400 protein-coding genes, 5 tRNA genes, 7 pseudogenes and 1 CRISPR repeat array (2 of these 413 only partly in view) are annotated in these 461,373 nt (G+C 43.6%); of the genes and pseudogenes, 237 read left to right on the top strand and 175 right to left on the bottom strand.

Going from position 1 to position 461,373, the window contains the following annotated elements; genetic code table 11:
• Nucleotides 1-1,076, bottom strand: partial view of a Na+/H+ antiporter NhaA gene (gene nhaA / locus RAH45_RS11555; protein ID WP_193032119.1) — the 5' portion only. The gene continues 127 nt to the left of window position 1, outside the view; the window shows 1,076 of its 1,203 coding nt (coding positions 1-1,076); the start codon lies at nt 1,074-1,076; its stop codon lies off the left edge, out of view.
• A 415-nt stretch (nt 1,077-1,491) separates the two neighbouring features.
• On the opposite strand from nhaA, the gene RAH45_RS11550 reads away from it, so the two are divergent.
• Nucleotides 1,492-2,247 (top strand): TSUP family transporter, encoded by a 756-nt coding sequence (locus RAH45_RS11550; RefSeq protein WP_102077734.1) that lies wholly within the window; start codon nt 1,492-1,494, stop codon nt 2,245-2,247.
• Between the two features lie 133 nt (nt 2,248-2,380).
• Nucleotides 2,381-3,606 (top strand): annotated as a pseudogene (locus RAH45_RS11545) (IS3 family transposase).
• A gap of 187 nt (nt 3,607-3,793) precedes the next feature.
• On the opposite strand, the gene RAH45_RS11540 reads toward RAH45_RS11545, so the two are convergent.
• The 3 genes from RAH45_RS11540 to radC all read right to left on the bottom strand — a co-directional run bounded on the left by RAH45_RS11540 (nt 3,794) and on the right by radC (nt 9,496).
• Complete coding sequence (locus tag RAH45_RS11540) at nt 3,794-5,167, bottom strand: dicarboxylate/amino acid:cation symporter (protein WP_193032121.1); 1,374 nt, start codon at nt 5,165-5,167, stop codon at nt 3,794-3,796.
• Nucleotides 5,168-5,585: 418 nt separating this feature from the next.
• Entirely contained in the window at nt 5,586-8,495 is a 2,910-nt protein-coding gene (locus RAH45_RS11535; RefSeq protein WP_306495284.1) for an acyl-CoA dehydrogenase, read from the bottom strand.
• A gap of 317 nt (nt 8,496-8,812) precedes the next feature.
• Entirely contained in the window at nt 8,813-9,496 is a 684-nt protein-coding gene (radC, locus tag RAH45_RS11530) for a RadC family protein (protein WP_193032125.1), read from the bottom strand.
• Between the two features lie 128 nt (nt 9,497-9,624).
• On the opposite strand from radC, the gene coaBC reads away from it, so the two are divergent.
• Both coaBC and RAH45_RS11520 read left to right on the top strand, forming a co-directional pair.
• Complete coding sequence (coaBC, locus tag RAH45_RS11525) at nt 9,625-11,013, top strand: bifunctional phosphopantothenoylcysteine decarboxylase/phosphopantothenate--cysteine ligase CoaBC (protein WP_193032127.1); 1,389 nt, start codon at nt 9,625-9,627, stop codon at nt 11,011-11,013.
• A gap of 106 nt (nt 11,014-11,119) precedes the next feature.
• A complete protein-coding gene (locus RAH45_RS11520; protein WP_082894226.1) occupies nt 11,120-11,902 on the top strand; it encodes a sulfite exporter TauE/SafE family protein in 783 nt (260 codons plus the stop codon).
• A gap of 19 nt (nt 11,903-11,921) precedes the next feature.
• Here RAH45_RS11520 and RAH45_RS11515 read toward each other — a convergent pair whose 3' ends face one another.
• The 4 genes from RAH45_RS11515 to RAH45_RS11500 all read right to left on the bottom strand — a co-directional run bounded on the left by RAH45_RS11515 (nt 11,922) and on the right by RAH45_RS11500 (nt 15,390).
• Nucleotides 11,922-12,128, bottom strand: a complete 207-nt coding sequence (locus tag RAH45_RS11515) for a DUF2905 domain-containing protein (RefSeq protein ID WP_068403553.1) — start codon at nt 12,126-12,128, stop codon at nt 11,922-11,924.
• 66 nt (nt 12,129-12,194) lie between these two features.
• The gene (locus RAH45_RS11510; protein WP_068403550.1) at nt 12,195-13,112 is read right to left on the bottom strand and encodes a histone deacetylase family protein; all 918 of its coding nucleotides are present in this window, start codon (nt 13,110-13,112) and stop codon (nt 12,195-12,197) included.
• 131 nt (nt 13,113-13,243) lie between these two features.
• On the bottom strand, nt 13,244-14,269 hold the full coding sequence (locus RAH45_RS11505; protein WP_306495283.1) for a YbjN domain-containing protein: 1,026 nt from the start codon (nt 14,267-14,269) through the stop codon (nt 13,244-13,246).
• A 68-nt stretch (nt 14,270-14,337) separates the two neighbouring features.
• Nucleotides 14,338-15,390 (bottom strand): hypothetical protein, encoded by a 1,053-nt coding sequence (locus tag RAH45_RS11500; RefSeq protein ID WP_227514901.1) that lies wholly within the window; start codon nt 15,388-15,390, stop codon nt 14,338-14,340.
• A 134-nt stretch (nt 15,391-15,524) separates the two neighbouring features.
• Between RAH45_RS11500 and ccmA the strand changes: the two genes are divergently transcribed.
• The 5 genes from ccmA (at nt 15,525) to ccmE (ending at nt 19,163) form a co-directional block, all read left to right on the top strand.
• The gene (ccmA, locus tag RAH45_RS11495) at nt 15,525-16,154 is read left to right on the top strand and encodes a heme ABC exporter ATP-binding protein CcmA (protein ID WP_193032131.1); all 630 of its coding nucleotides are present in this window, start codon (nt 15,525-15,527) and stop codon (nt 16,152-16,154) included.
• 184 nt (nt 16,155-16,338) lie between these two features.
• Nucleotides 16,339-16,995 (top strand): heme exporter protein CcmB, encoded by a 657-nt coding sequence (locus RAH45_RS11490; protein ID WP_193032151.1) that lies wholly within the window; start codon nt 16,339-16,341, stop codon nt 16,993-16,995.
• Nucleotides 16,996-17,347: 352 nt separating this feature from the next.
• Nucleotides 17,348-18,136 (top strand): heme ABC transporter permease CcmC, encoded by a 789-nt coding sequence (gene ccmC / locus RAH45_RS11485; protein ID WP_068403546.1) that lies wholly within the window; start codon nt 17,348-17,350, stop codon nt 18,134-18,136.
• Nucleotides 18,137-18,184: 48 nt separating this feature from the next.
• On the top strand, nt 18,185-18,406 hold the full coding sequence (ccmD, locus tag RAH45_RS11480; RefSeq protein WP_191690311.1) for a heme exporter protein CcmD: 222 nt from the start codon (nt 18,185-18,187) through the stop codon (nt 18,404-18,406).
• A gap of 256 nt (nt 18,407-18,662) precedes the next feature.
• Entirely contained in the window at nt 18,663-19,163 is a 501-nt protein-coding gene (gene ccmE, locus RAH45_RS11475; protein ID WP_068403544.1) for a cytochrome c maturation protein CcmE, read from the top strand.
• A 119-nt stretch (nt 19,164-19,282) separates the two neighbouring features.
• On the opposite strand, the gene RAH45_RS11470 is transcribed toward ccmE, so the two are convergent.
• The 7 genes from RAH45_RS11470 to RAH45_RS11440 form a co-directional block, all read right to left on the bottom strand.
• The gene (locus RAH45_RS11470; RefSeq protein ID WP_068403543.1) at nt 19,283-20,131 is read right to left on the bottom strand and encodes an aldo/keto reductase; all 849 of its coding nucleotides are present in this window, start codon (nt 20,129-20,131) and stop codon (nt 19,283-19,285) included.
• A 378-nt stretch (nt 20,132-20,509) separates the two neighbouring features.
• Nucleotides 20,510-21,505, bottom strand: a complete 996-nt coding sequence (locus RAH45_RS11465; protein ID WP_193032133.1) for a MetQ/NlpA family ABC transporter substrate-binding protein — start codon at nt 21,503-21,505, stop codon at nt 20,510-20,512.
• A 269-nt stretch (nt 21,506-21,774) separates the two neighbouring features.
• Nucleotides 21,775-22,461, bottom strand: a complete 687-nt coding sequence (locus tag RAH45_RS11460) for a methionine ABC transporter permease (protein ID WP_068403538.1) — start codon at nt 22,459-22,461, stop codon at nt 21,775-21,777.
• A 17-nt stretch (nt 22,462-22,478) separates the two neighbouring features.
• The gene (locus tag RAH45_RS11455) at nt 22,479-23,249 is read right to left on the bottom strand and encodes a methionine ABC transporter ATP-binding protein (protein ID WP_068403535.1); all 771 of its coding nucleotides are present in this window, start codon (nt 23,247-23,249) and stop codon (nt 22,479-22,481) included.
• A gap of 198 nt (nt 23,250-23,447) precedes the next feature.
• A complete protein-coding gene (locus RAH45_RS11450) occupies nt 23,448-25,592 on the bottom strand; it encodes an ATP-binding protein (RefSeq protein ID WP_193032138.1) in 2,145 nt (714 codons plus the stop codon).
• Between the two features lie 106 nt (nt 25,593-25,698).
• The gene (locus tag RAH45_RS11445; protein WP_068403530.1) at nt 25,699-26,421 is read right to left on the bottom strand and encodes a response regulator transcription factor; all 723 of its coding nucleotides are present in this window, start codon (nt 26,419-26,421) and stop codon (nt 25,699-25,701) included.
• 264 nt (nt 26,422-26,685) lie between these two features.
• Nucleotides 26,686-27,990, bottom strand: a complete 1,305-nt coding sequence (locus RAH45_RS11440; RefSeq protein WP_102076450.1) for an efflux RND transporter periplasmic adaptor subunit — start codon at nt 27,988-27,990, stop codon at nt 26,686-26,688.
• Nucleotides 27,991-28,072: 82 nt separating this feature from the next.
• Here RAH45_RS11440 and RAH45_RS11435 point away from each other — a divergent pair, with 82 nt between their 5' ends.
• The 10 genes and pseudogenes from RAH45_RS11435 (at nt 28,073) to RAH45_RS11390 (ending at nt 41,550) form a co-directional block, all read left to right on the top strand.
• Nucleotides 28,073-28,420 (top strand): response regulator, encoded by a 348-nt coding sequence (locus tag RAH45_RS11435; protein ID WP_068403524.1) that lies wholly within the window; start codon nt 28,073-28,075, stop codon nt 28,418-28,420.
• A gap of 206 nt (nt 28,421-28,626) precedes the next feature.
• Complete coding sequence (locus tag RAH45_RS11430) at nt 28,627-28,989, top strand: response regulator (protein ID WP_068403521.1); 363 nt, start codon at nt 28,627-28,629, stop codon at nt 28,987-28,989.
• Nucleotides 28,990-28,992: 3 nt separating this feature from the next.
• On the top strand, nt 28,993-29,523 hold the full coding sequence (locus RAH45_RS11425; RefSeq protein WP_068403518.1) for a chemotaxis protein CheW: 531 nt from the start codon (nt 28,993-28,995) through the stop codon (nt 29,521-29,523).
• Between the two features lie 581 nt (nt 29,524-30,104).
• Nucleotides 30,105-31,110 (top strand): annotated as a pseudogene (locus tag RAH45_RS11420) (methyl-accepting chemotaxis protein); the annotation flags it as partial.
• 181 nt (nt 31,111-31,291) lie between these two features.
• On the top strand, nt 31,292-31,606 hold the full coding sequence (locus RAH45_RS11415) for a hypothetical protein (protein WP_226928928.1): 315 nt from the start codon (nt 31,292-31,294) through the stop codon (nt 31,604-31,606).
• 3 nt (nt 31,607-31,609) lie between these two features.
• Nucleotides 31,610-32,290 (top strand): CheR family methyltransferase, encoded by a 681-nt coding sequence (locus RAH45_RS11410; protein WP_306495951.1) that lies wholly within the window; start codon nt 31,610-31,612, stop codon nt 32,288-32,290.
• A gap of 30 nt (nt 32,291-32,320) precedes the next feature.
• On the top strand, nt 32,321-39,298 hold the full coding sequence (locus RAH45_RS11405; RefSeq protein WP_306495282.1) for an Hpt domain-containing protein: 6,978 nt from the start codon (nt 32,321-32,323) through the stop codon (nt 39,296-39,298).
• A complete protein-coding gene (locus RAH45_RS11400) occupies nt 39,288-40,331 on the top strand; it encodes a chemotaxis protein CheB (protein ID WP_198328887.1) in 1,044 nt (347 codons plus the stop codon). Before RAH45_RS11405 ends, RAH45_RS11400 begins: the two co-directional genes overlap by 11 nt.
• A complete protein-coding gene (locus RAH45_RS11395; protein WP_198328886.1) occupies nt 40,328-40,831 on the top strand; it encodes a hypothetical protein in 504 nt (167 codons plus the stop codon). Before RAH45_RS11400 ends, RAH45_RS11395 begins: the two co-directional genes overlap by 4 nt.
• A 191-nt stretch (nt 40,832-41,022) precedes the next feature.
• Nucleotides 41,023-41,550 (top strand): cytochrome b, encoded by a 528-nt coding sequence (locus RAH45_RS11390; protein ID WP_193032146.1) that lies wholly within the window; start codon nt 41,023-41,025, stop codon nt 41,548-41,550.
• Nucleotides 41,551-41,661: 111 nt separating this feature from the next.
• Here the strand turns inward: RAH45_RS11390 and minE are convergent, their stop codons facing one another.
• The 7 genes from minE to RAH45_RS11355 form a co-directional block, all read right to left on the bottom strand.
• Complete coding sequence (gene minE / locus RAH45_RS11385; RefSeq protein ID WP_068408119.1) at nt 41,662-41,952, bottom strand: cell division topological specificity factor MinE; 291 nt, start codon at nt 41,950-41,952, stop codon at nt 41,662-41,664.
• 2 nt (nt 41,953-41,954) lie between these two features.
• Nucleotides 41,955-42,767, bottom strand: a complete 813-nt coding sequence (gene minD, locus RAH45_RS11380; RefSeq protein ID WP_068408121.1) for a septum site-determining protein MinD — start codon at nt 42,765-42,767, stop codon at nt 41,955-41,957.
• Between the two features lie 435 nt (nt 42,768-43,202).
• A complete protein-coding gene (gene minC / locus RAH45_RS11375; protein WP_068408123.1) occupies nt 43,203-44,081 on the bottom strand; it encodes a septum site-determining protein MinC in 879 nt (292 codons plus the stop codon).
• Between the two features lie 154 nt (nt 44,082-44,235).
• Nucleotides 44,236-45,327, bottom strand: a complete 1,092-nt coding sequence (locus RAH45_RS11370; protein ID WP_207161658.1) for a hypothetical protein — start codon at nt 45,325-45,327, stop codon at nt 44,236-44,238.
• Between the two features lie 176 nt (nt 45,328-45,503).
• On the bottom strand, nt 45,504-46,385 hold the full coding sequence (locus RAH45_RS11365; RefSeq protein ID WP_306495281.1) for an IS982 family transposase: 882 nt from the start codon (nt 46,383-46,385) through the stop codon (nt 45,504-45,506).
• Nucleotides 46,386-46,518: 133 nt separating this feature from the next.
• A complete protein-coding gene (locus tag RAH45_RS11360) occupies nt 46,519-47,220 on the bottom strand; it encodes an IS1 family transposase (protein WP_198329205.1) in 702 nt (233 codons plus the stop codon).
• 120 nt (nt 47,221-47,340) lie between these two features.
• Nucleotides 47,341-48,309, bottom strand: a complete 969-nt coding sequence (locus RAH45_RS11355) for a 1-acylglycerol-3-phosphate O-acyltransferase, YihG family (RefSeq protein ID WP_068408639.1) — start codon at nt 48,307-48,309, stop codon at nt 47,341-47,343.
• A gap of 514 nt (nt 48,310-48,823) precedes the next feature.
• On the opposite strand from RAH45_RS11355, the gene RAH45_RS11350 reads away from it, so the two are divergent.
• The 8 genes from RAH45_RS11350 to RAH45_RS11315 all read left to right on the top strand — a co-directional run bounded on the left by RAH45_RS11350 (nt 48,824) and on the right by RAH45_RS11315 (nt 58,196).
• Entirely contained in the window at nt 48,824-49,477 is a 654-nt protein-coding gene (locus RAH45_RS11350) for a YiaD family glycine zipper/OmpA-like lipoprotein (protein ID WP_068408637.1), read from the top strand.
• A gap of 281 nt (nt 49,478-49,758) precedes the next feature.
• Complete coding sequence (locus tag RAH45_RS11345) at nt 49,759-51,213, top strand: imelysin family protein (RefSeq protein WP_068408635.1); 1,455 nt, start codon at nt 49,759-49,761, stop codon at nt 51,211-51,213.
• Between the two features lie 306 nt (nt 51,214-51,519).
• A complete protein-coding gene (locus RAH45_RS11340) occupies nt 51,520-52,221 on the top strand; it encodes an IS1 family transposase (protein WP_306495280.1) in 702 nt (233 codons plus the stop codon).
• A 120-nt stretch (nt 52,222-52,341) separates the two neighbouring features.
• A complete protein-coding gene (locus RAH45_RS11335; protein WP_102076442.1) occupies nt 52,342-54,003 on the top strand; it encodes a di-heme oxidoreductase family protein in 1,662 nt (553 codons plus the stop codon).
• A 100-nt stretch (nt 54,004-54,103) separates the two neighbouring features.
• Nucleotides 54,104-55,249, top strand: a complete 1,146-nt coding sequence (locus RAH45_RS11330; RefSeq protein ID WP_198329079.1) for an imelysin family protein — start codon at nt 54,104-54,106, stop codon at nt 55,247-55,249.
• Nucleotides 55,250-55,252: 3 nt separating this feature from the next.
• Nucleotides 55,253-56,827: a DUF1513 domain-containing protein gene (locus RAH45_RS11325; protein WP_198329078.1), complete on the top strand. Its 1,575-nt coding sequence runs from the start codon at nt 55,253-55,255 to the stop codon at nt 56,825-56,827.
• A 2-nt stretch (nt 56,828-56,829) separates the two neighbouring features.
• Entirely contained in the window at nt 56,830-57,510 is a 681-nt protein-coding gene (locus RAH45_RS11320) for a M48 family metallopeptidase (protein ID WP_068407537.1), read from the top strand.
• An 80-nt stretch (nt 57,511-57,590) separates the two neighbouring features.
• A complete protein-coding gene (locus RAH45_RS11315) occupies nt 57,591-58,196 on the top strand; it encodes a methyltransferase domain-containing protein (protein ID WP_068407540.1) in 606 nt (201 codons plus the stop codon).
• Here RAH45_RS11315 and RAH45_RS11310 read toward each other — a convergent pair.
• Together RAH45_RS11310 and RAH45_RS11305 are read right to left on the bottom strand one after the other, a co-directional pair.
• The gene (locus tag RAH45_RS11310; RefSeq protein ID WP_068407543.1) at nt 58,174-58,848 is read right to left on the bottom strand and encodes an HD domain-containing protein; all 675 of its coding nucleotides are present in this window, start codon (nt 58,846-58,848) and stop codon (nt 58,174-58,176) included. The genes RAH45_RS11315 and RAH45_RS11310 overlap by 23 nt on opposite strands.
• Nucleotides 58,849-58,901: 53 nt before the next feature.
• Nucleotides 58,902-59,810, bottom strand: coding sequence for a hydrogen peroxide-inducible genes activator (locus RAH45_RS11305; protein ID WP_068407545.1), 909 nt, complete (start codon nt 59,808-59,810; stop codon nt 58,902-58,904).
• 280 nt (nt 59,811-60,090) lie between these two features.
• Between RAH45_RS11305 and ahpC the strand changes: the two genes are divergently transcribed.
• Together ahpC and RAH45_RS11295 are read left to right on the top strand one after the other, a co-directional pair.
• Entirely contained in the window at nt 60,091-60,657 is a 567-nt protein-coding gene (gene ahpC / locus RAH45_RS11300; protein WP_068407548.1) for an alkyl hydroperoxide reductase subunit C, read from the top strand.
• A 424-nt stretch (nt 60,658-61,081) separates the two neighbouring features.
• Entirely contained in the window at nt 61,082-61,951 is an 870-nt protein-coding gene (locus RAH45_RS11295) for a glucose 1-dehydrogenase (RefSeq protein ID WP_068407550.1), read from the top strand.
• A gap of 192 nt (nt 61,952-62,143) precedes the next feature.
• Here RAH45_RS11295 and RAH45_RS11290 read toward each other — a convergent pair whose 3' ends face one another.
• A complete protein-coding gene (locus tag RAH45_RS11290) occupies nt 62,144-62,392 on the bottom strand; it encodes an HP1242/YdcH family protein (RefSeq protein WP_068407586.1) in 249 nt (82 codons plus the stop codon).
• 515 nt (nt 62,393-62,907) lie between these two features.
• On the opposite strand from RAH45_RS11290, the gene ahpF reads away from it, so the two are divergent.
• Nucleotides 62,908-64,485, top strand: a complete 1,578-nt coding sequence (ahpF, locus tag RAH45_RS11285) for an alkyl hydroperoxide reductase subunit F (RefSeq protein WP_068407553.1) — start codon at nt 62,908-62,910, stop codon at nt 64,483-64,485.
• Between the two features lie 100 nt (nt 64,486-64,585).
• Here the strand turns inward: ahpF and RAH45_RS11280 are convergent, their stop codons facing one another.
• The 4 genes from RAH45_RS11280 to RAH45_RS11265 all read right to left on the bottom strand — a co-directional run bounded on the left by RAH45_RS11280 (nt 64,586) and on the right by RAH45_RS11265 (nt 67,567).
• Entirely contained in the window at nt 64,586-64,918 is a 333-nt protein-coding gene (locus RAH45_RS11280; RefSeq protein WP_068407556.1) for a protein tyrosine phosphatase family protein, read from the bottom strand.
• 81 nt (nt 64,919-64,999) lie between these two features.
• Nucleotides 65,000-65,326 carry a protein tyrosine phosphatase family protein gene (locus RAH45_RS11275; protein WP_068407559.1) on the bottom strand — a complete coding sequence of 109 codons (327 nt, stop codon included), beginning with the start codon at nt 65,324-65,326 and terminating at the stop codon, nt 65,000-65,002.
• Between the two features lie 185 nt (nt 65,327-65,511).
• On the bottom strand, nt 65,512-67,221 hold the full coding sequence (locus RAH45_RS11270; RefSeq protein WP_068407562.1) for a SulP family inorganic anion transporter: 1,710 nt from the start codon (nt 67,219-67,221) through the stop codon (nt 65,512-65,514).
• A 55-nt stretch (nt 67,222-67,276) separates the two neighbouring features.
• A complete protein-coding gene (locus RAH45_RS11265) occupies nt 67,277-67,567 on the bottom strand; it encodes an ArsR/SmtB family transcription factor (protein ID WP_068407589.1) in 291 nt (96 codons plus the stop codon).
• Between the two features lie 409 nt (nt 67,568-67,976).
• Between RAH45_RS11265 and RAH45_RS11260 the strand changes: the two genes are divergently transcribed.
• Entirely contained in the window at nt 67,977-68,843 is an 867-nt protein-coding gene (locus tag RAH45_RS11260) for an MBL fold metallo-hydrolase (RefSeq protein WP_068407564.1), read from the top strand.
• Nucleotides 68,844-69,009: 166 nt separating this feature from the next.
• Complete coding sequence (trxA, locus tag RAH45_RS11255; protein WP_068407567.1) at nt 69,010-69,447, top strand: thioredoxin; 438 nt, start codon at nt 69,010-69,012, stop codon at nt 69,445-69,447.
• A gap of 112 nt (nt 69,448-69,559) precedes the next feature.
• Here the strand turns inward: trxA and RAH45_RS11250 are convergent, their stop codons facing one another.
• The 4 genes from RAH45_RS11250 to RAH45_RS11235 all read right to left on the bottom strand — a co-directional run bounded on the left by RAH45_RS11250 (nt 69,560) and on the right by RAH45_RS11235 (nt 71,863).
• Nucleotides 69,560-69,961, bottom strand: a complete 402-nt coding sequence (locus tag RAH45_RS11250) for a hypothetical protein (RefSeq protein ID WP_068407570.1) — start codon at nt 69,959-69,961, stop codon at nt 69,560-69,562.
• 96 nt (nt 69,962-70,057) lie between these two features.
• Entirely contained in the window at nt 70,058-70,417 is a 360-nt protein-coding gene (locus tag RAH45_RS11245) for a SirB2 family protein (RefSeq protein ID WP_068407573.1), read from the bottom strand.
• Nucleotides 70,418-70,497: 80 nt separating this feature from the next.
• The gene (locus RAH45_RS11240) at nt 70,498-70,839 is read right to left on the bottom strand and encodes a BolA family protein (protein WP_068407576.1); all 342 of its coding nucleotides are present in this window, start codon (nt 70,837-70,839) and stop codon (nt 70,498-70,500) included.
• Between the two features lie 211 nt (nt 70,840-71,050).
• On the bottom strand, nt 71,051-71,863 hold the full coding sequence (locus RAH45_RS11235) for a M48 family metallopeptidase (RefSeq protein ID WP_306495278.1): 813 nt from the start codon (nt 71,861-71,863) through the stop codon (nt 71,051-71,053).
• A gap of 500 nt (nt 71,864-72,363) precedes the next feature.
• On the opposite strand from RAH45_RS11235, the gene RAH45_RS11230 reads away from it, so the two are divergent.
• The 3 genes from RAH45_RS11230 (at nt 72,364) to RAH45_RS11220 (ending at nt 74,306) form a co-directional block, all read left to right on the top strand.
• Nucleotides 72,364-72,438 (top strand) — tRNA-Gly (locus RAH45_RS11230).
• 369 nt (nt 72,439-72,807) lie between these two features.
• Nucleotides 72,808-73,509 carry an IS1 family transposase gene (locus RAH45_RS11225; protein WP_306495277.1) on the top strand — a complete coding sequence of 234 codons (702 nt, stop codon included), beginning with the start codon at nt 72,808-72,810 and terminating at the stop codon, nt 73,507-73,509.
• Entirely contained in the window at nt 73,509-74,306 is a 798-nt protein-coding gene (locus RAH45_RS11220) for a glucose 1-dehydrogenase (protein ID WP_068407514.1), read from the top strand. The genes RAH45_RS11225 and RAH45_RS11220 overlap by 1 nt, the downstream gene beginning before the upstream one ends.
• Before the next feature lie 153 nt (nt 74,307-74,459).
• On the opposite strand, the gene RAH45_RS11215 is transcribed toward RAH45_RS11220, so the two are convergent.
• The 3 genes from RAH45_RS11215 to RAH45_RS11205 all read right to left on the bottom strand — a co-directional run bounded on the left by RAH45_RS11215 (nt 74,460) and on the right by RAH45_RS11205 (nt 77,400).
• A complete protein-coding gene (locus RAH45_RS11215) occupies nt 74,460-75,500 on the bottom strand; it encodes an SDR family NAD(P)-dependent oxidoreductase (RefSeq protein WP_068407511.1) in 1,041 nt (346 codons plus the stop codon).
• A gap of 225 nt (nt 75,501-75,725) precedes the next feature.
• Nucleotides 75,726-76,631 carry a LysR family transcriptional regulator gene (locus RAH45_RS11210; protein ID WP_198329082.1) on the bottom strand — a complete coding sequence of 302 codons (906 nt, stop codon included), beginning with the start codon at nt 76,629-76,631 and terminating at the stop codon, nt 75,726-75,728.
• Between the two features lie 157 nt (nt 76,632-76,788).
• Nucleotides 76,789-77,400, bottom strand: a complete 612-nt coding sequence (locus tag RAH45_RS11205; RefSeq protein ID WP_082894368.1) for a YceI family protein — start codon at nt 77,398-77,400, stop codon at nt 76,789-76,791.
• A 393-nt stretch (nt 77,401-77,793) separates the two neighbouring features.
• On the opposite strand from RAH45_RS11205, the gene RAH45_RS11200 reads away from it, so the two are divergent.
• Complete coding sequence (locus RAH45_RS11200) at nt 77,794-78,186, top strand: DoxX family protein (protein ID WP_068407505.1); 393 nt, start codon at nt 77,794-77,796, stop codon at nt 78,184-78,186.
• A gap of 138 nt (nt 78,187-78,324) precedes the next feature.
• A complete protein-coding gene (locus tag RAH45_RS11195) occupies nt 78,325-79,044 on the top strand; it encodes a YoaK family protein (RefSeq protein ID WP_068407525.1) in 720 nt (239 codons plus the stop codon).
• A gap of 110 nt (nt 79,045-79,154) precedes the next feature.
• Here the strand turns inward: RAH45_RS11195 and RAH45_RS11190 are convergent, their stop codons facing one another.
• Nucleotides 79,155-79,490, bottom strand: coding sequence for a GNAT family N-acetyltransferase (locus RAH45_RS11190; RefSeq protein WP_227514987.1), 336 nt, complete (start codon nt 79,488-79,490; stop codon nt 79,155-79,157).
• 324 nt (nt 79,491-79,814) lie between these two features.
• Here RAH45_RS11190 and RAH45_RS11185 point away from each other — a divergent pair, with 324 nt between their 5' ends.
• The 3 genes from RAH45_RS11185 to RAH45_RS11175 all read left to right on the top strand — a co-directional run bounded on the left by RAH45_RS11185 (nt 79,815) and on the right by RAH45_RS11175 (nt 82,381).
• A complete protein-coding gene (locus RAH45_RS11185) occupies nt 79,815-80,528 on the top strand; it encodes a pirin family protein (RefSeq protein WP_068407502.1) in 714 nt (237 codons plus the stop codon).
• A gap of 90 nt (nt 80,529-80,618) precedes the next feature.
• Nucleotides 80,619-81,557, top strand: coding sequence for a pirin family protein (locus tag RAH45_RS11180; RefSeq protein ID WP_198329081.1), 939 nt, complete (start codon nt 80,619-80,621; stop codon nt 81,555-81,557).
• A gap of 212 nt (nt 81,558-81,769) precedes the next feature.
• Nucleotides 81,770-82,381, top strand: coding sequence for a nitroreductase family protein (locus RAH45_RS11175; RefSeq protein ID WP_068407496.1), 612 nt, complete (start codon nt 81,770-81,772; stop codon nt 82,379-82,381).
• A gap of 116 nt (nt 82,382-82,497) precedes the next feature.
• On the opposite strand, the gene RAH45_RS11170 is transcribed toward RAH45_RS11175, so the two are convergent.
• The 3 genes from RAH45_RS11170 to nadR all read right to left on the bottom strand — a co-directional run bounded on the left by RAH45_RS11170 (nt 82,498) and on the right by nadR (nt 85,064).
• Nucleotides 82,498-82,947, bottom strand: coding sequence for an Mpo1 family 2-hydroxy fatty acid dioxygenase (locus RAH45_RS11170; protein WP_068407493.1), 450 nt, complete (start codon nt 82,945-82,947; stop codon nt 82,498-82,500).
• 158 nt (nt 82,948-83,105) lie between these two features.
• Nucleotides 83,106-83,864 (bottom strand): nicotinamide riboside transporter PnuC, encoded by a 759-nt coding sequence (pnuC, locus tag RAH45_RS11165; protein ID WP_068407490.1) that lies wholly within the window; start codon nt 83,862-83,864, stop codon nt 83,106-83,108.
• 159 nt (nt 83,865-84,023) lie between these two features.
• Complete coding sequence (gene nadR, locus RAH45_RS11160; RefSeq protein WP_068407488.1) at nt 84,024-85,064, bottom strand: multifunctional transcriptional regulator/nicotinamide-nucleotide adenylyltransferase/ribosylnicotinamide kinase NadR; 1,041 nt, start codon at nt 85,062-85,064, stop codon at nt 84,024-84,026.
• A gap of 572 nt (nt 85,065-85,636) precedes the next feature.
• Here nadR and RAH45_RS11155 point away from each other — a divergent pair.
• The 4 genes from RAH45_RS11155 (at nt 85,637) to RAH45_RS11140 (ending at nt 89,905) form a co-directional block, all read left to right on the top strand.
• Nucleotides 85,637-85,849, top strand: coding sequence for a PspC domain-containing protein (locus RAH45_RS11155; protein ID WP_068407485.1), 213 nt, complete (start codon nt 85,637-85,639; stop codon nt 85,847-85,849).
• Nucleotides 85,850-86,319: 470 nt separating this feature from the next.
• Nucleotides 86,320-87,345 (top strand): glycine--tRNA ligase subunit alpha, encoded by a 1,026-nt coding sequence (gene glyQ / locus RAH45_RS11150; protein ID WP_369811331.1) that lies wholly within the window; start codon nt 86,320-86,322, stop codon nt 87,343-87,345.
• Between the two features lie 9 nt (nt 87,346-87,354).
• Nucleotides 87,355-89,448: a glycine--tRNA ligase subunit beta gene (gene glyS / locus RAH45_RS11145; RefSeq protein WP_306495276.1), complete on the top strand. Its 2,094-nt coding sequence runs from the start codon at nt 87,355-87,357 to the stop codon at nt 89,446-89,448.
• Nucleotides 89,449-89,614: 166 nt separating this feature from the next.
• Nucleotides 89,615-89,905 (top strand): hypothetical protein, encoded by a 291-nt coding sequence (locus tag RAH45_RS11140; protein ID WP_369957748.1) that lies wholly within the window; start codon nt 89,615-89,617, stop codon nt 89,903-89,905.
• A 122-nt stretch (nt 89,906-90,027) separates the two neighbouring features.
• Here the strand turns inward: RAH45_RS11140 and RAH45_RS11135 are convergent, their stop codons facing one another.
• Both RAH45_RS11135 and RAH45_RS11130 read right to left on the bottom strand, forming a co-directional pair.
• Complete coding sequence (locus RAH45_RS11135) at nt 90,028-90,582, bottom strand: cell division protein ZapA (protein WP_068407477.1); 555 nt, start codon at nt 90,580-90,582, stop codon at nt 90,028-90,030.
• Between the two features lie 151 nt (nt 90,583-90,733).
• Nucleotides 90,734-91,174 carry a hypothetical protein gene (locus tag RAH45_RS11130; RefSeq protein ID WP_068407475.1) on the bottom strand — a complete coding sequence of 147 codons (441 nt, stop codon included), beginning with the start codon at nt 91,172-91,174 and terminating at the stop codon, nt 90,734-90,736.
• Nucleotides 91,175-91,381: 207 nt separating this feature from the next.
• Here RAH45_RS11130 and RAH45_RS11125 point away from each other — a divergent pair, with 207 nt between their 5' ends.
• The 7 genes from RAH45_RS11125 to RAH45_RS11095 all read left to right on the top strand — a co-directional run bounded on the left by RAH45_RS11125 (nt 91,382) and on the right by RAH45_RS11095 (nt 98,090).
• Nucleotides 91,382-92,035 carry a UPF0149 family protein gene (locus tag RAH45_RS11125; protein ID WP_068407473.1) on the top strand — a complete coding sequence of 218 codons (654 nt, stop codon included), beginning with the start codon at nt 91,382-91,384 and terminating at the stop codon, nt 92,033-92,035.
• Between the two features lie 98 nt (nt 92,036-92,133).
• Nucleotides 92,134-92,625, top strand: a complete 492-nt coding sequence (locus RAH45_RS11120; protein WP_264753718.1) for a nucleoside deaminase — start codon at nt 92,134-92,136, stop codon at nt 92,623-92,625.
• 104 nt (nt 92,626-92,729) lie between these two features.
• Nucleotides 92,730-93,980 carry an acetylornithine deacetylase gene (gene argE, locus RAH45_RS11115; RefSeq protein WP_068407471.1) on the top strand — a complete coding sequence of 417 codons (1,251 nt, stop codon included), beginning with the start codon at nt 92,730-92,732 and terminating at the stop codon, nt 93,978-93,980.
• Nucleotides 93,981-94,146: 166 nt separating this feature from the next.
• Complete coding sequence (locus RAH45_RS11110; RefSeq protein ID WP_306495275.1) at nt 94,147-95,028, top strand: IS982 family transposase; 882 nt, start codon at nt 94,147-94,149, stop codon at nt 95,026-95,028.
• 38 nt (nt 95,029-95,066) lie between these two features.
• On the top strand, nt 95,067-95,795 hold the full coding sequence (locus tag RAH45_RS11105; RefSeq protein ID WP_068408308.1) for a LysE family translocator: 729 nt from the start codon (nt 95,067-95,069) through the stop codon (nt 95,793-95,795).
• 795 nt (nt 95,796-96,590) lie between these two features.
• Entirely contained in the window at nt 96,591-97,805 is a 1,215-nt protein-coding gene (locus RAH45_RS11100; protein WP_198329180.1) for an RtcB family protein, read from the top strand.
• 48 nt (nt 97,806-97,853) lie between these two features.
• The gene (locus RAH45_RS11095) at nt 97,854-98,090 is read left to right on the top strand and encodes a hypothetical protein (protein ID WP_227515010.1); all 237 of its coding nucleotides are present in this window, start codon (nt 97,854-97,856) and stop codon (nt 98,088-98,090) included.
• Between the two features lie 91 nt (nt 98,091-98,181).
• Here the strand turns inward: RAH45_RS11095 and miaB are convergent, their stop codons facing one another.
• Nucleotides 98,182-99,690, bottom strand: coding sequence for a tRNA (N6-isopentenyl adenosine(37)-C2)-methylthiotransferase MiaB (gene miaB, locus RAH45_RS11090; RefSeq protein WP_068408313.1), 1,509 nt, complete (start codon nt 99,688-99,690; stop codon nt 98,182-98,184).
• 418 nt (nt 99,691-100,108) lie between these two features.
• Here miaB and RAH45_RS11085 point away from each other — a divergent pair, with 418 nt between their 5' ends.
• The 5 genes from RAH45_RS11085 to RAH45_RS11065 all read left to right on the top strand — a co-directional run bounded on the left by RAH45_RS11085 (nt 100,109) and on the right by RAH45_RS11065 (nt 106,876).
• Nucleotides 100,109-102,322, top strand: a complete 2,214-nt coding sequence (locus RAH45_RS11085) for a lytic transglycosylase domain-containing protein (RefSeq protein ID WP_068408315.1) — start codon at nt 100,109-100,111, stop codon at nt 102,320-102,322.
• Nucleotides 102,323-102,858: 536 nt separating this feature from the next.
• Nucleotides 102,859-103,560 carry a T2 family ribonuclease gene (locus RAH45_RS11080; protein WP_068408317.1) on the top strand — a complete coding sequence of 234 codons (702 nt, stop codon included), beginning with the start codon at nt 102,859-102,861 and terminating at the stop codon, nt 103,558-103,560.
• A gap of 463 nt (nt 103,561-104,023) precedes the next feature.
• Nucleotides 104,024-105,007, top strand: a complete 984-nt coding sequence (locus RAH45_RS11075) for a malate dehydrogenase (protein WP_068408321.1) — start codon at nt 104,024-104,026, stop codon at nt 105,005-105,007.
• A gap of 153 nt (nt 105,008-105,160) precedes the next feature.
• Nucleotides 105,161-106,462, top strand: coding sequence for an IS4 family transposase (locus RAH45_RS11070; RefSeq protein ID WP_306495174.1), 1,302 nt, complete (start codon nt 105,161-105,163; stop codon nt 106,460-106,462).
• Nucleotides 106,463-106,636: 174 nt separating this feature from the next.
• Complete coding sequence (locus tag RAH45_RS11065) at nt 106,637-106,876, top strand: DUF2789 domain-containing protein (RefSeq protein ID WP_068403769.1); 240 nt, start codon at nt 106,637-106,639, stop codon at nt 106,874-106,876.
• Nucleotides 106,877-106,981: 105 nt separating this feature from the next.
• Here RAH45_RS11065 and ribF read toward each other — a convergent pair whose 3' ends face one another.
• The gene (ribF, locus tag RAH45_RS11060) at nt 106,982-107,995 is read right to left on the bottom strand and encodes a riboflavin biosynthesis protein RibF (RefSeq protein ID WP_068403847.1); all 1,014 of its coding nucleotides are present in this window, start codon (nt 107,993-107,995) and stop codon (nt 106,982-106,984) included.
• Nucleotides 107,996-108,248: 253 nt separating this feature from the next.
• Here ribF and RAH45_RS11055 point away from each other — a divergent pair, with 253 nt between their 5' ends.
• Nucleotides 108,249-108,884 carry a GNAT family N-acetyltransferase gene (locus RAH45_RS11055; protein WP_082894233.1) on the top strand — a complete coding sequence of 212 codons (636 nt, stop codon included), beginning with the start codon at nt 108,249-108,251 and terminating at the stop codon, nt 108,882-108,884.
• An 81-nt stretch (nt 108,885-108,965) separates the two neighbouring features.
• Here RAH45_RS11055 and RAH45_RS11050 read toward each other — a convergent pair whose 3' ends face one another.
• The 3 genes from RAH45_RS11050 to ampD all read right to left on the bottom strand — a co-directional run bounded on the left by RAH45_RS11050 (nt 108,966) and on the right by ampD (nt 112,085).
• Nucleotides 108,966-109,622 carry a hypothetical protein gene (locus tag RAH45_RS11050; RefSeq protein WP_068403771.1) on the bottom strand — a complete coding sequence of 219 codons (657 nt, stop codon included), beginning with the start codon at nt 109,620-109,622 and terminating at the stop codon, nt 108,966-108,968.
• A 143-nt stretch (nt 109,623-109,765) separates the two neighbouring features.
• A complete protein-coding gene (murJ, locus tag RAH45_RS11045) occupies nt 109,766-111,316 on the bottom strand; it encodes a murein biosynthesis integral membrane protein MurJ (RefSeq protein WP_068403772.1) in 1,551 nt (516 codons plus the stop codon).
• A gap of 154 nt (nt 111,317-111,470) precedes the next feature.
• Nucleotides 111,471-112,085, bottom strand: a complete 615-nt coding sequence (ampD, locus tag RAH45_RS11040; RefSeq protein ID WP_068403774.1) for a 1,6-anhydro-N-acetylmuramyl-L-alanine amidase AmpD — start codon at nt 112,083-112,085, stop codon at nt 111,471-111,473.
• A gap of 208 nt (nt 112,086-112,293) precedes the next feature.
• Between ampD and RAH45_RS11035 the strand changes: the two genes are divergently transcribed.
• The 12 genes from RAH45_RS11035 to lpxC all read left to right on the top strand — a co-directional run bounded on the left by RAH45_RS11035 (nt 112,294) and on the right by lpxC (nt 128,026).
• Entirely contained in the window at nt 112,294-114,555 is a 2,262-nt protein-coding gene (locus RAH45_RS11035) for an Lnb N-terminal periplasmic domain-containing protein (RefSeq protein ID WP_227514908.1), read from the top strand.
• Nucleotides 114,556-114,636: 81 nt separating this feature from the next.
• Nucleotides 114,637-115,494 carry an NAD-dependent epimerase/dehydratase family protein gene (locus tag RAH45_RS11030; protein WP_068403776.1) on the top strand — a complete coding sequence of 286 codons (858 nt, stop codon included), beginning with the start codon at nt 114,637-114,639 and terminating at the stop codon, nt 115,492-115,494.
• A 61-nt stretch (nt 115,495-115,555) separates the two neighbouring features.
• Complete coding sequence (locus RAH45_RS11025; RefSeq protein ID WP_068403778.1) at nt 115,556-116,542, top strand: hypothetical protein; 987 nt, start codon at nt 115,556-115,558, stop codon at nt 116,540-116,542.
• 76 nt (nt 116,543-116,618) lie between these two features.
• Nucleotides 116,619-117,350, top strand: a complete 732-nt coding sequence (gene pyrE, locus RAH45_RS11020; RefSeq protein WP_068403780.1) for an orotate phosphoribosyltransferase — start codon at nt 116,619-116,621, stop codon at nt 117,348-117,350.
• 134 nt (nt 117,351-117,484) lie between these two features.
• Nucleotides 117,485-118,456 carry a glutathione synthase gene (gene gshB / locus RAH45_RS11015; RefSeq protein ID WP_068403781.1) on the top strand — a complete coding sequence of 324 codons (972 nt, stop codon included), beginning with the start codon at nt 117,485-117,487 and terminating at the stop codon, nt 118,454-118,456.
• A 400-nt stretch (nt 118,457-118,856) separates the two neighbouring features.
• Nucleotides 118,857-119,942, top strand: coding sequence for an undecaprenyldiphospho-muramoylpentapeptide beta-N-acetylglucosaminyltransferase (gene murG / locus RAH45_RS11010; RefSeq protein ID WP_068403783.1), 1,086 nt, complete (start codon nt 118,857-118,859; stop codon nt 119,940-119,942).
• Nucleotides 119,943-120,019: 77 nt separating this feature from the next.
• On the top strand, nt 120,020-121,477 hold the full coding sequence (gene murC, locus RAH45_RS11005; protein ID WP_068403785.1) for a UDP-N-acetylmuramate--L-alanine ligase: 1,458 nt from the start codon (nt 120,020-120,022) through the stop codon (nt 121,475-121,477).
• 11 nt (nt 121,478-121,488) lie between these two features.
• Nucleotides 121,489-122,610 (top strand): D-alanine--D-alanine ligase, encoded by a 1,122-nt coding sequence (locus RAH45_RS11000; RefSeq protein ID WP_227514909.1) that lies wholly within the window; start codon nt 121,489-121,491, stop codon nt 122,608-122,610.
• Nucleotides 122,611-123,089: 479 nt separating this feature from the next.
• Nucleotides 123,090-123,887, top strand: coding sequence for a cell division protein FtsQ/DivIB (locus tag RAH45_RS10995; protein WP_068403787.1), 798 nt, complete (start codon nt 123,090-123,092; stop codon nt 123,885-123,887).
• A 195-nt stretch (nt 123,888-124,082) separates the two neighbouring features.
• The gene (gene ftsA / locus RAH45_RS10990) at nt 124,083-125,375 is read left to right on the top strand and encodes a cell division protein FtsA (protein WP_197488851.1); all 1,293 of its coding nucleotides are present in this window, start codon (nt 124,083-124,085) and stop codon (nt 125,373-125,375) included.
• A gap of 242 nt (nt 125,376-125,617) precedes the next feature.
• Nucleotides 125,618-126,814, top strand: coding sequence for a cell division protein FtsZ (ftsZ, locus tag RAH45_RS10985; protein WP_068403791.1), 1,197 nt, complete (start codon nt 125,618-125,620; stop codon nt 126,812-126,814).
• Between the two features lie 294 nt (nt 126,815-127,108).
• Entirely contained in the window at nt 127,109-128,026 is a 918-nt protein-coding gene (gene lpxC, locus RAH45_RS10980; protein WP_068403793.1) for a UDP-3-O-acyl-N-acetylglucosamine deacetylase, read from the top strand.
• Nucleotides 128,027-128,324: 298 nt separating this feature from the next.
• Here lpxC and RAH45_RS10975 read toward each other — a convergent pair whose 3' ends face one another.
• A complete protein-coding gene (locus RAH45_RS10975) occupies nt 128,325-128,840 on the bottom strand; it encodes a hypothetical protein (protein ID WP_068403795.1) in 516 nt (171 codons plus the stop codon).
• A 164-nt stretch (nt 128,841-129,004) separates the two neighbouring features.
• Here RAH45_RS10975 and RAH45_RS10970 point away from each other — a divergent pair, with 164 nt between their 5' ends.
• On the top strand, nt 129,005-129,730 hold the full coding sequence (locus tag RAH45_RS10970) for a CHAP domain-containing protein (protein ID WP_068403797.1): 726 nt from the start codon (nt 129,005-129,007) through the stop codon (nt 129,728-129,730).
• Nucleotides 129,731-129,855: 125 nt separating this feature from the next.
• Here RAH45_RS10970 and RAH45_RS10965 read toward each other — a convergent pair whose 3' ends face one another.
• Both RAH45_RS10965 and RAH45_RS10960 read right to left on the bottom strand, forming a co-directional pair.
• Nucleotides 129,856-130,686, bottom strand: coding sequence for a DOMON domain-containing protein (locus RAH45_RS10965; protein WP_306495274.1), 831 nt, complete (start codon nt 130,684-130,686; stop codon nt 129,856-129,858).
• A 158-nt stretch (nt 130,687-130,844) separates the two neighbouring features.
• Nucleotides 130,845-131,156: a YhbY family RNA-binding protein gene (locus RAH45_RS10960; RefSeq protein WP_068403801.1), complete on the bottom strand. Its 312-nt coding sequence runs from the start codon at nt 131,154-131,156 to the stop codon at nt 130,845-130,847.
• A 400-nt stretch (nt 131,157-131,556) separates the two neighbouring features.
• On the opposite strand from RAH45_RS10960, the gene RAH45_RS10955 reads away from it, so the two are divergent.
• The 7 genes from RAH45_RS10955 to RAH45_RS10925 all read left to right on the top strand — a co-directional run bounded on the left by RAH45_RS10955 (nt 131,557) and on the right by RAH45_RS10925 (nt 139,429).
• Nucleotides 131,557-132,189 (top strand): RlmE family RNA methyltransferase, encoded by a 633-nt coding sequence (locus RAH45_RS10955; protein WP_068403803.1) that lies wholly within the window; start codon nt 131,557-131,559, stop codon nt 132,187-132,189.
• Nucleotides 132,190-132,639: 450 nt separating this feature from the next.
• Nucleotides 132,640-134,535, top strand: a complete 1,896-nt coding sequence (gene ftsH / locus RAH45_RS10950) for an ATP-dependent zinc metalloprotease FtsH (protein ID WP_068403805.1) — start codon at nt 132,640-132,642, stop codon at nt 134,533-134,535.
• A 191-nt stretch (nt 134,536-134,726) separates the two neighbouring features.
• The gene (gene folP / locus RAH45_RS10945) at nt 134,727-135,632 is read left to right on the top strand and encodes a dihydropteroate synthase (RefSeq protein ID WP_068403807.1); all 906 of its coding nucleotides are present in this window, start codon (nt 134,727-134,729) and stop codon (nt 135,630-135,632) included.
• A 153-nt stretch (nt 135,633-135,785) separates the two neighbouring features.
• On the top strand, nt 135,786-136,079 hold the full coding sequence (locus RAH45_RS10940; RefSeq protein WP_068403808.1) for an FAD assembly factor SdhE: 294 nt from the start codon (nt 135,786-135,788) through the stop codon (nt 136,077-136,079).
• 82 nt (nt 136,080-136,161) lie between these two features.
• Nucleotides 136,162-136,533, top strand: a complete 372-nt coding sequence (locus tag RAH45_RS10935; RefSeq protein WP_227678281.1) for a hypothetical protein — start codon at nt 136,162-136,164, stop codon at nt 136,531-136,533.
• A gap of 383 nt (nt 136,534-136,916) precedes the next feature.
• Nucleotides 136,917-137,645: a YidB family protein gene (locus tag RAH45_RS10930; RefSeq protein ID WP_068403810.1), complete on the top strand. Its 729-nt coding sequence runs from the start codon at nt 136,917-136,919 to the stop codon at nt 137,643-137,645.
• Nucleotides 137,646-137,971: 326 nt separating this feature from the next.
• Complete coding sequence (locus tag RAH45_RS10925) at nt 137,972-139,429, top strand: anion permease (protein WP_068403812.1); 1,458 nt, start codon at nt 137,972-137,974, stop codon at nt 139,427-139,429.
• A gap of 49 nt (nt 139,430-139,478) precedes the next feature.
• Here the strand turns inward: RAH45_RS10925 and RAH45_RS10920 are convergent, their stop codons facing one another.
• The 3 genes from RAH45_RS10920 to trmB all read right to left on the bottom strand — a co-directional run bounded on the left by RAH45_RS10920 (nt 139,479) and on the right by trmB (nt 143,574).
• Nucleotides 139,479-140,567: a regulatory protein RecX gene (locus tag RAH45_RS10920; RefSeq protein ID WP_068403814.1), complete on the bottom strand. Its 1,089-nt coding sequence runs from the start codon at nt 140,565-140,567 to the stop codon at nt 139,479-139,481.
• Nucleotides 140,568-140,607: 40 nt separating this feature from the next.
• The gene (gene recA / locus RAH45_RS10915; RefSeq protein ID WP_068403815.1) at nt 140,608-141,666 is read right to left on the bottom strand and encodes a recombinase RecA; all 1,059 of its coding nucleotides are present in this window, start codon (nt 141,664-141,666) and stop codon (nt 140,608-140,610) included.
• A gap of 1,092 nt (nt 141,667-142,758) precedes the next feature.
• Entirely contained in the window at nt 142,759-143,574 is an 816-nt protein-coding gene (gene trmB, locus RAH45_RS10910) for a tRNA (guanosine(46)-N7)-methyltransferase TrmB (protein ID WP_068403853.1), read from the bottom strand.
• A gap of 389 nt (nt 143,575-143,963) precedes the next feature.
• Between trmB and RAH45_RS10905 the strand changes: the two genes are divergently transcribed.
• A complete protein-coding gene (locus RAH45_RS10905) occupies nt 143,964-144,893 on the top strand; it encodes a DUF2628 domain-containing protein (protein WP_068403817.1) in 930 nt (309 codons plus the stop codon).
• A 24-nt stretch (nt 144,894-144,917) separates the two neighbouring features.
• On the opposite strand, the gene RAH45_RS10900 is transcribed toward RAH45_RS10905, so the two are convergent.
• A complete protein-coding gene (locus RAH45_RS10900; protein WP_068403818.1) occupies nt 144,918-146,804 on the bottom strand; it encodes a monovalent cation:proton antiporter-2 (CPA2) family protein in 1,887 nt (628 codons plus the stop codon).
• Between the two features lie 75 nt (nt 146,805-146,879).
• Nucleotides 146,880-147,584 carry a hypothetical protein gene (locus tag RAH45_RS10895; protein ID WP_068403819.1) on the bottom strand — a complete coding sequence of 235 codons (705 nt, stop codon included), beginning with the start codon at nt 147,582-147,584 and terminating at the stop codon, nt 146,880-146,882.
• A 180-nt stretch (nt 147,585-147,764) separates the two neighbouring features.
• Here RAH45_RS10895 and RAH45_RS10890 point away from each other — a divergent pair, with 180 nt between their 5' ends.
• A complete protein-coding gene (locus RAH45_RS10890) occupies nt 147,765-148,079 on the top strand; it encodes a hypothetical protein (RefSeq protein WP_068403821.1) in 315 nt (104 codons plus the stop codon).
• A gap of 164 nt (nt 148,080-148,243) precedes the next feature.
• Here RAH45_RS10890 and RAH45_RS10885 read toward each other — a convergent pair whose 3' ends face one another.
• From RAH45_RS10885 to gmk, 6 genes are all read right to left on the bottom strand, one after another.
• Nucleotides 148,244-149,449, bottom strand: a complete 1,206-nt coding sequence (locus RAH45_RS10885) for a cation diffusion facilitator family transporter (RefSeq protein WP_068403822.1) — start codon at nt 149,447-149,449, stop codon at nt 148,244-148,246.
• A gap of 235 nt (nt 149,450-149,684) precedes the next feature.
• Complete coding sequence (locus RAH45_RS10880) at nt 149,685-151,982, bottom strand: primosomal protein N' (RefSeq protein WP_068403823.1); 2,298 nt, start codon at nt 151,980-151,982, stop codon at nt 149,685-149,687.
• A 170-nt stretch (nt 151,983-152,152) separates the two neighbouring features.
• Complete coding sequence (locus RAH45_RS10875) at nt 152,153-152,533, bottom strand: RidA family protein (protein ID WP_068403824.1); 381 nt, start codon at nt 152,531-152,533, stop codon at nt 152,153-152,155.
• A gap of 128 nt (nt 152,534-152,661) precedes the next feature.
• Nucleotides 152,662-154,851: a RelA/SpoT family protein gene (locus RAH45_RS10870; protein ID WP_068403825.1), complete on the bottom strand. Its 2,190-nt coding sequence runs from the start codon at nt 154,849-154,851 to the stop codon at nt 152,662-152,664.
• Between the two features lie 449 nt (nt 154,852-155,300).
• A complete protein-coding gene (gene rpoZ / locus RAH45_RS10865; RefSeq protein ID WP_068403827.1) occupies nt 155,301-155,561 on the bottom strand; it encodes a DNA-directed RNA polymerase subunit omega in 261 nt (86 codons plus the stop codon).
• Nucleotides 155,562-155,763: 202 nt separating this feature from the next.
• Nucleotides 155,764-156,390: a guanylate kinase gene (gmk, locus tag RAH45_RS10860; RefSeq protein WP_144296645.1), complete on the bottom strand. Its 627-nt coding sequence runs from the start codon at nt 156,388-156,390 to the stop codon at nt 155,764-155,766.
• Nucleotides 156,391-156,821: 431 nt separating this feature from the next.
• On the opposite strand from gmk, the gene ispH reads away from it, so the two are divergent.
• The 12 genes from ispH to RAH45_RS10800 all read left to right on the top strand — a co-directional run bounded on the left by ispH (nt 156,822) and on the right by RAH45_RS10800 (nt 168,763).
• On the top strand, nt 156,822-157,778 hold the full coding sequence (ispH, locus tag RAH45_RS10855; protein ID WP_068403830.1) for a 4-hydroxy-3-methylbut-2-enyl diphosphate reductase: 957 nt from the start codon (nt 156,822-156,824) through the stop codon (nt 157,776-157,778).
• A gap of 1 nt (nt 157,779) precedes the next feature.
• Nucleotides 157,780-158,025, top strand: coding sequence for a hypothetical protein (locus RAH45_RS10850; protein ID WP_198329126.1), 246 nt, complete (start codon nt 157,780-157,782; stop codon nt 158,023-158,025).
• A gap of 101 nt (nt 158,026-158,126) precedes the next feature.
• Nucleotides 158,127-158,942, top strand: coding sequence for a thioesterase family protein (locus tag RAH45_RS10845; protein WP_198329127.1), 816 nt, complete (start codon nt 158,127-158,129; stop codon nt 158,940-158,942).
• 332 nt (nt 158,943-159,274) lie between these two features.
• On the top strand, nt 159,275-160,795 hold the full coding sequence (locus tag RAH45_RS10840; RefSeq protein WP_068403854.1) for a catalase: 1,521 nt from the start codon (nt 159,275-159,277) through the stop codon (nt 160,793-160,795).
• Between the two features lie 308 nt (nt 160,796-161,103).
• Nucleotides 161,104-163,110, top strand: coding sequence for a molecular chaperone HtpG (gene htpG, locus RAH45_RS10835; RefSeq protein ID WP_305935813.1), 2,007 nt, complete (start codon nt 161,104-161,106; stop codon nt 163,108-163,110).
• A 252-nt stretch (nt 163,111-163,362) separates the two neighbouring features.
• On the top strand, nt 163,363-164,835 hold the full coding sequence (locus tag RAH45_RS10830) for a C13 family peptidase (protein WP_068403834.1): 1,473 nt from the start codon (nt 163,363-163,365) through the stop codon (nt 164,833-164,835).
• Nucleotides 164,836-165,027: 192 nt separating this feature from the next.
• Nucleotides 165,028-165,918: an S-formylglutathione hydrolase gene (fghA, locus tag RAH45_RS10825; RefSeq protein ID WP_068403835.1), complete on the top strand. Its 891-nt coding sequence runs from the start codon at nt 165,028-165,030 to the stop codon at nt 165,916-165,918.
• 437 nt (nt 165,919-166,355) lie between these two features.
• Nucleotides 166,356-166,568, top strand: a complete 213-nt coding sequence (locus RAH45_RS10820) for a TIGR03643 family protein (RefSeq protein WP_306495949.1) — start codon at nt 166,356-166,358, stop codon at nt 166,566-166,568.
• Nucleotides 166,569-166,691: 123 nt separating this feature from the next.
• A complete protein-coding gene (gene rpe, locus RAH45_RS10815; protein WP_068403837.1) occupies nt 166,692-167,381 on the top strand; it encodes a ribulose-phosphate 3-epimerase in 690 nt (229 codons plus the stop codon).
• 73 nt (nt 167,382-167,454) lie between these two features.
• Nucleotides 167,455-167,814: a hypothetical protein gene (locus tag RAH45_RS10810; protein WP_068403839.1), complete on the top strand. Its 360-nt coding sequence runs from the start codon at nt 167,455-167,457 to the stop codon at nt 167,812-167,814.
• Nucleotides 167,815-167,933: 119 nt separating this feature from the next.
• The gene (locus RAH45_RS10805) at nt 167,934-168,245 is read left to right on the top strand and encodes a hypothetical protein (RefSeq protein ID WP_068403841.1); all 312 of its coding nucleotides are present in this window, start codon (nt 167,934-167,936) and stop codon (nt 168,243-168,245) included.
• A gap of 206 nt (nt 168,246-168,451) precedes the next feature.
• Nucleotides 168,452-168,763, top strand: coding sequence for a hypothetical protein (locus tag RAH45_RS10800; protein WP_068403843.1), 312 nt, complete (start codon nt 168,452-168,454; stop codon nt 168,761-168,763).
• 174 nt (nt 168,764-168,937) lie between these two features.
• Here RAH45_RS10800 and rpmG read toward each other — a convergent pair whose 3' ends face one another.
• Together rpmG and rpmB are read right to left on the bottom strand one after the other, a co-directional pair.
• Nucleotides 168,938-169,093: a 50S ribosomal protein L33 gene (gene rpmG, locus RAH45_RS10795; RefSeq protein WP_010201403.1), complete on the bottom strand. Its 156-nt coding sequence runs from the start codon at nt 169,091-169,093 to the stop codon at nt 168,938-168,940.
• A 133-nt stretch (nt 169,094-169,226) separates the two neighbouring features.
• The gene (gene rpmB / locus RAH45_RS10790) at nt 169,227-169,463 is read right to left on the bottom strand and encodes a 50S ribosomal protein L28 (RefSeq protein ID WP_057761372.1); all 237 of its coding nucleotides are present in this window, start codon (nt 169,461-169,463) and stop codon (nt 169,227-169,229) included.
• Between the two features lie 485 nt (nt 169,464-169,948).
• Between rpmB and RAH45_RS10785 the strand changes: the two genes are divergently transcribed.
• The 3 genes from RAH45_RS10785 (at nt 169,949) to purU (ending at nt 172,725) form a co-directional block, all read left to right on the top strand.
• Nucleotides 169,949-170,797 (top strand): hypothetical protein, encoded by an 849-nt coding sequence (locus tag RAH45_RS10785; protein WP_068403845.1) that lies wholly within the window; start codon nt 169,949-169,951, stop codon nt 170,795-170,797.
• Nucleotides 170,798-170,847: 50 nt separating this feature from the next.
• The gene (locus RAH45_RS10780) at nt 170,848-171,549 is read left to right on the top strand and encodes an IS1 family transposase (RefSeq protein ID WP_306495271.1); all 702 of its coding nucleotides are present in this window, start codon (nt 170,848-170,850) and stop codon (nt 171,547-171,549) included.
• Nucleotides 171,550-171,795: 246 nt separating this feature from the next.
• Nucleotides 171,796-172,725, top strand: coding sequence for a formyltetrahydrofolate deformylase (gene purU, locus RAH45_RS10775; RefSeq protein ID WP_226928880.1), 930 nt, complete (start codon nt 171,796-171,798; stop codon nt 172,723-172,725).
• 112 nt (nt 172,726-172,837) lie between these two features.
• On the opposite strand, the gene RAH45_RS10770 is transcribed toward purU, so the two are convergent.
• Entirely contained in the window at nt 172,838-173,644 is an 807-nt protein-coding gene (locus tag RAH45_RS10770; protein WP_068403947.1) for a cytochrome C assembly family protein, read from the bottom strand.
• Between the two features lie 418 nt (nt 173,645-174,062).
• On the opposite strand from RAH45_RS10770, the gene ffh reads away from it, so the two are divergent.
• The 7 genes from ffh to RAH45_RS10735 all read left to right on the top strand — a co-directional run bounded on the left by ffh (nt 174,063) and on the right by RAH45_RS10735 (nt 180,489).
• Nucleotides 174,063-175,604, top strand: coding sequence for a signal recognition particle protein (gene ffh / locus RAH45_RS10765; protein WP_068403945.1), 1,542 nt, complete (start codon nt 174,063-174,065; stop codon nt 175,602-175,604).
• Between the two features lie 234 nt (nt 175,605-175,838).
• Nucleotides 175,839-176,522, top strand: a complete 684-nt coding sequence (tsaB, locus tag RAH45_RS10760; protein WP_068403954.1) for a tRNA (adenosine(37)-N6)-threonylcarbamoyltransferase complex dimerization subunit type 1 TsaB — start codon at nt 175,839-175,841, stop codon at nt 176,520-176,522.
• Nucleotides 176,523-176,634: 112 nt separating this feature from the next.
• Entirely contained in the window at nt 176,635-177,477 is an 843-nt protein-coding gene (locus RAH45_RS10755; protein WP_068403943.1) for an undecaprenyl-diphosphate phosphatase, read from the top strand.
• 82 nt (nt 177,478-177,559) lie between these two features.
• Nucleotides 177,560-178,462 (top strand): class I SAM-dependent methyltransferase, encoded by a 903-nt coding sequence (locus tag RAH45_RS10750; protein WP_068403942.1) that lies wholly within the window; start codon nt 177,560-177,562, stop codon nt 178,460-178,462.
• A gap of 105 nt (nt 178,463-178,567) precedes the next feature.
• Nucleotides 178,568-178,816: a hypothetical protein gene (locus RAH45_RS10745; protein WP_068403940.1), complete on the top strand. Its 249-nt coding sequence runs from the start codon at nt 178,568-178,570 to the stop codon at nt 178,814-178,816.
• An 85-nt stretch (nt 178,817-178,901) separates the two neighbouring features.
• Nucleotides 178,902-179,819 carry a 4-hydroxybenzoate octaprenyltransferase gene (gene ubiA, locus RAH45_RS10740; RefSeq protein WP_068403937.1) on the top strand — a complete coding sequence of 306 codons (918 nt, stop codon included), beginning with the start codon at nt 178,902-178,904 and terminating at the stop codon, nt 179,817-179,819.
• Nucleotides 179,812-180,489, top strand: coding sequence for a DUF4112 domain-containing protein (locus tag RAH45_RS10735; protein ID WP_068403935.1), 678 nt, complete (start codon nt 179,812-179,814; stop codon nt 180,487-180,489). Before ubiA ends, RAH45_RS10735 begins: the two co-directional genes overlap by 8 nt.
• Before the next feature lie 109 nt (nt 180,490-180,598).
• Here the strand turns inward: RAH45_RS10735 and RAH45_RS10730 are convergent, their stop codons facing one another.
• The 5 genes from RAH45_RS10730 to ispZ form a co-directional block, all read right to left on the bottom strand.
• A complete protein-coding gene (locus tag RAH45_RS10730; protein ID WP_068403931.1) occupies nt 180,599-181,219 on the bottom strand; it encodes a hypothetical protein in 621 nt (206 codons plus the stop codon).
• Nucleotides 181,220-181,575: 356 nt separating this feature from the next.
• On the bottom strand, nt 181,576-183,744 hold the full coding sequence (mnmD, locus tag RAH45_RS10725; protein WP_102076881.1) for a tRNA (5-methylaminomethyl-2-thiouridine)(34)-methyltransferase MnmC2: 2,169 nt from the start codon (nt 183,742-183,744) through the stop codon (nt 181,576-181,578).
• A 26-nt stretch (nt 183,745-183,770) separates the two neighbouring features.
• Complete coding sequence (locus tag RAH45_RS10720; RefSeq protein ID WP_068403929.1) at nt 183,771-184,319, bottom strand: SH3 domain-containing protein; 549 nt, start codon at nt 184,317-184,319, stop codon at nt 183,771-183,773.
• Nucleotides 184,316-184,669 (bottom strand): YciI family protein, encoded by a 354-nt coding sequence (locus tag RAH45_RS10715; protein ID WP_068403927.1) that lies wholly within the window; start codon nt 184,667-184,669, stop codon nt 184,316-184,318. Before RAH45_RS10715 ends, RAH45_RS10720 begins: the two co-directional genes overlap by 4 nt.
• 110 nt (nt 184,670-184,779) lie before the next feature.
• Nucleotides 184,780-185,331, bottom strand: a complete 552-nt coding sequence (gene ispZ / locus RAH45_RS10710) for a septation protein IspZ (protein WP_068403925.1) — start codon at nt 185,329-185,331, stop codon at nt 184,780-184,782.
• A 213-nt stretch (nt 185,332-185,544) separates the two neighbouring features.
• Here ispZ and RAH45_RS10705 point away from each other — a divergent pair, with 213 nt between their 5' ends.
• The gene (locus RAH45_RS10705) at nt 185,545-186,426 is read left to right on the top strand and encodes a PHP domain-containing protein (RefSeq protein ID WP_306495270.1); all 882 of its coding nucleotides are present in this window, start codon (nt 185,545-185,547) and stop codon (nt 186,424-186,426) included.
• A 201-nt stretch (nt 186,427-186,627) separates the two neighbouring features.
• A complete protein-coding gene (locus RAH45_RS10700; RefSeq protein ID WP_068403921.1) occupies nt 186,628-188,169 on the top strand; it encodes a GGDEF domain-containing protein in 1,542 nt (513 codons plus the stop codon).
• Nucleotides 188,170-188,172: 3 nt separating this feature from the next.
• Here RAH45_RS10700 and truD read toward each other — a convergent pair whose 3' ends face one another.
• A complete protein-coding gene (gene truD, locus RAH45_RS10695; RefSeq protein WP_193031552.1) occupies nt 188,173-189,429 on the bottom strand; it encodes a tRNA pseudouridine(13) synthase TruD in 1,257 nt (418 codons plus the stop codon).
• A gap of 261 nt (nt 189,430-189,690) precedes the next feature.
• Here truD and RAH45_RS10690 point away from each other — a divergent pair, with 261 nt between their 5' ends.
• A complete protein-coding gene (locus RAH45_RS10690; RefSeq protein ID WP_068403919.1) occupies nt 189,691-191,298 on the top strand; it encodes an FAD-dependent oxidoreductase in 1,608 nt (535 codons plus the stop codon).
• Between the two features lie 101 nt (nt 191,299-191,399).
• A complete protein-coding gene (locus RAH45_RS10685) occupies nt 191,400-192,038 on the top strand; it encodes a GNAT family N-acetyltransferase (RefSeq protein WP_068403917.1) in 639 nt (212 codons plus the stop codon).
• A 35-nt stretch (nt 192,039-192,073) separates the two neighbouring features.
• On the opposite strand, the gene RAH45_RS10680 is transcribed toward RAH45_RS10685, so the two are convergent.
• Nucleotides 192,074-192,271: a hypothetical protein gene (locus tag RAH45_RS10680; RefSeq protein ID WP_227678315.1), complete on the bottom strand. Its 198-nt coding sequence runs from the start codon at nt 192,269-192,271 to the stop codon at nt 192,074-192,076.
• Nucleotides 192,272-192,393: 122 nt separating this feature from the next.
• On the opposite strand from RAH45_RS10680, the gene RAH45_RS10675 reads away from it, so the two are divergent.
• Nucleotides 192,394-192,762, top strand: coding sequence for a hypothetical protein (locus tag RAH45_RS10675; protein WP_227678316.1), 369 nt, complete (start codon nt 192,394-192,396; stop codon nt 192,760-192,762).
• A 117-nt stretch (nt 192,763-192,879) separates the two neighbouring features.
• Here the strand turns inward: RAH45_RS10675 and gorA are convergent, their stop codons facing one another.
• The 3 genes from gorA to RAH45_RS10660 all read right to left on the bottom strand — a co-directional run bounded on the left by gorA (nt 192,880) and on the right by RAH45_RS10660 (nt 195,679).
• Nucleotides 192,880-194,235: a glutathione-disulfide reductase gene (gene gorA, locus RAH45_RS10670; protein ID WP_198329048.1), complete on the bottom strand. Its 1,356-nt coding sequence runs from the start codon at nt 194,233-194,235 to the stop codon at nt 192,880-192,882.
• Nucleotides 194,236-194,433: 198 nt separating this feature from the next.
• Nucleotides 194,434-194,886, bottom strand: a complete 453-nt coding sequence (locus RAH45_RS10665; RefSeq protein ID WP_011280954.1) for a threonine/serine exporter family protein — start codon at nt 194,884-194,886, stop codon at nt 194,434-194,436.
• A gap of 1 nt (nt 194,887) precedes the next feature.
• Complete coding sequence (locus RAH45_RS10660; RefSeq protein ID WP_068403911.1) at nt 194,888-195,679, bottom strand: threonine/serine exporter family protein; 792 nt, start codon at nt 195,677-195,679, stop codon at nt 194,888-194,890.
• A gap of 163 nt (nt 195,680-195,842) precedes the next feature.
• Here RAH45_RS10660 and RAH45_RS10655 point away from each other — a divergent pair, with 163 nt between their 5' ends.
• Together RAH45_RS10655 and RAH45_RS10650 are read left to right on the top strand one after the other, a co-directional pair.
• Entirely contained in the window at nt 195,843-196,124 is a 282-nt protein-coding gene (locus tag RAH45_RS10655; protein WP_068403909.1) for a DUF503 domain-containing protein, read from the top strand.
• Between the two features lie 226 nt (nt 196,125-196,350).
• Nucleotides 196,351-197,724, top strand: coding sequence for an AbiH family protein (locus RAH45_RS10650; RefSeq protein WP_306495269.1), 1,374 nt, complete (start codon nt 196,351-196,353; stop codon nt 197,722-197,724).
• On the opposite strand, the gene RAH45_RS10645 is transcribed toward RAH45_RS10650, so the two are convergent.
• Together RAH45_RS10645 and uvrA are read right to left on the bottom strand one after the other, a co-directional pair.
• The gene (locus RAH45_RS10645) at nt 197,716-198,930 is read right to left on the bottom strand and encodes an IS256 family transposase (RefSeq protein WP_306495267.1); all 1,215 of its coding nucleotides are present in this window, start codon (nt 198,928-198,930) and stop codon (nt 197,716-197,718) included. The genes RAH45_RS10650 and RAH45_RS10645 overlap by 9 nt on opposite strands.
• A gap of 199 nt (nt 198,931-199,129) precedes the next feature.
• Nucleotides 199,130-202,036, bottom strand: a complete 2,907-nt coding sequence (gene uvrA, locus RAH45_RS10640; RefSeq protein WP_193031193.1) for an excinuclease ABC subunit UvrA — start codon at nt 202,034-202,036, stop codon at nt 199,130-199,132.
• Nucleotides 202,037-202,867: 831 nt separating this feature from the next.
• On the opposite strand from uvrA, the gene RAH45_RS10635 reads away from it, so the two are divergent.
• From RAH45_RS10635 to RAH45_RS10590, 10 genes are all read left to right on the top strand, one after another.
• Nucleotides 202,868-204,232 (top strand): MFS transporter, encoded by a 1,365-nt coding sequence (locus RAH45_RS10635; protein WP_193031262.1) that lies wholly within the window; start codon nt 202,868-202,870, stop codon nt 204,230-204,232.
• A gap of 108 nt (nt 204,233-204,340) precedes the next feature.
• Nucleotides 204,341-204,967, top strand: a complete 627-nt coding sequence (gene ssb, locus RAH45_RS10630; protein ID WP_193031264.1) for a single-stranded DNA-binding protein — start codon at nt 204,341-204,343, stop codon at nt 204,965-204,967.
• Nucleotides 204,968-205,366: 399 nt separating this feature from the next.
• Nucleotides 205,367-205,690: an H-NS histone family protein gene (locus tag RAH45_RS10625; protein WP_306495266.1), complete on the top strand. Its 324-nt coding sequence runs from the start codon at nt 205,367-205,369 to the stop codon at nt 205,688-205,690.
• 210 nt (nt 205,691-205,900) lie between these two features.
• Entirely contained in the window at nt 205,901-206,725 is an 825-nt protein-coding gene (gene gspN, locus RAH45_RS10620; protein ID WP_068403900.1) for a type II secretion system protein N, read from the top strand.
• Nucleotides 206,726-207,658, top strand: coding sequence for a type II secretion system protein N (locus tag RAH45_RS10615; RefSeq protein ID WP_068403897.1), 933 nt, complete (start codon nt 206,726-206,728; stop codon nt 207,656-207,658).
• A gap of 111 nt (nt 207,659-207,769) precedes the next feature.
• The gene (gene gspD / locus RAH45_RS10610) at nt 207,770-210,034 is read left to right on the top strand and encodes a type II secretion system secretin GspD (protein WP_193032232.1); all 2,265 of its coding nucleotides are present in this window, start codon (nt 207,770-207,772) and stop codon (nt 210,032-210,034) included.
• A 304-nt stretch (nt 210,035-210,338) separates the two neighbouring features.
• The gene (locus RAH45_RS10605; protein ID WP_068403893.1) at nt 210,339-210,518 is read left to right on the top strand and encodes a hypothetical protein; all 180 of its coding nucleotides are present in this window, start codon (nt 210,339-210,341) and stop codon (nt 210,516-210,518) included.
• A gap of 51 nt (nt 210,519-210,569) precedes the next feature.
• Entirely contained in the window at nt 210,570-211,562 is a 993-nt protein-coding gene (locus RAH45_RS10600; RefSeq protein WP_191690413.1) for a TatD family hydrolase, read from the top strand.
• 160 nt (nt 211,563-211,722) lie between these two features.
• The gene (locus tag RAH45_RS10595) at nt 211,723-212,529 is read left to right on the top strand and encodes a tRNA threonylcarbamoyladenosine dehydratase (RefSeq protein ID WP_369811268.1); all 807 of its coding nucleotides are present in this window, start codon (nt 211,723-211,725) and stop codon (nt 212,527-212,529) included.
• A 21-nt stretch (nt 212,530-212,550) separates the two neighbouring features.
• Complete coding sequence (locus tag RAH45_RS10590; protein WP_306495265.1) at nt 212,551-214,365, top strand: GAF domain-containing hybrid sensor histidine kinase/response regulator; 1,815 nt, start codon at nt 212,551-212,553, stop codon at nt 214,363-214,365.
• An 83-nt stretch (nt 214,366-214,448) separates the two neighbouring features.
• On the opposite strand, the gene efp is transcribed toward RAH45_RS10590, so the two are convergent.
• The gene (gene efp / locus RAH45_RS10585) at nt 214,449-215,021 is read right to left on the bottom strand and encodes an elongation factor P (RefSeq protein ID WP_068403887.1); all 573 of its coding nucleotides are present in this window, start codon (nt 215,019-215,021) and stop codon (nt 214,449-214,451) included.
• Nucleotides 215,022-215,194: 173 nt separating this feature from the next.
• Here efp and epmB point away from each other — a divergent pair, with 173 nt between their 5' ends.
• From epmB to RAH45_RS10545, 8 genes and pseudogenes are all read left to right on the top strand, one after another.
• A complete protein-coding gene (epmB, locus tag RAH45_RS10580) occupies nt 215,195-216,202 on the top strand; it encodes an EF-P beta-lysylation protein EpmB (protein WP_068403886.1) in 1,008 nt (335 codons plus the stop codon).
• A gap of 279 nt (nt 216,203-216,481) precedes the next feature.
• Entirely contained in the window at nt 216,482-218,017 is a 1,536-nt protein-coding gene (locus tag RAH45_RS10575) for a cyclic-di-GMP receptor FimW-related protein (protein WP_102077620.1), read from the top strand.
• Nucleotides 217,999-219,108, top strand: a pseudogene (locus tag RAH45_RS10570) (EAL domain-containing protein). The gene RAH45_RS10575 and the pseudogene RAH45_RS10570 overlap by 19 nt, the downstream one beginning before the upstream one ends.
• Nucleotides 219,109-219,268: 160 nt before the next feature.
• Nucleotides 219,269-219,724, top strand: a complete 456-nt coding sequence (locus RAH45_RS10565; RefSeq protein ID WP_068403883.1) for a c-type cytochrome — start codon at nt 219,269-219,271, stop codon at nt 219,722-219,724.
• Nucleotides 219,725-219,808: 84 nt separating this feature from the next.
• On the top strand, nt 219,809-220,768 hold the full coding sequence (locus tag RAH45_RS10560; protein ID WP_226928936.1) for an AAA family ATPase: 960 nt from the start codon (nt 219,809-219,811) through the stop codon (nt 220,766-220,768).
• Nucleotides 220,769-220,803: 35 nt separating this feature from the next.
• Nucleotides 220,804-221,892, top strand: a complete 1,089-nt coding sequence (locus tag RAH45_RS10555; protein ID WP_198328765.1) for a hypothetical protein — start codon at nt 220,804-220,806, stop codon at nt 221,890-221,892.
• Nucleotides 221,889-224,129, top strand: a complete 2,241-nt coding sequence (locus RAH45_RS10550) for a transglutaminase TgpA family protein (protein ID WP_198328766.1) — start codon at nt 221,889-221,891, stop codon at nt 224,127-224,129. Before RAH45_RS10555 ends, RAH45_RS10550 begins: the two co-directional genes overlap by 4 nt.
• Before the next feature lie 67 nt (nt 224,130-224,196).
• Complete coding sequence (locus tag RAH45_RS10545) at nt 224,197-224,487, top strand: DUF4031 domain-containing protein (protein ID WP_198328767.1); 291 nt, start codon at nt 224,197-224,199, stop codon at nt 224,485-224,487.
• 61 nt (nt 224,488-224,548) lie between these two features.
• Here the strand turns inward: RAH45_RS10545 and RAH45_RS10540 are convergent, their stop codons facing one another.
• A complete protein-coding gene (locus tag RAH45_RS10540; RefSeq protein WP_068403872.1) occupies nt 224,549-225,427 on the bottom strand; it encodes a LysR family transcriptional regulator in 879 nt (292 codons plus the stop codon).
• Nucleotides 225,428-225,637: 210 nt separating this feature from the next.
• Here RAH45_RS10540 and RAH45_RS10535 point away from each other — a divergent pair, with 210 nt between their 5' ends.
• Nucleotides 225,638-226,762: an S-(hydroxymethyl)glutathione dehydrogenase/class III alcohol dehydrogenase gene (locus RAH45_RS10535; protein WP_068403870.1), complete on the top strand. Its 1,125-nt coding sequence runs from the start codon at nt 225,638-225,640 to the stop codon at nt 226,760-226,762.
• Between the two features lie 86 nt (nt 226,763-226,848).
• Here RAH45_RS10535 and RAH45_RS10530 read toward each other — a convergent pair whose 3' ends face one another.
• Nucleotides 226,849-227,097 (bottom strand): DUF2164 domain-containing protein, encoded by a 249-nt coding sequence (locus RAH45_RS10530; protein WP_068403868.1) that lies wholly within the window; start codon nt 227,095-227,097, stop codon nt 226,849-226,851.
• Nucleotides 227,098-227,126: 29 nt separating this feature from the next.
• The gene (locus RAH45_RS10525; RefSeq protein ID WP_102077623.1) at nt 227,127-227,801 is read right to left on the bottom strand and encodes a DsbA family oxidoreductase; all 675 of its coding nucleotides are present in this window, start codon (nt 227,799-227,801) and stop codon (nt 227,127-227,129) included.
• 341 nt (nt 227,802-228,142) lie between these two features.
• Here RAH45_RS10525 and RAH45_RS10520 point away from each other — a divergent pair, with 341 nt between their 5' ends.
• The 6 genes from RAH45_RS10520 to RAH45_RS10495 all read left to right on the top strand — a co-directional run bounded on the left by RAH45_RS10520 (nt 228,143) and on the right by RAH45_RS10495 (nt 235,130).
• Nucleotides 228,143-228,835 carry a 2Fe-2S iron-sulfur cluster-binding protein gene (locus tag RAH45_RS10520; protein ID WP_198328769.1) on the top strand — a complete coding sequence of 231 codons (693 nt, stop codon included), beginning with the start codon at nt 228,143-228,145 and terminating at the stop codon, nt 228,833-228,835.
• A complete protein-coding gene (locus RAH45_RS10515; RefSeq protein WP_198328770.1) occupies nt 228,832-229,824 on the top strand; it encodes an FAD binding domain-containing protein in 993 nt (330 codons plus the stop codon). The genes RAH45_RS10520 and RAH45_RS10515 overlap by 4 nt, the downstream gene beginning before the upstream one ends.
• 2 nt (nt 229,825-229,826) lie before the next feature.
• A complete protein-coding gene (locus RAH45_RS10510) occupies nt 229,827-232,247 on the top strand; it encodes a molybdopterin cofactor-binding domain-containing protein (RefSeq protein ID WP_306495264.1) in 2,421 nt (806 codons plus the stop codon).
• Between the two features lie 153 nt (nt 232,248-232,400).
• Nucleotides 232,401-233,651, top strand: a complete 1,251-nt coding sequence (locus RAH45_RS10505; protein ID WP_068403860.1) for an XdhC family protein — start codon at nt 232,401-232,403, stop codon at nt 233,649-233,651.
• A complete protein-coding gene (locus RAH45_RS10500) occupies nt 233,648-234,421 on the top strand; it encodes an NTP transferase domain-containing protein (protein WP_068403858.1) in 774 nt (257 codons plus the stop codon). The genes RAH45_RS10505 and RAH45_RS10500 overlap by 4 nt, the downstream gene beginning before the upstream one ends.
• A 187-nt stretch (nt 234,422-234,608) precedes the next feature.
• On the top strand, nt 234,609-235,130 hold the full coding sequence (locus RAH45_RS10495) for an HdeD family acid-resistance protein (RefSeq protein WP_068407267.1): 522 nt from the start codon (nt 234,609-234,611) through the stop codon (nt 235,128-235,130).
• A 111-nt stretch (nt 235,131-235,241) separates the two neighbouring features.
• On the opposite strand, the gene RAH45_RS10490 is transcribed toward RAH45_RS10495, so the two are convergent.
• The 6 genes from RAH45_RS10490 to RAH45_RS10465 all read right to left on the bottom strand — a co-directional run bounded on the left by RAH45_RS10490 (nt 235,242) and on the right by RAH45_RS10465 (nt 239,646).
• Nucleotides 235,242-235,901, bottom strand: coding sequence for a class I SAM-dependent methyltransferase (locus RAH45_RS10490; RefSeq protein ID WP_102077624.1), 660 nt, complete (start codon nt 235,899-235,901; stop codon nt 235,242-235,244).
• Between the two features lie 375 nt (nt 235,902-236,276).
• A complete protein-coding gene (locus RAH45_RS10485) occupies nt 236,277-236,888 on the bottom strand; it encodes a hypothetical protein (RefSeq protein WP_306495263.1) in 612 nt (203 codons plus the stop codon).
• Nucleotides 236,889-236,938: 50 nt separating this feature from the next.
• Nucleotides 236,939-237,565: a hypothetical protein gene (locus RAH45_RS10480; protein ID WP_191690429.1), complete on the bottom strand. Its 627-nt coding sequence runs from the start codon at nt 237,563-237,565 to the stop codon at nt 236,939-236,941.
• A gap of 186 nt (nt 237,566-237,751) precedes the next feature.
• Complete coding sequence (locus RAH45_RS10475; protein WP_191690431.1) at nt 237,752-238,501, bottom strand: PhnD/SsuA/transferrin family substrate-binding protein; 750 nt, start codon at nt 238,499-238,501, stop codon at nt 237,752-237,754.
• A gap of 3 nt (nt 238,502-238,504) precedes the next feature.
• The gene (locus RAH45_RS10470; RefSeq protein WP_082894364.1) at nt 238,505-238,999 is read right to left on the bottom strand and encodes a PAS domain-containing protein; all 495 of its coding nucleotides are present in this window, start codon (nt 238,997-238,999) and stop codon (nt 238,505-238,507) included.
• 284 nt (nt 239,000-239,283) lie between these two features.
• Complete coding sequence (locus RAH45_RS10465) at nt 239,284-239,646, bottom strand: roadblock/LC7 domain-containing protein (RefSeq protein WP_010201036.1); 363 nt, start codon at nt 239,644-239,646, stop codon at nt 239,284-239,286.
• Nucleotides 239,647-240,443: 797 nt separating this feature from the next.
• Here RAH45_RS10465 and gdhA point away from each other — a divergent pair.
• The 5 genes from gdhA (at nt 240,444) to RAH45_RS10440 (ending at nt 245,518) form a co-directional block, all read left to right on the top strand.
• Nucleotides 240,444-241,790: an NADP-specific glutamate dehydrogenase gene (gene gdhA, locus RAH45_RS10460; RefSeq protein WP_191690434.1), complete on the top strand. Its 1,347-nt coding sequence runs from the start codon at nt 240,444-240,446 to the stop codon at nt 241,788-241,790.
• Nucleotides 241,791-242,007: 217 nt separating this feature from the next.
• A complete protein-coding gene (locus tag RAH45_RS10455) occupies nt 242,008-242,592 on the top strand; it encodes a PepSY domain-containing protein (RefSeq protein WP_191690436.1) in 585 nt (194 codons plus the stop codon).
• 535 nt (nt 242,593-243,127) lie between these two features.
• Nucleotides 243,128-243,964 (top strand): amino acid ABC transporter substrate-binding protein, encoded by an 837-nt coding sequence (locus tag RAH45_RS10450; RefSeq protein WP_191690437.1) that lies wholly within the window; start codon nt 243,128-243,130, stop codon nt 243,962-243,964.
• A gap of 53 nt (nt 243,965-244,017) precedes the next feature.
• Complete coding sequence (locus RAH45_RS10445) at nt 244,018-244,701, top strand: amino acid ABC transporter permease (protein ID WP_180952590.1); 684 nt, start codon at nt 244,018-244,020, stop codon at nt 244,699-244,701.
• Between the two features lie 73 nt (nt 244,702-244,774).
• Entirely contained in the window at nt 244,775-245,518 is a 744-nt protein-coding gene (locus tag RAH45_RS10440) for an amino acid ABC transporter ATP-binding protein (RefSeq protein WP_102077631.1), read from the top strand.
• A 138-nt stretch (nt 245,519-245,656) separates the two neighbouring features.
• Here RAH45_RS10440 and RAH45_RS10435 read toward each other — a convergent pair whose 3' ends face one another.
• From RAH45_RS10435 to uraD, 9 genes are all read right to left on the bottom strand, one after another.
• Nucleotides 245,657-246,319, bottom strand: a complete 663-nt coding sequence (locus RAH45_RS10435; protein WP_191690439.1) for an anthranilate synthase component II — start codon at nt 246,317-246,319, stop codon at nt 245,657-245,659.
• Between the two features lie 34 nt (nt 246,320-246,353).
• Nucleotides 246,354-247,772, bottom strand: a complete 1,419-nt coding sequence (locus tag RAH45_RS10430) for an anthranilate synthase component I family protein (protein WP_191690441.1) — start codon at nt 247,770-247,772, stop codon at nt 246,354-246,356.
• Between the two features lie 69 nt (nt 247,773-247,841).
• Complete coding sequence (locus tag RAH45_RS10425) at nt 247,842-248,132, bottom strand: Trp family transcriptional regulator (RefSeq protein WP_068407232.1); 291 nt, start codon at nt 248,130-248,132, stop codon at nt 247,842-247,844.
• A 211-nt stretch (nt 248,133-248,343) separates the two neighbouring features.
• Nucleotides 248,344-249,180: a bifunctional allantoicase/(S)-ureidoglycine aminohydrolase gene (locus tag RAH45_RS10420; RefSeq protein WP_068407228.1), complete on the bottom strand. Its 837-nt coding sequence runs from the start codon at nt 249,178-249,180 to the stop codon at nt 248,344-248,346.
• 130 nt (nt 249,181-249,310) lie between these two features.
• Entirely contained in the window at nt 249,311-249,865 is a 555-nt protein-coding gene (locus tag RAH45_RS10415) for an ureidoglycolate lyase (protein ID WP_306495262.1), read from the bottom strand.
• Between the two features lie 59 nt (nt 249,866-249,924).
• A complete protein-coding gene (puuE, locus tag RAH45_RS10410; protein ID WP_068407222.1) occupies nt 249,925-250,917 on the bottom strand; it encodes an allantoinase PuuE in 993 nt (330 codons plus the stop codon).
• Nucleotides 250,918-251,018: 101 nt separating this feature from the next.
• Entirely contained in the window at nt 251,019-252,359 is a 1,341-nt protein-coding gene (locus RAH45_RS10405) for a urate hydroxylase PuuD (RefSeq protein ID WP_068407219.1), read from the bottom strand.
• A 112-nt stretch (nt 252,360-252,471) separates the two neighbouring features.
• The gene (gene uraH / locus RAH45_RS10400) at nt 252,472-252,840 is read right to left on the bottom strand and encodes a hydroxyisourate hydrolase (RefSeq protein WP_068407216.1); all 369 of its coding nucleotides are present in this window, start codon (nt 252,838-252,840) and stop codon (nt 252,472-252,474) included.
• Nucleotides 252,841-252,879: 39 nt separating this feature from the next.
• Nucleotides 252,880-253,401 carry a 2-oxo-4-hydroxy-4-carboxy-5-ureidoimidazoline decarboxylase gene (uraD, locus tag RAH45_RS10395; protein ID WP_068407214.1) on the bottom strand — a complete coding sequence of 174 codons (522 nt, stop codon included), beginning with the start codon at nt 253,399-253,401 and terminating at the stop codon, nt 252,880-252,882.
• A 246-nt stretch (nt 253,402-253,647) separates the two neighbouring features.
• Here uraD and RAH45_RS10390 point away from each other — a divergent pair, with 246 nt between their 5' ends.
• Nucleotides 253,648-254,313, top strand: coding sequence for a TetR/AcrR family transcriptional regulator (locus RAH45_RS10390; protein WP_068407211.1), 666 nt, complete (start codon nt 253,648-253,650; stop codon nt 254,311-254,313).
• Between the two features lie 45 nt (nt 254,314-254,358).
• Here the strand turns inward: RAH45_RS10390 and RAH45_RS10385 are convergent, their stop codons facing one another.
• Nucleotides 254,359-255,792 carry a nucleobase:cation symporter-2 family protein gene (locus tag RAH45_RS10385; protein ID WP_198328774.1) on the bottom strand — a complete coding sequence of 478 codons (1,434 nt, stop codon included), beginning with the start codon at nt 255,790-255,792 and terminating at the stop codon, nt 254,359-254,361.
• A gap of 741 nt (nt 255,793-256,533) precedes the next feature.
• Here RAH45_RS10385 and RAH45_RS10380 point away from each other — a divergent pair.
• Both RAH45_RS10380 and RAH45_RS10375 read left to right on the top strand, forming a co-directional pair.
• Nucleotides 256,534-258,609, top strand: a complete 2,076-nt coding sequence (locus RAH45_RS10380; RefSeq protein ID WP_306495261.1) for a TonB-dependent receptor, heme/hemoglobin family — start codon at nt 256,534-256,536, stop codon at nt 258,607-258,609.
• 157 nt (nt 258,610-258,766) lie between these two features.
• Nucleotides 258,767-260,167, top strand: coding sequence for a PepSY-associated TM helix domain-containing protein (locus RAH45_RS10375; RefSeq protein WP_306495260.1), 1,401 nt, complete (start codon nt 258,767-258,769; stop codon nt 260,165-260,167).
• Nucleotides 260,168-260,179: 12 nt separating this feature from the next.
• On the opposite strand, the gene RAH45_RS10370 is transcribed toward RAH45_RS10375, so the two are convergent.
• The 4 genes from RAH45_RS10370 to RAH45_RS10355 form a co-directional block, all read right to left on the bottom strand.
• The gene (locus RAH45_RS10370; RefSeq protein ID WP_191690451.1) at nt 260,180-260,950 is read right to left on the bottom strand and encodes an iron ABC transporter ATP-binding protein; all 771 of its coding nucleotides are present in this window, start codon (nt 260,948-260,950) and stop codon (nt 260,180-260,182) included.
• Between the two features lie 52 nt (nt 260,951-261,002).
• Entirely contained in the window at nt 261,003-262,097 is a 1,095-nt protein-coding gene (locus RAH45_RS10365; protein WP_191690455.1) for an iron chelate uptake ABC transporter family permease subunit, read from the bottom strand.
• Nucleotides 262,098-262,217: 120 nt separating this feature from the next.
• The gene (locus RAH45_RS10360; RefSeq protein WP_082894361.1) at nt 262,218-263,327 is read right to left on the bottom strand and encodes an ABC transporter permease; all 1,110 of its coding nucleotides are present in this window, start codon (nt 263,325-263,327) and stop codon (nt 262,218-262,220) included.
• A 96-nt stretch (nt 263,328-263,423) separates the two neighbouring features.
• Nucleotides 263,424-264,479, bottom strand: a complete 1,056-nt coding sequence (locus RAH45_RS10355) for a siderophore ABC transporter substrate-binding protein (RefSeq protein WP_068407196.1) — start codon at nt 264,477-264,479, stop codon at nt 263,424-263,426.
• 356 nt (nt 264,480-264,835) lie between these two features.
• Between RAH45_RS10355 and RAH45_RS10350 the strand changes: the two genes are divergently transcribed.
• From RAH45_RS10350 to RAH45_RS10340, 3 genes are all read left to right on the top strand, one after another.
• Nucleotides 264,836-265,822, top strand: a complete 987-nt coding sequence (locus RAH45_RS10350) for an energy transducer TonB (RefSeq protein ID WP_068407193.1) — start codon at nt 264,836-264,838, stop codon at nt 265,820-265,822.
• 181 nt (nt 265,823-266,003) lie between these two features.
• Nucleotides 266,004-266,696 carry a MotA/TolQ/ExbB proton channel family protein gene (locus RAH45_RS10345; RefSeq protein ID WP_068407190.1) on the top strand — a complete coding sequence of 231 codons (693 nt, stop codon included), beginning with the start codon at nt 266,004-266,006 and terminating at the stop codon, nt 266,694-266,696.
• Nucleotides 266,697-266,771: 75 nt separating this feature from the next.
• Nucleotides 266,772-267,173 (top strand): ExbD/TolR family protein, encoded by a 402-nt coding sequence (locus RAH45_RS10340; RefSeq protein ID WP_068407187.1) that lies wholly within the window; start codon nt 266,772-266,774, stop codon nt 267,171-267,173.
• 383 nt (nt 267,174-267,556) lie between these two features.
• On the opposite strand, the gene RAH45_RS10335 is transcribed toward RAH45_RS10340, so the two are convergent.
• Nucleotides 267,557-268,096 carry a DUF2799 domain-containing protein gene (locus RAH45_RS10335; RefSeq protein WP_068407184.1) on the bottom strand — a complete coding sequence of 180 codons (540 nt, stop codon included), beginning with the start codon at nt 268,094-268,096 and terminating at the stop codon, nt 267,557-267,559.
• Between the two features lie 340 nt (nt 268,097-268,436).
• On the opposite strand from RAH45_RS10335, the gene RAH45_RS10330 reads away from it, so the two are divergent.
• Nucleotides 268,437-268,994, top strand: coding sequence for a hypothetical protein (locus tag RAH45_RS10330; RefSeq protein ID WP_193032204.1), 558 nt, complete (start codon nt 268,437-268,439; stop codon nt 268,992-268,994).
• Nucleotides 268,995-269,275: 281 nt separating this feature from the next.
• Complete coding sequence (topA, locus tag RAH45_RS10325; protein ID WP_068407179.1) at nt 269,276-271,942, top strand: type I DNA topoisomerase; 2,667 nt, start codon at nt 269,276-269,278, stop codon at nt 271,940-271,942.
• Between the two features lie 82 nt (nt 271,943-272,024).
• Here topA and RAH45_RS10320 read toward each other — a convergent pair whose 3' ends face one another.
• The 4 genes from RAH45_RS10320 to lon form a co-directional block, all read right to left on the bottom strand.
• Nucleotides 272,025-272,582: a superoxide dismutase family protein gene (locus tag RAH45_RS10320; protein ID WP_068407176.1), complete on the bottom strand. Its 558-nt coding sequence runs from the start codon at nt 272,580-272,582 to the stop codon at nt 272,025-272,027.
• A gap of 170 nt (nt 272,583-272,752) precedes the next feature.
• The gene (locus RAH45_RS10315; protein WP_306495259.1) at nt 272,753-273,850 is read right to left on the bottom strand and encodes an META domain-containing protein; all 1,098 of its coding nucleotides are present in this window, start codon (nt 273,848-273,850) and stop codon (nt 272,753-272,755) included.
• Between the two features lie 39 nt (nt 273,851-273,889).
• The gene (locus tag RAH45_RS10310; protein WP_306495258.1) at nt 273,890-274,972 is read right to left on the bottom strand and encodes an META domain-containing protein; all 1,083 of its coding nucleotides are present in this window, start codon (nt 274,970-274,972) and stop codon (nt 273,890-273,892) included.
• Between the two features lie 144 nt (nt 274,973-275,116).
• Nucleotides 275,117-277,564, bottom strand: a complete 2,448-nt coding sequence (gene lon, locus RAH45_RS10305; protein ID WP_373429190.1) for an endopeptidase La — start codon at nt 277,562-277,564, stop codon at nt 275,117-275,119.
• 488 nt (nt 277,565-278,052) lie between these two features.
• Between lon and RAH45_RS10300 the strand changes: the two genes are divergently transcribed.
• Nucleotides 278,053-279,414: a Na+/H+ antiporter family protein gene (locus RAH45_RS10300; protein WP_306495256.1), complete on the top strand. Its 1,362-nt coding sequence runs from the start codon at nt 278,053-278,055 to the stop codon at nt 279,412-279,414.
• A 517-nt stretch (nt 279,415-279,931) separates the two neighbouring features.
• On the opposite strand, the gene RAH45_RS10295 is transcribed toward RAH45_RS10300, so the two are convergent.
• Nucleotides 279,932-280,903, bottom strand: a complete 972-nt coding sequence (locus RAH45_RS10295; protein WP_193032201.1) for a 5-formyltetrahydrofolate cyclo-ligase — start codon at nt 280,901-280,903, stop codon at nt 279,932-279,934.
• 140 nt (nt 280,904-281,043) lie between these two features.
• Between RAH45_RS10295 and fumC the strand changes: the two genes are divergently transcribed.
• Entirely contained in the window at nt 281,044-282,447 is a 1,404-nt protein-coding gene (gene fumC, locus RAH45_RS10290; RefSeq protein ID WP_068407164.1) for a class II fumarate hydratase, read from the top strand.
• A 432-nt stretch (nt 282,448-282,879) separates the two neighbouring features.
• Nucleotides 282,880-283,311 (top strand): ACP-like domain-containing protein, encoded by a 432-nt coding sequence (locus RAH45_RS10285; protein WP_068407161.1) that lies wholly within the window; start codon nt 282,880-282,882, stop codon nt 283,309-283,311.
• Between the two features lie 86 nt (nt 283,312-283,397).
• Here RAH45_RS10285 and RAH45_RS10280 read toward each other — a convergent pair whose 3' ends face one another.
• The 4 genes from RAH45_RS10280 to RAH45_RS10265 form a co-directional block, all read right to left on the bottom strand.
• Nucleotides 283,398-284,210: a MipA/OmpV family protein gene (locus RAH45_RS10280; RefSeq protein ID WP_068407158.1), complete on the bottom strand. Its 813-nt coding sequence runs from the start codon at nt 284,208-284,210 to the stop codon at nt 283,398-283,400.
• 76 nt (nt 284,211-284,286) lie between these two features.
• Nucleotides 284,287-285,285 carry a rhomboid family intramembrane serine protease gene (locus RAH45_RS10275; RefSeq protein ID WP_306495255.1) on the bottom strand — a complete coding sequence of 333 codons (999 nt, stop codon included), beginning with the start codon at nt 285,283-285,285 and terminating at the stop codon, nt 284,287-284,289.
• A 264-nt stretch (nt 285,286-285,549) separates the two neighbouring features.
• Entirely contained in the window at nt 285,550-286,737 is a 1,188-nt protein-coding gene (locus RAH45_RS10270; RefSeq protein ID WP_198328912.1) for an alpha-hydroxy acid oxidase, read from the bottom strand.
• Nucleotides 286,738-286,774: 37 nt separating this feature from the next.
• The gene (locus RAH45_RS10265) at nt 286,775-287,089 is read right to left on the bottom strand and encodes a glutaredoxin family protein (RefSeq protein WP_102077664.1); all 315 of its coding nucleotides are present in this window, start codon (nt 287,087-287,089) and stop codon (nt 286,775-286,777) included.
• Nucleotides 287,090-287,246: 157 nt separating this feature from the next.
• Here RAH45_RS10265 and RAH45_RS10260 point away from each other — a divergent pair, with 157 nt between their 5' ends.
• The 7 genes from RAH45_RS10260 to RAH45_RS10230 all read left to right on the top strand — a co-directional run bounded on the left by RAH45_RS10260 (nt 287,247) and on the right by RAH45_RS10230 (nt 293,094).
• Nucleotides 287,247-288,173, top strand: a complete 927-nt coding sequence (locus RAH45_RS10260) for an IS30 family transposase (RefSeq protein ID WP_306495254.1) — start codon at nt 287,247-287,249, stop codon at nt 288,171-288,173.
• Between the two features lie 198 nt (nt 288,174-288,371).
• Entirely contained in the window at nt 288,372-289,058 is a 687-nt protein-coding gene (gene mtgA, locus RAH45_RS10255; RefSeq protein ID WP_198328911.1) for a monofunctional biosynthetic peptidoglycan transglycosylase, read from the top strand.
• Nucleotides 289,059-289,175: 117 nt separating this feature from the next.
• On the top strand, nt 289,176-291,422 hold the full coding sequence (ppk1, locus tag RAH45_RS10250) for a polyphosphate kinase 1 (RefSeq protein WP_306495948.1): 2,247 nt from the start codon (nt 289,176-289,178) through the stop codon (nt 291,420-291,422).
• 370 nt (nt 291,423-291,792) lie between these two features.
• A complete protein-coding gene (locus RAH45_RS10245; RefSeq protein WP_193032189.1) occupies nt 291,793-291,963 on the top strand; it encodes a hypothetical protein in 171 nt (56 codons plus the stop codon).
• Between the two features lie 43 nt (nt 291,964-292,006).
• Nucleotides 292,007-292,258 (top strand): hypothetical protein, encoded by a 252-nt coding sequence (locus RAH45_RS10240; protein ID WP_068407143.1) that lies wholly within the window; start codon nt 292,007-292,009, stop codon nt 292,256-292,258.
• A gap of 93 nt (nt 292,259-292,351) precedes the next feature.
• A complete protein-coding gene (locus RAH45_RS10235) occupies nt 292,352-292,741 on the top strand; it encodes a hypothetical protein (RefSeq protein WP_306495253.1) in 390 nt (129 codons plus the stop codon).
• A 92-nt stretch (nt 292,742-292,833) separates the two neighbouring features.
• Nucleotides 292,834-293,094 (top strand): hypothetical protein, encoded by a 261-nt coding sequence (locus RAH45_RS10230; protein WP_306495252.1) that lies wholly within the window; start codon nt 292,834-292,836, stop codon nt 293,092-293,094.
• Between the two features lie 162 nt (nt 293,095-293,256).
• On the opposite strand, the gene RAH45_RS10225 is transcribed toward RAH45_RS10230, so the two are convergent.
• Complete coding sequence (locus RAH45_RS10225) at nt 293,257-293,970, bottom strand: MiaE family protein (protein WP_306495251.1); 714 nt, start codon at nt 293,968-293,970, stop codon at nt 293,257-293,259.
• Nucleotides 293,971-294,542: 572 nt separating this feature from the next.
• On the opposite strand from RAH45_RS10225, the gene RAH45_RS10220 reads away from it, so the two are divergent.
• From RAH45_RS10220 to RAH45_RS10170, 11 genes are all read left to right on the top strand, one after another.
• Nucleotides 294,543-296,747, top strand: coding sequence for a malate synthase G (locus tag RAH45_RS10220; RefSeq protein WP_193032183.1), 2,205 nt, complete (start codon nt 294,543-294,545; stop codon nt 296,745-296,747).
• A gap of 533 nt (nt 296,748-297,280) precedes the next feature.
• The gene (locus tag RAH45_RS10215) at nt 297,281-298,351 is read left to right on the top strand and encodes a porin (protein WP_306495250.1); all 1,071 of its coding nucleotides are present in this window, start codon (nt 297,281-297,283) and stop codon (nt 298,349-298,351) included.
• Between the two features lie 227 nt (nt 298,352-298,578).
• Nucleotides 298,579-300,213 carry a CTP synthase gene (locus RAH45_RS10210; protein WP_306495249.1) on the top strand — a complete coding sequence of 545 codons (1,635 nt, stop codon included), beginning with the start codon at nt 298,579-298,581 and terminating at the stop codon, nt 300,211-300,213.
• A 246-nt stretch (nt 300,214-300,459) separates the two neighbouring features.
• Nucleotides 300,460-301,335: a 3-deoxy-8-phosphooctulonate synthase gene (gene kdsA, locus RAH45_RS10205; RefSeq protein ID WP_306495248.1), complete on the top strand. Its 876-nt coding sequence runs from the start codon at nt 300,460-300,462 to the stop codon at nt 301,333-301,335.
• A gap of 36 nt (nt 301,336-301,371) precedes the next feature.
• On the top strand, nt 301,372-301,626 hold the full coding sequence (locus RAH45_RS10200) for a hypothetical protein (protein WP_068407125.1): 255 nt from the start codon (nt 301,372-301,374) through the stop codon (nt 301,624-301,626).
• A gap of 237 nt (nt 301,627-301,863) precedes the next feature.
• A complete protein-coding gene (locus RAH45_RS10195; RefSeq protein ID WP_198328934.1) occupies nt 301,864-302,088 on the top strand; it encodes a heavy-metal-associated domain-containing protein in 225 nt (74 codons plus the stop codon).
• A gap of 311 nt (nt 302,089-302,399) precedes the next feature.
• Entirely contained in the window at nt 302,400-304,748 is a 2,349-nt protein-coding gene (locus RAH45_RS10190) for a heavy metal translocating P-type ATPase (protein WP_306495247.1), read from the top strand.
• 331 nt (nt 304,749-305,079) lie between these two features.
• Nucleotides 305,080-306,396 (top strand): phosphopyruvate hydratase, encoded by a 1,317-nt coding sequence (gene eno / locus RAH45_RS10185; protein WP_193032172.1) that lies wholly within the window; start codon nt 305,080-305,082, stop codon nt 306,394-306,396.
• 130 nt (nt 306,397-306,526) lie between these two features.
• Nucleotides 306,527-306,835 (top strand): FtsB family cell division protein, encoded by a 309-nt coding sequence (locus RAH45_RS10180; protein WP_068407112.1) that lies wholly within the window; start codon nt 306,527-306,529, stop codon nt 306,833-306,835.
• A gap of 115 nt (nt 306,836-306,950) precedes the next feature.
• Nucleotides 306,951-307,742 (top strand): 2-C-methyl-D-erythritol 4-phosphate cytidylyltransferase, encoded by a 792-nt coding sequence (ispD, locus tag RAH45_RS10175; RefSeq protein WP_306495246.1) that lies wholly within the window; start codon nt 306,951-306,953, stop codon nt 307,740-307,742.
• 437 nt (nt 307,743-308,179) lie between these two features.
• Entirely contained in the window at nt 308,180-308,794 is a 615-nt protein-coding gene (locus RAH45_RS10170) for a BLUF domain-containing protein (protein ID WP_227671156.1), read from the top strand.
• 260 nt (nt 308,795-309,054) lie between these two features.
• Here the strand turns inward: RAH45_RS10170 and RAH45_RS10165 are convergent.
• The 3 genes from RAH45_RS10165 to pyrC all read right to left on the bottom strand — a co-directional run bounded on the left by RAH45_RS10165 (nt 309,055) and on the right by pyrC (nt 311,536).
• Nucleotides 309,055-309,130: transfer RNA gene (locus RAH45_RS10165), tRNA-Glu, on the bottom strand.
• Between the two features lie 353 nt (nt 309,131-309,483).
• Nucleotides 309,484-310,167, bottom strand: coding sequence for a ribonuclease T (gene rnt / locus RAH45_RS10160; RefSeq protein WP_068407276.1), 684 nt, complete (start codon nt 310,165-310,167; stop codon nt 309,484-309,486).
• A 298-nt stretch (nt 310,168-310,465) separates the two neighbouring features.
• Nucleotides 310,466-311,536, bottom strand: coding sequence for a dihydroorotase (gene pyrC, locus RAH45_RS10155; RefSeq protein ID WP_193032168.1), 1,071 nt, complete (start codon nt 311,534-311,536; stop codon nt 310,466-310,468).
• A 332-nt stretch (nt 311,537-311,868) separates the two neighbouring features.
• Here pyrC and RAH45_RS10150 point away from each other — a divergent pair, with 332 nt between their 5' ends.
• Nucleotides 311,869-313,107 carry an argininosuccinate synthase gene (locus RAH45_RS10150; RefSeq protein ID WP_068407105.1) on the top strand — a complete coding sequence of 413 codons (1,239 nt, stop codon included), beginning with the start codon at nt 311,869-311,871 and terminating at the stop codon, nt 313,105-313,107.
• Between the two features lie 132 nt (nt 313,108-313,239).
• Here RAH45_RS10150 and RAH45_RS10145 read toward each other — a convergent pair whose 3' ends face one another.
• The gene (locus RAH45_RS10145) at nt 313,240-314,517 is read right to left on the bottom strand and encodes a hypothetical protein (RefSeq protein WP_306495245.1); all 1,278 of its coding nucleotides are present in this window, start codon (nt 314,515-314,517) and stop codon (nt 313,240-313,242) included.
• A 155-nt stretch (nt 314,518-314,672) separates the two neighbouring features.
• On the opposite strand from RAH45_RS10145, the gene RAH45_RS10140 reads away from it, so the two are divergent.
• Nucleotides 314,673-315,212: a L,D-transpeptidase gene (locus RAH45_RS10140; RefSeq protein WP_238060282.1), complete on the top strand. Its 540-nt coding sequence runs from the start codon at nt 314,673-314,675 to the stop codon at nt 315,210-315,212.
• A gap of 123 nt (nt 315,213-315,335) precedes the next feature.
• On the opposite strand, the gene RAH45_RS10135 is transcribed toward RAH45_RS10140, so the two are convergent.
• Nucleotides 315,336-317,006 (bottom strand): CYTH and CHAD domain-containing protein, encoded by a 1,671-nt coding sequence (locus RAH45_RS10135; RefSeq protein ID WP_306495244.1) that lies wholly within the window; start codon nt 317,004-317,006, stop codon nt 315,336-315,338.
• Between the two features lie 290 nt (nt 317,007-317,296).
• The gene (locus RAH45_RS10130) at nt 317,297-318,883 is read right to left on the bottom strand and encodes an isocitrate lyase (RefSeq protein ID WP_068407094.1); all 1,587 of its coding nucleotides are present in this window, start codon (nt 318,881-318,883) and stop codon (nt 317,297-317,299) included.
• A 746-nt stretch (nt 318,884-319,629) separates the two neighbouring features.
• Between RAH45_RS10130 and RAH45_RS10125 the strand changes: the two genes are divergently transcribed.
• A complete protein-coding gene (locus RAH45_RS10125) occupies nt 319,630-320,619 on the top strand; it encodes a LysR family transcriptional regulator (protein ID WP_068407091.1) in 990 nt (329 codons plus the stop codon).
• A gap of 371 nt (nt 320,620-320,990) precedes the next feature.
• The gene (locus RAH45_RS10120; protein ID WP_306495243.1) at nt 320,991-322,379 is read left to right on the top strand and encodes an NAD-dependent succinate-semialdehyde dehydrogenase; all 1,389 of its coding nucleotides are present in this window, start codon (nt 320,991-320,993) and stop codon (nt 322,377-322,379) included.
• A gap of 220 nt (nt 322,380-322,599) precedes the next feature.
• Here RAH45_RS10120 and purN read toward each other — a convergent pair whose 3' ends face one another.
• Both purN and purM read right to left on the bottom strand, forming a co-directional pair.
• Nucleotides 322,600-323,301 (bottom strand): phosphoribosylglycinamide formyltransferase, encoded by a 702-nt coding sequence (gene purN / locus RAH45_RS10115; protein ID WP_306495242.1) that lies wholly within the window; start codon nt 323,299-323,301, stop codon nt 322,600-322,602.
• The gene (gene purM, locus RAH45_RS10110; RefSeq protein WP_306495241.1) at nt 323,301-324,350 is read right to left on the bottom strand and encodes a phosphoribosylformylglycinamidine cyclo-ligase; all 1,050 of its coding nucleotides are present in this window, start codon (nt 324,348-324,350) and stop codon (nt 323,301-323,303) included. Before purM ends, purN begins: the two co-directional genes overlap by 1 nt.
• Before the next feature lie 373 nt (nt 324,351-324,723).
• Here purM and RAH45_RS10105 point away from each other — a divergent pair, with 373 nt between their 5' ends.
• The 3 genes from RAH45_RS10105 (at nt 324,724) to RAH45_RS10095 (ending at nt 327,645) form a co-directional block, all read left to right on the top strand.
• Nucleotides 324,724-325,830: an AI-2E family transporter gene (locus RAH45_RS10105; protein ID WP_068407083.1), complete on the top strand. Its 1,107-nt coding sequence runs from the start codon at nt 324,724-324,726 to the stop codon at nt 325,828-325,830.
• Nucleotides 325,831-326,047: 217 nt separating this feature from the next.
• Nucleotides 326,048-326,851, top strand: coding sequence for a DnaA regulatory inactivator Hda (hda, locus tag RAH45_RS10100; protein WP_068407080.1), 804 nt, complete (start codon nt 326,048-326,050; stop codon nt 326,849-326,851).
• 95 nt (nt 326,852-326,946) lie between these two features.
• A complete protein-coding gene (locus RAH45_RS10095; RefSeq protein ID WP_068407077.1) occupies nt 326,947-327,645 on the top strand; it encodes a DUF2057 family protein in 699 nt (232 codons plus the stop codon).
• A 159-nt stretch (nt 327,646-327,804) separates the two neighbouring features.
• Here the strand turns inward: RAH45_RS10095 and RAH45_RS10090 are convergent, their stop codons facing one another.
• Complete coding sequence (locus RAH45_RS10090; protein ID WP_102077250.1) at nt 327,805-328,293, bottom strand: Dps family protein; 489 nt, start codon at nt 328,291-328,293, stop codon at nt 327,805-327,807.
• Between the two features lie 380 nt (nt 328,294-328,673).
• Nucleotides 328,674-329,339 carry a YcxB family protein gene (locus RAH45_RS10085; protein WP_068407072.1) on the bottom strand — a complete coding sequence of 222 codons (666 nt, stop codon included), beginning with the start codon at nt 329,337-329,339 and terminating at the stop codon, nt 328,674-328,676.
• Nucleotides 329,340-329,872: 533 nt separating this feature from the next.
• Between RAH45_RS10085 and serS the strand changes: the two genes are divergently transcribed.
• From serS to RAH45_RS10070, 3 genes are all read left to right on the top strand, one after another.
• Nucleotides 329,873-331,159: a serine--tRNA ligase gene (gene serS, locus RAH45_RS10080; RefSeq protein WP_193032155.1), complete on the top strand. Its 1,287-nt coding sequence runs from the start codon at nt 329,873-329,875 to the stop codon at nt 331,157-331,159.
• A 279-nt stretch (nt 331,160-331,438) separates the two neighbouring features.
• Nucleotides 331,439-333,436, top strand: a complete 1,998-nt coding sequence (gene tkt, locus RAH45_RS10075; RefSeq protein WP_198328944.1) for a transketolase — start codon at nt 331,439-331,441, stop codon at nt 333,434-333,436.
• A 312-nt stretch (nt 333,437-333,748) separates the two neighbouring features.
• Nucleotides 333,749-333,940, top strand: coding sequence for a hypothetical protein (locus RAH45_RS10070; RefSeq protein WP_198328945.1), 192 nt, complete (start codon nt 333,749-333,751; stop codon nt 333,938-333,940).
• Nucleotides 333,941-334,100: 160 nt separating this feature from the next.
• Here RAH45_RS10070 and RAH45_RS10065 read toward each other — a convergent pair whose 3' ends face one another.
• Nucleotides 334,101-334,706: a YceI family protein gene (locus tag RAH45_RS10065; protein ID WP_198328946.1), complete on the bottom strand. Its 606-nt coding sequence runs from the start codon at nt 334,704-334,706 to the stop codon at nt 334,101-334,103.
• Between the two features lie 312 nt (nt 334,707-335,018).
• Here RAH45_RS10065 and RAH45_RS10060 point away from each other — a divergent pair, with 312 nt between their 5' ends.
• Both RAH45_RS10060 and RAH45_RS10055 read left to right on the top strand, forming a co-directional pair.
• Complete coding sequence (locus RAH45_RS10060; protein WP_306495240.1) at nt 335,019-336,113, top strand: RNA-guided endonuclease InsQ/TnpB family protein; 1,095 nt, start codon at nt 335,019-335,021, stop codon at nt 336,111-336,113.
• Nucleotides 336,114-336,143: 30 nt separating this feature from the next.
• Complete coding sequence (locus RAH45_RS10055) at nt 336,144-337,175, top strand: NERD domain-containing protein (protein ID WP_198329221.1); 1,032 nt, start codon at nt 336,144-336,146, stop codon at nt 337,173-337,175.
• Nucleotides 337,176-337,200: 25 nt separating this feature from the next.
• Here RAH45_RS10055 and RAH45_RS10050 read toward each other — a convergent pair whose 3' ends face one another.
• From RAH45_RS10050 to RAH45_RS09995, 12 genes are all read right to left on the bottom strand, one after another.
• Nucleotides 337,201-337,707, bottom strand: coding sequence for an IS630 family transposase (locus tag RAH45_RS10050; protein ID WP_306495239.1), 507 nt, complete (start codon nt 337,705-337,707; stop codon nt 337,201-337,203).
• A gap of 44 nt (nt 337,708-337,751) precedes the next feature.
• Nucleotides 337,752-338,237 carry a winged helix-turn-helix domain-containing protein gene (locus RAH45_RS10045; RefSeq protein ID WP_305935888.1) on the bottom strand — a complete coding sequence of 162 codons (486 nt, stop codon included), beginning with the start codon at nt 338,235-338,237 and terminating at the stop codon, nt 337,752-337,754.
• A gap of 52 nt (nt 338,238-338,289) precedes the next feature.
• Entirely contained in the window at nt 338,290-339,345 is a 1,056-nt protein-coding gene (locus RAH45_RS10040) for a DUF4424 family protein (protein WP_306495238.1), read from the bottom strand.
• On the bottom strand, nt 339,251-340,222 hold the full coding sequence (locus RAH45_RS10035; protein WP_193031278.1) for a peptide ABC transporter ATP-binding protein: 972 nt from the start codon (nt 340,220-340,222) through the stop codon (nt 339,251-339,253). Before RAH45_RS10035 ends, RAH45_RS10040 begins: the two co-directional genes overlap by 95 nt.
• A complete protein-coding gene (locus RAH45_RS10030) occupies nt 340,219-341,301 on the bottom strand; it encodes an ABC transporter ATP-binding protein (protein WP_238060416.1) in 1,083 nt (360 codons plus the stop codon). The genes RAH45_RS10035 and RAH45_RS10030 overlap by 4 nt, the downstream gene beginning before the upstream one ends.
• Nucleotides 341,302-342,216: an ABC transporter permease gene (locus tag RAH45_RS10025; protein ID WP_193031280.1), complete on the bottom strand. Its 915-nt coding sequence runs from the start codon at nt 342,214-342,216 to the stop codon at nt 341,302-341,304. It abuts the gene before it with no gap.
• Between the two features lie 139 nt (nt 342,217-342,355).
• Complete coding sequence (locus RAH45_RS10020) at nt 342,356-343,372, bottom strand: ABC transporter permease (RefSeq protein ID WP_193031282.1); 1,017 nt, start codon at nt 343,370-343,372, stop codon at nt 342,356-342,358.
• 200 nt (nt 343,373-343,572) lie between these two features.
• On the bottom strand, nt 343,573-345,213 hold the full coding sequence (locus RAH45_RS10015) for an ABC transporter substrate-binding protein (protein WP_198328892.1): 1,641 nt from the start codon (nt 345,211-345,213) through the stop codon (nt 343,573-343,575).
• A 356-nt stretch (nt 345,214-345,569) separates the two neighbouring features.
• Nucleotides 345,570-347,216 carry a GMC family oxidoreductase gene (locus RAH45_RS10010; RefSeq protein WP_198328893.1) on the bottom strand — a complete coding sequence of 549 codons (1,647 nt, stop codon included), beginning with the start codon at nt 347,214-347,216 and terminating at the stop codon, nt 345,570-345,572.
• Nucleotides 347,217-347,446: 230 nt separating this feature from the next.
• Nucleotides 347,447-347,773 carry a DUF779 domain-containing protein gene (locus tag RAH45_RS10005; protein WP_198328894.1) on the bottom strand — a complete coding sequence of 109 codons (327 nt, stop codon included), beginning with the start codon at nt 347,771-347,773 and terminating at the stop codon, nt 347,447-347,449.
• 173 nt (nt 347,774-347,946) lie between these two features.
• The gene (gene adhP / locus RAH45_RS10000; RefSeq protein WP_197488903.1) at nt 347,947-348,975 is read right to left on the bottom strand and encodes an alcohol dehydrogenase AdhP; all 1,029 of its coding nucleotides are present in this window, start codon (nt 348,973-348,975) and stop codon (nt 347,947-347,949) included.
• Nucleotides 348,976-349,113: 138 nt separating this feature from the next.
• Nucleotides 349,114-350,640: an acetaldehyde dehydrogenase ExaC gene (locus tag RAH45_RS09995; protein ID WP_198328895.1), complete on the bottom strand. Its 1,527-nt coding sequence runs from the start codon at nt 350,638-350,640 to the stop codon at nt 349,114-349,116.
• A 322-nt stretch (nt 350,641-350,962) separates the two neighbouring features.
• On the opposite strand from RAH45_RS09995, the gene RAH45_RS09990 reads away from it, so the two are divergent.
• The 3 genes from RAH45_RS09990 to RAH45_RS09980 all read left to right on the top strand — a co-directional run bounded on the left by RAH45_RS09990 (nt 350,963) and on the right by RAH45_RS09980 (nt 354,381).
• Entirely contained in the window at nt 350,963-352,885 is a 1,923-nt protein-coding gene (locus RAH45_RS09990; RefSeq protein WP_193031293.1) for a DEAD/DEAH box helicase, read from the top strand.
• 118 nt (nt 352,886-353,003) lie between these two features.
• Complete coding sequence (locus tag RAH45_RS09985) at nt 353,004-354,137, top strand: type I glyceraldehyde-3-phosphate dehydrogenase (RefSeq protein ID WP_102076869.1); 1,134 nt, start codon at nt 353,004-353,006, stop codon at nt 354,135-354,137.
• 153 nt (nt 354,138-354,290) lie between these two features.
• Nucleotides 354,291-354,381 (top strand) — tRNA-Ser (locus RAH45_RS09980).
• A 234-nt stretch (nt 354,382-354,615) separates the two neighbouring features.
• On the opposite strand, the gene RAH45_RS09975 is transcribed toward RAH45_RS09980, so the two are convergent.
• From RAH45_RS09975 to RAH45_RS09965, 3 genes are all read right to left on the bottom strand, one after another.
• Nucleotides 354,616-355,371, bottom strand: a complete 756-nt coding sequence (locus tag RAH45_RS09975) for a hypothetical protein (protein WP_227678318.1) — start codon at nt 355,369-355,371, stop codon at nt 354,616-354,618.
• A 235-nt stretch (nt 355,372-355,606) separates the two neighbouring features.
• A complete protein-coding gene (locus RAH45_RS09970) occupies nt 355,607-355,936 on the bottom strand; it encodes a CopG family transcriptional regulator (RefSeq protein WP_068408103.1) in 330 nt (109 codons plus the stop codon).
• Between the two features lie 207 nt (nt 355,937-356,143).
• Nucleotides 356,144-356,219 (bottom strand) — tRNA-Asn (locus RAH45_RS09965).
• Nucleotides 356,220-356,674: 455 nt separating this feature from the next.
• Here RAH45_RS09965 and RAH45_RS09960 point away from each other — a divergent pair.
• The 3 genes from RAH45_RS09960 to RAH45_RS09950 all read left to right on the top strand — a co-directional run bounded on the left by RAH45_RS09960 (nt 356,675) and on the right by RAH45_RS09950 (nt 358,613).
• The gene (locus tag RAH45_RS09960) at nt 356,675-357,019 is read left to right on the top strand and encodes a DMT family transporter (RefSeq protein ID WP_082894398.1); all 345 of its coding nucleotides are present in this window, start codon (nt 356,675-356,677) and stop codon (nt 357,017-357,019) included.
• 51 nt (nt 357,020-357,070) lie between these two features.
• Nucleotides 357,071-357,577 (top strand): M48 metallopeptidase family protein, encoded by a 507-nt coding sequence (locus RAH45_RS09955; protein ID WP_306495237.1) that lies wholly within the window; start codon nt 357,071-357,073, stop codon nt 357,575-357,577.
• An 85-nt stretch (nt 357,578-357,662) separates the two neighbouring features.
• Nucleotides 357,663-358,613 (top strand): DMT family transporter, encoded by a 951-nt coding sequence (locus RAH45_RS09950; RefSeq protein WP_306495236.1) that lies wholly within the window; start codon nt 357,663-357,665, stop codon nt 358,611-358,613.
• A gap of 73 nt (nt 358,614-358,686) precedes the next feature.
• Here RAH45_RS09950 and RAH45_RS09945 read toward each other — a convergent pair whose 3' ends face one another.
• The gene (locus tag RAH45_RS09945; RefSeq protein WP_306495235.1) at nt 358,687-359,439 is read right to left on the bottom strand and encodes a type 1 glutamine amidotransferase; all 753 of its coding nucleotides are present in this window, start codon (nt 359,437-359,439) and stop codon (nt 358,687-358,689) included.
• Between the two features lie 212 nt (nt 359,440-359,651).
• Here RAH45_RS09945 and RAH45_RS09940 point away from each other — a divergent pair.
• Nucleotides 359,652-359,728: transfer RNA gene (locus RAH45_RS09940), tRNA-Val, on the top strand.
• A gap of 230 nt (nt 359,729-359,958) precedes the next feature.
• Here RAH45_RS09940 and RAH45_RS09935 read toward each other — a convergent pair.
• Complete coding sequence (locus tag RAH45_RS09935; RefSeq protein ID WP_041773282.1) at nt 359,959-360,183, bottom strand: helix-turn-helix domain-containing protein; 225 nt, start codon at nt 360,181-360,183, stop codon at nt 359,959-359,961.
• Between the two features lie 149 nt (nt 360,184-360,332).
• On the opposite strand from RAH45_RS09935, the gene RAH45_RS09930 reads away from it, so the two are divergent.
• From RAH45_RS09930 to RAH45_RS09915, 4 genes are all read left to right on the top strand, one after another.
• Nucleotides 360,333-360,548, top strand: a complete 216-nt coding sequence (locus tag RAH45_RS09930; RefSeq protein WP_011959964.1) for a hypothetical protein — start codon at nt 360,333-360,335, stop codon at nt 360,546-360,548.
• 11 nt (nt 360,549-360,559) lie between these two features.
• Nucleotides 360,560-361,756, top strand: a complete 1,197-nt coding sequence (locus RAH45_RS09925; protein ID WP_306495945.1) for an Arm DNA-binding domain-containing protein — start codon at nt 360,560-360,562, stop codon at nt 361,754-361,756.
• Nucleotides 361,753-362,043 carry a hypothetical protein gene (locus RAH45_RS09920; protein WP_198328899.1) on the top strand — a complete coding sequence of 97 codons (291 nt, stop codon included), beginning with the start codon at nt 361,753-361,755 and terminating at the stop codon, nt 362,041-362,043. Before RAH45_RS09925 ends, RAH45_RS09920 begins: the two co-directional genes overlap by 4 nt.
• Nucleotides 362,044-362,485: 442 nt before the next feature.
• Nucleotides 362,486-362,634: direct repeats of the CRISPR family, unit length 19 nt; unit sequence TTCTAAGTCACCTATGCGG.
• A gap of 22 nt (nt 362,635-362,656) precedes the next feature.
• On the top strand, nt 362,657-362,851 hold the full coding sequence (locus RAH45_RS09915; RefSeq protein ID WP_025646094.1) for a heavy-metal-associated domain-containing protein: 195 nt from the start codon (nt 362,657-362,659) through the stop codon (nt 362,849-362,851).
• Between the two features lie 192 nt (nt 362,852-363,043).
• Here RAH45_RS09915 and cadR (RAH45_RS09910) read toward each other — a convergent pair whose 3' ends face one another.
• The gene (gene cadR / locus RAH45_RS09910; RefSeq protein ID WP_068406859.1) at nt 363,044-363,454 is read right to left on the bottom strand and encodes a Cd(II)/Pb(II)-responsive transcriptional regulator; all 411 of its coding nucleotides are present in this window, start codon (nt 363,452-363,454) and stop codon (nt 363,044-363,046) included.
• 151 nt (nt 363,455-363,605) lie between these two features.
• Between cadR (RAH45_RS09910) and RAH45_RS09905 the strand changes: the two genes are divergently transcribed.
• Nucleotides 363,606-365,759: a heavy metal translocating P-type ATPase gene (locus RAH45_RS09905; protein WP_191692465.1), complete on the top strand. Its 2,154-nt coding sequence runs from the start codon at nt 363,606-363,608 to the stop codon at nt 365,757-365,759.
• Between the two features lie 114 nt (nt 365,760-365,873).
• On the opposite strand, the gene RAH45_RS09900 is transcribed toward RAH45_RS09905, so the two are convergent.
• Nucleotides 365,874-366,854: a GlxA family transcriptional regulator gene (locus tag RAH45_RS09900; RefSeq protein ID WP_306495234.1), complete on the bottom strand. Its 981-nt coding sequence runs from the start codon at nt 366,852-366,854 to the stop codon at nt 365,874-365,876.
• Between the two features lie 106 nt (nt 366,855-366,960).
• On the opposite strand from RAH45_RS09900, the gene RAH45_RS09895 reads away from it, so the two are divergent.
• From RAH45_RS09895 to RAH45_RS09885, 3 genes are all read left to right on the top strand, one after another.
• The gene (locus RAH45_RS09895; RefSeq protein ID WP_144297046.1) at nt 366,961-367,509 is read left to right on the top strand and encodes a cysteine hydrolase family protein; all 549 of its coding nucleotides are present in this window, start codon (nt 366,961-366,963) and stop codon (nt 367,507-367,509) included.
• Between the two features lie 64 nt (nt 367,510-367,573).
• Complete coding sequence (locus tag RAH45_RS09890; protein ID WP_192993341.1) at nt 367,574-368,488, top strand: MBL fold metallo-hydrolase; 915 nt, start codon at nt 367,574-367,576, stop codon at nt 368,486-368,488.
• Between the two features lie 93 nt (nt 368,489-368,581).
• Entirely contained in the window at nt 368,582-368,851 is a 270-nt protein-coding gene (locus RAH45_RS09885; RefSeq protein ID WP_306495233.1) for a universal stress protein, read from the top strand.
• A 172-nt stretch (nt 368,852-369,023) separates the two neighbouring features.
• Here the strand turns inward: RAH45_RS09885 and arsJ are convergent, their stop codons facing one another.
• The 3 genes from arsJ to RAH45_RS09870 form a co-directional block, all read right to left on the bottom strand.
• Entirely contained in the window at nt 369,024-370,256 is a 1,233-nt protein-coding gene (gene arsJ, locus RAH45_RS09880) for an organoarsenical effux MFS transporter ArsJ (protein WP_144297049.1), read from the bottom strand.
• A gap of 2 nt (nt 370,257-370,258) precedes the next feature.
• On the bottom strand, nt 370,259-371,269 hold the full coding sequence (locus RAH45_RS09875) for an ArsJ-associated glyceraldehyde-3-phosphate dehydrogenase (RefSeq protein WP_289047811.1): 1,011 nt from the start codon (nt 371,267-371,269) through the stop codon (nt 370,259-370,261).
• Nucleotides 371,270-371,349: 80 nt separating this feature from the next.
• A complete protein-coding gene (locus RAH45_RS09870) occupies nt 371,350-372,159 on the bottom strand; it encodes a metalloregulator ArsR/SmtB family transcription factor (RefSeq protein ID WP_306495232.1) in 810 nt (269 codons plus the stop codon).
• 259 nt (nt 372,160-372,418) lie between these two features.
• Here RAH45_RS09870 and RAH45_RS09865 point away from each other — a divergent pair, with 259 nt between their 5' ends.
• Nucleotides 372,419-373,480, top strand: a complete 1,062-nt coding sequence (locus RAH45_RS09865; RefSeq protein WP_296175864.1) for an ArsO family NAD(P)H-dependent flavin-containing monooxygenase — start codon at nt 372,419-372,421, stop codon at nt 373,478-373,480.
• Nucleotides 373,481-373,492: 12 nt separating this feature from the next.
• On the opposite strand, the gene RAH45_RS09860 is transcribed toward RAH45_RS09865, so the two are convergent.
• Together RAH45_RS09860 and RAH45_RS09855 are read right to left on the bottom strand one after the other, a co-directional pair.
• Complete coding sequence (locus tag RAH45_RS09860; protein ID WP_201564455.1) at nt 373,493-373,825, bottom strand: YnfA family protein; 333 nt, start codon at nt 373,823-373,825, stop codon at nt 373,493-373,495.
• Between the two features lie 418 nt (nt 373,826-374,243).
• Nucleotides 374,244-375,074: a cation efflux transmembrane domain-containing protein gene (locus tag RAH45_RS09855; protein ID WP_011959978.1), complete on the bottom strand. Its 831-nt coding sequence runs from the start codon at nt 375,072-375,074 to the stop codon at nt 374,244-374,246.
• Nucleotides 375,075-375,152: 78 nt separating this feature from the next.
• On the opposite strand from RAH45_RS09855, the pseudogene RAH45_RS09850 reads away from it, so the two are divergent.
• Nucleotides 375,153-375,854 (top strand): annotated as a pseudogene (locus tag RAH45_RS09850) (IS1-like element ISPssp2 family transposase).
• 157 nt (nt 375,855-376,011) lie between these two features.
• Here RAH45_RS09850 and RAH45_RS09845 read toward each other — a convergent pair.
• Nucleotides 376,012-376,983: a calcium/sodium antiporter gene (locus tag RAH45_RS09845; RefSeq protein WP_068406836.1), complete on the bottom strand. Its 972-nt coding sequence runs from the start codon at nt 376,981-376,983 to the stop codon at nt 376,012-376,014.
• Between the two features lie 172 nt (nt 376,984-377,155).
• Between RAH45_RS09845 and RAH45_RS09840 the strand changes: the two genes are divergently transcribed.
• The 5 genes from RAH45_RS09840 to RAH45_RS09820 all read left to right on the top strand — a co-directional run bounded on the left by RAH45_RS09840 (nt 377,156) and on the right by RAH45_RS09820 (nt 384,912).
• A complete protein-coding gene (locus RAH45_RS09840; RefSeq protein WP_227514060.1) occupies nt 377,156-377,251 on the top strand; it encodes a hypothetical protein in 96 nt (31 codons plus the stop codon).
• A complete protein-coding gene (locus RAH45_RS09835; RefSeq protein ID WP_068037376.1) occupies nt 377,245-377,769 on the top strand; it encodes a TIGR00645 family protein in 525 nt (174 codons plus the stop codon). Before RAH45_RS09840 ends, RAH45_RS09835 begins: the two co-directional genes overlap by 7 nt.
• A 951-nt stretch (nt 377,770-378,720) precedes the next feature.
• On the top strand, nt 378,721-379,245 hold the full coding sequence (locus RAH45_RS09830; protein WP_068037374.1) for a hypothetical protein: 525 nt from the start codon (nt 378,721-378,723) through the stop codon (nt 379,243-379,245).
• Complete coding sequence (locus tag RAH45_RS09825; protein ID WP_201564459.1) at nt 379,232-381,595, top strand: site-specific integrase; 2,364 nt, start codon at nt 379,232-379,234, stop codon at nt 381,593-381,595. The genes RAH45_RS09830 and RAH45_RS09825 overlap by 14 nt, the downstream gene beginning before the upstream one ends.
• Nucleotides 381,586-384,912 (top strand): tyrosine-type recombinase/integrase, encoded by a 3,327-nt coding sequence (locus RAH45_RS09820; RefSeq protein ID WP_306495231.1) that lies wholly within the window; start codon nt 381,586-381,588, stop codon nt 384,910-384,912. Before RAH45_RS09825 ends, RAH45_RS09820 begins: the two co-directional genes overlap by 10 nt.
• A 122-nt stretch (nt 384,913-385,034) precedes the next feature.
• Here the strand turns inward: RAH45_RS09820 and RAH45_RS09815 are convergent, their stop codons facing one another.
• The 4 genes from RAH45_RS09815 to RAH45_RS09800 form a co-directional block, all read right to left on the bottom strand.
• The gene (locus tag RAH45_RS09815) at nt 385,035-385,916 is read right to left on the bottom strand and encodes an IS982 family transposase (protein ID WP_306495230.1); all 882 of its coding nucleotides are present in this window, start codon (nt 385,914-385,916) and stop codon (nt 385,035-385,037) included.
• A 182-nt stretch (nt 385,917-386,098) separates the two neighbouring features.
• Nucleotides 386,099-386,983: a prolipoprotein diacylglyceryl transferase gene (gene lgt, locus RAH45_RS09810; RefSeq protein WP_011959981.1), complete on the bottom strand. Its 885-nt coding sequence runs from the start codon at nt 386,981-386,983 to the stop codon at nt 386,099-386,101.
• A gap of 183 nt (nt 386,984-387,166) precedes the next feature.
• Entirely contained in the window at nt 387,167-388,639 is a 1,473-nt protein-coding gene (locus RAH45_RS09805) for an ATP-binding protein (protein WP_373429168.1), read from the bottom strand.
• A 1-nt stretch (nt 388,640) separates the two neighbouring features.
• Entirely contained in the window at nt 388,641-389,375 is a 735-nt protein-coding gene (locus tag RAH45_RS09800) for a heavy metal response regulator transcription factor (protein ID WP_102078323.1), read from the bottom strand.
• Nucleotides 389,376-389,700: 325 nt separating this feature from the next.
• Between RAH45_RS09800 and RAH45_RS09795 the strand changes: the two genes are divergently transcribed.
• The 17 genes from RAH45_RS09795 to ccmI (RAH45_RS09715) all read left to right on the top strand — a co-directional run bounded on the left by RAH45_RS09795 (nt 389,701) and on the right by ccmI (RAH45_RS09715) (nt 406,260).
• On the top strand, nt 389,701-390,027 hold the full coding sequence (locus tag RAH45_RS09795) for a hypothetical protein (RefSeq protein WP_011959984.1): 327 nt from the start codon (nt 389,701-389,703) through the stop codon (nt 390,025-390,027).
• Between the two features lie 133 nt (nt 390,028-390,160).
• Nucleotides 390,161-390,433, top strand: a complete 273-nt coding sequence (locus RAH45_RS09790) for a hypothetical protein (RefSeq protein ID WP_201564644.1) — start codon at nt 390,161-390,163, stop codon at nt 390,431-390,433.
• Nucleotides 390,434-390,494: 61 nt separating this feature from the next.
• Nucleotides 390,495-391,088 (top strand): c-type cytochrome, encoded by a 594-nt coding sequence (locus tag RAH45_RS09785; RefSeq protein WP_306495228.1) that lies wholly within the window; start codon nt 390,495-390,497, stop codon nt 391,086-391,088.
• A 165-nt stretch (nt 391,089-391,253) separates the two neighbouring features.
• Complete coding sequence (locus RAH45_RS09780) at nt 391,254-391,892, top strand: DUF411 domain-containing protein (RefSeq protein ID WP_306495227.1); 639 nt, start codon at nt 391,254-391,256, stop codon at nt 391,890-391,892.
• Between the two features lie 94 nt (nt 391,893-391,986).
• A complete protein-coding gene (locus tag RAH45_RS09775; RefSeq protein ID WP_011959988.1) occupies nt 391,987-393,693 on the top strand; it encodes a copper resistance system multicopper oxidase in 1,707 nt (568 codons plus the stop codon).
• A gap of 25 nt (nt 393,694-393,718) precedes the next feature.
• The gene (locus RAH45_RS09770; protein ID WP_306495226.1) at nt 393,719-394,816 is read left to right on the top strand and encodes a copper resistance protein B; all 1,098 of its coding nucleotides are present in this window, start codon (nt 393,719-393,721) and stop codon (nt 394,814-394,816) included.
• Nucleotides 394,817-394,911: 95 nt separating this feature from the next.
• The gene (locus RAH45_RS09765; protein WP_037059145.1) at nt 394,912-395,388 is read left to right on the top strand and encodes a DUF305 domain-containing protein; all 477 of its coding nucleotides are present in this window, start codon (nt 394,912-394,914) and stop codon (nt 395,386-395,388) included.
• Nucleotides 395,389-395,538: 150 nt separating this feature from the next.
• Nucleotides 395,539-395,694, top strand: coding sequence for a hypothetical protein (locus tag RAH45_RS09760; protein ID WP_201555241.1), 156 nt, complete (start codon nt 395,539-395,541; stop codon nt 395,692-395,694).
• Nucleotides 395,695-395,809: 115 nt separating this feature from the next.
• Nucleotides 395,810-398,428, top strand: a complete 2,619-nt coding sequence (locus RAH45_RS09755; RefSeq protein ID WP_306495225.1) for a copper-transporting P-type ATPase — start codon at nt 395,810-395,812, stop codon at nt 398,426-398,428.
• A gap of 80 nt (nt 398,429-398,508) precedes the next feature.
• Complete coding sequence (tatA, locus tag RAH45_RS09750) at nt 398,509-398,793, top strand: Sec-independent protein translocase subunit TatA (RefSeq protein WP_011959992.1); 285 nt, start codon at nt 398,509-398,511, stop codon at nt 398,791-398,793.
• 55 nt (nt 398,794-398,848) lie between these two features.
• Nucleotides 398,849-399,235, top strand: coding sequence for a Sec-independent protein translocase protein TatB (tatB, locus tag RAH45_RS09745; RefSeq protein ID WP_036599454.1), 387 nt, complete (start codon nt 398,849-398,851; stop codon nt 399,233-399,235).
• Nucleotides 399,232-400,101: a twin-arginine translocase subunit TatC gene (gene tatC, locus RAH45_RS09740; RefSeq protein WP_306495224.1), complete on the top strand. Its 870-nt coding sequence runs from the start codon at nt 399,232-399,234 to the stop codon at nt 400,099-400,101. The genes tatB and tatC overlap by 4 nt, the downstream gene beginning before the upstream one ends.
• 90 nt (nt 400,102-400,191) lie before the next feature.
• A complete protein-coding gene (locus tag RAH45_RS09735; RefSeq protein WP_306495223.1) occupies nt 400,192-401,481 on the top strand; it encodes an ATP-grasp domain-containing protein in 1,290 nt (429 codons plus the stop codon).
• A gap of 244 nt (nt 401,482-401,725) precedes the next feature.
• A complete protein-coding gene (locus RAH45_RS09730) occupies nt 401,726-403,780 on the top strand; it encodes a heme lyase CcmF/NrfE family subunit (protein WP_058025868.1) in 2,055 nt (684 codons plus the stop codon).
• Nucleotides 403,773-404,423: a DsbE family thiol:disulfide interchange protein gene (locus tag RAH45_RS09725; RefSeq protein ID WP_102092542.1), complete on the top strand. Its 651-nt coding sequence runs from the start codon at nt 403,773-403,775 to the stop codon at nt 404,421-404,423. Before RAH45_RS09730 ends, RAH45_RS09725 begins: the two co-directional genes overlap by 8 nt.
• The gene (locus RAH45_RS09720) at nt 404,420-404,983 is read left to right on the top strand and encodes a cytochrome c-type biogenesis protein (protein WP_102091630.1); all 564 of its coding nucleotides are present in this window, start codon (nt 404,420-404,422) and stop codon (nt 404,981-404,983) included. The genes RAH45_RS09725 and RAH45_RS09720 overlap by 4 nt, the downstream gene beginning before the upstream one ends.
• Nucleotides 404,980-406,260, top strand: a complete 1,281-nt coding sequence (ccmI, locus tag RAH45_RS09715) for a c-type cytochrome biogenesis protein CcmI (RefSeq protein WP_201620349.1) — start codon at nt 404,980-404,982, stop codon at nt 406,258-406,260. The genes RAH45_RS09720 and ccmI (RAH45_RS09715) overlap by 4 nt, the downstream gene beginning before the upstream one ends.
• Nucleotides 406,261-406,725: 465 nt before the next feature.
• On the opposite strand, the gene RAH45_RS09710 is transcribed toward ccmI (RAH45_RS09715), so the two are convergent.
• The 4 genes and pseudogenes from RAH45_RS09710 to RAH45_RS09695 all read right to left on the bottom strand — a co-directional run bounded on the left by RAH45_RS09710 (nt 406,726) and on the right by RAH45_RS09695 (nt 412,218).
• Nucleotides 406,726-407,490, bottom strand: a complete 765-nt coding sequence (locus RAH45_RS09710) for a sulfite exporter TauE/SafE family protein (protein WP_227522957.1) — start codon at nt 407,488-407,490, stop codon at nt 406,726-406,728.
• Nucleotides 407,491-407,749: 259 nt separating this feature from the next.
• A pseudogene (locus RAH45_RS09705) lies at nt 407,750-408,631 on the bottom strand (IS982-like element IS1599 family transposase).
• Between the two features lie 414 nt (nt 408,632-409,045).
• The gene (locus RAH45_RS09700; protein ID WP_306495222.1) at nt 409,046-411,223 is read right to left on the bottom strand and encodes a cytochrome c biogenesis protein CcdA; all 2,178 of its coding nucleotides are present in this window, start codon (nt 411,221-411,223) and stop codon (nt 409,046-409,048) included.
• A gap of 113 nt (nt 411,224-411,336) precedes the next feature.
• On the bottom strand, nt 411,337-412,218 hold the full coding sequence (locus RAH45_RS09695; protein WP_306495221.1) for an IS982-like element IS1599 family transposase: 882 nt from the start codon (nt 412,216-412,218) through the stop codon (nt 411,337-411,339).
• 217 nt (nt 412,219-412,435) lie between these two features.
• Here RAH45_RS09695 and RAH45_RS09690 point away from each other — a divergent pair.
• Nucleotides 412,436-413,660: pseudogene (locus RAH45_RS09690) on the top strand (IS3 family transposase).
• Nucleotides 413,661-413,800: 140 nt separating this feature from the next.
• Here the strand turns inward: RAH45_RS09690 and lnt are convergent.
• A complete protein-coding gene (gene lnt, locus RAH45_RS09685; protein WP_181718485.1) occupies nt 413,801-415,369 on the bottom strand; it encodes an apolipoprotein N-acyltransferase in 1,569 nt (522 codons plus the stop codon).
• Between the two features lie 239 nt (nt 415,370-415,608).
• On the opposite strand from lnt, the gene RAH45_RS09680 reads away from it, so the two are divergent.
• Both RAH45_RS09680 and RAH45_RS09675 read left to right on the top strand, forming a co-directional pair.
• Nucleotides 415,609-416,259, top strand: a complete 651-nt coding sequence (locus RAH45_RS09680; RefSeq protein WP_011513677.1) for a DUF411 domain-containing protein — start codon at nt 415,609-415,611, stop codon at nt 416,257-416,259.
• A gap of 797 nt (nt 416,260-417,056) precedes the next feature.
• Nucleotides 417,057-417,779 carry a CHAP domain-containing protein gene (locus tag RAH45_RS09675; protein WP_068405068.1) on the top strand — a complete coding sequence of 241 codons (723 nt, stop codon included), beginning with the start codon at nt 417,057-417,059 and terminating at the stop codon, nt 417,777-417,779.
• A 116-nt stretch (nt 417,780-417,895) separates the two neighbouring features.
• Here the strand turns inward: RAH45_RS09675 and RAH45_RS09670 are convergent, their stop codons facing one another.
• The 3 genes from RAH45_RS09670 to cadR (RAH45_RS09660) all read right to left on the bottom strand — a co-directional run bounded on the left by RAH45_RS09670 (nt 417,896) and on the right by cadR (RAH45_RS09660) (nt 420,698).
• A complete protein-coding gene (locus RAH45_RS09670) occupies nt 417,896-419,077 on the bottom strand; it encodes a cation diffusion facilitator family transporter (RefSeq protein WP_077448184.1) in 1,182 nt (393 codons plus the stop codon).
• Nucleotides 419,078-419,342: 265 nt separating this feature from the next.
• Nucleotides 419,343-420,095 carry an IS5 family transposase gene (locus tag RAH45_RS09665; RefSeq protein ID WP_306495220.1) on the bottom strand — a complete coding sequence of 251 codons (753 nt, stop codon included), beginning with the start codon at nt 420,093-420,095 and terminating at the stop codon, nt 419,343-419,345.
• Nucleotides 420,096-420,287: 192 nt separating this feature from the next.
• Complete coding sequence (cadR, locus tag RAH45_RS09660) at nt 420,288-420,698, bottom strand: Cd(II)/Pb(II)-responsive transcriptional regulator (protein WP_007394845.1); 411 nt, start codon at nt 420,696-420,698, stop codon at nt 420,288-420,290.
• 142 nt (nt 420,699-420,840) lie between these two features.
• On the opposite strand from cadR (RAH45_RS09660), the gene RAH45_RS09655 reads away from it, so the two are divergent.
• From RAH45_RS09655 to ccmI (RAH45_RS09635), 5 genes are all read left to right on the top strand, one after another.
• Nucleotides 420,841-423,042: a heavy metal translocating P-type ATPase gene (locus RAH45_RS09655; RefSeq protein WP_306495219.1), complete on the top strand. Its 2,202-nt coding sequence runs from the start codon at nt 420,841-420,843 to the stop codon at nt 423,040-423,042.
• Between the two features lie 120 nt (nt 423,043-423,162).
• Complete coding sequence (locus tag RAH45_RS09650) at nt 423,163-425,211, top strand: heme lyase CcmF/NrfE family subunit (protein WP_062844959.1); 2,049 nt, start codon at nt 423,163-423,165, stop codon at nt 425,209-425,211.
• Entirely contained in the window at nt 425,212-425,874 is a 663-nt protein-coding gene (locus RAH45_RS09645) for a DsbE family thiol:disulfide interchange protein (RefSeq protein ID WP_084387320.1), read from the top strand.
• 83 nt (nt 425,875-425,957) lie between these two features.
• Nucleotides 425,958-426,440 (top strand): cytochrome c-type biogenesis protein, encoded by a 483-nt coding sequence (locus RAH45_RS09640; protein WP_371532842.1) that lies wholly within the window; start codon nt 425,958-425,960, stop codon nt 426,438-426,440.
• The gene (gene ccmI / locus RAH45_RS09635) at nt 426,437-427,717 is read left to right on the top strand and encodes a c-type cytochrome biogenesis protein CcmI (protein ID WP_062844957.1); all 1,281 of its coding nucleotides are present in this window, start codon (nt 426,437-426,439) and stop codon (nt 427,715-427,717) included. Before RAH45_RS09640 ends, ccmI (RAH45_RS09635) begins: the two co-directional genes overlap by 4 nt.
• A gap of 27 nt (nt 427,718-427,744) precedes the next feature.
• On the opposite strand, the gene RAH45_RS09630 is transcribed toward ccmI (RAH45_RS09635), so the two are convergent.
• Nucleotides 427,745-428,395 carry an IS1595-like element ISPssp3 family transposase gene (locus tag RAH45_RS09630; RefSeq protein WP_007394843.1) on the bottom strand — a complete coding sequence of 217 codons (651 nt, stop codon included), beginning with the start codon at nt 428,393-428,395 and terminating at the stop codon, nt 427,745-427,747.
• A gap of 179 nt (nt 428,396-428,574) precedes the next feature.
• Here RAH45_RS09630 and lspA point away from each other — a divergent pair, with 179 nt between their 5' ends.
• From lspA to RAH45_RS09615, 3 genes and pseudogenes are all read left to right on the top strand, one after another.
• Nucleotides 428,575-429,282, top strand: coding sequence for a signal peptidase II (gene lspA / locus RAH45_RS09625; RefSeq protein ID WP_007394842.1), 708 nt, complete (start codon nt 428,575-428,577; stop codon nt 429,280-429,282).
• 275 nt (nt 429,283-429,557) lie between these two features.
• Nucleotides 429,558-429,890 carry a DUF3817 domain-containing protein gene (locus RAH45_RS09620; protein ID WP_131603940.1) on the top strand — a complete coding sequence of 111 codons (333 nt, stop codon included), beginning with the start codon at nt 429,558-429,560 and terminating at the stop codon, nt 429,888-429,890.
• Between the two features lie 340 nt (nt 429,891-430,230).
• A pseudogene (locus RAH45_RS09615) lies at nt 430,231-430,863 on the top strand (recombinase family protein); the annotation flags it as partial.
• A 312-nt stretch (nt 430,864-431,175) separates the two neighbouring features.
• Here RAH45_RS09615 and RAH45_RS09610 read toward each other — a convergent pair.
• A complete protein-coding gene (locus RAH45_RS09610) occupies nt 431,176-432,759 on the bottom strand; it encodes a Fic family protein (RefSeq protein ID WP_306495218.1) in 1,584 nt (527 codons plus the stop codon).
• A 599-nt stretch (nt 432,760-433,358) separates the two neighbouring features.
• The gene (locus RAH45_RS09605) at nt 433,359-434,129 is read right to left on the bottom strand and encodes an IclR family transcriptional regulator (protein WP_174660670.1); all 771 of its coding nucleotides are present in this window, start codon (nt 434,127-434,129) and stop codon (nt 433,359-433,361) included.
• Between the two features lie 181 nt (nt 434,130-434,310).
• Here RAH45_RS09605 and RAH45_RS09600 point away from each other — a divergent pair, with 181 nt between their 5' ends.
• The 5 genes from RAH45_RS09600 (at nt 434,311) to RAH45_RS09580 (ending at nt 441,721) form a co-directional block, all read left to right on the top strand.
• Complete coding sequence (locus RAH45_RS09600; RefSeq protein WP_298872567.1) at nt 434,311-435,702, top strand: GntP family permease; 1,392 nt, start codon at nt 434,311-434,313, stop codon at nt 435,700-435,702.
• Nucleotides 435,703-435,745: 43 nt separating this feature from the next.
• Nucleotides 435,746-436,936, top strand: a complete 1,191-nt coding sequence (locus RAH45_RS09595) for an iron-containing alcohol dehydrogenase (protein WP_306495217.1) — start codon at nt 435,746-435,748, stop codon at nt 436,934-436,936.
• Between the two features lie 61 nt (nt 436,937-436,997).
• Nucleotides 436,998-438,488 (top strand): CoA-acylating methylmalonate-semialdehyde dehydrogenase, encoded by a 1,491-nt coding sequence (locus RAH45_RS09590; protein WP_306495216.1) that lies wholly within the window; start codon nt 436,998-437,000, stop codon nt 438,486-438,488.
• 498 nt (nt 438,489-438,986) lie between these two features.
• Complete coding sequence (locus RAH45_RS09585; RefSeq protein ID WP_201560993.1) at nt 438,987-440,507, top strand: aldehyde dehydrogenase family protein; 1,521 nt, start codon at nt 438,987-438,989, stop codon at nt 440,505-440,507.
• Between the two features lie 56 nt (nt 440,508-440,563).
• The gene (locus RAH45_RS09580) at nt 440,564-441,721 is read left to right on the top strand and encodes an iron-containing alcohol dehydrogenase (protein ID WP_201560994.1); all 1,158 of its coding nucleotides are present in this window, start codon (nt 440,564-440,566) and stop codon (nt 441,719-441,721) included.
• Between the two features lie 382 nt (nt 441,722-442,103).
• On the opposite strand, the gene RAH45_RS09575 is transcribed toward RAH45_RS09580, so the two are convergent.
• The 3 genes from RAH45_RS09575 to RAH45_RS09565 all read right to left on the bottom strand — a co-directional run bounded on the left by RAH45_RS09575 (nt 442,104) and on the right by RAH45_RS09565 (nt 445,193).
• Entirely contained in the window at nt 442,104-442,694 is a 591-nt protein-coding gene (locus tag RAH45_RS09575; protein WP_306495215.1) for a recombinase family protein, read from the bottom strand.
• Between the two features lie 389 nt (nt 442,695-443,083).
• Entirely contained in the window at nt 443,084-444,205 is a 1,122-nt protein-coding gene (locus RAH45_RS09570) for a Fic family protein (protein WP_306495214.1), read from the bottom strand.
• Between the two features lie 742 nt (nt 444,206-444,947).
• Nucleotides 444,948-445,193, bottom strand: a complete 246-nt coding sequence (locus tag RAH45_RS09565; protein ID WP_102076934.1) for a helix-turn-helix domain-containing protein — start codon at nt 445,191-445,193, stop codon at nt 444,948-444,950.
• 116 nt (nt 445,194-445,309) lie between these two features.
• Here RAH45_RS09565 and RAH45_RS09560 point away from each other — a divergent pair, with 116 nt between their 5' ends.
• Entirely contained in the window at nt 445,310-445,519 is a 210-nt protein-coding gene (locus RAH45_RS09560) for a hypothetical protein (RefSeq protein ID WP_102076933.1), read from the top strand.
• 65 nt (nt 445,520-445,584) lie between these two features.
• On the opposite strand, the gene RAH45_RS09555 is transcribed toward RAH45_RS09560, so the two are convergent.
• The 5 genes from RAH45_RS09555 to RAH45_RS09535 form a co-directional block, all read right to left on the bottom strand.
• On the bottom strand, nt 445,585-445,986 hold the full coding sequence (locus RAH45_RS09555; protein WP_306495213.1) for a DUF4172 domain-containing protein: 402 nt from the start codon (nt 445,984-445,986) through the stop codon (nt 445,585-445,587).
• Nucleotides 445,987-446,130: 144 nt separating this feature from the next.
• Entirely contained in the window at nt 446,131-447,633 is a 1,503-nt protein-coding gene (locus tag RAH45_RS09550) for a tripartite tricarboxylate transporter permease (protein ID WP_102076932.1), read from the bottom strand.
• A 5-nt stretch (nt 447,634-447,638) separates the two neighbouring features.
• Entirely contained in the window at nt 447,639-448,094 is a 456-nt protein-coding gene (locus tag RAH45_RS09545; protein WP_068406033.1) for a tripartite tricarboxylate transporter TctB family protein, read from the bottom strand.
• Between the two features lie 117 nt (nt 448,095-448,211).
• The gene (locus RAH45_RS09540; protein ID WP_193031295.1) at nt 448,212-449,249 is read right to left on the bottom strand and encodes a Bug family tripartite tricarboxylate transporter substrate binding protein; all 1,038 of its coding nucleotides are present in this window, start codon (nt 449,247-449,249) and stop codon (nt 448,212-448,214) included.
• A gap of 300 nt (nt 449,250-449,549) precedes the next feature.
• On the bottom strand, nt 449,550-450,839 hold the full coding sequence (locus RAH45_RS09535; RefSeq protein ID WP_193031297.1) for an SLC13 family permease: 1,290 nt from the start codon (nt 450,837-450,839) through the stop codon (nt 449,550-449,552).
• A gap of 297 nt (nt 450,840-451,136) precedes the next feature.
• On the opposite strand from RAH45_RS09535, the gene RAH45_RS09530 reads away from it, so the two are divergent.
• On the top strand, nt 451,137-451,862 hold the full coding sequence (locus tag RAH45_RS09530) for a GntR family transcriptional regulator (protein WP_238060313.1): 726 nt from the start codon (nt 451,137-451,139) through the stop codon (nt 451,860-451,862).
• Nucleotides 451,863-451,899: 37 nt separating this feature from the next.
• Here the strand turns inward: RAH45_RS09530 and RAH45_RS09525 are convergent, their stop codons facing one another.
• A complete protein-coding gene (locus tag RAH45_RS09525) occupies nt 451,900-452,673 on the bottom strand; it encodes a sulfite exporter TauE/SafE family protein (RefSeq protein WP_238060311.1) in 774 nt (257 codons plus the stop codon).
• Between the two features lie 425 nt (nt 452,674-453,098).
• Here RAH45_RS09525 and RAH45_RS09520 point away from each other — a divergent pair, with 425 nt between their 5' ends.
• Nucleotides 453,099-454,076, top strand: coding sequence for a glutathione S-transferase family protein (locus tag RAH45_RS09520; RefSeq protein ID WP_306495212.1), 978 nt, complete (start codon nt 453,099-453,101; stop codon nt 454,074-454,076).
• Nucleotides 454,077-454,170: 94 nt separating this feature from the next.
• Here the strand turns inward: RAH45_RS09520 and hemB are convergent, their stop codons facing one another.
• The 4 genes from hemB to RAH45_RS09500 form a co-directional block, all read right to left on the bottom strand.
• A complete protein-coding gene (gene hemB, locus RAH45_RS09515) occupies nt 454,171-455,178 on the bottom strand; it encodes a porphobilinogen synthase (RefSeq protein WP_102076928.1) in 1,008 nt (335 codons plus the stop codon).
• 252 nt (nt 455,179-455,430) lie between these two features.
• Nucleotides 455,431-457,242 carry an efflux transporter outer membrane subunit gene (locus RAH45_RS09510; RefSeq protein WP_306495211.1) on the bottom strand — a complete coding sequence of 604 codons (1,812 nt, stop codon included), beginning with the start codon at nt 457,240-457,242 and terminating at the stop codon, nt 455,431-455,433.
• Complete coding sequence (locus RAH45_RS09505; RefSeq protein WP_306495210.1) at nt 457,239-460,487, bottom strand: efflux RND transporter permease subunit; 3,249 nt, start codon at nt 460,485-460,487, stop codon at nt 457,239-457,241. The genes RAH45_RS09510 and RAH45_RS09505 overlap by 4 nt, the downstream gene beginning before the upstream one ends.
• 34 nt (nt 460,488-460,521) lie before the next feature.
• A protein-coding gene (locus RAH45_RS09500) for an efflux RND transporter periplasmic adaptor subunit (RefSeq protein WP_306495209.1) crosses the window boundary here: on the bottom strand, nt 460,522-461,373 show its 3' portion. The gene runs 543 nt beyond the window's last position; the window shows 852 of its 1,395 coding nt (coding positions 544-1,395); the start codon falls outside the window, past its right edge — the gene reads right to left on this strand; the stop codon is at nt 460,522-460,524.

Below are 461,373 nucleotides of genomic sequence, written 5' to 3'. Positions count from 1 at the left end.
AATGGTGTCGCGCCGCCGAAAGCAAGACCACCGATAAATAAACTCATGGTAAAGCCAACGCCGCAAAGTAACGCTGCGCCGTAGATTTGCTTAAAGGTCATGCCCTTTGGCATAGTAGAAATACCCAGTTTAAAAATTAACCAGCACATCAGCATCACGCCCATTTGTTTACCGATAAACAGTCCGGCCGCAATACCGAGTGGCACGGAGTGAAATAATTCCGCAAAGCCTGCACCCTTAAGCGAGATACCGGCATTGGCAAAAGCAAATAAAGGCAGAATGCCGTAAGAAACGGTGTTTTGCAAATCGTGCTCAAGCTCTTCTAGCGGCGAGTGTTCAGGATCCGTACGGTCAAATAGTGGAATGAATAATGCCAGTACCACCCCAGCCAAGGTCGCGTGAACGCCCGATTTGAGCACGGCAATCCACATAATGACACCGATTAGTATGTATGGCGTGATGCTAGTAACATTGCGGCGATTGAGTAGGTATAAGAACGGCAAACACAAAGCAGCGACAGCGAGCGCGCCGAGCGATAAGTCACTGGTATAAAATAAGGCGATGATTAAAATAGCGCCAATATCATCAAAAATAGCAATGGATACCAAAAATACCTTGAGCGAGTTTGGCACGCGATTGCCAAGTAAGCTTAAAATACCAAGGGCGAAAGCAATGTCGGTCGCCGCCGGAATTGCCCAACCTTTCCAAAACTCAGGTTCATTATAGTTAAAAATCAGGTAGACAATAGCAGGCATAATCATGCCGCCCAATGCTGCGCCAGCGGGTAAGATAATTTGTTTGACGTTGGAGAGCTCGCCGATGAGCACTTCGCGCTTGAGCTCAAGACCGACTAAAAAAAAGAACACCGCCATCAGACCATCGTTGATCCAATGATGGGCGTCTTTTGCAATCGCAAAGCCACCGATTTGAATGGCAACGGGCGCGTGAATAAAAGATTCATACCAAGTACTAAAAGGGGTGTTGGCAATAATCATTGCCGCGATAGCTGCCAGCGCTAAGACAATGCCGCCTGACGCTTCGAGGTTGAAAAATGCTCTGATTCTTTGTATTGCCATATTATCCTCATTGACTCAATAAAACGTGCTAAATCATTCAAAAACTTCAAATTTCTAAATTGTTCTGGCTTGCTTACTTTCCTGCTTTGGCTTCCTTAAGTGCATTTCGCCGAGCCATAAACCCTCATCATTCATGCTGCACTTATCATTAAAAATGACGCAGCAGACCGATAGCTCTAGTTTCTCACAATCTTATTCATATAAACAATTAAATACGTTAACGGTTTTATGCGGTTTTTTTAAACAGGCGAAGCCTACCAAAAGGCGTACTGATAAAGCCGCGAATATAACAAATCTAGCAGACTTTGCTAGGTTTTTGGTTTTTTTTACGGTTTTATCTTTATAATGAGCGCCTTTACACAAATTTTAACGTTGCGTTTGTTTTTTTATACCCCAAATTTTCAAGGTTAGTGTCATGGACATATCACTCTCTATCGAGATTATTTTAATGCTGACGGCTGTTGCGGCGCTGGCAGGTTTTATCGATGCTATCGCGGGCGGCGGTGGTTTATTGACCATTCCTGCTATGCTGCTTGCCAATATACCGCCTGTGCTAACCTTGGGCACCAATAAGTTGCAAGCGGCATCGGGTGCGCTCGCGGCGTCTATTACCATGATTAAAAAAGGTGTCATCAAGCCTAAAAGTATCAAATTTGCGATCATCGCCGCTTTTCTTGGTTCGGTTATTGGGACGATTGCCGTGCAGTTGTCGCCGCCTGATTTGTTAGAAAAACTGATTCCGTTTTTGATTGCGGCGATTGGTATTTATACTTTATTTGCTCCAAGGCTGGGTGAAGTAGAAGCCGCACCACGTATCTCAGAAGGCACGTGGCAAAAAGTAGTGGCGCCTTTGATAGGGTTTTATGATGGTTATATGGGACCGGGTACGGGGATGTTTTTTGCTTTAGGAAATGTGGCGCTGCGTGGTCGCCAAATTATCGAAGCAACGGGCGCAGCAAAAGTGCTGAACTTATCTACCAATATCGGCTCGCTTATTTTCTTTATCTTGGGCGGTAATGTGCTGTGGAAAGTGGGACTGGCCATGATGGTTGGGCAGACGATCGGCGCGTATTTTGGCTCGCATATGGTCGTTAAAGGCGGCAGTAAACTTATTCGTCCGATGATTGTGTTGGTTTGTTTGGCAATGCTAACCAAATATGTGCTTGGTTAACGATAGTTATTTTGAGGTTGAGATAGTCTTTATAAATTGAGAAAGCTTTATTCCAGCAGTATCGTCACTGAGCTATGCTGAAGAAACCGTACAAGTAAACTTGGTAAACTAAGCATATTAATCGGAGTTTATCATGGTCAAGAAAATAAGAACCTATAGCACAGAATTTAAAGCTGAAGCCGTTAAGAAGATATCAGACAATAATGGCAATATCTCAGCAACCGCAAAGCAGCTTGGCATTGCCATGCAAACGCTATCGAATTGGCATAACAAAGCCAACCAAGGCAAGCTCAAAGGCACAGAGCAATACGACCCTGATCTTATGACAGCTCTTCAAGAAATAAAGCAGCTCAAACGACAGCTCAAAGTTGCCGAAGAGGAGCGAGAGATATTAAATGAGGAGGGATAAAGCGGAGCATTGCTTCGCCCCGACGCAAGGGGAGAGCTATGCTCGAGTGAGGCGACGGCGTACTTCGCGAAAAACAGCTAGTCAGGTACGCCTTCATCAAAGATAACCAGCACTTCTTTACCATCACCACTATGTGCCGCGTGCTAAGGGTTAAGCATTCAAGTTACTACGACTGGCTGAGTCGCGATATCAGCGAGCAGCAGATACATCGCAACCATTGTGAGCTACTCGTTAAAGCCGCTCACAGTGAAACTCATGAGTGCTATGGTGTTGAGCGTCTGCATGCGCATCTAAGTGAGCAAGGTCATAACATCAGTCCCTACATGGTCAGAAGCATCAAAGAGGAATACAGCATCAAATGCCGTCGCCACAAACGCTTTAAAGTCACCACCGACTCCAATCACAACAAACTGGTCTATCCAAACGTGTTGGATCAAGAGTTTGATGCCAGTCGCCCTAACCAAGCGTGGGCCAGTGACATCACCTATATTTGGACGCTTGAGGGCTGGTTGTATTTAGCGGGAGTCAAAGATTTATATACCAAAGAGCTGGTCGGCTATGCGATCAATAAGCGAATGACCGCAGATCTAGTATGCAAAGCATTGAACATGGCCATCAAGAATAAACAACCAAGCAAAGGGCTAGTCGTTCACTCTGACAGAGGCAGTCAGTACTGTAGCCATGCTTACCACAAGATCATCAAGCAGCATCAGTTTACAGGTTCAATGAGCGGTAAAGGCAACTGCTTTGACAACGCACCCATAGAAAGCTTCTGGGGCATATTGAAGAACGAGCTAGTATATCACCAAGACTATAAAACAAGGTTTGCAGCTATCAGAGATATCATTGGATATATTGAGTTATATTATAATCAGACTAGGATTCAAAAGGGTTTAGGCTATAAATCGCCAAGACAGGTGTGGTTTGATTATTATCGTCAGGCTGCGTAATCAAAATCTCCCAAGTTTATATATACGGGATTGACGGCAGGGGTCACACAGCCTTAAGTTATTTCGTCTATATATCAATTTCCAAACCTTACTCAAGACAGAAAAAAACCTCAGTCCATTTGGCTGAGGTTTTTATTATGCATTTTTATAAGTGACTAATTGATATTACCCACCAGCCATGCTTGGCCTAACCACGTTTAATATCGTCGTATTCACTGCCCATAATGCCATCGCTAAAGACTTCAGAGAATTCGCGCTCGCTGTTTTCATCGATATGACCATCGAAAACGTCTTTTGTACCTGCATCAGGGTCGTTATAAATGGCTAGATCCATTTTGCCTTCTGACTTGGCGACGATAGCGGTTACGGCAGCATCGCCACTGACGTTGACGGCAGTACGCAACATATCAAGGATACGGTCGACCCCTAAGATAAGGCCGATACCTTCGATTGGCAAGCCTACTTGTGCAAATACCATTGAAAGCATAATTAAACCAACACCTGGAACGCCTGCCGTACCAACAGAAGCAAGTACCGACATCAAAATAACGGTCAAATACTCGGTGATGCCCAAATCAATGCCATAGATATTGGCAATAAAAATGGTCGCCGTCCCTTGCATGATCGCCGTCCCATCCATATTGATGGTGGCGCCAAATGGCACGGTAAACGAAGCAACAGAGTTATTGACGCCCATACGTTTGGTGACGGTACGCAAGGTAATCGGAATCGTCGCGTTTGAGCTTGACGTACTAAACGCAAAAATCTGTACTTCGCGCATTTTTGTTAAAAAGGTTCGCACCGATAGGCCTGAAGCAATCTTTAAAACAATCATCATGGTCACAAAGAAATGGAAAGCAAGCGAGCCAATCAATACCGCGACATAACCAAGCAGCGACCAGATAAGGTCTAAGCCAAGCTCTGACATGGCTTTTGCTAGTAGCGCAAACACACCATAAGGCGCAAGGTTCATAATGATGGTCACCATCTTTAAGATGACCTCATTAATAAGCTCCAAGCTTTGCACCAAGCCTTTGGCAGGTTTACCAACCATCAAGATACTGATACCGATTAAGATAGCAAAGAAAATAATCGATAACATATCGCCATTTGCCATCGCGCTGATGGGGTTGGATGGGATAATATTGGAGAATACATCGAGCAGAGGCGGTGCTGATTGCGCTTCAAATGCCGCTTCCGTCTCGATATCCATGCCTTTACCGATGCCAAACAACACACCAAGACCAATCGCAGTGGCAATAGCCAGCGCCGTTGTCATCATATAGATAAAAAAGGTCTTGGTACCGATACGACCAAGCAAGCGAATATCACCGATGCCGCAAACCCCGCAAATAAGCGAAATCAGTACCAAGGGCACAACCAGCATTTTTAGCGAGTTAACAAACAGCTTACCGATAATGGCAAATAAGCCATTGGTCACATAGTCACTAACAAAGCTGCCTTCGGTGTTTAATCCTGAGTAGTTTATAAATAAACCCAGTATGATACCCAGCACCATGGCAACAATAATCTTGCCCGTTAATCCCATATTCTTCCACATAACTACTGTCCTTGGTTGCCGTAACGCGCAGCCATAAATACGCTACCTAGTATATAAGTATCGTTTTTATGCCTATTTTCGTTACGTCTAAAAGTTTGTTATCTGTCTCTGAAGTCAGATTTTGGGGACAATATAAAAGAATTGTTGGGGTAACTGCAAGAAATATTTATGACTAAAACAGCGCAAGAGAATAAACGCACGGTATTTTAATTTTATTTATCGGCAAAAATTTTTAGATTAAATTGAATAACATAAGCAATTTTTGAGTAAATTGATTGGTAGTAGTTGGGGTATAAACAAAAAAGCGAGACTATTCATATTGAATAATCTCGCTTAAGGGCGAACCGATTATGAGCAGAGGTTGGTCTTAGCGGTTTTATACCGTGACTGTTTAAAACCGCAATAACTTCAAACCTTTTTATATCTTGTCATTTTCGTCACGACGTAGACCATCTTGCCACTCAGCATGATTGTCAGGTTTTTCTATGCCACTATCTGTTTCTTTTATCATTTTATCAGAAGTAGGATCAGTTTTATGCAGGCTATGGTTATAGCTCATACGCTCGCTCAAATGGGTTTCTGCATCACGGCGACGCGGATCAAGCGCTTCTGCATCAGGATTTGCATCCTTAAAGTCGGCTTGTTCTTGCACTTCTTCGACTGTATCTTGCTCGCTGACCATTTTGACATTACCATCGCTTTCATAGCCGTGGTCTGGGTTGTCATCGCCCGTGGATTCTTGCTTATCAGCAGTGACCGCATCAGCCGTCTGCGTAGAATCATCTGTCGCAACGCCGTTTCTTGCTTGCGCTTGGTTTTTTAATTGCGCGTAATCGGTGAGTTTATGTACCGCATTATCCAAACTGTGCGGATTATCGCGAGGTTGCGCTTCGGCTAAATGCTTATCAAAGACATCGGTTAATAAGGAATCAAAACGTATGGCATTATAGCGAATCAGCTGCTCCGCCTCTGCTTCGGTAATATCACCATTTTGGCTAGCATAAACCACATGATCTTCAAAAGTCAGACCTTCGAAATGGTCTTTATGCTCTGCCTTTTTAAATTTCTGCCATAAAGGCTCTACTTCGAGCAGGGTTTGATAAGCGTTTTCCATGCGACCATTGACATCATCTGGCTCAGTATTGTAATACACCATGGTTTTAAGGTAATCGCGGAATGGATTGGCTTCAAAGTCATCCATAAAGGTATCGCCTAATTGGCGTTTGAGCTCGTCGCTCACTGGGGCAAAGATACGACCGCTTGGGAAAGTGACAAAGCTGACTACGCTTGCCGCCATGCGATTTGGGAAGTTGGCAAACAAAGATAAAAAGGCTTCTTGAATGGTGTAAAGGCTATTTTTTAGCGCCACTTCTGCATGTAAGCGCTCGGCTTCTGATTTAGAACCATATTCATAAAATTGCAAAATCGCTGTACAGATAAATAGATGGGCGTGAATATCTGCTAAGCGCCCAGAGAGCATCTCTTTACGTTTTAAATCACCCGCGAGTAGACCTAGCGCCATATCAGCGGTCAGGGCAAATCCTGCGCTTAGACGATTGATGTCTTTATAATAAGGGCGGGTAAAGCTATCGGCAAAACTTGGCGCATGACTGCTACCACCGACATAACCTGCGACAAAGGCTTTGGCGCCGCGATTAAAGGTATAGCCCAAATGTTTAAAGAATAGATTATCGAACTCTTTAAGCGCGCCTTCTTTATCGTCACTTTGTAGCAATTGTAGCTCATCGAACAGATAAGGGTGGCAGCGCATCGCCCCTTGACCAAAAATCATCAACGAGCGCGTTAAAATATTGGCGCCTTCAACAGTGATAGAGACGGGAATGGATTGATAAGGAATCGCTAAAAAGTTGCGCGGGCCCATTTGTACGGCGCGACCACCGACGACATCCATACCGTCATTAATGACATTGCGCATGGTTTCAGTCGCATAGTATTTTGCCATTGCCGTCATGACCGATGGCGTACCACCTTGGTTTAGACCGCAGGTGACCAGATGACGAAACGCTTCAAGCATGTAAGTGTTACTTGCCATGCTGCTGGTCACGTCCTGAATGCCTTCAAATTTACCGATCGAGATTTTGAATTGCTCACGTACTTTTGCAAATGCCCCAACGGTCAAATAGGCAACTTCACTGGCCGACGTTGATAGCGCTGGCAAGGAGATGCCGCGACCAACGCCCAAACATTCCATCAGCATCCGCCAGCCGCGACCAGCGTTTTCGACGCCGCCGATAATATAATCGAGCGGAATAAAGACGTCGTTGCCATCGACCGTCCCATTCATAAATGGCGAGCCAACTGGATTATGCCTTGGTCCTGTAATGACGCCTTCGTGACTGGCAGGCACCAACGCACAGGTAATACCGTAATCAGTCTTTTTAGGGTCACCAAGTAGACCTTCGGGGTCATACATTTTAAAGGCTAAGCCAACGACGGTAGCGATAGGCGCTAGGGTAATCCAGCGCTTAGAAAAATTCATACACAGACCGAGTACTTGCTCGCCTTCATGCATGCCATAGCAAACCACGCCCGTATCAGGAATTGCGCCAGCGTCAGAACCCGCCTCAGGGCCGGTCAAACCAAAACAGGGGATTTCATCACCTTTGGCAAGACCCGGTAGCCAGCGTTGCTTTTGCGCATCGGTGCCATAATGCATCAAAAGCTCACCAGGGCCAAGTGAGTTTGGCACCATACAGCTGACAGCAGCTGTCGGTGAGCGCGAGGCAATCTTACTCATCACGCGGCTTTGCGCATACGAGCTAAACTCCAGTCCGCCATATTCTTTTGGAATGATTAAGCCCAAAAAGCCATTGTCTTTGATAAAGCGCCACGCTTCTGGTGACAACTCTTTATCTTCATGGTGAATTTTCCACTCATCAAGCATCGCGCACAGCACTTCGACTTCATTATCGATAAAGCTTTGTTCTTCTTCTGACAATTCAGGGTACGGGTATTTAGCGAAGGTATCCCAATTCGGCGCGCCCATAAATAGCTCTTTTTCCCACCAACTGGTACCAGCATCGAGCGCTTCACGTTCGGTATCACTCATGCTTGGCATGGCGCCGCCCAAAGCTTTATAAACGGGCTTGGTAATCAATGACTGACGCAGCGGAGTGAGCAGCAGCACCAAGCACAGTAATGCAATCGGTATGCCTAAGATGAGCGACCATGGACTGATAAAGGCGGTGACGAGGACGGTAACAAGGGCGACGATACTACCGGTGACACGCGATAAGGATAATAAAAAGATGGCCAAGACCATGGCTAACTGAATGAGGATTGCCAAAATAAAAAAGCCAATGGCCATGACTGTCTCCTTGCTAACGCCGAATACACCAGCGTAAAATTTAAGTGAATAAAAAAATGCAATAATGTGAATTATTATTTTAATTTTTCATTATAGCTGGGCTTAGAACAAGCTCATTTATGCTACAAATTGAATATCTGTGTTGGACTTTATTTAAAACTTAAGCTTGTAGATAACTACTGTATAAAAGCTCTTAGAGCAAAAATAAAGTAAGCTACCAATATGAAACAGTTGTTTATAACTATCAAGAGCCAAAATGCTACGCTATGTCGAAAATATGTATCAAGCGTCAGACAGAAGTTGCTAGCTAAAAGGTCTCAGGCAAAAGGCGCTAGGCTTTTCTCAGCGTACGAGAGCGTTTCATTGCGCCCGACGATGATATGGTCAATTAAAGACAAATCTATTAAGTCGCAGGCTTTTTTTAGCTCATAAGTGAGTAAATTATCGGCCGTTGATGGGGTAGCGTCAGTATGAGGATGATTATGAGCAACGATAAGCTGACTGGCAGCGTGGCTCAACGCATGGCGTAACACATGTTTGATGCAAACCGAACAAGAGGAAATCCCGCCAGTAAATAGTATCTCAAAATTGATTAAATTTAGCGCATTATCTAAACATAGCACGGCAAAAACTTCACGAGACTCACCGCGCAGCTGAGTGCTGATGTAGTCTTTGACCATTTGCGAGCGCCCAAGGGCATGACCGGTTTTAAGCTGACTGTCCAAATAACGCCTGCCCATCTCAAGCGATGCTAGAATCTGCGCGTACTTAGCGGGACCGATACCGTGACAAGCAAGTACCGTCTCTTTTGGTGCGGCCAAAAGTTCAGCTAGGCTGCCAAACTGCTCTATTAAATGCCGAGCAAGCTCAATGGCCGATTGCGACGGGGTACCTGTGCGCAAAAATATCGCTAATATCTCGGCATCAGATAAGTGAGCGGCACCAAATTTCAGTAGCTTTTCACGTGGCCTGTCATCTTCGTGCCAGTCTTTAATTGCCATTGTTACTCCTTAACAAAGGATGGATGCCAGATAACTGAGATAAATCTACAAAACTTCCCCTAACTTATCGCATAATTGTTACTATAAGCGCAATTTTTATCTTTCATTTTTTTATCGATGCCATGCTTATGTCAAATATTGTGCTTGCTATCACTGGCGGTATCGCCGCCTATAAATCTGCTATTTTTGCCCGTCTTTTAGTCAAGGCGGGCTTTGATGTGCGCGTCATTATGACCACAGGCGCACAAGCCTTTATCACGCCGCTGACTTTGCAGGCTTTGACTGGTAATGAGGTGCATATCTCATTACTTGATGAGCAAGCAGAGGCGGGTATGGGTCATATTGAGCTTGCTAAATGGGCAGACTTGATTGTCATTGCGCCTGCTTCCGCCAATACCTTAGCGCGGCTGGCAATGGGTATGGCAGATGATTTATTGACTACGGTCTGCTTAGCTACGACTGCGCCGGTTATCATTGCGCCAGCCATGAATCAGCAGATGTGGGCGCATCCGGCGGTGAATCTCAATGTGCAAACTCTGCGCGATATGAATTATCAAATTATTGCACCTGGCAGCGGCGAGCAGGCATGCGGTGACGTCGGAGCAGGGCGCTTGCCTGAGCCTGAAGATTTATTAGCGGAAGTACAATTATTTACCGCCATGCAAACCACGCCGCAGCTTTTAGCCGGTAAACGCGTGGTGATTACCGCAGGACCAACGGTAGAAGCTATCGATCCGGTGCGCTATTTATCCAATCACTCCACTGGCAAAATGGGCTTTGCTTTAGCCCGTGCTTGCGTGGCCGCTGGCGCAGAGGTGATTTTGATTGCTGGTGGCAAAGTTGCCTTGCCAACACCGCTTAATGTCACGCGCATTGATGTGTTATCAGCGCAAGATATGTTGATAGCCGCACAGCAATGTGTTGATGGCACGCATAGTGCGCTACAGTATTTACCTGAAGACGCTGATGAGCATTCTCATGAACATAGCCATGAACATAGCCATGACCATTCTCATCATCACGATGACTGTGGTTGCGGTGAAGCGCATCAACATGAAAATGAACATGCTGAAAATGAGAGTGCGGGTATAAAGGTTGCTGATATTTTTATCGCCACTGCCGCCGTCGCCGATTATCGTACCCTCGATGCCGCGCCGCAAAAAATCAAAAAAACCCAAGATGCCATGACGCTAAACTTGGTTAAAAACCCTGATATTTTAGCGACGATTTCTCTTGCCCATCCGGAGCTGTTTGTCGTGGGTTTTGCAGCAGAAACGCAAGATGTTGAGCGCTATGCGCGTGGCAAGCTGCTATCTAAAGACTTAGATTTGATCGCTTGTAATGACGTTTCGCGCGCCGATATTGGTTTTGCCAGTGACGATAATGCCATGCAAGTGTTTTTCTCCGAGCGTTATGAACACGATAATGTGATTCTTGAAAAGGCCAGCAAAGATGAGATTGCCGAGCAGTTAGTTACTATTATTGGTGAGACCATTTGGCAACGTCATCAAGCATAATTAATCATAAGAAACGGTCTACTTATGCTGATTGCGCTGTTGTCAATGTCAGTCGCCGATATCTATCATCACTATCGTTATTAGGTTATAAGTTTCTATGACTCATATGACGAATATGATGGATAGCGATAGTACCCAGACGTTATTGCTACTGGCAATTTTTGCGCTAGCATCATTATTGCATGGTATTAGCGGACTGGGTGTGACGTTAGTAACCACCACTGCACTTGCCAGTATTTATCCGTTACCGCATGCGATTGTCTTGGTGATTTTCCCGTCGTTATTGCTCAATGCCATGACGTGGTTAGCAGGTGGCGGACGCAGTATTTGGCAAAATTTCATCTATTACGGTAGGCGCTATTGGTTATTGGCATTGACCAGCCTGCTCGGTAGTATGCTCGGTGCCAAGCTACTGCTGTGGGTCGATAGCGCATATATTCTATTGGTATTAGCTGCGGTGATTGGCTTTTATGTCAGCAGTAGCTTGCTCGGTAAGCAAATCCGTCTGCCCAATACCAAGCCTGTGTTGATTATCGTTGGACTTAGTGCTGGAATAATTGGCGGTGCGACCAATGCTATGTCGACCATACTCATGATGTATTTACTGTCCGCAAGTGACGATAAGCATACCATCGCCAAAGTTGGCAACATGTGCTATTTCTTGGGTAAGGTTGCGCAAATTATTGTCTTACGTGAACCTATCATGGCGCTAAGTGCTAATGAGTGGCAGCTGATTATCTTACTGAGTGTATTGTCTATCGCTGCGCTGTTGGTTGGGATTCGCTTGCGTCGCTATTTACCGCAAGCCCGCTTTCGTCAGCTTATCTTGTTGATTCTTACCGTTCTCGGTATTCGGGTTGGCTGGCAAGGCATAACAGCGTTGCTATAAACTTAACGCTTAAACAAGTTTAGCGATTAAATAGATTTAATATTATAGTGGCAACGATACTGATAATAATCATGGTGACCACTGGAAAGTAAACTCGCGTATTGCCTGAGGTATGTTTGATATCGCCTGGCATATTGCCGAGCCACGAAAATGCATTTGGAAACAGCAGCCAAATAATGCCGATAATAACCAGCAAAATTCCTACACCAATCAATATTTTTGCCATTTAAACTCTCGCTAACCTCTCTAGTTTTCTTACGTTATTTGGTCATGGCTTTTTCTAAGTAACACCTTAATCAATCAATTCTGCAAAAAACAGCTGCTGTGCCAAACGAAACGTATTACAGTGCGCCTCAACCACGTCTTCAATATCTTCTGAATAGCCGCCGCCCATGACGATAGCCACGGGAATATTGGCCGCTTTAGCTTGTTGTAGGACAAACGCATCACGCGCCTTACAACCCTCTAGCGTCAGACTAAGCTTGCCCAATTTATCGGTTGCCAACACATCGACCGCAGATTGATAGAACATCATATCCGGTGCAAACTCATGGATTAAGCGTGGCAGCGTATCCTCTAATATCTGTAAGTATTCTGCATCAGCCGTATCATTATCCAGCTCGATATCTAAGTCTGATACTTGTTTGCGAAACGGGTAGTTTTTTGCGCCATGCATACTAAAGACAAAAACGCGCGGCTCATCCGCCATGATACTGGCGTTGCCATTACCTTGATGCACGTCTAAATCCACGATTAAGATTCGTTGTGCCTGTCCACGATTTAATAATAAATTGCTGGCGATACAAACATCATTAAACACACAAAACCCCTCGCCATGATCGGCAAAAGCATGGTGAGTGCCGCCCGCGACGTTCATCGCCACGCCGTATTGCTGCGCATATAACGCACATTCATAGGTGGCATGGGCAATATAACGACCACGCTCTACCAACTCTGGCGTCATCTCAAAACCAATGGCGCGCGCTTCTTTACGTGGTAAGGTTTGGGTTTTAAGCTGCTGCCAATAGTCCGCAGTATGCGTGGTTAAAATCTCCTCTTCGCTCAGACGTTTTGGGGCAAAAAAATTATCGCTAGTGATGGTCCCTTCGGCCAGTAAACGCTCAGGAATCATCGTATATTTTTGCATGGGGAAGCGGTGTTTTTCGGGTACGGAATAACGAAAAATATCAGAGTAAGCAATTTTTAGCATAGTATTAACGTATGTCTTTTAAAAAGTAATTTAAGAATAGAAGGTAAAAGAATAGAGAGGTTTAAGCGTTTTGAAAGTAGAGGATTGGTGAGTAATTGTAAGAGCGACAAATACTGAGTTTGCGCAATGGATTACTGAACAAACTGCGTAGGTAAGAAAAAGGTGCGCGCATCCTCTTGTCGATGTAGCGCCATCAGTAAATCTTGCAATTCTGTAGCAGGATTTTGATTGTTGACCAATTCACTAAATATCTCATAAGTCACCGTGGTCATCGCGATGACACTTTGTAATAAGTGCTCAATGGTACTTTCATCCATACCGACCGCTTCGACATCGATGGCGTTTTTGTAGCGTATTTCGCCATCATTGATATCCATTTCGAGATTGCCAATCAGCATGTCGTAATTAATTTGGGTAATCAGTAACATGGCGGCGCTTTGATGGCTTTCGGGTATTAAGAACGGCAAAACACCATAGACCGCTAGCAAGTTGTTATGTTCTTGCACGCGAAATAGGTAGCCGCAATCAAGATTTTTATTGCGCATTCTAAAAGACAAATAGTGTGATTGCTGGCTGTCGTTATTATCGCTGACACTGCTTTTAGGTCGATAATGGTTATAATGCCATTGTTGATCGTCGAAATACTGCTTAAGATAATTGACAATAGGGGTGTCATTCAGCGCAGTTTGCTGCGTCATGCTGTCTATGTCATTATCAAAATCAAAATAAGCGTCAGTATCAGTATCAGTGTCAGTGTCAGTGCTGCTATCTAAGCGACTATCAAGATTGCTACTAAGGCTGCTATAAATAACCTCATCGAAGTGATTATCAAAGTGGCTATCAACGCTCTGGTTTGCGTTACGGTTCACATTATGGTTTAAGTCAGGGCTAGAGCCGATAATATCCGTATCATCATTGTCATTATTATCACTGTCTTTAGGATAAGTTTGAATACTATCTCTTTCATTTTTTGAAGGATAAGCGTTGTTTTTATCCTGTTTTGTCAGACTTGAATCTGAACTAAAGTCCGAGTCCAAGTCCAAGTCCAAGTCCAAGTCGTTATCAATCTTCGTGTCGTCAATAGTAGCCTGTTCAGTTGCCATACTAAGCAACTGCTTGATTCTTTGCCATAAGCTGAGTTTAGAAGATTCGCTCATAGATAATAGCTGACTAATAAAGGGTGAATAATAAAATTTTAAAGAAAACCGTACGCTAAAACAGCAGATTAATTGCTGCCAAATACCAGTCCTGCTTTGATACTAGGCTGCGCATAAAACGCTTGCAGCATCTCTGTTATATGCGCCGTAAACCATGAGCTTTCAAGAGCGTCCGTGACGACAGGGAGCAGGGCGGTACTCAATTGCGTTATTGCCTGCTCATCGATGTGTAAACTTGCCGCGATAGTAGCTATGCTATCGGCCTGATGGTTGCTATACCAAGTATCGACGCTCGCTGCCACAAGGCTGTGCAAGTAAGGCGATAGGCGCAGACGGTTGTAGCTTTGTTGAATACTATTTTCAATATGCGCGATACTGCTATCGTTTGGCTCATCGCGTAAATAGGTTTGGATTTCGCTGATTGGTTTTTCTTTGATACGCCCCCAACCGGTGACCAATAAGCGCGCAACCTCTTCGTTGGTTAAATGCGCTTGGGCGTTGGCTTCTGCTCGGCGTGTTAAATCTTTAATATTGCGATGCAGGTAGGACTGCAGTTTTTCATCAAGATTGCGGTTGGTGGCTTTTTCAAACGAGCTGCGCCCAAGTTTCATCAGTTTACCAGCAGGGCCCGCTTTATCTAGCGTGGATTCCATAAAATCGTTGATAGCGTGATACAGCGTTTGCGTCAATAAATCAGCAAAGGTTTCATTGCCAACCAGCGTATGCACCAAGATATTACGCTGCTCTTCATGACTGCCGACATAGCTGGCTAGGATCTCAACTTGGCTGTCATCGACCAATTCTGATAAAGGCACATTATCATTAACCGGATGATAAATAATAGTATGCAAAATATCACGAATATCGCGTCGTACTACCTCGCTTAGCGGCTGCTTGAGAAACCAGTCATTAATAAGATGCTGCAAATCATCGCTACTGATATATTTGCTCAATGGCTGCTCGCCAAACCACTGCCAAGCCTGTGTTGCTAAAGGCTGGGCTTGCGCATGCAGCCATTGTTGCATAAAGGCAACTTGCGCCTCGATTAAGCGGTCGAGCGTTAGGTTGGTGCTCGTAGCACTTTGAGTGTCTAAATTTTGGCTATCTTTTGAAGTCTGCATAGGTTTTGAGGTCATAGTAATCGACAATTTGTTATACTGTGGGGTTGAAGTAAGCATAAAGTATTATGCCACGAACATCAGCGGTGTTTGTGATGAATATTGCCTGCTGCTTAATAAATAAATGAGAGGTTTGGATGACGGCTCTGAATACAGCTTTACTTGCGCTTGATAAGCTAACGGTTCAGCGCGGTGAAATTCCTTTATGTGAAGGCGTGACGCTCAATCTGGCGGCGGGTAGCATTTGTCACTTGGTCGGTGCTAATGGCACGGGTAAAACGACGCTACTGATGCAATTAGCTGGGTTATTGCCAGTGCTAAGCGGTGAGGTTATTTATCAAGGGATAGCAAACTTACCCGTGCAGCCTTTATATGTATCGCATCAATTGGGCATTCATCCAAACCTGACCGTCGCCCAAAACCTCACTTTTTTGCTTAATTTATATGGCATTAGTCCAAGTACAGCTGAGATCGATGACGCCCTTACATGGGTAGGGCTGCAGGGTTTTGAAACGATTAGCTCAAGCCATTTATCTGCGGGGCAAACACGGCGCATTACCCTTGCACGGCTTTATTTATTAACGCCTGAGGTCACGCCTTTATGGCTACTCGATGAGCCATTTACCGCGCTTGACGTCGATATGGTAGCACGCATGGAAGATAGGTTGCGCGAATTTGCTACGGCTGGCGGTGCGATACTAATGACCAGTCACCAAGCCGTCGGCGTTGCCAATCAAGTGCTCGATTTGTCCGATTATATGGTGTAAATGCTATCAATATAACTGCCATGAACATCAATCTAACTGCAACAAGCGTCAATATAAGTGCGACACGCATGAGTGGAAGAGCCAATAAATGATAGACACTGACAGTGCAGTAAAAACCGTGAATACAAGCTCGGATGCTAATACTTCAAATGTTAATACAGCTGCTGTGCGCGGTATCAGTTTTATGCAGCTTTGGCGGCGTGAATGGCAGGTCAAGCAGCAAGGCGCGGTGCAGTGGTTATATCCTTTGGTACTGTTCCTAGTGATTATCACCTTGTTTCCGCTAGCGGTTGGTAGCGAGCCTGCTTTATTACAACGCCTTGGCGTATCGGCAGTGTGGATTGCGGCATTACTGTCACTGGTAATGGGTGTTGATGGCTTGTTTAAGCCTGCGCTTGATAATGGTACGCTTGCGCAGTTAGTCGTCGCTAAAGCATCGCTGCCATTATGGGTGCTGATTCGTTTGGTTATTCACTGGATTTTTAGTAGCGGCATTGTGGCAGTATTAAGTTTGCTCGCCGTGCCTTTATTTCAGCTAAGCTGGTTTGAGGCATGGATATTGATGGCGTCTATTATTACTGGTAGTCCGATGCTGCTCATGCTGTCAGCAGTCGCCAGTAGTTTGACGTTATCACTAAAAAACGGCGCGGTGCTGGTACCTTTGATTGCCTTACCGATGCAGTTGCCGGTATTGATTTTTGCTACTGGTGCGATTGATTTATTTGCCACAGGTCTCAACGGCTTGCCGATTTTAGCGTTATTATTAGCAGGTAGCATCATTTCGATACTGGTGATGCCATGGGTGATTGCAATGACGTTAAAAATGGCATGGTTAAATTAACAATTAATGTTGGCATGTTATATTCAGGTCAATATTAAAAAGAGGCAGCGGGGCTGGGATAAATTTTTCGTCGCCTCTGTCGGCGTAGGCACAGCAAGCAAGAAAAATTTGCACCAGTCACCCGGCATAGTATTGTCTATCCTTTTCATTTAGTATCGACTATATACCTTTTCTGATGAAAGCCCTTTATCTTAACAGCATGATGAAAACTGGCAACTTTGCTATAATAGGCTATTCAACAAATAATCACGTGTAGATTCTATCCAGCGTTTAACGTCAGCAAGTTAGCGGGTAGGCGTATGAATCATGCGTTTTACTCGATAATCACCAGCTGCGCAATAGGTTTATTCCCATGCCCAACCTGAATAATGTCTCATCTCCTAGCCTGTGGCAACGCATTTGGCAGGTCTTTTTGACCACTGTGGGTACTAAGCAGTTTTTTCGTATCTTTGCACCTTGGGTTAAGTGGCTCGCGATATTAGCCGGTCTCTGTCTGTTCATCGGTAGCGTTTGGGGCTTGGCATTTGCGCCGCCGGATTATCTGCAAGGTAATAGCTATCGCATTATTTTCATCCATGTACCCGCTGCCAGTCTCGCTATCTCTATTTATTTTGCCTTAGCGGTACTTGGTGTCATTTATCTGGTATGGAAAATTAAGACCGCAAGCCTTGTAGCTCAGGCACTGGCTCCGATGGGGTTTTTGCTTTGTGTGATTAGTTTACTCACAGGTTCTATATGGGCAAAACCGACGTGGGGGACGTATTGGGTTTGGGATGCACGCTTGACGTCTATGCTCATTTTGGCGTTTTTGTATGCTGGGGTAATGGCGTTGTTTGCGGCCTTTGAACATACCGCCAATCGCGGTAAAGCGGCGGCTATTTTGTCTATCGTTGGCGCGGTGAATTTGCCTATTATCAAGTACTCAGTGCAGTGGTGGAATACCTTGCACCAAGGTTCAACCTTTACCCTGACGGCGGCACCAAAAATGTCGGCAGATATGTGGCTGCCCTTACTACTGATGATTATTGGTAGTTATTTACTGGTCGCTTCATTGGCCATTTATCGGACCAATACCCTGATTTTATATCGCGACCAAGGCAAAGCATGGGTCAAAGAATACGTTCGTAGCCAAAATAAATAATCCTAAAATACAACCATAAACCAAGCAAATAACGGCTAGGGAAATAAAATGCAGCCTTACTTTTATAGCGTCTCTGAGTTTGTTGCCATGGGTGAGCATGGCGTGTTTGTCTGGTCATGCTGGGCAATTACGGTTGGCGTGATGCTGTTTTTTATTATTTATAGCCGCCGTCAACGCCAAGCGCTTATCAAGCAGCTATCCATTCAGCAAGCTCGTCAAGCACAGCGCGCTGCCAAGACCCCTAATTCTAAAACCAAACAACCATCCTAAACAAATCTTCTTAAAAAATTCTTTTTAATATCAAATTTTTAGCCTATCAAATAATAATGCCTTACTGGTAAATATATGACCGCATCGGTTGCTAGGGGGGCTTATTGATTTGGGCAAAAAATGCTACCATATAGGTATTAGAAAAGTACGGTTAGACGGGCTTATCATTAAGTCAGTCCAATAAGCATTTCTTTAATATTTTCTGTTTTGCAGACGAGTGGTTTGTAGAACAGCGACTCATCAATGAGGTAGTGGTATGAACGCAGTTCGTCGCAAAAAACTGATGTGGGTTATGTTTACGCTTGCAGGGGCGGCGATTGCCGTGGTATTGGTGATTTATGCCATTGGGCAACAGACCGATTACTACTTTGACGCCACCGCCATTGCGCAAGGTGAAGCGCCTCAGGATAAGCGTATCCGCGCTGGTGGTATGGTCGTTGCCGGTAGTGTCCAACGTGCGCCAGACGACCCGTTAAGCGTGGAGTTTGCGATCACCGACTTTGAATCAACCGTGCCGGTGACCTATCAAGGTATATTGCCAGATTTATTCGCTGAAAACTCAGGCGTGGTAGCAACGGGTAAAATGCAAGGTGATACCTTTGTCGCAGGCGAAGTATTGGCCAAGCATGATGAAAACTATATGCCGCCAGAAGTGGCCAAATCGATGAAAGAAAACAATCGTAACGGCGCCATACCTTCTTCTGAGCAATACAATCCTGCCGAAAAAGTGCATAAGACCGATACTTTGCAGCAGTAACAACGCTGACAATACAATTATTAATAGTTATCGTAAAAAGTATTAAACATAAAAAAAGCCAGTGACCTTTATCACTGGCTTTTTTGTGCTTATTTTCATTTTTACATTACTATAGCTTACTAATCATCCCATTCTGGTGAATAATCTGGATGCTTAATTTTACGCCCATCGCTACGCGCTAAGCTACCGATTTTCTCAAGCTCATCCGCACTGAGCGTTACCTTGACAGCATCTAAGTTGCCTTGTAAATGGTCGGGGTTAGAGGTTTTTGGAATGGCAATACGTGCCTTATCAGATAAAATCCACGCTAGTGAAACTTGCGCTGGTGTAATCCCATGCTTATCAGCAATGTCTTTAATGATTTCATTATCAAACACATCACCACGAGCAAGCGGCGAGTAAGCTTCTAATAAAATATGGTGATTGTTTAAAAAAGTCTGCAGGGTGTTTTGCTTAATAAAGGGATGAAACTCAACCTGATTAACCGCAATCGGCACATCAGCATATTTTTTAGCCTCGATAATATTGGCGATATTAAAGTTAGATACCCCAATATTACGAGTCAGCCCTTGTTTTTGTAGCTCGCAAAGCGCTGGCATCGTTTCAGACAAAGGCACCCGATCATCAGGCCAATGCAGCAGCAGTAAATCAACATAATCAGTATCTAAGTTTTCTAGCGAGCGCTTGGCCGCAGCGATAAGTTTTTCTGGTTCAAACTTCATGTCATCAGGAAATATTTTCGTCGTTAAAAAGAACTTATCACGCGCGACGCCTGATTGCTTAATGCCTTTTCCCACCTCGACTTCATTATCATAAGCTTGGGCAGTATCAATATGCTCATAGCCCATTTGTAGCCCCTGGCTGACCACATCGATACAGTCTTGTCCCGTTGATTGCCATGTACCCAGTCCGAGTACCGGAATGTTCGCTTGTCCAGCGGTGCGAATATTATAAGTTTTAGCACGCATATTATTATCCTTGTTTTTTTGTGATTTATTAATGGTTCTTATCGTTATTAATAGAGAATTTGAGCAGACATATAAATTTCTTAGATTTTATTAAGCGTCGATTTTTATTAAATCAAAGCTTATATTAAGGCACATTCTCTATTAAGCTTAGCCACTATAAAAAGAAAATAGGCTAAGTGAAAGAGTAAGTGACGCTTTCCTACAAACCACAAACAGGCTGTAACGTCATTGCGAGTCGTTGATTGTACCCATTCAATAAAATTTAAGAGCAAAAAAGCCCACTATTCAAAATAATGGGCTTTTTCAAATTAAGGCAATTTTAACTGTAAAAACGTTTTATTTATTCGAATTAATCGTTTTTACAATGGTTAATATTAACTATTGAGCAGCAGCTTCGGCAACTGGTGCAGTATCTGTTGTAGGAGCAGCGGTTGCAGGGGCTGCAGCAGCAGTAGCTGTGTTCTCACCCCAGATTTTTGGGTATTTGTAGCCTGGGAAGCTATCGTGAGCATACTTTTTAAAGGCCTCTGAGTTATAAGCGTTGGTCACGTCTTTGACCCATTTCTTATCTTTATCCGCAGTTTTGATGGCAGACCAGTTGACATAAGCAAAGCTTGGCTCTTGGAATAGCGCTTCAGTCAGCTTAATACCCGCATCGGTTGCGTAGTTGCCATTGATAACAGCAAAGTCTACTTCATCACGCGCACGTGGCAGCTGGGCTGCTTCTAGCTCAATGATTTTGATGTCGTACTTGCTGTTATCAGCGATATCTGCTTTTGATGCGGTCAGAGGATCGATGTTGTCTTTTAGGGTAATCCAACCAAGCTCATCCATCATGACCAATGCACGAGCAAAGTTACTTGGGTCATTAGGCGCAGAAACGCTCATGCCTTTGTAGGCTTCGTCAAGCTTGGTCTTTTTACCAGTATAGATGCCAAGTGGCGCAGTTGGCACTTGGAAGACTTCAACCAAATCAAGATTATTCTCTTTTTTAAAGGTATCAAGATAAGGCTTATGTTGGAAGATATTGATGTCTAAATCGCCATCAGCTAAAGCAATGTTTGGACGTACATAATCAGTAAAGGTGACCAGCTCAACTTCATAGCCTTGCGCTTCTAACGAGCCTTTTACTTGGTTACGAACCATATCAGCAAAATCGCCTTCAGTGGTACCGATCACAATCTTGCTATGTTCAGGATCGATATCGTTGCCCGCTGCCGTTTCTGTCGTCGTTGATTCAGTAGCACCTTCAGTGACTGGCTCTTTGCTAGCTTCTGGTGCTGATGAGTTATTACAACCGACCAATACAAGGCCTGATACGCCAACGGTGGCCAATGCGGTCGCGAGTTGACGGCTGATATCTGTTAATTTCATGAAACTTCCTTAATAAGGGGGAGGGAATAGGGATTAAATGTCAACAGTAAAAATCCGCATTAAAAAAGCAACATTATGAATAGTAATGCTGCTAAGTTAAAGGCTGTTAAGATAGTATCAAAATTAAAGGGAATCAGTTACAAAGTCAAGCATTTGCTTAGGATGAATCGGCATTAAACCTTGAGTATTATTCATATTAAACAGTCTTTGCCTCTCAAAATAAAAGGTGAAATCACCATAATAGAGAGGGTAAAGACTAAAACTTTGGCTTAACGTTTATCTAAACGGGTAGCTATCCAATTACCAGATGCCTGAATACCGATGACCATAATCGATAGCATCACGACGATAAAGACCATCACCTCAGTTTGATAGCGATAGTAACCGTAACGAATGGCCAAATCGCCCAAACCCCCACCACCAATCATACCCGCCGCCGCCGAAAACGACAGTAAGCTGATACATAAAATGGTCACGGACAATACCAAACCTGAGCGCGCTTCATTAAGCAATACTTTGATGATGGTCAAGGGGCGGGCACCCATAGATTCCGTTGCTTCGATAATGCCGCGTGGTACTTCGCGCAGATTTTGCTCGACCAAGCGTGCGAAGTAAAAGGAACCGGCAATCGCCAGTACTAGTGACGCGGCAATTGGTCCAATACCCGTGCCAACGATGGCTTTGGTAAAAGGACTCATGGCAATCATCAAAATCACAAACGGGAAGGCGCGCATAAAGTTGGTGATCGCACCAAGGACACCATACAAGGTTTTATTTTGCAGAAACTGCCGATCACTGGATAAAAACAAGAATACTCCAAACAGACCGCCGATAACGATGGCGACCGTCGTTGAGATACCTAGCATAATAAAGGTATCTACAAACGCCTGCAAAATTTCTTTACGTAGCGCAAGCAGCTTGTCCAATGAGGCGGATAATTCAGCACCAGTTAACATGTCTATTCTCCTGCCTCTTAATCTTCATGAACCAAGCCTTTGCCAATCGGGGTCGTGGCCTGAATCAGACCGTCGCGGATATCGGCAACCTCGAGCAACTGCCCTTGATGTAACAATGCGGCGCGGTCGCATAGCCTACGAATGACGCTCATCTCATGGGTGACGATGACAATGGTGACGCCAAGCTGCTCATTAATATCACGCAGACAAGTCAATAAGCTGCGCGTGGTTGAAGGATCAAGCGCACTGGTCGGCTCATCAGCCAATAATACTTTTGGGCTCGGCGCGATCGCACGGGCGATACCAACACGCTGTTTTTGTCCGCCTGATAGCTGCGCAGGATAGTGCCCAGCACGGTCAGTCAAATCAACGATTTCTAAGCAGTCCATCACACGCTTATAAATATCGGCACGCGGATAACCTGCCACCGTTAAGTTAAAGGCGACATTATCATAGACAGTACGGTTAGACATCAGGTTAAACTGCTGAAAAATCATACCGATATTGTGGCGGGCGATACGTAAGTCACTGGCCGATAAGGTGGTCAAATCGGTACCATCTATGATGACTTGACCTGAGTCTGGGCGCTCAAGTAAATTAATCAGGCGTAATAAGGTAGACTTACCCGCGCCCGAATAACCCATTAAACCAAAGATTTCGCCTTGTTTTACCGTTAAAGATGTCGGCTCAACCGCAGTAAACCAATGTGGCTTGCCGTCTTTATCTTTTATAGACCGGTCGCTTAAAAAGCTTTTGGTCACATCGTTTAAGACAATCATGTCACTCATGGAATGCTCAAAATTTAATAAATATTTTAATGGCTATGAAGCGGTTGCAGGCTCTTTTGCGTATTTGTGCGCAAATTAAAATCAACCTTCAATAACCCTATAATAAGGGGCGCTAATATAGCATATTATGCAGCGTTTTGGATATGGACATCCATGATTAACAGATAATCTTGGCGGTAGATTGGTTAGCTGATGAGATTAGTGACGGCTGTCATGTTGATAATGAGGGTCGTGCTTGACGGGTAATACCACTAAAAATCGCGTATGACCATTAATGGTATCTGTAATGATACGGCCTTGGTGCGCCGTAACTATCTGGGCAACCAACGACAAACCAAGCCCCGAGCCTTTATTTTTTTGCTGTAAGCGTACAAAGGGGCTAAAGACTTCTTCGCGTTTATTTTCAGGGATACCTTCGCCTTCATCAATCACCGCCAGCACCGCAAATTTCGGTAGCGGGCGTATTGGCTCAGCTTTCGGCTTTTTGAGATGTTTACTAAATATGCCCTCTTTGCGGGTAGCGTTTGCCGTGTCGCCGTTTTCTTTATTAACGTTTTCTTTATTAGGGTCTTTGGTGGCACTTTTGGCGTCATCCTTCTCAGTACTAACGCTTTTATCCGCTTCTTCTATCTGTTTATTGATAGTCTTGTCATCGATGTCGTCGATGGATGTTTCTTGTTGTTCAGGAACCGCGCGCCAAATAACTTTTTTAATTTTTTCTGTCAAATCGGTAGTAAAGCGCTGATAGGTAAGTAATAACGACGGCTCGACAATGGCTTCGGTCTCAGTGGTGCTACTTAGGTCATTGTTTAGCTCATTAGATGAGTCAATAGTTTTTGCCGTCGATGATTTATCAGTATCTGTGCTGTTATCACTATTCGTATTGCCATCAATCTCAGCATCCACAGTGATGCTTTCACCATTTTTATAAATCACTGGCGCAGGTAGTAACGCTGCGGTCGACGCTTCTTCTGTCGACGTTGATGTTGAGGTGGCTTTATTATCGCTAGGAACAATATTATCGTTAGTAATTGTGGCATCAGCATTTTGCTGGGCGTTTTGATCAGTTTCAAGCGCATGGTCGCTATCAGGCGCTTCTTCATCATAATCAAAGTCTGGGCTGTTATAATCGACAAAGCTGCTACACAGTATGGTTTGCAAAAGATAATCTGGAATAGCGTCGGCTTCATCTAGCGTTTGTACGCCGTAAAGTAATACCGTAACGGGTGGTTTGCCGTGCAGCATAGCATTGGTCAATAGGTTACGAATTAAGTGGGTCAGCATCGATGATTGACCATCGATGACGATATGCTCGCCAATCAAGGTTGCTTGAGGATAATGCTGGCGTTCTTGGTTTACTAAATCATATAAGTCCAAATGCTCAACTTGTTGTAGCGCGTGTCCAGCATCTAAACGACTGACCAGCAAAATACTCTCGACCAAATCGTTTAATCCAGACAAATCGCGATTGATAGCTTGGGCACGCTTATCAAATTTTTCTTTGGTATCACTCGGCAATGCACCCGCCAGCATATCCATCATCTCAATCTGTAAGCGAATACGGGTGATGGGCGTACGCAGCTCGTGCGAGGCGTGCGCCAATAGCAGGTTATTGGCATTGATTAGGTGTTCAATTTTTTGTGCTGCTTGGTTAAAGCCGCGCGCAAGCGATGCAATCTCATCATTACCGCGGGCATTGACTCGCACCGTAAAGTCGCCGTCGCCCAATTGCGCCATTTGTTGGCTCATCTGATTGATACGCCAAGTAATGGTACGCGCAATCCACCAAAGCACCCCTGCCATGATAAGCAGCAGCAATAGCGTACCAGTAAATAAATTTAAGGCGGCAGAGAGGACAGGTTTTTTAGGCGGCAGGCGTGATTCGTATAATAGCGTATAGCCGGTGCTACTATAAACTTGGGCTTGCTTGGTTGGGGAGGTTTCGGCAAATGAGGGAAAGACGCGCGCTAATAGCGAGGGCGGCGCAGGCAATTCTAATGGCAAATCGCTGTTGTCGCTTTGCATGAGCAAATGACCTTCATTGTCATATAGGCCCATTTTTGCTTGCAGTGATTCATCAAAAATATCAAAGCTTTTCTTGACCACCGCTAGCATAAAGCGCGCTTGTAAACGGTTGTCTTTACTGACAGCAATATTTAGCTCATGCAAAAATGGGTCGACTTGACCCAAAATTTGCGTGGCTAAGATTTCTGAACGAATACCAGCGTCTTTGTCATGTACCAACTGGGTCAATAACACCATCGCTACCGCAAATAAAATAAGTGCCAGCATGACACTGGCAAATAGTTTGGCAAATACGGAACGAAAACCCAGTTGTTGCATTAAATCATCTCTATTATCAAACGCTTATAACCATTTTATTCATTTTATTTTAATAAGTTTATCGCAATACGGGCTTAGTTTAATAGCGTTTGATTGCATGTGCTAACTATACCTGATCGGTAGCGAATTGATAACCCACACCGCGTACGGTAATGATACGTTTTGGCTGGCGCGGATTGTCTTCGATTAACGCACGCAAGCGCGAAATATGCACGTCAATGGCGCGATCAATATTATCCGAGCTATCATCGTTTGGCATCGCTTGCCATAATTGCTCACGGTTTAACACTTTGCCCGAGTGGGTAGCAAAGTAATGCAGCAGCTGAAATTGATGCGTCGTCAAACGGACTGGTTGATCATCGATAGTGACTTCATGACTGTCAGGAAAAACGCTTAGGCGCCCAAACGTTAAACTATCTGACTGGCTGTCAGCTTGATTTGGCTGCTCATGACGACGAATGACGGCACGAATACGCGCGAGTAGTTCGCGCGGCTCAAAGGGTTTGGCAATATAATCATCGGCGCCCATCTCTAAACCTAATACACGGTCTGTGGTATCGCCTTTCGCCGTTAGCATAATAATCGGCACTTTATTGGTCATGTTGTTTTTGTTGCCACGTATCTTTTGGCAAACTTGCATGCCATCCATATCAGGCAGCATCAAATCTAGCACCACCAAATCGATGTCACGCTCTTTAGCGTCTAACAAGTCCAAACCTTCTTGACCTAGTCCTGCATGATGTACATCATAATAGTTCATGGTCAGATAATCGCTGATTAATTCGGCTAAATCTGGATCGTCTTCAATTAATAAAATTTGCTTACTCATAATTTTTCCTCTAGTTGTTGTTATAGTTTGTTTAAAATGCTGTTTAAAAATACTGCTTTAAAAGTGCCTATCTACAAATGCTGTCTTTATAAAACTGTTTTTGTAAATAAGCACGCCCTAAATTTTCAAAGCCCTTAACTCTTAGTTCATTCTCACTCAAAGCGTAATCCCTATTAGTTTACGCTATATTGCCTAAACAGGATGTTATTAAACAAGATAGGCTTTGTTAATGTTTCTACACAATGTAACTACGAGCTTTGGCGCTTATGAAACTACCGCCTTTTTTCCTTCAGATTCCACCGGTAAGTTTGCCAAGCAAATCAAACTGTCATTGGTAATACCGGCAATTAAATACTGCTTAGTCAAGGGGTCATACTCGATAACTTCGACGGGCTGGCGCGTCAAACGCTGGTCTTGTTTGATAATCCAAACGTTAGCATGCAAAGGACGCAGCGGCTTATAAGGCGGTTTGTGCAGCACGGTTAGGTCAACATTGTGCAGCGCGCGCTTAGGAACAATGGTTCCAACTTCTATTTGTCCGTAGTCAACGCGCCCAGTCACCTGCATATCAGGTCGTATTTGGTTGCGACTGACTTCATTATCAACCACATTGACATAAACCAATAGCTGCTTTGGTAACTCAGTGACTGTCAGCTTACTGACCTGACCGGTAAATTTATCTATCAAGCCTTCCGCCGTGAAGTTAACCGTTTGTCCAACGGAGATTTGTGATTTGGCTTCAATCGGTAAGCTTGCGCTAAAATGCAGCTCCGTCCCGTCGCTAAGCTTTAAAAGAGGTTGACGCGGTGCTACTTGTTGGCCGCTTTTGACGTATAGCTTTTCGATATGACCTGCGAAGCTTGCCCGTACCGTTATCAAATTATTCGCCGTTTCTGTATGCTTAGAAGCTTGGTTATTGTCTAAGTCGTTATTGCTAGCACTAGCAGAATTTCCTTTAACATCCTCACCATTTTTTTCTGTACTGGGTTTTATGTTATCTGAATTCTTAGCAGTGGAATCTTTTGGCGCCGCTTGAGTACTGTTGACGGCAGACGGTTTTGGTTCAGTGGCCGCACCTTTATTATCTACTACTTCATCTTCTACTTCTAAGGAAGTTGCTACTTCATCATCGGCTTGTTCAGATGACTCTGTTGATTCAATAGGCGCTGCTTGCCGTCGAACGGTGAATAATGGTGCGCCTTTTTCGACCCGTTGATTTTTTTTCACCAACACCTGCTCTACCGTCAGTGCTTGGGCAGCAATTAGGTTTACCTGTTTGATAGGCTCAATCTCACCTTCTAAGCCAAGGCTCGGCTGATAACGGGTTGGTTTGACGCTTAGGATATGATCAGGGGTCATCGTAATGCTATCAGCACGTATGAGCAGGGGCGTGTCAAAGGCCTCGCTATTTTCAGCTGTGACAGGTTCTGACGTAGGCGGGGAGGGCTGGCAGGCGATAAGCAGCGCCGCGCCCAAAAGATACGCACTCTTTTTTAATGGGCTAAAAGCTAAAAGTATGGTGCTTGAAAATTTAGCCCTCAAACGCCTTAAATCTATAAAACCTGTCATAGCGATCACCCTTGTCAACGAATTTTTATTATATAGGGAATTATGAGGCGGTGAAATGATTACTCTTATTTACTGATTTTGAATGGTAATCGATGACTCAAAAACCATTCGCCGTACCGCAGAAACTTTATTGCAAAAAGCAGGTTGTGAAGTCGTCACCGCGATTGACGGTTTTGATGCCTTAGCGAAGATTGTTGATAACAATCCAGATATCATTTTTGTAGATATTATGATGCCGCGTTTAGATGGTTATCAGACTTGTGCCTTGATAAAAAATAATCCAGATTATGCGAGCAAACCGGTGATTATGTTGTCATCGAAAGATGGTTTGTTTGATAAAGCTCGCGGGCGCATTGTTGGTTCTGATGAGTATTTGACCAAGCCATTTAGTAAAGATGAGCTTTTTGAGGCGATTAACCAGTATCGCTAAATAATCAGTAACGTGAATAGCAGCCCGTTAAAGACCTGCTATAAAAATATTATAAGTTCGGTTATTCAGGTTAATAGTGAGCGCTTGCTGCTTAATTTTTATCTTGATGAAAATAATACTGGCATTCAATCAATACGATTTATTTTTAATCGGTTTGTTTTAACAATATATCCTGATGGATATCATCAAAAATAAAGGAAATACCTATGACTACTGTTTTAGTCATTGACGACTCGCCATCTGAGATGGCGAAATTTCGCGACATGCTTTCTAAAAATAACTTTCAAGTATTAGAAGCGAGCAATGGAGAGCAAGGTTGTCAGATGGCCGTCGACCATCTACCAGACGTCATTTTGATGGACGTGGTAATGCCTGAGATGAATGGTTTTCAGGCAACCCGCAAAATTACGCGCGGTAAAACGACTGCTCATATCCCTATTATTATGATCAGTACCAAAAACCAAGAAACAGATCGAGTATGGGGTAAGCGTCAAGGCGCTAAAGAATATATCACCAAACCGATTGATGAAAGTGGTTTGGTCCAGATAATTCGTAAAGTAATGGGGTAGCTTGTGGCATCCAGAGGATTTATTGAGCTGCTGCGTATAGCAGACTTAGCACGCGCGCGTAAAAGTGGTCGCCGCGGCGGCAAAGAGTTTGATTGGCAAGGCGTGGTATTTGAAATTGGCGGTCAGCGTTTGGTGGCACCAATGGGTCAAGTATCAGAAGTATTATCCATGCCAGAATATACCAGCTTACCTTTAGTAAAGCCTTGGATGCTCGGCATCGCCAACATCCGCGGGCGCTTGTTGCCGTTAACCGATTTGTCGCGGTTTTTACAAGTGCCCAGCCGATTGCCACAAATGAGCCAGCGTAAAGTCATTGTGATTGACCATGATAATCTGTTTTCAGGACTGCTGGTCGATCAGGTGCTGGGCATTGAGCAGTTTACCCAAGACCAATATCGAGCAGAAGCGCTTGAACCGAGCTCGCCGTTTGCGCCTTATAATCACGGTAAGTTTGTCAAAGATGAGCAAGATTGGTATGTATTTATGCCAAGTCTGCTGGCACAGGATTTGCAATATACCGATGCTGCCATCTAGTGGCTGTGAGTAACTAGTAATTAGCTGTTTTTTCTAAATATTGATTTTTGGTAAATACATCAACCTTAATAAACACTTCGATTATTAACGGGGTGTTTATTAAAGCAAGAAAAGAACAAAGGCTGACATGGTTTGATGAGATGTCAGCATTCATACAGGCTTTGTGAATCATTGTTGTTTTGATGGCAATATGATTTCAGAGTCAGTCACGATACGACTTTGACGATTGTTTGAAAGGAATAGGCACGATGAGTGATGTTATAAATAACCCTGTAGCTGGTACGAATAAAACAACGACAGATGCTAATAGTAAATGGAAGCTGTTATTAGGGCTTTGTGCTTTAGTGAGCGTGGCTTGTCTGTTTTGGCTGGTCAATTCATTGTCGTCGGTCAGCCAATATTTAAGCAATTTTAATCAATCAGTCATCTTGCCTGTGATTGTTTTTGTGGTAGGTGTACTGGGCATTTTATTTGCTTTATACCAATTACTCAAACAACGCGGCGGCTCAGAGCGTTTATTGATTGAAAAAGAAACCTTACGCCGTCGTCAAGAAGCAGAAGCGGAGTCTGAGCGCGCGCGCCAGATTCAAGAAGAGAACGAGCGTAACCAGATTGCAATTTTGCGTCTACTAGATGAGTTGGGCGATTTGGCAGATGGTGACTTAACAGTAAACGCGACGGTATCGGAAGATTTTACCGGTGCGATTGCTGACTCTGTGAACTTTGCAATTGACCAATTACGCCAATTGGTACTGGTTATTAATAGTACCGCTGAGCGTGTCTCGCAGTCCTCAGAGCAAACGCAGATGAATGCAGTTGAGCTTGCTGAAGCCTCAGAGCACCAAGCACAAGAAATTGCTGGGGTATCTGCGGCGATTAATGAGATGACAGTCTCGATTGACCAAGTGTCAAATAACGCTTCAGAATCGGCGACGGTTGCACAGCGTTCGGTTGCCATTGCTTATAACGGTGCGGAAGTTGTACAGCGCTCGATAGAAGGTATGAACGTGATTCGTGATCAGATTCAAGAAACCTCAAAACGTATCAAGCGTCTCGGTGAGTCTTCGCAAGAGATTGGTGATATCGTTGGTCTAATTAACGATATTGCTGACCAAACCAACGTCTTGGCATTGAACGCTGCGATTCAGGCATCGATGGCAGGGGAAGCAGGTCGAGGCTTTGCGGTTGTTGCCGACGAGGTTCAGCGTCTTGCTGAGCGTTCAGCCAACGCAACCAAACAGATCGAAACGCTGGTAAAAACCATTCAGGCCGATACCAGTGAAGCGGTTATGTCGATGGAATCAACAACTTCTGAAGTCGTACGCGGAGCGCGCTTGGCAAAAGATGCGGGTGAGGCACTAGAAGAGGTGCAAACGGTTTCAAATACCTTGGCTGACCTGATTCAAAACATCTCTAACGCCCGCTCTACAACAGGCTGAGTCTGCTGGTCACATCTCGCACACCATGAATATTATTCAAGATATTACTTCGCAAACCTCGTCTGGTTCGATGGCGACCGCGCGCTCTATCGGTGAGCTTAGTGAAATGGCGGCGGCACTGCAAGAATCGGTCACCGGCTTTAAGATTTCTAATGATGATGAGCAGTTAGAGCAAGAGTTTAGCGAAGATGAGTATTTAGAGATCGATGAAAGTGTTTCGGCGAGCATGTAATCTCTAGTTATCAGCTTATGATTGTGATATTGAAATATTAACCAAGCAGTTGCTCTACTCGTTTTTCTGTTGAGCAACACTATTAATAGCAGGTCACGTGAATAATCATACTCAAAAAGACAGTCTGATGATTAATAAAGCCGATGCTTTGATAGCAGAAGCTTTGTGGGATGATGTTGCTTTTGATACTGAGCAATGGCAACGCTATATAGAGCAAGAGATTGGTTTTATATTGCCAAATGTTCAACGTAAATGGTTGGTCAACGCCGTCAGTCAAACGGCACTGGCCTATGGTTTGAGCAACAGACAATTATGGCATCAATTACCGATTAATCATGAGCTGCGCCAGCAATTGTTAGATAAAGTGCTCATTCATGAAAGTCGCTTTTTTCGCCATTTGCCCTCTATATAGTTTATCACTGATTACGCCTTACAGTGGCAACGAGAGCAGCTAATCGCTGCTAGTACTAGCTGCAATACTAATGATAGCAGCGCTAGTATTGACGCCAGCAATCCTGATGATTCATTCCGTATCTGGAGCGTCGGCTGTGCCAGTGGGCAAGAAACTTGGTCGCTGGACATGAGTTTGGCCGCAAGCCAGCTGACCAATTACAGCATATTAGGGACTGATGTCAGTCAGCAGGCATTAAAAAAAGCACGTTTAGGTCAGTATGATAATAAGCAACTGGCTTTGATTCCGCAAGATTGCCAGCAATTTATTCAACTATTACGACCAACAAGTATCGTTGAACAATTACGTTTTCTGCCTGTGTCTACGCAAAAAAATACAGAGAAAAACGCTCGAGCCCACTGGCAGGTGATGCCAACGCTAAAACAGCGTGTACGCTTTGCTTTACACAACATTATCGACAAAAAACCGCCAACGCCGCATTTACAACAAGTCATTGTCTGCCAAAACATGCTGCTTTATTTTCGTAAGTTTGATCAGCGCGATATATTAGCGCGGCTATCAGAGCAGTGCGCAGTAGGCGGTTATATTATATTGGCTCCAGGTGAGGCGTTATTTTGGCGTCCTTCAAACATGCGCCGTATTGCGCACCCACAGATTAACGCCTGGCAAAAAACCAGTGCCTAAATTAGCGCCTAGACGAGTTAGGATACATCTATGAAAAACCAGCCCAACGACATGGTGACACTTGAGTGGTTACTGCCACTGTTTGATCAGCAATTATCACAGATAGCTGATGGCTGGCAATTGGGTGAAAAAAGCGCTGATTATGAGCAGATGACACAGAGCTATCATCAGATTGGTGGCGCTTTGATCATGATTAACTTGCCGATATTGGCAAATTTGGCTACTAAGCTCAGCTTACTTGCAAGGACAGAAATCGATAGCTTAGATGCTGATGCGAGCCGTATAGGTCACATAGCGCATCGACTGCTTACGGGTGAGCTGGTTTATTACGCACGTACGAGCAATTTTCATAGCGCTTTAATAAATAAAACATCAGCTGAGCTTACCCAAGTTTTAGCGCGTTATGATATAGCGACCGATCACCTTGTAGACGCTTCTTTAGACTCTAAAGAGGACAGTCTTGCTAGCATTGCCACTAACGATATTGTTGATATTGCGCTACCCGTCAGTACGGCAATGGTCAGTTTAGACCAGGCGCAGTATCAGCAGTTGCTATTGGTTTGGCGTCAACAAGCGCAAGCGTTACTTGCTGCTGATACCAATGACGCTTCTATACTGGCGACTTTAGAAAAAGTCGCTCAATACTTATGGCAAACCGCAAAAGATGACGATTTGCAGCGTCTTTGGTATTTGACTGAAGCTTGGCTACATGACCTTGCCCATAACGAAACGCCGCGACCTAAGTATTACGCCGCGCTATTGAGTCAATTTGATGCGTTAATAGAGGCAAGCACCCATCAAAAAGCGCTATCGGCAAAAGTTATCAACGAGCTGATAGCGAATATTTATATCGAAATCAGTAGCCTTGCCAAACAGAGCGATAGCACGCAAGTTATGCTGCAAAGCGTAGCGCCGCAAGAGGTCGAAACACGCTTTTTACCGCGCATCTTAAGTGATATTGATACGCTGATTTTTAACTTTGATAAGCCGCAAATCCTAATTAAACCACTCCAACAAATCAGCCATCAGCTAGGAAGTCGTGGTTGGACATCATTTGCCTCGCAAGCAGCATCTATCCTAGCAGATATAGAACGTGACTTAATTGCCCAAACTGGAGTGGTAGAAGAGCAATCACAACAGCAGTGGCAAATTGAGCAGCGTCTCCAAGAATTACACAATGCTATCTACAATACCGAACAAGTTATCTTAAGTAAAATAGGAAGCGCGGCTTCTTTTATACCTGCGGCTGACGTCATTACTCATGATGACATGGATAGCGTGCAAGTAGAAAGTAGCCAAAAAATTAAGACAGACGATAAGGAGCTGCGCGAGCTGCGTATTGCTGTTGAAGACGTTAAGCAAGGCTTTAGTGATTATATTCAGCGCCAAGACCTAGCACTATTACCAGACGCTGCAGATTTTTCTAACATTGGCGAAGCTTTTGACAGTATGAGCCTGTCATCTATCCGCCAGGCAACCGATAACATAGCAGATATATTCGAGCAATTAACCACCCATGATATTGCCGTACTGAGCTGGGATGTCACCGAAGCCTTAGCCGAAGGTTTAACCTCTATCGAATTGCTGCTCGACTATCTTGCGCAGCAGGTCTTTGATCAACCCTTATTAAGCAAAGCTCATGAATATATCGACAAGGCGGCGACACTACTTAGTGGCTATATAGCTGCGCCTGAAACCGTTAATGATACCTTTTTAACGCAAAAGCAAGCGACAAATGATGTACTGCGCTACGATGATAGTGGCGAGATTGCGCCTATTACTGTTGCTAATGAAGACATTGATTTAACCGATAACACAAACCATAGCGATAAAAAAGAAAGTGCCGCTTTATTAAATGCTCGCAGTGAGCTTAAGCACGATAACTTTGATGTTGATGAAGATATTCGTGAGATCTTTATTGAAGAGGTGGAAGAGGTCGTCGCTGATTTAGAGGATTTCTTACCCATTTGGCAGCAAGATGCGCAAGATTTAACGCCATTAACTGAAGTGCGCAGAGGCTTTCATACCTTGAAAGGGTCAGGGCGTATGGTTGGCGCTTTTAGTATCAGTGAGATGGCCTGGTCTATTGAAAACCTACTCAACCGTCTGTTGGACAAAACCCTACCAGTGACCGATGAGGTCGTGGCACTTGTGACAGAAACCACTAAGCATCTACCAGCGATGTTGGCTGATTTTGCAGCACAGAACCCACCAAGTTTTGATCCTGCCATTACTATTTTGCAAAGCAATAACTTAATAAGCCAGCAACCTATCAATACAGGCTTAGAAGTGCTTGATGATAATTTCTCTACAAGTGAGGTTGAAAAAAATAATGCGGTACTAGATGAGGGTACGCAATCGACAGATGAGAGATTCTTAAATATCGAACAAGTTGATACTCTAGACATAAATGACTCTGTTAGTAACTTTGACGAAGTTTTTGAAGTAGAAACAGACTTTTCAGCCTCATTAACGGATTTAGAGATACCAGACGTATTAACCCCATTTATGACAGCGGCGCAGTCGCTACCGACAGATGCTAACGATGCTGATCCTGATATCAAAGAGATATTTATAGAAGAGGCCAATGAAGTTCTAGAAGAAATTGTGCCCTTATATGAGCATTGGCAGCTTACTCCTGATAACTTAAGCCAGTTAACTGATATTCGTCGCGGTTTCCATACTTTAAAAGGCTCGGGTCGTATGGTTGGTGCTAATTATAGCGCTGAGCTAGCCTGGTCGATAGAAAATATGCTCAACCGTATTTTGGATAATACAATTGTAGCGTCTGCAGACATACAGCAGCTTATCGGTGATGTGTTAGGCGCTTATCCAACGCTATTAATTACCTTTGAAAATGACAGTCAAGATTATCCTGCACTTGTACCGTTATGGGTGGCTTGTGCTCAGGCTTTTAGTAAGCAGTTGGGTGATGAATTCAGCTACCGCGCGCTACATAAACAACTATTTTATGGTTCTGAGCAGCAGCAGGACATAAGCACAGCGCAATATTCTGATGTTAAAAATACAGATCAAGAACTTGTTGATGACACTGCTTATGACATTGCCGAAAGTAACAGTAGCATTGATAGTACGCTGCAAACCATTCATTCGGTAAATGAAAAAATGGCCGAAGCGCCCATCGTTTTGACGCCTCAAAGTGAAGAAGAGCAAATCTTTTTCGATATTTTTGTTGAAGAGGCCGAAGAGCTGTTAGAAAGCGTTAAAGATTTTGTTCTTGATCACCAAGACGAGCCTTATGCCGCCGTAAGTGATGAGATTGTTCGCGCTTTTCATACGCTAAGAGCAGCGTCTGGCGCTAGTACTTTGACGGCAATCAGTGAGGTTGGCACGACGATAGAGCAAAGTTTGGAGCTTTTGCAGAAACAAGACACGCCAATGAATGCTCAGCATGTAAAAGCGCTTGCCCAGTCTGTGACGCTGATTGAAGGCTACCTAGCTAATTATAAACGCGATGTGCAGGAGCGAGAAGTTTCGTCAGAAGAGGCGCAAAGTCAGCAAGATATTGCTTCTTTACAAGCCATGCTTAGTGAGCAGTACGCCGTTAGCGATGACGAAGACTCAGCCGATGGTAAACCAACGATAAGTCAATTGTTAGATGACGATATCAATGAGCTACTAGATGCAGAATGGCAGTTAGAAGCCGTCTTTAATAATGCAGAGCAAGAACAGATTCAAAGTTATATCGCAAGGCAAATCTCACAAATAAAACATCTAGCCAGTAAAGCACAAGAGGTACCAAAATTTGCCTTGATTCTTAGCGAATTGGAAAATGCTTATACTTATTTAAGCCATCATCCTGAAAAATCCCGTGATACTGATATCCAGGCCGCTTTACTTGCAGGTCATTGTCAGCTAGTCGGTTTATTTGATGCTTTAGCGGGTAGCACCTCGTTGAAAATTAATCAGCAGGTAGTTGAGCAGCTAAAAGATATTGCTCAAAGTGACGATAGCAATATCAATGTAGAAGCAGGTACTGCAGGGCATACTGATGTTGATAAAGAGGCTGAGGAAGAGGGTAAAGGCACAGTGCAAAGTGTTGCTGCGCCTGAGTTTGCGCTTGAAACCATCGTTACCGATATTGAGCTATTAGAAATCTTCTTAGAAGAAGCGCAGGAGCTTGATGATGCGCTCAATGATAGCTTTAGTAAATGGCGTGCTGATATCAGCAATATCAATACCTTAAAGGTTTTACAGCGCCACCTGCATACCATCAAAGGTGGTGCGCGTATGGCAGGCATACGCAGTATTGGCGATTTGACCCATGAGGCGGAGAGCATTTACGAGGCATTCGTTGAAGCAAGACGTACGCCAACGACGCAATGGCTTGAAATTATGCAAGTCGTGCAAGATACGTTGTCATTGCAAGTGGCGCATATTGTCCGCTATCAGCAATCATTTTTTACACCTGAGCTGATTGAGCAGCTGCAGCAGTTTGAAAAAGCAGCAGCGTTACCAAAAGACGTCGAACTTATTGTACCAATGCCGCAACACCAGGCTGCTGCTGAACCGCAAATCAGCGCCAATGAATATACCCATCGTATCGATAAAACGGCAGACTTCTTAAGTTTAGATAGAATTATAAAACAATCTTGGGCGAACGGCTTACCTGACCCAGATATTTTAGAGGTGTTTTTAGAAGAAGCAGAGGTGCTGACCAACCGTAATGAATGTCTGCAAGCATTCTTAAGTGATGCCGGTGATACCGTTGCATTGCAAGCCCTACAGCGCGACTTACACACCTTAAAAGGTGGTGCGCGTATGGTAACGGCATGTGGTATCGCTGACCTTGCCCATGAAATGGAAACGGTTTATACCGACTTTATTGATCGTCGCCGACCTGCTACCAAAAAAGTCTTGGAGCTACTGGTAGCCTGTCACGATTGGCTGGCAGATGCGGTATTTATTCTCTCGCAACAGGTGAACCCACCAACGCCAGACTTATTAATTGAGGCGCTGCAGCAATTTAGTAAAAACCCCGATAGCTTAAAACACATACCAAAAGAGTCTTTGCAACCGCAGCGTGATGCTATTTTACTGGCGAAAGAAAAGCAAGAATCTACCTATATCCAAAAAGATATCAGTGAGATGCCGCCGATGGTGGCTGATACGACTGAGCAAGAACAGAACGCCAGTAGCAACGAGATGATTCGTATCTCAGGTGGCCTCATTGAGCATATGATCAATCTATCAGGTGAGTCGGCGATCAACCGTGCGCGTATCGATATGGGCATGAGTAGCTTGACCACTAGTATTGAAGAGATGGGAACGACTGTACAACGTCTAGCGGATCAGCTGCGCCGGATGGAGATTGAGCTTGAAGCGCAGATTTTATCGCAGATTGATGATGAGTTGGTCAATCATGAAGGCTTTGACCCTCTAGAGATGGACCAGTATTCTTCGTTAAACCAATTATCAAAATCTTTGACCGAGTCGGCCTCGGATTTGGTTGATATTAATCATACCTTACTTGAAAAGATGCGTGACAGCGAAAGTCTATTGCTACAATTATCGCGGACGCAAACTGAGCTGCAAGATGGCTTGATGAATTCGCGGATGGTACCCTTTACCCGCCTAACGCCACGGCTTGAGCGTATCGTGCGCCAAACGGCCAATGAGCTAAACAAGTCGGTTGATTTAAAGATTATCAATGCTGATGACGAAATGGATAGAACCATTTTGGAGCGCATTACCTCACCGCTTGAGCATATGTTACGTAACGCCGTCGATCACGGAATTGAAACGGTTGCAACGCGCTTAGAAGCGGGTAAAGAACGTAGTGGACAAATCACTTTAGAAGTCCTGCGTGAAGGTAGTGAAATCATTATCCAGTTAACTGATGATGGACGCGGCATTGATGTAGAAGCAGTACGCAATAAAGCCATTTCTCAAGGTTTAATTGACGCCGAAGACAGCAGTTTAAGCGACCTTGATATTATGCAGTATATCTTTAACGCCGGCTTAAGTACCAGCAAGCAAGTGACGCAAATATCAGGTCGCGGTGTCGGTATGGACGTGGTGATTAGTGAGATTCGTCAACTAGGTGGGGCGGTATCGGTGGTGTCAGAGCTTGGTAAAGGCTCTCGCTTTACTATGCGTGTGCCGCTCACGGTTGCGGTGTCTGATGCGTTGGTGGTTCGCGCCGCAGACCGCTATTATGCGATACCGTTAGCGCAGATTGAGCGCGTGGTACGTATCAGTCCAGAAAGAATTTATGACTATTATCAATCGGGCGCCGCTACGCTTAACTTTGAAGATAACGATTATCGCGTGCGTTATTTGAATGAGATTTTATCAGGTAATAAGCTCAATGAGCTGGTCGTCAATACAAACACCAGTGTGCCACTGATTATTATCAAAAACCGTAGTGGCCAAAACATGGCGCTACAGGTTGATCAAATCGCAGGGTCACGTATTGAGGTCGTGGTAAAACCTTTAGGCCAGCAATTCTCGAATCTATCGGGTATCTCAGCGGCAACCATCATGGGTGGTGGCTCGGTCATGCTTATTCTTGATCTGATTGCACTGATGCGAAATGCTGCTTTAGGCAGAGAAGTCGCAAAATCTGCTATCAGTGTTCGTAGCAGTACAGAATCTAAAATCACCGTTTTAGTCGTCGATGACTCAGTCACGGTACGAAAAGTGACCTCACGTTTCTTAGAGCGTCAAGGTTTCAATGTGGTCCTTGCCAAAGATGGTATCGATGCGCTTGAAATTTTACAAGAAACCACACCGGACTTGATGCTACTCGATATTGAAATGCCGCGTATGGACGGTTTTGAAGTTGCGTCGCAAGTTCGTCATAACCGACGTTTGCAACAGCTGCCTATTATTATGATTACCTCACGTACCGGCGAAAAGCATCGCGAGCGCGATTTTGAGATTGGAGTCAATGACTACATGGGCAAACCTTTCCAAGAAAACCAGCTTCTTAATAAAATCCAAGGTCTATTGGGTATAGAGGCTAGCTTAGTCAATGAAGGATAATGTACCTGCCTTAATACTAAGGGATAAGCATAAAAACGATATCAGGGTACTGGTGGTGGTAGAAGACCACCATCAGCGCATGGCTTTTTCTGATACTGTGCGTAGTTGTGGTTTGCAGCTGGTTGACTGCGTATCAAGGACGCAATTACAAAATAGGTTGAGCCGCTATACAGCGCCTATTGATATTTGGCTCATAGATGGTGATTACGATGAGCATATGGCAGTAGCGACTACTACCGCTCAACCTGCTACCGTTGTAGTCGGATTTAGCCAGGCGCCGTATCTTAATGAAGCTGAGCATTATGCCAAATGGCAGCGCAAACTCAAGCGCAAACTTGCCCAAATGCTGGCGTTGCCGTTATTAAGTAAGGCAATAGATAGCCCTGCTTATAAGAATACGGCTTATCAAAATGAGACTAACGATTGGCATTATGTGGTATTTTTAGGTGCTTCGATGGGCGGGCCTAGTGCGGTCAAAGAATTTTTAGATCATTTGTCACCCACCTTGCCTGTGAGTATTTTACTGGCGCATCATTTTAACCAAGCGATGATAGGTACGCTACCACGCATACTCAATCGCCATAATGACTGGCGCTGTCAGCTGATTACCTCATCACAGTGTTTGCGCGGCGGGCAATGCCTCATTGTACCCATTGATAAACAAATTGTTTGCGATTCAACTGGTCGTATTATCTTAATAGATCAAGCGTGGGAGGGCGATTACAAGCCCGCTATCGGTCAAATCCTGAAAAATACCAGTGATGTTTATGGCAGTGAGCTTATCAATATTATTTTCTCTGGTATGGGAAATGATGGTTCGCAGTATTTGGACTTAATCCAAGACAATGACAGTCAATTGTGGGCGCAAGACCCAATATCAAGCGCTTGTCCAAGTCAGCCGCAAGCCATTATTGATTCAGGTTATTGTCAGTTTGTTGGCAGTCCCAAAGCCTTAGCAGAAAAACTTACCCATTATATTGCTGAAAGGGCGATGCCCGCCTCTTCAGAGTCATTTATTGTGAGCGACATATGAAACAGATTCTAAAGCACTCATTTGAAGCCGTGAGCTTATTGACCACTAATAATGGTATGCTCGACGTAACGATTGTCCCAGCCACCGACCAACCGGATTGGATCATTCCTAGTAGCTTGATTTTAAGTGTCGATGAGTGTAGTGAACATAGATGGACGTATGAATGGCAACAACAAGAAGTCGCTGTGATCCATCTATTGCCGCGCCATCAAACGCCGGACAAGATTATTATTTTAGAAGGCAATACCACCGCGCATCGTATCGCGCTACAGACAGCAGGCGAGCTCCGCCAACTACAGGCGCGTATCTCCGATGTCAAAGATATCGACTTGCCTGAGCACTTTATCAAAACCGACAGCAAAACTGATACCGTTCAGCAGCGCGTCCAAGAAGATGTTGTGCTATCCTACCTTTTCCAAGCGGTGATGATTGATGATACGGTTTACATGGTGCCAGATTTGGATAAAGTCGCCCATCAATTGGTTGACTTAGATAGCTAATTTGCTCATGGTTACGCTTTTTATTATGGGCTTTAGTGTTAGCTCTAAATAAGGTTATTAGCCTTGAGCTGGGACAGATAGTTATTATGTTTATTTGCCAGTTACCAGCTAGTAGGTTTTTAACACTGTCATTTGATCCGTATCAGCCAGCGCCTATAAGTATCGATGAATAGGAAGCGATAAAATATACTATGAATAATATCCATTCAAATCTGACAAAGTGGTCGGTTGCTAGTCGAGTCTTTCATTGGGTTAGCGCCTTATTATTACTGGTCACTTGGATCATGATACTGTTATATGACAATCTTGATAGTAAGGTCTATATCGGCTTACACAAGGCATTTGGGGTCAGTTTGTTGTTTTGGATGATTGCCCGCGTGATCAGCCGTATTTTTAATAAAGCACCGCCAGCGCTGGCAATGCCAAAATGGCAAATGCTGCTTGCACAATTATCCCACTTTGCTTTATATGCGTTATTAATTGCGATGCCTATGGCAGGACTGCTGATGTCGGTATATGGCGGCCGAGCAGTTGACGTCTTTGGTTTATTTCAAGTTCCTGTCTTTGTCACCCCTGATAGGGGATTAGCACGGCTTTTTAATGACTGGCATACCGATATTTTGTGGCCGATGATAATTATTTTTACTTTGATGCATATTGGCGCCGCGCTATATCATCAATTCATTAAAAAAGACAATATTATGGCGCGTATAAAATAACGACTTAAAAATGGGAAGAGCGCGTATAAAAAAGCCCTAAGTATGAAACTTAAGGCTTTTTTTGTGCCAGCATTTGTACTAGCAAACGCTATAAATATAAAGTCATGCCGTTTACTTTTTATGTTCAGGTAAACTGATATTCATCTCGAGCACGTCTAAGCTGTCTTCAGAGCGATGGTTGATATTAACATCATCAATCTGCACACCGTTGACGTACTTATTAACCACTTCTAGTATTTCACGTTTCATTTTTTCGATACGGTCAGTGGTCAGGCGATTATTCAAGCGATTTTCACTTGCAACAATAACTTTTAAGCGCTCAGTTGCCATATTAGCACTGCCAGCACTGCTGCTGTCATCCGTACCAAATAGGCTACTCCAAAATCCTTTTTTCTTACTCATCATTAACCCCCAAACCAGCGCTGTAGTAGACTCTTTTTCTTCACATCAATATGACGTAATGGACGCTCTTCTCCTAAGAAACGGGCGACGATATCGTCATAACATTGACCAGCCACTGAATCGGTATAATGAATCACAGGCTCGCCATGGTTAGACGCTTCCAGCACTGAATGGCTCTCAGGAACCACACCAAGTAACGGCACTTTTAAAATATCGTTAGAGATGGTATCGATATCCATCATCTCATTTGCGGCAGCACGGTCGGCGTTGTAGCGGGTGATGATTAAATGCTCGCGTACCGTGCCCTGATTTTCAATCACTTTTTTGGTTTGGCTTTGCAAGATACCAATGATACGGTCCGAGTCACGTACCGAAGAGATTTCAGGGTTGGTGACGATGATGGCTTCATCTGCATGATACATCGCCAGCTGCGCACCGCGCTCAATACCAGCAGGCGAGTCGCAGATAATATAGTCAAACTGCTTTGACAACTCATCCATGACTTCTGTAACGCCGTCGTCTGTCAACGCATCTTTATCACGCGTTTGACTGGCAGGCAGGATATATAAATTTTCTAGTTGCTTGTCTTTTACCAGCGCTTGTGACAGGCGGGCATTGCCATTGATAACATCGACAAAGTCATAAACAATTCGATTTTCGCAGCCCATAATCAAGTCTAGATTACGTAAGCCTACATCAAAATCGATAACAACTGTCTTATAGCCACGTAATGCTAAACCGGCGGCAAAAGAAGCGCTGGTCGTGGTTTTGCCCACACCGCCTTTACCCGAAGTGATTACAACAATCTTCGCCACAATGGCACACTCCTATGAATTGATGGGATATTTATTAGTTAAAACATTTTAGATGAAACAGTATAGATGTAAAGTAGCACAATTGCTCGGCGTTTACCTAGCGGAGATGTGCTATCTGCGAGCATAAGCCTAGCATAAATATACAAAAACTTATAGCCAGTGCGTATTTAAGCACAAAAGCTGCCTACAGATAATGGTTATATCAGCTAAATAGGGAGCCAAAGCGCCCTCTATTATCTGCGCTCAATATTCGCGCCTATAGTCTAGCGTAAATAGTGGCAGAGCTAACAATCCATCATAGCGCAGTTTTGTTAAGTAAACTTACTATAATATTAATTATGCTATTTAGACGTCAATTTATCATTTATCATCAAATATATTCAAACTGATAATGATGAAATGACACCTTTGAGTCGTCTAAAGAGCAAATAAAACCTAAGCGTTATCCATAACCGTAAAGACTAAACCCTGACCTTCTAAATAACGCACTTCAACCGATTTATCAATCACGTGCTCGGGTAGGTTATCACGTAAGCAATACGTGCCAGCAACTGAGACCAGAGAGGGATTAAAGACTTGGCAAAAAATACGCGCATCTTTATCACCCGTTGCGCCTGCGACCAAACGACCTTGGGCGCGACCATAAACGTGCAGGTTATTGTCAGTAATCGCTTCAGCGCCGCTATTGACACTATTGGTTAAAATCAAATCGCCACCGACATGGTTGAGGCTTTGTCCCGAGCGCAGCATTTGATCATAAATCAAGCTGGTAATATGCTCGGCACTGATAAGCGTCTCTGCCGTCAAGGTGGTTTCAGTCGTTGCATTTACCTCGGTAGTGGCAGCAGCTTGGCTATTTACAGCTGAGCCAGCATTATCGGTAGTAGAGCTGACAGAATCGTTCGCAGGTGACGTTTGTGCGCTATCCTTAGAAGCCGCTACTTGACTTAACTGTGTAGTGGCTTTTTTACTGGGCAAAATACGCTCGATACGCTTGCCGTCCGCTGGAAATATCGCTAAGCGTAGCTGACGTGCTTGCTCATCAAGCAAACCTGTGACCACGCCGATAGGCTGCAAACCCCATGACCAAAGCAGCTCTACTAATGCCGCTAAATCCTGCTCGACTTCACTGTCAATCAATACAGGGATATTGCTATTTTTATTACTCAGTGTACTTTCAAGTTGGCTGGCAATCGCCGCAAAGTCATCGGTGCTAAACTGCAGCCGTGAAAAGGTCAGCATTTTGCCATAAAATGCCAAAGCTGGCGTGTCAGGTGAGTCAAGCGCCTGCTGATTGTTGTCTGAAATCGTCATAATATACATCCTCAAAAATGGTCGTGTTGCGGTGTTCAATGTGCCGTTTTTGCCTCGGCATATAGCATCAAAGTCTAATTATTAAAAGTGCGGCTTTCAAAAATATGCATATCAAAAGTATGATTGTCAAAAAAACTGGTTCTCATTCAAAACACTACAAATTAAGCATGTCTTGATGCTTCCATTGCTGCACTTTTATTTGGGCTTCAAATTCGTCTAAACCATCGGCGATGATGCTTGAGATTAACGTATCAAGGGCGCTGTTGTCGGTATCGATTTGAGCAACGCCGCTGGCGATAGCAACCATTAACGCGTCAATACGTTCGGCGTCAAGCAGGCGCTCATTCAGCGCATATACCACGTTTTCGCCGATATTATGCCCGACATGCTGTAGCTGCGACTCAATTAACGTTCCAGCAATGGGTATCATACGCAGATAGCGGCGTAGCTCAGGCGTATTGGCCAATCCCTCTTTGATGGCATTGCCCATTTCGGTGGCGACAATAGTGCCGCCGCCCGATGACTCGGTCAGTGCCTGAAGTTTTGGCGCCAGCTCTTTACGCAGTAGCGATAGTATCGCCGCTTCAATCTCATTGCGATTGCGGGCAATGGTAGATTCGATAAAGGATTTATGAGTGTTAGGATCGGTCAGCTGCTGGCGAAAAGTCTGAATGGTCGTTAAGATGACGCGGTCAGACAGCTCTTCTAACAGCAAATTAATATAAAAATTAATGCGATTAATCCACGGCTGTGGCAGTACTTGATAACCTAGCTGATATAAGCGGCGCCCGATAATCACGGCGCGAAATAAACGCAGCGCGCGCAACTGCGGAAAACAGCCTAACACTTCATACCAATGCACAAAAGGGAAAAAGAACCAGCGGTAATACACCTTTTCTTTAATAGCAACTGCCCAGCGCAATAGCAACTCGGCAATCAAGAATAGCGTAAAAAAACCGCCCGCTGTCCGTAACGAGTCATGAATATGGTTTTGATACCAGTTTAATGCCTCGCTCATACTCAACCACTGCGCGGCATTACTACTAAAATTACTCATCAAAATAGCGTCAGTACTGATTAAAAATAAATCAATACTGATGGCGATGAGCATCACGATATCATAGGTCAGCTTCAAGCGATTGGGCTGGGGACGATTCGGTCTTGGCGGCGGGCTGCTGGGTAGGTCTGAGGACTGAAGAGGCGCTGGTGTTATCGGCGCACGGGTAGAAGAGGCGGGCACAGTCATACCTTATTTAGTAGTAAATGGCATTGGTAGTGAGTAGTCTTTTGCCAATCACTACCAAATAAGCGGCAAGTTTTAATAGTTATTCACATTATCAATGAATCATGCCAAAAAACAAGCCATCAACCATTATAATTTGGTATTTTAGCCGTTATCTTTTTATATAAAAAACCCCACTCTCAACTTGAAATAAGCAATTCAAACTGAAGAGGCGGATTACCAAGTTTTTTGTTGAGTACAAAGCACAGATTGTGTGACAGGATTTTACGAATCAATCGATGAGACAAATGCCATAAATCTCTTGCTCGTACCCTTTGTATATTAAATCGTTCTGATAGCTGACCAATGACTGTTTCAACGATACGGCGGGCTTTCATTAGCCGCCTTACCACAGGTTTGGGTCTATCCTCTTTCATGTTGGCTCTGAGTGGCGTTTGTAAATCCACGCCTTGAGCGTCGTAGTACGATGTCAGACTCGGGCTGATATACCCTTTATCAGCGCCAAGTAGCCCATGAATATGAGTGGTGATTTCTGGGGCAACCGCTCTTTCATCAACATTGGCAGGAGCAAAGGTAAAGCCTTTAATCATGCCCGATAAGTTAACAAGCAAATGGCCTTCAAAGCCATAGTATCTCTCTTGCTTAGCGGCACAGTAGCTAAAAGCTGCTAAGTCTTGATAATTCTTATGCCGATAAGCGCGTCCATAATGACAGACGGGTATCGGAAAGCCGTCCATAAAATGAATGTTGTCACGGCCTTCAATTTGACTGACGTTATCTTGTATCTGCTGTTTGACTTGCCACAGATTGGCGCAGTGCTTTGCGAAGTTAGGGTATGAGCCGATGGCTGGAAACCAGGCTTGCCAATGCTGGGAAAAGTATTGCCAAATTTGTTTGTCTTGATCTAGGTGTAAAAATTCACCGACCATCTCCATGCAAATAACCTCAGGATCACTTAGCTTTGGCGCGTAACCTGCACTTCGCAAGGGTTTGGTGACGACTATTTTGTAATATTGCTCTACCATTAAATAGATATTGATGATAAATTCGTCTATGGGCATCTCACAACTCCATTGTATTCTTGGTCGAAAACAATAGATTAGTGAGGTGCTCTTCTTTTTCAATCACTTTCGAAGTTGAGAGTGGGGTATAAAAAGCCATAATTTTGGTGGTGTGTCAAAAAGTATGCTGGCATCAGACGTAGCCATAATTGACATAAAAGAACACCAGATCGAATACTTTAAAGTGATTATCAAGCTTTTTTGAGAAGCAACAAGTCTTTCTAACCGATCGTCTTAATCGGTGTCTAAGACGGCAGTTATTACCTTCTATACCTACCGTATGCTGTTTGCCAACTCGTTTGTTATCTGGTTTAAAGGCCGTTATGAAACTGTCCCAATTGTCCATACTAATAGAGTCATAGCTCACTTTAAGTTGCTTAAGACGGGCTCTTAACTTCTTAGCCGTTTTTAGGTCACGTTTGCCCCAGACATAAGCGACAATCTCATTAGTAGCACGGTCATAAGCATAAATAAGCCAAACTTTACGCTTCTTGCGATATACGTAAGTCCAGAACTCATCAACCTCTAAGCGTTCATAGTAGCGCTTCTTAGGTACAATCTTGTAAATGGATGAGCCTATGGTGCTAAGCACTTTTCCAATACTAACCTTGGCTATAACGGCTATGTCTCTAACACCACAACCTCGGACAGTCATCAGTCGTATGAGATCTTCTATTCTAGAGTGACAGCCGTTATAGGTTACCGCATGATCGCCAATAAACTGGCGTTTGCAGTCCTTGCACTGGTAGTTCTGCTTGCCATAGCTTTTTATGCCGTGTATCGAAAAACTGGGACTGTGACAGTCGGGGCAGTTGATATCTATTTGTGTCTTCATAACCTCAAATATATCATCTTGCTTCGGCTGTCACCCTTCCTTTATTACCCCAGCATACTTTTTGATACACCATCAAAAATTTTAATGGCTTTTTTTAATCAATTTTTTTAATGTCCTTTTTTATTCACTTTGATGCGCCGCTTGCGGATGAGTCTCAAAATCCGCCAGCATCTGTGTGATACGCATATCTTTTTGACGCCAAATTTGCTCGACCCACTCAAACATTTGCGCTTTAACGGTCTCATCGTTTTCGTAGCCGCCGCCTTGAATACCGGCAAACAGCGCATCGGGTATGGCAATATGGCGGACATCGACGCCTAAGCGTTTGATATTGCCTTTCCACAAATCGCCATAGGTTGGCACGCCGTCAGGGTAGACGATGGTCATATCTAAGATACCATCGATATCAGCGCCCAAGGCGTTAATCGCCAGCGACAAACCGCCAGCGCGCGGTTTTAATAGATGGGTATAGGGTGAGTTTTGTTTATCATGTTTTTCTTGGGTAAAGCGCGTGCCTTCCAAATAATTCAACAAGGTAAACGGCTTGTCCTTTAATAATGCACAAGCGCGCTTGGCTTCTTCGATATCTTTGCCTTTAAGCGCTGGGTTTTTAGCAACTGCTTCTTTAGAATGGCGCCGCATCATTGGAAAATCTAAAAAGTAAAATGCCTGCCCAACGATAGGAATATAGATGAGCTCAAACTTGGTGAAAAACCGGGTCAGTGGTAAGCGTTTTTCACTAATGTATTGCACGATGCTGGTATCGACCCAAGACTGATGATTGCTGACCAGCAGATATTTGCCGTCCATATGTACATCATCCGGCAATTGAATACGCCAATCCTTACGCGGTAATATGGTATCAATCAAAGCATTATTGCTACCAATCCAGTGCTCGGCAATCTTTATTACCGTCCTATCAGCGATAGGAGCGCCCGTGATAATTTTGCCAACGCCCATAAGCCATAATGGAATACTGCCGCCAAAACTATTGGCAGCGATGACTCCGGCCGCTGTGGTAAGCGACATTGCTTTGCCAAGTTTTGGCGCGCGTTCGTGTATTTTTTGCATCGCAGCGTTCAAGCGCATGTCTTATTCCTTACTATTTGCTCGTTAATCGTTTCACTATTATGGTTAAACCGGTGTTTTATATCATCTCAAAAATACAGCTAATTTTTCTAACAAGTTTTAGCAAATTATAATCGCATTTTATCTAATAAATTTTAGTACTAATATTAGGTAAGACCTAATTTTAGTCCAGTTATTATTCGGCTTTTTAATTCGTAAAATGTTTCTACCAAAGTTTTTATAAGATAATGTTAGCAGAAAATAATTAGAGTGTACGACTGTAAACGTGACTTGCGGTAACAAACAACGCGCTTTTATAAACACTAGACTATAGATACTTATGCACTTTCCATACATAGATGTGACAAAATATTACACAAAAATAGACGGTAATTGCCATAATAATAGTAAGTGTGAATAAACAAATAAACAGGTTTGTTGACGCATATTCGTGACAAGCAATATCTATAAAAACACCGTTTATTTATCGATACCTATATTGATAGCCCATTTTTTCAACTTAAGAGGACATATTATGCGTAATACATTAATGGTTGCAGCATTGGCATCAGGCTTAGCATTGAGTGGCTGTACGACTGATCCAAACACTGGACAGCAACGTTTAAATAAAACTGCTATCGGTACGCTAGCGGGTGCAGCTGGTGGTGCCACTATCTCAAAAGCAACAGGCGGTAGTAAAACTGGTCGTGATGCGGCTATCGGTGCAGCATTGGGTGCAGGCGTAGGCTACTACATGGAGCGTCAAGCGAAGCAGCTAGAGCAGCAAATGGCGGGTACTGGCGTTACGGTTACCCCAAATGCAAACGGTAACATTGACTTGGTTATGCCAGGTAATATCACTTTTGCCTTTGACAGTGCTTCGTTGAACCCATCGTTTAGACCAACGCTTGATAAGCTTGCGGCAACGATGAATGAATATAACCAAAATACAGTTACGATTGCTGGTCATACCGACAGTGTAGGTAACCCATCTTATAACATGAACTTGTCACGCGATCGTGCCAACTCTGTGAGAAATTATCTGGTTAGCCGCGGCGTAGCTTCTAACCGTATCAACGTAGTTGCTTATGGCCAGACTCGTCCAATCGCTGATAACAATAGCGATTATGGTCGTCAGCAGAACCGCCGCGTTGAGCTAACGGTAAATGCACCAAGCAGCGTTCGTTAATCGCTACTGATATTTAAAATATAATGTAAATTAAAAAAGACCAACGCAAAGTTGGTCTTTTTTTGCTTGAAATTCGTCTAATATTCAAAAAATTATATTTGATAATAGTTATCAATAACATTATAATTTGCAGGGATTGAATTTTGTCAGCCTTTAACGGGCGTTTAAATTTAACTAGGGTTTAAATGGATTTTATCTTATTGAAATTATAAGTCTTTAAGCTTTCCTTTTATCACTTTATCTTTTGTCATTTTATCTAATGTATCTCATCGAGGACGTGTATGAATATCAGCCCAGCGACAAGCCGTAAAATTTTACCGACTACTTTAGCTGCTGCATTGGCAGGGATACTGCTAGTATCAGGATGTACCAAACAGTCTGATGAGACCACAGCGTCAGAGGCACAAACCGACGTCCAAGCAACCCAAAACAGCGATAACAAAACGTCTTCGGCTGCTGATCAGGCGCATATCGATCGATTGTTGATTAGCTATGCTGATATGGCGCACGCCGCCTATAAAGATTCTTTAGAAACGGCCAAACTTTTACAAACAGCAGTGAATACTTATGTAGACACGCCGACCCAAGCCAATCTTGACGCTGCAAAGGCTGCCTATAAAGCCGCGCGTCAGCCATATTCACAGGCTGAAGTGTTTCGCTTCGACGAAGGCTTTGTGACCGCTGATGATAAACGCGCACTTGGTAGCGTTGATGGCTGGGAAGGACAGGTAAATGCTTGGCCGCTAGATGAAGCCTTGATTGACTATGTTAGTGACAGTTATGAGGGTGAATATAACAGTCAGGACAATATTATCAATAGCAAGAGCATCACGGTTGGTAGCATCAAGCAAGATACCAGCACCATTACGCCTGACTTGCTGGCTGAGATGAACGAGATTGGTGGTAGTGAGGCTAATGTCACTACCGGTTATCATGCGATTGAGTTTCTGCTGTGGGGACAGGATACCAATGGCGTTGGTGAAGGTGCAGGTAATCGTCCGGTGAGCGACTATATAACGACCGAGGGCGAATGTACCAGCGGCGATACGACAAACACAGATGCGAGTATTTGCGAGCGCCGTGGACAGTATCTAAAAGCGGTTACCCAGTTATTGATCAATGATTTGACCGCGATGGAAGCCCAGTGGCAACCTGATAGCGAAAACACCTTACGTAGCGATATGATGGCCCGTAAAGACAAAAACGGTCTGCGTCAAATCATGTATCAAATGGGCAGCTTAGCACTTGGTGAGCTAGCTTCTGAGCGTATACAGGTGGCGTTCGTCACTGGCTCTACCGAAGATGAGCATGAATGCTTTAGTGATTTGACCCATTTGAGCTATGCCAATAATGCCCGCGGTATTCAAAATATCTTTAATGGCGGCTATAAAACCGTCGCTGGCAAGACAGTGGGCGGTTATGGACTAAAGAATTATCTTGTCGATACCGGCAATAAAGAAGCGGCTGATAAACTTGCGACTGATTTTGCTAACGTAGAAGCGGCGTTTAAAGTCATCGTTGAAAAAGCCGAGAAAGAAGGCATCAAGGTCGATCAGATGATTGCAACCGTAGGTCAAGCCAGCAAGCACGGTATTTCTGCTGAAGAGCAAAACAAACGCCGCGGCTGGATTGAAAGTAGTATCACAAGCTTACAACAGCTAACCGATGGTATCGAAAATGCAGCAAAAGCCGTTGGCATTGATAATTTAGACGCTGATGCAGGTTCACAGTTTTAAATAGTGCTTATTTAAAAGAGCGCTTATTTAAAAGGACATCTATTTAAAATGGTGCTTTTGGTTTTAATTTAGGAAGCCTTAATAGCCTGTATTTATGTGCCTGATGAGTCGTTATCAGTGAATGAGAATTATTTTTATAGAAAAATAATTTAGGTATAATATACACGTTGTCGACCGCTGTTGGCAGCGTGTTTTTTTATAGCGCAGCAATGATTTATCGAATTGAAATATTGGTGGTGTGTCAGAAAGTATGCTGAGGAGATGAAAGGAGGGTGACAGCCAAAGCAAGATGATATATTTGAGGTTATGAAGACACAAATACAGATCAATTGCCCCGACTGTCACAGTCCCAGTTTTTCGATACACGGCAAAAAAAGCTATGGCAAGCAGAACTACCAGTGCAAGGACTGCAAACGTCAATTCATTGACGACTATGCCTTAACTTATCATGGCTGTCACTCTAAAATAGAAGACATCATACGGCTAATGACGGTTAGAGGTTGCGGCGTCAGAGACATAGCCGTTATAGCCTCTATTAGTATTGGTAAAGCCCTTAGCACCATAGGCTCATCGGTCTATAAGATTACACCTAAAAAGCGCTATTATGAACGCTTAGAGATTGATGAGTTTTGGACTTACGTGTATCGCAAAAAGCGTAAAGTTTGGCTTATTTATGCTTATGACCGCGCTACCAATGAGATTGTTGCTTATGTTTGGGGCAAACGTGACCTGAAAACAGCTAAGAAGCTAAGAGCCCGTCTTAAACAACTGAAAGTCAGCTATGGTTCTATTAGCATGGATAACTGGGATAGCTTTATAACCGCATTCAAGCCTGACAAGAAACAAATCGGCAAGCAGCATACGGTAGGCATAGAAGGTAATAACTGTCGCCTTAGACACCGATTGCGACGAGCGGTTCGAAAGACCTGTTGCTTCTCAAAGAAGTTTGATAACCACTTTAAGGTGTTTGATTTGGTATTCTTCTATGTCAATTATGGCTATGTCTGATGTCAGCATACTTTTTAGAACACCACCGAAATATTTATTGACTAAAAATGCTTATCAAATAAAAGTGAAAAAATTATAGCACGCGTTTTTAATGGTTCCATACCAGAACTAAGGTTCCCTATGAGTAGCAGTAATGTGTCAACCGCCAAACAATCTACCGCATTTTATTCTCCTTTAATATTTAAAAATTCGCTATTAAAGCTATCGCTAGGAGTGACATGCGTGCTCTCATTAAGCGCCTGCCAGCCATCTCCAACGGACGACACCGCCAATAATAACGACAATAAAGCCCAAGACAGTAGCTATTTGCAAAATATAACGCCTGAGCGTGCTCAAACGATTGAAGCGCTAGCGGGCGTCCCTATGCAGCAGCTTGCCAGCTTTGATGCGCAAGAAATCAAACAAGGTGGCGATACTGGTATTAGTATCACCACGAGCGAAAGCTACTCTAAACCTTCTTCAAATATCACCGCTTCGCGTAAAGGCTCTTTCTTTATCGGCAATGCGTTTTTTAGGCAACCTTGGGTGGTCGCGCCGGCAAGTACCGATAGCCGTGATGGGCTTGGCGCTTTATTTAACGTTGCTGCCTGTCAATCTTGCCATATCAAAGACGGTCGCGGTCATGCGCCGATGAGAAGTGATGACGATGCTGATAGCTTGTTGATTCGCCTTGCGATGCCGGCGACTACCGAAGCGCAGCGCCAAAAGCTAAAAGATTCCTTGATTGAAAAAGTCGCCCATCCTATGTATGGCGGTCAATTGCAGGACCGCGGTGTGCAAGGCGTGCCTGCTGAAGCCCGAATTGTAGTACAGTGGAACGATAAACCCGTTACCTTTGCTGATGGTCATGTCGAGACCTTGCGTGCGCCAACCTTTAATCTGACCAAACCCGGTTATGGTCCATTTGATAATGAGCTGATGGTATCGCCGCGGGTAGCCTTACCGATGATTGGGCTTGGGTTACTCGAGCAGATTCCAGACGATGATATTAAAAAACAAGCAGTCAAAGTAAATAACGCTAATAGCGACATTAGCGGTAAATTTAATATGGTCATGGATCCACAAACGGGTAAAGTGGCATTAGGACGCTTTGGCTGGAAAGCTGGTCAAACCAAGCTGATTACTCAAAACCAAAGTGCGTTTAATGAGGATATGGGGCTGACCTCAAATATCCGTCCGCATGAGTCTTGTATGCCAGCGCAGACCGCTTGTGTGAATGCCGCAACAGGTGCTGATGAACAAGGTAATGGTAAGCCGCCCGTCGAAGTCAATGATGAAGTGGCAAAGTTCGTCGAATTTTATACCCGTAATCTGGCGGTGCCGCATCGCCGCAATGCCGAAGACAAGCTGGTATTGGCCGGCAAAAAACGCTTTTATGATATGGGCTGTCAAAGCTGCCATACGCCGCGTTATCAGTTGCCAAAAACCGACGATGACCATCTTGAGCAGCACGGACAAGTGATTTATCCTTATACCGATTTATTGTTGCATGACATGGGCGATGGCTTGGCTGATCGTACCATTGCGGGTAAGCTGCCATCTAAAGATTTACAGGTTGAGTTTTTAGCCAACTCTTATGAGTGGCGCACGCCTGCTTTGTGGGGCATTGGTCTTGCGCAAACCGTCGATCCACAAGCGACGTTTTTACATGATGGGCGCGCGCGTACTTTGATGGAAGCGGTACTTTGGCATGGCGGCGAAGCGGAAAAGCAGAAGCAAAAAGTACTTAAGCTTGATAAACAAGGACGCAGTGAGTTGAATGCGTTCTTAAAGTCATTATAAAAATAAGCGTATGAGCGTTAAAAGCGATGGTCATTCAACGTAAGAAATACAAAGTTAAATAATTACTTATATCAATATTCATCCAAATACTGAGAAATCTATGAAAATAAACCCTGCTTTAGCAATGGCATTATCAGCGCTAAGTGCTGGTATTCTAATTAGCTGTGTCAAACCTGCGGAAGAAAATAAAGTACCAGAGGTAGATAGCCAAGTCGCGCAAGAGGGTGCTACTTCTAAGGCTGCTGCTGAAAAAGACAGTAATGACGCTAAGGTTGCAGCAGTAGATATTAGTCCTGATACCGAAAAAACCTATCTGACCCACGTGGCAAATGACATTGTCATTCCAGCCTATGCAGATGCCGCAAAGCAGAGTGATTTATTGCATGATTTGGCAAAGAAATCTTGTCAGCAAGCGCCCGTGAGCGGTGATGCGCTAAAAGAATTGCGCGACCAATGGTTGGTGCTCGCACAAGCTTGGGCAAGCGCTGAGATGGTTAACTTTGGACCAGCGACGGCGAGCATGAGTAACTTATATATCAATTATTATCCTGATGAGCGCGGCCTGGTACATAGCGGGGTCGCTGATTTGATTGCTGCCAATCCCAAGCTTACCGCCGAGCAGTTGGCTAACGAGAGCGCCATCGTGCAAGGCGTGCCAGGCTTAGAAGAAGTGCTTTATGCCAATGATAGTTTGGATGCTGGGCAGTGCGCATATGTGATGAGCGCGAGCAGAGCTTTGAGCACACGTCTAAAAGATATCGAGAAAAACTGGCAGCAAAATGCCACTGATTTACTAGCAATTGATAAAACCGCCGAGAGCGATCAAGGTTTAAACCAATGGTTTAACTCGCTGCTGTCATTGGTTGAGACGATGAAATCTAACGCTATCGACCAGCCATTGGGTTTAACTGCTAAAGCAAAAGGTCATCTGCCAGCTGCGACCGCTGGACAAAGCCGCGCGATTATCACTGCGAAATTGGCAACCTTAAATCAAGCAATGACTGACCCTGTTTTGACTGCTATTCTTGGTGGCAATAATGAAAATGCAGTGGCAGATAATCTATCGACCGCGTTTGCCGATACCACGACGTTACTGGCACAAATGCCAGAAGATTTAGCGACTGCTGATAAAGCGACGCAGCAAGAACTACTTGATCATCTCACGAGCATTACGCGCATTATTAAGCGTCAATTGATTCCAACCCTTGGTCTGCGTGTTGGCTTTAACAGCACCGATGGCGATTAAATAATGGCTACTATTGACGCTAAGACAGCAGATAAAGAGCAAGATAAGCAGCCTAATAATGAGCTGCTGGCGACATCGGCACTGACCCTGCTTTGTGCTGCCATGGGTACAGCCGCTCTTGTCGGTATCCATCATCGTTTTCGTAAACAGCAGCAACCTGATGCCAGCTTATGGGATTATGTGGCAGGTATGGGCGCGCAGTTACAGTTGATAAACTTGACGCCTAAACGCGAGCTCGTGCAATTTCGCCACGCTTGTCAGCAAGCGGCAGTTGCATGGCAGCAGGCTTATCGCTCACAGAGAGATGACGGGCAAAATAACAAGTCTTATAGCGTAAGCGATTTTAGCGCAGCACATACGACCACAATACTGCCACAACCTGTTTGTTGGGTTAGCGGCGTGGCGTCTATGCCAAAAAACATCGCTTTAGTAACTGAAGACTGTGACGCTAGTCATAATGAGCACGACTTCGGCGTGGTTGGTATCGACGCTGATAGGCAAATCGTTTGGCAAACGACCATGCCCGAACGCGTGCATGATATTGTCGTTCAACCTATTTCTGATAGGCAAAAATTTTTTGCTAAGAATAACCAAGCACGTGATGTGGTGGTGATGGGTCGGCGCCCGAGCGAAAGGTTTTGGGTATTAGACACGGCAACTGGGCAAGTAAAGTTTGCTATTAAAGCGTCTACGCATCGTCATTTTTATGGCCATGCTTGTTATAGCCTGGATGGTAAATTGCTCTACGTGACCGAAAATGACACCGTAAGCTTAGACGGTAAAATCGGTATTTATGATGCCTGTGATCATTATCAAAAAATAGCAGAGTATGACTCGCATGGTATCGGCCCGCATGAGCTGATTATGCATCCTGATGGCGAAACGTTGGTGATTGCGAATGGTGGTATCAAAACCGAGCAAGCGTCGCGTGAAGAGCTCAATTTAGACAGTATGCGACCGTCATTGGCTTACCTCAATCGTCATACTGGCGATTTGCTTGAGCAGATTATGCCTGAGCACAATCAAATGAGCGTGCGTCACCTCGCCATGCATGACGATGGCACGGTGATGATAGGTATTCAGTTTCAAGGCGAAAAGCATATCAATGTGCCGTTAGTATTGACCCATAAACGCGGTGAGCCTGATTTTAAACCCCTTATTATGCCCAATAATCAATGGCAACGTTTCCACCAATATATCGCCAGTGTGGCGGTTGATAGTGAGCGTAACCTATTATGTGTGACCACGCCAATTGGCGGTTGTGCGGCGATTTATGACTTAAATACTCGTACATTGATTGATGATATTAGCTTACCAGATTGTGCCGGTGCAGCCGTATTAGCAAATCAGAATGCTGACAAAGCAGGCTATAACAATACCAATGCCAATGCCAATGTTAAGGCTAAGGCTAATGCGCACTCAGGTTTTATCGTTAGTGATGGACTAGGTCAGTTAACCGCGTTAACTGTTAATCATTTAGCAACTGCTGAACTTGCTAGAGTAGATAACGTTGAGCGTATTTTTATAGACAGCAAATATCATCTGATGTCGTTTGACAATCACTTACAAGCGCTGTGAGCATGAATGTGCCGTCACAGTATGATTCGCCCTTATTAAATAGCGCTATACGTTGTTTGGCGCAAGCGGATATTGAACTACACATCAGCAAAAAGCGCGTTAAAAATATCAATTTTCGCTTAAAACCGCATAAATTAATGGTCTCTATACCCATCTCTCTTAGCTCAGCGCAAACTGCTCAGGCGATAGAGAAACGCGTGCCTTGGGCAATCGCCAATCACCCGCACGTATTAGAACGCTATAAACGTCAGCAAATCCCATCACAGCAATCTATAAAAGAGGCTTCAACTGCCGATAGCACACTGCTATTGTGGGGCGTAGAGCAATCATTCACCTTAAACCACGATAAAAAAATTGCCTACTATCGGCAACATCTCTCTGAAGTAATGCCTGCATTATTTAATAAATGGCAACCGATTGTCGGCGCTTATGCTAATGAAATACGTCTAAAGAAAATGCATACGCGTTGGGGTAGTTGCAATACCCGCGCACGGCGAATTTGGTTGTCCGTCTATCTGCCAGCTTATCCTATCGAATGCACCGAATACGTCATCGTCCATGAGCTGTGTCATCTGCATCATGCCAATCATAGCCGCGCTTTTTGGCAAACGGTGGCAACGGCGATGCCCGATTATCAATATTGGCATAATATGCTGGCAGGTAAAACAGGGCAGCTAGACTAAAGTAGGAGCTACTGCTAAATAACCAGATGTCATACCTTAATCTGCTAAGATAAGGTTTTTTATCGAAACAAGGATGTGCTATGGAAAACGTCAATCAAGCGCAGTTTTGGCAACAGCGCTATAAAGAGGACAGTATCGGCTGGGATATGGGGCAAGTGTCACCACCGCTCAAAGCTTATATTGACCAGTTGCCTGAATCTGCTAAAGAGCAAGCGATTTTAGTACCGGGCGCGGGCAATGCTTATGAGGTCGGTTATCTGCATGAGCAAGGGTTTACCAATGTCACCTTGGTTGATTTTGCCCCTGCGCCGATTGAGGCTTTCGCAGAGCGCTATCTCAACTTTCCAGCAGAGCATTTGGTCTGTGCTGATTTTTTTGCGTTATCGCCTGCGCAATATCAGTTTGATTTGGTGCTTGAGCAGACGTTTTTTTGTGCCATAAATCCTGCGCGCCGTGATGAGTATGTGGCGCAGATGGCCGCATTATTGAAACCGAACGGCAAGCTAGTTGGGCTGCTGTTTGATAAGGATTTTGGACGAGAGGAACCGCCGTTTGGCGGCTCGAAAGCTGAATACCAGCAGCGTTTTGCACCCTATTTCGATATTGAGATTATGGAAACGAGCTATAACTCGCATCCGGCGCGGCAGGGCAGTGAGCTGTTTATTAAGATGCGCGTAAAATCTTAATCTCACGCTTGATGTTTTGCCGAGCCTGCTTTTCTAACCTGTCATAATAATAATCGGTTAGGTAAAGCTTCGGGTGCGCCAATAACTCTGTTAATACTGCTCTACGTCCATCACGATAATCTGGGTTTGAGACATGCGCATATTCTTGCCGAACCGCTTGGGCATATTGCTCGTAATCAGTCCAAGATGCCCCCAGAATACTCAAATCCATATCTAGTAAATAAGCGGCATCAAAGTTTTTTTGAGCGTTTGAGCATTCAGCAAGTTTATGATTGGCCGTCATCATAATGAGCGCGTAAATATGTTGGCACTGCTCAGCCGATAAATAAGGGCGTAGCGCTTCTACGGCATATTCTGCACTTTTTAGCTCATTATCTGAGCGCGTTGGCGCATATATCACGTCATGATAAAATAGTGCCAATGCGATAATATGCGACTCATTTAAAACATGCTTAATCTGCTCAAACTGCGCAAATAATTGCTCAATATGCTGCAAGCTATGATAAGCGCGCTGAGCTTCATTATAACGTATAGCGATATCTTGCCAAAGATTGTTAACTTTTTCTGGTTCTACAGCGCTATTAATAGCTGTTAAATGGCGCGCAAAAATCTTGCCAAGCTCACGCTCTATTTGCGCAAAAGCCTTTATCATTTAACTTCCTTATTCTTCTACTTTTTAGCCAACTTCCATTCACCACCAGTCATTTATTTTTTATGATCTGCCTCTTCAAAGGCTTGTTTAAATAGTTGCCCAAGCAAATTAACATCATCAACGCGGGCATAGTTTAAGCGGGTGACAAAAGCGATATGACGATGCGGCCCTTTTTCTGCTAATGGTACTGCGACTGCATTTTGGTTTTGCAAATGCAGCTGATCGAGTGCCATTTCTGGCACCAAGGTCGTGCCCATATTAGCAAGCGCCATTTGTATTAGGGTGTTCAAGCTGGCATCAGAAAAGCTTGATTTCATTTGCGCGCGGTCGAAATGACAGACGGTCAAGGTTTGATCGGTCAGACAATGTCCTTCGCCAAGTAGCATCAGATTGGCGGTTGCCAGCTCATCGGCGTTAATTTTTTCAAGCTTGGCATGGACGTCATCCTGTGGAAAGACCGCAAAGAAATCTTCCGCCCAAAACTCAAAGGTATGCAAACCATCGACCGCATAAGGCAACGCAATAATGGCGGTATCAATATGACCATAGCGTACCTGCTCAAGCAAACGCTCGGTTTGCTGCTCGATAACCGTCATACGAAATTCAGGGTAGTGTTTGCGCAGCGCAGGTAGTACTTTTGGCAGCAGATACGGCGCAATCGTCGGAATGATACCAACCGTCATCGGGTACGCAAGCGGTGATTGATGGCTATGTGCGCGCGTGGTCAAATCATTGACTTCAGAAAATATACGCTGCGCCCGCGTCAAGATGTCCTCACCGATAGGCGTAATCAAAACTTGCTTATTATTACGCTCAAAAATCTGCGTATCTAGTTGCTTTTCTAGCTCGGCGATACCCAAACTCAGCGCTGATTGTGAAATGTTACAGTCTTCTGCTGCCCGTTTAAAATGACGATGTTTGGCAACTGCTAAGGCAAACTCAAGTTGACGTAGAGTAATCATAAAACCTCTCTATTAATGGGTTTTGAACGCCATTTGTTTTGGGCGTTTATCTTGTGTACTATAGCAATTTAATGCCGATGTTCGTATAAAAAAAGCCGTTAGAATAGTTTAACAAGTTTAATAAAACAAAACATCACATTAAAAACTTTTAACTGGATTAACTATAGAATTCGCGTATAGTTTGTCTTGTAACCCAGTTAATGAGTGGGTTAATCAAAACCTGCAGCCATAAACACCAATTAACTTAACAACAATCAATTAATCAAAAAAGGAGCCAATCATGGCGTCAATTATCAATCAAGAAATTCCAGAGTTTTCAGCAGAAGCGTTTGTAAACGGTGATTTCAAAACCATCACTTCAGAAGATGTAAAAGGCAGTTGGGCTATCTTCCTATTTTACCCAGCTGACTTCACCTTTGTTTGCCCAACTGAACTTGAAGACATGGCAGCCCATTACGAAGAGCTTAAAGGCCTAGGCGTAGAAGTGTACTCAGTATCGACTGACACACATTTCACTCATAAAGCATGGCATGATTCTTCAGATGCTATCGGCAAAGTCACTTATCCAATGATCGGTGACCCAACTGGCCGTATCACTCGTGGCTTTAATGTCATGATTGAAGAAGCCGGTTTGGCGGAGCGTGGTACTTTCTTAGTAGACCCAGACGGTAAAATCCAAGTCGCTGAAATCCATGCAGGTGGTATTGGCCGTAGTGCAAAAGACATGCTACGTAAAGTAAAAGCGGCACAGTACGTTCGTGATAACGACGGCGAAGTTTGCCCAGCAGCTTGGGAACAAGGTCAAGAAACCCTTAAACCAAGCCTAGATCTAGTTGGTAAAATCTAAGGATATACTTAGATAACTTACTATTTAGACTAGCGAAAAGATAAGTATAAAATTTAATAGTAAGTTTTCATTTTTAAAAGAAAACGCTATTAAATGATGACTTAAGAACGCCCCATCGGCTTTGATTGATGGGGCGTTTTTTTGTCTATTTTTTATAGGCAGATATTTAGAGATAGATAGTGTTAGGACAAGATTACAGGCTGTCTACAGATTGTCACCTAAGTTCATTCGATTTTTATCACAGAATGCTTATGATTTAAAGATATAGTGAGTGGAAAGTAATATCGACACATCACGCACTGCTGATATCAATTTTTCTTGCTTGTTGCCATCACAGTAGAGGCGACGAAGCACTCACCTTAGTTGCACAGAAATGGTTTTACATTGAACCTATCACATAAATCGGTAATGAAGAGAGGATATTATGAGTAACGACAAATCATCTGCTAAAGAATTTCCGAAACAAGAACAATCGCTACCAGGCTCGCAGCAAGAGCAGCACCCAAGCCCTGAGGTACTGCCAAAAGAGTATCCAAATGGCAAGCTTGCTGGGAAAGTTGCTATTATCACTGGCGCGGATAGCGGGATCGGGCAAGCAGTGGCGATATTATTTGCCAAAGAAGGCGCGGACGTAGTGGTCAGCTACCTATGTGAAGATGACGATGCCAAGATGACCAAAAAGCACGTAGAGTCTTACCAGCAGCGCTGCTTACTGGTGGCGTCAGATTTATCAGAAGAAGCTAACTGTCAAAAGCTAATCGATACCGCCATCGCTGAGTTCGGCAAAATTGATATTTTAGTCAATAACGCTGGGATGCAGGTTGAGCAAGAATCGCTCACCGATATCAGTAGTGCGCAATTTGATAAAACCATTCATACCAATTTTTATCCGCACTTTTGGTTGAGTAAATTTTCCTTACCACACATGCCAGCGGGTAGCTCGATTATCAATACCACCTCTATCACCGCTTATCGCGGCAGTGACCATTTGATTGATTATGCCGCCACTAAGGGCGCGATTTTATCTTTCACCCGTGCTTTAGCCAATAATTTAATGAGTCAGGATAAAGGTATCCGCGTCAATGGCGTCGCACCCGGTCCTATTTGGACGCCGCTTATTGTGGCGTCATTTACCCCTGATGAGATAGAGAAGTTCGGTCAGAGCACGCCGATGGGCCGCGCCGGTCAGCCAAACGAGGTCGCGCCTGCTTATCTATACTTGGCCAGTGACGACGCAAGCTACGTTACAGGACAGGTTATCCATGTAAATGGCGGCGAGATTGTCGGTGGATAAAGTGAGTAGATGAGTGCTTCATTAAGTAAGTAAGTAAATGGTTAATTTAGCCAATGCTCATCGAGCGTTTATTGACTTATATTGATCTAAGTACAATTAAAATTGCGACAAAAAATAGCGGCTTGGTTCGATACTTACTTGCTCATCGAACCAAGCCGCTATTGAATCAGGTAGCGTTATAAACTAAAGTGTTTATACCGCAGAATTGAGTTTATTTTTATCGATTATTTTATAAATCTCATCTTTTAAGTGCAGCTTGCGCTTTTTCATTTTTTCTATTTCTTCGTCACAGCTGGCGTGCGTCACCAAATCCTTATCGAGCTGGTTGATTTGCTGATCAAGCTTGGTATGCTCATCAAAAATGCTCGCAAAGTAGCTGTCTTTTTGCTTAAGTTCGCAAATAATATCTCTGTTGTCTTGCCATGTATCAGTCTTTCTCATGTTGTCATCCTTGTTATAAAGCGCAGGCTTAGTAAAGCCATAGCGCATTTTAGTTAAGAGCGCTCTGATGAATTGATATGATTGTGAGACTTCATTCTTACCAAGCCAAATCGCAATTCAGCTCAGTTTTGAACAGGCTTATGCGCAGCAGAAAGGGCATTTGCTAACGACAATTAGCAGTCAATCTGCCGACCGGTAAATAAGAGTGTTTCTTATTCGCCTCATCTGATTGTAGCGAAAAAATTTACCCGATACCATGACTATCATGGATTTTCTTTTATTGATAGGTTTAAAAATTAAATAGTAATGCCTATTTATGATTTGTTTTATTAAACATAAAGTTTGAGTTTATCGGCTTGCGTGGTATGTCTAAAGCCTTGATAATAGACGTATCAAAGGTGGTAAGCCAAGTATTTATGGCTTTTTAAATCAGATACTTAGCTTGTCACCAAACCCTATTTAAATGTGCAGCGATATAGCTGACGTTACATATCTGATAATAATGAGGAACAAACATGATAGATCAAGGTTTATTAGACGCAGTCAAAAGCTATAGTGAAAACATGACCCGCCCCATTACCTTTGTATTGGGTAGCGGCGAACATAGCAAACGTGCTGAGTTGATTGATTTTTTAACTAAAATCGCCGGCACCACGGATAAAATCAATTTTGATAGCGCAGCAACTGATGACAGCTTACCAAGTCCGATTAGCTTTAAAGTCGTCAGTCATATTGATAATGCATTGACTGATACGGGGATCGTTTTTAGCGGTATTCCGGGTGGCCATGAATTTACCTCGCTGATTTTGGCGATTTTGCAAGCGGGCGGTCATACCTTAAAACTGGATGAAGGGATTCAAAAACTGATTAAGCGTTTTAATAAGCCGCTACAGTTTCAGACTTATGTCTCGCTGTCTTGCCATAGCTGTCCGGATGTGGTGCAAGCGCTGAACCAATTTGCGCTGCTCAACTATGACATCAGTAACGAGATGATTGATGGTGCGTTATTTCAAGAGCAAGTCGAGGCCAATAATATCCAAGGTGTACCAGCGGTATTTTTAAATGGTAAACCTTTTGCCAATGGTAAAATCGATACGGCTAAATTGATTGAGAAGTTACAAGAGCAGTTCCCTGATTTATTGAGCGAAGTGGCTGATGACGCTGAGCAGTTAGAGCAGCAAGATGTAACGATTATCGGTGCAGGCCCTGCTGGTGTGGCGGCGGCGATTTATACCGCGCGTAAAGGCTTAAAAGTTACCATGGTCGCCGACCGTATCGGTGGACAAGTGAAAGACACGCAAGATATCGAAAACCTAATCTCTGTACCTTTAACCACGGGTAGTGAGCTGTCAGCAAACTTCGAGAAACATTTGCACGAATATGACATTACGCTTAAAGAGCATGTCAGCGTCAAAGAAATCAGTGAAACTAAAGAAGAAAATTACCGTATTCATCTCAACACTGGGGAAACGTTTGAGACGCGCAGTATTATCTTAGCGACCGGTGCCCAGTGGCGTAAGCTTGGTGTGCCGGGTGAAGATGAAAACGTGGGTCAAGGCGTAGCCTACTGTGCGCACTGTGATGGCCCATTCTTTAAAGGTAAGGATATTGCGGTCGTTGGCGGTGGTAACTCAGGTATCGAGGCAGCGCTAGATTTGGCAGGTATTGTTAAACACGTGACCGTCCTTGAATTTGCCGATGATTTAAAGGCGGACCAAGTACTGATTAATAAAGCCAAAGAGAAGAGCAATATTGATATCATTACCAGTGCTGCAACGCAAGAGATTAAAGCGCAAGATGGTAAAGTGACTTCGCTTGTTTATCAAGATCGTAGCAGCAGTGAAACCAAAGAGCTCGATATTTCAGCCGTGTTTGTCCAAATTGGTTTGGTGCCAAATACTGAGTTTGTCAAAGGCTTTGTTGATTTAAACCGCTTTGGCGAGATTGAGATTGACGAGCGCTGCCGCACCGACCGCAAAGGTATCTTTGCTTGTGGTGACGTGACCACCGTGCCATTTAAGCAGATTAATATTGCGATGGGTGAGGGTAGCAAAGCGGCATTATCAGCGTTTGAATACTTGGTTATGCAGTAAAATGTTGTTTTAGCTTCCACTAGAGTTTTAAACCCCTAAAATCTACTAAGGTTTTAGGGGTTTTGTTTTTTGAGCAACAACAGTTTTATTCAGGGCATTATCAATCGTCTAACAAATCCATACGCTTTGCCGCCTCATAAATACCCGTTGAGCGGTTACCGGTACGGCAAAAAATCAGTATAGGCTGCTCAGCTTGGTTAAAAAAGTCAGCAAATTCTTCAACATGGTTTTGATTGAGCTCGCTACCGGCAAAAGACACTTCTTTATAAGCAAGACCTGCTTGTTTAGCCGCGGCTTCAATCTCAGCACTGGTTGGTTGGTTTGGTTCTTCACCATCTGGACGGTTGTTAATAATGGTCTTAAAACCATTTTCAGCAATCATAGGTACTTGATCAGGGGTGATTTGTCCGGTAATACTCACTTCATGGCTCATAAAAGCTCCTTTTTATTTTTTAGCGTAAAAACGAAAATTTTGCGCTTAGATTAAAATATTTCAATAAAGCCTACCTGCTTTCTATAGCAAACCTTGCATCAATGCGCTTTGATAGAGCAATTTGGCGCGTGCACCGGTGCCGCAAAACATTAGGATGGGTTTGGGCATACTGCGATAAAAGGCGGCAAACTGCTCGACAGTCGCCATGCTTAAACGCTCATCATCAAATGGTAAATGCTGATAGGTAAGGTTGGCCTTTGCCGTTGCACTGGTAAAGTCACAGCTATTAGGCTGCGTCTCTGTTTCAGCGTCAGGTCGAATATTGAGCACAGAGCGGTAGCCAAGCTCGGCAATCTTGACGCATTGGCTTGGGTAAATTTGCTTATAAATGGTTAAGTCATCGGTCATAAGTTTTTCGGTCGCGTATATTAAATGGCGTAAGGTTTTGTCTATTTCTAGATTCTGTAAATTTTAAAGGCTTATTACAATCTAGCATAACACAGTGGTCATAATAGCTATATTTTGTCACTGATGTTTTCTCAAAAGCACTTTCTGTCAGGATTAATTTAAGCGAAAAATTGGTTAGCTATAAGCTAATTATCTTTTAGCGCATTGACCGCATCCATGGTGCTTAAATAAACCTGCCCTGATAGATGGGTTATGACCGGTGTATGCTCGATAATATCCATCACCGGTCCCTTAATAAAGCTAAAGCTTAAGTGCTTTTTTTGGTTAAATAATTCTTGATTGAGGCTGATAAGCATCTCTTGTCCGGTCAAGTCAATATGATTGACCGCTGACATAATCAGGATAACCTCATGCGCCTCGGGGTACTGCCGCGTCGCTTGTATGACGCTGCGATGCACGGATTCACTATTGCCAAAAAACAAGCTCTCATCGATACGCAGCATCAATAAATTGCTAAAGGTTACCACATCATGACGATTGATATTGCGAAAATGTCCTGTACCCGCTAGCTGTCCGACGACGGCAACGTGTGGTTTACTCGACTGCCAAATGAGGCTAGCAAACGACACCATCAAACCGATGACTAAGCCAGTATTTAGCCCAAATATAAGCACCCCGATAAATGCCGCCAGAAAGCTCGCCGCATCTAAGCGGTCGCGTTGCCATGCTGACTTTAAAGTCGCCATATCAATGAGACCGATAATTGACGTCATAATAGTCGCGCCCAAGAGAGCGTAGGGCAGAGGCGCTAATAAATGACCAAAAGCGATCAACGCAGCAATCATAACCAGCACGGTTACCAGACTTGCGACTGGCGTTTTGGCGCCTGAGTCGGCATTAATCGCTGTTCGTGAAAAGCCGCCAGCGATGGTAAAGCTTTGAAAAAAGCCGCCCGCCATATTGGCCAGTCCCAGTCCGGTTAACTCACGATTGGCATCAAAGCTTTCACCGCGCAGGCGTGCATAGTTGCTGGCTACTGAGCTACTTGAGACAAAGATAATCAACGCCATCAAACCTGCGCTTGGTAATAGATTGAGCGCTTCATGAAAATCTGGCAAGTACGGTAGGGTAAAGCTGGGCAGCCCTTGCGGAATATCACCAATCGTCGCTACGCCATGCGTTGTCCAATGCAAACTCATGCTTAATACAATGGCAAGACCAAGCAAAATAAGCGGGAATAGACGCTCAGCCCATTTGGCATAAGAGGCTGACAACCAAGAGCGCCAGACCCATTTGCTCGCATAACGGTTGGCAAACAACAGCGTAAATGCCATCACGCCGATGATCAAGGTTAGCGGATGCAGCTGGCGGCCATACATCTGCATACTGGATAAATAACCAATAAGGCCATTACCGGCAATAGGAATCCCCGTCAGATATTTAAGCTGACTGACAAAAATCAATACCGCCGCGCCACTGATAAAGCCTGCCGATACGCCGCGACTGATAAACTGCATAATCCAGCCAAGCTTCAGCCTTCCCGCCAGCCATAACATCGTGCCAACCATCAAAGACAGTAAACTGGCCATCAATATATATTGCTGCGTGCCATCATTGCCATAAGGATGCAAACTACTTGCCGTCATAATTGCCGTGATGGCGACGGGCCCTACAGCTTGGACATTGCTCGAGCCTATCCACGCATATACCAGCACGGGTACGATAGCTGCATAGAGTCCATAGACCGGCGGCAACCCTGCTAGTACCGCATAGCCTAAGCTTTGCGGAATGACAAGCACGCCAACGACTAAGCCCGCGATGACGTCAGTCGGCAGGGCAGACAGCTGATACTGACGTAACCAAGCAGGAATCAGACGGGCAGCGATAGAAGGCATGGCGATATGTCATCACGATAAGAAAGTTAAAAATAATTAAAAACCAAACGCGCAGTTAGGCATCTGTTTTGGCACAAAAGCGCTCATACAATAACTGTAATACCGATAATGCATCGTCGCTTGCGATACTATAGTAGATTTGCTTACCTTCGCGGCGGGTCGTCACCAGCTCGTCTTTACGCAAAATACCTAGCTGCTGCGATAAACTTGGCTGACCGACACCGACCAAGCCCTCAAGCTCACTGACACAGTACTCGCCTTGGGTCAGCTGACACAAAAGTAATAAGCGATCAGGATGTGAGAGCGATTTTAATAACTGGCTGGCTTGCATGGAGGCTTGTTGCATTTGCTCAGCAAGGTCTTTAGGCGCAAAGTCTGCGACGTTGGCAGATGTAGGCGTGCCAGTGGGGATGGTGGTTGTGCTCAATGCTGAAGTTGAAGTAGTCAGAGCGAGCTCCTTATAAAAGATATAAATAGAAAAAGCAGAGTTTATAGATAAGTTACGGATATATATAGTTAATTATCAATGATATCGCGATTTATAGCAAGTTATCGTTATTTACATTATATAAATTGATAAAATGTATAATGATTGCTATAGTGCTGGTATTGTATTGGTAGGCAGAAGCATAGGAAATATAGGCAACACTAGGGATAGATACTATAAATCAGCAGCAAATGCCATAAATAAACGCCTATTATACGGAACAATACCTTAAAAATTAAAACATTCATATACAAGTAAAGAGGTAGCCATGCAAGTTCATTCTTTCTTACATAGCGACACGGAAACTTACACCCATTTACTGGCTGATGTGCAGCATCAAGTGTGTGCCATCATCGATCCTGTACTGGATTTTGATGCTAAATCCGGACATACGGATACCGTGAGTGTAGATGAAGTAATAGCGTTCGTTCGAGAGCAGGGCTGGACGCTGGTTTATATTATAGAAACCCATGCTCATGCCGACCATATATCTGCTGCTATCCATGTAAAAGATGAGCTTGGCGGTAAGTTGGTCATCGGGCAACATATCACCGAAGTGCAAAAAATATTTAAGCAAATCTTTAACTTTGATAGCAGTTTTCGTACCGATGCCAGCCAGTTTGATATCTTGACCGATGAAGGCGAGACCTTGACGCTTGGCGGTATTACGATTACTGCTATGTATGTGCCTGGTCACACCCGCGCGGATATGGCGTATCTTGCCGCTGATGATGAAAAAACCGTGGTCTTTGTCGGTGATACGCTATTTGCTCCCGATGTTGGTACAGCGCGCTGCGACTTCCCCGGAGGCGACGCCAAAACCCTGTATCAGTCTATCCAAAAATTGCTCGCACTGCCTGACGAAACCATCATGTATCTGTGCCATGACTATCCGAGTCAAGGTCGCAAGCATTGTCCAACCACGACGGTAGCCGCGCAAAAGCTCGGAAATATCCATGTCAAAGAGGGTATCAATGAAGCGGAGTTTGTCGAGATGCGCGAGCGCCGCGATGCCACGCTAGAGATGCCGCGGCTCATTATCCCGTCAGTACAACTCAATATCGATGCCGGACATTTTCCAAAACCAGAAGACAATGGTATGCGCTATCTCAAAGTGCCACTTAATGCGCTTTAAGCGTCAATTATATTTAGATAAACAAAAAAACTGGCAAGAAGTAGATAAATACAATTAAGCAAAAAGTTACGCAAGCACAATACGTGCAACGGTTATCTTGATGCTAGTCTATTTATAAGAGCGTTACTAAGACGCCCGCCGCTGTTATTTTTAAAGGAGTTGTATCATGAGTGAGCAAAACTCTCATCTGGTTTGTCCGCACTGCAGTGCCACCAATCGCGTACCTGCAGCGCGCCTTAATGCCGCACCGAACTGCGGCAAATGTGGTCAGCCATTATTAACGGCCAGTCCGCATGAGCTAAACGCCCAAACAGTTAGTAAAGTCATCCAAAAAAATGAGGTATTGACCATCGTTGATTTTTGGGCAAGTTGGTGTCAGCCGTGTCTAATGATGGCACCGCAGTTTAAAGCCGCAGCCAGCCAGCTGCCGCACGTGGTGTTTGCTAAGATACAAACTGATAAATATGAGCAAGCGACGGCACCTTATAATATTCGTAGCTTGCCGACGATGGTAGCCTTCAAAAACGGCAAAGAAATCGCGCGCCAGTCTGGAGCCTTACCAAGCGATCAAATCGTACAGTGGGTAAGAAGCTTAAACTCTTAATCTCAGATTGAGTTACTGCACTTCATGATTAAACATAAAAAAGCCAATATGCTTATCGCGTATTGGCTTTTTTTGTAAGAGACTTTCAAAACTATGAAACAGGTATTAATGATTACTCACCATAAATCTTAATACCATTGGCAAAGCTACAGCGCTGGATACGAGCAGATTGGATAATGGCATCACGCTCACCATAAAGTCGCGATAATTTGGCATCACGGGCTTTGGTATTGTTACTTTTACCCAAGCCAAAGCTGATATTAGGCGAGATACCCCAACGTCCGGCGGAAACCCCAACGCCGACACCTGAGGCGGCTATGGTCGATTGTTCATTGCGTGCTGCATTGACATAGCGATTGACACGGTTATATTCTTGGCTCAGTGCTTGGCAGTCATAGCTTTGATAAGTGCTCGGTGGCACGTATTGCGGCGTAATATTACCCGTTGAGGCGCAGCCCGAGAGAGCAAAAACGCCAGCTGTGGCGAGTAGTGTTGCTGCAGTAAGAGTTTTCATAATAGCTCCATAAGGCGACGTTGAGAGGTTGATATTTATTTAAGATAGCAAAAAAATAGCGATTAAGATATTGAAAAATATAACTTTTAACGACTCTTAAAATAAATTACCCGGCTTGGTAAAGGCGAGTACCAAGATGCCAACATAGGCGATACCCGCGATAAGGATGCCGGTTTTTCTTTGACTAGGCGTGGCTTTGTCATTAAAAGCTTTAATACTGGCACTGAGTGCGGCAACCAATAAGATAACTTTAGCAAATACCCACTGTACTGGCGCATTGACACTCATAAGTTGCACGAGCATGCCAGCCCCTGAAATAATAATGACGGCATAGAGAATATGAGTCGATATTTTTACCGCAAATGGTGGCTTTTTGTTTGCGCTTAATACCACATAGCTTTGGTATAAAAACAGCGCAATCAACAAGACGGCCATGAGCATATGTAGATGTTTCATTGGATAGGGTTTCCTTTAAAGGTGCCGTTTGCCAGCTTATCTATGTTATTTGGGAATAGCGTTAAGACTAATTTTTGAGACTAGCCTTTATTTTGCCCTGCGCATAATGGGCTGTCAGGACTTTGGCCTTGCCATTCTGTTGGCGTATAAGCATGGATAGCCAAAGCGTGGATTTGACCACCTTGTGAGGTCAAAAGTGAATTTGCTAGATTGTACACGAGCTGATGACGCGCCACCAAGCGTTTGCCTTCAAAGGCATCGCTGACAATCGTCAGTTTAAAGTGACTTTCTTTACCGTCAAAATAACCGGCATGGTTCATTGATTCATTCACCAGTTCAATATGCTGTGCTTGCAGGGCTTGTAGCGCCTCATTAAGAGCGTCTGCAGTCGGCGTATTTGTTGTCATAGTTATCCTCGTCATTTTAATGCTTAGCCTTTTAATTGGCTGATGGCACTCATTATAGCAGACCCTGATAATTATACTGCAAGGCTCTGCAAAGCCTTCTATACCAGTAAAGAGCGGATTAGTGATACGCACAAAAAAGCAGAGCGCAACCTTATTACGCTCTGCTTTTATCGTCTATTATTGTCGTCTATTGCTATTTACTATGAATACCATTTGCTATTAAATTTTAACGACGTGCTTTTTGATATAACGGCATTACCTTAGGCATCAATGACTGCAATTGCGCAATTCGGTTGCTGCTGGTTGGGTGAGTGCTCAAAAATTGCGGTGGCTCGCCTTGGCTGGCGCGCTGCATTTTTTGCCACAAGGTAATCGCGGCTTGTGGGTTGTAACCTGCACGTGCCATCAGTTCAAGACCGATTTGGTCAGCTTCTGCTTCTTGCGTGCGACTGTGCGGACGGCTTAAACCTAAGTCTCCTGCAACGTTAGCAAGCTCAGCCTGACCTTGCGATAGACCAAAAATACTGGCTGCAACACCGATACCCGTTTGCGTGGCATATTGACGCGATAAGCGCTCACGTGAGTGCTCGCGCAACGCATGAGACATTTCATGACCCATAATAGCGGCGATTTCGTCATCGCTAAGATTTAAGCGATCAATGATACCAGTGAAAAACATAATCTTACCACCTGGCATCACAAACGCGTTCAAATCGTTAGATTTAATGGTGTGAACTTCCCACTTCCATTTCGCTGCGTCAGGACGATAGACGCCCACTTGACCAATCAAACGGTTAGAGATATTTTTTAAACGATTGAGCTGGGCCTTATTGGTGTCAAGCAAACCGCGTGCACGTGCTTCTTGGATATTTTTATTGTAGCTTTGCGCTGATAATCGCTGTACTTGCTCACTAGAAACCAAAAGTAGCTGCTGACGGTCAACGCCGACAGCGCCGGTGCTAGTGGTACTTGAGCAACCGGTCAGGGTCAATGCCGACAAAGATGCCGCCATGATGGTGGTGGTAAATAGCTTCTTCATAAAACGTCCTCGCTGTAAATATAAAAAAATTAAACAATATTAAAATGAAAACGGTCGCGGTAAAGATAGTTTTTTATTAAAAAAGGTTAACTGATTAAAAACTCGTCATGCCTGCTGATCTACCAAAACGATAAAGCTCTACCGCAACTATTTATCGTTAGGCATAAGTATAATAATGTTGGCAAGTGAAAACCTAGACAGAAAAAGTAACAATAGGCAGTAGGATTGTAAATGCGATAAATGAAAGTTTGCTACTCAATACCAGCTCCCATAAAATTTGCTACGATTTATAAATTTTTTAAATTTATAGCGTTATTATTAGGAATGAAAATAGTAATTGAAATCAATAATGTATATGTTTTCTTGCCTCGAGAATCACTCAAATTGCCAATTGTCAGTCAAAAACTTGAAAAAAGCTATTGACACCTACAGAATATTTGCTAAAATAGCCAGCCTATCGAGACGTAGTCGTTGTTAACAACATTACGATTTGAAATTTAGCGGGATTAGCTCAGTGGTAGAGCACAACCTTGCCAAGGTTGGGGTCGAGAGTTCGAATCTCTTATCCCGCTCCAAATATAGCTTGCAAAAGCACTAAAGCCTTACTTCTTATAAGAAGTAAGGCTTTTTTTATGTTTTAAATTTAGCACTTAACATTTAAAAGCCAAGTTGGCAGCGCTATTAAAAGTTTATCGGTATACTAAAAATCCCTGCATTATCCTGCATTATGAAATGCACCCGTTACAAATTACGGATAATTTGACACACTCATTTAATTTTAGCCGCGCATAATAATAGTCTGTAGCTTTTAAAAATAATAATAACGATGATAAGGATTTTTTATGCAAGAATTTCAATATAAAGCATTCGGTGGTGTATCAGAAAGTATGCTGAGGAAATAAAAGGAGGAGTGACAGCCAGAGCAAGATGATATATTTGAGGTTATGAAGACACAAATAGATATCAGTTGCCCCGACTGTCACAGTAATAGTCTAAAGAAAAATGGCAAAAAAAGCTATGGCAAGCAGAATTATCAATGTAAGGACTGCAAACGTCAGTTTATTGGCGACCATGCCTTAACTTATCATGGCTGTCACTCTAAAGTAGAAGAGCTTATACGGCTCATGACAGTTAGAGGCTGCGGCGTTAGAGACATAGCTGTTATAGCCTCAGTCAGTATCGGTAAAGTATTGAGCACCATAGGCTCATCTGTTTATAAGATTACGCCTAAGAAGCGCTACTATGAACGCTTAGAGGTTGATGAATTCTGGACTTACGTGTATCGCAAAAAGCGTAAAGTTTGGCTTATTTATGCTTATGATCGCGTTACTAATGAGATTGTCGCTTATGTCTGGGGCAGACGCGACTTAAAAACGGCTAAGAAGTTAAGAGCTCGTCTCAAGCAGCTTAAAGTCAGCTATGGCTCTATCAGTATGGATAACTGGGACAGTTTTATAACCGCCTTTAAATTTGACCACAAACGAGTTGGCAAATCTCATACGGTAGGCATTGAAGGTAATAACTGCCGTCTTAGACACCGATTGCGTCGGGCGGTTAGAAAAACCTGTTGTTTCTCTAAGAAGCTCGATAATCACTTCAAAGTGTTTGATATGGTGTTCTTTTACATCAATTATGGTTACGTCTGATGCCGGCATACTTTTTAGAACACCACCAAGCATTCAACGAATTGTTTGATTTAAGCGGTAAAACGGCCATTGTGACGGGCGGTGCGAATGGTATCGGTAAGGCGACAGCTTTGCGTTTGGCACAAGCGGGGGCAAATATCGTCATTGCAGACTTAAAATTAGAGGATGCTAAGGCGGCCGTTAAAGATATCGAAGAATATGGCGTCAGAGGATTTGCCATTGAGTGTAATATTTTAAAAGACGATGATTTGGTAAATATGGTAGAAAAAGTAGTTGCTGAATTTGGTAGCATCAATATTTTGATTAACAACGCGGGCGGCGGCGGTGGCCGTGAAAACCCGTCTAAGATTTCTGTCGATGATATTCGCCGTGATTTTGAATTGAATGTCTTTAGCGGCTGGCGCTTATCGCAACTTTGCGTACCCCATATGAAAAAATCTGGCTATGGCTCAATTGTGTTTACTACATCGATGTCTAGTATCAATAAAAGTCCAAATATGAGTGGTTATGCTGGTTCAAAAGCTGCTGTTAATCATATGGTGGCCAATTTAGCGCACGATTTTGGTCCTGAAGTGCGTGTTAATGCCGTCGGACCTGGGGCCACGCGTACTGCGGCGTTAGAGAGTGTACTCACGCCTGAGATTGAGGAGAGAATGCTATCACATACGCCTATTCAGCGCTTGGGTGAAGCCGATGATATCGCTGGAGCGATGCTGTATTTTGCCTCTCCAGTATCAACGTGGGTGAGTGGTCAGACCATATTTGTCAATGGTGGCGGGGTGCAAACGTTAGATTAGGATTAGATAATAGCCAGTGTAGAGAACTTGTCATAAAAAAGCGTCACCCAACATTGAGTTGGGTGACGCTTTTTTATGAATATAGTTTTTAACTGACAGATTAAAACTCCATGGCAGCGAAACTTTAATGCAAGTAAGCCATTGTTAGAAACGCTATTTCCTAAGCGAAAAAGCGACAGTCTTATTACCTATCCAGTTAACCCAGCTCACAGGAAAGAAGCGCAGCTGTAATCTAATCAAGTTTGCCATCAGGCCTGGGACGACCAAGAACTGGCGCTTCTCTACGCCTTTGAGCATGGATTTAACGGCATCGTCAATTTTTAGCTCGCCTGCCAGTTTTTTCATGCCGACACCGGCTTGCGCCATGACGCCGACTTCTGCTTGGGTCAGCGGCGTATCTATTGGTGGCGGCGCAAAGACAGTGATATCAATACCGTCAGGCTTCCATTCAAAACCGATCGATTGCATCATGCCCCAAATAGCAAATTTTGAGGCGCTATAAGAGCTGTAGCCATAACTGCCGGTAAATGATGCCATCGAAGCGGTTACCATGACTTGATCGCCACGTGATAAAAACGGGCGCACGGCAGCCAATACGTTACGAGTGCCGAATAGATTGATAGTCAGTACGCGCTCAAACTGTTCTTGGCTCATCTCATCAAACGTCCAAGGCCCTGTAATCCCTACAAAATGCATCAAGATATCAGGCGATAGCTTGCTTGCAGTATCGGCATCGGTGACGTCCAGTTCATAGCTGATAATCGACGCTTTATTTTTGTTCAAACCTTGCAGCGTGGCGACGACCTTATCGAGCGCTTGTTTATCAAACAAGACCAAATTGGCATCTTGCCCAATCAGCTGCTTAGCCGTTTCAAGTCCGATACCAGAGGCCGCGCCAGTGATATAGATAGTCTTACCCGTAAAGTAACCCATCACGTGCTTTCCTTTTGCAATGAGTGGTCTTTTAAAAAATGGCGTCTCGCGATCCGCTTCAATATCAGAAGGAGAAAACAGCAGCGTTTTTAATTCGCCTAAAAAATCATGATACTTGACGATAAAAATGCGGTTTAAGATATGAATGTAGGGGAATTTATAGGTGCTTTGGGTATAGACACCACTGTAGGCGTACCATGTCGGATAGGGCACGCGCACCATGTCGGCGCTTTGATAAAACTGTACCGGCGGCTCATCCATAAAACGTTCTCTAAAAGCGCTTGCTTGCGCGCTGCTTTTAGGCGCTCTTGTGGTAATGGACTTTGGCGCACCTCATCAAAGTCGTGAATGGCTTTCATGCCAAGTGACGTTAAATCCATGTTGCATTTCCTTATGACTGATGGATAACTTAAAATCATACTAGCAGTATAGTTTTAGAATTTATAGCGACTTAAAAAAACTACTCAGTGTGCCAAATTGGTTTTATTAAAATTTATCCCAATAAGGGTCATTACCAAAACGCTCGGCAATAAAATCAATGAGATAGCGACAGCGCTGCGACAAAAAGCGATTTTTCGGGTAGACCGCATAAGCGTTTAAAGTAGGCAGTTGATACTGCTGCATAATGGGGACAAGCTCACCACTGGCTATGGTGTTATAAGTGATAAAATTGGGTAAAAAAGCAATACCGTGTCCCTTTACCGCCATATCGCGCAAAAAATCGCCGTTATTGACTTTTATTTTTGAATTGATAGCGACTTGATGTTTTTTGCCTTGCTCGTCTATCAGCTCTATCGTGCTAGATTTACTCAGACCGTATTGTAAAAACGCATGCTTGGCCAAATCTTCTATGGTTTTTGGTGTACCCATTCTAGTCAGATATTCAGGACTGGCACATAAGGTATAACGAATCAGCGCCAAACGTTTGGCTTGATAACTTGAATCTTGCAGCTCTCTAATCCGAATCGCTAATTCAAAGCCTTCTTCGACCAAATCGGTATGGCGGTCAGAAAAGTTTAATTCAAAGTTCAGATTAGGATGCTGATTGGCATATTCATCGATGACATCGTTTAAGTGCATCAAGCCAAATGACAAAGGCGCAGTCATTTTTAAGGTACCCTCGATACGCGTCGGCGCGCCACTGGTTTCCTCGTTTAGCGCGTCCACTTCGCTGAGGATATTACTCACCTTTTGGTAATATTGCTCGCCAGCTTGGGTTAAGTTTGATTGGCGCGTGGTACGGCTAATCAGTTGACTGCCCAAACGCGTCTCTAAATCCTTGAGTCGGCGGCTTACTGCTGATTTGGCAATATTAAGTTGCTCGGCGGCCTTGGTAATGCTACCCGCTTCTACTATACGCACAAACATCACCATATCTTCTAGTTGTCCCATCCTAGCTACCTCCTTACTGTTATTTGGCTGTTATTATTTAGCGGTTAATCATATAAAAAATAAAAGACCGAGTTAAAAACCCAGTCTTTTTATCAATAACGCCAAATAGTTTAGACTGTGTTCCGTATAAAATACGGTTTAAAGTCGTCAAGCCGTCTTATTTAAGATCAGCTTTTTTACTGCCTTCTACTTGAACGACCAGTTTAATGTCTTTCATCATACCGCCATCGGTAAAGGTATTGATACCCCATTTGGTTCTATCTATCGTGGTTTCAAAATCGCCACCGCACGCCTCAGCTTTTAATAAAGGACTGTCATAACAGTTAAATTTAGTGGCCGTTAAAGTGATTGGATGCGTCTGACCTAGCAGCGTTAAATCGCCTTTGACCGCTTTGACTTTATCGCCTTCAAATTCCCACTTAGTCGATTTAAAATAAGCGGTTGGGTGTTCTTTTACATTGAAGAAATCGGCAGATTTAAGGTGACCATCAAACGCTTTAATACCTGTGCTCAAGCTGCCCATCGGGATGGTAATACCGACAAAGCCTTTTTTCTCTTTAGGCGCGTACTCAAGCGTACCCGATAGATTATAAAAGCCGCCAGCGTTGGTCGTGGTACCAAAGTGATCGACGAAAAAACGTACGGCGGTATGTTTGGAATCAAGCTCATAAGTTGCAGCGTGACCTAGTGTGCTAAGCAAACCAAGCGTACCGATAGCAGCAAAAGTAATTGCGCGGTTTGTTTTTTTAATAGAATTTATAGTGATCATAAATCATCCTTTTTAAGTGAGTAAGTAGAAGCTAGCGTTAAGTATGTCTTACATAACAACATAATGAGTGTAGCAAAAAATTAGGATATTAAACGCTAAATGGCATCGAAAAATGTTTCTTTCTGTGGCGCTTATCTCTAGCGTCTAATAGTATGGCTAAAATGCTAACTGTCTTAATAGTGAGCATAAATAGCACGTAACGCTATTGTCGTTTTTAATATTGTACCAGTAGAATTGCTATTTGACTGTTCTCTAAAAGAGAACTTATATTTGCGATTATCTTGGTTTATCTGCTATTAAGCAACGACTACAATAATGCCATTACCTAATCAAACAAAAGTCTTTTAAATAAAATCTTTATAATCATGACTTTTATGTTATTGGAGAATACTTATGGATAAGCTGCAAGAGCTGAGCGCCCCAATTGGTCGCTTATTGTTATCGATGATCTTTATCTTTTCTGGCTTTACCAAAATTACTGGCTACGCGGCCACCCAAGGTTATATGGAATCGATGGGCGTACCGGGTATGCTATTGCCTTTGGTCATTGCTGTTGAGCTGCTTGGCGGTATCGCAATTTTATTAGGCTTCAAAGCGCGCTTGGTGGCGATTCTAATGGCTGGTTTTAGCATTACGTCGGCGCTACTTTTCCATCAATTTTGGATTGATGAATCACAAATGAACCCATTTATGAAAAACATTGCCATGGCAGGCGGTTTCTTGATGATTTTTGTTCATGGACCAGGCGTATATTCAATTGATAACAGTCATACGCGCAGAATCTAGTAGAGTAAATGGTTTAGACAATATCATCTTATAATTATAATCAAGGAGCCCCTATGAGCGCATCCATAAATATCGCATTAATTATCGGTAGTTTGCGAAAAGAATCCATCAATCGTAAATTTGCAGGGCAGTCGTCGCGTGCCTAATCCTATCTCTACAGAGACTGCCAAGCTGCCCAGCTTTTGGCAACGTCATCAAACGCCTGTACTTTTAACAGTGGTCGGCGGCGCGATTGATACCATTGGTTTTATCACCTTGTTTGGGTTCTTTACCGCCCATGTCACGGGTAACTTGGTGATGGCGGGTAGTGGCTTGGTAAAAGGTGAAGCGGGTCTATGGATTAAACTTGCGGCTTTGCCGCTATTTATTTTAACGGTTATGCTCACCAAGATATTTATTGACCACAGTAAAAATAAACAACTGACCTTGAGCCATTTATTTTTAGCAGAAGCGGCTTTTTTGACCGCGTTTATGGTGGCTGGTCTTTATTACCAGCCGTTTGTCGATGCCGGCGATATCACCGTGGCAATCACAGGTGGCTTGGGTCTCATTGCGCTGGCGATTCGTAATACCGCTAGCAAGACAATAATTAAGCACATGAGCCCGACGGTATTGATGACTGGAAATACCACGCAACTGGGTATCAATTTGACTGATTATCTACGCAATCGAAACGCCGATAATGGCAAAAAATTGGCCCACAGCTCGGTATTGGTGTTTAGCTTTTTAGTTGGCGCGTTAGTAGGTGCTTTGCTATATATGCAGCTGAGTTTTTGGGCCGTAGGTTTGTTTGTATTGCCGGTGCTGTATTTATCAGTGATGGCACGCGATAAAGAATTCTTAGCGCATATCGCTTAAGGAATACTACCAATAATAAATCTCACCTAAACCATTGCCAATAAAAAACGCCCTAGCTTTATGGATAGGGCGTTTTTTTGCTTGCTGGTTAAGCGCTTATGTATCGCTATTTAAGCCTTAGCGTTATGAAATACTGAATTGTTTTGGTACTCTGGATGCTTGTCGATATAAGACTTTACATAAGAACAAGTTGGTTTCACCCGTAGGTTTTTCGCCGCTGCATCATCCAAAATATATTTGACCAGATACCCTGCAATACCTTGACCACCTAACTCTGCTGGCACCTCGGTATGTTTATATTCGATACCTTTTTCGCCGGCGCTCGTGGTGAAAAATTCATAATCCTCTAAAGCAATTTTGTCATCGATATGAATCTCAAAACGCTTTTTCTCGGTATTATTAATGACTTCATAATGTAATGGTTGTTTATTTTTCATATCTGACATAGTTAAATTTCCTTATATCGTATGACTAACATCTTCTGGACTCAATTTACACCTGCTCGCGTTACTTTTTTCATGACACTTTTATCGTAACTTTGGTCATAGTAACAGCTCATGCTAGTTGTACTGTTATGAGTATACAGGGTTCTGTTATAAATATATTACCTTACCTTTATGACGATATTGTTCTAAAAATAAGAATAGTCAATTGCGAATATCGTTGTTTATCTGTTAGTAGACAACAATTATAATAGTTTCATTGTTTAAACGAGTTAATGAATGTCAAATTCTAAAGCCGTTTAACTTACTAATAATTAAGGATACATTATGAGAACCATCTATCAAGCAGCAGATTCTCGTGGCGATGCCAACCATGGTTGGTTAAAAAGCAAGCATACCTTTAGCTTTGCCAATTATCACAATCCAGAACGTATGGGCTTTGGGGCGCTACGTGTCATTAATGATGATTTTGTCATCGCAGGTCAAGGTTTTGGTAAACATTCACATCGCGATATGGAAATTATCAGCATTCCTTTATCAGGCAAGCTCGGTCACGGCGATAACATCGGTAATAATGGCATCATTGAAACCGGTGAAGTCCAAGTCATGTCGGCAGGTACGGGTATCACCCATAGTGAAATGAACGCCGATAACCATGAGGCGGTGAGTTTTTTACAGATTTGGGTCATCCCAAACAAAATGAACGTTGAGCCTCGTTATCAGCAAATCCGTATGGGTGAACTGATGAAGCCAAATGCGTTTAACCAAATTTTATCGCCTAATAGAGATGATGCAGGCGTGTGGATTCATCAAGATGCATGGTTCAGTATGGGCGATTTTGATAAAGGCGTGACAGAGACGTATCAGCTTAAAAATCCTAACAATGGCGTCTATATTTTTGTCATTAGCGGTAAAGTCGTTGTAAACGGTAACACTTTGAGTACCCGCGATGGTCTAGGTGTTTGGGATACTAAGAACTTTACGATGGATGTCCTCGATGGTGCTAAAGTATTACTAATGGAAGTACCTATAAACTTTTAAGACTAAATGAGCTTTTAATGCCAAATAATAGACATTAATTTTTATCTTTTGGTCACACTAGATTCTATATCACATCATAAGAGGTAAATTATGAGTATTGAAACCCTAGAGCCGCGCTTAGCAGATGTGGGCGGCATTCCCATTGCTCGTCTGTTACCCAGTAAAGGTAAGCAGCCAATTGGTGCTTGGTGCTTTCTAGACCATGCAGGTCCTGCTGAATTTAGCGAAGATGAAAGCGGTATGCAAGTCGGTCGTCATCCGCACACCAACCTGCAAACCTTTAGCTGGATGCTAAATGGTGAAGTACTGCACAAAGACAGCTTGGGTAATAAGCAAGTGATTACCAAAAACCAAGTCAACGTCATGACAGCAGGTACTGGCCTTACCCAAGGTATCAGTCATACAGAGCAGAGCGTTTTTCCTGATACCGGTGGTTCGGCAGATGCCGCTCGTGGTCTAAGTATGGTACAACTGTGGATTGCGCTACCGACCGATCAACAAATCGAACGCAGTTTCCACCATTATCCAGAGCTACCGACATGGCGTGAAGATAACGTCGAGATGGTATTGACGACGGGCAGCTATGACAGCGTCACAGGTAAGCGCTATGAAGCGCCAACCATTCAGTACTCAAAAATGGTCGGTATCGACGTTTACTTTTTAGAGGATGGTGAAGTTACGCTTAACCTAGAACCGGGTTTTGAATATGGTATCTTGGTGACAGAAGGACAGATTGAGTCTGAAGGCAAAATTTGTGAGCAAGATCAATTGTTCCGCTTCCACGATAGCGACGTTGCCAATAATAAAAGCATCAAGCTAGTCGCCAAAAAAGGCACCTGTGTGATGTTTATCGGCGGTGAGCCATTAAACAATCAAGTGCTGCTGTGGTGGAACTTTGTCGCCGACAACAAAGAAGAGATTGAGCAATCTATCATCGACTGGAACAACGGTCATGAGCGTTTTGGTAATATCGACTCAGACATGAAACGCTTGCCAGCACCAGAATTACCACAAGGCTTTAAAGGTTAGTTTGTTTAGTTTATTTTGGTTTTCATAAACTATTAATAAGATATAATTACAAAAAGGAAGTATTGATTAAGGTCAATCTTTCTTATAATACAGCAGATTTGTTGATAGTACGCTTGCTTGGTATTACCCATTAATCGTACTCGTATTCATTAGCCTCTAATCACTAATATACTTAATCACTAATATTCCTAATAAATAATATGGAGAAAACTATGTCAGACCTAAAAACATTAGAGAAATTGGCAGAAAAACGTCGTTCAGTTTATGCTTTGAGCGATCAATTACCCGTTTCAAATGATGAAATCGTCAAGTTGGTTGAACATGCGGTTTTACATACGCCATCGTCATTTAACTCGCAATCAACGCGTATCGCTGTTTTGTTTGGTGACGACCATAACAAGCTTTGGCAATTAACCGAAGATACCCTACACGATATCGTCGATAACGAAGAGCAATTTGCGGCGACCAAGCAAAAAATGGATGGCTTTAAAGCAGGTGCTGGTACTATCTTGTTTTTTGAAGATCATAGCGTCGTCAGAGACATGCAAGCTGCTGCGCCTTTGTATGCAGACAAATTTCCAATTTGGGCGCACCAAACCAATGCGATGCACCAGTACATTATTTGGACGGCGTTAGCCAGTATTGATGTCGGCGCCAACTTACAGCATTACAATCCTATTATCGATAAAAAAGTCGCTGAAGAGTGGAATATCGATGAGCATTGGGAGATGAACGCGCAATTGGTATTTGGCGCTATCGAACAACCCGCAGGCGACAAGGAATTTAAGCCTCTCGAAGAGCGTATGAAAGTATTTGGTAAATAAGCTATTTTTTAAAATAGCTAGCAATTAGAAAGAGCGCCACTCAATGGATTATTGGGTGGCGCTTTTTCAACTGTATTAAACGGAAAAGTTAAAATAGTAGCAGCATTAAATACCGTTTATTGAGCTTTTTTACGGCGCATCAAGCTATTAGCTACCCATGCTGGACCAATCAGCAAGAACTGCAAATCTTCAAAGAAAGACGGTTTTTTGCCTTCAATTTTATGGCCAACAAATTGTCCAATCCAAGCAACCACAAAGATAGTTGCCCAAACCTTAAAGCCCCACGGCAGTAGCGTCATCACTGATAAGCAAATGAGAATAAATATGCCCATTGCCAAAAACAGCGGCGTCGATAAACGCATATAAAATATTAAAACTAAGGCGCTCATCACCAAGGTGAACCAGACCGATAGCGACATGCCCATGCCTAAGATACTGACAAAAATGGTTGGAACACAGAGCCAATGGATTTTTTTATTGACTAGGTTTTGATGGCTGACAGAATATTCACTGAGCCATTGCTCAAGTGTGCGTTTTGACATACGGCCTTGACGGGTACGAGACATACTAACCTCCTTGTTAGCAAATAAATTTATTCTTACCAGTTGTAGCACTAATTGGCACAACCTGCCATTTTATCTGGTAAACCGCACAGTCAAATCATACCAGCACTTAACTACATTAAACCGTTCTTCAGCTTCATATCGTTTATTAAAATTATCCCTTAACGTACTGGTTGGGCTGACTCCCTAGAGTCTTGCTCGCTGCGATACCATTCATACAGTCCGACAAACGAGTTGACTTGGTAAACCATGGTTTGAATAGCAAAGATATAATTGCCCGACATTAGGTTCACGGTTAGCCAAACGAAATTGGATAAAATCCATAACCACCAGTTAAATGAATAACGCAGAATCATCGCTGCCTGCGCAGTGATAGACAGCACAAAAGCGATAACGTTAATCCAAAAGAAAGAGATAAAACCTAAGAATTTACTGTTATCATCTTCAACGACGGCGTAACCATAGCTGGCAAGTAAGTTATTTACTGTAGGAAACAGCGCCAAACCGATGACCATAAAAGCGATGGTTAATAGCCAAATCCAGCGACTGGCAGATTTGGGCACCATATCGCCATCGGCGTCGGTATGCTTGGACCAATAAAAAATCCCATACAGATGACTAAAAAAGTTAAATAACGGCGCGAGCATCAAACCAACGGCGCCAGAGGTCGCTTGAACCACAAATTCACCTGCGGTTGCCGCCATTCCAAAACCATTACCCAAAATATTTTTGCGGAACGATAATGACACCACGCAAATCAAGCCAATAAATGATACGGCTAAGTAAAACCAGTCAAGGGTCGTATGTTCGGTGGTCAGCCAAAAGCCTGCTGATAAGGCAATCACGCCGCAAATAAACCAGATGACAATCCATTGTATCGCCCATTTTCCGGTGATGTTGTCTAGGAGCTGTATACGCATAACGCCTTTTTCCTTAAAGTATAAAAGCTATAATAGTTTTTTTCTTTTTTTTAGTATGGTTTAGTATGCCGTTTTTGCCATTTCTAATACTTGTCATAGTCATTTACTTCTAGCAATAATTTTTGCTTTCGTTCTTTTTATTTTCGTTTTTTGATACTGTTACTTGCCATAAATAACCTCATCAATAATTAACAAAGCTTGCCTATAGCGGGCATCATAATCTGGTTTATCAATCATATGCGGCTTAATATCATGACGGGCGAAAATATCTAATAAGCGCTGCTCAAAGCGACCGCGAGCCTCAGGCGTACCCAATGAGCGCATGCCATCATCAACCCATGGGGTATTGTTATCGACCATAATGGTATGGTCTAGGCGAAACTCATCGATACAAGCAGTCACAAAAGGATGGCTACGACCCTCGTACTCTTCACAAAAAGCCTGAGTGGTGACAAAGTCAGTATCAACAATAGTTACGGGCGCTGTTGCTCTAGCGGCGGCATCACGGATTGCTTGGGCATGATTGAGCGCAATGGGTCCGTAATCGCTGTACTGCAAGCCAATCTCGCTACCGCCCAAATCTGTACCGACATACAGCCGTCCCATCTCTAGCGCAAAGCTGGCCCCATAATAGTTGGCAAGCTTATGTACCAATGTCGTCTTGCCCGAGCTTTCACCGCCAACAATCGCCACCGTTTTGGTATAGTCGCCGCGTACTTGTGGGTGCAGCGCCGACCAGTGGGCGACCGGATTATGTGCAATAGCGTAAGAATCAAATTCAGATTGCAATGGCGTCGTGACTACTGGCATGACTAACTGTCCAGAAATGTCCGATTGGGCTAATGGATGGTTTTCTGCGGCAAACAAAACCGTGTCCGCCGGCAGCGCTAACGCGTCTATCAATCGTTGCAGCTTGGCATTGCTAGCTGCAATATCGATGATTACATCGGCAAAGCTTTCATGCAGCGGCAGCTCAATCTCATCAGTGGTATGAATATGGATAAAGGGCAAATCTGCGCACGCCATCTGTAGCCAACGTGCCTTATCTTGCAAGGTAATAGTAAAGTCTGGATGCGGCGCAGGGTGCGTCATAATCACAATATGCAGCGTCTTTGCTTGTCCTGCGGCGTCCAATATACTGCGCATTTGCCCCAAATGTAGCGGTTCAAAATGTCCAATTATTAGTCCTGATTCGTACATAGCTTTCCTTATGTGCTGTTTTTATTTTAGTTATGATTCATCGTGGCAATTCATATTTCCTAAGCCTTGATGATTTAATAGCATGGTATAAAGGTTTGGATAGATTTACAGGTAGGTTATTGTAAATAGGCGTTATTTTAGAAAGGGCTTTTAATATTAAATTATCAATAGATAATAAAGTTTTTACACCTAAACAGATTTAAAGTGATTGCTTGAGCTTTTTAAACTTGTAACAGAATATGTAATATAAGCGAAACAAAGTGAATAGTGAAACATTTTGAAATAGTTATTTAAAATCAGGAGTTTAGGCGCAATTATGAGAGCTTAGAGTAAGCTTAAGTAGCATAAACTCACAAAGCACGTCTATATCATCAACAGATAAAAAGTCAATAGTTGCTATACTTATTTATAAGTTCATAAGTTCATAAGTTCATAAGTTCATAAGTTCATAAGTTCATAAGTTCATAAGTTCAAAAGGGCTATGAATTTTTATAACGTTTTAAAATAAATGATAAGAATAACGTTACATAATACATTCAAAATAAGTAGAAATAATAAGAGAGGTATTTGATTTGGCTAAGTTAGCAAAATTACATCGCTCAAGAAATAATCGTATGATCGCAGGTGTGATGGGCGGTATTGCAGAATATGTCGGCTGGTCGCCAACATGGGTTAGATTGTTATTTGTGATTGTCTCCACCATGAGCGCCGCTGTCCCAGGCATCTTAATTTATATTATCTTATGGATAATCATGCCTAAAGCAAATAATCAGTCTTATCAGTAAAAGCAAAGTTATAAAGTTAAGATGAATATTGATTGTTAATATTAATGTTATCTAAATCTAAAGTCATTTAAATAAAGACAACGTTAAGAACGTAAAATACAAGGCTAGAATAAAAACAATAGCCCATGAAAAAACAAAAAGCCTGACTCATCAGGATGCCTGCGACACACTTTTCCTCCTGCCCGAATGCTCACGCATTTGGGTATTTTTTTATCTTGTTTTTATATCTATCGGCTTAACGACGCTGATAGGTATAGTTTGACGATGAACATAGCCAATAACTGGCTATTTGAGCGATTTAGACAAATTTAATTGCGCTAAATATAGATAAAATGGTCAATTTTTAGTAAGGTGAGCAGGCAAATAGAGCCGTTGCCAAATAGGCCATACGCGCGCTATCAATATCTTATTTTATAATACCTATTCCACCGCGGCGTTATGACATGCCCCAAACTATGACAATCCAAACTATGACATCTCAAGCGACAACTTCGATGACCGCAGAAAAACACGCTCAGCCGATGACTTTTCAAGATTTAATTCTCACCTTACAGAACTACTGGGCTGATAAGGGCTGTGTGGTTTTGCAGCCTTATGATATGGAAGTCGGCGCTGGTACCTTTCATACCGCGACATTTTTGCGCTCGCTAGGTCCTGAGCGCTGGAATGCGGCGTATGTGCAACCATCACGCCGTCCAACCGATGGCCGCTACGGTGATAACCCGAACCGTTTGCAGCATTATTATCAATTTCAAGTGGTTTTAAAGCCCAATCCACCCAATATCCAAGAGCTGTATTTGGATTCACTACGCGCTATCGGTATTGATCCATTGGTGCACGATGTGCGTTTTGTTGAAGACAACTGGGAGTCGCCAACGCTTGGTGCGTGGGGACTTGGTTGGGAGATTTGGCTCAACGGCATGGAAGTCACCCAGTTTACTTATTTCCAACAAGTTGGCGGTATCGAGTGTTTCCCCGTGACAGGCGAGATTACTTATGGGCTTGAGCGCTTGGCGATGTATGTGCAAGGCGTTGATAGCGTCTATGATTTGGTCTGGGCAGATGGCGAATTTGGCCGCGTAACCTATGGCGATGTTTTCCATCAAAACGAAGTTGAGCAATCAACCTATAACTTTGAGCACGCTGATGTGCCAATGATGGGTCAGATGTTTGATTTTTATGAGCAACAGGCGGATAAGTTGGTTGCTGAAGGTTTGCCATTACCTGCCTATGAGATGGTACTAAAAGCGTCGCATGCCTTTAACTTGCTTGATGCGCGCGGTGCGATTTCGGTGACAGAACGTCAGCGTTTTATTCTGCGGGTACGTACGCTGGCGCGTAAAGTTGCCTTTGGTTACGTCGAAGCACGCGCCAAATTGGGCTTTCCGTTGGCCGATGAGGCCCATCGTCAAGCGGCGCTCGATAAGTATTTGCCAAAAGAAGATGTGCTAACTGAAAATACAGATGATAATCAAACTACTAACAATAATAAATAGGAGCATCCCATGAGTACTATTTTATTTGAACTGGGGTGTGAAGAGCTACCTCCAAAAAGCCTAAAACCGCTACGTGATGCGCTACAAGCAAGTGTCACCGAGCAGTTAAATGAGGCTGATATCACGTTTGATAGCATCAAAGCATTTGCCGCGCCGCGTCGTTTGGCGATTCAAATTGAGGGTATCAGCGATAAGCAGCCTGATCGTAGCGAGCAAAAACGTGGTCCGGCTATTAAAGCGGCGTTTGATAGCGATGGTAATCCAACGCGCGCAGCGATGGGTTTTGCTAAGGGTTTAGGTATCGACGCCAGCGAGCTGATCACTATTAACACCGATAAAGGTGATTATGTCGGCTATGAGCAGATTATTCAGGGTCAAGCGACGACTGAGTTACTACCTACTATTTTCCAAACCGCGCTTGATAATTTGCCGATTGCTAAGCGTATGCGTTCTGGCGAGAGCCGCAATGAGTTTGTACGTCCGGTACAATGGGCGGTATTGATGCAAGATGATGTGGTCATTGATGCGACTATCCAAGGACATCAAACTGGCAAGCAAACGCGCGGTCATCGCTTCCACAGTCCTGACTATCACGAGATTACGCACGCCAATGATTATGAGCAGCTGCTCGATGGTTTAAAAGTCGTGGCAGATTTTGATAAGCGTCAAACGTTGATCAAAAATCAAGTCAAAACGCTAGCCGATGAAGTTAATGCCGATCCTATCGTGCCGCAAGATTTGTTAGATGAAGTGACGGCGTTGGTTGATTTCCCGATTGCGCTGCGAGCAAACTTTGAGCCGCGCTTTTTACAAGTGCCGCAAGAAGCGCTTATCTCGACCATGCAAGCGGATCAAAAGTATTTTTGCTTGACCGATAAAGCAGGCAAATTGCAGCCGTACTTTATTTTTATCACCAATATTGAGTCAAAAGATCCGAATCAAATCATCGAAGGCAATGAGAAAGTCGTGCGTCCGCGTTTAGCTGATGCGGAGTTTTTCTTCTTGCAAGACCAAAAGCAGCCTTTATTTGCTTTGACTGAAAGCCTAAAAACGCGTGTCTTCCAAGATAAGCTCGGTACGATTTGGGAAAAGTCTGAACGTATTGCTAAGCTTGCTGCCTTTATCGCTACACTGATGCAGCAGCAAGGACGCGATATTAATGTTGATGAAACGGTACGAGCTGCAATATTATCCAAAGCGGATTTGGCTAGCTCATTGGTCGGTGAATATCCTGAACTGCAAGGTATCGCCGGTACGTATTATGCGCGCTTAAATGATGAACCTGAAGCCGTCGCGGCCAGCCTGCAAGAGCAATATTTGCCTAAGTTCAGCGGTGATGTATTACCGCAGACACCGATTGGTATTTGCTTAGCGTTGGCTGATCGTTTAGATACGTTGGTTGGTATTTTCGCCATTGACCAAGCACCGACTGGCTCAAAAGACCCATTTAGCTTACGTCGTTCAGCCATTGGAATTTTGCGTATTTTGATTGAAAAGCAATTACCAATTAATTTGGTGGTGCTCGTTGAGCAAGCGATTAAAGGTTATAGCACCAGTGAAGGCAGTAAAATTGCTAAAATGGGCGATACCTTTACCCAAGTGATGGCGTTCTTAAACTCGCGCTATCGGGCGATGTATACCGAGCAGGGCGTCAGTGTCGATACGATTCAAGCCGTGCAAGCAATCAATCCGCATATGCCGCTCGATTTTGATCAGCGTATTCGCGCTGTGCAAACCTTTAGTGAATTGCCACAAGCCGAAAAGCTTGCCGATTCAAACAAACGTGTTGCCAATATTTTAGCGAAATCAGAAGTAAGTGTCGCTGACACTGTCGATGAAGCGCTATTATCTGAACCTGCTGAGCAAGCGTTATATCAAGCGATTCAGCAAGCGCAAACGGCGGTCAAACCTTTGCTAGAAACTGCTGACTATACGCAAGTATTGCAAACGCTGGTCAGTTTGGATGCGCCTTTGTCAGACTTTTTCGCTGACGTCATGGTCAATAGTGAAGATGCGGCGCTGAAAAACAATCGCTTAGCACTGCTCAAGCAAGTGCGCGCCTTATTCTTAACCGTGGCTGACATCAGTGAGCTGCAGCTGTAGTTTGTTCATTATAGTTCGACAGTGATAGACCTCTGTTAGTTTAAGCATCTATGAGGTTAATTTATTAACGACTTAAAAAACTGGCTGTATATGGCCAGTTTTTTATACGTTTATTCTACAGCGTTGGGTTTATAATGTCTTAGAACGTATCCAAAGGAGCATTGCCGTGTTGGCCGTTATCATTGTAATTCTTATTATCTGGGCTGTGATGTGGGGCTTTTATAAGTTTATGTACCCGCGTGCGCCAAAAAGCATGATGCCAAAAAAGGGCGATGTGACCACGCCGCGCCAGTGTGATTTTTGTGGCAACAGTTTGGCTGAGTATCGCGGTGTGCTGGAATCTACACCTACTTTAAATAGTAATAATGATATGGCCGCTAATAAAGCATTGTTCTTTTGCAATTATGAGCATCAAGCAGACTTTCATGCTGGTAAGACTTATCAAGCAGATGCCTAACTTGTAAGCCATAAGTTGTTAATCACAAGTCGATAAGCTTTTATCACCATTTAAAAAAGCGCTTAGCTCTGATGAGTTAAGCGCTTATCTTTTTAGAATACCTATTTAATATTGAGGCAAATTTATAAAATGGAATGCGCATCTTTCATAATTTTGTTGAGCAGTGCTTCAGACTGTTTGCTTTGTTGGAGACGATCTTCTTCGTTTCTTTCATGAGTTTGGATTTTTTCATATAAATTTAAGCAGGTTAATACCAGTAGGTTTTCTTGGCTAAGACTTGGTGCATCTCTTCTTAACTTTAGAGCAAAGTCGTTGATATAGGAAACTGCTGCACGCAATTCTTCTTGCTCGTGTACAGGACAAAAAATAGGGTAGGTTACGCCAGCAATCGCCACATCGACCTTTTTAATTTGTGGTTCAGGAGCGCTTGCAGGTTTAGCAGCGCTATTTACCGTATTACTATTTGTCTTATTGTTATTTGCGTTATTGTTTACATTGCTATTTGCATTGTTATTTTGCGGGTTCGAATTATTTGGCATGGCTTTTTGTGGTTGCGTGGTTTGTGTTTGATTGTCTTTTGCTGGAATGGCTGTTGATTGAGTGTTTTTGGATTGAATGTTATGGGTCTGACTGCTTGGCAGCTGACGCTCTACAGGGTTTGCGCGGTCATCGGTCATGATAAATCCTACAATATGTGTCATTAAAGTGAATAAATAGCTGTCACTGCTCTAAATAGGGTGCTGATAAACCTAATAAACTTAAATGCTGAATAGATAAAGTTAATCAGCAAAATTGCTCAAGTTAAGCATGATGAATATCAACGTCTGCTTAACTTTCGGCTTGGTCAATGCGTGTCAAACGCTGTAAGACCACTTGGGTACGCTCAGCGGCCAATTCATTTTTCTTCTTCAAGTCACTATTTTGCTGCTTAATATCGCTATACTGCTGTTTTAATTCATTATTACGCTGCTGCAGTGCATGGTTTTGGTGCTGTAATTGCTCAATCTGCTTGTTTAATTTGTCTTGTTCTTCGCCAATCATATGATGGGCTTCGGCAAGGCTTTGGTAGCGCTTATCAAGATCGTTTAATTGTTTTTTGGCACCGTCACGCTCGCTATAGCTGCTATCGAGCTTGGTTTTAAGAGCGGTAAGCTCTTTTGGGTCAGTCACTGGTTGTTGTTTGAGGCTGCTAAGTTCAGCACTGACAAGCTGATACTGTTTTTTAATATCGAGTACCATTTTTTCTAATATTCTAAGTTGGTCATACATAGTCAGTTTTTATCCTTAACAAGTAAGCGTAAATGAATTTTGTTCTCTGCGTTTAATAATGCCATAGGTGACCGCATAATATCTATATCAACAAAGTAATTGTATGGCGCTTTGTTTTGTGACTTTTATCACTTGCCGCTTTATGAATCATATCGGGCGGCGTCTGTTGGTATTTACCACTATTAATCAATTACTAGGACATCTATTATGAATGACAATATCTCTGGCTGGAATACTTGGCTGGCTGCGTTTGATGACTGGACGGACGTGTCTATCAGCGAGGTACACGGCTTGATGACGGGGCTGATGACCGCCTGTAATGCCCCTGATGAGCCAGTTTGGGCAAAGGTGTTTGAAGAGCTGAGCTTTGCGCCGCTGCCTGATGCCGCATTAACTTTACTCACCGAAGAGGCAGAAGACATCGTTTTTCAGTTAAAAGACAAAGACGATGCTTATGCGTATATGCCACTGGTGCCAGATGATGAACATGACCTGTACGAGCGCGTGATGGCGCTGAAACAGTGGGCAAATGGCTTTATGACCGGTTTTGGTATTACCGATTGTGGTCTAAGCGCTGAAGAAAACGAGATGCTTTCAGATTTGGCAAAAATTGGCGCGATACGTTTAGAAGATGATGAAGACTTCGAAGGTGGCGAAGAGTCTTATCTGCATATTTTTGAATTTGCACGCATGGTTCCGGTTAGTTTTGCTACGCGTCAACGCAAGCCTGTGAAAGATATTGCTCTGATTGCTGGCTTGGCTATCGATGCCAAAACCACCAAAGAGCTACAAGCAGAAGGTAGGTTGCCTAAACCGATGCCGCCGGTCGTTGATGTGATGAATCAAAACCGCCCATCATAATTAACATGATAGGATAAAGGGAATGAGAAATAGCTGAGATTGATGCCAGAGAAATGGTACTTGGCTATTGGATAGCTATCCAAAATAATGAAAGGGATATGATGATGACTACTGATAATGAGATGGTTTATTTACGCCGCTGCATTGAGCTCGCTGCTGAAGCATTAGAGGCGGGCGATGCGCCGTTTGGTAGCGTGTTGGTCGATGGCAATGGCAAAGTATTACAAGAAGATCGTAATCGTGCCAATACGGTCGATGCGACTTACCATCCTGAAATTGCCGTCGCCAAGTGGGCCGCGCAAAATATGACCCCTGAGGCACGAGCAAAAGCCGTGGTATATACCTCGGGTGAGCATTGCGCCATGTGCTCAGCGGCACATGCGTGGGCTGGTCTGGGTCGTATTGTCTATATCAGCTCATCAAAACAGCTCGGTAAATGGATGGACGAGATGGGTGTGAGCTCAACATCGCCCATCCATTCATTAAGTATCCAAGAAGTTGCACCGAATGTGCCCGTCGAAGGTCCGATTGCCGGTTTAGATGAAGAAATCAGAGCCCTACAGCAGCGTTCATTTCAAAAAAATAAGTAAAAAACTTAAATAAAAAATCTGCTTAAAAAGGCTAGGGCGTGTCTTCATTATTACGCTTATTAAAAAAGCTGTGCCTTTTTATCTTAGTACGATAAGGAAGTCTTATGACGCTAAAAAATTACGATAACGTTGCAGAACGAGAAACGCCCAATACTCATTATTCTACTGGCAATTATCCAAAAGACAGTATTGATTGGCTGACAAGATTAATTGCGTTTGATACGGTCAGTCGCCATTCAAATTTGGCGTTGATTGACGATGTGAAAGCGTATTGCGAGCAATTGGGCTTAACGGTAGGTTTAACCTTTAATGATGCTAAAAATAAAGCCAATTTATTCGTTACGGTGCCAGCGGGAAAAGATGCCGATGAAGTGAATCATGGTCTGGTACTATCGGGTCATACCGATGTCGTACCAGTAGATGGGCAAGACTGGACGTCGGAGCCGTTTACCGCGACCATTCGTGGCGACAAGCTATACGGTCGCGGTGCTTGTGATATGAAAGGCTTTATTGCTTGTGCGCTGACACTATTGCCGCAAGCGGTAAAACTCTCTAACGCAGGCCAGCTGCGTCGCCCATTGCATTTGGCATTGTCGTTTGATGAAGAGGTCGGCTGTTTGGGCGCACCGCTACTCTTGGCAGATTTGAAAGCGCGCGGTATTACGCCTGATTACTGTATCGTCGGTGAGCCGACTAACATGGCGATGGTGGTGGCGCATAAAGGCATCGCGGTTTACCGTTGCCGTGTTCATGGCAAGTCTGGGCATTCGTCATTGACTGCCCAAGGTGTCAACGCTATTAGCTATGCCAGTCGTTTGATTGGTTATGTTGATACTTTAGCAGAAGAAATCAGCCAGCGCGACGATAACGACGCCATGTTTGATGTGCCTTATTCGACATTGTCTGTTGGCACCATACAAGGCGGCACCGCGACCAATATCGTCCCTAAACTGTGTGAATTTACCTTTGATTATCGTAATCTGCCGCATATGACACAAGACGATATCCTCGCACCGATTGCGGCAAAAGTTGCAGAGCTCAGCGCCCAAATGCAAGCACGCGCTGCCGATACTGGTATTGAGCTGCTACAAGAAGAGAGTGTACCAGCGATGACCGATAGCGATAGCGCTGAGCTACAAGCGTTAATTATCGCTCTGACCGGTGACGATACACGTCATAAAGTCGCTTATGCAACTGAAGGCGGTCAGTTTACTAATAGCGGCATCCCAACGATTATTTGCGGTCCTGGTAGCATTGAGCAGGCGCATAAAGCCGATGAATATGTCGCGCTAAGTGAAATGGCACGTTGTGATGAGTTTTTACAAAAGCTGCTAAACAGCTGTGCTATTAATTGATAAAATAGTCAACAAGCAATTCTATTGCAATATAGATGCGCATGACATACACCGTCTTTATGGCGGTGTTTATTTTTACCCCACTCTCAACTTCGAAAGTGATTGAAAAAAGAAGAGCACCTCACTAATCTATTGTTTTCGACCAAGAATACAATGGAGTTGTGAGATGCCCATAGACGAATTTATCATCAATATCTATTTAATGGTAGAGCAATATTACAAAATAGTCGTCACCAAACCCTTGCGAAGTGCAGGTTACGCGCCAAAGCTAAGTGATCCTGAGGTTATTTGCATGGAGATGGTCGGTGAATTTTTACACCTTGATCAAGACAAACAAATTTGGCAATACTTTACCCAGCATTGGCAAGACTGGTTTCCAGCCATCGGCTCATACCCTAACTTCGCAAAGCACTGCGCCAATCTGTGGCAAGTCAAACAGCAGATACAAGATAACGTCAGTCAAATTGAAGGCCGTGACAACATTCATTTTATGGATGGCTTTCCGATACCCGTCTGTCATTATGGACGCGCTTATCGGCATAAGAATTATCAAGACTTAGCAGCTTTTAGTTACTGCGCTGCTAAGCAAGAGAGGTACTATGGCTTTGAAGGCCATTTGCTTGTTAACTTATCGGGCATGATTAAAGGCTTTACCTTTGCTCCTGCCAATGTTGATGAAAGAGCGGTTGCCCCAGAAATCACCACTCATATTCATGGGCTACTTGGCGCTGATAAAGGGTATATCAGCCCTAGTCTGACATCGTACTACAATGTTCAAGGCGTGGATTTACAAACGCCACTCAGAGCCAACATGAAAGAGGATAGACCCAAACCTGTGGTAAGACGGCTGATGAAAGTCCGCCGTATCGTTGAAACAGTCATTGGTCAGCTATCAGAAAGATTTAACTTACAAAGAGTGAGAGCAAGAGATTTATGGCATTTGTCTCATCGATTGATTCGTAAAATCCTGTCACACAATCTGTGCTTTGTACTCAACAAAAAACTTGGTAACCCGCCTCTTCAGTTTGAATTGCTTATTTCAAGTTGAGAGTGGGGTAATTTTTATAAAAAAGTAGGGGTTGGTTGATGTCTTGGCATCTGTTTGCGGTATTTTTTGCAAGTACGTTTTTTATCTCAGCGACCCCCGGTCCAAACATGCTACTGGCCTTTCAGTATGGCCTTAATTATGGCGTCAAGCGTACCTTATGGACGCTGGCAGGTTTAAGCCTTGGGCTGTTTATTTTACTGCTGTCAACGCTCCTTGGACTTGATGTTATTAGTCGTCAATCGCCATGGTTATTGACAGTGATTAAGACCGTTGGTGCGATTTACCTTATTTATTTGGGTGTCGCATCGTGGCGCGATAGTGGTAGTAGCAGCTTAATGAGTGATGCCAGCGAGCTGAGTACAGAAGTTCATAAAGAGCTGACTACGACTGCGGAAATGGCAGATAAGCCTATGCCGCGCTCACTTTCGAGCGCGGCTGTTAAAGCGCCGCCTAGCGATTGGTTATTGTTTCGAACGGGCATGTGGGTGTCACTGTCTAATCCAAAAGCGATATTGTTTTTTGCCGCCTTTTTTCCCAAATTTATCAATTTTAGCGCGCCGCTGTGGCCGCAGTATATTATGCTGACTTGTGGGCTGTTTTTGAGCGAGACGATTTGGCAGCTGATTTATACCATTGGCGGTAAAAAGCTGGCTGGTTGGCTTGATGTTGGTGAGCGTTTGGCATGGCTCAATCGCGGTTGCGGGGTGATATTTATTTTAATTGCCGCGGCGTTATTGGCTGAGGTGTTAAATAGTTTCTTGGCTTAGGAATTAATCAGGTTTATGTTTAACGTGGTTTTTTAAAAAGTGATACGTTTTCTAGAAAATTTTTATATAATTAAATTAATTATTGACTTTATTTTTTAAATCATTATTATTATCTCATTGATTTATAGCGCTTATCTTTCATAGGTGCTACATTATCCCAATTAATCTGCTATTGTCGCTCTGACATTGGCCACAACCTACGGAGGAATCATCGTGTCCTATTTAAACATCAAGACGTTTTCAAAGATTGAACGTATAAACTGCATGACAGCAATGACGACTTCGAAAAGGTTTGGCTGAATCTATATATAAGCTATTGAGTGATATCTTGTTTATTGATATCAACGCATAGCCTTCTATATCTACTCACTCTATCCCTCTTCTAAGTGCGCTATGTCAACATAGCTCGTAATCGTGCACGGCATTTTCGCGTTTGCTATTAGCTGTTTATTCGAAATTCTACCTTACTATTATCACTAATATTCTCGCTCAGCTCACGCTATTATTTAGTAAATAACTATTTATGTGTGTGCTATCTAAGCTTTCATTTTTAAGCTGAATATTTTGGTAGCGTAAAAATTCTTTTTAAAACGTCCATCATAAAGTAATCATACATTTTTATTGATTTTTTAATCAATAAAGAAGCGGTATTTTATTGTCTATTTCTTATGAAAAATAACTTATTGAGTGTTTTACTTAATGGTAATCAATAAGTAAATTATAAAGTTAAAGAAATAGGTAGATTAAAATATATTTTGTATGGTGATTAAAATAATAAAATGGAAATAATACATTATGAGCATTCAATTAGTATTAAATGAAAATAGTAAGTCTGGCGTACCGGTCAAGATTTATACATCAGATATTGAACAAGAGGCGATGCAGCAATTACGAAATTTGGCTCAGCTGGAGTTTGTACATTCGCATATCGCGGTGATGCCTGATGTACACGTTGGCAAAGGCGCTACCGTTGGAAGTGTGATTCCGACCAAATCCGCCATCATTCCGGCTGCAGTCGGTGTCGATATTGGCTGCGGTATGAACGCGGTGCGTCTATCTCTGACGGCAAGTAATTTGCCTGATAGTTTAAGGGCATTACGCTCAGTAGTGGAGCAGCAAGTGCCAGTTGGCTTTAATATGCACAAACAAATCCAAGCCAAAAACTCAACGCTTGATCCGTTAGGTAAACGCCTAAGACCGATTACTGATAAGCATCCAGGTTTGCTCAAGATGCTCAAAGGCTTTGAGCGTACGTGGGCAAAGCAACTTGGCACATTGGGTGGTGGCAATCATTTCATTGAGCTGTGCTTAGATGAAAACAATGATGTCTGGGTCATGCTGCATTCTGGTAGTCGCGGCATTGGTAATTGTATTGGTCAGTACTTTATTAATCTTGCCAAAAAAGAGCGTCAATCACGCTTTGGTCATGTGCCAGATCGGGATTTGTCTTACTTTGCTGAAGGCTCTGATAGTTTTGTTGATTATGTTGAGGCGGTGGACTGGGCGCAGGATTATGCGCTAGAAAACCGCCGTGAGATGATGCGTTTGGTCATTAAAGCCATGCAGTCACCACAAGCGGGGTTGCCACGTTTTCAGCTGACCAAAGAAGCCATCAATTGCCATCACAACTACGTCAATGAAGAGGTACATTTTGGTGAGCAAGTCTATGTCACGCGTAAAGGCGCTATCAGTGCCTACCAAGGTGAGCTGGGGATTATTCCCGGCTCTATGGGCGCAAAATCCTTTATCGTCCGAGGTCTTGGCAATGATGAATCGTTTTGCTCGTGCTCGCATGGCGCAGGGCGACAAATGAGCCGAGGCAAAGCCATACGGGCATTTACCATTGATGAGCTAAAAGCGCAAACCGAAGGCGTTGAGTGCCGTAAGGACAAAGGCGTCATCGACGAGATACCCGGTGCTTATAAAGACATTGAAGAAGTGATGGCCAACCAAGCCGACTTAGTCGAAGTGGTGCATACGCTGAAACAGGTCATGTGCATTAAGGGTTAGTTGGTTTTGCAAAACAGATTTAGAGATATTAAAAATATAGGTAACAATATGAGCTTAAAACAAACCTTAAAAAAGGCCAAGCAGATTGAACGGCAGCTGGAACAGCAAGATGCCACAGCCAATCAAAACTTACTTGGTGCTGTAAAACCGCGAAATTATCTGGCGCTAAATCCACTGCTCAAAAAAGGCGGTATTCATGAAAAAGAAGATATTGATATCATGCGCAAAAAACGTCGCCGCGAAACCAAGCAGCAATTGCGGAAGACCGATTGGTTATCGCAGTAAAGACAATTAATTTTAACATCCACGCACAAAAAAGCCGCTCCCTACTTAAATAGAGAGCGGCTTTTTTATTTATACAGTTTTTTATAAAGGGTTAAGCCAATACCTCGATAAGCTCGCCTTTTACCATATGCGGACTGACAAAATCGGTCACGCGTACGCTAACGATTTTACCCAGTAGTTCATCTACTTTATCAACGTCAAAAGGGAACATCACGGTACGGGTATTGTCTGCTGTGCCGATTAAGCAATCAGGATGACGATTGGCCACTTGCTCGACTAAGACGCGAGTCGTAGTGCCGACCATTTCATGGGTTTTGGCAAGGGTTGAATCAATAATAACCTGTTGAAATTCTGCCAAGCGTGCTTTTTTGGTTGCGAAGCTCACATCATCAGGCAATTCTGCCGCCGGCGTACCCGGACGCTTAGAGTAAATAAAGCTATAAGAGTGATCGAAGTTTAATTCTTTTGCCAAGTTTAAGGTATCTTGGAAGTTCTCATCAGTCTCGCCAGGGAAGCCAATAATAAAGTCACTCGATAGGTGAATATCAGGGCGTATGGCTTTGAGCTTATTAATCTGATTGATATAAACATCAATGGTATGGTTGCGTTTCATCGCCGCCAAAATAGCATTTGAGCCACTTTGAACCGGTAGATGCAGGTGTGACACCAGCTCTGGCAACTTGGCATAAGCATCGATAATATCATCGGTGAACTCTAGCGGATGGCTGGTGGTATAGCGAATGCGCTCGACACCATCGACATGCGAGACGTAATGCAAGAGCTCAGCGAAACGGCAAATACTGCCGTCGTCTTTTTCGCCGCGATAGCCATTGACGTTTTGCCCGAGCAGGTTAATCTCGCGCACGCCTTGGGCAGCGAGGCTATCAATCTCTGCCAAGACATCATCAAGCGGACGCGACAATTCTTCTCCGCGCGTATAAGGCACCACGCAAAATGAGCAATATTTTGAGCAGCCTTCCATGATGGAGACAAAGGCTTTAAACCCTTCTACTCTTGGTTCTGGTAAAAAATCAAACTTTTCGATACTTGGGAATGACACATCCACCGTACCGATACGGTTTTTAGGCGAGATAGAACGCTGCTCATGCGACTGGTCATACAGCTCTGGCAGACGGTGTAAGGTTTGTGGCCCAAAAACCATATCCACGTAAGGCGCACGTTTTTGGATATTATCGCCTTCTTGCGAGGCCACGCAGCCGCCAACACCGATAACCAGATCAGGGCGTTTTTCTTTTAATTTGCGCCAGCGACCCAATTCTGAAAACACTTTTTCTTGCGCTTTTTCGCGAATTGAGCAAGTATTCATTAGTAGCACATCGGCTTCGTCGATATTGTGGGTGACTTCCATACCGTGTGAATCGCCCAATACATCAAGCATTTTGCCAGAGTCATAGACGTTCATCTGACAGCCTTGAGTGGTAACAAAGACTTTTTTCGGCGTACCACTGCCATTGACTGGAGTTTGGGCAATAAACGCTTCAACAGAGTTTGACGCTTCGAGTGCCGTAACGGCAGGCGCAGTAACCCTGTTCTCAACAGCAGCGTCATCGATGCGGGGATTAAATACAGTAACACTCATAAGCGAAGTCCATGATTGACTAAAAATATAGCGAGGTAGGCGATTAACCGGTGGCGTATTTTATCATAATCTGCCATCAATGTGAAAAGTTAGCATGGGCTTAAACTGTTGACGCCATTTGATTATTTATAATAGTATCAATTGCTTATCTATTACCATCACTCAGATAAAGGCTTTTAGCACAATTAAGCCTAGTAAAAGCGCCGTAACACCTTCGTGTTACGCATGGCTATCCAATTTATTAACGAAAAGTAAAGCTGATGGTTGAATGTGCAACGAGTATAGTATGATGCAGACAACCATATCCGCACTATTGTTTAAATGAGCGTTTTAAGCAGGGTGAAAAATACTATTTCAAGCCTAGATTTAAACTGTTTATTTAGCCAAATTATTTAGACTTATTATAAAGAGAGTCCGTATGTCAAAGCCGCAAGTTGCTCAAAGTATCAAGGATAAAGATGCCAATTATCAAAATCATATGCCTAAAAATCATAAAACAACGATGCTAAAAACCAGTGTGCTGAGTGTGGCAACGGCGATGGGGGCGCTGGCATTGTCGCAAGGGGCTTATGCTGAGCTTACTTGGGGTAATAATACCAGCAGTAATGTCAATAGTTATCCGCAACAAGGTAGCTACCAACCGGACAACTATCAGCCTCAAAGCTATCAGCCTGATAACTATCAAGCGCAAAGCTCGCAGCCAAACAGCAGTTATCAAGCGGATAGTGGTGCAAGCTCATTTACAGCAGCAGCTATCGCCGCAGAACGCGGTGATGTCAACGCCCTTTATAATTATGAGCAGGAGATGAGTGGCGGTCTATTTGCCATGTATCCGCCTTATTGGCGTATGAATTTGGACCTAAACTCACAAAGCCCAGCAGCGGTTACACAGTTTGCCCGCCAGTATCCAGAGACGGTAATGGCAGAAAAGCTGGTTGCCGATTTTGCAGAAACCAAAGCAGGTTCCAATGATTATGCCGCCGTACGCCAAGTGGCAAATCTCATTACCAATGCCGATGACAGTGAAAAGTGCGCCGTTGCCCTTGGCTTTAACAATGGCGGCGATAGCATGCGCGCGATGGCGGCCAAGTCCGATGTCTGGCTAACCACCAAAAAACAGCCAGCGCTGTGCGATCAATTGGCGCTAGAGATGAATAATAATGCGCTGATTAGCAATCAAGATAGGGTATCGCGCCTCAAACGTATGCTGCGTAAAGGTAAGACCGGCGATATTATGGCCTTGTCCTCAAAGTTGGGTACACCGATTCCTTACTCGTCGTTAAGTGAAATTCAGCTCAATCCCTCAGCATTTTTTAGCCGTTTTGCTCGCGAGCCAAACAGCCAGATGAATCAATATCTGTATTTGTATGCTATGGGGCGCTTGGCAGAAAAGTCCTACCGTGAGGCAGCGCTACAATTAGATTTTGATGTGAAACAAGACCATCAGCGTGCAGCGAAGTTATTAAATGATGACACCCGTCGCTATGCTTATCGCATTCTTGGCGTTCAGCGTATGAACCACAATACTGACGATGGTTTTAATGTGGAAGCGGTCGATTGGTTCCGTAATAGCTTAGATAATGATTTTAGCTTTGAAGAAGCCGAATATTATGCCATGGCGGCGATTCGTTTTAGTCGTTGGGACGATGTGGTCGAAGCCATCTCGAAAATGGATGCTGAAACGCAAAAAACCAATCAATGGCAATATTGGTTGGCGCGTGCTTATGAGCAATCAAGTGATGCCAACAAACGCAACACTGCCAAAAAAATGTATCAAAATCTTGCAAAAAGCAATGAATACTATGGTTTGATGGCCAAGGATAAAGTCGGTCAACGTTTTGATGCCAGCCGCTTAGGTGGCAGTAATTTGCCTAACGTTAGTAGCGCCGACCGTGCCCGCGTCATGCAAAACCCGCACTTTGCACGGGCGTTTGCTCTATATAACGCCGATGCCAGCCGCGCTTATGCCAATCGCGAGTGGAACTGGGCGGTGAAAAAAGCGCGTGACAATCGCGATAATAATTTGATTATTGCGGCCGCGCGTCAAGCGTATGACATCGGTTGGCTCGATCGAGCAATTTATGCCATTGATAATACTGAGACGGTAAATAATTTGGCTCTATCACATCCGATGCCGCATCAATCGGCGGTCGTGCGCTACAGCCAGTCGGCAGGTATCGATCCGGCATGGGCGTATGGCATCATGCGTCAAGAGAGCCGTTTTGTCTCGTCGGCTCGCTCAAACGTTGGGGCGAGTGGACTTATGCAGGTTATGCCTGATACCGCTAAATATATCGCACGTAATTTGGGCGAAACTTATAGCGCTAGTCGCGCCAATAGCGGCGATACCAATATCCGTTATGGCACATGGTATATGGGCGATATCTTTGGTAAATTAAACAGCCAGCCAGTCTTGGCCACAGCGGGTTACAATGCCGGACCCAACAATGCCAAACGTTGGCAGCCAGTTTATGGCTCACTTGCGGCCGACCAATATGTCGAGTCGATTGCCTTTCCTGAGACCCGCAATTACGTCAAGCATGTAATGGAAAACGCCACCATCTATAGCAGTTTGCTGGGCCGTGGTCAGCCTATTAGTCAGCGCATGGGAACCATTCCCGCCGCCTTCTAATTCTCTTTGTTTTCTTAAAAAGCCATTAATTGCTCGCTGTTAATGGCTTTTTTTATAGGGTTCATTTAAAAGCAGTAAACGATCTATAGTCAAAATATCCTAAAAACGCGACGGTATTGCTGATATCAATTTTTTGTAGCCTCTGTCTGTGCAGGCATATCAAGCAAGAAAAATTGATATCAGCAGTGCGTGATGTATTGATATGACTTTTCACTCACTATATTACACGATGCATCAGCCATGTTTACGTTTCTGCTATAGATTAAAAAAAGCAATTTGCTACCATTGTTTGAGTTTCCGTCTGGATTTTCTGTTGGCTCACTTCCAGCCTGCGGACTTACTCCCAGAAGGCTAAATACTTTCAAGCGACCTAATGTGATCAGTGTCTTAGTTTGGATTGTGGAAATCAATGAATCCTAAAAGCTCCTATTCGTCATTGCTAGATGCTCTAACTTCTTATGATTAAAAAATATTTCAAGTTGCCCATATCGTCGCAAGCTAAGCGTCAATTAACTCTTCAGACAAAGGTGGGCTCGATGTCAAAGACAGCGCTATCAGAGCATTTTCATAAATATTGGTTACGTACAAAGTATGATAATAATAAAGGTAATGCTGCGTTTGGTATAACAGCGTTACTATTGTTGCAGGGTGCAATAACGCTGCCAGCTCAAGCGGCGAATGCCAGCAAACCGGGTCAGCGAGTGTTGATGATTGAGATGACGCCAGCGCTATGCAGCTTACAGCCAACGCGCGCACGTATGCGCCAGTGCTTAGAAGGCTATTCGCTTACCGTTTCAGGTCTCGATATGGGCTATGGCGAGCGCTGCGGCCGCGGCAGTGAGCCACGCTTGACGCCCTTACAGTTAAAAGTTGTCAACCGTATCATGCCTGATACCACGGTGCGTACCCAAGCATGGCAACGCTATGGCGCTTGCAGCCCGCTTAGCGCTAGCAGCTATTTTCGCCAAATTACCAATTATGCCGGCGACTTAAAGCTACCGAATGAGTTAAATACAGGCAACAGCTATACGGTATTAAAATCGCGTTTTGTCGGTCAGATGACCCGCTTGAATAATGGTATGTCAGCGAATAGCGTGGATTTGATTTGTCAGGTAGGCACGCGCCGGCAAATGGTATTGACTGATGTGCACGTATGTTATGAAGGCAGCTCATTCGGCACTTGTAGCAATGTCGTCGACAACTGCGGTAGTAAGTTTATTATTTCAGGCGGAAAATAATTCTATTTTGACATTGAGTTATTGCGCATTAACCACCTTCTTTCTGCCTTTAATGAATAAAACAGTAAAGTACAAATGGCAAAAATATAGGCGATTTTTCTTATAACTCCCCTAAAATCTTAGCCATTATTCTGTCTAAAACGCTTTTAAACCGTCTTTTAATACTTCTTTTGCACCTTTCTTGAAGTCCCTCTAACGCCTTACTCCTCTAATGTTGTGCCAAAAATCTCATTATCTATCCGTATAAAATGTAACAATATAATTTGTATTGTCCGCAAACGCGTTCGCGCTTTCTCTAGACGGTTAATAGGCTGAGGTGCTACACTAGTGAACGGTTTATGACTGCTATATTCAGCGAGCAGGTCGCTATCTCAAACGATATTCATCAATCAAAACCATCTATTACAACCATCCATTAGAATTGTGAATTATCTAATCTATAATTAGGGAGTATTCAATGTCAATGAAACAGCCTTTACGTGTTGCCGTCACTGGTGCCGCTGGTAATATCAGCTATGCTATGTTATTTCGTATTGCATCTGGTGAAATGCTAGGTAAAGATCAGCCAGTTATCTTGCAATTGCTTGAAATCACGCCAGCTCTTGACGCCCTAAAGGGTGTGGTCATGGAATTAGAAGACTGTGCATTCCCATTATTGGCAGACATCGTGCAAACTGATGATGCGACTGTTGCCTTTAAAGACGTCGACTATGCACTATTGGTTGGCGCGCGTCCTCGTGGCCCAGGCATGGAACGTAAAGATTTGCTAGAAGCCAACGCGGCGATTTTCTCAGCGCAAGGTAAAGCATTGAACGATGTTGCTAGCCGTGACGTAAAAGTATTGGTGGTCGGTAACCCTGCCAACACCAACGCTCTTATTGCTCAGCGCAATGCACCAGACCTAGATCCACGCAACTTCACTGCTATGACGCGCCTAGACCACAACCGTGCCATCGCCCAGTTGGCTGGTAAAACAGACAGCACTGTCAATGACGTGAAAAAAATGATTATCTGGGGCAACCATTCATCAACTCAGTACCCAGACCTAACGGCTGCGACTGTTAACGGTAAACCAGCGTTAGATTTGGTTGACCGTGATTGGTACGAAAACACCTATATCCCAGAAGTACAACAACGCGGCGCTGCTATCATCAAAGCTCGCGGTGCGTCATCTGCCGCTTCTGCTGCCAACGCTGCCATCGCTCATATGAGTACGTGGGCTCTTGGTAGCGATGAGAACGATTGGGTTTCTATGGGCGTTTACTCAAACGGCGAATACGGTATTGCTGAAGGCTTAATCTACTCATTCCCAGTGACTTGCAAGAATGGCGACTGGTCTATCGTAGACGGCGTTGATGTCTCATCTGATTTCTCAAAAGAGAAAATGGCAGCCACCGAGCAAGAGCTTAGCGAAGAGCGTGATGCCGTAGCACACCTGCTTCCATAAGCAATCAATTTGCTAAAGCTAATATATAAGCATGAAACTAAATAATCGTTAAGCTAAAAAGCCCTCTTATTAGAGTAATGCCAGTCAGTTAAGGCAAAAACTCAATAAAAGTAATAAAATAGCCCATCTAATAAGTAGATGGGCTATTTTACTATGAGACTACAAAACGCTATTAATGAGACGCATAAAAGGATTCCAGACACCCTAGAACAATTTAGTGAATTAATAGATCCTGAGTGGATACAGCAAGCTTTAGAATATACCGGCAAAGCGAGCATTAGAAGGCGTAAGCTACCTGCTGAACATGTCGTTTGGCTAGTCATAGGTACCGCCTTATATAGAAACCGTTCCATCTGGTATATCACAGAGCAAATGCGTCTTAATCTAGACTCACAGGCCTGTGTACCCAGTGCAGTCGTACAAGCAAGACAACGCCTCGGGCATGAACCTCTAAAGCAGCTATTTCATCAACTAAGTGCTCACTACCAAACAGAATCACTAACCCAGCAGCAAGACTTTATGGGACTTAGCGTCCAAGCTGTAGACGGTGTCGTATACTCACTACCCTATACTGATGAGAACCTTCAGCACTTTAGTTCAAGCAAAGGCAGAACCAAAGAGGCGCCCTATCCACAAATGCGTTCGGTATGCCTGATCAATACTGACACGCATGAGATCATTGACACAACCCTTGGAGATATGGGTCAAGGAGAGATCACCTTAGCCCGTCAGCTAAACGTTCAAGACAATAGCATTACGCTATTTGATAGAGCCTATTTCTCAGCAGACCTACTTATCAGTTGGCAACAAACCCATCCAAACAGTCATTGGCTTATGCGGGCTAAAGATAATCTGCGTTACACTGTGATTGAAACCTTTAGTGAAGGGGACTACTTGATACAAATGCCGGTTTCTCCCCAAGCTCAAAAGAAAAACCCAAACCTACCCGATACTTGGCAAGCTCGATTAATTGAGTGTCGTTATGAGGGTAAGACAAGACGATACATAACCTCTTTAATAGATGATAAACGCTTTACTAAGGATAAAGTGGCACAGCTGTACTTGCAGCGCTGGGAGATCGAGATGGCTTTTAGGGAAATTAAGTCTGATCTACAGGAGGGGCTGGTGTTAAGAAGTAAGCTGCCACAGCTTGTGTTACAAGAGTTCTGGGGGCTTATGATTGCTTATAATCTGATAAGACGTTTGATGCGCTATATGGCAGTTAGAGCTAAGGTTAGCCCTCTACGAATTAGCTTTCATATGGCGTCTATTACGATTGTTGATCTGTTACGGTTTGCGCCTTTACAGGCTGCAGGACTCTTCCCTAAGTTGTTAGATACACTTTTAGAGGAAGGAAAATTGTTTGTTATTCCTGAACGTAGAAAGCGATCTTGCCCGAGGGTAGTTAAGGGTAAACCACAAAAATATCCCAAAAAAAATACCAGTCAGCGTTAACTGACTGGCATTACTCTTATTAGAGGGCTTTTTTGTGGCTTAAATAATAGACAATACAATTGATAACGTTAGCTAAACGTTGATTTACAGCTATTCAAATAAAGCTTGCTACAATAAAGTGGTAAATCCAAACAATAAACACAATTAAATCTGTATCATTTAAGGAGAAAAGGTATGTTGGGTGAACCTGAATATAGTATGAATGAACTTTTTGCGCAATTAGGGCTGGATAGCTCGGACGAAGCAATAGATGCATTTATTGAAAAGAATCAATTAGCCAAAGAAGAAGAGCTCACCGATGCGCATATTTGGAACGACAATCAACGCGCTTTTTTAAAAGAAGAATGGTTTAAGGATGCCGCTTGGGTAGAGACTATTGACGAATTAAATGTACGTCTGCACCCTGACGCCTAAAAACAATAAAGTATAGACATAAAAAGTAGTACCGTAAATAAAACCCACAAACGTTATGAACGCTGTGGGTTTTTTATTATCGGTCTGATAATGATAGCTATCTATTTAATCAGGCTGCTGGGCACGCCATTCGAGTAAATCAATCACGTCATTATGAATGCCTGCTTTTAACGCCTCTAAACTTTCATAATGGCGCTCACCATGCAAATAATGCAAAAAGCGTACCTGCAAGGTTAAGCCGTATAAGTCTGCTTGCAGCTTAGGAAAGTGTACTTCTAAGCGCCAATCATGTTCTTTATCTACCGACGGTCTGATACCAAGATTGGCAGTACCAAATAAGCTATGCGGACGTAGACCTTTCACCCCTGGATTTTCATTATCAGTGAGTGCGGTTAGACCATTTGGTATGACATTGCCATTGTCATCGAGACTAACAACATCGACAGCAAAAATACCATGTAAGGCAGGTTTGATGCGTTTTAAATCGACATTGGCAGTGGGGAAGTCCATGGTACGACCGATTTTATCACCACCAATGACGACGCCTGTCATCGCATAGTCGCGTCCCAGTAGGGCGTTAGCTGCGTCAATATCGCCAGCCATCAATAAGTCTCGGATACGCGTCGAGCTAATGCGCGCGCCTTTACCTTTATCGTCGATAACGGTGTGCAGATTGGTCACATCTAAGCCATAATCGCGTAGAAACTGACTGTCACCAGTACGGTCATGACCAAATTTAAAGTCATCACCCAATACCAAAGCTTGGACGTTTAAGCGCAGTGCCAAAATATCGGCGAATGCCTGCGCTGATAGGGAGCGAAAATCGCTATCGAAGCTGGCGACAATTAGTGTCTCGATGCCGTATTCTGCCAGTAAAGCTTGCTTTTCGGCAAGGTTGGTGAGGCGAGCAGGCGCGGTCGCTGGCGCAAAGAACTCACGCGGCTGTGGCTCAAATATCATGACAGCTGAGCCAAGATTTTGCGCTTTGGCAAGCTCACGCACTTGCGACAGCATCGCTTGATGACCTAAATGGACGCCATCAAAGTTACCGATAGTCAGTACGCAGGGCGGCAACGCTACTGGGATAGTATTGGCCGGTAAAGCGTTTGGCGACGCCATCAGTTGCTCAAGAAAATAGGTGTTCATAAATGTCAGCTATGATAGATAAGACCAATAAAAAATGAAAAACACACTGCGATTAAAACAAACTTTTAAAACAGATGTGTTTAAAAGCAGCCATTATAAAGTAAAATAGCCCTACTAACATCCTATAGTCTGTTGTTAATCAAACAACCATGCTAACAGCTAAACGTCTATTAATCACTTATCCCTATTTTTATTATTATCTATGAATATTCATGATGGAAACGCTATGCCTGCTGCTATCTCTACGACGGATTATGATAATGGCTATGACTCTATACAGCCTACATCATCCGTCTATAAACTTAACGAGCGCTTTATAGTGCAGCGTGCCATTCAAGACGACTTACCCGCAATTTTAGCCATTTATAACCAAAGTATCGCCGGCAAGCAAGCAACCGCCAATCTCACACCCGTGACTTGCGCAGAGCGGCAAGATTGGTTTGATGAACATCTAAATAGTGACACGCGGCCGATTTATATTGTTAGAGCTGTGCTTGAAGATGCAGATATGAGTGTCGAAAAAATGGTTTTGCCAATCGTCGCTTGGGGTAGCTTTAGCGATTTGTATACACGGCCCGCTTATCATATCAGCACGGAGATTAGTATCTACTTGCATCAAGAGCATCATGGTCAAGGATTGGGCAGCTTATTGACCCGCTGGATGCTGACGCAAGCGCCGAGCTTAGGTATCCATAACGTGGTTGCGCTTATCTTTGCCCATAATCAGCCAAGCTTAGGATTGTTCCGTAAACTTGGCTTTGAGCAGTGGGGCTATATGCCAAAGGTTTGCGATATGCAGGGATTTATCGCCGATGTCGTGATGCTTGGTAAAGCGGTCATTGCCGATAGTAATGATCAATGAAGATAGCGATGACTAATAAAAATAGTAATGACCAGTAATAACGCCAAATGAAGCAAGGTTAGAGAATGGCAGCTAGATGCCTTATCCTAAAATCTTCCATTTGCCGTCGATTTTTTGTAGCTCATAAGTCAATGGCGCAGGCTTACTTTGACCTCTTAACATAATCTCACCCATGATGGTGGCACGGGTTTTATCATCGTTGTATTTAGTATCAGTAAAAGTCACCCCATCAACGGTTTGCTGAAACGCGGATTGCGTTTTGGCAAGCTCTTCCTCAAAGTTTGTCATATCAACTTTATAATACGTTGCAGCTTGTTTGGCGTCGCCATAATACAAACTGTCTAACGCTTTTTTAACCGTATCTTCTGGCGTGCCATTTTGAGTTGGATTGGTCACCAAGCTTTTTTGCTTAGCGTCATCGTTCACTGAGGCCACTGGATTGATAGTATCGCTCGTGATGATGGTTTTATCTTGAGTGCTATCTGTTACTTGCGCATCTTCACTCATATTATCCGTACCCACTGATTTTGCTTCGTCAGTCACAGTGTCATTAGATGTTTCAGCGATTGCTGTAGTGTCTTCATTATTATTGACAGCAGTCTCAGTGTCGCCCTTATCATTATTGCTACAACCACTTAAAAGTAGTCCAGTAGACAAGATGCCAACAGTCAGTAGGCTTGGTAAGCGTGACAAGGTTGTTGATAAAGCTGTCTGTGAAGCTGATGATTTAATCGTCATGTTAGTCCCCAAAATTATGTATTTAGTAGTAATTATGGCAACTATCAGCCGCATTCACTGTCAATTCTCATACCTAGCTTGTTTTGGTTTGGTAAGTTACAGCCCTACTCAGGGCTTAACAATAAATGCTTAATAATAAGTGCTTAACCATGCTTTAGCTGGCGCGGCCGGAAACCTGTTGCTAGTAGCACGACGCCATAAACCACCGCACCAACGACGCACATAATCAGCAGCGCAACGATACGTTTCCACTGCGCATCATTGGTTGGGAAATAGGGCAGCATGACATAAAGCACCGCAACCATAGAGGCGGTAGAAAGCCCAAACTGGCCAAACAGCTTTTTCCAATGACTGCCAAAGCGGAAAATCTCGCGCTTATGCAAGAAGTAATATAACAAGCCTGCGTTCACAAATGCCGCACCCGTCGTTGCCAATGCCAAACCACCATGTAGCGGCATATCTAAGAAATAAAAGATACCGATAAAAATCACACTAAAAATCATATTGGCAAAGACGGAGATAATACCGATTCTGACTGGCGTTCTGGTGTCTTGACGGGCAAAAAAGGCGGGCGCGAAGATTTTAATTAACATAAAACCTAAGATGCCGCCTGCCATGCTTTTTAGCGCCAGTGAGCTCATTTGTGCATCGCGTAGGGTAAATTCGCCACGTAAAAACAGCGCTTGCATGAGTACGTCAGAGAGTATAAACAGTGCTGCCGATGCCGGTACGCCGACCAAAATAATTAAGCGCGCTGCCCAGTCGATGGTCTTTTTGAAGCTGACGTCGTCTTTTTGCGCTTCACTTTTCGATAGACTTGGTAAAATAACCGTACCGATTGCCACCCCAATTAAGCCAAGTGGCAACTCGCTCATACGCTCAGCAGCATATAACCAAGAAACCGAACCGCCAATCATTAATGAGGCAAATACGGTGTTGAGCAGCAAATTAATCTGGGTGACAGAAACGCCAAAAATAGCCGGCAGCATCAATTTCAAAATACGGCGCACGCCTTCGTGTTGAAAGTCTATTTTTGGGGCGACCAGTAGTTTTTGTTGCGAGAGCTGTGGTAGTTGTATCAATAACTGCAATAAACCTGCGATAGCGACGGAATAACCCAGCGCCATAATAGGCACATCAAACATCGGCGCAAACACTAGAGCACCACCAATCATACATAGATTTAGCAAAACAGGCGCAAAGGCGGGCGCGGCAAAACGCCCGTAGCTTTGTAAAATACCGCTGGCAAAAGCGGTCATAGAAATAAACAATAAATAAGGGAAGGTTAGGCGCAGCAATTCAGCAGTGATAGCAAATTTATCGGGCTGATCAGCAAAGCCTGGGGCAAATAAGGTCACTACCCAAGGGGCGATTAATATCACCACGACCGTCAGCATTGATAATACTAGCAATAGCGCCCCTGACGTGCGACTGACTAAAATCTGTACCTGCTCTAAACTATATTTTTCTTTATATTCAGACAGTACAGGAACAAACGCTTGGCTAAAGGCCCCTTCGGCAAATAGGCGGCGTAAAAAGTTGGGAATCTTAAAGGCGACCAAAAAGGCGTCCATCAGACCGCCGGCGCCAAAGACGCCTAACAAGACGACATCACGCACCAAACCTAAGATACGCGACAGCATGGTCATACTACTGACCACCATGGTTGAACGAAATAACCGACTTTTTGCCATGAGAACCTATTTTGCTAATTTGTTTGCTGATGGTTGTTTGCTAATGTAGCATTGTTGAAAAACTGACGGATTATAGCACTTTCATTGTCCTGATAAATGGATTGAATGTGGAATAACATCTGTCGTTTACAGAAATTTTAATAAGAGTGTTTACTCAATCTTGGTTGTAAAGTGATGACTGACTTGCAATATGGCGGGTAACCATCTCTCGCAACTTTGTCCATTCAAAATAATCACCGGGGTCAGTTTTGCGACCGGGCGCGATATCACTATGACCAGTAAGATGCCTACGAGTTTTTGGATAAGCGTCATAGATAGCGACGATAACTTTGGCAAGTGTTTCGTATTGAGCCGCGCTAAAGGACACAAAATCTGAGCCTTCAAGCTCAATGCCAATGCTATAATCATTACATTCAGGGCGACCCAAGTAGCTGGAGCGCCCAGCATGCCACGCGCGTTCGTTAAAATCGACAAACTGGGTAATCGCGCCATCTCGCTCTATAAATAAATGTGCTGAGACTTCTGCACCTTTAATAGTTTGAAAATATGGATGCGCCTCCCAGTCTAATTGATTGGTAAACAAGGCTTTGACATAATGTAGACCGTCAGCATCACAAGCGCCAAACTCATTGGGCGGCAAGCTAATATTGTGAATAACGATAGCATCAATCGCGATATTTTCAGGACGTTTATTAAAGTTGGGCGAGGCAAGCCAAGTCGCAGCGGATAATCGACCGGCATGGATAGTCATTGGCGATGCTATGGACATAATACTCTCTTCTATAATGTGATAATAAGTGCGCAGTAAATACTATTAGTTATATTTTATTATCAATAAATGGCGCATTTAACTAAAAATAACCTTTAAAAAAAGTTGTTTAAAATGTTTTAAGACAGTGATACATCATATCACTCTAATAATTCGATAGAATTCTAACGCGTTACGCGTCTGACCCCTACAGTGCGAGATGTTACTCATGTCCATATATTCAAAATATTCGAACCTTTTGGCGCTAGATTGTACGCCAACAAACACGCCAACAAACATTGGCAGGCGAGCGCATTTGCCGCTTACCATAGCTGGACTGCTACTGACCTCGCAAGCACAGGCGTTTTTGCCAACGCCCGCGTCTCTTGTGACGACAGGGGAGTTGGCGCTGGATGCCAATGAAACTATTGATAGCAACTTGGTCACTACATCACAAAATGCTGAGCCAATATTATCGACTTATACGAAGCCCATTGTTGCCAAAGCAAATGCCGAAACAAATAATATCATCGAAGAAAGTCACAGCCCAAAGATAGAGGTAGCTTCTTCTACATCTCATACTAAAAATATTAATAACGCCGATACAGAGCAGCTATTAGCATCATGGCGCGCGCACGCACAAGTAAAAAATCTTGCCCAACATATAACATGGCGACGGTTATTATATTTCTTTGATGATCAAAGGAATCTAATCGGCAAGAAAAAAGACAGCAGTATCGTTGATGATGATGCATTTTACTTAAGTAAAAATGGACAGCATGATTCAGCGGCCGAGCTTGATGCCTTGCTCGTTGCCCTTGCTGACGAAATGGCTACGACTCCGGATAATAGGACTGCTAATAGCAAGCTTTCTAATCCTACCGCTCAAAATTCAGTACAAAGCTCAGTACTATGCCGTTTTCCCGCGCGCGTACAATGGCTGACTGATACACTCAATATCGACAAAAGCGGCTTGCAAACCGACTGTCCAGAGCTGAATGACTGGATGCAAAAGCTGGCACCTGAGCAGCTGTCTATTATGTTTGCACAAGAATATTTAGACAATCCTATTTCAGCCTTTGCTCATACATTATTGCGTATTGACTCTAAAGCCAGCGTTGCCGATCCAAGCCAAATTCATCATGCGGTTGCGTTAAATTATACGGTAGGTGGCGACTCAAGCGATAACTTTTTGGTCTATGCCATCAAATCGATGAGCGGTGGTTATGACAATTTGATTGAAATTGACCCATATCCGGAGAAGCTGGCGAAATACCTGCAAGAAGATGAGCGCGATGCGTGGACCTATCAATTGGATTTGACCCCAGCGGAAGTGCAGCAAATTATGCTGCATGTTTGGGAGATCAAGGATTTGAAGTTGCCATATTACTTTACCACTGATAACTGTGCGTCTGAGATTTTACGCTTGATTGATGTAGTACGCCCGCAGCAGCATTTATTAAGCCGCCTGCCTTATGCGGTTATTCCCTCAGATGTCGTGCAATTGCTCGATAGCGAAAATCTACTTGCCAGCACCAATTATACGCCCGCCGATAGCACCTTGCGTCAAGCGCAGTTAAACAAGGTTAAAGAGCAGCGTGCGCAATTGGGCTATCATAATAGTGCTAAGCAGACGCTGAATGAGATTAAATCTGCTCAGTCTAATGCTGTCTCAAGCATAGCCGCTGACGGTCAGACATTGCTCCCACGGCTTATTACAGTAGCGGATAACAATCCGATAGACAGACATCCCTTGCAACTGGGATTTATCGGGCTAGGGCAGCGCGGTGATAATAATTATATTGATTTAGGCGTGCGCGCAGGTTATCACGATACCCTTGACCGTCCGTCAGGTTTCCCGCAGTTCTTTGATTTAGAAGGCGCGGCTGCAACCTTGCGTCTGTATGACAGCGATAATGATAAGGCCAATCATCCAAGTAGTGTGGTCTTGCAAAATGTGACCTTGGTGCGCGGTCGCTCGTTCAATCCAGTCAATTCTGCCAAAAAAGGTAAAACCTGGGGCGCAAGTATCGAAGCGACACGCGTAAATGACGGCTCACAGCAAGAGGGTAGCGATCATTTAGTCGGCAGTTTGGGCTATGAGACGGGTTGGTCATGGGCGTTTGGCACCCCTAGCGCGGGCACAGGCGAGATGCCGCCGCAGCTATGCTATACATTCTTGGCAGGTACGGCGCAAGCAGGCCGCGGTATTAATAAAGGCTATCGTGTCGGCGCAGGCGTCAATGCTGGTTGCCGTTATCAGATTAACAATCAGTTACGTGCGCAGGCTGAATTGCAACTGCCATATTGGTATCATGGCAGCAGCGACGAGTCTAATGCCCGTGGGCATTATTGGCAGCCGATATCGACGTTAGGGCTGCAATACGATATTGATAAAAAACAAGCGTTACGTATCAATGCCAACTACGAATGGCAAGATCGTATCGATGCCAAAGAAGACATACAGCTGTCGTATAGACGCTATTTTTAGCATCTTTTATGAAAAGCCGTTTTATTAATAAAGGTTTTAATAGACAGTCCTCACAAGCAGTTATCGAACAAAGGATAAATGATGAGTACGCAAAATTTACTAATTATTGGTCAAGGTGATATCGGCTTACCCGTCACCAATAAGCTCGCTCAAGACGGCCTAAACGTCATGGGGCTGGCACGCCGTGAGCGTCATCATTATGATATCCATGATTCAGCTAAGTTTTTGCAAGCCGATGCGTTAACGCTCAGCGCTGAGCAGCTGCAAGACTTTACTGCGATAGCGATTATCGTCACCCCTGATGACTATTCGACCAGCGGTTATCATGACAGTTACTTAGCCATCAGCCAGCATTTGGCAACATTGGCGGATAAACTAACCAACCTTACGCGCGTTGTTTTTATCTCATCAACGGGTATCTATGGGCAGGATAATGGCGCATGGATTGATGAAAATACCGCCCCTGTAACGCCAGAGCGTGAAGCTTCGCAAGTGATATTGCAAGCAGAACAAGTATTGCAACAAGGTTTCGGTAATAAGGCGATTATCATTCGCCCGAGTGGTATTTATGGACGCGAGCGCCTGATGCGGCTGTGTAAAGCCCGCGAGGAACAAAAAGAGCCAGTGGCAGCAGCGCACTGGAGCAATCGCATTATGGATCGTGATTTGGTTACTATTATTGCCAATGTCATGACCATAGGCACGCCAAAACCACTTTATATCGCTACTGATTATGCACCAGTCACCACTTTTGAGCTGAGCACTTGGTTAAGTGAACAAATAGATGCAAAGCCGCCTGCTATGGATAATTCAAAAACGAAAGTAACGGGAAAACGTTTGCATAGCAATATTTCGTTAGCGTGGCTGGACTATCCTGATTGGCAAGCAGGTTATCGAGATATTTTGCAGCATCAAGAGCAAAAACAACATCAAAAGTAAAATGACTGTTTGATTGCTTTTATTTTTACATCTTTTAAATTGGTAAGCCTAGGGAACATCTATGACTCAGCATTCTACTTCTGACGATGGTTTATCCAGTGCTGATTCTATGGCAGAGGAGCAATTTGCAGAAGGTTATGCTGAGCAGTCCGCTCATTTAGCAAATAGTCAGCAGCCGGCGATTGTCCATCCTAATTTTGATCCTAAGCGTTTGCCACTCGATCCTGCTCGGCCATTGACTGATATTCCAGAGCCTGCGCGGCGCTTAAATGGTCAGCTGCGCCGCTTATATGGCAGCTCGGCACGTTTTTATCAGCCTAAGACGGACCGCTTATCGAAATGGGCGCTAGTGGCTTCAGAAGCATTGGCCGAGCATTTATCACTGCTCAGTGCGGCAAAGCTGATTGAGTTGCCCGAGAGTTTTTATCACAATCATAGCGATCAGCCGTTATTATCGCCATTGACTGATATGACGTTGCTTGATATGGCAGATATTCAGCGCGCGCTACAGGCATACCCAAAGCTGACACGTTATGGGTTTGCGAGTGTCGATAGCATAAATATTGATAATAATATTAATAAGCCTTTAAAGACAGAATCCCTACGAGCATTGACCAGACGTTATAATCCTGATGAGCTGCTTAATAGCGTCTATGCTGACGATTGGCAAGTGGTATTGCAGCCGCAGCAATTTGACAGCGGCGCGGGCAGTTTGGCGACCGATATTATGGCTTGTAGTGTCGCCGTCCATGCTTTAAAGCAATGCGGTACGCGCAGAACCATCAATCACAGCTACAGCGCGGCGCAAATTTGTCAGCATCTGCGTAGTTATTTGCTCAGTCAAATAGTGTTTGAGCCCGCACAGCGCCATGCTTATCGTCAAGTGCGCTTATTTACGGGGCATATTATCGTTGCTGCCTATCATTTAGGCTGGGACATACAAGTCAGTCACGATGGGCAATGCTACTTTACTATCTCATCGCGCTGCGGATTATTGACGCGTTATGCGAATATGCAAGATTATGATATCAACGGTTGGTCAAGTTAAGCCGACGCGACTATAATGCCTTGCACAACTTTTTGATTGTTCAATTTTCATTTTTCTTTGCTGATAGGAAGACCCTATGCTGAATGCCGCCACGCTTAATAACGCTCAACATGCACAAAACGCCTCATTTTCATCGCATCAATTTATCCAATTGGCTTTAGACAATCAGGTCTTAAAATTTGGCGAGTTTGTGCTTAAGTCTGGACGTATTAGTCCATACTTTTTTAATGCAGGTTTGCTGGCGTCAGGTGAGATGTTATCGTTATTAGCCCGTGGTTATGCCGATGCCTTAGCGGAAAAGATGGCTGAACAAATGGCAGCTAGTGATAATGGTACAAATGAGCAAGAGCTGGTCATTTTTGGAGCGGCTTATAAAGGCATACCCTTTGTCGCCGCAACCGCACAAGCGTTATGGCTACACCATGGCATCAATGCTAAATGGGGCTATAACCGTAAAGAAGCCAAAACCCATGGCGAAGGTGGTAATTTAGTCGGCGCTGATGTCAGTGGCAAGGCCGTCTGGGTGCTTGATGATGTGATTACCGCTGGTACGGCAATGCGCGAAGTGGTTGAGATTTTGGAGCAAGCGGGCGCCAGGGTGGCTGGTATTATCGTTGCGCTTGACCGTAAAGAAAAAGGTTTAGCGGAGCGCTCTGCTATTCAAGAGTTGGCAGAAACCCTAGACGTGCCGGTACGTGCCTTGGTCGATATTGACGATTTAATCAGCTACTTAGCAGGAAGTAGCACAGATAAAGATGCTGCCCAGCTTGCAAAAATGCAGCATTACCGCGCCCAGTACGGCGTATAATTTATCGCAAATGTGGCTGCACTCAGGTCATGTTTAAATAAAGTTTAAGTGACATTTGAGCCATACGCTATGTCCTCAATGTCTTTGAGATGTTTGCTTAAATAATTAATACTATAACGAAAGTGAGCCTTATCATGAGCCAAGAACAACAAAAAAAATCGTTAAAAATACTGGTCATTATGGATCCAATTGAGCTGGTCAATTATAAAAAAGATACCACGCTGGCGATGATGTGGTCGGCGCAAGACCGTGGGCACAGCCTTGGCTACTGTCAGATTCATGATTTATGGCTAGACCGTGGGCAATTGATGGTCGATAGCCAGCCGGTGACAGTCAAGCGTGACCCCGAGGATTTTTATGCGTTAGGGGATAAAGCGACAGCGCCAGTCAGCGACTATGATGTGATTTTGATGCGTAAAGATCCGCCGTTTGACATGCGCTTTATTTATGCCACTTATATGCTTGATCATGCTAAAGCCGCAGGCGTGTTGGTGGTGAATGACCCACAAGCGATTCGTGATTGTAATGAGAAGCTGTTTGCGACGTGGTTTAGCGATTATATGAGCCCAACGATTGTGACCAGTAAACAGGCGCATATTCGTCAATTTATCGCTGAGCAGCAAGACGTTATCGTTAAGCCATTAGATGGTATGGGCGGTACGGGCATCTTCCGTTTGACCGCTGACAGTCCGAATATCGGCGTGACGCTGGAGATTTTAACGGAACTTGAGACGCTACCTATTATGGCGCAGCGTTATTTGCCAGAGATTAAGCAAGGTGATAAGCGTGTGTTAATCGTCGATGGTGAAGTGGTCGATTATAGCTTGGCGCGTATCCCGGTAAAAGGTGAGACGCGCGGAAATCTTGCCGCCGGTGGTAGTGGGGTTGCGATGCCGCTCACCGATATCGAGCGCCAAGTAGCAGAGGTAGTGGCACCGATTGTCAAAGAAAAAGGGCTAATGTTCGTCGGTTTAGACTTAATCGGTGGCCGTATCACTGAAATTAACGTCACCAGTCCAACCTGTGTGCGTGAGATTGATGACCAATGCGGTACTGATATTGCAACTGACTTTATTGTCGCTATCGAGAAAAAACTGGCTGTTTAAGCTATTTATTCTAAAGTATTGGTCTAAATAAAGCCTTTAAACGATAAGTTTAGGCAACGCCGTAAGGATAGAGTAATTTATCACTAAGCTATGTGCACAATACTTAAAAAACAGTGTGCTAAGCTATAATGATAGACCGTATCTCTTAATAGCACTTTTAAAAAGTGATAAAAAATCATGAAAAATGATTTTTTGACCTGTTAAGTGAATTTATAAAAGCCAAGCCGCGATGAATCACGGCTTGGATTTTTATTATTCATACGGCACAAAATGCTGTCTATCCGGCAGCGATTTACACTATACTATGCGGGCTTTTATAAGGCTGTTTTGGTTCGATAGATAGCGCAATCAAAAGATAATAAGTCTTTCATATACATAAAGAAAAGATAGGCAGACGTTCATGAAAACACCGCATATATTAATGATGGCTGCGGGGACAGGCGGGCATGTATTTCCAGCGCTAGCAGTTAGCGAAGAATTGACCAAGCGCGGCGCTGTTATTCACTGGCTGGGTACGCCACATGGCATGGAAAATCGCTTGGTTGCACCGACTGGCTATCCTTTTCATGCGATTGATATGCAAGGGCTGCGCGGTAAAGGCGTAGGGCGCTTGCTTAAGTTACCGGTTAATTTGTTGTCAGCGACGATGGCGGCGATCAAAGTCATCCGTGGCAATCAGATTGATGTGGTTGTTGGTTTTGGCGGATATGTCACCGCGCCCGGCGGTATTGCGGCGCGCTTAACCAAAACGCCGCTAATTATCCATGAACAAAATGCCATTGCAGGCATGAGCAATCGCTATTTGGCCAAGATGGCGACCAAGGTCATGCAAGCGTTTGAGAATACCTTTGCGAATAGCCAGCATGATAGCAAGATTGAAACGGTGGGAAATCCCGTGCGCAATGCTATTAGCGGAGTTGCCGAGCCTAGTGTGCGTTACGATGTTAATGATAACTCGCCGCTTAAACTGTTGGTGGTTGGTGGTTCGCTTGGCGCGCAAGTGTTAAATGAGACGCTGCCAAAAGCATTGGCTTTGCTTGACCGTCCGTTTGAGGTGCGTCATCAATGTGGACGCGATAATGAAACCGCTACGCAAGCGGCGTATGATAGTGAAGCGTTAAGCGCTCATCAGTTTACTGTGCAGCCATTCATCGATGATATGGCAGCGGCGTATAATTGGGCTGATATCGTGGTTTGTCGAGCGGGGGCATTGACGGTGACGGAAATTCAAAATGTTGGGATAGCGGCAATATTTGTCCCGCTACCAAGCGCCGTTGATGATCATCAGACCGCCAATGCGCGCACCTTGACCGAGCACCAAGCAGGGATTTTGTTGCCACAAAGCGAGCTAACTCCTAACAAGCTGAGTAATGAGCTCAATATGCTAGATAGACGCGCTTGTTTGGAAATGGCAGAAAAAGGCCATGCGCTTGCCAATCGTCAAGCTTGTCAGCGAGTTGCCGATATTATCTGGCAAGCGTTATAAAAACTGATTGTTTTGTTTATTATTTTTATTACTTATTATTAACCAAATTTGTTCGTCTTCAATAAAGAGAAAACCCTATGCCGACCTCTGCTAAATCTTTAACCAAACGTTTGATTGAAATACCAGAAATGCGCCGTATCCAGCATTTGCATTTTGTTGGCATTGGTGGCTCGGGGATGTGTGGTATCGCTGAAGTGATGAACAATCAAGGTTATACAGTCAGTGGTTCGGATATTGCTGAAAGCTTGGTGACGAAGCGCCTAGCACAGATTGGTATTGATATCGCGATTGGGCATGATTCCAAAAATATCGCCAATGCCGATGTCATCGTCGTCTCATCTGCCATCGACCGTAGCAACCCTGAAGTAAAGGCAGCGCTTGAAGCGCGTCTGCCTGTGGTACGCCGTGCAGATATGCTCGGCGAGTTGATGCGCTATCGTCATGGTATCGCTGTAGCGGGCGCGCATGGTAAAACCACCACCACCAGTCTGCTGACGACGATGATGGCAGAAGGTAAGCTCGATCCGACTTATGTCATTGGTGGTAAATTAAATGCTTCTGGTAAAAATGCCGCGCTTGGTAGCAGCCGTTATTTAATTGCCGAAGCCGATGAATCTGATGCGTCGTTTTTAACTTTGCATCCGATGGCGGCGATTGTCACCAATATTGATCAAGACCATATGGAAACCTATGGCAACAGTTTTGATAAATTAAAAGCCGCTTATATCCAGTTTTTACAAAATATGCCGTTTTATGGTTTAGCGGTGGTCTGCGGTGACGACCCTGAATTGTACGCTATGATTGATGACATCGGGCGTCCGGTATTAACCTTTGGGCTTGAGCCGTTTAACGATGTACAGGCGGTTGATTTGGTCAGCGAAGGTACAAAAACTCACTTTACCGTGCTACGCCGTGATCGCGAGCCATTACGTCTGACTTTGAATATCCCCGGTGTACACAACGTTTATAATGCACTGGCTGCTATTACCATGGCAACCGACGAAGGCGTCGACGATGAAGCAATTACCCGCGCCCTACAAAAATTTGCCGGTGTCGGTCGCCGCTTTGAGCAGCAAGCGTCTGTAGAGATAGACGATGGTAACGTCTTGCTGATTGATGATTATGGTCACCATCCAAGAGAAGTCGATGCCACTATAAAAGCGGCGCGTCAAAGCTTCCCTGAGCGCCGCTTAGTCATGATGTTCCAGCCGCACCGCTATAGCCGTACGCGTGATTGCTTTGATGATTTTGTCGAAGTGCTTTCAAGCGTTGATGAGTTGTTGTTATTGGACGTTTATCCTGCTGGTGAAACTCCGATTGCGGGCGCTGATACCAAAGCCTTGGCACGCAGTATCCGTTTGCGCGGCGCCGTTGAGCCAACGATTATCGATAAAGCTAATATCGCCCCGGTCATGCAGCGTTTGCTCAAAGCCAATGACATGCTAATCACCCAAGGGGCAGGAAATGTCGGACAAATAGCAGTCGAATTGGCCGCTAATAATCTATATATCAAACAAGCCGCAAAAGAATTTTAGGAATAAGACTCATGACTATTAATAACCAAGAAAACATTAAACAAGAAAACAATCAGCAAAAAAATGAAAGCAACATTGATAAAAGTATCAATGCAGACGCTAAAGCTACGATTGTCAATCCAGATCTGGCGTTAGCAGCGGCGGCACAAGCACAGCAAGATAATGCTGCAAGTCATGAGCAAAACGATAAGGCCGTTCCTAGCATCGCAAACAGCAAAGTCAAAGACGCCAGTCAGTTTGGTAAAGTTGCCGTCATTTGTGGCGGCAGTAGCAACGAGCGCAGCGTGTCATTAGACAGTGGGGCTGCCGTATTAAAAGCGCTACAAAACCAAGGTGTTGATGCCACTCATTTTGACCCAAAAGATCAAGATATTACCGAGCTACGTAAGTTTGATCGCGTTTTTAATGTCTTGCATGGTCGCGGCGGCGAAGACGGTCTGCTACAAGGCGTGCTGCAATGGTTTAATATTCCGCAAACTGGTTCAGGTATTTTGGCATCAGCGCTTGGAATGGATAAAGTCCGCACCAAGCAGCTTTGGCAAGGCTGCGGCTTATCAACCGCGCCATTTTCATTGTTAACCGCGGATACCGACTGGCAGCAAGTGGTGAATATGCTTGGCTTGCCGCTGATTATCAAACCAGTCCATGAAGGCTCAAGCATTGGTATGACCAAAGTTAATAACCTCGATGAATTGCCTGCCGCTTATGCAACGGCGGTGCAGTGCGGTGACGCGGTGATGGCTGAGCGCTGGATTACTGGGCGCGAATTTACCATTGTTATTATCGATGACGAAGCTTATCCGGTTATTCGCCTTGAGCCTGCTGATATCACCAACTTCTATGATTTTGAAGCCAAATACAATCGTAACGATACCAGCTACTACATACCTTGTGGGCTAAGTACTGCGGATGAAAAGCACTTGCAAGATTTGAGCTTGGCGGCATTCCGTGCTGTCGATGCTAAAGGCTGGGGACGTATTGATGCGATGCAAGACGAAGCAGGCAACTTTTGGCTACTCGAGATTAATACCGTGCCGGGTATGACCAGTCATAGTTTAGTGCCAATGGCTGCCAAAGCTCGCGGTATGGATTTTGATGCTTTATGCTGGCATATTCTAGCGCAAACTTTATAGTTAGGCATTTAGCCACATATAAAATTGTGTGAATGGTTTTTAAATTGACTATATAAGCTCTATTTGATCATAAGTTCTATTTGATCAGCGATATATTTAATCATTAATAGCGCTGTCTAATACAGACAAATGTATCGCTAGCCCTGCTATAACACAGCTTCGTGTAAACTTGTGTAAATTCGTTGTTAGTAGTAAGGGTTAGGCTATTGTTTAAACGTAAAATACGTTAATATTGTAATTATTGGTCTATATTAGTGATATTTATGGTTATTTATGCAAATTTCTTTAAGTTATTCATTAAATAAGAAAAATGTTACGTTTTAATGCGCCTAACTGAGCTTTATCGCTCGTTTTAGACAAATAAATTGATAATATGGCAGTTTCATCGATTGCTGTACCGATTAGCAGATTTACCATTAATAATAAGCACTATTGGCGTTATGCAAATAGTTTAAGCAAAAATAGGGACGACGTGTATTATGACTCAAACTGTCAATGACATCGCTGACTTGATGAGTGATAACACCTCGCGCCCTAAATCTAATTTGCAAATACCCTCTATGCTCAGATATTTTTTCACAGTGTTGGTGTTAGGTTTGCTGGTGCTGATATTGGTCATGGGCGGTAAAGCATTGCGTGATGCACCGCCTGCCGCTATTCATGTCGACGATAGAGGGCTGACCGTAGCGCAATATCGTGCGTTACAACAAGTGATGAACCAACAGAGCGTGAGCAGTTTTTTTACCTCTGATTTGCAGGCGCTCAGAGATATCTCTACCGGTCTTGCTTGGGTTGACCAAGTCAGTATCAGCCGTGACTGGCAACAAGGTATTGTCGTGAAAGCGCTACCAAAACAGGCCGTGGCAAATTTTGGTACCGAGCGTTTAGTTGATGCGAAAGGCGCGGTTTTTGTGCCGGCTGATAGTAGAGAGCTGACGCAAGAGCAATTTGCGACGCTGCAAGGCGATATAGCGCAAGCGCCAGTTATTATGCAACAGATGCAACAAGTTAACGACTGGTATGCACCGCTCGATATGCAAGTTGAGGATATCATTTTATCGCCAAGAATGACGTGGCTGATTCGCTTTGATAATGGCTTACGTGTTATCGTTGACAATGAAAACACTGCGCAAAAACTGTTGAATTTAAGTCAACTGCTTGGTAATCAATTAAGTAATCGCCGCGATGAAATGCAGTCCGTCGATCTTCGTTATAAAAATGGATTTACTATCGCATGGAATTTGGCGCCCCCAAAAGATGGTGAAACACCGCCATAAAATAGCATCGTAAAATCATACTAAGCAATAAAAATAAAGCACCATAAATTAAGAAAGCAATCGATTTCCAATACCCGTTTGCTTCTTGATAAAGAGAGTTTACTGATAATATGACCGCGTGATCATAACGCATTTTTCAATGATTTAATGGAGACATCATTTGCTCTCCTGTTTAGCGATAATTTGTCTGGTACCATGAAAAATACTGAAAATCTGGTTGTTGTCCATTTAAGTGCCACGGCAGTCTATGTCGTTATTGGTAATGTTGTGTCTGCAAAAGACATACGTATTATGGGTGTGGGGCAAGTTAAAAATAACGACTTCTATCAAGGTCAGATAAAGCATCGCGAACGCTTACAAGGCGCTATCAGACAAGCGATTCAAGAAGCTGAAGACACTGCCAATTGCCGCGTGCATAGCGTTTGGCTGACCTTAGCGACTCCTGAGCTGTTAAGTAAAAACAGTGCCGGAGATGTTAGGGTAGAAGACGAAGTTGTCCGTGCCCAAGATATGGTGCAAGCGTTATCCAATGCTAAGTCACAAGATTTGTCGCCTGATTATTATTTGATGCATTGTTGCCAACAAGGTATTTATATCGACAATCAAGAGTTTATGGTTGACGATGCCATTGACATGGTCGCCCACAATATCACCGTCATGTATCATATGATGATGATGCCTGTCTCTAGCCGTCAGAATATTCAAAAACTTTTGCAAAGCTGTGACGTCGGTATCGACCACATTGTTTTTGATGCGGTGACCAGCGCAGAATATAGCTTGATGCCCGATGAGCGCCAGCAAGGGGTTTGTTTGGTCGATATTGGTGCCAGTACCACCAGTATTTGCGTCTATAAAGAAAATAAGCTGATTTTTACCCATTGTATTGCCACGGGTAGCCATGAAGTGACGATGGACATTTCAGCCGATGTTGGTATCTCAATGATAGAAGCTGAGCGCCTTAAAAAAACGCACGGCACGGTCGATGTCAATAGCGTCGATCCCAGCTCGTTCTTTCTTTTTAAGCCGCAAGGCTCAGGTGACGAGATTAATATCGGTACTTATAATCTAGCGCGCATTATCGAAGCGCGCTATGAGCAAATATTTACCGAAGTGGTACGCCAATTACACGACGCCGACTTGTTAGGCTATATTGATAAAGGGTTGGTACTCTCAGGCGGCGGCAGTTCTATTAAAGGCATGATACCTTTTGCCAAAAAATTGCTAAAAATGCCAGTAGTATTGACCAATACCCATCCTGCGATTAGCGCTTATAATCACTTTGACAATGATGAATCGTTCAAACAGCTGAATATGCAGGTCAATGATCGCGCTTATCAAACCGCATTTGGTACCTTACTATATAGTCAGAGCGAGCAATTTCGTCGTAGTGAAAAAAGTGAGCCAGAAGCGATTCAAAAAAGTCGCGTGAAGGGTGTTTTTCAAAGTGCCGGACAACGTTTTGCCAGTGTACTCAAAAAGATATTATAATTCTGCTGGCAAATTTGCTTCTGTTAAGCGTTAAGCAGAGAAGAGTAAGTCACAGCATAATAAGCAAACAGATTAATAGCAGCACCCTGTACCATAACGGCATACATTGGCAACGCATGACTATTTAAGCCATTGCCCTGTTTTAATTAAATACGTTTATATATAGTAAGTCGATAGCGCGCCCTATGAGTGTGTTACTACGTATCGACCATCACGCTATCTGCAACTGGAGAAATCTTTTTATGTCAAAATACACCATGCCAGATGATAATCAGCTTCAAAGTAACGGCCAGGCAAGCTTCACTGTATTCGGTGTGGGCGGCGGCGGCGGTAATGCGGTTGAGCATATGGTACAACAAGGGATTAGAGGTGTAACATTTGTCTGTGCCAATACCGATAAACAAGCGCTCGATCGTCTTACAGCGCCGCATAAATTGCAGCTTGGTGCCAAAACCAACCGCGGTCTTGGCGCAGGGGCAAACCCAGAAGTCGGCCGTGAAGCGGCAGAAGCAGATGAAGAAGCCATCCGTGCGTTACTCGAGCATTCAGATATGGTGTTCATTACCGCAGGTATGGGCGGTGGTACAGGTACGGGTGCGGCGCCAGTGGTTGCGCGTATTGCCAAAGAAATGGAAGTCTTGACTGTAGCGGTTGTGACGACGCCGTTTAAGTTTGAAGGTGGTAAGCGTATTAAGGCTGCCAAAGCAGGTATTGAGCAGTTGACCAATTTCGTTGACTCAATCATTACGATTCCTAATGATAAGCTTATGAGCGTCTACGGCAACATCTCTATGCAGGATGCTTTCAAAAAGGCCGATGACGTTTTATTGCATGCGGTACAAGGTATTGCAGAAACCATCGCTAGCGAAGGTATGATTAACATTGACTTTAATGACATTCGCACCGCAATGACTGCTAAAGGTCATGCTATGATGGGGATTGGACGTGCTAGTGGCGATGATCGTGCGCGTCAAGCAACCGAAAAAGCCATTAGATCGCCGTTACTTGATGATTTACGTTTAGAGAATGCCAAAGGCTTACTCGTTAACGTTATTTCATCTGAGTCATTATCACTCGATGAGATGAGCAAAATCAGTGTTATCGTTGAAGAAATCACCGATATCGACGATGCCCATATTTTCTACGGCTCTGTTATTGATGAAAAAATGGGTGATGATTTGCATGTGACGGTTATCGCAACGGGTCTGACCTTAGATGAAAATGCGGGTCAAGAGCCTGAAGTCGTGGAGCAGCCAGTACCTTCTGTTAATAGTACCCAGCCTGTTGATCCGAACTTGCATACCAGTGCGCTAAACAGCCAAAAGCAAGCCCAAGCGCAGTATCAAGAAAGCCCCGTACGCGCAAATGTGACGCAAGAACAGCCTAAAACTAAAACCAACAGCATTCAAGACTACCTTAAGCGTCAACAGAATAAATAGTCTTTAACAAAGCAATCGTTAGATAGTTTGGATAAAAAAGCCAGTATTTCGATACTGGCTTTTTTGTTTTTTAAAAAAATAAAAAAATATAAGGTTGATGGTTAATAAATAGGCTTTAGTCATAATTTAGCTAAGATTGAGCATTTGTTACGTTATAAAAATAAACGTTAAAATAATGACGATAAGTGTTATCAATCAAAGAGATAAGCAAATTAACGCTTTTTAGCGCTAGCGAAATAGGGTCGGGTAATGCTACACTATGGCAATTGTAACAAAATATGTGAGAAGACAGCCATGAACCAACGAACCATAAAAACAGCAATAGCCGTTACAGGTACTGGTCTTCATAGTGGTCAACCTGTTGACTTAGAGTTTCATCCGCAGCCTATTAATACTGGCATTATTTTTGAGCGTTCTGATATAGCAGGTAGCGAACCGATTCCTGCCAGTGCCTTTTTGGTACAAGATACCATGATGTCATCGAATCTAGTATTTGGTGGCACGCGTGTGGGTACCGTTGAGCATCTGCTCAGTGCGATAGCAGGGCTTGGGGTTGATAATCTATTAATTCGCGTGTCAGCGTCGGAGATACCGATTATGGACGGTAGCGCCGCGCCATTTGTAGGTTTGCTGCTGCAAGCAGGTTTCTGTGAACAAGAAGCAGCAAAGCGCTTTATTAAAATTGTACGTCCTGTCCGCGTCAAAGTTGACGACAAATGGGCAGAGCTGCGTCCTTATGACGGCTTTGAGTTAAATTTCGAGATTGATTTTGACCATCCTGCTATTAATAAAGATTTTCAGCATGCACAATTGCAGTTCTCGACGCAAAATTTTATTGAACAATTAAGCTCAGCGCGTACTTTTGGTTTTTTACGAGATATCGAGGCTCTACGCCAAAATAACTTGGCGTTAGGTGGCAGTATGGACAATGCGATTGTTATTGATGATGCCAATATTCTTAATGAAGAGGGGCTACGTTTTAATGATGAATTCGTGCGTCATAAAATTCTCGATGCTTTAGGCGATTTATACCTCATTGGCTATCCTATTTTAGGCCGTTTTAATGCTTATAAATCTGGTCATGCATTAAACAACATGTTGGTACGCGAGATATTATCCGATCCTAGTAACTTTGAAATTGTAACTTTTGATGACAATGTAAGTTGTCCTATCGAATATTTACCTTTGAATCGTATAACAGTCGAAGGATAAATACACGAATATACACGAAGTATCGAAACATTTACGCAATATTACATAACTTGGTTATAAGCAGTACTAAATAATATTCATTTAAATAGATATTTTCTCATCTATTTTTGAAAAAATGAGCTACAACTTCGATAGAATAAAAGCTGTAGGAGATAAAAAAATCATCTGTCAGTACGGTTCACATTATGAATCACACTGACAGATGATTTTTTTTGTTTGTAAGATTACAAAAACGCAGCTTTATCCGGGTCGAATATGGGTCTAGTTTACATAACTTTACATAGCAAACCGTACTTTTTTAGGAATTAATTAAGCGCAAAAGTGCATTTTTAAGATTTTTATCGGTGGTGACATGCTCTGCAGCCTGTGATATAGTCCGCTTTGTGTTTTGGCTAAGGGCCTGATTTTCATGGGCTTTACGAGGCTTTGATGAGGTCGCTGATAACGCTTTTGATGATTTAGAATAATTATTATGAGCGGGAATATTGGCTACGACGACGCGAATTTGCTTGAGTTGTTTAAATGTAATCGACTGCTCTGTTAATACCTGCAAATAGGCGTTCTGTAAATAGCGAATATGATTGGCAGCGGTTATCGAGCCCACACTGAGTATAAGTTGCTCAGCGGTTAAGCCCACGACCCAGCAGTTATTGAGGATTTCCTCAGGTAGACAATCTACCAAAAGCTCTTTTACCTCGGTCGTTGCTTGTAGATATAAACGCATATTGTCAGCAAGAGTTTGTGGTAGTGCGCTACCGGCAAAAGCTTGATGATCAATCAGTTTAGCAAGTCGGTTAGGTTGTTTCTTTGACATCGTAAACACTCATCTTCTAGGTGACAGCAGCGATATTCATCATAAACAGCGAGCTTTTGTACTACGGATTTTATCATGTTTATTTCATGGTCATCTTCCCTAAATTAATTCATGCTTTGTCACGGACGGCGAGCAATCCTGTATTTACAATAGGTAGTAAATTTATGAAACAAGCTTTATTAATTTTGTCAGTATTGGGAATGGGTATAGCACAGACGAGTGGTGCTGTCGAAACAACCTTTCAACCAAATAATACCTTGAGTCATACCATTACAAATATCTCTACTTCTGCGAACTACGGTTCAAGTCGCAATATCTATAGCACCAATAGCGGTGCTTATGTTTCTAGCAATGACGAAATCAGCCAAGCGATTGACAATCTTAGTGCGCATGCAAAACAGAAAGAATATCAGCTTGCTTCGCTAACCAGCCGCTTATCTTATGAGCAGCGTCAGCAGCAAGCAAAATCAGTACCTGATCGTTATTCTGCTCCTGCTATCGCCGCCGCCAATGCGTCACGCGTTGCGCGCTCAAGCAGCACAGGTTACTGTGCCCGTTACGTCCGTAAAGCATTACAATCAGCAGGTTACGAGTTTACGCCAAATCCGTCAGCCTATCAGTATGCCTCTCGTGGTACGCTAGCCCAAGCTGGCTTTGCTAAGATTAGTAATAATACACAGCCACAAGTAGGCGATGTTGTGGTTTATGATCGCAGCTCAAAGCATCCGCATGGTCATATTCAAATCTTTGATGGCAATGATTGGGTATCTGACTTCCGCCAGAGTAGCATCAGCCCATATAGCGGTGTATACAGTTATACCACTTGGCGCGATTCTAAATACGTTGACGATGCATCGAACCGCGGTATCTATCTTGCTATGGCTGACTAATCAGCAAGCGTGAAATAACGATTATAGATTTTAGAATTCAGTGTTTTCTCCGAACCCAGTAATGCTCTTGATGGCATTACTGGTTTTTTTTTGCTCTAAAGCATGAGAATAAAAGGTAAATATGATTAAAGAATAGAATGAGGTTTGTGCATTGCCACTTTTTCATCAAATACTGACCAATACTGCGTGTCGTGAAAATCGGGCGGGGCGGCGTGATTGGGCGCGAAATATAACGCCGTCTTACCGAATTTAGTATCAAAGCTTAAAATCACACAAGGATGGATGTATTCAATGCCAATCTCATCGTTGGTAGTCTGTATTTGGGATAATTGGTTTAATGATAAATAAAAGCTACGCTCGAAATGATAAGTTTTAGCGCCAGCTATTAATGGACCATTAAAAGAGGAGGTTGGCATCGAACCCGATTGCAGCGCTGCGTTGTCAGCGGCGTTACTCACTGAGAAGGGAGGAGCTGTCCAATTAATAGAAGCCCGTGTTTGCCCATTTCCTTGTAACAGCGGCGTTGGCGGTAATGTCGCAGGCTTACGATAGTCGGCAAATTGATAAAGCGCATAACGGCCGTCAGGACTGGCGTTAATTTCCATATAAGGATTTGTTTTGTTATTATTTTCATTTATCGAAACGGCGCTGTTTATCAACTTGCCTGCTAAAAAGCACTCAAGACAAGTCTGCTCCCATAAATAATCTGCAAAACCCACTTGTTCAGCTTGCCATGTTGGCCAGTACAATTGCGCTGCTAACGATTTAAGCGGTAACGTGATGCAGTAATCAAGCTGTAATTGCCATTCTGTAGGCTGGGCAATGACAGCCCTATTGACCAAAGTTGCGACCACTTCTATTTGAATGCTTTTTAAGTCTCCTATGGTGACACCTAGCTGCTCGGCATCAGCGGCTAGCGTATCAGTTGCTAAGCATAAATTAAAAATTTGGCTCATAGGTCGATAATATCCAGAGTTTAATAACAGTAGCGCATTATGATACTTGTAGTATTTTATTTAAACTGACTATAAATAGCATAAAAGCCGCGAGCAAATGCAGCGCGGCTTTTATTCAATAAGATAGAACATAAGCTAAAATTAAATAGGTAGCTTATTTATTGGGCGTGACGCGCAAGGTTTGACAGCTTTGGATTGGCGTTTGGGTTTTGACGCAGTAACAGTGCCATACGGCCAATTGAGTGTATCAAAGTCGCATTAGCCGCTGCGGCAAGCTCAGCGCCAATGACATCGCGCTCTTCTTTGCTGCCAGCTGGCAATTTTACTTTGATAAGTTCATGATCGGTCAAAGCACGATCAATCTCTTCAGCGATACTTGGGGTAATGCCTTTATTGCCAATCATAACAATCGGTTTTAGGTCATGACCAATGCCTTTTAGGCGTTTAACGGTAGCGTTATCGAGTTGCATACTATTCCTAGATGTTGGTAAAAATAAAAGCAGGTACTATTGCGAGCAGATAATGACCATTATAGATAATCTATGGTCACCTTGCATGAGATCAGCAGGATTTTGCACGATTTTACGTGATGAAAATGTTAAACTGAAAGTATGAGTACATTATAAACGCTACAGGTTTATAAAGCAGTGTTTTTGCCAAGAGAATTTCGCGGTTAAAGGGTAATGAGACAGATACAAGATTTCGTTGTTCAGCACTAGCGTAATCATATGCTGATAAAAGCGCTTTTATAGATAATTAGTAGACACTTATTAAAATTGTCATAAATAACCCCTTTATAAACCGCCAGTCGTGTTTTACAAACGATGTATTTGCAAGCAGGTATATTACCAGACAATAGGAGCAGTCATTTTGGTCACGCGTATTGAAAATAAAAAATTGTCAAAAAGTAGTAGTGCTTGGATGCAAGAGCATATTGACGATCCTTATGTGAAAAAAGCCCAAAAAGATGGCTACCGTGCCCGCGCTGCTTATAAATTGCTGGAGATAAATGAGAAAACCAACCTGATTAAAAAAGGCATGACCGTCGTTGACTTGGGCAGTGCGCCCGGCAGTTGGTCGCAAGTCGCTGGCAAATTGGTCGGTGAAAAAGGCGTCTTGATTGCCTCTGATATACTGCCGATGGATACTTTGCCCGATGTGACCTTTATTCAGGGTGATTTTCGTGAGGCAGATGTGTTCGAGCGTATCATGGCAGAAGTCGGCAACCGAAAGGTCGATGTGGTGCTATCGGATATGGCACCTAATACCGCTGGTAACAGTGCCATTGATCAGCCGCGCATGATGTATTTATGCGAGCTGGCGGTCGATTTCGCGCTGACAACCTTACCCGAAGGTGGCGCGCTTATTATGAAAGTGTTTCAAGGCGAGGGTACGCAAGAATTACGCAAGCAGATGCAGGCGGATTTTAGTAAAATTCGTAGTATCAAACCGGGTGCTTCACGACCACGCTCAAAAGAGATGTTTTGGATTGCCATTAAGTAGTAGGTCGTTTAACTATTTAATAAAAAGGTTTTAACGTCAAGCAGTTGCGCAAATCATCCATCCTATAAAGTGTGATAAAAGGTCACCATAAAGGCTATGGTTAATGAGCGTAAAAACGCTACAATCCGTTAACTGAATAAATGTGATTGCTGCTTGAATTATACAGGTTAGCACCACATATCATGATATATTAACTTTGTTTTAAATCTATATTTTTACATCTACGTATCAAGCCTATGTTTTAAGCAAAGTCGTCTGAGAGTAAACGCTTTAACCGCTCAGTTATTCATTTTAGTTCGTTTATTTATTATTTTGCTCAGGTTTTTAGAGTCATTAAATCTAAGTAAAAATAATAATTTGCAGCTAGGCATTGAATAGTGAGACATACGTTTATATATAGACGTCACGTGTTTAGTAAACACACCAATAAGTAAGGGATGGGAATAACTAGTGAGCGACATGGTAAAAAATACCTTATTGTGGCTGGTGGTGATCGGTGTTTTAGTGCTGGTGTTTAGCGGCTTTGACAAATCATCTGAGCCGGATAATCTTAACTACTCGGAGTTCGTGACCGCCGTGTCAGAAAACCAAGTAGCCAGTGTTGAAATCGATGGCGAGCAAATCACCGGCGAGAAGAAAAATGGTTCATCATTTGAGACCATTCGTCCAGCTGTGACTGATGATCAGCTGATGCCACTATTGCGCGAAAACCAAGTTGAAGTTCAGGGCACCGCGCCTAAGCGTCAAAGTGTTTTGATGCAACTGCTAATAGCCAGTTTCCCAATTTTATTGATTATTGGTCTGTTTTTATTCTTTATGCGTAATATGCAGGGCGGTGCTGGCGGCAAAGGCGGCGGTCCAATGAGCTTTGGCAAATCAAAAGCCAAAATGCTGACCGAAGACCAAATCAAGGTGAACTTTGATGACGTTGCTGGCTGTGAAGAAGCCAAAGAAGAAGTCGTCGAGGTTGTTGAGTTTTTACGCGACCCTGATAAATTTACTAAGCTTGGCGCGACGATTCCACGTGGAATCTTAATGGTTGGTCCTCCAGGTACGGGTAAAACACTATTGGCAAGAGCCATTGCTGGTGAAGCCAAAGTACCCTTCTTCTCGATTTCAGGTTCTGACTTTGTTGAGATGTTTGTCGGTGTTGGTGCCTCACGTGTGCGGGATATGTTTGAGCAAGCGAAGAAGAGCGCGCCTTGTATTATCTTTATTGATGAGATTGATGCGGTCGGTCGTCATCGTGGCTCTGGTATGGGCGGCGGTAACGACGAGCGCGAGCAGACATTGAACCAATTATTGGTTGAAATGGATGGTTTTGAAGGTAACGAAGGCGTTATTGTCATCGCGGCAACTAACCGTGCAGATGTCCTTGATAAAGCATTATTGCGCCCAGGTCGTTTTGACCGTCAGGTGCAAGTAGGTCTGCCCGATATTAAAGGTCGCGAGCAAATCCTAAAAGTGCATCTACGCAAATTACCAAATACTATTGGTGTTGATGCCCATGCATTGGCACGTGGTACGCCGGGCTTCAGTGGTGCGCAGCTTGCCAACCTTGTTAACGAAGCGGCGTTATTTGCCGCGCGTCGTAACAAACGTAGCGTTGATATGAATGACTTTGAAGACGCAAAAGACAAGCTATATATGGGTCCTGAGCGCAAATCTATGGTTATCCGTGAAGAAGAGCGCCGCGCGACAGCCTATCATGAAGCGGGTCACGCGTTGGTTGCAGAATTGCTACCAGGCACCGATCCTGTTCATAAAGTGACGATTATGCCGCGTGGCTTTGCCCTTGGTGTGACTTGGCAGCTACCTGAGCATGATCAGACCAGCATGTATAAATCAAAAATGCTTAACGATATTGCGATATTGTTTGGTGGCCGTATTGCTGAAGAAGTCTTTATCAATCAAATGTCAACGGGCGCTTCAAACGACTTTGAACGTGCGACCAAAATGGCACGCGCGATGGTAACCAAATATGGTATGTCAGATGCGCTAGGCATCATGGTTTACGAAGACGATGATAGCTCACAAGGTTACTTTGGTGGTGGCGGTCGGACGATCTCGGAAGCCACGCAGCAAAAAGTTGATGAAGAAGTACGCCGTATGCTAGAAGAGCAATACGATATCGCCCGCGAATTGATTGAAGGCAATCAAGACAAAATGCATGCGATGGTAGATGCGCTGATGAAATGGGAAACCATTGACCGCGATCAGTTGCAGGATATTTTGGCAGGTGAAGAGCCTCGTCCGCCAAGAGTCTATCAGCCTAATGAAGTAGACTTATCGAAAACTGATATTAAACCGACGAACTCTACACCGCCGCCATTACCAGCGATGTAGTTTCTCGTTTATTACAATCTCATAGATAGTCGATAAAAAGCCCTTTTTGATAAAGGGCTTTTTTGTGGGCGTCATTTGACGAAGGCTTTAGGACGGAATAAGATTTGCTGCTATCATGGACGTTTATAATCTTAAACAGTGTAAATACCGCTAACACAGTTCTTTAAAATACAATTTATAATGGATAAGTTATGTCATTATTCCAGCATTTACCCAGCTATAAAGTAACGAGCCGCGATAAAACTTTAGATTTATCACAGCCGCATATTATGGGGATCTTAAACGTCACACCTGATTCCTTTTCTGATGGCGGACGGTTTACTGCGATTGATAGCGCCATCATTCACGCTAAAGACATGATAGGCGCGGGTGCAACCATTATTGATATTGGCGGTGAGTCTACGCGGCCCAATGCCGCTGCTGTGTCTACCGAAGAAGAAGTGCAGCGTGTCGTGCCAGTCGTCAAAGCGATTCGCCAACAGCTAGGTAGTCTAAACAAGGATATTTGGTTATCTATTGATACCAGTAATCCTATCGTTATGCAGGCAGCGTTTGAAGCGGGCGCTGATATTTGGAATGATGTTCGCGCGCTGAAGCGTGAAGGCGCAGCAGAGATGGCAGCTAAGCTTGATATTCCTGTCATGCTGATGCACATGCGCGGTGAGCCTACGACGATGAACAATCTTGCTCAGTATGATGATGTGATTAAAGAAGTCAGTACCGAGCTAACAGCGCGTATCGCTGAAGTGACAAACGCGGGCATCAAGCGCGAAAAAATCATTATCGATCCAGGTTTTGGCTTTGCAAAAAACTATGAGCATCATTGTGCGTTATTAAGTCAGCTCGAACGTCTGCAAACGCTCGGATTGCCAATGATGTTTGGTATTTCACGTAAGCGTTTTTTAGCTGAAGTATTAAGCAAAAGCGGAGTCGAAGCGTTTGCCAATACTCAAGCGCTAGAGCGTGACGCGGTAGGAACGGCGGCGGGGATTTTTGCACTACAACAGGGCGCTAGTATTATCCGCACCCATAATGTCGCTATGATGCAGCAAGCGGTGACGCTATGGCAGCAATTATCGGCGTATAATCAAAGCTGATAGGCTAATAGCTTTTTATAAGCTGGCTGTTGCTAGATTGCCTTTTATAGACGAGGCTTTTATAAGCACGGCTGACTCCTGTTATTTATTAATCTTACTATTTATTTAACGTCTATTTAGTTAAATACCATTTAAACCTATGGGAATATTTTTATGACAATTAGCAATCAACCAGAGCCAAACAAGCAACCAGAACCCACCCTCGAGCAACGCCGCATTATTTATCAAGCACGCCGTGGCTTAAAAGAATTGGACTTTTATATTGATCCTTATATTAAAGAGTTATATTTAACTGCCGACCCGAGTGAACAGGCGACTTTCGCAGAAATGCTGACCCATGAAGACCCAGATTTATTGGATTATTTTACCAACCAAAGCCGTCCAGAAAATGCAGCGATATGGGATTTGGTTAATAAAATTAAAACATGGCGTCATAGTAAAAGTTAAACGTAACCATTAAGGTTTTTTCAAAGTACCAGCCTTTTAGATAGAGGCTTTGAATACATAAAATCCTGCTTGGATGCTAACGATGACATTGCTAAGCTCCTTACGTATCGACGCGCCAATCCAGCCTGCGAGCCGTATACGTTTGATGTTTTATCTGCTTTTGGTCAGTGCGCTGCTGATATTGGCAGCGCTTGCGTCATTGGCGTTGTGGCAGTATGTACTCATATTGATTGTAAGTGCCGCTACCCTAAGCTATTTAGCGCTATCGCGACCGATTTTACTGCATCTAAGCCAGCCGCCCTTAAATAAGAGCATCTATCAACATTGGCAACTTCTGATGCGGAGCAGTCGCGGCGATAACTTGTGGCAAGCTGAGCTGGTCGCAGTCAGCAGCTATTCTTGGGTGATATGCTTTAAATTTTTATTGTCAAAGAACCTTATCAGCGCCCTTTAGCAGTCGCGATATTTCGGGATCAAGTCAGCGCCGAGCAATGGCGCAAATTGTCTATTTTAGCCAATAGCGTTTCTGCTAAAATGGCGTAAATAAAGACCACGCGTTAAGAAAATAATACAAGTAGCGTCATCTATATGGTGCAATTCTTTATATATCTTTTCCTACCTCTCATTTCATCCTTTCAATCACTAACATGCCGCTACATGCCATAACAAAACGTCTATCTAGGCTAAGTAAGGGTTTTGCTATAGTAATCATAATCGTCAAAATCTTATTTGTTTTATTATTTAAGGATTTGCCATATCCGTGGCGAATAGATTTTTAGATGAGTAAAGAAGATCAGATATTTGACGATACATTATTTATAATAAAAGGACGATATCATGAGCTTATTAGGAAACTTAGTCAGCCAAGTGGCGCGCAGTGCGATGGACCCAGAGGATAGACAACGCAACCCGGTCAACCAACGTATTAATCCACGCCGCACCGGTGGTTTAGGCGATATATTGGGCAGTGTATTAGGTGGTGGCACCCAGCCAAGTGGCTACAATCCACAGCAGTATGAGCGCCGCAGTGATAATGGTTTTGGTTTAGATGACATCATCGGCGGGCTTACGGGCGCAAACCAGCGCGGCGGTATGAGTGCAGGCGCGGGTGGACTTGGCGATATTTTAGGTAGCGTCTTAAGTGGTCAAATGGGTGGCGGTCGAACCTCGCGCGCGGGATTTGGTGGTAAAGGTATGCTGATCGCTGCATTGATGCCGATGGTACTCAGTTGGATCAAACGCAATGGTGGTTTGAGTGGCGCTTTATCAAAAATCACTGGCATGGGTTACGAGAATCAAGCGCGTTCTTGGATGAGTAACCAAGAGGTCAATGATAATCTTGATCCTAATGAGATTACCCGTCTATTTGATGAAAGTGAGATTCAGCAGGTAGCGGCGCATACCGGCGCAAATGAGATGGAAGTTCACCAAGGTCTGGCTGAGCTACTGCCTGAGGTTATGAACCAATTAACGCCAAATGGCAATTTGGAAAATGAACCTGAAGCCAATGAAGAGATTGACCAAATTATCAATCAGTTATCAAATCGATTAGGCACATTAAAGTAAAATAATTGTCCTTTATAAATCTTCCTTTCCGTCATTAAGAAAAGAGTGCATATACATGCGCTCTTTTTTTTGTTTTAGCTTAGCAAAAATACTTACATTCTAACGCGATAAGGGCGCAGAGTTTTCTATGTGAGTCGAGTGCTAAAAAGATAGATATGTTAAGAACCGTGACTAAAGTCGCTAAGAAGATTCAAAAAATTTATGATAACGGTATAATTTATTTAAGGCTACTTCATAGCTTTGCATGTTATTACCCAGTTTCTTTAAAAAGCTTTATATAAAGTCATGCGATATAAAGGTATAAGTATTTTACAAGGATATTACTCATGCCATTTAAGCCTATCCAAGCAGCAATTGCCATCTTAGTTGGTTTGATTATCTGGTTTGTGATTCCTGTACCAAATGGGGTAACACCAGAAGCATGGCATATGCTGGCCTTATTCATCGCCACCATTGTGGCCATCATCGGTAAAGTCTTGCCCATCGGGGCGATTGCCATTATCGCCGTTATGTTGGTGGCGCTGACTGGGGTGACTAATGACAGTCCAAAAGACGCCATCGCTGATGCCTTATCGAGCTATTCAAGCCCGCTGATTTGGCTCATCGGTATTGCGGTAATGATATCGCGAGGACTTATAAAAACGGGTTTGGGGCGGCGTATTGCTTATTACTTCATCTCGATATTTGGAAAAAAGACCATTGGCGTTGCTTATTCGTTAAGCGCAGCGGAGCTGATGATAGCGCCGATTACCCCTTCTAATACCGCTCGTGGTGGCGGTATTATTCACCCCATTATGCGGTCAATTGCGCAAAGCTTTCATTCAACGCCAGAAGAGGGCACGCAAAATAAAATTGGCCGTTATCTAGCGATGGTTAATTATCACGCTAATCCGATTACTTCTGGTATGTTTATTACCGCCACCGCGCCAAACCCACTGGTGGTAGATTTGGTCAATAAAGCCACAGGGAGTGAGATTCAGCTGTCATGGACGACGTGGGCAGTGGCCATGTTTATACCGGGGATGCTCTGTTTATTATTGATGCCGTTGGTTATTTATCTGATTTATCCGCCCGATGTCAAAGTCACCCCAGATGCCAAACAGTTTGCTAAAGACAATCTAAGCGAGATGGGGCAGGTGAGCACGCAGGAAAAAATCATGTTGGGCGTCTTCGCTTTAATGCTGATATTGTGGGCCAATATTCCAGCACTAATCTTTGGTGAACAATTAAGTGTCGATGCGACAACCACTGCTTTTATCGGTTTGACGGCGCTTATACTGACAGGCGTATTAACTTGGGATGACGTGCTTAAAGAAAAATCAGCATGGGATACCATTGTATGGTTTGGGGCACTGATTATGATGGCGTCTTACCTCAATAAATTAGGCTTGGTTGGCTGGTTCTCAAGCAACATCGAATCAATGATTGGCGTGATAGGCGTCGGCTGGATCGGCGCTGTGGTGATTTTGACGTTGGTTTATTTGTATATTCATTACTTTTTTGCCAGTACCACCGCCCATATTACCGCCTTGTTTGCTGCTTTTTATGCAGTAGGGTTAAGCCTAGGCGCGCCGCCGATGTTATATGCGCTTATTTTAGCAGCGGCAGGCAATATTATGATGACGCTGACCCATTATGCAACAGGTACGGCGCCGGTTATTTTTAACTCGGGCTATGTGACCCTAGGAGAGTGGTGGATTATCGGCGCCATCATGAGTGTGGTCAATCTTGTGGTATGGATAGGCGCAGGTTTGATTTGGTGGAAACTGCTTGGTTATTATTGATAAATAGACTGATAATATTATGAATCATCGATGATTTTGCTCAAATTGGTTAGAAGCGCTCATCTAAGGTATCTAACGTATAATTTAACGCCTCAAAGCAGATATCGGTATTGAAGCCACGATATTGCAAAAATCGTAGCTGGCGAGCCTTGTCTTTTTGCTCAGTTGGGATGTTATCGCCATATTTTTTGGTACGGGCGGTGACGGCAAGTTTTAGCCAATCGACGCCTTCGACCAAGTTATCGGTATCTTCCTCGATAAATTCACTAAACTCTTCAGATTCGACATTAGCCATGTCTATCAGCTCATCAATATTGCCGGGCATGGCTATCTTTTTATGATAGAACTCTTGCTTAATACGAGCGCGTCCGCGTCCTTTACGGATATTTTCTCGTATCAACATCAGCGTGGTACGATAATCGCTTTGATAGCCTTTTTCTGCAAACTCATCAAGTAGGGCATCAATTTTATCGGGGTCTTGTTCTTTGTCTAGCAGCTTTTGTTTGAGTTCAGCTTTACCGTATTCACGGCGCGATAGATAATAAAATGCCAACCAGCGCAAACGGCTTTCGGCTTTGATGGCGTCGATATCCGCTTGGCGTTGCTCAGGCGTACGCAAATAGGCTTTAAGCGCCGCAGGTAGGTTGTCTGTTTGATTATTAGCTTGATGGTTTAATTCACTATGACCTTTAGCAGTGTTACTGTCTGTATGGTCATTATCTTCGCTACTATGAACATCGTGTTTGACCTCGGCAAGTAGCTGTTTAATACTTTGCGCTTCTGGTGGCTGATAGGCAGGTACGTTATTAGGCTCAGGAATGAAATTTGCCGCTGGATGAAAGTTTTTTTTGCGCTTTTTGTTTTTAGAAGGTTTTTTATTATAAGAGGAAGATGAGACAAGCGAGTCTATATCCGCTATAGCATCGTCCTGTAAAGGTGTTGCTTCTTTTTTTGTATAAGTCGTATGTTTAGCCCTTTTCCTGGACTTTTCTTGATAGGGCTGCTGAGAATTTTTAGCAGACTCAGAGGATTTGGTAGACTTTTTGGATTTGGTAGACTTTTTGGATTTGGCAGGAGTAGCACTCGCTGAATCGGCTTCCGACTCAGCGAGTATTTCAGCTAAGGTTTTAATTTTCATAATCAATCATGATAGACAATCATATTCTACAAAAAATCTATTATTGCACAGGCTCAGGAGCAAAGTCTTGTTCAGGCTCTTCCTTGTCTGGAGCTTTATTAGGGTCGACTACGCCAAGTTTTTCAGCCCGAATTTTCGCTTCGATCTCTTCAGCAATTGCAGGGTTTTCTTTTAAAAACAGTACCGAATTGGCTTTACCTTGGCCGATTTTTTCATCGCCATAGCTATACCACGAGCCTGCTTTACCAACTGCGCCAATCTCAACGCCCAAATCAATCACTTCTGCTAGATGGTTGGTACCTTCACCGTAAGTGATTTCAAATTCAGCTTGACGGAATGGCGGCGCCATCTTATTTTTGATAACTTTGACGCGGGTTTGGTTACCGATGATATCATCGCCATTTTTTACCGCCCCGATACGGCGGATATCCATACGTACGGACGCATAGAATTTTAGTGCATTACCACCGGTTGTGGTTTCAGGGCTACCAAACATAACGCCGATTTTCATACGAATCTGGTTGATAAAGACCACCATACAGTTCGAGCGTTTGGCATTACCGGTGATTTTACGCAGCGCTTGGCTCATCAAACGTGCCTGCAGACCCATGTGCGAATCGCCCATTTCACCCTCGATTTCTGCTCGCGGGGTTAGCGCCGCGACGGAGTCGATGACAATCATATCAACTGCCCCTGAGCGCACTAACATATCGGTAATCTCAAGCGCTTGCTCGCCATTGTCTGGCTGTGACACGAGTAAATCGTCGGTATTTACCCCAAGTTTACGGGCGTAAACTGGGTCAAGAGCGTGCTCGGCATCGATAAAGGCACAAACGCCGCCTTGCTTTTGACATTCGGCAATCGCTTGCAAGGTCATGGTGGTTTTACCAGAGCTTTCAGGACCGTAAATCTCAACGATACGACCTTTTGGTAGACCGCCAATACCAAGCGCGATATCTAGACCCAATGAGCCGGTAGAGACCACATCGGCGTCAAGCGTGGCTGAGTCGTCACCAAGATGCATAATGGTGTTTTTACCAAATTGCTTTTCAATTTGACCTAATGCCGCTTTGAGGGCTTTGGCTTTATTTTCGTCCATGTAGGACTCCTTGTGAAAAATAATAAATATAAGATGGTCTGGTTATGTCAAACGTGGCATTTAAAACGATAGGTTTAAAGCGTTTGTTAAATAACGACTTGCTCAGTGAAATCACTCACGACTTTCATCATCAGTAAACGACACGTTTGGCAAGTTTGAGGTAGAGGGTTATAGTGGGTTTAAGACAGTGATATCGGCTATATCACCTTACTATACAGTAAAAACGAATCATGATAAAAGCAAAAAAAAGTTCATAGATGCGAATGCTCATTTGCCATAATAATGGCTGTAGGTTTATCTTTGCGATACTGGTCGCGCTATTCTGTGTTATATCGCTGTTGTTTAGATAAGGCTATTATAACAAAAGCCAAGCCCAATATTTAGCGTAGCAAGCGGCTAAACGACAGTGAATGTCGCCTATTATTCTACTGATATTATGACGAAGTAGTTATGCTTTGCCCTATATTTTGAACTTAATAACAGGGCGGTTTGTCAATAGTTTTGTAAGTTGTCCACAATAAAAAAAGTATTTTTATTTGTAGGTTGTGAAACATTGATAAGCTTTAAATTAATTTGAAAAAAATTAAAAATATATTATTTATCTTTTAAATATGTCGTAAGTAATTGATTTATAATGCTTTTAAAATTGTACAAAAAATGAACGATTTTACCTAACCCTTTAAGCTATCTAAGGAAATGCTTGTCAAGTAGCGACTTATACACAGGGTTATCCACAGCTTATGGGGAGAACTCAGCAAACCCTTATGTTACCGATGTTTGCGCAGACATAAAAACTTAGAGACAGGCGAAATATTGATGATTTCTATTTTTGCAACTTTAAATTTAATAAAGAAATTGTTCTGTTACGCCTATGTTTCACATAATGCCTGCGCCTACAGGGCGTTCAATAACAGCCTTGAATGGCTCAATATCTTAAAAACGACATGCAAAGCCTTATATGTCAAGGGCTATGCTAAAAGTAGCAAAATTCAGCTAAAAGCGGAAAAATGAATTGGCATAAAAAAACGGCTAAGTACGTTATTAGTATCTTAGCCGCTATCGTGCAGGAATGCTAGGGTTACGCTACCAAGCCTAATCCTTGATATAGATCAAATCCCAAACGCCGTGTCCGCGCTCTAAACCGCGGCGCTCAAACTTAGTCATTGGACGAAAGTCAGGACGGACGGTGAAATTACCTGCGCCTGCTTGATTGGTCAGTCCAGCAAAAGCATCTAAAACCTCAACCATCCAAAAGGCATAATGTTCCCAGTCGGTCGCCGTATGGAACCAGCCGCCTTGTTTTAAGCTGCGCGTAACAATTGTCATGCGCTCAGGACTGACAAAACGGCGTTTATAGTGGCGCTTTTTTTGCCACGGATCAGGGAAGTAAAGCTGAATGCGGTCGATATGATTTTCTGGTAGCTGCTTGAGCAATTGGATGGCATCACCGTTGATGATTTTAACGTTGGTTAACCCTTGCGTCCCTGCCATATAGGCGCATTTACCGATGCCTGGCTCATGGACTTCAACACCAACAAAATTGCGCGTCGGCTCTGCGGCGGCCATCTCGATAAACGAATCGCCTAGACCAAAACCAATCTCTAAAGTCAGCGGCGCATCACTGCCATTCGGGCTATCTGCAAATAACGCGCGTAAATCGTTAATGCCCTCAAGATTGCCATCACCGAAACTGTTATTGACCAAGTAATGCGCAAACTCTGGCGCAGTCAATGCCAGTTCGGCATTTTTATTCATGTGCGTCCGCCGTTTCATAAAGGTATTAACGATACGAATGTGCTTGTCCGTTGACTCTTCAGTCTGACTGCTGGCATCAGTATCCACATCCACGTTATCAGTATTAACGCTATCAGTGTTAATGTTAGAAGCGGTTTGCATTTCTGTGTTCATGGTATCAGCGGTATTGGGGTTTTGCGCATCAGTCGTATCGTTACCACTACTATTGATGTCATTGTGCTTAGGATGTTGACTCATAGGATTAACAAAGCTTAATTAAGTAGATAAAGTTGCCTCATTATAAGTGAAATCGTCACCACTGTGAACGCACAATACAGTTTTAGCGCACCCGCTATAACGCTTATAACTTTATAGGCTGTTTGTATATATAGGTTTCATATATATGGGTTTTCTACGCAGGGCTTTTGGCGTTATCATATAGCCAGCATGTTTTAAAAATAAGGGTTTAAAAATAACCACTTAATCAGAAACGTTGGATAAAAAAACGATATACAAATCCGCGCGTTAATATTTATGCTTAATAATCAGTAAGGCCTATCACCATGTTATTTATCGAGACGGATTCGCCGCCACCGTTTTATCAAGAACAGCTGAGCGCTGCTAAACGCGAACAACTGGATAAATGGTTTATCAGTCAGCGTAGCCAGTCGTATTATCTTAAACGCTTTAAGGAGTTTGATGAGCAAGGCTACCTGTCGCCTAAATGGCACTGGGCGGCGTTCTTTGTCACCTTTCCTTGGCTGTTGTATCGCAAGCGCTATATGGATGCGATTGTATATAGCGTCGCAGGTTGGTCATTTATTCAACTGAATGTGGCGCTGATATTGGTAGCGTTTGAGTTTGTGGCGATGCCTTTTATTGCCGATGCGTATCAGATGGGCATACGTATCGCTATCGCGGCGCTGATTTGGCTGTTTTGGTCGTTTATGGTGGCACGCTGGACAGATGCTTATTATTACCGTATGGCACGGCGCGAGATTGCAGATGCTATCAATGATTATCCGCGCGATGAAGCGGCGCAAAAAGCGCATTTAAAAAAGGAAGGCGGGGTCAGTTTATTTGGCTTAGGCTTAGGCTTTGGATTTTTTGCTTTTGCATTAATGGTAATCAAGCTACAGTTTTTGCCCATTGTCGCCAAGCCTAAAGAAAATGAAATATTATTTGATGCGTATGATACTGCTAAAACGGCACAAAATCGTGTGGCGCTTAGCTATCGGCAAACAGGACAGTGTCCGCTTAATCTGCCTTTAGATATGGGCACGCAGCAAGTCAATATCGCGGTTGATACCCAAGCTGCTGGCGTGACAAACACCGATTGCGCAGTTATCGCTACCATTCAAAACGTCAAATTTCCATTACGTTATTTAAATGAGCAGACGCTGGTTTTTTATCATCTGCCCGATAGTGATAATTGGCGCTGTACGACCTCGCTAAATAAAAGGCAAGCGCCTAAAGGCTGTAGCGAGGATTAATAAACGATAAAACTATAATAGCCGTTAGTTTTTAGAGTCAGCGGTCAGATCGTCTTTTTCATCGGCGGGTATGGATTGGTTTTTTAGCGCGTCATAAAAGTCCGTCAAATCCATTTTACGGGCTTTATCGATATCTTCATCAAATAAGCTCTCAAGCTCCGCTATGGCTGATTGTGCCGATTCAATCATACTGGCTTCGTCGTCATAGATCGCTTGCTGGCGTTCAATCAAATCATCATCATAATCGCGGAAAGTTTGGACGGTTTCGCGTGCTTTTTCTGCTGAGATACCAAGTAGTTGTAGCGACTCACGTGACATATCTAAAGACGATAAATAGGTCTCACGCCAAATATGACGGACGCCGACTTCACGCAAACGGTAATAATGCTGGCGGTCACGGGCGCGTGCTAAGACAATCATATCAGGATAGTTTTTACGCAAATATTGAGCGGTGGTAATAGAGCGCTCTACATCGTCGATGGCAAGGATAAAAACGCGTGCTTTTTTGATACCGGCGGCGCGTAGTATCTCGGGGTTTTTTGGATCGCCATAATAGACTTGGTTACCAAATTTACGCACGAAATCGACGCGATTTGCCGAGCGCTCAATCGCTGTAAATTCGATGTTGTGCATACGCAGCACCCGACCGATAATCTGCCCCACACGCCCAAAACCGGCAATAATCACCTGATGCTCATCGTCAGGAATGGTATCGTACTCGCGGCTGGGTTTTCTTTTGGCAAAGAGCGGCTCACCGATTTTTTCTAAGAGTAAAAATGCCAGTGGCGTCAGTGCCATAGAGATGGTGACGATAAGGTTTAAAGTGTTGGCAAGCTCAGGACGCAATACATTTTGCACGCTCGCCACACTGAATAATACAAAGGCAAATTCACCACCTTGAGCGAGGGTAACCCCCAAACGAATACTGGTCGGCCAGCGATTGCCCGATACTTTTGCAATCGCAGTAATCACCGCAAATTTAATCACCATCAACGCCATAGCGCAGCCGATGATAAAGATAGGCTTTGCTAAGATGAGTTTGACATCGGTGAGCATGCCGACCGACATAAAAAACAGCCCTAACAGCAAGCCTTTAAACGGCTCGATACTGGCTTCTAGCTCATGACGATATTCAGAATCCGCCAGCAATACGCCAGTCAAGAATGCACCTAATGCCATCGATAGGCCAATTTGTCCCATTAAAATAGACACGCCCATGACGATAAATAAAGCGACGGCGGTTAAAAGTTCTGAAGCACCGCTAGATGCCACAAATTTAAAGAAAGGTCGAATGATATAACGGCTGGCAAAGATAAGTCCGGCAAAAACGGCAAATACTTTACCAAAATAAATCAAATCGTAGCTTTGCTCGCGCACCCCTGATAAAAACGGAATGACGGCTAATAAAGGGATAACGGCGATATCTTGGAATAATAAAATGGTAAAGGCTTCACGGCCATGGGTACTAGAAAGCTGCTGTTTCTCTGTTAATATTTGCAGGACAAAAGCAGTGGATGACAGCGCCAAACCAAAGCCGACGATAAAAGCAGTATCGAGCGGCAAGGTAAAAAACTGGTGTAACAGCCACATCAATAGCGTGCCTGTCAGACCGACTTGTAATCCCCCGAGGACAAATATCGAACGCCGTAGCGCCCATAATCGTGAAGGCTGCAACTCAAGACCGATAATAAACAACAGCATGACCACGCCAAACTCGGAAAAGTGCAATAAGCTCTCGGCGTCGCCTGCAACGTCTAAACCACTGGGGCCCAATATTAAACCAGTAATCAGATATCCTAACACCGTCGCAATACCGAAACGCTTGCCAAGTGGTACAAACAGCAGCGCTGCCCCCAAGAAAATTGTAGCTTGTAACATCAAGTTTGGTGAGCCGGCGGCGGCAGCGAGCATCTGGAATCCTTAGCGGTAACGATAAAATAAGCAGTAAAACGGGGTAGATCAATAGTCAAAAATTTTGAACATCGTTTATTTTTTACGATAAATCTTCCATACGCCATTGTCTGCCAGCGGATTGCTATAAGCATCGTTACGGCGTTTCCGCGGGGTCTGACGACTGTCGACGATTTTAAAATCAGGTAGGGCATGAACGATAAGCCCCGTGCGGTAAAAGCGTACGCGCTCAGGCTCTAGCATCTCGCCCTTGGTATCGCGGCAAAATACATATGCGCGCAAATCAATAAATTCACGATGCGCCACCAAACGTGCCTCATCATCATTGTCAAATACGGCACTCATACGGGCGATTTCATCGGCACTATAATCGCCACATTTATCGGTCAGCGCTCCGACCGAGCCAAAACTTTTGGATTCTTTGGCGCGGGTCTTGGTCAGATGTAACCTTTGCACATGATAAATAAACTGCGGTATCTCAAGGCTGGCGGGCAAAGGCAAATAGTCGGGTGGCAGATTGGCCGCCGGATAAAATGCCATCGCGCGCTCAAGCAGACTGTGCCAACGCTGCTGATAAGCTTGGACTTCGGCTAAATTGCCTTCATAAATCGGCATATCACGAATTTGCCGCAAAATATCAGGCGGAAACTGCTCATCTCGAAAGCTGGCAATATCTTCTTGCAGCGTCGATAGCAATGCTTTGGCATGCTTTTTACCCTCGCTTGAGATAGGGTCATCAATGTAGCTTGGAGCAACGAAAGGAGCTGAGCGTCTTGACATGGCAGAAAATAATCCAGTAGTGGCAAATTGGGCGTTTCAGCTTTAAGTATACAGAATTTAGATAAAAAATATGGCGACGCGGCCAAATTTCCCATGATTTTTAACATCCTATTACAATGAAAAAAGTCACCTGATATAAGCTTGTTTAAAATTAACTCTCTTTCTTAGGCGCTTTTTTTTATGGATAATGGCTCTAAATACTTCCTAAATCATCATAATCGGCGGAGCTTCTTAAGAATTTTTAGTAGAGTGATTTTAAAAATTACCGGTGCAGGATTGGCGCTAGTATTTGGATTTTGGTTGCTACTGGCGTCAAATATGGGACCGGTTTATCTGCCACAGTTTATGGACGGCGCGCTAGATTTTTGGATTCGCATGACGCTGTTGGGGCTGGGGCTAAGTATTTGGCTCATAACAGCAGTTTGGTTCATTTGGTTTGTGCTGCGTTATAGCCATTACTTGATAAAGTACTATTTGACAAAACGTCGCTTATAAATGAAACATAAATAGACGACGTTTTAATGGATAGTTGGTTTTAATGGATGGTTAGTTTTAATTGATTGTTATAAGAAGGGCACTGTTTTTGATATGTCGTATCTGGCTTATTAATGGCTAATGTTTAAAGTTTAGTGTCTTAGAAATCTTACCTAAAATCATGCCTAATGGTTGTGACCAATATGACTATTGCTATTAGTCGCCTGCTGGGAGATATCGCAGACTAAGGCGTCGCTATGGGTTTTGGTTTGCGGATGCGCTAAGCTTTCAACCTGTATCGTTGCGTGATGAATATCAAGCTCAAGAAGGCTCTGCTCTAAACTGGCAATCAAGATACTCGATTCATAAATACTCATTTCACCATCGACGACCACGTGACAAGATAGGGCGTTGAGACCGCTGGTGATACTCCAAACATGTAGGTCATGGACTTTTTGGACTTGTGGATGGGTAAGTAGTTTATCTTCGACCTCTACCAGTGAGATGCCTTCTGGCGTGCCTTCCATCAAGATATGTACCGAATCACGTACCACGCGATAACCACTAAATAAAATCAATATGGCCACAATGACCGACGCTGCCGCATCTGCCCAAACCCAGCCAAAGCTCATCATCAAAAGCGCGGCAACGATAGCGGCAACCGAACCCATTAAGTCACTTAATACGTGCAAATAAGCACTTTGCATATTTAAATTAACTGGTGCTTTAGCTTCAGTTTGTCCATCTTGCTGTGCATGGTTGTCGCCATGGTTATGATTATGTGCATGCCCATGCGTATCAGTGCCGCGACTGCCGCGATGCATCAGCCAAGCGACCACAATATTGACCAGCATACCAATGGTCGCAACGATAAGCATCCCTTGGGTCGCAATCTCAGGCGGCGAGTTAAAACGTTTAATCGCCTCATAAAAAATCATGATGGCAATAATAACCAGCGTTGCACCATTGACCGTCGCCACCAAAATCTCAAAGCGTTTATAGCCAAAGGTTTTTTGATGGGTGGCCGCTTTTTCACCAATTTTAAAGGCCATTAACGTCGCGCCAAGCGCTACCGCGTCACTGAGCATATGACCAGCATCAGACAGCAGCGCCAAACTACCCGTGAGCCAGCCGCCAATGGCTTCGACAAACATATAGCCTGTAATGATGATAAAGCTAAACAGCAAAGTGCGCTGATAACCCTTGGTATCGCGCGGTGCAACCGTCTCTTCTAGATGCTCATCGTGGTCATGATGGTGTTGATTATCCTTGGTATACCTGTCTTGAATATTACTATTATCTGCATGATTTTGAGCATGTTTATGGGTATCAATCGCCGCATTCTGATGAGAATGGTCATGTTGTTTAGATTTCGGGCGCTCTTGATTCATAACAATACTCGGGATAATAAAAGGTGAAATAGAGGATTTATAAAGCTTTGATTGCTTATAAAGTTGGGCTTGCGATGCATAACCAGACAGTTATAGAGAATTTAGCACATTTACTAAAGGCTTGCTGTATCTAGGCAGTAAACGATATAAGGCGAATTTTGGCTAGCGTTCTTTATTGACGCTAATGTATAGAATGACGATTAAAACTGGCGCGGTGTATTCTAAGATTGAACGTTTACCAGCCGACAGGGTCGATATCTAAGGTCAGTTTTAGATATTTGGCGCTTGGCAAAGCAAGTACAGGTTGCCACCAGTGATTGAGTACCCTATGTAATTGCTGTCGGTCTTTGCCTAATAGCAGTAATTGCGCGTGGTAGCGGCTGTTCTTTTTACTCATCGGCGCATCGATAGGGCCGAGAACAGCAAGATTATGAGCGTTTGGAAGAATACCAACGGCATCTTTTAGCGCTTGCGTGGTGGCAGCTAACGTTTTACCTTCGCAGCGTATTAGGGCAGCATAACTATGCGGTGGCAAGCCCATCATTTTACGCTCTTGCAATAGCTCACGTGCGAATGATAAGTAACCGTCTTTTACCAATTTTAATAACAGCGCATTATCAGGTTGCAGCGTTTGAATAAGCACGCGCCCCGATTTGTCCCCGCGACCAGCACGGCCTGCCACTTGAATCATGAGCTGGGCGGTATGCTCCGGCGAGCGAAAGTCGGCGGACAAAAAACCGCGATCGGCATTAGGCAAGCAGACAAGCGTGACGTTGGGAAAATGATGACCTTTGGCGACCATTTGCGTACCGACTAAGATGGCAGGCTTGCCTTCATTGATACGCTGATAAATATTCTCCCAGCTGTCTTTACGTCTGGTGGTATCGCGATCGATTTGGATAATAGGATACAGCGCTTTACTGGTTTGCGGATTGGCAAAAATTGCATGCAAATTTTCACTTAGCCTCGTCGTTCCGATACCTTTGGCGTCCAAATTTTGACTACCACAATCAGGGCAAACCGTCGGAATATAGGCCTGCCAGTCGCAGTGATGACACTTTAAATAAGAGCTGTTTGAATAGGAATTGGATTGCGATTGGCTATTATAATGCACGGTTAAATGCGCATCACAGCGCGGGCAATCGGCTTGCCAACCGCACGCTTCGCAGAGCAAAACTGGCGCATAGCCGCGGCGATTTAAAAATATCAATACTTGGTCGCCCGCTTCTAGCGTTTGCCGTATCGCGCCGATAAGCGCGTCGGTCAATCCGGTATCATAACGTGCACCGTCGTCTGTCGTCTGTTGATGGGTGCTTTGCTGGCGCGCGTCAATCAGCTGCATGGTTGCAGGTTTGGCGTTACCAGGGCGAGTTTGCAGTTGGTATTCGATAAGCTTGCCATCATCGACCAGTTTTAGATGTTCAAGCGAAGGCGTCGCAGTACCAAGTACGACGGGAATATTGGCTTGGAGTCCGCGATACAGCGCGACGTCAGCGGCATGATAGCGCAGCGTGTCTTGCTGTTTATAAGAACCATCATGCGCTTCATCGACGACAATTAAGCCCAAATTCGCAAACGGATACAGCACCGCCGAGCGTGTACCGATGATAATTTGCGCGTGACCAGTACGGCAATCTTGCCAACCTTGCAGGCGGTGGGTATTGTTCATACCCGAATGTAATAAGACTATATGAGCGGCAAAGCGACTGGCAAAGCGCGCGCGCGTCTGCGGCGTCAATCCAATCTCTGGCACTAGTATCAAAACTTGTTTGCCCGCTTCCAAGACCGCTTGCATCGCTTGCAAGTAGACTTCAGTCTTACCACTACCGGTAATGCCATTTAATAAAAACCCCGTATATTGCTTATTTTCATGCGCAGCAATAATGCCATCGACGGCAAGCCGTTGCTCCTCATTTAGGTCAAGCGGCATTTTTGCTAAAGTAACGGGCGCGGGCGCAGATTTCGCTTCAATATAGCGCTCGATAAGCCCTTTTTCTTCTAGCATCTTTAAGAAGGGTCGCTGCATACCTTCTAATAATAGGACGTCTTCACTAGCGCCGTGCTCACCGTGTAGCTTAAGCATCTCAAACTGCTGCTTTTGTTTTTTGGCATTGCTATGAAAGTCAGCATCAGTGACGTGCGGTAAAATCCGCCAATGGGTAGTGAGTAAATCCAGCGGCTTACCTTGGCGTACGAGGGTTGGCAACATCACCGCTAACACGTCACCGAGCGGATAGTGGTAATAACGCGCCAGCCAATGCGCGAGCTTTAGCATATTGCTGTCTAAAATGGGCTCAGCATCTAAGCATTTATTAATAGGTTTGAGCTTATTCGTCGGTACGTCGCTAGCCGCTTCCTCAATATGAGCAATGACAATACCGATTAAGGTTTGACGACCAAAAGGTACCTCAACACGGCTACCAATCGCTGGTAGCGCCATGGCAGCGCCATTTGCTAATGTCGGCGTGTTTGCCGGCAAGCGGTAGTCAAATACCCGATAAAGGGGCACGGGCAGGGCAACTTGTAGCAACATAACTGGGCTTCGCAGTCTTTTATCGAATGAATAGAGGATAGAAACAACAACGCAAATCTAAACAGGCACAGACAAATAAGCTTAGCATGAAGCTAAGCTTATTATCATTTACTATAAACCAGTAATGCTCAGTAATGCTCAGTAATGCTCAGTAATGCTCAATAATCGTCTTATTCAATATACATGATAGATTCGATTTCAACCACACCGCCTTTAGGTAGCGCCGCCACTTGTACGGCAGCGCGGGCAGGATATGGCTCGCTTAAGTTGGCGATAAATACGTCGTTTAGCGCGGCAAAGTCATTTAAATCGGTTAAAGAGACGTTGAATTTAACCACATCATTTAAACTGCCACCGGCTGCCTCACAGATGGCTTTGATGTTTGCAAATACTTGCTTAGCTTGTGCTTCAAAGCCTTCTTTTAGCTCCATGGTATCAGGGTCAAAGCCCAGTTGACCGGAAATATAAACAGTATTGCCTACTTTTACCGCTTGTGAATAGGTGCCAACGGCGGCTGGCGCTTTATCGGTTTGAATGGTTTGACGGGTCATATGATTTCCTTATGATGTTTTTGATGTTTTTTGGTTAAAAAATTGGCCAAAAAATTTCAGGCGATATTAAATGCTCAATATTGAATGGATTTAAAAGGGATAGATTTTAACATGTATTTTAACGGCTTTTATAATTGATAAAGCCTAATAATATTAGGGAAGCCAAGTAGCGAACGCAACTCGCGAATGCCTTGCGCTAAATGATTGCGACTACGCACGACGATATGAATAATGGTGTCGCTGCTACGCACGTCGACCTTTTCGACCCCGATATTTAACTGGCGCAGATGATAAATCACTTCACTGATTTGCTCGTCGCTTAGAGCAATAGATAGTTTTAAGTAAGCAGGGAAGCGGATTTTGCTGTTATGTTCCCCGGATGAGTCGCCTTGCTTAATGGCTTTATCATTGCGCCAGCGCAGTTGGATAACTTGATAAGGATTGTCTTTACGGATATCGTCTAACGAAAAGCACTTATGGCGATGCACAACCAGACCATGACGTGATAAATGGCCAACGATAGGGTCGCCATAAATCGGATGACAACAATTGGCAAAATCAAGCTCAACGCCTGAAGCGTTGACAATCAATTGTTGCGGTTGGGTCATATCATCAACGCTTTCTTGCGATTGCATATCACTGACTTCATCGCTAAACAAACGGGTGACCACCAGTTGCGGCAGCAGCGTGCCCGAGCTGATTTGCTCAAACAGCGCATTTTTTTCTGTTAGACCCCGCCATTCGGTCAGGTTTTTCCAATCGCTTTCGGTCAAATCATCGAGGCTTTTCTGATAGGTTTTTAGCGCGCGGTCTAAAGCCTCTCTGCCATGATGCTGTTTATCTGCAGGCGATAAGTCTTTAAACCAACGTAAAATCTCCACGCGGGCTTTATTGGTCACCACAAAGCCGAGCCATTCCGCTTTTGGTTCAGAATGACTGCTGACTTCAATCTCGACCAACTGCCCGTTTTTCAGCACCGTCCCGAGTTTTGCATGCTTGTTATCGACATTGGCACCGACCGCGACATTGCCCACCATAGGGCCGACGGCGTAAGCAAAGTCTAGGGCTGTGGCGCCTTGTGGCAGCTCATAAGCGCGGCCTTGCGGGCTGTAGCAGATGATTTTACTCGAGTGTAGATAATCCATCAGCTCATTAATAGTAGAAACGGCCGCGGAAAAATCAGGACTGTCGGCATCTAACGTGTCTTCGTCAACCAAGTCTTTCATATTACGCAGTGATGCTTGAATAACCGACTGGCTGACATCGGAGGCGTGTTCGGCACCAATAACGCCAAGCCTTGCCGCGTTTTGCATTTGCTTGGTTAAGATGGTGACTTTAACAAAATCATTGTCACGCTCATAAATAAGGGTGAGCGACTGATTGCCACCGGGCAGCGGACGCCGAATGTTATCGGCGATATGACTGTCATCAATCTGATATTTTTTAATGAGATAATAAGCGAGCTTGTCACAAGCTTCGATGTTATCAAGCACAATCTCAAACGCATAATGGCGCAGTAGCGCATTGATTTCACCGCGATTACGGAAAAACTGCCGGAAGATAACCACGCGATTGTCTAAAACTTTGACCATGCCATTCAGATCAAGGTTGTTTAGCACAATGCTCAAGTAGCGATGAATGGCTTCTCTTTGAAAATTACGCCCAAGTCCATGTTGCAGCAGCTTATCAGACAGCTTGTTATACATATCAGAATCAAGATTACGATAACAAAGCACTTCGATATAATCGGCAATGTCATTGAGGCCCATCAAGCGCGCAAAAGGTACATAAAAATCTAACGTTTCTTGTGCAGTAGTTCGCTGTTTTTCGGGGCGTACCGCATCGAGCGTCGACATATTGTGCAAGCGGTCAGCCAGTTTAATAATCAAGACGCGCGGGTCAGCAAGGGTAGCGGTCAAGATTTTATGAAAGGTGGCGGCTTTGTTTTCTTGCTTGTTATGGGTTGATGATTTTAATTTGGTCACGCCATCGACCAGTCTGGATACTATTTTACCGTAACGCTGCTCAATATCTTCAGCGGTAACCTCGGTATCTTCTACCGTATCATGAAGGATTGCTGCAATAATGGTATCGCGATCCAAGCGAAAGCCTGCCAATATTTCGGCGACGGCAATCGGATGCGTGATATAAGGCTCCCCTGATTTACGCTTATCTTTGATATGCGCTATATCACCGAACTCACAGGCATCAATAATATCACTACGTTCAGCCGCAGTGAGATAACCTACTGAGCGCAGCAGGTTGTATTGAGCATCATCAACTAAAGGATGACTGAGTTTGGGCAAGGTTTGAGTCATAAGGTGGTAATCCTATTTTCCAATACCTATTTATCAGTTCAGGACGGTTCGTCGGCTACGGACTTTTAATGGGTTCAGGACTGTTGGGTAAATGATAGCTGGATGAATAAGCGGCGGTTATGCAAAAGAGTAAGCTATTAGGTCAAAGCATACTAACTTAAAACGCACAAAGCGAAAAGAGGGCAGACCACCCTCTAATTAATCGTAAATCGTTCTCAATGTCAACTCTTATGCGCGTAAGTCAGGCAGAAAATAAAAAATTCTACCTGAGTGATATGATTTTCGCTATAAATGGTCGCAAAAATTGGCAAGCGTTTGGTGTTATCAGTCGTTTCATAACCAAAAAACCACAGCCGATGCTGTGGTTCTTATCTTTTAGTAATGTCAGCACGGAATAAAGTGGTCGTGCTTATTGCTAAAAGTTAGGCTTTACTAAAAACAGCTCTGTATTAAAAGCTATGATCGCCCGACAAAGCCAAATCTAATGAGCTTGTCGCAAAGTTATGCTCTGGCTGATTTAAAATATCACGGGTGATTTTGCCGGCAGCAATTTCACGTAATGCCAAGACCGTAGGCTTGTCGTTATCGACGTCAACCATCGGCTCAGCGATACCTTTGGCCAATTGACGGGCGCGCTTACTGGCGACCAAAATCAGCTCAAAGCGATTATCAACATTATCCAAACAATCTTCAATCGTCACTCGTGCCATAAATAGCTACCTCGGTTGTTTTTATCAGTCACAGCATATGGCTGCCACTCAATAAAAATAATATCAAAAATATAAAAGGGGGATAGCTGGACATTATAGCATTTTTTGCTTAGACGCGTAGTTGCTTTTTATATCTGCTGTTAGTTATACGAAAATCGAGATTTTTCACTTTTAAGCTTTCTTTTCCCTAAGTGTTTTTTGCTTATTCGTCGACTTGGCTATTTAGCAAATTGGCAATAGTGCGATGATAGCGCTGCTGTTGGCGTTTAAGGGTTTGTCTATCGGCGACGATAATGGCTTTTAGCTCGGTTAACGCCACTTCAAAATTGTCATTAATCACCACAAAATCAAAATGTACATATTGCGCCATCTCAGTGACCGCGCCCGCTAAGCGCTGCTCGATGACTTCCATGCTGTCCTGCGCACGCGTCGATAAGCGCTGACGTAAAGTTGCTAAACTTGGCGGCAAAATAAAAATCATCGTTGCATCGGTAAATATTTTTTTGACTTGTAGCGCCCCTTGCCAATCAATCTCAAGGATAACATCGACGCCTGCCTCTAGCTGCGCGCGCACGCTTTGCTCTGATGTGCCATAATAATTGCCAAACACTTCGGCATGCTCTAAAAACTTGCCTTCGCCGATAGCCGTGACAAATTTATCAACGTCGGTAAAATGGTAATGCTGACCATCAATCTCACCGGGACGCGGTGCGCGCGTGGTGTGCGACACGCTAACGGTCAAGTCGTTGGTGGTGGCCAGTAGCTGTTTGACCAGTGAGGTTTTGCCCGTCCCTGAGGCGGCGGTAATAATAAATAATGAACCTGTCATACGGTTTTTCCTAATGGATAGTTTGCTAATGTAAGGTGCCACAATGGAATAGGTACTAGTAAAGTATGCGCTAATAAAAAGCTAAAAACGGCGCAAATAAGTGTTGAGCTGGTAAAAACAAAAAACGCCATCAAGTATGGCGCTATAAAGTTGTATTGATTTCTCATTGATACGTCATTATAAACTGCTTGGCGCGCTTTTATTTAATTCGCGCAAGCTTTTTAGCACTTAATCTTATTTATTGTCTGTTTTTGCATTAAAAGGCTCTGTGTCAATGAACGTTAATGCTCAGTTCATTTGAAACAGGGCTATTTTCAAAGGCAATAAAAGCAAATTATGCTAAAGTAGAGCATGGATGTTATCCCAAGTTTTGAGGTTAAGCAGTTTGACGTTAAGCTTTAACCATAAATTATCTAATGATAGGCCCTCTTATGCAAATTTATCTTGCCAATCCACGTGGATTTTGTGCTGGTGTGGATCGCGCGATTGCGATAGTGAACGAAGCATTGACACGTTTTGAGCCACCCATTTATGTGCGTCATGAAGTCGTGCATAACAAATTTGTGGTCTCAGATTTGGCCAATCGCGGCGCGGTTTTTGTCGAAGAGCTGCACGAAGTGCCGGATGGTTCAATCGTGATTTTCTCAGCGCATGGTGTCTCAAAGGCGGTCGAAGATGAAGCAGAGCGCCGTGATTTGACCGTATTTGACGCCACTTGTCCATTGGTTACCAAAGTACATATCGAGGTGGCACGATTTGCCCAAGACGGGATGGATGCGGTATTGATTGGTCACGCAGGACACCCTGAGGTTGAAGGCACTATGGGGCGTTTTAATCGTCGCCACGGCGGGCAAATTCATTTGGTCGAAAATGAAAGCGATGTTGAGGCTTTAAATGTGCAAAACGCTGAGCATTTGGCTTTTGTAACCCAAACGACTCTTTCGATGGATGATACCGCGCGCGTTATTGATGCGCTGCGTGAAAAATTCCCCAGTATTCAAGGCCCACGCAAAGACGATATTTGCTATGCCACCCAAAACCGCCAAGATGCGGTCAAAGATTTAGCCGGTCGTTGTGAAGTGGTGTTGGTGGTTGGTTCGCCAAACTCGTCAAACTCTAATCGCTTGCGTGAGTTGGCTGAGCGTATGGATTGCCGCGCCTATCTGATTGATAATGCCACTGAGATGGATAGAAACTGGTTTGATGGCATTCAAAGTGTTGGCGTTACTGCTGGCGCGTCTGCGCCTGAGATATTAATCCAAGAAGTGCTACAACAATTGCAAGATTGGGGCGGAGATTTACCAAGTGAGCTGTCAGGTATCGAAGAAAACGTGACCTTTAGCTTGCCAAAAGCGCTGCGAATTCCGGTCACGCAAGTAGGTAAATAGCATGAATAAGCAGAAAAAAGGCTTTGTGTTAGCAGAAGCGACGCTTGATGAGATTAATAAACAATTAAAAATTAATCTGTTTACCATCGTTGTGCTGATTGTCATGCTAGTGCTGAACACTGCGCAATTTATGAAAGATTATAGTGTCTTATATGGCGCGCTTATCGCTGTCATGGCGTTTTTTCTATTTATAATGGCCAAAAGTCGCACCATGCTTATGATGAGAAAACAACAGCTTACCAAGTAAATGCTAAAGGTAAATTAAATATAACCGTTATTATGAAAGACCAACCTATTAAAGTGGTCGAGAATACAGCATTAATAAAGAAGATTAGATTAAGGATGTTCATGCAAGCTTATTATCAGTTTATCAAACGCGAGCAGCTAGAAGGTGGCGTTAGCGTTGCCCATTATCAGCCAACCAAACATGCACAAGGCGCTTGGAATGAACACGAGCAGCATATGGCACCAGCGACTGGCCTGCTGACCGCTGAGCTTGAAAGTTATGCGCCGCAAGCAAATATGCGTATCGCTCGTATCAGTCTGGATATTTTAGGCTTGATACCGCTTGATGAGTTTACCGTTACCACGCGTTGTATCCGTCCGGGTAGAACGATTGAGCTAATTGAGGCGGTCATGAGCAGTCGTGGCCGTGATGCCATTATCGCCCGTGCTTGGCGACTGCTGACCCAAGATACTAGTGAGATTGCCGGACTTGAAGATCAAAAAGCGCTGTATCAGCCTGAGGATTTGCCTGTTTGGGATGGTATGAAAGGCTGGCCGGGCGGTTTTATCGAAAGCGTCCACTTGGTTGCCGAGCCCGACCGCCGTGCTGGTCGTGGTATGGTATGGATTACCAATGATGTTGAGATGGTAGAAGGCGAAACGACTGACGATTTGGTACATCTAATGGGGATGGTCGATACCGCCAATGGCGTCGTGCCACGCTTGGGACTCGGCTTATCAAAATTGCAATGGATGTTCCCCAATACGGATTTGCAAATCCATATGCATCGCGCGCCAAAAGGGCGCTGGCTTGGCATCGAAGCGGTGCAACAATACGGCGATGACGGTATTGGACTGACCAGTGCCGTGCTGCATGATGTGCACGGGCCGTTTGGTCGTAGTGAGCAAATCTTGACTATCCGCCCTATGCCGCGTTAATTTTAGTTATTGAACAACTATGCGTTAAATAAGTATGGGTTAAACATTAAACAACGAGCAACCAAACGTAACGTTATCAAAGTTGCAACTTGCCCTGTCAAATGGTATTTAGTTCATAACGTTAGGCTATAAAAATTTTGTTATCTAATTATATAAAATAAATCAAAAGTATGTGATTAATTTATTATACAAATAATTGAAAATCGGTTGTAATGGAATACCACAACGAGGCAAGGTGATTCAAAACTGCTATGATGGGTTTTGATAGTGAAGGTTACCTTTCACTTTATCCTTGCAACAACGATAACTAAAGGAATATGACCATGAACGATATGAACGATAAAAAATGCCCTTACGATATGACGCCGTTGACCATGAGTAATGGCGCGCCAGTGGTTGATAATGAAAATAGTAAAACCGCGGGCAAACGCGGTCCTCTACTCGCAGAGGACTTATGGCTTAACGAGAAGCTTGCTGATCTAAACCGAGAGGTTATTCCTGAACGCCGTATGCACGCCAAAGGTTCGGGCGCGTTTGGTACTTTCACTGTCACCAATGACATTACTCAATATACGCGTGCTGATATTTTTAGCGAAGTGGGTAAGCAAACGGAGATGTTTGCGCGCTTTAGTACGGTGGCAGGTGAGCGCGGCGCTGCTGATGCTGAGCGTGATATTCGCGGTTTTGCCCTAAAATTCTATACCGAGCAAGGCATTTGGGATTTGGTCGGTAATAATACGCCGGTATTTTTCGTTCGTGACCCGCGCAAATTTCCAGATTTAAACAAAGCGGTCAAGCGTGACCCACGTACCAATATGCGTTCGGCAACCAATAACTGGGACTTTTGGACGTTATTGCCAGAATCTTTGCACCAAGTCACCATTACCATGAGCGACCGAGGTATCCCAGCCTCTTATAGACATATGCATGGCTTTGGCTCGCATACGTATAGCTTTATCAATAGCGACAATGAGCGTTTTTGGGTCAAATTTCATTTCCGTACTCAGCAAGGTATCAAAAACTTAACCGATGCCGAAGCCGCTGAAATCATCGCCTCGAATCGTGAAAGCCATCAAGAAGATTTGCTCAGTGCCATCGACAATGGCGATTTTCCAAAGTGGAAAATGTACGTGCAAATCATGCCAGAAACCGATGCCGATAAAGTGCCTTATCATCCGTTTGATTTGACCAAGGTATGGCCAAAAGGGGATTATCCGCTGATTGAAGTTGGCGAGATTGAGCTTAATAAAAACTCAGACAATTATTTCTTAGACGTCGAGCAAGCGGCTTTTGCGCCGAACAATCTCGTGACTGGCATCAGTGCCTCACCAGACCGTATGCTACAAGCGCGTCTCTTTAGCTACGCCGATGCTCAGCGTTATCGCGTTGGCGTCAATCACAAGCAGATCCCAGTCAATAAACCACGTTGTCCGGTGACCAGTAACCACCGCGACGGTCAAATGCGTGTCGATGATAACTACGGTGGTCGTCCACACTATACGCCAAACAGCTTTGAGCAGTGGCAAGATCAGCCGCAGTACGCTGAGCCAGCTTTAAAGATTGATGGCTACGCAGCGCATTACGATTTCCGTGAAGACGATAGTGATTATTTTAGCCAGCCGCGCGCACTGTTTAACCTAATGAACGATGAGCAAAAGCAAGTGTTGTTTGATAATACCGCCCGCGCGATGGGTGATGCGCTTGATTTTATTAAATATCGTCATATTCGCAACTGTAACTGGTGCGACCCTGCTTATGGCGTAGGCGTTGCCAAAGCCCTTGGCATGAGCGTTGAAGACGCTATGGCAGCACGTGAGAATGATCCTGCTCGTCATTTACCTAGCTGTTTATAATCTCTGTAGAAAATAAAAACGATAGAATTTAGCTGTTCTATATTTATCTAAAAACACCGCCTTAGGAAACTGGGGCGGTTTTTTTTATGCTTAATTATTTTTTTAGCTTAGTTTAGCCTATTTGATCTTGAAATTTTTACCCGTGCCCCTATCTGATTAGGCAGCCTAGCAGTATTTACAGCGCCTTCTTGCTAAGCAAATTTAGTAATTAGATTGGGTAATCAAATTGGCTAAACTGCTAGTATTTGAAAATTTGTGATTAACGTCTGCTGGTAACAGCATTTTTGGTATCAATAATAGGAGTTTTTATGAGTGAACAGACCCAAGCGGATAATAAAAACGCTAATGACATCAATATTAATAAAGACAGCCCAGAATTAAAAAAACACAGTTTTGAAGCAGAAGTGGCGCAGCTGCTGCATTTGGTGACGCATTCGCTTTATTCTAATGCCGATATTTTTGTGCGTGAATTGGTTTCGAACGCCTCGGACGCTTGCGACAAATTGCGCTTTGAAGCGACCAATGACGACAGTCTTTATGAAGATGATGGCGAGTTAAAGATTCGTATCGCTGTCGATGAAGATGCCAAAACCATTACCTTTATCGATAACGGTATCGGGATGAATGAAGCCGACGCTATCGAAAACTTAGGAACGATTGCCAAATCTGGTACTAAGGCTTTCCTCGACAAATTATCTGAATCGCAAAAACAAGATGGACAATTAATCGGTCAGTTTGGGGTTGGTTTTTACTCTGGATTTATCGTTGCTGATACCATTAGCGTTGAGTCACGAAAAGCGGGCGAGCCTGCTGACAAAGGCGTACGCTGGGTTTCAGACGGTACCGGTAGCTTTACTGTTGAGCCAATCACCAAAGAGACGCGCGGTACCAGCATTACTTTGCATCTAAAAGAAGAGTACAGTGAGGGTGAAGATAATTACCTAGACCGCGGTAAAATCAAGCGTTTGGTCAATAAGTACTCAGACCATATCAGCTTGCCAATCCAGATGCGTAAAGAAGTCTGGCAAGAAGATGTGAAAGAAGAGGGCGACGACAGTGACGCGCCAGCAGGCGGTCAGATGGTCTTGACCGATGAATGGGAGACCATTAACAAAGCCAGTGCCTTATGGACTCGCTCAGCATCTGAGGTTGAAGATGATGAATATATCGATTTTTATAAAAACATCACTTATGACATGGATGCGCCGCTGACGTGGACACATAACCGCGTTGAAGGTCGCGTTCAGTATACCCAGCTTTTATATATTCCGAAAAAAGCGCCGATGGATTTATACACGCGTGAGCAGCAGCACGGTTTAAAGCTTTATGTGAAGCGCGTCTTTATTATGGACGACGCTGAGCAATTGCTGCCGATGTATTTGCGTTTTGTGAAAGGGGTGATTGATTCAGCGGATCTGCCACTTAACGTCAGCCGCGAAATTCTACAAGAATCGCGCGATGTCAAATCTATCCGAGATGGTAACGCGCGCCGTATTTTGACCTTGCTGGCGAGCCTTGCTAACAGCGAAGACAGCGATAAACAAGAAAAATTTGCCCAATTCTATAGCGAATTTGGCGATGTGATTAAAGAAGGCCTTGGTGAGGATATGGGCAATCAAGAGCGTATCGCCAAATTGTTGCGTTATGCCACCAGCACCAATGACAAGGTTGAGACCAGCTTTGAAGATTATAAAGGTCGTATGATTGACGGTCAAAAAGCCATCTATTATTTAACGGCTGATAATTTGGCGGCGGCAAAGAATAGTCCACAACTTGAGCTATTTAAGAAAAAAGGCATCGAAGTTATTTTGATGACCAGCCGTGTCGATGAATGGGCGATGAACTTCTTAACCCAATTTGATGGCACGCCGCTACAAAATATCGCCAAAGGTGCGGTTGATTTGGGCGATTTGCAAGATGAGGAAGAAAAGGCAGAAGCTGAAAAAGCGCAAGAGACGATGAAGCCAGTCGTTGATAAGCTAAAAACAGCACTTGGCGCGCGCGCAAAAGACGTTAAAGTCTCAACGCGTTTGGTTGATAGTCCAGCGTGTCTAGTCGTTGGTGAAGGTGAGCTGTCACCGCAGATGATTCAGATGCTGAAGCAAATGGGTCAAGATGTACCAGAGAGCAAACCAACGCTTGAGGTCAATCCTGATCATCCACTGATTAAAAAGTTAGAGAGTAGCGAGCAGTCTGACGACAATTTTGACAAGCTGGCGCAGGTCATTTTTGACCAAGCGTTACTTGCCGATGGCGGTCAACTAGAAGATCCAGCCGCTTATCTAAAACGCGTCAATGAGCTATTGATGCGATAATAATTGCTGCTTAATAAAAGGAGGTCTTGATTTTAAGGCCTCCTTTTTTAATGGATTGTCAATCAACGTTTAGAGTAATTTTTCGGCAGTTTTTACAAATCAGCCTTATCCTCTTGAGCGACAATCCGTTACAATCGCGATAGATTAGCGAGCTAAAATATTAAGTTAGATTTCTCGCTTTTCAATCCTATTTTATCGTCAAATAATAATAAATTGGCGTTATTTCTCTCGACTGGCTAGAGGTCTAAGTCTTTGTCACTTGCGTCATTAAAAACCGTATCGCTTCAGCGCTTCTCGCTCAATTTCGCGGCCAATATTATTGCCACCTTGTGGATGCTGGTCGGGTCGACGCGGGCGTTCTCTTGGGTAAAACCCACCTTTATCCAGTTTGCGGTATTCGCCATATTGGCACTGGGTAGTAATGTCCTATTCTCGTGGTTAGCCGCCGCAAATGGTAGCGTCTTTAATGAGCAAGGATTGGTCAGCTATTTAATTTGGCCAATGATTATTTTGCTCGGCGGTATTATTTTAGCTCGCCGCGCTGGTAACCAAGCGCTGGTTTTTGTGCCTGTCATTTTATGGCTGGTTGCTGATACGCTATCAGCGTTACTGCAAAGCCTGGTACAGTTTTTTGGCAGCTATGGGTGGTTGCCAAGTTGGAGTTATTCTTTTTTACCTATTTTATTTTTAGTGCTGTTTTTATGGCAGACACTCGCTTTATTATGGATATTTTTCCGTCGCCTGCGCATTTCTTGGTGGGAGAGAATCATCGTCTTAGTAGGGGCAGTGGCATTATTGACCATTTGGCAGCGCAACGTCGCCGACCAGCCGATATTTAAGCAAATTCCTGTTGAGCCAGTACTAGAAGAAGCGGCTTTGTACGAGCAGCCGCGATTATTGCAGCAAGCTTTAGACCGTATCGACCCGAGTATACCCGGTAAAAGCGACTGGTATTTTATGGGCGTGGCAGGATTCTCAGAACAAAACGTCTTTCGTTCTGAGATTAATAAAGTGCGTGAATTGTTTGACGTGCGCTTTGGTACCAGTGGCCATTCGCTGGCATTGATTAATAATAACTATACGTGGCTAGATGAGCCAATTGCGACAAAAACCAGTATTTTGCGCGGGTTAAAAACCATCGGTCAGCAAATGAATGCTGATGAAGATGTATTATTTCTTACCCTATCGTCACATGGTGATGAGAATGTTATTCAACTGGCAAATCCACCATTAGCGATGGATAATTTAGATGCCACGTGGCTGCGTGAAGCGTTAGATGCGTCCGGTATCCGCTGGCGAGTGATTGTGGTGTCGGCGTGCTATTCAGGCTCATTTATCGATGAATTGGCATCACCAACAACGGTAATTATTACCGCCTCCGCCGCTGATAAAATGTCATTTGGCTGCACCAATAGTGCTGAGATGACTTACTTTGGACAGGCTTTCTTTGCGGAGAGTTTGCGCGAAAACACCAGTTTTTCTGATGCGTTTAAAGATGCCGCTTACCGCGTGCAAGAACGTGAGCTCTATATGGGTTTTGAGCCATCAGAGCCGCAGATGGTCATTGGTAGCTTAATGGAAACCGCGCTGCCAGCATTTGAGCAAGTACTGTTTGCTAAAACCCGCCCAGCACTCGCCAATATGACTAATCAGCCGAATTCTGTTAAGGTTACTCAAGCTCCTGATACGGCAAACATAATCGATAATCTGCCTGAAAATGACTAAGGCCTGCTGATAAATTAGATTTATGTCGCTACTAAGGCGCGCTTTTTGAACTTTTAAAATACTACTCGAGTGACCGACTGTCTTTAATTGACTTTACTGAATTACTTGTCTTTAACAGTTTGCTTGCTAATAGTAAGGATGGGCAGTTGTCACTCAGCGCTTATTTCGTCTTGGATAAAAAGGATGTCACTTATGAATAATTCTTATAAACACAGTTTGTCTACCAACTCAAAGATTGAGCAAATCAGCGTCAATCGCTGCTTCGATGGCGAGCAGCATTATTATCGTCATGAGTCCACCGCGACCAAAACGCCGATGACCTTTAGTATTTATCTGCCAGATGAAGCGCTGGCTGGGCGCCGTTGTCCGGCTGTTTTATATCTCTCGGGTTTGACCTGCAATGCCGATAACGTCACCCATAAAGCGCATTTTCAACAAAAATGCAGCGAGCTTGGCATGATATTTATTGCGCCGGATACTTCTCCTAGAAGTCATGACGCACACGAGGTCGCAAACGATGAGCGTTATTTTGTCGGGCAGGGCGCAAGCTATTATGTCGATGCGACGCAAGCACCGTGGGCAGAACATTTTAATATGCAAAGCTATATCGTTGATGAATTATACGATTTACTGCGCTCAGAGTTTCCGATTGATAGTATCGGCATCACAGGCCACTCGATGGGCGGTCATGGGGCGTTACTATTGGGCTTTAAGTTCCCAAGTAAGTTTGTCAGTGTCTCCGCCTTATCGCCTGTTTGTGCTGCCAGTGAGTCGGCATGGGGGCAGGCCGCTTATGCAGAGTACTTCGGCGATGATAAGTCGCTATGGGCGCAAGCGGACGCCTCACAGATGATTGTAGAAGTCGGCCAGCAGTATGCCAGTATTTTGGTCGACCAAGGCGCGGCTGATAATTTTTTAGCAGAAGGTCAGCTGCAAACGCCTAAGCTACAAGCAGCGTGTGACAAGGCCAAGCAGCCATTGACGTTACGCTATCAAGCCGGTCATGACCACAGCTATTACTTTATCCAAACAGTGATTAATGACCACATCGAACACCACTGGCGTATGGCGCAAATGGGCTAAGCCTGTCCAATAATATCTGTCTACAAATAATAGCCGTCTAATAGCTGAGCGTATCGTCTGTCATATAACTTGACAGAGCGTTACGCTGATTATTTAATCAAGCGCCTTTACTGTTATAAAATAGATCGGTACAAAACAGATTGGTGCAAAATAGAGCGAGCTTGCCAATAGGCAAAACTTTTTTAAAGGTAAGTTTTATGATGAATAATCTGATAGCGCCATCGAAGACAAATCTGACTAATCGACAGCAGGCGGCTCAATTATCGCTGGCCGCGATGCAAGCGGATATGGCTGATATGAGGGCGGCTTTAAAAAATAAGCAGCAAGCTAATATGGTTCAAAAAGATAATGTCAAATCAGAAACTCGCAAAGTAAAGTCAGCTAATGCAGCTAATATTAACGCGCTTGATGCCGTGCAATTATCGCGGGTGATAGAGATGGCGTGGGAAGACCGAACACCGTTTGAAGCGATAGCGCACAGCTACGCACTAAACGAGACTGCAGTCATTAAGCTGATGCGCCAAGAGTTAAAGCCGTCGTCTTTTCGCCTATGGCGACGGCGTGTCACCAGCCGTGTGACCAAGCATCAAGCAAAGCGTCCGTTTGATGTCGGTCGCGCGTATTGTAAGAGCCAATATAAACCGCGCTAACGTTTTTTTAAAACGGCTCATTTAAAACCAATCGTTTAATAAGTGTAGTATCTAAATACCAATTCCAGTGATTAAAAGCTTTTTTATTAAATGTTTATACCAACCCAAATAGGTAGCTCAACTATGACTAGCCCAGCCAAACCTTATCTTATCGCGCCTTCTATTTTATCAGCTGACTTTGCCAGACTTGGTGAGGAGGTCGAAAAGGTATTGGAGGCGGGCGCTGATGTCATCCATTTTGATGTGATGGACAATCACTATGTGCCTAACCTAACCTTTGGTAGCATGATATGTCAGGCGCTGCGTGACTATGGTATCGAGGCGCCGATTGATGTCCATCTTATGGTATCGCCAGTCGATAGCATGATCGAGCAGTTTTTAGAGGCGGGTGCGAGTATTATCACCTTCCACCCAGAAGCCAGCGCCCATATTGACCGCTCTTTGCAGCTGATTAAAGATAGCGGTGCTGAATGTGGCTTGGTCTTAAATCCAGCAACACCGCTGCATTATTTAGATTATGTGATGGACAAGGTTGACCAAATCTTACTGATGAGCGTCAATCCAGGCTATGGTGGGCAGTCATTTATTGATGGTACCTTAGATAAAGTGCGCCAAGTCCGTCAGCGTATCATTACCAGTGGTCGCGATATTAGACTAGAAGTAGATGGCGGCATTAAAGCGAGTAACATCCGCGCGATTGCCGAAGCGGGGGCTGATATGTTCGTCGCTGGTTCCGCTATTTTTAATCAAGAAGATTATAAATCTGCCATCGACGCTATGCGCGCCGAATTAGCCTTGGCAAATGGTTATTAATCCCCATTTATAACTATTAGTATGAGTGTTAAGGTTATAACGATGGACTCGATAAGCCATATAAAGGTGAAATATGAACACGCAAAAGCCCATTAACTCGTCAGTATCGCCTGAGCCTATAAAAGAAAAACAGTCGCAAGCCCCAAGCTTAGTACCTAAGGGTATCACTATTGGCATGGCAGCTTTTGCCTTGGTGCTTAGTCTCTCTGGTTATGGTTTTCGCCTGCTGATTGGCGATGATGTCGGAGAAGTGCTGCGTCATGCAGCAGTGATAGTGCCAGCCTTTATGATTGGTATTCCGCTATTTTTTTGGCTCGGTTCGCGCATTTTAAATAAGCTCAAAGGTTTGCATATCGCAAGCTGGAACGCTATTAGCTTGGGCTATTTAACCTCTTGTATAGCCATGCTTTGGTTAATGGGCACTTATAGCTAATAATTGGCTGATGTTAGCGCTTTAACATGGTTATCTTTTAAAACTTTGTCTTTATGGCATTCATCGATTTCTACTTTTTAATAAGTCGCGCTTTATGATGCGACTGGACACTTGCTAGTATGGCTACTTCCTCTAAGAAAATCACCGATATTATTTTCCCAAAAGACCTTCCAAACAGTTTGTTTATTTTGCTGATAATCGCCTGTTTGCTCTTAGGCTTATCCTACCTGCGCCATGGTACCGGACTGCAAGGCTGGCTACACGTCTTTGAAAATTGGCTACTCATGTTGCTTATTATTCCAACTGCCACCGCTACCGTAGCTTTACCGTTTAAATATCGCGACCCGTCGCTTGAGCTCAAGCAAATGTATTATCTGGGGATGTTTGTTGCTTTCTTATTTACCTTAGCGAAATTACGCTATTGGCGTTAATAGCGATTTAGCTCGTTCATAAGGTTGATAAGTAGTATTAAATAGCATTTAGGCAAAACACTTACGCGTCAGGCCTTGAATTGTCGGTGCAAAGCGTCCATTGTATAAGTAAGATAGTTTTGCCCGAATATCTGTAAAACTAAGATTTTATAAACGAAGTCAGCGCCTTTTTACAGACATAAAGCGGGATAATAAGGAAAAAATAGATGCCATACGATATTGATAATGAAATAGAAGTAGATAACGATAGTCGCGATCAGTTCGCTGGATTTGCTAAAGAAACCACGCTTGAGTTGGTTGAAGCAGCGGATGGCAAATTGCTGTTACGTGATGCCGAGGAAGAAGAAGCACCGCTGATGACCATCGATTTTTCTGATAAGCTGAAAGAAATACTAGGCAGCGATACCCAAGCGATTGGTCAGCACATGATTCATGCCGCGATTCAGGTCATTATGCAAAAACAGATGAGCCAGTGGCATGCCCATGTCTATGACAAAGAACCCACTCACTATAGCTAAGGCTAAACAGGCTGATGTCTTCTAAATTTATAGCTTCTAAATCTGTAAGAACGAAATATAGTAGCTGGTTAAAATAGTGTATGGTTGAAATGGTTGGTGGGTCAAAAACTGGCAATAAAAAAAGGGTTTATCTATTGATAAACCCTTTTTTTGTTCAAATAATTTAGTGATAAATTATTTGATTTTTGCTTCTTTAAAGATGACGTGCTGGCGTACTTTTGGATCAAACTTTTTGATTTCCATTTTACCAGGCATAGTGCGCTTGTTTTTGGTAGTGGTGTAGTAATACCCAGTACCAGCAGTTGATACTAATTTAATTTTATCTCTCATGATAGCTTTCCTGTAAATGAGGGGTCTTCAAACGATAGGTACGAGTGCAAAAAGGTCAGTTGCTACGAAGAACGTAGCCAAAAAGCAGCTTGGAAGGTGAAAATTATCGACCACTCAAGCTGCTTATCTTAACTTATACTTTTTGACCTTGTGCGCGTAGATCCGCTAACACTTTGTCGATACCAAGTTTGTCAATGATGCGCATACCTTTGGTAGACACACGTAGACGTACAAAACGATTTTCAGACTCTACCCAAAAACGATGGTTATGAAGGTTTGGTAGAAAGCGACGACGGGTTTTGTTGTTTGCGTGCGAAACATTATTACCCACCATAGGGCGCTTTCCAGTCACTTGGCAAACTCTAGACATGGCGAACTCCTAATCTATGAGGTATGAGGGATTCTCATACCAGTCTGGGCAAGTTGCACGTTTTTGCGGCATGGACACAGCAAGCGGCAGCTTTGCACCAAACAAAACTATTATGAAGGTTGAGCTGATATTACTGTCATCTAAAGGCAAATAACAGGCAAACCAATTCAGAAAATTTTAAAGCCGACATTTATACCATAAAACTAATGAATATTCAAATATTTTTATAATAATCGCCGCTTTAAACGATAGCTATTATACCCTGAATTGCGTGTGCTATGTGATTGATTATTTAATACTAAAGTTCGATTTTTTAGTTGTAAGTTATAACAAAAGTCAGTAAAGTTGCGGTTATATATTTAATACAATCTGTTAATACAAATGCTTTTAATGTAAGTCTACGTATCATTAGTATTCTATTATAAAGCCATGTAATGATTGTGTAAATTTCCTCAGATAAATTGCGTCTGCCGCGGAATTCAAAAATGTCATATAGCTCACTACCACCGACTTCTAAGTTATTTCAACTCACTTCTTTGACTTGTGCTTTAGCATTGGCAGGCTGTGGTGGTGGAGACGGTACCGATGTCGTTGCGCCTACACCTGATTTAGGAGTGAAGCCTGGCACTGGCGGCGGTAATAATAATGGCAGTGGTAATGGCGGTGTACAAACCCCTGTAGAGGATTTTAGTTTACAGAAACTCTATACTGATCCAGCTAATATTGAGCTGAGTGATGAGCCTGTTACATTTAATGTTACTGTTAAAGCAGTGGCAGCATCAGGCGGAGCGGCAATTAATAGGTCTGTGAGCTTGAGTGTTGATGACTCTATTAATACTGGTGTGACCATTCAAGGTGCGAGTGTTCAGAGTACCAATGAGAAAGGTGAAGCCACTTATGAGCTTCGGCTTAACCCACTAGTACTTAATGACGAACAGAAAGTAAACTTACTCGCTCATGGGTTTGGACTAAAAGCAACGGCTAAACAGCCGTCAAATGGCGCAACCATCACTCAAGTGTTGACCGTCCGCATCAGTAAAGAAGGCAGCGGTGATGGCACTCAAACAGTAGTCAGTACTCTTGATATCGACAATCGACTTCAAACAAGTTCAGTATCTAATAATAAGCTAAATCCTTACGGTGATACGGCTCAATTTAGCGTTATTCTCAAAAATGCGGATGGCGCACGCGCTGCAGACGTACAGGTTGGTATGGGAATTGATGATATCAAAGGGGTTGCTATTGCCGGAAGTAACAAAACCACTGATAGCAATGGCATGGCTACCTTTGACATTATTGTTGATAAAGGGGTGGTGTATCAGAAAGTATGCTGAGGAAATAAAAGGAGGAGTGACAGCCAGAGCAAGATGATATATTTGAGGTTATGAAGACACAAATAGATATCAGTTGCCCCGACTGTCACAGTAATAGTCTAAAGAAAAATGGCAAAAAAAGCTATGGCAAGCAGAATTATCAATGTAAGGACTGCAAACGTCAGTTTATTAGCGACCATGCCTTAACTTATCATGGCTGTCACTCTAAAGTAGAAGAGCTTATACGGCTCATGACAGTTAGAGGCTGCGGCGTTAGAGACATAGCTGTTATAGCCTCAGTCAGTATCGGTAAAGTATTGAGCACCATAGGCTCATCTGTTTATAAGATTACGCCTAAGAAGCGCTACTATGAACGCTTAGAGGTTGATGAATTCTGGACTTACGTGTATCGCAAAAAGCGTAAAGTTTGGCTTATTTATGCTTATGATCGCGTTACTAATGAGATTGTCGCTTATGTCTGGGGCAGACGCGACTTAAAAACGGCTAAGAAGTTAAGAGCTCGTCTCAAGCAGCTTAAAGTCAGCTATGGCTCTATCAGTATGGATAACTGGGACAGTTTTATAACCGCCTTTAAATTTGACCACAAACGAGTTGGCAAATCTCATACGGTAGGCATTGAAGGTAATAACTGCCGTCTTAGACACCGATTGCGTCGGGCGGTTAGAAAAACCTGTTGTTTCTCTAAGAAGCTCGATAATCACTTCAAAGTGTTTGATATGGTGTTCTTTTACATCAATTATGGTTACGTCTGATGCCGGCATACTTTTTAGAACACCACCAATAAAGTAATTAAAGTCGAGTAGTAAGTTACTTGCTTTGGAGATAATTTCTTAAAAACCCCCAACCTCGCGTTGGGGGTTTTTGTATTCATAATCTCAATAACCAAATACAAGCAACTCAATCAGCAAAGTTTTGTAAAAGCGATTAGAATAGTCGGTTTCCTATGTTGCTAACATATTCAAAGTAAGCAGCATGTTTCATTTTTGATTGGGCGCACTATGTCAGACAATACCACGACTGCTACAGCAAGCATAAAGTCGAGCAAAAATCCTAAAAATTCACCAGTTGCGGCTGCTATTGATACCGCGACGTTATTGATCAAATGCCGCGATCAAGCGGGTATCGTACAGGCTGTATCTGAGTTTATACACCGTTATGGCGGCAATATTATCACTCTCGATCAGTATTCAACCGCTCATGAAGGCGGGCAGTACTTTATGCGTTTGGAGTTTGCGTTAGCAGGCTTGAGCGAAATTATGGATAACTTTGAAGCCAGCTTTGGGCATACGGTGGCTAAGCGCCATAATATGGCGTGGCGCTTGCATAATAATGCGATTAAAACCAAGGTTGGCATCTTAGTGTCAAAGTTTGACCATGCCTTGTTAGATTTACTGTGGCGGCATCAGCGCGGGTTACTCGATTGCGAGATTACCTGTGTCGTTAGTAATCACGAAGACTTGCGCCAAGCGGTAGAAAACTTTGGCATCACTTTTCATTATGTGCCAGTCACCAAGGATAACAAAGCCGAGGCAGAAGAGCAGATTCATACCTTGATGGCAGGCAATGATTTGCTGGTATTGGCGCGTTATATGCAGATTTTATCATCTGATTTTGTTAAGCGTTGGCCGATGCAAGTCATTAATATTCACCATTCATTTTTGCCCGCCTTTGTCGGTGCTGATCCTTATCGTCAGGCTTATGAAAAAGGCGTCAAGCTTATCGGAGCAACCGCGCACTATGTGACAGCTGAACTTGATCAAGGGCCTATCATTGAGCAAGATGTGCATCGGGTCACTCACCGTCAAGGAGTGGCAGAATTACGCGCTATTGGCCGTGATATCGAGCGTAATGTCTTAGCGCGCGCAGTAAATTGGCATGTACAAAATCGCGTGATTGTGGCAGGTAATAAAACCGTGGTTTTTAATTAGCTTTTTTTAAGACGGTGTTAAACCAAAATAAGAGCGTAAAAAAGGCCGCCAGTATTGGTATTTAATACTGGCGGCTTTTTTTAATCACACTACCACTATTACAGCACTGGATTTACAACAGCATCTCTAGCACAAACTTACTACCGACAAAGCCGATTGCTAATAAGATAAACGCATAAATGGTCATATTGGCAGCACGTTTACCACGCCATCCTGCGCGCCAATTACCCAATAATAATGCGCCAAACAACAGCCATGAGAGCACGCTAAAGACCGTTTTATGAGCAAGGTGCTGTGCCAACAAATCTTCTACATAAACAAAACCAATGCCTAGCGCGATACTCAATAAGACAAAGCCGACCAATAGCATATCGAACAATAAACTTTCCATGCTCTGCAAGGACGGCAGTTTATTGACCCAAAAGCGATGAATCGACTGGTGTTTCAGCTCGCGTATTTGTAAGCGCAAAAATAGCGCTTGCAGCGCTGCCATCAGCAGCACACAATAGGCGGCAAGTGATAGTAAGATATGCGCCTCTAACCCGACGCTGATGTCTGTAATCGGACGATAGGGCGCGCGGCCGATATAACCGACAATCATCCCGATTAATGCCGTCGGTGCTGCTAAAATACCGAGGCTGACGATAGGGCGGTATAAGCTAAAAATAACGTAGAAAAATAAGAAAAATAAACTGATCAGGCTAATGGTATTAAACAAGTTGAAATTTAGCCCATAAAGCGTGACCACATGCGGATAGAGTAGTGCGGCATGTGCGAGCATGCCGACGACCAATAAACCTAAGCTTACGCCCTTGTGGATAGGTTTATCGTGAATCAGCGCCCAACCAATGTAGATGCTGACCAAAATATAAACCATGCCAGCCATTAAAAATGCAAGTTGCAAGATAAAAAACCTCATCTCATGATGAGCGCAAAAACGCCGCTCAATTGAATGCTAAAATGGTATTATCAGAATGATTAGAATAATCATCCAATTTATCATAAAATGGCAAGCAATTGAGCGCCATCTTACGGATTGATTATAGCGCTTGTAGCACAGCAGCGCTTATTAGAAAAATGCCATTTGCAAAACGACTATAAGCTTTGTGGTCTCTTAATGCTATAGTGTTGATAATATGCTACTTTTTATCATTAATTTTATAAAATACTGCTTGATCGTTTGTAGCATCGCCAAACCATATAAATCAGCAAGCAACGCTGAACCAAATTTGACGACGTATTGTTGTCATAGTGTTTTTATCAAGAACCGCTTTTACCAAGAATTGCTTTTATCAAAGATTGTTTTCACTAAGAATTATTTTAATTGAGAGTTATTTATGTTTGATACCTTAACCGAACGCTTATCATCGAGCCTGCGTAATATCGCCGGTACTGGGCAGTTGACCGAAGATAATATCAAAGACACGCTGCGCGAAGTGCGCATGGCGCTGTTAGAAGCCGACGTCGCGCTGCCAGTGACGCGTGATTTTGTCAAACGTGTCAAAGAGCAAGCGCTTGGCGCAGAAGTGCTCAAAGAGTTGGCGCCAGGACAAGCCTTTGTCAAAATCGTCCATGACGAGCTGACCGAAATGATGGGCAGTGCCAATCAGCAGCTTGAGATGACGGGTAAACCGCCGGTTGTTTATCTGCTAGCAGGCTTGCAAGGGGCGGGTAAAACCACCACCGCTGGTAAATTGGCGAAATTCTTACAAGAGCGTCATAAGAAAAAGGTGATGCTGGTTTCTGCCGACGTCTACCGTCCAGCGGCAATTGCTCAGCTTGAGCAAGTAGCAGGACAAGTCAATGCCAAGTTTGTCAATTCAACAGTTGATGAAAATCCGATTGATATCGCCCGCCGCGCTATCGAAGAAGCTAAAATCCAATATCAAGATATTTTGATTATCGATACGGCTGGTCGTCTGGCTATCGATGAGACCATGATGGCTGAAATCAAGGCGTTAACCGCGGCGGTCAACCCGTCTGAAACCTTGTTTGTCGTCGATGCCATGACCGGGCAAGATGCGGCCAATACCGCCAAAGCCTTTAACGATGCGCTGCCATTGACTGGCGTTATCTTAACCAAGACCGACGGTGATGCGCGCGGCGGTGCAGCATTGTCTGTACGCGCCATTACGGGTAAACCGATTAAGTTTTTAGGTCGCGGTGAGAAACTTGACGCGCTCGAGCTATTCCACCCTGAGCGTATCGCTCAGCGTATTCTTGGCATGGGTGACGTCTTAAGCTTAGTTGAAGAAGTCGAGCAAAAAATCGACCGTGATAAAGCCGAAAAAATGGCGAAAAAGATGCAAAAGGGCGGCGACTTCGACCTTGAGGATTTATTGACCCAGTTTCAGCAAATGAAAAGCATGGGCGGCATGGCAGGTTTCTTAGATAAAATGCCTGGTATGGGCGGCTCTGACATGCAAAAAGCCGTGCAAGACGCTAAGCCTGAAGAAAAAGTACGTGAAATGGAAGCCTTGATTAATTCAATGACGCCGTTTGAGCGTAAGAATCCAGATAAGATTAATCCAAGCCGCAAGCGCCGTATTGCCGCAGGTTCGGGTCGTGAAATTCAAGACGTCAATCGTTTGCTCAAGCAGCACAAGCAAATGGCAAAAATGATGAAAATGATTTCTAAACCTGAAGGTATCAGTAAAATGATGAAATCGATGCAAGGCTTGATGGGCGGCGGCGGTGCTGGCGGCGGCGGTCCGTTATTTGGCGGCGGTCAGCAAGGCGGTGCCAAAGATGTGAATCCCGCGCAGATGGCAAAGCAGATGGGACTGGATCCAAACAATATGCCGAGCACTGAAGAGATGCAAAAACAGATGCAAGAGCTACAAAACCAAGCGCCAAAGAAGTTTAAAACGCGCTTTTAAGCAATAACCGTTTGGATTAGCACAGTTGTTACGTCTTAATATCTTTACGTTTTCATGAAAACCCCAAGCTAACATCGCTGTGGGGTTTTTTATGTCTGGCGTATTTGCATAAATATTGATGGATGCACTAGGAAAATTTAGAAATTAATAAAATTTTTTTATCCTAAATGCTATGATAGGCGCTGATTGATGAGCGCATGTTTTGTGGTATTAAGAAAATAAGCCGAGGTAATGATGTTTTTAGCAATGGATACCGTATTTGAGCAGTGTTCGATCGCGATTTTAGATGCCAATGGTCAGGTGCTATCGAGTCATACCGAACAAGGTAAACGTGAGCAAACTCAGCACATTTTGCCAATGATTGATGCGGCCTTATCTGAGGCTAATCTGCGTCTTACTGATATAAAAGCATTGATATTCAACCGTGGTCCTGGTGCTTTTAGCGGTATCAGAATCAATACAGCGGTGGTGCAAGCCTTATCTGTCGCCCACGATATTCCTTGTGTCGGTGTTTCTAGCTTACAAGCCATTGCCCAGTGTGCGTATCAAAGGTATGGTTTGACCCAAGTTTATAGCGCGCTTGATGCGCGTATGCAGCAAGTATATTTTGGGCAATATGCGCTAATAGACCATATTATGCAACCCGTTGTGCAAGAAAATGGCGAAGATACCGAGCGCTTACTTGATTATGACAGCCAAACCGCTGCTAATCTTCCTATCGCCGGTAATGGTGCGCCGCTACTAAAAATGCATGACGAACAAATTCTCCATGAAGAGGTTTGGCCAGATGCGGTAGTGATTGGACAATTGGGTATCGCTCAATTCATACAGACAGGCGGTAGCGATGCCGCTAATGCCTTACCAAAGTACTTGCGCAATCAAGCATGGAAAACGCTAAAAGAGCAAGGTAAGGCATAGTGCTTACATGATGATTCGTAAGCAATGCACTTTGTACTTCTACGTATAAACGATTATAAAAGCAACAACAATATAAAACAGCGGCTAGCGCTGTTTTTTTAGGGAAGCAACTGTGGATATACTGTTATTAATCCAAGCGCTCATTATGGGTATCGTTGAAGGTATCACGGAGTTTTTACCCATTTCTAGTACGGGGTATTTGATTTTATCAGCCGATTTGATGAGCTTTTGGACTAAGGAAAAAGTTGATTTGTTTGTGGTGGTAGTCCAGCTTGGTGCTATCTTAGCGGTCATTTATGATTACTGGGGCAGGCTGTGGCAAGCGCTGATGGGGCTACTGACCGGTAAAGCAGAAGGTATGAGTAATCCAAGGCAGCTTGGTTTAAGCTTAATTGTGGCGACCATTCCGGTAATGATTGTAGGTTTTACCTTTGCAGACGAGATTAAGGCGTATTTGTTTAACCCTATCGTGGTAGCGATTATGCTGATTGTCGGCGGTCTGCTGATATTTTATGTCGAAAATCGACCTAAAACGATTATTGCCCAAGAAGCAGAAGACGTCAGTCTAAAAACAGCGTTAATGATTGGTTTGATGCAGTGTCTGGCTTTGATACCCGGAACCTCACGCTCAGGTGCGACGATCATTGGCGCCCTCTGGCTTGGCGTGTCGCGCAAAGCTTCGGCGGAATTTTCTTTCTTTTTAGGCATACCTGTCATTGTTGGCGCGGCATTGTTGGATTTACTAAAGCACCATGATGTATTGACCAGTAGCGAAGACTGGCTGGTATTGGGTATAGGCACCGTGGTGTCATTTGTCGTGGCGTTACTTTGTATTCGCCTATTGGTCGCTTGGGTTAGCCGTCGCGATTTCAAAATTTTTGCATGGCTACGCATTATTACCGGCATCATCGTATTGGTCGCCGCTTGGGGTTTTGGCTATCAGATGGCAGGCTAAGTTTTAACGATGTGGCGTTATCATTTTCAACTGGGTTAACGGTAACGTTTTAAACCGTAAAGTATTAAAAGGGAGGGCAATCATGAGCAGTTTGCAACAAACATCAAGCGATTTTATGCATTGCCAGCTTTTTTATGTTAATGAAGCCCAACAAGCGCAAATCGCCAGCCTAAAAGCGCTGGTAGTGAAACATCAATTGCCTATTGTTCTAAACATTGAGTTGTTTAGCGAAAAGCTCAATCAAAAACGTCGCCAGCAATTAAGCCAGCATTCTATCCAGCCTATCTTAGTATTAGATGAAAAAGATAAGCTATCATGGCTGAGCGATGGGCTGAGCGTGGCGCCCGAATGGGATAAGCTACAACGCCGAGTGGTGAGTGCCGGGCGTAAGTCTGAGTTACTGCTACAAGCTGCTAAAATTACAGCGGATAGCACGGTCATTGATGCGACCGCAGGCTTTGGGCATGACAGCCTCATATTAGCCAGTACTGGCGCTCAAGTCATTATGCTTGAGGAGCAGCCCTTGATGGCGCTGTTTTTGCTAGCTGAACAGCAGCGGATGAGTACGCTACCAAATTGGCAAAAGCTGATGAGCCGACTACAGATTATTAATGTCGATGCGCTTAGTTATTTTGAAAGTATTGATTTTGCAGATTCTAGTAATGGTTCGACCGCTGATAGCTATCAAACTATTGATGTGGTATATCTCGATCCTATGTTTCCAGAGGATAGCTATCAAGATAGCAAAACGGGTAAAGGCGCGAAAGTGGGTAAGCATATGCAAGCCTTGCACCAATTGGCACGTCCGCCAACGCTAGAAGAAGAGTCGCAATTGCTCCAAAGTGCACAAGCGGTTGTCAGTCAAGGTGCAGGACAAGGCCGCGTCGTCGTCAAGCGTCCGCAGCTTGCACCATTACTGGCGCATCAACAACCGAGTGAAAGCTGGCATAATGAAGCGGTACGCTTTGATGGTTATTTCGTTTAAAAGACCTTTCGTTATCATGCATGGACTCAGTTAATCAGTTTGAGTGTTTAGAATACAAATATTTAGAAGTGGTGGATTTAATAGTAATGGATTCAGGAGAAAAGGATGTCAACGATTATAATTTGGGTCATTGGTGCAGGCTTATTACTGATGAATATTGCGTTGCGAACAGAAGTTTTACAGCTCAAAGCCCACCTAAAAGCGCTTAGGAATCCAAAAGAACAAATGGACTACTTACGGCAGCAAGCAAAGCTTAGCCAAAATAATAAGATGGCATCCATTAAGGCATTACGCAAGCAATATCCTGAGTTGTCACTCATTGAAGCCAACAACTTATGGCAACAAATCCAATAGCTCGCCAATCCTTTCGCTTCTATTCGCTTAACCTAGCAGCCTGCAAAAAAGTATATAAAATTTCTATAGATGATAATAAAACGCCATGACATTTAACGACAAATTACAAGCCTACCTGCAATTAACGCGCTTTGATAAACCTGTAGGTATCGAGCTGTTGCTCTGGCCAACGCTCTGGGGGGTAATGCTGGCGGCGATGGGACAGGCGCAGCAGCAAGGGGCAACGGCAGGTTTGCCGAGTCTAAAGATATTTGTATTATTTGCACTGGGCGCGATTTTTATGCGCGCGGCAGGCTGTGCAATCAATGATTTTGCTGATCGCAAGGTCGACGGTCATGTCAGCCGCACCAAAGGCCGTCCATTAGCGGACGGGCGTTTATCCGCTAAAGAAGCCATTGCTGCTTTTTCAGTATTGGTATTGCTGAGTGCCAGTTTGTTATTCTTTTTGCCTATTGCGGTATTCTACTGGTCGCTTGGCGCCGTTATATTGGCGTTTATTTATCCCTTTATGAAGCGTTTTACCCATTTGCCGCAAGTCTTTTTAGCGGCAGCGTTTGGTTGGGCGATACCGATGGCCTATGTCGCGATACAAGGCGCGCCTGATATCTGGTGTTGGTTACTGTTTATCGCTTATATGTGCTGGACCGTGGCTTATGATACCCAGTACGCGATGGCAGATCGTGAGGATGATTTAAAAATAGGAGTCAAATCAACGGCGATATTATTTGGTCGCTACGATGTGATTATCATCTCGCTGCTACAAACCGCATTTTTACTTATTATGGGTGCGGTCATGTGGCATTACTTTGCGCCAACCAGTGTAGGCGTGATACCAGTATTTGGCTTGGCGCTCGTGGCAATGATGTTTGCCAAGCAGAACAGCGCTTGTGCCAGTCGTCAAGCACTGGCCTGTTTTCAGGCATTTTTGGCCAATATATGGGTAGGGCGTTACGTCTTTGCTCTTATCGCAATCGCGTGTTTATGGACGACTTTTAATGGATAACTTTAAGAAGCTCTCAAAGTCAAAAGCTAGAAAGGTATCTGATGTTAATGCACCAGTTATCGATTATCATGCAAAACTAGCTGAACATGGCTTAACACGTGCACAAGTCATCGAAACTGAGCGTAAACTGGCGAAATTTGCCAATACCATGGATTCGCTCGTACGTATTCCTTTTACCAAACAAGGCATGGGGGCGGATGCGGCACTGTCGACCATTCCGCTGGCGGGAGATTTGGCAGGTCTTGCTTTGACCAGCTATGCTTTTATATTAGGTCGGCAGTTGGGAGTACCGGCGCATAAAATGACCCCAGCGGTTAGGTTGGCGCTGATTGATATGGTGGTTGGTATCGTACCGGGGATTGGCACAGTGCTCGATATCTTTATTCGGCCAAGTCGTAAGACATTGACTATCGTCCACGAGCATCTACACGATGAATATGGCATCACCGAAACCATGCATATGGATCGGCCGTTTTTGCATCAATCATTAGAAGATAGACAGCAGCAAAGTCGCTTTGCGTTCTTTTGGCGTAATCCTATCGTTGCTTGGCTATACCTGCATATTCCTGATCTATTGGGATTAATCGTTATTGTGGTTATTGGTTGGGGCTTATGGGCGCTGATAAGCTGGCTGGTCGGTCTGTTTAGCAAGACCACTGGTTTTGGTTAAAGGTAAAGTAGAGTAAAAAAGGCGGCAAATATGATAAGTATTTGCCGCCTTTTTTAGGGTTTAATTTATTATTTTCGACAGGTTTTAAGCCAAACTCTTATTGATAACATTATTCGGTAATGACTTCTGCTTCTACACTCATGGCCTCAAAGCTCGTTGTTTTATTGTTTTGAATAAGATCAATGCTGCTACCACCGCCATGACTGACCAGCTGAATACTGCCATCGTTTGAGCGATAAGTAGGGTTATTGCCTTGGCCTTCTGGCGCACTCAAGGTCATTTTTGGTTTATTTGGCAAGGTGACGATAGCGTTAAGTACGCCTTTTTCTGAGGTTTCAAAGATGACAAATAACGTCTCACCGCTGGCACTGCGATAATTGACATCAGTGATTTGCGCGCCTTTGATGGCTTGTTCTGGATTGGGCATTATCGCAGCACTATTTGTTGAGGTATCCGCTGCGCTAAGCTCGTTTTCTGTTTCATTTAAGCTTGTATCTTGCTCTAAAGTGGCTGCCGAATCAGTAGCGCTTGGCTTTGTTTCAGCAACTTTCGGTGCATTAATATTAGAGCTTACTGGCGTCGTTTGGGTGGTTGCTTCAGCAGTTTCATTAACGGTTTCAGGTTCTGGCGTCTTTTGGCAAGCATTTAGCAGTGATAGGCTTAAGAACGCAATAGAAATTGCTTTAAAGGAGGGTTTTGATTTCACTAAGGTAAAAATATCGGTTTTCATAATAGATAGCTATCCATTTATCATCGTTATTTAAGTGTTTTAAACTTTAAGGCTAGTCTAGCATTATTCTTTAAGCCTGCTTCTATACTGTTATAAATACATGCCTTGGCTTTGAGAGCATTTTTATAAAACAGCATCCGTATAAATATTGATAAAGGTTAGGGCGTGTCCTCAATTCAATCGATGGACATCTAAAAGGTCTAAAAATGGCTAAATTTTGCCAAACTTCGTCAAATAGCTGGGTAATATCCCGATATTAACTGCACTATTTTCCTTGTTTGGCTACAATTTATCTCATTTTTCTCACCATTTTTAAAATGAGGACACGCCCTAGCGTAACGTTAAATTATTACCTTTTACGCTTTATGCAATCGCGCCCGATTAGGTGATAGCCGCCCTAACATAATAGCCGATAAAGGGGTAAAGCAGCCGAGCATCATATCTGCTAATGCTTCAGCGCATATCGGTGCTAAAGCATAACCCTTTGCACCCATCGCGGAGAGCGCCCAAATGCGGCGGCTTTGCGCAAGTTGTCCGACCAAGGGATGGTAGTCAATCGTTTGCGTGCGCACACCGGCGCGTGCTTGCCATGCGCTGGTATCGTCTGGCAATATATCGCTTAATTCAGGAATATCCTCAAGCAATTTTTCGTAATTTTGCTGATTTTCTTCTTCACGGATATCAATGCTGGCGTCAGCATCTACAAAGCTGGCACCCAATAAAAACTGCGGCTCATTGTCGCGAATGTTATTTATCTTAGCATCGCCGCTTTGTCCGATAAAGGGCGCGCAATAACCACTATATTTGAGCGGTAATTTAGGCAGACCAGCTACCTGCTCGTCAGTGGGCGTAAACCAAGATAATTGCCCGCGAATAGTACGGCACTCAACGATACGTTTGTCTAATTGATGACTCTCATAGGCGGCGCAAATAACGACATTATCAGCGCAGATAGTGACAGAGCTTTGACTATTATCACTGCTGCTTTCTTTATCACCAATCACCGTCACTTTATCTGCAGTTTCTTTGATATCGGTAACGCTAAGCTGCTGATAATTGATATTTGAGTGCTTAAGGATGAGCGTTTTTAGCGCTTGTGGATTGACCAATCCAGATTTTGGTAAATATAAATTGTCCGTTAAGTCTTTAGTTTTTAAGCCGCTTAATTGCCGCGCCTCTTCAATCGTAACCGTGGTTGCCATTTCATTGGGATAATCGGCAATTTGCACAGGGCCGATATTGGTTTTGATTAGCAAGTCTAACGCGCCTGTTTGCTCAAGTATGAGCGGCGTTTGCTGCAGTTCTGCTTGCTGATTAAAATAACGGTACAGCCTGCCGCTATAGAGATAGCCGATAGAGTGCAAGTGCTCATAAACATGATGAATGGGCGTCATATTTGGTGCGAGGAGGGCGCGCGGATTGCCAGAGGCGCCAGCAAGCGGCGCGACTTTATCTACTATCGACACAGTCATACCGCGATTGGCTAGCGTCCAAGCCGTAAGTAGTCCCGCAACGCCTGCGCCAATAACCACTGTATGATTAGGAGTATGGTCATGAGGGTGTGACAAAACGCAAACATTGTTATCGTTATTTAGTGCTAAAGAATCAGGTAAGGACTCATCATTGTCCGCCATCGCTGCCGTTAACATTTCACGCTTGCGTCCAAAGCCTTTTACCTTTTTAATGCTAAAGCCATGCGCTTGCAAGCCGCGTTTGACGATACCAGCACAGCTATAAGTAGCGGCAGTGGTGCCAGTGCGAGATAAGCGCTGCATCTGGGTAAATATCGACTCTGCCCACAAGCTTTCATTACAAGAAGGCGCGAAACCATCTAAAAACCAAGCATCAATATAAGGGCGCTTGATAGCGGTCTCAGTATTTAAAGTAGCTAGGCTATTAAAAGTAGCCAGACTTGCCAAACCATCGCCCGCATCGCCCAACCAAATATCAAGCGTGATATTATCGTCAATAAAATTTAGTCGATGACAGCCAGCAATCAGCGGTGGGTAGTTTGCTAAAAGCTCTTTAATCAATTCGGCAAGTTCGGGCGCGCGCTGTGCCCATAAAGCGAGTATCTGCGTTAAGTCGTTAAGCGGTATGGGGTATTTTTCGGTAGTGATAAAGTGTAAGCGCGCGCTTGTTAACTGCGGCTGCTGCGTACGAAGCTGTCGCCAAAGCTGCCATGTCGCTAAAAAATTCAAGCCCGTCCCAAAGCCCAATTCAGCAATCGTAAAGCATTGCTTATCAGCAAGGTTTGCTAGGCGCTCGGGTAATTGATTATGGGCTAAAAATACATGGCGAGATTCTGCTAAGCCATCAGCGTGCGAGAAATACACATCGCCAAACTCCCCTGATACTGGCACTTGATTGCCAGCATCATCGGTTTGCCATGTAATATTAGCAGGGGTAATCACATCTGGCGGCGCAGGTTTTTTAGGGGGCTTGGTGGCTTTTTTATAAGTGGCAGGAGAGGTAGGCTTAGATATAGCTGATTTAGACTGAGGTTTAGACACAAATTTGGACATAAAGCATCACATTTATAGAGGATTTACTACCAGCGCTCGCGGCGCACAAACACCAACCACGAAATAAATATCCCAACCAATAAGCTCATTAACACCGTAAATGCGCCGTATAAAAACAACTGACCTTTGCTTTCATAAACCAAAACGTTTACTTGTGTTTGTAAGTCATTGACTTGACGCTGAAGCTGGGCATTACGGCTAAGCAATTCTTGATTGGCTTCAGAGAGCGCTTTAGTTGATGGTTGTAGCTGCGCCGCTAAAGTGTCGCTAATATTGGTAGCAGGCTGAGCATTGGTAGCTGGGTTCGGCGCTGTAGTAGACACCGTATTTGAGGCAGTATTTGGAAACGCTAGTTGATTAACAGTATTGGGCGCTAATACAGCGTTAGGCGCTAGCGGAGCAGTTCCTGCCACAGGATCAGCATTGGTCACAGTTGGTGCTGCTTGTGCTGATAGACTGGCAAGTAATAATAAGCTTGCAACGCTAACATTAGTAACGAAACCAAAAGCGGGCTTAGTAACATGATTAAAAACATGATGAGAAACAGAACCATTTAATAATAACTGCTGAATCACGATGCTGTTACCTTATTTGCTGGCTTGTCTGATGATGTAACTGCGGCACTGTCAGTAGGCGCAGGCAAGGTCTGCACGAACGGCTTGATATCTACATGGCTATAGACGCCATCACGCAAATAAGGCTCAGCGCTTGCCCATGCTTGCGCGGCATCAAGGGAGTCAAAGTCAGCAATAATCAAGCTGCCTGACATCTCGCTTTTACCGTGTTCGATGGGCGTTGGACCTGCGATAATAAGTCGCTGCTCGCTTTGTAATACTTGCAGGCGGGCAACGTGTTCGGCGCGCGTCACCTGACGTTGGGCGCTGCTGCCAGCAACATCGTGGCCGATAATAGCAAATAAGGACATGGGACTTCCTCAAGTAAATAATATGAATAAAGCGCTAATAACGACAATAAAAAACAATGATGATATGTCTCATTATATTTTTAAGTCTTATATTATGATTGAACTAGCTTCTATTTAGTGGTTTTATCGGTTAACGCTGGATTGAGATGGTTCTTTAATACGGCAAATTGCGCAATTACGAATACCAACATAATCGGAATCCAGCCGTAAGTTTTAAAGTTAATCCAAGCCTCATCAGACATCGTAAATGCCGTGATATAATGCAAAATACCCATAAAGGCAAAAAACAGTGCCCAAGCGACGGTCAGTTTTTTCCAGCCACTCAAGGTCAGTGAAAACACTTCTTTCATCGCCAATTGCATCAATGGCTTATTGATGATGGCACTGACCAATAGTGTTACCGCGAAGATACCGTTGATGATAGGCGACTTCCAGCGTAAGTAGATGTCGTCACGCAATAGCAGCGTCCCACCGCAAAAGACGATGGTTAATAATAAAACGACCCATTGCTGCTTATCAAATTTGCCTTTTTGACGCACAAAATGGATGGCATAAATGATGATAGTGGCCACGAGCAAGGCGCCTGCCGCCGCTAAAATGCCACTGTAACGCGCAGCAATAAAAAACGCGATCAACGGAATGAAGTCTAATAAGGCTTTCATAGCAAATAGGATGTCCAACAAAAAACGTATGGGGTAGTTTACACGTCTACTGCTGCAAAAAAAAGCAAGTAACAGGATAATCATCCGTTATGATCTGCCTTCATGCGTTATCTTCGCCGCATTTCGTCTTTTTTACTGATAATATAGTCAGTAATGACAGCATATCTATATGCACAACACTTTCAACACCCTCAATATCTTAAGGCCAGCTTTATGAAAATCGACTTACATTGCCACAGTACATGCTCTGATGGTACCTATGCGCCGACCGAGGTAGTACAGCGCGCGCACAACGCTGGCATTCATGTACTGGCGCTGACCGATCATGATACCTTGATGGGTATTGACGCGGCACGCGCGGCGGCGGCGGCCTATGATATACAATTAATCAATGGGGTTGAGATTAGCTGCGAGCATACACTTAGCGGCGGCTATGGCAAAAATAAATCCACCAATAAAATTATCCATGTGTTGGGACTTGATTTCACCGACTTTGATAAAATGCATGCGACGTTGCAGCAATTGCAAGACAGCCGTGCCACGCGCGGTCAGCGTATCACTGAAAAGCTTAGCGAGCTGCTAGATATTGATTATACCGAGCTATGGCAAGCGGTGCTCGATAAAGCAGGCGGCAATCCACAAGCGGTAGGGCGTGCGCATATTGGGCAAGTGTTGTTTGAGCGCGGTGCGGTAAAAACCGTGCAAAAAGCCTTTGATAAATATCTGGCCGATAATAAGCCCGCTTACGTGGCGATTGAAGCATTAACCATGCAGCGCGGCATCGAGCTGATCCACGCTTGCGGCGGCAAGGCGGTACTCGCGCACCCAACGCGCTATCAGCTATCTGCCACCCGCGTACGTAAACTGATCGAAGAATTTGCCGAGCTTGGCGGTGATGCTTGTGAGTTACCTTCAAATAGCGAACCGATTAGTACCCGAAGAATGGTCGATCGCAGTATCGCTGAACATCAGCTTGCGGCCTCTATTGGCAGTGACTTTCATGGAAGTAATATGCCGTGGCGACGTTTGGGCGACGTACCAAACCTTAATCCTGAACAGCAAGGTGTTTGGCAGTCATTTGCGGCATTGGCTTAGTCCAAAACAGGTTATTCTTAAGCTTAATAGATACGCTAAAATAAAACTTTAGATATTGACGGGTAAATCGATTAAAACCGATTGATAATTAAAGGAAAAATTGCCACACTAAATGCGTCAGTTTAGGTCTAATATAAGTCATGCTGTTTATTTTCATGTTTGGTTTGGCTCAATAACTTTCACTATCTGCGGTAGCCCATTATGGCTGTATCGATATCTCATCTAGGCTATAGAAAGCTCTCGCGAGTGATTTTCGAGTGGCAAGCGGCTGATAGGGCCTCACTGCTGGCGCTGTTTGTGTTAATAGAAGTCACCTCACATTGGTTATGGTGCGCGTTTGTTTGGTGGCGCCAAGATCTTTATGGCTCCTATGTAGATATGGGTCTGCTCTATCCTTTATGGACTGGGGTGACGCTGATGCTAGTGTTCTTTTTTTGGATGGTCAGCCGCACATCGCCGATTAGGACAGACACAAGCTCGTTATATAAATGGCAAGCGGTTATGATCACGCTTTATAGCCTTTATATTGCAGTGGTAATTTTAGTCATGGGTCATAGCAGTTTGGTCGCTGGGGTTTCGCTGGTTGGTGGGGCGATGCTTGGGATGATGCTGATACGGCGGCGCTATGTATGGAAAGCCTTTTTGGCTCACATTGCTTTGATCTTTTTGGTCACCTTAATTCCTTATTTTGGTTTTACCATTCCCAATCTGCGTCAAATGACCATCACTTCTTTTCCCTTAGATACTTATAGCTATCTTACCTTTAGTGAAACGGCGGCAATCGAAAACGCCATTTCTGCTGCAATTTTTCAAAATGGCACGCTCAGCTGGGATACATTTAATCAACTGCGCTCTTCTTCGGCATTTTTTTGGCGTACCACTCATATTTATATGGCGCTGCCAAAGGCGATTTTTATCATCTATATGTTTCGCACCCTGCTGTTGATATTGGATAATAGTAAAGCTGAAATCATGCAGTATGCCAATCAAGACGAATTGACCCAACTAAAAAGTCGGCGCTACGGTTTGACGCAAATGCAGCAAGCACTGCTAGCGATGGACGATAAACAAGATTTTAGCGTGATTTTATTGGACTTAGATTGGTTTAAAAATATCAATGATAACTATGGACACGATGTCGGCGACCAAGTTTTGTCTGAGGTTGCCCAAACGCTATTAAAATCGTTATCAGAAGAGGTGATTGTCAGTCGTTATGGCGGCGAAGAGTTTTTAATCGTGCTGCCAGATACCACGCACGAGGGCGCGATGACTATTGCTAAACAGCTACGCAAAGATATCGCCCAACAAGTCATCAAGAGCGATGATAATGTCGATTTTTATATCACCGCCAGTTTAGGGGTTTATACTCTGACGCATGAAGAGCGTGCGCGTATTCAAAATGAGTATAAAGCTTTAGCGCTAGAAGAAAATACGCAAGCGCTGACAGAAGCGCGCAAAAACCGTAGGCAAGGAGAGCGTAGACAAGAGCGTGGCTCGCACAGCTCAAACCAAGCAGGCGCACAACAGACCCATGCACAAAAAAGGATTTCGCAGAGAAGAAAGCGCGCTGCTAAAGAAATAGTGCAAGCCCAACTGCCCAGCGATATTTGTCAGCGCTTAATTTGTATCGCCGATAAAGCCTTGTATGAGGCAAAAGACCGCGGGCGTAATCAGGTGGTCAGTGCCAACCATATGCTCGCGGCAGAAACAGACAAGATCGCTGTCCTTTATGCGACTAGCTAATCGTTAACTAACGCCAGATGAAGTGCTTAAATTCTGTACTAAGCTTGAAAGTACACTGGTTGCAAAGCTGCCGGTCGTTAAAGTAAAACTGAGTACCAAGCTCAGCCCATGATCTGCGTCCTGCCATTTCCAGCTTAATTCTTCAATCGGTAATCTTAGCGCGCGTCGTTGTGCTTTGATATCGCGCTGCTCTAAGCCTGCTGCCAACTGACTTAACAATGGACTTTTCTGTACGATAATATTTTCGATAGTAGCTGCTGCGCCACTGACTTTATCATTACCCACGCCCCATAATACTGCCGTTGGATGAATATCACCGCTGGCAAGTCGCGCTTGCAAAGTGTCGTCCATTACTTCGCTGGCAAATATTGAACCTGAGCCATCCAAATTAAACACTTCACCGGTAAGCCCCGTATTCCAGCTACCATCACGCACCCGCGCTGCTAATATCTCATTAAATATCAAGCTGCGCGCCGCTGATAATTCCATACTGTTTTGTTCACGCGGCGCCTGTTTACGTTTGCCTTTTTTGGGTTGCGGACGACTTTCTGGCGCTGGACGCGCAAATAACGCCAATGCTTCTCTAACATTATTACCGTGACGGCCAAAGCGCTGCGGACCAAAATAATTGGGCACGCCCGTTATGCTGATATGGGCCAAATGCTGCTCGACGGTATCCTTGTTGCTTTTGTTAGACGGCGTCGTCTCTGTGCCCGCAAACTGGATGTCACGCAAGGTAATGATAAATTGATTGGCTCTATGCGTACCACGATTGAGTTTTTTATTATGCCACTCCTGCGCAAGGATGGTGAGCGATTCATTGGCGCCAATATCTACTGGAGCAAATTCAGACTCAGGTAATTGCTTTTTTGGTAGGCGCAGGCTAAACCACTGTGTCGTCAGCGCATGACGGTCTTTTAGTCCCGAGTAACCGACATCACGCAGTGGAATTTCTGCCCACTCGGACAGCAGTTTAGCTAGATAGGCGGTATTCATACCGAGCTTTTCGATATGCAGCCATAAGTGTTCACCTTCGCCTGTAAAGTCGAGCGGCAATATCTCATTGACCACAAAATCTGTGGCATGGGCTTTATAGGTCGCTTGTTTTAAAGGCGACTGCGTCGGCTGTGGTAATTTGGATGTATCAGTGGCGGCGGTAATATCGATATTTGAGATATCAAAGGTTTTATCAGTCAAAGGTTTGTTATTAGGAGAATCGTTATTAAATGAGTCGTTAGCAAAATCGTCTTGAGAAGTCATAAAAGGTATCTTTTGTATTGATAAAAAGTGGTAAGAGCAAAACGTTAAAGAGGGAATAAAGGTAAGTTTACGTTTTGCAACGCAGTCAGTATATAAAAAAATGGCGTCTGGCAATGGGTCTTGCTAGTATCAAAGTATCTGGCAAGACATCTGGTTTTTTAATCACGTATTTTGGGCGTTAATATTTTATTTAAAATGCCGATAAAAAATACGTTTGCAGCAGGAAATAATAAATTTTAATAATAACCGTTAAGGATAACTATGACCAGCTCAACTATCAAAACCGTCACGATCGATAAAGCCGATATCCCTAATGGCGGCATGAAATCGTTCAAGCAAGACGATGACAGCATCATTTTAGTCACCCGCGATGATAATATGTTCTACGCTTTCGATGGAAAGTGCCCTCACGCTGGGGCTGATTTGGGCGCTGGTGTGCGCTGTGGCAATCGAGTGATTTGTCCTTGGCATCATGGAACGTTTGATAGCACGGACGGCTCATTATTAGAGCCGGTTGCCGCTGACGGCTTAACCCAGTATCAGCTTACTGACAATGGCGACAGCTTGAGTGTCAATACCAGCAAAACTATAGATCACAGTACCATCAATGACAAACTTGACGACACTCATACCGTGATCGTAGGTAGTGGCGCGGCTGGATTTATGACCGCGCACCGCCTTCGTAAGCTCGGCTATGGCGGCAAAATCACCATCATTAGCGAAGATGACAAAGCCCCTTATGATAGAACATTATTGTCCAAAGCCTTTTTGTCAGGTGATGCAGATGAGAAAAAACTCATGCTCGGCGGCAGTGACTGGGCAGAAAATCACAATATAAACTTGCAGTTAAAAACCACTGTCAGCGAGGTGAGGCCCAATGAAAACGTCCTGACCGTCAAAAAAGATACGGGCGATAATGAGACCATCCGCCCTGACTTTTTAGTCGTGGCGACGGGCGCCGAGCCGGTCATTCCACCGATTGAGGGGGCTCAGCAAAACGGCGTCTATACCCTTCGCAGTTTAGACGATGCTAAAGCGATGAAAGCAGCAAGTGTGGATAAGCGTGTGATCATCGTTGGCACCGGATTTATCGGAATGGAGGTCGCCTCAGCGCTTGCAAAAGCAGGTCGTGTTGCTAGCGTTACCGTGATAGGTCGAGAGTCTCGTGTCATGAGTCATATCATTTCAGAGTCAGTCAGCGCTGCGCTCATTAACCGTCACCAAGACCGAGGTGTGACCTTTGTCCTTAATGCTTCAGTCGGCAAAATCAATGGCGATGATAAAGGGGTGAACGGTGTGACCCTTGCAAGTGGCGATCGCATAGACGCTGATATGGTCATTCTTGGTACGGGCGTGTCACCGCGAACGGATGTACTCAGCGACGTCAACGATCCTGATGGCGTGCAAGTTGATAATCATCTACAACTGCGCGACGGTGTTTATGCACTCGGCGATATTGCCAAAGCGCCTAATCAAATGGGACGACTGCGCATTGAGCATTGGCGCGTGGCGCTACAGCATGGCCTTGTAACCGCGGCAGCGATAGTGGGAGCAGACGATGTCAATGACAACGCCGAGCGTGTGCCATTTTTTTGGACGATGCAATGTGACAAAAGTATGCGCTATAGCGGTCATGCAGCCACGACTGATCATAGTATTTTGCGAGGCGATCTACAGCAGTTCAATTATATCGAGTTTTATTTTGATGATGAAGGCGAGAACACGCGAGCCAGTGCTGCTAGTGGGGTTGGTCATGATAAAGAAATGGCTGCCTTTGGCGAGCTACTACGCCGAGGTCACGCGCCAACGCGCGCGCAAATCAATGCTGGGTTTGATATTATCGAGCAAGCCCATGCGTTATCGCGCTAGTAGTAAAAACGGATACGTATTATTATAAAGGCTGGCTTGGTTATCCGAGCCAGCTTTTTATATGACTTATAAGCTATGAACGGAAAAGGAAAACCGATGCTATGAATAAAGACCACATTACTAAAGAAGCCTTAAACAAAACAACCGTATTTTTACGTCAAGCTGAAGTAAGTGATATCGACGCGCTCGAGCAATTGCTCAATCGCTGTTATCGGCAAGCGGCAGGCTGGACCAATGAAGCAGATTTGGTCGGCGGTATTCGCACCACCAAGGACGAGCTATTGGCTGTCATTAATGACCCCAAGCATTACGTTTTTATTTATCCAAAAACCACGACAGGTGAGCGTGACGGAAAAGAAACAGGTGAGCTATTAGGCTGTATCGCGGTCGATATAAAAGACGAAGTTACTACAAATCAGCGTGCTGGTAATCAAAAAGCGTATATCGGTATGTTTGCCGTCTTGCCTGAGCTACAAGGGCATGGCGTCGGTCATCAGATACTGCAGGCAGCTGAGACATTTGCGCAGCGGCATTTACAAGCAAATATCCAAGCGTCTGTACAAAATCCCGCGCGTTTAACGATGTCTATTTTAAGTCATCGACCAGAGCTCTTGGCATATTATCAGCGCCGCGGTTATCAGTTAAATGGCAATAGCATGCCGTTTCCCATCGATGGCAATAATGGCGAACCTAAACGCCAAGATTTAGAGTTGTTAGAATTAGAAAAACTTGTAAGCTAATTATCAATCAATCAGTTTTCTTAAACTAATGGCCATTAACCCCAAAAACTGCCAAAGGTCATAAACAATCCGACACTTAATAGGAGAAATGCCACGATAATTAAACGCTTAAACCAGTTAAAACCGAGCAGGCGCGTGGCATTATCATTGGACATCAAATAAGCAAACAGGCCGATTAGGCTGGCGACCAAGGTCATGATGCCAAGACCAATCGGTAATATAGAAAAATACATCTGCCACACAAGCATCTCGCAACGGTGATTATTAAACGCATCATAGCAGTATCATGATTGTGCTGTCTGCATTATCTGCCTCTTACGTTTGAAAAACGTTATCAGCATAACAGGAGGTCAAAGTGGGAAAGTTTAAAAAATTGACGTTACTCCTCCTATATATACTATTTTTTGTCACCTACTCTAAAGCACCTCCCGACAGTACGGTTGCGCGCTTGATTGCAGCACAATATAAAGAAGGTATCAAGATAATGCGGGCTGCCAAGGCGAACGCTGGCAATGACAAAATGGCACAAGATATAAGCAGTCTAATGGAGCGCATGATGCCAACGTTTGAACGCGTCGAGAATATAGACTGTAACCGCGTCAAGGGTAACCGTACTTTTAGCTGTACCGCTGATATCACCCAAAAGATTGCGGGAAATAGCCGAACTAATAAAACCATATTTAACGTTTATCAAGTCAATGGAGAGTGGACGCTGGATAAGTAACCGCTTTGATAAATGAAGATATTTATATGAAAAACGCAAAATGCCTTAATGGCTAGTAATAAAAAAGGCTACCTTATTAAAGGTAGCCTTTTACTTATATTATCTGGTCCATAAAAACTAGCGCATGGTCACAAATTCTTCTGAGCCCGTTGGATGAATAGCGACCGTATTATCAAAGTCAGCTTTCGTCGCGCCCATTTTTATCGCTACCGCAAAGCCCTGAATCATCTCATCGACGCCGTAGCCAATGCCGTGTAAGCCAATGACCTTTTCTTCTTCACCTAAACACACCAGTTTCATCACGCACTTTTGACGGTGCTGCGTGACCGCACTATACATAGAGGTAAAGGTCGATTTATAGCATTTGATATTTTCTTTGCCATGCTGCTCAACGGCATCAATCTCAGACAAGCCAATCGTACCGATAGCAGGGTGGGTAAAGATGACCGTCGGTATCAAGTCATAACTGAGATGCTCATTGGTTTTATTGTTAAATAAGCGCTCTGAAAGCCTGCGACCGGCAGCGATAGCCACTGGCGTCAAATCAATGCTGTTTTCGATAATATCGCCGACCGCGTAAATGCCTTTGACATTGGTGTTTTGAAATTTATCGACTTTAATTTTGCCAAATTCAGTGGTCTCAACGCCGGTTACTTGCAAGTTGATATTGTCGGTTGAGGGCGCACGTCCAATCGCCCAAATCAAGCAATCTACCGTATCAAGGCTACCATCTGCGGTACATAACGTCAGGCTACCATCTTCATTTTTATGAATCTCAGTGAGTGTGGTATTGGTATGCAACTGGATACCGTCTTGCTCCATCTCTATCAGCAAGGTTTCAACGATAGTATGGTCAAATGAGCGCAGCGGCGAATGTTGACGCACATACTGATGCACCTCAGCACCAAGGCTATTGAGCACGCCAGCGATTTCGACAGCGATATAGCCAGCGCCAACGATAGCAACTCGTTTTGGCATTTCATTTAACGCAAAAAAGCCATCAGAATCGATGCCGTATTCTGCACCTTTGATGTCGGGGAGAATCGGATGACCGCCTGTCGCGATTAAGATATGGTCGGCGGTAATCAGCTCGCCATTGACCTCGACAGTGTTAGTATCGACAAAGGTAGCAAAGCCTTTTATCACTTCAACGCCATTTTTCGCCAGATTGTTATCATAAGAGCGATGAATATTTTCGATATATTGTTGGCGGCTATGGACCAGTTTTTGAAAGTCAAAACCTTTGACCTCGACGTCAAAGCCATAATCGGGTGCATATTTTACGATGGCTTCGGCCACTTGCGCGCCGTACCACATCACCTTTTTGGGTACGCAGCCCCAGTTTACGCAAGTGCCGCCCAATTGGTTGGCTTCGATAATGGCACATTTTTTGCCATAGCTCGCTGCTCGATTGATCGAGGCAATGCCACCGCTACCGCCGCCAATGGAAATATAGTCATAATGTTTTGTCATGGTTAAGTCTCTTTATTCAGTACGTATTAATGCGTATTGGTGCAATTTTGCAGTCTATTATTTTTTAATTCTGTTATTTTGAACTCTATTGTAATGGGTATCATTATTAATCTTACAAGGTTTTTATTATAAGGATATGCCAGCTAGTATCAGAATATAAAAGTATTTAGGCATAAATAGCTTGATATCTAAGCCCATCTAAACTATAGCACGCCGCCTATAAAATAACAGTCCGGGAATGGATAAGCCTAGCACCAATCCCGAGGTTACAAACAAGGCCTCAAATAAATACACCATCATTTGGCTAAATAATTCGTCGGAAAAACCAAAATAACCAATTTGCACCATACTGACCATCGCCTTATAAGCAGCGATACCTGGCATCATACAGATGACGCTCGGTGAAATTAACGCTTTGGGCGGTAGCGTATATTTTTTAGAAAAGTAGACACCCAAAAAGCTGGCAAGCATCGCCCCAAAGAAGCTAGCCACCACCAGATGGATGTGCTGATAAACAAGCGCGGTTTTTAACCCAAATCCAAACGCGGTCATCAGCAAACACGGCAGAATATAGCGTTTGGGCACGCTAAACATCAGCGTCCAACCAAGGGTAATAATGCACGACAACACTACGGTTTTAATGAACCACATCTTAAAACCCCCAGTGCTGTATTCTAAGTAAAACCAGCGCCATGACGATACCAACGCAAGCGGACAAGGTCAACATATAGGTAAAAACGGCACGGCCAACGCCAATATTGACATAGCCTTTTAGGATATCTGAGAAAGAATTGATCAAAGGAAAGCTTGGTACCAGTAACAGCACGCTAGAGGCAACCGCAATATCGGCATTATTACCAATATCAAAATAATAGGTCGTTGCCCCAATTAAAGAGGCGATAAAAGCCGTCACGATAACGGTGATAAAGGGATTGAAATGGTGCTTGGCCAGATAAATGCGAGTGAACATCGCTACCATACCCGCGATAAAGGTCACGGCGGTAATCGACCAACTGCCACCGTTTAGATAAGCAAACGCAGCACAAGACGCCCCAACAAATATGCCCACCAACCATGTTGGATACACCGACTTATTATCTAACTCATCAAAGGCAAGGGTAGTGCGTTGAGTCAACTCATTATCATCGACAGTGGCTTCAGTTTTATTGATAATTTGCTGGATTTGTACCAGTAAATTGACATTAATGCTTTGATTGATCGTGTCTCTGGTGGTGGTGATACAGCGCTCATCACAGATAGTGGTCAAGGTAATGGCATTAAAATTCAGCGAACATTCTACGCTGTTCATCCCCAAGGCAAGCCCTAAGCGTTTGGATAAGTCCACCACCACGGCAGACTCAGCGCCATATTGCATAAGCAGTAATCCGCAGCGCACGCATAATCGAGTAATGTGCTGTTGCTGTACGTAGCTGATAGAGGTCATTGATTAGATACGCATATTGGCTATTGTGATATTTGTGAATGGTATAACTATAAACAGTGTGAGCGGTTATAGTCTATCGAGACAACAAGGTAACGATAGCATAACTTGCCGTGCTTATTTGCTACTATTATAAAGCGTAAACCACTGTCGCAAGGAGAATAAAATGCATATCGCTATCTTAACGCTGACTTTTGCGCTACCCGGCTGTAGCTCGTTAAAAGAAAAACGCCAACGGATGGGCGGCTTGCATGCACGTTTTGGCAATACGCCAAGCGTCGCGGTATGTGAAAGCGGTGAGCGGGATCAACATGACGCCAGCGAATGGACGTTCGTAATTGTCGGGCTGTCTAAACGTGAGGTTGAGTCGCAATGCAGTCAAATTGAGGAGAAGCTAGAACGTACAGTAGATGCAAGGGTGATGAATGTTGAGAGAGAGTTTATTTAGGTTGAATGGACTATAAGGATCTAATTTCGCAACTCTATAGAGTTTCAAGGATATCTGCTAAAATCGTGGCTAAACTGCATTTTGATGTAACTATTTAAAATTGAAGATTAATTGATATTTTGTTGTAAGCCATCCCCAGTATATAGGCTAAAATATATATAATTTAGACTGCTATTTGCTAAAAAAGTAGACAAATGGCTATTTTAAGCTAATAAAGAGAACGTTAATGACTGTTAGAGAAAGAATATTGATAATTGGTAATGGCTTTGATCTAGCTCATTTTTTACCAACGAAGTATGAACATTTTATTCATACTATGAAAATGGTAGAAGAAGCCCCATCAGATACCTCATTATCATTTGATTACCTATATAAAGATCTTTTAGATAATGAAGACTTTATTCTAACTAAATGTAAAGTGCTATATAAGACAGAAGATCTGGAAATAACAGCAGAGCAAGTAGATAGTTTGAAAGAAAAGTTGACAGGTAATCACTGGTTTCGGTTTTTTAAAAGTCAAATTGATAGCGGCATAGATACATGGATAGACTTTGAGAATGAGGTTAAAGATACTCTTAATTCAGTATGTAACTTATTAGATGAGATAGAAGGAGAACCTCAGTACTTCCGTGTAACAGAAGACAGAAAAGAAGCAAGTATAGAGTCAAAATTAATTAGAGAAAAAATGTTTAGAAAATATCCTGCTATTTCCAAAATATTATGGCAGTTTAATATTATAGAGGAGAAACAGTTTGTTAGAGAAAGGCTTACCTTAAACAGAGAATTCGTTAAGTATTATCATAATCAAGCTGTTTATTTAGATACGAATAAAATATTTTTAAATCTAACTAAGCATTGGAACGATTTTATTGAGATATTTTCTATATATATCGAGTACATCAACACTTTCAAACCTAGAAAGAAATTAGCTTTACCTAAAGTCTTATCCAAAGATGAGTGTACTATTTATAGTTTTAATTATTCTTCTACTGTAGAACGGCTCTATAATCATGCCAATACCCAGTTTTTACATGGAAAGACTGGGTATAAAAATACAATAGTCTTAGGTATATCTGCTTTAGAAAATAAAATTCTAGTAGAAGAAAAAGTCTATGGGTTTGTAAAGTATTATCAAAAACTGGTTAATAGTACAGATTATCAATTTCTAAGAGGCAATCCTGATATAACTGATTTAGAGAAAGAAAAAATTGAAGATGGTGTCAGAGGTGAAAACGAGATAATTGAAATATATCTTTGGGGACATTCTCTAGACTCTTCTGATAGTGATTATATCGAGGAAATATTTGGGTTCAACCAAGGTTCGAAACCTTCTATTAATGTAATTGTCTATTATTTCGGTTCTCCTCATGCACAGCTTGCTAATTTAATTTCTATAATGGGTAGAGATATAATAGAAAAGTGGATGAAGGAAGGTTGGTTGGAGTTCGTAGAAAGCCCTGATATTTATCGACTAAATACAGATAAAGACTATAAAGATAAACTGAGTAAAAAAAGTGAGAAAAAACCACAAAAATTCTTTGGCCAGGAAAATGATAAATCGAGACCATCCCGAATTCTGTGTAACTGCCATTTAGATTAAATGCTTACTGATACGGTCATCAAACATAATCATAAAACGATTCAGAGCAGACGTCCAGTTACGGATTGGCATCGACCACCTTGACGACGCCTGCTGGGTGGCTAAGTACACCACTTTGAATGCTGCCTGATCAGATGGGAACACCTTACGCTTATTCACCGCTGTCCGAATCACGCTGTTTAATGACTCAATAGCATTGGTGGTATATATGACTTTTCTGATGTCCTTAGGGTAACCAAAGAATACCGTTAAGCCCTCCCAGTTATTACGCCAAGACTTAACCACGTGCGGGTATTTCTCGCCCCATACCTCATCAAAGTGTTCAAGATTGGCCTCTGCCATCTCAAGCGTATCAGCGCCGTAGATGGCCTTTAAATCAGCGGCTATTGCCTTCTTATCTGTCCACGGTACGAACTTCATTGAGTAACGCAGCATGTGTACGATACACAGCTGAACCTGAGCGTTGGGGTAGACGGTGTTAATGGCATCAGGGAAGCCCTTTAAGCCGTCGACACAGGCAATGAGGATATCTTGTACCCCGCGGTTTTGTAGTTCAGTGAGAACACCTAGCCAGAACTTAGCGCCCTCATTCTCTGATAGCCACATGCCAAGCAGCTCTTTTTTGCCATCAAGTCCCACGCCTAGCGCCAGATAGATCGCCTTGTTGATGATCTGCTTGTCTTGGCGTACCTTAACGACGATGCAGTCCAAATAGACGATAGGATAAACACTGCTTAACGGCCGGTTCTGCCAAGCGGTGATGTCCTCTAATATGTTATCGGTGACTCTTGAGACAAGAGAGCTTGAAATGTCGACGTCATAGAGCTCTTTAATGCTCTCTACAATCTCGGTGGTGGTTTGACCCTTGGCGTAAAGGAATATGATTTTATCATCGAGACCTGAGATACGGGTTTGATGCTTACTGACGAGTACAGGCTCAAAGCTGCCACCGCGGTCTCTTGGGGTGGATATCTCAAAATCGCCTGTGTCGCTACGGACGGTCTTTTTAGTGTGCCCGTTGCGCTTATTAGGTTTATCCGCCTTTTCATGCTTGGGGTAGCCGAGATGATCTTCCATCTCAGCTTCAAGGGCAGTGTCGATAAAGGACTGCATGAGTTGCTTCTGAAAGTCTTTGATGTCATCGAAGCTTTTCATACTACCAGCCATTTGCTCGGCCAGTTTTTTAAGGTCAGATTGAGTAGTCATTGCTTATTCTCCTGTTAGTGGATTATAAGCAGTTACACAGTTTTTAGGAAAGGCTCGTTAAATCAATTTTTTCAGATATTTAGAATCTGTTTATAAGCTTAGTTTAAATATAAGATTTTTCTTTTAAAAGTGGAAGTTACTACAAAAAAAGGCCACTCCCTAAAGAGTAGCCTTTCATCAATAATTAACTGATTTTCTATTAACTCACTGCTTTCATACCTTGCTTAAGCATTGGCTTCAAGAACTCACCAGTATATGAGCCTTTCACTTCTGCCACTTCTTCAGGCGTACCTTCCGCGATGATCAGTCCACCACCTTTACCGCCTTCAGGGCCAAGGTCAATCACCCAATCCGCCGTTTTGATAACGTCAAGATTGTGCTCGATGACCACGATGGTATTGCCTTTATCGCGCAAGGTATGGAGGATATGCAGCAGCTTATCGATATCATGGAAGTGCAGACCAGTGGTTGGCTCATCCAAGATATATAGCGTCTGTCCGGTATCACGTTTGGCAAGCTCACGAGCCAGTTTGACGCGTTGCGCTTCACCGCCTGATAGCGTTGGCGCTGATTGACCCAAACGAATATAGCTAAGACCAACGTCCATCAGCGCTTGCAGGCGACGATGAATCGCTGGAATCGCTGAGAAGAATTCAGTCGCATCTTCAACTGTCATATCGAGCACATCGGCGATGTTTTTACCTTTATAGTGAATCTCTAGCGTCTCGCGGTTATAGCGTTTACCATGGCAGGTATCGCAGGGCACATACATATCAGGTAAAAAGTGCATCTCAACTTTGATAAGGCCATCGCCTTGACACATCTCACAGCGTCCGCCTTTGACGTTAAAGCTAAAGCGACCGGCTTTATAACCACGAGCGCGCGCCTCTTGCGTTTGCGCAAACATCTCACGAACCGGCGTAAAGACACCGGTATAAGTCGCAGGGTTTGAGCGCGGCGTTCGGCCAATCGGGCTTTGGTCGATATCGACCATTTTATCCAAATGCTCAAGACCGCTAATGCTGTCATGCTTATCAGCGATAAGCGTTGAAGCATTATTTAATTGAGTGGCAGCGATAGGCATTAAGGTGCGGTTAATCAAGGTCGATTTACCAGAACCAGAAACCCCTGTAATACAAGTCATAATGCCAATCGGTAAGCTTAAATCGACATCTTTTAAGTTATTGCCTGTTGCGCCTTTTAGCTCAATCGACATCGGTACTTGCTTTGGTTTGGCTTTACCTTTGGCTTCAACTTCGATGGTTTTGGCTTTATGACGAATACTTGGAATCTCGATTCTTTTCTCACCAGACATATACTGCCCTGTGAGCGAGCCTTTGGTTGCCATAATGTCATCGACCGACCCTTGGGCGATGATATGACCACCGTGAACGCCCGCGCCGACACCGATATCAATCACGTGATCCGCTTGGCGAATGGCATCTTCATCGTGCTCGACGACCAGCACGGTATTGCCCAAATCGCGTAAGCGCGTTAAGGTTTTTAATAAACGATCATTGTCGCGTTGATGCAAACCGATCGATGGCTCATCGAGCACATACATGACACCCATCAGACCAGCACCAATCTGGCTAGCAAGACGAATACGCTGTGCTTCACCGCCCGATAACGTTTCAGCAGAGCGGGCAAGGGTAAGATAATCAAGCCCGACACTGACAAGGAAGTTAAGACGTTCATTAATCTCTTTAAAGATTTTTTCGGCGACTTCACCTTTATGACCGCCAATCTTGAGCGTTTTATAATAGTCAGCAGCATCACCGATAGACAGCTTAACAACTTGGGCTATGGTTTGATCGTCAACGCGAACATTGCGTGAGATTTCATTCAGACGCGCGCCATCACAGACGTTACACGTGGTATCTGCTAAATATTTCGCCAACTCGTCACGTACTAAGTTGCTTTGGGTTTTGGCATAACGACGCTCTAAATACGGCAGTACGCCTTCAAACGGCACAGTTTTATTGGTTTTACGCCCGCGCTCATCAGTAAAATTAAAGGTCAGCTTTTCTTTACCCGAGCCATGCATGATGATATCTTGCTGCGTTTTTGGCAAATCTTGCCATGGCGCATCCATATCGATTTTGAAATGATGACAAACGGTCGATAGCAAACCAAAGTAATAAGCGTGCCGCTTATCCCAGCCATTAATCGCCCCTTGATTGAGCGATTTTTCATGATGGGTAATCAGCTTTTCAGCAGAGAAGTACTGACGTTTACCGAGACCGTCACAACTTGGGCAAGCACCATAAGGGTTGTTAAAACTAAACATCCGCGGCTCAAGCTCAGAGACCGCGCGATCACACACCGGACATGAATGCTTGGCTGACATGACTTGATTTTCGTCACCGCCTTCTTTTGGATTACCATCCATAAAGTGCAGCGTGACTAGACCTTGACCCAAACGCAGGGCAGTTTCTAAACTTTCAGCGACACGGTTACCCAAGTCATCACGGACTTTAAAGCGGTCAACGACGACTTCAATCGTATGCTTTTTCTTTTTGTCGAGCGTTGGTAGCTCATCGGTATCATAAACATCACCGTCGACGCGAACGCGGACAAAGCCTTGCCCAATTAATTGCTCAAGCAATACCGTATGCTCGCCTTTACGCTCACGAATCACCGGCGCCAGTATCATAAGCTTGGTGTCAACAGGCAACGCCATGACTTGATCAACCATCTCGGTCACAGACTGCGCAACCATTGGCTCGCCATGCTCAGGACAAAACGGCGTACCGATACGCGCATAAAGCAGGCGCAAATAGTCATAAATCTCGGTAATCGTCCCAACGGTCGAGCGCGGGTTATGGTTGGTCGATTTTTGCTCGATAGCAATCGCTGGCGACAAGCCTTCGATACTATCAACTTCTGGCTTTTCCATCTGTGAGAGGAACTGACGCGCATACGCCGATAAGCTTTCGACATAACGGCGCTGGCCTTCGGCATAAAGCGTATCAAACGCCAAGGATGACTTACCAGAACCTGATAAACCGGTAATTACCACGAATTTATCGCGTGGAATGTCTAAATCGATGTTTTTTAGATTGTGCGTACGTGCGCCGCGTATTGCAATATGGTCATGTGCCATCGTTGATAGGTTTCCTATTTGCTAATGGTATATAAAATCTAAACGTTAAATATAGTTAATGAAAGGGCTGTTAAAAGCATATTTGGTTGTTAAGTTGCTATGGCTTTATAAAAGTCTGTCGTTATCACGGAGTTTTCTTAATAAAACAACAGTTATAAAATGGTTCTTTACAAACTAATAGTTTTTATAAAGCGCCAGTGATAAAGGTTTATATAAGCGTAACGTTCAAAGCTAACTTAAGTCTTAACCTTAAAATCAATAAAATAATCTAAATGAAATGTTTGTTAACTAACATAAGTGCTTTGTTATAGATCGAATCCAGCTTTGTTTTTTAGTTTTGTTTTTCCGCATAGTTTGCGAAAAAATGTCTGTTTTGAATATTGTTAGTTGTAAGTACTGCTTGTTTAAGTATTGGTTGTTTATGTCATGCTACTTTAGATTTTATTATTTTAAATATCGTATTTCTTAAAAGCTTGGCTGCTTTAAAAGTTACTATACTTGCTATATATATCTATCATTAAAATCAGTCTAAGAACAGCCCTACGGTCAAGGCAAGTATCTTGTCAACGTCTTACTTTATTGTCATGGCAGCGGCATTATTCAAGGTGTAATGAGCCATTAGATGCACTTGGTAACAAAATTATCGCCTCCATAAAAAGCGCAAGTAAAGGCTCACCGTGCGGCTGCGGCAGTAAGATAAAAGTTTCGGCAAGCAAACGGCGAATGACTTATACTAGTGGGCTTAATTTGTAGGCTAACGCCTTGATAAAGGCGTGATAATACCAGCAAGCCGCAGTGATAAACCAGCAATGATGAACCAGTGAGGCAAGTATGAATAGCGTAGAAAAACGGGCAATTATTGGGGTCGGTGGTATCTTCGCCTTACGGATGATTGGCCTGTTTATGATTGTGCCCGTGTTTTCGGTGTATGGTGATAATTATGCGCACGCAACGCCATTTCTGATTGGTTTGGCGGTCGGTATTTATGGGCTCGGGCAAGCGATTTTTCAGATACCAATGAGCCTTGCCGCGGATAAGTTTCCGCGTAAGCCAATTATCTTTTTGGGACTGATATTATTTGCTATTGGCGGTATCATCGCTGCCAATGCCACTGATATCTACGAGGTTATTATTGGGCGAGCGCTGGCAGGCAGTGGCGCGGTATCGGCGGTATTGATGGCACTACTTGCTGATGTGACGCGTGAAGAGATGCGCACCAAAGCGATGGCGACCATGGGTTTGACCATTGCTACCTCTATTATGCTGGCCTTTGCCTTTGGGCCTTTATTGGTCGGCTCGCTTGGTATCTCAGGGCTGTTTTGGCTCACCGCTGGTTTTGCTGTTTTAGCGATGTTGCTATTATTGTTAGTACCGACGCCGCTACGGGTGCTTAAGCACAATCTCGATAACAAGTCGATTGGTCAGCAATTGGCTGATGTGCTAAAAATTGGCGATTTAAATCGTTTGCATATCGGTATTTTTGCCCTGCATTTAACCATGACGGCTATCTTTGTTATCTTGCCGCATCAACTCAGTGAAGTACTGGGTTTATCGGTACGTCAGCAGGGTTTGGTTTATTTACCGTTATTATTTATTGGTTTTGCCGTAGCGATACCCTTTATTATTATTGCTGAAAAGAAACGCAAAATGCGCCAAGTATTTTTGGCAGCGATTGCCTTAATGACCGCGGCTCTGGCATTATTAGCACTTGGTAGTCAGGTCGGGGTTGGTATTATTCTAGGCTTATTGCTGTACTTTATGGGCTTTAATTTACTCGAAGCGACCATTCCCTCATGGATATCGAAGCGTGCGCCCGTTGCCAATAAAGCAACGGCGATGGGGCTAAACTCATCAAGTCAGTTCTTTGGTGCTTTTGTTGGCGGGGCGATGGGCGGTTTATTATTGACCCAGTCAAATCTGTTGGCATGGGGTATATTGGCCGTTATTATGGGCGCGGCATTGCTGCTGATTATTCCGATTACTGATCCACCGTATTTATCAAGCACCACGGTGACCATTCCCAAAGATATTAATATCCAAGACTGGTCACGGCAAATGCTGGCGGTAGACGGCGTTGATGAGCTGGTCGTGATGGCAAAAGAGCAGGTCGCTTATTTAAAATTGGATAAAACGCAATTGACAGATTCTGCACGACAAGAGCTGTCGCATTTAGCCCAAAGCCCCCTAGATATTTAACAGAAAAATGGTTAAAGTGAAGTCATATTACTGCTAGTATTCATACTCTATATTAGATACTCGATTAAAGCTGGCAAACAAATTATTTATAAGTAAAAGGACGATATTATGCGCGGAGTTAATAAAGTTATCATCATTGGTAACCTTGGAGCAGACCCCGAGGCTCGCCAATTTAGTAATGGCGGTAGCGTGACCAACATTTCGGTTGCCACCTCAGAGCAGTGGACTGACAAGCAAAGCGGTGAAAAAAGAGAAGCGACGGAATGGCATCGCATTTCATTGTTTAACCGTCTAGGCGAAATCGCAGCACAATATTTGCGCAAAGGCAGTAAGGTTTATATCGAAGGTAGCTTGCGTACGCGTAAATACCAAGATCCTAACGGCCAAGACCGTTATATTACCGAGATTCGTGCTGAGCAAATGCAAATGCTCGATGGTGCGACTGGCGGTAGTAATGATGGCGGCGGCTTTGGTGGTGCTCAAGGCTCGAATCAATATCAGAATCAGGGCAGCGGTTTTGCTGGTCAGAACCAAAACCAAAGTGGCCAAAATAACTTTAACCAACAGGGAAATAACCAACAAGGTGGTTATAACCAAGGCGGCGCTCAGGGTAGCAACCAAAACAGCTTTAATAATCAAAATGTGCCTGCACAGCAGAACCAATTTAATAAACCTGCTCAAACAAAACCGACGGCAATGCCTGACGGTCCGGTAGATGACGATATTCCTTTTTAGGATACGTAATCTAATAATGTTGAATGAATCAGAGAAAAGAGCTTACTTTTAGAGGCTCTTTTTTTTATATGATAAATTCTATTTAATATAAAAGTTTATTTTCTCAAAAATAATTATTTGCTTGCTGATATTTATTATTAAATACCCCACTCTCAACTTATTTTTCTAAGGTATTGGTTTACTTAGTTTTTAAAATTTCAGTTAAAACAATTAGAATTTTAAATTCTATAAAAATCAAAAGCCTACGATAAGTTGAGATTGGCGTTATTAAATATCAATCAATACTTGTAGCGGTTTATATTTTTGTTTATATTACTGCTACTTACGATTTTTATTACGCATAAGTTTTTAGTAAAAATCCAACTCGGTTATAACCTTAATATAAAAGTGGAGTTTACGATGAACAAAAATAACGTCATAGATTTAAATAGTTTAAACGTTGATGAGCTACGTGCGATTACTGAAAATGCGCAGCAATTGATTGAAGAAAAACAGCATCAGCGTTTATATGACGCCTATATGCAGTTTGAAAAAATCGCTGAAGAAAGCGATGCCAGCATCGAAGAAATTATACAAGCGGGCGAGAAGCTGGAGAAAAAACGCAGCATTAAATATCGCAATACCGATAATAATGAAGAAACTTGGACTGGACGCGGACGCAAACCGACTTGGTTGGTAGATGCACTAGCGTCAGGTCGCAAGCTTGAGGATTTTGCCATTTAGCCATTTAAAAACTCTTGGTTAAAGGCTTATTCTATTCTGCTTTCATGTATTATTAATTATGATGGTTTTATAAAATAAGTTGCTAGATAAAAGCCAGTCTCTTTATCGCCACTATTTTGGTGCAAAGATACTGGCTTTTTTTTCTGTCATCTGTACGCCATTGTTTGCTATGATAATGACGTTTTTGTCTTCTATAAGAGTTAGCTAACCGTGCCTCACGTTTCCACGTCGTCTCACAAGCGTCCCCGCAAGCTCTGGTGGCTACTTGGCTTTATATTATTTGCGCTATTTGCCGTGTTGCAAATGCCTGCCGCGTGGCTGCTTGAAAAATATGCCCCTGATACGCCGTATGTACAACATGTGTCTGGCAACTTATGGCAGGGCTCAGCGATTTGGCAGCTACCTGTGTCAGCAACACCGCTTACCGGTGCTGCTGAGTGGTCGTGGCAGCCATGGCATCTACTATTAGGCAAATTAGGCGCAGAGGTCGATATCAGCTCAGAGCAGACCCGCTTAAATGGTCAGGTGAAAGTAGGCACCAGCTCATGGCAAATTCAAAACATGAGCGGTAAGATTGCCCCTGAAACTTTATCAAATGTGGTCGATTGGCAGCTGCCTAATACCCCCATTCAGGTCAATAACGTTTCATTAAAACGTCAATCTGCTAAAAATTCTGAAGCAGGCAATTCAGATAGAAACGCCGCCGGTTTTAGTGAGGCCAGTGGTCAGTTAACGTGGGTTGGTGGCGAAGTCGGTTATCCTAGCGGTGGTAAGGTTTTTTATCTCACCATGCCTGCGCTGCGAGCTGAGCTCAGTGCCGAGCAAAAAAATAATAAAAATCTGCTGCATGTCAATCTTATCAACAATCAAGATAAGCGCTTGGGCGATTTGTATATCGATGGCGATAATATGCTAGATGTGAGCTTAACCCAGCGTTTACTAGAAAATATGCCAGAATATAAAGGGCAAGCTCCGCAAGACACGCCTGTGGTCAGTGTGCGCCAGCCATTGCTTAGTGGCTTAGGGGCGCGCTAGATGATGAATGTTGCCGATGTATCTAGCCGTTTAAAACCTGTTATTAATACCCTCAATCGCTTTGCAGCAGCACTATTGCTATTAGCGATTATTTGGCTATGCTGGAGTGCTGCGCGTTTACTCTGGTTGCTGCTAGCTGCGCCATTAGCGCCTACCTTACCGCTTGCTCCTTTACAGAGTACAGCGAACACCAGTACAGATCATAGTGGTTTATTTGCCATTTTTGCGGACCCTGATCCTACCGCTGCGCCCGTACAACCGCCGCCCAATGTTTTGTTAAAAGGTGTACTTATCGCCATACCAGAGAGTCTGTCTTCGGCGATGCTGGACGTCAATGGCGAAGTAAAAAATTACCGTATCGGTGACACTTTAAAAGACAGTGACTATACGCTGGTCGCCGTCGATTGGAATGAAGTCATTATCGCCGATGCTTACGATAAAGAAGTCGTCATCAGAATGCCAGAAGCCATGCCGCTTGATCAAAGTGCCATGCTGGCGGGTGCGGTGGGCAATCAGCGTTTGCCCGATAATAGTATGTTGCCAAACCTGTCTAATGCGCCAATGTCCGAGCAAGGCAATCCTGAAACTGAGCAAAATGGCCAAGAAAATGGTCAGGCAACCGATCAAAGCGCGCCGCAGTCGCCAATTGATGAAGCCGTTACCGAATTACAGTCAAACCCAGCCAGTTATTTAAGTCGGATGGGAGTGATGGCATCTGGAGAAAGCTATCAGGTCACCGCCGCCATGCCAGCCAAACTGCGTAACCGTTTAGGGCTAGAGCCGGGCGATAAGGTACTAACTGTTAATGGTCAAAGCGTTGGCAGCAATCCCGGCCAAGATGCCAGTATACTGCAGCAAGTCAAACAATCTGGCGAAGCGCAAATAGAAGTACAGCGCGGCGATCAAGTTATCACCATTCGCCAGCAGTTTTAGTTAAAAAGTTCATCGGTTAATACATTTGGTTCATATTATATTTAGCAAAAGTTTTATTCAGCAAGCACGAAAATCAGTATATCCGCGTCATCACTGTAGGTAATTATCAATATGGTCAGTTCTCAAAATTTTTCGGTCACGCCTTTGTACCATATCTTGCAGCGTTTGATGCGTTTGTGTCGGCCGCTATGTTTAGCCGTTCCGCTATGGGCAGCGAGTACAGGGCTTGTTAGTGCAGAAAGCTGGAAAGTTAATCTGCAAGATGCCGATATCAAAGCATTTATTAATGAAGTGGCGACCATTACCAATCAAAACTTTGTCCTTGATCCGCGTATCAACGGTAACGTCACCGTCATCTCTAATAAAGCGCTATCGCGTGACGAGATTTTTCAGCTGTTTTTAAGTGTCATGCAGGTCAATGGTATTGCCGCTATCGATTCGGGTACGACCATTAAGCTGGTACCAGATAACGTCGCCAAACAATCTGGCGTGGCGGTGGACTTACGCGGGGACAGTTTCGGTGAAGCCTTAGCGACACGGGTGATTTATTTGACCAATACCCAAGCGGCAGAAGTGCTTGGTGTCATTCGGCCCTTGATGCCGCAGTCCGCCCATGCAGCAGCGGTACCGGGCGTTAATGCGCTAGTATTGTCTGACCGTGCTGATAGTCTTAATCAGCTCACGTCACTTATCCGCGATTTAGACAGCAACGTCAATGACAGTTTGCAAGTCATACCGCTGCGTCATGTCGACGCTGAGCGTATGATGGAGTTGATTAGCGCCTTGGTGGCAAGCGCAGGTAGCGGGCAAGCACAAGGTGGCAGTAATCAGCTAAAAGTCATCGCTGACACCTCTAGTGATAGGCTGCTCGTCAAAGGCAGTCCGGAGATGATTGCCAAAGTTCAAGAAATGGTCAATCAATTAGACACTACGCCTTCGAGACGTTTAAGTGGTCTGCGCGTCTTTCGCTTAAAATATGCTAGTGCCGGTCACATTGCAGAGATGCTGCGCGGCTTGCTTGCCAGTCAGTCTATTAATAGCGCTGGTGCGGCTTCAACTTTAGAGTCAGCTTCGCTAAACGGCGCCAGTAGTACAGGCTCGGCCCTTAACAATAATACTAATGCGCTTACCAACAGTGCTACGAATACTAATACTGGCGCTACGGGAGCAGCGTTATCTACTGCAAGTACAGGTGGCACAGGTAATGGTATCGGCGGGCGACCTTTTAGCATTATCGCGGATGAAACGCAAAATGCTGTTATCGTCAATGCCGCGCCCGAGCTGATGTTTGAGATTGAGGATGCCGTCGCTCAGCTCGATAGCCGCCGTGCCCAGGTTTTGATTCAAGCGGCGATTGTTGAGGTTTCAGGCGATGACGCTACCCAACTTGGCGTACAATGGGCGCTGGGTAATGCCAATAGTGGCTATGGCGTGGTCAACTTTAATAACGTCGGCGCGAGTGCCGTCTCGCTTGCCGCCGCCGCGTTATCAGGTGGCGCAAATATTAGTGCAGCAGCAGGTTCTATTGCTGGGGCGTTAATTGGCATCGGTGATAGTAAAAAAGACAGCCAAGGTAATACTCAGTTTTATGGTGCAATCTTACAAGCGCTTGATTCGTCGACCAGCGCCAATCTGCTGTCGATGCCATCAATTCTAACCTTGGATAATGAAAAGGCCAGTATTTTGGTCGGTCAAAACGTGCCTTTTGTCACCGGCTCTTATACCACAGGCAGTGACTCATCAACCAATCCATTCCAGACCATTGATCGCCAAGATATTGGTATTAATCTAAATGTTATACCTCATATCGGCGACAATGGCACCGTACGTCTAGAGGTTTCGCAAGAGGTTTCGTCGGTAGTACCTGGCAGTGCCGCCAATGCCAGTGGCCTGATTACCAATAAAAGCTTGATTAATACCACCATCCTAGCCGACGATCAGCAAACCATTGCCTTGGGTGGTTTAATGCGCGATAACACCACTACCCGCCAACAAAAAGTTCCCGGTTTGGGCAGTGTACCCGTCATCGGACGGCTGTTCCGTTCTGATAATGACAGCACGCAAAAGAGTAACTTAATCATATTTTTGCAGCCGACCATCTTACGTGACGGCGGCGCTGTCGCTAGTGTGACTGAGCGCAAATACAATCAGATGCGCGTCCTACAGTTGGTTATCGACAAAAACGGCACTATTAAACAGCTGCCACTTAGCGGTACAGAAGGCTGGAATGGCAATGTCAGCGCAGACTATGAATTGATGCCACTCAATCCACTGGTACCTAAGCGTGACCAAACGCCAAAAACCACTTCACAAGGGTTTACCAAAGTAGATACGCCAAGTAGTAGTGGCATCACCACGTATCCTTTAAAACGCTAAATTCTAATATAGAGCGCTTGCGAATGGATAACGCAGGCGCTAACTTCTTGATTAGAATACAGCCCATCTCATCAGTAAATGTACGGCATGATAGCGCTGCCGTACATTAGCTTGCGTATTCATAACACAGATAAACACAGTACATTTTAGAGGAGCGTATAATTAGAGTGAATCTAATAACATATTGCTTTTATAAGCAATTTTTTAAGATAATTATTTAAATAACTGTCCTTTAAGTAGACTGGGTTAAGTTAGTGATTTTTAAGTTAATAGTAAAAGTAGCTAGAACCTATAGGCGCCACTAATGAGCAATCTTGATAATGAAAAGAAAAAGAAATGGTTAGCCTTAAGTGCGGTTACCATGGCTTTATTACTGATTCCGCGGCGTAGTAGTAAAAAGGCCGATAGCCAATTATCAAATCATAATAACGATGATAAAGTGCCTGACGAAAAAGCAGCTAATAAAGTCTCTAATTTAAAATAAACGTCTATATTTAAGAAAAATAATGAAAACCATTAAATTTGGAGGCTATTGATGACTGCGATTTACGCCTCATTTAACGCTAATGAGAAATTGCCTACAATTTTTCCTCTCATTGATACCCATACCCATTTTGACGCTCCCGTGTTTGATGTCGACAGAGAGGAGCAAATACAAAAAGCGTATCAGCGAGGCGTGCGCCATTTGGTATTGGTAGGGTATTTACAACGGCATTTTGACCGTTTATACGCAACTAAAGAATTTATTAATAAACAGGTGCACGCTATTGCAGGACAGACATTTGAGCAAAAAGAAATCTCTCTGCATGCGCATATTGCCCTAGGCTTGCATCCTTTTTATATCGATAATCATACGGATGAGCATTTAGAAAACATGGCGCAGATGTTAAATGACAAACGTCCTTTGGCCATCGGTGAAATCGGCTTTGATACCTTTACGGATGAGATGAAACAGCCTGATATGGTCGCCAAGCAAGCGCGTTTTTTTAAAGCCCAATTGGATATGGCGGTGAGCCAGCAGTTACCTGTGATGCTACATATCCGTAAAGCGCATGCTGAAGCATTGGCGTTGTTAAAGGCGCATGACTATGATGCTCATGAGCTTGGCGGCGTTGCCCATAGTTTTAGTGGCGGTGAACAAGAAGCAAAAGCCTTTGTAAAACTGGGCTTTAAACTTGGGGTGACCGGTCAGGTGACCAATCCAAATGCCAAAAAGCTGCGCCGTGCGATTCAAGCAGCGGTCGATACTTATGGTATTGAATGTTTGGTCATCGAGACAGATTGCCCAGATATGACGCCGATAATGTGTCAAGTTTCGAGCGGTAGTCAGTCAGCACTTGGCCAAAGCCCAGATGATGAATGGGGCGATGCACCCGCTCATGATAGAAATGTCCCAGCCAACTTACCTTATGTATTAGGCAGTTTAAGTGAATTACTTGCTGTGCCAACCGAGACGCTTGCCGAGCAATTTTGGCACAACAGTTGCAATGCTTTACGTACCGATTGGCGTTATCCAGTTCAAGAGTAGTCCAAGATACTTATTAATAATAAACAACCTTTTAATCGAGCTTTAATTTGTTATGACCGAAGAGACACAATTGCAGCAAACTATAAAGCAAACAGATACTTTAGTTAATAAAGAGGTCACTGCGCGCAGCGAGCAACAACTTGCTGCTGACAGCGTCGATGTGATTGATGAATCGTCCGAGCAGTATGAACGCCGTTTTAAAGGCACGCAAACATTGTATGGTGCCTCTGCTGTCGATACCTTTGCCGCAGCGCATGTTTACGTCATTGGCGTTGGCGGGGTGGGTTCTTGGGCGGCAGAAGCGCTGGCTCGCACCGCCGTTGGTACGATTACATTGATTGATTTGGACATATTGGTGGCGTCAAATGTCAATCGTCAGCTACCCGCGTTAGACAGTACCTTTGGTCAAAGTAAGATTGCGGCAATGGCAACACGTATCCGTGAGATTAATCCGAAAGTTGAAATAAATCTGATAGATGATTTTTTAACACCTGAAAATGTCGCAGCATTATTGCCCACGCGCGAGCAAGCAAAAATGGCTATGCAAAAAAATCCAATTGTTATTTTAGATTGTGTTGATGATATGAATGCTAAGCTTGCTATTGCCCTGCATTGCCGTTTTAACAAACTAAAATTGGTGTGTGCAGGCGGAGCAGGTGGTAAAATAGACCCGAGTCAAATTCGTGTAAGCGATTTACGCGATAGTTATCAAGATCCGTTGTTGGCAAAGCTACGCAATAAACTGCGCCATGAAAAAGGGATTAATAGTACGCTTAAAGAGAGATTTGGCATCAAATGTGTCTATTCGACAGAGCCACCGCGTGTTGATAAAAGCTGTCAAACAGGCGGTTTACACTGCGGTGGCTATGGTTCGGCGGTCGTCGTCACCTCAGTGGTCGCGATGCTGATGGTTAGTGAAGCATTACAATTATTGCTCAAACAGGCGGCGGTCAAGCCAAGCGTCTGACCTGAATTAACGGAGTCCATTTTGTCTACATCTAACTCGTCAGAAATCGGTTATCGTTATCCTGTCGCTGCGGAAGACGCTGAGCGTATTAGTAAACTCAAAAAATATCAGGTACTCAACAATAATGAAGAACCTGCTTTTGCGCGTTTAACCGAGCTTGCGAAATTGTTTTTTAATATGCCAGTCGTAGCCATTACCTTTATGGATGAGGAAACCCAGTATTTAAAATCGCTGCATGGGCTCGATGGTATTTGTACAACGTCACGCAAAGTCGCTATTTGTAATTATACTGTCCTGTCGGATGAGGTTTTGGTACTGCCAGATTTGACAGAGGACAGTCGCTTTAGTCAAAACCCTTTGGTGACAGAAGCGCCATATTTGCGTTTTCATGCTGGCGCGCCGATTATTATGCAAGAAGATGGCAAGACCTATAGTTTGGGTTCTTTATGTTTGATGGATATGCAAGCGCACTACGATTTTACCGATAATGACGCAGATATATTGGCGAAGTTTGCTGCGATGGCTGCCGATGCTTTGAAACTTCAAGACCAGCAGCGCCATGCCAAGCATGCTAATGAGATGAAGTCAGAGTTTCTGGCCAACATGAGCCACGAAATACGTACGCCGATGAATGGCATCATTGGTATGGTTGAGATGCTCGCTGAGACTAAGCTGAGCGCTGAACAACAAGAGTACGTCGATAATATTAAAGTCTCAAACGAGCACTTATTGGCGATTATTAACGGTATTTTAGATTTATCAAAGGTTGAGTCGGGCAAAATGACCATCGATTCAATACCGATGAATATATCGAGCCTTTGTAACGAAGTGGTGAGTTTATTTGCGGTCAAAGCCCGTCAGCGAGGTTTGACGTTAGATTATCATTATACCGAGGCATTATCGCCTTATATCAAGGGTGATCCGGTACGCATCAAACAAATCATGGTAAATTTGGTCAATAACGCCATTAAATTTACCCGTGAAGGCGGACGGGTGACCATTGACGTTAAACACATGGAAAACAACCCTTGTGAGGATAAATACGGTAATCATAAGTCTATATGCAGTCATGAGCTACAAGTAGAGCAAGCTTCTCATTATAATACTGATGATAGTGGTTCGGTTAATCATCAAGACATGACGCTTTGTATTGAGGTTACAGATACCGGTGTCGGTATCAAGCCAGAATCTTTAGAGGCGATATTTGATGCTTATGATCAAGCCAATAAATCGACTCATCGCCTTTATGGTGGAACAGGTCTAGGTCTGTCAGTTTGTAAATCTTTGGTAGAGCTGATGGGCGGCTATATCGAAGTAGATAGTGCCGTCGGTATTGGTACGACTTTCACCGTATTATTGCCGCTACCTCCTATCGATGAAGCGCATTACGAGAGCTGGCAAGACTCAAACGACTTTGGTATGACAGAACCAAGTCATGAGCTTATTGGTCATATATTGCTGGTCGAAGATGATAGCGTCAATGCCATGATTGCTAAAAAAGCACTGAACAATAGCGGTCATACGGTCACTCACGTCACGGATGGACAACAAGCCATAGAGGTTTTTTCGTTAAATCCTGAGCAGTATGATGTCATTTTGATGGATCATCACATGCCGATTATGGATGGTGTACAAGCGACGATTAAACTGCATGAGCTTTATGACCCGCAAGCATTGCCGCCTATCATCGCCTTGACCGCCAATGCGATGGATGGTGAGCGTAAAAAATATCTTGATGTCGGTATGCAGGATTATTGCACCAAACCCTTTAAACAAGAGCAGCTTAATGCTTTGGTGCAATACTGGCTGATGTATAAGCAATCGATGGAAGAATAATTTCCTCATCTAAAAAGCATTTGACATTAAAAAAGCTTAACCCCTAATAGCGGTTAAGCTTTTTTTAAACGAGATAAAGACGCTTAGTTAACGCGCGTTTGGTAATCGCCGGTACGGGTGTCAACACGAACCACTTCACCTTGCTGGACAAATAACGGCACACGTACCACAGCACCTGTCTCTAGGGTTGCAGGTTTGCCGCCACCACCTGACGTATCTCCGCGCACACCTGGATCGGTTTCAGTAATTTGCAGTTCAACAAAGTTAGGCGGCGTGACCGATAATGGCACACCATTGAATAGGGTGATGGTGCAAAGCGCGTTACTGTTTTCTTTTAGCCATTTTAGTGCATCACCAATCGCGGTTTTGTCGGCTTGTAATTGCTCAAAACTCTCAGGGTGCATAAAGTGCCAAAATTCACCATCGTTATAAAGATAGTTCATTTCTGTATCGATGACATCCGCCGCTTCCAAGCTATCGCCTGATTTAAACGTCTGCTCGAGCACGCGACCACTGCGTAAGTTGCGCATTTTGACACGGTTAAAGGCTTGCCCCTTACCCGGTTTGACAAACTCATTTTCAAGAATGGCATACGGATTGCCATCGAGCATGACTTTGAGACCAGCTTTAAATTCGTTAGTAGAAAAACTTGCCACGGAAGACTCCTAAGGGTTGTAAGTATTGTCATCAATAATTGGATGTGGGGTTTGCGCCTTGCTGTGCTAAAGCTGCCTATGATGCACAAGGTTGTAGAATAATTCGTACGCTTTGATAGCGGACGTACTAAGAGCGTATAATAGCGGCTTTTGGGCACAGGTATAAGGTTGTCATGATAAACCATTTAATCACACAAAAAAACTGGCAAACGCAATTATCGGAAGCGATAACCTCTATTGATGAGTTGCTTGAGCTGTTAAAGCTTGAATCATTGCGCTCAGAGGTTTATATACCTGAACATTTTGTGCTGCGTGTACCGCGCGGTTTTGTAGCAAAAATGACGGTCGGTGACGTTGATGACCCTCTGCTTAAACAAGTATTGCCCAATAAAAAAGAACAAATCGCTGTGACCGGTTATGTGGCAGACCCTTTAAGCGAAAATACGCACAATCCAGTAAAGGGTTTATTGCATAAATACCAATCAAGAGTCTTATTAACCATTACCGGTGCTTGTGCCGTCCATTGTCGTTACTGCTTTCGCCAGCATTTTGACTATAGCGCCAATATGCCAACCGCCGATGCCAAAGAGCATATTATCAATTATATTAGCGCCCATCCTGAGATTAACGAGGTGATTTTAAGCGGCGGTGACCCGTTAAATGTCACCAACAGACGCTTATTTTCTTGGCTCGATACCTTAGAAGCGATTCCGCAACTGACCACCATCAGGCTGCATACTCGTTTGCCATTGGTCATTCCAGCGCGTTTAGATGAGGCGCTATTGGATAGACTGTCGCAAAGTCGCTGCCAAATAGTGATGGTGATTCATTGTAATCATGCCAATGAGATTGATGCGCTGACCGCTGAGTATTTGCAGCGTACGCGCGCGGCGGGCGTCACTTTATTAAACCAAGCGGTACTGTTAAAGGGTATCAATGATAGCGTGACGGTGCAAACCGCATTGAGTCAGCGCTTGTTTGCCGCTGGCGTTCTGCCTTATTATCTGCATGTCTTGGACAAAGTAGACGGTGCTGCCCATTTTGATAGTGACGAGCGCGCAGCTATTCAGCTGTACTGGGCGTTACTCGCCGCTTTGCCTGGTTATTTAGTGCCAAAGTTGGTGCGCGAACTGCCTAATAAACCCTTTAAAGTACCGATTGATATTTACAATGAATCTTAAAATAGGCAATATAATACATCTAAATTTTAGTAAACAAATAACGGTTAAGTGATTATTACAGTTGTTTTTAGTGATAAGTTTAAAAATTTTCATACATAGGCACTGTTAAAGCAATTTGAGTCAAACTCATAGAGCGGTCACTGAGCAGTCAATTTGAAGTCTATGCCTAAATAGTTTGTGCCCGAGTGGTTTGTGCTTAAGTGTCGTCGTCTATAAAAGTAAACTCTAGAGATAGCGGTCGACTTCTATTGGTAATCTACGCAATTACTAAGGATAGTAATGGTAAATTTATCGACATTTCAGCAGTATTTAACAGCGGATGCGCCCTTATCGCAACCATTGCCTAAATCGTTTAATAGCGATGAGCAGCATTTACGCAAATGGGCGGCGCTGTTGCCTCTGCAGGCAGAGATGCAGCAAATAGAGCAGTTAGAACAAGTGCTCACAGAGCTGCGTACGGCAAATATAGAGGATCGCCAGCGCCTAACGCTATTTAATATTGTATTGGATGCGGCCAATCAGCTGATTGCGCTGCTGCGCCAGCATTATATCTATGAAACGCAGGCTTTTAACGCTTATCAGCTGGACTATGTAGCACATGTGAAATCGCTGTACTATTTAATGATTATGGGTTACGACGGTGTTATAAAGCGAGAGACTGCTTTTTTAGCAGATAATCAACCATCACCATCTACCCATCTGTGGCAGCGCTATTTTACCAATGACAAATCTTCGTCAATTACCTTGGCCATTGCGACCTATCAGACGCTGTTGATGTATCAAAAGTTGCTGTTTGAAGAAGCGCTTTGCTACCAAAAGCCTACAGCGTCTTTATGGTCTAACATCAATCAGCTCTACTATATGGCTTGCCAACAGCGGACAGTTGATATTGATGTCAGTGCTTATATCACCACCCACTGTGCGGATACTATCCATCAGCTATATGCTCAGTTATGTTTGCATAGCTTGTTAAACGTGCGTGCCATGCGCCGAGCCAATATCTTGATGGTACAGCGTTTGCTCTTAGAGTGGAGTGAACACCTTATTATAACGGTAGAGCTGCAGACGGAGACAAAGGTGTTCGTCAATTTAAATAGTGACAGCGCACCGACGTATTTGACCGCCCATTGTGCGATTAATCCTTATGATGCCCATCATGATTGTGTATTTATCGAGTTAGCACCGCTGGTCGCTTATTTGAAATCGCGTAAGGACAAACTTATCAAGGATGGTCGAGAAGGCGCTGAATATTGCTTGCTTAACACGGTTGCCATGACATTAAGCTATCGCTATATCCAGCCTCGCTTGACACTACCCATCAAGCAAAGTGCCAAACAAGAGGCTCACGTCATCACAGGATTCAATGACATTCATTACCGCGTCAGTAACCAGCAAAGCTTATCAAGTTTGATTGTCGCCAAAGCGTTACCAGATTATCAGCAACCCCGCTACGATACCTTGCCAAAAAAACATGCCACCGATAAAGGGTTAGCGGTAGAGACATTTGACGGTAGATTTAATGGTGGCGCTGTCAATAACGACGATTTGTCCGTTTTTCGTACCTTGCGACTATTGCCCAAACCAAAAGAGCCAGTAGCAACGGCTGAGCATATGGCGTGCAAAAACGTTCATTCATTTTTTGGCCCTGAGGCATCAATAAAAAGCAGAGAGACAAATGATACCCTCGAAAAAGACTATGACCCTAAAGCGATAAAAGATATAGCAAGGATTGCTAATAATGACCTGCTAGATTCTATTGAACCGCCATCACTGCGTATTATGAGTCTGTTCTTATTATGTCGCCCTCATCAATAGATGAGCTAATGACAAATGAGATAGAGGGAAACAGCCATGTGAGTCGCTTTAGCGATACCGCTTTTACTATCTTGGTAGAAAATCAAAATACCGCTGCGCTTGAGAAATTGGCTAAGAAAATTGGCTCGACCATTAGTGATATGCTAATTGAAGTGGATAAACGGACGACAAGTACGACGGCAAGTATTGCGATCGTAAAAATAGAAAAAAATACGCCTGAGCCAAAAGTGTTGCTCGAACGGGCTCTGGATGCTATCAATCAAATTATGATTGAAACCTCCAATCATGGTGATAAATACCATTTATATGACGCTAGCGAACATGCCAATAGTGATGATCATGCCCTTGCTGAGTCTTTAGTCGATGCTATTGCTAATAATCGCTTTGAGTTGTCTTTCCAGCCCATATATGATATCAATCATGATCGCAGTGATTTCTTTGAGGTGTATCTACGCCTGCCATTAGCCGATGCAAACAATACCGTACTGACCCCTGACCAGTTTATGGCGGTGGCTAAAGCGCACAAGCTCCTTGAAAAAATTGATCGCTGGATACTGATTAATGCCTGTAAAAAAATCAATGATGTGCGTAAATCCCATCCAGATGCAAGGTTACTGGTACAACTGACCAATGCGTCGTTGATAGATAAAAAACTACCGAGCGTTGCTAGTCAACTCATCAATGCAGTTGGCGGCAGAGCGGGCGCGCTAACCTTGCAGTTTAATGAAAAAGACATTGCTGACCATTTAACCGTGGCGAAATCTCAATTTACGGCGCTTAACTAAGTAAACTGTCAGCTGGGTATTAATAATTTTGGCTCGTCTGCTAAATCGGTTGAGCTGGCCAATTTTGTGCAGCCTGATATGGTGCGCTTAGCCCGAAATTATGTCGATAGCCTTGATAACCCAGAGAATTTAGAAACGGTTAAGTCGCTCATCATGCGTACCAATGAAATTAGCGTTGATGTCTTGATGCCATATATTGAAGATGCGGCGACCATGTCAGTCGCGTGGAGCGTAGGCGCACGCTACTTACAGAGTTATTATTTAGAAGCACCTAGTAATACCATAAAAGTGGCAAGCGAGAGCTAAATTTGGGTAAATAAACTTCATGTTACATTAGCCCTGTTTAACGGTTAGCAACGATATATACTTCTACGCAGCGTTATGTTTGTTTATCCTTTTTACCTTGTATTATGGTGAAGGTAGGCGCATACATAGCCTCTGCTCCTCAATTTAAGATTATTCCACCATGTCTATTATCAAAAAATACTCATTAGGCGCTGTATGTGCCGCTATGCTATTGTTCACCGCTTGTGAAAAAACACCGCCTGATTATCGAGATCCGGTCACGCTGCCGCTTTATACTGAGGGTGATGCCGATAACGGTGCGCTGATATACCAAGACGCATGCGGTCAGTGTCATCAGCTTAACCCTGGGCTCAATAAAAAAGGGCCGCAGCTGATGAATATTTATGGCGCAAAAGCCGCCGAGCTAGAGGATTATACCTATAGCGAAGGGCTTGCGGCATCAGGTTGGGTATGGGATGCTAAGACGCTTGATACTTATATCGCTGATGCTGAAAAAGCCATGCCCGATTCAAAAATGCTGTCAGATCCGATGCCAGATAGTAAGGAGCGTGCCGATGTGATTGCCTATTTATCAACGCTGCGGGCACCGGTACCAACAGTTGATGAAACAAAATAGCAGCAACGCTCGATTGAGAAATACCTAACAGAGAGGTGTTCTTTTTTAAACCTATTTCATTAAAAAATGAGCCAAGAATCGATAATGAACCAAGCCACCAATGACTATCGCCATAATCAGCAAAAAATTGCTCAGCTAATGGCGCAATTAAATCAAATAGTGCTAGATAAACCCGAGGTGGTTAAACTGGCGCTCAGTGGTATTTTGGCAGGCGGGCACTTGTTGTTGCAAGATCTGCCAGGTATGGGTAAAACGACGTTGGCGCAAGGCTTGGCGCAATTGCTCGGGTTAAGCTTTAGCCGCGTGCAATTTACCAATGATATGCTGCCAGCAGATATCTTGGGTATGAGTATTTTTGATCAAAGTCAGCAGCAATTCGAGTTTCGTCCCGGCCCTATCTTTACGCAGCTGTTACTCGCCGACGAGATCAATCGCTCTAGCCCTAAGACACAAAGCGCGTTATTAGAAGCGATGGAGGAGCGGCAAGTGACACAAGATGGGCAAACCTATCTATTGCCGCAGCCATTTTTTGTCATAGCCACCCAAAACCCATTGCAGCAAGCGGGCGTCTATCCGCTGCCTGAATCGCAGCTAGATCGTTTTTTATTGTGTTTGTCGCTTGGTTATCCATCGCCTGCCGCTGAGCGCGAGCTGTTAAAGGGACAAAATCGTCGTGAGCTATTAAAAAAGCTGCCCGCAGTGCTTGATACGCAGGCTGTATTATTAGCGCAGCAAGGGGTCAAGCAAATATATGTCGCCGATGTGGTGTTGGATTATCTGCAAAGACTGGTCGCAAAAACGCGTGCAAGCTTTGATTATCATGGTTTATCACCGCGTGGTGTGCTATCACTACAGCGTGCGGCGCAAGCATATGCTTATGTATCGGGACATATGGAGGTGACGCCTGAAGATATTCAAGCGGTGTTTGCGGCGGTCACTGACCATCGACTTGGCCAGCGTTTCGTGCCTGCGCATGTGACGGGAGGACAAGCGACACAAACCATCGCCCAACGCATTTTGGCAGATGTGGCTGACGTTGTTTAATTGTTTGCATCTTTTATGGTAAGGATAGGGTAGTCATGAGCATATTGCCAAAAGCCTTAACCGTACCAGCTCGCTCAGTGTTAAGCCGTTGGTTTGCCTCGCGTGCGCCCAAAAGTGATAGTGCGACGCTGAATTTGCGTAACGTCTATATCTTTTTTAGCCGTGAAGGGTTGCTGTTTGCCGTTTTATTAATCATCACCTTTATCGCTGGTATCAACTATGGTAATAACTTGGTATTGGGGCTGTGCTTTTATCTCATCAGCGTCTGGCTCATTAGCTTTCATGTAACCTTCGCCCATATCTCGGGTCTGCAAGTCCGTCTGCTTGATATCACCATGGCAGAAGCCGGCGCGCCTGTTTGGGTCACGTTGCAGCTGCGTAATGACAGCCGCCGACCAAGACGGCAGTTATTATTTACCTTTGAGCAAATTGTCTCTGCGCAAACTGAGCAAAAGCCTCATAAAAAGGTCGATAGAAAAGCCAATAAAAACAACGATAACCAACATGAGATTAATGCTGATAGTCAGCTCTCAGTATTGGTCACGCGCCTACAAGACGAGCAAATCATTCGTTTGCCGGTGCAGACTTATCGTCGTGGGCAGTTGCAACTACCAAGATTAAAAATAAAAACCGTTTACCCCTTAGGGATTATGCGCGCATGGTCATATGTCTATTTCGCCCGTAGCGCGTGGGTTTACCCAAAACCTGAAGTATTTGACTGGCAAGCACAATATGCCATTGCCAGTCCGGAGGATTTGCCGATAGGCGGGCAATATCGCCAAGGTCAAGACGACTTCGAGCGGCTTGATAACTATATCGAAGGCGAGTCGTTAGCACGCGTTTCTTGGGGTCACGTGGCGCGCGGCGAAGGGATGTTTACCAAGCATTTCGCTGATCCTGTTGGCCATGAGCAAACCTTAGACTATGCTGATATGCCAGCGGCGCAGCATGAACAAAAACTGGCGCAAATGGCGTATGGGGTGCTGACATTGGGTGAACTTGGCGTCCCATTTAATATACGCTTACCGAATGACATGCGTTTTGATCAATCCTCTCATGCACCGATGGGTGAAGGTGAGGCATTTGCACGAGCATGCTTGTTAAGGTTGGCAAAAGCACCATGACCAACTTTCAAAATTACTCTGCAAATGAGACAGAGATAAATCCTGCGAACTTTGCACAATTGGCTTTGGGTCAACATATCACTTCTCACACTGAGCAGGCTAGCGATGCTAAATGGACTCGCAAGCTATTTGCCTTGCCAGCGTATTATTGGGTATTAATTGCGCAAGTTATTGTTATTTTACCGCATGCCGCGCACTTGCCGTTATGGCTTATAGGTTTTGCGCTGGTCAGTATCATTGCCCAACTACCGCGTATTAAAGCTAAGTTTAAAAAACTGACGCATCTAAAGCGCGTTTATCAAAGCATGCAAATGCTTGGCTTCTTACTTGGGCTTGTGGGCTTATGGGTGACTTATAACACGGCGTTTGGTCTGGATATGGGTGTGGCATTTTTAGTACTGTGCCTTATCAGTAAGCTGTGGGAATTGTACAAGCGCCGTGATGCCTATGTGGTGCTCAATTTATCTTTGTTTGTCCTTGCTTCACTGTTTTTGTTGGATCAAGGCATTGTGACAACACTAGAGGTAATCATCGGTGCGGTCATTGTATTGTTGGCGTTTATAGCGCTTAACGATGATGGCAATACTCGCGGTGATGGTCGCCTGCGTACTTTGGGTGTGCTGGGTATTGGCGCATTGCCGCTGTTGGTCGTGCTGTTTTTATTCTTTCCGCGCTTGCCGCCGCTATGGTCAGTACAGCTCTCAGGTCAGCAAGCGTTTACAGGTGTCTCTGACAGTATGTCGCCCGGCGACTTTGCAAATTTGGGCCAGTCGACTGAGCTGGCTTTTCGGGTAGAGTTTGCAGTTAAGCGCCCGCCACAGCAGCAGCTTTATTGGCGTGGTTTGGTTTTTAGTAATTTTGACGGGGTCACATGGCGTCCCAGTCCGCAGCAACGAGAATGGCAACCCGCGCCGCAAATGCCAAATTGGATAGCGAATGCCTTAGCGACCGTTCCTGATGAGGTGAAAATTACCCCGAATCGTTATCAAATTATCTTAGAGCCAACGCAGCAAAACTGGCTATTTGGCCTTGATTATCCTTTTGCTCAGCAGCAAGATATCAGTATTACCTCAAATTTTACCTTACGAAAAGATCAGCCAGTTACCCAGCAGCTGCGCTACGATGTCTTGCAGTTTGCGCCGATGCGTATCGACCCTGTGCTGTCTGAGGCGTCGCGCCGTCTCAATCTTGCACTACCAAGTAGCGGTAATCCGCAAGCACGCCTACTGGCGCAGCAGTTATTTGCCCAGTCTGGCTCGGATCCCGTGCGCTATATACAGGCAATCGAGCGCTGGATAAATCAAACGAACTTTCGCTATACGCTATCACCGCCACGTTTAAATACCAACCGTATTGACGAGTTTTTATTTGACACCAGAGCGGGGTTTTGTGAGCATTATTCTTCTAGCTTTACTTTTATGCTGCGCGCCGCTGGTATTCCTGCTCGCGTTGTCGCCGGCTATCAAGGCGGAGAGCCTAGTCGTAACGGTAACGTTTGGGAAGTGCGGCAGATGGACGCGCATGCTTGGACGGAAGTCTGGCTTGACGGTCAAGGCTGGGTACGTGTCGATCCGACAGCTTTTGTCGCCCCTGAGCGCGTCGAGCAAGGCATGGATGCGTTGACACAGGCGCGAGGAGCAGCAATGTTTGGCGAGGGCGCTGGGGCACAAATCAGCTATCAGCAGTATCAAATGCTGCAAACCTTACGCCGTCTGTCAGACCAAGCGAGCTACTATTGGCAAAAGGACGTCGTTGGTTACGATCAAGATAAGCAAGCGGATTCGCTACTGAAATGGTTTAATATTCGCTCAATCATGCAGCAAATCACTTGGTTGGCAGTAAGTGCCATTAGCGTTATGGCAATGCTTGTGTTTGTTATCTGGCAGCGTCGCCGCAAACGTTGGCACCCAGCAGACCTGCCGCTTGCCCAACTCTCAAAACGCATCGCTAAAGCGGATAAATCGTTAGCGCGTTCAGAGAGTGAAGGGCAGTTGGCTTGGCTTGCGCGTTTGGCAAGCGCAATCGATGATGACAGTGGTCAAAATAGTAGTAAGCATAATAATGCCAGTAAGCTAACTGCTAGTGGTGATTCAAAAGTTGTCCAAGTAAAAATTGAGCAGATTCAACAACACTATCGCAAGCTACGCTATGGCCGTTTAAGTACCCTTACAACCAGCGATAGCGAATATCAAACGGTGCTTAAACAGCTCAAGAAAGAGACAAGTGAATTGTTTTAATGGCTGTTTTTGAAGGTGCTGTTTAGAGCGTGATAAATTTTTAGTAAAAATAGAGGAGTGCAGGCATATGGCAATTTACGTGGATTTTATGCAAATAGAATTTAAAGGCTATAAATGGTGCCATATGCTGGCTGATACCTTGCAAGAGTTGCACGATTTTGCCGCACTGATTGAAGTAGATAAGCGCTTATTTCATCAATACGCCAGCTATCCGCATTATGACGTCACGGTGCAAATGCGTAAAACCGCGCTTGAATATGGCGCTATAGCGGCCGATCGTAAGAAAATTATTGAATGTGCAAAAAAGCTAAAAGTAGAGTTAAACGCTCCAATAACACGTGCTAAGTCGTCAAAATAAGACTTTACTTAACTTACAACAATAAGTAGCCTTAATCCTAAATCGCCACTTTCAAGCTTTATTAAGATAAGCGCTCTGCTAAATAGTCCACCAGCAATCTGATTTTTGGCGATAAATGACGATTGTGCGGATAAATCGCCCAAATCCCTTCCTCAGGCTCTCTATAGTCATCTAACACGCTAACCAGTGCACCGGACGCTAAGTGTTTTTGTACATAATAATCAGGTAGCTGCACGATACCCAAGCTTTTTAGTGCCGCATCGACTAGGCTGTGACCGCTGTTATATTGCACGCTGCCAGAGACGCGTAAGTTTATTTCCTTATCAGCGTTTTTATCATTTTCTATAAAGTGCCAATAATCCCGCGTACCAAGTAAGCAATTATGTTGTCTTAAGTCGACTAGAGAATATGGTACGCCGTACTTTTCTAGATAAGCGGGCGCGGCACAGACAAAATTGGTACGATGACTAAGTTTTTTTGCCATCATCGTTGAGTCGCTTAATTTGCCAATACGAATCGCCAAATCATAACCACCCTCAATTAAGTCAATTTTTTGATTGCTTAAAAAAGCCGTCACTTCGATATCGCGGTATTGCACCATAAAATCATTGATAAGGGGCAATAACTGCTGTTCGCCATAGGTGACAGGGGCGGTCAGTTTAATTCTGCCTTGGGGTTTGGTTTGTAAATTGCTTACGGCTTGTTCGGCCGCATCTAAGCCGTCAAGCACACCGCGGCAATGCTGATAAAATACCCGACCTTCTTCAGTCAGCGATACCTTGCGCGTCGTACGATAGAGCAATTTAATGTTAAGGCGTTTTTCTAAGGCGCTTATCTGCCGACTGACCTGCGCGGTTGAAATACCCAATTCTTTTGCTGCTCGTGTAAAGCTTTCGTATTCCGCCACATAGACGAACTCGCTAATGCCATCCCAGCGCATGATTATTACCATTGTGTAAAAGATATTTGCAAATATAGCATATTGTTATCACAGCAGAAACAACTATAATGGACAGCATAAAATGAATCCTTTACAAACAGCTCAAATATAAACTGCTATAACTAGCGCTTGCCTCTATCAAGTAAGCGCTATAAGCTAAATTGGTCTGCGGATAATAAACGATAAAATTAATTAAAAAGAGAGAATACTATGTCAGATAACTTTATCAAATCCAAAGCCGCCATTGCGTGGGGGCCAAATGAGCCATTGTCTATCGAAGAAGTGGATGTGATGCTGCCCAAAAAAGGCGAAGTACTGGTGAAAATTGTCGCCAGTGGTGTTTGTCATACCGATGCGTTCACCTTATCTGGTGAAGACCCAGAAGGTGTGTTTCCTGCAATTTTAGGCCACGAAGGCGGCGGTATCGTTGAGCAAATCGGCGAAGGCGTCACCAGCGTGCAAGTCGGCGACCATGTCATTCCTTTATATACTGCAGAGTGCGGCGTCTGTAAAATGTGCCGCTCAGGTAAAACCAACCTGTGCTCGGCGGTACGTGAGACCCAAGGTAAAGGCTTAATGCCAGACGGTACGACGCGCTTTTATAAAGATGGCGAGCCAATTTACCATTATATGGGTTGCTCAACCTTTTCTGAATATACGGTGTTGCCAGAGATTTCATTGGCAAAAGTGAACAAAGAAGCGCCGCTAGAAGAAGTTTGCTTACTTGGTTGCGGCGTGACCACTGGTATGGGCGCTGTCATGAATACTGCAAAAGTCGAAGAAGGTGCAACGGTTGCCATCTTTGGTTTAGGCGGTATCGGACTATCAGCGGTTATCGGTGCACAAATGGCCAAGGCCAGCCGTATTATTGCCATTGATATTAACGAAAGCAAGTTTGAATTGGCCAAAAAATTGGGCGCGACTGATTGCATCAATCCAAAAGACTACGATAAGCCAATCCAAGATGTCATCGTTGAGCTGACCGATGGCGGCGTTGATTATTCGTTTGAATGTATCGGTAATGTTGATGTCATGCGCTCAGCGTTAGAGTGCTGCCATAAAGGTTGGGGCGAGTCAGTCATCATCGGTGTCGCGGGCGCAGGGCAAGAAATATCAACCCGTCCATTCCAGTTAGTCACAGGTCGCGTCTGGCGCGGTTCAGCCTTTGGTGGTGTCAAAGGTCGCTCAGAGTTGCCAGGCTACGTCGAGCGCTACCTAGCAGGAGAAATTCCGTTACAAGACTTTATTACTCATACCATGCCGTTAGAAGATATCAACGAAGCTTTTGACTTGATGCATAAAGGTGAGAGTATTCGCTCTGTGGTGCATTTCTAGAATGATGCTTAGATAGCTAAGCTTTTTTAACGCTATTAAATAAAAATGCCGCTCCTATAATGGGGCGGCGTTTTTTTGTATGCCTTTTAATCTTTTTTAAAGCTGTGCATATCTTCTAAAACGCCTGTAAATCTATCGTATAACCAAGGTTCAATATCGTCGACCACTTGATTGTAGAGAAGTGGTCCCAAGGTTTCGATTATAAAATCCAATAAAAACTTAGCAGGCAGGTTGCCAATATCAACATCAAATTCCTCGCTCATATACTCTCTAAGCTTATCCAAGACAATTTCTTCTGCTTCGTCTGACAGCGTCAGTAATTTTTCTTTACTCATTAATCATAGTCCTATTAGCAAAGCTTTATTTACTCTTGCATAGCAGCCAATTGTTGTAAAATATTGACGTAATTGTCCACGCCTTGCGCGCCGCTGACCAAGTGCCGCTCATTAAAAATCATTGCTGGTACGCTTTGGATACCTTGCTGCTGCCAGTGGCGCTCTTCTGCGCGTACCTCTTTGGCAAAACGCTGATCCTCCAGCACAGCCAGCGCCTCTTCACGATTAAGTCCAACTTCCGCTGCAATATCAGCCAGCACCGTATTATCAGAGATGTTGCGACCATCGGTAAAGTGCGCGCCAAATAACGCCTGCTTTAAGTCATGCATCGGCTTTTGTCCTTGTTGACCTGCCCAATACAACAGCTGATGCAGATTAAAAGTATTGTGTATCCGCGTGTCATCGTTGAAATTAAATTCAAAGCCAACTTCATTGCCCGCTTGCGTCATTCTAAGGCGGCTCGCGTCTGATTCTTCCTTGCTCGAACCGTATTTTTTCATAATGTGCTCGCGCAAATTTTGTCCTGCGCTTGGCATATTAGGATTTAGCTCAAATGGATGCCAGTGTATTTCGTGCTCGGTATTGGTTTGCTTGAGCGCCTCAGCCAATTGACGATAACCGATGATACACCACGGGCAAACCACGTCTGAGACGATATCGATGCGCAGAGGTTTTCCGGATAGCGGTTGATTTGAGTTTTCCATATTTTTATACCTATTTTATTGATTATGTTCGATTTATTTATAGAAGGTTTTATAAAGTTGAATCCATATTAAGAGAATGAAATCGTGATTACAATGGTTGCTAAGTTACAGGTTCTACTAACGAGGTTAAGCAGCCAACCGCAGTTGTAAAGGAGAGTTATCGTAGGTTCAAAAGTTGACAAAAAAGTTTTATCCTCACTATTTGCTTAAAAAAACTACACTGCAATGACTACAAAGTAAAAACAAAGCGCTGTTTTTGATACGCCATAATGAAACGATTGACGCTGTTTAAGAGCGTGCACACTTATCCTTTTATGAATAACTGCCAGCGAGAAGCCAGCATGTCTACCTTGACGTTAATGATTAATCAGCAAGATTATCAGCTCGATAATCTTGATCCGCGCACGACATTGCTTGATGTCTGCCGCCAGCATCTACAAATTACTGGACCCAAAAAGGGCTGCGACCACGGTCAATGCGGCGCTTGTACCATGCTCATTAATGGGCGACGGGTTAATTCTTGCCTGACCCTTGCGATCATGCACGACGGTGATGAGATTACGACGATTGAAGGCATTGGAATGCCTGAATCGCTCTCAGACTTACAGCAAGCGTTTAAAGACCACGATGCGTTTCAGTGCGGTTACTGTACGCCGGGGCAAATTTGTTCAGCCACTGCTTTGATTGAAGAGATTAAGCAAAACTGGCCAAGCTATGTGACTACCGATTTGCAAAATCCTGATGGCTTGCTGGTACAAGAAATCGCCGAACGCATGAGCGGTAATATTTGTCGCTGTTCGGCTTATCCGAACATTATTAATGCCATCTCGCAAGTCTTGGAAAATAACGTAACAGGTAAAGCTGTCTCTACTACTATAACTACAAAAAATACTATACCTACAAAAGGCTCAGATGCTGCAAGCGTTACCGGTATTTGGTCGCCGCCGCCTAGTGAAACTCAGCTTAGTAAGCCGTCGCAAAATGAGGCGTCACAAAATAAAAACCATAACGCCCAATTAGGAGCTCACTTATGAAACGCTTTGACTATGTCCGTGCCGAAGCTCCTGAGCAAGCAGCGACTGCTGCCAGCTCAAAAGATGCGTCATTTATCGGCGGTGGTACCAATCTCTTAGATTTAATGAAGTTTGAGATTGAAACACCAACCAAATTGGTCGATATCACCCGTCTTGAGCTTGAGCAAATCGAAACGACTGCTGATGGCGGATTACGTATCGGTACGCTGGTCACCAACAGTGATTTGGCGGCGCATCCGGAGGTCATTGCCAATTATCCGGTATTATCGCGCGCTATTTTAGCTGGCGCGACGGGTCAACTGCGTAATAAAGCCACCACTGGCGGTAATTTTTTACAGCGCACGCGTTGTTATTATTTTTATCAGACCGACAGTCCGTGCAATAAACGTGAACCCGGTAGTGGCTGTCCAGCGATTAATGGCGAGCACCGTACCCTAGCTGTTTTAGGTACAAGTGATGCCTGTATTGCTCAACATCCCTCTGATATGGCGGTGGCAATGCGGTTGCTTGACGCTGTCATTGAAACGGTGAAAGCAGATGGTTCGACCCGTTCTATTCCAGTCAAAGACTTTTATTGTCTGCCAAAAGACACGCCGCATATCGAAAATGTCTTGGAGAGTGGCGAGCTTATCACTCATGTTGTTTTACCATCGCCTATCAAAGGCATGCATACCTACGACAAAGTACGTGACCGCGCTTCTTACGCCTTTGCCTTAGTGTCTTGTGCGTCTGTCATCGAGAGCGATGATACGGGTAATTTGGCGACTGTACGTTTGGCGTTTGGTGGTATTGGGGTGATGCCGTGGCGTAATGAAGACGTTGAAGCATTATTAACGGGCACGGCGGGTGATGACGCTACGATCGCACAAGCCGCAGACTTATTATTAAAAGAGGCCAAAGGTCACGGTCAAAACGATTTTAAAATACCATTGACGCGTCGCCTACTTAAACAAGTTATTCAGCGCGCCTTAGCGGGCGAGGGAGCATAATCATGTCATTATTGGACTCAGTATTGCCATCAGAACCTACCAAAAAAATGATGATGAATGAGCCTGTCGATTCGCTTTTTGACAAAACAGCAAGCAATTTGGTCGGCAAACCGATTAACCGTGTTGATGGTTCGTTAAAGGTCAGCGGACAAGCACCTTACTCAGCAGAGTTTTATCGAGAAAATCAAGTTTACGGCGTTTTAGTTGGCGCGAAAATAGCCAAAGGACAAGTGGAAAATATCGATAGCAGTGCTTTAGAAGATATTCCTGGCATCATCAAAGTGGTGACCGATCCTAAGCATTTTTTGCGAAACTCACAGCAAGGCGGTGAGACCGAAGCACCAACCCAAGGCGCTAGCGAGATTTATTATCACGGGCAGCCGATAGCGGTAGTGGTTGCTGAGACTTTTGAAGCGGCGACCGAAGGCGCTAATGCCCTTAAAGTCACTTATAAAAATGAGACCGAACAAGCGGCATTAAACTTTACCCAAGAGCTGCCAAGTGCTCATGATGTCAATGAGCAAAAGGGCCCAGATAAAAATTCTGTTACAGGCGACCCTGAAAAAGGCTTGGCGCAAGCGGAAATTACTCTCGATCGCTTTTACCATACGCCAAGTCAAAGCAACTCGCCGATGGAGCCGCATGCGACGCTGGCTTATTGGGAAGACGATAAGCTCATCATGTATACCTCAAACCAAATGATTGCACCTTGCAAACAGCAAGTGATGGATGCTTTAGATCTAAAAAAAGATCAGGTCCAACTAATTTCTTATTTTGTTGGTGGCGGTTTCGGTAGTAAATTGGGTATCGCGCCTGAGTCGATTGCAGCAGCGATTGCGGCAAAAGAGCTTGGTCGTCCGGTGCTGATCAGTATGACGCGTCCGCAAGTGATGGAAGCGACCGTTAGACGCTCAAACACTCGCCAGCGTATCGCCATTGGCTGTGATAAAGACGGCATCATCAATACCTTTATTCACGATACCGTTGGCAGTAATTTACCGGGTGAGGCATTTTTTGAGCCGACAGCATTATCGACTAAATATTTATACCGCGGTGAAAATCGCCGCGTGAATTATAAACAAGTAGATATGAATTACGTGCTTTCTGGCTCTATGCGCGCACCCGGTGAAGCGGTCGGTATGATTGCGGTTGAATGTGCGATGGATGAATTGGCCACGCAATTGAATATCGATCCGCTTGAGCTGCGACGTCGTAACGAGCCTGAGCAAGACCCAAGCCAAGACATTCCGTTTTCGACGCGGCAGCTACTTGCTTGTATGGAGCAAGGGGCGGCGCAATTCGGTTGGGAGCAGCGCAATCATAAACCTGTCAGTCAGTTAGAGGGAGATTGGTGGATTGGTACGGGGATGGCGGCATCCGCTCGTGGTAACCAATTAAAACCGTCAGAGGCGCGGGCGACACTGCAAGTTGACGATTCAAAAGCCCTTGGCATTAAAGCCATTATCGAAACCGATATGACCGATATCGGTACGGGCTCTTATACGGTATTTTCTCAGGTTGCCGCTGATTTACTAGGCTTACCAATAGACCATATCGAGATGAAGCTGGGTGATAGTGAGTTGCCACCGGCTTCAGGTTCGGGTGGTAGTGTGGGCGCCGCAAGTGCAGGGAGCGGTATCTATCTTGCCTGTGAGCAACTACGCGATATGTTGGCAGAAAAAGTCGGGCTTTATCCAGACACCATTCAGCTTGATAAAGGTCAGATTAAACGAGCAGGTGAACATGACCCTAGCGTAACAGAAGCAGCGGTTGAAACGCTTAAAGACAAAGCGCTAGATTTAAAAGATACAGTCACTGAAAAAACGGGTTTAGCTTTACCCGAGTCTGCTGCAGAAAAATACGATTTTAGCAATTTTCAGTCTTATGCATTGGCAGATATTATCGCTGCATGCGATGAGAAAAAAATGAGCGCTAAAGGTCAAATCAAACCAGGAAAAAATGCCAAAAGCCATCGCCAAGCGTCGTTTGGTGTCAATTTCGCGGAAGTCGCCGTCCATAGAGTGACTGGCGAGATTCGTCTTAAACGCATGACGGGCGCCTTTGCTGCCGGACGTATTCTTAACCATAAAACCGCCACTTCACAATGCTACGGGGGTATGGTTTTCGGTATTGGTTCGGCGCTTATGGAGGAAATCATCCATGATAAGCGTGATGGTCGCCTATGCAATCATGATCTTGCTGAATACCATGTGCCGGTCAATGCCGATGTGCCGCAACTGGAGGTAATATTGGTCGAAGAAGATGACCCTTATACCAATCCCATGCATATCAAAGGGATTGGCGAAACCGCGATTTCTGGAGCAGCGGCGGCTATTGCTAATGCTATTTATAATGCGGTCGGTGTGCGCGTTTACGATTTCCCAATCACTCTTGATAAGCTGCTTTATGAGTTGCCAGAATAACTATTGTTGATAGTCGATATTAACGAATGGCTAACTGATGCTTGATATAAAAACCCGCTAGCGGCCATCACTAGCGGGTTTTTATAAGGCGAAATGCAATTTTAATCATTAAAACTGAAACTAAAATAAAAATAAATAGAGATAAGAGGCACTATGAATCAGGTCGCTGATATTCTAAAGCTCGCAGGCGAGGCGCAGCAGCAAAACATCGGTGCGGTGTTAGCAACGGTAGTACGTACCGAAGGCTCGGCCTATCGTCGGCCTGGGGCAATGATGCTTATCTGCGCTGATGGACGCTCGGTTGGGATGATTAGCGGTGGTTGCCTAGAACCACATATCATCAAACGTGCTTTTTGGTTGACGCGTCATGGCGCAAACGTGCAGGTTTATCAAACGGGTAGTGATGAGAGTGACGAGGCAGATGATGATAGTGAAAGTAATGGCAATGGAAATGGCGATTTAGAAAATGAGCTAAATTTCGGTTTGGGCTGTAATGGCAAGGTTCATGTACTGTTTGAGCGTTTGACAGCCGCAAGGCCGTTTTTAGAAGTTATTCGTCATGTTCGTCGTAGCCAAAATCCTACAACGATAGCGACGTTAATTCGCGCAAATGATCAATACCATTTACCCATTGGGCTTCGGCTAGATTTGAAAGACTATATTGCTAACGAAAAAATAACTTTTGTCAGTGGCGCTAGTATGGGCAATAAAGGGTTCATTGAGCAATCGAATATTTTTACTCATGAGATTAGAGATACCATTAAAAAACTGTCAACGCATGAAGTTTCTAACAAAAATACCGAATACGTTGTCCTAAAAAACGGTGATATCACCACAGAATGGCTTATCCAGCGTCTACAACCACAACACCGTTTGCTTATTTGCGGGGCAGGGAATGATGTGATGCCGCTTGTGACCATGGCAAAATTACAAGATTGGCATGTCAGCGTTATTGATAGTCGCGTTCACTATGCCACGCGTCTGCGTTTTCCCGAAGCGGATATCGTGATGCCAGTCGCATTGGACGATAATGAGAAACTGCTGAAGCTCAGTCGTCATGCGGCGGTCGCGTTGATGTCGCACAGTTTGACCCAAGACCGTGCCCGTCTTTCACTATTGTTAGAGCATCCTACTCATTATAAATATCTTGGGCAATTAGGCCCAAGTTATCGAACCGAGCGCTTGGTAAATGAGATTCGTGCTGTCAAAGACAATCCGGCAAGTTTAAGTGAGGGCGTGAAAAAACTCCACTATCCGATTGGTTATAAATTAGGCGGTGATGGCCCTGAAGCTTTAGCACTTGGCATCATGGCACAAATAAGCGCCGTTATGCATAAGCAAACTGCGACTGCCAAATTTTCAGCGAGCAATAATACGACATCTGAAATATTGAGCGATGTATGAAGAAAAGTGACTCGACGTCAAATAGCGCCGCAATATCAAATCAAAACCTTGAGCAGCAAACCAACCATGGCATCATTATTTTAGCCAGTGGCCTCAGTCGTCGTCTGGGTCAAGCTAAGCAGCTGCTTTGTAAAAATGGTGTTCCGTTAATTAGCCATATGATAAGACTGGCAGCAAGCACAAATCCGCAAGTTATTATTGTTGTTATTCCTAAAAACAAGGCATCGATAGCTAGTGAGATAGCAAAACTAAGCGACACCCATCTACATATCGAAACTGTCATTAACCAAACGCCCGAAACTGGTATGGGACATAGTCTTTATACTGCTATTGAAGCCTTGACTCAGTTTGTTAATGATAAAGATTTTAATCATGAAGCGCTTGAGCGAGTGTTGATTATGGGGGTTGACCAAGTTTTATTGGATATGGAACATGTTAATGGATTGCTAGCCGGTAAGCATCTAGTGGCTGCTAGCGCTTATGAGTATTGGCAGATTTTCGATACGTTATCAAAAGACGACCATATCGAGCGTAAAGCCGAGGTCAAAAATGAAACGAAAAATCCCATCGTTGGTCTACCGTTAGTTATCGATTATCAGCTACTTAAACAATGGCAGTTTCATATACGTGGAGACAAAGGCCTACGTCATTTAATCAGAGCGCTCTCGCCCAGTGAAATCAGTACAGTCTTCAATAAACAGCTGAGCTATGATATCGATACGCCCGAGCAACTTGCCTATGCCCGACAGCAGGGCTGGGTTGATAAATAATTTGACGCCAAGAATCGTTTGGATGATAGGTATATTACGCCTAAACCGTTAGCAGGGTTATAAGCATAGTACAACGCCTAGGCACCGATGGTAACAGGATTACCTGAATACATTACTACCGTCATACAAGGCTGCCAATAACCTGCGATATCATTTGCGCATTATAAATATAAAGTAAGGGGATCTTATGAGTCGTACACTGTGGCTAGTCGTTGGTATCATCAGTATTCTTGGCGGTATCTTTGCTTTTTTTAATCCGCTTAGCGCCAGTTTCGCTGCCGAACAACTGGCTGGATTCGTCTTTCTTTTGGTTGGTATTTTACAGTTTATTGCCCTGTTCCGTGCTTATACCACGACGGGTAAAGTGTTGGCGGCCATCGGCGGTGTACTTGGCATATTTATTGGTATTGAGCTACTACAAAACCCGCTACAAGGTATTTTGACCCTAACCATGGTGATTGCGATTTTATTTATGGCAACGGGTATTGTCAGAGTAATAGTTGCTTTTGGTTTACGCCGAACCGTGGCTTTTGTGCCAATATTAATCTCAGGGCTTATCTCGATTGCGTTGGCTATCATGATATTCACCAGCTATCCGCAGTCAGCGACTTATATTCTTGGCGTCCTATTGGCCATTGAGCTGATATCTAATGGTATCTCATTAATCATGTATTCACGTGTGCAACCACCTTTGGTTCGACGCTTGTAAATACATAAACTTATAAATGACACTAGCAATAAATCGCGATATAAAATGCATAAAAAAGACGCCGTAAAATGGCGTCTTTTTTTATTCTATAAGTTTTGATTGTTTTAAATATTAACGCGAAAACGTCAAAATATGCCCTTTAAAAGGTAGCTCAAGATAAGTGGTGTCCTCAGGTTTCACGTGCTGACTGCTAAAGCCAAATTCAACCATCTTATGGGTCAGCTTGTTTTTGCGCCCGCGTCCAGGGTCAACGACGATAACCTCACAAGTTGGCAGCGCATGACGTTCGATAAACTCCGCTAAGATATCAATATGCTGGTCTTCATATAGCAAGTCACTACCAATGATGATATCAAACTTGCCAAGATGGCTATTGTCTTCAGCCCAGTCTAAGCGTTCAAAGTTAATTTCTTTATTATTGTTCAACGTGGTATTTCTATCCAAAAAATACTCAACCGTCGGGTGATAATCGGTCGCAGTAATATCGGCATGGCGATGGTTCAGTAGTAGACTTGATAACGCCATACCGCAGCCAACTTCCAAGATACGCTTGCCTGCAATATCATAATCAAGCATATGATTGGCCAGCACCAAGCTTGACGGCCAAATTACGCCGAACATCGGCCACGACGCCGAGCAAATACCAAGGTCCAGCGCCTCGTTATCGGGGTCACTAAATTGTTGATTGTCGCGTAGGGTGCAGATATGAATGTCAGTATTGCCAATTTCAATCGTTTGATAACGTAAGCGCACAGTGGTTAGCGAAGCCATAAACTGTCCTAAAAATAAGCAAGAATGCAAGGTTTGGCAAAAGTTGCCACGTTCGGGGAATGTAGTTATTAATAAAGATGATTTAAAACATTGGAAATGTGAAGATGAGGAAAATCTAGCAATGGAGGTTTTTATTAAAATTATAAATTTAACGGAAAAGTAAACAGTTGCTTATAATAAGTATAATCTAACGTTTAAACCTTTATTGTTAATTCTAAGGGTATTGTTATTACGCGATAAAATTATAAATGGTAATTTTTATTATCATATTCAGTAGTTTAAGTTACAGATACAAAAAATGCACCGCTTATGGTTAAAGAGTGCATTTATAAGAAGCAACTGGTTTTATTAAGTGTAGTTTGCTAAATATTCGGTCTAATTAGTAAATTTAAGCCCAGACGTTTTAAGCGCCCATACCAACTCAACAAAGGCACGGTTGTTGGTTAAAGGTTCGCCATCGATGATAAGCACGTAGCCTGAGCCATCAATCCATAAAAATACAAAACTGGTTTCAGGAATCAGCAAATCAACTTGCTGAAAGAAAGAAATCGCTTGGCTCTCTACTGCCCAGCCGCGTTGTTTTTGGCGTAGCATAAAGCCTGAAAAGTCCGCCGCCACACTGAGCATATCCGCTTCTTCTTGGCTATAGCCAATCCGTGCCAGACAAAACCCTTCATCAGAACCAATCGCCGCGCGGCGTTTACCCGACAAGCTTGAAACCACATACGGTAAAAATTGATCAAGCGGCAAATTTGGCGCGGGCAAAAATAGCGACAGCTTCTCAATCCAGCCATGTTCTAAAAAGCTGTCTAACCATTCATCAGAATAGCGCTCGAGCCAGTCAGCGGCCAGCAGCGTCTCGTTATGCGACAATAAATCTTGCAAGGATAACTGCTCAGGCGTTGGTTCACTTTGCGAAAATGCCTCAAAAATGCCAGCTGGGGTCAAGGTCAGATAGGTTTTATCAGCGTTTAAATAAGAAGACATAGCGGCTACTCGTTAGATGAATGTTGATGATGCTATGAAAAATAAGCACGTTAAGCGTCTTGTGTGTCTTTGGTTTGCTCAAGTTTTTGCTGACAGTCATTCCAGCGCGCATCGAATTGCCAATCGCTTTTACCCAAGCGAAACCAAACCAAGGAGAATGCCAGACGGTCGTGACGCGCGATACAATGGGCAAAAAACTCGTTTTCGATTTGCTCTATGGTATCCCAGTCTTGATTGTCACGCGCGAGCATCAAATCGTTGGTGATGTCTTTAGCGATTTCTTTGGCGTCATCGCTACTGATACGCAGGCGCTGCGTCTGTTCATTTAAAGATGGTGAGACCAGTACGCTCCAGCGCGTTGCCAGCATACTGTTTTTTTGGATATAGCTTTTTTTATCGATACAATCACGAAAGCCTTGCTCGATAGGCGGCAGCATGCGCCCTTGCAGACGGGTAAACATATTGGTGACATCATAAGGGATGTCATACCAGCAGCCATAAAAAAAATCGGCTACCGCGCCTTGTAGTGGTTCTTTTTCGTTTAACAGTAGGGCAGCATTGATACGTTGTTCGTGAAAATGGCGGTTGTTGGGTGCGATAAATATTTTACGCGAATAAAGACGATAGACGCGCCGTGCTGCCATTTCACTTTCTTTGATGAGATCTAAAGCAGACATAAGCGTGTCCTGTTAGTCATAGCACTATGCAAAAAGCGATTAAAAAGTTATTCAAAAAGTATTAATAAAAATGCTATTAGGCCACCACTTTGCTCAATCGCTATGACGTGATAGACCATAGCGATGGTTGCTTAGCATTATTGTAGCCTAATAGGCTATGACGGCAGTAAGATGCCAATGAACCTGCTAGTCAAGTAACGTTTGCATCAAATCAATCATAAATTCTGCGTCTTCTTCGTTCATAGCTTCAAAACCTTGCGGCATACCAAGTTCAGTCAACGCTTCTTTACCATCATCATCGTTATGCAGATTCAAAATGGCATCCATCAAAATGTCAGTATCCGGAAAGCCGTCTTTAATCAGCAAAACGTGGCTGATATCGGCCAAATCGCTTTCGATTAACACTGATAGCTGCGCTTTGGTTAGGCGTGAAAAGCTATGGAAAATCTCTGCCAAAAAGAACGCTGCTTGCGCGTCACCCTTAATCACTTGGCGCGCCGCTGCCTGATATGTTTCAGTCACTGACCAGTTAAGGTCATTATCTTCGATATCGACCGCTTCAAGCAGGCGTAAACCAATCAATTTTACATCGTGGTTATCAGCCATTGCTATAGTAGCGCCAGCTTTGATGTCGTCTAAGCTATTGATATCGCTATTTGCCGCCGCGGCGATGACCATCTCATCAGATTTGCCGATAGGGCGCGCAACCGCATGGTAACCGTGCTCACGGATAAGGGTAGCCGCATCAAAAGGGTTGGCATAAATAACTTGAATATCACCTTCACTGATAACGGTTTCTTGCTCAGCATGCGAGGTAGGGATGTTTAGGTGCATGTTGAGATTGGCACGCTTTTGAATCAAAGTATTAAACATGTGCCAGCCTGCAAAACGCTCCGGCGAAAAATCAGGCGCGATTAACATATTATGTGTCGTCATGATTTAGCCTTCCTCATTTTGTTTCATTTCGGCATATTGGGCGATTGCCGCATCAATCTTGCTGCGCGATGGTTTACGGCGCACAGAAGTATAACCAACCGTTTCGCCGCGGCGCACGTTTGGTACGACAGTCGCGTAAACCCAATAGTGACTGCCATCTTTGCATAAGTTTTTCACATAGCCATGCCATTTTTGCCCAGCGTCGGCGGTCGACCATAGGTCTTTATAAGCCGCTTTTGGCATATCAGGATGGCGTAAAATATAATGCTGCTTACCGATTAATTCATCGACATCATAGCCGCTAATCTCGACAAAGGCATCATTCACGTGCGTCAAAACGCCGTTTAAGTCGGTACGTGAGACGATTAATTTACCGTCAGGATAAGGGCGTTCGATACCAGTGTCATAAACAGTGCGCGAAGTGCCGTCGTGGTAAGTCAGAGTGACTTCTTCTGCTGGCATGTCAGGCTTCATGGCGTCGGGGAGTGGAGAACCCATTGTAATCTCCTTCATTTATCATGGTTGTGATAATTATTAAAAAGCGTAAACCTTATTGAAAAAATATTTGGTTTAAGCGTATGACTTAAATTTATATGGCAAACTGACAATTAAACTCAGGTTTTAAACCGCACTGTTAGATTTATTCAATATAAACGGTATGCAATACCTTAAATAATTTTTATAAGACAAGGCATGATTTTTCATTTAAAGTGTTGTTTATCAAGTAGTTTATAGCGCTGATAGCCCATAAAGTCTTAATGACAGAACTTTAAAAATAAGTATTAGATAAGTTTTGCCAAGGCTTCTGAGGCGCGCTTAATATCTAAGAATATCAAGCCAAGTTTGGCGTTTGGTTTTGCCATAATGGTTAATACCGCCTCATCACCTGATGAGGTCATAATCACATAGCCTTTTTCGCCTTGGATCATAATACGGTCGATGCTACCACGAGCCAATTCACGACCTGCGCGGTCACCTAGTGATAATAAAGCAGCAGACATCGCGCCAACGCGGTCTTCATCAACGCCTGTAGGCAGCGCCGATGCAATCATAAGACCGTCGTTCGAGATAAGGGCAGATGCTTCAACATCGGCAGATGAGCTGTTTAGGTCTTCCAAGATTTGCTGGAATGAGTCTGTACGCATAACGATTTCTCTGTGACGAATAAATAAGGGGATAATTGGGATTGAGGATTTGCTGATTTTAGTCTTCGACTAGCGGGCGATATTATAAATCCTTACTATCACCATTGATATGGCTGAACAACGTTTGAAGCCTTAATATTCGGTGTTTTTTTTACCGCTCAATACTATTTCACTACCGTTTATCGCAATTTCATTGCGATTAATAAATAAAAGTTGGCATAGTTTAAGTTATTTAGTGTTTTTATTTTCTATTAAGATGTTTTTATTATAGAGTCAAAGTAGCAAGTAAAAAAAAGCATTGCCGAAAATGACTCAAATAAGCACGGTCATTTTTTTGACTAACGAGTTTTCACGGCGGGTTTATTGATAGATTATAATGAAATGGTGGTGTGTCAAAAAGTATGCTGATTAAAATTTGAACAATTTTTAAAGCCTTGAAAGCCCTATAGAATCAGTAAACTTAGCATAGATTTTTTATTGACTTTTATAGCCAGCATACTTTTTAGAACACCACCAATGAAATAAATATCCTTTATAAATTTTGATGATGGTGATATTTACTAGACTTATACAGCAAAAAAATGCTATATAGTTATGAGATAAAAATTGTTTGTGCTTCTGGGTTTACGATTTAGAGACACATTCAGTTGGCTTCTAATCCCCCAGTTTCTATATTTACTAGCGTATAGAAACGATTTCAATCTCACATTGGTGTTTTAAATCCCATCGTTTGTATTTAAGCGATAAAACACCCGCGTGAATCAGCACGATGACCATTTTTACCCTAAGGAACCTATATGAGTATCAGTCAGGCAATCGAAAAAGTCGAAGCACGTTACGCCCATCAACCTGAGTTTATTCAGGCGGTAAAAGAAGTTGCAATCACCATTGCTCCGCTATACGACGCCCATCCGGAATATGATACGTTCAAAATATTTGAGCGTCTTGTCGAGCCTGACCGTGTTATCGCTTTTCGTATCAATTGGGAAAACGATAAGGGTGAAGTGCAGGTCAACCGCGGCTGGCGTGTACAATTCAGCAACGCCTTAGGTCCTTATAAAGGCGGCATCCGCTTTCATCCTACCGTCAACCAATCGGTCCTTAAGTTCTTAGGTTTTGAGCAAATTTTCAAAAACGCCTTAACTGGATTGCCGATGGGCGGCGGTAAAGGTGGCGCTGATTTTGATCCTAAAGGTAAGTCTGACAGCGAAATCCGCCGTTTTTGCTATGCCTTTATGCGTGAGCTGCATCCATATGTCAGTAAAGACATCGATGTACCGGCAGGCGATATCGGCGTCGGTGGACGTGAAGTCAGCTATATGTTTGCGATGTATAAGAATCTAACGCGTGAGCACGGCGGCGTCTTGACCGGTAAAGGCGTGGGTTTTGGTGGTAGCTTAATGCGTACTGAAGCGACCGGCTATGGCGCAGTTTACTTCTTAGAAAACATGCTTGCCGCTCAAAACGATAACATCAAAGGCAAAAAAGTGTTGGTATCAGGTGCCGGTAACGTCTCACTCCACGCCGCTGAAAAAGCCCACATGCTGGGTGCAACAGTACTGACCGTATCTGATTCACAAGGCACGCTGCACGATGCAAACGGTATGGACCAAGAAAAAATCAACTGGCTAAAAGAGCAAAAAGCCCAAAGTAAGCCGTTGTGTGATTATGTCGATGTATTCGGCGGTGAATGGTTGGCTAAGCAAAAACCTTGGCATATCAAAGGTGATATTGCCATTCCATCAGCGACCCAAAACGAAGTTGATGAAGAAGATGCCAAATTAATGGTTGAAAACGGCATTAAATATATTGCCGAAGGCGCTAACATGCCACTGACCGCTGATGCGATTGACTATGTGCGTTTGCACCGCGTCCACTATGCACCAGGTAAAGCGGCCAACGCAGGCGGGGTCGCGGTATCGGGTCTTGAGATGTCACAAAACTCTGTACGTCAATATAAAACCTTTGAAGAAGTCGATGAGTGCTTAAAGTGCATTATGAAAAATATCCACGACTGCGCCGCTGACGCTTCAGAAAAATATAACCAGACCGATAACGGTTATATCGACTATATGGCAGGGGCAAATATCGTTGGTTTTAAACGCGTTGCTGATGCCTTATGTGCTTATGGTATCTTGAACTAAACTTGTCTTAATACGAAAGCAGTTTTTTATAAACCGCGCTTATCTAAGAGGATAGGCGCGGTTTTTTTGACTGCAAACAATGATGATACATTAGGATACTTTTTTGCTGCACAGGTCTATCTCATCAGCGTTATGATAAGAAAAGCGGTAGAGTTGAATAAAAAATACGGTAAACAAAATCGATAGTAATAAATAAAAATATGAATCAGGAGACGATATGATGAATAAAATTCTCAAAGGTTTTAAGCTAACAACATTGGGTGCTTGTCTGACATTAGCCTTGACGACGGGCGTCATAACTACAGCCGCCAGTGCCGCTAGTAATGTAGACGAAGTACGCGCTGCGCAAGCTGCGAAAATTAGCTTAAAGCAAGCCATTACTATCGCCAGTAAATCAGCTTCTGGTATTTTAATCAGTGCCGATTTTGATGAGGATGATAGCGATGCCATTGGCAAAGGTGGCGTCTATGAATTAGAATTCAGTACCGATAGCGTCAATTATGAAATCAAAGTAGATGCCAATACAGGTAAAATTGTAAAAAAGGAAACGGATCGTCTTGATGGCGATGATATCAACGTTTACCAAATTCAGAAAAAAGCAAAAACCGATATTATGAAGGCCATTAATATCGCTGAAAAACAAACGGGTGGTAAGATATTAGAAATTGAATTTGAGAATGATCGCGATTATGCCAATCATACGGCGTATTATAAAGCTGACCTATTAAAAGGTAACAAGATTGTTAGTATTAATGTCGACGCTAACAGCGGTAAAACATTTGCCAATAAGTTCAAAAAGTAGCAGTTATTTTGATAAAAATAGTATAAAAGACATCAGTCATAGGGTTGATGTCTTTTTTATTGAAAACGGCTTATTTACTATGCGAGCACTCAATATAATAAACGCTTAATATGAATATAACCAAAGTAAGCTCGTCTTACCCTTATTATGAATAAGTAGCTTCATCAAGGATTTTCATCTAAAAAGCCGCTATATAAAGCCTTATAAATGAGTAAAGCTTAACAATCTTACGCATACTCACTGTTTTTGTACGTTTATTCTTACCCAACTGCGCTAGTATATGAGCAAGTCATGGTTGCATAAGTAGGATTGCCGTTAAAAATATTATGAATATTAACCGTCACTTAGCCTATTTGATGCAACATAATAGAAAAATAGTATTGAAAAATAGCCGCAGTATCCTCAAATCGGGAAGCCAAAGCCAAGCATGACAGCCAATAGGCACAATTTTTAGTCAAGACTGCTTGTAATGCTTTCACCCTATTTATTGGTTTGCTACTTTTTGCCTTATTCACCTACTTTATAAGGACGTCTTATGAAACGTCGTACGCTTTTAGCCTTTGCCGCCAGTACGGTATTACTTGCCGCTTGTAATCAGTCGCCTACTACTGATGCTGATACCAATGCAGCCGATAGTGCGGCGACTGGTGGTTCTGATTTGCTCCAACGTATCAATAATGGCGGCACTATTAATGTCGGTACTGAAGGTACGTATCCGCCGTTCACCTATCATGATGAGAGCGGTAAGCTGACCGGTTATGATGTCGAAGTAACGCGGGCGGTTGCTGATAAACTAGGGGTGGATGTTGAATTTAAAGAAACCCAGTGGGATGCCATGCTAGCAGGTTTGGATTCAAAACGTTTTGACATGGTTGCCAATCAGGTAGGTTTGACCACGCCTGAGCGCTTAGCGAAATATGATAAAGCGACTGAATATAGCTGGTCAGGCGCTGTAGTGTTGGCACCGACTGATGACAATCGTTATAGCTCGTGGGAAGCGCTAAAAGGACTGCGTTCAGCGCAATCGCTTAGCAGTAATTATGGTGAGCTGGCAGAGCGTTATGAAGCTGAAATCGTTCCCGTCGATGGTATGGCGCAAGCGATTCAGTTGGTCAAACAAGGCCGCGCTGACTTTACTATGAATGACAACCTTGCCGTATTGGACTATCTAAAAAAATTCCCAGACGCCAATCTTGAGATTAAATTGGTTGCGCCTGCCAGTGAGCAGACGGGTTCGGGCTTGGTGCTGCTGAAAGGTGATGACGCAGTTGTCGAAAAACTCAATGGCGCCATGGCTGAGATAAAAGCTGACGGCACGCTAACCAAACTTAGCGAAGAATTCTTCGGTGCTGATATAAGTCAACAAAAATAATGCTAGCGTCTATAACCTCAGTATTAAGCGATTTATTGGCACTATTGCCCTTTATGGATGCTGCACGCGCCCAAATCGTTATCAACTCATTTTGGCCAATGCTCAAAGGCGGTATTTATTATTCGATACCGCTGGCATTGATATCATTTGCGATTGGAATGGTGATTGCGCTGACGGTAGCTTTGATTCGCATCGTGCCGCGTGCAGGATGGTTCCATGAGATACTTTATCGGCTTGCTCGTATCTATGTGTCTGCCATTCGCGGTACGCCGATGTTGGTGCAGCTATTTATTATCTTTTATGGCTTGCCAAGTGTTGGCGTGAAGCTCGACCCGTTTCCGTCAGCGATTATCGCCTTTTCGTTGAACATTGGCGCTTATGCGTCGGAAACGGTGCGTGCGTCGATTCTGTCTATTCCAAAAGGTCAATGGGAAGCGGGCTCCACAGTTGGTTTAACCTATCTACAAACCTTTCGCCATGTGATTTTGCCGCAAGCGCTGCGGGTGTCGGTACCGCCATTGTCCAATACCTTTATCAGTTTGGTAAAAGACACGTCTTTGGCGTCATTGGTACTGGTGACGGAGCTGTTTAAACAGGCGCAAATCATTACCGCCCGTAATTATGAGTTTATGCTGGTTTATACCGAAGCGGCGTTTATTTATTGGGCAATTTGTCTGTTTTTAACCTTTATTCAGGGCAAACTTGAAACCAGGCTTGATCGTTATGTGGCGAAATAATTTTTGCTAAAAAATATAGCCATCTTGTCGTTTTTTACCATCAGCGTTTTTTCATTTGTAAGCGGAAACCTCTATGATTCAAGTCACTAATATCCACAAAGCCTTTGGTAGCAATCAAGTGCTCAAAGGCATCGACTTGTCCATTGAAAAAGGCAAGGTAGTGGTCATCTTGGGTCCATCAGGGTCGGGTAAAACCACGTTTTTGCGCTGTCTGAATGCGTTAGAGATTCCTGATCAAGGGGTAATTGCATTTGATGATGGCAGCTTGACCGTCGACTTTGCCACCAAGCCAAAAAAGAAAACCTTACTCGCTTTGCAACGCAAGTCAGGCATGGTATTTCAGTCTTATAATTTATTTCCGCATAAGTCAGCCATTGAGAATTTGATGCTTGGGCCGACGGTGGTACAAGGACAAAGTAAAGCGCAAGCGCGCGAGCAAGCGTTGGCGTTACTTGATAAAGTCGGCTTATCGGATAAAGCAGATTTGTATCCGTTTCAGTTGTCTGGTGGTCAGCAGCAGCGTATTGGTATTGCTCGTGCGCTGGCGATTGAGCCGTCATTGTTGCTATTTGATGAGCCAACTTCGGCGCTTGACCCAGAGTTGGTACAAGATGTGCTTGGAACGATGAAGCAGTTGGCTTCTGAAGGCTGGACGATGGTGGTGGTGACCCATGAGATTAACTTTGCGCGTGATGTTGCTGACCATGTGGTCTTGATTGAAGACGGTCACATAGTCGAAGAGGGTAGCGCCAAGCAGCTATTTGAAGATTCAACGCATCCACGCACGCAAGCGTTTTTGCAGCGTATCGAGCAGTAGTTCATTTTGAAAAAAGACTGGCTTCTAAATAGCCAGTCTTTTTTATTGTATAGTAAGTGAAAAGCAATACCGTAGCGTTTTTAGGACATTTTGACTACACCTTTATGCTTTTTAACATTAGCCTTTTAAAACCCTGCATTACACCTGCAATAAAAAATTCGTTAATAAACGCTTCGCCCCCTCAGTCGCAAACGACTCTGGGTGAAATTGTACACCTTGTATCGGGTAGTCAGTGTGCGCAAGTCCCATAATCTCATCACCTGCGACCGCTGCATCTGTCAGTCTTAAGTCATGATGGGCATCATTACTCACGACGGCGGTAACAGTTAAGCAATCTGGTAACGTATCTGCCTTTACCATCAAGGAATGATAGCGCATGATTTCTATCTCTTGTGGCAAGCCTTGATAGACACCTGCATTATCATGGCGAATGGCTGAGACTTTGCCATGCATTGGTACGCTGGCTCGTACCACTTCGCCGCCAAAGACATGCGCAATGCCCTGCATGCCCAAGCAAACGCCCAATAGCGGCGTCGTCTTGCCCATAACCTCAATCACTTCGGCGCAAATACCAAAATAGGCCGAGTCGTCAGGCGCACCAGGGCCGGGTGAGATGATAATGCGGTCAAGATTCATCGCCTGCACATCAGCCAAGGTAATTTCGTTATTACGTTTGACGATGACATTTGCCGCTTGTTTAGCGTCGTCTTTATCACCATCCATGGTTTGTAAAATCTCGCCAATATATTGATAAAGGTTAAAGGTAAAAGAGTCGTAGTTGTCGATAATTAAAACATTCATAAGGCATAAGCTCTTTAGCAAAAGTACAATGGATTCACGCTGTCATAAAGCTGTCTAACACCACTTTCATCGCTGACAGCTTACGCTGGATTTCTAAGTATTCATCAGCAGGATTGGAGTCGTAAACATTGCCGCCGCAAGTTTGCGCATAAGCCGACTCACCATTGATAAATAGACTGCGAATAGGAATGGCAAAAATACAATCACCATTAAAATTAAAGGAGCCTAGCGCGCCGCCATAAGCACCGCGGCCATCAGGCTCAAGCTCATTAATCACTTTAATGGCTTCCACTTTTGGCGCCCCTGATAAAGTACCGGCGGGGAAATTGCTGGCAAGGGCGCTAAACATATCTTCATCGGGGTGCAAAATTCCGACGATTTCAGAAGAAATGTGCTGCACGTGTGAGAAGCGTTTGATATCCATGAGGCTACGCACCTTTACCGTACCAAATTGTGCCACACGGCCGATATCGTTGCGATGCAAATCGACCAGCATATTGTGCTCGGCAATCTCTTTGGCATCATTCAGTAGCGCGCGGGCAAGCTTACGGTCTTCTGCGATATCGACGCCGCGCTTAGCAGTGCCCGCTAATGGGTAGGTTTCCATCTCACCTTGGCGCAGGCGAAACAGTAGCTCAGGCGAGGCACCAATAATGCATTGCTGAGCAAATTTCATAAAATACATATGCGGTGACGGATTAACCGCGCGTAGCTTTTCGTAAATTGGCATCTTGTCGCCGAAAATGCGATATTTGGATTTAAAGCCAACTTCGCACTGAAAGATGCGCCCAGAGATGATGTCTTCTTTGACTTGCAGCACCGCTTTGGCATGCTCCTCTTGACTCATGCCATCCCCCAAAAACTCTACTGAGGGTGGTTCATAATTGGGGATGGGGGCTTCAAGTAAGGCTTTGATTTGCTCGATGCGATTTTCTTGCTGCGCGGTTGGATAGTAGAAATAGAAAATCTCACCGGTCATCTTATCAAGCGTTAAACCATCTAAATACACGCCAAATTTAAAGGGTTCAAAATCATCACTGGCTTTGGCGTTGAGACTTGGCTCAAAGAAATTAACACTGTCATAACCCAAGTAGCCAACCAGTCCGCCGCTTTGGTCGCGCGCAATAACGTGCTGCGGGGTGATGCTGCGTAATAGCTGATAAGGATTGTCAGTTTGATAATGTGTGGTTTCGGCGGTTTTATTATCAGTAATTGCTAAGGTGGTACGGTCGATAGCGGCAATAGTCATCACTGGGTCAAAACCAATGGCATGGTGGCGCGCCATATGTCCATCCTCGCCCAATGATTCAAGCAAATAACAAGTTTCAAAAGCGTGCTCAATACGCTTAAATAACGCAAAAAAATCTATATCCTGCGTGAGTTTGATACGCTGTGGTTTGCTAGGAATTTCGATAGCAGCAGGTTGGTCAGGCTTGGAAGTAGAAGCGGTCATAACGATGTCCAAAATAGTTCAATGATTTATCAAAAAAATAAGGCAGAATGAAATTATGTTTTTGCCCAATTAAGCGTCTTTTTTATGCGTATTTTCTCTATGAGTTTTAAGTAGGGCGCTCACATCGTGACTTTGCATGGCTTTCGCACCGCGCGAGACAGTGGCGATACCGACGCCGAGCTGCTCAGATATCTCACGCTGGGTGATACCGCGCTCTAACAAATCAAAAATACGGATGCGATTGGCGATTTCTTGTTGTTCTTTATCGGTCAATAGCGCAGTAAATAGCTCGTCGATAGCGCTACTATCGTGACAGCTGGCCAAATGAGTTAATAGACTGTGATAAGGATTGGCGCTCATAATATATAATCTTAGTAAGAGAAAGGATAATAAGCAAAATATTGTTTCGTTTCAGTATTCTAGTACAGTAGTACAAGAAAAACAAGTAACGTGTTTGGACGTTTAGCGTTATTTGTTTAACGCTTGATGTTGAAGGTTAAATTGAAAATAAAAATAATAGCCAGCGCATGGTGATATGCTGGCTTTTAGGTCATTTATAATTTTAGATAAATTAACGCTGTGGACGTATAAACGGCATGTGTCTATTTACGTCTTTATAGAGTAAATACCTAAATGGACCAGGGCCCCCGGCGTAACAAGATTGCGGGCAAAATGCGCGTAGCCACATAAAATCACCTGCTTCAACTTCGACCCATTCACCGTTTAAGTGATAGACGGCTTTACCTTCTAGCACATATAAACCATGTTCCATGACATGGGTTTCATCAAACGGAATCACGCCGCCTGGTTGAAAAGTAACGATATTGACGTGCATATCGTGACGCATATCAGACTGTTCGGTAAATCTCGTGGTTTTCCAAACACCATTGGTTTCTGGCATCTCAATTGCTTCAACATCATGATCGCTGGTGACAAAGGCTTCTGGCGCATCAAGTCCTTCTACAAACTGATAGGCTTTGCGAATCCAGTGAAATTTAACAGGCTCATTACTATTATTTTTTAGCGTCCATTGACAGGCAGGTGGTAAGAAAGCATAACCACCGGCTTCAAGATGATGGGCTACGCCTTCGATAGTAATATCCATCTCACCTTCAACGACAAACAGCACGGCTTCGGCATTAGTGTCGAGCTCAGGCTTGTCGGAGCCGCCGTTTGGAGCGACTTCAACGATGTACTGTGAAAAAGTTTCTGCAAAACCGCTTAAAGGACGCGCAATCACCCACATGCGCATACCTTCCCAAAACGGCAGGTAGCTAATCACAATATCGGTGAGCACCCGTTTGGGGATAATCGCATACGCTTCGGTAAAAATAGCGCGGTCAGATAACAGTTGCGTTTGCGGCGGTAAGCCGCCAGTTGGGGCGTAATAGGTACTTTTAATTGGCATTATTAATAATCCTTAGGGGGTTTTGCTGTGTTAAATTAGTGTCTATCTTCAAGAGATAAAGGGTGAGTACGGCTGTTTAAGTCTTATTTTCATTTAAGCAAGGCATTAAAAATAGCTTAAATAGTTCAGCTTAGTCTGCGATTTGTGTATTTGGTTCGGCTTGTTCATTTGCTACTTCAATATTCACTTGCCAATCATCAATGGCCAGCTCGTAGCAGTTATTACCCTCACCATTGATACGGTCAATGACCAAAAAATCTGAGTCGCGACCAAGTGCCAGCAGCGGATGATGCCAGACATTGGCATCGTATTGCACGCCTTGATGCGATTTGGCATAAAACACTGATAAATCAGCGGCCGAATGTGGTGGTTCACCAGCTTGTGCGACGACGACAATATAATCTTGACCATTCATCGAAAAAAACGCTTGCGACCCAAAGGGATGATACTCCATCACCGATAAGGCGATAGGCAGTTCGCGCTTTTTGGCACGAAAGATACTGAAGCCAACATCGCCGCCGTCAAGCGTAGCCTGCGTAATCGCATGATGTCGACACGCATAACCTTTATTAATAAAGAAGCAGTTTTCAGAGGTCTGCTCTTCTTTGTCATAGGGTTCAATCACCGTACCATAAGGTGCAAATTCGGCCTTGGTTAAAGGCCTCGCGATAATTGTGGTAGTCATGATGTCACCTTTTGTTTAATGAGCAGTTTTATGTATTTAGTTTAGCTAGCGCCAGATGATTACATCCAGTTGGCGATGTTATCATCAGTAGCTGGATGGTTTTCATACCAGTGTTTGGCAATGTCATCGCGGCGGCATATCCAGACATCGGGTTTGCTAGTAATGTATTGCAAGAATTTTTTGAGAGCAGTGATACGGCCCGCACGGCCAATGATGCGGCAGTGCAAACCGATGGTCAGCATTTTGGGTTCGTTTTTACCATTTTTATCCCCTTCTTCATACAAGGTATCAAAGCTGTCCTTTAAGTATTGATAAAAAGGCTCAGCATTGGTAAAACCAGGGCTTGAAGCAAAGCGCATATCATTGGTCTCTAAACTATAAGGAATGACCAAATGCGGCTTGCGGGCGATTTTTTGCCCATCTTCTACTTTGACATTGAGCCAGTAGGGCAGCTCGTCGGCATAAGAGTCTGAATCATAGATATAACCGCCTTGTTCGGCAACCAGCTCACGCGTGTTGGGACTATCGCGGCCGGTATACCAACCAAGCGGCTGACGACCAAGCATACGCTCGAAGATTTCGGTAGCGCGGCGCACGTGTTCGCGTTCCGTTTCGCGATACATATATTGATAAGTAATCCAGCGTAGCCCGTGACTGGCGATTTCGTGACCATCTTCTAGCACGCGCTCGATAATATGCGGCGTTTTTTCAGCTGCTGCGGCGCAGGTAAAAGTGGTGATGGGTAAACCATACTCTTTAAAGGTATCTAACACGCGCCAAACGCCGACTCGGCTACCATATTCAAAGGCGGATTCGATAGATTGGTGGCGGTTGTTAAATTCGGGCGTACCTAGTACATCCGATAAAAAGCGCTCCGATTGACCATCGCCATGAATAACGCTATTTTCTGCGCCTTCTTCAATGTTTAGTACAAATTGTACCGCAATTTTTGCTCCGCCCGGCCAATTGGCATTTGGCGGATTGCCTGCATAGCCTTTTAAGTCACGTAGGTAAGTGTCGTGATTAAAATCACTGGTTATTTTTTGACTCATTTTTAAACTATCCTAAATACAATAAAGCAAATTAAAGGTGAGTATTTCTACTGTCGGCTCATTAACTAATTATCTGACTAAATAACTGTCTCATTAAATAACTATAGCCCTGAAGCGTAAGCGACGAGTTGTTGGCGTTCTGCATCGGTCAATTGAGTGAGATTGCCCAGTGGCATATAGCCAGTTTGTACCGCTGTGACAATTTTGTCTTGATGGATTTTCATATCTGCTGGCGTCTGCAAAATGATGCCCGATGGCGGTGCGGCAAATCCTTGCTGGGTTGGCTGCGCCGCGTGGCAAGTGGTACAACGGGTGTGGACGATATCCATAATGGCATCATCTGCTGAGGCAGTCACAGGTACGACTTCGGTAGCCGCTTCATTGGCAGCGCCAGTTTCGGTAGCAGCACTCATTTCCGAGTTATCGGCTGAACCAGCAGTAACTGGTGGCGTAGTGTCCGATGTAGTGTCTGGTGTAGCGTTTGCTGTAGAAACAGAGGCACTAGCAGCGGGTAATGGCTCAACAGGGGCAGGACGCATCCAAATAATCAATAATACTGTTGCTAATGCCGGAATCCAGAGGAATTTTGGCTTGTGATGCCCCAAGTGTTTTTGATTAAAATAATGACGTACCGTTGCTGTGATGATACCGACAAATACTAACACCAACCAACCGTGCGCATGTGAATACATCATCGGATAGTGGTTGCTAATCATGGTAAAGATAAGCGGCAGGGTAAAGTAGTTATTCATCAGCGAGCGGTTTTTTGCTTGTAGCGCCAAATCCGCCACTTCTTTGCCGGGCTTCACACCGCGGCGCACACAATCTACCAACGCGCGCTGAGCAGGCATAATACCAAAGAAGACGTTCCCCGCCATTACCGTCCCTAAAATGGCACCAATATGAATAAATGAAGCGCGATCACTAAATAGCTGATAAGAGCCCCAGCAAGCGATCACTAGTAATATAAAGATAATACTGCTAAAAATCAGCGAGTTTTTACCAAGACGACTACGAACAATCACTTCATACAGAAAGTAGCTACCAAATAAAAACAATAAGCTGGTCGAAATCGCGCCGATACTGCTGCCAAAAGCGACTTTACTGGGATCAATCAGATAGGCAGTCGCATTGAAATAATAAACGATAGCCAGCATCGCCATGCCAGTAAGCCAAGTGGTATAAGCTTCCCATTTAAACCAATGCAGGGTTTTTGGCATCTCTTCTGGTTCAAGCTTATATTTGGCAATTTCATAAAATCCGCCGCCATGTACCGCCCATAAGTCGCCGGATATACCCTTGTCCGCCTTCCACTGTGGCGGCTTACGTAAACTCATGTCTAGCCAAACAAAGTAAAAGGAGGCGCCAATCCACGCCACGCCAGCGATGACGTGAAACCAGCGGAAAAATAAAGCGACCCAGTCGAGAAGATATGCACCCATGCGCGAATTGTCCTTTTCTTTGCAATACTTTTTTATTTAATGTTTGGTTCAGCGTTCTGTCGTTAATTGAAAACGGTAAAACAGATAGCTATAAATCCATTAAGCCATTCATTTATGAACCGCGATAGGTACTATAGCCGTGTGCGCTGAGCAGTAGCGGTACATGGTAATGACCGCCATCACTGATCATAAAATCGATGACTACTTGCGGGTAAAATGCCGTGAGATTTTGCGCGTCAAAATAGGCTTGGGTCGCAAACGTCAAGGTATAACGGCCAACATCTAAATGATATTTAGCGATATCGATACTAGTATCAAATTTCCAGCTGTCAGCGGCAACTCGACCATCGGCGTTGGTGACACCTGTTGCCAATAGATAGGTCTCACCGTTTGCAGGCACGCGGTGGAGGGTGACTGCGATATCAGCGGCAGGTTTGCCAAGATGGGTATCTAAAATGTGGGAAGAGAGAGTGCCTGACATGATCATTCCTTTTATATAGTAAAAATAAGCACATTTGCTTTAAGCAGTGCCGAGTAGTTTTTGTAAGCGCAAACGGGTAATTTTATTTTGCTCAGTAGCCGCATTTAGTAGCTCAGTGGCGCGGTCGTTTGGCAGGCGTGTGAGTAATAAATCCAGCATTTCTTGCGCGCTTTTGCCCGTCGCAAAGACGATAAAGATAAAGCCAAATTTAGCAAGATACTCTTGATTGCCTTTTGCCAATGCTTCAATGACATCCATGTCAGCATTATTGGCACCAGATTGCTCATGCGCCGCGCTGTCTTGCGTATTGCGGTATTTTTCTTTTAATGAGTCAACGTTGCCGATTTGTGGATGACCATCAAAGGCCTCAAGCAAATTGGCTTCTTGGGTTTGCGCTTGCTGCCAAGCCTTGTCGCTACTGGCAAGTAGGTCGTCTATATCTGCAAAAGGGCGAGCGCCTGCTACGTCATGCGCCCATTTGCTGCTAGTGCAGCAGGTCAATAGTTTTGAGAGTGCTTCGTCTGGCGAGAGGGCATTAAATTGCGCTAGTGTTAAGCTCACGGTGACATCCTTTTCATTTAAATTTAAAACTCTTTATTCTTATGTTTAATTGAGTGATAAGTGGTTTAATAACATCCATTCTGCTTAAACCTGACCATTTGGTCAACTGTTTTATGCAAATTATTTTTATACGCTGGCGAAAACCCTGCTATATTTTCGCTAAATAAAAAATAAAATTGGCTTATCAGTGCTGTTGTATGTTGCAATATGGCTACTTATTTATCCTCCTATCCAATGGTTTATCTTATGACCCAACCTAATCAAACATCTCAAGCGTCCGATTCTGAGGCGCCTATTCATCGTAATCAGCAAGATATCCGCGCCCAAAATCAAGCAGTAATTTTGGCAGCTGCAGAAGAAGAGTTTGTATTACAAAGCTATCGCGGCGCTACGATGCAGGGCATTGCTGATCGGGCAGGACTACCAAAAGCCAATGTCCATTACTACTTTAAAAATAAAAAAAACCTCTACAAAATGGTTTTGCGCTCTATTATTGAAGAATGGAACGATGGTTTGGTGACAATGACCGTCGATAGCGACCCAAAAGCCGTGATAGAGAAGTTTGTACGCACCAAATTACACCAAGCGTTTGTGCATCCAAACCGTCATAAATTGTTTGCGTTAGAGGTCATCGGCGGCGCCCCATATTTACATGACTTTATGTCGACAACCATGAAAGAGTGGGCGCTTGATAAATCACAAGTGATGAAAACTTGGCATGAGCAAGGCAGAATTGGCATCGCTGACCCATTGCAGCTGTTGATTTTGATTTGGGCAACGACGCAGCGTTATGCAGAATTTGAAACAGAAATCGTCGGTCTGCTACAAAAAGACGCTTATGATAAGCAAGATGAAGCGCGCGCGGCTGACTTCTTAATACCCTTTATTCTGCGCGGTTGCGGGCTTGAATAGCGGATTTTACATAGCGCGCCATTTATTCAACCAAGCCCGCTGCCGTTATAACGGCTGACCTTCAACCTCACTTTTCGGCAACACGCGCACAGGTTTTAGACCATCTTCTATATGTTGATCAGACGTATCAAACTCGACGCCATAGTTCTTTGGCAAAATCATATCCAACGTGATAGCGACGATACCTGACATGGTCACTGCCGAGCCAAAGATATTGCGGAACAGCTGCGGCGTTTGCGCAAAGACATCAGGAACAAACGCGATACCCATCGATAAACCAAGCGAAGTCGCAATAATTAAGATATTACGGTGGGTAAAATTCACTGTGGATAGGATGCGGATACCCGCAGTAGCAACGGTTGCGAACATCAATAGCGTCACGCCGCCAACCACAGGCTTTGGCAGCTGCGTAAAGATAGCGCCAAGGATAGGGAATAGCCCCATGGTAAATAAAATCGCCGCCACATAAAAACCCACATAGCGGCTGGCGATACCAGTCATTTGAATGACGCCGTTATTTTGGCTAAAGGTAGTGACCGGAAAGGTATTAAATACCGCGGCAATCCACGAATTGACCCCATCACCTAGCACGCCGCCTTTGATACGCTTTTCGTAGACAGGACCTTGAATAGGTTCGCCTGAAATCATTGAAGTTGCGGTCAAATCGCCTGAGGTTTCGATACTGGTAATGATATACATAAAGGCAATCGGAATAAACGCTTGCCAATCAAAGCTCAAACCGTATTTAAAAGGAATAGGGACGGTAAGTAACGGCGCTTCAGAGACTAAAGAGAAGTCAATACGCCCCATCAACATCGCCGCAAATAAGCCAAGCATCAAACCGATAAAAATAGCGCTTGAGCGAATCACTTTATTATTGACGATACTAATCAGCACCACGCTGACCAGCACCCCGCTGCCCAGTAGTAAATTTTCCATACTACCAAAGTTTTCGGCACCAACCCCGCCTGCCAAATCAGTCAGACCTGTTTTGGTTAAAGACAAACCAATGGTGACAATGACGCAGCCAGTGACGATAGGGCTCATCAAAGATTTGAGTTTGGTGACGAATTGGCTTAAGCATATCTCGACAAATGCGCCGAAGAATGACACGCCAAAGATGACCGACAAAATCTCCTCTGGGCCACCACCTTTATTTTTTACCACAAAACCTGCGGCAAGGACGGCAGCCAAAAAGCCAAAACTGGTGCCCTGTAATGCCATCAGCCCCGAGCCGACGGGCCCTACTTTACGGGTCTGAATAAAGGTGGCGACCCCTGATACCATCAGTGACATGCTAATCAGATAGGGGATGTGCTCTCCCAATCCCAAAGCGCCACCAATGATTAAAGAGGGCGTGATAATACCAACGAAAGCGGCAAGTACGTGCTGTACCGCCCCTAAGAAAGCTTTTGCAGGAGCAGGGCGGTCATGCAGTCCATATAATAAATCAGGGTTTCCTTGAGTAACTTCACTCATTTTGGCTTTCTCCTAAAGTGACTTTTAGTCCAATCTCTGAAGGTAAACCTAAACAGCGTAGGAAAACTGATGATTTGAGAGTTGAGTCCGTGACTTAAAAAAGCCTTTCAGTAAACTCTAGATCTTCATCTTGTTTCTCTAGCTATCTAAGCATTTAATAATTTTCCAACAGAGAGTCGCACTTTTCCGTATGCTAATAAATAAAAGCAGCTCACCATTATTTATCAATATTGCCAGATATGGTGATTAAAACCTGACTAATTAGTCAGTTATCTAAGGGTATAGCGAAAGCCTTGCTTATTGCAATGTTTTTTTTGCGATTAAAATATTAATTTGTTTCATCTCGGCGATTTAACAAAACCTTAATGCGCTTATGACAAATAAAATTACGACTGCTATTAAGTACTTAATAGCAGTCGATGTTAGGTGCTGCTTAACTTTCACAATGTCGTCTATCTTATTGAATTAAATTCCTTACTTTATTTATTGCCAAATTGTTAATACTTCGTTATTATGCCTGTCATATTTCAAATGCTAATCATTATCATTAGTGTTAATCATGTTATTTCTATATGTATTTGTTGATTGAGTAGGCGTGGTCAATCAATAAAACTCAAAAATTTTAATAGAAAATAAAAAGCAAAATCCCAAATTGTTTTTTTCGGACCATCTTTTTCAAACTGTCTTTCTAAAGTGGCACTTAAATCCTTCAATCCTAATAGTAAGTAAAGTGAGTGTGTTATGCGTGAAGTTAAGTCAGCAACATTTTCTAATCAATTAACGGTGTTATCGGTCGCTGTTTCAGCAATTCTGTGTTCACAGCTGGCGGTTGCGGCAACGGATGTGCCTAGTACGACCTTACAAACCATCACCGTAACTGCCAACAGCTCGGTACGTGAAAAGGTGCAAGAGGATGGCGTCGATGTCGAAGACTATACGCCTGCACAGCAAGCAAGCCATTTAAGCGATTTTTTAAATGTGGTGCCAGGCGTGACCATAGGTGGTACGTCAGCGGTCAACCAGCGCATTCGTATTCGCGGTCTTGAAGATAGCAACCTAAAAGTCACCATTGATGGCGCGCGCCAAGAAGGCAAGCTGTTCTATCATATGGGCGATATCACCATTGATCCTGATTTGCTCAAACAAGCGGATGTGGCAGTGGGTAACAATTCTGTCACGCTCGGTAATGATGCACTTGGCGGCGCGGTTGCTTTTAAAACGGTTGATGCGGCTGACTTGCTAAAACCGGGTCAAAGAATAGGTGCCAAATTACACGCAGGTTATGCCAGTAATAATGATGAGTTATTAACATCAGCGACGGTGTTTGCTGCACCAACGGACAATGTTGACTTACTGGCTTATTATGGCAAGCGTGATACTAATTCGGGCGAGGATGGTAACGGTCGTGAGCTGTTTGAAGACAGTAAAAGTGAAAATATTTTATTAAAAGCTGGTGCTTATATTGCGGATGATCATCATATTGGTGCAAACTTTAGCAGTACTGAAAAGAAAGGTATTTTCCCATTCCGTCCTGACTTTCCTAGTCGTAATGACGCCCCAATACCACAACAAGTTAAACGCGATACTTATGGGCTAGATTATACTTATAATCCGGCAAGCAAGTTAATTGATGTTGATACCAATGTTTATCAGACCAAAACCCGTATTTTGCGCGATTCTGATTATAATAAAAACCCAGGTTTCGAGTTTGATGCACAGGTTAAAACCACAGGCGCTAAAATACAAAATACTAGTATAGTTGATAGTAGTGTCTTTGAGGGTATTACCGGTACTCATAAATTGATCGCTGGTGTAGAGCATTATAAAAAAGAATCTGACTACCATGGTGTAGAGCGTGGTACTACGATACCGGTGAGCGGTAGAGATGAAGCAACAAACACCTCTGTATATCTAGAAGACCAATGGCAAATGGGTAAATTTAGCCTAACGCCTGGTGTACGTTATGACCGCTACAAATCTCCTGATTTTATCGCTGGTGGCAAAACCTATGATAATGTCGTCGGTGCACTTGCCGCAAGCTATGAGATTGCACCACTAACGCAAGTATTTGCCAGCTACACGCAGTTATTTAATGGTCCTGATTTGAGTCAAGCGATTTTTAATCGAAATGGTGTTGGAACTGTTGTTAACAACGACTTAAAAGCAGAAGAAGGGTCTAATACTGAGGTTGGTATTGTTAAAACCTTGCGTGACCTAACGGTAGCCGGTGATGCGTTACAGTTAAGCGGTAAATACTTTGAAACCGATATCGAAAATTATATTGAGTTTGTACGTTCAGGCTTGGATTGTGCACCAGAACCTGGAAGTAATTGCCAAGGCGCAATAAACAAAGATGAAGATTATAAAATTAAAGGGGTTGAGCTCGCCGCTGACTATAAAATGAATAACTTTAGTATGGGTTTGAGCTATTCGCGAGCGCGCAGTAAAGGCGACAAAACAGGCTATAGTATTCCGTCAGTGACCGGAAGCAGCTCAGAATCAGGCGATAAATATATGGTCAATCTGGCTTATGCTCCAACAGAGACCACAGATATCGGCTGGCGCAGTACCTATGTCGCTTCAGTGATGCCAAATACTGGCGAAAATGACATTGAAAAACCAAGCTATAATGTTCATGATATCTTTATGAACTATTCGCCAAAACAAGTTGATGGATTAAAAGCCACGCTTGGCGTTTATAATCTTTTCGATGAAGCTTATGCGAGCCACTCATCTCGTCTAAATCCGATTGATGATGTTACTACTGACTTTGAAAAAGGTCGTAATATCAAAGCTTCTTTAACCTATCAGTTTTAACCCTGTATTTATTTTCTAGTCGCAATAGAGCCAGCTTTTTATAAAAAAGAGCTGGCTTTTTTATCGCCATTTTTCGGAAATTGTACTGTCTTGTTTTAAAAATTACGCTTCGACTGTAGCACCATTAACCCTATATATTCATAAAGAATCAGCACTCATGATTTCACTTTCATTATCTTCTTTTGCATCGAATATACGCCGTATTTGTCTATGGATTCATCGTTATACTGGGCTTGTAATGGCAGGTTTTTTAATCATAGCGGGTTTTACTGGCTCGTTATTGGCTTTCCATGACGAGTTGGATAATGTGTTTAACCATCAATTGGCTCAGATTGAGCGGCAAGATGCGCCACAGCTTCCTATTGCAACCCTGCACGATAAGGTGGTCGCCGCCTATCCAGAGTACAATTTTTCTAGTATGCCAACGTCATTAAAAGCGGATAAATCTGCGGTATTTTCAGTCGATAGAGTCCGAGGTCAAAGCGCTAAAAATCAGCCCAAAGCGCCGTTTCAAGAGGTTTATATAAATCCTTATAATGGCGATATATTAGGGACGCGTGATAAAGATGAATGGGCGTGGCGCAATACTATGTGGAAGGTGTTTTGGCTGCACCGTGATTTATTGCTCGGTAATTTTGGTAAGCTGCTGCTAGGTTTGATTGCCCTTATTTGGACGATTAACTGCTTTATTGGCTTTTACTTGACCTTTCCTAGAGCTATTAACGGTAAAAAAGCATTGCAGAAAACTGTACCTAAAACTACGCCTAAAAAACGTGCGTCTTTTATTAAGCGCTGGCTACCGGCGTGGAAAATCCGCCGCAAAACTAATACCTTTAAGCTCAATTATGATTTGCATCACGCTTTTGGTTTATGGTTGTGGCTGATGCTATTTGTCATTGCGTGGTCGAGTGTCGGTTTTAATTTAAAATCGGTGTATCAACCCGTGATGCAAGCAGTGGTTGGGTTTGAAGGTAGAGAGGGTAAAAGAGAAGAAAAAGGCAAGTCAAAGACAACAGATAAATCGAGCGAGCAGGCTATGTCAGCCGTTGCACCAATGAGCACTGAAACGGGTAGTAATACCTTTGTTAATAAAGCGAATAGTATTGCGTATTTAACTGAGCAAGCGCATATTGCTGCGCAAAAAAATGGCGTAACCGTACAGCAGACATTGGGTATCCGCAGGCTTACAGAGGAGGGGCAATGGCAAATGCGTTTTAAAACCGACAAAGATGTCGGCACTCACGGTGGTGCCTCGTCTATCACAGTGTCTGCGGCGACTGGCAAAGTTGAAAAGGTTAATTTCGGTTATCAAAGCGCATTTGGTAATAAAATCGACCAATGGTGCTCAACCTTACATATGGGACATATTGGACAGGGTAACGCTCATTTACTGTATCAAATATTTTTAGCAATGATAGGGTTGGCCGTGGCAGTTTTGTCCGCTACCGGTGTGTATTTATGGGTCAAAGCTCGTCAAAGCCGATTAAAGCAAAAATTGACCATTAAAAATAAATTTTCAAACCATTACGGAAAACTAGCTATTAAAAAACAGTTATAAAACACCCCGTACTTAAACCGTATCGACAATCACGGGTCGGCCTTGATGGTTAAGGACAGTCACATCGACTTTGTATAGCTCTTTCATGGTTTCATGCGTGAGTACATCAACAGGCGCACCGGTTGCCAGTACGCGACCCTCTTTCATCGTCACTACCGTATCGGCAAATTGCGCCGCTTGATTGATGTCGTGCAAGACAATCACCACGGTTTTTTGCTCAGTATGACTCAATTCGCGCAGCTCACGCATCAGACGGCCAGCATGGTACATATCTAGATTGTTGAGCGGTTCATCAAGGAGTAGGTACGGTGTATCTTGGCAGACAATCATCGCAATCAGCACGCGTTGACGCTGACCGCCAGAGAGCGTCGATAAAAAGCGCTCGGCTAACGGCTCAAGCTCAAAGCGTTCGATAATTTCCTGCACTTTTTGCTGATCATCAGCCGTTGGTTGTCCTTGATGATAAGGATAGCGCCCAAACATCAGCAGCTCATGCACACGCAACCGACCTTGTACTTGGTTGTCTTGCCCAAGCATGGCTACGGTCTTAGACAGCGTTCGTGCATGACAGCTGACAATGTCATGCTCCTCATTCCCTATAACGAAACTGACCTGCCCTGATTGTAGCGGTTGCAAGCGCGCCATCACCGAAAACAGCGTCGATTTACCCGCACCATTTGGTCCTATTAAGGCAATCACTTGCGAGGGCGGTAAAGACAGGCTAATGTCATGCAGGATTTGCTGTCTGCCAATATGGTGGGAAACATTATTTATTTTAATCATAGCAGTTCTTGTTTTTAGAAAAATTTAACCGTTGCGTTTTAAAAAGTCATCATTAGCGGCGATAGGTCATAAATATGAGTAATAAAAATACCAAGCCGCCTGCCAATTCAATCACTACTGACAATACACCCGCCATGCCGAGTACTTGCTCAAATATAGTTTGACCGAGGACCAAGCAAATCATCGCCACCAAGCTGACCAATATCAGACGCTCACTGTGATACATATGGCGCGCGATACGATTGGTCAAGGCGCAGACCAGTAAGCCAAAAAAAGTTACCGGACCGACCAAGGCGGTTGCCGTAGCGACTAATACCGCAATGACCGTTAATAGCCCAAAGGCGAGGCGTTGATAGTTGATACCAAGGTTAATTGCTTGTGGTTTGCCCAGCATCAAGACATCGCATTGATAGCGCCAGCGCCAGATAAATAGCGCACTGATGACGCAAATAACAAAGCTAATGCCCAAAAGCTGCGGATTGACCGTATTAAACTGCGCGTAACTGGCCGATTGGACTACCACGAAGTCATCGGGGTTAATGAGCCGTGCAACTAGCGCTGATAAGCTGCGAAACAACACGCCAAAGATAACGCCTACCAGTATCAGCCGCGTTAAATCCTGACTGCTTTTTGAAAACAACAGTCGAAACAACAATAACGACGCGCCAAACATGAGGACGATTTCAAGGGTAAATTTGGTAATGGGGTTGATGCTGGTAAAACTAATGGCGCCTAAAAAGAACACCAATAAGCTTTGTAATAACACATACAGTGAGTCAAAGCCCAATAAGGAGGGTGTCAAAATAGGATTGTGGGTCAAGGTTTGAAAGAGCAGGGTTGATACGCCGATGGCATAACCGACGACCATTAGCGCCAGTAATTTTTTACCCCGTAATGGCAGGGCAAAGTCCCAATAGCCGTTGACGTTAAGTGTCAAAAACAGCGTCATCGAGATAAGTAAAATAATCGCGGCAATGGATTTTGGATGACCAGCGATAAAGGTCCAAAGTTTTGCTAAAAGGTTTTGACGACAAGTATCTTCAAGGCTGTCATTGTCTAAAGTAGCATTTGCTAGAGCGCTCTTTTTTGCCGAGCCAGTCTTGGTAGAATTGTCGTTTATAAAGTTATGCTTAGACGATGAGAACATGAATAAATCCTACTATGCTACCTTCAATAGTAACAACGCCAAGCTTATCTAATCAGACAACAGGACGAATAAATTAAGAAAAGTGTTAACAATCAGGCAGCGACAAGATTGCGCTAGGGCTTATTGCTCAGCAGGCGCACGTAATAACAACCATAAAAATATCACCGTGCCGACCACACCAAAAACTGTCGCCACAGGCACTTCAAAAGGATAACGAATGGAGCGCCCGATAATATCACAAAGTAGCACGGCTGATGCGCCCAAGAGCGCGACTGCGGGCAAGCTGCGACGTAATTTATCGCCCATAATGCGGCTAACGATATTGGGTACGACCAAACCGATAAAGGGAATCATACCAACGGTTACGACGACGACAGCGCTCATCATCGCCACCATGCCAACACCAAGCCACGTCACTTGTCGTTTACTAATCCCCAAGTTTAGCGCGATATTATCGCCTAAACCGACGATGGTCAGTTTATCGGCGATAATATAAGCCAGCACGCATAGTGCGCCCGTCAACCAAAGCAATTCGTAACGTCCAGCTAATACCGAAGAGAAGTCGCCAAATTGCCAAACGCTGAGCATCTGTAGTGATTCCGTTTGGTAGGCGATAAAAGTGGTTATCGCCTCGATAATGCCACCAAAGACAATACCGATCAGTGGAATCATCAAAAAATCCGTCGGCGGAACGCGATGTATCAGCAGCATAAAGAGCATCATGCCCGCGACTGCCGCAATAGTTGCGACACCCATTTTGACCAGTAGCGCGCTGGCTGGGAACAATAAACTGACTACCAGTAATCCCAATGCGGCGCTTTGGGTTGCCCCAACCATCGAGGGTTCCACGAAGCGGTTTTTCAGCACCACTTGAATAATCATCCCAGCCACCGCCATCGCGATACCCGTCAAAATAATGGCAACGGTGCGCGGAATACGGCTCACTAACATTAATGAACTATCAGAGTTGGCGCTTTGACTGATAAGGCTTTGCAAAATACCTGACCACGAAAAATCTGCTACACCAATGGATAAGCTTAACAACACCAAAAGCCCCATAATAATGAGGCTGGCTGTGTTTATTAACCACGGCGGTATCGCAGCGCGGCGCTGTTTATCACGGGCGTAGCGGCTGCCACTACTTGCACTCGGCTGCCAGCTTGATGGCGCAGCTGGCAGAGTAGAGCTGGTTTTAACGCTGACTTGAGCACGAGGTGAAAATAATGGCATAACGGCTACTGGCTTACGAATAGAGTGTGAAAAATTTTATGGATAGCAACTGTCATAAGCAACAGCTGCTACTTGTATTTTGTGTAGCGTCAAAATTTATTTTGCCTTAGTAAAGGCGTTTTTAATCGTCGTTAAATCCTGTAGCCACTGATAATAACCACCAAAGGCTAAGTAAGAGTCTGGGCTTAGATACACTACCTGGGCTTTATCCCACGCAGTGGTTTGCGCCACCAGTGGGTTGTCCAATACGGCTTTGGCACCCGCACCATCTTCACCGATTGCAGCGCTACGATCGACGACGAACAACCAATCTGGATTGGTCTTTTGTATGTATTCAAATGAGATAGGCTGACCGTGACGCGCATCAGTGATTTTATCATCTGCCATTGGAATATCTAATACGCTGTGAATAAAACCATAACGCGACTTATCACCATAGGCTGACAGCTTATTGCCATTGACCATAACCACCAAGCCTTTGCCTTTATTTTCTTTGGTTAAGGCTTTGGTCTCGTCAATCAGCGTGTCAATATTGCCTTGCAATTTCACTGCTTGATCGCTTTTGCCAAATAACGCACCCAAATCGTGTAAGCGCTGCTTGCTTGACTCATAGATATTTGCCGTATCAATGCTCATATCCAGCGTGGGTGCGATACTCGATAGCTCATTGTATTTTTCTGCCATACGCGAGCCGATCAAAATTGCTTGCGGCTGCATGGCGTTCAACGCTTCAAGATCAGGCTCAAATACCGTGCCGACTTCTTTAGGATCAGGATGTACTTTTGACTGTAAGTTATCTAAATGTAGCCCACTTGGCATACCGTCAACCGCTACGTCAAGCGCCGCCAAATCTTGCATCAAGGTCATATCATAAACGACCAATGGTGATGGATTCATGGCCAAATCGACTTTACCTTTTACCGTATCAACTGCGATGGTCGCAACAGAAACGTTGTCATTTTCAGCCACATTCGAGGCCGCATCAGCCGTTTGGTTTTCAGCTTTGGTTTCTGTTATCTCATTATCACTTGAATCAGGCGAACTACAACCTGCTAAGCCAACACTAGCAATGAACGCGGTCATCATGGCGGTCAATAATGGACGTTTAACAAGGAGGCTTGCGGTACGATTAGAACATAAAGTAGTAGTCATAAATAACTCGGTATATCAAAGGTTTGGTTGGTATTGTTATAAGAATGCTAAAAAAACAGCAGAATAATGATAAAAAATAGCGGCTTTATAATTAAAGTTTTACGATCATTTGCTATTTTCACTATAAAAACAATTGCCATGATAAAGTAATTGAGACTTATTATCAATATTAACGATAATGGTTTTTATTAACTGACTTTTCATTCATTAAATTTTTAGTTTTAAACAACTTTGCTCAAGAACTTTGCTTAAGATAGGCAGTAAAAAAATGGAGAGATTAATAATTTACTATTGATAATAGTTATCGTTTGCATTATTATCTACGCTATTCTATAACGGTTAAATGTTAGGGTGTTATGAGTTCAACGGATTTAGAGGCGCCACCACTTAGATTGATACTTATCGCTATTATTTTAGTGGTCGGGCTACACCTGCTTACCGCAATCGCTTTGGTGATCATCAAAGCGCCTATGCTTAAAGATGAGCCCATTAAAGAGACGCCGCCGCTTGAAATCCAAATGGTCACATTACCTACTCAACCCATCGAAAACGTGGTTACTGAGGTAGAGGAAGTGCCGCAAAGTAAAGCTGAATCTATACCAACGCCTAAACCCGAACCCAAGCCTGAACCAAAAACGCAACAAAAAATGAAAGCGGTTACGCCAGTAGATCCAGTAGTAAGAGAAGAAGAACCAATCGTTCAGAAAGAAAAACCTGTACAGACGCCGCCTATAAAAGAACTACCTGTAAAGAAAAAAATAGAAGACAAGCCACCAGTTATTGATAAGTCAGTCGCTGACGAACAGCGCCGTATAATAGCTGCGCAGGCAGAAAAGGCAGCGCAACAAGCGGAAAGACAAGCGCAAGCAAAAGCGCTGCAAGAAGCGCAGGCGCAAGCGGCTCGTGACGCTCAAGCGCAGGCAGACGCCAATGCCGCTAGAGAGGCGGCGCAAAAAGCAGCGCAGGCAAAGGCTGAAAGAGAAGCAGAAGCCGCTGCTCGAGCAAAAGCAGAGGCTGCAGCCAAAGCTGCGGCTGCGGCAAGTAATGAGCCTGTCAATTTTACCGCCAGTGCTGCGAACTGGGCATCGGCGCCAAACTTTAGCTTCCCAGACCGCGCCGCTCGCCGCGCCCGTTCGGGAGATACGCTCAACGTGGTGTTGGTATTAAGAGTCAATAAACAAGGTGGTATCGATAGCGTACGTGTGGCCCAATCGTCAGGAAATCCGCTGTTAGATAAAGAAGCACAGCGCCAAGTGCGTTCAGGTAAATTCAAGCCCTTTACCAAAAACGGCGCGCCAGTGGTCGGTAATGTCACCCTGCCAATTGCCTATGCGGTTCCTTAAATATAAAAGACTGGGTGTAGAAAAGCGCATTTATACAAGCAGATATAAAACAACCGACACATACAAAATATAGTGAAACACAGCGAAATATAGCAACGAGGTACGAAAATAGATATCAAAACTCGTACTGCTAACAATCATAAAATGACAAGTAACGACATCCCACATTAAGGAGTCTGATATGGACTTTACAACCTACTGGCAATATAGCGATATGGTGACCAGAACCTTATTCTTTTTGCTTCTTGTTTTATCTATTGCCTCTTGGGTGACGGGTATCATTCGCATATTGCAAAGTCGCAAACTGGCAGCTAGCGTCGCCGATGATTTGAGTGCGCAGATTCATAGTAAGCAGGTCAGTTTGGTTGAAAGCGATGCCGCGTCTCGACGTTTGGTGATTGAGCAGACGTTACTCAAGCACATCGGTCGCTATCGTTTTGCCAGTGAGCGCGGTTTGCCGATACTTGGTACGACAGCAGCAATCGCGCCGTTTATCGGTCTGTTTGGCACGGTCTGGGGTATTTTCCATGCGCTGCATAATATCGGTGTCAGTGGTCAGGCAGGATTAGGACAAGTCGCAGGACCTGTCGGTGAGGCTCTTATTATGACTGGTTTAGGGATTGCTGTTGCGATTCCGGCGGTGGTGTTTTATAACCTTGCGATACGTATCAATCGCCGCGTCATGTATCACGCCAATGATAGAGCGCATGATTTATTGGCACAATCTAGCGAGCTTGCTGCAGTGCAACAAGCGCCAATTCAAAAGCCAGCAGTCCAACGTGATACTACTAATCAAGTAACGCAGTTAACGAAGCAGTCAAATGCAGATAAACAAGCTGAGCATTATCATAAATCCGCACCATCGCAGTTGTAGTGATGGTTCAGTAGAGATAATAAGCCAAAAAAGCACGAGCAGCAAAGACGACAATTAACGGTATTGAGAACAATTATGGCATTTCAATTGGGTGACGATGACAGTCAAAGCATGAATGAGATGAATCTTATTCCGCTTATCGATATCATGCTGGTATTGATGATTATCTTTTTATTGACAGCGACCGTACTGAATCCAACGGTGCCATTGGATTTACCGAAAACCAGTGCCGAGGTCAATGAAACACCGCCCGAGGCGATTCAAATTAGCATCGATAAAGATGCAGGTTTGTTTTGGGATGACAAGCCTATCAGTATAGAAGCATTAGAAGTGCGTCTGCAAGAACAGTCGGCGAATGGCAAGGATCCTTCTATCCAGCTGCGTGCCGATAAAGAAAGTAGGTATGATACCGTGGCGCAAGTATTAGCGGCAGCCAGTCAAGCAGGATTAACGAAGGTGGCTTTTGTTAACGAGTAAGGTTTAAACGACTGATTAATACAGTTGAGCAGTAAAAATAGTTTTTAAAACAATAAGCTAGCAAGATAAATAAGTAAGCTTAGTAATAAGAAAATAACCACGACAATAACAAGAATAATTAAAATAATAAACTTTCTCTCCCGCCTCGCTTGGGCAACCTTGCGAGGTTATCTTTTTTTAGCAACCCTTCAATTTAGTAGATTGTATGGCATTCGGTGGGTCATATAGTGAGTGAAAAGTAATATCGATACATCACGCGCTGCTGATATCAATTTTTCTTGTTTGCTATGCCTACGCAGACAGAGGCTACAAAAAATTGATATCAGCAATACCGTCGCGTTTTCAGGATATTTTGACTATATAGCGGGCATTAATCATAGTAATTACCAAGCATAACCAAACGGGCGATAACCATAGCCAAAGCGTCCAGGTCCATAACCGAATGGATACGGCGAGCGCAGATAATCAAGGTCGCGCTGACGCATATAATAGTAGCGTCCTTGTGCGTAGGCTTCCTCAAGTTTTTCGATGCCTTCGAGTGGACAGACAGGCTGCCAATCATAACCTTCGCGGCCAAGTTTATAAGCATTGAGCTCGGTACAGTAGTTTTTTAGACCTTGCTGGCGACCTTGCTCCCACAATACGCGGTTTGGCGTTGCGCCAACGACACTTGCGCATTGATTGGTATAATTGCCAAAGTAAGCCCCCGAGCGCCCGAGAAGTCCATCGACATAGCCGACTTCTTGCCAATTGCTATTTTGGCATTGCTCGGGCGTCAGACTTTGGGTGGTCGCGCAGCCCGATAAAGTCAGTAAAGCTACGCCTACTAGCGAGATGGTCAGCCCAGATTTACCCATAAGTTTGGTGACAATTTTATTTACTGATGCAGCAGTCGATGAGTTTTGTTTAATAAGATAATTCATAATAAACCTGCGCGCGTTTAAAATTATGGTTTATCATAGCACCTTTTTAGGCGACCAACTTTTTGCATCTTGTTATCGAATCAGTGGTTTTATGTACTAAGTATTTGATATGCCACTATAAATAGCAAGGCGTTGGTAAATGTCAGGTGTGCCTAGCAACTAGCCCTTTATAGAAGATAGTATTTACGAGCGTTTGTTTTTTAAAGGTTTACGCTCATTATAAGCGACTAGATAGTCGCCGTTTATATTTAAGCTGTTATATAAAGAGCCACGCTGATAGATTATTCAGCACGTTTTAATCACTAGCACACCATTAATTTTGTTAAAAGGTCAGACTGTTATGGGAATGTGGATTGCGATCGCCATTGTACTATTTGTATTAGGGAGTATGATGGCGCTCAAACCTAGCGGTATCGACCAGCGTTTGGATAAGCTGCGTATGACGGCGCGCCGTTTGCAGCTCAATCCCAAGTTAGTTACTTGCCCTGATTGGGTAAAAGGCCGTGACAATGAGTATGGTCGCGGCATGATTGGGCAATATGGTTTGGTGCTCGATAATGTCAAGCTGCCATTAACTCGCTATCAGGTGTTAGATGGACAATGGCGTCCGGCAAGTAACGCCAGCAGTAGTGATAACAATAGCAGCGACAATAAAAGCTTACCCGTACAAGCCAATTTTAGCTTGGATAAAGAACCTTTAGCGCTGCCAGCCAGCATCGAGCCATTTGTGAAAGCGTTATTGGTGAAGTCGAATAGCATTGTTATTTATTGGGAAGATATTGCTTATGTGCGTCCGGCGACCAATCCTGCTTATCAGCAGCAAACGATTGAAAGCGACTTATTAATCATGAAAGAGAACCTTGAGAAATGGGCATTACAGATGCAAAAGTCGGCATAAAAAACGCACGGTGCTAGTAAAAAATTTTTTCGTCTCCATAAAGAGGCAATATGCAAGTCCTTTTGGCAAACTCTCAGTCATTTTAAGTTGACAGCTTAACGCTTTGCAGTGTAACGTCTTTATAACTGTATCTATGCGTTATGGTTATTGTTTGTTTTATAACCGTTTTTATCGGCCGCCATTACTACAATAATTCGCTGAGCCATTATAACTAACTATTATAAATTGCCAGCTGCCGAGTTTATCCTTATTTTAATTTACTTATTATGGTGTCGTCACTTATGGCAAAAACCGCAACCAAAAAAAGCCCAGCCACGGCAAAAGACCAACCCAAAGGCAAGTCTTTGGTGATTGTTGAATCACCCGCCAAGGCAAAAACCATTAACAAATACTTAGGCGACGACTTTATCGTGCGCTCAAGTATCGGTCATGTCCGTGATTTGCCAGTGGGCGCGAGCAAAAGCGCGAAAAAGCCAGCCGCGAGTAAAAAAGATGATAGCCTGAGCAAAGAAGAAAAAACCCAGCAGGCATTGGTACGGCGCATGGGCGTCGACCCAGAACATGACTGGGCGGCTGTCTATGAGGTATTGCCCAATAAAACCAAGGTTATTAAAGAGCTTAAAGCCTTAGCCAAAGACGCTGACAAAATCTATCTGGCGACGGATATGGATAGAGAAGGGGAAGCGATTGCTTGGCATCTCAAAGAAGTCATCGGCGGCGCAGACAGTAAATATGAGCGCGTGGTCTTTAATGAGATTACCAAATCCGCCATTCAAAATGCCTTTAAACAGCCCTCAAAGCTCGATATTGACCGCGTGAACGCGCAGCAAGCGCGGCGCTTTTTAGACCGCGTCGTTGGTTTTATGGTATCGCCGCTACTTTGGCAAAAAGTCGCTCGCGGTCTGTCAGCTGGTCGCGTGCAGTCGGTCGCCATGCGTTTGGTCGTCGAGCGTGAGCATGAGATTCGCGCCTTTATTCCAGAAGAATACTGGCAGATTCACGCCGATACTCATGTTGCTGATAGTAAAGCCAAGAAAGCGGCAGACGCTGAGCACATTGCGATTCGTCTAGAGGCAACCAAGCAAGACGGCAAAACGCTAAAGCTTGTTAATAAAGAGCAGACCGATAAAGTCCTAGAAGTTCTTAATTCAAACGACTTTATCGTGAAAGAGCGCGAAGAGAAGCCAACGCAGTCGCGTCCGAGTGCGCCGTTTATCACCTCGACATTGCAGCAAGCTGCCAGTACGCGCTTGGGCTTTTCAGTTAAGAAAACCATGATTTTGGCGCAGCGTTTATACGAAGCTGGTCATATTACTTATATGCGTACCGATTCGACTTTCTTGTCTGGTGATGCATTAGCCGCCGTACGTGGCTATATCGAAGACAGTTATGGCAACAAATACGTGCCAGAAAAGCCAAACTTCTATGGCAATAAGCAAGGCGCACAAGAGGCGCATGAGGCGATTCGTCCGTCTAACGTCAATATGAAATCGACGCAGTTAAAAGGCGTTGAGCGTGATGCCATTCGTCTATATGAGCTGATTTGGCGTCAGTTTGTCGCTTGTCAGATGACGCCTGCGAAATACTTATCCGTGAATCTATTTGTCGCTGCCGGCGATGTCGAGCTAAAAGCACGCGGTCGCACCCTAGTGTTTGATGGCTTTACTAAAGTCATGCCACCAGCGAAGACTGACGATACTTTATTACCTGATGTCAAACAAGGTGATAAGTTAACGCTCGATAAGCTCGATCCGAGTCAACACTTTACCAAGCCGCCACCGCGTTACACAGAGGCAAGCCTTGTCAAAGAGCTTGAGAAAAAAGGCATCGGTCGACCTTCGACTTATGCGTCTATCATCTCAACCATTCAAGATCGCGGTTACGTGAAGCTTGAAAACAAACGTTTATTTGCTGAAAAAATGGGCGATATCGTCACCGACAGATTGACCGCCAGTTTCCCAGATTTGATGGATTATACCTTTACCGCTGCGCTAGAAGACAAGCTTGACCATGTTGCTGAAGGTGATACCGACTGGAAAGATGTCCTCGATAACTTTTATGGCGACTTTAAAAAGACTCTAGATCGTGCCAAAGAAAAAGATGGTATGCGTCCGAATGATCCAACCGATGTGCCAGACGTCCATTGCGATATTTGCGATCGTCCGATGCAACTACGTACCGGCTCAACGGGTGTATTCTTAGGCTGTACTGGCTATAATTTACCGCCAAAAGAGCGCTGCAAAGGTACCAAGAACTTGATGCCAGTCGAAGCGTTTGCCAATCTTGATGATGGCGACAGCGATGATGAAGCAGCCGAAGTTAAAGATTTGATGGAGAAAAAACGCTGTCCGAAATGCGGAACGGCGATGAATGGCTATATCGTCGATGGTGGTCTAAAGCTGCACATCTGTGGTAATAATCCTGATTGCGACGGCTATATCCTAGAAGAAGGTAAGTTTGAAGTACCGGGTTCAGATGCGCCAACCATCGACTGTGATAAATGCGATGGACAGATGGAACTAAAAACCGGACGTTTTGGGCCATACTTTGCTTGTCAGAAATGTGATAACACGCGTAAAGTGCTTAAAACTGGTGAAGCGGCACCGCCGCGTATGGAGCCTATCCATCTGCCGGAGCTAAAATCGACCAAACATGATGATTACTTTATCTTGCGTGAAGGGGCGGCTGGGATGTTCTTAGCTGCGTCTAAATTCCCAAAAGTACGCGAAACCCGTCCACCAAAGCTGGCTGAGTTACGCGAAATCAAAGATAAAATGGAAGATAAATTCCAGTATCTGTTTGCAGGTCCAGATGAGGATCCAGATGGCAATCCAACCATTCTACGTTGGTCACGGAAGAAAAAAGAGCAGTATATTGGCTCTGAGAAAAACGGCAAAGCCACCCGTTGGGGCGTGTACTGGCGTAATGGCGAGTGGGTAGAAGAGTAAACCTCTTTAATCACCTTATCTTTAAACCATAAAAAACCTCTTAGATAATCTAAGAGGTTTTTTGCTATTAACTTTTGGGCTATCAGTTCTTTTCGATGATACCGCAAGCAACGCGATCGCCTGCGTTACCAGCAGGCTGGCTCTTATAATCATCAGCACCGCTATGGACGATAAAGGCTAGACGGTTAACACTGTATTTACCTGCATCAGCGGCAGAGATTTTCTTATTCACATAGTTGATAGTAGCAACGCCATTCGCATCGGCGGTTAAGTTCGGCAAGTCGCCCGCATGACCATTCATATCATCAGGATGAGAATGCGGTTTTTTATCTGGATTAAAGTGACCACCAGCCGCTTTACCCATATCGCCGCAGCTACCCGTTTCATGAATGTGCAATGCCACAGTTTTACCAGGCTGCAGGTTCATGAGCTTACCATAAACTTGGACACCGCCATCTACTGGGCGTAGGAATACTTGACCCACTTCATTTTTATTACCAGCGACTGCATTGATCGTAGATTTTAACGCAGGTTGGTTAAGTGGATTGCCCGTTTGCATTTGACCTTTGACGGTTTGGCAACCTGTCATCGCTAGAGCTGAACCACATAACAGGGCACTTGCAAGCATCGTCTTATTCATTATTATCTCCATTTATATTTATTTGTTGTGATGAATGTCTATTGTTTTATTAAAATACTCAAACATTGCTTAATGTCGCAATCAGTATAGCCAAGGTTTAAATATAACTATTCATTAAATGCGCAACAATCGGTTAATAAATGTAAATAACGTATGCGTTTGAAAAAGGTTTACAGCGTTTTCTTTACTTCGTTTTGCCAAACTAAGGTTTCGCCTGTTGCCATCGTTTGCAATAAATTATAACGAGGCATATCGGTCTGATTATCTGCTGTTGGCTGTGAGGGTTGTAAGCTTAATGTTAGCTGACTGCTGCTATCACGCATCAAATCAAACAAAGCGGACTCGATTCTATTGCCTGTCTCACCGCAGCCCATTACAGTACTAATAATAGTGCCGACTTTGAAAGTATTATCATTGAGTAAAAAATAGGGCGCGCGTGAGCCGTTACAGCCTGAGCTAAAGGAGGCGTATTGATTGTTAGGCCAACTCTCAAAGCTCGCTGAAATAGGGTGATCGGGGTGATAAAAATTGCCCAAAGGTTTTCTAGTTAATTCCCCTTTGGCGTCATAAGTATTACTGGCGGCACTCACCAGCGTCCAATGATACTGCTCTAATAACTCGTTAGTAATGGGCAATCCAGCGGGAGTTGCCAATGCTTTAGGTGAACCTATAAAAATTAAGCGATTACCATTTTCGATATTAAGTGCCAAACGTTTAGGGGCAGCTTGTATAGCGACTGGCGCTGATTGTGATGTTAAATGTGAAGTTGGCAATAACTCAAAATTAAGCCTAACAGGTGCGTACTTAACAAATAACGATTGAATACTATTATCCTCTTTAATTGCAGTATCAGTATTATTGTCGTCATGACAAGTTGTGGGTACTTTAGTAAGATGAGAATAATAGGGATAAGGCGGCGCGGACAGCGCATGAAAATCCATTCTATAATGCTCACAGCCTTGATGCAGACTTATTGAACTGGGTTCTATTGCTAAGGTAATCGGTGCAAAATTTTCGATATCGGCTATGTTACCGTTTTGATGAATTACTTGCGCCAATTGCCAGTCATAATGAGCTACCCATTGCATTACTTGTGATTCTTTAATTACTATCTGGTCAGTAAAGTTAGATTTATCTTTAGTAATAGGTGTGTTGACGATAGTGGTCTGCTGGGTACTATTCAATGGCGCAGACTGGCAACCCATTAATCCCACTGCTACAGACAAGCTGATAATAGTTAATGAGCGCTTTATAGTTGGCAGCAGCATTGTAAAATCCTTTTTAAAAAATATGAAAATGAATAGAGGCTAAGGTGTTTTCTTTACTTCGTTTTTCCAAATGAGGGTTTCACCTGTTTCGAGTTTTTGCGTCAGTAGATAATAGGGTAAGCTTGAGGAGTCGAGATTGGTATTTGCTAATCTTTGTAAGATTAATTGGCTTTTGCTTAACTGTTCAAGCTCACGAATTTTATCTTCAGCAGCTTCACGTTTAGGACTACATCCCATCATAGTTTGCGGGCTTGAACCAATCAACAATTTATTGTCAGGCGTCAAAATGTAAGAACCACCAACACCATTACAATCAGAGCTAAAGCCAACGTGATGCTCATCGTTATATAGTGGGTAAGCAAAGTAGGCAGTCACTGGAAAATCTGGACGACTAAGCTCAATGATGGTGTTTTTATTGCTATCGACCGCGCTTACTAGTCGCCATTGATATTCTTTTAGAAGCTCATAAGTAATGGGTAGTCCCGTTACTGGTCGTAAGGTCTTAAGTGTACCTTCAAATATGAGCTGCTTGTCCTGAACATTTAAGATCAGCTCATAAGACGTTGGTTTTTTTGGAGTAAGTTTATTCAAAAATGAAAACGGTTTTGATTTTGTTTGTGTAGATGGTGAAGTGATTCTAAGGTTAAAACGTCCTCTGCCATATTCAGGAAATAATTGTTCTAAATACTGAAGGATATTGCTAGCTGCTTGTTTATCAGTTATTAAGCAAGAAGGCTGCGTAATGGTAGTTATGCCGTATGAGCTGTAAGTGTAATCTTGATAACCATCATGGTTTAAGCGGTAGCGCTGGCAGTCATATTTAAACACTAAATTGCTCGGACGTACATCAAGCATTAACGGCGGCACGGTATCGACATCATTAACAATACCTTGATTGTCTATCCGGCGCACCAGCTTCCAATCAAAGCGATTGACACTTTCAACATTTATCACTTGCTCAGATAGTATGGGAGCAGAAGTGATAGAGCCAGTCACCATTGAGTTAGCAGGTGTAGAATTATCTTTTGCAATATTAGACTGACAACCTATTAGCGCTGCCGGAAAAGAGATAGCGAGCAATAAGGATAGAATTAAGCGGTTTGAAATCAGATGGTTTAACATTATGGCTATTACCAAATAAACATTTGTTTAAAATATAGCACAGAGTTTTAGAGAGATTGTTTTTTATTATTGCCAAAAAAGAGCCGCCCAACATGACGATGAGCGGCTCTTTAATTTGTAAGACTGGATTAGTAACTAATCAGATTAGTTATGCAGCGCTTTGCCTGAGGTTTTATCAACCGTCACTTTGGCAGGTTTCAGCGGCACTGGCATACTGACCAATGCTACTTTTAATATCTCATCAATCGTCGCTACTGGCTGGATGGTCAATCCTTCTTTGACATTATCAGGGATATCGGCCAAGTCACGCTCGTTGGTCGCTGGAATCAAGACGTGCTTGATGCCACCGCGATGCGCAGCTAGCAGCTTCTCTTTGAGACCACCGATACGTAGGATTTTACCGCGCAAGGTAATCTCGCCTGTCATCGCAATATCTGGACGAATGGCAATGCCCGTCAAGGCAGAGACCAGCGCTGTGGTGAGCGCACCACCAGCTGATGGACCGTCTTTCGGGGTCGCGCCTTCAGGCATGTGCACGTGGACATCAGTAGTTTTAAAGGTCTCGTAATCAATCCCTAAGCTGTCACCGCGAGCACGTACTACGCTCATGGCAGCGCGAATCGACTCTTTCATCACATCGCCGAGTGACCCTGTAAAGCTCAGCTCGCCTTTACCTTTCATAGCTACCGCTTCGATGGTTAATAGCTCACCACCGACTTGTGTCCAAGCAAGCCCAGTCACGCGACCAATCTCAGGCTCTTCTTCTGCCAGACCATAATCGTACTGATGGACGCCTAGATAGTCATCGATGTTTTTGTCATCGACTACTACCAGCTCACGTTCGGCTTTTTTAGGAGCACGTGCACCATGGGTTTCAACCGAACCGCGAACCACTTTGCGGCAGATTTTATTGACTTCACGCTCAAGGTTACGCACACCTGCTTCACGCGTATAGCTACGCACGATGCTATGTAATGCCGCTTCAACGATTTCAATTTCACCTTCTTTAAGGCCATTATTTTTAATCGCTTTTGGCACAAGGTATTTCTGCGCAATATTGACCTTTTCTTCTTCGGTATAACCCGGTAGACGAATGACTTCCATCCGGTCAAGCAGGGCTGGCGGAATATCCATGCTGTTGGCAGTACAGATAAACATCACTTGTGATAAGTCTAAGTCCATATCCAAATAATGGTCGTTAAAGGTATCGTTCTGTGATGGATCTAGCACTTCAAGCAACGCTGACGCTGGATCGCCGCGGAAGTCTTGCGCCATTTTATCGATTTCATCCAATAAAAATAGCGGGTTTTTGACTTCGACTTTTGCCAATGACTGGACGATTTTACCCGGCATCGCACCGATATAAGTACGGCGATGACCACGAATTTCTGCTTCATCACGGACGCCACCAAGTGCCATACGTACAAACTTACGACCCGTGGCGCGCGCAATTGACTCACCCAACGAGGTTTTACCGACACCCGGAGGACCGACTAAACAAAGAATCGGACCGCGCAGTTTTTTCACCCGCGATTGTACCGCGAGGTATTCTAGGATGCGGTCTTTCACATCTTGCAAGCCATAATGGTCTTCGTCTAAGACGGTTTTCGCTTTATCTAAATTGATAGACACTTTGGTCGTCGCATTCCACGGCGTATCCAAAATCCATTCAATATAATTGCGCACCACTGATGATTCACTCGATGCAGGCGGCATCATTTTAAGTTTTTTCAGCTCTTGCTCGGCTTTTTTGCGCACATCTTCTGGCAAGTCAGCATCTTCTAAACGCTGCTCAAGCTCAGCCACATCATCTTCATCGAACGCGCCGTCATTCATATCTGACAGCTCGTTTTTGATAGCCTTCATCTTCTCATTTAAGAAGTATTCGCGCTGATTGTCTTCCATTTGCTGACGAACGGCATCTTGGATATCTTGCTCGATATTTTGCTCAGCGCTTTGTTTAACGAGATATTCGGTCAAGGTATTGATGTGGGTTTTGATATCGTCTTCTTCTAAGAACGACTGCTTAATATCCAAATCCATCGACACACGGGTTGAGATAAAATACACCAGCTCAAGCAAATCATCGATGCGTTTCGCCACGCGAGTTAGCTCACGAGCATTACGCAGACGAGCGTCGGCATAGCCTTCAAATAACGTCGTTAAGGCCTGAATGGTGTTTTTTTGTTGGCTCTCACTCATGCTGATATCGAGATCAGCACGCGTAAAGCTTGCCATCAATAGCTCGTCGTGATTTTCAATATTATCAACGCGCGCACGGTATTGACCTTCAATCAATACTTTGATGCAATTTTCATCGCTATCATGCGGCATAGTGCTGACGATGCGGCACACCGTTCCGTACTGATACAAGTTATCTTGATCAATATCTTCAGTTAGCGAGTCTTTTTGCGCCACGACCAATACTTTATTGCCGTATTCAGCTTGTGCCAATTCAACGGCTTTTACCGACGGCGCACGGCCGACAAATAAAGCAATTTGCATATGCGGATAGACAACCACATCACGCAATGCCAGTAGCGGCAGATAACTCTCTTCACCGTCTTTTGCCTTAACGCTTTCAGCTTCGATGTCTTCAGCGCTGTCCTGAATAGTTTTAGACGCCGAGACGTTTTCTAAGGTATCGTCAGATGAAGTATTTAGCGCCTTATCATCAGCAACGTTAGATGAAACGTCGACATCGATGTCGATATTGTCTTGGGCAATTTTATGTTCACTCATATATTCTTCCTCGTTCACCAGACTTGTAAAGTCAAGTTAGTGGTTCATGTTTAGATAAATGGTGTTGCTAAATGAAATTGCAAGGCTATATGACGAGCAGTCATGACAATATTGCGTCTTTATTTGCAGGGTCGCTCCTGTCTGCTAAGTTTTGCGCGTGGGATTTATAGCTAAAATCAGGTAAAATGACGCGCGTCTTAAACGCTCCGTTCAAATAGCAACTATATGGGTTAACGTGTGAGTTAAAACGCTAGGGCGAAATAAATAGGTCGGCAATGTGCTAATAGCGTGCCAATAGTCAATAGCGGACCAAAAAACATAGGGTAAGGGGCGAGAATATGACCATCAATGCGGTGCTACTAGCGGTAGTCATCATGCTAGGCCTGTCTTTGGCGCGGGTACACGTGGTACTCAGTTTATTAATCGGCGCGCTGGCAGGTGGGCTGATTGCGGGTCTTGGTATGACCGATACCTTAAATGCCTTTCAAGAAGGTATCCGTAATGGCGCGCAAATTGCGTTGTCTTATGCCTTATTGGGCGCTTTCGCGGTAGCGATTGCGCATTCGGGCTTGCCGCAATCTTTGGCAGGGGCGGTGATTAAACGCATTGATGCCGGTGGCACCAGTGGCATGATTAAATACATGCTGTTTGCAGGGCTCGTCACCATGAGCTGCTTTAGCCAAAACTTAATCCCGATTCATATCGCCTTTATTCCTCTGCTTGTACCGCCTTTATTGCTTGCCTTTAACCGTATGCAAATCGATAGACGCCTGATTGCCTGTCTGATTACTTTTGGTCTTGTGACCACGTATATGTTTATCCCTTATGGCTTTGGCGATATTTATCTTAATCAAATCATGCTTAAAAACGTCGGTGAAGCCGGTATTGATGTATCGAATATTTCGGTCACCAAAGCTATGGCGATTCCAGCGCTGGGTATGCTTGTTGGTTTGCTAGTGGCGGTATTTATCAGCTATCGTAAGCCGCGCCAGTATGCCCAATTAGCCATTGATAAAGAGGCTCGCGATGCGATAGTAGAAAAAGACGCGTTAAGCAAAACAGCTGCCGATGCCCAAACGCAAAGTAAAATGAAAACCATCGTAGCGCTAATTGCTATCGTCACAGCCTTTGTCGTACAGCTTTATACTGATTCATTATTACTCGGCTCAATGTTTGGTTTTGGCGTCTTTATGGCAACGGGCGTGGTCAAATGGCGTGACGCCGATACGGTCTTTAATGATGGTATCAAGCTGATGGCGATGATTGGCTTTATTATGATTACCGCCCAAGGCTTTGCCGAAGTCATGAAAGCGACCGAGCAAATACAGCCGTTGGTTGATGGCGCGGCGTCATTGTTTGCGGGTAATAAAGCAATGGCTGCATTTATTATGCTATTGATTGGCTTGATTGTGACCATGGGTATTGGTTCGTCTTTTTCAACTATTCCTATTTTGGCGGCGATTTATGTACCACTATGTATCTCTTTAGGGTTCTCACCTTTAGCAACCGTGGCGATTATTGGTACAGCTGGCGCGCTTGGTGATGCCGGTTCGCCTGCGTCAGACTCGACGCTTGGACCAACCTCTGGCCTAAACGTTGATGGCCAGCACGACCATATCAAAGACAGTGTGGTACCAACCTTTATCCATTACAATATTCCGTTATTGGTATTTGGTTGGATTGCGGCGATGGTGTTGTAAAGCTATCAAAGTTAAGTAGAGTTTGGTATAAGCTGGGTTTTTAACCCAGCTTTAAAATGTCAATTACCTTGTTATTAAACTGATTCTCTACAAAAAAAATCGTCTTAAAAAAAATAAACAGACCTGCCGAAAGCAAAGCAATAAAAATAGTAAAGATGACAGGAATGTCCAAAAAATCATCCCACCTAATGACGGCGGTGCATGCATCGCCATCATACCGAAACCAAATAAAAATAAAATGCTAGTCAACAGCATAGCGAAGAACTTCCAGCGACTATCCATATATACATCCATAGTTACCAGTAGGCTTAAGTGAAACAGCATCGCCATTATTAATATAACGACTAATTCTATAGGATAGGGGTGCGGAGGAGGAATATTCTGAACGTGAAGTAAATAGGGATCTGTGCTAAAACCTAACGTGATAATAAGACCGACGAAAATGATCCACAAGATAGTAAAAACTACCCTTAGTGGTTTTGAGCGAAAGTAGCTCATTGTTGACTTTGCAAATCCTTTATGGGTCTTTATTGTCATCTTCAAAATCCCCAATCTCACCAGTTAAACTAGCCAAAAACTCATCACTTTGCGCCAGCAACTCATTTAAGCGTTTCTCATTAACCACCTTTGCTAATTCGTCGGAGTTGAAGGATTGTTCTTGACTGTAGTAGAGCTTCTCTCTAGCGTCATCATCTCCCGATGCTCGTAAGTACGTATCAACACTATCAGCGCTAGATGCTTTGTCATGGCGGCTTGTAATCTGATTTCGTTTAAACCACCTCAAGCCACTTGGCGTAATTATGCCATCCAATGGTACATCCCATGGTTGACGTTCTAATTGCTCAACCACTTGAAAATCATAGCACCAACCAATTTTCAATGGTTTTTTTAACCCTGCCTGATGGCTTTTACCAAGCGTTGTATCATAAAAACCGCCGCCCATGCCCATACGATTGCCGCTATTATCAACCGCCACTAATGGACAGATAATGACGTCTAACTCTCGTGCCCATAATAACCTGCGATGATGGTTTTGATTCATACCTAAGCTGTGAATGCGCGTCGGTATATTCAGCAGTTTCGACTGATAAATAGGCACAAAGCGCAGACGTTTATCATCATTACCATTTCTAGTACGACCTAGCGAACCAACCACTGGCAGATACGGCTGATAATTCGAACGTATAATCCAGTCCAACAGTGGCTGAGTGGGCAGCTCACCAAAGCCATCATAATATAAGCCAATACGCGCATGCGGAGGTAAGCGCTGTTGCAACTTGATTAAATGTAAACTTGCCATGTGCGCATATCGTCTACGCTCGCCAGCCGTTAATTGCCGACGCTGGCGGGTAAATTGTCGTCTGGGTGGATTAGCCAAGCTATCAGCGGTTTTGACATCGTTTTTTGAGTGAGCGTCATCAGCCGATAACTTAGAAAGCGAATCAGATAATGCAGTAGCAGAATGTTGTTGGCCGGTGTTTTTAGACATCAGTTAGCCTCACGGACTTGGAGAAATTTGTGATAAGTCATGCTATCATAACGCCACTTTACATCGTATTTTCCTTTATGTGCAGCGTGTGTTGCACTTTTTCAAAGCAGCTATACAACAAACCATCAAAGAGGGTAGTTATGTCGACACAGAATCAGGCAACTCGTACCGAAAAAGATACCATGGGCAACGTGGAAGTCCCAGCTGACGCTTATTGGGGTGCGCAAACTCAGCGTAGCCGTGAGAACTTTAAAATCGGTGGCGAGACCTTGCCACGCCCGATGATTGAAGCAATGGCATTAGTGAAAAAAGCCGCTGCGATTACCAATGCGAGCCTTGAGCGTATCGAAGGCGATAAGCGCGATTTAATCGTGCAAGCTGCTGACGAAGTCATCAACGGCGGTCTAACGGATCAGTTCCCATTGGTGGTATGGCAGACAGGTTCTGGTACCCAGTCAAACATGAACATGAACGAAGTATTGGCCAACCGTGCTAACGAAATCGCTGGCAATGAGCGCGGCAGCTATACGCCGATTCACCCGAATGACCATGTTAACCATGCACAGTCTACCAACGACAGCTTCCCAACCGCGATTCGTGTTGCTGCTGCTCGTCAGATCAATAGCCTGCTTATCCCAGCGGTAAAAGCATTGCGCGATACGTTAGATGCTAAAGCCAAAGAATTCGATAGTATCGTTAAAATTGGTCGTACCCATTTGCAAGACGCGACGCCTTTGACCCTAGGTCAAGAATTTAGCGGTTATGTCAGCCAGCTTGACCATTCATTAACTCGTATCGATAACGCGCTACAAGGTCTATATGAATTGCCACTAGGCGGCACAGCGGTTGGTACAGGTCTAAACGCCCATCCTGATTATGCGGTAAAAGCTGCTGAGCAATTGGCTGAATTAACAGGCTTACCGTTTGTCACTTCACCAAATAAATTTGAAGCGCTAGCCGCTCGTGATGCTGAAGTATTTGCTTCTGGCGCACTCAAAACGCTAGCTGGCAGCTTAAATAAAATCGCTAACGACGTCCGTTGGTTAGCATCAGGTCCTCGCTGTGGTCTAGGCGAGTTGACGATTCCTGAAAATGAGCCAGGCTCATCTATCATGCCGGGTAAAGTAAACCCAACCCAGTCAGAAGCAATGACCATGGTCGTCGCGCAAGTGATGGGTAACGACGTCACCATCAGCATGGCAGGTGCGTCAGGTAACTTTGAGCTTAACGTTTATAAGCCAGTGATTGCCTTTAACTTGTTGCAATCTATCAAGCTATTGGGTGATGCGTGCAATAGCTTTAATGAAAATTGTGCGGTTGGTATTGAGCCAGTCAAAGACAAAATCGATGACTTCTTGCATAATTCATTAATGCTAGTGACTGCTTTGAACCGTCATGTCGGTTATGAAAACGCAGCAAAAATCGCCAAGACTGCTTATAAAGAAAACAAAACTTTGAAGCAAGTTGCCGTTGAGCTAGAACTATTAACTGAAGCGCAGTTTGATGAGTGGGTAACCCCTGCTGATATGGTGCATCCTTCTTAAGTCGTTGACCGAATAACGACCTGCTACGGTGTCAGACTCGCTTAATGTACGACAGGTGCAATTTGCGCTCATCTTCCTTGTAGCAGTGTGATATTTGTTCCACTGAGAAGTCAGTTATTTGAAAAGACCTTGCCATCCTTTATAGAGGAATGAGCAGGGTCTTTTTTTTGCCTATGAATTAAGGCGCATACATCGCGCGCAACAATGTCTTACGCTCAGACAACAAGCATACTAATAGTTATAACAGCGCAAACAAAATTTTAATTAGAATATGTGTATAGATAAGGGCTCGTGAATGAAAGTTTTAAAAAAAATTTTAAATCACGACAAAGATAATAAGAGCGAACGATTAGACTAACTAAAAATAGTTCGCCGCTAACGTCCATATTTTTCTTATCTATGACTATTCTATTTATATCATTGAGGTAATTTATGAAAAAGTTAACTGCCGCTCTATCATCAGCGGGTATTATGATGGCGATGTTGGGTTCTGGTTCTGCCATGGCTTACTCGGACCAAGTGATGGAGCCAAGCGAGAGTTATGATACCGCTGTTAAAATTAGACAAGTCAACTATACTTGCCAAAGCGATAAGAAAATCAGCGTGACTTACGGTTTTAACAAAGAGTATTTACCGACCTTTGCAGAAGCCAATCTAAATGGCAAAAAAAGATTTTTACCAATTAACTTAGGTCGTTCTGACGATGTCGATACCGTGTTTGGTGATGAAGACAACTTTAGTACTATGACGGGTGCGCTGCGTTTGAATAACTATCATAAATCATCGGCTAATATCCAAAACGCTAGCCGTGAAATCCTTTATAAAGGCTGTAATGTTGCCTCTATCAAAAAGCTTAAAGGCTAGTTTTTAGCAGGTTAATAGAGTTAGATAAAAAAAGACCTTGTCATATAATGTGGCAAGGTCTTTTTTTATTGCATATACGTGCTTAACTAAAATTTATAAAGCAATCCTAGCGTCGTCGTGGCATCCGTACGCGAGTCAACCATTGGACTATCGTATTGTTCATTTGGCAGATAGCTTAAGCTTTGATTGGCAAATCCTGCCCAGCGCTCATTAAAGTCATAATTAGCGCTAATATTGATATAAGGGTTTAAGCTATTATTTGACTCATAAGCAGCGACGCCTGTCTTCGCTGCCTCTTGCGCACTAACGCCATAATAATAGTTATTGTAGTCAGCATCATGATACTCAAAGCCAATGCTTGGATAGACGGTCAGCTTATCTTTAGTAATTTTAGCAAGATAGGTCAAGCGCGCTGTATTACCACCACTTTTATCTAACACGTCAGTCGCGACTTGCAGGCGGAAACCACCAACAGGCGTACGGCGCAGATAGGATAGACCGGCAGCGGCTGAGGCTTTACGCTCATCAAGACCTTGCAGGGCGCCAGTTGCATCGTCAGGGTCGAACTCGCTGCCATCGAGCTGAGCATAAGCGGCTAGCTGATTGGTGCCATCATTGATGATATAAGCGCCCGCTTGCGCACCGCGTGCGTAGATTCTGTTGTTATCATAAAACACACCCGGCAATACTTTTATGTCGGTGCTGTCTTCCAAATCATAAGCCGACTTGACTGCCATGACGTTGACGCCGACGCTTAAAATGGCATCTTTATCAGTTGGTAAGTTGTTTTTAAAGAGGGCGGCGTTAGAGATGCTGGCGACACTAAATAGGGCAGTGGCGGTCAATGCGCTAAGGACAGTGCGCGTCAACGGTTTCGATAGCGCTGATGATTTAAACATGATTTGCTCTCATAAGTGGGTGGGATAAATGATAAAAACAGAGTCGATAAATAGAATAATAAATAAGTCTGGCATTTTACTCAATGGCGGCGAGCACTTGTAGTATTTGCTGATGAATATCTTGCCACCACCATATAAAACCAATACTGATCAGCAGCATGACCAGCCACGGTAGCAATTGCCAAATAAACGTCGATTTGGTCACTGTTTGTTGTTCGTTAATTTTGCTGTGATTAAGGGCTGCTTGATTAGCATAGCTATCTAAGGGTAAGTTTACAGCAGAGTCGTGATTAGAACTGCTGTTATTATCAAAACTACCCCCATTATCAAAGCGAGGAGCGTGGGTAGAAGTAGGGATAGAAAAGTCAGTATCGCTACTTGTTGGAGAATTGATATAAGTAGTCTGATAAATGTCTTGCGCTGCGCTAGGCACATTCTGTAGCGTAGCAGCCAAGCGCTGACGGTAGGCGATAGCAAACGCCAATGCAATCACCAATCCTGTGACCGCGCCGCCAATATGACCGGCATTATCAATGCCCGGTACGGCAAAGCCATATACCAAATTGATGCCCATAATAATGATTAGGCTTTTCAGATTGAGCACCATGCCATTGACTGATATTTTAAACAGCGCGGCTATCAATAGCGCGGCACCGATACCCATGATACCGCCAGACGCGCCCGCTGATAGCCCAGGTTGACCAGTGCCATCCAAAATACCTTGCCACGTGATATAATTGTTCAGTAAATTACCACCGATTGCCGCCAGTAAAAATAACGCCAAAAACTTCGCTGAGCCAAACATCGGCTCGGCGATTTGCCCAAAGAAATACATGGCAAAACCATTAAACAATAAATGCATCAGACCGATGTGCAAAAAGGCACTACTTGCCAAGCGCCATGGTTCATTATCCATAGTATAAGGCAAAGCATTGGCGCCCCATTTGAGCAATGCTTCAGTCGATGGATTGTTAGCATCGACGCCGCTCAGCACCTGCATGATAAATAAGCCGATAAAGCTTATTAATAGCAAAGTGGTGACGGGCGCGGTTTTTAATAATTGTTGAATGGTCATAAACGCAAACTATCAATAAAAAGTGATGAGTAGAGTATAAAGGCTAGGGTTAGGGCGTGTCACCCATAAGTGGGTTATAGTCGATTCAACTGCAAAACGATATAGGGTTGCTAGAATAAATTTTTCGAAGCCTCTGGAGTGCGAAGCACACAGCAAGCAAGGAAAATTTATTCTAGCAGCATGCTATTTTGAACATATCCTTTTTAGATCAAATTGAATATATCAATATTTAATAAAGCTGGGTTTTTAATAAGGACTGGCTTTTTAATAAGCATGAGTTTTAAGATTCTCATAAGTGCCTTTAACCAAAATGTCATCCGTCACTTGATTGATATCGGTATGACCACAAAACGCCATGCTGATATCACACTCGTTATAAATAAGCTCTAGCGCACGGCGAACACCATCTTCACCATAAGCGCCAAGTCCATACAAAAATGCGCGACCAATCATTGTACCATTGGCGCCTACAGCGAGTGCTTTGAGCACATCTTGACCAGAGCGAATACCACTATCGAGCCAAATCTCAATATTGCTATTTTCCGCTCGTACCGCTTGCACGATATCAGCGAGCGCGGCAATGGAAGACAACGCCCCATCAAGCTGACGGCCGCCATGGTTTGAGACGACTAATGCATCGGCACCGCTACGGGCAGCCATGATGGCGTCTTCAGGTTCCATGATGCCTTTGATAATGAGCTTGCCGCCCCACATATCTTTAATGCGTGCGACGTCATCCCAGCTTAGCGCCGGGTCAAACTGTTCAGCCGTCCATGCCGAGAGCGATGAGATATCTTCGACGTTTTTGGCATGACCGACGATATTGCCAAAACTATGACGTTTGGTGCCGAGCATATTCATGCACCATTGCGGCTTGGTCATGAGATTCAATATATTACCAAGGGTAGGTTTTGGCGGCGCGGATAGACCGTTTTTGATATCTTTATGGCGCTGTCCGAGCACTTGTAAATCCGCGGTTAAGATAAGCGCGGAACAATTGGCCGCCTTAGCGCGGCGAATCAGATTTGCCATAAACTCTTGGTCGCGCATCACATAGAGCTGAAACCAAAACGGCGCACTGGTGTTTTCTGCGACATCTTCGATAGAGCAGATACTCATGGTTGAAAGCGAGAAGGGCACGCCAAATTTCTCCGCTGCCCGTGCGGCGTGAATCTCACCATCGGCCCACATCATGCCAGTAAAGCCAGTTGGGGCGATAGCAACGGGCATTTTGACTTTTGAGCCCAGCATATCCGTGGCAAGCGAGCGCCCTTCCATATTGACCAGAACCCTTTGGCGCAATTTAATACGGTCAAAGTCGGTTTCATTGTTGCGATAAGTAGTCTCAGTCCATGAGCCTGAATCGACATAATCATAAAACATCCGTGGTACTTTACGCTCGGCAACACGGCGCAAATCCTCAATTTCCGTTATTTTCTTTAAATCTTTCATAAGTTTCTCATTATTATCATTTTTTACGTTGTCTGTTTTATGACGCTGCTAATAATTGCTGCAAATCCAACACTGAAAAAGGATAGTTCAAGCGTTTTGATGGCGTCAATATCACAGGAATCGTAGTAGCAAACTCCATCATCAGCACCTCATCAAAATCAGCAATATCAACATACTGATAGCGTATCGGCTGCACCGCTTGAAATTGGCTAAGCAGCTGCTCAGCGATGTCACAAAGATGACAGCCAGTCGTTCCGAGTAGCCACCATTTATCCTGATTTTCAGCCGTACCAAGATTGGGATTGGCGGCAATCATGCGTGCCCGTAACATTGCTACTGTATTATTAGCCATATTTACACTCTTATTCTTATATCTATTTATCGCCAAGCGTTAGTTTTAAATTTCTTAGATTAACACATGAAGTGCAATACCAAATGTGAGGTGAAAAAAAGACCTAGATGCGCTAGCATCAAAGTTTTTATCCACCGACCAAAGTGAGATTGCAACCATGAGCTATACGCATCTAAGCCTAGGGGAACGATACCAGATTTATGCCCTAATAGGGGCAAAACATAGTATTAATTTCATAGCTCGAGAGTTAAACAGAAGTCCCAGTACCATATCAAGAGAGCTTAGGCGTAATAAAAGCCTACGAGGTTACCGAGCAAAGCATGCTAATAACAAGGCTTGTGATAGACGGGCTAACAACGCCACAACTATTGTGGCTGACATCTGGGCATGGGTGACAGACAAGCTTAAAGAGAACTGGAGTCCCCAGCAAATAGCCGGGTTTCATGGTGGTATTAACCACATGAGTATCTATCGCTATATATGGAAGGACAAGAGACAGGGCGGCAAGTTATGGCAGTGTCTCAGACGTAAAGCCAAACCATACCGGCAGCGTCTAACTGCTGAGACCCGAGGCCGTATCAATGACAGAGTCTCGATTCATGAACGCCCTTGTATTGTTGAAGAACGCTCACGTATTGGTGATTGGGAAGCGGATACCATTATCGGTCAGCATCACAAGCAAGCGATTGTCACGCTCGTTGAACGTAAAACGGGGCTGCTGAAGATGAAACGTGTGGATAATAAAACGGCCCAGCAAGTATCAGAGGCAATGATAGAGCTCTTAAAGCCAGTGAGGTTGCAGGTTAAGACCATTACCTCTGACAATGGTAAAGAGTTTGCTCAGCATAAGAAGGTGAAACAAAAGCTCTTTAGCCCTTTCTTCTTTGCCGATGCTTATGCGTCATGGCAGCGAGGAACCAACGAAAATACCAACGGCTTGATCAGAGAGTATCTGCCTAAAGGCTGTGACTTTAGACAAGTCTCTGATAATGAAATACAGGACATTGAGAACAAACTAAACAACAGACCAAGAAAACGCTTAGGGTTTAAAACGCCTATGCAGGCGTTCTATAATATTAATTAGCGTTGCACTTGGTGTGTTAATCTAAGTTTTTAAAGAAAAGTATTCGTAGCACTTGGCAGTATTTACATAATAAAGAAATAGGGTAAATAATGACAGCGATTGTGAGATTAGGTAAGATGACCTGCTATTTATGATTAACGCGTTAGGGTTAACAGTTTATTATGTTGACTATTTTTTAACTACTTGGATATCGCTCGCATGGCAAGTTTTGGCACATTTCTCAAACGCTTATTACTGGCATTCATGTTGTTGGTGGTGGCTTTTCATATATTGGTCGCAGGTCTGCTACTGATTTGGAAGACCCAGCCGATTAATAATAGCATGTTTATGCTGACCCATCGTTTAACGGGTGGCACGGTCACGCAAACGTGGGCTGAGTATGACGCCATTGCCAAATCTGCCAAACAAGCAGCGATTGTCAGTGAAGATTCGACCTTTAGCCAGCATAATGGCTTTGATATGAAAGGCATTAAGGCGGCACAGAAAAAGAACGAAGAAACGGGCAAAATGTCAGCGGGCGGCTCAACGATTACCCAGCAATTGGCCAAAAATTTATTTCTTACCTCGCATCGCTCTTATACCCGTAAAGCTGAAGAAGCGATTATCACAGTAATGATAGAAACCTTTTGGGATAAGCAGCGCATTTTGACCGCTTATCTCAACGTCGCTGAGTTTGGTAACGGCATTTATGGTGTTGAAGCTGCCGCCCAGCATTATTTTGATAAATCAGCGGCCGACTTAAATCGTGACGAATCGGCTTTGCTCATCGCCATGCTGACCAATCCAAAATACTACGAAGGTCATCAAAGTGACAAACGCTTGCGCAACAAACAACGTATCATTAAAAAACGCATGAAAAATGCCGTCTTACCGCAATCCGCTTAGAAAACGATTGGCTTAGCATGTAATTAGCTTAAATTGTCGGTTGGCATTAAATAGCGTTCATAAAAAGTAAAAGATGACGGCATATCGATCACGTAAAGGATTAAAAAGGTGGCAGAGATGGTTAATAAGCAAAATAACGATCATGAAATTAACGATAGTATTAATGTTAGTACAAAAACGGATAGTGAACTCAGCACGAATCTGGTCAAAACAGAAGAAGAGCTAACAGCAAGCTTGACCAAGAGCTTGAGCGAAATAGATTGGCAGCGTTTCGACGATGGCAGCTATTCGCCGAGCAGCTATATCAATCGCGATTTGTCATTGTTGCAGTTTCATCTGCGGGTGCTGGCGCAGGCCGCCAGTCCGCGCCATCCTTTGTTAGAGCGCTTGTTTTTCCTCATTATATTTTCTTCCAACATGGATGAGTTTTTTGAGATTCGTGTCGCCGGTATCATGCAAAAACTCAATATGGGTGATGTCTCAACCAGCGCTCATGGTATGCGCCCAAGCGAAGTGCTCAGAGAAATCTCTGCTGTCACTCATAAAGCCATCAGCGAGCAATACCGCATTTTAAATGAAGATATATTGCCAGCCCTAGCTAAAGAAGATATTCGTTATCTCAAACGTGATGAGCTAACTCCTGAGCAATCGGCATGGATGAAGCAGTATTTTACCGAGCAAGTTTCACCAGTCTTGACCCCGATTAGTATTGATCCGGCGCATCCATTTCCACGCTTAGTGAATAAAAGCTTAAACTTTATCGCCACGCTAGAGGGCAAAGATGCCTTTGGTCGTGATATCAATCTCGCCATTGTACCAGCGCCACGCAGCTTACCACGTGTCATCCGTTTACCTGATGAGCTGACGGGTGGTAAAGAGCATCATGTGATGCTATCGGCGGTGATTCATGAGCATATCGGTGAGTTGTTCCCGGGGATGAATGTCACTGGTTGTCATCAATTTAGACTAACGCGCAATGCCGATTTGGATTTGGCAGAAGATGTCGATGATATTGCCAAGGCACTAGAGGGCGAGCTTGAAAACCGCCGCTTTGGCGACAAGGTACGTTTAGAAGTCACTACCGATTGCCCAGCGCCGATTAGCGATTATTTGCTCAATGAGTTTGAGCTACATGACAATCAACTTTATCGCGTCAATGGGCCTGTCAACTTAACGCGCTTGCTGTTTGATTTTAATATCCCAGCGCTACGTTATCAGCCTTTTACCCATGTCGTCCCCAAACCGTTCCGCCGTGAAGTTGATAAGCTCGATAAAGCGACCAGTATGTTTGCCGCGATGCGTAAGAGCGATGTCTTGGTTCATCATCCGTTTCATGCGTTTTCACCGATTATCAATCTATTGTGGCAAGCAGCAAGTGACCCAAAAGTGCTCGCCATTAAGCAAACGCTATATCGTTCAGGTACCAATTCAGAAATCGTTAAAGCCTTAGCGGCGGCGGCGCGCAATGGTAAAGAAGTCACGGCGGTTATCGAGTTACGCGCCCGTTTTGATGAAGCCTCAAATATCGCAGTGGCTAATTATCTGCAAGAAGCAGGCGCGGTGGTGGTTTACGGTATCGTCGGTTACAAGACTCACGCCAAATTGATGCTTATCATTCGCCGTGAAAACGATAAAATTCGTCGTTATGTGCATCTCGGTACGGGCAACTATCATGCTGCCAATGCCAAAGTCTATACCGATTATGGTTTATTTAGCGCCGACCCTGATATCTCAGAGGATGTGCACAAAATCTTCCAAGAGCTGACGGGTATGGGTAAACCTGCCAATCTAAAAAAACTCCTACATGCGCCGTTTACCTTGCATGAAAAGCTCATGAGTTTTATCGATGATGAAATTGCTCAAGCCAAAGCAGGCAAACGCGCTCATATTATCATCAAGGTCAATGCGCTGACCGAGCGCCGACTGATTGATAAATTGTATGATGCATCGCAGGCAGGCGTTAAGATTGAGCTAATTTTGCGCTCCATGTGCTGTCTGCGCCCGCAGGTAAAGGATCTGTCCGAAAATATCACTGTCCGTTCTGTGATTGGGCGCTTTTTGGAGCATACGCGCATTTATTACTTTTATAATGCTGGCGATGAGCGCTTGTATTGCGGCAGCGCCGACTGGATGGACCGCAACTTATTCCACCGCGTTGAGGTGGCGTTCCCAATCGAAGACAAAAAGCTATTTAAGCAAATTTATCAAGATGGTTTAATCAACTATCTACAAGACAATACTCAGGCTTGGACGCTTGACGGTAATGGCGTTTGGCAGCAATTACAACCAGCGGCAGATGAAACGCCGCATATCGCACAAGAGCATTTATTAAAGGTCATTAATGGCGTTGGCGAGTCAACTTAGACTATTTTTCAACAACCTTTTTCGATTCAATAAGCATTGAAAAGCCCAAATAAAAACTAAGCATCCGTATTTATCGGGTCTTGGTTTTTTTGTTTAACAGCGCTTATAAAGTTGCGGAATAAATTACCAAAAAAGTAGCGCACTGATGAAAAGCAAGTTACAAACTGTCGGCTAACCTCACATTTATTCACACATTGATACCGCAGTACACTGGTGAGCAGTCAAAAATTATTCTTATAATTAAGTTATACCTCGTCTCTGATAGACGACAGTCTATATATCAATAATTTACAAAGAGCGAGCAAGGACAAGCTAATCATAGCTAGCACAATTTTATTATAAATAAATTATAAATAAGAGGAATTGCCCCATGAGTAATACCAATAATGACACATCTGATGTAAAAAAAGCTGCAGAACAAGCAGATAGTCAACAAATCGAAAAAAACCTAGCAGATAACAAGCAAGTCGATGAACCAGAAAATCTAAGCGAAGAGCAAAAAACGCCTTTTATCGAAGATGATTTGCGTACTGATAAATAATAAAACTAATCTGTTGCTCTACACCAAACACGAGGGACACGCCATGAAAGACTTTACCCAACCTAATGATGAAGAACCAGTACCAATTGATGATCCTGCGGCATTAAAGCCAAAAAATCCTAAAGACAGCTATAAAGGTCGAAAGTACGAGCCGGATATTGATGGACCTGAGCAAGCATCACAGGAAACCGATGAAGTATATGTAGACCCACGTAAAGAAGAAGATTTGCCACCCGGTGGTAAAAACGTCGCTGATTTAAACGCTTATGACTTATCTCAAAAAAATAATGAGTAATTGGTAGCAGTTATTCAACTGAAAGATAAATGAGCGAATGTAGCGATTTACTATCATGATAAAAATAATAATTTAAAAAACGATAAGGATATTATGATGCAAGCCAAAGATATGCCAACCAAAGATCCTGAATTAACCAAAACTCGTATCCAAGAGAATGATATTCGTGAAACAGCTATTACAGAGAATGAGGTTCATTCATCTGTTGCTCATGATGAAATCGAAGACAATACTAGAGTCAATAAAGGTACCGATACCTTTAAAGAAGGTGTGATAGAAACAGAGCATGTAAACAAAAATGACAATCCTGCGCGTCAGCCAGATCGCCGCGATCAAGAAGGTAATGCTTTCGATGAAGGGGTAAATGAGCATACTATCATGCCTGAAGCGGCTAAAAGTACCGATATAAACGATTTAAATCGCTATGCTAATGTCGATAATGCGCAAACACGCGTACTAAATCCTGATGAAAAAGATTTCTAATAGTTAAGATGAAAGGTGCTTAGCGAGGCTAAGAGTGCTAGCAAATATAGATAGCTATTTTTTATATACTAATAATTATAAAGAGAAGGCCTATGACTATACAAAACGACAAGAACGTTAATGCTACGGACGTTAATAATAAGGATGTTGATGTGCATCAGCAAAAGTTGAATCATCCAGAAAATAACCCTAATCTAAAAGATGCCGATGACAATAATGGTATTGTACCTGACGATGCCCTGCAAAAGGTCAATCCGGCAGAAGCAGAACGGTTGACGGATGACCACGATCCGCATCATGTGGTAAAAAATCACAAACAATATGATACTTCGATAACCGAAAGCGATAAATAATGGCTTTCAGGACAATAAAAGATTGAATAATATAAGAACTTGACAGTTTGTAATGTTGTTTTAGATTGCAGTATTTAAAAGGTTTAATCATTAGTGAGGTTTTATACGCTAACGGTTAAACCTTTTTTATTTCAAGTGAAAATTAATAAGATGCTTAGTTAATTAAGCAGGGTTACCACTATGAAAGCGTAGCTCGCTATCTGGACTTGATATCAGCTCTGCTTCAACTTCTTTAAAAAAGGCGACACGCTCGTCAATACTATCTTCAGCTAGTGATTGTGCTAATGCCAAATAATCTTCAAAATGGCGACTTTCTGATTTAAGTAAGTAGCGATAGTATTTCGCCAATCGTTTATCATTAATGACTTCCGCCAGCGCCGCAAAACGCTCACAAGAGCGCGCCTCGATAAATGCCCCAATAATTAAGACATCTACCATCGCGGCTGGCTCGTAAGTGCGTTTATGCTTGAGCATGCCTTTGGCATAACGTCCAGCGCTCAGATATTTCCATGCTTGCCCGCGCTCATTCATGATGCCGAGCACTTGCTCATAATGCAGCATCTCCTCGCGTATTAATTGTGCCAATTTGCGCTGTAAGTCATAAGAAAACTCATAACGAAAGATTAAATTCATCGCCGTACCAGCCGCTTTTTTTTCGCAGTTGGCATGGTCTTGAATGATTAACGGCAAATCCGCAAGGGCAGCATCGACCCAAGCCTGCGTGGTACGCGCGCCTAAAAATTCATAAATAGGCGATAGGTCTACTTTTAGTGGCGTTCTTAATTGCGCGATATCGACACTGTCTTCTTGAGAGCTGTCTTGGTCAGCGTCATTATTTTGAGTTAGCGTTGCAAGATTTTGGGTAGTAATAGTCATAGTTTTTCGGACTTTTTAAACAGTAGGTTTAAGGCAGTATTTATTAAACAATAATAAAAAGGCTTAAGAGTGAGAGCTATTATAACGGCTATAACGGCAAATATTTTTAATGGCGTTTGGCATTTCTGGCATGATAGATAATCAGGCAAGCTTGGTACTTTCAAATGCTTTGGCTTAACAGATAACTATTAAACATAATTTGATGTAGTAATGATTACTTACGGTTTATACCTCATTTCAATTCTAGCGCTTAAGCAGACTATTTACCGCACCTAAAGCCATATGGCTTATAGAGTATCATTTATAGACAGCCTAAGTATTTACTTAGTGAATGGTCTTTCCTTGTTTATTTTATTATTTGATAGTAGGATGAGATTTTGCTTTTAGAATATCTTGTCTTACTATTATTATCAGTTAATAGCTAGCCAATCGATATTATATCAACTATCCATGCCAGCGCAAAAAGTAACGCTTAGCGCCCTAGCATTGGCTTTGCACTGCACTAAGTAGTAGCAATATAGATAATAGCAATCCGGGATTAACACACTTCACGAACAGATAAGGATAACAATATGAGCCAGTCTTCTAACGCCAATCGTATTCAAAAGGGCATTCTTGCCATCGATAAGCAGATGTTCGATTTTATTGAAAACGAAGTGCTGCCGAAAGTCGGTGTTGATTCAGACAGCTATTGGTCAGGTTTTGAAAAGGTTATTAAAGAATTTACGCCGCGTAATAAAGAGCTGCTCGCGACCCGCGCCAAAATTCAGAAGCAAATTGACCAGTGGCATCTCGACAATCCTGCCAAAAATGGCGATATTGATTACCCAGCTTATAAAGCGTTTTTACAAGAAATCGGCTACTTATTACCAGAAGGTGATGATTTCAAAGTCAGCACCCAAAACGTCGATGACGAGATTGCCCATATCGCAGGCCCGCAGTTGGTGGTACCAGTCCGTAACGCCCGCTATGCATTGAACGCAACTAACGCGCGTTGGGGTAGCTTGTACGACGCCTTGTACGGCACAGATGTCATCAGCGATGAAAACGGACAAGAAGCCAAAGGTGGCTATAACCCAACGCGTGGCGCCGCGGTCGTCGCCTATGCCAAAAAATTCTTAGATGAGAACTTTGCATTGGCATCAGGCTCATATACTGATGCTACTGGCTTTAAAGTTGTCGATGGCAAGCTTGAAGTTGTGCAAGGCGATAGCAGCACTGAATTAAAAGATGCCGCTCAGTTTGCAGGTTTTGTCGGCGAGGCTGAAAACCCAACTGGTATTTTGTTAAAAAACAACAACCTACACGCTGAAATCCAAATCGATGGCAGCCATCCAGTGGGTAAAGACGATCCAGCTAACATCAAAGACGTACTATTAGAGTCTGCTATCACGGCGATTCAAGATTGCGAAGACTCAATCGCGGCGGTAGATGCCGAAGAAAAAGTAGAAGTGTATCGTAACTGGTTTGGTTTGATGAATGGCGACTTGCAAGAAACCTTTGAAAAAGGCGGCAAAACTCGTACGCGTAAACAAAACCCAGACCGCGAATACACCACGCCAGATGGCGGCGCACTTATCCTACCAGGTCGCTCGCTACTCTTAATTCGTAACGTTGGTCACTTGATGCAAAACCCGGCTATCCTGGTCGATTTGGGTAACGGCCAAGAAGAGATTTTTGAAGGCTTAATGGATGGTTTGATTACTCCGCTATTGTCTTTAAATGATTTAAAAGGTAAAAACGAGCTATCAAACTCGCGCAAGGGCTCGATGTATATCGTTAAGCCAAAAATGCACAGCCCTGATGAAGTCAAAATGGCGAACGATTTGTTTAACGCCGCTGAAGACTTATTAGGCTTAGAGCGTAATACCATTAAAATCGGTGTGATGGATGAAGAGCGCCGCATGACGGTTAACCTCAAAGAAGCCATTCGCCAAGCAAAAGAGCGCGTGATCTTTATCAATACCGGCTTTTTAGACCGTACGGGTGATGAGATGCACACCAGTATGAACGCTGGACCCTTCGTCCGTAAAGGCGATATGAAATCGCAAGCATGGCAACCCGCTTATGAGCAGTGGAACGTCGATATTGGTTTAGAAACCGGTCTACAAGGCCACGCTCAAATTGGTAAAGGCATGTGGGCGAAGCCTGACGAGATGAAAGAGATGATGGAAAGCAAAATAACCCATCCACAAGCAGGCGCTAGCACAGCTTGGGTACCATCACCAACGGGCGCTACTTTGCACAGCATGCATTACCATGAAGTTAATGTTGCCGATGTACAAGACAGCCTAAAATCCCGTGAGCGTGCCAGCTTAGATGATATCTTGACCATTCCATTAGCCAAAGATAGCAACTGGACAGAAGAAGAGAAGCAGCAAGAGCTTGATAATAACGCTCAAGGTATCTTAGGTTATGTTGTGCGCTGGGTAAACCAAGGCGTTGGCTGCTCTAAAGTACCAGATATCAATGATGTAGGTCTCATGGAAGACCGTGCAACCTTACGTATTTCAAGTCAACATATCGCTAACTGGTTGCATCACGGCGTGGTAAGCGAAGAGCAAGTCATGGATACCATGAAGCGTATGGCAAAAGTCGTCGATGAGCAAAATGCGGGCGATAATGGCTATCAGCCAATGGCCAATAACTTCGATAATTCTTACGCCTTTAAAGCTGCCTGCGATTTGGTCTTTAAAGGTCGTGAGCAGCCAAGTGGTTACACTGAGCCATTATTGCATCAAGCGCGTTTAGACTTAAAAGCCAATACGCATTGCTAGTTCGTCATTTTTAAACGTTATTTTGGGACTACTTACCCATAGTTAAGTAGTCCTTTAATAGCTAGCATGTGCATGCTTATTTAAAGCGATGTATATTTCTACGTTGATTACTTATAAAAATTTACCCCTATTTGCCAATGGCGAATAGGGGTGTTTTTTTTGTTTTTATCTAAATAATCGTTAAACCTTAGGTTAAGCATGGGTTTAAGAATTTTTCGTCATAAAAGTCTCAAAAAATATGTTGCAAATTATGTCAAAGTTGTTATGCTTGTAATCGAAGTATGAGTTTGGTAACGGATGTTACGCAACAGAGCGATAAAGACCAGCATTTACATGGCAGTTACGATTCTAATCCCAGTTATGTAAGTCATGGTTTTTTTCATCTTACGGTAATAGCACTTCGCCACACTTGTTTCTGACTAATCTCGGTAGCCAGTTACACATTATATCTTTGAGGATTTGTGACGATACCATATTGGGCACCGGCTAATAATAGCTCGCTCATTACTAAAATTGTAAAGTGGAGATACCCCATGAAAAAACTACTTTTAGCTACAGCAATCGCTGCCCTATCTGTATCTGCAGCCAATGCCGCGCCAACTCTATATGGTAAAGCTTTTTTAGCTGCTGATTATGTTAATGCTGAGTTTGACGCCAATAACTATGATGAAGATACCATAGAAATCAACTCTCATGCTTCACGTATTGGTATCAAAGGCTCTGAAGCCATGACTGCTAATACTGATGTTATCTATCAGTTAGAGTACGGCACAAGCGTTGATGGTGATAAAGATGGTTTCACTAACCGTGACACCTATCTTGGTGTTGTCAACAAACAGTTTGGTGAATTCCGTGTTGGTAAAAACCAATCTACGTTAGACAGAATTAACAACGTTATCACTGCTGACAGCGGCTACTGGGATAACTTAGGTAATAATAAATTTGAAAATAACGTTGTTGAAGCGTTAAATATGGCTGATAGCAGACGTGTTAATAGTTCAATCATTTGGACTGCACCAAAATACGATAGTCTACCATTAGAAATCTCTGCAATGTACAACTCTGATGATCAGAATAACAATGATAATTCTGGCTTTGGCGTTGCAGCTATGTTTGATCAAGGCACAGGCTTCACCGCTGGTGTTGCTTATGATAAAGATACCAACATCGTTGGTGATATCATCCGCGGTACTGCAACTGTAGATCTAGGTAAATTCATGGCAGCTCCTGTCACTCTAGGTGCGCTATATCAAGTAGCTGATTATGATTATAGCAATCGTGATGATGATATGAAGAAAGAGAAAGGTTTAATCATTAGTGCAGCAATGCCTTTGACTAACTTTGCTCGTCCAGCTTCTATCTATGCACAGTACAACAAAACTGACAACTTAAACGGTTGGAATAACGCTGATTCAGACCAGATCGTAGTTGGTGGTAAATACTTCTTTAAAGACAACATGATCATGCATGCTTACGCTGGTGTGAACAACGCTGACAATGTTAGATCTGTGAATATCGACGGTGATGATAACGTAACTTCTTATGGTCCTTATGGCGATGCGGAAGTATTCGTAGTAGGTACTGGTCTAGAATACAAATTCTAATCTAAGCATTAGAATCTGACTTTAAAAAACTCATCCTTCGGGGTGAGTTTTTTTGTTGTGGCCTTTTTAAGGCGGCAGTGGCGTATAATAGTCACGCTTATGATAAATATGCACTGATGCGGGCGAAGCGCTAAAAACGGAGTGTTTTAAAGAGTTTGTGCTTTTGCTCTATATTTTGTGGCGTATTTTTAGTAAAATCCTTCTTTACCAATTACCGACAGAGTACTATGACCAAGTTTATATTTGTGACCGGTGGGGTAGTGTCCTCACTAGGAAAAGGTATTACCGCAGCCTCTCTTGCCGCAGTCCTTGAAGCACGTGGCGTGAGCGTGACGATGACTAAAATGGATCCGTATATCAACGTCGATCCTGGGACGATGAGTCCATTTCAACATGGCGAAGTGTTCGTCACCGAAGACGGCGCCGAGACCGATTTGGATTTGGGCTACTATGAGCGCTTTTTACGCCATTCAAAGATGAGTAAGAGCAACAACTTTACCAGTGGCCGTATCTATCAAAACGTGTTGAATAAAGAGCGCCGCGGTGAATATTTGGGCGGTACGGTACAGGTGATTCCGCATATCACTGACGAAATCAAAAGTAAAATTCTTGCCAGTGGCCAAGGCTACGACATCGCCATTATCGAAATTGGCGGTACGGTCGGTGATATCGAGTCACTTCCCTTTATGGAAGCGGTACGTCAAATGCAAGTAGAGTTAGGTCGCAATCGCGCCATGCTGATGCATTTAACGCTGGTGCCTTATATTGCTAGTGCAGGTGAAACCAAAACCAAGCCTACCCAGCATTCGGTAAAAGAGCTACGTTCTATCGGTTTGCAGCCAGATATCTTGATCTGCCGCTCTGACCACCATATTTCACAAGACAATCGCCGCAAGATTGCACTATTTACCAACGTCGAAGAGCGTGCGGTTATCATGTGTGAAGATGCGCAAAGTATTTATCAAATACCGCGCACCCTGCATGAGCAAGATCTTGATGATTTAATCTGTGAGCGCTTTGGTCTTGATGTACCAGAAGCGGATTTAAGCGATTGGGATAAAGTCGTCGAAGCTCAGCTCAACCCTGAAGCGGCAGTGACGGTTGCGATGGTAGGTAAGTATGTTGAATTGCCAGATGCTTATAAGTCTATCAACGAAGCTTTGCTACACGCTGGTATCACTCATAAAGCCGACGTCAAAATCGACTATATCGACGCTGAGCTGTTAGAAACCGATGATGCTTTATTTGCTCGTCTTAACGATGCCGATGCTATTTTAGTACCGGGCGGTTTTGGTGAGCGCGGTACCAATGGTAAAATGAAAGCCATTACTTACGCGCGCGAAAATAACGTACCTTATCTTGGTATCTGCCTTGGTATGCAGCTGGCGGTGATTGAATATGCACGTAATGTGCTACATATCGATGCCAATTCCTCTGAGTTCCATCGTACCGCGGCCGAGCCTATCATCGGTTTGATTACCGAGTGGTTGGATGAGCGCGGCGAATTGCAGATTCGTAGCGATGATTCAGACCTTGGTGGCACCATGCGTTTAGGCGCGCAGCAAGCGGAACTGGTGGCGGGTAGTAAGCTTGCGCAAATTTACGGTTCAACCAATATCACTGAGCGTCATCGCCATCGTTATGAGATGAACAATCGTTATATCGAACCATTAGAGCAAGCAGGTATGACGATATCGGGTTATTCTGCTAAGCAGCATTTGGTTGAGTCGGTTGAGATTCCTAACCATCCTTGGTTTATCGCCGTACAGTTCCATCCTGAATTTACCAGCTCGCCACGCGGTGGTCATCCACTGTTTAACAGCTTTGTTAAAGCAGCAAGAAACTATAGCGATAATAAATAAGCATTATCGTACGACAGCTTGGTAACTATAAAAAAGACTGATCTTCGGATTGGTCTTTTTTTTGGCTTGAATTCAGACTTTTCTAATGACATTTTTTATAGATACAGCTTTTATATCAGGTAGTTAAAATTATCAATTACGCTTGGATACTTTTTTTCATTGAGCTATCGGTTACAATAGGAAAAGTCAGATGAATAAACGCTGTTGATAACGACAGTAAATAACAATAATGAGGGTCAGCACTTCATGGAACATTTATTAACCGCGCAATCACACATCAAGCTCAATACGCCAAATGGCAAGACGATTAATATCGGTAACGACCAGCCATTTGTACTATTCGGCGGTATGAATGTCTTAGAATCTAAAGAATTGGCGTTTGAGATTGCCGAGCAGTATGTCGAAATATGCGAGCGTTTGGGCATCGGCTATGTCTTTAAAGCCAGCTTTGATAAAGCCAACCGTTCAAGCTTACATTCTTATCGCGGGCCGGGTTTAGAGCAAGGTATCGATTGGCTAGGGCAAATTAAAGAAAAGTTCCAAGTGCCGATTATCACTGATGTACACGAACCGTATCAAGCAGCGCCAGTCGCTGAAGTGGCCGATATTATCCAGCTACCAGCGTTTTTATCGCGTCAGACTGACTTGGTGCATGCGATGGCAAAAACCGATGCGATTATTAATATCAAAAAGGCGCAGTTCTTAGCACCGCACGAGATGCGTCATATCGTCAATAAATGCCTTGAAGGCGGTAACGATAAGCTGATTTTGTGTGAGCGCGGCAGTGCCTTTGGTTACAACAATCTGGTCGTCGATATGCTAGGTTTTGATACCATGAAGCAGATGGATGTCCCCGTGTTTTTTGATGTGACGCACAGTTTGCAGCAGCCGGGAGCGCGTAGTGACAGTGCTGGTGGTCGTCGTGAACAAATTACCAACCTTGCTCGTGCAGGTATGGCGACAGGTTTGGCAGGTTTGTTTTTAGAGGCGCATCCAAACCCAGAAGTGGCGAAATGCGATGGCCCGTGTGCGTTGCGAACCAGTCAATTAGAGCCGTTTTTGCGTCAGCTTAAGCAGATTGATGAGTTGGTCAAAGGCTTTGAGGTATTGGATACGCATTAATGCTATAAATGCTATAAACGACGAGAGGATAAGATCATGGCGATTAAAGTTGCACAAGTAAGTATCGAGAATATCGATGATACCGAAGGGTTTGAGAGCGTGATGACGGCGCTAAAAAACATTACTGGTGTCACAGAAATTGAGCTACAGCCTGAAAACAGAATGGCATTTATCCATTATGATGATACCAAAACGACGGTGCATGCATTTGTTGCGGCAATCAGCATGGTTGATTACGTGACTCAGCCGTTTCCTATCGATGCCCCGCAAAACCCGCGTTACCATGATTAGAGATTACAGCTTACTCTTGTTTTAGAAATAGGAAGTGTGGCTTGTCGTTTTGGTATAAATTCATGGCTTTATTAATACAGTGATAACCAAACTTACTTGTTGTTAGCAGTAATACGTCTTATGCTAGTTGCATGCTGTATTGATAATTAAGCGCATAAAGAGCATTATCAAAACAGTTTTTGCACATTATAAAAAATTCACTAATAAAAAATCCGTTATAAGAATAAGGAGCCCCTCATGGCAAACCAAACTAGAATTATTAATATTGATGGCATGACTTGTGGTGGTTGTGTGGCAAGTGTTCATACCGCGACTGACGGCATAGACGGCGTAGAGACAATCTCTGTTGATTTGGCTGATAATTTAGCGACCGTGACCTTTGATGACAGTAAGACCAGTGCAGAAGCTATTGCATCGGCTATTGAAGAAGCGGGCTTTGATGCCACCGTCGCTAACTCTTAAGATTATTTATATTTATAAAAGAACCGGCTCCTGATGGCTGGTTTTTTTAATGGCTAAAAAATAATGAGGCAGCAATAACTAACGTCTTTTCATTTATACGCAATAGCTCTTGATGAGTTGCAAGCATAGAAAAAGTTGAATTACCGCCAATCATAACCATTTAGTATTTATCCCAGTAAGTTTAGAAAAGGGCGCTTCAAATACGCTTTCGTCTAACACCTTTATCAAGCTATTGAGCTTTTTTTCGCGCAAACGAATGCCTAAATATCTAAACGCTATCATGCGTTTTAACGCAATAACGAGTTCTCTCTATGAATGACGCTACCCGTACCGCTAACAATGACCCTTATGAAGTTGAGACTGATATCCAGTCAAATACGCCGCTTGCGCCCAAGCGTGCGCACCTGCAACTGGCGATTGAGGGGATGACATGTCAGGCTTGTGCGTCTCGCATCGAAAAAGTCCTTAATAAGAAGCCGGCGGTCTATGAAGTCAATGTCAACTTCGCTGGTGAGACGGCTAACGTCGATTATGATCCAGCGCAAACCACGCCTGAGCAAGTGACAGAATGGGTCAATAAAACTGGTTTTGTGGCCAATTTGCAGGCCGCTGATAGTTTGTTTGCTAAGTCGGATGAAGATACCGCAACTGAATATCCATGGCGCTTGATTGCGCTGTGGGTTTGTTTGCTACCGTTCTTGGTTGGTATGGCAGGCATGCTGGTTGGGCAAGGCATGGCGTGGATGCCGCCTGTTTGGATTCAGTTTATCTTAGCGACCATTGTGCAGTTTGGCTTAGCATTGCCTTTTTATAAAAGCGCTTGGGCCTCTATCAAAGGTGGTCTTGCCAATATGGACGTATTGGTGGTCATTGGCACGGTAACCATTTGGGCGTATTCTACTTATTTATGGCTGACCTATGGCGATGGCACGTTAAGTAGCTTATTGCAAAGTGGTCATGCAGGCGGACACGGACCAGCTGTTTATTTTGAAGCAGGGGTGATGGTTATTGCCTTTGTGCGTACGGGTAAATACCTTGAAGAGCGTACCAAAAAGCACAGTTTAAACAGTATTGATTTATTATTATCTTTAACGCCTGATGAGGTTGAGCAGCAACAGCCAAATGGCGATTTTCATAATGTCGCGCTACAAGCGGTGCAAGTAGGCGATATCCTGCGTGCCAAACAAGGCAGCCGCGTGGCAACCGATGGTGTCGTTATCGGCGGTGCTGGCTGGTGCGTTGAGAGTCATTTAACTGGCGAGTCCGTACCGCTTAAAAAAGAAGCGGGTGATGTACTGCTAGCAGGGGCGTTGGTCGAAAATGGCAGCTTACTCTATCGCGTCAGTGCAAAGGGTAGCGATACCAAGCTCGGTGATATGGTACAAGCGCTGAGCGATGCACAAGGCTCAAAAGCCAATTTAGCGCGCCTTGCTGACAGAGTGACGGCTATTTTTGTCCCTGTGGTAGTAACGATTGCCTTGGTTACTTTTGGGCTGACGTGGTGGCTCACGGGTATGGTTGATACTGCCTTGATGCATGCGGTGTCGGTGTTGGTTATTGCTTGTCCATGTGCGCTTGGTTTGGCAACGCCAGCGGCTATTATGGCCGGTATGGGCGTCGCCGCGCGTCATGGCGTTTGGTTCAAAGACGCGCAAAGCTTAGAGGCGGCAGGTAATATCGATACCGTAGTGCTCGATAAAACCGGTACACTGACTATTGGTAAGCCTACCATCGTCGATCAGGTCATGGTGGATAAATCGCTTGCCGTCGATGATGTGCTGCAAATTGCCGCAAGTGTTGAGGCGCACGCCAGCCATCCTTTAGCGACGGCGTTGATTAACGCGGCTCAAGAGCGTAACTTGCCATTGATGACTGTCACCGATATCAGTGTCATCAAAGGTGCGGGCATACAAGCAAATATCGAAGGCTTAGGTATGGTAAAAGTTGGTACGGCAGAGTTTGCTCATTTAACCCTGCCAAAACTGATGCCAAAAGTATGGCAAATTGCCAGTACTGTCGCCATTAGTATCAACGATGAGCCGCTAGGCGCGTTTGCCTTAGCTGATGATTTAAAAGACGACACGCCGCAGGCAATTACTGCGCTACAAGATGCGGGTATCAATGTCATTTTGATGAGTGGTGATAAGCAATCGGTCGTTGACCATGTGGCAGGGCAGCTGTGTATTGAGCAAGCGTACGGTAAAATGAGCCCGCGTGATAAGGCGAGCCAAATTGCCCTGTTACAAACAGCGGGTCACAAAGTGGCGATGGCAGGCGACGGCGTCAATGATGCGCCAGCGATGGCAACCGCCGATGCCAGCTTTGCGATGTTTGAGGGTACGGATGTTGCTCAGCATAGTGCCTCTGCGCGCTTGATGGGTGAGTCGCTCATGCATATTGATGCGGCGCAAAAAATTGCCAATGCAACGGTGCGCAATATCAAGCAAAATCTATTCTTTGCCTTTATCTATAATTGCCTCGGTATTCCTTTGGCCGCTTTTGGTTTCTTAAACCCTATGATTGCTGCCGCAGCGATGGCGCTCAGCTCTATTTCGGTATTGATGAATGCGCTACGTCTGACGCGATTCAAAACCGAGGTTGAGCTAAATAACACTGTCTCTAATACTCATACTGACAGTAAGCATTTAACAAAAGCATAAATGCCAAACTGCCTGTTATATCGCCGCTGTTATTAGGGATTAAAACCCCTCTTTAATGGCTGATATTACAGGCGATATTTAATTTTATGGGCGCAAGTTGGGGTAAGATAAGGGAAGTTTTACAAAATTTATGCTATGATGCCAAGCACGATAGCTGACACTTAAAGTATTAGATAAACCTTTAATAATACATAAAACCAGCCAATGATATGAATAGATGCTGCTGGTTTTGCTATAAGTGCTATACGATATTTTGTTTTACCTTTTTTGTATTGTAGTTGCCGTTATTTATCCCTCAAACTTGGCATGACCATAGGAATTAACAGACATTATGTACGCTGAAGAAACCACCAACGTCGCCGCAATTATAGACATTCGCGCTCGTGAGATTTTAGACTCGCGCGGTAACCCAACGATTGAAGCTGATGTCATCTTAGCTGACGGCACGATTGGCCGTGCTGCTGCCCCAAGTGGCGCCTCAACGGGCTCACGTGAAGCGCTTGAGCTACGTGATGGCGACCAAAGTCGCTATATGGGTAAAGGCGTCAAAAAAGCCGTTGCCAATGTCAATAGCCAAATTCGTAGCGCGCTGATGGACAAAGACGTCACCGAACAGCAAGCGATTGATGACGCTATGATTGCGCTCGATGGTACAGAAAATAAAGACAACCTTGGCGCTAATGCCATGTTGGCGGTGTCTTTAGCATCAGCAAAAGCAGCTGCTAAGTCGCAAAGCCTGCCATTGCATCAGTATATTGCAAACTTGCGCAATCAGACATCATTAACCATGCCAGTACCGATGATGAACATCTTGAACGGTGGCGAGCACGCAGACAATACCGTTGATATCCAAGAGTTTATGATTGAGCCGGTTGGTTTTACCAGCTTTTCAGAAGCGCTGCGTGCGGGGACAGAGATTTTCCATAGCTTAAAATCAGTATTAAAATCACAGGGCCTAAATACCGCGGTCGGTGATGAAGGCGGCTTTGCCCCAAACCTACGTAGCAACGAAGAAGCCATCACCGTGATCATGCAAGCGATTGAACAAGTCGGTTATAAAGCAGGCGATGATATCCATTTGGCTCTAGACTGTGCTGCCAGTGAGTTTTATAAAGATGGTCAATATATTTTGGCAGGCGAGGGTAATAAATCCTTTGATAGCCAAGGTTTTTCAGATTACCTCGTAGGCTTGACGCGTCAATATCCTATTATCTCTATCGAAGACGGTCTTGATGAGTCGGATTGGGATGGCTGGAAATACCTAACTGAGCAGATTGGTGATAAAGTCCAGTTGGTTGGCGATGATTTGTTTGTGACCAACCCTGCTATTTTGCAAGAAGGCATTGATAAACACATTGCCAATGCGATTTTGATTAAGTTTAACCAAATCGGCACCTTGTCAGAAACCCTAGATGCGATTTATCTAGCGAAGAAAAATGGCTATGCAACGATTATCTCGCATCGTTCAGGTGAAACTGAAGACAGCACTATTGCAGATTTAGCAGTTGGTACAGCAGCGGGTCAAATCAAAACTGGCTCACTATGCCGCTCAGACCGTGTCGCGAAATACAACCAGCTACTACGTATCGAGCAACAAGTACGTGCAAGCTACCGTGGCCGTGAAGAGTTTATCGGTCTACGTGGCTAATCAGCTGAGTAGCTGAAAAGTTAGGCTTAAAGCTAAGCGCTATATTGTCATTCACAGGATGATATAGCGCCTAATTTAATCAGATTTTTGTTTTAATTATTATCTCTTTATTACTTGGCGTTAATACTTTATGAAATACTTTAGCCAATTTATCTTACTTGCTTTAGCGGTCGCTGTACTGTTAGGGCTGCAATACCAGTATTGGCTGGGTGAAAACGGTCAATTTGAGCATCATAAATTATTGACCCAGATTGAAGAACAACAGCGTTTAAATGACAATCAAGTAGCGGCAAATAACTTGCTGCGTACGGACGTTCATGATCTAAAAACCGGCCTTGAAGCGGTAGAGGAACACGCGCGTTTAGATTTAGGCTTGATTAAGCCAAATGAAACCTTTGTACAAGTATCAACAGCGCCGACAACCCATAGCCGTTATTGATTCTATCTACTCCAAAATAAACGATTACCTATAATTTTTTCTGCTTATATTTAAAGTACGATTTTTTTTAACTTCCTTTTTATCCAATCCAGTCATATCATCATGGAATCTGACCATGAGTATCAATCAAAACCACCTTATGAATACCACACCACATATACATGCCATGATTGTCGCTGCGGGTCGCGGTAGTCGTTTTGGTGCATCAATCGCCAAACAATATACCAAGCTACAAGGGCAGACCTTGTTACAACATAGCGTGGCACGGCTTGCGAGCAGTCGTTATATTGATCAGTGTTTATTGGTGATTGCAAAAGATGATCATACGGCGCAGACGCTTAATTTTGCATTGCCTATTGAATATACGAGCGGTGGAGCAGAGCGTTGGCAATCCGTGCAAGCAGGGGTAGAGGCGCTTATTAGGGCAGGTGCGCATGACTCAGACTTGGTGCTTATCCATGATGCCGCGCGTCCAGCGGTGCCTCAACAAGATATTGATAAAGTGATTAAAGCCGCGCTGCAAGAGCCGTATGGCGCTATCTTAGCGACCCCAGTTGCCGATACCCTAAAACAATCCTATACAGCGTCCTATAAGCACGCTAGCGCTGTCTCCGAAGCTATTAATAGCGCTAAAGGTAAACAGCATTCTTATGTTGAACGTACGCTTGAGCGTAGTAATATGTGGCAAGCGCAAACGCCGCAAGTCTTTCGCTTAGCTAAGCTGCGGGAAGTGTTGGCGTATGTTGAAGAGCATGCCCTTGCTATCACCGATGAAGCAAGCGCGTTTGAGTACTTAGCGCTGCCAATTCGTTTGGTCGTTGGCAATCGGCAGAACATTAAACTTACCTATCCTGACGACGCCATCCTGCTTACCGCGATTCTTAACGCCCAGTCCCAATTGTCTTAAAAGATTTTCACCACCGTCACTATTTGCATTTCTCATTCTTTTCCCTGCTAAGTATTTCACTATAAATTTTCTATTCTCAAGTTCTAAATTGAGATGACTCTTCTCATAGCATCCATTTTTCATCTTTATTTTTCTAAGATTTTAGACCGACTGTTGAATAAAAAAGCATTTATTTATGCTATATGTTGAATATAAATCTTATTAAAGCAACGTTTAGTATTAATAAGTAGTCATTTGAAATAAACATATATTGCTTTGATGACGAAATTAGCCTATGATGTAACCAACTTAATACAATTAATATAAACATTTATAAATCAATAATATAACAAGCCAATTTGTTACTTCTAAATGCCTTGTTGCTCTTTTTTTTCTAAAATGAGTATGGTTGTCTTAGCTACATTTACCTGATAATAGGGAGAAGCTGATTGTCAACAGTGAATGATTCGACAAATCCAGTAACGCCAGATCTCTGCCAGCTTGTATATCTGAGCCACATTACGTCGACTGGTCTTGCAAGTGCGAGTACGCTTAATGACATCGCAGAGGTCGCGATTGAGCGTAATCAAGCCGATAACATTACCGGTATCCTTTGCTACGGCAATGGCTACTTTTTTCAATGTGTAGAAGGGTCAGAGCAAGCATTGACCAATCTGAAAAATCGCTTGTTGGTCGATGATCGACATAAAGATTTAAAAATATTGGATTTTTCGGCGATTGCTGAGCGCCGTTTTGCGGGTTGGTCGCTACGCTCGATCACTCTTGAGCGCTGGATGATGAATGAGCCAAAGCTAAAATCTTTTATGCCATTTAAGCCCCATACTTGGGAAGTTAATGGCTGGCAGCAATTTTTAGATATTCTGCAAGGTTATTATGAAGACCAAGAAAAGACTGGTGAGCTTGATACCCAGCCGATAAAATACAGTACGCTAGGGGTGACCTTAGGTAAAGTCGTCGGTCAGCATCAAGCGTTTTTCTTAATTCAAAGCGTCTTAGCGGGCTTAATCGTATTGGCGCTGCTTTGGTTGATGTTAGCCGATAAGATTTGGTAAATTGTTGTAAATAATTAGCGCATAGATATTTAAAAAGCCAGCATTCAGTGCTGGCTTTTTGCTGCGAGAAAATAATATAAATCACGTTCGATTTATTTATGAGTATTTATAAATATTGATGAAAGACAGATAGGTTTTCGTGAAAAACAAATAGGCATAAAAAAACCCCACTCATATTTCTATGAGCAGGGTTTTGCTGGTACGCTTATTAGTCTTATTGATGCCGTACAGCAAATTTGCTAATAAGTGACGCCAAATAGTGGCGTCCCCAGGGGGATTCGAACCCCCGTTACCGCCGTGAAAGGGCGGTGTCCTAGGCCTCTAGACGATGGGGACTAGTAACAACGCTTCAGCTGCTTTCACCATTTATGCTGAAGTGGTGCGTATTTTAATGGCGACCGCGCTTGCTGTCAAGCCTTTTTCGACGTCTTTTTGAAATTAAGTATCTTTTTTTAAGCGCGCGCCGTGGATGTAGGTCTTTTCGTTTTAAATGATGCCGAATCCACAACGACGTACAAGCGCTAATGGTTAACGCCAGTAGCATGTAACCGATAATGGTTGCCCATAATTTAACCTGTGGTTCCATAGCAAAGTCCCTTTTTGTTAAGCTCACCTAATCCATAATAGGTGATTAGCTATAGATAACACTATTCATTGAGTTTAACAATGCAAAGGGCGTATGCTTTATTTTACTTGGCGTCGTCAGCGTTACTATCGACAGTGCTGTTAGCGGCTGTCTCGGTATTTTCCTGCTCGTTATGGATAGCGTTCGCGAGCATCGGGTAGCTATTTAAAATATGACAAAACAGTTCAGCCGTCTTTTGGGTATCATAGAGCGCTGAATGCGCGTCATTACCATCAAAATCAAGCCCAGCAGCCTTACAAGCACGCGCGAGTACCGTTTGTCCAAATGCCAATGCAGACAGCGTCACGGTATCGAAAACTGAGAAGTTGTGAAACGGATTATGGTTTTTGCTGTTGGTACGCAACACTGCCGCATTTAAAAACGCTAAGTCAAAATGGGCATTATGGCCAATCAAAACGCATTGACGGCAGTCTTCAGCGCGGCGTACTTCTTTTAAGCCTTTAAAAATACGGCGCAGCGCCGTTTTTTCATCTTCGGCAATGGCTTTACGCAGTGGATTATTAGGATCGATACCGGTAAAGGCAAGCGCGCTTGGCTCAAGATTTGCGCCCTCAAAAGGCTCGATATGGGCGTTAAATGCCTCTCCTGGATAAAACACGCCTTGCTCATCAAGTAGTACAGGAATACAAGCAATCTCTAATAAGGCGTCGGTTTGCGCATTAAAGCCTGCGGTTTCGACATCGACGACAACAGGCAAAAACTTACGAAAACGCTCTTTTAAGCGCATGGGTGCTTGTTCATCTGTTGCGCCGTTACTATCGGCAGTAGCGCTTGAGCTTGAGGTAGTAGTAAGACAGGCATTTTCCGTATTAGCCAAATTGTTTCTAGGTAAGCCGGCATCATTTTGAGTGGTCATATCAGATTAAATCGCTTTTATCAGTCGTGCTGTGGTATTGAATTAAATAAAAAACACATATCCCATGATAGGAGGTTTACTTTTGCTAAGCGAATTGGCGTTTTAGAAAAAGTGCAGACCTAGCATAGGATAGAAATAAATGCAGGCAGACAATTTTACATTGTCGCTATTAAGCTTTAATAGACCAAGGTAACGTCTCACCAGCCAATAGGGGCGTTAACGACGCGCCATCAAAATAAGGGTAATTGGTCGGTACTTGCATCGGCGTGTTTATCAATTTGATGGTGCTGCCATTTAATGGCAAACCATAGAACTGGGCGCCAAAGCGGCTGGCAAATCCTTCTAGTTTATCGATTTTACCTACGCTATCAAAAGCAGTGGCGTATAGCGGCAAGGCATTAGCAGCGCTATAGCAGCCGGCACAGCCGCAAGCCGATTCTTTTGCGTTTGTTGCATGCGGCGCCGAATCTGTGCCTAAAAAGAATTTTGGATTGCCACTGGTGGCGACATCCAACAATACTTTTTGATGGCTTTCTCGCTTCAAAATAGGCAGGCAGTAAAAGTGCGGCTTGATACCACCGACCAATAAATGATTGCGATTAAACATTAAGTGCTGCGGCGTAATGGTCGCAGCTACTTGATTGCCTTGCTCTAAAACAAAATCGGCGGCATCACTGGTGGTGATATGCTCTAGCACAATTTTCATCGTCGGAAATTTGACGATGATTTGCGCCAATACTTCGTCTAAAAAGCGCTTTTCACGGTCAAAGATATCGACATGGTCATGCGTGACTTCACCATGTAACAGTAGTGGTAGATTGTATTTTTCTAAGGCTTCAAAAACATCGACGCAGGCATTAATATCGGTGACACCGTCGGCAGAGTTGGTCGTTGCGCCAGCAGGGTAGAGTTTGACCGCTTGCACGATACCTGATTTTGCCGCCATTTCGATATCCTGAGCGGTGGTGTTATCAGTAAGATACAAGGTCATGCGTGGGTCAAAAGCTGCTTTACGCTCCGCACTCAAATCGCTTGCTGCTAAATGCTGCAGGATGCGCTCACGGTAGGCTTGCGCCGCATCGATATTTTTAACAGGCGGTACCAAGTTTGGCATACAGATAACGCGGTTAAAGCTTTGGGCGGCGTGCGGAACGGTAGTCGCCAACGCTTTATCATCGCGCAAATGAATATGCCAATCATCTGGCTGCAGCAGGGTTAATTCTCTAATCGAATCGGTCATAGTATCTTCGCGCTCTATATCTTTATACGGCAGTAAAAGGGAGTCTAGCTGAGCTGCTATCATAACAGATTTGCCTACTTGACTAAATATGCGGCGAAATATCTGTACATAAAAGCGTTATGATTTCGTTGATAAGTAACCAGCGCCTATGTATGCATTCATGCTAATTTTCGGTGAAAACCTAGCACCGAATGGCGCTGATACTTTTGCCGCTCGTAAATATGATGTACACTGAGCAGGCAATCTATTTTTTATTTATTTCATCCTATCCTGCGCATTTTTATTTCTCATTAAATGTATTCGATAATAAATTCTTATATTAGGAGTTATTCATGGCTCAGCTTGATCCAAAAAATATTAATAAAATCGTCTTGGCCTATTCCGGCGGTCTTGACACCTCAATCATCGCCAGATGGCTACAAGAAACCTATGATGCAGAAGTGATTACCTTCACCGCTGACATCGGTCAAGGTGAAGAAGTTGAGCCGGCGCGTGCCAAAGCTGAAGCGATGGGTATCAAGCATATCCATATCGAAGACTTACGTGAAGAGTTTGCCCGCGATTATGTGTTCCCGATGTTCCGCGCCAATGCCATTTACGAAGGCGAGTATCTGCTCGGGACTTCTATCGCGCGTCCTTTGATTGCCAAGCGTTTGGTTGAAATTGCTAAAGAGCATAACGCTGATGCTATCAGTCATGGTGCGACTGGTAAAGGTAATGACCAAGTACGTTTTGAGCTTGGTGCCGTTGCTTTATCACCTGACGTGGTCACCATTGCGCCGTGGCGTGAGTGGGATTTATCAAGCCGTGAAAGCTTGATGAAATATGCCGAAGAACATAATATCGCTATCGATTATGCCGGCAATAAGAAAAAATCTCCGTACTCAATGGATGCCAACTTACTGCATATCTCTTATGAAGGCGGCATCTTAGAAGACCCATACGCCGAAGCAGAAGACGATATGTGGCGCTGGTCAGTCAGTCCAGAAGAAGCACCTGACGAAGCGCAATATCTAGAATTAGAATACAAACAAGGTGATATCGTTGCCATCGATGGCGAAGCGCTTAAGCCTTATGAAGTAATGATTAAGCTGAATGAGATTGGCGGTAAGCACGGTATTGGCCGTTTGGATATCGTCGAAAACCGTTATGTCGGTATGAAATCACGCGGCTGCTATGAAACCCCAGCCGGTACCATTATGTTAAAAGCCCACCGCGGTATCGAATCATTAACCCTTGACCGTGAAGCGGCGCATTTAAAAGATGAGCTGATGCCACGTTACGCTAAAATTATCTATAACGGCTATTGGTTTAGCCCTGAGCGTATGATGTTACAAGCCTTGATTGACAAATCACAAGAATATGTCAACGGTACCGTACGCGTCAAATTATACAAAGGTGCGGTTAGCGTCGTCGGCCGTAAGTCAGATGATTCATTGTTTGATGAAAAAATCGCCACTTTTGAAGATGATGCCGGTGCTTATGATCAAAAAGATGCCGAAGGTTTCATCCGTTTAAATGGTCTACGTTTGGCGATTGAAGCCAGCCGTGGTCGTGATTTATCGAAGTAAGCATATCTTTTTAGATTGTTCTAAATAAAGTATGAATAAAAAAAGGCGCTAATAAGTTAGCGCCTTTTTTTTGTTTTTTCAAGGGTTGTTCGACTATTTTCGTCTACTTCAAAATTTATCTATGAATTATTCTTATTGAGCCGCTTCTTTGGTTTCTTTAGCACCATCTTCATCGTCTTCCATCATAACAATTGCCACATCTTGCTGTTGACGCTCCTTGATAAGATCTTGCTCGATGACTTCTTCTGTGGCCAATTTGATACCGTCAGATTTTTGGCTTTGATATTTGAGCGCTGCTAGCCCGCCAAGTACGCCAATAACCGCAATAATGATTAGGATAACCGGATTTTTCCAAAGCGGTATAGGCGCGTCGTATTCAATCGGCTTTTCGCTGGTGGTGGTCGGCGTATTGTCGTTATTGCCGCCAATTAGACCTAAGCTTACCAAAGGCGGTTTGGGTGCGCTGGCAGGCTCCGAGGTGATGCGTAGGCGGTTACGCTGCAAATATATTTCTGAAATTTTCGCCAGTTGCAACAGCCAACGCTGGTGTGGCAAGCTTATGGCCGACATTTCGGCAAACACCAATAAGTCATTATGTTTGCCTTGCTGAGCATTCGCAGGTGAGCGCCCAATGACCTTTAAATAATTGCCCGTCGCTAGCTGCATGTCTTGGACAGGCTCATGGTTTTCAGGTTTAAATGTCGTCAACTCGTGCCAATAAGGATCAAAAGCGGGCGGGGTATCAGCGAGCTGCGCTGTGCTTAACAAAGTGCGTTCTGTGGTATTTTTTACTTCTGTCTTTAAGTCAGGTTGTAAACCAGATTCTGTAGAAGTGGTTGTTGCTTCATTTTCATTAGATTCAGCCAGTTTGGCAGACGTTGGCTTATTGGCCACAAACCGCTCGACGGATAAAAACTGCGGCTGCAAGGCGAACCATTTGTCCAGCTCCTCATTATCAAGCTGGCTATATTCTGCTAAAATCGCCAGTTCACGTAAGACAATCACGCATAAAGAGGTGAGTAGTATTTGCACTTGCGGTGATGTTGCGTCAATCTGCGCAGCAATGTAATCGCTGGCTTTAATCACGCGCGCATTCTCATGAAAAATCGCATCGGCCACCTCTTGGCGATAATATAAAGTCGCATTGATGGTCGAAAAATTCATTGAATTATATCGGCGTAGTTCTTTGACGGCGGTACGAGTAAACAGTTTTTTGCTTACGGCTTGCCCATCATTATGCTGCTGATAAGCAAGTAAGGCGCTGATAATCGCTTGCAAACTCGCATCCATCGCCAAGCGCGCTTGCGTTAATGACAGCTTAGCCGCGTCTGCTAATAATGACACCATCGGCTTGGTATCTTGATAGAGAAAATCATACATCGACACACGTGTCGGTGAAATAGTCGTCATAATCTGCTAGCATCAAAAAGTGTGCTCCTATATTACGGTGCCAAAAGCCTTGATACAATCCCTTAATAATAGAAAAACGCAAACATTTCGCTCACCATTTATTCTCAACGCAGTCGATAATAACCACTGTAGATTTATGAAAGCCGGAAAACCTTATGACAAATAATGAAAGCTTTACCGAAGAGTTTAACGAAAAATCTGATGTGCGACTGGTTATTAACATTGCTCAGCAAACGTTAACGCTATATAAATACGATAAAGAAATGACACACTATACGGTATCTACGGCTAAAAACGGTATTGGCAGCCAGCAAGATAGCGGCTGTACACCCCTTGGTAAGCACATTATCGCGGCAAAAATTGGCGGCAGTGAACCCATGAACGCGGTATTTGTGGGACGCAAACCGACAGGCGAGGTCTATAGTGCAGAGCTTGGTAAACTGCATCCTGAACGCGATTGGATATTAAGCCGTATTTTATGGTTAAGCGGTCTTGAAGAGGGACTGAATAAAGGCAGCAATACTCACGGCGGCTGCGATACCTATCAGCGTTATATTTATATTCATGGCACACCAGACAGTGAACCAATGGGCGTACCGCTCTCGCACGGCTGTATACGGATGCGTAATGAGGATATTTTGGAGTTATATGAGCAAGTGACCGAGGGTGTAGCCGTGACCATTGTTGCTCATTAGTATTTACTTCAAAATATCGCGTTTAAAAAAAACAGCGTACTTAATAGTCGCTGTCTTTTTCTTGGATTATGTAAAAGTCGAATATAAATAACACGTGATGTTAAAAAACCAGTCTCAGTATTATTACCAAAACTTATCTGCAGATTTAAGCTTAGCTAAGTGCTTTTTGGTCTTTTTCTGTGCATCTATTAAAGAGGCGTTTAACCAGCCTGCGCCGTACAAGGCATTGGAGTCTGTGCTCGCTTTATATTGATAGCACTGCTGATAATAAGTGGTGTCAAGTTGTTGCCTAAGCGCTTGCTGTGCTTTTACGAGACGCTTTAGGAAGCGCTTACTTTTCTTTTTAGACTTTTTAGTGCTAAGCTTTTTATTTTTGAAATTTTCATTGTTGATTAGGGGTGCTGCAAATTCACTAACGTAGCGCAATTTTTCAAGCTGACGGTATAATTTAAGGTGAGCTTGTTTTTCGTCTTTGTTTTTGACTGGCAAATCTATATCCTGCGCCGGCAGACTTTGCGAATCCGTATTTTCTAAACTTGCACTATCTAAATCTGTGCTATCCGCGTTAGCATTCATAGCTTCATGAAGTTTTCTCTCAGCTTTCAGCAATTTTTTATAACGTTTGACCAATATTTTTCTAAGCTTATGAGCGGCGCGTTTATCTGCCTGTGGTTCAAGGTTGGGGTCACTCATGGTAAAGGCTATTAGCTCAAGCAAAGTCAATTGCAAATCATTGGCACGTACCGCATCGATAGGAGTGATTTTCGCCGCTTCAAGTTCTGCCAACCAATCAACGCTTGGTGCCTCATGCTTTTGTAGATAGGGTTCGATATGACTGGCAAGATAAGCAAACTTGCGATAATCAGCCAGTAAAGTAGCTGTTTGTTTAAGGATGATTGCCCAATCAGGATTGAGCTCATCAGAGAAGCCTTTAAATACCTTAAGCGCGGTACGTAGGCGCTGAATGCCGTTATGCAATTGTAAAACGTGCTCATCAGCAGTGCTGCCTGCGACGATGGCGCTACTATTGGGTAGTATTTGCAATAGGCAATTATGTACGACTGCCCGTATAAATGCCGGCCTGCTGCTGTCTTTATCGACAGTTAGATCGCTAAGATTGGCGCTAACCGCTCGGCTATGTTGTTGCCCCGTAATTAATAGGCCACCGCGCTCGGCTTTGGTCACTGTCGACAAGCAGAGTTTATGGCGCTGGCACCAGTTTTTGGCAGTCGTAAATAAAAAATCTACATCGCCTGATATCAGCTCAAACTCGATTTCTTGAATGCTATCGCGCTGAGTATCATCGCTACCGTGAATAATTGCTCCGCAGTCGTATGCCATTTCAATCTGATTGCTGCTGTCCTTATCACTATTATCTGTGAGCAATCGTGTTACACGCTTGACATCGGTGACATATAATCGGGTGAGCGTTTTAGCCAGTTTCGTTAGTTTAAACGCCGCTAGAGCAGGGGCGATGGGAGTGTCTTGATAAATGCTCAAATCAGGCATAAGGGTGTCTGTGTCCAACATAGCTTGGACTTGTTGGGTATCTAGTACCGCATTGTGCTCTAAACGCGCTGCAATACCGTCGCCACCCGCTTTGATGGTCTGCACCCACGCATCGCCTTCCTGACGAATACGTAAGCCAATACCCGCCTTAGCGAGATGCTGATCTGGAGTGTCATAATAATGCGCGGCCAGCTGCGTGAGCTGTGAGGATTTAATATTCGCTTGGCGCATCAAACCTTTTAAGCGTGATTCTGGTACTAGAAACTTCAGCTCTATCTCTTGCATGATGGCTCCCGATTATAGTTATGAATGGTTAGTAATACCTGTTAAATAATTACCATCGTATGAAAGCTATCGAACAATGACAAGTAAAAGTTTTACTTTGGCTAATTAGCGGATACTAGGGCGTGTACCCAGTTCAATCGATAGACATCTAAATGTGCTAAAAATGGCTATTTAATAACGCTGTCCTTTTAAGACAGGGAAGTTATTTAAAGCCAAAAAAAACCGCCCTACTAGGTAGGACGGCTTTTTATAACGGCTACTTATAAAATATAACTATAAGTGAGCGATTATTAGAACTGGTTCATGGTGTTTTTGCCACCACCAGCTTTAAGGGCGTTTTCACCAGAGAAGATTTCTTTGTGATCATCGCCAAGGTCAGAACCCGCCATTGCTTGGTGTTTAACACAAGCGATGCCTTCACGGATTTCTTTACGTTGGACGCCAGCTGCATAAGCAAGCATACCTTCTTCACCGAAGTAGCCTTTAGCAAGTTCATGAACGCTAAGTGCAGTGGTGTGGTAAGTCGGTAGCGTGATTAGGTGATGGAAGACACCCGCTTCGCGTGATGCGTCACGTTGGAAGTTCTTCGCAGCGATGTCAGCAGCTTCATCAAGCTCAGTACCGTCGTAATCAGCACTCATCAAGTTGTCTTTGTTGTAGCTTGATACGTCTTTGCCTTCTTCTTCCCACTGAGCGATAACTTGCTTACGGAAGTTTAGCGTCCAGTTGAACGATGGGCTGTTGTTGTATACAAGCTTCGCTTTTGGCTGCTCTTCTTTAATACGGTCAACCATCATTTTGATGTGTTCTACGTCTGGAGTAGGTGTTTCGATCCATAGTAGATCAGCACCGTTTTCTAGAGCGGTTACACAGTCAAGTACGACGCGGTCGATGTTGGTTTCTTCGCGGAACTGATATAGACCGTTAGCTAGACGCTTAGGACGAACCAATTTGCCGTTGTGCTTAAGAAGGCTGTCATTTTCTTTTGCTTCTTCGATGGTCACTTCTTCCATTTCTAGGAAGTCGATATATTGAGAAGCAAGGTCGCCTGGCTCATTTGATACTGGGATTTTTTGCGTGAGTGATGCGCCCTCACTATCAGTACGAGCGACGATAACACCGTCTTCAACACCCAATTCTAGGAATGCATAACGAATTGCGTTGATTTTTGCGATGTAGTCTTCATGCGGTACGGTTACTTTACCGGCTTGGTGACCACACTGTTTTGCGTCAGATACTTGGTTTTCAACCTGGATAGCACAAGCACCGGCTTCGATCATTTGCTTAGTTAGCAAGTAAGTCGCTTCTTCGTTACCGAAACCTGCATCGATATCAGCAATGATTGGCACAACATGCGAATCGAAGTTTTCGATTTTTTCTAGGATAGCTGAAGTGTCTTGACCCGCTTCTTCTGCAGCGTTTAGCTCACGGAAGTAGTCGTTTAACACTTTAGCATCAGCTTGACGTAAGAAGGTGTAGATTTCTTCGATTAGCTTAGGCACAGACGTTTTTTCGTGCATAGATTGGTCAGGTAGTGGACCAAACTCAGAACGTAGGGCAGCAACCATCCAACCTGATAGGTAGATGTACGTTTTAGCGGTAGTGCCAAAGTATTTTTTCTTAGCGTACATGGTTTGCTGAGCAACGAAACCATGCCATGCACCTAGAGATTGCGTGTACTGAGACGTATCATTGTCATAATCTTCCATGTCTTGACGCATGATTTTTGCAGTATACTTGGCGATATCTAAACCAGTTTTGAAACGGTTTTGCATCATCATACGTGCGGCATCAGTCTCGCTGATATTCTGCCAGTTACCGTGCTTTTGCTTTAGTTCACGTACTAGATCAATCGCTGATTTATATGCAGTTGACATCTATAGTCTCCTTGGTGGGGTGGGGATTAAAGGGGATGTAAATTACTCAAGTAAAAATATGCAGATAAGTGTTGCCGATAAAATAATGATTCTTGGAAAGAAATACATTGGCAAAAGTAAAGTTTGGGATATAAACCTTTTGCCTGAGCAATCTTTACTAAACTATAAGAAAATGATTATAAAAGCAAATAAAACCTGTCTTATTGGTCAGCTTTTATTTTTTAGATTTAATTGACGCTGTTTTAGTTAAGATGTGCTTGCCAGTTAAACCACTTATTACCCTAGAGCGTATATAGCATCAATTCAAGCCTAAAAACTGCCGCGAGCAAAACGCCAAATTTATAAAAAAACGGCTTGCATAATAGGGCTTACGCAATAAATTTTCTATCCATCTTTTAGTATAAAAATGCGATAAAATAGCAGGCATCATTGATTCGTTAAAAGCCGTGCTGATGGCATAAGATTTAAAAATGACTTATCAGCGCTTGCTAAGCACTATAGCTAGGTTACCCTGATTTATCTAGTTTATGATTATTATCTTGGGTATTTCATTTGGTTATAGTATAGATATAACAATGGCTTGAGCAGGGTAAACTGGAGTATAATAAGCGTATATTAAAATTATTTAGATAGGAAAACGCTTGATTTAAGCAGTCGCAAAACAATTTTGTAAAATAATAGAATGGAAGATGCCACGCTTTTTTAAGCTTATGGTGGCATTTATTCTACGGTAAAGAGAAATAGATATGAATTTGCAGCGGGTTGATTTGAATTTGTTGGTACATTTAGATGTACTACTGCGTGAAAAAAACGTCACACGTGCAGCTGAGCAGCTCGGCATTACCCAGCCAGCGATGAGTAATATTTTGCGGCGCCTACGTAAGTTGTTTAATGACCCGTTATTGGTGCGCTCATCGGAAGGCATGACGCCGACCGAGCGCGCGCTTGAGCTGCAGCCGCGTATTCGTGAGATATTAGCAGATTTGACGCAAGTGCTTGAGCCGCGTACTGAGTTTCGTCCTTATAGTACCTCGCGGGTTTTTCGTATCATGACCTCAGATTATGCTGAGGCCACTTTGGTGCCAAAACTGGTCAAAGCGCTACGTTCTGAAGCGCCAAATGTGATTTTGGATTTCTTGACGCCATCTGATGTATCTTATCGCGATATGGAGCAAGGGCGCGTGGATTTAGCGATTAACCGTTTTAATGAGATTCCGCAAAGTTTCCACCAAGTATTGGTTTGGCGCGATACATTTAGCTGTCTGTTATCCGCTGAAGGGCCGTATGCCAATCGTTTTAATTTAAAAAACTATCTCAAAGCGCAGCATGTTTGGGTGTCCAAAACAGGTATGGGCGTTGGCTTTGGGGTCAATCCAGAAAAATCGGGCGGGCTTGGTTCTATCGATCAGGCGCTGCAACGCCTAGGACAGAAGCGCCAAATCAGCGTCTTTACCCGTCACTATCAAATGCCAGCGATGCTTGCCGCCAATAAAGACTTAATTGCGACTTTGCCGACGCGGGTTGCGAGAATGCAGGCCAATAATGACAGCATCATTATGGAAGAGCCGCCGTTTTTTATCCCTGAGTTTGAGCTGACGATGGCGTGGTCACCACTGTTACAGCATCACCCAGCGCATCGTTGGTTACGTCAACTAATTATGCATGTGGCGCGACAAGTGGTTGCCGAAGAAGAGAATCCGCCGCCAGAAATTCCCGTTATTAACCATTTGTTTTAGCACAACTTTTAAAAACCAGCGCATGTATCATGGGCTGGTTTTTTTATTGCCTCCATTTTTATATCAAGGTTTTTAAATTAAGAAGCTCTTTGAATCAAAAGGTTCTTTAAATTTAATTTCTTAAAATAAAATCAGTTTTTATAATGGCGTCACACTATTAACATCTTACGCACACTTCTTCATAACTTGTAAAACTACCGCTGGTGCATTTTGTTATGCTAAATGGACATTAAGAAAAAAGACAACTAAAGCGAGCATTGTTAAGTGATTCGATAATATCGGCACACTTAACGATAGAGTATTTCTTAGTCATCATGGCTCGTTTAATAAGTATCCATTACATAATAAGCAAATAAATAAGGACAATTATCATGGCAGATATTACCACTGTGAACCCAGCAACAGGTAAAGACATTAAAAATTACACTTATATGAGCGATGATGAAGTGAACAAAATCATCGATGCCTCGCACGCAGCGTTTTCAAAATGGCGTTTGGTTAGTGCCGATGAGCGCGCCAAAGTCATTAACTCGATTGGCGAGACGCTAATGAAGTATAAGGACGAGCTTGCGAAGCTAATGACTGAAGAGCGTGGTAAGACCTTAGAGGCAAGCTTAGCTGAAGTAGATTTATGTAAAGCGATTTGTGATTTTACCGCGGGTGAAGGCGTTGCTGCTCTAGCTGACGACGAACGCGATATCGAAGGCATTAAAAAAGGTCTAATCAGCTATGACCCTATCGGTATTATTTATGGTATCCAGCCGTGGAACTTCCCAGCCTACCAAGTATTCCGCTATACCATTGCTAACTTGATGGCCGGTAACAGTATCCTGCTTAAGCACGCATCCAACGTGACTGGCTCAGGTCAATTGATTGAAAAAATCATGCAAGAATCTGACTTACCAGAAGGCTTATTCCGTGCCTTGATTATCGATCATGATCAATCTGAAAAAGTGATCCAGCACGAAAAAGTACGCGGTGTTACCTTAACGGGTAGTGATGTCGCTGGCCGAGTAGTGGCGCAGCAAGCGGCCAAAGTACTGAAAAAGACGGTCATGGAACTTGGCTCGAATGATGCCTTTATTGTGTTAGAGGATGCCGACTTAGATCTAGCAGCAGCAACTTGCGCCCATGCACGTTTATATAATAATGGCGAAACCTGTATTGCCGCCAAACGTTTTGTCGTCGTCGATAGCGTGTATGATAAATTCCGAGATTTGGTGATCGAAAAATTCAACAGCTATAAAGTTGGCGATCCAATGGAAAAGTCAACTGACGTAGGTCCGATGTCGAGTAGCAAACAGCGCGATACCTTGCACAAGCAAGTGCAAGAAAGCGTAGATAAAGGCGCGACCATTACGATCGGCGGTGAAGTACCTGATAAGCCAGGCGCATTTTACCCACCAACGATTTTAGAGAACATCAAACCAGATCAACCTGCTTATAAAGATGAGTTATTTGGTCCCGTTGCCGCGCTTATTCGTGCGAAAGACCAAGACGATGCTTTCCGTATTGCCAATGATAGTCGCTATGGACTCGGCGGTGCTATATTCTCAAAAGATGAAGAAAAAGCAATTAATCTAGCTCAGAAGCATTTCGATACGGGGATGGTTTATATCAATGGCTATAACTTGGTCAATCCTGGTTTACCATTCGGCGGCGTGAAGGATTCAGGCTATGGCCGTGAACATGGTGGCTTTGGTATTAAAGAGTTTGTCAATATTAAAGCAGTACATGTGGTTGATAAAAAGCCTGCTTAATGATTGAACTGCTTTAGATTTATCATTTGAAATGCCTCGTTATTCAGTAACGAGGTATTTTTTTGCTATATAGTCAAAATAACCTAAAAACGCTATGATATCAGCAGTGCGTGATGTAACGATATTACTTTTCACTCACTATATTATATATTACCTTTGACTTAAGCATAAAAAAAGCAGAACCCATTACGGATTCTGCTTTTTAGTTTATTAGAAAAGCTTAAACATCTAACCATAGCTTTAGCGGTAAAGCCGGTAGATAAGATGATTTAGTATCCTCAGGCGGATTATCTAAGTCAATAATGCCCTTAGCAATCAGTAATAGGGTCCACGGTAAGAGTTGATGCTCACCTTTTTGTACGCGTGCTTGCAGGCTATCCGCAGTGTCTTTGTAATTGACTTCAAGCAGCGCTTGGGTCAACACCGCACCGGCATCAAGCTCGGCGGTGACCACATGAATACTACAGCCATGATGGCGTTCGCCCGCTTGTATCGCACGCTGATGGGTATCTAGGCCCTTATAAGCAGGCAATAGAGCAGGGTGCAGGTTAATCATGGGCGCAGGCGCATTATCGATAAATGAGGCGCTTAACACGCGCATAAATCCTGCAAGCACAATCACATCAGGCTGCCAAGTGGTTAATTGAGCATTAGCATGGGTTTCAAAGGTTTTGATACCCATGCGTTTGCCACTAGCAACGTGAGATAAGACAGCAACGGGAATTGCAGCGTCATTGGCGCGTGTAATGGCATAAGCATCTTCGCGATTACTGATAACGCCAACGATTTCAATCGGTAGCGCGCCAGCTTGCGCGGCATTGATCAACACTTGCAGGTTGCTACCGCTACCCGATACCAAAACAGCGACGCGTAACGGCTTAGCTGATTGCTTTGCCATGCTTTTTAAATTGTCGTCTGGCATTAACGGTACACCACGGCGACCGCTTCACGGCTCACCATTTCACCCAATTTCCAAGCGTTTTCGCCTGCATCATTTAAGGTCTTGATAGCCGCTTCTGCTTTGTCTTTAGGCACAACGATGACAAAACCGACGCCGCAGTTAAAGGTACGGTACATCTCGCTTTGCTCGATATTGCCTTGGGTTTGTAGCCACGTAAATAGCTCTGAGAACTGCCAGCTGCTCGTATCAATACTAGCAGCTAAATTATCTGGTAGTACACGCGGCAGGTTATCGGTTAAGCCGCCACCAGTAATATGTGACATGGCGTGTAGGGCTGAGCTACCAAGGCTAACTTGCAAGGCTTTAATGGCTTTAACATAAATACGTGTCGGTGCCATCAGTGCATCCTGAATAGGCTGACCATCTAATTGCTCATCGCTTGTCGTGACATCAACGCCGCTGACTTCGATGACTTTACGTACCAATGAGTAGCCATTAGAATGCGCGCCGCTTGAAGCAAGGGCAATCAATACATCGCCCTCGCTGACGTTTTCGCCAGTAATGACTTCCGCTTCTTCGACTACGCCGACGCAGAAACCTGCTAGGTCATAATCATCATCTTGATACATGCCCGGCATCTCAGCGGTTTCGCCGCCGATAAGCGCGCAATTCGATAATTTACAGCCTTCGCCAATGCCCGTGACAACAGTTGCTGCCACATCGACATCAAGCTTGCCCGTTGCATAATAGTCTAAGAAAAACAATGGCTCAGCACCGCAAACCAATAAATCATTGACGCACATAGCGACCAAGTCGATACCGATGGTGTCATGACGGTTTAATTGTAATGCCAATTTGAGCTTGGTACCGACACCGTCAGTGCCCGAAACCAACAACGGTGAGGTATAACCAGTCGGAATACGACAAAGCGCCCCAAAACCGCCAAGTCCGCCCACAACCTCAGGACGAGAGGTGGCTTTTGCCACTGATTTAATACGTTGCACCAACGCATCGCCGGCATCAATATCAACGCCAGCATCTTTGTAGCTTAAAGAAGGCTTGTTACTCATGGTCATCTCACAAATTTATAAGGAATGAAGGTCTGTCAGTAGAAAAGCGGATCGGTCGTGTTAATTTTGCAGATAGTGCGCGCATTATACCCAAAAATGACCCTTAGCCGCAAAGCAACTTGCCAATATTTGGCGGATATTTGCAGAAGAGAGCTAATAAAGCTGTCTTAGGTGCAATAAAAAATTAAGAAACAAAAAATGACTGATTTTTTGTTCGACTCTGCGATAATAGAACGCCAAAGTCGTTGGCAAAACCTAAGACGATGACGCTGCTAATGACCATGACAAATATAAAGTTGCTGAAGACATATTTCAGTGAATAAATCATCAGATGCCAGTATTTTACATTGACTTAATCGTAGGGTTACCCTTAATGATAAACCAACCAATAGATCCCTTTTTTCGGCGCTTATTTATCGTCGTTGCGATTGTTATAGCGGTATTTTTATTGTATTTGATGATGCCGGTCATCGTGCCGTTTGTCGTGGCTTTTGTGTTGGCGTATTTGTTTAATCCGCTGGTCAAGCGTTTATCAAAATATATCAAGCGCTGGATGGCGATTATTATTGTTTATTCGACGATTACGCTTGGTATGGTGCTGCTGCTTTGGTGGTTAATACCGACTTTATGGCATCAACTGCAAGCGGCGTGGGAATATCTGCCCAAAGTATTAAATTGGTATAACCAAGTCGTGCGTGAGTGGTTTATCAATAACAGCCGTATTCGTCTGCCAGAATTAGAATCCAAAGGCTTTTCTGATACCTTGGTTGATTATATGCAGACCAATTATAAGTTCGCTGATGCCAGCAGCATGATGAGCCAAATTTTGGCCTCTAGTATGAATTTTATTAACAACGCTGGCTTGATTGTACTGGTGCCGATTTTAACCTTTTATTTCCTATTTAATTGGGATCAACGTCTGCATACTTGGAAGATGGCAATTCCGGCGCCTTATTGTAAAAAGGTGATTGCCATTGCTAAAGAATGCGATCAAGCCTTGATGGCATTTATTAAAGGTCAGTTATTGGTCATGGTATTATTGGGCGTCATTTATGCCGTACAGCTCCAGCTTATCGGGCTTGAGCTTGGTTTGATTATTGGTATGGTGGCTGGTATCGCAAGCTTCGTGCCGTATTTGGGCTTTGGTATCGGTTTTATCGCCGCGATTATCGCCTCTTTATTCCAATTTGGTCTGGATTGGACTTATCTAGCCTTAGTAGTTGGTGCGTTTTTGGTCGGACAAGCGGCAGAGGGTTATATTTTACAACCGTTATTGTTGGGCGACAAAATCGGTTTATCGCCGTTATGGGTTATATTTGCCGTATTGGCAGGGGCGAGTTTACTTGGCTTCGTCGGTATGCTGATTGCGCTACCGGTATCCGCTGTCCTCAACGTCTTATTCCGTCATTTGTACGCCTATTATCGATCCACTGACTTTTATAAAGGCCGTAAACAATTGGCGTTATTTGAAGAAAAATAAATCGCCCAGACATTCTATGAATAATGATAGATTGGGCTTAATGGGTAAAAGACTTGTCAGTCATTTTGCAAATATGTTATATATAGGCGCAGTATTAACGGTATTTACCGTTATTAGGTTGGCTTTGCTAAATGTGAAAGTTAGCAAAGCCAGTTTACAGAATATTAGTCGTTTAGCCTTTTTAGTGATTGCGCTACGCAAACCGAGTTGATGATTCATGGCAGAAGCACAGCTAAGTCTCAATCTGGACATTAAGCATGATGCGAGTCTCAGCGACTTTGCCGGTCCAGGTTGGATGTCTATTATCGATGCAGTGCGGCAGCTACATGTCGGCCTGATAGGTCAGCTGTACCTATTTGGCAGCCCAGAGACGGGCAAGTCGCACTTATTATCCGCCATCTGTGAGTCGTTTATCGAGATGGACAAATCCGCGATTTGTCTGTCATTAAATGAGCTGATTCATACCGATGTCAATGTTCTATCTTCTTTAGAAAATTTTTCCTTGATTGCGATTGATGATTTAGAAGTGCTTGAGCAAAGCAGCCAATGGCAAGAAGCCTTATTTCACCTAATTAATCGTAGCCGAGAAGGACAACGGCAGCTGATTTTTGCCTCCAACAAACCTGCGACCGAATTACCGTTTCAGTTAACAGATCTCCTCACCCGTTTGGCGCAGTCACCAAGCTTTAAAGTGCCAACCGGTCATGATTTGGCAGACCGTCAAGCTTTGCTACAATCTATCTTACGCCGCCGCGGTTGGCAGTTTGATGAGCGTATTATCAATCATTTACTCACCGAAGGGCCGCATCGTATCGGCGCTATGATGGACGTCCTAAATTACATTCAGCCGATGTTTTCTAACCTTGGTCGTAGTAATATATCCAAAGCGGTCATTAGCGATGCGCTGCGCACGATTGATGAGCAGACGCTCGCCGCCGAGCTTGCTGATATCGCCCAAGAAACGCAAGGTGACAATGAGGTCGCTAATCAAGATCAACATACCATGCCGCTCGACTTTTAACCTTTCGTTTTTTGACCTTTAGCTTTTAATAATTAGTTTTTAATGTTCATAGACACGCCCTTTATACCGCTACTTTACTATCCTTGGAATAACTTATGAAACCAAACGCTTCTTTGCTAAAAAAACTGACTGTTGGCTCCTTATTAATTGCTGCAGGCTCAGTATCGATGTTATCGCACGCGGCAGTGACCTTGCTTGTTGATGACCATATCAAAGTGACCGCTATCAATGGGCAAGAAATCCAGCAAAGCCCGTTTCAGCCGCTGACGAAGTCGTTTACCTTAGAGCCTGGTCAGCATGCGATTACCGCTAAATATGATCGTTTATATAACTTGCGCCGTGATGAGCACGATTATTTGCGCTCGGGTAATGTGAGTGTGACGGCAGAATTAAAAGATAATCAGACCTATCGTCTCGTTATGCCAAATCAGCCAGAAAAATATGAAGCAGCAAGAGAGTATGCCAAGCGTCCAACCCTAGCGGTGCAACAGAATAATACGGTAGTTGCCAGTCAGCAAGCTTTGGAAGGCAGCCAAGGTGGTTTGCTATCAGGTTTGGGTAAAACATTGGGTGGTGTATTTGGCGGCGCAAATGATGCTGAGCTACAAAACCAGCGTGCCATTGCTGCGTTAGGTCAACCTACTGCCAGCACTGTCAATACAGGTGCTGTGACCACAGTTCAGCAAACGACAAGCGCTGCTGCCTCTACCAGTACTTTAGATCAGTTTATGCAACTTTGGTTACAAGCAACGCCAGCAGAGCGTGAAAAAATACGCCAGTGGATTGAGAAGTAGAATAGGTTCAGCTATTGAAAGAGCTTAACGTTTATCGATTTTTAGCAAAGCGAACACAAAAAAAGCACCTAAATTAGGTGCTTTTTCCTTACTTACTATCTATTCAGTTAATAAACGAATTGAGTGATAAATGGTTTTATGTATTTATCTGTTTAGCCGTTATTTAGCCAAAAAAGCGTTATACATCCAAACCAGCTTTTCTTGTTGTTGTACATACTCATCAACTAAATCGGCTGTACCTTGGTCTTCAGCTCGTTCTGCCAACGCTGACACTTCGCGTTGCTCTTCAATCAGCGCTTGTAGGCCAGTCACTACACCTTGCACACAAGCATTACCGTCTTTAACGTTTTTATCTTCTTGAATGTTGGTATGTTGACTAAAGTCGCTATAAGCATGCAGTGGCGTGCCACCCAAGGTTAAGATACGCTCAGCGATTTCATCAATTTCTACTTGCAAATTGGTATATAGCTCTTCGAACTGTGGGTGCAAGGTGAAGAAATGCTCACCTTTTACGTTCCAGTGATAACCACGTACGTTGATATAAAACATATGATAGCTTGATAATAAGTCGTTTAACTTATCAATCACTTCGCTCATATCTGCTTTTTCTAGACCGATTTGGTTGGTTGCATTATTAGTATTACTCATAATATTATCCTTATAGTTTGAGTGTTGATTTGAGAGACTGGTTATTTTTATAAACTTAGACTTAATCATCTAAGGCAAATGTAGAAGTCTAAGAGTGTAGCAAGTCATATCCTGCATTGCTATGCTCGTTATATATCTTCTACAGGTTTTTAGGTATCTATACCTTGTCTGTTTATGCTTATTATAATAGCAAAGATACTATGATAAGTTAAATTCAATTAATCTAAGTCTGTGATTGATTTGATAGAATTATAAAGTCACAATATCCACGCTATTCATACTATTTTATAAAGCCAACACCTATACAAGTTTAATGCTGAATTATAAAAAACGACTAACCACAGCACTCTAAAAGCCACTTCTTAATTTAAAAGTCACTTTTATAGTTTTGCAGGTGGCTGTAAGTTTTCAGGGTTTAAGCCTTTAACGGCAATGACTTCTTGTAGGTGCTGACGTACGGTATCGATTGGGAATTTTTGCGCTTGTAAACGCTTAGGAATGATTTGGCTGCCCTGTTGACCTTTTAGCTCAAACATCATGAAGATGTAGTCATCGGTTTCATCCCAGCTTTTGACGGCGCTCCAAGGAATAACCGCTTGCTGAGTGCTACCAGCACGCATCTGCATACCGCGCATCTGATTGCTATTAAACATGTCAGGCTGATTGACTGGCATTGCCATGACTAAACCATGCTTTTGCACGCCCAATTTCATCTGACGCATCTCATCAGGCATTTCTTGGTCAGCAACTTGTTTTTCAAACTCTTTTTTGACATACCATTTAAAGCCAAGGGTACGTACCAATAGATAAATGACCACCGCCGCTAGCATAAGCCAAAAGATAATGGTCGAATAACCAGTTAAAAAAACCAAGCCCGCGATGGCTAATATGACGACGACTGCCATAATAATCCACTCTTTCATCTTAATACTCGACAGACCAAACGACGGGCTGGCACTGGCAAATAGCTCATATTGGGCTTGATGAAATTCGGCCTCGGTTAGGTTTAAGGCGACAGGTTGAAGCGTGTAGGGGTACAGGGCCATAAAGGTTTCTCAGATACGTATTTTAAAAGCGTGGGATGAAAAGCGCCAAAGCGAGGCTGCGATGCCATACTTAGCGATGCTTGGCGGAAAGTAGAATAAAGATATGCGCTTATCTTACCGAAAACTGCTCTTAAATGAAACATATAAGCGGGTCTGTCGACCAATAGTTCGGTTATTTTTCAGATAGCATCCTTATTTATACTAAGGTCAATGAGAGAACTTGATGTATAAGAGCATGGCGTGACTTTTATTATTTGTTATTTAACCCATAAAGCTTGTGCAAAGAAAGTGCTAGACTGTGGCAAAATATAGCCAAAACATGGTCAAATCTGCTCGGTATTGGTATGATAGTGACTATTATTTATTATTCAGATTGACGTGGCCTTATGGCAAAGCTTTATAGTGGTTTTATAAGGCTTTGCGCGCTATTTTTTGTTTTATCTCATTTATGGCTAGTGATATCTAAGCACTATACTTGGCTACTATTTTCCCTTTTTATTTCTTACTCACTTTTGGCGCTACAGGCAACTATTATGATTGACCCAAAACTCTTACGCGGTGATTTAACGGATTTACAACAGCAGCTGGCCACGCGTGGTTATGCGCTTGATATGGCGTTTTGGCAAAGTATCGAAAACGAACGTAAGTCTTTGCAAGTCAAAACCGAAGAGCTGCAATCGCGTCGTAATGCCGGTGCTAAGCAAGTGGGTGCGCTAAAAAAATCGGGCGCAGATGCCAGCGAACTGTTGGCTGAGATGCAAAGTGTCAGCGGTGAGATTAAGACAGCTGAAGATGAGCTGCGTACCTTGCAAGAGCGTATTAGCCAAGCGGCCATGCAAATCCCAAATATCCCAGCCGCCGATGTGCCAGTCGGGACATCAGAAGACGATAACGTCGAAGTGCGCAAATGGGGAACGCCGCGCGCGTTTGATTTTGAGATTCAAGACCATACTCATATCGGTGAGACGCTAGGTATGCTTGATTTCGAAGCCGCTGCAAAGCTGACTGGTAGCCGTTTTAACGTCTTAAAAGGTCAGCTTGCGCAACTGCATCGTGCCTTGATTCAGTTTATGCTCAATACCCATACCATCAAGTACGGCTATACTGAAACCTACGTGCCTTATATTGTGAACGCTGAGAGTTTAAAAGGTACGGGTCAATTGCCGAAGTTTGAAGATGATTTGTTTAAATTGACCAATCATACCAATAACGAAGGTACAGATTTTTATCTGATTCCAACGGCCGAAGTGCCCATGACCAACTTGGTACGCGGTGAGCGTTTGGATATCAAAGAGCTGCCGTTAAAATTTACCGCCCATACGCCATGTTTCCGTAGTGAAGCGGGCTCGCATGGTCGCGATACCCGTGGTCTAATCCGTCAGCATCAGTTTGAAAAAGTTGAGATGGTCAATATCGCTACCGCTGAGCAATCAGATGACTTACTTGAGGCAATGACGGCACAAGCTGAGTACATTTTGCAGCAGTTGAATCTGCCGTACCGTGTGGTCAAACTATGTACTGGCGATATGGGCTTTGCCGCTCAAAAAACTTATGACATCGAAGTGTGGTTGCCAAGCCAAGATACTTATCGTGAAATCTCAAGCTGCTCAAACTGTGGCGACTTCCAAGCTCGCCGTATGGGCACGCGCGTTAAAGATGGCAAGCAAACCAGCCTAGCGCATACGCTAAATGGTTCAGGTTTGGCAGTCGGTCGTACGTTATTGGCAGTGATGGAAAATCATCAAAATGCTGATGGTAGTATCACCATTCCTGAAGCATTGCGTCCGTTCATGGGCGGAGTTGAAACCATTTTAGCTTAATGATTTAGTTTTTTATCTAAACTGCGGGTTGGTTGCTGACTCGCGGTTTTTTCATACGTATTGGTTTAATAAAACTGATACGAATGATTGTTAAATACAAACGCTTCTGTCAGCGCATTTTTAGATTGCCAGATGGCAAATATGTTAATATTGCATGTGATTTTATAGTCTATCTTTTGATGACATCCATTGTATTTTTGTCGTATTTCTGATGGATTGCCCTCTGAGTAACCCTTTCTCTTATGCTCCATACTTTTCATTCGAATATTAGGACACTCTATGCCGACCCCAATTAATGAACGCAAACTTGCCAATGCCATCCGTGTACTGTCGTTCGACGCGGTTCAAAAAGCCAATTCTGGACACCCAGGCGCGCCGATGGGCATGGCTGATATTGCCGAAGTATTGTGGCGCAAATTTTTAAAGCACAATCCTGCTGACCCGCAATGGCACAACCGCGATCGCTTTGTACTATCAAACGGTCATGGCTCGATGCTCATTTATTCCTTGCTGCATTTATCAGGCTATGACGTCAGCGTTGATGATTTAAAAGGCTTTCGTCAGCTGCATTCAAAAACTCCAGGCCATCCTGAACTTGGCTATACGCCAGGGATTGAAACCACAACGGGTCCACTAGGTCAGGGTATTGCCAATGCCGTTGGTTTTGCGATTGCAGAGAAGACACTAGCGGCGCAGTTCAACCGTGACGGCCATAACATCGTTGACCATCATACTTATGCGTTCTTAGGTGATGGCTGCTTGATGGAAGGTATCAGCCATGAAGTTTGCTCATTGGCTGGCACGTTAGGTTTGGGCAAATTGGTCTTTTTCTATGATGATAATGGCATCTCAATCGATGGCGATGTCGAAGGCTGGTTCACTGATGATACGCAAGTGCGCTTTGAGGCCTATGGCTGGCAGGTCATCAAAGTCGATGGTCACGATACCGATGAGATTACCAAAGCCACTGAGCAAGCCATTGCTGAGACCGCTAAGCCAAGCTTAATTATTTGTAAAACGACGATTGGTGCGGGTAGCCCGAACAAGCAAGGCTTAGCAGCTAGTCATGGTGCGCCGCTTGGTGATGATGAAATCGTCTTGACCCGTGACGCTTTAGCATGGACTCATGCGCCGTTTGAATTAGATGACGAAATCTATGAAGCATGGGATGCTAAAGCTAAAGGCGACGTACAGCAAAAGAACTGGGATGCGGACTTTGAAGCCTATAAAAAAGCCTATCCAGAATTGGCAAGCGAGCTACTACGCCGCTTAAACGGTGAATTGCCAGCGGATTTTGAAAGCCAAGCACAAGCCTATATTCAGCAAACGCAAGAGCAGGGCGGTGATGTTGCCAGTCGTAAAGCCAGTCAAAATGCGATCAATACCTTACAGCCGTTACTACCAGAATTGTTGGGCGGTTCAGCGGATCTGGCAGGTTCAAACCTTACGCTATTTAAAGGTGCGAAAGGCATCGAAAAAGACGCTGACGGCAACTATATCTATTATGGCGTGCGCGAGTTTGGTATGACCGCGATTGCCAATGGTATCGCGTTGCATGGCGGCTTTATCCCTTACGTGGCAACCTTCCTGATGTTTATGGAATACGCGCGTAATGCGGTACGTATGGGCGCACTCATGAAGCAGCGAGTGATTCATGTTTATACTCATGACTCTATCGGTCTGGGTGAAGATGGCCCGACGCATCAGCCAGTTGAGCAATTAACGAGCTTACGTACCACACCAAATCTACGCACATGGCGTCCGTGTGATGCGACCGAATCTGCTAGCGCTTGGGTTGAAGCGATTAAGTCCGAAAACAATCCATCAGCATTGATCTTTAGCCGTCAAAGCTTGCCACATCAAGCACGTGATAGTGAGCAAGTCGCTAACATCGCTAAAGGTGGCTATGTGTTAGCGAAAGAGGAAGGTGAGCTACAAGCGATTATCATCGCGACAGGTTCAGAAGTTGGTCTTGCTATGCAAGCGCACGCAACATTGAGCGCAAATGGCGTTGGCGTCCGTGTCGTCTCTATGCCATGTGCCGAGATTTTTGTAGAGCAAGATGCTAGCTACCGTGAAGCGGTATTGCCAGCTAATATCCGCGCCCGCGTAGCGGTAGAAGCAGCACACGTCGATTACTGGTATAAGTTTGTCGGTCTAGATGGCAAAGTCATTGGTATGACGACTTATGGTGAATCCGCGCCAGCTGAGGAGCTATATCAAGAGTTTGGTATTACTACGGAAGCGGTGGTTGATGCGGTGAATAGTTTGGTTTAATAAACCTAACTTAGTTAGCGTTTAAACAAGAAAGAGCTACTAGAAAAATATGGTGGCTCTTTTTTTGTGATTAACTTTTGGTTTTGAAATATTATAAAAAGCCCTGTAAATAGATTGCTGGGTAGGTTAGTGTCGAGACTTAATGCACCATGAGTCGTTAAATGGTAACGCAAAGTTCGACCAGCCGCCCTATAACCAAGCTTAATGTGTTTTTTTAGTTGACCGTGGTTAGTGTTATATCTATTTTGCTAATTTAAAGCGAGCTTAAGGACGTGTACCTGTTTTGTACTGGCACGTTGATTAATAGACAAGGTGCGTCAAAAAGAGCTAGATAAGCATCATCAAAAAGAACAGGCCAAAGTTGATAAGAAGATTCAAGCAATGATAGACGATATCAACCAAAAGGCAATGAAAAAGCAGGAAAAAATAGATACTAAAATTCAGAAGAGAAGAAATAAAATAGATAAGACTGGTATAGCAGAAGAGCAAATATGGCAGTACTAAAAACGTTAGAAAATATGTTTATAATATTTAATCTATTTTCGAGTGATTTTTAGGTCATAATATTTTTAAATAATTAAGCGTTTCTGTAAAGAACGTCTTGAAAATCTATAATGTTATCTACCCAACTTAGAAATTCTAAGTTGGGTTTTTTGTCACTTAATCAATTAGCTGCAATCAGCTTCCCTGATATTTCAAGCGGAATGATATTGCTAATCAGTTTCGGGAAAGCTGTCACTCCATAGCTATAGCGATCGACCATACCTGTCGCGCGAAACTTTAACGTCGGTTGAGAGGTGGCGGGGTCAATCTCTACATCAGATAAAGTCACTCTTACCGTTAACGGTTTGGTTTGACCTAAAGCGGTAAAGTCGCCCGTGACATTGGCTTCTTTCGGCGTAATCATCTTGATCTTTTTTGAGACAAACGTCATCGTCGGATATTGCTGCGTATTGAGCAGCTCTTTACGGCGCAAAAAAGAGTCACGTAGCTTGCGCTCGGTATCGATGCTATCGGTATGCACGGTAAAATTAATGGTCGTACTCTCAGGCTTTTTGACGTCATAATTGATCGCGCCATTTACTTTACGAAACTTACCGTCAGTGGTCGCCTTGCCTAAATACTTGACCTCAAAATCAGCGCTGGTCTTAGGCACGTCCAGTTTCCACTTTTGTGGCATCGTGTTGGCGGCGACTCCCATTATAGGCAAAGATAATAATAAAGAGGTACCAAGCGTAATCTTTAACAAAGAGGCGGCGCGAGTATTCATACGTATGATCCAAAGGGTAGTAATAAAGTCGTCAGTATTGAACATGCTTTTAGAGCATAACTGAGCGTTATAACTGAAATATTAATGCAATAGCCTACTACAATTGTGCTGTTTCAATGTATTATTAAAGTTATGAGCGATTTAGAAGTAAGTCTTATACTGGCTTATCGCTTAAAATAACCAATTTGACTTTTTATCAAAAAGCGCCGTAAAACCATGTCTCTTCTAGGGCGTGGATATCAGGCGTCAGCTATTGTCGCTCAGCCTTAAAACAGACTTGTCAACCAAACTTATTAAGACCATAATCACTCTATGAAAACGCTCAAGTTGCGCATCAAAGACAAACATGCCAATCAGCTAAATAAACTGGCTGGTGCAGTTAACTTTGTGTGGAACTATGTAAATGACTTGAGTTTTAAACATCTTCAACGCACCAATCATTTCTTTTCAGCTTATGATATTGCGGCTTATGTAAAAGGTAGTGGCGAGCTGTTAAACCTGCACAGCCAAACCTTACAAGCCATCACCGAAACCCATACTAAATCTCGAAAGCAATTCAAAAAAGCCAAACTAAACTGGCGAACCAATAACCCAAAATCTAAGCGTAAATCACTTGGTTGGATTCCCTTTAAAAAAGCAGCAATCAAATACGTAGGTATCAAAAAATCAGGAAAGAAAAGTCTTAAATCCACCATTCAATTTAGCCTGGCTAAAAGCAAGAAGCTGACCATCGACGTGTGGGATAGCTATAATCTAGCACTCTACACCATCAACACCTGTGAGCTTGTACAAGACAGTCGCGGCCACTGGTATGCCTGCATCACCGTTAAAGAGTACCCAAAAATTGAGTGCGGTACAGGAGAAACTGGTATTGATTTAGGCTGCAGGGACTCAGCAACGACAAGTAATGGTGAGGTACTAAAAACCAAAGTCACCCAGCAATACGCTAAAAAACTAGGCATTGCTCAGCGGGCTAAAAACAAACAAAGCGTTAAAGCGATTCACGCCAAGATTAAAAATACCCGCCAAGACTTGATTCATAAATTTACCACCAACCTTACCAAGACTAATAAAATAATCATCATTGGCAAACTTCAATCAAAATCATTCACTAGGGGCAAACTCGCCAAGTCCGTCTATGATGCAGGTTGGTTTGAGATTAAGCGGCAACTGACCTATAAGTGCGAGAACGCAGGTTGCTACTATGATGAGGTGAATGAAAGTTACACCACCCAAACTTGTTCGTGTTGTGGCTCACGCCAAAACAGTCCGAAAGGTAGAGCAAACTTAGGAATAAGAGAATGGCTTTGCGAGTGCGGTGTCACTCATGACCGCGATATTAATGCGGCAAAAAATATTCTCGCGCTCGGGCCTGAGCGTCTAGTAGTAGGAATCCCCTCACTTTAGAGAGGGGAGGAAGTCAAATAGTAGAAAACCATGTCTTTGATGTCCAGCTTTAAAGGTATCGTCGGCGAGATCGTCATCAATGTAGCTATGTGGCTAAAACTTGATAAAGATATTTATCATCGCCTAAACAATATCACTCTGCCATTAGCAGATGGTGGTAGTACCCAAATTGACCATGTTATCGTCTCTAGGTATGGCATCTTTGTCATCGAAACCAAAAACTATAAAGGCTGGATTTTTGGTAATGAGAAGCAAAGACAGTGGACGCAAGTCATTATGGGTCGCAAGTATAAATTTCAAAATCCATTGCGGCAAAATTATTTGCATATAAAAACGCTGTCTGATTTATTAGAACTGGAGATGAGTTATTTCCATTCGATGATTGCCTTTATCGGCGAGTGTGAGCTTAAAACTCGCGATGAACTACCTGAGCATGTATTGACGAGCGGCATGGCATCTTATATTAAGAAAAAACAAGATAAAATGCTTACCGATGAAGAGGTTAAAGCCATCGTTGAGCAAATTGAAAGCAATCGATTTAGCAAGTCTTGGCGTACTAACAGAGCGCATAAAGCCTATTTAAAAGAAAAGCATAGTCCGTCAAATAAGCAACCTAGTGATAAACCAAATGTTCAGTCAGTTACTACATCAGCGAATCAACCTGCGTCTGAGTTAATAGTAAAACAACCTCTTAAAAGAACCACTCTTCAAAGCAGAGAGGTGCTGCGATGGTCTGGGCAAACGGAAGTTGAAGCGGTCGATGTACCGATTGTCTCTTCTAGCAATATGCTGCCTATCTCTCAACTAAATAATGATGATAATGTCTTTATTACCCCATTTGAGGTTTTGGAGTCAGAGCCGAAGATTGAGAAAGCTGCTACTAGGGAGGCTTCTATTATCGAGTCAGTTGAAGCGTCAATCGTTTCTGATAATACTCCCGCTTGTCCGAAGTGTAATGGTGAGATGGTCAAGCGCGTTGCAAAAAAAGGCCAGCAGCAAGGTCAGACCTTTTTTGGTTGCAGTCAATTTCCTAAGTGTCGCGGTGTGGTTAATATTAATTAGGTGATAGTTATACCAAACCCAACAATTAAAGTTGTGCCCAAGCACGAGCAGTTAACGACCGAATTCTTTGTGGCTGTTTAAGCAAATTATTCCAAGCCAAGCAAGTGGCATCGACAATAGCCTCATAACTGTCATAACAACGATTGGATAACTCATTTTGCTTAAGGTACTGCCATACCCTCTCAGAAGGATTCAGCTCAGGTGAATAAGGCAGTAGTTTAAGCATAGTGACATTAGCCTGATTCAAGCTTGGTTGATGCCATAATGCGCCATCCATCACCACCACCGCATGACGTCCTTTTGGTACGGCTTTACTAATCTCTTGCATATGCAATAACATGGTGTGTTTATTCACTGAAGGCAGTACTAAGCCGACAGCCTTCTTTGTCGCTGGACAAAAGGCACCAAACAGATAAGCGGAATGAAACTGTTGCTGTTTGATCAGTCGAGGTCGCCCACCGCGGTAATGCCAAACTCTGGTCAATGAGCCTTGTTGTCCTATTCGAGTTTCATCTTGAAACCAGATGTCCACTTGATCTAAGCTCACATCAGTAGGCAGTGACGCCTTAACCTGTGCTATAAAGTTTTTTTAAAAGCGTCTTGAGCTTGTATGTCGGCTTTTGGATGCTGACTACGAGCACTTATCCAACTCATATCAATACGCTTGAGTAGCTCGTAGATACCGTTAACGGTGTAGTGAGCGTTGTAGTGTTCTTTAGCCAATTGCTGAATGTCTTTGCCTGTTAGACGACCGCCAGCTCGCTTTTCTTGTTCAGAGACTATCATGGCTTTAAAAGCGGCTGTGTCTGCTTCTGCCAATTTGCTGTGACGACCTCGACGATGACGATCGTAGAGACTCTCAAGTCCTCGTTCATAATATCGCTTCAATGTCCGTCTGGCAGTTTCAGGATGTATGCAGAGGTCTTTAGCAATATCGTTAGTGGCTTTGCCCATACTATATTGGTATAAGATGAGCAGGCGTAGTCGGGCTCTGGGATTGCGCTCAGTCTTTGAGTGTTTGCCAAAGTCATGGTCTTCTAGGTTATGTATTGGTATAGTCATAAGTGGATGATACTATATATTTTGGGTTTGGTATTATCCTAAAAACTAACGGCTACTTCATAATAAAAGCGACGTCAAAATCATGGGTTGGCACAAAATTACTTTCTTTTATTTCAAACGTCGTTGGTCCAATCTTTTTGATTTTACCTTTACCTTTCCAACAGAAGGAGACCAGTTCGTTAAGGTCGCGTTTGACGGTCAGTTTGAAATGAGTAATCGGTTTGGCCCAGTTTGCTCCCGTCGTTAGGATATAGCTTAAGGCATGATAGGGCCGTCCGTTATTATTAAATCCTCGCTGAGTTGATTTATCTACACAAAAATTTGAAAATTCTTCCTCGCCTAAAGATACTGATCCACCTACTAACGGTTTATACGTGTGTTTGACCTGGGTGATCGTATTGGCTTTGAACTTTTGCTCCCAACTATAAATCACCTGTGAATCCCAAGGGATATAGAGACTTTCTCTATCACTGATAAACTTATCGAGTGCCTTGCTATTACAGTCCAAAAGCCGTTGATTGATATCGTCGGTATCAAACCGATAGCTCCAAGGTGACATCATTTCAGCGTCACTAATACCACAAGCCTTGAAAATATTGGTGGTATCAATAGGGGTTTCTGCATAGTTCCGCTCACCATTTTTGATCATGAGCGGGTACATAAAAGTGCGGACATGCTGCTCAGGAATGATAGGCTTGCCATTGGCCCAAATTTTAAAGTTATCATAAGTAGCACTAGTATTAGCGTAATCTGAGTCTGTAAAGCTAGGTACAGCTGGCATAGGAAAAAGAACCGTCTCGGTAATGTCTTTATTGCTTAGATTTTTAAATTCATAATTGACGCGGACTTCATCTTTTGAGATGTATAAATCTTCACTATGCATGCTGATATGTTTATTTTTAATATACTCAACCCCACCTGCACCGACATAGCCGGTAGAGTCATTGGCTTGGGCAGCAGTCATCGCGATCAGCACCGCACAAGCTAATGTACCGCTAAACACAAAATGCCGCTTATCCATAAATCTCTTCCAAACGTATACACGCAACCAAGCGACCATCCCATTCGCGCAGTTGCGGCTCGACTTCACTGCATTTTGGTTTGGCATAAGGGCAGCGTTTATGTAGGGCGCAACCACTTGGGGGATTAAGCGGACTTGGCAGCTCACCTTGTAGCGTTAAATCATTCTTGTGACCATTGACAGTTGGCGCCGCCGCCAGTAAAGCGATGGTATAAGGATGCTTTGGCGCGTTATAAATGGCTTCTTTTGGCCCATGTTCGACGGCTTGACCTAAATACATGACCATCACATCGTCGGCGACATGGCGGACTACGGATAAGTTGTGTGAAATAAAAACATACGCCGTATGGTACTCGTCCTGCAAATCCATAAATAGATTCAATACTTGCGCTTGAATCGATACATCGAGCGCTGAGGTCGGTTCATCAGCAACGACGATTTTTGGATTGAGCATCATGGCGCGGGCGAGGGCAATTCGTTGGCGCTGACCACCCGAAAACATATGCGGAAAACGGCCAGCATGTTCAGGACGTAGACCGACGTTTCTCATCATCTCGTTTATTTTTTCGCGCTTTTCTTCCTTTGACAGTTTGGTATGGATATCTAATGGCTCGGTTAATTGATAACCGATCGTATGACGCGGGTTGAGACTGCCATAAGGGTTTTGGAACACCATCTGAATCTCGGTGCGCAAATCTTTTAACGCTTTTCTGCTATAGCCAGTGGTCGCTTCACCATTGATAGACAGCTCACCATCAGTCGGCTCTTCAATTAGGGTCAATTGGCGGGCAAGTGTCGATTTGCCACAGCCTGACTCACCAACGACCGCAAGTGTTTTACCCGCTTGAAGCTCAAACGAGATACCATTTAACGCTTTAACATATGCTTTTGGTTTGCCCAAACCTTGCGATACTGGGTAATGCTTGTGTAAATTGTCTGCTTTTAAGACCACTTTATCACTCATACTTGGGACTCCAAAGTAGCAGGGTGCGGGGTAGAAATGCGAGTAGGTAAGCTTGGTAGTTCGGCGTGAATACAGCGCACTTTGCCAGTAGGCGTCTCTAAAATAGGCGGCGGCACTTCGCAAGCGGGTTCTTTATACGGACAACGAGGCGAGAGCAAACAGCCACTTGGTCGGTCATATTGGCTTGGTACCACACCCGGTAAGCTATTAAGCCTATCTTGGCCGATAGCCAACTCGGGAATCGCTTGTAGCAAGGCATCGGTATAAGGGTGAGCAGGATGCTGGAAAATCTCCGGCACTGTACTGGTTTCAACCACTTGTCCGGCATACATAACGGCGACATCACGTGAATTTTGCGCGACTAAACCCAAGTCATGGGTGATCAGCACCATGGCCATCTGTTTTTCGCGTTGTAAGCGACCAAGCAAGTCCATAATTTGCGCTTGTACCGTGACGTCAAGCGCCGTGGTGGGTTCATCGGCGATAAGCAGTTTCGGCTCGCAGGCAATGGCCATGGCAATCATAATACGCTGACTCATACCGCCTGATAATTGATGCGGATAAACTTTCAGTCGGTTTTTAGCATCGGGCATCTCAACCAACTCGAGCAGCTCTAATATGCGTGTACGAACCGCCGAACCACGCAGCCCAAGGTGTTTACGCAGTACTTCACCCAATTGCATCTCAACGGTAAAGCTCGGATTTAAGCAGGACATGGCATTTTGAAAAATCATGGAGATATCTTTGCCAATGATGCCGCGTTTTTCTTTGGCGGACATACTCAGCATGTCTTTATTGTTAAATATCACCCGCTGTGCGCGAACGGTTGCAGAAGGCGGCAATAAGCCCATAAGTGCCATCATAGTGACTGACTTTCCTGAACCGGATTCCCCAACGACAGCGAGAACCTCGCCTTGGGTGATTTTCAACGATACATCATCGACGGCGCGAAAAGCGCGCGCGCCTTGACCAAAGGTGACTGAAAGGTTTTCAATATCCAATAAGAGTGGCGCTTCTTTTTTTAATGAACCAGTCATCGAAGTTTCAGTAGTGACGGTTGTATTTAACGTATCAGTCATTTAGGTCACCTGCTTTAATTTTGGATCTAGCGCATCGCGTAGGCCATCACCCGTCAAGTTGATTGACAGGGCAGCTAGGAAAATAGCGACGCCGGGCCAAATGGCAAGCCAAACATTACTTTGAATATATTGCCGCGCTGTCCCGAGCATCGCACCCCATTCAGCATCTGGTGGTTGCACGCCAAAGCCTAAGAAACCAATCGCGCCAGCTTCTAAAATGGCAGAGGAAAAAATCATTGTTGCCTGGACGATAAGTGGTGCCATACAATTGGGTAAAATGGTGATAAATAATAGGCGTAGCACGCCAGCACCCATCACTTGTGAAGCGATAAAATACTCACGCTGTAGCTCGACCATCGCCGTTGCCCGCGTTAAGCGAATAAACGGCGGCGTACAAACCAGTGCAATGGTAATAATGGTATTGGTCATAGAAGGGCCTAAAATAGCCGCAATAATAATCGCCAATAGTAAGCTTGGATAAGACATCAAAATATCATTGACCAGCATCACCGCTTTGCCCCAAACCTTTGGCCAAAACGCCGCGCTCAGTCCTAAAGAAATCCCGACCAACATCGCAAGGGTTGTGGCACTTAGTCCAATAAATAAGGAATAGCGTGCGCCATACATTACCCGCGATAACGTATCGCGGCCGGCATCATCAGTACCCAGCCAAAACATCGCATCGCCGCCACTTAAAAAGGCGGGCGGTAATTGCTCTTGACCGGTAAACAACTCATAAGGGTCATGCGGCGCGAGGGCTGGCGCAAGTATGGCGATAATGACCATCAAGGCTAAGACAATAAAGCCTAGTACCGCACCTTTATTTCGGCAAAATGTCGACAAGAATAACTGCAAAGATGACGGCGGTGCGGCGCCTATCAGATTGAGATCAGAAGGAAGAACAGAAGGCTTCATGAGTAGTTCCTATAGTGGCCAGCGCTAAGAGCATGTAGAACCTCATTTCTTGAAAAGTTGAGGATTTGCTAAAAATTGCTCTAAATCATGCAAGCGCGTATCACCACTATTTATAATATGGGTATTTATCATTATCAAATTAAGAGGTATGTCGAATACGCGGATTGATCAAACCATATAAAATATCAATAAATAAACTGACTAAAATCAAGGCGGTGGCGACCAATAAAATACCATTTTGCACAATAGGGTAATCACGGGTAAAAAAGCCATCAAGTAGCCAATTACCAACGCCCGGCCAACTAAAGATGGTCTCAGTGATAATCGCGCCAGCGAGCAAGGTCGCCATCTGTAAGCCAATCACAGTGACTACGGTAATTAAGGCGTTGCGCATCACGTGTACCAATATCACGCGGCGCGGCGATAAACCTTTGGCGCGTGCTGTGCGCACATAGTCTTCATCCAATACCTCTAGCATCGCCGAGCGTGTCATGCGCGCAATCATCGCCAGTGGTATGGTCGATAAGGCAATAGAAGGCAAAATAAAATGTTTTACCACGTCCCAAAATGCGCCAGGCTCACCGGATGTTAAAGAGCCCAATAACCAAGAGCCGTAGAGTGGGTGAACATCTAAAAACTGCGCGACAGAAATGACACCGGCGACCGGCAAAAGGTTTAAATAATGGGCAAATATACCGGTTAGGATAGGCCCTAATAAATAGATAGGCATCGAGTAGCCAGCCAGCGCTCCTGACATTAAGGTGTAATCAATCCATGTGCCACGGCGCAGCGCTGCAAAAATACCTAAACTGACACCGACGACACTCGCAATGATAATCGCACATACTGCAAGCTCCAGCGTTGGGACAAAATGGGCAAAGAAATCTTGTAATACGGGGGCGCGGGTACGAAAAGACGCTCCAAAGTCACCGGTCAATATACCGGTTAAATAATCCCAATATTGGACGATGAGGGGTTTATCCAATCCAAGTCTTTCTAGGGCGCGCGCATGTAGCTCTGGATCGACCATACGTTCACCCATCATAATCTCGACAGCATCTCCAGGTACGAGACGAATCAGAGTAAAAGTGGATAGCGTTAAGCCAATATAGACAGGAATTAAAATCGCAATTCGACGCAGAATATAAAGTAGCATGGGCTGCTCAATAGTTGTGGTTCAAAAGTGATAAATCGAAGAGTAAAGCATTAGCAGTGATAAAAGCGTCCGTGAAAAAATGTTTAACAAGACGCTTGATTCATAGAAATTCGGCTGGAACAAACAAAACGTCTGACCAGCCGAATATGAAATATGAATTAAATAACCGTGCCTGTCATACCGGACTTTATTGGCTGATGCTATTCAACTTTCACACCATCGAAGCGTATGGCACCAAGCGGACTGATTTTATAATCAACAACGTTTGGTGCGGTGAATACGGTCACGACCGAATGCGCCATTGTCGTCCAAGGCAGTTGCTCTTTAAATATCTGCTGAGCTTTTACATAATCATCGACACGCTCATCTTGATTGGTAATCTGACGGGCACTGGTCACTAAATTATCAAAATCTTTATTACACCAGCGCGAGTAGTTATTACCACCGACCGCGTCACAAGATAATAGCGAACCAAGCCAGTTATCAGGATCACCATTGTCACCGGTCCAGCCTGCCAAAATGACATCAGGCTCACCTTTAGCGGCGCGTTTTAAGTACTCACCCCATTCATAAGTGACAAGCTTGGTATTCACACCAATCTTCGCCCAATCTGCTTGTAGCATTTCAGCCATGAGTTTGGCATTTGGGTTATAAGGGCGCTGAACCGGCATATACCATAGGTTGATAGAAAGGTTATCCGCACCTGCTTCTTTGATAAGGGCTTTGGCTTTTTCGACATCATAAGGCGCATCTTTGATCGATTTATCGTAACCCCACTGCGTTGGCGGCATAGGATTGGTGGCTTTAACCCCTTCACTTTGGTAGACCGCGTTGATAATAGCGTCTTTATTAATCGCCATATCTAACGCTTGGCGAACTTTAAGGTCGCTAAGTTTCGGTTTTTCAACGTTGTAGCCGACATAGCCGACGTTAAAACCAGGTTGATCGAGAACCGTGGCTTTGCCGGATTTTTTGACAGATTCAATTTCGGCAGGTTTTGGATAAGCAGACACATGACATTCACCAGCCTGCACCTTTTGCGCGCGCACGGCCGAATCTTTGGTGATGACGAATACTAAATTGTCGATATGAATGTCATCTTTGTTCCAGTAATCTGGGTTTTTGGTATAGCGAATCTGTGCGTCTTTTTGGTAGGACGTAAAGACGAAAGGACCGGTACCAACTGGTTTGGTATTAATATCAGCTGCGTTACCAGCAGCCATTAATTGGTCAGCGTATTCAGCAGAATCAATGTAAGCAAAGGCCATCGCTAGGTTTTGTAAAAACGGCGCGTTGGTTTCGCTTAAGGTGACTTTGACGGTATTGTCGTCAACTTTTTCAATATTAGAAATAAGATCAGGCAACCCCATGCCGACCGAATACGGGAATTCGGCAGGGTAGGCTTTATTAAATTCAAATTCTGGATTGGTGAGACGTTCTAGGGTAAAGACAACGTCGTCAGCGTTAAAATCGCGGGTCGGGGTAAAGTAATCGGTTTTACCAAATTTGACGCCTTTACGTAGATTAAAGGTGTAAGTTTTGCCATCTTCGCTGATATCCCAACTTTCAGCCAGCGCAGGCTGAATCTCGGTGCCGTCTCTTTTAAATTCTACTAAAGCGTTGTAAATAGGGTAGGCACTGGCGTCGAAATCCGTACCTGCCGTATATTGAGCTGGGTCGAAACCAGCAGGGCTGCCTTCTGAGCAATAAAGCAAGGTTTTTGCGCCTTTGGCGTCTGAGCTAGCAGCAGAGTCATCGGTGGTTTTGTTGTCGCCGCTACAGGCACTGATACCCAAGATAACAGTCGCTAACAGGGTCAGTTTGAAGAGTGATTTTTGCATTCTTACATCCTATGTAATGATAAGTAGTCGCTAATATATCTATAGGTTCATAAGTAAATCCTATAATCAGCGAGCTGCTAATTCCCTTTAAAGTGTTTATAAATAAAGTATTTATACTATGCAAAAAGAAAATGAGTCAGAGATTTTTAACTCAAATTGCAGGCTGCGATAAATAACAATATAAATAAGTGGTTTAAATATACTACCTTACACAGTTGTAACGCAAGGTATCAATATATTTAATTTGATAGAAAATGTCCCGTTTTAATATCCGTATTTTTGAATGTAAGCGCTATTTTCAATAGAAAAGTTTATGAGATAAAAGCGCCTACCGTAAAATATTTTACTTACTTGTTCTATGATGCGATTTGCTCAGCGTGATGATGTTTTGCTTTAATCAAATCTGCCATTTTTTCGGCAATCATAATGGTTGGCGCATTGGTATTGGCACTTATCAAGGTCGGCATCACAGACGCATCAATAACCCGCAATCCATTGATGCCGCGCACTTTTAGTTCTAAGTCGACCACAGATTTGTCATCTGAGCCCATACGGCATGTACCGACTGGATGATAGATGGTGTCTGATTTATTACGAATATAGCCAAGCATGCCGTCTTTTTCGATATAAGGGGCAGGGTAGTCTTCGGTGATATATTTGGCGATGGGTGCTTCTTGCATGATGGCGCGCGTACGCTCAGCGCCTGCGACCATATACTCTACGTCTTTAGGATGGGAGAGGAAGTTTGGATCAATCAATACGCACTCTGAGGGGTCAGCTGACGCAAGCCTGACGGTACCGCGGCTTTCAGGGCGCAAGTAGCAGGCGTGACAAGAAACAGCAAAACCGCGTCTAAGGTCACGACCGTGTTCAATCACCCGCGATATCACAAAATGCAGCTGGGTATTTGGCCATTCTTTTGGGGCGTCACCAACACTAAAAAACGCGCCTGCTTCGGCGTAGTTGGTAGACAGCAATCCTGTGCCATCTTTTCTCCACTGTCGAATGCTTTTGGTCAAGGTTGAGAGCGTTGCCATGCCAATACCAATCACATCGGTAGTATTGACCTCATAATCAAATACCATGTCTAAATGGTCTTGTAGATTACCGCCAACCTCGGGCGCATCGACCAATACATCAATGCCGTGCTCCTGCAGGTGCTCAGCAGGACCAATACCAGATAGCATCAAAACTTTCGGCGAACCAAAAGCGCCACCTGACAAAATAATTTCCTGACGCGCCATCACCGTATGCTCGACGCCGTCTTTTTCATAAGCGACGCCAACGGCTTGTTTGTCTTCAAAAATAATGCGGTTGGCTTGGGCGTGGGTGATGACGGTTAAATTTGGCCGACTTTTTTGTACGGGGTGTAAATAGGCGGCGGCCGCAGAGCAGCGTTGACCTTGTTTTTCACCATGAAAATGGGTGACTTGATATAGTCCTGCGCCGTCTTGTTTTTTACCATTAAAGTCTTGATTGTGCTCCAAGCCATTAGCGACAGCCGCTTCTACAAATGCTTTTGAGATTTCACGCGGGCTTAATAAATTACTGACGTGCAAAGGGCCGCTATCGCCATGCAGTTCATCCGCGCCGTGGACATTGTTTTCAGCTTTAATAAAGTAAGGTAGCACATCGTCAAAACCCCAACCTTCGCAGCCTTGCTCAACCCAGCGCTCATAATCAAGCGCGCTGCCGCGAGTATAGATCATTGCATTAATGGCGGATGAGCCGCCCAAGCATTGACCGCGCGGTTGAAAGCCGCGTCGATTATTAAGATGGGTTTGCGGAGTAGTATGAAAGCACCAATTGTTTGATTTTAGCGGTTTGCCTGGTACTAAAAGGATTAAACCTGCCGGTACGCGAATCGCAAGGTCTTTGCCTTCACCGCCGTACTCTAATAAACACACACTGATATCGGGATTTTCTGTCAGCCGGCTAGCGAGCACACAGCCTGCAGAACCGCCGCCCACGATGACGTAGTCAAATTTTGGATCAACTTCCATGTTATCTTCCTTTTAGCATCCATGCTTATTAAGACGAGCTCGTTACAACCAGCTGATTAAAATGGCTTCTCCTTACAGTATCTATTATTTTGCTAAAATAATGCAATAAAAATGACTAGGGCGTGTTATTCGCCCATAAGACTTTGAATATATAGTGCTTAGACATGGTGCTTAAATGTTTAAGCTAAGATTATGCCCTTTGATATAAAGTTATATCTATCACCTCTGCTTTATACTTCACATATCTCAGAGCGCACGATAAAACGTTTGCCCTCAGGTATTTCTAGCGAAAAACTCGCACCACGACCATCGACTACATCGATAGTTAAATCAGTATGTTGCCAGAGTTTATACTGGGCTTTACCCATATAAAATGGACAACCAGCAAGCTCACCGACGAGTACGTCTTGACCACCAACTTTGAACTCACCCAGCGGATAACACATCGGTGAGCTGCCATCGCAGCAGCCGCCAGATTGATGGAACATCAGGTCACCGTGTTTGGACTTTAATAGCTCAATTAACGCAACGCAGGCTTCTGTCGCTTCAAGTTTCATAACGTGCTCCTTATTTTTAAACTTTTACCCAAACTAATCGGCAAAATATAAAAGGTCGTATCATCTTCACTCACATCATTCATAGCATGTGGCTGAAAACGATACGACCTAGCGTTAGTGATTAAGTGATGTTTTGTGACTAAACGTACCAATCACTGAGACAGTTGCAATGTCTACATAGCGTAGTCAATCACGATACGTCCCTCAATCTTGCCATCACGCATACGATCAAGAATATCATTGATATTCTCAAGCGGCTCAGCGGCAACGGTCGCTTTTACTTTACCTTCCGCTGCCATATCTAGCGACTCTTGTAGGTCTAGACGTGTACCAACGATTGAGCCACGAATGGTAATACCATTTAGTACCGTATCAAAGATAGAAACAGGGAAGTCGCCTGTTGGTAGACCATTACAGACCAAAGTACCACCGCGGCGCAGCATGGTCAGCGCTTGATCAAAGGCCTTAGAGGAGACGGCTGTCACTAGCACACCATGAGCACCGCCGATCTCTTCTTGCAGATACTCACCAGGATCGGTGTTTTTGGCATTGACGGTGACTTTTGCCCCCAGTTTTTTGGCAAAATCGAGCTTTTCATCGTCAATATCGACGGCAGCAACGTTCAGTCCCATGGCAATGGCGTACTGTACCGCCATGTGACCAAGTCCACCGATACCTGAAATGACGACCCAATCACCTGGTTTGGTGTCTGTCATTTTCAGACCTTTATATACCGTCACACCCGCACATAGAACTGGTGCAATCTCAACAGAGTCAACGCTCTCAGGAATAATGCCAACATAGTCAGCATCTGCCAATACGTATTCTGCAAAGCTACCATTCACTGAATAACCAGAGTTCTCTTGACTTAGGCACAGGGTTTCCCAGCCACCTAGACAGTGCGTACAGTGACCACAGGCAGAGTAGAGCCAAGGCACACCGACACGGTCGCCTTCTTTAACATGCTTAACACCTTCACCCACAGCAGTGATCAGGCCGACACCTTCATGACCAGGGATAAACGGGGGGCTTGGTTTGACTGGCCAATCGCCTTCGACAGCGTGCAGGTCGGTATGACAGACACCTGATGCCTGCATTTTTACTACAATTTGACCAGGACCTGGGGTAGGGATATCAACTTCTTCAATCTGCAGAGGTTGGTTGAACTCATGCAGAACCGCAGCTTTCATTTTATTAGCCATGTTACTTTCTCCTTATTACTAGCAGTCACTAATGCTCGACTTAGTCTTTTAAACTGCCAATTATTTTACATGTAGATGCTTAGTAAGCATCGAGTTTGCACCTTACGCTTCCTTGTAAGGTGCTTTAGCAAATAGTGTTTAAAAGAACCCCATCGCTTTTGGACTATACGATACCAGCATGTTTTTGGTTTGCTGATAATGATCAAGCATCATTAGATGGTTTTCGCGGCCGATACCCGATTGCTTGTAGCCACCAAATGCAGAATGCGAAGGATAGATGTGGTAGCAGTTGGTCCACACGCGACCTGCTTGGATGCCACGTCCGAAGCGATAGGCTTTGTGTACACTGCGTGTCCAGACTCCAGCACCAAGACCATATAAGGTATCATTGGCAATGCTCATGGCCTCTTCGTCGTCTTTAAATTTCGTGACGGCAAGTACTGGTCCAAAGATTTCCTCTTGGAACACGCGCATGTCGTTAGTGCCTTCAAAGATAGTGGGCTGCACATAGTAGCCATCTGCAAGGTCGCCGTCATGCTTGGCTTGTTCGCCACCGACCAATACTTTGGCCCCTTCTTTTTTACCAATATCCAGATAAGATAGGATTTTTTCTAACTGGTCTGTGCTGGCTTGGGCGCCAATCATGGTATCAGTATCTAATGGGTTACCCATTTTGATGGCTTTGACGCGCTCGATACAGCGCTTCATAAACTCATCATAAATGCTCTCGTGTACTAATGCGCGCGACGGACAAGTACAGACTTCACCTTGGTTAAGCGCAAACATCACTAGACCTTCGACCGCTTTGTCCAAGAAATCATCGTCTTCGTCCATGACATCAGCAAAGAAGATATTTGGACTCTTACCACCCAGCTCTAGGGTAACTGGAATGATGTTTTCACTGGCGTACTGCATGATTAGGCGACCAGTAGTCGTCTCACCAGTAAAGGCAACTTTATTGATACGTGGATTGGAGGCAAGCGGCTTACCAGCTTCAACTCCGAAACCGTTGACCACGTTGAGGACACCTTTTGGTAAGATATCAGCAATCCCGATCGTCTCTAGCATAAATAGGATAGAGGCAGGCGTTTGCTCTGCAGGCTTGAGTACTATACAGTTACCAGCAGCAAGCGCAGGGGCTAGCTTCCATACTGCCATGAGGATCGGAAAGTTCCATGGGATAATCTGGCCGACGACACCAAGTGGCTCATGGAAGTGATAAGCAACCGTGTCATCATCAATTTGACTGATGCCGCCTTCTTGTGCACGAATGGCACTGGCAAAATAGCGAAAGTGATCGACAGCTAATGGAATGTCTGCTGCTAGGGTTTCACGTACAGGCTTGCCGTTTTCATACGTTTCGGCAATGGCGATGGCTTCTAAATTGGCTTCCATCTTATCTGCAATTTTGAGCAGTAGATTGGCACGTTCAGCGACACTGGTTTTGCCCCAAGCGTCTTTGGCAGCATGAGCAGCGTCTAAGGCTTTTTCAATATCCGCTTCTTTTGAACGGGCGACTTGGCAGATGACTTTACCGTCAATGGGGCTGGTGTTGTCAAAGTATTCTCCATCGGCTGGTGCGACCCACTCACCATTGATAAAGTTGTCATATTTTTCGCGGAATTGGACGGGGCTGTTTTCTGTATTGGGATAGGCGTGTAGCATTAACGACTCCTTGTTGTCTTAATTTATAAAGCAAATAAACGTTCAAGCCTTTGATATATGATCTTTTGAGGTCATATCTATAAAGTCACTTGCACGGTTTTGCTGGATCTTCCTGATCAGGTTGTCAGTCTATCCTACTGAACTTTTATACATAAGGATAGGTACTTTTAGTAAAGCAAATCAGGTTGTTTCATAAATTTAGGTTATGCATAAGTATCTGCTTAAATTGGTTCGAAAACTTGGTACAGCTGTTATAATTGCTACCATTATGATGCTACGACGGTAGTTTCCTTTTTCTTATGTTATTGGTTGGTTTGGATATATGCGTCAATCTTCTGCTCTTGATATCTTAAAAACAGGTCAAAATGTGTTTTTGACTGGCTCAGCAGGTTCAGGTAAAACTTATACTCTCAACCAGTACATCAATTACTTACGCGCGCGCCGTGTGCCAGTTGCTGTGACTGCTAGTACGGGTATCGCGGCGACACACATGAACGGCACGACTATCCATAGTTGGTCAGGTATAGGCATCAAAGACGAGTTGTCTGATCGTGATTTGACCAATTTATCGCGTAAGCAGTTTTTAGCAGACAGATTAAAAGACACGGCGGTATTGATCATCGATGAGATTTCCATGCTGCATGCCAAGCAGCTTAACCTAGTCAACCAAGTGCTCAAGCATGTGCGAAAAAACGATGCTGCATTTGGTGGTATACAAGTGGTGGTTGCAGGGGACTTTTTTCAGTTACCACCGATTGGAAGTAAGGGTGAGAGTAACCGAGAAAAGTTTGCCTTTATGAGTGAAGCGTGGCTCGATGCCAAATTTCATATTTGCTATCTATCTGAGCAACATCGACAAGTGAGCGAAGCAGCAAATGGCGGGCTTGATTTAGACGATATTCTCAATCAAATTCGCCGTCAAGAAGTGAGCTTTGAAGCCATTGCTGCTTTAGAAGCCACCTTTGATCAAAACGTCGATATCAAGCGTACCCGTCTTTATACCCATAATCTCAACGTTAATAAAATCAATGATAAAGAGCTGGCCGCCTTAGATGGGGATATGATGCGTTTTGAGGCCACCTCGACTGGCGATAGTAAATTGGTTGAGACCCTCAAAAAAACGGTACGCACTCAAGACGATTTGGTATTAAAGGTCGGTGCTAAGGTGATGTTTATCAAAAACAACAGCGAGCTTGGTGTCTCTAACGGCACGATGGGTGAGCTGATTGGTTTTGCTGCGGTAAAAATTGACGATAGTAAAGATACGAGCGATGATTTGATTGAAGATACTGCGCAAGATGCTATTGCTAAGAATACGAAAAACAAAGCCAAAAAAGATAAAGAAAGTAAGGAAAAACCAAAAGATGAAAAACCAACCACGCAAAAAATGCCTGTAGTTCGACTAAACTCAGGTCGTGAAGTCATCGCTGAGCCTGAAGAATGGATCATCGAAGACGAAACCGGCGACGTGCTGGCAAGCTACTTACAAGTGCCGCTGTGTTTGGCTTGGGCCATTACTATTCATAAATCGCAAGGCATGACCCTTGAGGCGGCCGAGATTGATTTATCGCGCACTTTTGAGCTTGGGCAAGGTTATGTGGCATTGTCACGCTTAAAGTCGCTGGCAGGTTTGCAATTGCTCGGTATGAATGACATGAGCTTGCAGCTTGACCCGCTGGCACGCGGCGCCGATAAACGCTTTTTGGCACTGTCAGAGGAAGCGGATGCCAATTATGCCATGCTTGATGAAGAAAGTATGAGGCAGGCGCATGAGAAATTTATTCTAAAATCAGGCGGCACGCTTAGCAAGTCGGTGATTGAAGCGTATGCCAATTTGCAGAAAAAACGCCGCGAGCAACAGCAAGCGCAGATAGATAAAAAACAGAAACTTGGTAATCAAGTTTCTGATAAATCGGACAGCACCTTGCTGGCGACGCGAATTTTATTAGAAGAGAGCTTATCGATTGCCGAGATTTCGCAGGCGCGGCAGCTGTCGCAATCGACCATTATGCGCCATATTGCAGAATTAAAATCGCAAGATCCAAGTTTGGCGTGTGATCATCTGCGCCCAGACGATGAAGTGATGACGGCGGTTGGCAACGCTTATGTGGCCATTAAGGTCGCCAATAACCCTAATGACTTTAACGATGATGGCAGTGTTAAGCTGCGTCCAATTTTTGAGCATCTAAAACAAGCGGTTGATTACAATACCATTCGTTTGGCATTAATTTTTATTACGCCGTAGCATCCAATCGGTGAGAAAAAATCTCTAAAGATAGACCGTCATTATGCTGATAATATTCAATGTAGCGCGCCACTCTTTTTATATCTCTTTATAGCGATACCCTTTTATGTCTGACGTTATACCTGATTTTTCTAGCGCAACTTACCAATTGAACGCCGAACCTAGAGTGGCGCTTACGCATGCGACAGGCGAGCATACGCAGCCCTTGAGGATTGCTATCAATGGCTTTGGCCGTATTGGACGTAATGTACTGCGTGCCTTGTTAGAGCGCTTTGAGGTGTTGGGGCGCGCTATCCATGTAGTGGCGATTAATGATTTGGCATCGGCTGATATCTTATTGCATTTGTTAAAATTCGATAGTACTCATGGTCGCTTAAGCCGACTTGGCGTCAGTGCAGAGGTTTTAGACGATAAAAACAATACTCAGCTGTGTTTGACTAAGAATAATCTGACCTACTGCATCAAAATGCTCTCAGAAGCTGACCCAAAAAACCTACCATGGCGCACGCTTGGTATCGATGTAGTGCTAGAGTGTACGGGGCATTTTCGCTCTTATGAGCAGGCGCAGCTACATATAGCAGCGGGTGCACAGCAAGTCATTATTGGTGCTGCGCCCTTTGATAATGTCGATGCTTGTATTGTCATGGGCGTCAATACCGCTGAGCTCACACGCAAGCTGCCGATTATCTCGAGCGTTTCTTGTACCACGCAGGCCTTAGTACCGCTGATTGATACGCTTGATAAGGCATTTGGCGTTAGGTCGGCTATGATGACCGAGATTCATGCTGTGACTGCTGACCAGACAGTGCTCGATCAAGCGCACCGAGACCCAAGACGCGCACGCGCCTCTGGTTATAATATTATTCCGACCACCTCAAGTAGTATTGCTGCGACAGAACGGGTATTGCCTGCGATGGTAGGGAAGATAAACGGTCACTCGATACGCGTACCGACCATTGATGTGGCGGCGATTGATGTGACGTTTGTCTTTGATACGCCGGATGTCAGCGTCGATGCGATACGAGAAAAGTTAAGAGCTGCTAGCCTTGGTGATTTGATAAATATCATGGCGTATACTGATGAGCCGCTCGTTTCCAGTGACTTTATCCATCAGCCAGAATCGCTGATTATCGATGGGCAGCAATTGATGCAAGTGGGCGAGCAATATAAAGTGTTTGCCTGGTACGACAATGAATGGGGCTATGCCAACAGGCTGCTTGATATGTGCTTGCACCTCGCTTTAAGTAAATAACCTGGTTTGCAGTAAATGTTTTAAAAAAAGCACGGGGTAAAAAATTTTGGCGCACGCTAAGTCATTGATTTAAAACTGGCTGTAAATTAATTTCATTTTTTTAATATGAAGCGCTTGCATTATACGATGATATCTATATAATGATGCACCAATGGAGACGTGGCAGAGCGGTTGAATGCACCGGTCTTGAAAACCGGCAAGGGTTCATAGCCCTTCGAGAGTTCGAATCTCTCCGTCTCCGCCAAATTCGAAAAAGCCCCAATCAGTTATTGATTGGGGCTTTTTTATGTTTGCATAAATGCGGTTTTAACTTAGCGGGCACTCTATAGTTGGTTTATTTTAAACCCGATACCGTGCCGAGCGACTGGGATGAATTTTCCGCAGCCTCTGCACTAGCGTAAGCAAGGAAAATTTATACCAGTCGCACATAGTTATGCCCCTATCGATTTTGTTTTGAATGGACTATATGAACTCTCTATTATTTCGCCAGCGTTTGCTCAAACTCTACTTCTTGCCCATCCATTAATACCAGTGTGCCTTCGCTAATCTCAATGTGTATGTCCGTATGATTTTTAATCGCGCGCATGACATTGATATCTTCAATACTGCTTTCGATGATGATTTTGCCAGACTGTTCAGGTTCGATTGGTGGCTGGAACTGGGTCAACGGTACATTAAAGCTTTTACTTTTGGTCAAATTGGCCTCTTGCATGGTGAGCTTACCCTTAAAGCTTTTAATCGCTACCTTACCGTGGTTTGACAGCATAAACTGTAGTTTTACTTGGTTTAGACTATCGCTATCGCTGGTTTTTACGGGGAGTAAAGCGACAGGGTAATTTTGTGCTTTGGCAGTATGCACTTGCGGACTGGTGACAATCGGGCTTTTTTTGCCAGTAGGATTATTTGGATGCAAGCGCTCATATTCACGCTGCTGGATAAGGGCTTGCTTGATGGTGATACGTGGCATCGCTCCGGACTCATACGCGCCGCTGAGCTTCATACGTAGCATATAGCGGCTCAAGAGCTGTCTGTCAGCCTCAGGCAACCGCTCAAACGTATCGCCAAGCTTCTTTTGCCATTGGTCAGAGTTGGTTGGTATGGTCTGCCTGCTTGGATCTGCTGGCGGCTGCATGCAACCATTGATAACTGGCAACATCGCTACAGTAAATGCCAATAACATGGCCTTTTTTATATAGCGTGCACGGCCTGCGTGTTTATATAAACCAATCATCATATGCCTCCTTCTCAACCCATATCAATGCGAATAACTTTTATACCAATATAGCGCTTATCAATATAGCGCTTATGATAATTTTGTATGTTTGTTTATCGCTAATGGGTATTCGATGTTATTAAGCGTATTGAGAAGGGCATATTTTACGTAGCAAGTTCAAATTAAATAGCAAAAAAAAGACCAAGCGCCGTTAAGCAAACTTAGTCTTTTTTTTGTATGTATGATAAGCCAAGCGCTACTCTTTATCTTGCAGCTCAGATAGCGGGTGGGTGGTGGTATTATTATGCGTGACCACAATCGCCTCATCAATGATACGTTGGCTGACCCCACGCTTACGTAGGCTTTCAATAAACACTTCATCATGCGCCAAGGTATAATCTTGATGGTCGCGATCCAATCCTTGACGGATATAAAGACGAATCAGACCTTGGATACGTTTAAAGCCCAGCTCTGCTGAGGTAGACTCTAATAATCTAATCATCTCTTCAGACAAGCGAATACTGATCGGACGCGTGATTTTTTGCGGATGATCAGAGAATTTATTTTTTATACGAACAGGTATCATAATAAACCATTACTTTTAGTGAGTAGGAATAAAACACTCAGACAAAAACGAACTTGGTCACAGCCACTCCTACCATACAATAAAAGTCGCTAAAAGAACACCGTCGCCGTATAAATATTGTATTGGTGAATAAGGTAAGATATTAAGGATTAAATAACGACCACAAAAAAACCTCCATCAAATAGTTGATGAAGGTCTTTTAAAATATGGCTCTCCAACCTGGGCTCGAACCAGGGACACACGGATTAACAGTCCGTTGCTCTACCAACTGAGCTATTGGAGAATAAGTTGTGATAACGGTTAATTAAACAAGTTTTACAAAGCCTTTGGTAGGTGCGATTGCTTATCTTGTTTGCGTTATGTGGGGCACATTTTAGCCAAGTAGTTCTGGGCTGTCAACCTTATTAGGCGATAAATAATAAATATAATTATAAATAGGATAAAATTGTGGGTGTTTCTTGTTAAAGCGGCGCCTTTATTGACGGTGACGATGATTGCTGCTGCTAAAATGTGTATAAAAATTAATTTTTCTTAATATTATAACAACTTACTTTATTCCTTAGTTTGATAAGACTATCTATTTGAAACTAAAGAAAAACCTTATATTACTTTAACCCTTAAAATCTTTATTTCATGCACCCATATAAACCTATAAAATAGCCATCCGAGCGTTCTTATCGTTTTATTTAACTGACTGTTTCTAATTCAATACTTTCTACCAATATAAGTGCCCTAAATATGAGTCCAACCATGATTGCTTACGGTTACCTTGCCATCGCTATTGTCTGCGAAGTTATTGGCACTACCTTTTTGGTCAAGTCAGAGCAGTTTACGCGCTTTGTGCCCACGCTTATTATGGCGGTGCTTTATGCTATTTCGTTCTACTTATTAACCCAAACCATAAAAACCATCCCTATCGGTATTGCTTATGCCTTATGGGGCGGGCTTGGTATCGTATTGACTTCACTGGTAGGACTGTTCTTTTTTAAGCAAACGCTTGATACCGCAGCGATTATCGGCATTGCGATGATTGTTGGTGGGGTAGTGGTGATGAATTTATTGTCTAATTCGGTGGCACATTAAGTAAACAGGCATTAGTAATCGTTAAACATTAAGACGTCAAGGACAAACACATTGACCACATTAAAATATATCGCGCATTACTCTGAGCAAATTCAAAGCCAAGCGGCGACGCTGATTAGCACGGGCAGACTGGGTGAGTATTTGGATAAAAAATATCCAAACCGTCATCAAGTACAAAGCGATAAAGCGCTATATCAATATAGTAATGACATTAAAAATCAGTATATGCGCAAAAGCAGTCCGCTGTCGCAGGTGTCTTATAACAGTAAACTTGCCGTGCTCAATCAGGCGCTTGGCATTCATACCTATCAGTCGCGCGTGCAAGGCAGCAAGCTAAAATCACATAATAGCATCACGGTAGCCAGCCTATTTAAAGAAGCGCCGCCCGAGTTTTTGCGTATGATCGTGGTGCATGAGTTGGCGCATTTTAAGGAGCAAGAGCATAACAAGGCCTTTTATCAACTGTGCTGTCATATGGAGCCAAACTATCATCAATATGAGCTTGATACTCGTTTATGGTTGCATTGGCGCGAGCGCTCATCTATCGTGATGAAATAAAAGCTAACAATAATGCTAAGCCAATAAAATAGTAATAGGGCTAATGACGATGAATAAAGCCGCTGTTTTAACACTAAGGTAGTCTATGAGTCAGTCAGCGCCGCCGTCCATGGCTAAAGATAAAAATAAAAAAGCATGGCTCATTCCTGTGCTGTGTCTCATCGCGGGTGGCGGATTGATCGGTGTTTCTACCAATCTAGCCAAATTAGCAGGCGAGGTCGGTCTGACGCCGCTGGCATTTCTGTTTTGGTCTATCACAGGTGCGGCGTTTATTTTATTTAGTTATGCGTTGTTACGCCACGAGCTGCCGCCGTTAAGCAAACCAACCTTGAGCTATTATCTAGTGGCTGCGTTGGTGAGTGTGGCAGGCTCCAATCTCATTTTCTTCTCCGCTATTCCGCATGTCGGCGCCAGTTTTGTCGCCTTGATTATTTCTCTGCCGCCGCTATTGACGTATCTCGCCGCTATCATCCTAAGAATAGAGCGCTTTACCAAGCTGCGCGCGCTTGGCGTGGTCGCGGCACTTGCCGGCGCCGGGGTGCTCGCCGCCCGTAAATTCGCTGCGCCCGATGCCAGTGTTTTTTGGATTGGGCTAGCGCTTTGTGGTCCAGTGTTATTGGCGATTGGTAATATTTATCGCACCTTATATTGGCCTGACAATCTCTCTCCGAGCGCGCTGGCACCGGGTATGCTGATAGCCGCATCCGTGCTACTCGGCTTGTTTAGTATTTTACCTAATTATTCTCTTGCCGTTCCGCTAGCTGAGATGTTGCCGTTAGGGTTGATTGCGGTGCAGGCTTTCGTTTTTGCTGGTCAGTTTTTATTGTTATTCTTACTACAAAAAACCGGCGGCCCCGTACTACTCAGTTTATTAGGCTCAGTTGGGGCGGTGGTTGGTGTGCCGGTTGCTATTTTTTTACAAGGCGAGCGTCCGCCCGAAGGGTTGTTTTTGGGCGCATCATTGATAGCGCTTGGCGTCGTGTTGGTTACCTATGGTGGGGTAAAAATGGCGGCATCAAACCAGCAGACCCGATAAAGGGTAGGCTTGCGGCTAAAAGGGGTAAAAAGCAGCTAAACCGTTAAGTTTTTTTAGGATTGAAAGATTAGGTTTAAATGTCCGCCGTCTTTGCCATACGATTGAGCATGGCTGCTAAGCGCGCGTTGTTATTGGCAATATATTTATCACCAAGCGCTATGATCTCAGTAGGTGATTGTACGGTTTTAGGATAGTTAATTAGCCCTTTTTGAATGGCATTGTCGCCGTTTGCTACCATTTTAACGATGCTTTCTTTGGTGACTTCAAAATGACACTGCCAAGCCATCACCCAAGTGCCAAGCGCTTTTTGCTGCGGCGTTTGATAAAGAAAGCCTTGATTGGGCCACGCTGCTGATGTTGCTAACGGAATCGCTCCTTGTGGATATTCAAACCCATCGCCATGCCAATGAAAGACCGTAAACGCCTGCTTTGGTAATTCTTGGAGTAAAGGGTGAGACTGAGCGTCTGTGGTCAACTGAATAGGTAGCCAGCCGATTTCTTTTACGCCTGCTGGCTCTACGCTTGCTCCCAAGCAGTGGGCAATAAGCTGCGCCCCCAAACACACGCCAATGACGTTTTTTCCGCTATCCATACTTCGTTTAATCAGACGTTTTTCTTCAATTAGCCAAGAATGGTTGTCCTCATCGTGGACACTCATCGGCCCGCCCATCACGATTAACCAGTCAAAACTGTCAAGCGCTGGCAAGGTGTCTTTATTATAAGAACGCGTGTAGGTAATAGTGTGCTGATGATGAACTGCCCAATGCTTAATAAAGCTGAGGTCTTCGTAATCTGTGTGAAATAAAGCATGAATGCGTAAGGTCATCTGATGATCTCGATTAAGAAGTTGTATTTTTATAATATTGAGAGTCTATAAGCTATAAGTTGTCTTAGAATAGTGGAAACTATTTAGAGTACTCTAATTCTCTTAAGTGTTTCATTATAAAGCGTAAAATTAGCTATTCTCATAATAACCTAATATTGTGATAGAAAAGGCTTGCAAAGTTTTAAAAACTTGCTAAAATGCATGTCCTAAATAGGCGTATAGCTCAGTTGGTTAGAGCGCTACCTTGACATGGTAGAGGTCGCTAGTTCGAATCTAGTTACGCCTACCAGATTCGAAAGCCCCAATCTTTATGATTGGGGCTTTTTTTATGCCCGTTTTATAAGGGTCGTAGCGCAAAACTTCTATTTGATTCGTGTTGTAGCTGCTCTATTTTTATCAGTATTCTTTTTTCTTAAAAAAGCTCGGTGACCAAATGGTGACTAAAACGTGACCAACCTAAAATATCACTATCTTGTCTTCTCCGATATTTGACCTCTACTCCAAACTTTTCTTTACCACCTATTTAACTTCTTCTGATGCCTTGTTAGGGATATAAGTAAATAATTCACCCACACCCACATCTAGTGCTTCACAAATCTTATCCATGGTTTCAAAATCTATTCGCGAAGTCTGTTCATTATAGATTTTGTGCATTGTAGATTTACTAATGCCTGTCATCCTTATCAAATCAGCAACCTTCATTCTGCGCTCTGCTAATAAAACTGGCAAATTAGACACAATCATAATAAAAACCTTTATTTCATAAAAAGTACTTGTATCGAATAACAAATAACGGTATATTAAGCGTATCGAAGTACTTTGTTGTTTTATAGAAGTACATTAATGTTCGATAGACTCGTAAAGTAGCTTAATTAACTTACAAGGAATCTATTATGTCACATACTTACCTGACAACCCAAGAGCTTTCTGAGCGTATCAAATACAATCCGCGCACGATCCGTAATGAGCTTAAGGATAGCGTACTTATTGAAGGCATTCATTACATACGTCCTTTTGGTGGTCGCAAGATTTTATACGTTTGGGAAGAAATTGAAAAAGACATGCGTACTGGTATCACCGGTAGCATCAACGCCATGGCATTGCAATAAGGAGAAATATGATGGCTAGCATTAGAAGCAGAAATAAGAGGCTTATAGTCGATTTTTATTATATGGGCAAACGCTGTCGGGAGACGACAAACCTGATAGATACTCCGGCAAATCGTAAAAAGCTTGAAAGTATTATTTTGAATATGGAAGCCGAAATTAGGTTAGGTATTTTTAATTATGCTAAATACTTTCCGAAAAGTGATAAGGCTGCAGAAATGGTGGCTTTGAACGATCGTAAGGAATGTATTAATACCAACGTTCCTTCCTTCAAGCAGTTCGCAACACTGTGGTTTTCTGAAAAAGAAATTGAGTGGCGCGATACTTACAAGCGCAAAATACAGGAGATTATTGATATGTATTTGCTTCCTGAGTTTGGTACTAAACCCATTCATCTCATAAAAAAGACAGATGTATTAGCCTTCCGTTCATCGCTCGGCAAAGTAACGTACGGAAAAGCTAACAAACATCTGTCAGCGGCACGCATCAATTCTATAATGGTACCTTTAGGTATGATACTAAAAGAAGCCGCTAAACGCTATAAGTTTGATAACCCTTATTATGATATCAAGGCACTCAAACAGCCTAAAACTGATATTCAGCCTCTCACACTGGAGGAGGTTTGGACGTTTATTAATGGCGTGAGGGAGGATTATCGCCATTATTATCTGGTGCGATTTTTTACAGGTATGCGTACTAGTGAGATTGATGGGCTGACATGGGATAACGTTGATTTTAATCGTCGTGAAATTGTCATTAAGCAGGCGTTAGTCAAAGGCAAGATTGTTCCTCCTAAAACACAGGAGTCTTATCGTGCTATTCAGATGTCTCCATGGGTCTATGATGCGCTGAAAGAGCAAAAAGAAATCTCCTATAGGCGTTCGGATTATGTGTTTTGCTCACATACGGGTGAGCCATTGGATTATAACAATGTGAATAAGCGTATTTGGCATCCCACACTTAAAGTTTTACGGTTGAAGAAGCGTAACGCCTATCAAACACGCCATACGGCAGCGACTTTGTGGTTGGCGGCAGGTGAGAGTCCTGAGTGGATAGCCAGTCAAATGGGGCACTCAACGACTAAGATGTTATTTAACACTTATAGTCGCTATGTGCCAAATATGACACGACAGGATGGCAGCGCTTTTGAGGCGCTCGTAAATCGAAGCCAGATTACTCAAGCATCTACTGACAAGGAGACGTCAAAATGAAAATTATTGATTATGACAAGCTATTTGCCGAGTTTAAGCCTAATGGTTATGTCAGTGAGGGTGCCAATACTATCGCTAATATGTTGATTTATGATTTGTGTATTCAACCTGGTTATAATCTAGCACGCTTTTTAGAAATCAAGCCTTGCTTTGATAACCATATGGCAATACGTATATGGGTACAGAAGCGCTTGGATGCGAGTCTTGGATATTTGGTTGATGATATGTATGTTCAACTACAAAGCGAGATTTACGAGCTACTACCGCCGTCTGGTTATGGCTACTAACGAGGAGAATATCATGAGTGTTAACTTTGTGTTCGACTCAAGCCTAGATGATGTAGCAAAGCGTTTGTGCTATCAGTATTGGTCATACGTATCACCCAATGACTATATCGCTCATCTAAAGATACTTTGCTACGATTACAATATAAGGTCTGATGAGTTGTTTGCTACGCTTGCAAAATGCCAGGTTTATTTGGGTGATATACATTGCGAGTATTGCGGTCGTCCTTATCAACTCGATGTGCCAGCAGATATCCCCCATGCAAGACAACATAAATCTTGGTTTTGTGATGGATGCATCAGTTTTTCTGGGGGACAGCTTACGGTTAGTAGGTAGGTATTTGATAATACTTGATAACCAGATGGCCTAGGCTGTCTGGTTTTTTATTGTTTGTTATTTTTTTCTATGTCAAAAGCTTAGCGTTTAATCAGTCTTTTTGCGAGACTTCTAAGTCACCTATGCGGTGATGAAGTGGGAATGTCTGTTACTGGCGGCGAGGACAAATTTCTAAGTCACCTATGCGGTGATGAAGAACAAGACTTTGATTATATAAACGACATTGATTTTCTAAGTCACCTATGCGGGGATGAAATAAAACTTATTTGGAGAAAGGGTATGAAACTATTGATTGCAAATATGAACTGTGGCGGTTGTGCCCGTGGTGTGACAGCAGCTATTCAGAATATCGACTCAAAGGCCAAGGTTAAGATTGATTTAGCAGCCAAAGTGGTCAGTATCGAAACCATCGCCAGTATTGAGCAGATGACAGCTGCTTTAGCAAAAGGCGGTTTCCCTGCACAAGCGCAATGAATCAGCCTTATAAACGCGCAGCCTATCTGTTTGACAGAAAGGACGATGGGCTGAATCACATCTGAAAATATTGACCAGTTGAAAAAAATCTGACATGGGCAACTGCATCTTAGTGATGCGTTTGCCCCGCGCCTTTGGTTATAGGTCTACTTTTAATGATAAAAAGTGGACAGTGTTATCAAAATGAATACTTTATCTATGACACGAGTTATCGGCAAGCGCATGCAATATTCCGCAGGATTCAGCTAGCGCTTCACTTGCGCATTTTTGCCGCAACGCTAGTAGATGTTGCTTTAATTGTATCAGCTCTTCCATACGTGTCTCTACCGCATCGATATGCTCATCCAATAGCACATTGACCTCACCGCAGTTTTCATCAGGTTTATCTCTATATTGAAGCAGGGTTCGTACTTCATCCAAAGTCATATCGAGCGTACGGCAGTGCAGGATAAATTGTAGACGCTCAAAATGCGCTTCATTATACAAACGATAGTTGCCTTGGCTACGCGCAGGTTTTGGTAATAACCTCTCTTTCTCATAATAGCGAATGGTTTCGACCGTCGCACCGGTGCGCGTGGCAAGCTCACCAATTTTGATTAGCATGTGTATCTCCTTAAATAGTATTTTCTATTATCTAAACAATAAAGTAACTATAAGGTTTGCTGATAAAAAATCAAACCTCTTTATCGTTAAAAGTCTTGACCCTAAAGTTACTATAGGGTTCATACTGCCTTTAACAAGAGGAGAAGTGATTATGCAATATCATATTGAAGGTATGGACTGTGCCAGTTGTGTTGGTAAAATCGAGCGGGCGTTAATGCGAATACCTGGTGTCTCTGAGGTTCAGTTAAACTTTGCGACTCAAAAGCTAGAGCTAACCTTGGCGCCTGATACGAATACTGGCGTTAAAGATATCGAGAAAACCATTAAAAGCCTAGGGTTTGGTGTGTCAGCGTTAACGGGTCAACAAAATGAGAGGGGCAATGATGGTAATCAATCAGCGGTGGACAATCAGCGCTGGTGGCAAACCATAAAAGGCAAACAGGTCATTGGTACGGGGCTTTTGATGGGTGCCGCATATGTATTGTCTTTAATTTTCCCTGAATATGGCGCATGGGCTTTTATTGCCGCTGTGGCTATCGGTGTCCTACCATTTGCTCGCAAAGCTTCTGCACTGGCGTTAGCAGGATCGCCTTTTTCAATTGAAATGCTCATGTCTGTTGCGGCTATTGGCGCGCTTATCATAGGTGAAGCTGAAGAAGCGGCTGCCGTGGTCTTTTTATTCTCGGTTGGGGAGCTATTAGAGAGTGTCGCAGCTAATCGTGCGCGCGCAGGAATCAGAGCATTATCGTCGCTTGTGCCAAAGACAGCTATTTTACTGGACGCGCAAGGACAACAACGTCAGGTGGCAGCGACTTCACTACAAGTGAATGATAAGGTGCTTGTGCGTCCTGGTGATAGAGTCTCTGCTGATGGCGTGATTGTTCAAGGTACGTCTAGCCTTGATGAGTCACCTGTGACGGGAGAATCTGTTCCTGTTGCCAAAACCATAGGCGATGAGGTCTTTGCTGGATCTATCAACGTTGATGGGGTACTACAAATACGCGTAGAAAAAACAGCGGCAGATAATACAATTGCTCGTATTATTGAGCTTGTGGAGCGGGCACAAGCGTCCAAAGCACCGACTGCACGCTTTATTGAAACCTTTAGCCGCTACTATACGCCTATCGTTATGGCGATTGCGGCTTTAGTGATTATTATCCCACCTCTACTGATGGGAGCAGAATGGGGAGTATGGCTATACCGTGGTTTAGCGCTATTACTGATCGCCTGTCCTTGTGCTCTTGTGCTGTCAACACCTGCCGCTATTGCCTCAGGTTTGGCTGTCGGCACGCGCCATGGACTGCTTATCAAAGGAGGTAATGTCATGGAGTTGGTGGGTCAGGTCAACACTGTCGCTTTTGATAAAACGGGTACTTTGACCGAGGGCAAACCTCGAGTAACCGATATCATTGATTTTAAAACAGTACATGGCGATGCTGAGGGTCGCGATAAACTACTGTCACTGTTTGCAAGTGTCGATGCTACCTCCAGTCATCCGCTTGCTATCGCTATTGTGGATCATGCCAAAGCCGCTAAGGTAGTCATACCTGGATCCTCCAACGCCTTTGCGACCGCAGGTAAAGCGGTTCATGCAACGGTTGCTGGACGCTCTTTGGCCATCGGCTCACCAGTCTACGTCGCTGAGAAAGTGATGTTGCCAGCTGAGCAGCAGATTCAAATTGAAATGCTACAAAATGATGGTAAAACGGTTTCTATTTTGTTTGATGAGCAAACGAGGGAGGCGCTCGGATTGGTCGCTCTACGTGATGAGTTACGAGAGGATGCAAAGCAGGCCATTGCCCAGCTTAACAAGATGAACGTGCGCTCCGTCATGCTCACAGGTGACAACAGTCGTACGGCAAAAGCGCTTGCCAGTCAGTTAGATATAGAGTGGAAAGCTGAGCTGTTACCTGAAGACAAGCTACGTCTACTCAGTGAGATGCAAAGCAATAGTAAAATAGCGATGATTGGTGATGGTATCAATGATGCACCCGCTTTGGCAGCGGCAGACATTGGCATTGCGATGGGCAGTGGCACGGATGTGGCTATCGAAACGGCTGATATTGCCCTATTAAAAAGCCGCGTGATAGACGTTGCTAACCTTATTGCCTTATCCCGCGCCACCATGAGAAATATCCATCAAAATGTCATATTTGCACTTGGGTTAAAGGGCATATTTCTGATAACCACTGTGCTCGGCGTGACAGGGCTTTGGATTGCTGTGCTAGCGGATACTGGTGCTACAGTACTGGTGACGCTGAATGCATTGCGTTTACTGCGTTTTAAAACAAGATCTTCCGATTAATTATCATTAAAGGATAAGGCGGTCGCAACTACATTGGGACCGTTTTATTAAACCTATCTCCTGCCTACAAGCAGTCAATGCACCTACCTTTAATCCAGAAATCGCCTAAACCTATCACTCTTCATCCAGAGTAAATCTGCGCCGATATTCGCTAGGGGTCAAACCAACAATGCGCTTAAATATTTTACGAAATGCACTGGCATCACTATAACCAACTTTCCACGCTATTTGCTCAACAGGCATTAAAGAGAACTGTAGAAAGTCTTTTGCACTACCAATGCGTAATCGCTGACAGTATTCTGTTGATGTCATGCCCGTCGCCTTATGGAAACGGCGCAGAAAAGTGCGCTCCTCTAACTGCGCACAACTGGCTAGGGTGGATAAATCAATAACCCGTGCTTCTGTTTTTTGTAGCCAATGCTGCACCTTTAGTATGGCGGCATCACCATGAGTGAGGTTGGGAGAAAACGCACTGTAATAGCATTGTTCACGCCTTGAGGGGTCAATTAACAATGCACGAGCGGCCTCATTCATGACCTGTGAGCCAAGAAAGCGGTCAACCATCCTAAGCCCCAAGTCCGTCCAAGCCATCGCGCCACCAGCGGTCACAATATCACCGTCTTCGATAATAATGCGATCGACATCCAGATCGACATCAGGGAAGCGCTGTTCAAACTCTTCTACATAACCCCAATGCGTCGTTGCTTTGCGTTTGGATAGGAGTCCCGTCTCGCCCAGTAAAAAAGCACCGGCGCAGACGGATGACAGTATCACACCTGTGGAATGCTGATCTCTTAGCCATTCCAGCCATGGTGCCGCTGCTTGCTTTGCAATTGGCGTCTCTAACGTGGGTGGAATGATGATAGCTGCTAACCTTCCTGAGCCATCAGGATTGCTCGAAAAATTGCAGGTAGGACGCAGATTAGAACCCTTAATTTCCCAGTGACTGACCTGTAAAGGCAGATCCGTTGTATCTTGATGTTTGGCAGCGATTTTACTGGCCACCATCAGTAAGTCAGTCAGCCCAAGGATGGCCGCCATTTGTGCTTTCTCATAGACAATCAAGCCTATTTCAATAGCATGTTTTTGATTCATATGTCGTTATTAACCTCTTATGTGTCGATGTAGCCACTCGTTAGTGTAGCACAGAGCTTGTAAAATAGACGCCTATACAGTCACTTTGATAAAAAAAGGAATCATCATGAGCACAAAAGCACTGATCGTTGTCGATATTCAAAATGAGTATTTTCCGCAAGGTAAATTATCACTCGTTGGTATTAATGAAGCCGCTGATAATGCAGCTTTGGTGATTGAGTCTGCTAGAGAAAAAGGCCATACCGTCATTCATGTTCGTCATGAAATGCCTTCTGCTGACGCACCAATCTTTACGCCTGGTACTGATGGTGTAGAAATCAATGAGAAAGTAAAGCCTATAGAAGGTGAAGCCGTTGTTGTGAAGCATTACCCCAATTCGTTTCGTGAGACCTCTCTTAAAGATCTGCTTGATAAAGAAGACATCAAAGACGTTACCGTGATTGGCGCCATGAGCCACATGTGTATTGATGCAACCGTTCGTGCTGCGGTTGACTTTGGCTATACAACGACCACCATCCATGATGCCTGTGCCACGCTTGATCTTGAATTTAATGGCACGACCGTACCCGCAGCTCATGCTCATGCCACCATTATGGCAGCGATTGAGTTTCTATATGGCGAAGTGATTGACACCCAAACTTGGATTGCGCGTTAGTTATAAGTTTTTAAGCAAACCATTATTAACTCATAATATAGACTCATCAATAAGGCATCAAATTATGAAAATATCGAAATCTCTGACCGGCACCACACTATTAAGTGGTGTCATGTTGTTAACCGCATGTACCACCTTTGCCAGTCCAGCGTCCAATTCTAACGCGGTAAAACAGACGGCGACCAATACCGTTCAATTTCAGCAAATCCGTAATGCCACGATTAAGCTTGATTATGACGGTACCACGTTTTTAGTGGATCCTATGCTCGCGGCTAAAAACGCTTATCCAGGGTTTGCAGATACGTTAAATAGCCAAATACGCTATCCAATGGTAGATTTGCCGGTATCTGTTGCAGAGGTGCTAAAGGCTGACGCCATTATTTTAACCCATCTACATGCGGATCATTGGGACGATGCTGCACGCAACCTGGTCCCTCGTAATATGCCAATTTTTACCCAAAATGAAGCCGATGCGGCAATCGTGCGTAAAGATGGCTTTACCGATGTCAGAGTGTTGACAGAGCAAGGGGTGGTGTTTAAAGGCACTAGAATCAATAAAACCATCGGACAGCATGGCACTGATGAGATGTACAAAGTTCCAGCGCTTGCTCAGGCACTTGGTAAAACGATGGGTATTGTGTTCCAAAAGCCAAACTACAAGACCGTCTATGTAGTAGGGGATACCATTTGGAATAAAGACGTAGAGAATGCGCTGACTCGCTACAAGCCTGATGCGGTCATCCTTAATACAGGCTATGCAAAGCTGTCTACCTTTGTCGATGACTCTATTATTATGGGTAAAGACGATGTATACCGTGCGTATCAATTCTCACCTAATGCTCAGATAATTAATGTGCACATGGATACGGTCAATCATGGCGCACTGTCGAAGGCAGAGCTGCGCCGTTTTATCGAAGAAAAACACTTAGACAAACAGCGTGCGCTTGTTCCTAATGATGGTCAAACCTATAAATTCTAGTTCTTTAGAAGTCAATTTTTAGAAGCTTCCCTGTGTGGCAATGCTCAAAGTGTGTTGCCACATATAATAAACACTGCATAACTGAGACAGTTTATGAATATGCCAGGTAATGAGGATGCGACCTCCAAAAAAAGCCTATCACTAGCAACTGAGCAGCTAACAGCAGCAGGCTTTACAGTAGACGCACATCATGTGTCTGCCTCCGATGCTGTTGATGGATTATTGGCTTTTCAAAAGCAAAATGCGGTCGATATTATTATCATTGGCGCTTACGGACATTCTAAATTCCAACAGTTATTTGTTGGCAGTACTACGACAAAAATCATTGCTAAGACGCTATCACCAGTAATTTTGGTTCGCTAACTTCTTAGTGTAGCCAATTCATTAGAAAACGAATACAGTAGGGCTAGGATAAAAACTTTACCACTGCTGCATATACCAGCGCAGCAAGTGGCAAGAGTTTTATCCCAGCTCTATATCATCATAAGTGTGTTTTGATTTTAAATAGACAACAGATTCATTGATAAAAATATAATTAGTATACCGCCGCTTTGTACGTATTAGGCAGTTTTAGTGATAGTAACGCGGCGATTGCCACAAACGCACTCGATATCCAAAGACACGCCTCTAAACCAAATTCTTGGTAGACCCAACCTGACAGCACCGTACCAATCAATCTGCCCATCGCGTTTGCCATATAGTAAAACCCCACATCCAATGACACGCCATCACTATCAGCATAGCTGACGATCAGATAGCTGTGTAACGAGGAATTGACGGCGAAAACCACGCCAAATATCAGCAAGCCAAGAATAACCGATGCTTGAATATAAAAATCAAAGTATAAGGCCAGCGCGATGGCAGCAGGAATAAACGTCAGATAGCTTGCCCACAAAAAGGCTGCGCGACCCGTTGGTAACACGCCTTTTTTCTTACCTGTAAAGTAAGGTGCAACCGACTGGACGATGCCATAACCGATGACCCAGCTGGCCATAAAACTGCCGACCCACCAGTGACTCCAGTCAAAAGTCGCTGCCAAAAACACCGGGAGGGCCACCACAAACCATACGTCTCTTGCCCCAAACAAAAACAGCCGAGCCGCAGAGAGGATATTGATAGCAGGACTTTTAGAAAAAATGTCTTTAAATTTGGGTTTGTTGGTGGCTTTGCCGATGTCTTCTTTTAAGACTATTAAACTAAACACCCAGACGATGGCCAAAAGTGATGCCATCAGTATCATAGCGCCTTTGAATCCAATCAAGGTCAGTAGCAAACCACCGATAAAAAAGCCAACACCTTTTAGTGCGTTTTTAGATCCTGTGAGGATCGCTACCCATTGATACAGCTTACTCTCAGCATTTTTGGGCACCAGCAGTTTGATTGCGCTTTTGGCACTCATTTTATTCAAGTCTTTGGCGATACCTGATAAGGCTTGGGCGATCATCACATAAACCACGGTGAGCATATCAGCAGGTACAGCGAGCATGGCAAGGGCGACAATTTGTATGGCCAATCCAATATTCATGGTTTTGTTGAGCCCAAGACTGGTGCCAAGCCAACCACCAACCAGATTGGTGATAACCCCAAAAATCTCATAAAACAAAAATAGCATCGCAATGCTTAGTGGACTATAGCCTAACTGATAAAAATGCAGCACAACGAGCATTCGCAATGCGCCATCCGTTAAGGTAAATGCCCAATAGTTGCCAGTGATGACTAAGTATTGCTTCACTTGCGACGATAAATCCGTAACGGATAGCAGTCCCATGATTAACCCTTATCTGCTAGACCAACCATTTGGACCAATTCAGCCGTTCTATTGGCGTAACCCCACTCATTGTCGTACCAAACGTAGAGCTTTACTTGGGTATCGTTGACGACCATCGTCGATAGCGCATCAACGATACTTGAACGTGGATCGGTTTTATAATCAATCGATACCAGTGGACGTGTCTCAAAGCCCAATATGTCTTTTAGCTCAGTTTCAGATGCTTGTTTAAGTAGTTCATTGACTTCCTCAACCGTGGTGCCACGCGCCATTTCAAACACACAGTCGGTCAGCGAAGCATTAGCCAAAGGCACACGAATGGCATGACCGTTTAGCTTACCTTTTAATTCAGGGAAGATATGCGTAATGGCAGTCGCAGAGCCTGTCGTGGTTGGGATAAGGCTCATACCGCAAGCACGTGCCCGGCGTAAGTCTTTATGCGGTGCATCTAGTATCGTTTGGGTATTGGTAATGTCATGAATGGTGGTCATCGAGCCATGCTTGATGCCTATTTTCTCGTGCATCACTTTAACCACAGGCGCTAGGCAGTTGGTGGTACAAGAGGCAGCAGTCACAATGGGATAGATGTCTTTATCATATAAATGCTCGTTTACACCCATGACGATATTTAACACACCTTCTTCTTTGACGGGGGCTGTGACAACGACACGTTTGACCCCTTGATCTAGATAGGCTTGTAGTAAAGCCTTGGTTTTTATCTTGCCTGAGGCTTCGATGACCACATCGCACAGTGACCAGTCGGTGTCTTTGGTCGCTTTGTTTTGCGTACAAGGAATGGCTTTGCCATTGATAATCATGGACGTGCCTTCGTAGGTAGCGTCGTGATGCCAGCGACCATGCACAGAATCAAACGTCATTAAATGCGCGAGCGTCTTAGCGTCACCCGCCGGATCATTGATGTGGACAATCTCGATGTCGTCCCAATCAAATGCCGCGCGCATGGTCAAACGTCCCATACGTCCAAAACCATTGATACCTACTTTGATTGTCATAAAATTGTCCTTAGTACTGTTTAAAATCATCAGAAGAAATGGTGTAAAACGTTCAGTGTTATTTAAGTATGGATGATGGATTATTTACAAAAACTGGCTCTGTCGGGGCGGTTTTGCATCGCATCCAAGCGCCCAATCTCATGCTCAATTAAGTGAGTATTGTTTTCTGTGGTTTTTGCAACCACAGTCTTTGCCCATACAGGCAACTCAGGATTGATACGATAAAATACCCACTGACCGTTTTTTCGATCAGTGATGACGTTTGCCTTTTTTAACACAGCAAGATTGCGTGAGATTTTGGGCTGACTGTCCTCTTCCAAGGCTTCCATCAATTCGCACACACACAGCTCACCATGATATTCGATCAGCATCAACGCTTTGAGTCGAACGTCATCCGTCAAGCTTTTGTAAAAGGTAATCGGATCAAAGTCAGATGATGCCGTGTCTTCTTTATTGACGGCAGTCTTTGTAAGGTTATGTTTTTCTACAGACAGAAACATCGTTAAGCGACTGTTTAATTCACTTAAGGTAGTAGTAAAGGGATGACTGCCAGCACGTGTTTTTGGGTCAGGGATATCCCATGCCAGTTGCTTGGCCGTATTGGGGTAGCTTCGGCATTCGGTACTGGCCTTTTCGCACAGAGTAATGACGTAGTCAAAAAACTGACCTTCAAATTCGTCGACGTGCTTGGATCTTAAGCCACTGGCGTCGAAGTCAAACCTTTCTAGGGCTTGGATGGTTCGTTCATCTACTTCGCCTTTCTCTATGCCTGCGCTATAAACATCATAGATATCACTGGCTTTATACTTTAATAATATCTCAGCCATTTGTGATCTGGCTGAATTACTGGTACAGAGAAACAATACCTTTTTCTTATTTGAATGTTCCATAACCTAACCCTATTAAAAGACTATACATATGAAATATTATATATACAATATTTCATATGTATAGTCTTTTAATAGTTATTATTGGCTTTAGTTAGTGAAATGATATTTTGGAGCGATGCAAGATTATTTGCATGATAAGCTGAATCAAGATGTCGATAAAAATTTCGTCAAAACATGTATTCAATTAAGATCTGAAGAGTAAAAAGCAAGCCTCAGTATGAGCAATTGATTTTTCTGGTAGCAGACACTAAGGAGCATTATGTCAATTAAAGTATTCGACACCATCATTATCGGCGGTGGTCAAGCCGGTTTAGCCGTTGGCTACTATCTGAGACGTGCGAAACTTGACTTCATCATTCTTGACAATCAAGACCAAAGTGGCGGCGCGTGGCAGCATACTTGGCCATCGTTACGCCTATTTTCTCCTGCTCTTATGAGCTCCTTGCCAGGTCGCTTGATGCCAAAAGCAAAAGATGGAGAGTATCCCCATAGAGACGAGGTCATCCATTACCTTGCTGACTACGAAGAACATTATAAGTTACCAATCTACCGACCTTATCAAGTCCAAAGCGTACAGCGTGATGATGAAAACAATTGCTTACGGGTGACTGATGGAAGTTTTACATGGTTGGCAAAAACCGTCGTGAGCGCAACGGGAACCTGGAGCAATCCTATAATTCCTTCTATCAAAGGTCAGCAAGCGTATCTTGGGGAGCAATGCCACTCCGCGCATTATGAAGGCCCAGACGCCTACAGAAATAAGCGCGTATTGGTAGTAGGTGGTGGTAATTCAGGTGCACAAATCTATGCGGAGCTGGCTGAAGTGGCTAACGCCAGCTGGGTAACACGTGAGCCCCCATTGTTTTTAGCCGATGATGTCGATGGACGTGTCCTGTTTGAAAGAGCAACAGCACGTATTACTGGCAGCAATAATGGTGATCCTGAGGGCGGTATCGGTGATATCGTCATGGTGCCTCCCGTCAAGGCGGCACGTGACAAAGGGGTTTTACATTCAGTACCTATGTTTAACCAATTTACTGAACAAGGCGTCATTTGGGCTGATGGTAGTGAAGAAACGATAGATGCCGTTATTTGGTGTACTGGGTTTGAACCAAATCTTGACCATCTAGCACCTTTAAATGTCTTAGAAGCTGATGGAGAAGTGCAAGTTAAAGATGGGCAAGCGGTCAAGGAGCCTCGGTTATGGTTATTTGGTTATGGTGACTGGGCAAGCCCAGGTTCTGCCACTCTGATTGGTGCTGGACGCAGTGCTAGAGAGAATGTTCCCACTCTATTGGAGTTTTTAGCACGTGATGGTTAAAACAACCGTATCCTATGTATTGCGCGGTGCAAACATAATAATAGCCATACCTAGAAGTGCCACTGCTGTACCTAATATGTCCCATGTCGTTGGTCGAATACCATCAACAGCCCATAACCATAGAATTGCCATTGTTACATACACTCCACCGTAGGCGGCATAAACTCTGCCAACGGCGGTTGGATGTAAAGTCAGCAACCATACAAAAGCGACCAAACTAAGCGCACTAGGGACAAGTAGCCATATTGACTTACCTTCTCTCAGCCATAAGTATGGCAAATAGCAACCTACAATCTCTGCTAATGCCGTAATGGCAAAAAGCCCAACTGTTTTTAATTCAGACAAAAAACTTACCCCTTTAGTCATTCATAATCTAGCGCTAAAGTTTATCATCACACCGTAAAAAAACATCCTCAAAAAATACACTGTTATGTATACCCCAAAGGAACCAGCTATTTCACCCTTTAAACCTATTAACAGACTACTCAAAATAGACTGTTAATATGGAACTATCTATAACAGGCTTTTGAATTATGGGACTGGTCGCCGCGCTTTTGCCCTATCATTAGCCTATAGTGTGATGTGCATTTCACTATTTTATCAATTTCTCAGCCTGTTTTTTTCCCAGCCTACTTTTTGAACCACCACCTGCTCGAGGTCTCATATCCTTATGATGTTTGTTTCCTTCAAACCTAGCTACTTTACACTTAGCGGTTTGATTAAGCTACTTACTTGGGCTATTTGCTTGAGCTACTAGGCTCAGCTATTTACTTAACTTTAGTATTCTAAAGGCGCCTTGAATAACTAAAGCAAATACGATGCTCCCAATAATTAAATCAGGGGTACTCGAGTTTAACCAATTCACCAGAACACCTGCAACAATCACCCCTAAATTGATAATCACATCGTTTGAAGTGAAAATCATACTGGCTTTCATATGAGCCTCTTCTTTACTCTTCGATTTTTGCAATATATAAAGGCAGATTGAGTTTGCAATCAGAGCAAGAATCGATATAACAATCATGGTAGAAAAGTCAGGTAACTGCTCATTGCCAAAGAAACGTCTTATTACTTCTAAAAAGCCGAGAATCGCTAGCGTGATTTGAAAATATCCAGCAATTCTAGCAATACGTTTTTTCTTTACAACCGTTCCACCAACAGCAAACAAGCTGATTCCGTACACGAAGCTATCTGCTAACATGTCTAAGCTGTCGGCAACCAATCCCATTGAACGAGAAATCAGCCCAGTGCTCATTTCGATAATAAAGAAGGCAAAGTTAATAACCAGCACTATCCACAGTAGCTTACGTTGCTCCGCGTCTTTTTCATGATTAGCGTTAGTTTTGACTTCGATATTATCATTTGAATTAGAGGGGTCAATAGTTTCGGTTGAAAGTAGGGTGTCGCCTAAATTTAGGTCATGAATAGCATGCTGTATATTTTCAACATTACCATGATGAAATACGGTTAATTGACGATTAGGAATGTCGAATTCAAGATATTCAATATCCGAATTGCCATCTAGCTTCATTCGGATTAGGTTCTCTTCCGAAGGGCAGTCCATTTTCGATATTTTAAAAGTTGTTTTATTCATAAAGGTATCTGAATCCGGGTGGTGGTTCAAAAAGTAGGCTGGGAAAAAAACAGGCTGAGAAATTGATAAAATAGTGAAATGCACATCACACTATACATCAAATGCCCAGCCTGTCTAAGTGACAATATAAAGAAAAATGGCTTCAAAAGCTATGGTAAACAAAACTATAAATGCAAAGACTGCAAACGGCAGTTTATTGGAGACCATGCCTTAACGTACCAAGGATGTCACTCCCAAAAAGATAGCAAAATACGATATCTTATGGTTCGAGGCAGTGGCATAAAAGACATCGCTTGCGTTGAGAGAATCAGCAAAGGCAAAGTACTAGCCACCCTAAAAAAGTGTCACTACCCAATAACCCCCAAGCAAAGGTAATACGACTGTCTTGAAATTGATGAGCTTTGGACATTCGTAGGTAAAAAAACCAACAAACAATGGCTAATTTATGCCTATCACCGTGACACAGGTGAAATTGTTGCCTATGTGTGGGGAAAACGAGACCTTAACACTGTCAAAAAGCTTAAAGCTAAGCTGAAAGCCCTAGGCGTAAGTTGTGCTAGAATCGCTAGTGATACCTGGGATAGCTTTGTTACTGGTTTTAAGGGCTTTACCCAAGTCATTGGCAAGTTTTTCACGGTCGGCATTGAAGGTAATAATTGCACTATCAGACATCGAGTAAGGCGAGCATTTAGGCGAAGTTGTAACTTTTCTAAAAAACTGGAAAATCACTTTAAAGCCTTTGATTTAGCTTTCTTTTACATCAATCATGGGTATGTTTAATTTAGCCTACTTTTTGAACCACCACCAAGTAAATCAGCCTCCGATAAAGTCGGGGCGGTTCAATTTGAAGATGCCTAGGTAATTACATGAAAGTCTATGACGAATTATTAGAAACTGTAAACTGTCGAATCAAACGTATGTGATTATTAGTAACTTGCTACATACTGACCGTCTGAATTAACCAGACAGTATAGCCGACGAAAAATAGTACTAAGGTGGTGCCAGAAGTACGACCGAATGCACGCTTGGTTTTAAATGCAAATAGGCACATCGCAAACAGTAGTAAGGTTAAGAGACCCATCGCTAATATATCACGCGACAGAATAATGCTACTCGGAGTAATAGGCGCAATGAGTGCTGCTACACCTACGACTCCTAAAGTATTAAAAACGTTAGAGCCTATAATATTACCCAAAGCCATATCATGCTCGCCTTTACGTGCGGCCGACAAGCTCGCAACTAATTCAGGCAGTGACGTACCGATAGCGACGATAGTGAGACCAATGATAAGCTCACTCAAGCCCCATAAAGTAGCAAGTTCGATAGCGCCCCAAACGATAGCGCGCGAGCTTAGTATTAATACGAGCAAACCAAGAAACAACCTACCTAAACCTTGCGCCATACTGTGTTCAGCTTTTGCAGTTTCTTCTACAGTATCGCCTTCATGTTCGTGGTTGCCTTCACGCAGGCTCAAGATGATTTGTATGCCTAAGACAACGACTAGAAGTACTATTAATACTATACCGTCGGTATTACTTAAGACGCCATCGCTTAATTGCCAAGCAGCTACTGCCGTCACCAACAGTAGTAAGGGCATATCACGATTGATAATACTTTTTCGGATAATAATTGGACTTATCAATACCGTTGCGCCTAATACTAAGGCGATATTAACAATGTTAGAACCATAAGCATTACCCAATGCTAGCTCAGGGCTACCTTCTAAAGCAGCTAACATGGACACTATCATCTCTGGTGCTGAAGTACCTAAACCTAGAATGATGACACCAATCAAAAAACTGGGTACATTCAACTTATTAGCTAAAGCGACGGCACCATCAATAAAAACATCAGCACTCCATACCAAAATTGCTAGTCCTACGACTACTGCAAGTATTGCCAACCACATCAGTGTCTTTCCTTATAAAAGTTAGAGTAATCGTTAAGAAAAATGGGCATAAAAAATTGAGCAATAGAAGGCTCAGTTTTATAGTAGCATAAGCAACCAGCGCAATTATGAGGAAAGGTATTATTATTTTCTATATTTTGAAGTCCTTAACCTCCCATTCAGCCTTGAAAGCATGATTAATGCATTTGCGATTACCAATAATGTGATTGTCATCATATTAAGCCTTGTAATTAATACCATCGAAAACCTTAAGAGATCCCTATGCTAAAGAAAACTGAGCAAAGATTAGAGAAAATCATATTTAATAGCCGTTGGCTACTAGCCCCATTTTATTTGGGATTAGTACTCGGTATTATTTTATTATTTATCAAATTTTTCCAAGAAATGTGGCATATGATCACCCATGTGCTCAGTGCGTCTGAAGCCGATGTGATCGTTGGTGCGTTAGCTCTTATCGACATGTCATTGGTCGCAAGTTTGTTACTCATCATTATATTCAGTGGTTATGAAATCTTTGTCTCAAAAATTGATACAGGGGATCATGAGGATCGTCCTGAATGGATGGGAAAAATTAATTTCTCTGGCCTAAAACTTAAAGTCATCGGTGCTATTGTTGCCATTTCTGCTATCGATCTTCTTAAATCATTTATGGATATACCCAAAGAGATGAGCGAGAGTGATGCTGATAGGTTGATGTGGAAAGTGATTATTCATATGACGTTTGTACTTTCAGGCCTGTTGTTTGCCTTGATGGACAAGATTGTTGGTGATACTAAAAAACATTAAAAAAAGTTCAATAGAAATCTATTTATTAATTTACGCGAATATGCGCTAAGGATCTTAGATGGCATGAGCCAGTTTATTGACCTTATTCGATGACATCAGTGTGATAAGTGATTTGTGCATTAAAATCCTGATGGTAATCTAATCAAGATCTATGAACGTCTAACAGAAATAGAGCTTTTAACAAAACTTAAAAATAAGCAGCCAACCTTTTTAGTAGCAGGCACTGAGGGCCCCCTGTGGTCAGGGATATCTGACTAACTTAGAATTCTCGAGTATATTGATTTTTCTTTGGTCATACTGTTTTTTTACGATAGAGAGTAAGCTTTATAAGACTAGCTCATAACTCGTACTGCGCCCTTAAGCAGTAGACTTCTCTAATATGCTTTTTTCTACCAAATCCTTAATAGCTTTCAATTCAGTATTCGCCGAACACTTCGTCATTATCCCCCCCCCTTTTTTTTTGATCATGAGTTTGCCTTAAACACTAATCAACAGTACATTGACCATATTTACTTGCCTTGGATTCAATAGTTGCTGACGGTGGGTCTGCCAAAAGCTGGCTTTACTGATGATTTTATCCGTGGTTTTCTGTGCGCATAATAGTGTTTACTCTAAAGCTTGTAAAAACCAAATCAACCATTCAGTAACATCTGCATTCCCTTTTTGAGTACGCTCTAATATTTTGTAGTAATCATTACGATGTTTAAGTATTTGAGCCGACACGCTATAAAAACGTTGCATGCTAACATCACTTTACGCTACCAGCCCTGTTCCTCGTGAGTAAGGGGATTAACTAGAATACAAGTCATTCTCATCCACTTTAGCATCAAAATCAGAATTAATTATATGCGACACCAATTGACGCTTATCTCTCAGAGCAGCTTTTTTAATATCCTTTAAGGTTGTAAGGTATTTAACAAGGGTAGAGGTCAAATTTTAGAGGAATATAAAATGGATAATGTCACTATTGCTAAGTTACAAAAGACTTCAGTCGTGATTGTTAATGACATCGTCAAATTGTTTGAAATCTATAATCAGTTCATTCGTCCGCAAATTAAATCTTCGAACACATTTATAGCTTATCAAAATCTGACGCTAGCCAAGCCTATACTATTTATAAAAACCGGCGAAGTAATACAATTAGTGAATAACTTTGAAGTTTTTTATCTGTTAAAAACTGTAGATCTTAACCAAGAGTTGTGCGCAGAGAAAGTATCCATAGTAAAAATTAATGAAGCGCAATTCGAGGTTAAATATGCATTTTATGAATTGATTGACATTATATGTAGATATCAAAAATATTTAGATATCAGGTTAATTTATATTCATTTAAATAGATTTCTCACTGCTGATATAAACCAGCAGCTTTTTAGCTCAAAAAAATTCTCTATCGGTACTTTTTGTAATCTTATTAACATTCATGAGCAGACTTATTATAAACGTTATAAAAAGGACAAAAATAATGTCAACTATTAAGTCTCACTACCATCTTCGCGATGTACCGAGTCTCGACGTTATCAAACAGACCATCAACCACCAAGGCGATCATGACGATTTTAAGAATAGAGAAAGGGCAGTAGCAGCTATTGGTGATATCGTAGCAGTGGTTCAGGAAGGTTATTGCAATGCTGATCACCAAGAGCAACTGATTAATAAAGTGATAAAAATATTGCATGAGAGACCGGTTGCCGAGCGTGATATGCACATTGGCAGATCTGAGCTCAGTGAAAAGCCGCTTATAATGCAAGTCTTAATTTTGATGCAAAATATCATGTATAAGCGTCGTCAAACCGTTCGTCTTCGGCAGAAGCTGTATTGGCTTGCAATTGCGTTACACACTGCGGTTTTGCTTATATATCATGGCAAAAAGACGCATATGCACAATATTTTGATGCAATTTAAACTGGCTCAATTCTCAAAGGCAGCAACACGAACCTGGATTTGGCGTGAGCTTCCTGAGATACCAGAGCAAAAAGTAGATAATATCTTGATATCACTACAAGATGTGTCAAAGCGTTTAGCGATTAAGTATGGTGATCGTACACAAAAAGAGTTTTTAAAGCTTCCTGATGTCAGACAAATTAATAAGATCATAGCGTCTTATCAAGATGCTCACTATGTGAAAAAACGTCTAAAAATAGAACCCAATAACCAGATAAAGCCTATTAGCCTAGCCAATCAACCTGTATTGTTAGCAGTCAATAATGTTCAAAATGACCTAGGGTCGAATGATGAACATTTTGAAGATTTCGTATTAGAGTCGCAATCGCAGTTTTATACGGCGATGACTGAGAGTTATGAGGGCTTAACCACCACATATGAAGAAAGTATTGATCATTATGACCCGCCCTTTATAAGTTATGAAGTCACTACTGACTTGCCAAAAGGGCTGTCTTTTCCGCTCCAAACGATAGACTTATCGCTGCAACAAAACCACATTTCTCAACAAGAACTCGCGCTCAATTCAAACGTTCGGGTACTACCAAAGTCCAGCTATCAGCGGATATTTTCAGCGCTTTGCCAAGATACTCAGTTTTCAACCAACACTTCCAATCGGGACTGTGCTTACATTTTGTTGCTGTCTATGATTACAGCGTTGCCCATTAAATCTTTAACTATTGCAGGATACATTGGTCATCCGAGTATTTTTAAAATTGGTTTGAATCGAAGCTACATTCATCATTCGCTTGGTATTACCAAACGGCAAGAAGCGTTTAATGGTAGTAAGTATGAAAATCAGCTTGACATCATTAAAATTCCTGTCCCGCAATGGCTTATCGATGAAATATTAACAGGTGAGCTACCATCAGATAATGGTATTCAAGAATATCTTACCTATCTACGCGCTAAAATAAGTTTGCCGTACTTATCAACGAATCGTATTGAGACTGCACTGCATGTGGTGCTTTCTCGCTACACGCCAAACAGCAATGCTCACATCGCTGACCTGATTTGCAGAACGCCTGCCTCTCAAGCTCCAGCCATGTATTACAGCAGTCATCTTAGCGAAGAGATTTTGTCTCACTATAAATTAGCGCTGAGTATATTTAATCAAGACAATCACTTTGATATGTCATATATCACCCCTTGGCACAAGTACACGTTAGGTTCTGGATTTGCATTTACGCCAAATTATGTTCGTGAGATTATCACTGAGCTGCAAGCATGGGCGGACAGCAGTACTGATGCCAATACACATTTTAATCGTATCAGCATTTTCGTATGGTTTGTACTTTGTTTATTAACGGGTGTACGACCAAATAACGGTATCGGACTGATGAGCGATATCGATCTTGAGGCTGGCTGGCTAATGATTGATGACAAACCCAATCGAAAATCAAAGAGTCATAGACTCATACCTTTATGTTCGACACTCATACGCTTACTAAGCGATTACCGGAGCTATTTAATTGGTTATCAGCTTAATAATTTATTGAAACAGGAAATTAGCGAATGTATTGATGAGATACGTCTAGGTAATGAGATCGCATTATTGCGACTGCTATCAGAGAACTTCAGTACACTTGATGTCATCAAACGAGGCGACGCTTATCATATGACCAAAGATATTATTGACACTGACCCTTATTGGACCCGTCATTTTGTACGGACTCAACTTGAAAGACTAGGCGTTGATATGGTGCTCATCAATGCAGTTGTTGGTCATGAAAAAGCGCGCCAACATGCATTAGGACGTTTCTCATCACTTAGTAAGCATCAGATTAAACAAGTGGGTGATCAGTTTGAACAGCTGGCAGAGACATTGGGTTTAAAAGAAATTAATATCAAAAACAATCATGATGAATGGAGCATGTCGTGCTCGTAAATGAAATCAAGCCGCCTAAAATTATAGATACACTGGCAAAATTTGATGGAAGAAAAAAGGCTTATATCCCTGACCCTCAAATACTAGAAGAGGTAGGGAAGGCCAAGCAGCTTGAAATTGGATTGCTTGCTAAGTTTCAAACCAAATGGGAGCAACTACGTCAAGCGTATCCTGATAATATCAAGATACTAAAAGATACTAAAAAATACTCTCGTAAAGCTTGTGCTTATCATAGCCATACTTTTTTAGTAGAGAAGCATAGATGTCGCATTATATATTTTGATAAGCGCTGGTGGCGTTGGGATTTGCTGTTGCAACAGTTCAATATTGTTTTAAATCAACAAATCAGGCCCATAGATGCAGAAGGGTTTTTAGAGTTTCAAAGCTATGCTCATCAAACCATCACGCAGACATGCCAAACAGAGAAAAGAGTTAAACAAGCCTATAAAGTGGTAAATCGTTTTATTGACTATCAAAACAAGCATTTTATGCTTAATGATTATCGCTATCCTAATATCAAGACTGTATTGCCCACAAAATTTAATCCGCTCCTCATTAATAATGATTGGATCACTAAAGGTAAGCAAATTAATGAGATGGTACGAGCGGTAAGTCACCACTGGACACAAACGAGTGAGTATAGCTTAGAAGAAATATTAGGATGGCTGGTTTACTCTGGCATCATGTATGGTGGCATTAATAGTAAAGCCATACTTGAAAGTTGGCTTGAGGCTCTAATAAATGAAAAATACCAGCCATTTATCAATAAGCGATTACTAATATCAGTCCGGTTTCTACAAGCGTATTATGGCAATGAGCGTAGTAACACGCAAAATCAGCTTTACAACACTCAGCAAATTGTTCTAGATATGGTCAGCCAATGCTGGTTGCTACGATATCGCCAAGCAAAAAATAAACTGGCTATCAATGATGAGGCTGAAAAAAGTTTAAAAAAAAGTGCTGAGAGTTACTTGATAAACGCTTTAAAACCAGTGCTTAACAATGGGGGTTTGACGATTTTAACTTTTCCGCAGATGCTGTCTTACGCAAGTTACCATTGGGAGATGCTTGATGGTGCTGATATTGATCAAGCTTCCGTAGCGGTACTGAGTAGCAAGCAAAATACAGCAGGGCTGACCAAAGAGAAGTTTAAAGAATTTTTAGAAGGACAATATAAGAAATCGGTAAAAAATTACGACTTAGACGATATTCTAAAGTTGTCAATAAAAGGATCAGAAAATATATTAGATAAAAGCACGACTCCAAGCCTACATGGTAGAAAAGTACGGCGCTCAGAGCTGATTACGGATATCGCTAGTGATTTTAAAATTGTAGGAAGTCTAAAAAGTAAGAGATTAGGCTATAAACCGCTTACTTTGATCCAAAGGATAGAAAAAAGGTATGAGCAATACACTGCAGTTAATGAGAGGGTGTTTTTAGATTGGATACTGGCTCTTTTAAAAGATGAGTTGGACAATTCTATTAAAAGTACTTCCGTGTTGCAATACATTAGAAGCATTGGCTATGAATGGCTGTATTTTTCAATGAATCAGCCTATTGATGGTTGGGATGAAGAGGACTTTGAGGTGCTCTATGAGGATATTTTGGAGTACAAAACCACAGTTCGCCGTCACATAAATATTTCTTATTATGCAAAGCTGTTACAACGCCTTCATAACTTTGCTCATGAAAATTACGATCTACCACAAGTAACGATTGCCTATGAAAAAGAGGGTCGACGCGTTCGTGCTGAGTTGATTTCCCTTCATATGTATCACGCGATTATTACACAGATTTTGCATAGCGTGGATATTCTAGAGCGAGAGATGTTTGCTTTGATGTTTATGCTGGTCTATCGAACAGGAATGCGTAAAAAGGAGCTGTTAGGATTACGGTACATTGATATAGAAGGCCTAAATTCACCGTCTCCGTCACTTGTTGTTCGTAGTAATCCTTATCGTGATTTAAAAACAGCTGGCAGCAATCGTAGAATCCCTATTTATGCTTTGTTGCAGCCAGACGAGTTGGCATTATTTATAAGATACACACAAAGTACTGTCGGTCTTAATCCTAGAAGCTTTATATTCACACTATCTTCTGAAAAGACGCCAATTGATGATCACGTACCGCTACAACTGCTAAGACGTATCTTACAGGACATCCCAAAAAAGCCAGGTAATAAGCCGGAGCAAACCTTTCATGCGTTTCGACATACGGCGGTTACTAATTTATCACTTGTACTATGTGGTGATACTGAGCTTGTTAAAGCTTTGACTGATTATAACGAAGAAGACATTAAACGGATCAAATATGGCGTTCTTGGTGAGCATCTTAATGCGCAAGATCGCTGGTACGCTCTATCTGGAATCATGGGTCATTTATCACCGCAGCGCAGTTTTGAGTATTACAACCATATCGCTGTTTTAATGGCAACTTATGCGCTGAGCGGCGCTAATATTAAGCTACCAGTTGTTGCCATTAACAACGTCACTGGCATCAATAGAAAAAGGCTTAAAGAGAATGATGCCATTATCGACCATAACGACGTCAGCCTAACTAGCGTCCGAAAGTTGTTGTTTCGAAGTCTTAGTCAGCGCAAATATAAAGCGCCTCGCTTATGTATTAAAAACACGACCCTTTTAGTCGATTCACAAAGTAGGACAGAAACGTTATTTATGCGCTATGGCATGAATAGCATTTGGTTCTTATTACAGCAAAATGCTTTATGCATAGCTTTAAAGCAGGCTGCAATAATGGTTAATATTGATTTACACGACGCAGATATCATTATAAATCGAGCGCGAAAAGTAGCCAATGTGACCTCGAGCCATGATAACCCTAGATTCATTGGAACAAATGGCCTTCCAAAAAGTATTCAGTACAAAAGTGATTATAGATTACTGTCTTCACTGCAAAGCAGTGCTCAAAAACTACGAGATAACTCATTAGATGATTGGCAGTGGTTTATAGCTCTATGCCAAGAGCATCTATCTTACAGTAAGGCGTTTGTTCCTTTTTCAATCAAAGAAAAGAAAGCGTTACGACGTTTTATCAAAATTGCCAAACAATTACTGCCAGCGAAAAATTGGCTAGTTGCTCATCCTGCGGCATCACAAGTCCATCTTAATTTAGCTGATATGAAGGGATTGCGTAGCATCAGTAAAGATAGTATGGGTACGTTCAACATTGGAATCGCTTTGATTGATAACAGATCCTCTGTAAATGATAAATGGCAATTTTCTCCGTTGCTGCGATTTTTTGTTTATATGGTATTGATTACGGATGAAGAGTTAGTGATTTTAGATAATGCGTCATAAGTTATTTAAGTTTGCTTCGGTGTTCGACAGCGACGCCTAGAATTTAAAAATCAGTGAATCTACTATCAATAATGGGGTAACCCCAGTTCGGGATAAGCCACATTGTAACTCATTGATACTATTTACAATGTCGCTACCTGTCTCTGCTGAGGCATGTTTTTGATGGTGGGTTTATAGGGAAACCAGCAATACGCAATTAAACCTGACAGCAAGTTTGTGCTAAACCCCGTGACACTACGATGGCGTGAGTGTTCGATTTGGCACAAGTTTTTAAGCTCTCCAAACACCGTTTCAACCAAAGAGCGATGATTGAGTAGTGCCTCATCCATAGGCTCAAGTAATTGGGGTTTCATATTACGCCGAAGTTTGGTTATCAACGTGGTATCACTGTGTTTTGTGAGCCACTCGTTTAGGGCTTTACTGATATAGCCTCTATCCCCAAACACCTTGCCAAACACAGGCGTTGCCATATCCTTAACAGGCGCTCTATCATCGGTATTACCCTCAGTGACTTTGACGGAGACCAGCTCACCTTTATGATTGATAATGGCATGCAGCTTAAAGCCGTAAAACCAGCCCATGCTGCTTTTGCCTCGGGTTGCAAGTCCTTCAAAGACTTTATGACGGTAGATACGTTTGTTATGACAAACTGCTATCTTGGTTGAATCAATATAGCTGATACCCGTACAGTCGCCCATCATGCTTTGCAAGTAGCTGCACAGTGGTATGATACTGCGCGGCACAAGCTCTATAAATCGCGAGTAGCTCGGCAGATTTGGAAACTCCCGTTTCATCATGCCAAGCATGTGATGGTAGTAAAACGCCTTAAACTGTCGATACCGCAGTTGATGAAACAGTATCAAGATGGTCATAATCTCTGCTACACTTATCTGGCATGCTCTTAACCTTTGGTGTCCCGTTGCGATTAAATGAGCGTCAAACTCAGGTTTGAATTGCTGATAAAAGTCGTCAATATGGCAGTATAGTTCGGTTAGGTTGTCCATGTAAGAAGTCCTTTTTGCTTAAGTGGTCTTGGTAAACTTACTTTAGCAACTTTGGACTTCTTTTTTTATCTTTTTTTTGAGCGCTTATCCCGAACTGGGGTTAGGTATTAATTCTGCAAATGGAATGTATCTTGTTAGAACTGCATTTATATTTATTTGTTCATGCACCTCGACACTTATTTCTAATATGCAGACTGCTTACCCCAATCATAAATACCGCGTTTGTAAGCATAAATCAGCATGATTAAGCCGGCGATAATCATCGGCGCGCTTAAGATTTGCCCTTTGGTCATCCAACCTAATAATATGAATCCTTGGTCAGCATCTGGCTGGCGGAAGAATTCAATGATAAAGCGGCTGATGCCATAGCCTAGTAAGAATACAGCGGAGGCGGCCATACGTGGACGTGGTTTTGATGAATACCACCATAAGAATATAAATAGCAGCAGACCTTCGGCAAAGGCTTCATATAGCTGTGATGGATGACGAGGCAATATGTATTGACCATTGACTTCAATCATCAATTCTTGCAATTGTGGATTGCTCTGTAATTGCTCCATATCAAACGCCGCGGCTTGCGGAAAGTAGGTCAGCCAGTTATAGCCACCGTCTGAGACGCGACCCCATAATTCGCCATTGATATAGTTGCCGATACGCCCAAACAGTAAGCCGGTTGGTACACAAGGAACGATAAAATCGAATACTTGAAAGGTAGTCTTTTTATATTTACGGGCAAAGAACCACATACCTAGCATGACGCCGATAAAGCCGCCGTGGAAAGACATACCGCCTTCCCAGACTTTTAATATATAGGCAGGGTTTTGGAGTAATTCACCGAACTGATAAAACAGCACATAGCCAATACGACCGCCTAAGATGACACCAAGCGCGCCATAAAAGACTAAGTCAGAGACCATGTCGGTGGTCCAATTGTCGCGTTTGGTACTGCGATACCAAGCCAAACCGTAAGCGGCAGCAAAGGCTAGCAAATACATTAGCCCATACCAGTGCACTTCCAATGGACCCAAGGAAAGCGCTACGGGATCATACTGAGGATGAATCATCATAAAGGCACCATAATTATTGGTAATAGAATGTATGAAATAGGCTTATATAAGAAATTTTTTGTCCAACAATTGAAAAGTACAACTATCGCAAGTCAGAATCTCATCTTATGGATAGAGAGACCTTCCAAGTAAACTCGCCTTCGATCTAATCTGAGCGGTTCATAGACAGTATGAAGGTATTTACTACCTGGCAATCAACAACTTTACAGCAACCTCAAAAAGACACTCATCTTTGATAGTAATACTAACTTTGCCATTATGAGCATTGGCGATAGCTTGCACAATAGATAAGCCTAAGCCTGTTCCTGAATGCATCGTATTCGTTTTATCATGACGATAGAATCGCTCAAACAGTTTATCGGCTTCAATCTGATTTAATGGTTTGTCTAGACGGTTGGTCATAGTTATTCTTAACCAGAGCTGCTCTGGGGATTGAATATCGTCTTTTGGCGCATTAAGCGAGGTGCTTGAAGTGAGGACAGTAGCGGATATCATAATAGTGCTATTACTAGCCGCATAATAAATCGCATTTGACATCAGGTTGGCAAACAGCCGTTGCAATAAGCCTTTATCACCTAGTACTGTTTTAAAATCACCCGATTTTTCAAAGATTATCTCACGATCCTCAGCAATCATCTCATAATAATCTATAAGCTTTGTGATCAAGCTCTCTATATCGACATGACTGATTTGCGAATCACTCAGCTCTTTTTGAGTTTTTGCCAGTAATAACATATCGTTAATCATGGTGGATAACTGCTTTAACGTATCATGCTGATGATGCAATTGCTCAATGTATTCGTCGCTTTCTCTTGGCTTAGTTAACATGACTTGCGTTTGCGTACTCAGCGTCGCTATTGGCGTACGTAGCTCATGGGCGATATTGTCTGAAAACCGTGATAATGATTCAAAGTTACTTTCAAGCTTGACCATCATAGAATTATAAGACTCCGTTAGTGGACGTAATTCTAACGGCATATCGCCAACCACAATTCTTTCATCTAACCTTTGAAGATTAATGCCTTTCATCTTTTGTACGATAGTAGCTAGGGGAGCAAAACCCCAGTGTACACTTAGTGCTGCTACTGAAACCAATAATAAGGTAATGGCGATAAGTATCAAGCTCAGCTGGCGATTAAACTGGATAAGATATTGATGATGCACATCGATAGGTAGAGCAATAAATGCCAAAACCTCTTGATGTGTAATGATAATGGCTCGGTAATGCCTATTATTTATCTTGATCATAAACTGCTGATCGCGATAGTCCTGCAATAGTTGTAACAAGCTAAAATCTGCCGGTAGATCATTGATGAAATTACTGGGATCGCTGGACAATAAATTGCCGTTTTTGTCTGATATTAACGTTTTTAAATCATAGTCTAACCAAGAAGAATGTAGATGATTGGCATCAATTAGCGCTTGCGACTTTGACACTGTAAAAGGTTCTATGTGATCGTTAAAATTCACCATGCGTTTACGCAGGTTAAAAGCTGCATGGGTAATAATCTCTGAGTCCATTTGCTCAAAGTGCTCGTTAACAGAGCGCTGAACCCATATATAAATAACAACTTGAGAGATAACAACAAATATTGTCAGTAAAAAAACAGTACGCCATAACAAAGGCCAGCGTCGATTCTTAAATTTATCTCTCATTTTATTTTAGATCATCTTTGTTGGTGTCATCGTCGCCCATGCCACTATCCACGTCGACATTCAGTGGCTCTAACTTGTAGCCCATTCCGCGTACCGTATGAATCAGCTTTATATCAAATCCATCATCAATTTTTATCCGCAAGCGCCTTATAGCCACGTCAATGACATTTGTATCACTGTCAAAATTTATGTCCCATACTTGTGAGGCAATCACAGTGCGTGGCAGTACCTCACCTTGACGTTCTAAGAAAAGTTGTAATAAAGCAAATTCTTTAGCAGTCAATTTTATGTTGGTATCGCCTCTATATACAGTGCGTTTAGCAATATCTATTTTTAGGTCAGCCATATGTATGACAGAGCTTTTATAGTCTGATTGATTGGCACGCCGCAATAGGCTTTTTATTCGGACAATTAGCTCGGCAAAAGCAAAAGGTTTGGTCAGATAATCATCGCCACCAATTTCAATGCCCTTAATCCGATCGCTTAAATCATCTTTAGCGGTTAAAAATAAAACAGGCGTATGCTTTCCAGCAGCACGGTAGCGCTGTATCAGCTCAAAGCCGCTGACGTCAGGCAGCATCACATCCATCACCACCACACTAAAATCTTCAGTCATTAACGCATGATAGCCATCTAAACCTGTCATGTGATGATCCACGATGAAACCGGCCTCAGTTAAGCCTTTCTTAATATATTCTCCAAGGTTTTTCTCATCTTCTACTAACAGTACTTTCATCGTTGCTTACCTTTATATCATTATAGTTGTCAACAGCGTATCACTAACATTGTTAGCTTATCAGCCATATATTTATCAGGAACCCTTGTTATAACAGTGTTCTTTGGATAGAGACAGATGCTGGTACTTGGTTTTAATGACAAGAAGATGACAATATTATGCTGTTCCTAACGAACATGTAATATCCGTGTCATCTAGCTGTCAGCCACCATTTAGTATTCTAAATCAACTCCGCATATTGGCTTGTCTCTGATACAGACTGCCTCTACGAGTAAAGCAATTATCCTACTTAAACAGTTTGTTATTTATCTTTAAAGGGTCTTATATGAAAAATTATAGTTCATTAAAAAAAGCAGCTTTACTTTCAGTATCGATGTTAGTGGGCATGTCAGCGGCCAATGCGCATACCACAAACTTAGATGCTTCTGTTCTTGGTAATTGTGATGCGCTCACTAGTTTTGCAAGAAACGCAGATCATAATGATGCACAAATGTCCAAAGAGCAAAAGAAAAGTTATGTCGACGCCAGAGTGGCTTGTCAGGTTCAACATCAAGATCAACATTTGCAATCTGAAAAGTATTTTGTAAAAAAATATGGTAGCGATCGTGATAGAAATGCTGAAGCCATATTAAATGAATATATCGCGCATTAAAATCTAAAGCGGTGAGAATGACAGAATTGTAATCTTATCGTCATCTACCAGTCAGAATGATTAATGTATCATTTAGGCTGGTTTAACAGCTATTGAACTCAATAACCTTTAATCCAAACAATAGGAATTAATCATGTCACAATTTAAATTACTGTCTAAATCAATCGCAATGACGGCCATCGCTCTTGTCGTATCGACCTCAGCTATGGCGCATGACCCTAAAATGCATGCTGAAAAAGATCAAATGAACTGTGAAAAAATGCAAAAGCATATGCAAATGATGCAAAAAATGGATCATAGCAAGATGGACATGAGCGATCCTGCTATGAAAGCAATGATGGCTAACATGGGTAAAATGAAGCAAATGTACCAAAAACACTGCGTTACTAACGACAGTAAATCTTAAAAATTTTAGCTCTGTTAAATAGCAGTCAACACTTAACGGAAATAAATTTTTAGGAAAACATATGAAATTTTTATTGGGTGCGCTCTTTACCGTATTTGTGGCAATCGTTGGCGTGTTTGCGGTTGTTACTAGTGGCGTTGTCAATGTGGGAGCTGACCAAGAGCATAGCCCAATGATGTTTAGCTTTTTAGAAACTGCTCGCAATCGTTCCATAGCAAATGCCAGTAAAGATATTGTGGTACCAGATTTAGAGAAGGTTGAGCTAATCAGTTCTGGTGGCGCGGACTATAAGGATATGTGTGCAGGCTGTCACTTGTCTCCGGGAGTGGCACAAACTGACTTTAGTGAGGGCTTATATCCAAAGCCGCCCAACTTTACCAAGGCTGATATTGTCAAACGTTATCAAACAGAAGACGGTGCAAAGCAAAGCTTTTGGGCAATCAAGCACGGTATTATGGCATCTGGAATGCCTGCGTGGGGCGCGTCCCATGATGACGCTAGAATGTGGGCAATGGTTGCTTTTATCAGATCGTTACCTGAATTAGATGAAGCTCAGTACACGATGCTAACCACTAGGATAGATGGCGATATGATGGACATGTCATTTGATGGTGATATGAATATGTCGGATGATGGATCTGGAATGCAGCATTAATACTTTCTAGATATGAAAGCCTCCTAACTCACGGTTGTCGCTATCACCAATGTAGTACTGAACAGTGCTGCATTTAATGTTTTTAGTTAAGTACATAAGAATTCAAATATAGGGTGTAAGTTTTTAGAATAGCGAGCATAACAATAAACGTTTAGGAGTAATTTAATGAGACATTACACACATATGCTTTCTAATGGACATAGCTGGTTATCCGGTCGTGTCCTTTTATTGGTGGTGACATCGTCACTCTCGTTAACGCTAGCCGCTTGCAGCCAATCTAATACCAGTGGCTCTGATTCTCAACCAGTAAAGGTTGAACAGTCTGCTACCCAGAATGCACAAGTACAAAATGAAAGTTCTGCTCCTACAAATGCTCCCGTTAACAGCTCGTCATCATTACTCAAAAACGTCTCAGCCACGGTTTATAAAGATGCCAACTGCGGCTGCTGTAAAGAATGGGTAGGCTATGCAAAAAACAATGGATTAAGTGCAACCACGCACGATGTGGAAGATCTATCCTTATTTAAGGAGCGTTATGGCGTACCACAGCAAATGCGCTCTTGTCATACCACCGTTACCACCGACGGTTTTGTCTTTGAAGGGCATGTCCCTGCTAAACACATGGCTGAATTCTTAGCAAATCCTCCTGCACAAGCTATTGGACTTGCCGTACCGAGTATGCCGGTTGGTAGCCCCGGTATGGAGTATGAAGGTAAATTCATGCCTTATAAGGTAATGCAGCTTAATAAAGACGGCACCACAGAAGTCTATGCTGCTATTGAGTCTCCTCAGCAGCAGCTGTAGTGTTGGCTTAGATGTGAATAGATTCTGTTAAATATCGAAAATGTTATAACTATAAGCTTAACCACCATCTCTCAAATTAAATCAGGTTATCATTATGAATAAAAAGAACATACTGAACCGCCGACGTTTTTTAACCGGATCCTCTGCTGTCCTTGGTGCCTCCTTGATGCCGACTATTGCTAGTAGCGCATTGGGACAATCGAGTCGCTCAGGCAGTCAGGGCGCTACTATTAACAGTGATAAACCCGATCATAAAGTACCCATACTGACAGGCAAAGAGTTTGATCTTTATGTCAGCAAAAAACCCATCATTGTTGATGGCAAGTCAAGCACGGCGACGCTCATTAATGACTCATTACCAGCGCCAACGCTAAAAATGCGCGAGGGCGATACGGTAGTGATACGCGTCCATAACCAAATGAATGAGTCGACCTCTATTCATTGGCATGGTCTACTAGTACCGTTTGAGATGGATGGCGTGCCCGGCATTAGTTTTGATGGTATACCAGCAAATAGCACCTTTACGTATAAATTTACGCTGAAACAATCTGGCACTTATTGGTATCACTCGCACACTGGATTCCAAGAACAAACCGGTATGCGCGGGGCCATCGTCATTGAGCCGAAAGGGCGCGAACGTCATCCTATCGAGGAAGACCATGTCATTTTGCTCAGTGATTGGACGCACCGTGACCCGCACAACTTGGTTAAACTATTAAAGCAACGCGCAGACTTTGATAATTATCATTTACCAGATTTTAAAAAGCTACTGTCCGATATTGCCGCAACAGATCTAAAAGCTGCTTTTGATAAGCGCAAAATGTGGAATCAGATGCGGATGATGCCGACAGACTTTACTGATCTGTCTGGTGAAAAAACCTTTACCTATCTGATGAATGGTAAAACCACAGCGGCTAACTGGACGCAACTTGTCAAGGCTGGACAGCCTGTCAAACTACGTTTTATTAATGGTTCAGCGCAGACGATATTTGATGTACGCATCCCCGGCCTAAAAATGAAAGTCGTCGCGACGGATGGGATTGATGTCAGTCCCGTCGATATCGATGATTTCCGTATTGGGGTGGCCGAGACTTATGATGTCATCGTGACGCCCACTAAAGACGCGCATACCATATTTGCTCAAAACATAGATCGGTCAGGCTATGTTGCGACAACGCTTGCTACCAAAAAAGGTGCTCGTCCTGCGATACCTGCTATGGACAAAATCGAATGGCTGACGATGGCCGACATGATGGGCGCCATGGGATCGAATGGCTATAACGCTAAACATGCCAAAACAGAATATGACTTTAAGTCCGATATGCGCGTTGATAGTCCGCGTATGAACCTTGATGACCCTGGTATTAATCTACGTAACATTGATAGAAAGGTTTTGAATTATAGTCAGTTGCGCTCTGTCGGCGATGAGATAATGGCAGAGCAGCGCAAACCCACCAGAGAGATTGAAATACATCTGACGGGAAACATGGAGCGCTATATTTGGGCTCTAGACGGGGTTATGTTCAAAGATGCCGCACCGGTCAATATTAAGCCCAACGAGCGCGTACGTATTACCTTAGTCAATGACACCATGATGAATCATCCCATGCATTTGCATGGTATGTGGAGCGATCTGCGGATGCCTTCAGGTGAGTTTCAAGTACGTAAGCATACGATAATGGTACAGCCTGCACAAAAGATAAGCTTTGATGTCACCGGAGAAGCTGGCAGATGGGCATGGCATTGCCACTTGCTCTATCACATGGAAGCAGGGATGTTTAGAGAAGTTGCCGTTGTTTAATAAACCTTCGAATATGAGCCTTATTATGAAAATATATAAAGTAGGTCTACCGTTTATTGGCATGTCATCTTTGATGCTACTAATGTCACCTTTAGCAAACGCTGCTGAGATGTCGAACATGGATCATGGCAGTATGGACATGTCTGGTATGGATATGTCAGATATGGATCACAGCAGCATGGATATGTCTGGTATGGGCATGTCGGATATGGATCATAGCAAAATGGATATGTCTGGTATGGACATGTCGGATATGGATCACAGTGGCATGGATATGTCAGGCATGGACCATGGCAGTATGGATATGTCAGGCATGGACCATGGCAGTATGGATATGTCAGGCATGGACCATGGCAGTATGGATATGTCAGGCATGGACCATGGCAGTATGGATATGTCAGGTATGCAAGGTGGTAAAGCTCCAGCTGATGCTCGCAGTCCTGACTATTCAAACGGTGTTCCCTATGGTCGCTTTGGTAAGCCTGTGATGATGGGTAGCTTACCGTTATGGGGCGTATCAGTAGACGATCTGGGCTATCAATTTGACGATGATCAAATCAATTATGAGTTTGATACGTGGTACGGTACAGACAGCAACCGCGTAACGCTACGTAGCGAAGGTAGTATCCAAACTAAAGATGATAAAGAAATTGATAGCTTAACCTCACTATCTTACTGGAAGCCACTTAGTATTTTTTGGAATGGGGAAGCCGGTGTTGCTTATGATACCGAAAATGATAAATCTGCCGTGATGGCTGGTATTGCAGGCACTGCACCTTACTTCATCGAAACCGATGCTAGAGCTTATTTATATACTGATGGGCAAGTTCGTCTAGATCTAGGTGCGGAGTATGAGTGGCGCTTAGATCAACATTGGGTAGTGATTCCAGAAGTAGAGCTGACGGCATTTAGCAAAGATGATACAGATAACCATATTACTAAAGGCTTTAATGAGTTTGGGGCTGACGTTAGGCTTACTTACGAGATGTTAAGTCGTCAGCTCGCGCCTTATGTGGGTATCAGCTATGAGACCGCTTTAGGCAACGCAAGAGATTTGCGACGTCAAGAAGACGAAGCTGTTGATTCTAGTAGCGTTACAGCTGGTGTGAAATTTTGGTTCTAGTGTTAACCATGTAAGTAACAACAGTTTATAACACTAGCTCTAAAAAAAGGCACCTCTTTATTTAGGTGCCTTTTTACTAAATTAAGGACAAGAATATGAATAACCATATGGATAATAAACAGAAGCAAATGAACCCTTATGTAAAGTTCACAATCATGATTTTAACATCGACAGTCGTGATGTTTATCATGATGTATTTTAATACTTATCAATGGGATCATGTTTATTTTAGCGAAACCAGAGCTTATATGGCGTTATATATGGGCGCTATGATGGCTATTATTATGCTCGCCTTTATGACCAATATGTATAAAAAGACTAAGGTCAATCTAATGGTTTATGGGATTAGTGTCGTGCTATTTGCCTTTGGTTTATGGGGCGTTAGATCACAACAAACGGTAGATCAAGTGGATTGGATGCAGGCGATGATACCGCATCACTCGATTGCTATTTTGACCAGTTCGCGTGCTGATATCGAAGATCCACGTGTACGTCAGCTTGCTGATGACATTATCGAAGCACAAAAGCGTGAAATCGGTGAGATGCAAGCACTTATTGATGAGTTGGAATAGGCAGTCACAAATTTTGAGCACTTTGTATTAGGCGTTATTAAGTAAGCAGACTATTGAGAGGTGTACGTTCACACACTAGCACTATATCATTACTTATACTAAGGAAATAACAAATAAGGAGTCCTTGTAATGGTTATTATGATGCACGGTATGATGAACGGGACTATGCACGGCATGATGAATGGATCGATGCACGGTATGGGTTGGGGAGAATCTATTGTCTCCTTATTGTTTACAGTACTGGTTTTTGCGGTACTGATATTGACTATTATGGCCTTACTCAAATATTTGCGTAATAAAGATTAAGTTCCAATTGAAACTTAATTTTCGAGATATCTAGATTAGTAATTAGATGAATAGCAATTAAAGGTTGATGACTGTGCTTTAAAAGCTTTATTTATTGTCTTCAAGGAGTGATTTTATGAAACATATTGCCGATGAAAAATCTATCAAAGGTGGTCAGTACGATAAAGTGCCAGAAAACTATAGTGGTACGGTTTATATCTGCCCGATGCATCCTGAGGTTAGAGATACTGAGAAGAGCGATTGTCCGATATGCGGCATGTTTCTCAAACCTGAAGACGAGGTTGCTGAATCCAACAGTAATGAGGGCAGTCATGCGCATTGTCATAAAGCGGATGCTAATAATAGTACTGAGTTAAAGTCTGTCGAAGGCAATAAGTACGACAAGATACCAGAAAATTATAACGGCACGATTTATATTTGTCCTATGCATCCAGAAGTAAGAGATGTTGAAAAAAGTGACTGCCCAATATGTGGCATGTTTCTTAAACCTGAAGACGAAGTTGCTAAAGATGATAGTCACGCCAGTTGTCATGGAAAGGATACTGATAGTAGCGGAGTAAAATCTGTTAAAGGCGGTAAATACGATAAAGTACCTGCTGATTACGATGGCACGGTATATACCTGTCCTATGCATCCTGAAGTGAGAGACGTTAGAAATAGCGGTTGTCCGATATGTGGTATGGCGCTTGAGCCCGAAACGCTTACTATCGGTGAAGAGGACACCTCAGAGCTTGACGACATGACTCGTCGTTTTTGGATATGTACCGTGTTGACTGTACCGCTATTAATATATGTGATGAGCGGTATGTTTGACTTAAACGTAGTTAATTTTAGTCAGTATGGTATCTCTTCAAAGATCTTACAATGGGCTGAGTTAGTGCTCGCGACCCCTGTAGTGCTTTGGGGCGCCGCCCCGTTTTTCGTCCGTGGCTGGCAGTCTATAAAAAGCCGCAATCTAAATATGTTTACCTTGATTGCGATAGGCGTAGGCGCTGCTTATATTTTTAGTATTGTCGCGACCTTTTTCCCCGATATTTTCCCAGACAGTTTCAGAGATGCCTCTGGTCAAGTCGGAGTCTACTATGAAGCGGCAGCGGTCATTGTGACCTTGGTGCTACTGGGTCAAGTATTAGAGCTCAAAGCTAGAAGTCAAACTTCAGGTGCGATTAGAGCTTTGCTTGAGCTCGCACCACCAACCGCAAGACGTGTCGATGAAAACGGTGAAGAAGTCGAAGTCTCGCTTGATGAGGTCGTCACTGGCGATAAGCTACGGGTTAAACCAGGTGAGAAACTACCCGTAGATGGTACAGTGATCGATGGTAATAGTAATGTTGATGAATCAATGGTGACGGGTGAGCCAATCCCTGTATCAAAAGTAGCAGGAGATACAGTGACTGGTGGTACGGTAAATGGCACCGGAACGCTATTAGTCGAAGCGGTCAATGTTGGAGCAGATTCAGTATTATCTAAAATTGTACAAATGGTTGCTGAAGCCCAGCGTAGCCGCGCGCCTATCCAGCGCTTGGTAGATCAAGTGGCGGGTTGGTTCGTACCTATTGTTATTGTCACCTCTATCATAACCTTTATTGTCTGGGCGATATTCGGCCCTGAGCCCGCTATGACCTATGCTTTGGTTAACGCGATTGCGGTACTGATTATTGCTTGTCCTTGTGCCCTTGGTCTAGCGACGCCGATGTCCATTATGGTTGGTACCGGCAAAGGCGCGCAAAACGGCGTCCTCATCAAAAATGCTGAAGCGTTAGAGAGTATGGAAAAAGTCGATACCATTGTCGTCGACAAGACCGGAACACTGACCGCTGGTAAGCCCGAGCTTACCGCAATTGATGCGCAGGTAGGTCAAGATGAAGACGAGTTCCTCGCATTGGTAGCCTCAGTAGAAAGCGCTAGCGAGCATCCTTTAGCAGAAGCTATCGTTAGAGCAGCTCAAGAAAGATCACTCATTATTCCTAAAGCTACTGACTTTAATTCGACTACTGGCGAAGGCGTACAAGCCGTGGTCGATGGTAAGAAAGTCGCTATTGGTAACTCTAAGCTTATGGAAAGCCTAAATAGTTTTGATAATGAGCTGTCCACTAAAGCTGATGTCCGTAGAAAAGACGGAGAAACGGTAATGTTTGTGGCTATAGACGGTAAAGCTGCTGGTATTATTTCAGTTGCTGACCCTATTAAACCAAGCACTAAAGAGGCTATTTCACTGCTTCATGACGCAGGTTTAAAAGTTGTGATGCTAACCGGTGACAACGAAAAAACCGCGCAGGCAGTCGCCAATAAACTAGGTATTGATGAAGTTCATGCGGATGTCTCACCAGAGGATAAAAACCGTATCGTCAAAGAAATGCAAGACAGCGGTAAATTGGTCGCTATGGCGGGTGATGGTATCAACGACGCACCAGCGCTAGCGCAAGCTAATGTTGGTATCGCTATGGGAACCGGTACCGATGTGGCGATGGAGAGTGCGGGCATTACCCTGCTAAAAGGTGATTTAATGGGCATTGCCAAAGCTTATAAGCTTAGCCGCGCCACCATGCGCAATATCAGACAGAATCTGTTTTTTGCCTTTATCTACAATGCACTTGGTGTTCCTATTGCCGCAGGTGTGCTCTATCCCATATTTGGGCTTCTGCTCAGTCCGATGATAGCAGCGGCAGCGATGAGCTTGTCGTCATTCTCGGTGATTGCTAACGCGCTGCGATTGCGCCGTTTGAAACTATAATTCTGGTACGGTAAAAAGTGTTCTAAAGCACACTGACACATACTGGTCTAAACAAGATCACAAAATATAAGGATACCGTTATGGGCAGCTTTTCTATTACACATTGGCTGATTTTATTGGTCGTAGTGGTGGTCGTATTTGGTACTGCCAAGCTTAAAAATGCAGGTAAAGATTTAGGCGGTGCGGTGAAGGGTTTTAAAGAAGCGGTCAAAGATGAAGAACCCGAGAATGCTCGCAAAAATCATGTGCTTAGCCATGAAAATAGTACGCCAGCTGCAAGTAATGATTTAAATACGCGTGTAGGTAATCAGGCTGATGATATGGAAATCAGCCCTATTTCCACTGATGACCAGCCTAAAGTATGAAGCGCGCCGCTTATAAATAGCGGCACTAAGTAGTCTATTAATATATGTGACTGTTATGTTTGATATTGGGTTTTCCGAATTACTCTTGTTTGGCGTCATTGCTTTAATCGTATTGGGCCCAGAAAAACTGCCGCAAGCCGCACGTACCGCTGGGCAATGGTATGCCAAACTGCGCCGTACAGTATCCACTCTACAATCTGAAATAGAAGCTGAGCTTGATCTAGCTGAAACACGTCAACAAATGCAAAATGAACTTGCGAAAATCCGTCAGACCGAGTCGGATATGAAGCGCGAATTAGCAGAAATGCGTGGCAGTATGCAAAAGTTTGAGCAGTCACAGAACCAAAGCCTAGACGCTTCACATCAGTCAATCACCCCTTATGATAAAGACCATCAACAGAATACTACCTCCTCGTTCATTAAACAGGAGGCGGATCAGTGAGCCTATTTAAACGGCAAAAAAGTCGACAAGAAAAAATAACAGATATAGAGTTTGAGGCGCCAACAGATACAACACAGAATAGTGAGTCTGGAGATACGTTAGGTACGCTTGGCGATATGCCTATTACCGGACATTTAATCGAGCTGCGTACGCACTTAATAAGAATATGCGTGGTCGTCTTAATTATATTCTTAGTATTGGTGGGATTTTCACGCGAGCTTTATAATCTTTTATCAGACCCATTAGTGGCGCAGTTACCCATCAATTCGACCATGATTGCCACTGATATAACGTCAAACTTTATGGCACCCATTCGCTTAACGATATTCGTCGCCGCATTTTTAGCAATGCCTTATATCCTGTATCAAATTTGGTCATTTGTAGCTTCCGGCTTATATAAAAAAGAGAAGAAAATTGCCATTCCTGTACTGCTATCTTCGATATTTCTATTTTATGCTGGTGTTGCTTTTTCCTACTTTGTCGTACTCAAAGGGGTATTGAAATTTTTTATTATGTTCGCTCCGCAGAACGTTATACCAATGACCGATATTGACAGTTATCTGAGCTTTGCCCTCAAGCTATTTATGGTGTTTGGACTGACTTTTGAGATTCCAGTGGTTACCTTATTGCTGATAATGGCCGGAATCGTTTCTACTCAAATTTTAGAAGATAAGCGTCGTTATATCATAGTCGGCTGTTTTGGGATCGCCGCGGTAGTGACACCGCCTGATGGTGTATCAATGCTGTTGTTGGCGATTCCTATGTGGCTATTATTTGAGCTGGGTTTACTCTTAGCAAAGATATTAATTAAAAGTGAACGAAATAACGATTTAGTCTCAGGAAATGAGATATCAGAAAGTAGCTAGCACTACTTAAACACGCCAAGTACCTTTTTTACTTTTTACTTTTTACTAGAGTATGTCAGCGTGAGTACTCTACTTAGCGACGGACTCTAAATGGAACACCCAACTAATAACAACGAAAAAAATGACGGTCTTGCAAATCGACTTAACCAAGAGTGCTACTGCATTACCCTTGATCGTAAAGCGCTTAATACAAGCCTTCAAGATCAATTGGTAGAAACTAGAAACAATCCAATAGGAGCGAACGAGCTTAATAAGCTTTTTTCAGCAACACCCGTGTTCGTTCCCAAAACAGAGATAGAGGCGATGGAGCGAATCGTCAGGGCTATCGAGTCAGCTGCCGAACTGCCATTGTATCAAGAGCAAGTGCTGTCGTGGGCACCAGAAATAGCTGCTTTCGACCCAGGCCCAATAGGGGCCCTCATGGGTTATGACTTTCACTTGGGTAGCGATGGACCTCAGCTCATCGAGGTCAATACTAATGCCGGTGGCGCATTTCTGAATGTGTTGCTCGCTCGCGCACAAAAACGCTGTTGCAACCCCTCAGAGCAAAGCGCTGTAACCAATCAAATGCTAGATAGGTTCGAGGAAGCAGTGTTTGACATGTTCAAACAGGAATGGCAGCGACAGTCCGCTGTTGCTATGCCCAATCGGATAGCCATTGTGGACAATGACCCCGAGAGTCAGTTCATGTTCTTAGAGTTTGAGTTAGCCTGTCAACTGCTCCAAGCTAGAGGTATTGATACTGTGATACTTGATCCCTCTGAACTCGAGTATATCGACGGTACGTTAACAGCCCATGGCCAGAAAATCGATATGATTTACAATCGGCTTGTCGACTTTGCATTTGAGGACCCTGACCATGTATTGCTTAAGCAGGCTTATTTAGAGGGTGCTGTGGTAGTGACACCCAATCCCCGCGTACATGCTATGTTGGCCAATAAGCAAAACCTGACATTGCTATCAGACTCCCAAATATTGCGCTCTTGGGGTCTGGATGAGGCTGCAGTGGAGTGCCTCGAAAGGTCTGTACCGAGGACTAAGATTGTATCAAGAGACGATGCAGCAGAGTTGTGGCTTACTCGGCGGCAACTGTTTTTTAAGCCAGTTGCTGGTCATGGAAGCAAAGGCGTTTATCGCGGTAGCAAACTGACTCGACGCGTCTTCGAAAACATTCTGGATGAAGATTATATCGCACAGACCTTTGTCCCTGCAGGAGAGAGATCACTCAAAATTGATGACATCGTAACAACAAGAAAGGTAGATATACGTCTTTATACGTATGGCGGAAAACTGTTACTACCTGCTGCGCGTGTGTATCAAGGTCAGGTGACTAACTTCCGTACGTCAGGCGGTGGATTCGCGCCTGTCTTTCAGGTGTGATCGTCTAGGTCTTATTTAGATGGCATTAGGCTGTTATAAGTCCGGTTAACTAATTCAATATTCTTCTTACCTAACAAAAGATGGTTGTATATTTATGATTGTCTATTACTTTCGGCACGCTTTTCAAAACACTTCGAAAACAATTGGAGCTAGAGATAGCAGTAAATTTCAATAGTTTCCAATAATAAAAATCCAACCGTTACAGTGAGCTTAAATCATATTAGAATAAACAGGGTTAGACCGTATGTTAATCACAGAATTGGGTTATTTTGCCTTGCTAGCCGCCTTAATCTTGGCGATTTTGCAGGTGGTATTACCAACGATAGGCGTTATGCGTGACCATGTTGCTTGGCAGCGTTTGGCACCGAGTTTGGCATGGGCACAGTTTGCTGCCATGATTTTTTCATTTGTTGCATTGATGGCAGGCTTTTATTTCAATGACTTTAGTCTCGTCTATGTCACGCAGCACTCTAATACTTTGTTGCCTTGGTACTATAAACTCTCGGCGACATGGGGCGGACACGAAGGCTCGCTCTTGTTGTGGATGACCATCATGGCCACGTGGTGCGCGCTGGTCTCCTATTTTAGCCGTGGCTTACCGTTGTCGATGCGCGCGCGGGTACTCGTGATATTGGCCGGTGTGCAGGTCATGATGCTAGCGATGCTGATTTTTACCTCGTCGCCATTTGATCGTACCTTGCCCAATCTGCCCGTAGATGGGGTAGATCTCAACCCACTTTTGCAGGATTTTGGGCTGATCGTTCACCCACCGATGCTGTATATGGGTTATGTGGGCTTAGCGGTGCCATTTGCTTTTTGTATGGCGGCATTGTGGGAAGGGCGTTTGGATGCAGTATGGACACGTTGGTCGCGTCCATGGGCGCTAGCGGCTTGGGGGTTTTTGACCGTTGGTATCGCTCTTGGCTCTTGGTGGGCGTATTATGAGCTTGGCTGGGGCGGCTGGTGGTTTTGGGATCCTGTAGAAAACGCCTCACTGATGCCTTGGCTTGCCGGTTTAGCCTTGCTGCATTCGTTGGCAGTGACTGAGAAGCGCGGTGTCTTTAAAGCATGGACCATTATGCTGGCTATCTTTGCTTTTGCCTTAAGTCTCTTGGGTACTTTCCTTGTACGTTCAGGGGTTATTACCTCAGTGCATTCGTTTGCCGCTGACCCCACTCGTGGTCTGGTAATTTTAGTGATTCTTGGCATCATCGTCGGTGGTGGTTTGCTGATGTTTGCGCTGCGTGGCTGGCGTTTGACGATTGAAAGTCAGTATCAACTGGTTTCGCGTGAGTCATTTTTAGTCATTAACAACGTCATCATTTTGATTGCAACGTTAGTGGTATTGCTTGGTACCCTCTATCCTATCATTGCCGACGCCTTTAGCTTGGGTCAGGTATCGGTAGGTCCTCCGTACTTTAATGCGCTATTTGTGCCTTTAACATGGCTATTGCTGGTTGCCATGGGTATGGGCTCCAATATCCGCTGGAAACAAGATAAGCGTCCATTGTTAGGCGTTGGTATGGTCATTGCGGCGAGCAGTCTAGTATTAGCTGCAGTCATCACTTACTTTGTCAGTCCATCTGCCATGCTTAATATTGGTGTAACACTAGCAGTAAGTTTTTGGGTACTGTTCTGGATGGTGGTTGATTTCAAAGACAAAACCAAAAATGCACCAAGCTTTTTGCAAGGCTTAAATAAGCTGCGTTTAAGCTACTGGGGTCAGCAAACGGCACATATTGGTGTGATTGTAGCGGTCATCGGTGTTGCCTTTACCAGTACCTTGAGTATCGAGCGCGATGTGGCATTGAGTGTTGGCGAAACGGTCCATGTCCAAGGTTACGACTTCACCGTTAAAGGCTTCCGCGAAGTCAAAGGCAGTAACTATGATGCGACCCAAGCTGAGGTCGAAGTGAGTAAAGATAGCCGTGCTGTGACTACGTTATACCCTGAAAAACGCAATTACATTATTAGCATGATGCCAATGACCGAAGCAGCGATTGATGACAGTCTGATGCGTGATGTGTACGTCGCACTTGGTGAACCTATAGCTGAAGGCAGTAATAAATGGGCCGTACGTATTTATGTGAAGCCATTGATTCGTTGGATATGGCTCGGCGCTATTATTATGGCATTGGGTGGTCTGCTGAGTATGCTTGATAGGCGCTATCGTCTCAAAACATCCAAGACCCCTGCACAAATTGCAGCGAGTAAGTCAGGCTTTACGACGGTTACTGATTTAGATGTTAAAAGCACTACTAATAACACGACACTAATAGGGGAGAAGCAAAATGACTAAGTCTAATCATTTTTCCGAGCAACCCCCTGAAACAAAAGGTAATCGAACAATGAAAAAAAGCCAATTTAGAATATGGTTTTTGATCCCGCTGATCATCTTTGCTGCTGTTATGGTTATGCTTTATTTTCGTTTGGGGCAGCCGACTGAAATCGTAACCAATACCGCGCTTGAACGCCCAGTACCAGCGTTTGAGCTGCCATTGTTGTCCGATACCAGTCGGATCATGACCAATGACAACTTACCTGATGAGCCCTTTTTGATGAATATTTGGGGCTCTTGGTGCCCAACTTGCGTTATTGAGCATCCTTTTTTAATGCAATTAGAAGAGCGCGGAGTCAATTTGGTTGGTGTTAATTACAAAGATGACATCGGTGATGCGCTAGGATATTTAAATCGTGGCGGCGACCCATTCTCCATGTCTATTCAGGATTTGTCCGGCCAGTTTGCCTTGGACTTAGGGTTGACGGGTGCGCCTGAGACTTTCACTGTCGATGGTGAAGGCGTTATTCGCCAGCACATTGTTGGTGAGATTAACGAGAGTAACTGGCAAGATCGTATTGAGCCTTGCTTAACGGTACTCAATGATGCCAATGATAATAACGTCAGTCCAGATGCGATTCAGGTTGAAGAGGTGTGCAAATGATAGCCCTTTCAATAAAGGCCGTTACGATAAAAGTAGCGAGCTTAATACTTGCCTGTCTCCTAAGTGTGACCAGCTATGCGGCGATTGACGTCTATGATTTTGATTCTGTCCAACAAGAAGCACAATACCGAGGATTGATCGAAGAGCTACGTTGCCCGAAATGCCAAAACCAAAACTTGGCAGGTTCTGATGCACCGATCGCTCAAGATTTAAAGCAAAAAACCTACGATATGGTAAAAGACGGTCGTAGTGATGGTGAGATTCGCGCTTATATGCAAGAGCGCTACGGCGATTTTATCAGCTACAAGCCGCCTGTACGTCCATCGACATGGATTTTATGGTTTTTTCCGCCATTGCTACTGATCGTATTATTGATAGGGTGGTTTTGGCAAAGCCGTCGCCGCCAGCTGGTAGCGAGCGGTCAGAGTAGAGTGACGGTAGATAATACCGCCTCGGAGCTGACTGCCGCCGAAAAAGCCGAACTTGATCGTCTGCTATCGCGTGCCAATAGCACCGATAATGACGCTCATGACACCACAAGCCCCGAGGACAAAAAATGACCATATTCTCTACTTTTGGCTTATTTATTGCCCTAAGCTTATTTATTGCACTGATACTAGCCCTCATCGTTATCATGCCATGGTTGCGAGCGTCACGCTTACGAGAGAAACCTGTCGATAACCAGTTACTAGATATCAATATCGCCGTTTTTCGTGAGCGTTTGATAGAATTACAGTCCGATAAAGACAATGGCACGATTGATGCCGCCCATTATCAAAATCAAAAAACGGAGCTTGAGCGTCAGCTATTGGATGCTCAGCGTGAAGTAACACCTATGGTCGCACCTGGTATCAAGATCCGTTTGATTATCATGGTATGGGTGCCAGTACTTGCAGGATTGGCTTACTTTTTGGTTGGTGACCGTACACCGGTGTTTGACTTGTGGACAGCAGAAGATAAAGTTGCCCAAGTAGCCGATGATTTATTAACCGGTAAGATTAACCAGCCACCAGCTTGGGCGATTGAAGATGGTACGCAATTAATCAGCGCGATGCAGACCAACGTCTATCGTCATGCCGATGATCCTAATCGCTGGATGCGTTTGTCAGAGCTGTTTTTATCGCTTGAAGCTACCGACTCAGCGCTTGAAGCTTTGTCACGCGCTTACCGTCTGTCACCAGACAATGAAGAGATTGCGACCACTTATGCGCAGATTAGCTTTTTTGCCAATAAAGGTCAGCTTGATGCCAGTAGCCGCCGTGTATTACAAGATGTCCTTGCCAAAAATCCACAGCATGAAGGTGCGCAGATGCTAATGGCAATGGGTGAGGCACGTGGTAGTAACTTTGCAGAAGCGCAAGGTTGGATTAAGCGTTTACGTGAGAGCATCGCTGCCAAACCAGGTGACCATAGTAAAGCGCTAGCGAGCCTTGATGAGCTAAGTGCTAATGTCATCGAGCAAGAGCAGCAAGCCGCGCAAGGTATCGAAGTTACCGTCTCTATTGATGCGAGTCTATTACCATTGGTTAAAGCCAATGATGTGTTGTTTGTAGCGATACGTGATGTGAAAGGGGGCCCTCCGTTTGCCGCCAAACGTTTACCTATTAGTATCATCAAGCAAGGTAAAGCCAGTATCCGTTTAAGCGATCTTGATGCGATGATGCCAGAACGCACGTTACAATCTGCCCGTAGCGACAAAACTCAGTTAGCAGTCGTTGCTCGTGTTAGCCATAGTGGGACTGCGTCCGCAGAGTCGGGTGATCTATCAGGTAACCCAGTAGTGATTAGCGCTGAACAGACTCAAGTTAATATTGAAATCAATCAACAGATCCCTTAACAAATGATTATTACAGTAAGTTTCATAATACTAGAACCGTATGTAGGACAGCTTTTGAAAGTGGTGCTATCAATAGCTGTATAACCTATTAGTAAAGAAGTAAAAAACGGCTATGGTGTTTTGCTAGTGAAATAATTGGACGGATGACTATAGAAAGTCTTGATTAAACATAACAGACAGCTCATTTTCAGCTTCCCGCAGAAGAGGTATATGGCTTAATAACTCTACTAAAGACTTTTTAACAGTGGGACCATGAGTAAATACGGTGGCAAAGGTTTGCTTGCTGCTCACTATTTAGAATTAGTACCGCACAGGCAACCATGCCTCGAATGAATTCTTAGTTATCTATCCCTATCTGAGTATCCCGCGTTTCAGCTATGGTCCGCGTAGCTTGTTTTTACATCAGTATTGTTAGCTCTAGCAGTGATAATGAATATATTCACTGTCAGATAACTTTGGTTTAATTTAAAACAGAATCATGACGTTTTGGACAATCATCACTACGCCACTAATGACCATTAATAGGATCAGCATCACTCTAAACTGCTTGATATTCATACCTGCTAAAAAGCGCTTACCAATGATGTTGCCAACCACAGCACCAAGCCCTAAAGCAAAGCCATAAATCCAAAGATTGGCAGTCAATACGCCAAAAAAAGTATAACTACCAATCTGAGCCAATCCTACAAAGAATGAATTAGCTGTTTTAGTAGCGATTAAATCTTCTTTTTGTAATCCCGTATTCATATAGAAAGGATTGAGCACAGGACCCAAACCGCCGACGAGTGTGCTAATGAACGCCGTAATAAAACCTAAAGGCACAAACCCCAGTTTAGGCATATTAAAAGATTTTTCTACTTTGCCAAAACGATACTGCAAGACGGTAGATATCAAAAATGCACCCACTAATAACTGAATCCAGCTCCCATCAAGACGGCTAAATAATAATGCAGCTAACCACGCACCAACGATAGCGCTTGGCGCATAATACTTTATTAGCGACCAGTCGATATGATGCCAAAATAAATAAAGACGTGAAGGGCGACTAATGAAATTACCTAAATTAATCACGGGTGGCGCAGCCGAGATCCCTATCAGCGCAGAGGTGACAGGTATAAGTAAAAGTGCACCGCCACCTCCTGATATGGTGGAAATCACAAAAGCAATCATACCCGCCAAAAACAGCCCTGCAAGATGCCAATTAGGAATTGCTTGTAAAATATCGAGCACGGTTAAGCTCCAACATTAACAGAAGGGAACGAGATTGTTTTAGAGCTATATCCTATCTAAAGTCACCATAAAACGTTACCTGAAGAGCAAGATGCCAAGCGTGCCAAAAATGAGCTCATACAGTTTGCTACTGATCATGGTCATAAACTTGCTGCGTTCTACGTAGAGAATGGGTCAGGGGCAAAGCTAGTACATCCAAAGCTGATAGCTATCATAACCCCAGTTCGGGATAAGCCACATTGTAACTCATTGATACTATTTACAATGTGGCTACCTGTCCCTGCTGAGGCATATTTTTGATGGTGGGTTTATAGGGAAACCAGCAATAAGCAATCAAACCTGACAGCAAGTTTGTAATAAAACCCGTGACACTACGATGGCGTGAATGCTCAATCTGACACAAGTTTTTCAGCTCCCCAAACACCGTTTCAACCAAAGAGCGATGATTGAGTAGTGCCTCATCCATAGGCTTGAGTAATTGGGGTTTCATATTACGCCGAAGTTTCGTTATCAGCCTAGTATCACTGTGTTTTGTGAGCCACGCGTTTAGTGCTTTACTGATGTAGCCTCTATCACCAAACACCTTGCCAAACACAGGTGTTGCCATATCCTTAACAGGCACTCTGTCATCCGTATTACCCGCAGTGACTTTAACAGATACCAGCTCGCCCTTATGATTGATAATGGCATGCAGCTTAAAGCCGTAAAACCAGCCCATGCTGCTTTTGCCTCGGGTTGCAAGTCCTTCAAAGACTTTATGACGGTAGATACGCTTGTTATGACAAACTGCTATCTTGGTTGAATCAATATAGCTGATACCCGTACAGTCGCCCATCATGCTTTGCAAGTAGCTGCACAGTGGTATGATACTGCGCGGCACAAGCTCTATAAATCGCGAGTAGCTCGGCAGATTTGGAAACGCCCGTTTCATCATGCCAAGCATGTGATGGTAGTAAAACGCCTTAAACTGTCAATACCGCAGTTGATGAAACAGTACCAAGATGGTCATCATCTCTGCTACACTTATCTGGCATGCTCTTAGCCGTTGACGGCCCGTTGCGATTAAATGAGCGTCAAACTCAGGTTTGAATTGCTGATAAAAGTCGTCAATATGGCAGTATAGTTCGGTTAGGTTGTCCATGTAAGAAGTCCTTTTTGCTTAAGTGGTCTTGGTAAACTCACTTTAGCAACTTTGGACTTCTTTTTTATCTTTTTTTTGAGCGCTTATCCCGAACTGGGGTTAGAATAAGAACTAAAGAAAATCAATAAATATGGACGTGCAAGGTAGCCATTACTCGTGGTAATGCGCCTTTAGCAATGTTGCTTTATTGTAATGAAAATAAGGGCACTATACTAGCGTTATTGCGAGCAAATACTGATGTAAATAATAAGGTAAGTAGCAAAGTAAGTAGTAATAAATAATGCTAAACCAAGGATTTAGCGTCTATGTTAAAAAGGCTATTTAGTAAGATTGAAAAAGCCAACGTCCTATTATCAAAGGACGTTGGCTTTTTAATGGGTAGAAATGATGTGGAATTTATCTACATTTAAACGATTAATTTAGCGCGGTTAAGGTTTGCTCAAACGCTGCGCGCCCGATTTCACCCACTTGTTGATTGACCAATTGACCGTCTTGATAATACAGCAATGCTGGCGGACCAAACAATTTATAACGCGCTAAGATTGCTTTTGAATCCGCTGTTGTCTCCGTGATATCAAGTCTGACCAATTGCCAATCTTGCATTTGCGCAGGACGATTATGAAATAAGTTTTTATCCATAATCCGGCATTCAATACACCATTCGGCGGTGATATCGACCAGAACTTTAGGATTGGCGGCGACAATGGCATCTAACTCAGCGAGCGTCGTGACCGTCTTATCGGTTGCATTACTCATGGCTGGTTGACCAGCAGTCGCCTGCATCACCGGCGCGGCGCTTAATGACGCAAGCGGATGCAAGCTGTCGTCATTGCCCAATGCGGCGCCGACGATTAAACACGTCGCCCAAATACCAGCGATTAAGCCTAGCGCTTGGGTCAGCATCCGACCTTTGCCTAGCCAGCTCCACGCCCACATCGCCACGACCATAAACCACAGCGCCCAAACCATCAGCATCACAGGCGAGATAAAGACGCGTTCAATTAATAACAATGCCACGGCAAAAAGCAACAAAGCAAAGCCCTGCTTGACCCAATTCATCCACTCGCCTGCTTTTGGCATGATTTTACCTTGGGTCGCGCCAATTAAGATAAGCGGCGCCGATAAACCAAAACCGAGCATAAATAAAGCCGCAAAGCCAAGTAATGGACTTCCAATCGTTGATACAGCAAGCAGCGCCCCAAATAAGGGTGCCGAAACGCATGGCGATACCACGAGCGCCGATAAGAATCCAGCAATCAAACTGCCGCCCGTACTACCAAGTTTGCTATCGCCTGCTTGGCTTAGACCCTGCATTTTACTACTAATGAATCTCGGCAGACGAATGCTAAATACGCCCAACATATAAAGGGCTAATAAGACAAAAACGATGGCAAACCCAATTAAAATAATCGGATTTTGTAGCCAACCGATAATGCCTAACGATTCGCCAAATACCGCAATGACCGCGCCTAAAATACCATAAGCGATGGCAACACCAATAGCGTAGCTGGTCGTTAAAATAACACCGCGTTTTACCGTTGGATTGTCTTCACGCGCGACGATATTGGCAACAATCGGTAGCATCGGTAACACGCATGGCGTCAATGCCAAGACCAACCCTGCCAAAAATAATAATACTAATGCCAACCACGGATGAGAAGCCAAACCAAAAGGATCGCTATCGACCGCATTATTGCCAGTTACTGTATTTTTGTCTGTTGCAGCAGCATTATTTATTGCAGCGCCATTATTTGTAGGCTCACTTGTGACGTTGCCACCTACCACCTGTTCATCTGCACCAGAAATGGTATTGCTAGCACCAAGCTCTGCCTCTAAAGCCTCATCATCTAGCAAGGCATAATCAATCACTTCATCATCTGACGGGTTTTGCTCTACAGCAGCATTATTAGCCTCAGTTGCACTTGTAGATAACTGAGCACTGTCTGCAACGCTATCATTCGTTGCAGAATTTGTAGCGGAAGTACTGGCGCTATTTGCGGCAGAATTTGGCGTTACGGCAGCAATATTCACCGTGGTGTTGATTTTTTCAGGTGGATAGCATAGTCCTGCTTTGGCGCAGCCCTGCCAACCAATCGTCACAGCAGCATTATCCAAGCTCTTGCCATTACTATTGGTCAAAATGGTAGTGGCAACCATATTGGTTTGATCAAATACCGGTACGCGCCCAAAAGTTGGATCATCGATTGAAATTGGCTTTTGGCTAAAGGTAAAAGGTGCAGCGCTCACGCCAGCAGGCAACGTTAGCTTAATTTGGTCTTTATAAACATAGTGCTCAGGCGTAATGTCAAAGTTAATGGCTAAGCGCGTGCCATTATTGGTCGGTTTGCTGCTACTGCTAACTTGAAACGCTTCATCAACAGGCAAAAATTTCGGTTGGGTCGCGCTTTTATCACTGCTAAATAAATCGCCCAATCCTGCCGCTTGCGATGCCACTGGCACGGCCGTCAGCCCAGTCGCTGCTAGCCCTGTCAATAATGAACCCGCGCTGAAAGCGAACGCCAACAGATAAGATTTTTTCGACGATTTATTTTGCGTTAATGACGGAGACTTTTCTGCGCTCTTAAGGGACATGAAGGGCTACCTATTATTTCCAATATTCGAATTGACCAATTCACTGTCTGTATGGACTTGTCTATTTACAACCCCAGTTCGGGATAAGCCACATTGTAACTCATTGATACTATTTACAATGTGGCTACCTGTCCCTGCTGAGGCATATTTTTGATGGTGGGTTTATAGGGAAACCAGCAATAAGCAATCAAACCTGACAGCAAGTTTGTAATAAAACCCGTGACACTACGATGGCGTGAATGCTCAATCTGACACAAGTTTTTCAGCTCCCCAAACACCGTTTCAACCAAAGAGCGATGATTGAGTAGTGCCTCATCCATAGGCTCAAGTAATTGGGGTTTCATATTACGCCGAAGTTTCGTTATCAGCCTAGTATCACTGTGTTTTGTGAGCCACGCGTTTAGTGCTTTACTGATGTAGCCTCTATCACCAAACACCTTGCCAAACACAGGCGTTGCCATATCCTTAACAGGCACTCTGTCATCCGTATTACCCGCAGTGACTTTAACAGATACAAGCTCGCCCTTATGATTGATAATGGCGTGCAGCTTAAAGCCATAGAACCAGCCCATGCTGCTTTTGCCTCGGGTTGCAAGTCCTTCAAAGACTTTATGACGGTAGATACGTTTGTTATGACAAACTGCTATCTTGGTTGAATCAATATAGCTGATACCCGTACAGTCGCCCATCATGCTTTGCAAGTAGCTGCACAGTGGTATGATACTGCGCGGCACAAGCTCTATAAATCGCGAGTAGCTCGGCAGATTTGGAAACTCCCGTTTCATCATGCCAAGCATGTGATGGTAGTAAAACGCCTTAAACTGTCGATACCGCAGTTGATGAAACAGTATCAAGATGGTCATAATCTCTGCTACACTTATCTGGCATGCTCTTAACCTTTGGTGTCCCGTTGCGATTAAATGAGCGTCAAACTCAGGTTTGAATTGCTGATAAAAGTCGTCAATATGGCAGTATAGTTCGGTTAGGTTGTCCATGTAAGAAGTCCTTTTTGCTTAAGTGGTCTTGGTAAACTTACTTTAGCAACTTCGGACTTCTTTTTTTATCTTTTTTTGAGCCCTTATCCCGAACTGGGGTTATATTATATACAACATACTACAATATACTATTAAGGGATACAAAATCATGGTGAGCTATGCTGAAGAAACCGTAGAGATAAACTTGGTAAACTAAGCGTATTGACAGGAGTTTACCATGACCAAGAAAGTAAGAACCTACAGTGACGAATTTAAAGCCGAGGCCGTCAAGAAGATATCAGACAATAATGGCAATATTTCAGCGACTGCAAAGCAGCTTGGCATTGCCATGCAAACGCTATCAAATTGGCATAACAAAGCCAATCAAGGCAAGCTTGTCGGCACAAAGCAATACGATCCTGATCTTATGAGTGCTCTTCAAGAAATAAAGCAGCTCAAGCGGCAGCTCAAAGTTGCCGAAGAGGAACGCGAAATACTAAATGAGGAGGGATAAAGCGAAGCACTGCTTCGCCCCGACGCAAGGGGAGAGCTATGCTCGAGTTGGCGACGGCGTACTTCGCGAGAAACAGCTAGTCAGGTACGCCTTTATCAAAGACAACCAGTTCCTCTTTCGCATCACCACTATGTGCCGTGTGTTAAGGGTTAAGCCATCAAGCTATTACGACTGGCTAAGTCGTGATCTCAGCGACCAACAGATACATCGCAACCAGTCTGAATTACTGGTTAAAGCGGCTCACAATGAAACGAAAGAACGTTATGGCGCAGATCGACTGCATGCTCATCTAAGCGAGCAAGGCCATAACATTAGCCTGTATATGGTAAGAAGCATCAAAGAGCAACACGGCATTAAATGTCGTCGTCATAAGCGCTTTAAAGTCACCACCGACTCCAATCACAACAAGCTGGTCTATCCAAACGTACTGGATCAGAAGTTTGATGCTAAGCGCCCTAACGAGTCGTGGGTCAGCGACATCACCTATATCTGGACGAATGAGGGTTGGCTGTACTTAGCAGGGGTCAAAGACTTATACACCAAAGAGCTTGTCGGTTACGCTATTAACAAGCGTATGACCGCAGATTTAGTTTGCAAAGCACTAAATATGGCCATCAAGAATAAACGTCCAAGCAAAGGGCTAATCGTTCATTCAGACAGAGGCAGTCAGTATTGCAGTCACGCCTACCACAAGACCATTAAGCAGCATCAATTTATAGGCTCAATGAGCGGCAAAGGCAACTGTTTCGATAACGCTCCGATAGAAAGCTTCTGGGGCACATTAAAGAATGAGCTGGTATATCATCAAGACTATAAAACAAGGTTCACAGCCATCAATGATATTATCAGTTATATCGAGCTGTACTACAATCAGACGAGGATTCAAAAGGGTTTGGGCTATCAATCGCCAAGACAGGTGTGGTTTGATTATTATCGTCAGGCTGCGTAATTAAAATCTCCCAAGTTTATGTATACGGATTTGACGGCAGGGGTCAATAGTTTAAAACTTTTATATTTACGTGCGTTAGGACGTTACCTAGAAAAAATAAAAAACTTACGCTGATTAAATTATTATGATTAAGTTTACTATTACCCTCGTCTTCTAAGTGTGGTTAGACCTTGGCCAAAATAGCTTAGTAGTAATAACAGGGTTATTATTATCAAGATAGGATAATTTCCCATAAGCATAAAGGGAGTGTTACCAACCCGTGCCTGTATCTCACCACGTAGTACAGTACGCTCAAACTGCGGTGCGCGTTTTACAATACGACCTTTATGGTTAATGATAGCGGTAACACCAGTATTGGTCGCTCGAATAAACCAGCGCCCGTTCTCAAGAGCGCGCATTTGTACCATTTGCAAATGTTGCAATGGTCCTGCTGAAGTGCCAAACCAGGCATCGTTAGAGACGGTCAACAAAAAGTCAGTATCGATTGCATTTTTACGCGTGGTATCTGGATAAGCTACCTCATAACAGATAGCCGTCCCTATATTGTGTCCACGCACCTGTAGCGGTGACTGCTGATCACTACCACGACTATAGCTCTTAATATCCTGACTACCGGCCAAACTTGGGAAAATATCGAGCACGCCTTCAAATGGAATATACTCTCCAAAAGGCACCAGACGCTGCTTCTTGTATAGGCCTTCCGCTTCTACACCTCGAGCAATCACGCTATTGTAAAATGGGGGATACTTATCCGTATTGGCATTGAATGCCACTTTATCCTTATAAGGGATACCAGTTATCCATGTCGTATTGGTCGCATTAGCCATTTCTATCATTTCACTAATAAAGCCCGCAGCCTCATCCTGAAACATCGGAATAGATGATTCAGGCCACACCACAACATCACGTCCCCACTCAGTGCGCGTTAACTTCGCATAAATCTTTAGCGTTTCTACTTGATATTGAGTCAGCCACTTTATATCTTGTGAAATATTACCTTGAATCAATGACACTGACAGATCAGGTGTGCCCTTAGGTTTTGTCCATTGCGGATTGACCAGCCATAATGATGTGCTAATGGCTAATAACAGTACAGAAACGACGGCATAACTACTGCGCCGAAGCAGTAGCTCTACTAAACTTGCAGCCAATAGTATGGCAACAAAAGAGACGGCAAAAACACCAGCAACGGGTGCTAAGGACGATAACCAATACTCTTCAGTAAACGCATAACCAACAAACAGCCACGGAAAGCCTGTGAATAACCAAGTTTTTAACCATTCTTGTAGCACCCAAAGAGCAGCAAATGAAAAGGGTTGTTTGCCTACCATACGGTTAAAGGCTAGTGCTAAAAATCCATGAAACAGTCCCATACCGAGACCCATCAATCCAATCATAATCAATGCGAGCCACGTTGGAGTATCGCTATAATCATGGATAGCTGTATAGAGCCAAAAGCCGCCGACGCACCATAGCCCCATACCGTAAGCTTCACCGATAATAAAAGCGCGACGACCACTCATATTTGGCACCAACAGCGCATATAAAATCGCTGGTGACACTATTGCTAGCGGCCAGAACCCATAAGGCGATAATGCAAATAAAAAAATAGCCCCTGCAAGCCATGCTGCTACTAGCGTAAGCCATAGCGGTAATTGATTTAAGTGAGTACTCAAACGCTTTTGTAGACTAATAGTAGACAGGTGCATCGCAAATTATCCAAAATTATGAGCCTTGAATTTTTAATCAAAATCCAAAACTCAGATAGACCCGTTAATACTACAGGCAGCATTTCAAAATAAAAACTGCTTATGATACCAGTCCGCACTGCTCAATGTATAAATTTACGTACCCCGTTTGATGGGTTATTATGCTACATTACCAAACGATATGAAGTGTTACTTGACCTTCTATAGCTCACAATATTTACAGTACATGAGAGAGCACTATGACCCCCTTAAAAATAAAATCCAGTCTTATATTCAATCGTCATCTGTCTAAGGGGTTGCGTGGTACGCTGGTGTTACTTGCCGCCTCATCACTATTTGCTTGTAGCCAACCGAGTAGTGGCGTATCTGATGCAAACACAACATCAGTAACAACCGAAAATGCAACAGCTATCACTTTAAAGGAAGATGAACCAAACGCTAAAAGTGCTCACATGATGACAAGGTCAGTAAGTAAACCAGACCTACTAAAAAACGTCTCAGCTACGGTCTATAAAGATGCCAATTGCGGCTGCTGTAAAGAATGGATAAGTCATGCAGAAGATAATGGTCTAAGTGCAACCGCGCAAGATGTTGCGGACTTAGCCGTATTTAAAGAGCGCTACAGCGTTCCAACTGAGATGCGTTCTTGCCATACTGTAGTCACTACTGATGATTACGTCTTTGAAGGTCATGTACCTGCTAAGTATATGGCGCAGTTCTTAGAAAATCCGCCAGTACAAGCTATGGGTCTTGCCGTACCTGGCATGCCTGTTGGTAGCCCAGGTATGGAGTATCAAAATAAATTCATGCCCTATCAGGTTATGCAGCTCAATAAAGACGGGACGACCCAAGTTTATGCTGATATTGAATCGGTAGAGCAGCAATTATAGTGTGTTAGCAGTTAAGAATACTTTGATTATAGTGTTAGCGTTAAAAGTAAATGAGGCAGGTATAAGACTGTTCTATTGCTTATAAAATGATTCTTCATCAAAAAAATCATTAGCTATTGCGACTTTAAAAGCAAAAATAACTTTGAATTTGTAACTTTTGATGACAATGTAAGCGGATTTATCGGTTATTAACCCTTAAAATAGATAAATAATTAAGGGTTAATACAAGAATATACAGGATGTATCGAAACAATTACGTAATATTACATAAGCCAGTAGGGAATTAACATCTATATTAATATTATAAATTATTATATTATCTTAATAATTAGTTAGACCCTATATAGGGTAATTACTTCATCCAATAAAAAAACGTCTGAGGATTAAATCTGTAATTTAGATTTAACCCTCAGACGTTTTTTTGCTTATAAAACAGTAGAAATTGTTGTCAATTTAGTCAGCTATATTCTGTATATGTTACATAAGCTTACATTGTAAAATGTGGAATATTAGCAATTTTTTCAACATCAAAAAAGTATTTTTGGGGTTTTTAAGGGTGATGACAGGCTAAACAGCCTATGCTAAAGTCGGCTTTGTGTTTTGGCCAGCAGCTTGATTTGCAACAGCTTCGTAAGACTTCAATGATGCTGTGATCGCCAATAATAATTTTTTATATGAATAATATGCAGCAGAAGTATCAGTCACTATGACGTATATATACTTGAGTTGTTGAAATTTAATTGACTGCGCTGTTGTTGATAACAGACCATTTTGAATTAACCGTAGGTATTAGATTTATGAAACAGGCTTTATTGATTTTGTCAGTACTGGGTATGGGCATAGCACAAACGAGTGGTGCTGCTATCACAATCTCTCAAACAAATAATACCATCACCAATACTTCTGTGGCATCAAACTACGGTTCATCAAAAAACATCTATAGCACCAAAAGTGGTGCTTATGTTTCTAATAATGATGAAATTAGTCAAGCAATTAGCAACCTAAGTGCGCAGGCCAAGCAAAAAGAGAATCAGCTTTCATCATTAAACAGCCGCTTATACGCTGAAAAACAACAGCAGCAAGTCAATAAGGTTCCTGACAGCAATTCAGCCCCCGCTATCGCTGCTGCTCGCGCCTCAAAAGTGGCTTTATCTGGCAGCTCTGGATATTGTGCCCGTTACGTACGTAAAGCACTACAATCAGCTGGTTATGAGTTCACTCCAAATCCTTCAGCCTATCAGTACGCTACTCGTGGCACACTTGAGAAAGCAGGTTTCAGCAAAATCAGCAATGATATGCCAACCCAAGTAGGTGATGTTATTGTCTATGATCGCTCATCAAAGCGTCCACATGGCCATATTCAAATTTTCGATGGTACAAATTGGATTTCTGACTTCCGTCAGAACAGCATCAGCCCATACAGTGGTGTCTATGCTTATACGACATGGCGCGATTCAAAATACGTGGATGACGCATCCGCATCAGATCGTAATATCTACCTTGCTATGAATGATAAATAAGACTTTCTAAGTCAGCACAACATAGTTGTTATTTCCTCCAACCCAGTAGGGCGTGTTGAACATTCACAAATAGTCTCTGTCAGTGCCATGGTTGAAGGTTCAACACGCCCTAGTGACTAGTGACTGTGCCCGATATGGTTATTCGCAGAGCTTTGCTGCTCTGATATGTCGCAGACCAATGCATCGCTATGGGCGCTGGTCTGCGGGTGTGACAAGCTTTCAACCTGAATGGTGGCGTGATGAATACCAAGCGCAAGCAACCCTTGCTCAAGATTGGCAATCAATACGCTGGCATCCGAGATTCTCATATCCCCATCGACCATCACATGGCAAGATAGCGCATTTAGCCCGCTGGTGATGCTCCAAATATGCAGGTCGTGGACTTGTTTTACTTGTGGATGGGCAAGCAGCTTGTCTTCCACATCTACCAGCGATATGCCTTCTGGCGTGCCCTCCATCAAGACATGTACCGAATCACGTACAACGCGGTAACCACTTACTAAGATAAGTACCGCGACGATCACCGACGCTGCGGCATCGGCCCAAACCCAGCCAAACCCCATCATCAGTAAAGCGGCGATGATCGCGGCGACAGAGCCCATCAAATCACTTAATACATGCAAGTAAGCGCTTTGCATATTGAGGTTGACAGGCTCTTTGGAATCATTGCTTTTATTTGCTTTTTCTTTATTTACTTTGTCTGCATTTGCTCCATGGCTGTGGGTGTGTCCATCGCTGCCGCTACTACCACGATGCATCAGCCAAGCGACCAAGATATTAACCAGCATACCGATGGTGGCGACGATTAGCATACCTTGGGTAGCAATCTCAGGCGGTGAGTTAAGGCGTTTGATCGCTTCATAAAAAATCATCAAGGCGATAATTACTAGCGTCGCACCATTGACGGTGGCCACGATAATCTCAAAGCGTTTATAGCCAAAGGTCTTTTGATGGGTGGCGGCTTTTTCGCCGATTTTAAATGCCATCAACGTCGCACCAAGGGCGATGGCGTCGCTGAGCATGTGTCCTGCATCAGAGAGTAACGCCAAGCTGCCTGTCAGTAAGCCACCAATCGCCTCGATAAACATATAGCCTGTGATGATCACAAAGCTAATCAGTAACGTACGCTGATAGCCTTTGGTATCTCTTGGTGCGGTGTTTTGCTCTAGGTGAGTGTCATGATCATGAGCGTCTTGATTGCCAGCAGTATAGTTACTATCGTTGTTTTTATAGACATCAATAGGCTCACTTGGAGGCAAATGCTTATTTTGCTTATGACTGGCATCTTCTTGACTCATAACGTTACTCAAATTTATTAAGACTTATGGTAAATAACTTCAAGGATTAATGATAAATCTAACATAGTCGAGTATTAGAAGCTGTAACGACGAGGTAAAAATGCAGCCAGTAAGCTATAGTCGATTCACTGCAAAAATGACATCGTGCTACTGGTATAAATTTTCCTTGCATGCTGTTATTACAGAGGCTGCGCAACATTCATTCCAGTAGCACTCTTCAATTTATCACCATGTTATTTTGAACTGACTAGGGCGTGTTGAACATTCATAATTTGAGCCAGATATAAGCACAAGCAAGAGCGACCGTATTTTCATAACTTTGCTTGAGCTTATCAAACCTGGTGGCAACCGCCCTATACTGTTTTAGTTTGGCGAAAGCATTTTCTACTAGATGCCTCGCTTTATATAAGTCCCAGTCCATATGGTCGTTAGAAGACTGAGTATTTCGTTTTCGAGGGATGTTATCCCGTGTCCCTGCTTGTTCAATATGCGCTCGTAGTGCATCAGAATCATAGCCTTTATAGGCACATAAAACCTCTGTGTTGCTCAAATTAACTTTGTCTACTAAGTCAGGTGCGACTTTAACATCGTGGGTCGTGCCATCTGACAAGATAAAGGTAATCGGATTGCCATGCGCATCTACTGCCAAGTGAATCTTGGTCGCGCGTCCTGCCACACTTTTACTAATGGATTGTAGGTTCTCATTGCCACCACTGCTGTGCTGATGCGCTTTAATATGAGTACCATCAATGAAGACCCACTCAAGGTCTGCGTCTTTGATTAATAAAGCAAACAGCGTAATCAGCTTATTACTACGAAACCAGCGCTGGTAAGCTTTATAGATGGTATTGGGCTTGCCAAAACACTCGGGTAAGTCGCACCAAGGACAGCCAACACGCATGCGATAAAGCACGCCTTCAACCGTTTGTCTAAGATTTCCTTTGTCATAGATATTAAGTTCTAGTAATATAGGTTTCAGTCTTGTCCAGTGTTCATCTTTGAGCATAGTGCGAGGCATAGCGATCGATATCTTTTTTGTGTGAGAACTTAAAGATTAACCGTTCGCTATTTTTTTTGCCATTAATTTATACCCAATGTTCAACACGCCCTAGTGATCTTAATATCATTGCTGGGTTTTTTTGTGCTTAACATCAGGGCGTATTTAACCTTTCATGATTTGATCCGTCAGAAATGAACACTACTGATATCATTACTCATGACAGGAGTTATCGACAAGCGCGTTTAAAATGCCACATGATGACGCTGGTGCACTACTTGCACATTTCTGGCGCAAAACGGTCAAGTGATGCTTTAAGTGCATCAGTTCTTCCATTCGTATTTCCACAGCATGAATGTGCTCATCTAGCAAGTTATTCACATCGCCGCAGTCCTTGTCAGGCGACTCCCAGTATTCAAGTAAGATTCGCACATCATCTAAAGCCATATCGAGCGTACGGCAATGTAGGATAAATTGTAGACGCTCAATGTGCTCTTCATTATATAAACGATAATTCCCTTCGCTACGAAAAGGCTCGGGTAATAAACGCTCTTTTTCATAATAGCGAATGGTTTCTACTGTGGCACCTGTGCGTTTAGCGAGCTCACCAATTTTGATTGTCATAACAACCTCTATGATTTAAATAATTAAAGTGGCTGTAAAGACTAGCGCTAGAGAAATTAAAATTACGAAACTGTAGATAAATAACCTTGACTCTAAAGCCACTATAGGGTTCATAATATCATTATTCAAAGGGTAAATTATTATGAAATATCATATTGAAGGTATGGACTGTGCCAGTTGCATCGGCAAGATTGAAACAGCTTTGAAACGTATGCCTGGGGTTTCTGATGTTCAGCTGAATTTCGCTACAGAAACGCTAGAGCTAAATTTAGCCCCTGGTGCGCCGACTCAGGCTAGTGATATCGAAAAAACAATCAAAAGCCTAGGGTTCGGCATCTCTGCCAATACTGGTCAACAAACTGTATCGGCTATTGATATTGACAGCGACAATCAGATGGCTCCGCAGGATAAGCAATGGTGGCAAACTCAAAAAGGCAAACAGGTTGTTGGCCTCGGTATTTTGATGGGCAGCGGTTATGCACTGTCACTACTGTTGCCCGCTTATGGGATATGGGTGTTTGCCATCGCTGTGATTGTAGGCGTTTTTCCATTTGCGCGCAAAGCCTTAGCACTGGCTAAAACAGGTTCATTCTTTTCAATTGAAACGCTGATGTCCGTCGCCGTGCTTGGCGCACTTATCATTGGTGAAGCTGAAGAGGCCGCAGCGGTTGTCTTTTTGTTCTCAATCGGTGAACTGTTTGAGAGTATCGCTGCTGATCGCGCTCGCGCTGGCATCAGAGCCTTATCATCGCTGGTTCCGAAAAGTGCAATTTTACTTGATGCTCAAGGTGGGCAGCGTAACGTTCCAGCGACTTCATTACAAGTGAATGACCTTGTGCTGGTGCGTCCTGGAGATAGGGTATCTGCTGATGGTTCCATTGTTCAAGGTGCGTCCAGCCTTGATGATTCGCCCGTGACGGGAGAGTCTGTTCCTGTTGCCAAGACGATGGGTGACAATGTATTTGCAGGGTCAATTAACATCGATGGTGTGCTCCAAGTGCGCGTAGAAAAGACAGCCGCCGATAACACCATTTCGCGCATTATTGAGCTGGTAGAGCAAGCCCAAGCCTCCAAAGCACCCACTGCCCGTTTTATTGAGAAATTCAGTCGCTATTACACACCCGCAGTGATGGCTATTGCCGCACTAATTATTATCATTCCACCGTTAGCCATGGGTGGAGATTGGTCGACTTGGTTGTATCGCGGTCTAGCACTGTTGCTGATTGCCTGTCCCTGTGCTCTTGTACTATCAACACCCGCTGCCATCGCCTCTGGTCTTGCTGTTGGTGCGCGCCGTGGCTTGCTGATCAAAGGCGGTAGTGCTTTAGAAACTATCGGCCAAGTGAAGACGGTCGCTTTTGACAAGACAGGCACTTTAACTGAAGGCAAACCACGCGTGACCGATGTTGTTGCCTTTACACAAGAGGACTCAAGTATTCAAGGTCAGAATTCTCAAGGTCAAGATGAGATATTGGCACTTTTTGCCAGTGTGGAGACTGGTTCTAGTCACCCGCTTGCTGAAGCCATTGTTAGTCATGCTGAAGCTGCTAAAGTGTTCATACCTGTGGCCTTCAATGCTTCTGCAACTGCCGGTAAAGCGGTACACGCAACTGTCGCGGAGCGCGCGCTAGCTATCGGTTCGCCTGTTTACGCAGCCGATGAGGCATTGATTTCATCCACACAACAGGCGCAAATTGAGGCGCTGCAAAATGAGGGTAAGACCGTCTCTGTTCTTTTCGATGAGCAAAACCGTGAAGTGCTTGGATTAATCGCGCTAAGAGACGAATTACGAGACGACGCTCATGAAGGTGTGGCTCAGCTCAAAGCGATGGGTGTGCGCTCCGTCATGCTAACAGGCGACAACCGCTTAACCGCTCAAGCACTTGCCAGTAATTTAGACGTGGAATGGGAAGCTGAGCTGTTGCCTGAGGACAAACTGCGCCTGCTTAACGAGATGAAGAACAACCGCAAAATAGCGATGGTTGGTGATGGTATTAACGATGCGCCAGCGCTAGCAACTGCCGATGTTGGCATCGCGATGGGTGGTGGTACCGATGTGGCCATTGAGACGGCCGATATCGCATTATTAAAAAGTCGTGTTACGGACATGGCTCATCTCATCGCACTTTCACGTGCCACCATGCGCAACATTCATCAGAACGTCATTTTCGCTTTAGGTCTCAAAGGCATCTTTCTGATCACGACCATATTCGGCATTACTGGACTATGGATTGCGGTTCTAGCTGATGCTGGAGCAACAGTGATCGTTACTCTTAATGCGTTACGTTTACTGCGCTTTAAAGGCGCGCCTCCACTGGTAAATCCGCCTAAAGTAGTTAAATAAAACCCTTCGAAATCAATTAAAAACTAGAGATAGCAGCAGATTTCGGGGTGGGTTCTAATAATAAAAATTCCACCGCCACAGTAAACTGCAACCGCATTAGAGTAAATAAGGTTAGACCGTATGTTGATTACAGAATTGGGCTATTTTGCCTTGCTTACCGCTTTTGTACTGGCGTTATTGCAGGTAATTCTGCCAACTATTGGTGTTATTCGTAACCAAGTTGCTTGGCAACGACTAGCCCCTAGCCTAGCTTGGGCACAGTTTGCCGCCATGATAACGTCATTTGGCGCTTTGATAGCAGGTTTTTATTATAATGATTTTAGCCTCAGTTACGTCGCGCAGCATTCTAATACGCTGTTGCCTTGGTACTATAAGTTATCGGCGACATGGGGCGGACACGAGGGCTCTTTGCTGCTATGGATGACCATCATGGCCACATGGTGTGCACTGGTATCATACTTTAGTCGCGGCTTGCCGTTATCAATGCGTGCGCGGGTATTAGTTATTTTGGCCGGTGTACAGTTAATGATGCTAACGATGCTGATATTTACCTCGTCACCGTTTGAGCGTACCTTACCCAATCTAGCGGTCGATGGCGCTGATTTAAATCCTGTCCTACAAGATTTCGGTCTGATTATTCATCCGCCCATGTTATATATGGGCTATGTGGGTATGGTAGTACCTTTTGCATTTTGTATGGCGGCATTGTGGGAAGGGCGTTTAGATGCTGCTTGGACACGCTGGTCACGTCCATGGGCGCTCGCGGCTTGGGGATTTTTGACCATTGGTATTGCACTGGGCTCGTGGTGGGCCTACTACGAGCTTGGCTGGGGCGGTTGGTGGTTTTGGGATCCGGTAGAGAATGCCTCGTTTATGCCTTGGCTTGTCGGCTTAGCATTGCTGCATTCATTAGCAGTCACTGAAAAGCGCGGGGTGTTTAAAGCATGGACCATCATGCTGGCTATTTTCGCCTTTGCCTTAAGCTTGCTTGGCACGTTCCTGGTACGCTCTGGAGTCCTTACCTCAGTGCATTCGTTTGCCGCTGATCCGACGCGTGGTTTGGTTATCTTAGCTATTCTTGGCATTATCATCGGTAGTGGTCTATTAATGTTTGCCGTTCGAGGTTGGCGTTTAACCGTTGAAAGTCAATATCAGCTGATTTCACGTGAGTCCTTTTTAGTGATCAACAACGCCATCATTTTGATTGCAACCTTAGTGGTGCTGCTCGGCACCCTTTACCCTATTATCGCTGATGCTTTTGGTTTAGGACAAGTGTCCGTTGGCCCTCCTTATTTTAATGCATTATTTGTACCTTTAACGTGGCTGTTATTAATAGCTATGGGTATGGGCTCAAATATTCGCTGGAAAAAAGACACCCGTCCACTACTGGGTATAGGCATGGTCATCGCCGTTAGTAGCTTAGTATTAGCCGCCATTATTACTTACTTTGTTAATCCATCGTCTATGCTTAATATTGGTGTGACTTTAGCCGTTAGCTTTTGGGCACTGCTATGGATGGCAGTTGATTTTAAAGATAAAACTAAGAATGCGCCTAATCTTTTTAACGGTTTGCGGCAGTTGCGTCTGAGCTATTGGGGTCAACAGACTGCTCATATTGGCGTATTGGTTGCTGTCATTGGCATAGCCTTTACTAGTAGCCTGAGTATTGAGCGTGACGTAGCAATGGGTATTGGCGATACAGTCAATGTTCAAGGTTACGATTTTGAAGTAACTGAATTTTTTGAAATAAAGGGTAGTAACTTTGATGCAACGCAAGCGCAAGTGGTGGTATCCAAAGACGGTCGTGAAGTGGCGAAACTGACTCCAGAAAAGCGTACTTATATTATCAGCACGATGCCAACAACTGAAGCTGCTATTGACCCCAGTCTTATGCGCGATGTTTATGTCGCACTGGGCGAACCTATTGCCGATGGTAGTAACCAATGGGCATTAAGGATTTATGTAAAACCATTAATTCGCTGGATTTGGTTAGGGGCAATTATCATGGCTCTAGGTGGATTAATTAGTATGCTTGATAAACGATACCGCATCAAAAAAATTAAAGCTCCGTTGCTAGTTACTGGTAGTTTGGCTACTTATGGAGTCAATGAGGTAGCTATTGAGCAGGCAATCTCAGTATCGACGATGTCGACACTAAAGGAGAAGTAAATGACTATGTCGAATAACACTCCTGAGCAAAAAGATAGCCAAAACAGTAAGCAGCGTAACCCAAAGGCAATGAAAAAAAAGCAGATGAAGCTATGGTTCTTAATTCCGCTTATCCTCTTTTTTGGTTTGGTAGTTATATTGTACATGCGCTTAGGTAAACCAACAGACATTGTGACCAATACCGCTCTTGAGCGTCCGGTTCCTGCCTTTGAGCTGCCGTTATTAGCAGATACTACCCGTACTATCACCAATAATAATTTGCCAGATAAGCCGTTTTTACTTAATGTTTGGGGCTCGTGGTGCCCAACTTGCATTATTGAGCATCCGTTTTTAATGCAACTAGAAGAGCGCGGCGTTGATATCGTTGGTGTGAATTATAAGGATGAGATTGGTAATGCGCTCAGTTACTTAAACCGAGGCGGTGATCCATTTTCTATGTCTATTCAGGATTCATTGGGTCAGTTTGCTCTAGACTTAGGCATAACTGGTGCGCCCGAAACCTTTGTTGTGGATGGAGATGGCATCATTCGTCAGCATATTGTTGGTGAGATTAATGAAGCCAATTGGCAACAGCGTGTTAAGCCGTGCCTGACCGTACTTAATGAGGCTAATAAGAACAACGATAGTCCTGATCTCATTCAGGTTGAGGAGATGTGCAAATGAACGTTACTCGAATAAGAGCTCCTCAAATAAAACTCAATATAATTTTAAAACTAGCAAGCTTAATACTAGCGTGTTTGCTTAACATGACGGCAAACGCAGCTATTGACGTATACGATTTTGATTCACCACAGCAAGAAGCTCAGTATCGTGGATTAATAGAAGAGTTTCGCTGCCCAAAATGCCAAAATCAAAACCTTGCAGCCTCTGATGCACCGATTGCACAGGATCTAAAGCAAAAAGTCTATGATTTAATTAAAGATAGACGTAGTGATGCTGAAATACGCGCCTATATGCAAGAGCGCTACGGTGACTTTATTAGCTACAAGCCGCCTATGCGACCATCGACATGGATCCTATGGTTTTTTCCACCATTATTATTGCTCGTCTTAATTGTTGGTTGGTTTTGGCAAAGTAAACGCCGCCAAGTTGTCGCCCGTGGCCAAAACGGCGTTACAGTGAACAGTACTGCTGCCTTGACCTCTGCGGAAAAGGCTGAGCTTGATCGTCTATTATCGCAAGCTGAGAATGTCGACCACGATATTACTAGCATAGAGGACAAAAAATGACTCTATTTTCTACTTTTGGCTTATTTGTAGCTCTAAGCTTGCTGATTGCTCTTATATTTGCGCTAATTGCTATTATGCCATGGCTACGAGCACCGCGTTTGCAGTCCAAACCAATAGACAATCAACTGCTAGATATTAATGTTGCAGTATTTCGCGAACGTTTAGCTGAGCTACAAACAGATAAAGACAGCGGTACTATTAATAATAGCCATTATCAAAATCAAAAGCTGGAACTGGAGCGTCAGCTATTAGATGCGCAGCGTCAGATAACACCTATGGTCACCCCTGATGTCAAAAGCCGTTTAATTGTCGCAGCTTGGATCCCAATATTGGCTGCAATGGCGTACTTACTAATAGGCAATCGTACGCCCGTGTTTGATTCGTGGACAAGCGAGGACAAAGTAGGACAAGTGGCTGATGACCTATTGACGGCTAAGATTGATAAGCCACCAAAGTGGGCGACTGAAAACGGTCGTCAGTTGATTAGCGCTATGCAGACCAACGTCCATCGTAACGCTGATGATCCTAATCGCTGGATGCGCCTATCTGAGCTTTTCTTATCGATGGAGGCGACTGGCTCTGCTTTAGAAGCCTTATCGCGTGCCTATCGTTTAGCACCTGATAACGAGGAGATTGCTACTACTTATGCTCAGACTAGTTTTTTTGTTAATGAAGGTCAGTTAGACGCCAATATTCGCCGTGTATTACAAGCTATATTAGCTAAGAATCCGCAGCATGAACGGGCTCAAATGCTCATGGCAATGGGTGAGACTCGTAGTAGTAACTTTGCCCAAGCGCAAGGTTGGATTAAACGCTTACAAGGCAGCATTGTGGCCAAACCAGGTGATCATACTAAAGCTTTAGCAAGCTTAGATGAGTTAAGCAACTACGTTAGCACGCAAGAAAAGCAAGCGCTAGAAGGTATTGACGTGACAGTGAAAATTAACGCTAATTTATTACCGTTAGTGAAAGCTGATGATGTGTTGTTTGTTGCGATACGTGACGTTAAAGGAGGTCCACCGTTTGCCGCCAAACGTTTACCCATTAGTATTATCAAGCAAGGTGAGGCTAGTATCCGCTTAAGCAATCTTGATGCGATGATGCCAGATCGCACGTTAAATTCAGCTCGTAGTGACAAAACTCAGTTAGCAGTCGTTGCTCGTATTAGTCATAGCGGTAATGCCATAGCAGAATCAGGCGACTTATCGGGTAATCCTATAATGATTAGCGTTGAACAGACTCAGGTTAATGTTGAAATCAATCAACAGATTCCCTAATAAAAAATTAGGGGCTGTCCTAGATAACTAGTTCAAACCCTGTTTAACCCATTGTTTTAATTGTAGTAATTGCGACTTTGGGTCACTGTGATTAAAACGCCACTCACATTCCTTTAAATAGAGGTGAAAATGTTCTTTTGGAACTCCGTTAAACTTACGTAGATGCCGTTTAGCTTGGTTCCAAAAGTTCTCTATACCATTAATGTGATTCTTGTCATTAACAAAGGTTTTGGAGTGGTTGATACGATAATGAGTAAACTCACTGACATCTAATGCGTTATAGCTTTTAAATGAGTCAGTATAAACAATGCTATCAGGCTTCACTTTTTCTCTTATGATGGGGATCAAAGTATCTGCTTTAGCATTGGGTATAATACAAGCGTAGACCTTGCCATTACGCTTTAATAGACCAAACACGGGCACTTTGCTACCAGCACCTCGCCCTCGCTTGCCTTTACGAGTTCCACCAAAGTATGATTCGTCTACTTCGATTTCGCCTTCAAATAGACCAGGGTCTTGACTATTCTCGTAAATAAGCAGTCTTAGCCTATGAAAGTAATAACTGGCTGTCGTTTTATTAATACCAATTAGGCTTGCTGCTGTTCTCGCGGTAGAACCGGCAACAAATAACTCGATTAGTCTGCTTTGTTTATACCAACTTAGTTTACTCTTTCTCATAGTGCTATCCTAAATAATTTTACTTATCTAGGACAGCCCCAAAAATTATTACCGTAAGTTTCATAATACCAGAGCGGTAAGTGGAGCCGTTTATGAAAGTGGCGCGATTAATAATCGTATACCAAAAACATATACGTTTAACATTGTTCATTGTATAAACATAGATAAAGGAAACAACTATGACTGAATCTACCGACAGATTAGATAGTACTAAATTGAATAGCGTTGAATCGGCTAGTACTAATATTGCTGACAAGAAGGTACCTATAGCTGTGAGTAGTACTCATCAATCGATTGACTCTAAAACCATAAATCATACGCCTAAAGCTATGTACGTGACTTCAGGCAACTCAATAACACCTAAAGATAAGTTGGACAAAATGCCAAAAATGGTTGCCAATGGCAGTCGCGCTTTTATCTGGTATTTGTTGGCGATAATGGTATTAATACTTGATCAATGGACTAAGTGGTTGGCCCAAACCACATTAGCGTTCAATGACCCCGTACCGGTCATTGAACCATTTCTCAACTGGACACTCGCTTATAACTATGGGGCAGCATTTAGCTTTTTAGCCAACGCTGGCGGTTGGCAGAAATGGTTTTTCTCAGGCTTAGCTTTTGTAATGGCTATCTTTTTAACGGTTTATTTAATCAAAGCGCCACGTGCAGCCAAGCTATTATCTATGGGGTTGGCCTTAATGCTTGGTGGTGCGATTGGCAACTTAATCGATCGTTTAAGAATTGGTAAAGTGGTTGACTTTATCCATGTGCATTATGCTGATGTCTGGAATTATCCTATTTTCAATGTTGCAGATATAGGTGTCTGTGTCGGTGTCGCATTGATTATAATTGACATGATATTTTTAGAAAGTAAGCGTAATAAATAAGCACATTGATACCGATTATCACAAACAAAATGAACTAGCGTCGTATTCACTCTATACGGAAAAATACTTTTTATACTTGAGTATGTTTATAAAATGTGAACTGGAAGGTAATGTATGACTGGTATAGGTACTCACTCATTTTAGGTCTTAAAACTCAATACTTAAAAGCTCTGCGTAGAGCCATTATTATAGAGACATTGAATAATCCATAAATTCTTTATTGATAATAACAAAAGGAAAATACAGTGTCACAGACTCAGCCAACTATTGAAAAAATTCACAGCCTTAGAAAAAAACAAGAGACAGCGTTAAAAAGTCTTACCCTTATAGGCTATCTAGAAGGCACCTCTTTCTTATTATTGCTCTTCATCGCCATGCCACTAAAATATATGATGGACATTCCAGAAGGTGTGAAATACATCGGTATGGCACACGGTATGTTGTTTATTACCTATATCATAATACTTATAGGCTCAGCTATCAAAATGAAAATGCCTCTTTGGGCAATACCTGCGGGCGTACTCGGCTCACTCTTACCTTTTGGCCCATTTATATTCGATCATTTACTAAAAAAGAACTTGCAGGAAAATGTAAGTAAAGAAGCCTAGAACAAGCTCTGCTATAAATGCCACAAACGTATCTTATTACTCAAGATTATTTTTCCTAACTAAATCACAAGCCGCCATCACTCATCGTGGCGACAAATGAATAACATTGAGCAGAAATTAATCACAATAAAACTTTAATTCAGACCCAGTATGAATAGTCTCACACTCCAGTTACTTTTCGAACTTATCTTACATACTATCGACAAACCCGTTTTGTTTAAAAGCTAAACAGGTTTTGTCATCCGCGATGGCTTTCCTGTTATCGTAGGGTATACCCCAGGGGCACTATCAAAACAGGTCTCTTAATCAATTAATAGTCTACTTATAATAGACTGCAATAATGGAACTACTTATAACAGACTATTTTAGGTGTTTATGTTTATCAGAGCATAGAGCGCCCATCAAAGATCAAGATGCCAAGCGTGCCAAAAGTGAGCTCATATAGTTTGCTGCTGATCATGGTCACAAAATTGCCGCCTTCTATGTTGAAAACGAGTCAGACGCAACTTTAATACGTCCACAGTTAATGTAACTGATAAATGATGCCCATGAAGGCGATATAATTTTGGTTGAGCAGATTGACCGCTTAGCACGTTTGAACCAAGCTGATTGGGATACTCTCAAAAGAATGCTATTAGAAAAGAAGCTGGCGGTAGTATCAGAAGAGCTACCGACCTCTTATATAACTCCTCAATCTGATAGCAGCATTGTATTTATGAGCAGCGTATTACAGGCCATCAATTCGATGATGCTTTATATGCTCGCTGCTATTGCTAGAAAGGACTATGAAGATCGACGTAACCGTCAGATGTAAGGTGTTTCTCGTGCTAAGGTAGAAAGTAAATATTCAGGACGTAGGAAAGATACCGAGAAGCGTAAGATTATCGCTAGCCTTCTGAAATCTGGGCGTAGTTATTCTGAAATACAAGCTACAGCTAAGTGCTCGCGTCAGTTGATAGCTGTTATAGCTAAACAAATACTCAAATACTCAAATACTCAAATACTCAAATACTCAAATACTCAAATACTCAAATACTCAAATACTCAAATACTCAAATACTCAAAATTATTTTGAGGATCTGTAATAACCTTGTCAAATAAAAATTGTCTGTTATCAAAGTTCCTCTAATATATTCTGTTTAAGTAAGAAAAATATTGATTACGTTTCAAGTTACAGTATTTTAGCCGAATCTTTTATAAACGAATCATTATCGCAACGATGATACTGATACTAGCTTAAGCTTGATTATCAAGGCAGATTTTCTTGCGTATAGCAGGGTTTGTTCTAACTATTCAAACCATCTGCTTCATCTTTAAAGGTTTCTACAACCACAGAGAAAATATCGTCCCAAACCTCATCATTTGCCAAAAACGGATAATCCTTCAATAGCTTATTACTTTTAACACCCTTATTTTGTAGCATGCTACGAATAATTCTATCGGCATAGCTGTTGGGCATCTCAACAATCTCTTTTATCGCCAGTCGTGCATGGTCATGCTTTCTTAGGTACTGTGACTCGTTATGCATCTCTTTTTCAATAACATGAGCAATGAGTCCTGATAAGTACTGAACGTGAGGCGTTAGATCCATAAAGCGCCATGCAGGTTGAATTAGGTGAGTATTTCCAAAATTTAAGTTTGAGCGAATACCATCAGGGTAAGTAACTGCCTTTTTATCAAAGCTGTAATGATCACGGATTTGCTTCATAAGCGGCACAGAGACACGGTCTAAAATTTTATCATAGGCATGACGGTCTGAGGGATGCTCAGCAATGGCTTGTGATATAGGTAGGATAATCGGCTCATGAATGATCTGGTCGCGTCTGAGTACATCGTTAATTAGGAAGCGATGTACTCGGCCATTGCCATCCGCTAGCGGATGAATATACACAAAAGCAAAGGAAGCAACCGCACTACGTATCAGTGCCGATTGTCCCTCAGTCTTCTCCATAAATACCTGTAATCCTGCTAGCTTATTAGCAATGTCATCAGCAGGTGGCGCAATATAGTGCACAATCTCTTTAAAGCCATTGACCTGAGTATGCGACACAAAAACTGGTGATTGACGGATGCCGTACTGCTGAATAATAGTTTTACTACCCAATATGTCTTGTTGCAACTCTGCTAGCGACTCAGGATCAAGCGGAATATCGCCCTTGCCGGTACGCCGTGCCATTACATCGGCGAAACGTTCAATACGTTTTAACTCTTTCCCTTCACCTTCTATAGTAAAACTGGCTTTACTCTCTCGTAATGTCATCCATACGGATGCACGCATCAGTAAGTCTTGCCCAAATTCATCGTTCAGCTTGTCAACCATCGTGGCAATATCGAGTGCAGCGGCTTGCGTAAACAACTCTGTTTTCACCAATTGAGGACAGAAATGACGGGTTCCTGCTAGATTGTCATTGATACGCCAGCGAGCGTTCTTGATGACATGCGCAGGGCTTGAAGTCACCAGCTTCTTAGCATCTAGAGCATCCACATAGTTACCGCCTAAATTATTCGGTACTGCTAACTGCTTATCCATGAGCCACTCATACAAGAAAGCCATTCTACGGGCATAGCTGCCTGTGGGCTCAGCGTTTACCCATGCTTGTACATCATCAGCCCCTATCTGCTCAAACAGACGAGTCAGTAACTCTAAACTCAGTACTTCATGACGCATGTGAAATTGTAAGTGCGCAATGATTGTGTCCAGTGGACGCGCGGTTTCCTGATAAGCGTTATGAATGACGTCACCGTCTTTATAGGTTTGTCTGCGCCCACCGATACTACTGCTGACATATAAAGGGGCAACCAGCTCGATGCTTGCATGACGGATAAGCCATGCTGCGCCAATAGGGTCTAAGGTAGGGGTGTTTATCATGAGTGGCTCAAGCGATTATAGATAAGCCATTTTGCGTAAAAACAATTATGAATGCAATATAATGATTATAATGAAGCATTATTGCATTAAATCGATTTTTATATGACGCTGTGATGTCTTTAGATAAAGATCGAGGGGCGTTTTAAGTGGGCATAATTGATCGAAATTGAAGGTGGTAAATACCCCTCTTTTAACACAGCTACGTAGTAATAGAGTGCCTATTCTGTAAACAAAGTCTGCTTGCCTCGCGTGTAAAGCCTTATATATCAGCTGTTTACAAATAAAAATAAAGAATTAAATATTCCTAAACAAATGGCCACCTATTCTTAAATTGGCAAGTTCACTTATTACTATAAATAATGGATAGTTAATTTACCATTTCATGTTCGACTGTATCCAGTCTATTTTAAGCGGTCTATTTGACTGGCTTAAGTGGTGTATACCTAAAATATACCATTTTCAATTACTGACGTTTGTTGCCACGAATAGTAATTCCTCGTACTGTCTGATTAATATATCCCAAATTAGTTTCTATAAAATTATTCGCTTAGGTCAAGGTGAGTTGACGGGTATCATAAATAATAAACATTGCTAATAATTTATTCATAGTCCTGATTAAAAGTAACGGATAGCTCGAGAGCAGCTTCTCGCATAATAGGTACATATTCTAATAGCTCATCCAAAGTTTTTCTTACAGTTGGACCATGGGTGAATACTGTAGCAAACGTTTTATTTTCATCATTAGGAATGAGTACAGCACAAGCAACCATGCCTGGAATAAACTCTTCGTTGTCTATCCCCACTCTAGTATCCCGTGTCTTAGAAATAGTCTGCATCAATTGCTTTTTATCTGTTTGCGTATTGGTAGTTAATGCATGTATCGATATTTTATTAATGATACGTTCGCATTTTGCATTGGATAGTTGTGATAAGAATAACTTCCCACTTGCACTTGCCCAAATCGGTACATGAGTTCCTACTGGCAGATATATTTGAAGTGGCCAATCAGATAAAACGCGATCTACATAAACTACATCTAGGTCTTTCATAATTGCAATGCCTACGGTTTCTCCTATTTGTGCTGAAAGCTGCTGTAATATTGCAAGTCTTTCAATTTTAAAATGATTATTCTGTAATAGGTCCATAGCTAACTTATAGGTTCTTTTCCCAGAGGTCACCTTCCCAGGCAAGTCCAATTGTACAAACCCGATATTTTGTAGCTGATCTAATAACCTGTACATACTAGGTATAGGTACATCCAATGTATCTGCTAAGTCGCTAACGCTCATTGGTCTTTGCGATCTCGCCAGAATTTCCACAATTTGCAAAACCCGCTCAACACTTGAGCCCTTCTTTTTAGTATTACTCATATCTTTGTCACTCCCTAACCATATGACTTCTAATGTTTCTAATCATTATAACGATAATATTTAATGATTTAAGACTTGTCATTATAAAAATATTCTGTTATTTTCACATAACGATATAAATTTTATCGTTATGTGAAAATAATGAAATGGATTTTATGTATATATAGCACAGGGAGTGCATATGATAAGTTTATTGCCCATTTTGCTGTCGTTAGGTTTATTAATGTATTTGGCCTACCGTGGTCATAGCGTGATTTTGTTAGCGCCTTTGCTAGCAATGCTTGCTGTGCTTTTAAGTGGTGAGGCTAATACGATGCTAGGCGTCTATACGCAAGTATTTATGAAAGGTCTGGGTGGATACATCATCAGCTTCTTCCCGCTTTTTCTACTAGGCGCTATATTTGGTAAGTTGATGGATGATTCAGGTTCCGCACTTAGCATCTCAGAGTCACTCGTCACTAAACTCGGTAAGAAGCAAGCTGTTTTATCTATCGTCATGGCCTGTGCGATTTTAACGTACGGCGGTGTGTCATTGTTTGTAGTGGGCTTTGCTGTATACCCAATCGCTGCTGCTTTATTTCGCGAATTGAACATCCCTAAAAGACTTATTCCTGGTGCTATCGCCTTGGGTGCTTTGACCTTCACGATGACCGCTTTACCAGGGACACCGGCAATTCAAAATGCCATTCCTATGCCATTTTTCAAAACAGATTCTTTTGCTGCCCCTGGTCTTGGTGCTATTGGTGGCTTGATCATGTTAGTAGGCGGAATGATTTGGCTTAATTATCGTACTAAAACAGCTCTAAATGCAGGAGAGGGTTATGGTCAACATCATCATGATAAGTTAGCGGTAGTCGATCATAGCGCCAAGCCTTCATTACTTGTAGCGTTATTACCAATCATCTTAGTCATATTGATTAATTTCATTTGCACAAAATGGCTATTACCTAGTATGGATAACAGCTATCTAGCAACTGAAGAGTTTGGCGCTGTTCCTCTATCTAAAGTTCTTGGTATTTGGGCTATTGTTATAGCTTTGGTAGTGTCTTGCGGAGCGATGATTCTGCTCAATTGGAAGCGTTGGAAGGACCTAAAAGAATCGCTCAGTGAGGGTGCGCTAGGGTCATTGCTACCAATTTTTAACACGGCATCTGAAGTTGGATATGGATCGGTTATCGCTACTTTAACCGGGTTTATCATTGTAAAAGAATTCTTATTAGGTTTGTCTCCGGAGAACCCTCTAATTTCAGAGGCTGTTTTCGTAAACGTTATGGCGGGTATTACTGGCTCAGCGTCTGGTGGACTAAGTATTGCTCTCAATACCATGGGGGACAACTATCTTCAGTTAGCTTCTCAATTTGGTATCAATCCCGAGTTAATGCATCGTGTAGCTTCTATAGCATCAGGTGGTTTAGATGCTCTTCCTCATAATGGTGCAGTTATAACTCTACTCGTAATTTGTCAGCTCACTCATAGAGAGTCTTATAAAGATATCTTTGTGGTAGCTGTTGCGGTACCTGTGCTTGCACTCATAGCAGTCATTACCTTAGGTACATTAATAGGCTCGTTTTAGCACAGTATTAAACACATAGTGATCAACACAAGGATAGGTAAATATGTCACATAGTATTCTTCTACCAAGAATCATGGAGGTAGGCCGCGATGCATGTCAAAAGCTGCCGACGATATTAGATAGCTTAGGTATCAAAAAGCCTCTCATCATTACGGATGAGATGATGGTTAAACTGGGTTATGTGGATAAACTACAAACCATTTTAAAAGAGGTTCAGATTACAGCTGATGTATTCTCAGATACTATGCCTGAGCCTACTGAAAGCTCTATTGAGTCAGGGGTGCAGCAGGTACGGCACCAAGAATATGATGGTTTGATTGCCTTAGGTGGCGGTAGTCCTATAGATAGCGCAAAAGCAATTTCAATTTTAGGGAAATTTGGTGGCGTCATTAATGACTATAAATTTCCTCGTCAAGTAAATGAAGCAGGTTTACCTATTATTGCGATACCTACTACGGCCGGAACAGGGTCAGAGGTTACTCGATTTACTATTATTACTGATGAAACAAATAACGAAAAGTTGTTATGCGTTGGTATGGGATTTATGCCTATAGCCGCCATTATTGATTATAGCCTTACTATGAGTGTGCCTCCTCGAACCACTGCTGATACTGGCATTGATGCAATGACTCACGCTATAGAGGCTTATGTCAGTCAAAAACGTAACGCTTATAGTGATCAACAGGCTTTAGCTGCATTACGTTTGATTGGGCCCAATCTACAAAAGGCCTATCATAATGGCGAAGATGAGGATGCTCGTGAAGCCATGATGTTAGGTTCTACGTTAGCTGGTATTGCATTCTGTAATTCATCGGTGGCTTTGGTGCATGGAATGAGCAGACCGATTGGCGCTTTTTTTCACGTACCGCATGGTTTATCAAATGCGATGCTATTGCCAACTATTACTGAATTTGGCATATCAGGCACTCCAGAACGATATGCAGATTGTGCACGAGCATTAGGAGTGGCGAGCTTTGATGATACTGATAATCAAGCGAATATAAATTTGATTACGTATCTGAAAAACCTCAATATCGAGCTCAAAGTGCCTACATTGGAACAATTTGGAGTTCAAAAAACTGATTTTGATGCGCTAATAAATACCATGTGTGAACAAGCATTTTCCTCTGGTTCACCTAACAACAACCCCCGAATACCGAGTTTGGAAGAAATGGTTCAACTTTATACATTGTTATGGGCAGAAAGTAGCTCAGATGATGTTTCGACAAGCTAATAAAACTAAAGCTTACTTTTAATCTACGTATAAACTAAATGCTATAAAAGGAATATATATTATGCAAACTATCGGACATTTTATTAATGGTCAGGAAATTAATGAAGCGAGCCAAACACAACCTATTTATAACCCTTCTACTGGTGAAGTAAGTAAACAGGTTGCTTTAGGTAGTTCTAAAACTATTGATGAAGCGGTTATCGCTGCAAAAGCGGCCTTTCCAGCATGGCGTAAAACGCCACCGATGAAACGCGCTAGAGTCATGTTCAAATTCAAAGAGCTATTAGAAAAAAATGCTGATGAAATTTGCAGGCTAATTGGCGAAGAGCATGGAAAAATTTCGCATGATGCCGCCGGTGAATTACAACGCGGTATCGAAAACGTTGAATATGCTTGTGGTGCACCAGAGTTATTAAAAGGCGAACATAGTCGTAATGCGGGTCCAGATATTGATTCTTGGAGTGAGTTTCATCCACTAGGAGTAGTGGCTGGCATCACCCCATTTAATTTTCCTGTTATGGTTCCTCTTTGGATGTTTCCTATGGCTATCGTCTGTGGAAACACCTTTATTCTAAAGCCATCTGAACGTGATCCAAGTGCATCGCTGTTTATCGCAAAACTTTTAAAAGAGGCGGGTTTACCTGATGGTGTTCTTAACGTCGTTAACGGAGGTAAAGAGGCGGTTGATGCTCTATTACATCATTCAGATATTGAAGCTATAAGTTTTGTAGGATCTACTCCAATTGCTGAGTATATCTACACTACAGCAACAGCCCAAGGTAAAAGATGTCAAGCTCTAGGCGGGGCAAAAAATCATGCAATCGTCATGCCTGATGCGGACCTAGATAATGTGGTCACTTCTCTATTAGGGGCTGCATTTGGCTCGTCAGGCGAACGTTGTATGGCTTTATCTGTTGCGGTAGCAGTAGGTGATGATATTGCTGATAAAATGGTTGAAGCATTGCAGCCGGCAATACAGCAACTAAAACTAGGTGCTTATTCGGACAAAGAAAATGATTTTGGCCCTGTCATTACTCAGGCTCATAAAACTAAAATTTTGGAGCATATCAAAAGTGCTGCAAACCAAGGAGCAAAAGTAATCATTGATGGTTCTAATGCGGCACCAGCAGGTCATGAGAAAGGGTTTTTCGTTGGTCCTACTCTGATAGACAGTGTGACAAAAGAGATGGACAGTTATGATGCAGAAATTTTTGGTCCAGTACTTCAAATTATGCGTGTTCAGACAATGGAAGAAGCTATAGAGCTTATAAATGAACATGAGTATGGTAATGGAACGTGTATTTATACCAGAGATGGAGAAGCGGCTCGCTATTTCGTTGATAATATCCAAGTCGGCATGGTTGGGGTAAATATCCCATTACCAGTGCCAGTAGCATCACAAAGCTTTGGAGGTTGGAAGCGCTCATTGTTCGGAGATCTATTTATGTATGGTCCAGACGGTGTAAGATTTTTTACTCGCCGAAAAACTGTTACTCAGCGTTGGCCTAGTGCAGCAATACGAGAAGAGAAGCAGTTTTCTATGCCAACATAAAGCTCGTCTATATTAATCTCAGTTCGAAAGTCCACTAATACAAGTTTAAATAGAAACAGGACCTCTTACATGGGCGAAATATAAAGTACAAGCGCTTAAGCCTCTAGATAATATTCTAATCAACCACCGCTCTTTAATTGAGACGGTGGTTTTCAAGTTGAAAAATATGCAAGACTAAAATCTTTACAGATTGTGCTGTTACAGTACCCACTGCTAATCTGATATCAGGCTTGATTGCTTATTACTAGTATTCTTTTAAATATACTCTTAAAAACATACCTGCATAAACATATCTGAAGAATTCTCATTTAATAATTTGCTTATGGTGCCATTACACTAATAAGAATTGACAAATCAAAATTACTACGTTAAAAGTATACATAACGATAATCATCTTATCGTTATGTATACTTTTTTATCTACGTCCTTTAATAAGCAATGTAGAAAATATTGCTGTAAACAGTATGGATACTGGGACAAAAACAAGAGGGAACGAGCATGATTTATGCAGCACCAGGACACGCAAATAGCTTACTTAGTATTAAGCCACGCTACGGCAACTACATCGGTGGCAAATTCGTCGAACCTATAGGAGGCGAATATTTCATTAACAATACTCCAATAAACAATGAACCTTGTGGTGAATTTCCACGTTCTCAACAAGCTGATGTGGACTTGGCCCTTGATGCGGCCCATGCCGCAGCAGAAGCATGGGGTAAAACCTCCGTCCAAGACCGTTCATTGGTCTTATTAAAAATAGCTGATCGAATCGAAGCCAATCTTGAATATCTAGCTGTAACTGAAACTTGGGACAATGGTAAACCGATTCGTGAAACTCTCGACGTTGACGTACCACTTTCAGCAGACCACTTCCGCTATTTTGCTGGCTGTATTCGCGCTCAAGAAGGTGGTGCATCTGAAATCAACGAAACTATGGCAGCTTACCACTTTCATGAACCACTCGGCGTGGTAGCACAGATTATTCCATGGAACTTTCCACTCTTGATGGCCGCATGGAAATTGGCACCTGCACTTGCAGCTGGTAATGCCATCGTACTTAAACCTGCCGAGCAAACTCCACTGTCGATGACCGTACTGTTGGAGTTGATTGGCGACCTCCTACCAGCGGGTGTACTCAACGTGGTACATGGTTTCGGTAACGAAGCTGGTGAAGCACTTGCTTCAAGTCGTCGCATTGCTAAAGTCGCCTTTACCGGCTCAACCCCAACTGGCATGCATATCATGAAACATGCTGCAGCCAATTTGATTCCAAGTACTATGGAGCTTGGCGGTAAATCGCCCAATATTTTCTTTGCCGATATTATGCAGGCCAATCCAAAATTCATCGATAAAGCTGTCGAAGGTTTGGTGATGGGCTTCTTTAACCAAGGTGAAGTCTGTACTTGCCCCTCGCGTGCATTGATACATGAATCTATTTACGAGCCTTTTATGGCCAAGGTCTTAGAAAAAGTCCGCAATATCCGTCAAGGTAATCCTCTGGATACAGAAACCATGCTGGGTGCGCAGGCCTCAGCACAACAGTTTAAGAAAGTATTGGACTACATCGAAATTGGTAAAAATGAAGGTGCAGAAGTCTTAATCGGTGGTGAAAGCCAAGTGCCATCAGACACACTAAAAGAAGGCTACTATTTACAACCCACCCTGCTCAAGGGTCATAACAAAATGCGCATCTTCCAAGAAGAAATCTTCGGCCCTGTTGTCGCAGTCACTACCTTTAAAGATGAAGATGAAGCCATTGCTATCGCTAATGATACTGAATATGGTCTTGCGGCAGGGGTATGGACCCGAGATATCAGTTTGGCCTATCGTATGGGTCGCGCTATAAAGGCTGGTAGAGTCTGGACAAACTGCTATGGTCTACATCCTGCGCATGCGGCCTTTGGTGGCTACAAAAATTCAGGTATCGGTCGTGAAACCCACAAGATGATGCTGGACCATTATCAACAAACCAAAAATCTCTTAGTCAGTTATGACGACAATTCAATGGGATTCTTCTAAGGTCTCCATATAGTCACCACCCCAATCTGATCCATATTTAAAAAGGATATTTACTTATGCGTTATTATGATTATTTAGTACCTAACGTCAATTTCTTTGGTCCAGGCTGTTTAGAAGTCGTAGGACAACGTTGCCAAATATTAGGTGGAAAACACGCTTTAATCGTCACCGACCAGTTTTTAGCCACGCTCAAAGATGGTGCTGTTGAAAAGACTATTGCCTACCTCGATGCAGTCGGTATCAGTAGCAGCGTGTTTTCTGGTGTTCAGGCAAACCCTAAAGATTCCGATGTAACATCCGGACTAGCATGCTACCAAGATAATCAATGCGACATGATCGTTACCGTAGGTGGGGGTTCACCACATGATTGTGGTAAGGCAATCGGTATCATGGCAACACATCCAGGCAAGATTGGCGACTATGCGGGCATTGATACACTGAGCCATCCACTTCCACCGATCGTTTCAGTAAACACCACGGCGGGCACTGCCAGTGAGGTCACACGCCACTGCGTGATTACCGACACCGAAACTCATTTAAAGTATGTCATCGTCAGTTGGCGTAACCTGCCTATGGTCTCAATCAACGATCCATTGTTGATGATTGGCAAACCACGCGCCTTAACGGCTGCAACTGGTATGGATGCCCTAACTCATGCTATTGAAGCCTATGTTTCAGTAGATGCCAATCCAGTTACCGATGCAGCTGCCATTCAAGCTATCAAACTGATTGCTAACAACCTACGCACTGCAGTCGCCAATGGTAGTGATCTTAAAGCCCGCGAAAATATGGCTTATGCTTCGCTATTGGCGGGTATGGCCTTTAATAATGGTAACTTAGGTTATGTGCACGCTATGGCACATCAACTCGGTGGTTTATATGACATGCCACATGGTGTTGCCAATGCGATATTACTACCGCATGTATGCCGTTATAATTTAATCGCCAATGTACAAAAATTTGCTGATATCGCAGAATTTCTCGGAGAAAATACAGTAGGTTGTTCAGCGATAGAAGCGGCTGAAAAAGCCATTAATGCCTTGTTTAGACTTTCTGCCGATGTCGCCATCCCTGGCCATCTCAGCGAATTAGGAGTCAAAGAGCAAGACTTTGAACTCATGGCAGATAATGCATTAAAAGATGGTAATGCCTTTAGTAATCCACGCAAGGGAACAAAAGAAGATATCGTATTAATTTTTAAAGATGCATATTGATGATGTATCAATAAATACTGTTGATATTTACTATTGGCAGTTTAAAGAATAACGAGAAAATAGATGAAGCTATCCTAGGTAATAAAAATTATTGAGGATAGCAATTCCTAATCTAATGCGGTTATCAAAATTAATCAAGAGAACAATGCTGAGTACGAGTATCGATGCCTATAAACACGAATAGAAAATGCATAGTAAGTACATTACAAAGCACACTGCGTACTATTTCATAACCCCCCCATGGCATGACTGGTCCTTGTGCCCCCATTTGGATTAATATTTAGGGGTGACAACTATTCTGCCATAGGGGGAGGGCAGTATTTTCCAAAATATATTAGCCCATCATTATTATGATGGGCTAATATTTAAAATACCTCAGCTGTTAGCCCTGTTTTAAGACACGATAAACGGTCGCAACCCCCGCACCTACTGCCTTAGCGATCTCTTCTTTGGTCATATTGGTTTGACTGGCCAACTCTCTAATACGGTTGTGTTTTGCGGTATTCGGCTTCTTGCCATTAGGTTTATAGCCGCTATTGGCCAATCCTTGCTTGATACGCTCTCTACGCTTATCGTTATCCAGCTTTGCCATGGTTGCCAGTAAATCGATCAGCATATCGTTAATGACCTTTAGAATCTCTCCAGACATACCCTCGCTAACCGTATGCGTGGTTGGTAAATCCGCCACCACCAATCGTAAGCCCTTATCTTTGATACGCTGCTTTAGAATCGCAAAATCATCTTGAGATAGCCGGCTTAATCTATCCACACTTTCGACCAGCAGAATATCGCCTTCTTCAGCATCATTGAGTAACAGAGTGAGTGCTGGTCTATCAAGCTTAGTACCACTGAAATGCTCTACGTACTCAACATGGTTATCATCATAGCTTTGGCTAAAGCTAAGCAAGTCAGACAAGGCTCTCTTAGCGTCTTGATCCTTAGTGCTGGCTCTCACATAAATACGAACGGTCATAACGCGACCTCTATTACTTAGACTTAATAATTAATGTTCATTGATAATAGCAAGATATTACTATCATTTAATTTTAGAAACAAGTCTAATGATAGCTAAGTTATCGTTTAGAAGTTTTATGTTTTAGGTATAGGCTAATGATAGGTTTTCAGGTGTACTCACTGGTTTAGTATTACTGTAATATGTATATTGTTTTGATTAACTATAAAAACCAAAGGGGGCTGAGCTATGCTGAAGAAACCGTAGAGGTAAACTTGGTAAACTAAGCGTATTAATCGGAGCTTACCAGAAACAAGAAAACTACCTCCTAGAGCCGAATTTAAAGCTGAAGCTGTCAAGAAGGTTGCGGGAGGGTATAACTAGGACTAGCTGTCAATCAGTGCCCAAGCTTATAAAACAATCTCATAATTTGTACTACGCCCTGAAGCAGCGGACTTCTCTAACATTCCTTTTTCTATCAAATCATTGATATCTCGAAGTGCGGTATCAATCGAGCACTTATTAATAGTCGCCCATTTTTTAGTGGTCAACTTGCCGTAAAAGTCACTCATCAAACTATTAAGCATCTTAATCTGTCTATCATTTAACGCATGATGTCGATGCATCTGCCAAAAGCTGGCTTTATCCATAATTTTATCGGTGGTCGCTTGAGCTGCAAGTAAAGCGTCTTTCAGCGTTTCTAAAAACCAAACCAGCCACAAAGTAATATCGCGATCGCCTTTTTGTGTACGTTCCAACACCTTATAATAATCATTGCGCCGATTTAGAATTTGCGCGGACATACTATAAAAGCGCTGAGCGCTACCATCACTTTTTGCTAGCATTCGCTCCGTGATTGCTCTTGTCAGCCGTCCATTACCATCATCGAAAGGATGCAACGTCACAAACCATAAATGCGCGATACCCGCTTTAATGACCAAATCTAAATTATCTTGCTGGCTAGACGGCATATTAAGCCACTGTAAAAAAAGATCCAACTCATCAAAAATCCTGTCTGCATGAGGAGCAACAAAATGCACTCGCTCTCGGCCATAGCCTCCTGAAACTGCTTGCATAGCGCCTTGACTGTCATCCCGAAGCTTACCGACTTTAATACGATAAAGCCCGCTATAGCCTTCTGGGAACAGCGCTCGATGCCAACCGAGCAAATCTTCTAACAATAAGGGCTTTTGATAGTGGAATGTTGCATCTAGCATCATCTCAACCACTGCATCAATTTCTCGTGAGGCTGCAGGCATATTATGGTCATCAACCCCTAAATGCCGAGCAACAGAGGATCTTACTTGATCTGTTTTTAAAATTTCACCTTCGATCTCAGATGTTTTAACGATTTCAAGAGTAACGGCGTCTAACTGAGCTTCAACATTTAAATCAAATCCTAGTGTCAGCAATTTTCCGAGAAGCTGACCTTGAAGCAATCGCACTTGGCTTACCAGCGGCAACAGTTTTTTATCTGACCATTGCCAATCTGTCCAATTGGGGTGTTCATGAATATAAGTAACGTGTTTCATAATAAGACCAAAACCTGCAGAAGTTAGAGGGCTATTCTCCTTATATTATGCAGAGATTGAACTTAATAAACAAGGAAAGTCATCGCCGAAATGATGAGTTAAACCTAGCCTTTTTAGTAAAAAGGACAGAAAAAGTGGAGAAAATATAGGTAATTAGCTCAAAAAACCGAGGAGGGAGTGGAGGTAAAAACACTATAATTTTATAGTGCCTATTTACGAAATAAATCTAATATGATTTTAAATAACTTTGCGTTTTCGTGAAGTTAAAAATCGCTGTAGGCATTATAAATAAAGGGATGTAATATAAGATACATTTATGGGTTTTGGTTGACCTACCTTGACATGGTAGAGGTCGCTAGTTCGAATCTAGTTACGCCTACCAGATTCGAAAGCCCCAATCATAAAGATTGGGGCTTTTTTTATGCCCGTTTTATAAGGGCTGTAGCGCAAATCGAAATTATACATTAGTTAAAAACTCTGTTTTTCTATTCGCAAGTAAACTCTATTAAAAATCCTGTGTGCCTAAAATGTGCCCAAGGCGTGCCTAACGTATTTTTGGCTCGTTAAATAATGGAGCTTTTTGACCTCAACCTTAAATACTATCAATGTTTGTAGTTTACATGTTTTGAAAGTCTATATTAGCGAAAGCCCGAATCATCACGTGATTTGGGTTTTTTAATGTCTAACACATATGATAAATCGTATCTAAATCTGCAGTTAACTATACAGCCTAAGCTTATGATTAATTTTTCTTAGAGTCTAGCGCTTGTACATTCTCCGCATCGGAGCTAGCAACATATTCAAAGATATCTCCAACCTCAACTTCTAAGAACTCACACAGCTTATCAATGGTATCAAAATCAATTCTTGATGATTGGTCGTTATATATTTTATGTAACGTCGTTTTGCTGATTCCTGTAGAGCGTACGGCATCCGCTACCTTTAATCTTCTTTCGGCTAACAAAGTCGGTAAATGATTAACTATCACATTAAAACTCCAATCTTAGTTGTAAAAAGTACTTACATAGTTATAAAAATATGTTAAATTACAACTATGATGTTCAAAAGTACCATTATGATTAAACTTTATATAAGGAATGTATTATGTCACACACTTACCTGACAACCCAAGAGCTTTCTGAGCGTATCAAATACAATCCGCGCACGATCCGTAGTGAGCTTAAGGATAGCGTACTTATTGAGGGCATTCATTACATACGTCCTTTTGGTGGTCGCAAGATTTTATACGTTTGGGAAGAAATTGAAAAAGACATGCGCACTGGTATCACTGGTAGCATCAATGAGCTATGCTGAAGAAACCGTAGAGCTAAACTTGGTAAACTAGGCGTATTAGTCGGAGCTTACCAGGAACAAGAAAACTACCTTCCAGAGCCGAATTTAACGATGAAGCTGTCAAGAAGGTTGCGGGAGGGTATAACTAGGACTCGCTCTCGGTCATAGCCTTCTGGGAACTGCGCTCGATGCCAACCGAGCAAATCTTCTAACAATAACGGCTTTTGATAGTGGAATGTTGCATCTAACATCATCTCAACCACTGCATCAATTTCTCGTGAGGCCGCAGGCATATTATGGTTATCAACCCCTAAATGCCGAGCAACAGAGGATCTTACTTGATCTGTTTTTAAAACCTCGCCTGCGATGTCAGATGTTTTAACGATTTCAAGAGTAACGGCGTCTAACTGAGCTTCAACATTTAAATCAAATCCTAGCGTCAGCAATCCTCCAAGAAGCTGACCCTGACGCAATCGCACTTGGCTCACCAGCGGCAACAGCTTTTTATCTGACCATTGCCAATTTATCCAATTTTAATGAGAAGGTAGGCGCTAATTTTCATAAAAAAATGGTGATCATACTTAAAGTATAACCACCACAGCAGAGTGTTTCAAAAACAGAATCGCTAAAAACTAAACAGCAGGCTTAAATTTTCTGCGATAGATACTGCGCAACACTGGCATAAACACCATCAAAATAGCCAATAACCATAACACCATAGTGATAGGGCTGCCCCACAGAATACTTAGCTCACCTTGAGAAATAGATAGCGCGCGTCTTAAATTGGATTCCATCAGCTCGCCCAAAACATAACCTAAAATAAGCGCTGATAATGGAAAGTTTAACTTACGTAAGAAATAACCGAACACCCCAAGTGCGACCATAAAGACCAAATCAAAAGTCGTACTATGGATTGAGTATACTCCAACAAAGCTGACCGCAGCAATTGCTGGTATTAAGATATAATTTGGCACATTTAGCAATTTTGCAAATAAGCCAACCAATGGAATATTCATTACCAGCAAAATAACGTTACAGATAAATAAAGAGGCAATCAGACCCCAAACGATATCAGGCTGCTCGGTAAATAACTGCGGGCCCGGAGTGATGTTGTACAAAGTTAGCGCACCCATCATAACCGCTGTAGTACCTGAACCTGGCACACCTAAAGTCAGCATAGGCACAAACGAGCCACAAGCTGAGGCATTATTCGCTGCCTCTGGCGATGCAACACCGCGCAGATCACCGTCACCAAACGTACCTTTGTCACCAGCGATTTTGCGTTCACTGGCATAAGTCATGGCACTCGCAATAGTAGCCCCTGCACCCGGTAAAATACCAACAACAAAGCCCATTAAACCACTACGTAACATCGCGCCTAAGGTAAACATAAACTCTTTAAGGTTTAATAAACTACGCTTACCTTGCTCAATTACCTTGTGTCCAGTAGTAGTTTTTTCGAGTAAGATTAAGATTTCACTGACACTGAAAAAACCAATCACAATAGTGGTGAATTGAATACCATCAGATAGGTTGACCGAATCAAAAGTAAAGCGGTAAATCCCTGTAACCGCATCGACACCAACCGTCGCTAAACCAAGACCGATTAGAGCGGCAATACCAGTTTTAATGGGTTGATCACCGACCAAACCGCTGAGACAGGTAATAGCAAATACCATCAATACAAAATATTCGGCGGGCCCAAATGAGATGGCCCACTTGGCTAATAACGGGGCAAATAAAACCACACCGATCGTGGCAATCGTCGCACCAACGAAGGAGCTGACGGCGGATAAAGAAAGTGCAATACCGGCCTTGCCTTGTTTGGCTAATGGATAACCATCTAATGTCGTCATAATAGCGCCAGCATCACCTGGCACGTTAATGAGAATGGCGGAGATACGACCACCATATTCACAACCAAGATAGACGGCGGCAAGTAAGATGAGCGCACTTTCTGGTGGTAATCCTAAAGCAAAGGCGAAAGGCAGTAATATCGCCACACCGTTAATAGGACCAAGTCCAGGCAACATACCGACAATGGTACCCAAAAAAGCACCGATAAGTGCAATCAGTAAGTTCTCTGGGGTAGATGCAATAGCGAAACCGTGCATTAAAAATTCAAAAGTATCCATACTGGCTATCCTATTATCCCTGATAATAATCCAAGTGGTAATTTGACATCCAAAAGTATGTCAAATAAGACGTATAAGCCAATACTGATTAACACTGAAAAGATAAAGCTTTTAAGCGGGTTGCCAGCAAATAGTAAACCTACGGCAAAGGACATCAGAATGGTGGCAACAATAAAGCCCAGTACCTCAAAAATCAAACCATAGACGAGTAACGCAAGCGCACAGAGTACTAAGTTTCTAATAATTGGTTTGGTAAGCCCTAATTCTATCGGCTTGGTAAAGCTTGCTGGACGAAAAGCAACAACTAGCGCGCCAAATGCCAGCAATGAAAAGATTAAAATCGGGTAAGGACGAGGGCCGATGGGATCATAGGCAATAGGAGCGACATAGCCAATGGCTAGGTATATTAAAAATAAGCTCACCAGTGCCATTAGCCCAGAAAACAGACGTTCCATAGTCATAATAGGACTCCTAGAATGTTAGGGCAAAAAGGCTGGCATCTCTATTTTCTGCCAGCCTTTTAAGAATACGATCAAACTTTAGTATTCAATCAATAACGTGATTGAACACCAAGCTCACTATTTGGCTTCAGCCTCAACAAGACCGTATTCAGCAGACAACTCACGAAGCTCACCCGTACGCTTATAAACATACTCTTGTAGCTCTTCACCGGTCATAGAGAATGGCAATAATTCTTGCTGTTCACGTAGCTCAGCAAACTTTGGATCAGCAAGCATCTTATCAAAGGCATTCTTCCACCAGTTATAAGCACTTGGGCTCACATCTGGACCCATGTAATATCCACGTACGACCGGCCACGTGACATCATAGCCTTGCTCTTTAGCAGTAGGAATATCGCTCATAGTGCCACCTAACCTTTCATCGGCAAATACGGCTAGGACGCGCAATTTACCAGCAGTGGTTTGCGGCATAAGCTCGGCAATGCCTGCACTAACGGCGGTGATGTGATTACCCATAACCGCTGTGATTGCTTCACCGCCGCCTTCCATTGCAACATAGGTCATGTCGTTAGGGTTGACGCCAACGGCTTTGGCCAATATGGCAGTTTGCATCCAATCTTGACCGCCGACACTACCGCCCGCGCCGAAGCTGACTGATTTTGGATTTGTTTTTAGAACCTTAACCAAATCATCTAAAGTTTTGATGTCTGAATCCGCATTGACGGCGACAGCGCCATAATCTGTGCCGACACCGGCTAGCCATTTCACATCTTTTTCAGTGAATTTACCAAATTTACCTTGCGATAAATTAAGAATAGAGCCGGTTGAGAAGGCAATAATGGCATCACCGTTATCACGATCATTGGCAACGATTTTGTTATAAGCAACCGCACCAACCCCGCCTGGCATATAAGTCACACGCATAGGGTCTTTTAAGATGCCAGTGTCTTTCAAACCCGCTTGAGCAAGCTTACAAGTCAAGTCAAAGCCGCCGCCTGGCTTGGCAGGTGCGATACATTCAGGACGTGAAGGAGCAGTCAGCTCACTTGAGCCATCTGTCGCTGCTGCATCTGTACTGGCCGTTTCATTAGCGTTATTACAGGCAGTCAAAGATAGAATAGATAGGCCAAGAGCCAGATAGGAAAGTTTTTTCACACGACACTCCTTGTGTGTATATTTATACTAAAGTTTCAATAGAATTCTGATCGGCGCAACCCGTTATTAAGGTTTGAAGCTACGATCAGACTAACGAAGTTACTGTACTTCATCAAAATATGTTTTTTTGTCACTGTATAAAAGTAACAGAATATTTTGTAAATGACAAGAAACATATGTATGTCTGTATGAATTTTATTATACTATAGAGACGCATAAGGGTATTGACTATTATTCCTATGCTTAGCTTTCAGTTATAAATAACAAACACTTTTATAGCTTTCTCTTATTTATAAGGGATTAAAAGATAAGTTGGATCACTAAGATTGCTATTATCCCAACACAAATGTCTAAGGGCACAGCTTTGAATAACAGAGCAGTAAAGAGCTTATTTTTTTCTATAACGACTTGAGAGGCGCCTAACATGAGACTACCACCTGATGAAAAAGGTGACAGTGATGAGCTTTGCGCGCCCACAACAATACAGGTAAAGAGTAATAAAGGACTTATGCCAGAAGCAACGGCTAGGGGTAACACTATAGGAAATAAAGTAGGGGCGACGACGCCAAGTGTACTGGCAAATACGGACATGATTGCGCTGATAACGAAGACTAGCGTCGGTATCAACCAGATAGGGACGTTGGTACTGAGCCATTCGGTTAGCTCGTAAATAACTCCTACCTCTACACCGAGGCGAATCAACATACCGACACCGCAAATCATAATAAGCGTATTCCAAGGTATGAGTGCTATCACCGCTCTTTCGTCGCCTAACTTTAAAAATAGGCTGATTAAAGCAAAAATAACCGCGATAAAACCAATATCGATCCGAGCGTTCAAAAACTCAATCGCTGATATTTGCGGCATGAGCAGATTTAAAATGGGCACGATAAGCACAGTCGCCATCATGATAAAAATCAGCATAATAGATTGTTTTTGCTTACTATCAAAAGGCTCTGGCACTGTCGTTTGAATCGAGATTTTGCTATTTTTGGCATTGAACACGCTATAGCCACCCAAGAGAATTACAGGTATGACAAAAGTAGCAGCGAAAACCCCTAAAACATACGTAAAGCTATTGTCGTTTGCCACACCTGCGCCGCGCATCAGCTCCCTAAAGATAACGCCGCTTTGTGAGGTAATAAAGTTAGCACCGGCGAGCGCGCCATAATTGACAGATAAGGTGGCAATGACGATATTTAAATTGGTGCGTTTAGACAAAAGCAAAATCATCGGTGCCATTGTCGCTAAAACGGTGTAATAGCCTGCGCCTAAGCCTGCGACAACTGTAGCAACAAAAAATATAATCAATGGCAAAAATGCTGGAAAATGACGACACCTATAGATTAAATGATTCGATAATTTCTCTAACGCACCGTTTGCGAGAGGGAAGTTATAAAAAAGCGTCACAGCAAAAATAACAAAGAAGATTTTTAGCGGCCATAGCTCAATAATCTCATAAGCCTTTAGACCCATACCGAAACAACCAATCAGATACGAAAACGCAATAGCAAACAAGCCGATATTGATTTTGGTGGTATAGCCTAAAATAATGCATATTACGATGGCTGCGAGAATATAAAGTGTCACAACTGCCCCTTGATTTTAACGGTATGAATTCTATAAAAAGTCATAGCAGCTTTTATAGAGTAAAAAGCAGTACGCTAATATCGAAAAATAACTTTATAAACGATAAGTCAAATAAGCCTTAGCAGCGCCTCTAATTAAGTAGAATGATAGCAAAAAAACTCATATGAATTAGATAAGGTTGATAATAACAAGCGGATCAAAAATACCTATTAAAACGATTAGAATAGTCTTACTTTTACGGCAATAATGTCGCTTAAAAAAATCGAGTTATTAAAAATTTTCCATGACGGTGAAACAATGATAGACAATTTCAAAAACTTTAAAATGCCACGATATGAGCAGGTAAGATGGCACATACAAACCTTACTGACAGAGAGCAAGTGGGATGAAAACACACCTTTACCTAGCGAGCAAGAGTTTGCTGATAAATATCAGGTATCGGTAGGCACCGTGCGTAAAGCGGTTGAAAAACTGGTGGAGGAAGGGGTTTTAATAAAACAGCAGGGCAGAGGGACGTTTTTAAAGCGTCCAGATTTTAATAGCTCATTATTAAGATTTTTTAAATTTCGTGATAAAGAATCTGGTTATGTCACGCCAACAGGAATAATTAAAAAAATCTCAGTGATAGACGCGATTGATGATATTAACCAAAAATTAGATATAGATGAACATGAAGCGCTCATTTATATAGAGCGGGTTCGTATCGTCGAAGACAAAGTCTTACTGAGTGAAAAGATATGGCTTCCTAAAAGCTGTTACGAAGCCTTTACCAACTTGGCGCCTGAAGATTTTGAGAATCTTCTTTATCCTTTTTATTATACAAAATGTGGACAGTTTGTGTCGTCTGCCGTCGAGACTCTATTTTTTATAACCAATCATATAGACCCTTATTTAGGCAATAATAAACAAGAAAGTTTGGTTAAAGTATGCCGTATTGCCAAAAATTTAGAGGGTGACCCTATCGAGTATAGAGAGTCATATGGACTGGCAGGGAAATTTAGTTATGAAATCAATATCATTTAATCATTATGATAGACCGTCAATAAAACCAAATGACTTATTAAAACAGCACATTGACGTTTCTTATTATCATTATCAGCCCACTAATAACCATGAGTATGAGTAGCATTATTCTAAACTGACTAATCGTCATTCCCGCTAAAAAATGCTTACCAATGATATTGCCGACGACCGCGCCTAACCCTAGTACCAGTCCATATAGCCAAAGTCTGGCAGGGAATACGCCAAAGAAAGCGTAGCCGCCGATTTGCATGATACCCACAAAAAAGGAGTTGGCAGTTTTAGTAGCAATCAGGTTTTCTTTTTCTAGCCCAGCATTCATATAAAAAGGGTTGAGTATAGGGCCGAGACCACCGACCAAAGTACTCATAAAAGCAATGACAAAACCCAAAGGTATAAAGCCGAATTTTGGCATATCAAAGGTTTTATCGACTTTACCGAACCTATATTGGAAGATGGTCGATACCAAAAATACGCCAACCAATAACTGAATCCACCCTGCATCCAAGCGGCTAAATACCAAGGCGGCAAGCCATACCCCTACAATGGCACTAGGAACATAGTATCTGGTCAAGGACCAATCGATGTCATGCCAAAATAGATAGAGCCGTGAGGCATTGCTAATAAGCGTGGCCAAATTGATCACGGGAGGCGTAACGGCTGTTCCTATCATTGAAGAGGTGACAGGTATCAATAGCATGGCCCCGCCGCCGCCAGACACCGTAGAGATGATAAAAGCGACCATGCCAGCGACAAACAAGCCTGCCAAGTGCCAATTCGGGATGGTGTGCAATAGCTCTAAAACACTGGTCACTATAAAATCCTATTCCATCAAATTCTAAAGTATCTTAAATGACTGATAGTATGAGTAGTCGAGATGTTTAAACTAGTAATCTGCTTTATTACAGCCCCTAAAATGCAAACTGCGGCAATACCCCGTAAAACTAATAATAGCTCAGTTCAAAATAACTGGTATTTAATGCTGTTTGAAAGAGACTTACATTATCTTAATCTTTGATAAAGTATGGTGGCACCAACGCTTGCTCATTGTTGTTCCGCCAGACCTGCTAGTCATTAAGCTTTGTTTGAGAGACGAACAAAGCTTTAGGGCTAGGCAACATAGAAATGTTACTATAACTCTTAAAACTAATAACGATGACAGTTATTTAATGCTGATTGTTTGCTAGCAGTCGTTTTTAGTATCCATTCATTTAAAACTAAAATAAATAGGAGCAAAACATGGGCTTATTGGTCGATGGTCAATGGCAAGATAAGTGGTATGACACCGAGGCGAGCGGTGGACGCTTCGTACGCGAAGATGCTGGTTTTAGAAACTGGGTAACAGCGGACGGTAGCGCAGGCCCAACCGGCGTGGGTGGCTTTAAGGCCGAAGCCAATCGCTATCATTTATATGTGTCGCTTGCTTGTCCGTGGGCGCACCGCACCACGATTTATCGCAAGCTCAAAGGCTTGGAAGATATGATTTCGCTGTCTGTCGTGCATCCCTTTATGGGCGATAAAGGTTGGACGTTTGCAGAAGGTGCTGGCGTGATTGCCGATCCGATTGTCAATGCCAGCTATTTGTATGAGGTGTATGTAGCGGCTAAGCCCAACTATACTGGACGCGTCACAGTGCCAATATTATGGGATAAAAAAACCAATACCATCGTTAGTAATGAATCGTCTGAGATTATTCGGATGTTAAATTCTGCTTTCGATGAAGTAGGGGCGACGGACGTTAATTTTTTACCAAAAGCGTTGCTTGCAGAAATCGATACGATTAATGAATTCGTGTATTCAGCGGTCAATAACGGCGTGTATAAAGCAGGGTTTGCCACGACCGAAGCTGCCTATAAAGAAGCAGTAGTGATGCTATTTGACGCGCTTGATACGCTAGAGGTGCGCTTAGCTGACCAACGTTACTTGCTCGGTGATACGATTACTGAAGCCGATTGGCGTTTATTCACCACGCTAGTACGGTTTGATGCAGTATATGTTGGGCATTTTAAATGTAATATCCGCCGTATTGTTGATTATCCCAACCTTTGGGGCTATCTGCGTGATTTATATCAGGTGCCCGGTATCGCCGAGACGGTCAGTATCGAGCATATCAAGGCGCATTATTATACCAGTCACGCCAACATCAATCCCACGCGTATTATCCCCGTCGGTCCGCTGCTTGACTTTAACGAACCTCATGACCGTACGCATTTCTAGCTTTTATTGAGCTTTTTAAATTAAGCTAAGAAAAAACCGCGCCAGCTTCTATAGAAGCTGGCGCGGTTCTTTGTATAAAGCGATTTAATTTATATTAAGCGTTATTCAACTGACGAGCCGCTTCTAGGGCGAAATACGTCAAAATCCCATCAGCGCCCGCACGACGGAAACCAATCAAGGATTCCAAAATCACCGCATCGGTCAGCCAGCCGTTCTGAATAGCAGCCATATGCATGGCGTATTCACCAGACACTTGATACGCAAAGGTTGGTACGCCAAAGGTGTTTTTAACTTCACGAATCAGGTCTAAATATGGCTGACCCGGTTTAATCATCACCATATCAGCACCCTCATTGATATCCATGGCAACTTCGTGCAGCGCTTCGGCGCGGTTGCCAAAGTCCATTTGATACTGCTTTTTATGCCCACCTTTTAAGTTGCCGGCGCTACCAACGGCATCACGGAACGGACCGTAGTAAGCAGAAGCATATTTGGCAGAATAGGCCATGATAGCGGTGTTGACAAAGCCTTCAGCTTCAAAGGCATCACGCATAGCTTTGATACGGCCATCCATCATATCACTTGGCGAGATGATATCAGCGCCTGCGCGAGCGTGGACGAGTGCTTGCTTGACCAAGACTTCGACGGTTTCATCATTGACCACATAGCCGCTGTCATCGAGCAGACCGTCTTGACCGTGAGAGGTATAAGGGTCTAGCGCCACATCAGTCATTACCACCATTTCTGGCACGGCATCTTTGACCGCTTTGACGGCGCGCGCGCTTAAGCCATTTTCATCATAAGCCGATTTGCCATCAGGCGTTTTTAATGAATTATCAATGACAGGAAAGATATCGATAGTGGTGACGCCCTCTGCTAATAATTCTTTGGCATAATTAATCAACAGATCAATCGATAGGCGCTCAACGCCTGGCATGCTAGCGATTGCTTCACGCTTGTTTTCGCCCTCTAAGACAAAAACAGGGGCGATAAAATGCTTAGGATGCAGCTCAACTTCACGAATCATCGCGCGGACATTATCGTTATAACGCAAGCGACGCAAGCGGGTTTCAGGGAATTGACGGTTAAAAGTATAAGTCATGAGGTTTCCTTATTTGATTTTAAGCATGGTTATTTATCAGCTTCATGGAAACAGCTGTTTTAAAGACTGGTTTTTATAAGATTGGTATCATTAAGAGAATAAAAAGGTTGTTAGTATAATTTTGCGCGATAACTGGCACTACTATAACCAATAGTGACTATCGAAAGCAAAAAGCCCTACCAAGTCGGTAGGGCTGATTGTAGATATCGACTATCAAGGTGAGGAAAATTTTCCCACAACCTTTAGAGCTACTTAACGCTCATTAATCTGCGTGACCGGTACTTGCTCAACATTGGCCTCTTTCGTAGTGGTCTTTTCAGTGACCACGCCGACAGCAGCGTCTGTCTTGCCATCATTATTGACATCGACAACAGCCGTTGGGTTAAAAGTTGCTTTCTCTATTGGCTGTGCCTGCTTAATCGCTTGCGCTTCTTGTGCAGAAGCCACGCGAGCTGAGCTGGCAGCTTCGATAGCATCGACCGCTTTGGCTTTATTGCTATTGGCCGGTAGATTGACCAATTGCACTAAGTTTTTATGCGGTACAGGAATGACCGTTGGTACATCAAGGTTGGCACCGCCACCTAGCACTTGATAAAGCTCGATTTGGCTGATGATTTTTTGTAGCTCTAAGTCCAAGATACCTTGTTGCGTTGAAAATAGCGAACGCTGCGCATCGAGTACATCTAGGTAGTTGGCAATACCCGCTTTAAAGCGCGCATCGGCAATCTGATACGTTTGTTCAAAGTTATCTTGCAGACGGTACTGGGCGGCCAACTGGTCGCCCAATGTCGCGCGTGTCGCTAGGACGTCCGATACTTCACGGAACGCGGTTTGAATAGAGCGCTCGTAGTTTGCTAGCGTCTGTTCGCGCTCAATTTTCGCCACATCATAATTGGCATCTAAGCGGCCGGCATCAAAAATAGGTACGCTAATGCTTGGACCAAATGACCAGCCAACCGAACCACTCTTAAATAAATCATCTAAACTGCCACTACTCAAGCCCACGCTACTGGCTAAGCTGATAGATGGGAAGTAAGAGGCGCGTGCTACTTCGATATTGGCACCCGCCGCTTTTAGATTGTACTCTGCTTCCAATACATCAGGGCGATAGCGCAGCAATTCACTTGGTAAGCCGGCGCTAAATATCTGCTGGCTTGTGATATTGCTAACTGCAGGCGCTGGAATAAGATTGGTTGGAATGGGGCCACCGACCAAAAACTGCAGCGCATTACGCGATCTTAAAATACTGCTTTGCGCCTGTAAAACGGCAAGTCTGGCATTCTCTAGTGATGCACTGGCTTGCAAAGACGGCAGTTTGGGATCTATACCCGCTTCAAAGCGTTTATCAGCGATAAATAGAGACTTCTCACGGCTTTCGACCGTCGCTTCAGCCAGTTTTAACTGCGCAAGGCTATAGCTCAAATTGGCATAGCTTTGAGCAATATTACTAATCAAGCTGATTTGGGTGGTGTCTTTCGCTGCCGTAGTCGCTAAGAAGTTCTGTAACGCCTGCTCTTTTAAGCTGGCGATTTTACCCCAAAAATCTAACTCATAGTTGGCCAAGCCAAGATTGACATTATATGAGCTGTTAGGGTTTTTATCCGTTCTGTTTTGCGCTTGACGCGTATAACCACCGCTACCATCAATTCTAGGCAGGTCATTGATATCGGTAATTTGATATTGCGCGCGTGCTTTCTCAATGGCTAGACGTGCACTTTCAAAGTCTTTGTTGTTCTCTAAGCCTAAGGCAATCAGACCTTTTAAGCGCTCGTCGCTATAAAACTCCTGCCAGCGCTGCGCGGCAATACTGGCTTGATTGGCGCTGCTGACGGTTTCTTTGTCGAACGCGCCATAGGTTTGTTCGATAGGCACGTTTGGTTCAGCAAGCACAGGACGCATATCTGCTTTTGGAATGGTGTTACAAGCAGCCATGCTCAGTGCTAAGGCGGTGAGGCCAATGAGGCGACCGCCATTTTTACGCAGTACTGCTAGCGCTGGTTGGGCAGTGGTAGCTATAGTAGCTACCGCTGCTGAGTTTAAGGTAAAGTTTTTTTGAGCACTCATTGTATATTATCTCCAAAGCTTGCAGGCTGATAACTATCAGAAGGCATTGGGTCAGAAGGCGTTGGGTTTTGCGGGCCAGGTGTGCCGTCATCACCGTCATCTTTATTGTTGGGTTTATTATTCTCATATTTGTAAGGGAATAAACTACGTACCCAAATAAAGAACATTGGAATAAAGAAGATACCTAATAACGTCGCGGTGACAACACCACCTACCACGCTGGTACCAATGGCGTTTTGACTGCCTGAGCCCGGACCTGTGGCGATGAATAATGGCACAACACCAAGTCCAAACGCAAGTGAGGTCATGATAATTGGACGCAGACGTTGACGCGCCGCTATCATAACCGCTTCTTTTAGCGTATTACCTTCTTCTTGATGCTCTTTTGCAAACTCAATAATCAAGATAGCGTTTTTGGCTGATAGACCAACGACCGTTAGTAGACCAACTTGCAAGTAGATATCGTTATTAAAGCCGCGTAGCCAGGTAAATATCACCGCACCTAGTACCCCAAGCGGGATAACCAATAGTACAGAGAAGGGGATAGACCAGCTTTCATATAGAGCGGCGAGACATAAGAATACCACCAAGATCGACAGGGCATAAAGCATCGGCGCTTGGGCACCTGACTTTTGCTCTTCAAGTGACATACCCGTCCACTCGTAGCCGATACCTTCAGGTAGCTTTTGCATCATCGCTTCCATCGAGCTCATCGCTTCACCCGTACTAAGACCAGGGGCGGCGCTACCTTGGATATTCATTGACGGTAAGCTGTTATAACGGGTCAGACGCGGCGAGCCTGATTGCCATTCACTGCTTGAGAACGCATCAAATGGAATCATTTCACCGGAATCATTACGTACATACCATTTGCCGATATCATCAGGATTGGTACGACTGCTTGGCTCGCCTTGGACAAACACGCGCTTAATACGACCACGGTCAACGAAGTCATTGATATAGCTTGAACCCCAAGCGGTAGAAATGACGCTATTAATATTAGCCAATGACAGCCCATAAGCAGCGGCTTGTTCTTGATTGATATTAATTTTTAACTGCGGCGCATCTTCTTGACCGTTTGGACGCACGCCTGTTACTTGATCGTTTTGCGCAGCCATACCGAGCAGCATATTACGTGCTTCCAGTAAGCCTTCATGACCGACGTTACCCGTATCTTGAATCATCAAATCAAAACCACTGGCGTTACCTAGTTCGGTAATAGCGGGCGGTACAATCGCAAAGACTTGCGCTTCATTTAACTGGGTAAAGAAATAACCCATCGCTCGACCAGCGACCGCTTGTGCGGTATTTTCATCGCCGCTTCGCTCCGCCCAGTCTGTCAAACGTACGAAAGCCAGACCCATATTTTGACCTTGACCGGCGAAACTAAAGCCTGCCACAGAGAACACAGACGCCACGTTGTCTTTTTCTTGGGTTTCATAATAGTTGGTGACTTTTTCTAGTACTGCTTCCGTTTCATCAAGCGTCGCCCCAGCAGGAAGCTGTACTAAGGTAAACATAATACCTTGGTCTTCCTCGGGTAAAAACGAGCCCGGAATACGTAAGAATACCACGGCCATGACGCCAATAATGGCGGCATAACCGATTAAGTATAACCACTTAAATTTAAAGCTTTTACCGACAGAGTTTTCATACTTACGGCTGACTTTATAAAAAGAGCGGTTAAACCAACCGAAGAAACCTTTTTGCTCTTCAGTAGTTCCTTTCTCGTGGCTTTTACTACGTTTCAGCAAGGTCACACATAGGGCAGGGGTAAAGATAAGCGCCACTAATGCTGACAGTACCATGGCGGTAATCAGGGTAATGGAGAACTGACGATAAATGACGCCGGTTGAGCCACCAAAGAAGGCCATCGGTACGAAAACAGCCGATAGAATCAAGGCGATACCGACAACGATTTTACTAATCTCGCCCATCGATTGTATGGTCGCGTCTTTAATGGAAATATGAGGGTCTTCTTCCAAGATACGCTCAACGTTTTCAACGACAACGATGGCGTCATCGACCAGTAGACCGATGGACAATACCAAGGCAAACATGGTCAATACGTTGATACTAAAGCCAGCGATATATAAGACGGCAAAAGTACCCAGTAATACCACGGGTACAGCAAGCGTTGGAATAATGGTCGCGCGCCAGTTTTGTAAGAAAATGAACATGACGATAAAGACTAAAACAATCGCTTCGATTAGTGTTTTGACTACTTGCTCAATAGACAAACGTACAAATGGCGTGGTGTCATAAGGAACAACGGTCGTCAGATTTTTTGGGAAATTCTGTTCAAGCTCCGCCATACGAGCGCCAACGGCTTCACGAGTTTCAAGCGCGTTTGCACCACCCGCCAAAGAAATACCGAGACCAGCGGAACTCTGCCCATTATAAAGCGCAGTCACACTATAGTTTTCACTACCGATTTCAACTTTTGCAACATCACCTAGGCGAACCTTTGCCCCAGAGGTATCGGTTTTTAATAAGATATTTTTAAATTCTTCAGGGGTTTGTAAATAGCTTTGCACGGTAACCGTGGCGTTAATAACCTGTCGATCCGTATCTGCAGGCGCTTGTCCTAATTGGCCAGCAGACACCTGCGCGTTTTGCGCACGTACGGCATTGACCACATCAGCTGGCACCAAGTTATAACTACGTAGCAGCGAAGGATCAAGCCAGATACGCATGGCATAGGCTGAACCAAACACCTGCACTTCACCCACACCTTCGACACGGCTGAGCTGGTCAACGACGTTTGAGTTGATATAGTCAGCAATATCGCTGTTATCCATACTGCCGTCTTCAGAAATAAACCCTTGTACCATTAAAAAGCTACTAGAGGATTTATTGACGTTGACACCTTGACGCTGTACGGACTCAGGGAGTGAGCTCATCGCGGCTTGCAGTTTGTTCTGTACCTGTACCTGTGCGGTATCAGGATCGGTACCGTTTTCAAAGGTAAGCGTTACAGATGCGCCACCATTTGACGAGCTCGATGATGACATATACATCAAGCCATCAAGCCCTTTCATACGTTGTTCGATAATCTGAACCACTGAATCTTCAACGGTCTGCGCGTTCGCACCAGGATAGCTTGCGCTCACCGAAATGGTTGGCGGTGCAATGCGTGGATACTGCTCAATCGGCAGGTTGATAACCGATATTACCCCGATGAGCATGACCAAAATAGCCATCACCCAAGCAAAAATAGGGCGATCAATAAAAAAACGTGACATAGTATATTCCTAGTCTTCCTATCTTTGAATGGAATTAGTTAGCGGTAGATTCTGCTGGTTTTTTAGCAGAGGTATCTTTACTAGCTGGCTTATCCATCGCTTTTGCAGCTTGCTGCGGCGTTTGAGCAGTTGGCGCGCCCGGCTTAGCAGGAGCAGCATTTGGATTTTCTAAAGGTTTGGCGACGACTTCTTGCTCAGGTTTGACTTTTGAGCCACCGATCACCACCACTTTATCCCCTGCTTTTAAGCCATCAGTGACGACCCATTGATCTTTGTAGGTGCCATTAATAGTGACAGGACGTACTTGGATTTTGTTATTTTCATCAACGATATAAACTTGCGTTTCGCTTTTCGGTGTCCGCATAACGGCACTTTGTGGCACTAAAGCAGCGTTAGTGATGACGCTTTGAGTCAAGCGCGCACTGACATACATACCCGGTAACAAGATATTATTCTTATTAGGGAAGACTGCACGTAAGGTCACAGCACCCGTTGATTCATCAACTTTTGCTTCTGATAATGCTAGCTCGCCACGTACCGGATACGTTGAGCCGTCCTCTAATACCAACTCAACCGAATTCATACCCGCTTGTGCTTTACCAGCAGTAATTTGCTGGCGTAGTTTAAGCAGCTCAGAGGATGACTGGCTGATATCGACATAGATAGGATCTAAGCGCGAGATGGTCACTAAAGGATCTGGTTGTCCGGCGCTAACCAAGGTACCAGCAGTAACGCTAGAGCGGTCAGTACGACCAGCGAGCGGCGCTCGTACGATAGTACGGTTGAGATCTAGTGTACTGGCTTGTAAGTTTGCTTTTGCCGTTTGGATGCCAGCTTTAGCACTCTCAATACCCGCTTCGGTTTGTCCAATCGCCGCACGTGCGCT

Source organism: Psychrobacter sp. van23A (assembly GCF_030845275.1).
Classification (GTDB): domain Bacteria; phylum Pseudomonadota; class Gammaproteobacteria; order Pseudomonadales; family Moraxellaceae; genus Psychrobacter; species Psychrobacter faecalis.
This window is presented reverse-complemented; position numbering and strand designations above follow the sequence as displayed.

What these genes read in the sequence shown, in the direction of transcription:
- RAH45_RS11550 (WP_102077734.1), top strand. Translation starts at nt 1,492, where the DNA reads ATGGACATATCACTCTCTATCGAGATTATTTTAATGCTGACGGCTGTT.
- RAH45_RS11540 (WP_193032121.1), bottom strand. Translation starts at nt 5,167, where the DNA reads ATGTGGAAGAATATGGGATTAACGGGCAAGATTATTGTTGCCATGGTG.
- RAH45_RS11535 (WP_306495284.1), bottom strand. Translation starts at nt 8,495, where the DNA reads ATGGCCATTGGCTTTTTTATTTTGGCAATCCTCATTCAGTTAGCCATG.
- radC (WP_193032125.1), bottom strand. Translation starts at nt 9,496, where the DNA reads ATGGCAATTAAAGACTGGCACGAAGATGACAGGCCACGTGAAAAGCTA.
- coaBC (WP_193032127.1), top strand. Translation starts at nt 9,625, where the DNA reads ATGTCAAATATTGTGCTTGCTATCACTGGCGGTATCGCCGCCTATAAA.
- RAH45_RS11520 (WP_082894226.1), top strand. Translation starts at nt 11,120, where the DNA reads ATGACGAATATGATGGATAGCGATAGTACCCAGACGTTATTGCTACTG.
- RAH45_RS11515 (WP_068403553.1), bottom strand. Translation starts at nt 12,128, where the DNA reads ATGGCAAAAATATTGATTGGTGTAGGAATTTTGCTGGTTATTATCGGC.
- RAH45_RS11510 (WP_068403550.1), bottom strand. Translation starts at nt 13,112, where the DNA reads ATGCTAAAAATTGCTTACTCTGATATTTTTCGTTATTCCGTACCCGAA.
- RAH45_RS11505 (WP_306495283.1), bottom strand. Translation starts at nt 14,269, where the DNA reads ATGAGCGAATCTTCTAAACTCAGCTTATGGCAAAGAATCAAGCAGTTG.
- RAH45_RS11500 (WP_227514901.1), bottom strand. Translation starts at nt 15,390, where the DNA reads ATGCAGACTTCAAAAGATAGCCAAAATTTAGACACTCAAAGTGCTACG.
- ccmA (WP_193032131.1), top strand. Translation starts at nt 15,525, where the DNA reads ATGACGGCTCTGAATACAGCTTTACTTGCGCTTGATAAGCTAACGGTT.
- RAH45_RS11490 (WP_193032151.1), top strand. Translation starts at nt 16,339, where the DNA reads ATGCAGCTTTGGCGGCGTGAATGGCAGGTCAAGCAGCAAGGCGCGGTG.
- ccmC (WP_068403546.1), top strand. Translation starts at nt 17,348, where the DNA reads ATGCCCAACCTGAATAATGTCTCATCTCCTAGCCTGTGGCAACGCATT.
- ccmD (WP_191690311.1), top strand. Translation starts at nt 18,185, where the DNA reads ATGCAGCCTTACTTTTATAGCGTCTCTGAGTTTGTTGCCATGGGTGAG.
- ccmE (WP_068403544.1), top strand. Translation starts at nt 18,663, where the DNA reads ATGAACGCAGTTCGTCGCAAAAAACTGATGTGGGTTATGTTTACGCTT.
- RAH45_RS11470 (WP_068403543.1), bottom strand. Translation starts at nt 20,131, where the DNA reads ATGCGTGCTAAAACTTATAATATTCGCACCGCTGGACAAGCGAACATT.
- RAH45_RS11465 (WP_193032133.1), bottom strand. Translation starts at nt 21,505, where the DNA reads ATGAAATTAACAGATATCAGCCGTCAACTCGCGACCGCATTGGCCACC.
- RAH45_RS11460 (WP_068403538.1), bottom strand. Translation starts at nt 22,461, where the DNA reads ATGTTAACTGGTGCTGAATTATCCGCCTCATTGGACAAGCTGCTTGCG.
- RAH45_RS11455 (WP_068403535.1), bottom strand. Translation starts at nt 23,249, where the DNA reads ATGAGTGACATGATTGTCTTAAACGATGTGACCAAAAGCTTTTTAAGC.
- RAH45_RS11450 (WP_193032138.1), bottom strand. Translation starts at nt 25,592, where the DNA reads ATGCAACAACTGGGTTTTCGTTCCGTATTTGCCAAACTATTTGCCAGT.
- RAH45_RS11445 (WP_068403530.1), bottom strand. Translation starts at nt 26,421, where the DNA reads ATGAGTAAGCAAATTTTATTAATTGAAGACGATCCAGATTTAGCCGAA.
- RAH45_RS11440 (WP_102076450.1), bottom strand. Translation starts at nt 27,990, where the DNA reads ATGACAGGTTTTATAGATTTAAGGCGTTTGAGGGCTAAATTTTCAAGC.
- RAH45_RS11435 (WP_068403524.1), top strand. Translation starts at nt 28,073, where the DNA reads ATGGTAATCGATGACTCAAAAACCATTCGCCGTACCGCAGAAACTTTA.
- RAH45_RS11430 (WP_068403521.1), top strand. Translation starts at nt 28,627, where the DNA reads ATGACTACTGTTTTAGTCATTGACGACTCGCCATCTGAGATGGCGAAA.
- RAH45_RS11405 (WP_306495282.1), top strand. Translation starts at nt 32,321, where the DNA reads ATGAAAAACCAGCCCAACGACATGGTGACACTTGAGTGGTTACTGCCA.
- RAH45_RS11400 (WP_198328887.1), top strand. Translation starts at nt 39,288, where the DNA reads ATGAAGGATAATGTACCTGCCTTAATACTAAGGGATAAGCATAAAAAC.
- RAH45_RS11395 (WP_198328886.1), top strand. Translation starts at nt 40,328, where the DNA reads ATGAAACAGATTCTAAAGCACTCATTTGAAGCCGTGAGCTTATTGACC.
- RAH45_RS11390 (WP_193032146.1), top strand. Translation starts at nt 41,023, where the DNA reads ATGAATAATATCCATTCAAATCTGACAAAGTGGTCGGTTGCTAGTCGA.
- minE (WP_068408119.1), bottom strand. Translation starts at nt 41,952, where the DNA reads ATGAGTAAGAAAAAAGGATTTTGGAGTAGCCTATTTGGTACGGATGAC.
- minC (WP_068408123.1), bottom strand. Translation starts at nt 44,081, where the DNA reads ATGACGATTTCAGACAACAATCAGCAGGCGCTTGACTCACCTGACACG.
- RAH45_RS11370 (WP_207161658.1), bottom strand. Translation starts at nt 45,327, where the DNA reads ATGACTGTGCCCGCCTCTTCTACCCGTGCGCCGATAACACCAGCGCCT.
- RAH45_RS11365 (WP_306495281.1), bottom strand. Translation starts at nt 46,385, where the DNA reads ATGCCCATAGACGAATTTATCATCAATATCTATTTAATGGTAGAGCAA.
- RAH45_RS11360 (WP_198329205.1), bottom strand. Translation starts at nt 47,220, where the DNA reads ATGAAGACACAAATAGATATCAACTGCCCCGACTGTCACAGTCCCAGT.
- RAH45_RS11355 (WP_068408639.1), bottom strand. Translation starts at nt 48,309, where the DNA reads ATGCGCTTGAACGCTGCGATGCAAAAAATACACGAACGCGCGCCAAAA.
- RAH45_RS11350 (WP_068408637.1), top strand. Translation starts at nt 48,824, where the DNA reads ATGCGTAATACATTAATGGTTGCAGCATTGGCATCAGGCTTAGCATTG.
- RAH45_RS11345 (WP_068408635.1), top strand. Translation starts at nt 49,759, where the DNA reads ATGAATATCAGCCCAGCGACAAGCCGTAAAATTTTACCGACTACTTTA.
- RAH45_RS11340 (WP_306495280.1), top strand. Translation starts at nt 51,520, where the DNA reads ATGAAGACACAAATACAGATCAATTGCCCCGACTGTCACAGTCCCAGT.
- RAH45_RS11335 (WP_102076442.1), top strand. Translation starts at nt 52,342, where the DNA reads ATGAGTAGCAGTAATGTGTCAACCGCCAAACAATCTACCGCATTTTAT.
- RAH45_RS11330 (WP_198329079.1), top strand. Translation starts at nt 54,104, where the DNA reads ATGAAAATAAACCCTGCTTTAGCAATGGCATTATCAGCGCTAAGTGCT.
- RAH45_RS11325 (WP_198329078.1), top strand. Translation starts at nt 55,253, where the DNA reads ATGGCTACTATTGACGCTAAGACAGCAGATAAAGAGCAAGATAAGCAG.
- RAH45_RS11320 (WP_068407537.1), top strand. Translation starts at nt 56,830, where the DNA reads ATGAATGTGCCGTCACAGTATGATTCGCCCTTATTAAATAGCGCTATA.
- RAH45_RS11315 (WP_068407540.1), top strand. Translation starts at nt 57,591, where the DNA reads ATGGAAAACGTCAATCAAGCGCAGTTTTGGCAACAGCGCTATAAAGAG.
- RAH45_RS11310 (WP_068407543.1), bottom strand. Translation starts at nt 58,848, where the DNA reads ATGATAAAGGCTTTTGCGCAAATAGAGCGTGAGCTTGGCAAGATTTTT.
- RAH45_RS11305 (WP_068407545.1), bottom strand. Translation starts at nt 59,810, where the DNA reads ATGATTACTCTACGTCAACTTGAGTTTGCCTTAGCAGTTGCCAAACAT.
- ahpC (WP_068407548.1), top strand. Translation starts at nt 60,091, where the DNA reads ATGGCGTCAATTATCAATCAAGAAATTCCAGAGTTTTCAGCAGAAGCG.
- RAH45_RS11295 (WP_068407550.1), top strand. Translation starts at nt 61,082, where the DNA reads ATGAGTAACGACAAATCATCTGCTAAAGAATTTCCGAAACAAGAACAA.
- RAH45_RS11290 (WP_068407586.1), bottom strand. Translation starts at nt 62,392, where the DNA reads ATGAGAAAGACTGATACATGGCAAGACAACAGAGATATTATTTGCGAA.
- ahpF (WP_068407553.1), top strand. Translation starts at nt 62,908, where the DNA reads ATGATAGATCAAGGTTTATTAGACGCAGTCAAAAGCTATAGTGAAAAC.
- RAH45_RS11280 (WP_068407556.1), bottom strand. Translation starts at nt 64,918, where the DNA reads ATGAGCCATGAAGTGAGTATTACCGGACAAATCACCCCTGATCAAGTA.
- RAH45_RS11275 (WP_068407559.1), bottom strand. Translation starts at nt 65,326, where the DNA reads ATGACCGATGACTTAACCATTTATAAGCAAATTTACCCAAGCCAATGC.
- RAH45_RS11270 (WP_068407562.1), bottom strand. Translation starts at nt 67,221, where the DNA reads ATGCCTTCTATCGCTGCCCGTCTGATTCCTGCTTGGTTACGTCAGTAT.
- RAH45_RS11265 (WP_068407589.1), bottom strand. Translation starts at nt 67,567, where the DNA reads ATGCAACAAGCCTCCATGCAAGCCAGCCAGTTATTAAAATCGCTCTCA.
- RAH45_RS11260 (WP_068407564.1), top strand. Translation starts at nt 67,977, where the DNA reads ATGCAAGTTCATTCTTTCTTACATAGCGACACGGAAACTTACACCCAT.
- trxA (WP_068407567.1), top strand. Translation starts at nt 69,010, where the DNA reads ATGAGTGAGCAAAACTCTCATCTGGTTTGTCCGCACTGCAGTGCCACC.
- RAH45_RS11250 (WP_068407570.1), bottom strand. Translation starts at nt 69,961, where the DNA reads ATGAAAACTCTTACTGCAGCAACACTACTCGCCACAGCTGGCGTTTTT.
- RAH45_RS11245 (WP_068407573.1), bottom strand. Translation starts at nt 70,417, where the DNA reads ATGAAACATCTACATATGCTCATGGCCGTCTTGTTGATTGCGCTGTTT.
- RAH45_RS11240 (WP_068407576.1), bottom strand. Translation starts at nt 70,839, where the DNA reads ATGACGAGGATAACTATGACAACAAATACGCCGACTGCAGACGCTCTT.
- RAH45_RS11235 (WP_306495278.1), bottom strand. Translation starts at nt 71,863, where the DNA reads ATGAAGAAGCTATTTACCACCACCATCATGGCGGCATCTTTGTCGGCA.
- RAH45_RS11225 (WP_306495277.1), top strand. Translation starts at nt 72,808, where the DNA reads ATGAAGACACAAATAGATATCAGTTGCCCCGACTGTCACAGTAATAGT.
- RAH45_RS11220 (WP_068407514.1), top strand. Translation starts at nt 73,509, where the DNA reads ATGCCGGCATACTTTTTAGAACACCACCAAGCATTCAACGAATTGTTT.
- RAH45_RS11215 (WP_068407511.1), bottom strand. Translation starts at nt 75,500, where the DNA reads ATGGATGAGCCGCCGGTACAGTTTTATCAAAGCGCCGACATGGTGCGC.
- RAH45_RS11210 (WP_198329082.1), bottom strand. Translation starts at nt 76,631, where the DNA reads ATGGGACAACTAGAAGATATGGTGATGTTTGTGCGTATAGTAGAAGCG.
- RAH45_RS11205 (WP_082894368.1), bottom strand. Translation starts at nt 77,400, where the DNA reads ATGATCACTATAAATTCTATTAAAAAAACAAACCGCGCAATTACTTTT.
- RAH45_RS11200 (WP_068407505.1), top strand. Translation starts at nt 77,794, where the DNA reads ATGGATAAGCTGCAAGAGCTGAGCGCCCCAATTGGTCGCTTATTGTTA.
- RAH45_RS11190 (WP_227514987.1), bottom strand. Translation starts at nt 79,490, where the DNA reads ATGTCAGATATGAAAAATAAACAACCATTACATTATGAAGTCATTAAT.
- RAH45_RS11185 (WP_068407502.1), top strand. Translation starts at nt 79,815, where the DNA reads ATGAGAACCATCTATCAAGCAGCAGATTCTCGTGGCGATGCCAACCAT.
- RAH45_RS11180 (WP_198329081.1), top strand. Translation starts at nt 80,619, where the DNA reads ATGAGTATTGAAACCCTAGAGCCGCGCTTAGCAGATGTGGGCGGCATT.
- RAH45_RS11175 (WP_068407496.1), top strand. Translation starts at nt 81,770, where the DNA reads ATGTCAGACCTAAAAACATTAGAGAAATTGGCAGAAAAACGTCGTTCA.
- RAH45_RS11170 (WP_068407493.1), bottom strand. Translation starts at nt 82,947, where the DNA reads ATGTCTCGTACCCGTCAAGGCCGTATGTCAAAACGCACACTTGAGCAA.
- pnuC (WP_068407490.1), bottom strand. Translation starts at nt 83,864, where the DNA reads ATGCGTATACAGCTCCTAGACAACATCACCGGAAAATGGGCGATACAA.
- nadR (WP_068407488.1), bottom strand. Translation starts at nt 85,064, where the DNA reads ATGTACGAATCAGGACTAATAATTGGACATTTTGAACCGCTACATTTG.
- glyQ (WP_369811331.1), top strand. Translation starts at nt 86,320, where the DNA reads ATGACATCTCAAGCGACAACTTCGATGACCGCAGAAAAACACGCTCAG.
- glyS (WP_306495276.1), top strand. Translation starts at nt 87,355, where the DNA reads ATGAGTACTATTTTATTTGAACTGGGGTGTGAAGAGCTACCTCCAAAA.
- RAH45_RS11135 (WP_068407477.1), bottom strand. Translation starts at nt 90,582, where the DNA reads ATGACCGATGACCGCGCAAACCCTGTAGAGCGTCAGCTGCCAAGCAGT.
- RAH45_RS11130 (WP_068407475.1), bottom strand. Translation starts at nt 91,174, where the DNA reads ATGTATGACCAACTTAGAATATTAGAAAAAATGGTACTCGATATTAAA.
- RAH45_RS11125 (WP_068407473.1), top strand. Translation starts at nt 91,382, where the DNA reads ATGAATGACAATATCTCTGGCTGGAATACTTGGCTGGCTGCGTTTGAT.
- RAH45_RS11120 (WP_264753718.1), top strand. Translation starts at nt 92,134, where the DNA reads ATGATGATGACTACTGATAATGAGATGGTTTATTTACGCCGCTGCATT.
- argE (WP_068407471.1), top strand. Translation starts at nt 92,730, where the DNA reads ATGACGCTAAAAAATTACGATAACGTTGCAGAACGAGAAACGCCCAAT.
- RAH45_RS11110 (WP_306495275.1), top strand. Translation starts at nt 94,147, where the DNA reads ATGCCCATAGACGAATTTATCATCAATATCTATTTAATGGTAGAGCAA.
- RAH45_RS11105 (WP_068408308.1), top strand. Translation starts at nt 95,067, where the DNA reads ATGTCTTGGCATCTGTTTGCGGTATTTTTTGCAAGTACGTTTTTTATC.
- RAH45_RS11100 (WP_198329180.1), top strand. Translation starts at nt 96,591, where the DNA reads ATGAGCATTCAATTAGTATTAAATGAAAATAGTAAGTCTGGCGTACCG.
- RAH45_RS11095 (WP_227515010.1), top strand. Translation starts at nt 97,854, where the DNA reads ATGAGCTTAAAACAAACCTTAAAAAAGGCCAAGCAGATTGAACGGCAG.
- miaB (WP_068408313.1), bottom strand. Translation starts at nt 99,690, where the DNA reads ATGAGTGTTACTGTATTTAATCCCCGCATCGATGACGCTGCTGTTGAG.
- RAH45_RS11085 (WP_068408315.1), top strand. Translation starts at nt 100,109, where the DNA reads ATGTCAAAGCCGCAAGTTGCTCAAAGTATCAAGGATAAAGATGCCAAT.
- RAH45_RS11080 (WP_068408317.1), top strand. Translation starts at nt 102,859, where the DNA reads ATGTCAAAGACAGCGCTATCAGAGCATTTTCATAAATATTGGTTACGT.
- RAH45_RS11075 (WP_068408321.1), top strand. Translation starts at nt 104,024, where the DNA reads ATGAAACAGCCTTTACGTGTTGCCGTCACTGGTGCCGCTGGTAATATC.
- RAH45_RS11070 (WP_306495174.1), top strand. Translation starts at nt 105,161, where the DNA reads ATGAGACTACAAAACGCTATTAATGAGACGCATAAAAGGATTCCAGAC.
- RAH45_RS11065 (WP_068403769.1), top strand. Translation starts at nt 106,637, where the DNA reads ATGTTGGGTGAACCTGAATATAGTATGAATGAACTTTTTGCGCAATTA.
- ribF (WP_068403847.1), bottom strand. Translation starts at nt 107,995, where the DNA reads ATGGCGTCGCCAAACGCTTTACCGGCCAATACTATCCCAGTAGCGTTG.
- RAH45_RS11055 (WP_082894233.1), top strand. Translation starts at nt 108,249, where the DNA reads ATGCCTGCTGCTATCTCTACGACGGATTATGATAATGGCTATGACTCT.
- RAH45_RS11050 (WP_068403771.1), bottom strand. Translation starts at nt 109,622, where the DNA reads ATGACGATTAAATCATCAGCTTCACAGACAGCTTTATCAACAACCTTG.
- murJ (WP_068403772.1), bottom strand. Translation starts at nt 111,316, where the DNA reads ATGGCAAAAAGTCGGTTATTTCGTTCAACCATGGTGGTCAGTAGTATG.
- ampD (WP_068403774.1), bottom strand. Translation starts at nt 112,085, where the DNA reads ATGTCCATAGCATCGCCAATGACTATCCATGCCGGTCGATTATCCGCT.
- RAH45_RS11035 (WP_227514908.1), top strand. Translation starts at nt 112,294, where the DNA reads ATGTCCATATATTCAAAATATTCGAACCTTTTGGCGCTAGATTGTACG.
- RAH45_RS11030 (WP_068403776.1), top strand. Translation starts at nt 114,637, where the DNA reads ATGAGTACGCAAAATTTACTAATTATTGGTCAAGGTGATATCGGCTTA.
- RAH45_RS11025 (WP_068403778.1), top strand. Translation starts at nt 115,556, where the DNA reads ATGACTCAGCATTCTACTTCTGACGATGGTTTATCCAGTGCTGATTCT.
- pyrE (WP_068403780.1), top strand. Translation starts at nt 116,619, where the DNA reads ATGCTGAATGCCGCCACGCTTAATAACGCTCAACATGCACAAAACGCC.
- gshB (WP_068403781.1), top strand. Translation starts at nt 117,485, where the DNA reads ATGAGCCAAGAACAACAAAAAAAATCGTTAAAAATACTGGTCATTATG.
- murG (WP_068403783.1), top strand. Translation starts at nt 118,857, where the DNA reads ATGAAAACACCGCATATATTAATGATGGCTGCGGGGACAGGCGGGCAT.
- murC (WP_068403785.1), top strand. Translation starts at nt 120,020, where the DNA reads ATGCCGACCTCTGCTAAATCTTTAACCAAACGTTTGATTGAAATACCA.
- RAH45_RS11000 (WP_227514909.1), top strand. Translation starts at nt 121,489, where the DNA reads ATGACTATTAATAACCAAGAAAACATTAAACAAGAAAACAATCAGCAA.
- RAH45_RS10995 (WP_068403787.1), top strand. Translation starts at nt 123,090, where the DNA reads ATGACTCAAACTGTCAATGACATCGCTGACTTGATGAGTGATAACACC.
- ftsA (WP_197488851.1), top strand. Translation starts at nt 124,083, where the DNA reads ATGAAAAATACTGAAAATCTGGTTGTTGTCCATTTAAGTGCCACGGCA.
- ftsZ (WP_068403791.1), top strand. Translation starts at nt 125,618, where the DNA reads ATGTCAAAATACACCATGCCAGATGATAATCAGCTTCAAAGTAACGGC.
- lpxC (WP_068403793.1), top strand. Translation starts at nt 127,109, where the DNA reads ATGAACCAACGAACCATAAAAACAGCAATAGCCGTTACAGGTACTGGT.
- RAH45_RS10975 (WP_068403795.1), bottom strand. Translation starts at nt 128,840, where the DNA reads ATGTCAAAGAAACAACCTAACCGACTTGCTAAACTGATTGATCATCAA.
- RAH45_RS10970 (WP_068403797.1), top strand. Translation starts at nt 129,005, where the DNA reads ATGAAACAAGCTTTATTAATTTTGTCAGTATTGGGAATGGGTATAGCA.
- RAH45_RS10965 (WP_306495274.1), bottom strand. Translation starts at nt 130,686, where the DNA reads ATGAGCCAAATTTTTAATTTATGCTTAGCAACTGATACGCTAGCCGCT.
- RAH45_RS10960 (WP_068403801.1), bottom strand. Translation starts at nt 131,156, where the DNA reads ATGCAACTCGATAACGCTACCGTTAAACGCCTAAAAGGCATTGGTCAT.
- folP (WP_068403807.1), top strand. Translation starts at nt 134,727, where the DNA reads ATGTCATTATTCCAGCATTTACCCAGCTATAAAGTAACGAGCCGCGAT.
- RAH45_RS10940 (WP_068403808.1), top strand. Translation starts at nt 135,786, where the DNA reads ATGACAATTAGCAATCAACCAGAGCCAAACAAGCAACCAGAACCCACC.
- RAH45_RS10935 (WP_227678281.1), top strand. Translation starts at nt 136,162, where the DNA reads ATGACATTGCTAAGCTCCTTACGTATCGACGCGCCAATCCAGCCTGCG.
- RAH45_RS10930 (WP_068403810.1), top strand. Translation starts at nt 136,917, where the DNA reads ATGAGCTTATTAGGAAACTTAGTCAGCCAAGTGGCGCGCAGTGCGATG.
- RAH45_RS10925 (WP_068403812.1), top strand. Translation starts at nt 137,972, where the DNA reads ATGCCATTTAAGCCTATCCAAGCAGCAATTGCCATCTTAGTTGGTTTG.
- RAH45_RS10920 (WP_068403814.1), bottom strand. Translation starts at nt 140,567, where the DNA reads ATGAAAATTAAAACCTTAGCTGAAATACTCGCTGAGTCGGAAGCCGAT.
- recA (WP_068403815.1), bottom strand. Translation starts at nt 141,666, where the DNA reads ATGGACGAAAATAAAGCCAAAGCCCTCAAAGCGGCATTAGGTCAAATT.
- trmB (WP_068403853.1), bottom strand. Translation starts at nt 143,574, where the DNA reads ATGAACACAGAAATGCAAACCGCTTCTAACATTAACACTGATAGCGTT.
- RAH45_RS10905 (WP_068403817.1), top strand. Translation starts at nt 143,964, where the DNA reads ATGTTATTTATCGAGACGGATTCGCCGCCACCGTTTTATCAAGAACAG.
- RAH45_RS10900 (WP_068403818.1), bottom strand. Translation starts at nt 146,804, where the DNA reads ATGCTCGCTGCCGCCGCCGGCTCACCAAACTTGATGTTACAAGCTACA.
- RAH45_RS10895 (WP_068403819.1), bottom strand. Translation starts at nt 147,584, where the DNA reads ATGTCAAGACGCTCAGCTCCTTTCGTTGCTCCAAGCTACATTGATGAC.
- RAH45_RS10890 (WP_068403821.1), top strand. Translation starts at nt 147,765, where the DNA reads ATGGATAATGGCTCTAAATACTTCCTAAATCATCATAATCGGCGGAGC.
- RAH45_RS10885 (WP_068403822.1), bottom strand. Translation starts at nt 149,449, where the DNA reads ATGAATCAAGAGCGCCCGAAATCTAAACAACATGACCATTCTCATCAG.
- RAH45_RS10880 (WP_068403823.1), bottom strand. Translation starts at nt 151,982, where the DNA reads ATGTTGCTACAAGTTGCCCTGCCCGTGCCCCTTTATCGGGTATTTGAC.
- RAH45_RS10875 (WP_068403824.1), bottom strand. Translation starts at nt 152,533, where the DNA reads ATGACCCGTCAAACCATTCAAACCGATAAAGCGCCAGCCGCCGTTGGC.
- RAH45_RS10870 (WP_068403825.1), bottom strand. Translation starts at nt 154,851, where the DNA reads ATGACTCAAACCTTGCCCAAACTCAGTCATCCTTTAGTTGATGATGCT.
- rpoZ (WP_068403827.1), bottom strand. Translation starts at nt 155,561, where the DNA reads ATGGCACGAGTGACGATTGAAGATTGTTTGGATAATGTTGATAATCGC.
- gmk (WP_144296645.1), bottom strand. Translation starts at nt 156,390, where the DNA reads ATGACAGGTTCATTATTTATTATTACCGCCGCCTCAGGGACGGGCAAA.
- ispH (WP_068403830.1), top strand. Translation starts at nt 156,822, where the DNA reads ATGCAAATTTATCTTGCCAATCCACGTGGATTTTGTGCTGGTGTGGAT.
- RAH45_RS10850 (WP_198329126.1), top strand. Translation starts at nt 157,780, where the DNA reads ATGAATAAGCAGAAAAAAGGCTTTGTGTTAGCAGAAGCGACGCTTGAT.
- RAH45_RS10845 (WP_198329127.1), top strand. Translation starts at nt 158,127, where the DNA reads ATGCAAGCTTATTATCAGTTTATCAAACGCGAGCAGCTAGAAGGTGGC.
- RAH45_RS10840 (WP_068403854.1), top strand. Translation starts at nt 159,275, where the DNA reads ATGAACGATAAAAAATGCCCTTACGATATGACGCCGTTGACCATGAGT.
- htpG (WP_305935813.1), top strand. Translation starts at nt 161,104, where the DNA reads ATGAGTGAACAGACCCAAGCGGATAATAAAAACGCTAATGACATCAAT.
- fghA (WP_068403835.1), top strand. Translation starts at nt 165,028, where the DNA reads ATGAATAATTCTTATAAACACAGTTTGTCTACCAACTCAAAGATTGAG.
- RAH45_RS10820 (WP_306495949.1), top strand. Translation starts at nt 166,356, where the DNA reads ATGGCGTGGGAAGACCGAACACCGTTTGAAGCGATAGCGCACAGCTAC.
- rpe (WP_068403837.1), top strand. Translation starts at nt 166,692, where the DNA reads ATGACTAGCCCAGCCAAACCTTATCTTATCGCGCCTTCTATTTTATCA.
- RAH45_RS10810 (WP_068403839.1), top strand. Translation starts at nt 167,455, where the DNA reads ATGAACACGCAAAAGCCCATTAACTCGTCAGTATCGCCTGAGCCTATA.
- RAH45_RS10805 (WP_068403841.1), top strand. Translation starts at nt 167,934, where the DNA reads ATGGCTACTTCCTCTAAGAAAATCACCGATATTATTTTCCCAAAAGAC.
- RAH45_RS10800 (WP_068403843.1), top strand. Translation starts at nt 168,452, where the DNA reads ATGCCATACGATATTGATAATGAAATAGAAGTAGATAACGATAGTCGC.
- rpmG (WP_010201403.1), bottom strand. Translation starts at nt 169,093, where the DNA reads ATGAGAGATAAAATTAAATTAGTATCAACTGCTGGTACTGGGTATTAC.
- rpmB (WP_057761372.1), bottom strand. Translation starts at nt 169,463, where the DNA reads ATGTCTAGAGTTTGCCAAGTGACTGGAAAGCGCCCTATGGTGGGTAAT.
- RAH45_RS10785 (WP_068403845.1), top strand. Translation starts at nt 169,949, where the DNA reads ATGTCATATAGCTCACTACCACCGACTTCTAAGTTATTTCAACTCACT.
- RAH45_RS10780 (WP_306495271.1), top strand. Translation starts at nt 170,848, where the DNA reads ATGAAGACACAAATAGATATCAGTTGCCCCGACTGTCACAGTAATAGT.
- purU (WP_226928880.1), top strand. Translation starts at nt 171,796, where the DNA reads ATGTCAGACAATACCACGACTGCTACAGCAAGCATAAAGTCGAGCAAA.
- RAH45_RS10770 (WP_068403947.1), bottom strand. Translation starts at nt 173,644, where the DNA reads ATGAGGTTTTTTATCTTGCAACTTGCATTTTTAATGGCTGGCATGGTT.
- ffh (WP_068403945.1), top strand. Translation starts at nt 174,063, where the DNA reads ATGTTTGATACCTTAACCGAACGCTTATCATCGAGCCTGCGTAATATC.
- tsaB (WP_068403954.1), top strand. Translation starts at nt 175,839, where the DNA reads ATGTTTTTAGCAATGGATACCGTATTTGAGCAGTGTTCGATCGCGATT.
- RAH45_RS10750 (WP_068403942.1), top strand. Translation starts at nt 177,560, where the DNA reads ATGAGCAGTTTGCAACAAACATCAAGCGATTTTATGCATTGCCAGCTT.
- RAH45_RS10745 (WP_068403940.1), top strand. Translation starts at nt 178,568, where the DNA reads ATGTCAACGATTATAATTTGGGTCATTGGTGCAGGCTTATTACTGATG.
- ubiA (WP_068403937.1), top strand. Translation starts at nt 178,902, where the DNA reads ATGACATTTAACGACAAATTACAAGCCTACCTGCAATTAACGCGCTTT.
- RAH45_RS10735 (WP_068403935.1), top strand. Translation starts at nt 179,812, where the DNA reads ATGGATAACTTTAAGAAGCTCTCAAAGTCAAAAGCTAGAAAGGTATCT.
- RAH45_RS10730 (WP_068403931.1), bottom strand. Translation starts at nt 181,219, where the DNA reads ATGAAAACCGATATTTTTACCTTAGTGAAATCAAAACCCTCCTTTAAA.
- mnmD (WP_102076881.1), bottom strand. Translation starts at nt 183,744, where the DNA reads ATGTCCAAATTTGTGTCTAAACCTCAGTCTAAATCAGCTATATCTAAG.
- RAH45_RS10715 (WP_068403927.1), bottom strand. Translation starts at nt 184,669, where the DNA reads ATGTCCTTATTTGCTATTATCGGCCACGATGTTGCTGGCAGCAGCGCC.
- ispZ (WP_068403925.1), bottom strand. Translation starts at nt 185,331, where the DNA reads ATGAAAGCCTTATTAGACTTCATTCCGTTGATCGCGTTTTTTATTGCT.
- RAH45_RS10705 (WP_306495270.1), top strand. Translation starts at nt 185,545, where the DNA reads ATGAAAATCGACTTACATTGCCACAGTACATGCTCTGATGGTACCTAT.
- RAH45_RS10700 (WP_068403921.1), top strand. Translation starts at nt 186,628, where the DNA reads ATGGCTGTATCGATATCTCATCTAGGCTATAGAAAGCTCTCGCGAGTG.
- truD (WP_193031552.1), bottom strand. Translation starts at nt 189,429, where the DNA reads ATGACTTCTCAAGACGATTTTGCTAACGACTCATTTAATAACGATTCT.
- RAH45_RS10690 (WP_068403919.1), top strand. Translation starts at nt 189,691, where the DNA reads ATGACCAGCTCAACTATCAAAACCGTCACGATCGATAAAGCCGATATC.
- RAH45_RS10685 (WP_068403917.1), top strand. Translation starts at nt 191,400, where the DNA reads ATGAATAAAGACCACATTACTAAAGAAGCCTTAAACAAAACAACCGTA.
- RAH45_RS10680 (WP_227678315.1), bottom strand. Translation starts at nt 192,271, where the DNA reads ATGTATTTTTCTATATTACCGATTGGTCTTGGCATCATGACCTTGGTC.
- gorA (WP_198329048.1), bottom strand. Translation starts at nt 194,235, where the DNA reads ATGACAAAACATTATGACTATATTTCCATTGGCGGCGGTAGCGGTGGC.
- RAH45_RS10665 (WP_011280954.1), bottom strand. Translation starts at nt 194,886, where the DNA reads ATGTGGTTCATTAAAACCGTAGTGTTGTCGTGCATTATTACCCTTGGT.
- RAH45_RS10660 (WP_068403911.1), bottom strand. Translation starts at nt 195,679, where the DNA reads ATGACCTCTATCAGCTACGTACAGCAACAGCACATTACTCGATTATGC.
- RAH45_RS10655 (WP_068403909.1), top strand. Translation starts at nt 195,843, where the DNA reads ATGCATATCGCTATCTTAACGCTGACTTTTGCGCTACCCGGCTGTAGC.
- RAH45_RS10650 (WP_306495269.1), top strand. Translation starts at nt 196,351, where the DNA reads ATGACTGTTAGAGAAAGAATATTGATAATTGGTAATGGCTTTGATCTA.
- RAH45_RS10645 (WP_306495267.1), bottom strand. Translation starts at nt 198,930, where the DNA reads ATGACTACTCAATCTGACCTTAAAAAACTGGCCGAGCAAATGGCTGGT.
- uvrA (WP_193031193.1), bottom strand. Translation starts at nt 202,036, where the DNA reads ATGGCACATGACCATATTGCAATACGCGGCGCACGTACGCACAATCTA.
- RAH45_RS10635 (WP_193031262.1), top strand. Translation starts at nt 202,868, where the DNA reads ATGAATAGCGTAGAAAAACGGGCAATTATTGGGGTCGGTGGTATCTTC.
- ssb (WP_193031264.1), top strand. Translation starts at nt 204,341, where the DNA reads ATGCGCGGAGTTAATAAAGTTATCATCATTGGTAACCTTGGAGCAGAC.
- RAH45_RS10625 (WP_306495266.1), top strand. Translation starts at nt 205,367, where the DNA reads ATGAACAAAAATAACGTCATAGATTTAAATAGTTTAAACGTTGATGAG.
- RAH45_RS10615 (WP_068403897.1), top strand. Translation starts at nt 206,726, where the DNA reads ATGATGAATGTTGCCGATGTATCTAGCCGTTTAAAACCTGTTATTAAT.
- gspD (WP_193032232.1), top strand. Translation starts at nt 207,770, where the DNA reads ATGGTCAGTTCTCAAAATTTTTCGGTCACGCCTTTGTACCATATCTTG.
- RAH45_RS10605 (WP_068403893.1), top strand. Translation starts at nt 210,339, where the DNA reads ATGAGCAATCTTGATAATGAAAAGAAAAAGAAATGGTTAGCCTTAAGT.
- RAH45_RS10600 (WP_191690413.1), top strand. Translation starts at nt 210,570, where the DNA reads ATGACTGCGATTTACGCCTCATTTAACGCTAATGAGAAATTGCCTACA.
- epmB (WP_068403886.1), top strand. Translation starts at nt 215,195, where the DNA reads ATGATAAACCATTTAATCACACAAAAAAACTGGCAAACGCAATTATCG.
- RAH45_RS10575 (WP_102077620.1), top strand. Translation starts at nt 216,482, where the DNA reads ATGGTAAATTTATCGACATTTCAGCAGTATTTAACAGCGGATGCGCCC.
- RAH45_RS10565 (WP_068403883.1), top strand. Translation starts at nt 219,269, where the DNA reads ATGTCTATTATCAAAAAATACTCATTAGGCGCTGTATGTGCCGCTATG.
- RAH45_RS10560 (WP_226928936.1), top strand. Translation starts at nt 219,809, where the DNA reads ATGAACCAAGCCACCAATGACTATCGCCATAATCAGCAAAAAATTGCT.
- RAH45_RS10555 (WP_198328765.1), top strand. Translation starts at nt 220,804, where the DNA reads ATGAGCATATTGCCAAAAGCCTTAACCGTACCAGCTCGCTCAGTGTTA.
- RAH45_RS10550 (WP_198328766.1), top strand. Translation starts at nt 221,889, where the DNA reads ATGACCAACTTTCAAAATTACTCTGCAAATGAGACAGAGATAAATCCT.
- RAH45_RS10545 (WP_198328767.1), top strand. Translation starts at nt 224,197, where the DNA reads ATGGCAATTTACGTGGATTTTATGCAAATAGAATTTAAAGGCTATAAA.
- RAH45_RS10540 (WP_068403872.1), bottom strand. Translation starts at nt 225,427, where the DNA reads ATGCGCTGGGATGGCATTAGCGAGTTCGTCTATGTGGCGGAATACGAA.
- RAH45_RS10535 (WP_068403870.1), top strand. Translation starts at nt 225,638, where the DNA reads ATGTCAGATAACTTTATCAAATCCAAAGCCGCCATTGCGTGGGGGCCA.
- RAH45_RS10530 (WP_068403868.1), bottom strand. Translation starts at nt 227,097, where the DNA reads ATGAGTAAAGAAAAATTACTGACGCTGTCAGACGAAGCAGAAGAAATT.
- RAH45_RS10525 (WP_102077623.1), bottom strand. Translation starts at nt 227,801, where the DNA reads ATGGAAAACTCAAATCAACCGCTATCCGGAAAACCTCTGCGCATCGAT.
- RAH45_RS10520 (WP_198328769.1), top strand. Translation starts at nt 228,143, where the DNA reads ATGTCTACCTTGACGTTAATGATTAATCAGCAAGATTATCAGCTCGAT.
- RAH45_RS10515 (WP_198328770.1), top strand. Translation starts at nt 228,832, where the DNA reads ATGAAACGCTTTGACTATGTCCGTGCCGAAGCTCCTGAGCAAGCAGCG.
- RAH45_RS10510 (WP_306495264.1), top strand. Translation starts at nt 229,827, where the DNA reads ATGTCATTATTGGACTCAGTATTGCCATCAGAACCTACCAAAAAAATG.
- RAH45_RS10505 (WP_068403860.1), top strand. Translation starts at nt 232,401, where the DNA reads ATGAATCAGGTCGCTGATATTCTAAAGCTCGCAGGCGAGGCGCAGCAG.
- RAH45_RS10500 (WP_068403858.1), top strand. Translation starts at nt 233,648, where the DNA reads ATGAAGAAAAGTGACTCGACGTCAAATAGCGCCGCAATATCAAATCAA.
- RAH45_RS10495 (WP_068407267.1), top strand. Translation starts at nt 234,609, where the DNA reads ATGAGTCGTACACTGTGGCTAGTCGTTGGTATCATCAGTATTCTTGGC.
- RAH45_RS10490 (WP_102077624.1), bottom strand. Translation starts at nt 235,901, where the DNA reads ATGGCTTCGCTAACCACTGTGCGCTTACGTTATCAAACGATTGAAATT.
- RAH45_RS10485 (WP_306495263.1), bottom strand. Translation starts at nt 236,888, where the DNA reads ATGTCTTCTTATTTAAACGCTGATAAAACCTATCTGACCTTGACCCCA.
- RAH45_RS10480 (WP_191690429.1), bottom strand. Translation starts at nt 237,565, where the DNA reads ATGTCTGCTTTAGATCTCATCAAAGAAAGTGAAATGGCAGCACGGCGC.
- RAH45_RS10475 (WP_191690431.1), bottom strand. Translation starts at nt 238,501, where the DNA reads ATGACGACACATAATATGTTAATCGCGCCTGATTTTTCGCCGGAGCGT.
- RAH45_RS10470 (WP_082894364.1), bottom strand. Translation starts at nt 238,999, where the DNA reads ATGGGTTCTCCACTCCCCGACGCCATGAAGCCTGACATGCCAGCAGAA.
- RAH45_RS10465 (WP_010201036.1), bottom strand. Translation starts at nt 239,646, where the DNA reads ATGCGTACAGACTCATTCCAGCAAATCTTGGAAGACCTAAACAGCTCA.
- gdhA (WP_191690434.1), top strand. Translation starts at nt 240,444, where the DNA reads ATGAGTATCAGTCAGGCAATCGAAAAAGTCGAAGCACGTTACGCCCAT.
- RAH45_RS10455 (WP_191690436.1), top strand. Translation starts at nt 242,008, where the DNA reads ATGATGAATAAAATTCTCAAAGGTTTTAAGCTAACAACATTGGGTGCT.
- RAH45_RS10450 (WP_191690437.1), top strand. Translation starts at nt 243,128, where the DNA reads ATGAAACGTCGTACGCTTTTAGCCTTTGCCGCCAGTACGGTATTACTT.
- RAH45_RS10445 (WP_180952590.1), top strand. Translation starts at nt 244,018, where the DNA reads ATGGATGCTGCACGCGCCCAAATCGTTATCAACTCATTTTGGCCAATG.
- RAH45_RS10440 (WP_102077631.1), top strand. Translation starts at nt 244,775, where the DNA reads ATGATTCAAGTCACTAATATCCACAAAGCCTTTGGTAGCAATCAAGTG.
- RAH45_RS10435 (WP_191690439.1), bottom strand. Translation starts at nt 246,319, where the DNA reads ATGAATGTTTTAATTATCGACAACTACGACTCTTTTACCTTTAACCTT.
- RAH45_RS10430 (WP_191690441.1), bottom strand. Translation starts at nt 247,772, where the DNA reads ATGACCGCTTCTACTTCCAAGCCTGACCAACCTGCTGCTATCGAAATT.
- RAH45_RS10425 (WP_068407232.1), bottom strand. Translation starts at nt 248,132, where the DNA reads ATGAGCGCCAATCCTTATCACAGTCTATTAACTCATTTGGCCAGCTGT.
- RAH45_RS10420 (WP_068407228.1), bottom strand. Translation starts at nt 249,180, where the DNA reads ATGCCAATTAAAAGTACCTATTACGCCCCAACTGGCGGCTTACCGCCG.
- RAH45_RS10415 (WP_306495262.1), bottom strand. Translation starts at nt 249,865, where the DNA reads ATGACTACCACAATTATCGCGAGGCCTTTAACCAAGGCCGAATTTGCA.
- puuE (WP_068407222.1), bottom strand. Translation starts at nt 250,917, where the DNA reads ATGAGTCAAAAAATAACCAGTGATTTTAATCACGACACTTACCTACGT.
- RAH45_RS10405 (WP_068407219.1), bottom strand. Translation starts at nt 252,359, where the DNA reads ATGGGTGCATATCTTCTCGACTGGGTCGCTTTATTTTTCCGCTGGTTT.
- uraH (WP_068407216.1), bottom strand. Translation starts at nt 252,840, where the DNA reads ATGTCAGGCACTCTCTCTTCCCACATTTTAGATACCCATCTTGGCAAA.
- RAH45_RS10390 (WP_068407211.1), top strand. Translation starts at nt 253,648, where the DNA reads ATGACCCAACCTAATCAAACATCTCAAGCGTCCGATTCTGAGGCGCCT.
- RAH45_RS10385 (WP_198328774.1), bottom strand. Translation starts at nt 255,792, where the DNA reads ATGAGTGAAGTTACTCAAGGAAACCCTGATTTATTATATGGACTGCAT.
- RAH45_RS10380 (WP_306495261.1), top strand. Translation starts at nt 256,534, where the DNA reads ATGCGTGAAGTTAAGTCAGCAACATTTTCTAATCAATTAACGGTGTTA.
- RAH45_RS10375 (WP_306495260.1), top strand. Translation starts at nt 258,767, where the DNA reads ATGATTTCACTTTCATTATCTTCTTTTGCATCGAATATACGCCGTATT.
- RAH45_RS10370 (WP_191690451.1), bottom strand. Translation starts at nt 260,950, where the DNA reads ATGATTAAAATAAATAATGTTTCCCACCATATTGGCAGACAGCAAATC.
- RAH45_RS10365 (WP_191690455.1), bottom strand. Translation starts at nt 262,097, where the DNA reads ATGTTCTCATCGTCTAAGCATAACTTTATAAACGACAATTCTACCAAG.
- RAH45_RS10360 (WP_082894361.1), bottom strand. Translation starts at nt 263,327, where the DNA reads ATGCCATTATTTTCACCTCGTGCTCAAGTCAGCGTTAAAACCAGCTCT.
- RAH45_RS10355 (WP_068407196.1), bottom strand. Translation starts at nt 264,479, where the DNA reads ATGACTACTACTTTATGTTCTAATCGTACCGCAAGCCTCCTTGTTAAA.
- RAH45_RS10350 (WP_068407193.1), top strand. Translation starts at nt 264,836, where the DNA reads ATGAGTTCAACGGATTTAGAGGCGCCACCACTTAGATTGATACTTATC.
- RAH45_RS10345 (WP_068407190.1), top strand. Translation starts at nt 266,004, where the DNA reads ATGGACTTTACAACCTACTGGCAATATAGCGATATGGTGACCAGAACC.
- RAH45_RS10340 (WP_068407187.1), top strand. Translation starts at nt 266,772, where the DNA reads ATGGCATTTCAATTGGGTGACGATGACAGTCAAAGCATGAATGAGATG.
- RAH45_RS10335 (WP_068407184.1), bottom strand. Translation starts at nt 268,096, where the DNA reads ATGAATTATCTTATTAAACAAAACTCATCGACTGCTGCATCAGTAAAT.
- RAH45_RS10330 (WP_193032204.1), top strand. Translation starts at nt 268,437, where the DNA reads ATGGGAATGTGGATTGCGATCGCCATTGTACTATTTGTATTAGGGAGT.
- topA (WP_068407179.1), top strand. Translation starts at nt 269,276, where the DNA reads ATGGCAAAAACCGCAACCAAAAAAAGCCCAGCCACGGCAAAAGACCAA.
- RAH45_RS10320 (WP_068407176.1), bottom strand. Translation starts at nt 272,582, where the DNA reads ATGAATAAGACGATGCTTGCAAGTGCCCTGTTATGTGGTTCAGCTCTA.
- RAH45_RS10315 (WP_306495259.1), bottom strand. Translation starts at nt 273,850, where the DNA reads ATGCTGCTGCCAACTATAAAGCGCTCATTAACTATTATCAGCTTGTCT.
- RAH45_RS10310 (WP_306495258.1), bottom strand. Translation starts at nt 274,972, where the DNA reads ATGTTAAACCATCTGATTTCAAACCGCTTAATTCTATCCTTATTGCTC.
- RAH45_RS10300 (WP_306495256.1), top strand. Translation starts at nt 278,053, where the DNA reads ATGACCATCAATGCGGTGCTACTAGCGGTAGTCATCATGCTAGGCCTG.
- RAH45_RS10295 (WP_193032201.1), bottom strand. Translation starts at nt 280,903, where the DNA reads ATGTCTAAAAACACCGGCCAACAACATTCTGCTACTGCATTATCTGAT.
- fumC (WP_068407164.1), top strand. Translation starts at nt 281,044, where the DNA reads ATGTCGACACAGAATCAGGCAACTCGTACCGAAAAAGATACCATGGGC.
- RAH45_RS10285 (WP_068407161.1), top strand. Translation starts at nt 282,880, where the DNA reads ATGAAAAAGTTAACTGCCGCTCTATCATCAGCGGGTATTATGATGGCG.
- RAH45_RS10280 (WP_068407158.1), bottom strand. Translation starts at nt 284,210, where the DNA reads ATGTTTAAATCATCAGCGCTATCGAAACCGTTGACGCGCACTGTCCTT.
- RAH45_RS10275 (WP_306495255.1), bottom strand. Translation starts at nt 285,285, where the DNA reads ATGACCATTCAACAATTATTAAAAACCGCGCCCGTCACCACTTTGCTA.
- RAH45_RS10270 (WP_198328912.1), bottom strand. Translation starts at nt 286,737, where the DNA reads ATGAAAGATTTAAAGAAAATAACGGAAATTGAGGATTTGCGCCGTGTT.
- RAH45_RS10265 (WP_102077664.1), bottom strand. Translation starts at nt 287,089, where the DNA reads ATGGCTAATAATACAGTAGCAATGTTACGGGCACGCATGATTGCCGCC.
- RAH45_RS10260 (WP_306495254.1), top strand. Translation starts at nt 287,247, where the DNA reads ATGAGCTATACGCATCTAAGCCTAGGGGAACGATACCAGATTTATGCC.
- mtgA (WP_198328911.1), top strand. Translation starts at nt 288,372, where the DNA reads ATGGCAAGTTTTGGCACATTTCTCAAACGCTTATTACTGGCATTCATG.
- ppk1 (WP_306495948.1), top strand. Translation starts at nt 289,176, where the DNA reads ATGGTTAATAAGCAAAATAACGATCATGAAATTAACGATAGTATTAAT.
- RAH45_RS10245 (WP_193032189.1), top strand. Translation starts at nt 291,793, where the DNA reads ATGAGTAATACCAATAATGACACATCTGATGTAAAAAAAGCTGCAGAA.
- RAH45_RS10240 (WP_068407143.1), top strand. Translation starts at nt 292,007, where the DNA reads ATGAAAGACTTTACCCAACCTAATGATGAAGAACCAGTACCAATTGAT.
- RAH45_RS10235 (WP_306495253.1), top strand. Translation starts at nt 292,352, where the DNA reads ATGATGCAAGCCAAAGATATGCCAACCAAAGATCCTGAATTAACCAAA.
- RAH45_RS10230 (WP_306495252.1), top strand. Translation starts at nt 292,834, where the DNA reads ATGACTATACAAAACGACAAGAACGTTAATGCTACGGACGTTAATAAT.
- RAH45_RS10225 (WP_306495251.1), bottom strand. Translation starts at nt 293,970, where the DNA reads ATGACTATTACTACCCAAAATCTTGCAACGCTAACTCAAAATAATGAC.
- RAH45_RS10220 (WP_193032183.1), top strand. Translation starts at nt 294,543, where the DNA reads ATGAGCCAGTCTTCTAACGCCAATCGTATTCAAAAGGGCATTCTTGCC.
- RAH45_RS10215 (WP_306495250.1), top strand. Translation starts at nt 297,281, where the DNA reads ATGAAAAAACTACTTTTAGCTACAGCAATCGCTGCCCTATCTGTATCT.
- RAH45_RS10210 (WP_306495249.1), top strand. Translation starts at nt 298,579, where the DNA reads ATGACCAAGTTTATATTTGTGACCGGTGGGGTAGTGTCCTCACTAGGA.
- kdsA (WP_306495248.1), top strand. Translation starts at nt 300,460, where the DNA reads ATGGAACATTTATTAACCGCGCAATCACACATCAAGCTCAATACGCCA.
- RAH45_RS10200 (WP_068407125.1), top strand. Translation starts at nt 301,372, where the DNA reads ATGGCGATTAAAGTTGCACAAGTAAGTATCGAGAATATCGATGATACC.
- RAH45_RS10195 (WP_198328934.1), top strand. Translation starts at nt 301,864, where the DNA reads ATGGCAAACCAAACTAGAATTATTAATATTGATGGCATGACTTGTGGT.
- RAH45_RS10190 (WP_306495247.1), top strand. Translation starts at nt 302,400, where the DNA reads ATGAATGACGCTACCCGTACCGCTAACAATGACCCTTATGAAGTTGAG.
- eno (WP_193032172.1), top strand. Translation starts at nt 305,080, where the DNA reads ATGTACGCTGAAGAAACCACCAACGTCGCCGCAATTATAGACATTCGC.
- RAH45_RS10180 (WP_068407112.1), top strand. Translation starts at nt 306,527, where the DNA reads ATGAAATACTTTAGCCAATTTATCTTACTTGCTTTAGCGGTCGCTGTA.
- ispD (WP_306495246.1), top strand. Translation starts at nt 306,951, where the DNA reads ATGAGTATCAATCAAAACCACCTTATGAATACCACACCACATATACAT.
- rnt (WP_068407276.1), bottom strand. Translation starts at nt 310,167, where the DNA reads ATGCGCTTAAAAGAGCGTTTTCGTAAGTTTTTGCCTGTTGTCGTCGAT.
- pyrC (WP_193032168.1), bottom strand. Translation starts at nt 311,536, where the DNA reads ATGACCGATTCGATTAGAGAATTAACCCTGCTGCAGCCAGATGATTGG.
- RAH45_RS10150 (WP_068407105.1), top strand. Translation starts at nt 311,869, where the DNA reads ATGGCTCAGCTTGATCCAAAAAATATTAATAAAATCGTCTTGGCCTAT.
- RAH45_RS10145 (WP_306495245.1), bottom strand. Translation starts at nt 314,517, where the DNA reads ATGACGACTATTTCACCGACACGTGTGTCGATGTATGATTTTCTCTAT.
- RAH45_RS10140 (WP_238060282.1), top strand. Translation starts at nt 314,673, where the DNA reads ATGACAAATAATGAAAGCTTTACCGAAGAGTTTAACGAAAAATCTGAT.
- RAH45_RS10135 (WP_306495244.1), bottom strand. Translation starts at nt 317,006, where the DNA reads ATGCAAGAGATAGAGCTGAAGTTTCTAGTACCAGAATCACGCTTAAAA.
- RAH45_RS10130 (WP_068407094.1), bottom strand. Translation starts at nt 318,883, where the DNA reads ATGTCAACTGCATATAAATCAGCGATTGATCTAGTACGTGAACTAAAG.
- RAH45_RS10125 (WP_068407091.1), top strand. Translation starts at nt 319,630, where the DNA reads ATGAATTTGCAGCGGGTTGATTTGAATTTGTTGGTACATTTAGATGTA.
- RAH45_RS10120 (WP_306495243.1), top strand. Translation starts at nt 320,991, where the DNA reads ATGGCAGATATTACCACTGTGAACCCAGCAACAGGTAAAGACATTAAA.
- purN (WP_306495242.1), bottom strand. Translation starts at nt 323,301, where the DNA reads ATGCCAGACGACAATTTAAAAAGCATGGCAAAGCAATCAGCTAAGCCG.
- purM (WP_306495241.1), bottom strand. Translation starts at nt 324,350, where the DNA reads ATGAGTAACAAGCCTTCTTTAAGCTACAAAGATGCTGGCGTTGATATT.
- RAH45_RS10105 (WP_068407083.1), top strand. Translation starts at nt 324,724, where the DNA reads ATGATAAACCAACCAATAGATCCCTTTTTTCGGCGCTTATTTATCGTC.
- hda (WP_068407080.1), top strand. Translation starts at nt 326,048, where the DNA reads ATGGCAGAAGCACAGCTAAGTCTCAATCTGGACATTAAGCATGATGCG.
- RAH45_RS10095 (WP_068407077.1), top strand. Translation starts at nt 326,947, where the DNA reads ATGAAACCAAACGCTTCTTTGCTAAAAAAACTGACTGTTGGCTCCTTA.
- RAH45_RS10090 (WP_102077250.1), bottom strand. Translation starts at nt 328,293, where the DNA reads ATGAGTAATACTAATAATGCAACCAACCAAATCGGTCTAGAAAAAGCA.
- RAH45_RS10085 (WP_068407072.1), bottom strand. Translation starts at nt 329,339, where the DNA reads ATGGCCCTGTACCCCTACACGCTTCAACCTGTCGCCTTAAACCTAACC.
- serS (WP_193032155.1), top strand. Translation starts at nt 329,873, where the DNA reads ATGATTGACCCAAAACTCTTACGCGGTGATTTAACGGATTTACAACAG.
- tkt (WP_198328944.1), top strand. Translation starts at nt 331,439, where the DNA reads ATGCCGACCCCAATTAATGAACGCAAACTTGCCAATGCCATCCGTGTA.
- RAH45_RS10065 (WP_198328946.1), bottom strand. Translation starts at nt 334,706, where the DNA reads ATGAATACTCGCGCCGCCTCTTTGTTAAAGATTACGCTTGGTACCTCT.
- RAH45_RS10060 (WP_306495240.1), top strand. Translation starts at nt 335,019, where the DNA reads ATGAAAACGCTCAAGTTGCGCATCAAAGACAAACATGCCAATCAGCTA.
- RAH45_RS10055 (WP_198329221.1), top strand. Translation starts at nt 336,144, where the DNA reads ATGTCTTTGATGTCCAGCTTTAAAGGTATCGTCGGCGAGATCGTCATC.
- RAH45_RS10045 (WP_305935888.1), bottom strand. Translation starts at nt 338,237, where the DNA reads ATGACTATACCAATACATAACCTAGAAGACCATGACTTTGGCAAACAC.
- RAH45_RS10040 (WP_306495238.1), bottom strand. Translation starts at nt 339,345, where the DNA reads ATGCCAAACCAAAATGCAGTGAAGTCGAGCCGCAACTGCGCGAATGGG.
- RAH45_RS10035 (WP_193031278.1), bottom strand. Translation starts at nt 340,222, where the DNA reads ATGAGTGATAAAGTGGTCTTAAAAGCAGACAATTTACACAAGCATTAC.
- RAH45_RS10030 (WP_238060416.1), bottom strand. Translation starts at nt 341,301, where the DNA reads ATGACTGATACGTTAAATACAACCGTCACTACTGAAACTTCGATGACT.
- RAH45_RS10025 (WP_193031280.1), bottom strand. Translation starts at nt 342,216, where the DNA reads ATGAAGCCTTCTGTTCTTCCTTCTGATCTCAATCTGATAGGCGCCGCA.
- RAH45_RS10020 (WP_193031282.1), bottom strand. Translation starts at nt 343,372, where the DNA reads ATGCTACTTTATATTCTGCGTCGAATTGCGATTTTAATTCCTGTCTAT.
- RAH45_RS10015 (WP_198328892.1), bottom strand. Translation starts at nt 345,213, where the DNA reads ATGCAAAAATCACTCTTCAAACTGACCCTGTTAGCGACTGTTATCTTG.
- RAH45_RS10010 (WP_198328893.1), bottom strand. Translation starts at nt 347,216, where the DNA reads ATGGAAGTTGATCCAAAATTTGACTACGTCATCGTGGGCGGCGGTTCT.
- RAH45_RS10005 (WP_198328894.1), bottom strand. Translation starts at nt 347,773, where the DNA reads ATGAAACTTGAAGCGACAGAAGCCTGCGTTGCGTTAATTGAGCTATTA.
- adhP (WP_197488903.1), bottom strand. Translation starts at nt 348,975, where the DNA reads ATGGCTAATAAAATGAAAGCTGCGGTTCTGCATGAGTTCAACCAACCT.
- RAH45_RS09995 (WP_198328895.1), bottom strand. Translation starts at nt 350,640, where the DNA reads ATGCTACACGCCTATCCCAATACAGAAAACAGCCCCGTCCAATTCCGC.
- RAH45_RS09990 (WP_193031293.1), top strand. Translation starts at nt 350,963, where the DNA reads ATGCGTCAATCTTCTGCTCTTGATATCTTAAAAACAGGTCAAAATGTG.
- RAH45_RS09975 (WP_227678318.1), bottom strand. Translation starts at nt 355,371, where the DNA reads ATGATGATTGGTTTATATAAACACGCAGGCCGTGCACGCTATATAAAA.
- RAH45_RS09970 (WP_068408103.1), bottom strand. Translation starts at nt 355,936, where the DNA reads ATGATACCTGTTCGTATAAAAAATAAATTCTCTGATCATCCGCAAAAA.
- RAH45_RS09960 (WP_082894398.1), top strand. Translation starts at nt 356,675, where the DNA reads ATGAGTCCAACCATGATTGCTTACGGTTACCTTGCCATCGCTATTGTC.
- RAH45_RS09950 (WP_306495236.1), top strand. Translation starts at nt 357,663, where the DNA reads ATGAGTCAGTCAGCGCCGCCGTCCATGGCTAAAGATAAAAATAAAAAA.
- RAH45_RS09945 (WP_306495235.1), bottom strand. Translation starts at nt 359,439, where the DNA reads ATGACCTTACGCATTCATGCTTTATTTCACACAGATTACGAAGACCTC.
- RAH45_RS09935 (WP_041773282.1), bottom strand. Translation starts at nt 360,183, where the DNA reads ATGATTGTGTCTAATTTGCCAGTTTTATTAGCAGAGCGCAGAATGAAG.
- RAH45_RS09930 (WP_011959964.1), top strand. Translation starts at nt 360,333, where the DNA reads ATGTCACATACTTACCTGACAACCCAAGAGCTTTCTGAGCGTATCAAA.
- RAH45_RS09925 (WP_306495945.1), top strand. Translation starts at nt 360,560, where the DNA reads ATGGCTAGCATTAGAAGCAGAAATAAGAGGCTTATAGTCGATTTTTAT.
- RAH45_RS09920 (WP_198328899.1), top strand. Translation starts at nt 361,753, where the DNA reads ATGAAAATTATTGATTATGACAAGCTATTTGCCGAGTTTAAGCCTAAT.
- RAH45_RS09915 (WP_025646094.1), top strand. Translation starts at nt 362,657, where the DNA reads ATGAAACTATTGATTGCAAATATGAACTGTGGCGGTTGTGCCCGTGGT.
- cadR (WP_068406859.1), bottom strand. Translation starts at nt 363,454, where the DNA reads ATGCTAATCAAAATTGGTGAGCTTGCCACGCGCACCGGTGCGACGGTC.
- RAH45_RS09905 (WP_191692465.1), top strand. Translation starts at nt 363,606, where the DNA reads ATGCAATATCATATTGAAGGTATGGACTGTGCCAGTTGTGTTGGTAAA.
- RAH45_RS09900 (WP_306495234.1), bottom strand. Translation starts at nt 366,854, where the DNA reads ATGAATCAAAAACATGCTATTGAAATAGGCTTGATTGTCTATGAGAAA.
- RAH45_RS09895 (WP_144297046.1), top strand. Translation starts at nt 366,961, where the DNA reads ATGAGCACAAAAGCACTGATCGTTGTCGATATTCAAAATGAGTATTTT.
- RAH45_RS09890 (WP_192993341.1), top strand. Translation starts at nt 367,574, where the DNA reads ATGAAAATATCGAAATCTCTGACCGGCACCACACTATTAAGTGGTGTC.
- RAH45_RS09885 (WP_306495233.1), top strand. Translation starts at nt 368,582, where the DNA reads ATGAATATGCCAGGTAATGAGGATGCGACCTCCAAAAAAAGCCTATCA.
- arsJ (WP_144297049.1), bottom strand. Translation starts at nt 370,256, where the DNA reads ATGGGACTGCTATCCGTTACGGATTTATCGTCGCAAGTGAAGCAATAC.
- RAH45_RS09875 (WP_289047811.1), bottom strand. Translation starts at nt 371,269, where the DNA reads ATGACAATCAAAGTAGGTATCAATGGTTTTGGACGTATGGGACGTTTG.
- RAH45_RS09870 (WP_306495232.1), bottom strand. Translation starts at nt 372,159, where the DNA reads ATGGAACATTCAAATAAGAAAAAGGTATTGTTTCTCTGTACCAGTAAT.
- RAH45_RS09865 (WP_296175864.1), top strand. Translation starts at nt 372,419, where the DNA reads ATGTCAATTAAAGTATTCGACACCATCATTATCGGCGGTGGTCAAGCC.
- RAH45_RS09855 (WP_011959978.1), bottom strand. Translation starts at nt 375,074, where the DNA reads ATGAATAAAACAACTTTTAAAATATCGAAAATGGACTGCCCTTCGGAA.
- RAH45_RS09845 (WP_068406836.1), bottom strand. Translation starts at nt 376,983, where the DNA reads ATGTGGTTGGCAATACTTGCAGTAGTCGTAGGACTAGCAATTTTGGTA.
- RAH45_RS09840 (WP_227514060.1), top strand. Translation starts at nt 377,156, where the DNA reads ATGATTAATGCATTTGCGATTACCAATAATGTGATTGTCATCATATTA.
- RAH45_RS09835 (WP_068037376.1), top strand. Translation starts at nt 377,245, where the DNA reads ATGCTAAAGAAAACTGAGCAAAGATTAGAGAAAATCATATTTAATAGC.
- RAH45_RS09830 (WP_068037374.1), top strand. Translation starts at nt 378,721, where the DNA reads ATGGATAATGTCACTATTGCTAAGTTACAAAAGACTTCAGTCGTGATT.
- RAH45_RS09825 (WP_201564459.1), top strand. Translation starts at nt 379,232, where the DNA reads ATGTCAACTATTAAGTCTCACTACCATCTTCGCGATGTACCGAGTCTC.
- RAH45_RS09815 (WP_306495230.1), bottom strand. Translation starts at nt 385,916, where the DNA reads ATGGACAACCTAACCGAACTATACTGCCATATTGACGACTTTTATCAG.
- lgt (WP_011959981.1), bottom strand. Translation starts at nt 386,983, where the DNA reads ATGATGATTCATCCTCAGTATGATCCCGTAGCGCTTTCCTTGGGTCCA.
- RAH45_RS09805 (WP_373429168.1), bottom strand. Translation starts at nt 388,639, where the DNA reads ATGAGAGATAAATTTAAGAATCGACGCTGGCCTTTGTTATGGCGTACT.
- RAH45_RS09800 (WP_102078323.1), bottom strand. Translation starts at nt 389,375, where the DNA reads ATGAAAGTACTGTTAGTAGAAGATGAGAAAAACCTTGGAGAATATATT.
- RAH45_RS09795 (WP_011959984.1), top strand. Translation starts at nt 389,701, where the DNA reads ATGAAAAATTATAGTTCATTAAAAAAAGCAGCTTTACTTTCAGTATCG.
- RAH45_RS09790 (WP_201564644.1), top strand. Translation starts at nt 390,161, where the DNA reads ATGTCACAATTTAAATTACTGTCTAAATCAATCGCAATGACGGCCATC.
- RAH45_RS09785 (WP_306495228.1), top strand. Translation starts at nt 390,495, where the DNA reads ATGAAATTTTTATTGGGTGCGCTCTTTACCGTATTTGTGGCAATCGTT.
- RAH45_RS09780 (WP_306495227.1), top strand. Translation starts at nt 391,254, where the DNA reads ATGAGACATTACACACATATGCTTTCTAATGGACATAGCTGGTTATCC.
- RAH45_RS09775 (WP_011959988.1), top strand. Translation starts at nt 391,987, where the DNA reads ATGAATAAAAAGAACATACTGAACCGCCGACGTTTTTTAACCGGATCC.
- RAH45_RS09770 (WP_306495226.1), top strand. Translation starts at nt 393,719, where the DNA reads ATGAAAATATATAAAGTAGGTCTACCGTTTATTGGCATGTCATCTTTG.
- RAH45_RS09765 (WP_037059145.1), top strand. Translation starts at nt 394,912, where the DNA reads ATGAATAACCATATGGATAATAAACAGAAGCAAATGAACCCTTATGTA.
- RAH45_RS09760 (WP_201555241.1), top strand. Translation starts at nt 395,539, where the DNA reads ATGATGAACGGGACTATGCACGGCATGATGAATGGATCGATGCACGGT.
- RAH45_RS09755 (WP_306495225.1), top strand. Translation starts at nt 395,810, where the DNA reads ATGAAACATATTGCCGATGAAAAATCTATCAAAGGTGGTCAGTACGAT.
- tatA (WP_011959992.1), top strand. Translation starts at nt 398,509, where the DNA reads ATGGGCAGCTTTTCTATTACACATTGGCTGATTTTATTGGTCGTAGTG.
- tatB (WP_036599454.1), top strand. Translation starts at nt 398,849, where the DNA reads ATGTTTGATATTGGGTTTTCCGAATTACTCTTGTTTGGCGTCATTGCT.
- RAH45_RS09735 (WP_306495223.1), top strand. Translation starts at nt 400,192, where the DNA reads ATGGAACACCCAACTAATAACAACGAAAAAAATGACGGTCTTGCAAAT.
- RAH45_RS09730 (WP_058025868.1), top strand. Translation starts at nt 401,726, where the DNA reads ATGTTAATCACAGAATTGGGTTATTTTGCCTTGCTAGCCGCCTTAATC.
- RAH45_RS09725 (WP_102092542.1), top strand. Translation starts at nt 403,773, where the DNA reads ATGACTAAGTCTAATCATTTTTCCGAGCAACCCCCTGAAACAAAAGGT.
- RAH45_RS09720 (WP_102091630.1), top strand. Translation starts at nt 404,420, where the DNA reads ATGATAGCCCTTTCAATAAAGGCCGTTACGATAAAAGTAGCGAGCTTA.
- ccmI (WP_201620349.1), top strand. Translation starts at nt 404,980, where the DNA reads ATGACCATATTCTCTACTTTTGGCTTATTTATTGCCCTAAGCTTATTT.
- RAH45_RS09700 (WP_306495222.1), bottom strand. Translation starts at nt 411,223, where the DNA reads ATGTCCCTTAAGAGCGCAGAAAAGTCTCCGTCATTAACGCAAAATAAA.
- RAH45_RS09695 (WP_306495221.1), bottom strand. Translation starts at nt 412,218, where the DNA reads ATGGACAACCTAACCGAACTATACTGCCATATTGACGACTTTTATCAG.
- lnt (WP_181718485.1), bottom strand. Translation starts at nt 415,369, where the DNA reads ATGCACCTGTCTACTATTAGTCTACAAAAGCGTTTGAGTACTCACTTA.
- RAH45_RS09680 (WP_011513677.1), top strand. Translation starts at nt 415,609, where the DNA reads ATGACCCCCTTAAAAATAAAATCCAGTCTTATATTCAATCGTCATCTG.
- RAH45_RS09675 (WP_068405068.1), top strand. Translation starts at nt 417,057, where the DNA reads ATGAAACAGGCTTTATTGATTTTGTCAGTACTGGGTATGGGCATAGCA.
- RAH45_RS09670 (WP_077448184.1), bottom strand. Translation starts at nt 419,077, where the DNA reads ATGAGTCAAGAAGATGCCAGTCATAAGCAAAATAAGCATTTGCCTCCA.
- RAH45_RS09665 (WP_306495220.1), bottom strand. Translation starts at nt 420,095, where the DNA reads ATGCCTCGCACTATGCTCAAAGATGAACACTGGACAAGACTGAAACCT.
- cadR (WP_007394845.1), bottom strand. Translation starts at nt 420,698, where the DNA reads ATGACAATCAAAATTGGTGAGCTCGCTAAACGCACAGGTGCCACAGTA.
- RAH45_RS09655 (WP_306495219.1), top strand. Translation starts at nt 420,841, where the DNA reads ATGAAATATCATATTGAAGGTATGGACTGTGCCAGTTGCATCGGCAAG.
- RAH45_RS09650 (WP_062844959.1), top strand. Translation starts at nt 423,163, where the DNA reads ATGTTGATTACAGAATTGGGCTATTTTGCCTTGCTTACCGCTTTTGTA.
- RAH45_RS09645 (WP_084387320.1), top strand. Translation starts at nt 425,212, where the DNA reads ATGACTATGTCGAATAACACTCCTGAGCAAAAAGATAGCCAAAACAGT.
- RAH45_RS09640 (WP_371532842.1), top strand. Translation starts at nt 425,958, where the DNA reads ATGACGGCAAACGCAGCTATTGACGTATACGATTTTGATTCACCACAG.
- ccmI (WP_062844957.1), top strand. Translation starts at nt 426,437, where the DNA reads ATGACTCTATTTTCTACTTTTGGCTTATTTGTAGCTCTAAGCTTGCTG.
- RAH45_RS09630 (WP_007394843.1), bottom strand. Translation starts at nt 428,395, where the DNA reads ATGAGAAAGAGTAAACTAAGTTGGTATAAACAAAGCAGACTAATCGAG.
- lspA (WP_007394842.1), top strand. Translation starts at nt 428,575, where the DNA reads ATGACTGAATCTACCGACAGATTAGATAGTACTAAATTGAATAGCGTT.
- RAH45_RS09610 (WP_306495218.1), bottom strand. Translation starts at nt 432,759, where the DNA reads ATGATAAACACCCCTACCTTAGACCCTATTGGCGCAGCATGGCTTATC.
- RAH45_RS09605 (WP_174660670.1), bottom strand. Translation starts at nt 434,129, where the DNA reads ATGAGTAATACTAAAAAGAAGGGCTCAAGTGTTGAGCGGGTTTTGCAA.
- RAH45_RS09600 (WP_298872567.1), top strand. Translation starts at nt 434,311, where the DNA reads ATGATAAGTTTATTGCCCATTTTGCTGTCGTTAGGTTTATTAATGTAT.
- RAH45_RS09595 (WP_306495217.1), top strand. Translation starts at nt 435,746, where the DNA reads ATGTCACATAGTATTCTTCTACCAAGAATCATGGAGGTAGGCCGCGAT.
- RAH45_RS09590 (WP_306495216.1), top strand. Translation starts at nt 436,998, where the DNA reads ATGCAAACTATCGGACATTTTATTAATGGTCAGGAAATTAATGAAGCG.
- RAH45_RS09585 (WP_201560993.1), top strand. Translation starts at nt 438,987, where the DNA reads ATGATTTATGCAGCACCAGGACACGCAAATAGCTTACTTAGTATTAAG.
- RAH45_RS09580 (WP_201560994.1), top strand. Translation starts at nt 440,564, where the DNA reads ATGCGTTATTATGATTATTTAGTACCTAACGTCAATTTCTTTGGTCCA.
- RAH45_RS09575 (WP_306495215.1), bottom strand. Translation starts at nt 442,694, where the DNA reads ATGACCGTTCGTATTTATGTGAGAGCCAGCACTAAGGATCAAGACGCT.
- RAH45_RS09570 (WP_306495214.1), bottom strand. Translation starts at nt 444,205, where the DNA reads ATGAAACACGTTACTTATATTCATGAACACCCCAATTGGACAGATTGG.
- RAH45_RS09560 (WP_102076933.1), top strand. Translation starts at nt 445,310, where the DNA reads ATGTCACACACTTACCTGACAACCCAAGAGCTTTCTGAGCGTATCAAA.
- RAH45_RS09550 (WP_102076932.1), bottom strand. Translation starts at nt 447,633, where the DNA reads ATGGATACTTTTGAATTTTTAATGCACGGTTTCGCTATTGCATCTACC.
- RAH45_RS09545 (WP_068406033.1), bottom strand. Translation starts at nt 448,094, where the DNA reads ATGACTATGGAACGTCTGTTTTCTGGGCTAATGGCACTGGTGAGCTTA.
- RAH45_RS09530 (WP_238060313.1), top strand. Translation starts at nt 451,137, where the DNA reads ATGATAGACAATTTCAAAAACTTTAAAATGCCACGATATGAGCAGGTA.
- RAH45_RS09520 (WP_306495212.1), top strand. Translation starts at nt 453,099, where the DNA reads ATGGGCTTATTGGTCGATGGTCAATGGCAAGATAAGTGGTATGACACC.
- hemB (WP_102076928.1), bottom strand. Translation starts at nt 455,178, where the DNA reads ATGACTTATACTTTTAACCGTCAATTCCCTGAAACCCGCTTGCGTCGC.
- RAH45_RS09510 (WP_306495211.1), bottom strand. Translation starts at nt 457,242, where the DNA reads ATGAGTGCTCAAAAAAACTTTACCTTAAACTCAGCAGCGGTAGCTACT.
- RAH45_RS09505 (WP_306495210.1), bottom strand. Translation starts at nt 460,487, where the DNA reads ATGTCACGTTTTTTTATTGATCGCCCTATTTTTGCTTGGGTGATGGCT.